The organism is Candidatus Accumulibacter meliphilus (assembly GCF_036625345.1).
In the GTDB taxonomy this organism is placed as follows: domain Bacteria; phylum Pseudomonadota; class Gammaproteobacteria; order Burkholderiales; family Rhodocyclaceae; genus Accumulibacter; species Accumulibacter meliphilus.
On record NZ_JAZKTZ010000002.1, the window covers coordinates 137,501 to 586,291 of the forward strand.

A 448,791-nucleotide genomic window follows, 5' to 3' on the forward strand; every position below is an offset into this window, starting at 1 on the left:
GCGCTCCGACCGTCACCAAGGACGGTGTCTCCGTCGCCAAGGAAATCGAACTCAAGGACAAGTTCGCCAACATGGGCGCCCAGATGCTCAAGGAAGTCGCTTCGAAGACTTCCGACATCGCCGGTGACGGTACGACTACCGCGACCGTGCTGGCCCAGTCGATCGTCCGTGAAGGCATGAAGTTCGTCGCCGCCGGCATGAATCCGATGGATCTCAAGCGCGGTATCGACAAGGCCGTAGCGGCAACCGTCGACGAGCTTAAGAACCTCTCCAAGCCCTGCTCGACCAACAAGGAAATTGCGCAGGTCGGAGCGATCTCCGCCAACGCTGACTACGACATCGGTGACATTATTGCCCGTGCCATGGACAAGGTCGGCAAGGAAGGTGTCATCACCGTCGAAGACGGCAAGTCACTGAACAATGAACTCGATGTCGTCGAGGGCATGCAGTTCGACCGCGGCTACCTGAGCCCCTACTTCATCAACAACAACGAGAAGCAGAATGCGATCCTGGAAAATCCGTATGTGCTGATCTTCGACAAGAAGATCTCCAACATCCGTGACCTGCTACCGATTCTCGAACAGGTTGCCAAAGCCAGCCGTCCGCTGCTCATCGTCGCCGAAGACGTCGACGGTGAAGCACTCGCCACCCTGGTGGTCAACAACATCCGCGGCATCCTCAAGACCTGCGCCGTCAAGGCACCGGGCTTCGGCGACCGTCGCAAAGCCATGCTCGAAGACATCGCCGTCCTCACCGGCGGCCAGGTGATTGCCGAAGAAGTCGGCCTGACGCTCGAGAAAGCAACCCTCGAAGAACTGGGTCAAGCCCGGCGTATCGAGATCGGCAAGGAAGACACGACGATCATCGACGGGGCCGGCGTTTCGAGCAACATCGAAGCCCGCGTCAAGCAAATCCGTGCGCAGATCGAGACCGCGACCAGCGACTACGACAAGGAAAAACTGCAGGAACGCGTCGCCAAGCTTGCCGGCGGTGTGGCCCTGATCAAAGTCGGTGCGGCCACCGAAGTCGAAATGAAGGAGAAGAAGGCACGCGTCGAAGATGCGCTGCACGCCACTCGCGCCGCTGTTGAAGAAGGCATCGTTCCTGGTGGTGGCGTGGCCCTGCTACGCGCCCGCAGTGCGTTGGCCGCGGTCAAGAGCGACAACCACGACCAAGAGGCGGGTATCAAGATCGTGCTGCGCGCGCTCGAGCAACCGTTGCGCGAAATCGTCGCCAATGCTGGCGAAGAGCCTTCCGTCGTCGTCAATGCAGTGCTGCAGGGCACCGGCAACTTTGGCTACAACGCAGCCACCGGCGAGTATGGCGACCTGGTTGAAATGGGCGTCCTCGATCCGACCAAGGTAACCCGCACCGCGCTGCAAAACGCCGCGTCGATCGCCGGCTTGATGCTGACCACCGACTGCATGGTCGCCGAACTGCCCGAAGACAAGGCAGCCGGCGGCATGGGCGGCGGCATGGGCGGCATGGGCGGCATGGGTGGTATGGGTGGTATGGGTGGCATGGACATGTAAGTCCCGCCCGAGCTTACCCGCTCAAGAAAAAGCCCCGCTTCGGCGGGGTTTTTTTTCTTCCTGAACCCCTTGCCGGGCAGCCACGCTATCGCGACTCCAGCAAAAGCATCCGCCGGCGGCCGCGCGCCTGCCTGAGCCGGCAACCCGAGGCTATTGGACTACCCGCCTGTTGTACGCGCCTGTTGTCGCGCCTCAAGGGCGACCGAAAATGCGGCGCAATCCGGGTCGTCCTGTTCCGACAATCGCCTAGCGCTGCTTGCTATCCAGCGCCGACTTATTGATATCGATTTTGTAACGCGAGCGCAATCCGGAAAGATACGCAGCAAAGTCCTCCTGACCAAGAACAGTGCTGTACTCACGCTGCAGCGCTTCGCGCCGCTTTTCATCGACCACGGCCGGCTGGCCGACCTTGCTGATCTGGTAGAGCACGTAGGTCCCGCCAGCCACTTCGGCGCCGACATAGGCCGGCAATTTCTGCACGTTTGCCCGGAAAATGGCCTGTAGCGCCGCCACCGGCAATTGCTGGCGGTCGACTCGCGAGACACTCTTGACCGGGCTCCAGTCAGCCTTGACCTCGGTACCCCCTTGCTGCAGCAAAGCACTGAGCTTCGCCTCACCCGCCTGGCGGGCGAGCACCGCCGCCTCCTGGGCCTTCAGAGCGGCTTCGATGTCGCCCCGCACCTCGGCAAAAGGCCTGCTGCTCGCCGCTTGATACTCGGCTACGCGGGCCGACAGCAGTACATTCGGCGCGACTTCGATCGCTTCGGTATTGCGCTTGTTTTTCAGAGAGTCAGCCGAAAACAAGGCCGTCAGCACCTTCTGATTGCCGAGCTCACCCAGTGCGGCCAGCGCTGGTGGACTCGAGTCGCGCGGCAACCAGCCCGAATGCTGGACCTTCAGGTCGAATTTTTCGACGACCGGCTGCAAGCTGTCTGGCTGCTCATAGACCGTGTTGCTGAACGCCTCCGCGGCTTCGGCGAACTGGCGGGATGCTGCCTGACGCTTCAGCTCGTCCTCGAGCTCCGCACGGACGTCGGCCAGCTCGCGTTGTGCCCCCGCCTTACTTCCGGTCAGCTGGATGATGTGAAAGCCGAACTCCGAGCGCACGACACCGGAAATCTCGCCCTCCTGGAGTTTGAAAACGGTCTCTTCAAAGGGCTTGACCATCATGCCGCGACCAAAGAAGCCGAGATCGCCACCTTTTTGCGCAGAGCCCGGATCCTGCGAATGCTGTTTGGCCAGTTCGGCGAACTTGCCCGGCGACTCCTGAAGCTCCCTGAGAATGCCATCCGCTTTTGCTTTCGCTTTTCCCTCGTCCTGATTCGCGTCGACGAGGATCAGGATGTGGCTCGCGCGCCGCTCTTCGGCCGTCTGGTAGCGATCCTTGTGGCCGTCGTACCAGGCGCTGACTTCGCCATCGCTGACCGTCACCTTGTCCATCAGCGCTTCAAGCGACAGGACGACGTAATCTGCCTTCGCCTGTTCCGGGATTTCAAACCGCTGCTTGTTCTCTTCGTAGTATTTCTCAAGCGCCGCGGCATCGATTTTCACCTGGCCAGCGAACTGCTCCGGCGTGAAACGCAGCTCGGCGACCTGTCGTTCCTCGGATTGAATGCGCAGCATCTCTTCGCTCGTCCCGCTCGCGACGATGGCGGTATCGCCAATCGCAGCCACCAACTGCTGCAAGGTGAGGTCCTGACGCAGTTGCGCTTCGAACTGTGGCTGCGACATGCCCTGCGCCGCGAGCGCCGCCTGATAGCGCGCCATCGAGAACTGGCCGTCTTCCTGCAAGGCCGGAATCTTGCTGATCACGTCCCGCAACTGGTCGTTGCTCGCAACCAGTCGGCCTTTGGACGCTTCGAGCAGCAGCAGACGCTGGTCCACCAGCGCGTTCAACACCGCCAAACGCGCTTCCGGCGTATTCACGGCCGCTGCATCAAAATTGGCGCCCAAGGCTTGCCGCAAGCGATCCTGCTGCACCCGCCATGCCTGATCGAACTGCTGCATGGTGATCTTCGAGTCACCGACGCTGGCCAGGTCCGTACCGGCGCCGGAATCGCGGACGTAGGAGTCGACACCCCAGAAGGCAAATGGCAAGGTGATCAGGGCAAGAAATACCTGGACGACTCTCTTGTTATTGCGAACGGCATCGAAGATCATGGCTGTAGCCTGCTAACTCATTGAAATGTTGTCGATACAACAAAAAAGGCGAACTTGCGTTCGCCCTATTGGCATTGGCGGAGTGGACGGGACTCGAACCCGCGACCCCCGGCGTGACAGGCCGGTATTCTAACCAACTGAACTACCACTCCAATCGCTGCAGAACCCCTGATGCTGGTGGGTGCTGACGGGCTCGAACCGCCGACATCCAGCTTGTAAGGCTAGCGCTCTACCAACTGAGCTAAGCACCCGTCGTATGATCCAAGCAAAGAAATGCGAGTTTATCGCATCCGCCGTCGCTTGGCCAGACCGCATTGCGGCCCTTCGAAGAGGTTCAAGTCTGCTGGCGCCGCGTCGTAAAAGCCGGAGAGGCAGAAAACTGGACACTTTCCACCTCTCACCCTCACCCGGCTGCCGTGCCGACTCAGTGCCTGAGCACCGCCTGCCCGGCTGGCGAAGTTCCCTCGGATGCCGTCCCGGCGACTGCCGGTACTGGCGTCGGTGCCGCTTCGCCGGGCAGAGCCTCCGGCTTGCGCTCGAGTGCGTGCGCGAAGACCTGGTCAATCCACCTGACCGGGATGATCTCCAGCTTGTTCTTGATGTTGTCCGGGATCTCGGCCAAATCCCGGACGTTTTCCTCGGGGATCAAGACCCGTGCCAGGCCACCACGCACCGCTGCCAGGAGCTTCTCCTTGAGGCCTCCGATCGGCAGGACCTCGCCACGCAGCGTGATCTCGCCGGTCATCGCCACATCGCAGCACACCGGAATACCGGTGAGCACCGAAACCAGTGCCGTACAGATCCCGACACCGGCCGAGGGGCCATCCTTGGGGATCGCGCCTTCCGGCAAATGGATGTGGATGTCACTCTTCTGGTAGAAGTCGTGATCAATGCCCAGCGATCCGGCGCGCTTGCGCACCACCGAAACGGCGGCCTGGACCGACTCCTGCATCACCTCGCCGAGCTTGCCGGTGGTCGTCGTCTTGCCCTTGCCCGGCAGGACCACCGACTCGATGGTCAGCAGCTCACCACCAACTTCGGTCCACGCCAGCCCGGTCACCTGACCAACCTGGTTCTCTCGCTCGGCGACGCCGTAGTTGAAGCGCCGAACGCCAAGAAACTTGTCGAGGTTGCGCGCGCTGACGGCAACTTTCTGCTGACTGCTTCTGAGCAGCAGCGTCTTCACCACCTTGCGACAGATCTTCGAAATGTCGCGCTCGAGCGATCGCACGCCCGCCTCGCGAGTGTAGTAGCGAACGATATCGCGCAGCGCGCTCTCGGCGACAGTCAATTCGCCAGCCCGCAAGCCATTGTTCTTGATCTGTTTGGGCAACAGATAGCGCTGCGCAATGTTGACCTTTTCATCTTCGGTATAGCCTGACAGGCGGATCACTTCCATGCGGTCGAGCAAGGGTGCCGGGATATTCAGGGTGTTGGCAGTCGCAACGAACATCACTTCCGACAAGTCGTACTCGACCTCGACATAGTGATCGACGAAAGTCGAATTCTGCTCGGGATCGAGAACCTCCAGCAAAGCCGAACTCGGATCGCCACGAAAATCCTGACCCATCTTGTCGACTTCATCGAGCAGGAAGAGCGGGTTCTTGACGGCGATCTTGCTCATGTTCTGCAGGATCTTGCCCGGCATCGAGCCGATGTAGGTGCGCCGATGGCCACGAATTTCGGCCTCGTCGCGAACGCCACCCAGGCTCATGCGTACGAACTTGCGACCGGTCGCCCGCGCTATCGACTGCCCGAGCGACGTCTTGCCGACGCCGGGAGGACCAACCAGGCAGAGAATTGGCGCCTTGAGACGATCGACGCGCTGTTGTACGGCGAGATACTCGATGATCCGTTCCTTGACCTTTTCAAGACCCCAGTGATCGGTGTCGAGGATTTTTCCCGCCGCCGCCAGATCCTTGCTGGTGCGCGTCCGTTTACGCCACGGCAGCCCGATCAGCGTTTCGATGAAATTGCGCACCACCGTTGCTTCGGCCGACATCGGCGACATCAGCTTGAGCTTGCGGAGTTCTGCCTGTGCCTTGGCGAGCCCTTCCTTGCCCATCCCGGCAAGCTTGACCTTCTTCTCGAGGTCCTCCATATCGGCGCCATCTTCACCCTCGCCGAGTTCTTTCTGGATCGCCTTGACCTGCTCGTTGAGGTAGTACTCGCGCTGGCTTTTTTCCATCTGGCGCTTGACACGCCCGCGGATCCGCTTCTCCACCTGCAGGATATCGATCTCGGCTTCGAGTTGCGTCAGCAGGCGCTCGATGCGCGCGCGAATATCGAACATCTCGAGCACTTCCTGCTTCTGCTCGAGCTTCAGCGGCAAGTGGGCGGCAATCGTGTCCGCCAGGCGGCCCGCTTCTTCGATGCCAGCGATCGAGGTCAGGATCTCCGGCGGAATCTTCTTGTTGAGTTTGACGTACTGATCGAACTGAGCGATCACCGCACGCCGTAGCGCCTCGACCTCATGATTGACGCCGTCATCGGCGAGCACCGCGCGAGCGCGTGCAAAAAACATCTCATCGCGAGATTCTATGGTCTCCAACCGCGCACGCTGTACGCCTTCGACCAGCACTTTTACGGTCCCGTCGGGAAGCTTCAGCATCTGCAGGATGTTGGCTACACAGCCAATGTCATACAGGTCCTCGGCTTCCGGTTCGTCCTTGACCGCGGACTTCTGAGCGACAAGCAGGATGCTCTTGCCCGCTTCCATGGCCACTTCGAGAGCCTTGATCGACTTCGGCCGCCCGACGAAGAGCGGAATGACCATGTGCGGGAAGACCACCACGTCGCGCAGGGGCAACAGCGGCAGTTCGACTGGCTCGCTAGCCAACTTGGGGGTTGCAGACATCGATTGTGTCCTTCAGGTTGAGGTTCGTGCCTTCAGATGGTGGCACGGACCCGTATTTCAAGCCGCAGGCTGCGGCCAGGACATCAGTTGCCGCCAGAAACCTTGGGTTGATCCGTATAAACCAGGATCGGCGGGGCATCGCCGACGATGGCATTCTCGTCGACAACGACCTCTGAGACATTGTCCATACCGGGGAGTTCGTACATCGTATCCAGCAGGACGGACTCGATAATCGAGCGCAAACCACGTGCGCCGGTCTTCCTTTGCAGCGCTTTTTTGGCGATCGCCATCATCGCCGCCGGACGGATTTCCAGTCCCACGCCTTCCATTGCGAAAAGCTTCTGATACTGCTTCACCAGCGCGTTCTTGGGCTCGACGAGAATCTCGACCAGTGCAGCCGCCGACAACTCCTCGAGCGTGGCAAGCACCGGCAAACGACCGATCAACTCGGGGATCAGGCCGAACTTGATCAAATCCTCCGGCTCGACGCTGCGCAGCACTTCGCCAATCGCCTTCTTGCTGTCCTTGCTCTTGACCTCGGCGCCAAAGCCGATGCCACCACGCTCGGAACGGTCGCGAATGACTTTTTCGAGGCCATCGAAAGCCCCCCCGCAGACGAACAGAATGTTGGTCGTATCGACCTGCACGAAGTCCTGGTTCGGATGCTTGCGCCCACCCTGCGGTGGCACCGAAGCCACGGTGCCTTCGATCAACTTGAGCAGTGCCTGCTGCACACCTTCACCGGAAACGTCGCGGGTAATCGACGGATTGTCGGATTTGCGCGAGATCTTGTCGATTTCGTCGATGTAGACGATGCCACGCTGCGCTTTATCGGTGTCGTAGTCGGCCTTCTGCAGCAGCTTCTGAATGATGTTCTCGACGTCCTCGCCGACGTAGCCGGCCTCGGTCAAGGTCGTCGCATCAGCCATCACGAACGGCACGTCGAGCATCCGCGCGAGGGTCTGCGCGAGCAAGGTCTTGCCCGATCCTGTCGGACCGATCAGCAGGATGTTGCTCTTCGCGAGTTCAACCTCATCCTTGCTCTTGCCATGATGACGCAGGCGCTTGTAGTGGTTGTAAACGGCCACCGACAAAATGCGCTTGGCCTGCTCCTGACCGATTACGTACTGGTTGAGGAGAGCGGCAATTTCTTTCGGGGTCGGCAGTTCGCCGTCGGCACCCTTACCGCCCTGCTCACCGGCGATCTCGTCGCGCACAATGTCGTTGCAGAGCTCGATACACTCGTCGCAGATAAACACTGACGGCCCGGCAATCAGTTTTTTTACTTCATGCTGACTCTTGCCGCAGAACGAGCAGTAGAGCAGCTTCTCACTGCCACTTTTCTTTTCTGACATCTCGACCTACCTCACTGTCAATCCGTATGGACATCTATGGACACCGCCCGGATGCGAGCTCAAAGCGCACCCCGATTGGCCAGTACCTTGTCGATCAGACCGTATTCTGCCGCTTCTTGGGCCGAAAGGAAATTGTCACGGTCGGTGTCGCGTTCAATACGCTCCATCGGCTGGCCGGTGTGATGCGCCATCAATTCGTTGAGTTTGGCGCGCAGCGAAAGGATTTCCTTGGCGTGAATCGCGATATCGGAAGCCTGGCCCTGGAAGCCACCCATTGGCTGGTGAATCATCACGCGCGAATTGGGCAAGGCAAAGCGCTTGCCGCGCGCGCCAGCCGTGAGCAGAAACGCCCCCATCGAGCAGGCCTGTCCCATGCACAGGGTGGACACTTCAGGCTTGATGAACTGCATCGTGTCATAGACCGACAGGCCAGCCGAGACCGAACCACCCGGCGAATTGATGTAGAAATGGATATCCTTGTCGGGATTCTCCGCCTCCAGGAAAAGCAGCTGCGCCACCACCAGATTGGCGGTCACATCATTTACCGGACCGACCAGGAAGATGACGCGCTCCTTGAGCAGGCGCGAGTAGATGTCGTAAGCGCGTTCGCCACGACCGCTCTGCTCCACCACCATCGGGACCAGACCCAGCGCCTGCGGATCCCAGTTGCTGCCATGGTCTATGTGCATTTCAGCTCCTCTGCTGCGCGAGTATTGCGTGTTCAGGACGATTGCCCCATCAATTCGCCGAAGGCGACCGGCTTGTCGACCACTTTCACGCTGGCCAGCATCCAGTCCACCACGTTGGCCTCAATTGCCGCGCTCTCGAAATCGCCCAGGCGCTCGCGCTGCGCATAGTACCAGCGGACGACTTCCTCGGGATGTTCGTAGCTCTGCGCGGCCTCCTCGACCAGCGCCCGCACCTTCTCCGGCTTCGCCTGCAGCTCGTTGTTCTTGACGATCTCGGCAAGAACCAGACCCAGCCGCACCCTGCGGGTCGCTTGATCCACGAACCATTCGCGCTGCATCGGCAGGTCCTTGACCTTCATCCCGCGCTGCTCCATATCCTGGCGGGCCAGATCCTGCAGGCGCTCGATCTCGCGGTCGACCAGCGTTCCCGGCACGGCGATCGGATTGGCTTCGAGCAGTGAGTCCATCACCTGGCTGGTAATCTTCGCCTGCAGGCGCTTCTTCACCTCGCGCTTGAGATTGCCCTCGATTTCGGCCCGCATCTTGACCAGGTCGCCATCTTCCACGCCCAGTCCCTTGGCAAAGTCGGCATCGACTTCCGGCAGCACCGGATCGCCAACTTCCTTGACCGTGATCGCGAAGCTCACCGTCTGACCGGCGAGTTCCTTGGAGAAATACTCACTCGGAAAAGTCATCTCGAAGGACTTGCTTTCGCCCGCGGGAGTGCCGATCACGGCACTCTCGAAGTCGGCCAACATCTTGCCTTCACCGAGAACGAACTGATAATCCTTGCCCTCCCCGCCCTGGAAAGGCACGCCATCCTTTTTGCCCAGAAAGTCGATGCTCACCCGGTCGCCGCTCGCGGCCGCCCGATCGACCGGCTCATAGCGCACCCGCTGTTTGCGCAGGATCTCGATCGTGCCGTCGACCTCCGTGGGGCCGACGTCAAGAACCGGACGCTCGACTTCCATAGCCGAAACATCCTTGACCACGATCTCGGGAAAAACTTCGAAGACCGCCGAAAATTGCAGGTGTGTCGTGCTCTCGCCGCTCCCGTTCTCGATCTTCGGGCTGCCGGCAACGCGCAACTGCTGCTTCGTCACCTCCTCGCTGAACAAGCTGCCGAGCGCCTCGCTGAGCGCTTCCTGGCGAGCCTGGTCACCATATTGTTGCCGAATGATGCTCGCCGGCACCTTGCCGGGGCGAAAGCCCGACATCTTCATATTCTTGCCAAGGCGCTTCAGACGCTGATCGACTTCCTTGTCGAGATCGGCGAGAGCGATCGATAGATCGAGTCGGCGCTCAAGTGGGTTTACGGCTGCTTCTGCGGCAGCGCCGGTCTCGGCGACGACGTCAGTGTCAGTATTAGCGGCGTTTGTTTCCATTAAGAATCCTTGTCATACGGGCTAAAAAGTGTGTGTGTTCTGGCTCGGCCGAAAGAGCCCGTGCCTCCGGACCATGCGGCACTCAGCTGCCAGAGCGAAGAGGCAGAGACCATCCTGCCTGCACGTCAAGCTTCGACAGCCGCAGCGTTCACGATGCAAGCCGTCTCGATGAGTGTTCGCCAAGCACCCACAAGCGAGCGAATACACGCTCGGGAAACTCCACTCACTTCAGCTTCGCATTCGCGCTCGCACGATCATTCCGCCGCATCGCATACGAAAAGCAGAGGATTCTACAGCAATAATTAGTGGCTCGAAACCTGCGGCACACGTGTGGGGGGCTGCGGACGATCCGCGGGCTTGTGCTCGGCGCCTTGTGGACGACGCCCGGGCGCTCCAAGCGAGGCGCGTGCGCAAGACGGCCAGCGGCTTCGCGCCATCAACGACCATCACCAGGTTTCGTCACATCCCGCCGAGGCTTATCCCGCCCGGGCTGCGCCTGCGGGTCGTAGAAACGCAACCCCTCCTGCTTAAATTTCTTCTCCCAGGGGTCAAATGGCTGCGCCGGCGGCGGCTGTGGCTTTTCGATTGGCAGTGGCGTCGGCCTTGGTCGGTGTCCTGGCGCATAGCCCGGCCGGTAACCTGGCCCGTGCCACGGTCGCTGATAGCCGCCAGAAACATGGCGCAGGATGAAGGTCACCGGCGCGGCCTGTTCAAGCACCGCTCCGTAGCGGTCGACGATCGTCGCGTCGAGCTGCTGGCGCTGATTGGCTGGCGGCAATACATCGCCCCAGAACTCCGGAGGAATCGTAAATTCGCTGGCCGTAAAGCGCTGCCCGACGGCCTGACCGTTGACGCTGACTTCGATCGCATGCCCGGCGCCGAGCTGCAGCGGCGGCTCGACGGCAACACGCACGTCGAAGAGCGCGCTGTTGGCGGCGACGCTGCCGTTGTCCTCCGGGGAGACAATGCGGAAGCTGCGGTAAGCGGGCGTCGCTGCCTGCGGTCTGCCTTCTTCCTCAGATGATCGTGGGCTGGCATCGGCTTTCGACACGGGAAGGGGCTCGACGACGTTGATCGGTGGCAAGGTCACCGCCTTGGCGCCAGGCTGCGGCCGATCAGAGAAGACAGGGCTGCCGGCACCGCGAGTGACGAAGACTTCCTGCTCGGCCGCCAAGGTGGGAAGCGCAAACAGGAGGAGGAGCAGGCGCTGTCGCATCGGAGAATGCTCGCATAGCCAGAAGATACACTCAGTATCGACCTGCGCTGCGGGTCTGGCAAGATTCTGTCGTCTGCGCAAGCCAACGCGATACTCCATCGACCCAGTGGCCAAGCAGCTTGCCGGAATAAGGTGCATGACTTGCAGTCGAGCCGAAGTATTTTTTTGCGACAGGAAGAAGCCATGAATTCGACCGCCGCATGCTGAAGCAGCGCGCCATCCCCTGGCCGCGCCTCTTCGCCGTGGCCCTGTTTCTCGGCGTGCTCTTCGCCAGCTTCGAGCTGTCCGGGCTGCGCGACCACTTCAGTTTGCAATTTCTGCAGGAGCGCTTCCTGGAGAACAAGCGCAGCGGACTGCTGATCTTCGTGGCGCTGTTTGCGCTCGGCAATCTGATCCAGATTCCGGGGTGGATTTTCCTGGCCGCGGCAGTGCTCGCCCTCGGCCGCATCTGGGGTGGCGCAGTGACTTACCTTGCCGCGTGCGTGTCGTGTGCGCTCACTTTCCTGAGCATTCGCCTGCTCGGCGGCGATGCCTTGCGGCAGTTGAACAGTCCCATCGCCACGCGCTTGCTGGCACAGCTCGACGCCCGGCCAATCGGCAGCATGGTCGTCCTGAGAGTCCTCTTCCAGACCGTGCCGGCGCTCAACTACGCGCTGGCGATGTCGGGGGTGCGCTTTCGCGAGTACATGATCGCCACGCTCCTCGGCCTGCCGCTGCCGATCGCCCTGTACTGCCTGTTTTTCGACTACCTGGCGCGGCTGCTGCGGCTGGGCTAGGCGTCTGCGGCATTAGTGATCTCGCCGGTATCGCTCATTGCGCCCGGGTGACGCGCCGCAGTCTGCTCGAGCACCGTCAGCAGCGCCTGAATGACACGCGGCGAGTAAAGCATCGCCAGGTGTCCGACGCCGTCAATCCTTTGCTCCTGCGCGCCGCGCAATTCGAGCAGCGCTGGCGGCATAACGAAATTGTCGTGCGGACTGTAGAAGGCCACTGCGTCGACGCTTGCGGGTGGACTGGCCAGGGCCTGCAGCCAGGGGCTGTGCGGGCGCATCTGGCGACCGTTGTCACCGAGGCCGAGGCGAGCCAGTTCGCTGCCCTGATGCGGAGTCCCGAGGGTGAGCAGCCGGGCGACGCTGGCGTCACCATAGCGCTGCAGATAGGCACGTGCAACCAGCCCGCCCATGCTGTGGCCAACGAGGATCACCTGTGCGGCACCGGTCGCGGCGAGCAGGTCGTCGACCCGCCTGGCCACGGGATCGACGTAATTGTCGATGCTCGTGTAGATCGGTTCCAGGCTGATCGTCGCCATCGTCCAGCCGGCCGCTTCGAGGTGTCCACGCAGCCACCACCATGCACCGCGCGAACAACCATAGCCGTGTATCAGCAGGATCGGCGGCCGCCTGCGCTCAGCCACAGCAGCCGCTGTTTGCCCTTCGTCAGCCTGCGCTTGCAGGCAATCGTCGCCCATCCACCAGCGCTCGAAAGGCATGATGACGATGAAGGTGACGACAAAACTCGCGTACTCGCCAAGCACCATCAAAAGCCTTTGCCGCCTCGACAAGCGCGGAGCCAACAAGCCGTAGGCCCGGGCATAGGCGTAGCTGACAGCGATCAGCACGGCGCGCAGCGCGAGCAGGATCAGCAGCGCAAGAGGAATGGCGGCGACAAATGAGGTGTCGCCAACGCTCATCACCAGGATCACGTAGAACGTGATTTCCAGGGTATGCGAAAGGCGAAGGGCGCGTGCGAGCATGGCGGTATGACTCCTTCAGGGGATGGCGGGAAACGGCCGGCCCGATAACTCGGCGGCTAGCAGACTGGCATTGCGAGCAACCAGGCCATAAATGGAAAGCTGCGGATTGACGCCCAGGCTGGTCGGAAAAACCGAACCGTCGAGCACCGAAAGATTATCGAGCCAAAAGTGTCGTCCGCGGTGATCGACGACACCGCGCTGCGGAGCATCGGCCATGCCGCAACCGCCCATCACGTGCGCGCTGACCACCCGGCAGAGGAAAGGCTCGAGCGGCAGTTCGGCGATTCCTTTCCTGGCCGCGGCCCAAGTCGAATAGCCAGGCGTCGTCTCGTGCACCGGAGTCACCCAACGCGCACCGGCGGCGAACTGGATCTCCGCCATCGCCAGCAAAGCGCGGCGTGCGGCCTCCCAGATCACCGCGTCGAGCGGATAGTCGAGCACCGGCAGGCGACCGGCGCCGAGGCGAACGCGGCCACCGCGGCTTGCGGGGTTGAAGCCGTCACGCAACAGCGCGAGCACGACGTTGACCTTGGTGAAGTCGCGCATCAGGCGAGCGTGCGCCTCGCCGTAACCCTGCAACGTCGTCGAATAGAGCACCGGGTGCAGTGGCGGCGTTTCGAGCTTGAAGCCCAGCGGACCGTCGATCGGCGCCTGGCGCAGGAAGTGATCGCTGTAGATCGACTGCGGCGCACCGGCGTAGGCGTCGACGCGATCGTCCATCAGCGCCGAGGAAATCACCACCGGGTGCAGGAAAGTGCGCTTGCCGAGCAGCCGGTAGGGATCGGGAACACTGCTGCGCATGAGCAGCGCCGGACTGCCAATGGCGCCGGCGGCAAGGACGAAGTGGCGGGCACGAAAATGCAGTCGCCGGCCGGAAAGATGAATGCCGTCGGCCTGCAGTGCACTGCAGTCAAGCGCTGCGACCTGGCTGCCATCGAAACGCAAACGCTCGCCGCGCAGGCGGGTATAAAGGGTCGCGCCGCGGTTCAAGGCGGCCGGGATGGTGGTCAGCAACATTGACTGCTTGGCGTTGGTCGGGCAGCCCATACCGCAATAACCAAGGTTCCAGCAGCCCTTGACGTTGCGCTTGATATGGCCGACCGCAATGCCGAGCTTCTCGGCACCGGCGGCGAGGAGCGCATTGTTCGGGTTCGGCGGCGTATCCCAGGGACGCACCCACAGCTTGTGCTCCATGACCGCGAACCACGAACTCATCGACTCGGCGCTGAGCTCGTGCAGACCGTAGTGGCGCTGCCAGAAGTCGAAGACCTCGGGCGGGGTGCGAAAGCTGCTGGTCCAATTCACCGTCGTCGAACCGCCGACGCAGCGGCCCTGCAAAATGTTGATCGCCTTGTCGGCCGTCTTGCGCGCCGCCGATTCCTGGTACAACTCGGGGTAGGCCTCGCTTTCGAGCATCCTGAAGTCGCTCGACGAGCGCAGCGGCCCCTCTTCGATAAGGACGACGCGCAGACCGGCGGCGCTGAGCAGATCGGCGGTAACGCCGCCGCCGGCACCGGTGCCGACGATGACCACATCGGTATCGATCGTCTGGCTGTGCGGCAATGCCGATGCGTCAATATGTTTCCAGCCGCCAGCCAGGCCGAGCTTGATGGGATCTTCCATCAGAAATACCCTCGCGGTGGTCCGGGATAGCTGATCGCCTTCCAGGTCTCCGGACGTCCGTACCAGGCGCCGTAGCTGAGATCGTGCAAAGCCCCGTAAGCACTCTGCAGCAGGCTGAGGCGGCTGAACCGCCAGGACTGCAGGAATTCGCCAACTTCTGCGACGCTGGCCTCACGCCACGGCTTGCCGACGCCGGCAAGTAGCATACGCGCCGGCGCAATCACCAGCAGTCCGAAGAGCTCGCCGATTTCCTGCTGGCTGGCGGCAGAAAGACCGGCCACGGCCTTCGCCATGCCGTCGACGGTTTGCTCCACCAGAGGCTGCCGTTGTGTGTTCTGCGCTGGCAGGACGCCGTCGAGCATGGCGTTGACCACGGCGCCAAGCATCTCGCGTTCAGCGGCGCTGAAACGCCGCGGCCCGGCGGCGTTGAGCCAACCGGAAAAGGACAGTAGCAGTCCACCGGCGAGACCGGTCTGGATAAACTGTCGACGCCCGTAAGTCATCGCATCAGGATCCGCGTCAAAAGCTTGAACAAGCGGCCGTACGGCGGCTTGAAGAGGCCGATGCCGGACAGCCGCGACTGCCGGAAGACGCCCTTCTTGGAGGAGAAGGTCTCGAAGCCCTCGAAACCGTGATAGCAGCCCATACCACTGGCGCCGACACCGCCGAAAGGCAGATCGTCCTGGGCGATGTGCAGGATGGTGTCGTTGATCGTCACCCCGCCGGAAACGGTTTCATTGAGCACTCGCTCGGTACGCTCGCGATCGCTATCGAAGTAGTACAGCGCCAGCGGGCGTGGCCGGCTGTTCACGAAAGCAATCGCCTCGTCGAGATGCCGGTACGGCCGAATCGGCAGCAGCGGCCCGAAGATTTCCTCCTGCATGACGCGTTGCGTGTCGCCGACGCCGAGTAGCGCCAACGGCGGCAAGCAGCGTTTCGCCGCGTCGGCGGCCGCACCGGGGGCCAGTTCGATGATCTTTGCGCCGCTCGCCCGGGCCTCGTCGACGTAAGCGCTGAGGCGAGCGTAGTGGCGCGGGTCGATGATCGTCGAGTAATCGCCATTCGTCGCCAGTTGCGGATAGGCGCTGGCGACGACGGCGCGAGCGCAGTCGATGAACGCCTGTTCGTCACCGGCGGGCAGCAAAACATAGTCCGGCGCGATGCACGTCTGGCCGGCGTTCATGCACTTGCCGATCAGAATGCGCTCGACGGCGTGCGCGAAATCCTTGCTCGCCGCCAGCCCGGGACCGATGATCGCCGGCGACTTGCCACCGAGTTCAAGCGTCACCGGCGTCAGATGGTCGGCTGCCGCGCGCATGACATGGTGGCCAACGACGGTCGAACCGGTAAATAGCAGATGATCGAAAGGCAGTTGCGAAAACGCCTGCGCGACGCTGGCGTCGCCTTCGACCACCGACAACTCGTCAGCAGAAAAAGTCTTGGCGACCAGGGTGGCGAACAGCGCGGCGGTATGCGGCGACATCTCGGACATCTTGACCAGCGCCCGATTGCCGGCTGCCAGTGCCGCGGCAAGCGGAGCAATGGCCAGGAAAATCGGGTAATTCCAGGGGACGATGATGCCCACGGCGCCGAGCGGCTGATAGCGAACTTCTGCCCGCCCCGGCTGGAACCACAGCGACACCGAGCGCCGCTGCGGACGCATCCAGCGGCGCAGATGGCGGCGTGCGTGGCGAATCGCTTCGTAACTCGGGAACAGCTCGAGCAAACGCGTTTCAGCCGGCGAACGGTGGCCGAAATCGCGACTGACCGCTTCGCCAATCGCCACCGCGTTATCACGCAGCATCTGATCGAGAGCCGCCAAACGGCGTTCGCGGACTGCGCGCTCCGGATTCGGGTCGCCGCGTGCCGCAACCTGCTGCAGGGCAAAGCGCTCGGCCAGCGGCTGCGCCTGACGCTGGGCCAGGCGCGCGGTCGAGGTTTCAGAGCTTTTAGAATGAGACATCAAGTACTCCTTGCTAACGGTCATGACCGGCCGAGAAACCCCGGATCATGAAAGTCATGACCGCCCTCCTCTCACTTGCAGTGCGCATTTCGGCCTGCACGCCGGAATCGTTCGCCGGGCAGGGAGCATGCTCCCTGAATTCCCCGCCTCACCCCTGGCCCTTCTCCCGCAACGAGAGAAGGGAGATTCGTGAGTCGCGTACGCGACTTTCACAGTAAGCGGTGTTCCAAAGCAAGTGTATGTTGCAGCTGCGCTGCTCGTTAGGTGAAGCCCTCTAAACAGCCTCCGCGCGGCCTGGCATAATCCTCGCCATGAACGATTCGACAGCCGCCATCGAGAAACAGCAAAGCGCCGCAGCACTGCGCCGACACCTGAAAGCGGCGAAGTACCTGCGCCAGCAGGCGAACCTGGAACCGGCGGCAGCACGCGCGCGCCTGTCCCTGCGTGAATGGCAGGCCGGTCGCCTGGCGCGCAGCCATCGTCAACTGCTTGGCAGTCCGCGCTTCGGACCCGCCGCCAGCTTCTTCATCTCGGACCTCTACGGGCCCAAGGACTTCAGCTGCCGCGACGAGGAAGTCGAACGCATCCTGCCCTTGCTGATCAAGATGCTACCGGCGTCGGCCCTGCGCACCCTCGCGCTGGCAGTCGAACTCGATGCCTTGACTGAAGAACTCGACTCGGCGATGGTCACCGAACTGTGCCGCGCTGGGCAGATCGAGCACATCGACGAAGCCGCCTACGCCGCGGCCTATCGTGCCGTCGCCTGCCGGGCCGCGCGCCAGCACCAAATCGTCCTGATTCGTGAAACCGGCCAGGCACTCGACAAGCTGACCAAAAAACCGCTGCTGAGCAGCCTCCTCAAAATGATGCGTCACCCCGCGCAACTCGCCGGACTCGCCGACCTGCACCAGTTCCTGGACCGCGGCTTCAATGCCTTTCGCGGCATGGGCTCGGCCAGCGACTTTCTGGACGCCATCGAAAACAAGGAGCAGCAAGTCATGAGCCGCCTTTTCGACGGCGTCGGCGATCCTTTTCTGATCCAGGCACAGCCCGGGAACCCTCACTGAAGCGCGACAAGTAGAGTCTTTGTTATACATTGCATCAATAGCTTGTGGTCTTTTTTTCGCCTATCACTTGAATATTTGAAGCGACTTCTTACACGCCGTCACATAGCGAGACAGAGAGCACACAGACTCTGAGCACGGCTACCGATAGTATTCGTTTGTCGCCGCGGTGTTCCTCCTCCCCCTCCCCTCGTTGGGAATGCCGCGACGGCGGCAGCACAGGCCCGACCAGCCCCCCCTGGCGGGCCTTTTTTTTTGCCCGGAGTCGAGAGCCGAGGCCACGGCATCCGCCGTGGCCATCAGCCGCCGCGGCGCAGGAGAGGTGACTGGCCGCCACGCCACGGACACTTTACAATGCGCGGCAGATCTAGCGCTTCCTTACGGAACGTACCCAAAAGGATTTCGATGAAAATCAATGAGCAACAATCCGGCGCCTACCGAGCGCCGCTGGCAGGCCCACCGACGAGCGTCTTCGGCAAGCTGCTGACGATTGCAGCCGGCATTCTGATTCTGGTCGTCGCTTTCATGTTCTCGATCCTCGCGCTCGGCGTCGTGCTCGTCGTCGGCGTGCTGATCTTCGCCTACCTCAAGTGGAAAACTCGCCACCTGCCGCAAAACCTGCGCGACCTGCACGAACGCATGCAGGAGCAGGCCGGCCGGCAGGGCGGCTACCAGACGCCGCCAGGGGGCGGACGCGTAATCGAGGGCGAAGTCATCAGCGAGGACGAGTACCGGGCAAGCACCTCGCCCGAGCAGTCGTCGAACGACGACCAGGGCCGCGCCACGGATCGTCCGCCCACGCCCGGCGCGCCCTGAGCTTTTCCGGTCGCGAGGCGTCAGTCGTCACTCCTGACTTCGGCTGAATCTGCCACACTCACGATCGAACGCGCGAATTCACGACCTCCAGCCTCGCCGTCGCCTCTCCCTGGTAGCTGCCGAGCCTGACGCACTCTCTAGCCGCAAGTCTCCCTTCCCGTTTCCACCGCTCACAGACCTGCCATGAAAATCACCTGCCTCGCCATTTCCCTGGCGCTGATGACCAGCGCCGTCGCCGCCCAGGAAGTCGATCCGCAAGATCGCTTCAGCTCATGCATGAAGACCCAGCGTGCTGTCGCTTCGTCAAAGCGAGGCATTTCGACAGCCTCCTTCGACCGTCTGACCAGCGGCTTGTCGCCCGACCTCAGCGTGCTCGAATTTCTCGACTACCAACCCGAGTTCCGCTCGCCGATCTGGGATTACCTTTCCGGCCTGGTCGACGAAGAACGTGTCGCCGACGGTCTCGAAATGCGCGCCAAATGGGCCGACACCCTGGCCATGGCCAGTGAGCGCTACCAGGTCGACCCGGCGACGATTGTTGCCGTATGGGGCGTCGAGAGCAACTACGGACGCAACTTCGGCAGCCGCCCGCTGCTCACTTCGCTCGGCACCCTGGCCTGCTTCGGACGGCGGCAATCGTATTTCAGCGGCGAGTTCCTGAGTGCGCTGAAGATTCTCGACTCCGGCGACATCGAACCGGATCAGCTGGTCGGCTCCTGGGCCGGCGCTTTCGGCCATACCCAGTTCATGCCGTCGACCTTCCTGCGCCTGGCGGTCGATGGCAACGGTGACGGCAAGCGCGACCTGATCGGCAACGTCCCCGATGCGCTCGCCTCGACCGCCAACTTCCTGCACCAGGGCGGCTGGCGCGAAGGCCAGCCCTGGGGCTACGAGGTCCTGCTCCCGGCCGGCTTCGACAGCAGCGTTTCCGGCCGCCGCGACAAGCGCCCGCTGTCCTACTGGACGGCGCGCGGCGTTCGCCGTGCCGACGGCCAGCCGATCGCCGCTACCGACAGCGCCGCCGGACTCCTTCTGCCGGCCGGTCCCGCGGGCCCGGCTTTCCTGGTGTTCCGCAACTTCGACGTGATCTATGGCTACAACGCTGCCGAAAGCTACGCCCTGGCCATCGCCCACCTTTCCGACCGGATCAGGGGCGGCAAAGGCTTCGTCACCCCCTGGCCGACCGATGACCTGGGCCTCTCGCGCCTCGAACGCCGCGAGTTGCAAACCCTGCTGCTTGCCCGCGGACACCCGATCGGAGAAGCCGACGGGATGATCGGCGCCAAGTCCCGCGAGGCGATCAAGGTCGAGCAGCAACGCCTGGGCATGACCGCCGACGGTCGCGCCGGGCAGAAAATATTGTCCGGTTTACGGGCCGGCACGACGAGTAAATAGGCGGTCGCCGACCCTGCGACCGGGAGCACGCCTGCCACCAGAACCACGCACTGCGCACCAGAGAGGAGAAGATGCTGTCACTCCGCACCTCGGCGAGATCTGCATCAACGCAACGCAACTGTGTTCGGGGGTGCATGTCCGGCTACCGATCCCCTGGATCGAGCACCGCGGTCGACGGCTGCTGATCGATGCTGCGCGTCAGCGACCTCGCCAAGCAGTACCGCAGAGCCAGCCGGCCGCTCTTCAGTGCCCTTTCCTTCGCCGTCGCCAGCGGTGAAATCGTCGCTCTGGTCGGCGAGTCGGGCGTCGGCAAGAGCACCCTGCTGAACTGCATCGCCGGACTCGAAACCGCCGACCGCGGCGCTATCGCCATCGGCCCGCAGGCCCTCGACATCGTCGCCCTCGACGAGACCGCGCGCGCCGCCTTGCGCGCGCGCAGTATTGGCTTCGTCTTCCAGGCCTTTCATGTCCTGCCGACGCTGACCGTGGCGCAGAACATCGCCGTGCCGCTGCTGCTCTGCGGCGTGCCCGCCGGCGAGCATTCGCCGCGCACGCAGGCGCTGCTCGAACGCGTCGGTCTGGCGGACTTTGGGCCGCGCTGGCCAGCGTCGCTGTCGGGCGGCGAGTTGCAGCGCGTGGCCATCGCCCGCGCGCTGGTGCATCGTCCGGCGCTGGTACTGGCCGACGAACCGACCGGCAACCTCGACCCACGTACCGCCGACGAGGTCCTGGCGCTGCTGCTCGAACGCGTTCGCGAGCAACAGACCAGCGCGCTGGTCGTCACCCACTCACAGCACGTCGCACAGTCCTGCGACCGCATCCTGACGCTGACCCCGGACGGCCTGCGGGGATGCGGGCGTGCCGGAGAATGATCACCATGAGTGGGCGGCAAGCGGGCAGGATGCGGGCACTGAGCCAGCTCTCCTGGTGGCTGATCCGCGCCCAGTTCAAGACCCGGCGCGCAGCGACCCTGCTCTCGATGCTGGCCATCGCGCTCGGCGTCGCGCTCGGCTACGCGATCCATCTGATCAACGATGCCGCGCTGAGCGACTTCTCACGGGCGATGAAGAGCGTCCAGGGCGACCCCGACGCGGTCATCGCTGCGCGCGACAGCGCCGGCAGCGTACCTCTGGCGACGCTCAACGCCATCGCCCGCGACCCGGCGGTGCTGGTCGTCGCTGCGGTCACCGAAACGCGCGTGCGCATCGACAACGCACCGACCCCGGTGCGCCTGATCGGAATCGACGTTTTCAGCGCCGCGGCGGTGATGCCCGACCTGCTGCCGCGCCAGGATGAACAGGCCGCCGCGCCGAACATCCTCGACGGCGGCGTCTATGCCTCGCCGGCCCTCCTCGCCCAGCTTTCCCAAGGAGCCAAAGGCAGCCAGGGCAAGGAAGGCAAAGACTCCGGCAGACGCGCAGGCGGTACGCTGAAGCTGCTGCGCGGCGAGCAGCAGTGGCTGGCGACGCTCGCCGGCGACCTGCCGGCGGCGCGCCCTGACGACCTGCTGCTGGTCGCCGACATTGCCTGGGTGCAGGCGCGATTCGGTCCGGCCGACGCGGTCAGCGAGGGCCGCGTGCGCCTGGCGCCGGATACCGACCTGGCAAGCTGGCGCCAGGCATGGGCACAGCGACTGCCGGCGGGACTGCTGATTCGCGCCGCCGACGACGACAGCGCACGCGTTTCCAACCTCTCGCGGGCCTATCGCGTCAATCTCAATGTCCTGGCGCTGGTCGCCCTGCTCACCGGCACCTTCCTGGTCTTTGCGACGCAGTTGACTGCCGTTGCCCAGCGCTCGACGCAGTTTGCCCTGCTCGGCGTCCTCGGCCTCTCGCCGCGCATGCGCCTGCTGCAGGTGCTGCTCGAAGGTGTGGCGATTGGGGTGCCGGGGGCGCTGCTCGGCCTGGCCCTCGGCTACGCGCTGGCCGTCGCCTTCACCCAGCTGCTCGGTGGCGATCTCGGCGGCGGCTACTTCGCCGGCAGCATACCGCTGATCGTTCCGGCGCCGGCACCGGCGCTGCTTTTCCTGGCGCTCGGCTGCCTGGCCAGCCTGGCCGGCGCCAGTTACCCGGCCTACCTGAACCGCATGCAGCCGCTGGCGCAGGCACTGAAAACCGGCTTCGCGCAACGGCCACCTGCTGATGCCGCGCCTGCCGCGCAGCCACGGCAGCCTGGGCAGTCAGGGCGGTCTTGGCTGGCGCGACGACCGCGAGTGCCAAAATTGCCGCTGCTGCTGGCACTGGCCGCGTTCGCGCTGACGCAATTGCCACCGCTGTTCGAACTGCCGCTCGCCGGCTATGCCTCGATTGCCCTGGTGCTGGTCGTCGGCATCGCCAGCGCGCCGCTGCTCACGCAACTGCTTTTCGGCTGGCTCAGCGCCCAGCCCCTGCCGGCGCCGCAACGCATCGCGCTGCAGAATGTCGCGCAGGCGCCGCTGATGGCGCAGGTCGCGGCCAGTGGGCTGATCGTCAGTTTCGCCCTGACTGCGAGCATGGTGATCATGGTTTCCAGCTTTCGCGTCGCCGTCGACCAATGGCTCGATCACGTCCTGCCGGCGCCGCTCTACCTGCGCAGCAAGGCCACGCCACTGCCGCAGGACCTGCTCAACGCCCTGACACAGCCCGACGCACCCTTCGCCAAAGTCGAGCGCATGGCCAACGCGGCGCTGACCATCGACCCGCAGCGACCACAGGTGGCGCTGCTGATACGCGAAATCGAGCCTCGCGACCCGGCGGCACGCTTGCCGTTTACCGGCCCGCTGCTGACGCCGCCAACCGCCCTGCCCGCAGTCTGGATCAGCGAACCGATGGCCGAAATCTACCGCCTGGCGCCCGCTCAGACCCTGCGCCTGCCGTTGCTCGGGCGCGAGGTTCCGGTTTTCATCGGCGGCGTCTGGCGCGACTACGGCCGGCAATTCGGCGCCGTGGTCATCAGCCGCCAGGATTATCAGCAACTCGGCGGCCATTTCCAGCCCACCGACCTGGCACTGTGGCCGCTACCCGGGCAGGAAGCGCAGGCCAGCGCCTGGCTGGCGCCGTGGGCTGACAGGTACGGCCTGGAAGTCGCCGACAGCGCCACCATTCGCCGCTTGAGCCTGTCGATTTTCGACAAGAGCTTCGCCGTGACCTACGCGCTCGAAGCCGCAGCGATGCTGATCGGCCTGTTCGGGCTGGCGGTAACGCTGGCCGCCAGCGTCTGGCTGCGCGCCCGTGAACTGGCGACGCTCGGCGCGCTCGGTTTCGACCGCCGCATGCTGAGCCACGCGGTGATGCTCGAAGGCGCGCTGATCGCCGCCGTCGGCCTGCTCATCGGCCTGGCCTGCGGCGTCGCCATCGGTGCCATCCTGACGCATGTCGTCAATCCGCAGGCTTTTCACTGGCGAATGGCGCTGGCGATTCCCTGGACGGCTGTCTGCGCCGGCGCGGCCATCACCCTGGCGGCGGCGGTACTCGCCAGTCGCTATGCGGCGCGCCAGGCGACCCGACTGCCGGTCGCGCAGGTTCTGGCCAACGCCCAGTAGGCGAAAGGAAACCGACTCGTGCGCCGCCGCAGCTTCCTGTGCACTCCCCTGCTCCTGCCGACGCTGGCCCTGGCCGCGCCGGTGCGCCCGCCGGTCGCCTATGCGCCGGTCAGCCGCGGCGTCGAACTGGCTTTCCCGCGTGACCACGGCGCCCATCCGGATTTCCGCACCGAATGGTGGTACGTCACCGGCGCTCTCGATTCGCCGCAGGCCGATATCGGTTTTCAACTGACTTTCTTTCGCAGCCGACCGGGCAGCGCCGAAGCGCTGCGCTCACCACTTGCCGCGCGCCAGATACTCTTCGCCCACGCCGCGCTGAGCATTCCCGGCGACCGTCTGCTGCACAGCGAACGCGCCGCGCGCGCCAATCTTGGCGCCGGCTTTTCGAGCAGCGACTGCGACGTACACATCGGCGCCTGGCGGATGCAGCGCGAGGATCGCAGCACGGGCGAAGTTTTCAGGCTGCAGATGCAGAGCGCCCAGTTCTCGTACGATTTCACGCTGACGCCAGCGCAACCCTTAATGCTGCAGGGCGATGGCGGCTATTCACGCAAAGGCCACGCGCCCGACCTGGCCAGCTACTACGTCAGCTGGCCACAGCTGCAGGTCGCTGGCTCGCTGGTCCTCGACGGCCAGCGCCAGCCGGCCAGCGGCCGTGCCTGGTTCGATCACGAATGGTCGACCGCCTACCTTGGCGGTGGCGCCGTCGGCTGGGACTGGGTGGGCATCAACCTCGACAACGGTGGCGCGCTAATGGCTTTTCGCATGCGCGACGCGCAAGGCGCGACGCTTTTCACGCACGCGGCCTGGCGCGATGCCCACGGCCATGTGCGCCAGTTCGCCGCCAAGGAAGTCGCCTTCACGCCGATCCGCAACTGGTCCTCGCCGCGCAGCCGCGCCAGCTACCCGGTGCAGATCGAAATCCGTCTCGGCGAGCTCAGCGTACGCACGCGACCGATTCTCGACGATCAGGAACTCGCGACCAGTCGGCCGCTGCCCGTCGTTTATTGGGAAGGCCTGGTCCGTCTGGAAGGCAGCCTCAGCGGCCGCGGCTACCTGGAAATGACCGGCTACGCCGGTCGCTTGCAGATGTAGGGGCGGGCGCCGATCGGGCCAGGCGGTTTACACCAATTCGGGGTTGCGATCTAGTTGGGCTTGTGCAAGGCAGCAGCGTGTGCCGATCGCTGCCTGTCACCGCATGATCGTTGCTTGTCGACCCCTTGCAGCCGCCCAGCTTTCTCCGTAGCGGCCGTTCGCCCAGGTCCGCCTTAATGTGAAAGTCGCGTATGCGACTCACGAAGCTCCCTTCTCCCCCTGCGGGAGAAGGGCCGTGGGAAGAGGGAGACGGTCATGACTTTCATCATCTGGGGTGCCTCGACTGTCATGACCGTTAGATAGACTTCGCGTCTACGAAGCAGCCGTTGGCGGCCTCACCCTCCCGGCCAGCGGCAGCCGTTGACGTCTCCGGCGCAAATGGCTGTTAAGACAATGGAGCGGCCATTCCGAGGTACGGAGGTCCCGGTCGCGACTCTCTTACGCGGAAACCCTCGACATCCTGATGCGTCGCGCGGGCCGGAGCCCGTTGCGGGGTCCGGCCCGAAGGAAGTTCAGTCCGTAGCGCGACGGCGTCGAATGGCGAGTGCCATCATGCCCAGTCCGACGAGCACTGCACTTGCCGGTTCCGGTACTTGGTGCCGGGTGACGAGGTCGAACGAGAGGAAGGCTCCCGGGGAAAACCTCGCACTATTGAAGTCAATGTCGACTCCGTGCGCGGAGAAGGCCACGTCGCTGGCTTCCATTCTAAGCGTGTCCGCGGTGGCAAAATTGGCGATGCCGATGATGCTGCCGGCCATACCCACCCAGTCGAGATCGCTGAGGATCAGCTGTTCGCCCGCCCCGGTACCCAGATCGCCGGAACCCGTGTAGTCAATGCGTATCGACGACGCACCGATGTCGACATTGAACACTTCCGTACCCAACGACGAGAGTTTGAACTCAGACCCCGAACCGACGACAGCGCTCGCTTGATTGCAAACCCAGTGATCCGGGCCGGTAGTCGCGCAATTTACAGCGTCGCCGATCAGCGTTGCCTGTGCGGTAGGCGCTGCGAGCAGCAGTGTTGCAACAGCGCCCGCTGCGAGCAAGACCTTGATGTCAAGTCGACGAATAGTCATGTAGTTTCTCCTCGGTTTTGGCGGCTGCACAGCTCGCTTTCGTCCGTTCAAAGCATGTTTCGTGCCACAAAAATATTGTTCCATATAATCAAACAATTATTTGTAGCAAACGGCCTTTCTGTGGAAAAACGAGTCAAACGTGTAAAGAAAACCGACATGTGCGACGCGCGTGCCAGGCCCGGGATAGGTATTACCACTTGCCTTCATTGGCCACAGGTGGCGTAGTCGTCACCTGCGCCGCCGTCCGCGCCTTGTCATGACATCCGCCCGTTCGGCTTCGGGGCTGAGCGAAACCTGACCTGCCTCCTCCGTTGCCAACTCGGGACTCTGGTTCAGCCACAGAACTAATCGAGCGGAGCACCCCGGGAGTGGTCGGAGTCCTATGCGATTTTTGGCGGAACAGCTAATTGAATATCCGCAATCGCTGCATTTCAGCCATTGGTCCGAAAAGCTCGAATGGCTCTTCTGGGTCGCGACGCGACCGTCATCTCTTCGAATTCATCGCTGGAAAGCGGTCGATTAAATTTCGTTCCCTGGAAGTGGCCTGTCTGTCACCGAGTATTTGCGACCCTTCAGCGACATTCACTGCACTGGGGAGAGCGCAGCGAAGCTATCGATGAAGCTGGTGGTATGGCAGAAATCATGGCTCCGTTTTCATTCAGTCGCCGCTCTTCCAATTCCAGGGCGGTTTGACGTCGAATCGGTCCTGCACACACAGAACTTTCGCGGCGCGCTGCGATTCGGCGTGGACAGTTCGCTGCGGCCCGAATGCAGCACTGCCTTCAGTTGCCCGACTTCGGCCTTCTGTTCGCGGGGGCGGGTGACCGGCCCCCACCCTCGACCGGCGAGCGCGCGCGACGCCGCCGCTTCATGCGTGCCACCGGCCTTTGCCCCACCCAGCGGACCCCACCATCGCTTTGTCTGCAGCGCGAATTGCAGGCCATCGGACTAACCGACCCTTCAAGCCCCGCCCAGCGCCTTGTAGAGCGCAAGCCGGTTGGCCTGCTCGGTCAGGCGCAGCCCAATCAGACCCTGCTGTGCGGCATACAGCGAGCGTTGCGCATCCAGTACGATCAGCGCGTTGACCGAGCCCGCCTGGTATTGACGCTCGGTGAGCAGGAGGCTGCGCTGGTAGGCATCCACCAGCTTTTCCTGGGCCTGCAAGCGGGCGTCCAGATGCTCGCGCACCGCCAGCGCATCGGCCACTTCCTTGAAAGCGGTCTGCACCGTGCGCTCGTAGGTGGTGAATTCGATCTGGCGGTTGACCTCGGCCACCTCCACGTTGGCGCTCGATGCGCCGCCATCCAGCAGCGGCAGGCGCAGCGACGGCGCCAACGACCAAGGGCCCGAGCCGGCGCTGAACAGCTCGGTCAGCGCCTGGCTGGCGCTGCCCGTCACAGCCGTGAGCGTGATGGTCGGCAGCAAGGCCGCACGCGCAGCACCCACCTCGGCCAGGGCGGCCTGCACCGACCGATAGTCCGCCTTCACATCTGGACGCTGCAGCAGCACCTCAGATGACAGGCCACCCGGCACCGCGGCCAGGGCCACCGAGTCGGCTGTGGCGTCAGCCTGGGGCAACAAATCGGTGGGCACGTCGGCGCCCACCAGCAAACGGAGCGCATTGAGCGATTGCGTCAGGCTGGTCTGGGCCGAGGCACGGTCGCCGAGCGCCGTTTCCAGCGCTGCCTGGGCGGCGGCCGTGTCCAGGCCCGAGAGCGCGCCCGCGCTGTAGCGGCGCTGGGTCACATCCAGGCTGCGTTTGCGGCTATCCACCGTTTGCTGCACCAGCTCGGCCAAGGTTTGGTTGGCCTGCACGGTCAGCCAGGCTTGCGCCACCTCGGCGATCAGTGCGGACTGCACGCCGTCACGGGCGGCCTCGGTGGCGAGGTAGCGGTTCAGGGCAGCGTCCTTGAGCTGGCCAAGGCGGCCCCACAGGTCCAGCTCCCATGACGTGATGGCCAGAGACGCCGTCAGCTGCCGCGAGATGTCGCCCGAATCGCCGGCCGCCGTGGAGCCGCGCGAGACCAATCCACCCAGGCCGGCGGTGACGGTGGGCCAGCGGGCTGCGTCGGTGATGCGGTACTGAGCGCGCGCGGCGTCGATGTTCAGCGCCGCCAGCCGCAGGTCGCGGTTGTGGGCCAGGGCCAGGGAGACAACAGCGCGCAGACGCGCGTCCTGAATCAGGTGCTGCCAGGAAGTCGCTGCGGTGTCGGGCAGGGCCTCATCGGTGGCGCTGCCGCTGGCACCATCCAGCCGTGCGGGCACCACGCTGCCGATCAGCGGTTCGCTGGAAGGCGCGGCGCCCGGTGGCGCGCTGGCGCAGGCGCTCAGAAACAGCAGCGCCGCGACAGCCGCCGCACTGCGGGGGTTTCGAAGGTGTTGGAACAGCATCGGGTATCTCCAAAAACGAAATCAGGCGGCGCTCGGCAACGCCGCAGGCACTGCGGCCACGGCATCGTCGCGGCGGGCAAAGACGCGGCGGATCACCACGTAGAACAAGGGCACGAACACCAGTCCGAGCAGCGTGGCGGCGATCATGCCGCCGAGCACACCGGTGCCGATGGCTCGCCGGCTGGCCGATCCGGCGCCGCTGGCCAGCGCCAGCGGCAGCACACCGAAGCCGAAGGCGAGGGAGGTCATCAGGATCGGGCGCAGGCGCAGTTTCACGGCCTCCAGCGTGGCCTCCATCAGCTGCTTGCCTTGTTGCTCCAGCTGCTGAGCAAACTCGACGATCAGGATGGCGTTCTTGGCAGAGAGTCCCACCGTGGTCAGCAGCCCGATCTGGAAGTACACATCGTTGTCCAAGCCGGTGACCCAGGTGGCCAGCACGGCGCCGATCACTCCCAACGGCACGACCAACATCACCGAGAACGGAATCGACCAGCTCTCGTATAGCGCCGCAAGGCACAGGAACACGAACAGCAGCGAGATCGCGTAGAGCATCGGCGCCTGCTTGCCCGACAGACGCTCCTGGTAGGACTGGCCCGACCACTCAAAGCCGATACCCTGCGGCAAAGTGGCGATCAACTCTTCCATCGCCGCCATCGCATCGCCCGAGCTCACGCCCTCGGCAGCCGAACCGACGATCTCGTAGGCCGACAGGCCGCCATACCGCTCGAGCTTGGCAGCGCCGCTGCTCCAGCCGACGGTGGCGAAGGTGCTGAACGCCACCATGTCGCCAGCGCTGTTGCGCACCTTCCACTGCAGGATGTTGTTCGGCGTCATGCGATATGGCGCATCGCCTTGCACATAGACCTTCTTCACACGCGACTTGTTGATGAAGTCGTTGACGTAGGAGCCGCCCATTGCGACCGACAGCGTGCTGTTGACGTCGGACGTGCTCAAACCCAGCGCGGCGGCCTTGCGGTCGTCTATGTTCACCTCGATCTGCGCCGCATCGGGCAGGCCGCTGGCACGTACCGCGCTCAAGCGTGGGTCTTCATTCGCCTTTTCAATCAAGGTCTCGCGCGCCTGCGTCAGCACGGTCTGGCCAACGCCCCCCAGGTCCTGCAGCTTGAGGGTGAAGCCGGCGTTGCTGCCCAGGCCGCGCACCGCCGGCGGCAGCAAGACGAACACCTTGGCGTCGCGCGTCGCGGCCAGTTCGCGGTTGAACCGGGCCACCAGCGACTGCGCGTCCTGGCCTTCGCCGGTTCGCTCGGACCAGTCCTTCAGGCGGATGAACATGTTGCCGCTGGCCTGGTCGCCGCTGAGTCCGCGCAGCGACAACACGCCGGCGACCTCGGATTGCTTCTGGAAGTAAGCCTCGACCTGCTGCACCGAGGCATCCAGCCGCGCATCGGCCGCGCCCGACGGCAGGTTGATCATGACCATCAGCACGCCCTGGTCTTCGTCGGGCAAGAACGCCGTGGGCAGTCGTGTGAACGCAAAGACCAAGCCTGCCAGCAGCACCGCGTAGATCACCATCATGCGGCCGGCGCGGCCCAGCATGGTCTGCACACCTTGTCGGTAACGCGTGCTGTTGCGCTCGAAGCCGCGGTTGAAGCCGCCGAAGAAGCGCTGCATGAGGCGTCCGACCGGCCCCTTCGGCGCGGCGGCTTGCTGAGGGCGCAGCAAGGTGGCACACATCGCGGGGGTGAGCGTCAGCGCCACAAGCACGCTCAGTGCCATCGCCGCGACGATGGTGATGGAAAACTGGCGATAGATCACACCCGTTGAGCCGCCGAAGAAGGCCATCGGAACGAACACCGCCGACAGCACCAGCGAAATGCCGACCAGCGCGGGCGTCACCTCGCCCATGCTCTTGCGCGTGGCCTGGCGGGGGCTCAGGCCTTCCTCGTGCATCACGCGCTCGACGTTTTCCACCACCACGATGGCATCGTCGACCAGCAGGCCGATCGCCAGCACCATGCCGAACAGCACCAGAGTGTTGATCGAATAGCCGGCCGCGGCCAGTACACCGAAGGTACCGAGCAGCACCACCGGCACAGCGACGGCCGGGATCAGCGTGGCGCGCCAGCTTTGCAGAAAGAGGCTGATGATCAACACCACCAGAACCATCGCCATGGCCAGGGTCAGCACCACCTCGTCCACCGAGACCTTCACGAAGGGTGTGGTGTCGTAGCCGATGTCGTAGCGGATCTGGTTCGGAAAAAACGGTGCCAGTTCTTCGAGCTTGGCCTTCACCGCGTCGGCCACGGCCAGCGCGTCGCCACCCGAGGCCAGGCGGATGCCCATGCCCGACGAAGGCTTGCGATTGAAGCGGGCCTGCATGGCGTAGCTCTCGTTGCCCAACTCGACACGGGCCACGTCGGCCAGGCGCACGATGGCGCCGTCGGTGGACGACTTCACCAGCACATCGTTGAATTGGTCGACCGTGCGCAGCTTGCTGCGCGCCGTGATCACCGCGTTGAGTTGCTGGCCCGATGTGGCGGGCAGCGCGCCAACCTGACCGGCCGAGACCTGGGTGTTCTGCGCCGAAATGGCGCTGATCACGTCCGAGGGCATCAGCTGGAAGCGGTCGAGCTTGGCCGGGTCGAGCCAGATGCGCATCGCGTAGCCCGAGCCCAGGGTCTGCACCTCGCCAACGCCGTCGATGCGGCTGATGGTGTCCTGCAGGCTGGTGGCCACATAGTCACCGATGTCCACCGAGCCCACGCTGGGGTCGTCGGAGGTCAAGGTCAGGATCATCAGGAAGTCAGTGCCCGACTTGGTCACCGTCACGCCCTGGTCCTGCACCGACTCGGGCAGTTGGGTCAGCGCCAACTGCACCTTGTTCTGCACCTGCATCTGCGCCACGTCGGCATCGGTGCCGGCGACGAAGCTCAGCGAGACGCGCGAGCGACCGGCCGAAGTGGATTCGGACGACATGCTCTGCAGGCCATCCAGGCCCTGCATGCGCTGCTCGATGACCTGGGTGACCGAATCCTCCACCGTCTGCGCCGACGCACCAGTGTAGGTGGTGGTGACGGCGATGCTGGTCGGCGCGATGTCGGGGTACTGCTCGAGCGGCAGCTGCGTTATGGCCAGCGTGCCGGTCAGCATGATGACGATGGAGATGACCCAGGCGAAGATGGGCCGGTCGATGAAGAATCGTGACATGACAGGGCTCCGGCGTCAGTTCTTGAGGGCCACGCGGGTGGCGGCGGATGGCGTGCTGGCTGGCGCCGGTGTCGCGGCCAGCGCCGCGCTGGCGGCTTGTTCGGCGCTGGCTGCGCCCACCTCCAAGGCGCTGACGATCTGGCCCGGCCGTACCTTGCCGTTGCCTTGCACGATCAAGCGGTCGCCCGCGGCCAGGCCGCTGGTCACTCGCCATTGCGTACCGTGCACTTCGGCCACTTCGACGGCGCGCTTTTCCACCGTGCCGTCAGCGCCCACCACCAGCGCGCTGGCGCCGCCGCTGGTGTCGCGCTGCACGCCGGTCTGTGGCGCCAGCACGGCTTCGGGCGCATGGGCCTGCGCCACCTGCACGTGCACATACATGCCGGGCATCAGCAGGCCTTCGGGGTTGGGCACCTTGACACGCAGCGTCACGGCGCCGGTGCTGGTGTCGACCGACACACCGCTCACCGCCAACTCACCGGCGTGTTCGTAGGTGCTGCCGTCTTCCAGCTGCAGGCGCACCGCCAGCGCGCCGCTGCGCAGGCTGCCGTTTGCAATCTGCTGACGCATCTTCAGCAACTCGCCGCTGCTCTGGCTGACGTTCACCCACATCGGGTCGGTCTGTTGCACGGTGGTGAGCGCCGTCGTCTGGTTGGCCGTGACAAGCGCACCCGCCGTCACGGTGGAGATGCCCACGCGGCCGCCGATGGGCGCCGTGATGCGGGTACGCTGCAGGTCCAGCCGGGCACCGGCTGCACTGGCCTGAGCCGACTTCAGCTCGGCTTGCGCTTCCAATAGCGCGGCCTGGGCGGTTTCGTTGTCCTGGCGCGAGCCGGCGTCGGCCGCCAGCAGGCTGGCCTGGCGCGCGGCCGTCAGCCGGGCCGACTGCAGCGTCGCCTGGGCCTTCGCCACCGCCGCGTTGGCGCCGTCCAGCGTGACCTGGTAGCTGGCCGGGTCGATCTGGTAGAGTGTCTGGCCCGCTTTGACTGCGCTGCCCTCGGCAAACAGGCGCGACTGCACAATGCCGCTGATCTGCGGCCGAATCTCGGCCGTTTCGGCGGCCACGGTGCGCCCGGGCAGTTCGCGGGTCACGTCCAGCGCTTGGGACTTGAGGGTGACGACGCCCACCTCTGCGGCCTTGGGGGCGGGCTGGGTGGCGGCGCTCTGGCCGCAGGCGGCCAAAATCAGGGTGGCGGCGGTCAGCGCCACCGCGCGGATGGCCACGCGGTAGGCCGACGGTTGCGGTTGATGGGGCAGGTGCAGCATGGACGACTCCGGTTCTTGGGACTGGATCCGATGCTGCGCCGCAAATGTGCAGGAAAGATCAAAAGTGCGCAATATCTCTACCCGGTTCTTCCTGGCCATCCTCGCCACCCTCGCCGTCGTTGTCGCGGTCATGGGGCTGGCCACGCGCTGGAGCTTCGAAAGGGGCTTCATCGGCTACCTCAACGAACAGGCCCAGACCCGCACCGTCGAAGTGCTACCCCGCGTGCAGCAGGCCTACGCCCTGCACGGCAACTGGGACTTCCTGCGCGACAACCGAGAGGCCTGGTTCGCGTTGATGCGCCCGTCCGACCTGGTCGAATGGCGCGGCAATGACATCGCCATCCGGCCGCCGCCGCCCGACTCCGACCTCAGCGGTGCCGTGGTGCGCCTGGGCCTGCTGGATGCGCAGAAACAGTTCGTCGCCGGCTATCGCCAGATCAACGAAGCCTTTCCCAAGCAAGCCGTGGTGGTGAACGGCAACACCGTCGGCTGGCTGGTGCTGGCGCCGTTCGAGGAAGGCACTGCAGACGCCGACCGCCGCTTCCAGCGCAGCCAGACGCGCAGCCTTGCCGGCGTCGCCTTGCTGGCGTTGTCGATGGCGGCCGTCCTGGCCTGGGGGCTGTCGCGCCGCCTGACGCGGCCGGTGACGCAACTGACCCGCGCCACCCACCGGCTGGCCGCAGGGCACCATGACGTGCGCGTGAAGCTGGACCGACGCGACGAGATCGGCGTGCTGGCCGACGACTTCAACCGCCTGGCCGAAACCCTGGAACGTAACCAGACCCTGCGCAAGGAGTTTCTGGCCGACGTTTCGCACGAACTGCGCACTCCGCTGGCCGTGCTTCGTGGCGAGATGGAAGCACTGCAAGACGGCCTGATGCCGCTCACGTGCGACGGCATCGCCGCGCTGCAGGTCGAGGTCATGCAGCTGGAGAAACTGGTCAACGACCTGAATGACCTCGCGCTGAGCGACGTGGGCGCGCTAAGCTATCGCATGGAACGGCTGGACTTGGCCGAACTGGCGCGCCAGGTCGCCACCCCGCACCAGGCCGCTCTGCAGCGCCTGGGCCTGACGCTGCGGCTGGATCTGCCCGAGATGCCCGTCCCCGTGCATGGCGACGCGGCCCGCCTGCGCCAGCTGATCGACAACCTGCTCACCAACAGCGCGCGCTACACCGACGCGCCGGGCCGGGTCGAGCTGAGCGTCGCGGCGTCGGCAAGCCGGGCGCACCTGGCCGTGAGCGACAGCGCACCCAGCGTGCCCGCGGCCGAACTCGGCCGCCTGTTCGACCGCCTCTACCGCGTGGACACCTCGCGCAACCGTGAGACGGGTGGCGTCGGCTTGGGCCTGGCCATCGCGCGCAACATCGTTCACGCCCACCAAGGCGAAATCGCCGCCAGACCATCACCGCTGGGCGGCGTCTGCGTGGCCCTTACCCTGCCGGCGGCCACATGAACGCCACCAGCCTACCCTGCATCTTGGTGGTGGAAGACGAACCCAGGCTCGCCAAATTGCTGGCCGTCTACCTGCGAGACAGTGGCATGACCCCGGTCATCGTGCACGACGGCCTGGCTGCGCTGGAAGCTTTTGCACAGCACCGGCCCGCGCTGGTGCTGCTCGACCTGAACCTGCCCGGGCGCGACGGCGTCAGCGTCTGCCGCGATCTGCGCGCCGCCAGCACCGTACCCATTGTCATGATGACAGCCCGCATCGACGAGATCGATCGCCTGATCGGCCTCGAAGCCGGGGCCGACGACTACATCTGCAAACCCTATAGCCCGCGCGAAGTGATGGCCCGCGTCAAGGCTCAATTGCGCCGCGTACAATGGGCGCAGGATGGCGTGCCCAGGAACATGCCCGCGACCAGCGGGCCTGACGGCACAGGCGCCCGGGTGCTGGACATCAACATCACGAACTGGCGCGTGCACCTGGACGGCGAGCCGGTGGACCTGACCCCTACCGAAGTGCGGCTGCTGCACACCCTGCATGCAGCGCCCGGACGTGTATTTTCTCGCCAGCAGCTGCTGGACCACCTGCACGACGACGGCCGCGCTGTCACCGACCGCGTCATCGACAGCCACGTACGCAACCTGCGCCGCAAGCTCGCCACCGTGACCCAGGGCATCGACCCGATCCGCTCGGTATACGGCGTCGGCTACTCGTTCGAATGGCCAGCGGCCGACTGATCGGGCCACCGCACGGTAGCCGCCACAATAAGACCCCGCGCACCATCTGCCGCGGGCGGTTTTTCTGTTGGCGCCGTCGGGCGCGGCCCGCTGCGAGCCGCGTGGTAACAGCCGTCACGGCTCGAGTAGCACTTGACCGCCGCGTCCGCATGAAGCGGCACGGCGACGCGATGCCGCGGCGCTTTGTCCTGAAGGGGTGCGCTGCCACAGCGCGGCTGTGGTCTACAGGGGTTGCCCGGTCATTTAAGGGCCATTCCGGGGGGCTGCCGGTTCATGGCCGGTGCGAGGCAGTGCAGTCGTCAATTTGCTCGCCGAAAACCGGCCACTCAAGTGGATGGGGCGGGTCCCGCCTCTTGAAATCGAAATGTAACCACGACCGGCGGCTTATGGCCGGCTGCTGTCGTTCGGCATGACTTTAGCATCATGCTCCGTCTCTGCGAATCCCCCAATGGCAGGTTCCGACCCAAAGGGGCCATCCGGACTTCTCTGAAGCTGTCACTCAGGCAGACTGGGCTTCCGCGGGTTTCGTTGCTACAAAGCTGCCGTTCGTGATCTCACACACCCGGCCAGAACCGGCCGTAGCAGGCCCCAAAAACCGAGCTTCGCGAACGGCTGCTCGCCCATCAGATACCGGCCGCTCTGCACTGTTGGGCGTCGGGCTATTGATCGGCCTTCGCGGTCACGGGCGGATACACAAGATCCCGTATTTGCTCTGATCACAGGTCCAGATCGCTGAGGCCCGGATGCTCGTCAGGGCGTCGTCCCAGAGGCCAGAAAAACTTGCGGTCGGTGGCCTTGATCGGGAGGTCGTTGATGCTGGCATAGCGGCGCTTCATGAACCCCTGTTCATTGAACTCCCAGTTCTCGTTGCCGTAGGAGCGAAACCACTGCCCGGAGTCGTCGTGCCATTCATAGGCAAAACGCACAGCAATGCGGTTGCCAGCGCAGGCCCACAACTCCTTGATCAACCGGTAGTCCAGTTCCTTCGCCCACTTGCGGGTGAGGAACTGGTGCACTTCGTCGCGCCCGACGGGAAACTCGGCGCGATTTCGCCAGCGAGTATTCGGCGTATAGACCAGCACCACGCGATCGGGATCGCGCGAATTCCAGGCGTCTTCGGCCATACGAACCTTCTGTCTTGCAGAATCTTCGGTAAAGGGTGGGACGGGGGGTCTGGTTTCCATGGATCACCTCATTGTGAGCGGGTCGGAAAAAACAATTCGCGCCTGGGCGTGCCAGCCGTTGTCCAGCACGCCCACGTTCATTCAAAACTCTCGTACTGCACACGCCCGGCGCTGATTGCCAGTTCGTGTGCTGCTGATTCGGCGGCTTCGATCAAGCGGCGGGGGCCGCAGACGTAAAACAGCGCGTCAGCCGGGGCGGCACGCATCACCGCATGCAAGTCGATGCGGGCTCCCCCTGGGACGCGCGTGAAATACAGATGCAGCTGCCCGGGAAACTCGACTTCGAGCCGATCCCGATAGGCCATCTCGGCGCCGCTCCTGCCGCTGTAGTGCAGCTCGAAGGTGTTGCCACGCGCCTTGAGCACCTGGCCCATCGCCTTGATCGGCGTGATGCCGATCCCGCCGGCGATCAGAATGGCCGGGCGATCGTCATCATGGAGCGGGAACTGATTGGCCGGATGATCGACAGCGAGTCGGGTGCCAATCTGCCACGACAAATGGATGGCCGCCGAGCCGCCGCGTCCTGACTGCTCGTGCAGCACGGCAATCTCGTACCTGTCGCGCCGGTGCGGATGGGTTGCCAGCGAATACTGCCGGGTGACCACAGCGCCGTCCGGAAGTCGCACAGGCACGGCGAGATGCGCGCCTGCCGTGACCGGAGGCAACTCGGTCCAGTCGGGGGCACGCAGTTCATAGGCCCGGACGCGTGGCGTCATCTGGCGTATGCCCGCAACGACAAGCTTCAGCGCGCCGCGACCGATCTCTTCGGCGCTTGCGGCGGCGGTATTGCGTTGTTCCGCCTCCCGCTGCCAACCGGTGACGAGCCCCCTGACTTCGCGCTCGGTAAAGCGCGGTGTAATGTATTTCGGGCAGTTCCAGTCGAACGCCTCCACCGTGATGATCACCCCACGCTCGACCCGTGCCCGATAGTCGGGCGACTCAAGGCGGGCAACGAGTGCCGGCTCCGTGTCCTCGTCGATCAGGCGTGCGCGTCCCCAAATCTTGAGCCGGCGCTGCGCGGGATAGTCCATCAGGAACAGGCTGACCCGGTCATCCCCGTCGAGGTTGCCGACCGAGATGTATTGGCGGTTGCCAGAGAAGTCGGCATAGCCGATCGTCCGTGGTCCCAGTACCTTCAGAAAACCCATCGGTCCGCCGCGGTGCTGGACGTAGGGCCAGCCGTTCTCGCCCACGGTGCCCTGGTAGAAGCTGTCACGTGCACCGATGAACTCGATCTCGACGGGGCTGAGCTCAACCGTTTCGGCATCGCCCAACTCGGTTGAACGGTAGGCGTCGCGGCTGCCCATCCGCGCCTGGGCGGCTTGAACTCTCGGGGTGAAGGCGATCTTTGCGAATGCACGTGCCATGGGGAACCTCCATGCGGCCCCGGGGGCGTGGCCCCCGGTTTTGGTTGACATGATCAGGCGGCAAGCTTCAGTTCGACTTTCGGGAAGTCAATGTCGACGCGTCCGGCCTTGCCCAGCAGGTTGGTCAGGATGTTCATGCCGACGTGAGTGATGACCTCGACGATGTCAGATTCGCTGTAGCCGGCGGTGCGCATTTCCAACAGTTCGGCGGTGGTGACTTCGCCCATGTGGGCGACCAGCGAGCGGGCAAACCTGACGGCGACTGCCGCTTTTTCATCGCGACTAGTACCGGAACGATTGGCCTCGATCTCGTTGCCATCCAGGCCAGCCTTTCGGCCGATCGCCGTGTGCGCCGACAGGCAATACTCGCAGCTGTTTTGCTGGGCTAGGGCAAGGGCGATGCGCTCGCGCGTCTGCGGGTCGAGCGAACCGTCGTCGGCGATGCCGTGCAGTCCCAGAAAGGCCTTGAGGGCGGCCGGCGAGTTGGCAAAGGCCTTGAGGAAGTTGGGCACCATGCCGAGCTTGGCATGGATTGCGTCGAAGAGAGCTTTCTGTTCCGGATTGGCCGATTCGGCGGTAACGAGATTGATGCGTGCCATGATGATTCTCCTGTTTGGTCTTGGGTTTGGGTGTGTCGTCGTGCTGCCGACGGTTGTCACTTTGCCAAAGTCCCATGGATATAAGAATAGCCATATAATCTAATTTACTATTCCATTTGACGGAATAAAACATGGATCGATTTCATCTCATGACCGTGTTTGTCGCCGTGGCCGAAGAGGAAAGCTTCGCCGCCGCAGCGCGGCGACTGCGCCTGTCGCCACCGGCCGTGACCCGTGCCGTTGCTTTCCTTGAAGAACGGCTGGGCGTGCGGCTCCTGACACGCACCACCCGCTTGGTACGGACCACCGACGCCGGCGTCCGCTATCTTGGGGACGCGCGGCGCATCCTGCTCGAGGCGGACGAGGCCGATGATGCGGCGGCCGGCATCAATGCCACGCCGCGCGGACACCTTGCGATCACGGCGCCGGTGCTGTTTGGCAAAATTTACGTGATTCCCGTCATCACGGCCTACCAAACGACGTTCAAGGAAACCACCGTGTCGGCGCTCTTCGTCGATCGCGTGGTCAATCTGATGGATGAAGGTCTCGATGTCGGCATCCGCATCGGGGTACTGCCCGATTCCTCCCTAAGGGCCATTCGGGTCGGGCAGGTGCGTCGTGTTGTCTGTGCATCGCCGGCCTACTTGAAAAAGTACGGCAATCCCCAAACCCCGGCGGATCTTGCGCACCATCAGATCATTGCAGCCACTTCAGTATCCACCGGTTCCGAATGGACGTTCACAAGAGGGACGGAAAAGGTCGGCATCAAGCTCCTGCCGCGGATTCTGGTGAATACGAATGACGGAGCCTTCGAAGCCGCCAGGAGCGGGTTTGGCCTGACGCGGCTGCTTTCCTACCAGGTGGCAAGCGAAGTGGCGACTGGCACGCTCGAGGTAGTGCTGGCGGAGTTTGACGAGGCGTCGATGCCGATTCAAGTGATACATCGGGAGGGGCGCCACGGATCGGCCAAGGTTAGAAGTTTCGTCGATCTGGCTGTGGAAAGGCTGCGGGCAGATACCGCATTGCAGTGAGTTTGTGCCCCTCCCGCAGGCACTCGTTCTCTTGAGAAAGCCGCGATTACCGTTCCAGCCAGCGACGGGCAATTTTCCCGCCAGGACCACTCCTTTTGATCGGCAGCTGTAACATCATCTCGCTGCCAGATCGCTTGAGGAGGCATCAGTTTGCTCTGGGTCGGAAGTACGCATTGACGATTTCGGCAAGCAGCCGCTAGACCGCAATGCAGGAGAAATTGGCCGGAGTCGGCCACAAGCGGTCCTTCCAGCAAACCTCCCAAAGCAGCCACTGAAGAGTTCTGGGTGCATGGGGATAAGCGATAATTTGTCGTGCTGCTTTTCACGATTTGTTTAATACTGTATGAAAACAGCAATTGATTACCTCAAAGCCTCTGGTGAGCAGGCTTTCAACGCAATCGGCAGAGCTGAGTTATGCAGCACGCGCCGGAGTTGTGGCGCAAAACGGTCTTCCGAAAACAAAAGTTCGGTGGCACGTTAAAAGCGTGTTCTTTTATTTGAAACGGACATTTTTTCGGGGGCTAGAGACGAACCTGCGTAGCGATGATCTCAAGTGGAAGCAGAATTGCGTTGGCCCAGAAATATCAGGGCTACACCTTTCCGGCCAAATGCATTACCAGTACGCTTGTCAAAGAGGACGAGGAAAAACCAAATGAGTGACAGCCAGCTGATCTCTGATTTTTTCAGCCGAGATGTGTTACTGGGCGATCGCGCTTTAAAAGCTGCAGTCGCGGACCGTGGGGAGGAAGCGCTGAGACTATTCATTCCCGAACAAGAAGGTTATGGAGCCAGCGGGCTTCAGATTGAGCAACGACTGGCAAAGCTTGCCGCGTCGATCGGCGCCAACGCCGTCGACTATGTTATCCGAGTGATTCGCAATGGATCATGGCGGAGTAAGCTTTCCGCCGCTCCAGCTTTTGCAGGGTTGCGAGAACACAAACAGCGAGCCACCGAGGGGCTGGTAGACGTTTTAAAGCAGGGTGAAATTGATTCTCAGCGCCTCGCAATCGAAGCGCTGGGATACTTGGGAGCAGACGATCTGGCATTCAGCATATCGGAGTTTGCAGAGACTGGCGAGTGGATACCTCAGAGGGACTATGGGCGACAGCCTAGTAGGTATCACCTAGACAAATTCTATTTCTACGTCGTACAGGCACTCATACGCATGACCGCGTCGTTAACCAGTGTCGACGCCATCAGTCGTTGCCTTCGCCAGTTCAGAGATTTCCTCCTAATTTGTGACGAAGTACTCGGCCAAAATCGGATCAGTGACTGGGATGTGCGCTTCGTTGCGCACAATTTTCCGTCGCGGGCAGCGGATCCTCTGGTAAGCGACTGGATCGCCAGTGACTCGCATTTTCTTCAGGAATGTGGCGTCGAAGCACTGGGCCATTTGCGACTCAGTCGAACGAGCGCATTCCTGTTGAGTGTGCTCGAGGATCCACGATTCAACGACTCAGTACGCAAAACCGCGGGCATCAGTCTCTCTGAGATTGCAGACGCTGGAGCGGCGGCGAAACTTGCGGAACGTTTGAACAGTGCTTCAGATTCCCCGGGATTCTCTTGGGCGTTTGCATCGCTCTATGCGCATGATGTGGCGTGGCCCGTGTGCGATGAATTCGTTGAGGAGCTTTTAGGCCAGGAGAACAACGACTCTGAGATCTCGGCACACATGATTTATTCGCTAGCATGCCGAGGCGACGCCCGAGCGGAACGAAGTTTCTCAGCATTGAACTCACAGCATCTCCACATGCGCGGAACAGGCGCAATCGCCTGCGCTCGATTCAATCCAGAAAGTGCTCGCGAAGCGCTGTTTGGGCGCGATGAGGAAGCTAGTAATCCGATGGAACTCGCGTGCATACTCGCTGCCCAAATACACGCTGGTCACGTAGAGAAGGTCGACTCGCTGCACCAAGTACTCACCACGTTTGGTGAATTGCCGATTCTCAGACCCATCTGGAAGCGCGAGGTGCTGTATGCGTTCTTTGTTGCGGAGGGAAGCGACTCGGAGCGAGGGAGGCTTTGGTGCGAGGCAGCTTGGGAGACACCTAGGCGAGTCGTCACGGAGATGCAGGCACTGCTCAAGCGCAGAGCTAGGGAAGTCAGTGCGAACCCGTTGCCGAGGTCGCAAGGGGAACTGGCCTCGGCAGCATCGCGCGAGTCGCAAGAAGTTAACGACAAATTCGACGTGTTTATATCGCACGCCTCAGAGGACAAAATAAACCTCGCGGAACCTCTCTATCATGCTCTCGTGGCTGCCGGTGTAACCGTGTGGTTCGACAAGACCGAGCTTAAGCTCGGAGACGGGCTACGCCGCAAGATCGGCGAAGGCTTAGCGCGTTGTCGTTATGGTATCGTGATATTGAGCCCAAGTTTTCTAGCCAAACAGTGGCCACAAAATGAACTTGATGCATTAATGGCGCGGGAGACAGTGTCAGGGGCTAAAGCGATCCTGCCCATCTGGCACGATCTGAGCGTTGAGGAATTGCTCCGCCATGCACCGATGCTGGCCGATCGACTCGCGTGTCGCAGTTCAGAAGAGATGAACTCAATTGTGGCGAAGATCCTGGATGTACTAAAAGACTGATGCTCGACCAAAGAAAGCAATTGTAGAGTTAGCTTTAACGTCATATCGCTCACCGAGCGTTGAGCGTCGTCAGCTAATAAGTGTTCCAGGAGTCGACTGTGCCACCGAACAAAGCGCTGCACCGGACTGCTTACAGCGTCCGCTCCTACGTCGCTCCCGCCTTCAGCAGCAGGTGAGCGGTAGCGTTGAAGGTCTGCTTTGCCAAAGCGTGAGTGACCGCAAAGGGTCGTGATGCGACCGACCTCTCGTCGACTTCGTCGCCGGAAAGCGGTCAGTGATGTTTCGCTTCCCGAAAGCGGCCATTCATCACCGAGTGCTGACGACCCGTTCCGGTCATTGGCACTCGGCAACATCGGATGACCGCACCTGAGCACGCTGCGGACGTTCGCTCGACCAGCAAACGATCATCCCCATCTGAGCAAACCGACCTTGCCGGTACGCCAGATGCCCGCCCGTGCGCTTCCGCTCTGGGAGATGCAGGGCATTACCCTGGGCGAAGCGGGATTCGGATGACTTTTCAGGGGCTCCCGGGACGAAATTTGAGATTGACATCCCTTGATGGGGGCTCATATACCTTCCATTGTGCCGTTGGATTTCCTATCCTTAGAGACGTCTATTACGGGACGCAACCATTTGCGTACGATGACTTGAACGGTGAGGTGAGTACGTGAGTACACGACTAAGCACCTCCGCCCTAACCACCCGTCACCAAGAGGTGAAGCGCCATGCGTACATTCAAGGTCGTTCTCCAATCACTATCGGTCGCAGTGCTGTTGCTTTGCTCGGTCACCGTGGTACACGCCGCGACGATCGAGTTCTTTGGCAGCCGTGACTCATTCAATGGAGCCGCGTCGGTTCCGAATCCCAGCCGTTGCGGCGTTCCTGCCCCTCCCAACCTTTTTGTCACCGTTCCCACGGGACCGGGCGTGTCGAATCTGGGAGCGTTTGTCCACCATGACACCCATTGCATCAACGTCGCCACTGGCAATGTCTTTGATGGTCTGTTCGAGTGGGATTTCGGCAGCGGCAACACGATGCTCGGTACCTTCTTGGGCAACATCGTTTTTCCGGCAATCAATGGCGTTACGACATTCATCGAAACGTTCACGCTGACGGGCGGAGCGGGTGTCTTCAAAGACGCCACGGGAAGCTTCCTCGGAACTGGGTTTGTCTACTTCAGGCCTACCGGGGTCGATACCCATATGGATTTCAAAGGCTCGCTCAACGTCGTTCCCGAGCCGGGGACAATGGAACTGCTGACGCTGGGCTTGGCCGGTTTTCTATTGGTTGGCCGCCGCAGATATAGGTAGTGTGAATTGCCCTTTCGGCAGGTTACAGAGCGAAGCAGCTGCTCGAATGACGGCTCTGTGGAAGTAATGAATGGCCGCAGTTGGCCGACTGCCGACGGTCAACGCGGGCCTGCTTTTGCGCTGTAGCGATCAAAGTCCCGCATGAGTGGCCCAGAAGGCCGCTGGAGCGACGATCGGGTAGCGTTCAGCCATCGCCAGCAAGTCCTTGTCACCGGTGATGAGGTAGTTAGCGCCCGATGCCTCGAGTGCGGCGAGCAAAGTGCCCAGGACGGCCTGATCATCGAAGTCGCGCAAGTCTGGTTCCAGGTCTGGCAGCGGTTCGATGACTTCGGCTTGAATGGAAAGAGCGTCGACCAGGTCGTCGATCTCAGCCGATGTCAAGCCATGGCGGTGTGCCAGGCGGGGCAGCACGCGTCGCAACTCGTCGAGGATATAGGCGGACAGCAGCACATCGACCGAACCGTGGCGCCACGCCGCCAGGACCTTGCCGGGCACACTGGCCGGGTACGCAATGCCCGAAAGCAGAACATTGGTATCGAGCACTACGCGCAGCGTCGCCACGGCGGTTCAAGGCTTGTTTGTGGATGCGCGTACCGACGTCCGTTCAAGCGCGACGGCGGCCTCGATTTCGGCCAAGCCGCTCGCCTCGGGCACATCCGAAAAACCCGTTTCGATGCGCTGACATAGAGCGTCGAAGCGGCCTTGCATGCGACGAATGCGCTCGAACAAGCGCGCATCGACCAGCGCGGCGACTGGTTTGCCATCTTTGTTGATGACGATGCTGTCGTGCCGGTACTGCACGCAATTGATCATTTCGCCCAAGTTCTGCCTGAAGTTGACTGCGCTGGTTTCGGTAATCACGGTAACCTCTTTAGCATAACCATGGCGATCATTATGGTTTGATGTTTGTTCACGGTCAAGGCGTTCCCGAGTGGCGGTTATCTGACGCACCCACTTTTTGGGGTCACGCCCACTTTTTGAGGGTCAGGTTTTTCCCAGTGCCTTGGGGAAAAGTCAAGATCTGACCCCGCCCCGTGCTGCCGCTGCTGCTGGCACTGGCCGCGTTCGCGCTGACGCAGTTGCCACCGCTGTTCGAACTGCCGCTCGCCGGCTATGCCTCGATTGCCCTGGTGCTGGTCGTCGGCATCGCCAGCGCGCCGCTGCTTACGCAACTGCTTTTCGGCTGGCTCAGCGCCAAGCCCGGCACCGTGGTCATCAGCCGCCAGGATTATCAGCAACTCGGTGGCGATTTCCAGCCCACCGACCTGGCACTGTGGCCGCTACCCGGGCAGGAGGCGCAGGCCAGCGCCTGGCTGGCGCCGTGGGCTCACAGGTACGGCCTGGAAGTCGCCGACAGCGCCACCATTCGCCGCTTGAGCCTGTCGATTTTCGACAAGAGCTTCGCCGTGACCTACGCGCTCGAAGCCGCAGCGATGCTGATCGGCCTGTTCGGGCTGGCGGTAACGCTCGCCGCCAGCGTCTGGCTGCGCGCCCGTGAACTGGCGACGCTCGGCGCGCTCGGTTTCGACCGCCGCATGCTGAGCCACGCGGTGATGCTCGAAGGCGCGCTGATCGCCGCCGTCGGCCTGCTGATCGGCCTGGCCTGCGGCGTCGCCATCGGTGCCATCCTGACGCACGTCGTCAATCCGCAGGCTTTTCACTGGCGAATGGCGCTGGCGATTCCCTGGACGGCTGTCTGCGCCGGCGCCGCCATCACTCTGGCGGCAGCGGTACTCGCCAGTCGCTATGCGGCGCGCCAGGCGACCCGACTGCCGGTCGCGCAGGTTCTGGCCAACGCCCAGTAGGCGAAAGGAAACCGACTCGTGCGCCGCCGCAGCTTCCTGTGCACTCCCCTGCTCCTGCCGACGCTGGCCCTGGCCGCGCCGGTGCGCCAGCTACCCGGTACAAATCGAAATCCGTCTCGGCGAGCTCAGCGTGCGCACGCGACCGATTCTCGACGATCAGGAGCTCGCGACCAGCCGACCGCTGCCCGTCGTCTATTGGGAAGGCTTGGCGCGTCTGAAAGGCAGCCTCAGCGGCTGCGGCTACCTGGAAATGACCGGCTACGCCGACCGCCTGCAGATGTAGACGGGTGTGGGCGTCCATCGGGTCAGGCGTTTACACCAAGTCGTAGTTGGGATCTATTTGGGCTTGTGCAATACAGCAGCGTTTGCTGATCGCTGACTGTCAGCGCATGATCGTCGCCTGGCGACCCGTTGCAACCGTCTGTCGCTTCAATTATCCAACTGCAGCTAACCGAATGGAGCAGTGGCACGTCCTACGTCTCAAGGGCAGCACGTCGGTAATTCAGACCTTTCGTATCCAGCAAATTGCTATCACTCCACGTTCAGGTTCACCGGCGGCAATGGAGCGCAGCGGAATTGTTGTCTGTTACGGCGGAATACTCTGCGGTCACAGTGCACCGCTCCGAAAGTCACGGCAAGACTGGCAAGCCCAACTCTTTGAGAAAGGCATTGTGTTTTTCCCGTGCCTTCTCGATGTTCTCCGCCAAAGTGAGCAACTTGGCATTGACCGCCGGCAAATCGACTTCCGCGTCCGCCTGCGCCGTGCTGATATAGCGCGAGATGTTCAGGTTGTAGCCGTTGGCTTCGATCTCGTCCATCGGCACGCGGCGGGCGTAGCGTTCTTCTTCGCGGCGGAACTGGTAGGTGGCGATGATCTTGTCGATGTGCTCGGGCAGCAGGCGGTTTTGCCGCTTGTCTTTCTCGAAGTGCTCGGCGGCATTGATGAACAGCACGTCATCAGGCTTCTTGCATCTTTTCAGCACGAGAATGCACACCGGAATACCGGTGGAGAAGAACAGATTGGCGGGCAGGCCGATCACCGTGTCGATATGGCCGTCTTTCAGCAGCTTTCTGCGGATGCGCTCTTCCGCGCCGCCACGGAACAGGACACCGTGGGGCAGGATGATGGCCATCACGCCATCCTGCTTCAGGTAGTGGAAACCGTGCAGCAAAAAGGCGAAGTCGGCGGCGGACTTGGGGGCCAGGCCGTAGTTCTTGAAGCGCATGTCCTCGCCCAGCGCGTCGGTCGGCTCCCAGCGGTAGCTGAACGGCGGATTGGCCACCACCGCATCGAACTTCGGCATCCGGGCCGGGTTCATCTCGCGCAGCATGTGCCAGTCGTTGGTGAGCGTGTCGCCGTGATAAATCTCGAACTCGGAATCCTTCACCCCGTGCAGCAGCATGTTCATGCGCGCCAGGTTGTAGGTGGTGATGTTTTTTTCCTGCCCGAAGATCTTGCCGATGGTGCCGCCTGCGTCCTTCAGTCGTTTGCGAATGTTCAAAAGCAGCGAGCCCGAGCCACAGGCAAAGTCGAACACGCTGTCCAAATGCTTTTTGGGTCCCGTGGCGGGTTCCTGGCTGTCCAGCGTGACGATGCCCGACAAGATGCTGGAAATCTGTTGCGGGGTGTAGAACTCGCCCGCCTTCTTGCCGGAGCCGGCCGCAAACTGGCCGATCAGATACTCATAGGCGTCGCCCAGCGTGTCCTTGTTGGTGGAAAACTGGCCAGCCCCTCGGCAATGGCCTTGATGATGGTGCAGAGCTTGGCATTACGCGCTTCGTAGGCCTTGCCCAACTTTTCCGAATTCAGATTGATCTCGGAGAACAAGCCGCCGAAGGTGCTGGCGAAGGATTCGTTCTCGATATAGTCGAAGCCTTTTTGCAGGTTGTGCAGCAACTCCCCGTCTTGCGTGCGCGCCATCTCCGAGATGCTGCCCCAAAGGTAGGCGGGCTGGACCACGTAATGCGTCTTGCGGCGCATCTGCTTTTCAAACTCGGTGGTGTCGTCCGGGTTCTGCGCGTACCACACGGCCAGCGGCGTGCGGCGGTCGCCGCCTTCCTTGGCCTTATCAAGCTTGGGGTAATCCGGCCCCAGTTCCTTTTGCGCCGCCGTTTCGTAGTTGTCCGACAGATAACGCAAAAACAGGAAGGAGAGCATGTAATCGCGGAAGTCGTCCGCGTTCATCGCCCCACGCAGTTGGTCCGCAATGCTCCAGAGGGTGTTGCCCAATTGCTTTTGGTCTTGATCGGTCATGTGTTCTTCTTTTTGCCCGGTGTCTTGGGCAACCGTTTCACTGCCCGGTCGAAATCGGTCTCCCGTGTGTCGGCGTGGGCAATACGGGCCGTGTTGAATTGTTCGTACTCGGCCTCAGCAAAGGCCCTGGCCATGTCGTGCGAGATTTTGCCGGCGTGGTTGAGGATGTCGCGGTCGTTGATGGACAAAAAGCCATGCAGCTTGGCGATCCAGTCGCTCATGTGCATGGGCACGCGGCGCATCGCCTGACCTTCGGCGAACACCAGATACTGCTCTACCAGATTGTTGAGCGCGGCCAGTTCGTCGGCATTGAGGTAATTCTTGGCGATGCCCACGTCGGCCTTACGCACCTTGCCGCCCCGCCAGTTGGTCAACCCCATGTTGGGCTGATGCTTGTTGGCGCGGCGGTGGATGATCTCCGCCGCCGTCTGCCCGGTAATGGCCCAGTGCATCTTGTTTTGCACCGTCTGGAAAAACGCGATGCTCTCCGGCTGGGTGGGGTCGTAATCGACGCTGGTGGCGTAGATGTCGGTAATCTTTTGATAGAAGCGCCGCTCACTGGTGCGGATGTCCTGAATGCGCCTCAGCAGCTCATCGAAATAGTCGAAGGGCTGATCCGGGTTTTTCAGGCGCTCGTCATCCAACACAAAGCCCTTGACGATATACTCGCGCAGCCGTTGCGTCGCCCAGATGCGAAAGCGCGTCGCCACCGCGCTTTTCACCCGGTAGCCCACCGACAAAATCATGTCGAGGTTATAAAACGCCATGTGGCGCGCCACCGCTCGCGCGCCCTCCGTGCGAACCTGTCGGAAATCCCGACAGCTTGCCGCCTCCTCCAGCTCGCCCTCGTCGTAGATATGCTGAATATGCTCCACCACATTGGTGCGCGAGGTCTGGAACAACTCCGCCATCTGCTGCTGGGTCAGCCACAGGGTTTCATTCTCCAGCCGCGCTTCCACCTTCAGGCGACCGTCCTCGGTCTGGTAGATCAGCATCTGGCCAGCCGGAGCCGTTGAATTCGGGTGTTGATCGGTCATGCCGGCACCTTGTCCACCTGGCGCGGCACCGGCTGACGCGCCAGCCCGACCGTTTTCGTGACACCACGAAAATGGTCGGAAGCCGCATGTGCGCCCTCGGTTTGAACTGTCAAGGATTCCTTGACAGTTGCGGCGGGGTCCAGCTCAGCGTCCTGATAAATGTGCTTCAGGTGCAGGGAGATGTTCTGCTTGCTGGCGCTGAACAGTTCCGACATTTCCAACTGTGTGAGCCAGACTGTGCCCCGGTCGGCCCGCAGTTGCACCTGGGTTTGCCCGTCTTCGCTGGTGTAGAGAATGAGTTGCGTCATGCGGGCGCCTCGGAAAGCAGCGGGAAAAGCTGCTGCATCAGGCCGATGAGCTCATCGCGGCTCATCTTCTGCTTGCCCGGTGTCTGGCTGGCGTAGCGGGTGATGAGGGCCATGATGTAGTCGTAGTCGATAAGGCTGGATGCGAACAGCACGAACTCGAAATCGAGCTGCTCGATGACGTCTTGCGCGTCGCTGGCTTCCTCGCCAGTTTTGCCCTGCTGGGCGTTGAGTCGCTGGGCGGTTTCCAGATAGGAAGCTCTCAGAGAACGCAGCTCATCCTCGGGCAAGATGGCATTGATTGTTTGCTCTTGCGCTTCATCAATGTCCGTGTATTGGTCGAGCTGGGTCTTGAGGCGCTGCACTTCCTTGAAACGGCTAATGAATTCGATACGCGCTGCATCACCTTTTAAGTTGTAGACGGCTTGAGGCTCGCAAACCAGGTTCCTTTGCTTCATATACTGCGCCATCGCCGCAACTGCTTTTCTGTATTTTGCACTCACCACCGGGGCAGGGTCCACCAGCCATATTTCCTTGGCCGGCTTGCCGGTCTGGCCGGAGAAGAGGCCGATGGCGGTGTCCACGGCGTTTTGTTGCTGGCGGAAGTCGAGAATGTTGCCGTAGGGCTTGGTGTCGTTAAGTACGCGGTTGGTGCGCGAAAACGCCTGAATCAGACCGTGATACTTGAGGTTCTTGTCCACGTAAAGGGTGTTCAGGAACTTGGAATCGAAGCCGGTGAGCAGCATGTCCACCACCAGGGTGATGTCGATCTTCTGAGCATGGGGCAGGTCGGCATTGGGGTATTGCTGATCCTTGATGCGCTTTTGCACGTCCTGATAGTAGAGGTCGAATCCGCCGAATCCGCCAATGCCGTGGTTGCTACCGTATTGGGCGTTGTAGTCGGCGATGATGGCCTTGAGGGCGGCTTTCTTCTTGTCGGGTTCCTGTTCGTTATCGGCCTTTTCCTGGGGCAGGTCTTCCTGAATTTGCTGCACGTCCTTGTTGCCTTCGGCGGGTGGGGAGAAAACGCAGGCGATGTTGAGCGGCTGGAAGTCGGGGTCGGCGGCCTGCTTTTCGGTTTGCACGGTCTTGAACAGGGCTGGGTATTCGATGGCGTCGTTGATCGAGGCGGTGGCCAGCACGGCGTTGAACTTGCGCCGGTTGGTGGCGGCGTCGTGCTTGGCGAGAATGGCTTCAACGATGGCGCGCTTGGCCAGCGCTTCGCCCGGCTTGGGTGGCGTCTTGTTGGCAACTGCGCCTTCCGGCTTGTAGTAATCGACATGGAAGCGCAGGACGTTGCGGTCTTCGATGGCGTGGGTGATGGTGTAGGCGTGCAGTTGCTGCTGGAAGATGTCGGCCGTAGTCTTGTAGGACGCCTGTTGGCCTTCGATCTGCTGATAGCTGGCGTTCTGCTCGAAGATCGGCGTGCCGGTAAAGCCGAACAACTGGGCGTTGGGGAAGAATTCCTTGATGGCCTGGTGGTTGTCGCCGAATTGCGAGCGGTGGCATTCGTCGAAGATGAAAACCATGCGCTGCTGGCGTAGCGGTTCCAGACGTTCCTTGTAGTTGCGCTTGCCATTGTTGGTAGATGCGCCATCAAGCGCCAGGCCAAGCTTCTGGATGGTGGTGACGATGACCTTGTCGGCGTAGTCGTCGGAGAGCAGACGGCGCACCAGGGTTTCGGTGTTGGTGTTCTCCTCGACGCAGCCTTCCTGGAATTTGTTGAATTCCTCCCGCGTCTGCCGGTCGAGGTCTTTGCGATCCACCACGAACAGGCATTTGTCGATGTCCGGGTTGTCCTTGAGCAGGGTGGAGGCCTTGAACGAGGTGAGCGTCTTGCCGCTGCCGGTGGTGCCAGATGTAGCCGTTGCCGCAGCGCTGATGGATGCAATCGACAATCGCCTTGACGGCATAGATTTGATACGGCCGCATCATCAGCAGCTTTTGCTCGCTGGCGACCAGCACCATGTAGCGGCTGATCATTTCGCCCAAGGTGCATTTGGCGAGGAAGGCGTGGGCGAAGCTGTCCAGATGGGTGATCCTGGTGTTGTCCACGTCCGCGAACTGGTACAGCGGCAGGAAGCGTTCGTCGGCATTGAAGCTGAAATGGCGGCTGTTGTTGTTGGCGAAGTACCAGGTGTCGCTGCGGTTGCTGACGATGAACAGCTGCAGGAAGCAAAGCAGGGTTCTGCTGTAGCCATTGCCGGGGTCGTTCTTGTAATCGACAATCTGCTGCATGGCCCGGCGCGGGCTGATTTGCAGGGTCTTCAGCTCGATCTGGACGGCCGGAATGCCGTTGATGAGCAGAATCACGTCGAAACGGTGGTGGCTGTAGTCGGTGCTGATGCGGAGCTGGTTGACCACTTCGAAGCTGTTCTTGCACCAGTCCTTGATGTTGACCAGCGTGTAGTAGAGCGGCGTGCCGTCGTCGCGCTCGAAGCTGTTGCGCTCGCGCAGGTGGCGGGCGGCAGCGAACACGTCCGGGGTGACGATGGATTCCAGCAGGCGGGCGAATTCGGTGTCGGTAAGGTGAACGCGATTGAGCGCCTCGAAGTGATGGCGGAAGTTGTGTTCCAGCGCGGCGCGATCGCGGATGTCCTGGCGGTTGGTGTATTTGAGGTCGCCCAGTTTCTCGATCAGGGCTTGCTCGATTTCTCGTTCAGTCATTGATGGTGTTCTGTGCTGTTTTGGATTGTGCTTATTGATGATGCATGAGGATAGCGTTTATCCATAAACTTGGCGGGCAGAATCCCTGTTCCTTTAACTCGGTGTGTACTGGCGCCCCGATTTTAACCGCGTTGCGCAACGGGTTTAGGTCGTTTCGTGTGGAACCGCCGCCAGTGAGGCGGATGGCTCCGCCGAGCCCTTCGGGCGCCCCCACCCGCCGGTGGCGAGGAGTTACCAGTGCGCCGCTTCGAACCCGGCATCGGCCAGCATTCCGACCCGGCGCGGCGAGAGGTTCATATCGACGAGGAGTTTCATGCGATGAGCAGCATTACCTCGCGTTCTTCGGCACGCCGCGCGGCATAGCGAATGGCTTGCATGACGTCCTCGCGTTCAAGGTAGGGATAATCGGTCAGAACTTCCTCGACGCTGTGCCCCGCGCCGACTTGCCCCACGACCATGCCGACCGTGATACGCATCCCGCGGATGCATGCCTTGCCACCCATCACGTCGGGCTGCTGGGTGATGCGATCAAGTTGTCCCATGTGCTGCTCCTTAGCAAACCTCATTGTCAGGCGAGAGCTTGGAGAGGTGAATCGTTGGGCTTCGCAGGCTCAGCCCAAGCTACGGAAACCACCGGAACCACGGGAACCACGGGAACCGCAGCGGTGACGGCGCGCCTCAGACCAGCCCGTCAAAGAGCTGCACCTGGACCGTATCACCGACGGCGACCGAGCCACGCTCATGTTCGAGAACGATGAAGCAGTTGGCGTCGGACATCGAGCGCAGGACGCCGGAGCCTTGGGCGCCGGCCGGGCGGACGCTCCACTGTCCTTCCGCGTGGCTGAGAATGCCGCGCTGGAACTCGGTGCGTCCAGGGGCTTTTTTCATCGCCACCCTGCTCACGGCCGGCAGCAGCGGCACGCCGGGCAGCGGATCGGCGCCCATCAGCAGCTGCAGTGCGTCGCGCACGAACTGGTAGAAAGCGGCCATCACCGCGACCGGATTACCGGGCAGGCCGAATAGCCAGGCCGCGTGCCGATCACCACCCTCACCACCATCACCCCCCTCACCGCCGCCGCGCGAGCCGAGGCGACCGAAGGCCATCGGGCGGCCGGGTTTCATGGCGATCTTCCAGAACAGCACTTCGCCGAGCTTTGCCATCAGCGGCTTGACGAAATCGGCCTCGCCGACCGAAACACCGCCGCTGGTGATCACCACATCGGCCGCGGCAGCGGCGTCGCGGAAGGCTGCTTCGAGAGTCGCGGGATCGTCGCGGACGACACCGAGGTCGAGGACCTCGCAGCCGAGGCGAGTGAGCATGCCGAAAATCGTGTAGCGGTTGCTGTCATAGACTTCGCCGTCGGCGAGCGGGGTACCGATCGAGCACAGCTCGTCGCCGGTCGAGAAGAAAGCGACGCGCAGACGGCGGTAAACGCTGACCTCGGCACAGCCGAGCGACGCCATCAGGCCGAGTTCTGCGGGGCGGATCAGCCGCCCGGCGGCAAGCGCCGGCTTGCCGGCAGCCAAATCCTCGCCCGCCAGCCGGATATGCTGGCCGGCGCGCTGGCCGGCCGGGACGATGACCTGATCGCCGTCGAGCTCGACCACCTCCTGGATCACGACGGTGTCACATCCCGCCGGCGGCAGTGCGCCGGTCATGATGCGCACGCATTCAGCGGTGCCGACGGCGCCCGCGAAACCCTTGCCGGCCAGCGCCGTACCGATCACGCGCAGGCGCGTCTCGCCGCTGCCCGCGAGATCGGCCTGGCGCAGCGCGTAACCGTCCATTGCCGAATTGTCGTGCGCCGGGACATTGAAGGGCGCGATCACGTCGCTGGCCAGCACGCGACCCAGGGCGCTGCGTAGCGCCACACGCTCCTGGGTACGCACCGGGGTGAGCTGGCTGCGAATGAAGGCACGCGCCTGCTCGACCGACAGCGCGTCGGGGTCGTAATCGCTCAGGCAGCTGAAACGGGCAGTGAGACTCATGGCGACTCGCCTTGAAAGGTGGTGGGAAATGACGGGTTGGCGAGCAGCGATGGCCTCTTGCGGACTACTAACTGCGGACTGCTGACTGCGGACAACCGACTTGCTTCAGCAAGCAGCCCTCAGCCACCGGTCATGGACATGAAGCGCACTACCTGCGGGGCGTTCATCTGATTGCTGAAGTCGTGGCCTTTGGCCTTGATCCCCATGCTGTGAACGATGGCCGCGCGCAGCGGGCGATCGTCGGTCGGATGCGCGCGCAGCAGCGGCAGCAGATGACTGGCGTCGTTGTTGCCCAGGCAGGGGTAGAGTTCGCCGCGCGCGGTGATGCGCACGCGGTTGCAGCTGTCGCAGAAATTGTGGCTGTGCGGGGAGATGAAACCGACGCGCGTCGAGCTTCCCGGAATGCGCCAGTAGCGCGCCGGTCCGCCCGAGCTTTCGGTCGACGGCAGCAGCACGAAACGCTCCGCCAGCCGTTGCATCGCTTCCTCGCTGCTGATGTAGGTCGACTGGCGCGCGTGGCCGATTTCGCCGAGCGGCATTTCCTCGATGAAGGAAATATCGATCCCGCGCTCAACGGCGAACTCGACCATCTCCGGAAACTCGTCGTCGTTGGTGCCACGCATCATCACCGTGTTCAGCTTGAGGCGCTGGAAACCGGCCGCCTGCGCGGCATCGAGACCGCGCAGCACCTTGGCCAGTTCTCCGACGCGGGTGATCGCCTTGAAGCGCTCGGCACGCAGGGTATCGAGACTGATGTTGAGGCGTTTGACGCCGGCCGCCAGCAAGGCTGGCGCAAAGCGATCGAGCTGCGAGCCGTTGGTGGTCATCACCAGTTCCTTCAACCCGGGCAGCACGGCGAGTCGTTCGAGCAACCAGACGACGTTTTGACGAACCAGCGGCTCACCGCCGGTGACGCGCAGCTTGGTCACGCCGAGATCGACGAAAGTGCTGGCCAGACGCAGGCATTCCTCGAGTGTCAGCACCTGCGCCCGCGGCAGGAAAGTCATTTCCTCGGCCATGCAGTAGCTGCAGCGGAAGTCGCAACGGTCGGTGATCGACAGGCGAACATAGGTCACGTGCCGACCGTACTTGTCCACCAGCGTCCCGGCGGCATGCCGCGAGCTGGCCGGTGAAGTCGGCGGTGTGAAGCCGACCAGCGAATCCGGAATGGCCTCCGGGGTCAGCGATTCGTTGCGCATGGGAGAGGCTCCCTGGGGCCTGCCTGTGGCGGCGTGAAGTGGTCAAGATGAGAACGGTTCGCAGCGGATTATAGCGAACTTTGCCCCACTCCGACGCACTCGTGAGCGCCTGGCTGGCCGCCCGTGGTGGCCAGCCAGGCGGCAGGGCTGGTGACCACACCAGCCCTGCCTGACGGCGGTTACAGCGCAGGTGAAAACCGGCTACCGACTCAATCGTCGCCGTTCATGAAACCCAGCAGGTGCAGCAGGCTGGTGAAGAGGTTGAAGATGGCGACGAACAAGGTCACCGTGGCCATCACGTAGTTGGTTTCGCCACCGTGAATGATGTTCGAGGTTTCATACAGGATCAGCCCCGACATCAGCAGCACGAAGGCCGCCGAGACGGTCAGCGACAGGGCCGGAATCTCGAAGAAAATGGCCCCCAGCCCGGCCAGGAAAGCGAGCAGCACGCCGACCATCAGGAAGCCGCCCATGAAGCTGAAGTCCTTGCGCGTCGTCAGCGCGTAGCCCGACAGACCGACGAAGATCGTCGCCGTGCCGGCCATGGCCATCATCACCGTCTGGCCGCCATTGGCCAGGCCGAGGTAATGACCGATGATCGGCCCCAGGGTATAACCCATGAATCCGGTCAGGGCGAACACCGAGGCCACGCCCCAGCCGCTGTTGCGCAGCCGGTTGGTGAGGAAGAGCAGACCGAAGTAGCCGACCAGGGTCACGATCAGCCCGGGATGCGGCAGCTTCAGTGCCATAGAGACGCCGGCGGTGAGGGCCGCGAACAGCAAAGTCATCGACAGCAGCAGATAGGTGTTGCGAATCACCGTATTGGTGGCAATTGCCGACTCGCTGCGGCTCGGCGCGACACGAGTCGCGGTCTGGGTATTGAAATTGCTCATTCTGAACTCCTGTTGGGAAAAGATTTCAAGCCGCTGCGGGCATGCCGCAGGCGGCTCAAACCGTCGTTGTGGTGAGGTCTGCCGGCGGCACAGCCACGGACAGAGCCGCGCGGGCGTCCCTGCTGCGGCCAGGCTGCCGCTGGCGCTGCCGCGCTACCTGGCGGGCCAGCGCCCGCCCGGCACGATCGACAGCACGATCGATGGCCAGGTAGAGATCGGCCTGGGTGTCATCGATGCGCACGTCGGCGGCGCCGGCAACGGCGACCTGAATGCGGCAGCGCTTGTCCTTGCCGCCGCGCGGCCCGTTGATATCGGATAGAACCACCGAGACACCGTTGACGCGGTCGTGTGCCCAGTCGATCGAGAAGCCCAGGCGCCGCTGAACGTGATCGCGTACTTCCGCGCTGAGCTCAAAGCCCCTGGCTTGGGTGTCGATATGCATGCATGTCTCCTCTTCTGCGTTGATCGGAAGAGGCAGTCTAGGACATGCCGAGACATCCGACCAATCGAATATACTGTCTCGATAGATCATTTTTTCTTTCCTGTTTTGCTTGCCTGTTTTTTACGGACGCTCATGGCCTCGCTCAATTACAAACACCTGCGTTATTTCTGGATGGTCGCCAAGTGCGGCGCCATCGCTCGCGCCTGCGAACAGCTGCACCTGACGCCGCAGGCAGTCAGCGGCCAGTTGCGCGAGCTGGAAGAATCACTCGGCGTCGAGTTGTTTCGCCGCGTCGGCCGCGGCCTGGAACTCACCGGCGCCGGGCGGCGCATCCTCAGCTACGCCGACGAGATATTCGCCATTGGTGATGAATTGCTGGAAGTTGCTCGTGACCAGACGATGACCCAGAGCCTGCCCTTCGCCGTGGGCATTGCCGATTCGGTGGCCAAGTCGGTCGCCCTGCGGCTCGTGGAACCGGTGCTGCACCTGCCGGAAGCAGTCCGCCTGATCTTCCGTGAAGGACGCCTGACCGGATTGCTCGCCGACCTCGCCGTGCATCGCCTGGACATGGTGATCGCCGACCGACCGATGCCGGCGAACCTGAATGTGCGCGGCTACAGCCACCCACTCGGCGAAAGCGACCTCACCGTCTTCGGCGCACCAGGCTTGCTCGCTACCTTGAACGGCCGCTTTCCGGCACTGCTCAACGGCGCCCCGTTTCTGATGCCTGGCGACGACGTGGCGATCCGCTTGCGCCTTGAACAGTGGTTCGAAGCCAGCCGCCTGCACCCGCGCATCGTCGGCGAATTCGACGACAGCGCGCTGCTCAAGTCATTCGGTCAGGCCGGAGCCGGTCTCTTCGTCGCACCGACGGCGATCGCCGCCTACGTCAGCGATCAGTATCGCGTGCAGGCCATCGGTCGTATCGACTCGATCGCCGAACAGCTGTTCGCGATCACTACCGAGCGGCGCCTTAGCCATCCGGCCATCGTCGCCGTCATTCAGGAGGCGCGCGACAAGGTTTTTGGCGCCATCAAACGCGCCCCACGGCGCTCCGCAAAAGCCAGTCAAGCTGCGGCCGAGACGGCAGTTAAACCGGCACGCTCACGCGCTCGCTCGCGGTCGTCCGGGGATGCCTCCTGAGCCTCGCCAACAAGCGGACGTTGCTACCTCGCCGGGCGGCGTCGGCGAACGCAGCTAGGTGCGCAAACACTTCTGAATTTTCGATGTATCTTTGTAAATATTTCTGCTTTTCTGCAGAATTTCGTCGGTCTATGCTGGCCCCTCTTCAATCGGGACTTCAGAGGACGACCATGAAAACCTTCTCCTTGCTGGCAGCCGTTCTGGCTCTCGGCTTGACATTGACTGTCGGCGATGCAGACGCCGCTGGCAAGCGCTTCGGCGCCGGCAAATCCTCGGGCATGCAGCGCGACTCGATGAGCACGAACAAGTCTGCCGACGCAGCACCGGGCGCTGCCAAGGCGCCGGCAGCGGCGGCTGCGCCGCAAGCGCAGCCCAAGCGTTCGTGGATGGGTCCGCTCGCCGGTCTCGCCGCCGGCCTCGGACTGGCGGCCCTGGCTTCGCACCTCGGCTTCGGCGAGGAAATGGCCTCGATGCTGATGATCGGCCTGCTGGTGATGGCCGCGGTACTGGTCATCGGCTTCATCATGCGTCGCCGCGCCGCCGCCCGACAGGCCGGCATTGGTGCTCCGGGCGGCCTGCAATACGCCGCGACCGGCCCCGGCAGCGCGGCGACGAATCGCGGCCGCAGTGATTCGCCGCTGCTGCCTTCCACGCCGACCGACGCATCCTTTTCCGGCAGCTCTGCCGCCCCGGCTGCGCCTGTGGCGTCGGCGCTGTCTGGCGCAGCTTCCGCTTCGCCAGCGGCAGCCGAAGCGCCCGGCGCGAGCAGCGGCAACATCCCGCTCGACTTCGACGCCGCCGGCTTCGTGCGCAACGCCAAAGTCAGCTTCATTCGACTGCAGGCCGCCAATGATGCCGCCAACCTCGACGACATCCGCGAGTTCACCACTCCCGAGATGTTTGCCGAGATCAGCATGAACATCGCCGAGCGCGGTGACGCAGCGCAGGAAACCGACGTGGTGACCATCGAAGCCGACGTGCTCGACGTCGCAGAAGAGGCCAACCGCTACGTGGTCAGTGTCCGTTTCTCCGGCCTGATCCGGGAAGAGCAGGACGCGGCCGCCGAGCCCATCGATGAGGTATGGCATCTCGTCAAGCCACGGCAAGGCAAGGGCGGCTGGCTACTGGCCGGTATTCAGCAGATGCAATAGCGGGTGGTCTGACGCCCGACCGCCGGCAGCTGCAGACAACTGTTGTTGCTGGCGCCTGGCGTCAGCCGGCGTCAGCGGTCAGCGGTGAGCCGTGTCAGCCCTATCAGCTTTGTTCGCCCGGAAACCTGGAAGCGTCGCCAGCCGTGTCAGATCGGCCGGCCGATCGACGTCCCAGAGAGCCGGCAGCTCGCACCAGCGCAGGCCCAGCGCCAACAGGCGCTGCCGCGTCTGGGCCATGACCCGTTCGCTGCCCCAATCGACGCCTTCGAACAGGCCGGGCTGCGGGCAACGCAAGCCAAGCAGCACGTAGCCGCCGTCTTCGGCCGGAATGAAGACCGCATCATTGCGGCCCGGCTGCTCGTCGCTCAGCGCCCTGGCCGCCGCCGCGAGATGCTCCGACTGCAGTGCCGGACAGTCTGTTCCGATCAATAACAGCGGCCCGGCGTGGGCGGCAAAAGCCGCCGCCATGCGGGCGCCGAGGTCGTCGCCGGACTGCTCGCGACACTCGATTCCACAACAGCGACGAAGCGCCCGAAAAAAACGGTGCTCGCCGTCCGGTGCAACCCACAAGCTAACGTCGCCCAAGGCGGCGCGCCTGGCCAGCGCCAGCGCGCGCAACGTCAACCGGCGCTGCAAGCGTGCCGCACCAGCGGCGCCGAGGGCTGGAATCAGCCGTGTCTTGGCGGCGCCGGCCTGCGGCGCACGCGCAAAAACGGCCAGCGCCGGCAGCTCAGGGCTGGCGCGGAGAATAGCCATAGCGAACGGCCAACTGCTGCGGGTCGGCGCCAAAAAAATAGCTCGCCCGCAAGCGCCACATCAGGACGATGGTGCGCAGCACGCCATGCTTCTCCCAGCGCCGCCCCGAGGTACGCACGCGAGCGCGCAAACACGCCGGTCGCGCGACAGCTTTGAGCCGCCTGGAAAGCGCGATGTCCTCCATCAACGCGACTTCCGGAAAAGCGCCAACCGCCAGGAAAGCATCGCGGCGCACGAACATCGCCTGATCGCCGGTGGCGATCCCGGTCCAGCGTGAGCGCCAGTTCATCATCGCCGCGACGAGCGGCAGCAGGGGATGGCGGCCGTCGATAGAAACGTCGAAGCGCCCCCACACCGCGCCGCCGGCAATCGCCGCGCCAATCAGCGCGTCGGCGTCAGGCGGTAGCGTCGTATCGGCATGCACGAAAAGCAGCACTTCGCCGCGACTGGCCCGCGCACCGACGTTCATCTGCAGCGCTCGCCCGCGCGGCGCGTCGAGCAGCCGGTCGGCGCCGGCCGCCGCCAGCGCCGCCGTGCCATCGTTGCTGCCACCATCGACCACCAGCAGCTCGGCACCGCAGGCACGCAGCGCCTGCAGCTTCGCCAATTGCGCCACGACCGTCGTCGCTTCGTTGAGCACCGGCAGAATCAGCGACAGCAAGGGCGGGCGCCCGGCGCAACCATCACTCATCACTCATCGCTCATCGCTCATCGCTCATCGCTCATCGCTCATCGCTCATCACTCATCACGCCAAGAGCGGCAGCGCCGTCGGAAACTACTCGCCACGCTCTTTGCTTGCCGGCTCGACGACGAAGCGACGGCAGGCCTCATGCAGGAAGCTCATCTGCTTCTTGAAATTGGCGCAACCCTGGCACATCACCAGATGCACCCGCAGGCGCAGGCCTTCGCCGACCGTCAACTGGCGCTCCTGCCCTTCGGACAGCAATTGGGTGACCTCCCGGCAAGTCAACATCTATGTTCTCCGAAGCAGCGTTGGTTGTCAGGCCTCGCGTACTCGCACGCGAGGCCATTGGAAAGCCTTCAACTCAGGAGAAGCGCAGGCAGCAAGGCGGCCGACCTCCCCCGGAAAACTTGCGATTATCCGTTATTTCACCCGTTGCCGGCTCGCTCCAGCGACGATCACGCTCGCCGACTCAGCGGCGAAAATGCTCGCCACTCAGCAAGCGCCCGATTGCCGAGCGGTGCAAAAAATGCCTCAATGCAAGCCATGGCCGGGATACTTGTAACAGTCGCGTGAGATCTTCACTTCTTACAACTGAATCCAGTCGAGCGGCTGCGGCCCTGTGCAGGGCGCTGAAGTGCGCGCCGGATTTCATTCCCCAGCCGCCGCTTCCAGCGCCAGGGTCAGTGCCTCGACATCGATCGGCAGGTAGCCGGTAATCTCCAGCTTCCGGTCCTCGAAAACGTCCGCGCCCGGCTGCCTGTCCTGCCACGCGGCGACTACCTCGTCGCGCTGCCGAATCAGCAACTCGACCTGCGGACGGTAGAGCCGCAGCATCGCCGTCAGCCAGCGATTCACTGCCCAGTTGGGGAAGGCATGGTCGATGGCGAAGCGGTCGAGCATGGCGATCATCTGCTCGGCCGGATACCACGTTTCCGCGGTCACCCAGCGATTGGTGCAGAAGAGACCGATCGGGAAACCCCAGCCGTCCATGGAAATCGCCACCAGGTGGCCAAGCGCTTCGTCGCCCGCCGGCCAGGCATCGCTGGCTTGCGGGTAGTCGAGCGGGCGACAGCCCGGCGGCATGCCACCAGCGCGAAGGAAGAGATGGAAATGGCCATGCTCGAGCTCGCCGTCGCGATGCGTATGGTAGTAGTACTGCGCGTGCGTTTGGCTATCGAAAACGTCGTCACGGGGATAGTGTTCGAGTTCAACGAACTCGCCCTGCCCGCGCAGGACCTCGCCAACGAGATTGATGCCCCCCTTTTCGAGAACGCGGTAACACTCGCGAATCTCGCGGGCGGCAGCGAGCATCGAGGCGCGGCGCTGAGGACTCAGACTGTCCAGGCTGGGGGAAAGCTTCATGTCGGCAAGCTGCAGAGCAAACTGCGGTGAAAGAAGCTCACGGAGGCCGGCCGTTCAATAGCTGGCAGCGGCGCCGGGGTTCTTCGCCGCGCAGGGATTGGCTTTCGCGGCAGGCGGCCGATAGCCCTTCTGGAGATCCGCCACATACGCCGTCAGCGCAGCCAGCTCTTTCGATTCCCAGGGCAGGGGCTTCGCCGCGAGCGGGTTGACAACGCAGAACTGGACGAACTCGTCGAGGTGCACCTGGCTCATCCCGGCGCTCTTCGCCATTTGCACGACGTGCGGATAAGGCTGCGCGAAGGAAGGCTGAAAAGCGCCGTAGTTCTGATGGCAGGTATTGCACGACATGCCATTGGTGGACAGCTGGCTGTCCTTGAACAGGGCTTCGCCAAGCTTGATCAGCTCGCCCTGGTCGCCCACGTAGGGCCGGTAATTGGCGGGACGAGTCAGCTCCTTGGCGGCGCACGGTGGCTTGGCCGCGCAGGGATTTTTCGCAGCGCAGGGGTTCTTGGCAGCGCAGGGGTTCTTCGCAGCGCAGGGATTCTTCGCAGCGCAGGGATTGCTGACCCGGCCGCTGCGATTCCTCGCCGCACAGGGACTGCAGGCCGCCGTGGCAAGCAGGGGGCTGCCGAGGGTCGCCGCCATCAGGCCGGCCGAAAGCATCGCCCGAGCAACTGGATTTCGAGATCTGGTCTTCGTATTCATCGGTCCTCTCCTTTGCAGTGCAAGCACCATTGTCAAGGCAGGCGACCCGCGCCAGCGTGCCCGGCACGGCGACTCTGCGCAAAACGGTTCCAAACATGGCCTTGATTTTTCGGCAGAAGCCGGCTGTCCAAGAGGCCATGAGCGACGAGCATACGCCAAATCCGGGCAAGCCGGGCCGCGCCAGCCGAGCGCAACACCGCCCCCGCTCGACCGATTCCCGCCGGCAACGCCCTCCTCCCGCCCCTGGCTACCGGTGCAGACGCATCAGGGTGCTCTTGCCAAACAGGCTCTCGACCAGATCCACCGCCAGTTCTGCGGTCATGTTGCGCAGATCGAGCGCCGGGTTGAGTTCAACAATATCGAGCGAGCGAAGCCGCCCGGTATCGGCGATCATTTCCATGCACAGTTGCGCCTCACGATAGGTCGGACCACCGGGTACCGTGGTACCCACTCCCGGCGCGATTTCAGGGTCGAGGAAATCGACGTCGAGGCTGACATGCAGATGCGTTTCCGAACCGACGCCCGCGAGCGCCTGCTCCATGGTTTCGCGCATGCCGATCTCGTCGACATAGCGCATATCGAAGACCTCGATCCCGATTTCAGCCAGGAAGCGCTTTTCACCGTCATCCACACTACGAATGCCGATCTGGCGAATGTCCTGCGGCAACAGGGCCGGCACATGGCCACCGATTTCGGTGAGTGGCGATGGACCATAACCACACAGGAAAGCGCCCGGCATGCCGTGGATGTTGCCACTGGGAGTCATGATCGCGGTGTTGAAATCGGCGTGCGCGTCGAACCACAGCACACGCAGCTGGCGTCCACTCGCGCGGCAATGCCGGGCGACGGCGCTGATCGAACCGATGGCCAGACAGTGGTCGCCGCCGAGCATGATCGGCAGGCGCCCATCCTGCAGCTCGGCGTACACCGCAGCGTGCACGCTGCGGTTCCAGGCCACGACTTCGTGCATGTGGCGGAAGCCATTCACCGCCGGCAGATCGGGATTGCCTGGGCCGCCCAGGTTGCCGCAGTCCCTGACCTCGACACCAAAGTGGGCGATGGCCGCGACGATGCCGGCAACGCGCAAGGCTTCCGGCCCCATGCGGGCTCCCGGCGTTCCGGCGCCGACGTCGGTGGGCACGCCGATGATGCTAACGGGAAGAATGGTCATGGCAGCCCTGGCAGTTTTGGTGTTCGTCATCAATGAAATCGGCCGAAACCGGCCACGACAAGCGCAAGCGGGTCGTATGCGCGGCCACGCCAGCCCGCAGGTCATTGCGAGGAGGCGCAGCCGACGTGGCAATCCAGTTCCATCCTCTCACCATTTCCCGCCGCATGGGCATGGTGACAACGCAAAAAGCCAAACCTCTGGATCATCCGCCGCGGCCACTTTACACATCCGAGAGATTGACGCCTCTTGGTCGAAGCTCATACACTCTCGTCGGTTTTGTTGGATTTCAAGTCCTTCGAGGCCCGGGAAGCGATCGATAGCGGGTTCATCGGCAGGGTCTGCGGGGCACCGTGGTGCGCGCCCTGGCCCTGCTGGCGCAAGGGGAGACAGGAGTTTCCTGAGGCGCCTATGCGACTTTCACATTAACGCAAGAATGCAAGAATTCGAGAATTCGAGAATCAATGTTCGGACGATCCAAACCCGTTGTCTTCGATCGCTATGAATCGCGCCGCTCGCGCAAGCTGATCCCGAACTGGCTGTGGCTGCTGCTTTTCGGCATCGCGATCGGCGCCGGCGCTTTGTTCTACGCGCAGCACCAACTGCTGCCGCCGCGGCTCTCAGCCGCCGAGGCCAGTCAGCTGCGCGCGGCCATGGATACGGCAGAACAGGAGCGTTCGCGTCTCGCCGCCGAACTGGCGCAGGCCAATAAGCAGCTTGAAGACGCGCTTGCCACGCAGACGCGCATGGCTGGCGAACTCGCTGCCAACCATGCCGACCTTGGCAGGCAGCGTGAGCATGTCGAAGCTTTGCTCGCAGCGCTGCCGTCTGACCCGCGCGACGGCCTTGTCGGGATTCGTGCCGCGCGCTTCAAGGTCGGCGAAGACCAGCTCGGCTATGACATGGTATTCACACGGGCCCAGGCGAAAGGCGCCCCATTTGCCGGCGTGATGCAATTGCACATCGCCGGCAAAACGGCCGGCGGCACCGAAACGACGATTGCGCTCGACCCGGTTGCCGTCAAAGTCGGCGAATACGAAATCGCCCAGGGCAGCCTGCCGATGCCGCGCGGCTTCGTCCCGCGCCAGGCAAGCATCCGCATCCTCGATCACCTCGGCGGCAAGCAGTTCGGCATGCGTGTGCTCAACGTGTACTAGGGTACTAGGCTTGGTGGCCCCTCGCACTGGCAGTGCGCAGTGCGCTGTGCGCATTCCGGCCTGCCCGGCAACGCGTGCCGGCGAGCGATAAAACGATGACCGTCGACGAAAAACGCCGGCAGAAAATGCTCGCCAGGAAGCGCAAAAGCCACGCCGCCCGCAAGCCTGTGCCGCAGCAGCCGCGCAACGCCCAGCCGCTGCCGCCGGCGCCGCTGCTGCCGATCCATGCGGCTCTGGCGACCAAAAACCTGTTCGCCAAGGGCATCGGCATGCTCGCCCTGGCGCGCAAGCTGCCCGACGGCCAGGTGGCCATGGCCACGTTTGTGGTGGACGTCTACTGCCTGGGCGTCAAGAGGGCCCGCTCCGGCATCCTCTCAGCAGACGAATGGGCGGCCTTCGCGCAGCGCCTCGACCTCGAAGCGATCGATCCCGGCTGCCTGCGCAAGCTGATCGAGGGCGCGGTCGCCTACGCCCGCGATCTGGGCTTCGCCCCGCATGCCGACTACGCCCGTGCCGCCGCCCTCTTCGGGAACATCGACGCCGCCACGTGTGCGCAGCGCTACACCTACGGCAAGGACGACAAGCCACTGTACGTCAGCGGGCCTGAAGACACGCCAGCGCAGTCGCGGCACATCCTGGAAACCCTGACCCGCCGCCTGGGAACCAAGGGCTTCCACTTCCTGACCGCTGGCGACCCCCAGCACGCGGGCCTTAGCGGCGAAGTGACAGGGCCGCTGACCGTGTGCAGCTACGAAATCACCGACCAGCCCATCCCCGACGCCGCCTTCGACCGACTGCCCGCCGAGGTGCAGGAACGGATCAACGCCCTCTACCCGAAAGTATTGAAGAGCCGACCACGGGAAGCGCTGGCCGAGGTGCGCGTCCTCATCGAGCAGTATCCCGACATTGCCCAGCTGTACAACTACCTGTACGCCGCTTGCCACAACATGGGCGAGCACGCCGAAGCCGCGCGCGTCAGGGAGGAGACGGTACAGCGTTTCCCCGATTACCTGTTCGGCCGCATCGCCTGGGCCGAGGACTGCCTGAGTCGCGGCGAAACGGCCAGGATCGCCGAGATCTTCGAGCACAAACTCGATCTCAGACTGCTCTACCCCGATCGTGTGCGCTTCCACCTGTCGGAGGTCTTGGGCTTTCAGAGTATTCTCGCGCGCTACTTTCATGCCCAGGGCAAGCAGGAGCTGGCGCAAAAATCCTATGATCTGATGTGCGAAATCGACCCCAAGCACCCGAGTACCCGGCTTGTCCGTGCCACCCTCCACCCGTCACGCCTTGGCAGGTGGCTGCGAGAAAAGCTGCTGCGGCCGTGAAAGCGTCGAGCGCAGGCCGTGCCCTTCCATGCTTGCCGTGTTTCGCAGGCGCGCCGCGGTGGGCAGGTCCAGGAATGGCGATGACAGAACGACCCTTGACTAGAGGAGCGGCCGCGTAAGCCCTTGTCTGCAAGGTGAACGTGCAGCATGGCCGATGCTTGCCTGGCTCACGTTACCGGCCTCCCTATTCCCGTCCCGGCCCCCCTCCCACACCCACCGTCATTGCGAGGAGGCGCAGCCGACGCGGCAATCCAGTGCCATCCTCTCACTGCCTTTCCGTCGCCTCGACAAGCCGCAGAGCCAAACCTCCGCAGAGCCCGTTGGCGACACCTCCGCGCAATGACGCAATGACGCGTCGGCGGCTGTAGCGCTGCTGCATTGTTGACGAGACTTTCGGCAACGCAGACAGGAATGGAAGGCCGATGGATCGAGGGCCGATGAATGGAGGGCCGGTAGCCCTGCAGTGCCGCCCGTCAGAGGCGATCCTCGCCGCATCGCAAGCTTGCCATCCGCCGCCGAGCAGACAGAAGCACGCACAATGGTCGCCAGTCCAACCACCGCCCAGCCGAAGCCATGCTCACGACCACCGAAAGCCCCCACGCATACCCACGCCGCATTCTCGTCGCCGTCACCGGCCTCTCGCCACAAATTGTCACCGAGACCCTGTACGCGCTCGCCGTTGCGCCATCGGGCGCCGCGTTCATCCCCACCGAAGTGCATCTGATCACCACGCGCAGCGGCGCCGAGAAAGCACGCCTGGCACTGCTCTCCGACGAACCGGGCTGGTTCCACCGCCTCTGCCACGACTACGCGCTACCGGCGATCCGCTTCACTCGCGACACCATCCATGTTCTGGAAGGCGCTGACGGCAAGCCACTCGACGACATCCGCTCGCCGGCCGACAACCGCCGCGCCGCCGACGGCATCACCGCCCTCATCCGCCAGTTCACCGCCGACCCCGACTGCGCGCTGCACGTGTCGATCGCCGGCGGGCGCAAGACCATGGGCTTTTTTGTCGGCTATGCGCTGTCGCTCTACGGCCGCCCGCAGGACCAGTTGTCACATGTCCTGGTCTCCGAGCCTTTCGAGTCCAGCATTGGCTTCTACTACCCGACGCCATCGAGCCGGGTCATTGAGATGCCCGGTGGCCGCCTGGTCGACAGCGCACAGGCGCAAGTGACCCTCGCCGAACTGCCTTTCGTCAGCCTGCGCCACGGCCTGCCCGAAGCGCTGCTCACTGGCCTCGCCAGCTACAACGAAACCGTCGCAGCAGCCCGCAGCGCCCTCGCGCCGGCACGACTGCAGATTGACCTGGCGACACGCCGCGTCGCGGCCGGCGGCAAAGTCTTTTCCTTGCCGCCGGCCGAACTCGCCCTGCTCAGCGTCTTCGCCCGTCGCGCGCAGCACGGCGAAGAGCCATTGCCGGCGCCGGCCAAGGAACTCCCCGACAGCGACTGGAAAAATCGCTATCTGGTTGAGTTGCGCTGGATCGCCGGGCCGATGAAAGACCTCGACGAGACCGAACGCGCCCTGCGCAAAGGCATGGACGGCGGTTACTTCTCGGCGCACCTGTCGAAACTCAAGAAGATCCTCAGGCGCGAGCTCGGCCCCGCCGCCGAGGCCTACCTGATCAGCGACGGTGGCAGCCGTCCACGTCGCTACAGCCTCGGCCTGCGTCCGACGGCGGTCGCTTACGGCGAGATCGAAAGCGTAGCCCCCGAATAGTGGGAGCGTTGGTCCCGCATCGACTCCTCGGTTTCGCACTAGCCCGCGACAAGCTTGCCGTTGCACAACCGCCTCGCGAAAGCGGTTATGCTGAAAGCGACTTCAGGTCGTGCACACCTCAATGTCAAGGAGTCGACCGAATATCCGGCACCGATGAGGAAGAATCAATGACAAGAACGACCCTCGCGTATGACCTCAGCTTTGCCACGCCAGCCTTCGTCGGCGATGCCGCACAGCAGGCGCAGTGGCGCACGCCACCATTCAAGGCACTGATTCGCCAATGGTGGCGAGTGGTCAAGGCACCGCAAGTGGGCTTCCAAGTCGACGGCCCTGACGGACTGCGGGCTGCCGAGCACAAGCTCTTTGGCAGCGCCTCGGACAACTTCGGCGAGAGCTCACACCAGTCCCTGGTGAGACTGCGGTTGAAAGACTGGGGCGTTGGCCAACTGGCCAATTCCGGGTGGCCCCGACAGGAAATTCAAAAGATCCCGGTCGGCAAGGACAGGTCCTTCGTGCCGACCTTTACCTTGGCTTTGGGCCAATAACGCCCGAGCCAGCAGGAAGAAGGGACTTCCGGAGCACGTACGGCTGGCCATCGACCCACAGAAGCAGCGCAACGAACTGTCGGTCGCCTTTGTTCGAACGATTACCGGGAACCAGATCGACGAAGTTCGTCAAGCGATCAGACTGGCTTCGTGGTTTGGCGGCATTGGCAGCCGTGCGCGCAATGGCTGGGGGTCGATCACGTTCCAGGGCGATGCCATCCCGCGGCTGCCCCATGGCCTTGAAGACCTCGTCGCTTACTGCCAGCCTTTTCAGGAATGCTTCGCGAGCCGATCGCGACTGGCCGCATGCAATCGGCAGCGATGACCTGGGCCCTGGTCTGGATCGGCAGCAAAGAAGGAGCGCCGTTCAAGAACTGGCGAGAGGCGGTGTTCTTCCTCGCCACCTTGCGGCGAGATATCCGGGCCACGGCCAAGCGCTTCGGCCGAAATCAGGACATCTCGGCAAACCAGTTGATCGCCTATCCGGTAACCCAATCGAACAACTAGACGCTGGGGGAATGACGAACGTATCGCGAGCTCGCTGCGGCTGAAGGTCGTCGAAACGGGGCAAGGACTGGTGCCGGTCGCTGTTCATCTGCCTTGTGCAGTGCCCAGGGTCTTGTTCGACAAGCTGTCGCCGAAGCGATCAGCGCTGGATCGATCGCAAAGCAGGTCGATATCTGGGCGGCTGTTCATCAAGACATAGGCAAGAAGATGAATCGACTGGGAACCATGAAATGAACAGCCTCTGGAAAAAGAAACTCGCCGCCTGGCTGCACGACCCGGCGGAGAAGGCGCTGGTCCTGATGCGCGACGACGTCGGCCATGAGCACGGTTCGGTCAAGGACCTGCGCGAACTGCTCGGCATCAACGGCGCCGATTTCGACAAGCGCGCCGACTGGTTCGCCGCAGCGGCCGACCGGCCGCAATGGCCATGCGAACCCGGCCGGCCGCGCCCGGCGTGGGCCAACGTCCGCTTCGCCAATCAGCCGCTGCTGATCCACCCGCTGTCCGGCGAAGAAATCGACCTCGGCAGTCTCGACGACATCGCCGCGAAGCACATCCGCACGGTCAGCCTCGACCACTTCAGCGATCTGATCGAACGTGACGTCAACGGCAAGCCCGACCTGCGGCTGACGTATCTCGCCTTCTGGCGTTTCGGCCCGGAGCCTGCCCTCGTCGCGCCGGAAATCGGCGATCTCTGGCGCGTCCTGCCCGCCGACACCCGCGTCCCCGATCACTCGATCTGGACGCACCTGGACACTGTATCGGCGCTGGCCGGCGCGCTCACCGACGACGAACCGGCCCTGCTCAGCATGAGCTTCGGCCCCGTGCAGGGCTTCATCGCCCAGGCCCGTTCGACCTCCGACCTGTGGGCGGGATCGCACCTGCTCTCGTCGCTGGTCTGGGAAGGTCTCAAGGTCATCTGCGCAGCGCTCGGGCCTGACGCCATCGCCTTCCCCAGCCTGCGCGGCGTCGCCGCGGTCGACCGCTGGCTGCTCGAAGTCGCCGACGCCGCCGGCCGCGGCGATCAGTGGCGCCAGCGCTTCACCACCATCGACGCCGAGTGGCTGCACCGCGCCACCGACGCCAACCCGCTGTTCGCCGCAACGCTGCCCAACAAGTTCATGGCCATCGTACCGGCACGCCAGGCCGAGCAACTCGCGCGGCAGGTCGTCGAAGCGGTTCGGGACGCGGCACGCGCCTGGGCCGCAGAAGCGGCGCAGCACGTCCTTGATGACCGTGACCAGGGGCAGCACTGGCAGGAGCAACTCGACAGCCAACTCGCCGGTTTTCCCGAAGCGCAGTGGGCCATCGCCGAATGGCCGATCGGCAGCGACCGCGACCGCCTGCCCGATGCCGATCGGCTACGGCAGGCGCTGGCTGGCTACGGCACCGACAGCCTGTTCGGAGAAGAAGTCTGGAAAGTGCTCAACCGCGAAGTCAGGATCGACGGCGCCGAATTCTTCAAACCCAACGCCGGCATCGTCTATCCCGCCGTGCACGAACTGGCCGAACGCAGCCTCGCCGCTGCCAAGAGCCTGCGTCCCTTTGCGCCGCTGCCACAGCACGGCCACCGCTGCACGCTGTGCGGTGAACGCGAATGGCTCACCGAAACGGCCGCGCAACTGCATATCCCGGCCGGCGAGCGTCGCGAGACGCCCTGGCTGCGCAAGGCACGAGGCCGGCCGGTTCGGCATCCGCAAGGGCGAACATCTGTGCGGCGTATGCACGCTCAAGCGCCTGTGGCCGACGCTGTTCGTCGAAGGCTGGGCGAGTTGCTGGACGACAAGCCGGCGCGTTTCGTGATCAGCACGCACACCATGGCGCTGGCGACCTCGCTCGACCGCCTGGCGAAGACTTCGGGGCCGGAAACGCTCGAAAGGCTCAGCGCGCTGTCGCGCAAAGTTCGGATTCCTCGAGCATCCGCCCGTGGCGCTTCCGAGTTCGCTGCACGGCGCCTGCGCGCTGCGGCCAGCCACGGTCGTGGACATCGTCAAGCGCCTGCCTTCGGCCCTCGACGAGCGCGCAACGAAGCGGCCGAAGAGCGCCTTGCGGAGGCATCGCCGAACTGCTCGGCGCCAGACCCGAAACCTACTACGCGCTGATCCAGATGGACGGCGACCACATGGGCGCCTGGCTGGCCGGCAATGACCCCGACTACCAGTGCCGCTTCCCGGCGACCTGGCACCCGCAGGTCCGCGCGTCGCTCGATCGTTTCCGCGGCGACCCGGCGGTCGCCGCCTATCTCGACTCATCGCGGCCCGCCTCCCCGGCCCGCCACGCCGCCATTTCCGCGGCGCTCAACGACTTCTCGACGCACGTCGCCCGACACATCGTCGAAAACGTCTGCAAGGGCAAGCTGCTCTACGCCGGCGGCGACGATGTCCTGGCCATGCTCTCGGTCGACGACCTGATGCCGGCGATGCTCCTGCTGCGCGCCGCCTGGAGCGGCAGCGGCGACTTGAGCGGCTTGCCGGCGACATCGACGTCAGGGGTCTGCAACTCGCCAAGGGCTACGCCCGCCTCAAGGGCCGCCTGATGCCGATGATGGGCAGCCGTGCCAGCGCCAGCATCGGCGCCGTGGTCGCCCACCACCAGGCGCCACTGTCGGCCGTGCTGCGCGAGTTGCGCCGTGCCGAAGCAGTAGCCAAGGCGCATGGCCGCAACGCTTTCTGCCTGCGCGTCATCAAGCGCGGCGGTGGCGAAGTGGGCGTCACCAGCCGCTTCTGGGAAATGCCGCACGCCGTCGGGGCAACACCCGCGGCACCGCTGCTCGCCGATACGGCCTTGGGACTGCTGCTGCGCTTTGCCGAAACGCTGGCGCAGCCCGAGATGTCGCGACGTGCCGTGTACAACGCCCTCGAATGGCTGTCCGGCCTGCCGGAACGCGGCTGCACGGCATGAGCGACGAAGCCTGGCGGCAGATGCTCGCCAGCAATCTCGCCTGGCAGATCGAAAGGCAGGGCGGTGTGGTGCAGCACGCCAGGGAGTTCGTCGACCTGGCCTGTCGCGAAAGTGCCAAGCCGGCCGAAACGGCCCGCGTCCTCGGCGAATCTGCTGGTCACCGCCGAATTCTTCGCCCGCAACGGCCGTGCCTTCGGCCAGCCGCCGCACAAGCAGGAGCACCTCGATGAGCACCTACCACTTCGTTCAGCCGCTCGACGTGCTGATGATCCGCGGCAACAAGTCCTTCGGTGGCGACGGCCAGCACGGCGAAGCCGTCATGCCGCCCTGGCCGTCGCTCTTTGCCGGTGCCTTCCGCTCGGCGCTGCTCGGCAAGGACGCCGGCCAACTCGCGAGCTTCGCGCATGCCGGCGACCGACTGGCCGGCGACCTGGGCGCGGTGCTCGGCAGCCGTGACGAGCCGGGCAGCTTTGCCATCAATTGGCTGTCACTCGCGATTCTCGGCGCCGAGGCCGGCGCGCCGCAGGCGATCGTGCCGCTGCCGGCCGACCTCGTTGCCTTCGACGCCCCCCGCGTCGCGCCGCTGGTTTCCCTGCAGCCGACAGCGCCGTCGGCCGGCTGCATGGCGAGCGGCGAGCTGCCACTCGTCGCCCACCTGCGTATCGCCAGGCAGGCCAAGCCACAGGCCGGCCGCTGGCTCGACGCCGCCGGGCTGGCTGCGCACCTGCGCGGCGAACTGCCGGCGCGCACGCTGAGCAGCGCGGATCTCTTCAAACGCGAAACCCGGCTGGGCATCGCTCTCGACCAGCGGCTCGCGCACGGCCGCCGACGGCGCGCTCTATACCAGCGAAGCGATCGCCCTCGCCAGCCGGTCGGCTTCCTCGTCGGCTGCGAGGGAGACGGTGGCCAGTTGCCGAAATCAGGTCACCTGCGACTCGGTGGCGACGGCAAGGGCGCACGCTACCGCGCAATTGCCTTCACCGCACCCGTCGTACCCCGGCAAGAAATCGCCGCCAGCCGCCGCTTCCGGATCATCCTCGCGACACCTGGCGTATTCGCCGGCGGCTGGCTGCCCGAAGGGTCACACGCTGCGGCGCCGGGGACTACCGACTGCAAGGCGACGGCTTCTCGGCGCGTCTCGCCTGCGCCGCCGTCCCGCGCTTCGACACCATCTCCGGCTGGGATCTCGCCCGGCAGCAGCCCAAGACCGCCCAGCGCGTGGCCCCGGCCGGCAGCGTGTACTGGTTCGACGACTTCGCCGGCGATGTCGGCAAGCTTGCCGAATGGGTGGCCGGCGGGCTGTGGGGCGATAATCCTGACCGACAACGCCGCGCGGAAGGTTTCAACCGCGCCTGGCTCGGACTTTGGAGGAGAAATACACGCGTGACTGTTTCACTCCCGACTCGCCGATTCAATGCCACCGCTGCAACCTGATCCCCGACGAAAGGCCACCTCCATGTTCGAAGCCCAGCAACTCGTTTTCTACTCCTGCGTCAGCCCCGTGCACATGGGCGCCGGTCAGGCGATCGGCGTCATCGACAACCCGATTCAGCGCGAAGTCCATACCGGCCACCCCTGATCGCCGGCTCCGGCCTCAAGGGCGCGGTGCGGCACCACTTCACGCGCACCTGGAAGGACAGCGAGCTGATCAGCCGCCTGTTCGGACCCGAGCGCAACGCCTCCGACCATGCCGGCGCGATCGCTTTCACCGATGCCACGCTGGTCACCTTCCCGGTGCGCTCGCTGCGCAACACCTTCGTCCATGCCACCTGCCCGAGCGCCCTGGCACGCCTCAAGCGCCTCGCCGGAAGCACTGCGACATGGGCCGTACCGACCGTCACCGAGGCAACGCACAGCTTGCCAGTGCGGCCATCCTGACCGACAAGCGGCTGCTGCTCGAAGTGTTCGATTTCGCCGGGACAGCAGACCCAAGGTCACCGCCATCGCCGACTGGCTGGCCGCGAACGCCCTGCCACCCGGCGACGAACATGAATTCTTCCGCAACAAGCTGAAGAATGACCTCGTCGTCCTCTCGGACACCGATTTCGGGCACTTCGTCCGCAATGCGACCGTCGTCGAGGCGCACGTCAGAATCGACGACGAGACCGGTACGGCGGCCGACGGCGCGCTGTTCTACACCGAGAACCTGCCGCCCGAAACGCTGCTCGCCGGTCTGCTGCTCGCCAGCGTCGAGCGCCGCAAAGGGTCCCGGACAGGGATGACCTTTACGACGCCGAGCGCGTGCTCGCCAGCGTGCTCCATGACCAGGGCGAGCGCCGCGGGCTGCACGACCACCTGCTGCAGGTCGGCGGCGACGCCACCAGCGGCCGCGGCCTGATCGTCATCCACGCCGCCGCGGGAGACCGCGATGAACACCCTCGACCAGCGACGCGCGCAATACGCCTGGGAGCGTGCGAACCGCAACACCAGGGTCGACGGCTACCGCGAGATGGTCAAGGGCGCTCCCGCACTGGTGATGGGCAACGGGCTGATGGCCACACTGGCCTACTACCGCTCGCGCACCGGCAGCAACGAGCGCGCGCAATCCGGTCCTTCTCGAAGACGTGCTCGGCTGGCTGGCGAAGCGTCAGATCGTCCCGCCGATTTCGCATCGGCGATGAATGCCTTTTTCAACGCCGGAGGCGCAGGACGTGATGCGCGCCACCGACGAAACGCTGGCCATGCTCCGCTGGCTGCGCCAGTTCGCCGACGCCGTGGAGGGCGCACGATGAACGTCGCTGCCGTTCCCAAATACGTCCGGGAAGCGCCGCCGGCTTTCCGCAATTGCCCGCCCGGCCATCGCTTCAACCTCTATTTCGAGATCTGGCAGGAGGGCAACTGGCTGATCGCCAAGAACGGCAAGGCCGACGCCTGCGCGCAGTGCCTCGCCCTGGGCGACGCAGCCCCGGTTTTGCAAGCGCTGCGCGCGCGCCAGCAGGCCCTCGCCGGAGCCCTTCCCGAAGAACAGCGCCAGATCATCGACGCCGTGTCGACCGCCCCTTCGCCACCGGACTCGGGCTCGAACACCCGGTCGACAACGGCTTCGCCTTCTCTCACGCCCTACGGCCTGCCCTACCTCGCCGGCAGCGGCGTCAAGGGCGTGCTGCGGCAGGCGGCGAACGAGCTTCGCGACGACGGCGATGCGGCGATCACGCAACCGCTGATCGACGCGCTCTTCGGCCAGGACTGCAGGGCGCCGACGCGCTGCGCGGCGCGCTGACCTGCTGGGATGTCTTTCCGCAGCCGTTCGGCGACAGCCTGTCGTCGAGATCATGACACCCCACTTCGGCGACTACTACCAGAACAAGGGCACGCCACACGACGCCGGCAAACCCAATCCGATTCCCTTTCTGGCCGTCCCCGCGCGCTCCGAATTCCGCTTCGTCGTGACCTGCGATCCCGCGCGCCTGCCGGCAGACTGCCCCGACTGGAAGACCACCCTCGACCGCATCATCGACGCACGCCTTCGCCTGGCTGGGTTTCGGCGCCAAGACCGCAGTCGGCTACGGCGCGCTGGCCGAAGACCCTGGCGGCAGTGGAAGAGCGCCGGCGGGTGGAGGATCAACGCGTCAGCGGGCTGCAAGCAGCCGAGGCGGCGCGCCGCGCGCAACTCTCACCCGGAAGACCAGGAACTGGAAGCCGCCCGTGGCAGCATCGCGTCTTGCGCAGCGCTTTCGATGTGCCAAGGCAACCGGCAAATACCAGGCCGGCTCGTCGCCGATCGACCAGGAACCGCGACTTGCAACTTTTCCAGCAGGCTGTCGAATGGCAATCCCGATCGCGCGCAACGAGGCCGCCGCGCTGCTGCGAGAAGTCATCAAGTGGACCGGCTGGCCTGGCAACAAAACGCAAGCAGCAGTTCCAGGACTGGCTGAGCGGCGCTGGAATCATGAGCGACGCCAAACAATCGGTCGGGCCAGCCAGGAAGCGAGCGCGACCGCCCATGTGCATCTGCGTAGACGACCCACCACCCGGAGCACGACCATGACCACCCTCATCAGTTTCCTAGGCAAGGGTATGGGTAACGCCAAACCCGGTAGCGGCTATCGAACGGCAACCTACCAGTTTGACGATGGGTCCACGCGCACCGAGGCTTTCTTTGGCTTGGCGCTGACCGAATATCTCCGGCCTCACCGCCTCATTCTGGTCGGGACAGACGCCAGCATGTGGGATGTTTTTTTTGATCGGCAAGGTGTTGATGACGAGACCGTGCTGGAATTGATGACGGCGGTGGAAGCCGGGCAGGTCGATGAAAAACTGCTGCAGGTTCCGCGCCGCCAGCTCGCCGAACAACTCGGCATACCTGTGGACTGCTTCCTGATCAGTTACGCGCGCAGCGCCGGCGAACAGATCCAGGTCCTGAGGCAACTCGCGGCAGTGGTGCAGCCCGGCGAATGCCTGCATATCGACATCACGCACGCCTTTCGCCATCTTCCAATGCTGGCGCTCGTAGCCGCGCGTTATTTGACGCGTGTCCGCGCTGTCAAGGTCGAGGAGCTATTCTACGGCGCACTCGATATGACACTGCCGGGCCAGCCGACACCGGTACTCCGGCTGCGAGGTCTCCTGGAAATGCTCGACTGGGTAGACGCACTGGCCACTTACGACAAGGACGGTGACTACAGCGTCTTCGCACCACTGCTGATTAAAGACCAAATGGCAGCGAGCCGTGCCGGGAAACTTGCGGACGCAGCGTACCTGGAACGTACCAGCAACACTGACGAGGCTCGTGAAAAGCTGAAGAGCGTGTTTCCGGCAGTTGAAGCCCACGACGGCGCGCTCGGCGGGCTATTCACCGAAACGCTCAAGGAGCGTATTAGCTGGTATCGAGGACCAACCCGCCACAGTCGCGAGCTTTCGCTCGCCGATGCCTACTTGCAACGCCGCGATTACCTGCGCGCTGCCACCTTTATGTACGAGGCCTTCGTGACACGGGCTTGCTACACCGAGAAACTCGATGATCGCGACGCGTTTATGCGCGATGAAGCGTACGAAACGGCAAGAGAAAAAGCGCCGCCAGTCAGGCTACTCAAGAAGCTTCGCAACGCCCTCGCCCACGGCGTGCGGGTAAATGACGAGAGGACAAAGGATATCGGCGAAATTCTGGCCGACGAGAGCCGCCTGCGCAACGAACTGTACGCGCTACGCCGCAAGCTTTTCTAGCCCAATTGGAGGCACGAATCACCATGAAGAGTCGGCAGAAGCGCTCGTGCAATACACTTGGGAACAGCCATAGGCGGGAGGTACGCGGCCGCCTGAAGGTGGGTCATCCATGAGCCCCCCCGCCCCCTTCCCGGTCGCCCGCTACCGATTCGAATTCGAGGTCAGGCAGCCGATTCGTCTGCCTGACTACGCCGGCTCGATGCTGCGTGGCGCTTTCGGCCACGCGCTGCGCCAACTTGCGTGCATGACCCGGCAGAAGGATTGCGCCGCTTGCCCGCTGATCGCTTCCTGCCCGTATCCAGCCGTCTTCGCGCCGCCCCCGCCGACCAGTCACCGCCTGCAGCAGTTCTCGCAGCTGCCGGTGCCCTACGTCATCGAACCGCCGGCATGGGGCAGCCGCGTGCTCGCCGAAGGTGAAACGCTGATCTTCCACCAGGTGCTGATCGGCAAGGCGCTGCAGGAACTGCCGCTGATCATCCTGGCCTGGCGACGCGCGTTCGCGCGCGGCGTCGGCGCCGGCGACGGAACGGCGGATCTGCGCCGCGTCATCCATTGCGGTGATGCCGGCGAGCACGAGATTCACCGCCCTGAAATCGGAACGATCGCTACGCATGCGCAGACGGTTGTCCTGAAAGGCACGGACGACAGCGCGACGCCCGGCGCCGCCGTGCTCCACTTTGAAACACCGCTGCGCCTGCAGCACAACGGCCGCGCGCTGCCCCCCGACAAACTGCACGCGCGCACGCTGCTCATGGCCTTGACCCGGCGTGCGAGCCTGCTCGCCGAATTCCATGCTCACGGCCCGCTGGCCAGTGACTTTACGACGCTCAGCACAGCCGCTGCACTGATCCGCGAAGAGAAGCGTCTGACCTGGCTTGACTGGACCCGCTTTTCGTCCCGGCAAAAGCAGAAAATGAGTCTCGGTGGCGTCATCGGCACCTGGCGGCTCGAAGGTCCCCTGGCACCGTTCGCCCCTTTCCTGCAACTCGGGGAATGGCTGCATGTCGGCAAGGAAGCAAGCTTCGGGCTCGGCCAATACCAGTTGGCCCGGGACCGCCCCGAAGACACCTCTGACAGCCTCGACAAACCCCGCGACTGCCAGCGCCAAGTGTCTGAAACACAAGAATTAAATCTGTAGGTGCGGTCAGTAACCAGCCCTGAAATCAAAGGGATTGAGACGTCGTCGATTACCGCGATTAGCGACAAGCTGCTGAGGTCAGTAACCAGCCCTGAAATCAAAGGGATTGAGACCCCTTGTTTCTGTTAAGCCTTGCGATTGGCCATGAGTCAGTAACCAGCCCTGAAATCAAAGGGATTGAGACACTTTCGTTGCCGCTGCCTTTGCCGCCCTTGCGGCTGTCAGTAACCAGCCCTGAAATCAAAGGGATTGAGACACCAGAAACGCTTTGGCCAATTCTCGGCGTCCGTCAGTAACCAGCCCTGAAATCAAAGGGATTGAGACCTTCCGCAGGTGTCCGAGAACCGGACGAGCTCCGTCAGTAACCAGCCCTGAAATCAAAGGGATTGAGACGTCATTGGCGGGTGAGGCTGGGTGTGGCGGCTGGGTCAGTAACCAGCCCTGAAATCAAAGGGATTGAGACTTATGATTCGTGGTTACATTGTAGAAACATCTCTGTCAGTAACCAGCCCTGAAATCAAAGGGATTGAGACTTCCGGCGACGACGTAGCTGACAGTCACTTTCGAGGTCAGTAACCAGCCCTGAAATCAAAGGGATTGAGACAAGGGCAGGAATTCCAATTGAGAGAACTATTCGTCAGTAACCAGCCCTGAAATCAAAGGGATTGAGACACCTTGCACCGAACAAACGTTGCCATGCCGACCCGTCAGTAACCAGCCCTGAAATCAAAGGGATTGAGACCAGCTGCTCGCGTTCGTCTTGCGTCTCGACGGGAGTCAGTAACCAGCCCTGAAATCAAAGGGATTGAGACGTACGGTTATCGTGCTGCTTAATGATAACCGACAATGTCAGTAACCAGCCCTGAAATCAAAGGGATTGAGACCTGGTTGGTAAAGCCGAATTCGCGGATGGATTCTGTCAGTAACCAGCCCTGAAATCAAAGGGATTGAGACCGACGAGCTGCGCAAGTTTCGCAGAGAAGCGGGTCAGTAACCAGCCCTGAAATCAAAGGGATTGAGACGCCTTCGCACTCACGACCATGTTCCACGTTTCTGGGTCAGTAACCAGCCCTGAAATCAAAGGGATTGAGACGCCCACCAAATAGCCAGCCGGCGCATCGCATAGGTCAGTAACCAGCCCTGAAATCAAAGGGATTGAGACAGCCCGAACACGCCATAGCAGGTATTGATCACCGTCAGTAACCAGCCCTGAAATCAAAGGGATTGAGACTTATTACCTGCCGTAAGAGTGCCGATTGTCGTGCGTCAGTAACCAGCCCTGAAATCAAAGGGATTGAGACTTGCGCGCCCTTGGGAACGTCGTGCATTGCTTGCGATGTCAGTAACCAGCCCTGAAATCAAAGGGATTGAGACATAGCGCCGTCGATCCATGCAGCGTTGAACTCCACGTCAGTAACCAGCCCTGAAATCAAAGGGATTGAGACATACCCTCCTCGCGGATAACCGCATTATCATAATCGGTCAGTAACCAGCCCTGAAATCAAAGGGATTGAGAGCTGTGGGCTACGCGTAATCCACGCCCGTCAGTAACCAGCCCTGAAATCAAAGGGATTGAGACAGAAGGTCTTGTCGCACTGCGCGCCATAGGTGCGTCAGTAACCAGCCCTGAAATCAAAGGGATTGAGACGCATGTAGTTCGCTGAGGGTGACAAGCTCCAGGTTGGTCAGTAACCAGCCCTGAAATCAAAGGGATTGAGACATTGTTAAACATGACTTACCCTCCTAAGCAATCGGTCAGTAACCAGCCCTGAAATCAAAGGGATTGAGACCTCCCTTCTCCCCACTCCCTCCGCGAATCGCTGCGTCAGTAACCAGCCCTGAAATCAAAGGGATTGAGACCCTGCTTGAGAGCTTCGCATTCTTTCTCGTGCGCTGTCAGTAACCAGCCCTGAAATCAAAGGGATTGACGGACGATTGCCGCCGCTGCATTTTTCCGCCTGTATCGATCAGTGATTTTCGGCAAGCTTGCCGGACCTGACAGGAGTGCCACGGAGGCCTATCGTGGCGACATGAACGATGTGGCGCGAACGCTGTACCTGGTCTGCTACGACATCTGCGAGCCGAAGCGGCTGCGGCGGGTGCACCGGTATTTGATGGGCTACAAGGTCGGTGGTCAAAAATCGTTCTTCGAGTGCTGGCTGACCGCGGCTGAACTTCGTGAAGTGCGCAACACGCTGGCCGAATTGCTCGCTTTAAGTGAAGACCGGGCACACATCTTCCAGCTCGATCCGCGCATGCGGCGCGACATGTTGGGCCGGGCGACGCAGCCGGTGACGGATGTTTTTCTGATCGTTTGAGGGGGGAGAAACGATGACCAGTCTGTATGTTGACCGGCGCTGCGTGACGCTGAAGGCGGACGGCGAGGCGCTGGTGTTCTACGAGAACGGCGAGCGCATCGGCACCGTACCGCTGGCGCCCTTATCGCGGGTCTTCATCCGCGGCGACGTGACGCTGTCGTCGTCGCTGCTCGGCAAACTCGGCGAGCGTGGAATCGGGGTGGTCGTTCTCTCCGGGCGCAAGGCGCTGCCGACGATGCTGCTCGGTCGTCCGCACAATGACGCGGCGCGGCGAGTGGCGCAGTACCGGCTGTCGCTCGACGCCGACTTCTGCCTGCGTTTTTCGCGGGCCATCGTCGAAGCCAAGCTGCGCGCACAGGCAGACTTCCTCACCCTCCGCCGCGACAGCGAACCGCGTTCACGCTATCTGCTGACGCTGTCCCTGCGGCAACTCGCCAGCTGCATCGGGGCGGTGGACGAGCAGCATTCGCTTGCTTCGCTGCGCGGCCTCGAAGGCGCCGGTGCCGCGGCCTACTTCGAGGGCTTCGCCGACCTGCTGCCCGAGCGCCTGAAGTTTGCCGGCCGCAACCGCCGGCCGCCGCGAGACCCGGTGAACGCGGTGCTCTCGCTCTCGTACACGCTGCTACACGCTGAGGCAGTCCTGGCCTTGTACGGCGCCGGGCTCGATCCTTTCGTCGGTTTCTATCATGCGCTGGATTTCGGCCGCGAGTCGCTCGCCTGTGATCTGGTCGAACCACTGCGCGTCGAGATCGATCAGCACACCCTGATGCTCTTTCGCTCGGAGAAACTGCGCGCCGACGATTTTTCACAGACCGACGGCGGCTGCCTCCTCGGCAAGGCGGGACGCGCCCGCTACTACGCCGAGTGGGAGCCGCTGGCCGGGCGGCTGCGCAAACTGCTCACCGAAAGCGTGTCCGACGTGGCGGCAGCGATCACCCAATCGGGTTCCGTCGATGCGCCGCCCGCGCAGCGCAAGGATACGCATGCGCTGCTGCCGGCACTCGCTACGGATGGCCTCGATACGCTGGCCGAAGGCGAAGATGATGACTTCGACGAATAGTTTGCAGGCCTTCGTGATCGGCTACGACATCAGCAACCCGCGCCGCTTGCAGCGCATCCATCGCGAGATGTGCAAGCACGCGGCGCCGCTCGAGTACAGCATCTTTCTGCTGGTCGGCAGCGAAGCCGACAAGGAGCGCTGCCTGGACGAGATTGCCGAGCTGATGGAACTTGCCGACGACGACGTGCGCTGCTACCCGCTGCCCACGCGCGGCTTTCAGGGCCGCATCGGGCGCGCCAGCTTGCCGGAGGGAATCGTGTGGACCGGGCTGCCCGCGGCAATCGCCTGAGCGGCAAGCCTGCAGGCTGCCAGGCGCCAGGCCGTGCCAGCCGCAGCGCGGCCGGCATCGCCACGCCACGCCCGGCTCCATCCCGCACGCCGCTATTGACCAACTCTGTCACCGTCACCGTGACCGACACCGTCATTGCGAGGAGGCGCAACCGAGCTGGCAATCCGGTGCCATCCTCTCGCTGACTTTCGACCGTATCAGCCACGCGAAGAGCCAAACCTCTGGATTGCCGCGTCGGCTTCGCCTCCTCGCAATGACCTGCGAGCTGCGCTAGTGCTCCTTTCATGACGAGACTTTGCGCAAGCCCGCAGGCAGCGCGAACCCCGTGCGGTAGCTGGAATGCCTACGCTCCACCCGGCCCGCAACATCACACGCGCGGCGCTGGCGGCACTTCAGGGGCTGCGGCGTTCGACAAGGTAGGCTTCGATGCAGGCACCGAGCTGCTCAAGCTGGTCGGCATCGAGTTCCGTACCACGCAGTGCGGACGGCAGGCGCAGCGTGAGATGGTAGTAACGGGCTCCGCGCGCGCAAACCTCGGCGGCAAGATTGATCGGCAGGGTGCCGATAACCGTGTCACCTGCAGCAACCTGTTGCGGGTCGAGATGGGCGAGCTGCCGATCAACGGCGATGCCCTGCCGCTGAGCCCAGGCGACGGCACCCGGGTGGCGGGAGACGAACCAGATAGTCATGTCAAGGCGCGCTCGAACCAGTAAGCATCGCCGGAAAAAGCCCGGGGTTTAAGGCGATTGTCGGAAAAGAACATACCGGATTGCGCCGAATTTTCGGTCGTCTTCGAGGCACGACAAGAGGCGCATAATCGACCGATGTAACGGTCAGGCAATCGGCAACTCGCACTGCCGTTCCAGGCGACCAAGCGTCCTGACTTGCCGCTCGCGCTCGGCTCCTTTCACGATTGCCTTCATCGCAGCGCTTGCCCAGCAGCAGCTCGCCCGGCTTGGTCAGCCACGTCCAAGACGCCGTATCGCAAGAAGGTTTCGCGTATCTCGGTTGCGCGCTGCGCGGACTGGACGACGACAGCCGGCGCGGCTTGGCGCCTTCGGTCACGCGCTCTTGCCGGAATACCGTTCTATCGCCGAGATCTCGGCGCGCAGGCGAATCAGCAATTGTTCGCGCGCCACCTGCGACTGCCTGCGTGCTTCGGTGGCAACGGCTTCCATCAAGGCATCGAGTTGTTCATCGGAGGGCTCACGGGTGATGTCGTTCAGATCGAATGTCTGCAGATTCATCGCTTTCTCCAGAAGCCATCGCCGCCTTTGGCTGGCAACGAAGCATTCTAGTGGAGTGCTGCATTCTTGATGAGACTTTCGGCACCCATCCCCCGCTCACCGTCATTGCGAGCTGGGGTAGTGCTCCTTCTATAACAAGACTTTCAGCAAGCCAGAAAGCAGCGCGAAACCCATGCGCTACCTGACATTCATTCGCTCGACCCTGCCAGCAACACCACACGCGCGGCGCCTGCGGCACTTCAGGGGCCGTGGCGCTCGACAAGGTTTGCGTTTCCGGGTGGCGGCTGACGGCGACACACCTACCCCGCACAACAAGCGCAGGGCGACACCTCCATCATTACCGAATCGTACATCCAAGGTCGGCCATCACGCCGCCAGACGAGGCTGAGCAGTTCGTCCCCGCGATCTGCGGCTGAACCGCCTTCGCCGCCTCCAGATACACACCGGCCAGCTTATTCACGAGGGCAAGAAGGGCTGAGCCGCCCCCTCCGGACCCAGAAGCCTCCTGCTCTCCAGCACGCTGTTCTGCGTGTTGCTGCAGGCTGCTCAGAAGCACAAGAAGATCTGACGCGCCCCCTTCCAACGCAGAAGCCTCCTGCGCTGCGACGCCCGGTTCCGCGTTGGTGGCCGGCGATGTTCCTTGGCGGCCGCCTGCTTTGCGACACGCGCTTCACCTTGTTGCTGCGCGCGGTGTACCTCGGAAGCCTCCTCCTCTGCGGCAAGCTGTTCCGCTTGCGGCGGCAGGCTGCGCGCATGGTTGAGGTCCGTCCTTAGATGGGGAGCATCTTGCGGCCGCTTGAAGGTGAAAGCCGTGCGGGCGATGTCAGACGATAGTTTGCCCGTCGGGAGTATCATTTTTGGGTACGCGTCTTTCGCGCCGCTCGGCCAGTGCGCAGTGAGGCCGAGAAACGTCGCCTCGCCCTTGGCCTTATCTGCATCCGATACCTGGTAGCTCAAAGTTACCGGCATCTGGCCAAAAACCCTGCCGTCAACCTGGGTCAAGGTCGCCCCCGGAGGGTCCGAGCGATAGATAACGGAGACTTGACTCACCTGCTTTTCCGAACCGGCCTGGTTCGTTGAACACCCGGCCAACAGCAGCGACGCCGACATGACGAGGGTAGTAAGGATTTTCACGACGCCACTCACTTGGGCTATTTGAAGGCCTTCAGCATCGCACCGCTGGCGCTGAACCGCTGAGTAAAAGCGCACACACCTGGCGTGAATACTGGCGACGCCCTGGCGGCCAGCGGTCGATATCGACAGGATGCCACGCGGCATGGCATCGCCCCAGGTGGCCCAGGCAGCCTGGCGGCTGCTGTTGGTGCAAACAATCAATCGCCGGATGGCCGCGAAACGCTCCCTGGCGGACCCCGCCGCTGCCGCCTCGGTAGCGCCTTCATCCCACGCTGCCGCCGGGATAGATGTTCCTGTCGCAGCGTGGGACTCGGCCAGCGTTTCAACCTCGAAGAGCTTGGGCCGAGGGCTCTAAATCAGCGCAGGACGTAACCGCATGTCTCCCCCTGTTCGTTATCCCAAACCGCTGCCCCTTCGCTCACGCCGCATTACCCGCGTTCATCGCTACTACGGGCACCTCCGACTCCCAATCGCCACCGCCCTCTTCCTCGCTGTTCAGGCTTGTCGGAGGGGGCGCCTGTTCTTTCCCGGCGCCGACGCTTGGGTCTCCCTGGTTACTGTGCAGTGGCTATGTCAAACTCGCTACGGCTCAAAGATCCCGGGTGGGTAGCGACGACTCGCCAAGGCCTCGTCGCTACTGTAGCCTGCTGGCGTCTTGAAGCCATCGGCCCTTTCCACGGCGGTCATTTCGGGACTCCTTCACCTTCACGGCCGGGTATCAGCCGGTCCATTGCACCTCGCCTGCTTTCGCGCCTACGCATCAAGCGTGCCGTTACCGCCACACCTGCAAGGCTCGATACCTGGCCCGTGGCCAGCGGCTACCAAGGCGGGAGTTCCACCCGCCAAGCTACACAACATTGCCACGCCGCAACCGAGACCTGACCCTGCATGTCGACCCTGCATGTCCCTGAGTAATCCGAAAAGCCGTTCTTTAGATTCCAGGCAGCGACGGCGCCGATGGCCAGCACGGCCAGCAGCACGGCCGACAGCAGCAGCGACAAGATGCGGACGAGACGTCGGTGCATATGTGTTGCCAACGGGAACCGTCAATTGTGGACGAATTGCGGAGAGGCGCACTCATTGCCTCCACATTGGGCATGCAGACTTCATCCCGACGTTGGCATGGGCCGACGATCGATCAAGGAGTCACAACGATGAACCCGATGCGAAAGACCAATTTGAGAATGACTTTGCTCGCTGCACTGGCGCCGGTGGGATTGGCGGGAGTCATCTCAATGACGATCGCCAACGTGGCCTCGGCGCAACCCGCCGGCGGCGCGCGACAGGGCCCGCCACCCGCGGCCCTCACCGCCTGCAAGTCACTGGCCAGCGGTGCCGCCTGCGAATTCAGCGGACCCCAGGGCGCCCTCTCCGGAACGTGCTTCGCGCCGCAGCAGGACATGGCCTTGGCGTGCAGGCCCAAGGACGCGCCTGCGCCAGATGGGGCCGCATCTGGATCGAGGCAATAGCCGCAAAAAGGGTGTGCGCGGCGTGAAGCTGCCTTGACGGCACCAAGACGTCGCCCAGTCCACAGACCATCGAAGCCGCGGCGGCGGGCGACCCAAATGCCCCAGCCTCGCCATCACCGCGTCGCCCGACACGCGCAACGTCTCCTTTCGAGCGCGCGCGGTGCCCAGCACCATCGGACGCATCGAATCAGGTCCGCATCTGTCCCTTCAGGAAAACCTGCATGAAATACATTGAATTGGCCTTCGTCGTCGTCTGCGTGGTGGCGATACTTCAAGCGCTCGGGCGCAGGCTGCCCGTTCCGATGGCCGTGCTACAGATCGCCTGCGGCGTCGCGCTGTCATCGGTCGTCGCACTGGACGATCTGAGCGAACAGAGCGCGCTGCTGTTCGTGATGCTGGTGCCGCCGCTGCTCTACATCGAGGCCTGGGAGGTTCCCAAGCGGGAACTTCTGCGATCGATTGGTTCAGTGCTCGGCTTGGCGATCGGACTGGTGGCGGTCACCATCACCGTCGTCGGCTTTGGGGTGCATGTGCTCCTGCCCGAAATGCCGCTGGCGGTCGCCTTCGCGCTGGCGGCGGCCCTCGCGTCGACCGACACGGTGGCGGTCAGCAACTTCACCGGCAGGATTGCGCTGCCGCCCCAGTTGCGGGTTCTGCTCAGCGGCGAAGGCCTGCTCAATGATTCGGTGGCCCTGGTGGTATTCAAGATCGCGGTGGCCGCCGCGGTCACGTCGCACTTCTCCGCCGGCGAGGCCAGCCTTTCCCTGTTGACCGTCTCGGCGGGCGGCCTGGTCACCGGTGCAGCCATCGCGCTGGTGGCCCACGCGCTGCGCCGCGCATTGATGTTCGGCACGCAAGACAGTGTCAGGATCGACACGACGCTGTCGCTGCTGATTCCCTACGCCGCCTTCCTGGCTGGCGACAAGCTGGGTGTCTCCGGTGTGCTCGCCGTCGTGGCTGCCGGGCTGTGCGGCGGTGTGCTCGACCACAGACACCTGCGCGCCACCACCCGGCTCAACGGGCTTGCGATGTGGAGCATGGTGACGCTCGTGCTGAACGGCGCCGTATTCGTGATGCTGGGCCTGGAGATGCCGCAGGTGCTGCAGCGCGTCGAAGGCTACAGCCGCTCGCATCTCCTGGGCTACGTGGCGCTGCTGACGCTCGCCGTTTTTGCCGTGCGTATGGCGTGGACGCTGCTGCTCGCGTCGTGGTCGCGGCGCCGCCAGTCTCGCACGGGTGAAGGCCTGCCCAACTTCGGCCTGGTGATGGTCGCCGTCCTGTGCGGCGTGCGCGGCTCGCTGGCGCTGAGCGCAACGCTGTCAATCCCGCTGTTCACGGCCGCCGGCGCGGACTTGCCGGGGCGCGATCTTGCCGTCTTCCTGGCGGCCGGGACGATCGCTGCAACGCTTTTGCTAAGTGCCGTGGCGACGGCGTTTCTCAAGGTCAGCCCGACAATCGGCACGACGAGGTTCTTGACTGCACAAGACGCCCATGTGGCGATCGCGCGGGCGGCACTGAGAGTCTTCGAGGCCGACCCGGCTGCCGCCGTCTCCAGGACCGTCCGCGAATGGACCATGACGTGGAAGCATCTGTACGAAAGCCGGGTAGCTGCCATGCAATCTCGACCCAGCGAGAGTTGCCCGCATCGCAGCGACCTCGCGGCGCAACGTTTGCTCTCGATGAACGTGCTGTCGGCGCAGCGGCGCAGGCTTGTTCGACTGCAAAAAGCCGGTGTGCTGGAGCACGCCGTCATGCAGAAGATCGAGATCGAACTCGATCTCGCCGAGATCGCATTGGATCGACTTGAATGGCGACATGAATGAGCTTTCCGAGCGCCCACATGAAGCTGATCCAACCGTCCCTGCTCGCCGCGCTGGATTCGCTCGCCGGCCCGTGGCTGCTTGCCCGAACGCTGTCGCCACAACCCTGCTTGGCAGTGATTCGATAACGATCAAGACGGCGCGAATAAACAGCGCCCCCCCCCCCGAAACGGAACGAAAGCCATGACCATCACGAGCATCAACGGCTGTATCGGCTGCGAGGAATGCGTCAAGTCCTGCCCCTGCGACGTGATCCGCATGGAAGGTGACAAGGCAGTGATCACCTACCCCGCCGACTGCCAGATCTGCCATCTGTGCCGCATGTATTGCCCGGTCGACGCCATCGAGATGGCGCCGGAAAAATCCATTCCTGTCATCCTGCCCTGGGGGTGAGACATGAAACTCACTGCAAGAACCTGCGCGATCAGCGCCGCACTGGCTGTCTTCATCGGCCTGCCGCTGTTGTTCTACGCCCTTGGCGATGCCCCGCGCCGGTCGCTCCTGAAAGAGTCGATCTCGATCCTGACGCTGTTGGCGTTCTCGATGATGCTTGGCCAGTACTTTCTGGCGCGCAGCAACGAGACCTTGCCGAGCCTGTTCGAGCCGTCGCAGATTCAGAAGGTCCACAAATACATCGCCTATTCCGCGGTCGCGGTAATGCTGCTGCATCCGGTCCTGGTCGTCCTGCCGCGCCATTTCGAAGCGGGGGTTAAGCCATGGGACGCCCTCGTCACCATGCTCACCACCTTCGACAGCCTCGGCATCCTGCTCGGCCTGGCCGCGTGGCTCTTGCTGCTGGTGCTGGGCGTGACCGCGTACTTTCGCAATCGACTCATACCCCGGTTCACCCACAGCTATCGCGGCTGGCGACATTTCCATGGCGGGCTCGCGGTCACCTTCACCGCCTTCGCCATCTGCCACTCGATCGAACTCGGCCGCCACACCGACATTGCCATGTCCGCCTTCTTCGTCACGCTGGCGCTGATCGCTTGCGCATTGCTGGCCAGACTCTACTGGGGCGTGCCACCGGAAAAGCCGCTCAGCCCTCCCATTTCAGAAGGAGTTTCGACATGAGCGCGCCGAATGACCGCTTCTCCCCGACCCGACGCGAGTTCCTGGCGCTCTCCGGCGCGACCGCCGGGCTGGCCGCACTTGGGCTGAGCGCCTGGGCAGACAACCACGTCGAAATCGCCGTGGACGCCGTCACCAATACCGACCATTCCACCGATGTGCTGGTGATCGGCGGCGGGATGGCGGGCCTATTCGCCGCCGTGAAGGCGCACGACGCAGGCGCGCGCTGCATGATTGTCTCGAAGGGACGACTGGGCTCTTCCGGCCTGACGCCCTTCGCCAAGGGCTTCTTCGTTTTTGACCCTGCTTCCGAATCCGGATCCATCGACGATTTCGTCGCCGCCGTCTCGCGTTCGGCCCTCGGCACGAACAACCCGGTCTACACGCGCCAGCTGGCCGAGCATTCGCTGGATCGCGCGCGCGAATTGCGCGAATGGGGCTACTTCGATCAGACGCTCGCCAACCGGCCCTTCATGCGGCCCATCGCCGAGCGCAAGATTCCCCTGCTCGAACGGGTGGTCCTCACGCATCTCATCAAGGAGGACGGTCGGATCGCCGGAGCCGCCGGTTTCCGGCTCGACGCCGAAGAGACGGTCACCATTCGTGCCAGGTCGGTGATCCTGTGTACCGGAGCAGGTGGCTTCAAGCCCAGTGGCTTCCCCGTCTGCGACCTCACCCACGATGGCACGGTGATGGCCTACCAGATCGGCGCCAAGGTGACCGGCAAGGAATGGAACGACGGCCACGCCACCCGCAGCCTCCACCCCGCCGCCTGCTACGACAACTGGGGCGACATGTTCGATCGGATCCCGTCGACCAATGGCGTCGAGGTGCATCACGATCTGGGCATGGACATCAACTACCGTGCCTATGTGATGGGGAACCCGGTCGAAGGCGGGCCGGGCTCACCGCCGCCGCCGAAAGAGGTCGTCGGCGGGCCTTATGTGCCCAAAGAGTTCCAGCGCGGCGGCCCACCCGCGGGCGGACCGCCTGGCCGAGATAACGGACCACCGGGTGGGCCGCCTCCGGGCAAAGGTGGCGCACCCGGCGGGCCGCCGCCCGGATTTGCTGCCAGTGCGAATGTTGGTGGCGCCTCGGCGGGCATGGCGATCCACAAGTCCGAAGGGCTGGTGCCGGTAGACGACCGGTGCGCGTCCAGCATTCCGGGGCTCTACGCTGCGGGCGACGCGCTCGGCAGCCACATGGCGGGCGGCATCTATACCCAGATCGGTTCGTCGCTCGCGGGCTCCGCCGTTCAGGGCGCCATCGCGGGCGAAGCGGCCGCGGAATATGCCCGATCGGTCAAAGCCCCATCGATTTCCGAGGCGCGGATCGCCGAGATCCAGAACGAAATCCTCGCCCCCCTGCGGCGCAAAGCGGGCTATGGCCCGGCCTGGGTCACGCAAACCTTGCAAGGCGTGATGATCCCGAACTTCGTCCTCTACATCAAGAAAGCCCCGATGATGCAGGCCGCCCTGGCCTATGTCGAGGAGCTGCGCGACCATCATGCCCCGATGCTGCGCGCGGCCAACATGCACGAGCTCCGGCTGGCCTTCGAGACCCGCAACATGATCATCAGCGCCGAAATGAAACTGCGGGCATCGCTGATGCGCACCGAAAGCCGGTGCAGCCATTTCCGGCTGGATTACCCGCAGGTCGACGATGAAAACTGGCGCGCCTGGATCAACCTATACAGAGGTCATGATGGGGCCATGCGACTTGAAAAACAGCCTTTCGATACCTGGCCTGAACAAGCTTGAGTTGGGCCGAGCGAGCTTGGCCGGGCAGCATGGGTCATGGGGTCAAGTTTTTCCCGTGCCCTGGGAAAACGTCAAGACCTGAACTCGCATGTGTGTCACAAGCGTATCCGGCACTACGGCTTGCTGTCGTCCGCGCCCAGGAGGAAGCTTGCGTTGGCTGCGGCACGTGCCGCGCTCGACGTGCCGCCACCCCAGGCGGCGGTGATCGAGTCGGTCGCCGAGTTCATGCAACGCCTGGCGCACATTGAGCACACGCGCTGTCGGTTTCTCTCTTCCGAAACCATCGGGTGGCTTTGTCGCTCTTCCGCCGGCTTTGCCGGCTATCGATGCGCCTGCGACACGAAGTCGCTTGTAAGAAGTTGTTCCAACTTGCAAATGAAGGGAACCACCGATGTCACTCGGTGAATCTAGGAGTCTGAATAAAGAGCGACTCTGACAACGTAACGAAGCGCCGCAAGGTGCGGGATATAAATCGTGAGAGGCATATCCCTCTGGCAGCCACAGCTGGAATAGTGCTAGATAATTGGTACGGTGAAAATATTTGAATCTGCGTTAAGGATCGTCATTTATAGCAAGCGGAAGTGGCTACTACGCTTGAACCAAAAGGTAATGAAGGTGGGAGTGACGTCTGGATAGTACGTCCTCGTGACCCATAAGCCTTCCGGTCCACAGCAGGCACCTAACCCGATGTACTTTTGCAAGTGGAACGTGGAAACCCCGTATTGCTCCCTTCGGGGACAGCTGACTGCAAAGTCTGCTTATGGCTGTGCGGGCATAGGATTGAGGAAAAAGCGAACGCTGCTCTGTAATGGGGTGGATAGGGGTTGAAACATGACCCCACGCGAAAGCGGGCAGACTTCCTCTTGGTCTCTCTTCACGAGAGAGTTTGAATAACGATCTGAACGGAGGGAAAGCAGATGAGCGCAGAAACACGGGCGTGTGCACCCTTCGACGTGACGTGGCCCAGTATCGATTGGGTAAAGGTTCAACGTTTCGTAAGAAGGCTGCAAACGCGTATCGTGAAGGCAACACAGGCCGGCAGACACAATCAGGCGAAAGCCCTCCAGTGGCTGCTGACCCACTCGTTCAGCGGCAAGGCATTAGCCGTCAAGCGCGTGACTGAAAATAAAGGCAAGAACACCCCCGGTGTCGATAAAGTCATCTGGAAGACACCGGAGGCAAAGATCAACGCGATGGCGTCGTTGAAGCGACGGGGTTATTCGCCGCTTCCGCTTCGGAGAGTATGGATTCCGAAGAAAAATGGCAAGACGAGGCCGCTCGGCATCCCGGTCATGAAATGCCGCGCCATGCAAGCGCTCCATCTGCTGGCGCTGGAACCGATTGCTGAAACCACCGCCGACCGGAATTCGTACGGATTCCGGCCGCAACGCTCAACCGCTGATGCCGGAGCATGAACGCAGGCGCGATGGACGAATTGGCCGCGCTACCCGATGGTCAGCCGTTCGCGCTGATCAACCTGCTGCTCTACAAGGAATGGGCCGATTATCCACCGGGAACGGTCAGCGAGAAGCTGACCGGCAAACAGGCGTACGAACGCTACACCGAACTCGCCATTCCGCTGGTGAACGCGGTCGGCGGCGTGCCGATGTGGCGGGGTGCGCTGGCCGCCAACCTGATCGGACCCGACGAAGAGCGCTGGGACGAGCTGCTGATCATGCAGTATCCGAGCCGCGGCGCTTTCGAGCGCATGCTCGCCAATCCCGACTATCAGGCGACGCTCTTTCACCGGACGGCGGCCGTCAGCGATTCGCGCTTGTACGGTGCGACCTCGCCCGAAGCCATCGGGCCGATGAAGTGGAGGCTTTTCAATCTGTCGCGAAAGCTGCGCGGCGACTGAGCAGCCGCGCGAGCGAGCAACAGGCTCAGCACGATCGCGCGGCGCGCATTTTTTGGGGTCACGCATTTTTTGGGGTCAGGTCTTTCCCCGTGCCTTGTGCCTTGGGCAAAAGTGGAGAGTAGCGGCGGGAATCCCTGACGGTACGTCCCGCCGCCCTCGCAGAACCGGACTTGGTGCGTTACACCCTCCGGCTCCCAGTTTGGGTCATTCGCCATAGGCTGGATAGAGTTGATGCCGGATTCGGATCGGCGGCAAGCAGTCGCGCAACACCGGACCGAAGCGTTGCCACGAGAAACGGCGGCGCTGGCTTCGCCGGTTCAGCCACTTGAAGAGCACGCGACTGGCGGCGTAGAAATACCGACGCAGGCTGCGACTGTTGCCGCTCACCGCGTAGTACGCCAGATGCCCTCGCAGATGCTGGCAAGCGTAGAGCATCATGACGCGACCGCCGCGGGTACGAAGCTGCTTGAGTCGATCACCAAAAGCTTTCAGTTTCTTGGCCATGCGCTCCCGCTGCGTCTTGCGAGCAAGCACGAATTTTCCGCGCCGGCTGCGCCCGACGTCGTGTGTGAACCCCAAGAAATTGAAAGTGGCCGCTTGTTCAAGGCCATCCACTTGGCGTCGGTGGGCCGCCTGACTACCGAAACATAAGAGGGCGGTTTTCGTCGGCGCAACTTCAAGGCCGAACTGCCCCAGCCGCTCCACCAGAGCTTCCCGGAAGCGCCTCGCATCGCTTTCATGGCGAAAACAGGCCACGAAGTCATCCGCATAGCGCACCAGAGACGCCCGACCTTCGCAGGCCCGCGCAAAGCGCTTTGCGAACCACAGATCCAGCACATAGTGCAGCTAGATGTTGGCCAGCACGGGCGATACGAGGCCACCTTGCGGTGTGCCTTCCTCGCTCGCGTGATAGACGCCCTCTGCCAATACACCGGCCTTGAAGAACCGCCGAACAAGGCGCAACAACTGCGGATCTCCGATCCGCTGCGCCAGGAATTGCAGCAGCCAGTCGTGTGAGACGTGCTTGAAGAATCCTTTGATGTCGGCCTCGACTATCCATTGCGTGGCCTTCCAGGTGACAATTTCCCCCAGCCCAGCCGTTTGAGCGCCTGGTGGGCGCATCAACGAGGTGTAGCACTTTTTCGGTGCCGTCCTCGCCCATTGCGTGAAACGAGCAAGTTCTGTGGTCAGGCGCAGAGTCCGCTCGGTGTCGGGGCATGTCTCCCCTGTTCGTTATCCCAAACCGCTGCCCCTTCGCTTCCGCCGCATTACCCGCGTTCATCGCTACTACGGGCACCTCCGACTCCCAATCGCCACCGCCCTCTTCCTCGCTGTTCAGGCTTGTCGGAGGGGGCGCCTGTTCTTTCCCGGCGCCGACGCTTGGGTCTCCCTGGTTACTGTGCAGTGGCTATGTCAAACTCGATACGGCTCAACGATCCCGGGTGGGTAGCGACGACTCGCCAAGGCGTCGTCGCTACTGTAGCCTGCTGGCGTCTTGAAGCCATCGGCCCTTTCCAATGCGGTCATTTCGGGACTCCTTCACCTTCACGGCCGGGTATCAGCCGGTCCATTGCACCTCGCCTGCTTTCGCGCCTACGCATCAAGCGTGCCGTTACCGCCACACCTGCAAGGCTCGATACCTGGCCCGTGGCTAGCGGCTACCAAGGCGGGAGTTCCACCCGCTAAACTACACAACATTGCCAAGCCGCAACCAAGACCTGACCCCGTCGGCGCTTCGCGCGATATACGATTCGCACGTGCAGTCGGCAAGGCCGCGCAACAACATGGCGTCGTTCATCCGCTGGCGTAATTCAGTCATCTCGTTCTCCTCGTTCTCCTCGTCAGGATCGGGAACATTCCCAATGACGAAGATCGCATCAATGACCATCAGCAAAAGCAGTTGCGCTTTCTCAGGATGAAGGCGCCTCAGAAACGGCAACGCGGCGGCGGGATTCCCCAACACCGCGGTAGCGGTTTAGTTCAACGAAATTATCAAGCGGCAGAATTTTCTTGCTTTGCTGAGGTTTGATGATCTCCAACGAGCATAGCGACAATCATCGAACCATATTCTGCCAGGTGGTAGTAAACTTCCAAGCCGCAGCCGCGACCTTGTCCGCTGTCATGCCTGGTTTATAAAGCGCTGATCCCAAGCCGAAGCCTGTCGCCCCGGCACTAAAATACGGCTGCATGTTCTCCGGCGTGATGCCGCCGACGGGCAATAGGCGCGTCCCCTTGGGTAGCACAACACGGATCGCCCTAAGAATTGCTGGTGTGACCAGTTCCGCCGGAAAAATCTTTAGCGCATCGGCACCCGCCGCCAGCGCTGCAAAGGACTCGGTTGGGGTAGCTACACCTGGCGCACAGATCAGTCCCGCGTCTTTGGCCGCACGAATCACCGCGGTATCCGCATGCGGCATGACTACCAGTTCGCCACCGCAGGCCTTGAGTTGCTGAACGTTCTCGATCGTCATCATGGTGCCGGCACCGACCAGCGCATCAAGGGGCAAGGCACGGCGAATCGTGGCGATGCTGGCGAAAGGATCGGGTGAGTTGAGCGGCACTTCGATCAGGCGGAAGCCTGCTTCGTAGAGTTTCAGCGCAATACCTTCCGACTCCTCCGGCTTGAGGCCCCGCAGAATGGCGACCAGTGGCAGTTTTGAGTTGGCTGAAGCAAAACGTTCAGCGACAGAATTAGTCGACATTTTCGATTCCCTATTAGATTTCAGGGCATTGCCCTAAGCAATCCGCCCCGACGCCATTGCGAGATTCCATAATCCGGCCGGGGCGGTATTGTCGAGCACGGCATCAGCGGACTGACCCATGTACTTCAGGGAGTGCACATAGCGCTGACAGAGCGACGGTGCGCCGATCATGACCAGTGGAACTGAAGTTAAATCGCCAGCGCCGGCCATTCCAGAAACAAGTTCATGACCGATCAACAGGCCGGAGAGATATTCGGCTAGAGAAGCCAGCGGCAATCGACCGGCCAATCCCAGCGTGCGCGTCCCGAAAATCTGTCGCGACAAATCTCCAGGGCCGCTGCGTCGTGCGGTGGCCAGCCCTAGTTCGAACGCAGCTGGATCGGATTCCGATTTACTATCACCCTCTGCGGGCATCAAGCGGCCCAGGATGGAGTGCTTGCTCAGAACGGCGAATAGCTCACCGGTCAGATAGGTGGAGTAGCGGACAATCCGGCCGTTTTCGATCTGCGCCCACTTCGAATGGGTCCCCGGTAGCAGCATGCAGGATCGGATCGCCCATTGCGGGTTGGTCAGCAAGGCGCCGGCAATCTGAATTTCTTCTCCGCGCATTACGTCCGGCAATGCATCCGGTACGTCGAACAGAACGCCGGGGGCAATCAGAATATCCGGCCCCAGCCCGCTTTGCACCGTAATGCTCTTGCTCGCGAGGAGCTGCATGTTAGCCGGGCAGCGCACATAGGGTGCTTCCTTCCAGCCTTGGGCGCTACCGACCATGCCACAGGCGACGATAGGCAATTGCGGCCATTGCGCGACCCAGTCACCGGCGATTTCAGCAAAGGCCTGCTCGTAGCCGGCAGTTCCTGATGACGGAAGGTGCTGGATGCCATGCCCGGATTGCCGAGTTTCAATAACATTGCTCTCGCGCATCAAAAAAGCACGAAGACTTGAGGTGCCCCAGTCAAGGCTAAGCAACTGGGGGGTGAGACCAAAGTAATTGCTCATGTCTTTTCGCTCAAAAAGAGGAGTCGGCTCGGTATACTTAGGGAACCGCTGATCAATTAGCTGCCGATGCGTTACCTAACCGCTCGGCATCGGATTTCTTTGCATCCCACCGCGACTTTTTGTCAAGCTGCCCAAAATTTCGCGGTTTTCTACCCTTTTCGGCCCATTCCCGCGCCTTTCGTCCTATTCAGAACGCAACTTGGCTGTTGAGGGCCAATAGCTTTCGCTTCGCAATCAGGTTGGCCAGGGCGAACAGCGTGTACAGTTGAGCCGTGTTCTTTTCCAGCCCCTTGTAGCGCACCTTCTTGTAATGGAAGAGGTTCTTCACGATGTGGAAAGGGTGCTCGACTTTGGATCAAATACTGGCTGTCAGGGATTCCAGTTTGCGCAGAAACTGACCAAACCCGCTCTCTTCCGAGACCGCCTTGAGCTTGCCGCGCTTCATGGCGATCTGCCAGTTGACGTCGCGGTCCTTCAGCTCTTCGCGCTTGTCGGCGCCGATATAGCCCGCATCCAGAAAGATATTCTTTTCTTCGCCGTGCAGCAGATGCTCGGTCTGCATCACGTCCGCCTCGTTCGCCGCTGTTCCGACGACGGTGTGCACCAGTCCGCTCTCGGCATCGACGCCAGTGTGGGCAGTGGAAAGGCAACAGCCTGAGTATAGTTCGCCATGACGCCCACATGGGTAAGTTTTTTGGGCAGTGACCGAGCTGATGCCCTGCCCTGTACCTCTTCGCGCCTGGTTTTCGATGATGCCGAGACTGCTGACCGGACGGCACGGGGCCGAGCTGTCGCCCTCCAGTCCGTCTCAGTTGGGTCTGGCCCCATGCCTTAATGTGAAAGTCGCGCAAGCGACTCACAAACCTCCCTTCTCCCATCGCGGGAGAAGGGTCGGGAAAGAGGGGAAAACGGTCATGACTTTCATCATCCGGGGCGTCTCGATTGTCATGACCGTTAGGCAAAAGTCAAGACATGATCTCGTCGTGCCCGGGCACGGCGAGACGATTGGCATTGACGTTCATGAGCTTCACCTGGCAAGTCTCAGTAGTGTCCACCTGCCGCGCTGCGAAGTGGCTCACCGGCGAACCGCCTCAGCCTACATCGCTTTTCCCGTACGCGCCGGCACGGGTTTGCCTGCCGCACGCGGCGCGGGCGGCGCCGAGGTGCTGGCAGAACCTCCGATGGCCGGGAAGCTGGCCTTGCACTTGATTCCGGCCGGCAGTTTGAAATCCGGATTGGGCAGTTCGAGGCGCACTCCGAAAGTTCCGCTGGCGGCGTCGAAGACGCGGTCGATGACCTGCAGGGTCGCCATGTAGCGTCCGCCGATCGGCGCTTCGGGGAGGACCTCGACTTTCTGGCCGGCGCTGAGTTGGTCGAAGGCGTCGATCGGCATCAGCACCTCGACGTACAGCGTGCCGATGGCCGCCAGTCTGAGGATCGGCTTGCGCAGGTCGCGATTGTCGGCGAGTTCGCCGGCGCTGAGCAGGCGATCGACGACGACGCCGTCCACCGGGCTCTCGATGGTGCGCAGACGCAGTTGCTCGGACAGGCGGCGATATTCAAGCTCCGACAGGCGACGGTCGTCCTTGGCTTCGAGCAACTCGGATTCGGCGAGCTGCTTTTCGGTCAAGGCTTCGTCGCGGTCGTGCAGCGAGATGAAGGCCTGCTTCGCCAGCTCCTCGCGACGCTTGTACTTGGTCGTCGAAAACGCGACGCGGCTTTCGCCCGTGCGGATGCGACCCTTCATCGTCGAACGATAAAGTGCGGCCTCGGTCGCGGCACGTTCGACGCCGGCATCCAGGGTCACCAGGACCTGGCCCTTCTTGACCATGTCGCCGCGATCCACCCAGATCTTCTCGATCAGGCCCTCGCTCGCCGCCCGCACCTCCACGCTCTTGCTCGGCTCGATGATGCAGTCGAACTCGGCTGCCAGCCCGCTGCCCGACGCCAAGAGCGCCAGCAGCACGGCGCCGCCGATCCGGCTCCAGACGGCACTCCCGACGCCCCTCCTCACCCGCTTTCCTCGACTGCGCATTTTTCTACTCTCCTCTTCCAGCAAACGCCAGAGACTGCTCGACGCGTTTGTCCATTTCAACGGTCTGCCGCCGAATCCGCGAATTCTGCCGCTCGGCTGCTGCTTGTGCGGACCGGCGCAGCAGGCGCGCGAGCGGTGCCGGTAGTAGCCCGGCATCTGAAACCTGCGCGCGCAGCCAGCCGAGCCACGCTGCAGCATGGGCGAGAAACAATTCGTCATCAAGCGAGACGATCGCTTCGCATGATCCGGGATCTCCCTGCCGACCGGCACGGCCGAAGAGCTGCCGATCGATGCGTGCCGAATCGTGGTATTCGGAAAGAATGACGTGCAGGCCGCCGGCCTGGCGAACTTCCGGGCTGAGCAGGATGTCCGTGCCGCGCCCGGCCATGTTGGTGGCCACGGTGATCCGCCCCGGCTGACCGGCGTCGGCGATGATCTCCGCCTCACGCTGGTCCTGGCGCGCGTTGAGCACTTCGTGCGCCAGTCCTGCCGCGCTCAGACACAGGCTGGCCAACTCGGAAGCGGCTACCGAACGCGTGCCGATCAGCACCGCCCGTCCCGCGGCCCCTATTTCGGCCGCACGCTGCACCACCGCGGCCCAGCGAGCATCGCTATCGAGGAACACCCGGTGCCCAAGGTCGCGGCGCACGACCGGTCGATTCGGCGGAATGCGCAGCACGTCCATGGCATACACCGAGCGCATTTCCGGCGCCACTTCGGTGGCCGTGCCGCTCATCCCGGCGAGGCACAGGTAGCGGCGAAAGAAGCGCTGATAAGTGATCCGCGAGATGGTGTCGCGTCGTTTACTGATCGCCAGAGCTTCCTTGACCTCGATCATCTGGTGCAGGCCACGCTCCCACGAGCGGTCGGCCATTACCCGGCCGGTGTACTCGTCGACGATCTGCACCTTGTCGTCGGCGATGATGTAATGCCGGTCGAGTTGAAAAAGATGGAGCGCCGACAGGCCCTGTTCGACCAGTTCCTCGCGCGCCCGCGGGATGCGCCACAGGCCGGACAGCCCGCAGGCGAAATCACCGACCGCCGCGCGACCGGCGTCGGTCAGCTCGATGCTGCGTTCCTTCGGGCGGAGCAGGTAATGGCCCTTCTTTTTCAGGCTGGCGGCCAGCGCCAGCGCCTGCTCGTAGAGGGCGCGCCCGTTCGGGTCGTCGATGTCGCTGGAAATGATCAGCGGCGTTCGCGCCTCGTCAATCAGAACACTATCGGCTTCGTCGACGATCGCGAAATAGAGACCACGCAGCAAGACGCTGCTGCGCACCTGAGCCGGCGCGCGCGGTCCGGCCAGCCAGCCGTCGAGCAGCGCCCGCGGACCGGCGCGCACGCGCTTCTGCGTAATGCGGTCGCGCAGATAGTCGAAAACCAGATCCTTGTTCACGCAGTAGGTGACGTCGGCGGCGTAGGCCGCGGTACGCTCTGCGCTCTCCTGGTCGGGGACGATCAGGCCGACACGCAAGCCGAAGAATTGGTAGACCGGCGCCAGATACTCGGCATCGCGAGCCGCCAGATAGGGATTGACGGTAATCACATGCACTGGCGCGCCGGCAAGGGCCACAGTCACCGCCGGGAGAACGGCGGTCAGCGTTTTGCCTTCGCCGGTCTGCATTTCGGCCAGCGCGCCGGCCAGCATGGCGTAACCGCCCATCAACTGCACCGGGTAGTGGCGCAGACCAAGCTGCCGCGAACAGACTTCGCGCACCAGCGCAAAGCACTCGGCGACCGGCGCCTCGGCAAGACCTTCGACCGCCAGAAGCGTGCGCACGGCGCCTGCCCGGCTGCGCAGGCCGTCGTCGTCGGTGGCCAGCAAGCCCTCCTCCAGCACCTGCACGCGCGCGGCAAAGCGCTGCAGATCGTGCCGCCGCAAGGGCGAGCCCAGCTGCGCGCTGCGTCCCAGCAGGCGCCCGATGAAGCGGTCGAGGCGACCGTCCTTGAGGTCGCGACGTTCGGCGTACAAGCCGGGTGCTAACTCATGCACCTGCCAGCGATCGAGCAGCGCCCTAGACATTGAAACGCGAAAGAAAGAGCTGTCGCAGCCGGCGCCCCCACTGCTCGGCCAGCGGCTCGGCGCGGTGGTGGAATCGCACGTAGACACGCGTACCGATGTGTAGCGCTCCCACCTCCGGCGGCAACTCGAGGTCGAACTGAAACAGGCGCTGCAGCGATTTGAGGCCGTTCGGGTCGCGCGGATCAGTGCCGTGCTGGCCGCCGCCTTCGAGCGACAGCGCCTTGCTGGGCAACTCATCGTGCCCACCCGGCACTTCGCGAATCAGGCGCGCGCTATAGGTCTTCTCGACGCGGTCGGTGATTTTTACCTGCACCTCGTCGCGCGCCTCGCGAACCAGCGCGATGTCATCCTGGCTGACGACCACACGCACCAGCCGCGGCGGCCCGTCGACGATGTAGCCGAGCAGCTCGCCTTTTTTCACGAAGCGCTGCGGCAGGTCCTGCGACCGCGCCAGCTTGAGGGCGCCGGATACGGCGGCGACCACCAGCAGTGAATCGAGTTTCTCTTCGGCGCGCGCCAGAGCACTTCTTTCGCGGCGCAGATCCTCGTTGGTCGCCGCCGCCTGCGTGCGCTCGTCGAACATCTGCGTGGTGTACTGCACCTGGAGCTGGCGTACCCGCGCCCGCGCCTGCTCAACCTCGGCAGCAAGCGTCGGCTTGGCGGTCACCAGCAACACCTCGCCGACCTCGACACGCTCTTCTGGCTGCACCAGCAGCTGCTCGACAAAACCATCGGCAGCGGCACGCACTTCGGCATTCTCGGGAACCCAGACAACGCCCTCGGCGTGAGTGCGCAAAGGCATCGGCACCGAGAGCACAAAGAGCACAAAGACGGCCAGCGAACCGAAAGTGACCAGGCGGGCTCGCGTGCGGTGGCGCTGCAGCTCGGGGCTGGAGATCACATAGTTGAGACCTTTGCCGATCGGTAGCACGAACATCGTCGTCGCTGCCCAGAGCGCCAGCACCACCCCGACAAAGAAGAACTCCCCGGCAATGAACAGGGTGATGACGATCATCACCAGCGTCCGGTAGACGAAAGACGCCGCCCCATAGAACAGAAACCAGCGCCGCTCGCCGACCGACGCCGGTGGTCGCTCGACGCTCGTGATGCCAAAGAGGTAGCGCTTGGCGAGCCATTGCCAGTATTGATTCGAGCGGTTGCCGAGATTGGCGATCTCGATCAGATCGGCGAGAACGTAATAGCCGTCGTAACGCAACAAGGGGTTGCCGTTGAAGAGCAGCGTCGAGGCACCGGCCACGAAGAGCACGTTGAAGGCGATCGAGCGCACCAGCCCGGGCTCGACCAGCACCCACACCGCCATGGCGATCGCCGCCAGGAACAGTTCGACCAGCATCCCGGCGGCGCCGACCATCGCCCGCCGCCATTTGTTGCGAAAAGCGCCCGAGGCGGTCGCGTCGACGTAGGGAATCGGCGCCAGGACGAGCAGCATGATGCCCATCTCATGCACCTCGCCGTCGCCCGACTTGACGGCGTAGGCGTGACCCAGCTCGTGCAGCGCCTTGATCAGCGGATAAACCAGCCAGAGCAGAAAGAGATTGTGCGCCGAGAGCACCTGATCGCTGAGGTTGGCGGTCAGCTCATGCCAGTTCACGCCGGCAAGAACGATCGCCGGCAGCACCAGCAGCAACCACAGCAGAACGCCGAAGAGACTGAAAATCGGCCGCACCAGCGGCCAGCTACGGTCCAGGAAAGCGTCCGGATCCCACAGGGGGATGCGGATCGACATCGGGTTGATGAAGCTTTGCAGCAGCTTCTGACGCTTCTGCTTGCTGCCGCGCTCGGCCAGCTCATCGACATCCGGAGGCAGGTCGGCCTGCAGCAGGTCGCCGACGTGCAGTTGCGCCAGCAGGCGGATCACTTCGTCCTGCGTTGGCGCATCTTCGCCGGCTTCTGCGGCCACTTCGGTCCACATCTCGTCGATCGTTCGCTGCCCGTCCATCAGCTGGATCACGCGGTAGGCGGCGGGGCTGAAACGATGCAGCTTGCCGGAAGCACTATCGTGCAGCACGTACCACGGCTGGCCGCGAAAGCGCTGGCGATGGATGCGCGCATGCGCGCGCAGCTCGGGGCGCAGGCCGGCGACGCGATACCAGGAGGCACTGAGAAAAGGGGCGGCCATGCTCTCAGCCGCCTAGGGCAACCAGATCCAGGCCTGCATGCGCAACCAGTCGCTCAGTCGATGCGTCCAGATCCAGGCATAGCTCTGCTCGCCGACACTGATTTTGCCGACCCCTTCCATGCCCGGGCGCAGCTTGAGGTCGCTGCGATCGAGCTGCGCTTCGACGCGGAAAGTGTTCTTGCCCTCTTCAGCCTCGGCCATCGAGACGTTGCGCACTTCGAAAGCCAGGGCTTCGCCGGTCAGGCCGGTGAGCACCAGCTTGCCCGACTGGCCGACGCGCACATCGCGAATATCGCGGTCCTCGACTTTCAGGATCACCCGGTAGGCATCGAGCGGCGCCAGCTCGAACAGCAGCTTGCCCTGCTCGACTGGCGAACCGAGCAGCTGGCTGAGATCGCCGGAGACGACGATGCCGTCGAAGGGGGCGACGATGTTGGCGCGCGCCAGTTTCTCGTCGACCAGCGCCAGTTGCGAGTTGGCTTCCTGCATTTGCGCCAGCGAGACATTGGCAGTGGCTCTCTCGTGCTTGGCCAACGCTTCGCGGTAGCGCCCCTGGTGCTGCTCGCGCTCGGAAAGCCAGCGCTGGCGCTCGACGCGCAGGTCGCGATCGTCGAGCGTCGCCAGCAGCTGTCCCTCCTTGACGACAAAGCCGGCGCGCACCGGCGCCTCGCGCAGGAAACCATCGAAGGGGGCCACTGCCGCGCGCTGCACCTCACCTTCGACAACCGCCTTGGCGCTGACTCGATAGTCGCCGTCGAGCAGGAAAACACTCAGCAAGAGGAGCAGTGCTGCGGCCAGCCCGACACGAAACCCGGGGCGACGGTGATCCTTGAGATGCAGCCACCAGCCGCGCAGTTTGTCGACCAGGCGACCGGCAAACCAGCGATGCTGATCGACCCGGCTCTCCAGCAAGGGCCCGAGCAAAGCGCTCACCGCTTCGAAAACCCGCGTTTCCTCGGCGCTGAAAGGCGTCCCCTGATTGCGCTCGAAAGTCAGTACGCCAACGCCGATGCCGCGGCTGCTGAGGACCACCGAGCACACCGCGCGCGTGGCAGCAAAATCGCGGTGAGCAATGGCGATGCCGCCGTGGCTTTCCGCGGCGGCCGGAAAAACCACGCTGCGCCGCTGATCGAGGGCCTCGTCCATGGCGTTTTCGAGAGCGGTGACGAACTGGCTTTTCTTCTCGAAGAAAGCCGAATGTGACATGGCCAGCAAACGCGCCCGCCCTCCCCGGTCGACGCCGAGGGAAACCCGGTCGCAGTCGAAGCGGCTAGCAAGATCATTGACCACCGCCATCGCCATGGGGTCGAGGCGGGCCTGCTCGGCGGCCACGCCGAGAACGTCGAGGGCCACGCGCGCGCGCTGCAAGGCCTGCGCGTCGTCACCATTCTGGCGGCGCAGGAAGAGCGTTTCGATCCAGCCGATTCCCCAGTGCAGTTGCCGGAGCACCAGTTGCAGGGCAGCGTCCGAGCGCTCGGCGACATCGAGCACGACCGCCCCGTGCACCTGCCCTTCGAGTTCCACGGGATAGGCGACGACCACCATTGCACCGGCCTGGCCGGGCAGTAGCACCCCGCGCCGCTCGCTCAGGCACTGCTGAGCGGCCGGCGCGAGGTAGGTGACGTCGGTCTGCTCGGACGGCCAGACGGCGGCCGGAACGAAAGTACCGCTGCCTTGTTCGAGCAGCAACAGGGCCGCACGCACGTCGGCGACCTGCAGGCATTGCAGCGACAGCCAGCTAGTACAGAATTCGGTCGACGTCTGCGCTGCCGCAAAAGCTCCCCAGAGCTCATCGTCGTGCGCTCGCCTGGCATGATCGCCAGGGCCCGCAGACAGGCCTAGGCCTGTCTGCGGCCCGCTGGAAGAATGGAAACTGGAAGACAAGTAGTGGCCTCCAAACCGGCGCGACAATGGAAAGAGGGAAGCCAGGCCTGCTGCCGGCAACAGCCATCGCCGGAGGCGAAGCGTTGCCGGCAGCAGGCGCCGCCGGCCATCATACCGGCTTCCTAGTTGCCCTGGTTCAACTCGCCGTAGCGACCCTCGTATTCGCTGACCAGCTTGCCAAGCATCAGCGCCAGGCGCTTGGCGGCGAAAGGACTCATCACAATGCGATGCTCCAGCCTGACGTCGTACTCGGCAGCGCCCCGGTCCCAGCTCTCGTTGACCCCGAAGTTCATCACCACTTCCTCGCGCGTCGTGGTCACGTTCACCATATTGCAATAGCTGCTCTTCACCGACGCCGTATTCATCCGGATCTGCTGCTCCCCGGCTGTCGCAGCTCGCGTTTCGACCGCTTCTGCCGGAGCCTTGACCGGTGCTGCAGGGGTTTCAGGTTTTTCTTGTGCCATCTCTCGGTTCTCCCAGGAATTCTTCATCAAACTTGGCCGTGCTGCGCGCATTCGTCGCCGGAAGCGCCCCCGCGGCGAGCGGGCCATGGTCGCGCGCAAGGATTTACAGCGACCGCGAAGATTGTAGCGAAGCGGCCAGAGTAATCCGTGAACTACTGCCTGAATTAACAGAATTCTTCGCCAAATGGGTCACCAAGCAGTTTCTTCAGTTCGCACGCTTGCCTTCACCGAGGACGCTGCCATAGCGGTGACGGTAACTAACGGTCATGACATGTCGAGACACCCCTGATGATGAAAGCCATGACCGTCCCCCTCTCGCTTGCAGTGCGCATTCCGGCTTGCACGCCGGAATCGTTCGCCGGGCAGGGAGCATGCTCCCTGAATTCCCCGCCTCACCCCTGACCCTTCTCCCGCGAGGGGAGTTTCGTGAGTCGCGTGCGCGACTTTCACATTAAGGCGATTGCCGGAAAAGAGCGTACCAGATTGCGCCGGATTTTCGGTCGCCTTCAAGGCGCGACGGGCGGCGCGTAATCGAGCTGTGTAACAGTTGTTGCAACACGGAAGGCGAGCCAAAAAACAAGCAAGATGGGCTGTCCTTTGACAGAAATCGCCTTTTCCTTTGGCAGGCTAGCCCAAGCGCCTACGGCCGAAGCCCACACCGATCAAACCCAGGGCGATCATGGCCAGGGTCGCTGGCTCAGGAACCTCCTGAGAGAAGAACTTCTGGAAATTGGTGATCGCGGCCGGACCGCCGTCCCAGCTCGATACGTAGACAAATTGATCCACCCACATTTCCTGCTGCGGGGCGAAGTTCCGGACGTCCTGCTCCTTGAATTCATTGAGCAATGCGTCAACCCAGACCCGTTGCCACGCGATTTCGTCCGGAACTGCCGGTTCGCAATTCGCGCTGCTGCACACGGTCTCTTCGATACCGAGTAAGGTATCTGGACTCGCGACCCACCCGCCGGAGATGCTCAGTTCGCTGTCCTTGATCCGCATTCTCGGGTCAAGGACGGTGACCTTGAACTCAAACCGCAGAATCGCGACGTCAAAATCCCCCGCTTGCCCCCCCGCTTGCACGCCTCCGCCACCAATCGCAAAATTCAGGCCCGGGTTCAGCAGGTTGCCAGAAATACCGGTCACCTCAATCCGAGTCAAGTCTATGGACGGCGCGTCGGAGGAGTCGACAAGATCTTTCAGCTGCCAATCACTGAACAACTTGTCGTTGACCTGAATTGTGCCTGCTGCGAACAGGGCATCCAAGCTTATGGCCTGCGCCCCCGTCGTGGCAAGCATCAGGAACAGCCCCCCCAGCGTCGCGCTGAGCTTTTTGATTGTCATCTTGCGATTCATTATTTTTTGTCGCTTTAAACCTACTCAATGGGTCATGCAGCTGCGCGAGTCCTGGTAACAGCGGGAAGCGGCCTCCGCCACGCCCCCCAAAGCTACTGCACCGGATGTTTTTCCCCTTCGCTTGAACGATGTGACGGATTTCACGTGCCCCGGATAAACGATCGCAGTGAAGCTTAAGGCAAAATTCACAGCAGAACAGACAATTACATCTATTCAGGCACTTGACCACATCAGATATTTCAATTTCATCTTGGCGTCCTCTGTAAAATTTTTCGACATCCGCCCCGGAGAAAAGAAAGAGAAGAAAAGAGAAAAGAACAAGAAAGAAAAGGAAAGGGGCCAGGGTCGAAGCGAAGAAAGGCAGAAGCGAAGAAAGGGGCCAGGGTCGAATTATCTGAAGCGAAGAAAGGGGCCAGGGTCGAATTATCTAATATGGGATCAGTTTCTTCGGCCTTGTCTCGCCGGGCAACCGAAACAGCGCCGGAATCTATTGATCAATTTATTGGTGCAGAAGTCTCGGCCGGACGGCGGCAATTGAGCATCAAGCGGCCGGATAGCTTCTATATTTCATGAGACCGCTTAGGGTCGGTAGCGGACGAGGGATTCTCTCCAATGGGGCTGGTGACACGAGTGTTGAGTCTGTCCCCGTATGGTCGTCGATGGCCGCCGATACCCTGTCGGGGAAGTGCGAGCTGCCGCGACTCGAGTGCTTGGCCGCCGGCCGACGCACCGCATCAGCGTGCCGCCCTTGTGGGCAGTTTGTTGAGCTGAGTGATTGTGCCAAGCGAGTCGAGGCCACTTCTCTCGTCGTCAAGCGCAGGCCCGCATGAACGTCGGGCGCCACTCTTGCTGATCTGAGATGCGACAAGATGCCACACGACGATTGGTCGCTGACCGGGCATACTTGGGATAGCCGTTCGTTGTGATTTCCGACGATCGAGCGTTCCACCCGCTTTCCACGGAGGTATGTATGCAGTTCTTCAAAACTGTCTTGATGGCCCTGGCGCTGATCGTTTCCGGTTTATCGAACCCAGTCTTCGCCGGTGATAAGGATCCCTTGTTCATCGCTTTATCGAGCGATGCGACACGGCGGGTTGGCCACGTTCTGCATTTTGCCGAGCTTCAACGCGCCAGAGGACACTCGTTGACGATTTGGCTGAACGAGAGCGGCATCCTTCTCGCGTCCAGGAAGTACACGGAGAAGCATGCAGATCATCAAAAGGCGCTCGCCGAACTGATGAGCAAGGGTGCGACGGTATTGATATGCCACTATTGCATGCAGCAATTCGACGTCGCAGCATCGGACTTGTTGCCGGGCTTCAAGATCGGCAGCCCGGAGCTGATTGGTAACGCCTTGTTCGAGGACGACACCAAGACCTTGTCCTGGTGAGTGCCTGACCACGAGCCATCGGTTCTGGCACTGCACCGACCGGCGCCGGAGAAGAAGAAGAGAAGAAAGGGACTGGGCGGGATGCGAATGACAGGCGCAGTCTGAAAGCTTCCGCCGTGCCTGTCGAAGCTCAAACTACGACAAGGCGGCATTCAGCCAGCCACGCCGGCTGACTATCGGCAAGGTACGCGATGACAACACGACTCACCGGCTTGCTTCGGGTCTTACGCCTGATCTTCCTGTTCACTGTCGCCGCCGTTTATTGCTCGCCAGCCGCTGCCGACGCGCCGCTGTGGATCGACCACGACGCCGCCGGCGAACGGCGGGTACATTTGTACTTCTTCTGGACCCGCAGCTGTCCGCATTGCCAGGCGGCGATTCCGTTCGTCGAGGCGCTGTCAGCCCGCTATCCCTGGTTGCTGGTGCACAGTAGTGACATCAGCAGCGATCTGGAAGCGGCCAAGGCGTATGTCGCCATGGCGGAGGCTCTGAGTCAAGAAGCGAGTAGCGTTCCAGCCTTTATCTTCTGCGGCGGCATGGCCGTCGGTTTCGACCGGCCTGAAGGAACCGGGCGCGCGCTGGAAGAGGGACTGCGCTTGTGTCGCGAAACGGGCATGCCGGTAGCGCTCGATCCTGCTGCGGCAATGGCGCAGGCGCCGAGTGTCGATCTCCCGTTGCTCGGCAGGGTGACGGCCGAGCAGCTGTCGTTGCCGGTTTTCACCCTGATCATCGCCGGACTTGATGCTTTTAATCCCTGCGCCTTCTTTGTGCTCCTGTTCCTGCTGTCGCTGCTCGTCCATGCGGGCAGCCGCCGACGCATGCTATTCATCGGCACCGTCTTCCTCTCCTTCTCGGGCCTGATCTACTTCGTGTTCATGGCCGCCTGGCTGAACGCTTTCCGCTGGCTGGGCGAGATCGCTGCCGTTACTACGGTCGCAGGGGTGCTGGCGATAATCATCGCACTGATCAACATCAAGGACTATTTCTGGTTCAAGAAGGGGATCTCGCTGAGCATCTCCGACGCCGCCAAGCCCAGGCTCTACCAGCACGTGCGCGGACTGCTGCGGGCGGACAGCATGCCGGCGCTGACGCTCGGCACGGTTGCCCTGGCGGTGGCGGCGAATTCCTATGAGCTGCTGTGTACCGCCGGATTCCCGATGGTCTATACGCGGCTGCTGACCCTGTCTGACTTGTCCCCCTGGCAGCACTATGCCTACCTCGGACTCTACAGTCTGGTCTATGTGATGCCGTTGATGATCATCACCCTGGTGTTCACCTGGACCCTCGGCTCGCGCAAGATGTCCGAGAGGGAAGGACGATTCCTCAAACTGCTTTCCGGCAGCATGATGCTAGGACTGGGCGTTCTGCTGCTTGTTGCACCGGCGGCGCTCAACGATCTGCGCGTGGCCCTGGCCTTGCTGGCCGGCGCGCTTGGTGGTTCATGGCTGGTGCACCGGCTGATGAGCTCTCGGAAATCGTTCTCGATCTAGTCGCCGCCGAAGGGCGAGTTTCGAGAACGTCTGCCTTAGCGTGCTTTGTTGTCCGTTTTCCGAGAGGAAGGAGCGGTTGTCAGGGGCAGGAACCCGATCCGATCACCCTAGCATTCCGTCATATGGGCATGTAGGCGTGGTGCCGATGCGGTTTTCGCTGCGGCGTTCGAGGTTTGGCTCAACGCTTCTTCTTCCCGGCCAGCGTGTCCTGCACATACTGAACGGGATCTTCCCCGGTCAGCCCCTCGACCACTGTCGATACAGCTCGCGGTCGTCGATCACCATCCGCGCCGACGAAACGTTGATCAGCTGGTACTTCTCTCCGAACAAGGCGCCGTCCAACGTTCTTACCAGGATCAGGCGGGCTTCGTTCCAGAGGGGGACGATCTCCAGCGTGTTTCGGGCGGTCATGTCTTCGGGTTCGGCATCGCGCGCCAAAGCGAGCATCACGCGGCGGATCGCGCCGACGCGGGAGTCGTCGGCCAGAATGGCTTTGCCCTCGCTGCGTGCCTGACTGCGATCGCGAATGACCAGCGTTTCTGCCGGGATGTCGGCGGTATGGAGCAGCAGCTTCCAGTGACGGCCGGCATCGTCGGCGACGAAGACGCTGAACTGCGCCTGCTCGGTCGTCGGTTTGAGGTAGGCGGCGCCGGTTTCCCGGTCGCCACTGACGGCGAACTCGCCTTCGACGCCGTGGATACGGCGAATCTTTCCGCCATCGACGCGGATCAGGTTCGGTTCGTTGCGCGATACCGTGGCGGTCAGCCCATCGTCCGGGCGCCCCTCCAGGAGCTGCCCGGCGAGAATCGGCGAGGTGACGCTAGCGAGAAGAAGCGTCAGCGCCAAACGGGTCGCGATCGCTGGTTTCCCTGAATTCGGATACATGCAGTCTCCCATTGCGGTAACGGAAGCCGACCACATAGGTGGTCTGCTTCTCGGAAGCTTTCTTGTCCCCGACCCAGGTCATCAGGACGCCGGCGAGGGCCACTATCATGGCGGGCTCGTTGGCCATCACCGATTGCGCAGAAAACTGCGTCGAGGCGTTTTTCTTGCGGAGGAAGTCGGTGCGGGCGTCGAACTCGGCCTGGAGACGACCGTATTCGCTGGGCGCGGTGTATTTGAGGAAGAGGTTCTTCTGGTACTCGGCGACGTGCGGCGTGATGTTGAGCGCGAGACCGGCGTACCAGTACGCCATCTCCTGCAGGTAATCCCCGGAAACCTTCTGATCGCTGACCCAGAAGCTCTTCTGAACTTCCGGCGGTACCAGCACGGTTCTTTCCGAGCCGGCCACTCCGAGCAAGGCGCCGGCATTGGCCAGCAGCGCCAGGACGAGTCCGCCGACGGCAATGCGCATGAAGGTGATTTCAGCGCGATGATTGTCCCGCTCGGAGGTGAAGGTTCGAAGGCGCATGGCTCAGCCAAGGAAGAAGCGCAGATGCGACGGCGGGGTCGCCCGCAAGCGGACGACGATCCCACTCGGCAGCCACCAGTAGAGCGCGTGCAAGGCGAACTTGGGGTGCTTGCCGGTCTTGATCCGACCGTACTGCCAGGCGAGGAGCGCGCCGCAGACCATCCCGGCCAGCATGGCCCCCGAGATCACGCCCGTCCCCATGATCAGCAGGAAGAGGATGGCCTGATCGAAGTCCCACCACAGGAAACGTTCCTGGGCTTCGAGTGACTTGGGGATGTAACCGATCTCGTCCACGGCGCTCTCCGGATTCAGATCGTGGCGGTGAGAATGCCGGTCGAGATCGTCGGGGCGTATTGCAGAAACACCGCGAACGCGACCCCGGAAAGAATCGGCATCGGGTTGAGCCTCGCCAGCGAGAAGAGCGCACCCAGGCCGATCGCGGCGATCGCAGCCGCCTTGCCGAAGTAGCCCTGGACCATGCCGGTCAGCCAGGTATAGAGACTTTGAAACTCGGTGCCGGTGTTTCCCGCCAGTGCACCGGTGGCGGCGGTCAGCAAGACGAGCGCCAGGGCGCCCTTGATCCAGTTACGACGGCTATCCATGACGATTCCCTTTGAGATCGACACAAGATTTGATGAGCCATCCAAGGCCGAGCCCGACGGCGATGCCGCCCAGATGGGCGTCGAATCCGCCTTCGATCGGCGAACCCGGGGCGAGGATGCCGATGGCGATGAAACCGCCGGCGATGACTACGTCGCGGATGAAGCTGTGGGTATGCGGTAATTTCACGTCACTACGCTCCTTTGCGGTTGCTGTTGCGGTAGGTGCTGCGGTTGCGGTCACTGAGCCCGTCGCGCGGGCCAGCGAGACGTGCCTCGACGCGGCGGTTGCTGCGGCGCGCCGCTTCGGTGGGTGCCGGATCGAGGTAGCAGCACAGGCCCTCGGCACGAACCACGATCTCGGCCTCGACACCTCTGTCGAGGAGCCATGAGCGGACGGACTCGGCACGCCGTCTGGCGAGACGATCGTTGTAGGCTTTGCCACCGACGTCGTCGGTTCGGCCGTATTGCTCGATGAGCTTGTACTTCGCGGCGAGGGTCGCGAAGTGCTTTAGCGCCCGTTGCCCATCGGCGGTGGGAGGATCCTTGCCATACTCGAAATGGATGGTGGCAGTGGCAGGCTCGTCAGCGGTGGCGAGGGGAGAAACAGAGGCCTCCGGCGAGGGGGTCGGCTGGACACCCCGAACGGGAGGCGCTGGCTCGTTTGTGATGACGGCAAGTTCGACGATCGCCAGCGTCTTGCTTGATGGCGTCGCCCTGCTTCTGCGCGGCGGTGATCAGTCGCTGCTGCAGAGCGATCACTTGCTCTTTCTCATCAATCAGCAACCCCTTGCCGGGGATCTCATATGAAATCGCACCGATGGCTGGCGACGACACGAGCTCCGGCTTCTTCAACGTCACGGTGATGCCGGTGGCGTCTCCTGCGACAGTGAAACTCTCGGGGCTCAGGTCGTAGCCCACGGAGTATTCAACCGCGTAGTCCAGGATGATGGTTGCGTCCGACTTGATTCCCAGCGCTGACCTGTTGATGTGCTCGACATGGACATAGTTGCGGTCGATTGTTGCCGCCAGGAATTTTGCTCGGCCGGAGATGGCTTTCTTGGTGACCTCCAGGTATTGGGTAAAAGTGGTGTAGCCGAGGAGGTCGTCCTGGGTCTCGGACAGGGTTTTCTCCATGACGTGTAGCTTGGATTGGAGGGCGGATTGGCGATGTTGGGCGGAGTCGTGGAGATATTGATAGGTTGCGGCGGCGGCGAGTGCGGCGATTGATGCGGTGACGGCTATTGCAGTTCGGGCTCTCTTCATGGGCAGCTCCTGGGTGGGTTGGGACTGGCGGTTACGGATTGGGGATTTGGGATTGGCGGGCGGACCGGGGGGCGGGGCGAACTTCCGCCTTGATGGCGATGGCCGAGCCGCATGTTCAAGAAACATCGGGAGTGTTAAGGGCAGCCGAACTTCTACGAGTTTGCGCGGCTGGTAACACGCAACTCAAGCGCGAATCTGCTAAGCTACGCAGAGGCTTTCTGGCCAAACCTGCCGCCGGGTTAAACAGACATTCGCGATGCTCGCGTAATACCTTGATCGACCTTCAATCTTTGGTCGGTGCGTAATCGGCGGACACTGACCGATAGTGATTGGAGGTACCTTATGGCCTCGATTCCCCTCATGGGATCGTCCCTCGCTGTAGTCAAGAAAGCGCTGCGTGAAGCCTTACCGGACGTTCGTTCATCTCACCTCAGCGAAGCGCTGGCAGCATCGTTGCGTCGCCGAACACATGCATCCTTGATTGCGGAACTTCCGGGTTACCGCGACGACCCACCGATCGAACTCCTCGTCGACGAACTGTTTGATCGCCGTCTTCAGGAACTAGGTTATCCGCCTGATCCAGAGTTCAGCTTCGAGTGGCTCAACAACTCAGGCGCCATCCCGACACTCGCTCCCAATGCCTGGGACATTGACTATCGGAGTGTTCGCGAAAAGGCTTGGCGCAACCTGATGGTATGCGTGATCAATGAAGGACTGCGCCAGAAGCTCTTCTCCTTGCGGCCCGACAATAACCGCTGGCCGAATGCCGAGAATGATGGCTGTGTGTTCGACTTCACGCTGCGCAATGGATTGCCGGCACGGGGCTACGTCCACGACATTGGCTTTGGCGAACTCAGCATTCATGCCGCTGTTAATCCGATTAGCGACTGGGTGCGTTGCGGAAACGCGGGGTTCGACGCTGGCGATGCGTTCGCAGCCGGATGGCTCGAACGGCAAGAGGGAGCTTGGTTGCAATCCGCCACGAGCCAGTTCAATTGCCGAAAGGTGCTGGTGACTTCCCTTGCCGGTCTTCAAGTGGAACCCCTCGGCTATGGAGATCGTGGCCGGATAAGGTGACAATGCAAGTGCTGGCCGGCTTTATCGCTGGTCAATATCGTTTTGGGATGGCAACAATAAGGAGAACGTGCGCGCTCTCGTCCGCTCCGACCCCGCTTGTGCGGTCGTGGGACCCCCCCCGTGTGTGTTTCCCTTGTTGTGACTAAGATGACTGAACGACTTTCTCTAGCAGCCACCCACAACGCTTGTGTCAGTCCGTACAACCCGTCACGACGAGCCATGGTGATGGGGAGCTTGCTTGAAGCGAATGAGTGCTCCCAGAGCCGGAGTCAGCCGCTCACCTCTATTGGATGCGGGTGACGTATGCTCGTCCCTTCCTGCGACCAACCAAGCCTCATCTCGTGGAAACATGACGACTAAGCTCGAAAACGGGATAGCGCTATTGCACGCGAAAGCTGCTGAAAAAGGGGGCAGCTGCCTTTCAGCGAATTACTCTGGTGTAGATCAGCGATACCGTTTTCGATGTGCAAAAGGGCACGAATGGGATGCAACTTTCTACAGCGTTGTTAGACGCGGCCAGTGGTGCGCTCGTTGCTCAGGCAGAAAAGTTGTTCCTGAGGAACAGCTTGAGATAGCTAGAAGTCTTGCATCTCATAAGGGCGGAGAGTGCCTCACCGACCAATACACTACTTCCCAATCGCAGATGGCGTGGCGCTGCGCGATCGGCCATGAGTGGCAGGGTACTTACAGCAACATCGTCAATCGCGGCAAATGGTGTCCGTGGTGTGCGGGTAACAAAGTTGATGCGGCTACACAACTCCTGAGAGCGCAGCAAGTTGCGCACGGCCGTGGAGGTGATCTACTGACGTCATCCTATACGGGCAATAAGGAGCCCATGCGTTGGCAATGCGCTGAGGGTCACGAATGGAATGCGTCTTTTGGGACAGTAGTGGGGCGTGGTGCCTGGTGTGGCCGGTGTGGAGGCAATCAGCGTGAAGCCCACGAGCAGTTCGCGAAGGCTCAAGAGATTGCCACGAAGAAGAATGGACGATGCCTTGATGCTGAGTATCGCGGTACCTCAGCAAAAATGTTGTGGCAATGCGAGCGCGGCCACAGATGGCGGGCCACCTTCTATTCCGTTGTGCAGGGCGAAACTTGGTGCCCCACTTGTTCAGCAGGGTTGAAGGAAAGACTGGTTCGCCATACTCTTGAAGTTCTATTCGGCGTCCCATTCAAGAAGCATCGTCCAAGTTGGCTAAAAAATCCTGCCACTGGTCGACTCATGGAACTTGATGGCTTCAACCCTGAATTACAGCTGGCATTTGAGTATCAAGGGCCACAACATTACAGGGTTGTCCTTCCGTTCAAGATGGACGCAGTACGCTTGCAAAAGAGCCAATTTCGAGACGAGCAGAAACAATTATTGTGCAAACAGCACGGCATTACTCTTCTAGAAATTCCATACTCGGTTGAAGCTGAAGAGCTGCCCAAATGGATCAGCAATACAATCGTGAGCACGCCTAGATCGGAACGCATTACACCAAGAATGGGCGACTGGAGATCGGTTCAGCCAGCCGAATGGCTTAAATCAGATTCATATTCAGTCGCAACACTGGCTGCGTTCGCACAAGAAAGAAGCGGAAGGTGTCTATCCACGAGCTACGTGGGTGTGAAGGAGAAATATAGGTGGCGTTGCGCCAATGGCCATGAGTGGAACTCCACATGGGATTGCCTGAAAAACCAAAACACCTGGTGTCCAGTATGTTGTGGAAACGTGATTCAAAATGCTTTGCTTGATTTACAGAAGCTCGCCGAAAGCAGAGGCGGTCAGCTCGTCTCAACTGCCTACCTTGGGATGCAGAATAAGCATTATTGGCGATGTTCCCTGGGGCACGAATGGGAAGCCAAGGCATCACATGTCAAGCACTCTGGAAGTTGGTGCCCGATTTGCGCAGGCCACGTTCTGATTGAGCCGTTGAAGCAATTGCAACATATTGCCGAGGAACGAGGTGGTTTGTGCCTATCGGAACAATATGTTTCGAGTACGACGAAGCTCAGGTGGCGTTGTGCCGTTGGGCATGAATGGGACGCTGTGCCTAGCAGCATTAAGGCTGGCCGCTGGTGCCCCGCATGTGCCACCAAGCAACGCATCGCGACACGTAAGAACACGCACGCGCGGCGCCAGATCTATCCCATTGCCAACGGTCAAGAAATAGTAAAATCAAGAGGGAAGACCTGATTGCACTCCCGGGGCCCGCCCCCCGTTTCTCTCCGCTCCTGCGCTCCACCCCTACTTTGACGACCAGAGCAAAGTTTGGCGACATGTTATGGCTCAATATCTGCCAAATCTCGAAAGTAGCGCTGCATCCAGCCGGCGAATGAGGATGGAATTCTCTGGCTGTTTACGGGGAAAATACCACCCAGTGACTGTATCCGTGTGCCTCTCCAAATGCCGGGTATGCGGTCTCGAATGGTGCCCACTATGCATATTTGGCCAAGCTGTGAAACGACAGCGGTCTGCTCTTCCGTATGGCATACCGTGAAGCCGACGATTTCTACTTTCTCAGCTGGGAAATTGGTTCCGCTCAGGAACAGCAAGTGCTGATCGTCTTGATCAGCTGGAGCTTCCTCTGCGAGGAGCGCTGCTGCCCACCGTCCCAGCTTTTCATCTGCCGCGAGATGCGTGTCGTCGGGTAACGATTGGAGTAAGCGTTCTGCCGCTGGGGCCAGGCCGCCGTACGGATTTGGAGTGGAGTGTTTCAGAAACACCAATGCACGCCAAGACACTGAAAGTGCAAACAATTGAAGCCATGGCCTATATCGTAAGGGAAGGCGCGCGGCTATACCGTCTGGATAGAAAGTTTCTTTCGCCCTCTGTTCCCAACGAGAGAACGACTGTTCACACGTCAGGCACAACAGCCTTGCGACAGCGCCTTTCTGTAGTGGACGCTGTGGCCTTGACGCGGCATAGAATCTGCCATTCGGTTGTCGAAGGCGTTTGATGAGAAAATTAGGCAGAATATGGCTCTGTTGCAAGGGCTCATTACTGCCGCAGAGCCCGCAGGCATTCAGAGGGGGAAATTGCGTATGCGGCATTCGGGGGATCTCAATTGGCCCTAGCGAATAGCGCTTATCTGCCGCCGCGAAGGCGCCTGCATCAAGCGCTGGCGGCTCGCGGCAGCGGAACCGTGTTGGATGGACGGCCGCGCTGCCGGTCACCATGGCGATTGTAGGGCCGGACGGCCGGAAGTCAATCGCTTGGCATGAAAGCGGTGGCAGATCGATCGATGCTCACCAACAGGCAACGGTGCCGCCAGGACGCCTACCTGCCGACGCGCCAGCAAAGACCCTGACGCACACCCACGTGATCTACCGCGCCCGAGCCCTTCCCGCAACGCCCCCAGAGAGCCACCCCAGGTCGGTATAGGCCCGGACGCTACCCCCAAACGCAAAAAGCCCAACCGCGAGGGCTCGGCCACGGCATCGCGCCCGGAAGATCGCTGGCAGTGGCGATGCCGGCGACTTCAGCTACGGCGCAAGTATGCGCCAGTCAGTTCGGACCTGCGGGTATCACAGTCAGGTAGCGGCGTCAGAGTCTGTGAAAATATTCCCCGCTCTCCACCGCCAAGCCACGCACCTGGGTTATAATGACGAAGTCATTTACACTCCAGGTGACGACCATGCCCGTGACGCAAGCCCTGTTCCCCGACGATGCTATGCCCCCGTTGGACGTGAATGCGCCAGAAGCTGAGAAGGCAGCGCTACCGAAGGCGTTGGCGCGAGTCTTGATGCCGAACCGCACGCAGCTTGAATGGCGTGCCAGCGATCTGGAGTCACTGCTGCCGCCTGGACATCGAGCACGGTTGGTATGGGGTTACGTCGAGCGACAAGATCTGGAAGGACTGTACGCCGGGATCAAAGTGACTGAGGGTGGCGTGGGACGGGCGGCGATTGCTCCTGAAATTCTGTATGCCCTCTGGCTTTACGCGACGCTGGAAGGTGTGGGCTGTGGGCGGGCCGTGGCCCGTCTGACCGAGTCCCATGATGCCTACCGGTGGATTTGTGGTGGCGTGCAAGTCAATTACCACACCTTGTGCGATTTTCGCAGCCGCCAGGGCGAGGCGCTCGACGATCTGCTGACCGACAACGTCGCCAGCCTGATGGCGGCGGGAGCGGTCAAACTCAAAGGGTGTGCGCAAGACGGCATGCGGGTACGCGCCAGTGCCGGTGCGGCGTCCTTCCGGCGGGAAGAGACGCTTAAAGCTTGTCGCGAAGAGGCGCGGCAACAGGTGGCCAAGCTCAAGGCCCAGTTGGATGACGACCCCGTGGGCGAAAGCGCACGCACACAAGCGGCGCAGCAGCGTGCGGTGGCCGAACGGGAGGCGCGCATTGAAGCCGCCCTGGACCGGCTGCCCGAACTGGCGGCGATCAAGAAGGGTCAGGGCAAGGAGCCGGATAAGGCCCGGAGTTCGACGACCGATGCCGACGCGACGATCATGAAGATGGGCGATGGGGGATTTCGGCCGGCCTACAACTTTCAGTACGCCGCCGACACCGAAAGTCAGGTGATCATCGGCGTTGAGGTCGTTACCGTCGGCACCGACCAAGGTCAGATGGTACCGATGGTCGAACAAGTCAGCGAACGCTGTGGCCAGGTCCCGGAGAACTGTCTGGTTGATGGAGGCTATCCGGGCCATGGACAGGTCGACGCAGTCGCGGACAACACGACCGTTTATGCCCCGGTGCCCAAGGCCAGGAACTCGGAAGTCGACATCCACCAACCGAAACCCAAAGACAGCCCGGCGGTCGCCCAATGGCGTCAGCGGATGGGCAGTGATGAAGCCAAGATCATTTACAAGCAGCGCGCATCGACGGCCGAATGCGTGAATGCTCTGGCACGCAACCGGGGTCTGAATCGACTACGGGTTCGCGGGCTGAAGAAAGTAAAGGCGGTCGCCCTACTCTTCGCCTTGGCACATAACCTGATGCGTACTGTCACGCTCGCACCCCACTTGGTTGGGATAGGGACAGGAACGTCCGTTGTTCCACAAATCGCCGGGTAACCGGGGAAAACAGGCGAAAAAAGGATAGATCAAGGGCCAACGGCAATCATTATCATGAATTAGGCATATTCTGGCCCGTGGTGGCGTTACCAGGGGAGCTTCGCCTCTACTGGCGCGAAGGCAATAAATTCACAACCTCTCAGTTCACGGACTGTTTGCGGAGCTTCGGTCATTCGACGGCTCGAAAGGCAGGGCCGTCGGGCGGCAGTCAACGGATCGGAAAACACCCACACGGCTCTACTGGTAATGGCCGCCAGCTGCCCTTGGCTGATGGTAAGGCAAAGCGGGATTGGCACGCATCCGACCTTGCTTCCCGACCGTCCGGCATGGCCGAGTAGCCGAAATCGCGCTCGCCCTCGGGAATGTCGGCTGTCCGTGATACTGCTGACCCTCGCGTCGTTGATGACAGTCACAGCGCCACGATCGTTGATGGCGGCCACGGTGCCGATCCGCCCGATTGCCTACCCTACTTCCCAGCGGCGTCGATCTTGCGCTTCCCTTTGCCCCCCGCCTCTGCTCGCAAGCTTCCCAGTGCCTGCTCGATTGCCGGATACATCCTGGCAGCCGTCGGACTCGTCGTCCGAACCTCCTTGCAGGTGTCGAGGGCCATCTCGAACAGCGATCCAGCATCCCCTTTGGCGTCGAAGCCAATGAGGCTCAACTGGCCAAGTGCCGTCAAGGTCATCACGCGCCCCAGCGGGTAGCGTGCCCAGTGCGCATAGGCGACCGCGCGATAGAGGACGTCCTCGGCTTCGTCGAAACGCTTCTCGTCCATCAGTTGATGCGCCCTGTCGTATTCCTCGGTCGACCGATCGGTGCAGTAGTTGCGCAACGGCTCCGGAGGCAGAAACTCGGGCGGTAACGACAAGGCGCGATCTACCGGCGGCGCATGCGGTTCGCGCGCCATCGCGGCCAGCTTCGCCTGTACTGCCTCCCAACCGTCGTCGCCTTGCCGAAGCAGACGATGGGGAAAGTCATCGAGCGATCCCGCTATCGACACGGGCTCCTGGCGCCTGGCGCCGGTGAGCAATGCCGCATCCTTCAACGCGGCGAAGGGGTCCTCCTGCTCGATGACCACCAGCGTCGACGTCTGCTTGCCCGCCGCACGGATCAGTTCCAGTTCCTTCAGCACGCCCGCAGTGAAGCCGAGGAAGTGCATGACGATCATGCCCGCGTTGCGAACCAGTAAGGAGGCCAGCGATTCCCAGTCCTCGTCTGCCAGGACGAATGCCGGCAACGGCCCGCTCTGTCCCGCCGGGTTCTGGATACCCACCACGGGCAGAGAGGGTTCCACGGCCGCCTGGAGGCGCCGCTGCATGTGGTTGTCGAACTGCCCGGCGAGGGTCACCACCTGCGGCAGTCCGTACGGGTCGTTGCGGGCGCCATAGACGCGTGGACCGAGGCCAAAATTGCGCAGATAAAGACAGAACGGGGTCTGTCTGAGCACGGCTTCCCCGACGATCCCGGCCGCGCGTTGATGCGGTTTTTCCTTGAAGAACAGGCGCAGCGAATCGAGCGCCAGTAGCCGGGACTCTGAAAGCTGCGCTCCCGTCCTGCCGGCGCGCGGCGGATAGTCCGGGTAAGACATGTTCATCAGTTCCAGCAGCGTGCCGTCCACCACGGGTGGCAGATAGCCCATGAACGGGGGAAGATTGCCGCCGTTCATGGCAGGTACCGGCGAGATGGGAAGTCGCCGGCCTGGCCTGCACGCCCCAAGCCGATTACGGGCATCTCCGCTGTTTCATTTTGCAGACGCCTGCCGACATTTTCTGGAGATATTCGGGCGAAACCGAAGGTGCCGAGAGGTGTGGCCGGCCACCGTATGGCTGAGCCCGGCAGGCCGTCCTGGCAGAGGTTGCGCCGAATGGTGGCGGCGCCGGTGGGTAGTTGCTGTTCTTTTCTCATCACTTGAGAAGGATAGGACATTTGGCAACGATGACCAAAATTCCTGGCTGACGCGGCCTCGCGACCAAGTTGCAAGTTCATACTCCATGCAATCGTGCCACCGCTCCCGCAACAATGACGGGGGCTTGGAACGGCGTGAAAACGAGGAGAGACAACGCCACCGCAGCTGCAGTATGGTCACGAGAGACTCGTCAGTTCGACTCTCACCCGCGACAAATTTCTTGCGGCACTTGGCATCGATCCCACGACGCCGGCAACGACGCAGACTTGATCACGGTCCAAGGACAGACAGGACGACACGATGATTCCGCCTGAGGGGAGCGCAAAATGATTTTCAAGTCCGTTCCGAGAACCCTACCCCTTTCCACGCGCCGTAGCGCAGGCGTGGCAGAACGCTCCGCAAGTCCACTTGGCGTGCCTCGTTTTCTGCGCGGCAACACTAGCGACGCTCGACCAGCCCACGCCGCTGTAACGATGGCGACCCGCCTGACCGCCCACGAAATGGTCAGCCACCGGCCGGTGGTGCTACGCTCCCAGCCGCTGCAGATCGCGCGCCAAACCGTCGCCAAGACCAGCGGCGAGGTGGTCGAGTGGTGGCCGGCACGGCAAGATCCGCAGTGGAACCCGCAGTACGAGGAGCGCTACAGGAGGACGCGGCCCAAGGACGACACCGCCCAGAAAGACTTCGATGCCGAGCGGGCGTCGGGCAAGGTCAAGGCGGCCAGCAGCCACGGCGGCACGAAGGTGAGCACCCGGCTCAGCGCTGACCAGGTGCACCGGATCGTCATGGCTGGCGGCGAAAAGGCCGCTGCCGAGCGCTGCGCCGCGATGGCCGGAAACATCAGTGCGGCGTTCGAGACCATGCTCATCGACACCGCGCAGGCCCAGGCCGACTACCTGGCCCACATGGCGGGCGAGAGCGGAGGCGTCCTCGAAGAGGTGGGCGGAGAGAAGCGCAGCTACGCGCCCTTCCAGGGCCGCGGTCCGATCCAGGTCACGCACCCGGAGAACTACGCCAGGGCGCTCGGCACCCTGCAACAACGCCGTGATCAGATCGAAGCGCAGATCCAGACCCAGGCGACCAACATCGCCATCCTCATGAGCGAGCGGGACAAGGCAACGGACGCGACCCAGAAGCAGGAGGTGATCGCGCGGATCGACGCTGCTCACGCCGCGGTCGACGTCTTTCGCCTGCAGATGATGCAACTCGACGATACCATCGGCGCGGTCAGTGCCGATCCGAAGGCGGCGGCCGACCCGAAGCACGCGTTCTTGATGTCCGCCGCGCTGATGCACAAGACCGGGGCCACGATCGCCACGGGAAAACTCGGCGCCAGCGCGCCTTTCGTCGGCAACGGCCCGGCCGACACCTGGGTTTCCGGTGGCAACAAGGGCATGACCTTCGACGCGCGCAAGGCCGAAAACGAGGCCGAACTGGCCGAGATCAATGCGCAACTGGCGAGCGAAACGGACGCAGACAAGATCAAGGATCTTCAGGGGAGCGCCGCAGCCCGCGGTCGGCTCATCCAGGACATGGTATCGGCCAAGAGTCGCGGCAGAAAGAAAGCGGCGGTCTATGCCGCTGGCTTTGCCATCCTCACGCAGGAGAACGCGGTGGCCAATGCGCCCGAGCCGGAGTCCGATCCGTACGCAGACACGGACGCCGAAGAGTCGCCGGCGATCCAGCGCAAGGCCGCCGCTACGGCGGCTCCCGCTGCACCCGCACAGCCGCGCAGCGGCGGCGGCCATCCGCTTCCGGCGGAACCGCGCGCACGGCTCGAACGGGGGCTGGGCGTCGACCTTGGCGAAGTCCAGGTGCACACCGATGCGCCCGCCGCAAACACGGCGCGATCGCTAGGCGCCCGCGCTTTCGCGACCGGGCAAAACGTGTACTTCGCCGCCGGCGAATACGACCCGAAAAGCGAAACCGGTTTTCGGCTGCTGGCGCACGAGGTCGTGCATACGCTGCAACAGCGCCGTGGCACGACAGGGGCCCAGGAGGGCGTCAGCCAGCCCGGTGATGCCAGCGAGCGCGAGGCCGACGTGGTCGGCGACGCCGTTGCCGATGGCGCCACGGTGCCGATTTCCGTGAGCGCTACGTCCGCGCCGCTGGCGCTCAAGGCGCGCACCGCGGCCGACCTGGGTTACCCCGAGAGCAGCGACCCATGGATGCTCGCGATTGCCCAGCGCAACGTCCGCAACCCTACGCCGGGCTGGATAGGCGGGTCGAACTCAGTGACCCACGCCGACATGCTCGCCCTGGGCTACACCTATCGCGGCGGCGGCGGCAACTGGCGCCGCTACCACTTGCCCGGAACCGAGCCATCGATGATCTTGAACGTGCTGATCAATCCCGAGGTGGACCCCGAGGCGATCGATCCCAACGATCCGAGTAGCGCCAAAGAGGGCGACGCTGCGGCGCTGGCAGAGGCGAAGAGCACGCTGCGCGAATGGCAGCGCCTGACGCGCAAGACCTTGCCCCTCTATGACCGGCTGCGCATCCTGCGCGCGGCCGGTAAAGGCGATACCGCCGAGTACCAGCAGCTTGTTGATGAAGGGAATGGGTGGTTCGACCTGGCCGCCGAATTCGAAAAGGACTATCACGACAACATGCCCGACTGGCGTGACGAGCTTGCCGAGGATCCGGCGGCGCTCGCCGAGCTGGACGCGCTGGCGATGGGCGACGTGGAGTCGCTGCGTAGCTGGATGGACGACTTTGACGAGAACCGGGAGCGCGGCGACAACCAGAAGGCGGACGACAGATTGAAGCAGGCCGAGGAGGATCTAAAGAAGCTGCTTGAAGAACTGCAGAACTCGCCCGCCGAGGAACCCGATACCGACGAGGAGACCGCACCCGGGGAGTGAGCGCCACATCGGAAGGCCGGAACTGTCAAGACTTGTCCGACGCCTTCCCTCGGATTGCAGGTGTGCAAGCGCGTGATGGATGACCCGGGATGACTCGGGCCAGACCACGATTACCGTCATCGTCAGAGCATACTGGCTCAGTGAGCCAATCGAGAGCAATTCGCGCAACAGCAGCGCTTCTTCGATCGGCACAAACGCGCGGCTGCGGGTGCGCGCCAGGACGCCCAGCAGGCCTTGTACCGGATCGCTGTCCCAGCACTCCACCTCGGCCGTGTCCTTGCCGAGTTGCCGTAACGCGGCGACGCGTCGATAGCCGTCCAGAAGAATCGCCGAGTGGCCCTCACCGGCCACCGCGATGCAGGGAACGAGCTGGCCATTGACCGCGATCGACCGGGCCAGACGCGTGATCGCCGCCGTATCCGGCACGCGAAGCTCGGCGTAGCGTAACTCCAGTCGGTGCAAATCCAGAGTCTGGGCAGTAACGGTCGTCTGATCCATGCGGATGACCTCCTATTTCATCCAGCCTAGCGAGGCGGCTGCCGCAAGGCGATCGAGTCCTCTCTTTGCAAGCCCCGCGGTCTGGCCTCAGGGCGAGGCGCAAGCGGCTGAAATAACAGTAATTTCGGCCATCCACGCGTCCATCTCTGCAAACGACGCGTCCACCACCGGTGACAAGCGATAAGTGCCTGAGGGCAGTGGGATTTGCGCATTTGACGCGTCCATCTTTGCAACGCCGGCCGGGTCGGGCGTGCGTTCCCGCTGCCGCGCACGATTGCGCGCGACGTACTCCGGGTGCTCCTCTCGATACGCCCGCCAGTAGTCGGGGTGGCGCTCAGACCAGGCCTTCTGCGCACGCTTCTGGTTCTCGCGATAGTCGGGGTCGCTCTGGCGCTTGGCCACCTGCCAACGCCGCCGCCGTTCGCGCTGACACGCGGCATCCGAACAAAAGCATTGGTCGGGGTTCTGCGGACGTCGCCGGAATGGCTGACGACACGCCTCGCACTGCCGGAACTCCATGACCGTTTCTCCCCACACGATGTCGTGCGGGAAGATTGGGCCGATCCAGTGCTTCCTGTCACGGCGCGGGAGATCTCGCGACGGTTTATCGCAAGCTCTTGCGGCGGGCGTACGCGGTGGATGGCGAGCGCGGCGAAGGGGGCTACGGCGCGCAGGATGGAGAGCGGCACCCGGCGCTACGAGCACCGCCTCATGGCCAACGGGCGCCGACTACTCCAGCAGCTGGCGCAGCTACGAAGTTCGGCTCCCGGAAATCTCTCGCGACCTCAGCAGGGGCTCACTGGCTCATGCTTGATGGGTCAGCTTTGGCGAGCAAAAGCGGGTCAGTTTCGCGGAGCGTCAAGGCGTAAGGCACGAGATGTACGGACAACTTGCCCTTCAGGTGCCGCCGTTGCCATATGCGGTCGAGAATATGCAGGTAGCAGTTGGCCAGCAGCGGGGAAATCACGCCACCTTGCGGCGTCCCCTGACGATTGGCTTTCCCACCGCCCACGGTCTTCTTCACTCCGTTGTCGTCTTCGCCGATGACCGGGGCTTTGAGCCATTGCTTGATGAGGTGCAGAATCCCCCCATCGACGATGCGCTCGGCCACCACGGCCAGTAGCTTGGTGTGCGGAATGCTATCAAAATACTTCGACAGATCGGCGTCTATGACTTGGGTGTAGCCGGCCCAGAGCGCATTGGCAATGTCATCCACAGCATCGTGGGCCGATTTCTTCGGCCGGAATCCGTACGAATGCTCGCAGAAATCGGCTTCAAAGATCGGTTCGATGATGAGTTTCACCGCCATTTGCGCGACCCGGTCGCGCAGCGTCGGTATCCCGAGCGGGCGCTGACTGCCATCCGCTTTGGGGATCATGACGCGCCGTACCGGTTGGGCTCGGTAGGTCTTGTCCTTCAGATCACGGGCCAGGTCCTGCAGGAACGTTTCTACCCCCATTCCGGTTTCTATGGCCTCGAAACTGATCCCATCAATACCGGGACTGCCTCGGTTGGACCGGACAAGCCGCCAGGCGTGACTGAGGATGTCTTCCCGGCTGATCTTGTCGTAGAGCGCGTAAAAGCGGTAGGCCGGTTCTTGCTTGGCCTTGGCATAGAGCTTCCTCTGTAGCGTCCTGATCGTATCTGGGGTGGTTAGCGACATGGCAATCCCTCGACCCTCCGCTCTTCGGTTGCACGAACAAAGTAGGGTCCCTTCCCTCGACCGGGGTTATGTTGTCCCGCGATCTCGACACCACGACGCCGCTTCCTCATGCTACCGGGGCGTACGGACAACTCCCCGGACGGGACTTCAACCCGCTAGATTTACTGCTGTTACTGCGAACGGTCAGGTTTTTCCTTTTGCCTTTTCTTGATGTAGTCTCGGGTCTATGGCAAGACCTCTTCGTCTGGAGTTCGTTGGCGCGCTTTACCACGTCACTGCACGCGGCGATGGCCGTGAGGACATCTACCGCGCCGACTGCGACCGTCGGGTCTTTCTTGACGTCCTTGCAGATGTCCGGGAACGCTTCAACTGGACGATTCATGCCTACTGTTTGATGACCAATCACTACCACCTGCTGGTCGAAACGCCGGATGCCAACCTGGCCCGGGGTATGCGCCAACTCAACGGCGTCTACACCCAGCGTTTCAATCGCAGCTACGATCGCGTCGGTCACGTCTTTCAGGGGCGATACAAGGCGATCCTCGTGGAAAAAAATGTTCATCTCCTGGAGTTGACACGCTACGTTGTGCTCAACCCCGTACGCGCTCGGATGGTTCGCACACCGGGAGAGTGGCCATGGAGCAGCTATCGGGCAATGCTTGGCGAGGCGGACTCGCCGGAATGGCTTGATATCCGACACATCCTGGCGGCTTTCGGTAAAAGGGAAGGACAGGCGGCTGAGAACTACGCGCGCTTCGTTGCTGATGGCGTGGGGCAGCCATCACCCTGGGAGCGGCTCAAGTCTCAGATGTTTCTCGGCTCGGATGCTTTCGTGGAATCCATGCGACAAAAAGTCCCGAAAGACCGCGACCTGCGTGAGCTACCGCATGCAAAGGGGCGTGCACCGGCGCAACCATTGGCACACTATGCTCGTAGCTACCCTGGGCGTGATGAGGCGATCGCCGCCGCATTCGCAAGCGGCGGCTACACGCTGAAGGACATTGGCGATTACTTTGGCTTACACTATTCTCCTATCAGCAAGATCGTCAGAGCACAAAGTCACGCGCGGGGAATGGAAAAAGTAAAGACCTGACCCCGCGAGCGCAAAGACCTGAGCCCGCGAGGATGACCCCGCGAGGACACGCGAGCGACACCGTGAGCGACAAGTTCGGGGCCGCGGAGGAGCCCGCGGCGAAACGCCTCGGCAGCACTATGCATGGCCCGATAGTACAGATCGGAGTCATAGGAAATGAGCAGCAGATCGACGCCTGCTTCAAGGGCAGCGACGGCGCTATTGCCAATGCCAAGTCGATAGACGGCGCACATGTTTAGATCGTCGCTGATCAACAGCCCCTGGTAGCCCCAATCGTTTCGCAAGATGCCTTGTACGACGGTCTTCTCGGTAGTCGTGCTCATCGCTCAGCAGTTCGCGGAGGTGGCGAGCGTAGGTCGCTTCGGTCAACGCGTTGGCAAGTGAGAGCAGAACCTTGCACTTGCCGGCAGAGTCCGCGCTCGGGCCCAGCGCGATCTTGAGAACCGTTCACGTTTAGCGTGCCACTTTCTCGCGCACATTCAACCCGAGGGCTGCTGCCTCGGCCGCTGCCGGGGCAGCAGCCGAGCAGAATTGCCGCCACATGCAGCGGTAGGCATCTTCGATCGTGCTGACGATCCGCTTGGCGTCAGTCAGCGGCGAGGCCTGCACTTTCTCGCGCAACGTACCGCGCAGGCTTGTCAGCCGGCCGCTGTCAGTAGCCAATTCGACTGCCTTGCGAACGTAGTCTTGTGGCGATTCCGCGCTCAGCTCGGCGAGGCCTACGGCATGAAGCAGGCTGACTCCGACGCGCGAGACGTGCACCGGCCCGGCCAGGCTGACCACAGGGACCCCCATCCACAAGGCCTCACATGTCGTGGTCGTACCGTGATAGGGAAAAGTATCGAGCGCGATGTCCACTTCGCCGTACAGGCTCAGGTGATCCAGAGTGGCCGGCCTCCAGCCGATCAGTTCAAGGCGCTCGGCAGGAATGCCCCGCGCGTGAAACTGTTGCTGGATATGCTCGCGGGTGTCGCTGTCGGCCAATGTGCTGGATTTGAGCAGCAAGCGGCTGTTGGCAACGGCCGCCAGGATTTCTGCCCAATATCCGATGACCGTCGGGCTCACCTTGGCCACCTTGTTGAACGACCCGAACGTCACCCGACCGCTGTGCAGCATCGGTAGCTGACCAACTTGCGGGCAAGACCGTGGCGGCTGGTAGCAGAGGAAGCCATCCCGCAAGCGCAGCAACTGCTCGCTATGAAACTGCTCGGTGTTTCCCGGTGGATCAGCTCGTGCATCGGTGAAGCGGTAGTCGATGGCATCGCAGCCGGTGGTGTCCGGGTAGCCTAGATAAGTGACCTGGACAGGTGCCGGTTTACGGGTGAATAGCGGCAGGCGGTTGCCCTTGGTATGACCAGACAGATCGACAAGAATGTCGACGGCATGCGACTCAATCAAGGCATGCGCCTGCTCGTCGCTGAGGCCTGCGATGTCGTGCCACGCATCGGTCAAAGCTCGCAGTCTCACTGTCGTCGTGTCAGTAGTGAAGCTGTTGGAATAGCAGACCACCTCGAACGCCCGCCGGTTGTGTGCGGCAAGCAGTGGCTCGAGAAAGAATGCCACGGAGTGGCTCTTAAGGTCCGCGGACACGTAGCCGAGGCGCAAGCGCCGCTCGGGGTTTCGATCGACTATGGGTGCGCGCGCCGTGTCACGAGAGTCGTGGCGCTTGGCCCATAGCCGGTGTTCGGCGAAGACGCTCGGCGCGTCATATGGATCGACGTAGTGAAGGTTGAACAGCAGGTTGCTGTGGATGCGGGCATCGGCCGGATTGAGTTGAATCGCTTTCCGGTAGCAAACGAGCGCGTCGCGCAAGCGTCCCTGGTCCTTGAGCAACTGCGCGAGGTTGTTGTTGGTGCCGGCAACGCCAGGGGCCAGTTCGAGCGAGCGCCGGCAGGCCTGAACAGCTTCGGTGGTACGGCCGACTCTGCGCAATACCACGGCCAGTTGGCCGTGGGCGCGCGCATCCTCAGGATCCAATTCCACAGCCCGCAGGGCGGTGGTGGTCGCCTCGTCATGGTTACCCATGATCTGCAGCGCGTCGACAAGCAAGATATGCGCCGCAACATTGACCGGGTCGAGGGCGAAGACTGTTCGCAACGACGAAATCGCACTCTGCACTTGGCCCATGGCCAGCAGTGCCTTCGCCAGATTGGCATGAGTTTCCGAGGCGGTCGGCTGGAGTGCCAGGGCTCTGTGATAGGCGGTAAGGGCATCCGAGAAGCGCCGCTGCTTCTGACGAACACTGCCCAGAGTGTTGTAGAAATTGGCCACCTGTGGGGTCAGTTCGATTGCCCGCTCAATACGTTCGATAGCCGTGTCGTATTGCCCACGCTGATAAGCAATCATGCCCAGCAGATGCCACGCATCCGCGCGCTCCGGTTGTCCCCGCAAGACATCCAGATAGGACGACTCGGCATCCGCCAACCGCCCCGCTTGTTGGTGCTCAATAGCGAGATCCAGTTGGCGTTCACAAGTCCTGATGAGTCTGTTCCCTATTTCCGTTTCATCGGGCCGCAGTTGCAGGACTTCCTGGTAGCAGGCGATGGCTCGCCCCAGCTGCCCGTTCTCCAGGTAGGCATTACCGAGATTCCCGAGAAACACCGGTTCGTGCGGCTTCAGTGCAAGCGCTCGCTCGATACGTTCCACCGCTACCTGATATTTTTTTTGCTGGGCGGCGAGTACCCCCGAGAGGTGCCAGGCATCGGCGTGGTTGGGTTGCATTTTCAGCAGCCCTTGATAGCCGGCTTCAGCCTCCGCGAATCGCCCCCCCTGGTGGTGACGCATGGCGATGCTGAGTGGATCAGGCGTCGCCTGCGTGCCCATCGAATTCACCATAGTCATTGAGTTGGAAGACTCCGTCTCTCCCACGCGCGGCCCTCGCTGCGACAGGTAGGTACAGCCGAGCACTGAAAAAAAGAATCGCTTGCATTGAGGGCGGCGGGTGCAGCCTTACATGACTTTCTCAAACAATAAGCGGCGGGCCATGGACGGCAAGATAACGCAAAAACCGCCGGTTTGTTGAAGTTTTGTGGCTGCTTCTGCCGGGTAATAGCTGTTCGCTTGTCATTTTCGGCAGGTGGGGGCCTGAACGGGGTCAGGGCCTGAACGGATCGAGTAGGGGACGGAGTTACCCCCGTCGCCCTCTCACACCACCGTACGTGCGGTTCCGCATACGGCGGTTCATCAAACCTGCTGGACGCGTCGCTGAGTAGTCAGCAACGACACCGGCAGGACCCCGTCGAAATACACGGCTGGTCGATTCTGCTTCCCGACAGACAGCAGTTCCTTGACCGGCGTGACAGCATCAGGAAAAATCGGCAACAGGAGTTGGGCCATCCGAATCTCCAGCAAGCTCAGCGTGGCGCCGAGCAAAAACACGTACTATTCTCCATTATTGGTATCTTCGCAATATCCGCCCGGCCGACCCGCCACCAACCCGAACTGCTCCTCGTTTGGCAAGATAAGCTCATGAACTTCTAAAGATTTAGGATGCCGATCGTGCGAATGCCATGGGGCAGAGATCAGGTTGTCTGATACTGAATACAGCGTTTCAGGTCGCTCGCCCGGCGCCATTGCGGCCACTCGTCGCCAACAACATTCACGCGCTACTCGGTCCGCCGCTGCTCGCCGCGCTCGTCTTGCGTCCCGCGCCGCGCTGGCTGGCGTGGGTGGCTCGCCGAGAAGATGCTGCGGACAGGCGCACGGGCACTATGCTGGCTGCCAAGACGTCGGCAGCCGATGCTGTGCACGCAGGTGCAAGGACTCGACTATCCTGGTGGCCATCAGATCGAATCGCTGGAACCGCCAGCAGCGGGCCAGGCGAACGGGACCGGCAGATCCGGCCGGACTGCCGACGATCGGGCAGAGATTGACGAGTTTGGGCGGCAGTGGCGCCGACACCTTCGGGCACACCTGCCTAACGGTCATGACATGTCGGGATACCCCGGATCATGAAAGTCATGACCGTTTCCCCTCTCACTTGCAGTGCGCATTCCGGCGTGCACGCCGGAATCGTTCGACGGGCTGGGCGCATGCGCCCAGAATTCCCCGTCTCACCCCCGGCCCTTCTCCCGCGAGGGGAGGGAGATTCGTGAGCCGCTTGCGCGACTTTCACATTAACCGAAGTTCTGAGGCGCTGGCGAAAATGCGACAGGGCTTCTCGAGAGCGGTTTCCCGCGCGCCCGCCGCAATGATGGAACGGACCTACCCATCTCATCAACGCGATATGGGCGCCCCAAACCTAATGGCGGGACAACATTCAGGGCGATGTTTCCGGGACTCGCTTTCTCGCCACGATGAAGACGGCCTTGTTTTCGCCTGGCGACCAGCAATGCTCGATCTCGAGTTCGGCGTTTTTCAGCTCCTCCGTCAACTGCCTCAGCGTGAGCGAAAAAACGCTGGGCAGCAACGGCAATGCGCGAAACACCGGCGCCACCGCACGCATCTGCCAAGAGCCATCCCCGATGCAGATGGTACTGGAGATGAACAGGCCGCCCGGCTTGAGCAATTCCTTCACCCGGGTCAAGGTCTGCGCGCGATCGGGCAACAGGTGGAGGATGTTCATCCCCAGGATCACGTCCCAGCTGCCCGCAGGGCTTTCAAGCTCGGCAAGCGAGCCCTGTGCAAAGCTCACGTTGCTCGCCCCGGCCGCCCGAGCCCTCTCGCGTGCGATGTCGAGCATTCGGGCTGAATAGTCGATGGCAAGGATATGCGCCACATGCGGAGCATGCAGGATGGCCGTCGAACCCGTGCCGCAACCGAACTCCAGCATCCGGCTATCCGGCCTTAGCAGGGCCCGGGTCTTCTCCAGCTTGGTTTCGTAGGACGCCTGATCGACAATCGGCATCCTGGCGTAGCGCTTGGCCAGCCGATCCCAGAACCAGGAACGCTGCATCATGATCGATCCCTCCCTGCTCATCGCAGTGCAATCGCGATCGGCCGCAAGGGCGCGGCATCACCACCGCGCCGCTTGAGCGAGCCGCCGATGAAAGCGAATTCATGAATTCATAGACTTGGTCGCGTGCCAAATCCTCGATATACGAACATGCTGCACGAATCAAGAGTAATGATCGGCGGCGAACAGCGGATGGAAGCATGGTTCAGCTCAAGCATTGACCGCTATCTGCCCGTTCGCGGTCATGTGACGGTGAAAAAGCAACGCTGATCGAGCCAAACGCCCCCACCTCGCAAAAAAAGGGCGGTTTTTGAAGAAAGAGCGGCGCAAAGGTCACCTCACGGCTTTCGGCCACTTCCCGGTTTTTGTGGCGCCAACATCGGCGGTGAAAGCGACGCTGCAGACGCAATTTTCATCATCCGGGGTGGCTGCCGTCAACAGCCATGAGCGTTAGTACAGACGCCAGACGGTCCGCTCTGCCCGAGAACTGCCCCGGAGGCTACACCGCCAAACGTCCCCTTGAAAGGTGGCAGCGGCCGTTCAGAAGTCTCGTTGCTTCGCGAAGACAATGACCAGGTCGTGGTCGAGGCAGCACGAATGCGCCGCAATTCGCCTCCTTCGACCAGCCGTCACACCACAGCCGTAGCGCCCCCTGGATGGCACGCCCCTCAAAGCCGCTTCTGCAGATTACTCACCCACAGCCACAGGGCGTAAGCGATCGCGATGATCAACAGGGGTGGCAACAGCGAAGGCAGTGGCAACGGCACGACCATCCAGGCGGCGAGCCCCACCAGAACGGTCCACAGGACGCGCACCCCGAGGCTGTGTCGGATCGGGCTCTGCGCCACGAAGGAGTATTTCCGGATTTCCCGCACCAGCTGGCCATCGCCGTAGGCCGCCATCACCAAAGGAATGCCCGGCAGCAGCCATCCCATCAACACTTGCATGCGGTAAGTGACCAGCCCGATCCACAACCAGGTCGCGACGATCCGCTCCCGCGCCCAGGCGCTGAAGTCTGCACTTCCGAAGGGCCCCTGCTCTGTCGATTGGGCGTCGATGCAGCCACGGAGCGGCATTCCCGTGACCAGGGTCGCGCGCGCCGACAAGCTGTTGTTCTTCGCTTCCGAGATTAGCGATGTCGAGGTCGATGCCGAATCGCTCGCTTTCATGGGCCAGGCGCTGGTTCAGACCACCTTGCCGCACACCGACCCCGGCATATCATCCATCGAGCGAACGAGCGGCGCCGTGTCGCTTTCGATTATCGCCGACCCGCAAATCGGTCTTCCCTTCGGCACGATTCCGCGGCTTTTTTCTGGCTTGGATCTGCACCAAAGCCGTGACGACGAAGTCCCCGCGGCCGGATCTCGGAAGAAGCCAGAACGAGTTCCTCCACAAGCTCGGCATGAGAACCGATGGCCGCGACGGTCGGCGACTGCGCGAGCAGTCCATGAAGCTGTTTTCTTCGGTGCTGTCGATCGTCTTTCAAAGGCAGGGGCGATTCTGTCTGCAAAACTTGGCGATCGTCGACGAGGCTTTTGCAGCGCCAATTCCGCACCGGCATTCGATGCGGTCTCCGACGAGCACAACAAGGGATGAACGGTTTGATTTCGCTTCAGCGGATCAGCGCCATGCGTTGCACAAGGTGACAAGGACTCAAGGGCGATGGCGGCCAATCTACGTCGGCGAGTGACAGCGGTGAGCGGCTCGTTGGCAGCCGTGTATTTATTGTGAAGACACTCGACTCAGCGTCCTGCTCGAACGACTAGGCGCGAGCGCAGAGACGCAGAGAGCGTACTGTGACCGGCACGGGCTGAAGAACCATTCGCTGAGCTACTGGCACCTGCGCCTGGTGTTAATGTAAAAGTCGCGCCAGCGACTCACGAATCTCCCTTCTCCCCTCGCGGGAGAAGGGTCGGGGAAGAGTGGAAGACGGTCATGACTTTCATGATTTGGGGCATCTCCACGTGGCATGACCGTTAGCGGCGGCGTCGAAGCGCACCAGTTTGGCGGCGAGGAGCGCCGGCAGAGCGACGACAATCAGCGTCCGGTGTTTGCTGCGAAGCGGGCATTCGGAAAGGGACGCCTTGCGTCTGGTTCTCGGCCACTGCGGTCATTGACGTCACACTGCGCGGACGTCCGGTATGGAGGCTTTACCGGCCATCCGGTGGCCAAGCACGCCGAACGGCGGCTTCGATCTTTTCGCTACGCCCGGATCCGACCCTCAGCGGCCGATCAGGTTTCTCCAAACCGGCCAGGCAGCCAAATCCAGATTCTGCGAACTGGAATGCTCCGAAGCGGCCGGCCATTGGCGATCTCAACCTACCGGCCAAGAGCGGCCCATCAGTCTCGCTACAAAGCTAACATCTGAGGGGCTGCTTTACTCCGCGAACTTGCCGGACGGCCAACTCGCGCAACTCGGCCGGAAATCAATTTGTACATGACACCCTGAATCGGTTTCCTGGTTGATGTATTTCCAGCCCTGCCGGGCAATCAGGCGCTCGGTGAGTTCCAGCCCCAGCCCGAAACCGAGCTCATGTTGGCTTTCTTCGGCCAAGGCATTGCTGTTGATGATTTCTAGCTGATACCCAGCCAGTTTGATCGCTACGCTGCCCGATTGGGTGTGCTGGAAGGCATTGCGGATCAGGTTGGTGATGACAATGCGGCAAAGCCCTTCGGGCAGATCCAATTCCGTGGGCTCGCAGCAGATCGACACATCGATCTGCTTGCCGGCTAGCAGATAGGCCAGTTCATTGCGCAGCTGCTCGATCAGCCTGTCCAGAGCAAACCGGCCGCTCGGCAGCTTCTTGTCGGCGTGGCGATTGAGCCAGAGCAGGGTTTCGGTGAGGTCGGTCATGGTGAGGCTGGCGCGCTCGATCCGTGCCAGCACCTCCTGTTGGCGCGCGACGGGGAGGCCATTGTCGATCATTTTTTTCAGCAGTTCGGCATTACTGCGGATGACGGCGATCGGTGTGCGCAGTTCGTGGCTAGCGTAGCCAAGAAAGCGCTTTTCGCGTTCTACACTTTCCTGCACCGATTGCAGGCTGGCGCGCACGATGTGCGCCAGACCGTTGAGCTCCTGGTAGTGGAAGTCAGGGGCGGGTTTGGCCAGTTCGTCCTGACCGAGATTTCGCGCCCAGGCAGTGAGACGTTCCACCGGGGTGGCGATTTTTTTCAGCAGCAGGATGGGCACCAGCGAGAAGGCGCAGATCGCGGCCAAGGCGATCGCGAAGATGTAGATGAATTCGGGCAGCTCTTTCGGCCTTGGCGCCGCGCCGGGCGGGTTGAGGAATTCGGATGACACATAGCGCTCGCTGTCACCCTGCTGCAGCTTAATGACGAAATAGCCGGCACTAGGCCTGGAGAATAGCGGGTTCCCCTCCACGTATTTCAACAGTTTTTCTTCGCGCAGCGCGTGCTCGTCGAGATGGCTCTGGATGCTGGCCGGTAGGTCCTGCCAGCGTGTGGCGACGGTAAAGCCATGGACTTGTTGCGGCTGGCCGTCCGCCACTTGAACTTGATAAGCGCTGCGCCGCATTGCTTCGCTCATCGAGAAGTCGATTCCCGAGAAGTAGGCCTGGTAGCCGACATAGGCCATGGCGGCGATCGTCACGATGCCGCCGAGCATTATCGCCAGCAGGAAATAGCGTTTCAGGCTGGGGCGGATGTTCATGCTGGGCCTTCTTCCTGGCGCAGGGCAAAGCCCTGGCCGGCAACAGTCTGGATCAGCTTGCTGCGTGCTTCACCGTCAACGGCTTTGCGCAGGTTGAACAGCTGCACTTTCAGGCTGTTGCTGTCCGGTTGCTCGTCGCCCCACACCGCCTGCATCAGCCTTTTTCGCGATACCGGCTGCGGACTTTCGCGCATCAACACTTCCAGAATCTTCAGCCCGGTGGGGGAGAGCTTGAGCGGCGTCCCTTGGCGCCGGGCTTTTTTCTGCTCCAGGTCGAATTCGAGGTCGCAGACGATCAGCTTGTTGACCTGGCCGCTTCGGCGTTTGGATAAAGCCTGCACGCGCACGATGAGCTCTTCCATGGCGAAGGGTTTGACCAGATAGTCATCCGCACCGGCGGAAAATCCGGCGAGCTTGTCGTTGAGCGTGTCTTTGGCAGTGAGCATCAGGATGGGCACGTCGATGCCCTGGGCGCGCAATTGCGCACTGACCTCGAGCCCGTTCATTATTGGCAGGTTGAGGTCAAGGATGACTGCGTCGTAGCGGTTGCGCCGGATCAGGTTGAACCCGGAGAGGCCATTGGGGGCGTGGTCGCACTCGATGCCTTCGAGTGCGAGGTAGTCGACGATGGCGGAGGCGAGATCGATGTCGTCCTCGACCAGCATGATCAGTAGGTGCTCCGGTTTCACGGTGGCTTGACTCCGTGCCTGTCCGCGTCGGTCATGTGTGCAAATTCAAGGTGGTCATGCCGAGATGCTTCTCTCCTGCTTCAGCAGCGTCGAGGATAAGGCGGCGCCGCGTACAACGGTAGCTTTTTCAAGAGCACCCCTCCGCGACGCCAGATCATTAACCGTGGCTTAACCGCGTGCCCCGTAACCTGTCCGTCAAGATCAATCACGCACGGATGTTGCCGCCATGAATCAGTCAGGAACTACGGAACTGGCCCTCTCCAGAAACGGGCCAGCATTCAGAGGCTTTTTGCCGCGTCTCACGGAAAAGCAGCGGCGCAATCTGGGCTACCTGCTGATGCTGGTGGCGCCCTGGGGCATCGCCAGCACGCTGGGACTGAGGTTTCACGATGTTTATCGCTACGTGCTCAGCGCGCTCAATATCATCGCCATGACGGCGTTCTTTGTGCAGTTTCCGCTGGCCGGCAGGGTCCGCCGCTGGTCGTGGTTTGCCAATATCGACTGGGGAATTTCCACGCACAAGAAGATCGGCGAATGGCTGGGCATTTTTTTCTTTTTGCATCCGCTGCTGATTCTAGCGCCCAAGGCGCTGCTGTCGGCGCAGGATCTGCAAACCAGTGTCGTTGCGGCCATTGCCTCACCCAACCTGCTCACCGGTCTGCTGGCCTGGCTGGCGATGCTGGTCTGGGTGCTGATGGCGGTTTTCAGGAACCGCCTGCCGCTGCGCTATGAGACTTGGCGCGTCCTGCATGTATTGGGTTTTGTGGTGATTGCCACGCTGGCGGTCTTGCACGTCACCTCGGTCGGCAGTCATGGCCAGCTTGAGCAGCAGTTCAACCTGCTGTGGTGGGGATTGTATGCCGTGTCGATGGCGCTGGTGATTTACAACTACCTGATCAAACCTGTACGCCTGCGCGCCCAGCCGTTTGTGGTGCGCGAGATCAAGCCACTCAGCGAGTGCGACTGGGCATTGACGATCCCGTCCCGATCCGGGGCAAGAGTGAGCTTTGATGCCGGGCAGTTTGTCTGGATCAATACCTCGAAAACTCCCTTCAATCTGGAGCAGCATCCGTTCTCGATCGCCAGCGGCAACGCCGAGAACGGCACGCTCACCTTCATCATCCGCGAGCTGGGCGACTACACCGGCAATCTGCAGGCCCTGCAGCGCGGGCAGACGGTCTATGTCGATGGCCCCTACGGCAGCCTGAGCGTGGCGCAAAGCAAATCCGCCGCCGGTATCACGCTGGTGGCGGGCGGGGCCGGGATCGCGCCGATGCTGGGTTTGTTGTGCGAATTTGCCCAACGCAATGAAAGCCGCCCGGTGCGCCTGGTCTATGGCAACCAGGCGCCGCAGCGCATGGTGGCGCTAGATGAATTGCGCGCGCTGTGCAAGACCATGCCCGATTTCTCACTGCAACTGGTGTGCGACCGGGTGGCGGACGAGATGCCGCAGCAAGCTGGCGACATCCGCCAGGGCTTGATCGACGCAGCCACCCTGCGCGCTGCGATGGCGCCGGGCCAACACGCCAACTGGTGCGTTTACCTCTGCGGCCCCGAGGGAATGATCGCCACCAATGTGAAGCAGCTCAAATCGATCGGCGTGAAGCCCGCCCACATCCACTTTGAACAATTGTCGTTCTGACAGGACAACAACATGCCCATTCAACAAATTTCCGGCTGCATCGGCTGCGAGGCCTGTGTCAAAGCCTGCCCCACCGATGTGATCCGCATGAATCGCAACACCAACAAGGCGGAGATCCGCTATCAGGAAGATTGCCAGATCTGCCACCTGTGCCGGCTCAATTGCCCGGTGGACGCCATCACGATCACGCCTGAAAAATCGCTCCCCGTCATGGTTTCCTGGAGGTAATGATGAGCAAACTATCCCTATCGCGTCGGCAATTCATGGGCGTGGCCGGCGGCCTGGCGAGCATGGCTGCGCTCGCAAGCCTGGATTTCAATGCGCCGCCGCAGCGCAACCAGCCCAAGATCAAGGCCGATGACTTCAAGAACGAGCAGCGCGAAGTCGATGTGCTGGTGATCGGTGGCGGCATGGCCGGGCTGTTTGCTGCGGTCAAGGCGCACGACGCCGGTGCCAGGGTGCTGCTGGTGTCCAAAGGCCAGGTCGGTAGCTCGGGCCTGACGCCGTTTGCCAAAGGCATCTTCAGCTACGACAAGAAAAACGCGAAGCTGAGCATCGACGAGTTTGTGGCACAGGTATCCGCATCGGCGATCCAGACCAACAACCCGGTGTTCACCCGCCAGCTGGCCGAGCATTCGTATGAGCGCGTGCAGGAGCTCAAGTCCTGGGGGTTCTTCGATTCGCCGATCTACAACCGCAGTTTCATGAAGCCGCTCAACGAACGCAGGATTCCGTTGCAAGAGCGCATCATGATCACGCACCTGCTGAAGGAGAACGGCTGCATCGTCGGCGCGTCCGGCTTCATGCTCGACGAGGAGCGCGTGATCCACTATCTGGCCAAAACCATCATTCTGTGCACCGGCTCGGGGGGCTTCAAGCCCAATGGCTTCCCCATGTGCGACCTCACGCACGACGGCACCATCATGGCCTACAAGGCCGGCGCCAAGGTCACCGGCAAGGAATGGAATGACGGCCATCCGGGCTCGGCGAAAAACTCCGGCTCCAGCTACGACAACTGGCGCGGCCAGGTCGAGGAGAAACCCTCGACGACCGAGGTGACGGTGAACCACCATCTGGGCGTGGATTTGAATTACCAAGCCTATGTGCTGGGCGGCCCGATCACGATGGGGCCTCCCGGCCAGGGGGGCAATGGGCAGATCGCGCAGGGCGGCCCCTATGTGCCAGAAGCCTTCCGCGATACCTCGCCTCCGCCGCCACCGCAGCAAGGCGGTCTGCTCGGCATCCAGACCTCCCGGAATCCCCGGCGAACGTGGTCTAATTTTGGACAGTAGGTCGGCGAAGGCCGTCTCATAGCGGAGACTGGCCGACCTCGATGCGCAGCCATTTTCCGCCGGGAATTCTGGCGCCGAGACCAGTGAGCTTACGGCACAGCTGTTCTTGGGCATAACGGCGGGCGGGTTGCTGTAGCGGCTCCAGGCGAACGACCACCCAGTGCTCGTCACTGCGTACCCAGCCATGGCAGTTGAAGATCGCATAGAGCAGGTCCACCCGATCGCTATCCTTGGCATAGCTGTCGTTAAGCCAATCGAGAAGCTGGCGGCGCACGTTCCATACGGAACTCGTGACGAAGTCGAAGAGATTCTTGCCCTCGTTATCGATGGCGTTGAAGGAGCGGTAATCGGACAGCCCCGTGACATTGACGCGCTCGGGCAAGCGAGCCTTGTCAGCCTGGAGTTGTTTGAGTTGCGTTTCGCTCACGGCGATGGCCGCAGCAAGCCGCCGATGCCGACTGTTGTGGCGCTCACTTCCGTCCCGATTGAAGCTGGGTTGAGTCTTGGCCTGTTGCTTGTAAAGCTTGGCAAGATGGCCCTGGGTGCTCGCGATCTGCTGCGCAAGCCCTTTGATCTGGGGATTGGCGATGTCCTGTTTGTCGCTCTCGGCCAAGCCGAAACCCGGATGGTAATGATAGGGATGACGCCCCTTGAGGTGTTTGAAAGTGTTCTCCGAGGCGCCCCAGCGACTGAGCATCGCGGTCAGCACCTCTTGCGGCGACCACTGAAGGTCAGCGTCCCAGCAGAGCACGCTGATGCGGTGATTGGTGCGCAAATTCCACAACACCACCCGGCGCAGGTCGAACGTATGCACCGACTCGGCCGTGCCGGTGTCGGGATCGGTTTTAGGTGGGTAGACGCACGTCTTGGTCTCTTCGAACAGGCGATAATCCGTGCCGTTCATCGCTACGCTGTGCGTGAAGTCTGCGGCCGGCAAGGCCATGAGCCGCGCAGGATTGGCGTTCTTCTCCCAAGTGATGAAGGGCGTGCGGCTGCGCACGAGTTCGCTGAAAAAGCCCAGTCCATCGCCCTCACGGTCGAAGACCTGTACCGGCGGGGTTCCCAGGGACTGTTGTCGCGCATACTCGCCAAGCCTCAGAATCTGGGCGCGCAGGTCTCCCTTGCCCTCCTGAATGTCGAAATAGACGATGCGCCCCTGTTCGTCACAAGTGACCAGATTGGTCTGTCCGGGCATCGGCATCCGCCGCTGTGTATTCCACGCCGCATGCACCTTGTCCTGTCCGGTATAAGGCAAGAGATGACCGTCCGTAAACCACAGCCGGGTGGCGACCAGGCCGCAGCGGATCTGATCGGCAAAAAACGCCTTCAGCAGCGCACCGGCCCGAGACTTGCCGGCGACGTCATGGAACCAGGACCACAGCGTGTCGAGAGCGGGTAGCCGCCCCAAGCCCAGGAGCCGTCCCGCCTCCTCGCGCCGCTCATGTTTGAGCTGCTCGATGGAGCGGATGTTACGCACCGCCATCAGCACGAACACCTGGAAGATGCGCCAACCGTTCCCGAACAGCTGGGAGAGCCGTTGCATCCACTGCCATTGGCTCATCAGGACCAGCAAGACAGGGAAAATGCCGGCATAGCGGCTGGCTTCCCAGTCATGGTGTTCCGCATAGGGAAGCTCGATCACTGCGGCGGGAACCTGTTCCGGTGAGGCCTGCTCCGCGACTGTCTGGCGGCTCGGCTGATCGACACGCACGACCTCTTCGAGGGGCGCTTCCTCCAGCGCACACCGCGCCGCGGCTTCGCCATCCCACGCGAGTTCCTCTTGGGTCACTTCCGCAGTCAGCCGCTTCTCGACACGCCGCAAAGCTTCGAGTTCGCGGGCCTTGGAGCCGGGGCGGCGTTTGTCAACATGCAGCCGACCTTGCCGTTCTTCGCTCACGCTGCGGCTCGGACTATAGCCATGCAGCAGGCCGGTCACCCCAAATAGCCGATAGCACTCGCGATAGTTGTGCAGCGTCTGGCGACTGAGATTGAGCACCTCGGCCAAGCGCGTCTGGTTCAGCTTCCTCTGTAATAACTCAACCACCAGGAGGCGCCGCTCGGCCTTGTCGGCAAGATTCACCCGTTTGCTCAGACTGCCATGATGATAAAGGTCACCCTGGCTGCGAGGGCCACGCGGAAGGTGCAGACAATAGCCTCTGCCCAAGTCGAAACGGCCTTCCTGCTTAACCGCTGGTTCCAATAACTCGCTCTGCGTCACCCCTCACCCCCAGGTCCCCGCTGCCTGACGCGATTCTAGCATGAGATTTATGCTTATTGCACTTGTTATTGCGTATTTACAATAGGATATAAGCATCGTTGTCCAATAAACGTTTTCCGTTCCCGGCGTGACGAAGGTCCAAAAAACGACGATAAGGCTTTTGAATCACGCGGTTAGCGGGGCGTCTGAGTCGCAATTCCGGGAGGTCTGGCATCTTCGGCGGCAAGGGGAATTCAGGCCCGCCCGGCATGGGCGGCGAGCAAGTGGGCGGCTCCAGCGCCGGCATGGCCATCCACAAGGCGGAAGGGTTGGTGCCGATCAACGCGCAGGGGCAATCGACCCTGCCCGGCCTGTACGCGGCGGGCGATGCGCTCGGCTCCTACATGTCTGGCGGTATCTACACCCAGATCGGCGGCTCGCTGGCCGGCTCGGCCGTGCAAGGCGCCATCGCTGGCGACGCCGCTGCCAGGGAAAGCCTGCAGATGAAGGGCAAGCTCAGCGTCTCCAGCCAGCAGATCGAGCGGGTGAGTGCCGGGATTCTGGCGCCGCTCAAGCGCGAACGTGGCTACGGCCCGGCCTGGGTGACCCAGATCCTGCAAGGCGTGATGATTCCCAACTTCGTGCTCTACATCAAGAAGGAAAAAATGATGCAAGGCGCGCTGGCCTATGTGGAAGAGCTGCGCGAGCACCATGTGCCCATGCTTCTGGCCGACGATCTGCACACGCTGCGTCTGGCGCATGAAACCGAAAACATGATCATTACCGCCGAGATGAAGCTCAAGGCCTCGATCATGCGCAAGGAGAGCCGCTGCAGCCACTACCGCCTGGACTGCCCGGATATTGATAACGAAAACTGGCAGGCCTGGATCAATATCTGGCAGGACGAAAACGGGCAGATGCAGCTCGAGAAGCAGCCGTTCGATATGTGGCCGAACTTCGTTAGCACATAGTGTTGCAGGGAGGATTGGCATAGAGGCTCCCCAACGGACTTCGTGCGGGGCGTGCTCGTCGAATCGCCGCAAAGCCTTTACGGCTTGCCTTCGGCTTGAACCAATTCTGCAACTCTCGTGCCGCTCTGGCACTGCGGGCGTTGTCAGCCGCGCACCCCACACGCACGACCGTTTCGCTCGCGGCAGGTTATCAATAACAATGCCACCGTTGCACAATCTGACTGTCACGAGGCCGCATTGGGTCGTGGTGCCGCCGATGGAAATTCCTGAGAGCGGTCACTGGGCTCGATTCGGCGATGACAGGCCGGAGTCGCCCAGAAGGAGCCATCCCGGTGTGAAAATCATGCGGCGGCTTAAGAGACTTCCTGGGTCGTAACGAAGCGAGCACAGAGAGCGTGTGGTGTCTTGCGGCTTACAATCTGCCTGTGTATGCAGTTTGTCACTATAGAATTCTCTCATCTTCAAAATGTGGGAAATCCGCTCATGGTGCGTTCAAAACCCATTCTGATCGGCGCTGTTCGGCTGAGCACTGCCCTTGCTGCGACGGAAGCGTACGTCACGCCCGGCAAGCAAGCCCCCGCCAGACCCGTGATCACCGAAACGCCAGAGGACGCTCAGGATAGAGCCGAGCGATGCGCAGCGATCAAAGCCTCGGTTGCCGATGCAGGGTTTGCTGACAGCGTCAGCGTCACCTGTGACAACTGGCAAGCGCATCTGGGCTCGCTCGTCTATCCGGACCATACGCTAATGACCGGGATTGTTGGCTCCAACGAACAGGTGCCGGTGCCCGCTACCAACTATGCCGCGCCAGTCGCGCTGGAACCGGTCATGACGGCTACACCACAGACCCGCGATTCATCTCTGGCCGTCGCCGTGAATGGCGTGCCGATCTTCGACTATACGGGCGGCGGCGAGATGAGCGACGACGAGCTCTACCATCACCAGACTCAGCACGACACGATTCTGACCAAGCAGCTCGACGAGTGCGGCGGTCATGCAGGGCGTGGCGACGACTATCACTATCACAAGGCACCGACCTGCATGATCGGGGCGATGCCGAATGCGGGGAATGCTGCCATCATTGGCTGGGCATTCGACGGGTTTCCGATCTACGGCATGATCAATCCGGACGGCACGCCGATTCCAGCGGGTGCGCTGGATGTCTGCAACGGCCAGCCGGACCCCGATTTCGGCTATCGATATCACACGTCCGAGGGCGCGCCCTACGTCATCCAGTGCCTGATGGGAGCGGTCCCGGATATGCGCGATCTGCCGCGCATTTCGCCGTTGCGCGCGGCCAAGGGCAGCGACGAGAAGGCCGTGGGCCGCCCGCCGCGCGGCGGGGTTGAGGGTCTGACGTTCACTGAAGACGCGGACGGCAACCGCAGCATGAACTATACCTACGAAGGCGAGGCCTACTACATCCGATACAGGCCTGCGGACAAACCGAACTGCTATCTGTTCGAGACGCGGATAGTGACCGACAACGGTGTCGTTAAAACGGGAGAATACTGCAGATGAGACGATTTCATCTGGCGCTGGGGGTTGCCTTTGCCGCAGGGCTCGCCGCGTGCGCCGACCGACCGGCCAAGGCCAATGACCAGCGGGTCATTAATGAGCGTGAGATTGAGAGCGACGGCACCACCAAGGTCATGGCGGAAATCTGGGTCGACAACTGGTTTGCCCTGTCGGTCAATGGTGCGCCGCTGATCCAGGACAGCGTGCCGTTCAAGACCGAGCGGTCCTTCAATGCGGAGCGCGTGACGTTCAACACCGATCTTCCTGCGACCATCGCCTTCGAGTTCCGGGATTTTCGGGAAAACGACACCGGCCTCGAATATATCGGAACCGGCCGCCAGCAGATCGGCGACGGCGGGGCTATCGTCCAGTTCACCGATGCCGAAACAGGTGCGCTCCTCAAAGTTTCGAATTCAACCTGGAAATGTCTGGTGATCAATCGAGCGCCTTTGGATGAGGCCTGCGCGAAAGAGAGCGACCCGCAGGAGGGCGAAGGCCCCTGCGCCGCCGAAATCAGAGATGCACCTGCCTATTGGACCGCCCCCAATTTTGACGACTCGCAATGGGCCGCCGCGACCGAGTATTCCGCACTCGAGGTCAGCCCGAAGGACGGCTATGATGAGCTCGACTGGAAACCGGGCGCAAAGCTGATCTGGAGCGACAACCTCAAGCTGGACAACACTTTGCTCTGCAGAACGGTCATTGCCAGAGGTTAAGCAGGGGCGACTTGACCGGCAGCTTCGGGTCGTGATCCGACCGACGTCTCGCCGACTTCGTCGCCGGAAAGCGGTCAGTGAAGTTTCGCTTCCCGGAAGCGGCCATTCATTACCGAGTGCTGACGACCCAATCCGGCCGGTCGCCTCTCTGCGCGCTCAACGGCAGGAAACTGAGGGGAGCTGCCACCCGACGCGGCCACTCACGGACAGCAACTCGGCCGGAGCGGTCATTGGCGGCACATCGCGCGGACGGCCGGTATTGATCCTTTACCGGCCGTAGGGACGAAAACAATGCCGAGCGGCCCTGCCACCCGCGCGGCTGACCAACACAGGTCAACCGGCTTCAGCGGCACCCTCGTCCGCAACAAGGCAGATCCGAGCGAACTCGTTCTCGCCTTGCGCTCCACCGAATTCATCGACGACGCTGCGCGCGACAACGAAGCCACAAACAAGCTGGAGGCCAACGACTTCGGCGTTGCCTTCGGGCAGCTGGCGGACAGGGAGATGTGGTACGCCAAACTGACCAGTGATCCCTCCTGCTTCCGGGCAAGAACGTCTCCGTCACCGGCTACAGCCTCGGTGGCCAACTCGCCACCACCGTCAAGCTCATCCACCCCGGCAGCGCCGAGCAGGTGGTCACCTTCAACGGTGCCGGTAGCGGCAAGATCGGCGACGGCAGTCTGGAGGACGGCTACGAGAAGCTTCCGTTGATAGTCGAGCGGTTCCAGGAACTACCGGAGCAGGCCGCAGCGATAGGCAATACGGAAATCCTGCCGGCAGGGCTCCGGGGGAAACCAGGTGGCTTGCCGCGCTTGCCTCCGCGCCCCGCTCTCGGCAGGCGGATCAGGCCTTGCCGTTTTTCATGTGATCTTCGTTCAGGCGATTGGCCTGTCGGACGGCAGGACGCGCTCCCAGCCGTTCGACATAGTCTTCGAATACGGGACGCTTCTCGATCGTGCCGAACATCATGCCCCAGCCAAGCTGCAACCCGGCATACACATCGGCGGCGGTGAACTGCTCGCCACACAAGTAGGGTCCGGGCCGCAGCGCCTGCTCAAGGGCATCAAGCGTCTCGCCGTAGCTGCCGAAACCGACGAAACCGCTCTTTCCTTCAGGCACTTGCCAGTCGAGTGCGCGGGCGGTGACCGCGAGTTCGAGCGGTCCCGCGGCGAAGAACAGCCAGCGAAAATAGGCGGCACGCGCTGGCTCCTGCGTTGCAGGACTCAGCGCCTTTTCGGGGAAACGATCGGCGAGGTAGGCACAGATAGCTGCTGCTTTGGTGACCACGGCGGCGCCGTGCCTGAGCGCGGGCACCTTGCCCATCGGGTTGGTCGCGAGGTATTCGGCGCTCTTCATGGTCGGTCCGAATTCGAGCCAGACAGTCTCATAGGGCTGCCCGATCTCCTCCAGCATCCAGTGGGCGATGCGGCCGCGGGATTGCGGATTGGTGTAGAAAACCAGATCACTCATCTTCGCTTTTCTCCTTGGCTTGATGGCACGCGAGTTGGGCTCAGGCGTCCTTGGCGAGGCGCAGGCCCGAGAACTGCCAGCGCGCGGCCGGGGGAAAGAAGTTACGGTAGCTCCCGCGGCTATGGCCGCCCGGCGTCGCGCTGCTGCCGCCACGCAGCACCAGTTGGCCGACCATGAACTTGCCGTTGTACTCGCTGGCCGCGCCGCACAAGGGCCGGAAGCCCGGATAGGGGTCGTAGGACGAGCGCGTCCACTGCCACTGCTCGCCGATCATTTGTGTGATCGCTGACGTGCCGTAGGCGGCCTCCCACTCGAACTCGGTGGGCAGACGCGCGCCGGCCCACTCGGCGTAGGCGGCCGCCTCGTAGAAACTGAGATGGGACACCGGCGCGCTGGTGTCCAGGGACCGCACACCGCGCAGGCTGAATTCCTGCCATTCGGCAGATGGTGCGCGCGGGTCTCCGGGCGAGATCCAGTACGCAGGCGCCAGCCAACCCTGCGCCTGCACCATCGCCCAGCCATCCGAGAGCCACAGCGCCGGGCGCTGGTAGCCGCCATCGGCGACGAACAGTGCGTACTCGCCGCAAGTCACCAGGCGATCGGCAATCCGGAACGGCGGCAGCAATACCTGATGCCGCGGCGTTTCGTTGTCGAAGGCGAAACCCTCACCCGCATGACCGATCGGCGTAACACCGCCCGGCATCGGCAACCAGCGCATCGCGGGCACCTCTGCGGTCGGCGGAACGCCCGAAGGCCCGGCGCGCCGGTACGCCGGCAGCAGGGGGTTGCACGACAGCGCGTGCAGGATGTCGGTAAGCATCAGCTCCTGATGCTGCTGCTCGTGGTTCAGACCCAGCACCAGCAGCGGCGCGGCACTTTCCCAGGCAGCGGCGTCGACATCGGCGATCAGCGACAGCACCGCGACATCGACGTGCTCGCGAAAGGCATGTACTTCGCCCAGCGAAGGGCGGGTCAGTAGGCCGCGCTGCGGCCGCGGGTGGCGCGGACCCAGCGACTCGTAGTAGGAGTTGAAGAGATGCGCGAAGCGCTTGTCGAACGGCCTGTAGCCGACCGCAAATGGCTGCAGGACGATGGCTTCGAAGAACCAGCTGCTATGTGCGAGATGCCACTTCGTCGGGCTGGCGTCAGGCATCGACTGGATGCACTGGTCTTCGGGTGACAGCGGTGCGGCCAGCGCCAGGCTATGCGCGCGGACTTCGCGGTAGCGCTGCGCGAGGCTCTCGCGGAGCGAATAATCTGCGGAATATGCTGTCTTTGTGGATGGCGCTGACGGGGGCATCGGGCAAGTCTCCCAAGTATGGCCACAACATGCGCAGCGCGCGTGGCCTGCTCACATGTCGGACGTTGAGGTTTTCGATTCATTACAGCACAAAAGCGGAATCCCTGTCCCGCACGGGATGCCGAACAACCGCCGTCACCGGTCGCTGGGCCGCCGTCCGTACGCTTTGTCGCTTCGAGCTGACATTCGGCGGTCTCGGGTGACGGTCTGCTCTTCGGCCGCAACGGTCATTGGGATACGGCGCGTCCAGCGGCCGCAATAAATAGCTTACCGGTCGTAGGGTCGGAAACCAGCTCGAACAGCCGCTTGGCACTTCTGGACTAAACCGCTCGCGCAGTAATCGTGGGCCGTGGTGGTTGGTGTGTGCAGTTGGGCGAAGCGCTGGCGCTCTTTGCTATGGTGTGGAGTGAGGCAATCCGCCTCGTCCACGATATGAGCAGAGCCATGGCTCCTTCGACTCCGCACGTCGCGCCGCTGCGGCAACACATGATTGACGACATGTGGTCGCGACAGCGCACGCTCACCGACAAGGCACAGAGCGGCTACCTTGCGGTTCGCCGAGCGCTTCGCCGAGTGTGTCGCGGCCTTTGTGCGCCGCGGGTGCACAACGATCGCGCAAGGCGCTATGCTCGCAGGCTTTCCAGCCAGCACCTTACCCGGCTCGTCAGAGACATGGCCATCATCCACCGTTCCACTCCCTGTCGCAGCGCCCGTTCCCGCTCCTGGTTCGTCGTCGCCAGTATCGCCCTGTCTGCCAGCCTGCTCGGTGGCTGCGGCGCCGACCAGCAGCCCGCCGGCAAAGCGCTTATCGCAAGCGAAGCGAGCGTTCCCGTGGTGGTCGTCAAGGCGCAGCGCAAGACGGTGCCGTTGAGCGTCGAAGGCATCGGGACGGTCGAGGCGAAAGCCAGCGTGGCAGTGAAGTCGCGTATTGACGGGCAGATCGTCACGGTGGCTTTCGCGGACGGCGACGATGTCAAGCCCGGGCAGGTGCTGTTCGAGATGGATTGCCGTCCGGCGCTCGCGCAGCTCAGGCAGGCCGAGGCGAAGCTGGCCAGCGACATGGCATTGCTGGCGCGGGCGCGGGCGCAGGATGCGCGTTACCAGGACTTGCTGCGCCAACGCTTCATTTCTGCCGATGGCTATCAGCAGTACAAGACCAACCTTGACAGCGCACTGGCCAATGCGGCAGCGGCTCGCGCCACGGTCGATAGCGCCCGGCTGCAGATCGACTACTGCACCATCCGCGCGCCGATCGCTGGGCGGGCCGGGCGGATCATGATCCAGCAGGGCAATCTGGTGAAGGCCAACGACGGCAATCCGCTGGTGGTGATCAACCAGCTGACCCCGATCTTTGTGAATTTTTCGGTGCCCGAACAATATCTGGCGCAGGTGCGCAGTGCCGGGGCCGGGGTGGTGAAAGTCGTCGCCACCGATACCGACGGCAAGGCGGTGGAAGCCAGCGGGACGCTGGCCTTCGTCGACAACGCGGTGGACCCCGCCACAGGCACTGTCAAGCTGCGCGCCAGCGTGGCGAACCGCGATAGCGGTCTGTGGCCGGGACAGTTCGTGCACGCGGTGCTGGCTCTTGGTGAGCGGGCCGATGCGCTGGTCGTCCCGGCGGATGCGGTGCAGACCGGCCCGAGGGGCAGCTACGTGTTTGTCGTCGGCGCCGATGGCAAGGCGCAACTGCGTGACGTCGTGGTCGAGCGCACCGCTGGCGCCGAGGCGCTGATTGCCGAGGGCTTGGCCGTGGGAGAAACGGTGGTCGTCGACGGCCAGTCGCGGCTGCTGCCGGGCAGCCCGATAGTAATCAGGGATGCCGCCGGGAAGTCCTGATGAACATCTCGCGACCCTTTGTCTTTCGCCCGGTGATGACCGGGCTGGTGATGCTGTCGATTCTCGTTTTCGGCCTGATCGCCTACCGCCTGTTGCCGGTTTCCGACCTGCCCAACGTCGACTTCCCGACCATCACCGTTAGCGCCAACCTGCCCGGTGCCAATGCCGAGACGATCGCTGCCGCCGTCGCGACGCCGCTCGAAAAGCAATTCTCGACCATTCCGGCGCTCGAATCGATGACCTCGAGCAGCGCTGTCGGGACGACGTCGATTACCCTGCAGTTCTCCTTGAATCGCAACATCGATGCCGCCGCGCAGGACGTCCAGTCGGCGATCTCGACGGCCTTGCGGCAGTTGCCGCCAGAGATGACCTCGCCGCCATCATTCCGCAAGGTCAACCCGGCGGATGCGGCGGTATTCTATCTGGTGGCCCGCTCCGAGACGATGCCGCTGTCAGCGGTGGACGAGTACGCGCAGACGCGGATCGCGCAGCGCCTGTCGACCATTGCCGGGGTTGCCCAAGTACAGGTCTTCGGCAGCCAGAAGTATGCGGTTCGGGTGCAGCTCGACCCGAATCTGCTCGCTGCGCGGGGCATCGGTATCGACGAAGTGCAACAGACGATCGCCAGCCATAACGTCAACAAACCGACGGGAACTCTGTACGGCAGCCAGCGCGCCTTCTCGGTTGAGGCCACTGGCCAGCTCAACGACGCCGCCGCCTACCGGCCGCTGGTCGTCGCCTACCGCAATGGCGCAGCGGTCCGGCTGGGCGCGCTGGGACGGGTCGTCGACGGCGTCCAGAACGACAAGTACGCCGCCTGGTACAACGACGAACGGACGGTCATCCTGGCCATCCAGCGTCAGCCGGGAACCAACACCGTCGAGCTGGTGGACGCCATTCGCAAGCTGCTACCGACCTTCCGCGAGCAGGCGCCGACCGGCATCAAGATCGACGTCATGTACGACCGCTCGCAGTCGATCCGCGCCTCGGTGGCGGACGTCAAGTTCACCCTGCTGCTGGCACTGGCGCTGGTGGTGATGGTCATTTTCCTCTTTCTGCGCAATGTCTCGGCGACGCTGATCCCCAGCCTGGCACTGCCGATGTCGATCATCGGCACCTTCTCGGTGATGTACCTGCTGGGTTTCAGCCTCGACAACATTTCGCTGATGGCGCTGACCCTGTGTGTTGGCCTGGTCGTCGACGACGCCATCGTTGTCCTCGAGAACATCACCCGCCATATGGAGATGGGCGAGAGTCCGCTCGAAGCGACGCTCAATGGCACCGAGGAAATCGGGTTCACGGTGTTGAGCATGACCCTGTCGCTGGTCGCGGTGTTCATTCCGGTGCTGTTCATGGGCGGCATTCTCGGCCGTCTCCTGTATGAGTTCGCGGTGACCATCATGGTCGCGGTGCTGGTTTCCGGCTTCGTCTCGCTGACGCTGACGCCCTTGCTTGCCGCGCACCTGCTCAAGCCGACCGATCACGCCCGGCACGGCCGCCTGTATCAGGCCTCGGAGCGCCTCTTCGACGCCTGGCGACGCGCCTACGAACGCAGCCTGCTGCGCGTGCTGGCGCGCCCGCGGACGACCATGGCGACCTTCCTGCTGGTGGTCGTGGCCACTGCCGCGATGTTCATCCATACGCCCAAGGGCTTCCTGCCGAGCGACGATATCGGACAGATCTTCGCCTTTACCGAAGCGGCGCAGGATGTTTCATTCGAGGCGATGATGGACAAGCAGCGGCGGGTGGCGCGGCTGGTGCAGGCCAATCCGAACGTCGCCACGGTAATGTCCTTCATCGGTACCTCGGGCTTCTCACAGACGCTCAACCTGGGGCGCATGCTGATCGTCCTGAAGCCTTACGGCGAGCGCGTCAGCCCTGAGAAGATCATTCAGGAATTGCGGCCCGAGCTGACGGAGGTGCCGGGGATCAAGGTTTTCCTGCAGAGCGTGCCAACGATCCGCATCGGTGGTCGGCTGACCAAAAGCCTGTACCAATACACTTTGCAGGATGCCGACCTCGACGAGCTCCATCACTGGGCGCCGATCCTCGAGGAAAAGCTGCGTGGGATGCCGGGGCTGCAGGACGTATCGAGCGATCTGCAGATCCGCACGCCCAAGGTAGCGGTCGAAATCGATCGCGACAAGGCCGCCGCGCTGGGAGTGACGCCGGCGCAGATCGAGGATGCGCTGTACAGCGCCTATGGCCAGCGCCAGGTGTCGACCATCTACACGCCGACCAACGAATACTGGGTGATCCTTGAGGTCGAGCCCAAATTCCAGACCGACCCGGCAGCCCTGGCGCTGCTCCACGTCCGTTCGAGCAAGGGAGCGCTGGTGCCGCTCAACGCGGTCACCCGCCTGAGTACCGGCGTGGCACCGCTGACCATCAACCATCAGGGGCAGGTGCCGGCGGTCACGCTCTCGTTCAACCTGGCGCCGGGCGTGTCGCTGTCCACCGCCATCGCCGAGGTCCACGTCATGCAGGAGAAGCTTGGCGTCCCCGAAACGCTGCTCGGCAGCTTCCAGGGCGCGGCACAGGCTTTCCAGTCATCGCTGGCCGGCATGGGCATCCTGCTGCTGATGGCGGTGTTCGTCATCTACATCGTGCTTGGCATCCTCTACGAAAGCACCATCCATCCGCTCACCATCCTCTCGGGATTGCCGACCGCCGGGCTGGGGGCGCTGGTCACCCTGGCCATTTTCGGGCGGGAACTCGACATGTACGGGTATGTCGGCATCATCATGCTGGTCGGCATCGTCAAGAAGAACGCGATCATGATGGTCGACTTCGCGCTCGACGCGCGGCGCACCCACGACAAGCCGCCGCGCGAGGCGATCTACGAGGCCTGCCAGGTGCGCTTCCGACCGATCATGATGACCACTATGGCGGCTTTGCTGGGCACGTTGCCGATCGCCCTGGCCTTCGGAGCCAGCGGCGCCAGCCGGCAGTCGCTGGGACTGGCGGTAGTCGGCGGGCTGCTCTTCTCGCAGTTCCTGCAGAAACGCCGGTATTCATGACGGAACTGCGGAAACAGGGCGGCATGGGGGCACGTGCCGTCGAGTTCGCCATCCTGACGGCCGCGCGTTCTGGTGAGGTGCGCGGCGCGACCTGGGCTGAGATCAACCTGGAGCTGGCCCTATGGGTGATCCCCGCCGAGAGAATGAAAGCCGAGAAGGAACATCGCATTCCTTTATCCAGCAGCGCAATTGCTCTACTCAGACAACTGCCGCGCCTGGGAGATGTGGTTTTTCCCGGAGCCAGAGAAGGCAAACCCCTGTCTGACATGAGCCTGACCGCGGTACTGCGACGAATGGGACGCGCCGACATCACGGTCCACGGTTTCCGATCGACTTTCCGCGACTGGTGTTCGGAATCGACGAACTTCCCGCGGGAGGTGTGCGAGCATGCGCTGGCGCACAGTCTGCCAGACAAGGTGGAGGCGGCCTACCGGCGCGGCGACCTGCTCGACAAGCGGACGATGCTGATGCAAGAATGGAGCGACTTCTGCGCGATTACGCCGAGCGCGAAACCGGTCACACCCGTTCGAGGAAAAGCCACCACCTGACAGCGTGCAGCCCGCTACGCAGCAAGATGGAAGGATCCTTGCGGAGAAAGCACCTGCTAACGCGACGCCCGATGGTACTCAAAGGACCGAGGCGACTCCGGCCGACTCGCCTCGATCTGTTCGCTGATCCACGTCTGTATCTCAGCCTCGACCCATCCGGACGAGCGCCCGAGCTTGATCTGTTTGGGAAAGTCGCCCTTCTTGATCTTGTCGTAGATCGATGATCGGCCAAGCCCTACCATGGACTTGACCTGGGGAAGACGTATCAACCGTTGATTCATAGCATCACCTCACGCTCCGTCTGACGGACCAGATTCATCCGCACCAAGAATCGATTCCATGAGTCGACTCTAGTACGGCGACGAGAGCAGCACGGTGCCGAAATGCGAACTTTTCGAGCGTATTTCGCAGGTCGCGGGACGCTGGCGGTGAACTGGTGGAGGCAATTGCTCTACGAGGGATGCGGTCGATCGAGCAGCAGCGTCCGCGTCCTTGCTGACTAGCTCGCAGCCAGCGTCATTTGATGGCGCCAAGCGGGTCGGCAATCGATCCGCTGGCCAACGACCTGCAGTGGCTGACGCAGCTTGGCGTTCACTCTGAACGCAAAGACCGCGACGCTCGTTGATCCTTTTTTCCAGACATCAGCTGGCGACAGGTGACACGTGAACCGTCTAGCTGTTGTTGGCTTCGCCCTTGCCGGCCACTGCTTGCTTGAAGACGGCACCCGCAGAAAACTTGGGCACCGTCGTGGCGGCAATGCTGAGCTTCGCGCCAGTTTTCGGGTTCTTGCCTTCGCGAGCCGCGCGCGGTGCCGCTTTGAAAGACCCAAAGCCCACCAGCGTCACCGAATCGCCGTTGGCGACGGCTGCCACGATTTCTTCAAGCAGAACATCGACGGCACGGCCCGCGGCCACCTTGGACAGATCAGCTTTGCTCGCCAGCGCTTCAATCAGCTCGGACTTGTTCATTGAGGTACTCCCGGTTGGTGGTTAGTGAGGGCCCGATTCTCTCATCATTGCCGGCGCGACTCACCCGAAAGCACCCGCGACGCCGCGTCAAGGTCGATCCCTTCACTCGGTGGCTGCCCGTCACGGCACAGATTGAGTTCGTAGCGAACGGCCAGTGGAATCCGCTTGCCATCCTTCGTCGGCACGTCGTCCTGGATCAGCGTCGCCTCCAGGCGAGCACAACCGGCCTCGGCAAACTTCCTCAATGTTCTGACCTGAAGCCGCACCGGCGCAGGCGACCGCGTCTGCCCCTTGAAGAACTCCGCCATCCGCCCACTCAGCTCCCCGTCGGATCGACCATCGGGCGCATCGATCGCCGCGATCAGATGTTGCTTCAAGTCCGCAGCAACAACGTCGCTGGTGCCCAGCAGACCCAGCACGCACAGCGCCATCGCAAGAGTTTTCGGAGGTGCTTTCATCGAATCTCCCCGAGAAAATCCACGCCACCCACCTGTCCGAAGGCATCGCGTCCTTGCCCGGAAAAAGCAGCGTGCTCAGTCATCACCGGTTGTAGTAGCTATTGACGCGTTGCTCGACGGTGCCGCGGACGTTCTGCCCGATCGACGACGCCGTGGGTACGCGCACGCTGGCCGTGACTTCGGCGATGAACTCGCCCAGGTCGATCTGCGAGAAATCGAGCCGTTCGAACTCCGCCGGAGTGAATCCGGAACAGTCCGGATGCCTGCCGCTTCCCCAGCTCTTGCCGATCTGCCCCCTGCCCTGTTCATTGATCAACCGGGCCAGGCGAGAGTTGAAACAGCAATACGACTGGGTCTGTTCGATGCACGTCCGGATGATCGGCACCCGGGCCGAACAGAAGGAGCCGACCGCGACGCAGAGATTGGCATCGCGGTGCATGGCCAGCAGTTGCTCGGTCTGGTCGCACGAGAGCAGGTCCGAGAGCAGTTCGAGAGCCACCGCCACGGCCAGCGAGTAGGGATCGAAGTAGAAATTGAAGCTGCCCAGCTGCCCGATGGAAAAAATCGGCCCGCCGAGCAGGCCACTGGTCATCGTCCCCGTGGACAAGGTCAGCCCATAGAAACTGAACGACGGCTGGAAATTCGTCGGCGTAAACAGCACCTCGGACGAAATCATCGCCTTCGCGCCCGCTTCGAGATAGCCGGCGTACTGCGGATACATGAAATCGAAGACGTACTTGCTGCCGGCGTTCACCGCCAGCTGCCCTCCCGCATACGCCCCCTGGATCGCCGCCGACATCAGCGCGTTGTTGCTTTTCGCCGCGCCACCGCCGCCCTTCTTGCAGCAGTTCACCAGACCGAAGAGCTTCTTGCGACACTGCTCCGTGACGCCCGTGAACAGCCGCTGATCGCCGCCATAGACCCCCGCTTCGCGCGCCGCCTCCAGCGTGGCCAGGACCTTGCCGAAATCCTGATCGGCCGGATGGCTGGTGTCGAAGCAGCCACCGCCCTGACAGAACGCCGCCTGATCGCACACCGTGCGCTGCGTCTGGACCGCCGGCGAGGTCTGGCACGAGTAGGTGCGCTCGTTCAGGTCGCAAGCGCCCGAGGGCAGACGGTCGACACAGTCGCTGCCCACCTGGGTGCATCCCCGGTCGATCAACTCCTGGCAGTCATCGCTCAGCGCTGTCGCGGCGCAGGTGTAGTCCTCCGACCACGCCCAGCAGGAATCGCCCGCACGCTGGGCCCCTTCCGGCAGCGGCGAGACGCTGTCCAGGCAGACCTGCAGGCCGTTGATCGTCTTGCACGGCGTGTTGTCCGTGCAGGTGTGCGCGGCATGGACGCAGTTGCTGCTTTCCGACAGCGAGGTACAGCCGCTGGTGTCGAGCGTGTTCGAGGTGATGGTGTACGAGGTGTCGAGTGGCACGACCGTCGGCGGGTTCGTCGCCGCCGTCACGTTGGTGCACTGATACTGGCGCGTGTATTGATTGCACGACCCGTCGAAGGCCGTGCTGTCGCACGTTGAAGTGACCAGCGTACAGCCCTCGGTCGCCTTGATCGCCGCGCAGTAATCGAGGGGGTCGTCGGCAATGCACGAATAGTCGTCCTGATAGCGCCAACAGCTCGCCGTCGAGTTCAGCCCGCCTTCCGGCGGCGTCACGCCGGCAAGGCAAACCGTCGCCCCACTGGCGTCACGCCTGCACGGCGTCGAATCGACACAGGTATGCGCCGCCAGCCGGCAGCGCGCGTTCTGCGCATAGCTGCTGCAGGCGCGGCGTCGATGGCGTCGGTGAGCAGCGTGTAGCTGTTGCTCAAGCGCAGCGTGTTGCTCGGCTCGCCCTGGTCGGTGCCGCACTGGAAAGTCTTCTATAGGTGTTGCACGTCCCGTTGAACGCCGTGTCGCTGCAGGTCGAACCGATCTGCCCGCAGCCGGCCGTGGTCAGCGCGGCGCAGTAGTCGATCGCCTCGGGCTTGATGCAGGTGTAGGTGTCCTGGTACTCCCAGCAACCGCCGACCTGTGCCAGCGTCACCACGATGCCGGAGATCGTCTTGCTCGCGGTGCTATCGACACAGGTCGAACTCGCCAGCTGACAGTCGCCGGCGATCGCCTGGCCAGCGAGGGTCATGGCGAACAGCATCGCAAGCAACGCCTTCATCACTGCGCTCGCTGCTGCAAGCTGGCGCACTCGCTCGACCGCCAACTGCTGACCGTCGTGGACATCGGCAGCTGCAGCGCCGCCCCGGTGCCGCTGCCGCCGGCAGAGTTGCAGCCGGCACTGACGTTGCGCACCGATGGCGTGCAGGTGGTCGCGCTGCAGCTGACGCTGAAATAGACGTAGAGATGGCAGCCATAACCCAGATCGCTGACGTAGTGATCGCTGACCGATTGACCCGGCGCGACCGCCACCGGGAAAGCGACCGTAGCTGCCATCCCAGGAATAGCCCAGCGTCCGATAGTCGAAGCGATTGGCGCCGTCGCTGGAACGGTAGGGTTCCACTTCGTACGATCGACCATCGCTGCCGCAAAAGATGTTCATCGCCATGTACGGATCGACGCAGTGGCCGCAATCGACGAACGCCGTGCGTCCGAGCCAGACACCGGGCGTGCATTGGCCAAACCGACGGTGACGGAAACGCCGCGCCGACAACTCAGCGACTCGTAGCCCTGCACCGTCTGATTGCACTGGTAGCGGTAACGCGTATCGACCGCGATCTGTTGGCCGATGAAGCACGAGGCATTGCTCACCGACTGCATCTGCTCGACGCACTGGTAGCGGTGATGCTGATCGACGCTGATCTGCCGCGCGGTCGAACAGAAACTGCTGCTCACCGGCCGGTAGTCGTTGCACGTTTCCCGGCTGAACGACGCGGGCTGGGTCTCGGTCACCACCCGGCACTGTTCGGCAGGGTTCCCGGCGGCGATGCCGGTGGCGCCCATCGTGGGATTACGGGCAATCGCCCTGGCACGACTGATCAGCGGATCGTTGGCGCGATCGATCGAGAACGCCGGTCGCACCGCCGGATTGCGGGCCACGAAATTGACGGCGTCACACTCCTGCCGACGATAGGAATCCACGTCAGGGGCCTGGCTGGCGCAGTCGATGATCTTGGCCGTACCCGGCCCCGACAACTGACCCTGCCCCGCCTGGAACACTTGCGATTGGGGGGTGTTCTGTCCGAACCCCGGCACGGTCGCGGCGCCGGTGCCGTTGCCGATTCCCTGGAAGGCGCTGTCGATCGTGCCGGCGCCCAGCGCTTTACCCTCGGCAAACGCGCTGCTCGCAGCATCGCCCTGCGCCCAGACACGGCTTGCCAGGAGCAGCGCAAGGACGACGACCCACCGCTTGCTCATGGCCGTGACCCCGAGAGTCTCGCCGCGTAGCGGCGCGCCACATCGGCCCACGCCGGCGCCTGTCGCTCGATGAGATCGAGCGCGTAGTCCTGAGTGACATCGCCGTCGACGCGGATGAAGCTCGACCCCGGGGCGCAGCCGTCTTCGCCGATCTGCGACGCCTGGCCCGACCGTGCCAGCACCAGTGCGGGCACCTGCCGCACCTTGAACTGCTTGAAGGCCGGTGGATGAATGATCGCCGTCACGTTTCGAGCGCCCACCAGCTCAGCGATTTCCTCACCCATGCGGGTGAGAGAATTCCCCTTGAGTCCGCGCAGGACCAGCACGGCGCCGGATTTCTCCGCCTGGGTGACGATTCGCTGCAGGGTTTCCTTCGGCAACGAAAAGGAGATGAAGACCATCAACTCCGGGACGTCCTTGCCCGGTGCCGAGCTTGGCGTGGTCTGGCGGTAGGTCTCTGCCATCCGGGCAATGTCGGGCCCTGTGGTCGCCGGCTGCGGCAGCTTGGTCGGATCGGGAACCACCGGGCGGCCCGTGGCCTTCGGCGCCTCGACGGCGTCCAGGGCAGAACCCATGCGCTCGCGGTGTACCCGCAGCTCAGTGTCCGTCGGTACTACCACCTGGGCGAGCGCGAACGTCACCGCCCCGCCCAAGGCGCCGACGCCAAGGCAACGTGCCAACAGCAAAATCCACGATCGCCTGCTCATGGCCTCAGAACGCGCCCTGGCAACAGTTGCGTTTGCGGAAGACCATGTACGCAAAGTCCTCGCCCTCGAAGGGAAACTCGCGCCCGGCGCCCCACAGGATCGTCGATCGCCCCAGCGGCTGGCAGCATTTCCCGGCAATCTGTGCGGTCTGGGGAATCGGATAGAGCATGTGATACTTGTAGCCGGTCTTGTCCATGATCGGCTGCGGGTAGTAGCCGCAGAGTCCGTCCTCGCCGGAGGCCGCCCACATCAGCCCTTCCCGGTGCATCTTGGCGATCAGGCGGGTCATTTCCAGACTCGATGCCTGGACGCCGCCGATATGGGCCTGCACGTTGCCATTCAGCGGATAGAGGCTGCCCTGGCAGCCGGCACACCAGAACAGGGTGTTGAGCGGGAAGCCGGCAGTGGCCGCTGCGCAATCGGCGGCACAGGCGGCGCGGGCCGCCAGATTGCCGAACAGCGCGACCTCGGGATTGAGAATGAAGGTCAGCTCGTCGTCGTGCCACATCGGGTCCAGTTCGGTGAGATAGGCGACATCGAAGCCGCCCTGCTCCAGGCAGGCGTTGTCGAAGATCGCTTCCAGCCAGAAGATGACCGGATCGACGTACCAATGCACCTGATAGAAAGACGAGGTCGACGTGCTGTCCTGGCTGAAACGCGAACCACGGGGCGCATCGAACCCGGGATCAAGCTCGAGTCCGCCGAGACTGGTCAGGCAGAACGGGCGACGCACCACATCGACTCGCCTCACCGGCTCCCAGAAACTCACCTTGAAACCGACCCGCAACTGCGAGGGGCAGGCGCAAAGCGGTGAGCCGCCGGGATTCGGCGTGTCTTCCTGTCCCATGGAGAGCAGATCGAGGCCGCCGAAGCGGATCGGCAGCATGCAGCGCCAGCAGATATCGGTGATCGGATTGGCGAAGCGGCCGGTGCAGGTTGGCGTCGCCAAGGCTGGTCCGGGGCGCCCGATGGCCAGCGCCAACAGCAACAGGAGAACGCACTCACGGACGAACTTCATCGATCCGAAGCCTCTTGCCTTCCTGACTGACCACCGCCGGTACCTGACGAATGCCCAGGCGGCGGGTCAAGCTGCCGCCCTGATCGTAGAAGACGCGGCGTTTCCACGAGCGCATCAGCGCCAGGGGCTCACCGGCAACCAGGATGGGTTTGGCGCCACCTTCGGGGCTCGCCAGCGCCTGTCGTGCAAAGGCGACTTGTCGGCGGTCGCGCCCGTCAAAAAATACGAGCCGTTCGCGAAGGGAAACGTGGTCGAGCGGATTCACCCTCAGTCCGCGCGCGAACAGGATCGCGCCTTCGGCGTTGCGGATGTCGCGGTCGAGAATCCACGTCGGGTCGATGAAAAAGCTGCGCCGGGTAACGGTGGCCGTGAGCCCGGCGACGGGTGCTGGTTTCTCGACGGCCGCGACGACACGATCGCGGTGCTCGTTCTGTTTCCTGGCGAGTTCGCCGGTCTTCTCCATGTGTTTGAGACGCGATTCGATGGCTTCCAGAAGATCCGGCTCGGCAATGTCGTAGGTCGGCCCGACGACGCCGAGATCCTCGGCGTGTGCGATGGGCAGTGAGGCCGCGAGCAGCAGGGCGAAGAACGGCAGTGGGGCGCGAGTCGACATGGGGTCGATTCTGGTCTGCCATCTGCGGCTGTGGATTTCGAAATGCGGCTTTCCCGGGCGCATTTCGCCTCGGTGCATCCAGCGACCGTTGGCGTGTCAGCGGCGCTACGCGCTCCGCTTCTGGCTGCCGTCGCCAGCGGGCGGGACCGGGAATTCGGTAGCAATGCGCCCGATTTCGCGTCTGGCACAGAAACACGTCCGGGACGACGCTCCCCAGGCGAAGGATCTGCATCCTCGCCAACTGGAGTCGCTCGACCAGCAGGGGCTCGGCCTGGCGGGAGGGAATCCAGGTGAAGGCCCCCTCACGCTCTGATGTCAGGACGCCTGCGCTCACGCCTTCGCGCAAGGTGGCGACGATGCCCTGGATCAGGTTCAGCCGCTCGTCTTCACCGGGGTCTCGGTCTTGCCCGGGATCGGCTTGGATTTCTGAACCGACACGGTAGCTGGAGGCGCTACGGTTGCGGGTTTTGCTGAGGCTTTCCGATGGCCATGAGCTGCTTGATCGCCGGCTGCAGGCGAATCACTTTCCACGGTTGGCCGTGCTCGACCTCGATCTCGGTCACCTTCCGAAAAGGCGACAGCGGGTCAACCGCCAGCCAGTTTCGGTGCGACAACTCGTCGAGAATCGCCTTGCTGTCCAGACCACAGCCGCTGAGTGCATCCGGCCACTTCAGACACAACACGCCGGAGGGGTCGATGTGGATCAGGGTCTCGGCAGACTTCTTGCCGGTCTGAATGTCCCGGGCAAGCGCCTGCAGCGCTTCACCCACAGCACCATCGAGCTGATCGGTGGGTGCCGCTGGCGGGTTGGGCGGGGGCTCGGGCTGGGCAGGCGTCTCTGGCAACCGACCCTGTTCAGGTGAAGCGCGTGGTTTCAGCGCGGGAGACAACTTCGGCGCCGGTAGGTCGGCCGGCTCGGTTACGGTTTCGTCCTGGTCGAGAAGCCTGCCCGGCACGGAGGGTGGCGCGGGCTCGATGAGCAGCGCCACCTCACGAAGCCTGATCGCCGTCAGTCGGATGTTCGGGATCTTCTCGGCCAGCACCGCCGGGGCGATCACCCAGTAGCGATGGCCGTCGGCACGATCCTCGCGGACACTCGCCAACTGCCGTTCCACAAGCATATCGAGAAGGCTGTTCGGCGTTCTCGGCAAGCCCGGGATCTTTTCCTGATGAATGAGGGCGGCGATTTCCTCGCCGGCGGCCGGCCAGACCAGGTAGAGATGCCCGTCGATGTGCCAGAGGCGTGCGCCCGGTTGATTGACTCCCCAGGTTCCCTCCCGGACCAGCCGACGCATGATGTCCACCAGAAAGCGTTCGACCGGCAGGCCGATCTCGTAGCCGGTGAACGCGACGCCAAGACTGCGCAGGTCGCGCTCGACACTGGCCTGATCCGCGCGAATGACGAGATCGTGAATCGGGTTCTCGGCGCTGGGCGAGCCGTTGATCGTTTCCATCATCCAGAGCACCAGCTCGGTATCGCCCGCGGCGATCCAGGCCAGCCCCTGCGGACTGATGATGCGCTCGGCAATCAAGGCGGAAATGGCCTGGTGCTTCTTGCCACGATTCTCACGCCAGTGCAGGAAGTAGCGATCGACCTGATGGCGGCCGGCCCAGCTGTAGAGGTCTTCGACGAAGGGGTTCCAGACCTGCGCGCCATCCCGGCTGGTGACCACCAGGTCGGTGACCGGCTTGCCGACGTCGTGACAGAGGGCGGCGAGGAATACGGCCAGATGCCACCGCGGCTGGAGCTCGCGTCGACGTCGCGGCGCCTGCTCGCCGGGCAGCAGCACGCGATCCCCGGACTGGAGCGACCACAGGGCGACTTCGGCCGCGTGACGCAGGAGTCCGCCGGCACCTCGGTGATGATGGGTCTGGCTGGCCGGCAGGAGATGGGCATAGGAGGCAAAGCGGCAAAGCGACTGTCGATAGAACTGCTCGAAGATCTCCGGCGACGCGAGGCCGGCTTCGCGGATTTGGCCGATCAGCTCCCGCTGCGTCTCGATGAGTTTGTCCGGGTGGGTTGCCGGCAGGCCCTTCATGAACGGCGGGTAGCGGGGAATCTCGTCGTCTTCCCTGGCCAGCTCCGTTGGACGGGTCGAGGGAAGGCCTGCGCCCGGTTGTGGGCCTTGTTTATCCGGCTGCATCGCTTTCCTGAAAAAGCCGAGCATCGGTCAGCCCTCCCCTTGGCCCGTATCCAGGCCGGTTCGCTGTAAGCCGCGACGAATCGCAGGTACTCGGCGAAGACGCTGGCGCGCCTGATCGGGGTCGAGATCGAGAAGGTCGCAGATCGCGTAAAACGAATTACCTGCCCTGGACCTGTCGTGAAAAATCCAGATCAGGGCGTCCCGCTGCGGTCCTGCGACGCTGCTGGCCGACTTCTCGACCGATCGCGCGTTGCCCTTCGCATCCTCGATCGCCTGATGGAGAACGGCGATCCACAGACGCTTTAAGCGTTGGGCGATCTCGCATACGGCGGAGTCGCGGAGGATTCCCCAAGGCCCGGTGCGTCGCACGTCAGAAGACCCGATGCGCTTTCCCGACGATCTGCTGCCGAGCCACCCAGCCGGTCAGCCGGTAGCGCGAATCGAGGCTGTCGGAATGCGAACCGGCAACGTAGTAGCGCCCGTCGGGAATGATCCCGACCGGGCCGATAGTCAAGCGGTTCGCCGGTTGTGGCGTGCTCCTTGGCACGACCGACCGGCTCGCCATCGACAAAGAAGGCTCGGCCTGTCGCGGTGACGAGCGAGCCGGGCAAGCCGATCAGGCGTTTGAGGAACAGGCTCCCGCGCGGATAGGGCCAGTTGTCCTCCCACCGGAAGGCCATCAGCTCCCCGCGCGCTGGCATCACGTCTTTCTCGACCAGGAAGAGCGTGCCGGGAAGGCTTTCGGTGAGGTTCAAGGCGAGCAGATAGGCGCGACCAAACGCCAAATGGGCGGCGATGACCCAAAGCAGCAGTGGAAACCAGCGTCCCAGGAGATCGAAAAGACGGATGGACATGCCGCCACTGTATCGGCGCCGCAAGCGTCAGGATTTGGAAATGCGCCCTGCGGTGACGCTTTTGAGCGGCAGGAAAATCGGGAATTCGTGCAGGCTTGGGAGGGTGTTAGCGTTATGCAGGCAGACGCTTGCAGTTTTACGGACCTGTGAGAATCTGGATCGGTCACTAACGAATTGGAGGCCGCCATGACTATCGCTGCTGCAACACCACCAAGCGCCATCTTCAGCACTTTGCCGCTATTGGCGCTGCTGCTGGTCGTCATCGCCATGTTCCGCTGGAATCGGCGATCGAAAACCAACACGAAACGCCAGCTCGATCAACTGGAGCGCGAGCTCAAGCTCATCAGAAATGAGATCTTGCTGGTCACCACGAACGCCGTTCCTGGCGAGCGGACGGTCAGAACGATCGGCTACGTGGAGGCACTGTCCGAAGCCGAAGCGGCATCCGACTGGGAGTACCGGCTGGCGGAGAAACAAGCGTTGTTGGACCTGGCACGCCAGGGGATTGCCATGGGGGCCAATGCCATTGTGGGACTTCGCAAGAGCAATGCCCACTACGACCAGGCCGGATCACAATGGCGAGTGTCGCGCGTCACGTACCAGGGGACGGCTGTCGTCGTGGACCGGAAAATGCCGAGGGCTGAATCGGCGGCGTGAACGGGCCGCCGTGGATGCTGGTATCGACACGTCGCTCTACGGCACGGCCAGCTTGATTGATCGCCGGACCAAACCTCGGGAAGAAGCGAGTGCGTCCTCGGGCAAATCACACGGTGACGCGAGCGGTGATCCGCTGGGGCACGGTCGACAATGGCCTTGCCATCGCTGAGCGCACACGGCGTTGCTCGGCGATGGCCCGTGTTGCCGACCTCTCGAAGCGGTGGTCAGCAACCCGGCGCGGACGCCCGAACCTGGCTTGATGACAAACGAAGAAAAGACCGTCAATATTCACGTGACGCTTGTCGCGAAATTTTGCTGGGGCGGGGGTACTAACGGAAGTGGACAAGTCTCGCAGCGGCAGCACCTCTCAGATTTTCGCCCATCGGGAGCGCCGAGGACAACTGGCTGACTGGTGGCACAAGACGGTCTACGTAGAAAACAAGCCCGGGCGGCACGAGGGTAAAAGCGCATGAGCAAAAAAGCACGCAAGTGGCCCATCCAGAGTAAAGCGCGCTACCTGTCTGCACAGGAGGCCAGCGTCACCGGTGAGGTTTCGTATATCCAGCGTCTCGCCTTGCAGCGCGACGCTCGTGTAGTAACCCTGGGTTCGCTGGTCTTCTTCTCGACTCAAAGCGGCGACGCATGGCTGCTCGACACGGAAGATGGTTTGGCACTTAAGCTTGCTGAGGATGGCGATCCCTTGCCCAATCGAATCATCGAGACGACGGAACGGTTCATGATCGAATGGAACATGGACTACCAGATCGAAGATAGCGCGTTCATTTCTCTTGACGCTACTGGCAGTCGGCGGGTGATCGTCGGCTATCCGATCGCGGAAATCCGTAAGGCAATTGAACGGGGGCAGCGGTGATGAGGGGACTTTTCGTCCCAACAGCAGCTAGTGGTCCAACGGTCACTTCCCTTTGGGCACGTGGCGGCAACGTTGAGCGCTCACGGGTGAGGGGGAGTTCGGTATGAGCATCGGCGTTCGGGTCATGTTTCTTGACGGTGATCGCATCATTCGCGTGCCCCTGCGTCGCTTCGATCGCCTCTTCGATCGAGACTCGAATGAAGCCATGCCTGAGTATGCAGGCCAACGCGTTCGCTGTGCGATGGTCTATGTGGAACTCGCCGATCGCAAGCCCGTGGAGGTGGTCCGCATCGACTACATGGTGCTTCCGCTGGACCCGGAAGGGCGGCTCGACGCGGACCTTCAATCGCGCAAGCTGATGCTGGCCGGAGAACTGTTCGGTCTCGGGATGACAGGCACCGCCGAACGGGTCGTCGACTTTGGGCCGTATTTGGCGGAAAGGCAGTATCACGCTGAGTACAAATCGAAACCCACGGAGAACGAAAAGCGTGCACTCCCAGATTCCGCGATTCGAACCGCATAGATCCCTTGGAGGGGCCGTATTTGCAGGCTTTCCGGTAAACTATCGGTGTCGAAACGAGCACCGGTTGGGTGATCCAGGGGGGCAGGAAGATGAGGGAACTGGCACAGACTGTGCTTCCGTTCAAGGTGGAAGCGACGGAGGAGCGGCTGACGGCGAATGCCGGTCTGGCGCTGTTCGGCGAGTTCATCGGAGGCCTGGGTCTGAAGCGCTGGCTGACCGAGATGCCCAAGCCAGGCAGTGCGCGGGGCTATGCGGCGAATGCCTTTGTCACGCCACTGGTGCTGATGCTCACAGGTGGCGGACGTTCGCTGGAAGACCTGCGTACGCTCAAGAACGACACGGCGCTGAACCAGGTGCTCAAGCAGGACGTCTTGCCGAGCACGGACGCGGTGGGGGACTGGTTGCGCCGGACCGGTATCGGCACGGGACTGGACGGACTGGATCGGATCAACCGGCGAGCGGTGGCGACGCGCATTCGACAGATCGGGATCAAGGCGCACACGCTGGACGGAGACGCCTCGCAGATCGTGGCCGAGAAGGAAGCCGCACACTTCACGTACAAAGGTGAACAGGGCTATATGCCGATGATCGGTCACCTGGCCGAAGCGGGTGTCGTGATCTACGACGAGTTTCGGGAAGGCAACATCGCCCCGGCGACGCAGAACCTCGAATTCATCCAGGCGTGCGAAACGCGCTTGCCGAAGGGACACCGCATTGCCCAGGTTCGTCTCGACTCCGCCGGTTACCAAGCCGACATCTTCAATTTCTGTGAAGACACCGGCAAGACCTTCGCCATCGGCGGACGGTTGGACGCACCCACCCTGCAGGCCATTGCCGAGATTCCCGAAACCTCGTGGAAAACGTATGCCGACTGCGCTGTCGCCGAGACCGTACACAGCATGGGCGAGACGAAGAAAGCCTTCCGACTGATTGTCGTGAAGTACCCGCGCCAGGCCGAACTGTTCGACGATGCGCCAAAGTACCATGTGATTGCCAGCAACCGGGTCGAATCGGCGGCCGACACCCTGATCTGGTATCGGCAGCGCGGCGAGGTGTCCGAGAACGGCATTAAGGAACTGAAGATTGGCTTTGGCATGGAGCGCATGCCCTGTGGGCAGTTTGCCGCCAATGCCGCCTTCTTCCGCATCGGCGTCATCGCGCACAATCTCTTCGTCCTTTTCAAGCATTCCGCTCTCGGCGAGGGTTGGCAGCGCCATCAAGTCGCCACCGTACGCTGGCGCCTGTTTCACCTGCCGGGCAAGCTCGTGCGGCATGCCGGCGCCTGGGTATTGAAGATCGCCAGCGAGAACCTCGACCTGTTCCAGCGTATCCGCGCCCGCAGCTTCGCCTGCGCTACGGCGAATCCCAGCCCGTAGTTCCTCGCTTCCTCCACGGCGGTAACGAAACCCCTGCGGTGAGGCACGGGCGGTCCCGTTCGTCCCGAGCGGCCGCGATTATGCCAGAGGGATCTCGCCAGCCCGCCTGACGACACCCGAGGGCGTTCGCCGTGGCTTCGCGCCTTCCTGCGCGCTCGTTCGGACGTCTCCGGAGCCTCTCGATCCGCCGTCGCTGGGCCACCACATACGCGATCGCGGAATTTGGGTGCACTGGTGGACCTGGCGCTTGAGCACTGAGTGTTGGCTTTTTTTATTCGGGCCGGTGGGCGGGCCAAGGAAGAAGTGTCTCGCAGTGCGGGTGGCTTCATGAATGGAATCTCAATGACCCGGTTCTCGAAGAGATGACGGCAAGGAAGGAAAAGAAAGAACAATGCAGGCTGGACATCTGACATTCGCGTTTCTACTGCTGGCAAGCATCGCTGCCCGCGCGGAAACCCTGGTTGGCACGGTGGTGGGCGTGGCCGACGGCGATACCGTCACCGTTCTCGACGCTGACCATCAGCAGCACAAGATCAGGGTGGGTGGGGTGGATGCCCCAGAAAAAGCCCAGCCATACGGGCAGCGGTCCAAGCAAAGCATGTCGGCGCTCGTGTTCGGCAAAGAGGTCGATGTCCAGTGGGACAAACGCGACCGATACCGCCGTATCGTAGGCAAGGTGATGGTCGCACCCCCAGACTGCCCGACCTGCCCCAAAACGCTGGACGCAGGCCTTGCGCAGATCACAACGGGGCTCGCCTGGTGGTACGAGAAATAAGCGAAGGATCAGTCGGCCGAGGATGCGGGGCGGTATGACTTCGCGGAACAAGAGGCCCGCGCAAAGCGCGCCGGACTTTGGGCGGACGCTTCACCGATCCCGCCGTGGGATTGGCGGAAGGCCCAACGCCGATGACTCAAAAGCAGTGGCCAGCGACGATTGACGAAGCGGTCGGCGTAGTGATCGCCACCCTGCCGGACGACGAGAAGGCAAAAATTGCTGCCCTGTCGGAACCCGATCTCATCGGGTTGCACTTCGGTTTGGCGCCTGGATTCGCAACAACCTTGGTCTCCATTCGGAAAACCGTGAACTGCTGGAATCGGCGGGGACGCAAGACGCCGATGATGTGTCTCTGGTGAACATCGAAGCCCTGTGGCGTCGTCTGTGCGAAGACGTTCCGAAGGTCCATTGAGATGTGCGGTCGGTATGCCCTCTACGGTCCGACCTCCAGCATTCGGGAGCAGTTCGACCTTGCTCACGAGTTGACTTCGCGCCGCACTACAACATTGCACCGACGACGAAGGCGCTGGTGGTTCATTTGGGATCGCAAAGTATGAACCAGCGTTTGCGACCTGCCATTTCAGAACCCGTCGTCTTGATGTTCTCGCGCCGGCAGGTGGAAACCTGCGACGTTGATGAACCCTTGGCGTGTCTGCGCGGCCTGACCGCTGACCGAAATGCTGCTCGTGAGTTTTGCGGTCGCGTCAGTCTGGTAATCGATGGTTACAACGACCACCCGCGCGAGCTTTTTGAGATTCCAGAGGTGCGAGCGTACTTGAAGCACCTTGACCAGGAGTGGCCCTACTGGTTTTTCTTCCTCTCCCAGGCCGACGACTCAATCCAGATGCTGGAAAGCTGCCTGTGCGACACGATCGAGGTGATCCCCGGGGTGGCATCCATCGATCTCGACCAGATGGATCATGCGCTGACGAGCCACTTCGGCGCCATGAATCGACTGCGTCAGGAACTGAACCTGCCCGAAGAGATCTGTGGGCAGATCGCCGAAGGCGTGATCAGACTAATCCACAACGCCGCGGTAGAAAGGATTGACGGTGAGGACTACCGATAGCTGCGCGTTTCGGCATGCTTGAGTTTGAGCGCTTGCTTTTGGTAGGAGCGCCGTCAAGGAGCCGACGGAGGTCCTCTGTCGGCCAGGAAGAAACGGTCGCGACTTTTCTCAAAAGCCAACGTTGGCCTGCAGCGATCAGCCGAAAGCGGTCATTCGGCTACGCAGGTGACTTTCTTCGCCTGACCGGCCGCTACTCGGTGCTAAGCAGCCGGTGGGCGCAGAATAGCGTCGGTCGGCAACCGACCGTTTGCTGTCATTCGACGTCGAGTAGTTCGACTGCAGCTTGATGAGTGAAGCGGTCGTTTGACATGGTTCACCAACGAAGTGGTGCGCGAGTGCAGGACTGACAGTCCGCTGCTGGAATCCTGGGTTGTTCAGAGGTTCCTTAGTGTCGATAAACTTTACACTCCGGAGCTATTCGGAAAAGCATATCTTCATAACTCTATGTTTGTTTTTAACAAATTACATCTGGAACAATATATGCTTCCAAAAGGGTGCTGGATGACTTGCTCAAGTTTGAGCAAGTCATCAATTCTGCGTCAACCGTCCCCGCCTCGGCAAGGCGGCACATCCCCATTTGCTTGGAGATCGACCATGAAGCTTTCAGACCCACTCTGGCGGTTTATGCAAGGCCATGCCAAGTGCTGCCGGATATCCCGGCGCGCCGCCGCAGCTGCGGCATTGGCTGTTGTGATATCGGCACCGACGGCGGTCTTGGCGACTGTCTTTACGGACCCGGTCGGGGACTTTCTCGTGCCTGATTACACCGGCCCGCAGAACAGTTACCTCGACATCGTCTCCGGTCTTGTGAACTATACGCCGGACCACGTGCAGTTGTCGTTGACCCTGAACGGCGCGGTCAGCAGCTCGACCGCGACGCCCTACTATCTATTTGGAGTAAATCGCGGCAGCGGAACCGACCGACTCGTGACTTCGGGTCCGCCGGCGGTCGGCGACTCGACGATCCTGCTCGACACGGTCGTGCGATTCGATTTCGACGGCACAGGCAGGGTGGTGACATTCGCGTCTGCAATGAGCCCGCCAGTAGTCACGCTGCTGTTCACCCATAGCATCTCGGGAAATACGGTCAGCGCCGAAATCCCTTGGTCGGCCCTCCCCACCACCGGCTTTGCGCCTGCCGAGTACACCTACATCGCGTGGTCAAGATCGGCGCTCGGCAGCCAGCAATTCATCGCGGACCTAGCTCCCGCAGCCAGCATTTTAGCTGTCCCGGAACCGGCGAGCTCGGCGCTCATGGTGGTCGGACTCCTGACAGCCGGCATCGTGGTGAGAACCCGGCGAAACGAGAGGCGAGGTGGGCCCACGCCCAGTCAGGGTTGACTTGGCGGGCAAAGTCAGTTGATGGCCTTGTCGGGGGAGGTAAGAGGCAGCGCGATGGTCCCCGAGTCAATGCATGAACGGCCAACGGGACAGGCGGATTTCGGCTGATCTCATGACACGGCCGACAAGGTCCACCAGGGTATTGACCCGGCGGTCAGCAACCAGGCGCTGGCGGTGATGCGGGCAACAACACGCAAACTGGGCTACCGAAATCGGACGGAACTGAGCCTGGCTGACATTTCCCGACTACACAATCCGATTCTGAGGGGTTGCCTCGCGTATTACGGAAGATTCTATCGGTCGGCCATGTGCCCCGTCTTCAGGCACTTCAACAAAACGTTGGTGGCTTGGGCGATGAGGAAGTACAGACGGCTGAAGGGCCACAAGATACGGGCGAGCAGGTTTCTCGAATAGCTTTCCGAGAAGCAGCCGTATATCTTCTTGCATTGGCAGCAAGGAATGGTCGGTGCGTTTGCTTGATGGGAGCGGTGTGAATCGAGAGGTTCACGCACCGTTCTGTGAGAGGCCGGGGGTGCAACTCCTCCGGCCTACTTGCCACCGACTTCACTGGGTTCTCGCTGTCAGCTTTGGCGAGGATGCCAGCACCATACGCAAGGACAGCGCCCCACAGAATCTCTCTCTCCTGAAGAAAATCGTCCTCAGCCTGATTCGCTTGGATACCGCCGACAAGACCAAGACCAGCCTGCGCCTGAAGCGCGAGTGCGCCGCATGGAAGGACGACGTTCGGATGAGAATACTGGGCTTCACTTCGCAATGACATCCGAGTGCGGAAGCCCTGAGACGAACCCTGCCCCGCCCAGGGTAACGCCCTGCATCTCCAAGAGCGGAAGCGCACAGGCCATCAGGCGTAGCGGCGAGGTCGCTTTCCTCAGATGGGATGATCGTTGGCTGCTCAAGCGAACGTCCGCAGGGTGCTCAGGTGCGGTCATCCGATGTTCCCGAATGCCAATGACCGGAATGGGTCGATTGCTGCCAGTGGCTTGAAGAATCTGAACGACTGCTCTCAGTCAGATCCGGCCTTTGGCGCTCGGCCTCAGCAGTAACTGGTCTGGCTGGCCGCTTGTGGTTTGGGAGCGGCCACTGAGCTTTCGTGGTTTGGTGACGGCAATCGGTAGAGTAGGAATGTGGCGCGGTAGTAGTAGGTTTGGTTTGTCTGTTGGCCGCCCCTTTCGTCTGGCGGTGCCCAAGTAACCGTGCCATAACCCCGTTTCCACATCCCCCTCATCGAACCGGACATGCAGATTTTGTCGCGGCCAACCTGAAACTGGTCGCCACCGGCGGACGTGAAACTGGATTTTCTTGGGTTTCTTGATGTTCTTCGAGGGCTTGATCTAGACCTGGTTTTTCTTCGCTGTTTGGGTCTTCTTTGGTTTTCTTTCCAGATCGTGTAGTAGCCCGTCCTGTGATGAGGCAGGAGGGGACGCGAGATGGGCAGAGAGAGGCAGGACCCCTGCGTGAATTGCGGTCAGGCGTTTGTGCCGGACAGGCGTAACGCGCGGCATCAGTGTTATTGCGGGGCGGCGGCGTGCAAGGCGGCGAGCAAGCGGGCCAGCCAAGCCAAATGGCTCGCCAAGAACGCCGACTATCACCGCGGAGCGGAAGCCGTGGCGCGGGTGACGGCCTGGCGACAGGAGCACCCGGGATACAGCCGCCGCAAGCGTGCGCCGCTTGCCGAGTCCGCGATACAAGAAACCTTGCTGTTCGAGCCCGACATCTCGGTGCCCCTGCCAACCGAGGCCGCGCGGCCAGTGAAGAAATCTTGTAACGCTTCCGAGATCGAACTGGCACCACCGTTACAAGATTTCTTGAACGCTCAACCCACTGTTCTTATTGGCTTAATCGCCCATATCTGGGGCAGTACGTTACAAGATGACATCGCCTCGGCCCTGAACCGGCTGCTACAACTGGGACAGGACATTCGAGGAGGCTCGTATGAACAGTCCGACGAAGCGGCTAGTGAATCCGGAACGTCAGCGGCAGGTGCCCGCGCACTTCAGCTGGCTCGATCATCGACTGGTGCGGGAACACTACATCGAGAAGGCTGACGTCTGCGCCTGGGCGCTGTACCTGTTTCTCGTCACCGTCGCCGACGCCTGCGGTCTTTCCTACTACAGCGAGGCCAGCCTTTGCCGACGTCTGCAGATGGATAGCGCTCGGCTGGCCCGCGCCCGCCGGGATTTGATCGTCCTCGACCTGATCGCCTACGACGCACCGTTGTACCAGGTCCTGAGCGTGCCCGAGTGCGTGCCGGTCGACACCCGTCTGGCGCGGCTGCGCGCTGTTCTGGAGGGCCGGTCATGATCGACTACGCGACGTGGTGCGCCATTCGCGAGGGGGTGGCCAGTCATCTGACGGCCCCACAACTCGCCGCCAGCCTGGGCCTGGACGTCAAGACCGTCCGCCACTGGATCGACCGCCCGTATGCGCCACGGGCGCCCGTCCCGCGGGCCAGCAAGCTCGATCCCTACAAGGGGCGCATCGTCGGTTGGCTCGATGCGCACCCGCTTACCGCCCAGCAGGTGTTTCAACGGCTGCGGGATGCTGGCTACGATGGCGGCATCAGCATCGTCAAGGACTATGTCCACAAGATACGTCCACCCCGACGCGAGGCCTTCCTGACCCTGGCCTTCGCCCCCGGCGAAGCGGCCCAGGTCGACTGGGGAGAATACGGCACGATCAGCGTGGGCAACACCCAGCGCCGTCTTTCCTTCTTCGTCATGGTGCTCGCCTGGAGCCGGAAGATGTACGTCGAGTTCACGCTCTCGCAAACGATGGAGCAGTTTCTGGCGGCACACATCAACGCCTTTGCTGCCCTGGGGGTGTCGCGCAAGGTCATGGTCGATAATCTGCGCAGTGCGGTCTTGCGTCATGTGCGTGGCGAACCGGTGCAGTTCAATCCCCGCTATCTCGATTTCGCCCGCCATTACGGCTTCGAAATCGTCGCTTGTGCGCCGAGAAAAGGAAATGAGAAGGGACGCGCGGAAAGGGGTGTCGCTTATGTGAAAACCAATTTCCTGGCCGGCCTGGAGCTGCCCAACTTCAGCGCGCTCAACGCTGCCGTCAGGCTGTGGCTGGAGACGGTGGCCAACGTCCGCCAGCATCGCGAAACGCAGCGCCGGCCGGAAGATCTCTGGGTCGAGGAGCGCACTCATCTGCAGCCGGTCAATCCCCGCCTGTTCGATGTCGGCCGCGTCCTGAGCGTGCGTGCCAACCGACAGTTCCGGGTCACGCTCGAGAGCAATCGCTATTCGGTCCCCGCCCGCCTGGCGGGCCGACCGGTGACGATGAAGGTCTATCCGGATCGCGTCTGTATCTATCACGACGGCGAATTGGTCGCCCGCCATGGTCGTTCGTTCGAGCGCCATCAGGACATTGAGGACCCCGATCATCCGAAGGCCTTGATCGCTCAACGTCGGCATGCGCGCGATGCGCTGCTGCTCAAGCGCTTTCTGGGTCTGACGCCTTTGGCAGAGAAGTATCACGCGGGCTTGCTCGATCGCCGCGGGAATGCGATGGCGCATGTGCGCAAGATCGTGGCGCTGGTCGAGATTCATGGCGACGACGCCGTCGTGCGGGCGATGACCGATGCCCTGGCCTTCGAGGCCTTCAGCAGCGAATACATCGCCCATCTGATTGACGCACGTCGCCGCCAATTGCCCGAACCGAGCCCGCTACATCTTATCCGCCGGCAGGATCTGCTGGAGATTGAACTGCCACCGGCGGACTTGTCCGCTTATCCGGACATCCCCACAGGAAACCATCCGCAAGACAATTCAGGAGGCGATCATGACCATGACTGAGGCGGTTCTGGCGAAGCATCTGGGTCGTTTGCAGCTGCCGTATTTCGTCCAGCACGCGCCGGACTTGATGACTCAGGCGGCCCGTGAGTCGTGGTCTCATGGTCGCTTTCTCGAAGGCCTGGTGGCCGGCGAGGTCGCTCGCCGCGATGAGGCGCTGATTGCCCGCCGCATCCAGGCCGCGCGCTTGCCCGGCATCAAGACGCTCGACGGCTTCGACTGGTCATGGCCGAAGAAGATCAATCGCGCGCAAATCCAGCATCTGTTTCGCCTCGACTTCGTGCCTCCCCATGGCAACGTGATCCTCCTCGGTGCGGTCGGTGTCGGCAAGACTCATCTGGCCATTGCTCTCGCTCATGCGGCCTGCCTGCAGGGCCTGACGACGCTGTTCACCACCGCCGTCGATATCGTCAATGCGCTCGCCGCCGCCCAGGCCACCGGCGGGGTCAAACGCGAGATGGCCAGACTGCTCAAACCCGCCGTCCTCTGTGTCGATGAATTGGGCTATCTGCCAATCGACAAGTTTGGCGCCGATGGCCTGTTTCAGGTGATCAGCCAGCGCTATGAGCGCGGTTCGACAATCATTACGTCGAACAAAGCGTACAAACAATGGCCGGAGATCTTCAACAACGACAGCACCCTCACCGCCGCTTTGCTCGACCGCCTGCTGCATCATGCCGAGACGCTGGTCATCGAAGGTTCCTCTTACCGCATGCGCGAGCAGCACGACGCCTGATTCTCAACCCGTCCTCGACCAGCCTGTACCGACCGCCTTCCCATCGGCGGGTCGGCCCTCTCTTTGCGCACTCAAACCAAACATCCCAGCCCCAGAGCCCGCGCCTTGCTCGCACCAGTTTTATGTCGGCTCGTGGACGCCGCTTTCGCCCCGGCGCGGACAGATTTCCCGCATCCGGCTCTCGGACAAGACATCACGCCTTCACCCACGCCACGCTGCGCCCACGTGCTTCTAGGCGTACGAGACCAAAGTACCCGTAAAGATGCGAGAGTGGATACGTCCCGCCCTTACTTCGCCTGAGTTTGTACTTGTTGCGCAACCACCGACGCAACCGCGTTGCCGTGTAGCTGTCGAGCGCACGATAGGCTCGGCTGACGTTCCCTACACTGAAGTAGTTTGCCCAGCCGCCCAATGTGCGGTTCAACTTGCCCACCAACTCCGTGGTTTCTTGCCACCCCGTCTTCAGGTCGGTTAGTTCATGGACCTTTTCGACCATGCGCTTGATACTTTTCTTCGCCGGCCACAAGGCGATTTGAGGCTTCCCTGTGCGCGGCGAGTATCGCCTTCCAAACGAGTAACCCAGAAAGTCAAACGTGCCTTCCGGAACCCTGCAGATACGTGTCTTCTCCTCATTCACCGTCAGCTTCAGCTTGCCCATAATCTCGCGCATTCGCTGCAAGGCTTCATCGGCCTTGCCATGTTTGCACAGGATCACGAGGTCATCCGCATAGGTGACGATTCGACTGCCTAGACTTTGCTCCAACCCCAGTTTCTTCCACGCCAGCACAAACCGCCGCATGTACAGATTCGACAGCAGTGGTGAGATGGGAGAGCCTTGCGGGATGCCACGCCGGCCATCCTTGGCTTCGGTCGTGCGCGTCTTCCTACCTCGACGGTCCGTTTCCTCAACAGCACATTCCAGCCACATCTTGATCAGATGCAGCACACGCCGATCCACGATGCGCCGCGCAAGCGACAACATCAGTTCGGGGTGTGGAATGCTGCCGAAGTAGTCCGCGAGGTCGGCGTCTACGACGTCCGTTTGGCCTCGGTGCAGGCGTTCTTCCACCTCGATCGCCGCCTGCTGGGCATTGCGGCCCGGCCGGTAGGCATACTGCTCCAGGGGAAAGTCGGCTTCAAAGATCGGTTCGAGCACGAGCATCGCTGCCGTCATGCACACCCGATCCCGCAGGGTCGAAATACCCAGGGGCCGAAGTTTGCCATTGGCTTTCGGGATGAACACTCTCCGGATCGAGTCCGGTCGGTAATTCTCTTCTCTGAGCGCAAGCGCCAGTTCACCCAGCCACTGCGGCACCCCATACGCTTCGATGTCGGCAAAGTCCTGACGATCTACACCCGGCGCGCCCTTGTTGGAGCGGCACTGGGCATAGGCATGCGCCAGAATATCTTCGCGGTGGATCTTGTCGTACAGGGCGTAGAAGCGGTAGCCAGCTTCTGACTTCGCTTTCGCGTGTAACGCCATTTGCAGCTTCTGAACACTCATCGGAGTTGATAGGTTACCCAATCTCCACGTCCTCACTACGTCTTGCGTTTGTCTTGAACTAAGGCCCCTTCCCTCCACCGGCATTACCCGGCTTCCCCGGTACTACGGGCCTCTCCGCCACCCCACGACGCCCGGAACATCTCTCACGAGTTTCCGGTTGCTCATCCCTGAGCACGCCGAGGGGCTTCCCGTGTTGCGTGCGCTTTCCTTGTGTACATGCTGTCGCCACTACCCCGGCACAGCGACGGACGGTCCTGCCTTGCTCACCCACTCCGTCGTATCAGCCTTCCCCGAAAGGGTCGTCGGGTCGGCCTGTGCATCGTCCTTTTCGAGGCTTACTCAGCGTTCACTCACGTTACGGCCTGCACACTCGTGCTGCCACCAGAATTTGTGGCCCGCTATCCGAAGGCTTCAGCCATTTCGTTACCTCCATGACTGCTCCGGTTACTTCCGGCTGGAGCATTTCGCCGGGTGGGGCTCTCACCCACTGGAAAACGCCGCCTTTTCACGGCGCACACCCATTGCGGCCATTGAACCTGACGAACATCGGATGACCGGTTCATCTCCCTCTGCGGACATTCACTCTTCAGGAAAACGCGCTTTCCCCATCTGGGCGAGCGACATCGCCGCTGCGCCTGATGCCCACCCGAACGCCCCCGCTCTGGGAGATGCTCGATGCCGCCATGGACGAGCCCGAATCGCAGCCCCATCCGGTGTCGAAGTACGAATTCGATCAGCGCATCGCACGGCAGGTGCTGGGAACGTAAAGGCACACAAGCGCAAAGCTTGAAGCCAAAGTAAGACGAGCTGCCATTGCCCGTCGTCGTGAGAGGACTCGCGCCTGTGGTCATCCGCCCAGCCGGACCTGCCAGGCGGATGACCACAGGTACTGAGCGGGGCGGGGTTCGCATGACTTTTCAGGGGTCCCGGGCCCAAATGCCAGATTGCCGCCGCTTGATGAAGGTTGAGCCTCTTGCAAAACTGACACTGCAGGGCTGATTTTTTCGTCGCTGGGGGCGAAAGCGGAGGACGCAGGCGGCCATTTCTGGCATGATGGGTTTCTCAAGACCAACATCATAACGCCCGCAAAATGGATACTACCCAACGCGAACTGATCATGCAACGCTGGAACGTGATTCAGCACGAACTGCTGCCCGAGTTGAGGGCTGAAGGTCCGCTGACACCGAAGTTGGAGAAGGTCGTGCACATCCTGGAATGGGTGCGCATTGAGGAATTCACGGGATCGAACTGGTGTGGCGTGGGGCGTCCGCCGGTAGAGCGGGCGTGGCTGGCGAACGCTTTTGTGGCTAAGTCGGTGTTGGGGCTCAATACCACGGTAGGGCTGATTGAGCGCCTGACGATAGACCGTGCGCTGCGACGTATCTGTGGCTTTCCTCTGTGCAAGAAACTGCCTTCTGAAGCCACCTTCTCGCGCGCCTTCGACGAGTTTTCTCAAGCGGATTTGGGCCAGCGGGTGCATGAAGCCCTCGTCAAGGCCCATCTCGGGGATGAACTGATCGGACATATCAGCCGCGACGGTACGGCCATTGAAGCACGCGAACATCCGTCCCGGCGCGAGGCGGCCGTGGCCGAAGAGGTCCCAGCGGCACAGCCCTCGGTGCTCCCGAAGGAAGAGAGCCCTTCCGAAGCGAGTGCGCCAGTGCCAGAAACGCCACCAGCGGCGAAGAAACGTGGCCGCCCCCGGCGCGGCGAGACACGACCACCCGCGAAGGAGTCGCCGATCCAGCGCCAACGCGGGCAGACGTTGGCGCAAATGCTCGATGAGATTCCGACGGCGTGTGATCGCGGCACGAAGTGCAACGCCCAAGGCTACAAGGTCAGCTGGAACGGCTATAAGCTGCATCTCGACACCGCCGACTGTGGCGTGCCCATCGCGGCGCTGCTCTCAAGCGCCTCGATGCACGACAGCCGTGCCGCCATTCCGCTATCACTGATCAGTGCCGAGCGGGTGACCAACCTCTACGATGTCATGGATGCGGCCTATTGCAGCACCGAATTGCGTGAGCACTGCCGGAGTCTCGGCCACGTTCCGCTGATCGATCACAATCCGCGTCGCGGCGAGAAGATCGAATTCGCACCGGCCGAGGCCATTCGTTACAACGAACGTACCGTCGCCGAGCGCAGCAACGCGCGGCTCAAGGACGAATTCGGCGGCAACACCATCATGGTCAAGGGCGACGCCAAGGTGATGGCGCACTTGATGTTCGGTATCCTGGCGCTGACCGCCGACCAGTTGATGCGATTACGAGAATGACCACCCGTTGTTCCTCTCCGACCGCTGTGCATCCGATGATGCAGGGCGGTCGTCGCCCCCAATGAGACAAATAATGCCATCAGGTTAGCCGCTCGGCCACGGCAACTTCCCTCGCGACAAAAATCGCTCCCAGAGAGCGAATCCCGCGGCCCAGCAGTTCCCGTGGGGAGTTTTGCAAGAAACTCACGTAGGCGACAATGCCGGGCCACTCGCCTTCATTGGCCAGGTAAGCTAATATGCATACTCCTTTTTTGACGGAGAAAAACGTGGACAAAACTCAACGCGTGGCCCGGATATTCGCCTGCGTGGTGAGCCTGGCTACCATAAGTGGCGCCGCCCTAGCCCAGCAGGTCACCGGCACGCTCGGCTCACCCAGTGCCACCACCACCCTCAGCGGCAAGCAACTGCCGGCGCCAGAACCGGCCTTCGGCGGTGTCATCAAGGACGACGCCCTGCAGTCCAAACCCTGGTGGCCACCGCGTGTGGTGCCGCCCAAAGGCGCGCCCAATGTCCTGCTGATCATGACCGACGACGCCGGATTCGCCGTGCCGAGCACTTTCGGCGGCGTCATCCCGACACCGACCATGGACCGCATCGCGGCCAGCGGGCTGCGCTACAACCGAATGTTCTCCACCGCGCTGTGCTCGCCGACACGGGCCGCGATGATCACCGGGCGCAACCACCACTCGGTCGGCTTCGGCGTCATTGCCGAGCAGGCCACCGGCTTCCCCGGCTACGATAGCGTCATCGGCGTGGACAACGCTACGATCGGCCGCATCCTGCGCGACAACGGCTATGCGACGAGCTGGTTCGGCAAGGATCACAACACGCCGACCTACCAGGCCAGCCAGGTCGGACCCTTCACCCAGTGGCCGACGGGCATGGGCTTCGACTACTTCTACGGTTTCGTTGGCGGCGACGCCAACCAGTGGGGACCGAACCTCTTCCGCAACACCACGCAGATCTACCCGTGGATTGGCCATGAGGGCACCTTGAAGATGGATCGATCGGATCCAAAAGCGGAGATCTGGCCGGTCACCGGCAAGGAGCCCTCATGGAACCTGATCACCGCAATGGCCGACGACGCCCTTGACTGGATGTATCGGATTCACCAGACCGATCCCAGGCAGCCGATCTTTATCTGGTATGTGCCCGGCGCCTCACACGCGCCACATCACCCGACCCGAGAGTGGGTGGACAAGATCCACGCCATGCATCTCTTCGATGACGGTTACGAGAAGGTGCGCGAGCGCATTTTTGCGAACCAGAAGAAGCTCGGTGTGATTCCGCAGGACGAAGAGTTGACGCCCTGGCCCAACGACCTGCTTACGCCGTGGGACAAGCTCACGCCGGAAGCAAAGAAGCTCTACATCCGGCAGGTTGAGGTGTTCGCCGCCTACGTGGCCTACAACGACCACGAGATCGGCCGGGTGATCAAGGGGTTCGAGGATTTGGGCAAGCTCGACAACACCCTGATCATCTATCAGAACGGCGACAACGGCACCAGCGCCGAGGGCGGGCCGGAAGGCACGTTCAGCGAAGTCGCATTTTTCAACGGCGTTCGTCCGCCCGTGGACGTGCAGATGAAGTTCTACGAAGCATGGGGAACCGAATTCGCCTACAACCACATGTCGGCGGGCTGGTCCTGGGCATTTGACACGCCCTTCGACTGGTTCAAGCAGAACGCCTCCCGGCTCGGCGGCATCAACCAGAACATGGTCATCTCGTGGCCGGCGCGCATCAAGGACAAGGGCGGCCTGCGCGAGCAGTTCATGCACGTCATCGATGTGGTCCCCACGCTGCTGGAAGTCACCGGCATCGCCGCGCCCGAAACCGTGGACGGCATCAAGCAGAAGCCGATCGAGGGCACCAGCTTTGCCTACACTTTCGATGCCGCCAACGCCAAGGAGCCGTCCCGCCACAAGATCCAGTACTTCGAGATGATGGGCCAGTGGGCTCTTTACAGCGAAGGCTGGCTCCTGAGCACCAAGGTCGACCGTGCCCCGTGGGACGCATTCAGTGCTGCCAACGAGGATCCGCTCAACAACCAGGTGTTCCAGCTCTACGATCTGACCAAGAACTTCAACCAGTCCGAAGATATCGCCGCGCAGCATCCGGAGAAGGTCAGCGAGATGCGCAAGCTGTTCGTCGAGGAAGCGAAGAAGTATCAGGTCTTCCCGCTGGATGCGTCGGTGGGCGCCAGGGTCGCAGCGCCACGTCCGAGCCTCACCGCCGGTCTCAGCGAGTTGGTCTACACGCGGCCGATGACCGGCCTGCCGCAGGGCGACGCGCCCTACCTGCTCGACACCTCCTACAGCTTGACGGCGGACATTACCGTACCGGAAAGCGGCGCGGAGGGCATGATCGCGACTTCCGGCGGACGTTTCGCGGGCTGGGGCTTCTACCTGCTCAAGGGCAAGCCGGTGTTTTGCTGGAATCTGCTCGATCTCGAGCGAATCAAGTGGGAGGCGCCGGAGGCGCTGACGCCCGGCGAGCATACGCTGGTGTTCGACTTCAAGTATGATGGCCTCGGCGTTGGCACCATGGCGTACAACAACTTCTCCGGCATCGGCAAGGGTGGCACCGGTACGCTCAAGGTGGACGGCAAGGTGGTCGCGACGAAGAGGATGGAGAAGACGCTCCCCATCATCCTGCAGTGGGACGAGAGCTTCGACATCGGTTCGGACACCATTACCGGCATCAACGACGCCGACTACAAACCGCCCTTCCCGCTGACCGCCAAGTTCAACAAACTGACGATCAAGATCGACCGGCCGCAATTGTCGCCGGAAGACATCAAGAAGTTGGAAACGGCGATGAAGACCAAGGCCGTCGCCGACTGAGCGCCGTTCGTCGACACGGCGCGCGCGCCGTGTCGACTCAATTTGACGAACTGTCTGAAATACGCGGGGTGTTTCCTGATCGAACGCCCCGCGCTTTTTTGGAACCTCATAAATGAAATGGCACATGCCACATCAAGACAAGACAGCCATGAAAACGATTGACGGCTCCGTGCTTCGCGCAGCGTGCGAGACTGCCGTGCGCCTGCTGCTCTGTTCGAGTCTGGCACTGACCGTGCCGCCAGCACAGGCCGGCTTCGACGAAGCCGCCGCGGCTTTCGCTGCGGGCGATTACGCCAAGGCGCTGCAGGAAACCCGCCCGCTGGCTGAAAGCGGCGATGCGCGTGGCGAATACGCCATGGGCGTACTCTATGAAAACGGCTACGGAGTGACGAAAGACCTGAAACTGGCGGCAGCCTGGTACCTGAAAGCCGCGCAACAGGGCAACACCGATGCCCAGTACAACCTCGGCGCGATGTACGAGCACGGCGTCGGCATGGCGGTGAACTATCCCGAGGCAGCGCGCTGGTATCGTCCGGCCGCCGAGTCTGGTGACATCGATGCGCTGAGCAACCTCGGCGTGCTCTACCAGGGCGGCAAGGGCGTGCCGCAGGACAAGATCCTGGCCATGGCGCTGTACAACGTCTCGGTAGCCTATGCCGGCAAGGGCAAGACCCAGGCGGCGCAGAACCGTCAGGTGCTGGCCAACCAGATGTCGCTGGACGATGTGAAGAAAGCGCTGGCGCTCACCGAGGAGTTGCTCAAGCCGGGCCAGCTGAAACCTGCGCTGGCAGCCTATTTGCAAGAACGGCCGCGCTGATTGTCGGCTGCTTGTCGGTTGATGGCCGGCTGCCGAGCGCCGTCATCCGGCGGCCAGCAAAGCAATTTCTGTCAATGAACACAGCACCTGTCCAATGACTATCCGGAATCTGGAATTTCTCTTTCGTCCCCAGTCGGTGGCCGTTGTTGCCGAACCCGACGAGCCGAGCCGCTACGCCGAGGTGGTGCTGCGCAATCTCGGCGCCGGTGGATTTTCCGGGCCGCTCATTTCCGTCACCGCCAGGAAAGCCTGGCGCTTCGCGATCGGCACCCATGTGCGTCTTGACGGGCTGGATGTGGTGCCTGATCTGGCGGTCGTCTGCGCAGCGCCGGATCACGTGCCGCAAATCATCGGCCAACTCGGGGCACGCGGCACGCGGGCGGTGATCGTTGGCATGTCGCTGCGCGACAGGATGAACAGCCGCCAGATCGTGGCGGCTCACAAGGCCATTCTCGAGGCGGCGCAACCGTACCTGATACGCGTCCTCGGACCGGGGAGCGGCGGTCTCGTCGTGCCACCGAAGGGTCTCAACGCCAGCGTCGCCCCGATCGTCGCCCGGCCCGGAAAGATCGCCCTGCTCACCCAGTCGGCTTCAATTACCGCCGCCGTTCTTGATCGCGCCGACAGCAAGGGCATCGGCTTCTCATTGGTGTTGCACCTGGGTGCCAGCATCGATATCGATCTCGCCGACGCTCTCGACTGGCTGGCGGCAGATCCGGATACCGGATCGATCCTGGTGCAGTTCGATGCCATCACCGGCGGACGAAAATTCATGTCCGCAGCGCGCGCGGCAGCGCGCAATAAGCCGGTCGTCTACTTACGCAGCGGACGAATGGCGAGCCGGCACCCGGCAAGCGAGCCGTTTACCGCCAGCGCGGTCTACGAGGCGGCCCTGCGCCGCGCCGGCTGGGTCCGCATCGACACTCTGGGAGACTTGTTCGAAGCGGCCGAGGCGATGGCGCGGGTGCGTTCGCTGCGCGTCGAACGGCTGACCATTCTGGCCAACGGTCACGGTCTCGGGCGGATTGCCGCTGACACGCTGCTGGCTTCCGGCGGCCAGCTGGCAACACTTTCCAAGGACACCCTGAAGCGCCTCGGCGAACGCCTGCAGATGCGCTTGACGGCGAGCAATCCGCTCGCCTTGCCGGCGAACATTTCCGCGGAAAACTGGGCGGCGGCGCTGGCTGCAGTACTCGACGACCGCGACACCGACAGCGTGCTCACCGTCTGTTCGCCGTCGCCGTTTGCGCAAAGCACGGCGATCGCCACGGCCCTGTGTAAAGTGATCGAGGACAGCGGGCGCAACGTGTTCACCTGCTGGGTCGGCGGTACGGCAATGCTCGAGGCGCAGCGCATCGCGGCGGCGCACGGGGTCTTGAGCCACGACTCACCGGGCAAGGCGATCGCCGTTTTTCTGGGCATCGTCGATTACCAGCGCAATCGCCGCTTGCTGATGCAGATGCCGCCGTCGCAGACGGATGGCTTCTCCCCCGACATCACTGCCGCCCGTACAGTGGTCGCTGAAGCGATCGCGGCCGGCATGGAGACGCTGACGCCTGTCCAGGCGCGCCGCCTGTTGCACGCCTACGGCATCGACTCTGCCGAGTATCAGCTGGCGCGCAACATCGATGCGGCGATCCGCAGCGCTGACGATATCGGCTATCCGGTCGATCTCGGCCTGGTGCTGGCCAACGCCCTGCCCTTTGCAGCGCTCGCCTCTGGACTGCGCTCGCCGGCCGACATCCATGCGGCTGTCCGCCACCTGCGCCGCCTTGCCAAGACTCAGCACCCGGGGCACCGCGTCAGCAACTATCTCTTGCGACCCAGCGCCGCACGCAGTGGCGCCCCTGCCCTGCGTCTCGGCGTTGCCGACGATCCGGTGTTCGGTCCGGTGATTTTCCTCGGTCCCGCCGGCGCAAAGAGATCCGGTGAAGGCGCTTTCGTCGTCGCCCTGCCGCCGCTCAACCCGACCCTGGCCCAGGACCTGCTTGCGCGCAGCCGTTTTGCCGAGGAGCTTGGCGATGACGAGCGTGCCGCGCTGGAAGCAGCGCTGCGCACGGCGCTGGTCCGCTTGTCACAACTGCTCAGCGATATCGACGAGGTGCTTGGCGTCGAACTCGATCCGCTACATGTCGAGACCTCCGGCGTGCTTGCCTTGAACACCCGCATCCGCATCGCAAAAAGCCGCGGCAAGCGCGGCCTGCGACGCTTTGCGATCCGCCCCTATCCGAAAGAACTGGAACAGCAAGTCGACTGGAACGGTCGGCAGCTCTTGATCCGCCCCATCCGCCCGGAGGACGAGATCGCGCTCGGCGATCTCATTCGCTCGCTCGATGCAGAGGATGCACGCATGCGCTTCTTTGCCGCGATGCGCAATCTGCCACGCTCCCAGCTCGCTCGCTTCACCCAGATTGACTACGATCGCGAGATGGCGCTGGTAGCCATCGAGCGCAGCAGCGACGGTGTCGAGCGTTCGCTCGGAGAGGTCCGTGCCGTGTCCCATCCCGACCACGCCGTCGCGGATTTTGCCATCGTGGTCAGTTCGGGATGCAAGGGCAAGGGGCTCGGACGCCTGCTATTGCAGAGCCTCATCAACTACGCGCGCAGCCGCGGCATCGGCGAACTGCGCGGCGAAACCCTGGACGGAAACCTGCGCATGCAGCACCTGGCCCAGGATCTTGGCTTCAAGCTGACGGCCGGCGCCGACCGCGGCACGGTGGATCTTCGTCTTGTGCTGTGCGCGCCCTGAGGAGCTCGAGAGCATCATCATGGTCATGTTCGTCACCCGTGATCGATTCGCCAGACGGGGGCTTGAGTTTGCATGATATCGTTTTGAGATGCGCAGCAAGGCGAAACGTGGCATTCGTCTTGACCGTCAAGCAGCTTCCGAGACGCACGGATACGCGCCCATCGTTCCGGCGGCACAGCCGTATGGAAGTGTCCGCGAGCTGAATCATTGATGCGCTCTAAGTGTGTTTTGGGGCGACAGTTTTGTTGCGTAGCATCGGAGCCTTCTCCCGAGAGTGACGTCGCTCGAAGTGCTGGAAGCCGTGTCGCAGACTTCGCCACTGTCTCTCTGTGGCCGTAACCCCCCCGGCGGCAAATGCTCAGGCTGCCGTAGCCATGTGCATATCGACATGGATGTCACAAAACGGACAGCGCAAGGCGCCGGCCTCGGTGCGCTCGAGCAGCCCCAATACAACGAGTTCTGCTGCATCCTCGTGCACACGTTTCACGTCACGTCCAAGACGGCGTGCAAGTTCGCGAACCCCGACCGTGCCGCCGTCGTGCTGCAAGGCCTGGACGATGGCCCAGCGCCGTTCGGTCAAGCTTCCAAAGAAGGCTGCCGGCGTCTCGAAGTTCAGGGTCTCTCCCTCATAGGTCGAGGCTGTCGCGGCCTTTCCAGCCTGGCGCAGGGCCGCTCGCCAGTCTGCGTCCAAGGTGATTGTCAGTCTGCGTTTGGTCATCGCGTCCTCCGTTTATCCACTTCCTTGATGAAGTCCTCGATCAGCTGATCGATCGTAGCGAAGCGATAGGGAAACTCCTTGCCGTCAAGATGGCAGTGATCGCCCTTGCCTCTCTCGTTATCAAAGCCGACGACGCGGGCTCCATCGACGACATATACGAGCCGGTACTTGAAGCCATGCGTCGTTGGCGGCACCGGTACAGGCAGGCGCCAAACAATCATCTGTATGATGCGATCGTCTTCGGAGACATCCTTGAATTCAGTGATCAGGGTCGCCTTCATGTTGGCGATCATGACATCGCCAGATGTTTGTTGTCAATTTCGACAACACGCAGGCTCCAATACACGTTGGCGTTGAGTGGTGACCATCCGCGAACTACCGCTAATTGGACGTCGACATCGTTGGACGGAGCAACGGCAGTTCATAGCCGGGAGCGTGAGTTCGCAGGCGTGCCAGTAGGCGGTCGTTGGCCTCAACAACGCTTTTTGGCAACGGCCGCTTTCGGGCGCGAGGCTGACCGGATGCTCCCGGCCAACAAGAGACGGTGGAGAAGGCTTCCGAAAGCGGCCATTGGAGCGGCCTAGGTGTATGCTATCGACCTAGCCTGCGAAGTGCCGCATTTCACGTCTTTCTTATCCTGTAAGGAATCGAGCGTACATAGGACGCCGAGCCTGCTGCGGAAGGGCTTTCAGTGTTCCAAATGACGTCAATCTTAGGAGAAAGCTCCGATGTTGCGCAGCGAAACTGTCGCCATAAAACAGAGTTAAACGACGAAAAAGAACATGGCCTCGTCATTTTCAATTTTCGTCTGCAGTACCTTCAGCGATCTCAGCAACGAACGCGCAGGAGTGCTTGACGCAATTCGCCGCCTGAAGCTCCAGCATGACTCCATGGAATACTTCGGAGCGCGCGCGGAGCAGCCCATCGAGACTTGCCTACAAGAAGTTCGAGCCAGTGACGTGCTTGTCGTGATGGTCGGTCATCGATACGGCAGCGTCGTGCCCGAGTCGGGGATCTCCTATTCCGAAGCTGAGTACTCAGAGGGTTTCCGGCTCAAGAAGCCATGCCTCATCTATATGCGGGACGACAATGTACCGATTCTGCCGAGGCACATGGAACGTGACCCTGAGAAACTGAAGCTGCTCGAGAGATGGAAAGAAACGTTGCAGTCCAGGCACACCGTCGCCACGTTTCAGGATGGCAATCGCTTGGCTGTGCAGATCGCCGCTGATCTCGCCCGAACCATTCAGGACCTTGAGAAGGTTGCGGAGGCCAGAGCAGCGGCACGGACTGGGGGCGACACAGCTCTCCTCTCCGAAATCACCACTGTCATCACCGACGCGCTAGCTCGGGGAGTGCCCGAATCTTCCTTGCTGTCGGTGATTCGCAGCTCGGTGTACGCTCTCCTCGGCACGATGGAGAAGCGTGAGCCCACTGTCTTCCTGAGCTATGCGCGCGCCGATTCCGCTCTGGTCGAGCAGGTCGCCAACGGCCTGCGAGCGGCGGGAGTTCGCGTGTGGCTGGACAAGATGATTCAGGTGGGACGGAACTGGATGCAGGAGATTGAGCGTGAGCTCTCGGCGGCCGACTTTGTCGCATTCTTCATCTCGCCCAACTCGGTGGGCAGTGGCTGGGCAAGAGAAGAGCTACAGATTGCTCTACACCGGTCGGTGTCTGGTGAAGGTGGCGCAGTCATTTTGCCGGTCATACTGGAGGATGCGGATGTGCCTCCGTTGCTACGCCAGTATCAATGGATCGATTTGCGAGGCGGTGACATCGACAAGGGAGTCGGTCAACTTGTAGAAGCAGTTCGTCATTGGTCAGCCGAGCGACCAGCGTAGATCGGTCGGCGCGTCGTTTAACATTGGGGTCGAGAGGGACCGCCGGCAAGCAGGGCTAACCGGTTCCCTCCGCGGCTACGCCGCTCCAGCAGCCGCTCCTCACCTTCAACGTTGGACGTCCGCTCCCAGCCAAGACCAGGGTCGCCTTAGGGTCGTAAGGAGCCAACGAGATTCCACCTGTCGTCCGGCTGGGGTTGGTCGCCAGCGGCCTCTTAGGCGAACGGAAAACGGAACGGCTGGCGGCCAGAGAAGCACGAGCGCGAGATTTATGGGGTCAGGTCTTTCCCCGTGCCTTGCTTGGGAAAAAGGTAAAGACTTGACCCCGCGCGTGATGATCGTCTTCGCTGAGGAAGCAGGCGTCGCGGTTGTGCCCGCGCTGCACGATGTGCAGGGGCAGACCGTCAAGATGGGTACAGCGACGACGTGGCATACGAAAAGCGTATCATGGGCAGACGAAGCGGTGGCAACGGGCGTGAAATTGAGCCTGGCCCCTTTTCACCATTTAATTTGGCCTGCAGCAGCTCGGTGGGAGCGATCTCGCGTGGATCGCGCGCGAGCTGGCGCTGCTTGGCGTCGATCAGGCGCTGGCCGTGCTGGCGGAATAGATTTCGTGCAGCGGCACGCGGGTCGCAATCGGCACACCCGCCATCACCTGGGCGATGGTGGCCAGGATGCCCGCGTGATCCTCGGCGTCGTCGATGTGATGGATGTTGAAAGGCTCGGGGATGTCGCTAAAGCGCATGTCCGCGGGCCGCACATTGACCAGCTTGCCTTGCGCTTGTGCGCGCACCGCCTCGGCATAGACATAATCGGAGATCATCGCGCCCGCCGTCCAGAGCACCACGACAACCCGCGCCTTTTCAAGAGCGGCCCTGATTTGCTCCGAATACGAGGCACGACTCTCCAGCTCCTGGTCCCACCACACCGACCCGGCACCGTACTGCGCCTCGATCACGCCCGCGAGCGCGCGGGTCAGATCACGATGCTGCGAAGAGTAGCTGATGAAAATCGGCTTCATGGCTATCCAGGATTTTCTTGGTTTGCTTTATTTTGAACCCTTGCTGGCGCTGCCGGGAAGGTCAAGGCACAATTGAAGGCCGAGGGGCGGGAACTTGAACCCGGTTTTGCTTCGCACGATCGCGAAGTTCACAGTGCCGCGGCTGGCCTCATCCAAAAAAGGCTATCAGGACCTGACGATGGAAGTTTTCAAGTGGTTGAACGATCAAGTGCTACGTATGGACTGGCTGGCCTGGCTGGTCGGCCGGCTGGTCGAGGACGGCTTCGGCATGGACATGGCCGGCCGCACCGGGGCCAGCGTGCATTTCTTCATCTATGACGTATCAAGATCTTCATTCTGCTCGCGGTGCTGATCTTCTCCATTTCCTGGGTGCAGAGCCATTTCCCGCCCGAGCGCACGCGGCGTATCCTCGGCGGCATGCAGGGCTTCAGCGCCAAACTTGCCGGCGCACTGCTGGGCACGATCACGCCGTTCTGTTCGTGCTCGTCGATTCCGATCTTTATCGGTTTCACCAGCTCGGGATTGCCACTGGGAGTGACTTTCGCGTTCCTGATCTCTTCGCCACTCGTGGATCTGGCTTCGGTGATCCTGCTGGCCAGCATCTTTAACTGGACGATTGCCATTGCCTACGTGCTGGTGGGCCTGGTGCTGGCAGTGATCGGCGGCATGCTGATCGGCAGGGCGAAGATGGACGCTTATGTGGAATCCTTCGTCATGCACAACCCGGTGCTCGACACGCCGCAAGAGGAGTTGAGCAGCCGCGATCGCCTGCAATTTTCCTGCGCGCAAGTCAGCGACATCTTCGGACGTGTCTGGGTCTACGTGCTGATTGGGGTGGGCATCGGCGCCGCCATCCACAACTGGATTCCGGCTGAATGGACCGAATCATTGCTCGGCCAGAACAACTGGTGGTCGGTGCCCCTGGCCACCCTGATTGGTGTGCCGATGTACGCTGACATTTTTGGCACTTTGCCGATCGCCGAGGCCCTGGTCGACAAAGGTGTTGGTCTCGGTACCGCGCTGGCGTTCATGATGGCCGTCACGGCGCTGTCGCTACCTTCCCTGATCATGCTCAAGAAAGTCGTCAAGGCGCCGCTGCTGGCCCTGTTCTTCGGCATCGTCACGTTTGGCATCGTACTCATCGGCTATCTGTTCAACGCCTATGCGGATCTCTTCATCTAAGCTACGGAGCGCAAAATGATCATCAAGATTCTCGGACCAGGGTGCAAGAAATGCAGCACCCTCACGGAAAACACCGAAAAGGCCCTCGCCAGTCTGGGCCTGACGGCCGAATTGATAAAAGTGACCGACTTCGCGCAGATCGCTGCGCATGGGGTGATGTCGACGCCGGCCCTGGCGATTGACGACAAGGTGGTCTCGGTCGGCAAAGTGCTGACTACCGCGGAAGTGGAAAAGATCCTGCAGTCGTGATTGCGTGATTGCGTGACTCCATGATTCGCCGGGCGCCGCAAGAACGTCTTGCCGGGCGCGAGTTGTCGTGCGCGGCTGCTGGCCCGCGCCTACACTCTCGCAGGTGAGCGAGAAGAATCAAGCCAGCACCCACTGACAGGAAAATGCCACAGGACACGCCTCTCGTCGGCCGGATCGAGGCGGCACAAGGACCGGTCATCGACGTTCGCTGCAAGTACCTGCCGCCGATTGGACAGGCGCTCGACGTGAGCAATGGCGGCGGGCGTTACGTGCTCGTCGTCTACCAGCATCTGGCGCCGACGCTGATACGGGCAATCGCCCTGCACGCGGTGGGCGGACTGTACCGCGGCATGCCCGTCTTCGACCGCGGCGCGCCGCTGCATGTACCCGTCGATCCCGGCTGCCTGGGCCGCATTCTCAATGTCTTTGGCGAACCGCTCGATGGCGGCGCGGCGCTGCCCGAGCATGACTTCCGCAACGTGCTCGCGGCACCACCAGCGCTGGCCGATACCCTGCCGCCGACGCAAATCCTTGCAACCGGCATCAAGGTCATCGACCTGCTGTGCCCTTTTGTGCGCGGCGGCAAGACCGGCCTTTTCGGTGGCGCCGGAGTCGGCAAGACCGTGCTGATGATGGAATTCATGCACGCCGTCAGCGCCGAAATGCACGGCGTCTCGGTGTTCGCCGGCGTCGGCGAGCGCATGCGCGAAGGCCACGAGATGTGGCACGAAATGCAGGATGCCGGTGTCCTCGAACGGGCGCTGCTGGTCTATGGACAGATGGACGAATCCCCGGGGGTGCGTTTCCATGTCGGCTACACGGCGCTGACCTACGCCGAATACCTGCGCGACACATTGGCCACCGAGGTGCTGTTCCTGATGGACAACATTTTCCGCTTCGTCCAGGCAGGCAGCGAGATCTCCGGCCTGCTCGGGCGCATGCCGGCGACGGTCGGCTACCAGCCGACGCTGCTCACCGAGGTGGCATCGCTGGAAGAGCGCATCGTGTCGACCCGCAAGGGCTCGATCACTGCCGTGCAGGCGGTCTATGTGCCGGCCGACGACATGTCCGACCCGGCCGTGGCCACCGTGCTTGGCCATCTCGACAGCACCGTGATCCTGTCACGGCAGCAGGCCGCCAAGGGCATTTACCCGGCAGTCGATCCCTTGCGTTCGGGCAGCCGCATGATGGACCACCGCGTGCTTGGCGAGCAGCACTACCAGGCGGCGCGTGCGGTGCGCGAGCATCTGGCGCGCTACCACGAACTGGAGGACATCATCGCCATGCTCGGGATCGAAGAACTTTCTCAGGAGGATCGCCGCATCGTCGAGCGCGCGCGCCGGCTGCAGCGCTATCTGACACAGCCTTTCAGCGTCGTCGCCGACCACACCGGCATTGCCGGCGCGCGAGTCCCCCTGAAACAGACCATCGCCGATTGCCAGGCGATCATCGCCGGCCGCTACGACAGCCTCGCCGAAAGTGATTGCTACATGCGCGGTGCCATGCCGACATGAACTGCTTCGCCCTGCACCTGCACGACAGCCACGGCGGCGAGCGCTTCGACGACGTCGTGCAGTTCATTGCCGCCGACGGCAGCGGCAGCTTCGGCATCCTGGCCGGGCACGCGCGCATGCTGGCCGTGCTGCGCTACGGCCTGGCGCGCTTCGTCGACAGTGCCGGTCGCTGGCATTTTCTTTCCCTGCCGGGTGGCGTCATGTCCTTTGCCGACAACCGCCTGACACTGGCAACGGTCCGTTATTTTCTTGGCGATGAGCGCGCCGGCATCTGCCGCCAGCTGGAGGACGAAATGGCGCGCCTGGATTCCGACGTGCATAGCTCGCGGGCGACGCTGACCGAGATCGAACACGCACTGCTGCGCCGTCTTGGCGAAATGTCCGGGCGCATGCAAGAGAAGGCCGGGAAATGAGCGACCGCGACAAGCTGCTCGAAGACACCGCCAAGGATGTGCGACGGCTGAACCAACGCGAGCGGGCACCGGCGACCTGGGCCGGCATCGCCTTCTATGGCGGTACGGTCGGACTGCTGTTCGTGGTGCCCGTCGTCGGCGGCGCCTACCTCGGCCGCTGGCTCGACTCCCTGGCATCCGGCTACTCGGTGCGCTGGACGGTGAGCCTGATCGTTCTCGGCATCGCACTGGGCGCCTACAACGCCTACCGCTTCATGAAGGGACGCCAATGAATACTGGTGAACTGGGCGGCAGCGTCGTCTTCCATCTCGGGCCACTGGCGATCACCGACACCGTGCTCACCACCTGGGGCGTCATGCTTTGTCTGGCAGTCGCGGCACGGCTGCTGCGCTACCGGCTGACGCTGCTGCCGTCGCGTCGGCAGACGATGGCCGAGGGCATTGTCGCGGTGATCGAGCGCGCCATCGGCGAAGTGCTGCCGGCCGACGCGGTCCGCCGCGTGCTGCCCTTCGTGGCCACTTTGTGGATCTTTGTCCTGACCGCCAATCTCGCCGGCCTGGTCCCCGGCCTGCACGCGCCGACCCGCGACCTCTCGGCGACCGCCGCCCTGGCTGCGCTGGTCTTCGCCTCCACGCACTGGTACGGTATCCGCAGCAAGGGCCTGCGCGCCTACCTCCGCCACTATGCCGAACCCAGCCTGATCCTGCTGCCCTTCCATGTCATCAGCGAACTGACGCGCACTCTGGCCCTCGCCATCCGCCTCTTCGGCAACATCATGAGCCTGGAGATGGCGGCGCTGCTGGTGCTGCTGATTGCCGGCTTCCTGGTGCCGGTACCGTTGTTGATGCTGCATGTGATCGAGGCAGTGGTGCAGGCCTATATCTTCGGCATCCTGGCCCTGATCTATATCGCCGGCGCCATCGAACCCATAGCCACGCAGGAAAGGCCTGGCGACGCACCGTCGCCGACGTTTGCGAAATCGAAAAACAAGGAGGAATCATGAACGAACTGCAGCAGTTCAGCATGTTGTCGACCATCGTCGCCGGGGTGGTAATCGCGCTCGGCACGATGCTGCCGGCGATCGCCATGGGTCGCGCCATCGCCAGCGCACTGGAGGCACTATCGCGCCAGCCGGAAGCCGAAAAGACCATCACCCGCACACTGTTCATCGGCCTGGCGATGATCGAGTCGCTGGCCATCTACTGCCTGGTGATCGCGCTCATCGTGCTGTTCCGCAACCCATTGCTGGAATACTTCCTGAAATAGGTAACTGCCATGCAATTCGACTGGACGACCTTTGTTCTCGAAGTCCTCAATTTCCTGGTACTGCTGTGGATCCTCAAGCGCTTCCTCTACCAGCCGGTGCTCGAGGTACTCGATGCGCGCCAGGCGCGCATAAAGGCCGAGATGGCGCAGGCCGAAAAATTGCAGGACGACGCGGCGGCGCTGGGAAAACAGTACGCGGAGCGCCTGGCGCAGTGGGCGCAGGAACGCGAGCAACTGCGTCAGCAACTGCAGCAGGACCTCGCACAACAGCGCGCCGGCGGCATGGAGAAGATTCGCCAGTCGCTGAGCGACGAAGAGGCCAAGGCGCGCGTGCGCAACGCCGCCACGACGGCCAGCCACGAAGCCGAACTGATCCGGCAAGCGGCCGACCAGGCCTACGCAGACGTCGCGGCAATGCTCGCGCGCCTGGCCTCGCCGCTGCTGACGGCAAGCATCGTGCGCGTGCTGCTCGAAGATCTGGCGGCGCTACCGAAAGAACAGCGCGAGTCGCTGCGCTCCGCCGCCGAAAAAGTCGCTGCGGCAACGGCAGAAGTCGCCTCGGCGCACCCGCTGGACGATGCTGCGCAGCAGGAAATCGCCCGCGGCCTGGCAGCAGTCGCCGGGCGCAAGCTGCCGCTCGCGGTCAGCTCGGACCCGGCACTGATCGCCGGCGTACGCATTGCCGTCGGTGAATGCCTGCTGCATGCCAATCTGCTCGACGAACTGGCCTTCTTCAGGCGCCCGGATGGCCAGAGCTGAGGACCGCATGCGCCTGCCGAAAGATGCCTACCGTTTTGCCCTGCGCCTGTCCGAACGCGGCGAGGTGGTCGGCATTGGCGACGGTATCGCCTGGATTCGCGGGCTGCCCTCGGTGCGGCTCGACGAGCTGATCGGCTTCGCCGACGGCAGCACCGGCCTCGTCTTCCAGCTCGGCCGCGACCTCCTTGGCGCCATCCTGCTGACCGAGAAGCACGGCATCACCGCCGGATGGCAGTCACCCACGTCGGTCGCACGCTGGCGATCGCCGCCGGCGACGCCCTGCTCGGGCGGGTCATCGATCCACTCGCCAACCCGCTGGACGGCCTGCCGCCGCATACGGCCCGCGAGTTTCGCTGCCTCGAAGCGGCTGCGCCGCCGATCATCGAGCGCGACTTCGTCAGCGAACCGCTGTACACCGGTAGCAAGATCGTCGACACACTGATCCCGATCGGCAAAGGCCAGCGCCAACTGATCATCGGCGACGATGGTCTGGGCAAATCGTCGCTGGCGCTCGATGCGGTGATCAACCAGGCCGGTCGCAATATCCTGTGTGTGGTGGTGCTGATCGGCCAACCGCGCTCGGCGGTTGCGGCGACCGTCGAGGCACTGCACAAGGCGGGCGCGCTCGATTACACGGTGGTGGTCGTCGCCGAGGCCAACGCCCTGCCCGGTTTTCGCTACCTCGCACCCTTCGCTGGTTGTGCCCTTGCCGAGTACTGGATGCGTTCCGGGCGCGACGTGCTGGTGGTCTACGACGACCTCACCCGCCACGCCCAGTCGTATCGCGAACTCTCGCTGTTGCTGCGGCGGCCCCCAGGGCGGGAGGCCTACCCCGGCGACATCTTCTACCTGCATTCGCGGCTGCTCGAACGGTCGACGGTGCTGCTGCCCAGCTTCGGCGGCGGCAGCATGACCGCGCTGCCGATCATTGAAACCCGGCAGGGAGAGTTGTCGGCCTACATCCCGACCAACCTGATATCGATCACCGACGGCCAGATCTATTTCGACGCCAGGCTCTTCGCCGCAGGCACGCTGCCGGCCATCGACATTGGCCGTTCGGTATCGCGCATCGGCGGCAAAGCCCAGCATCCGGCGATCAAGGCCGCGTCGGCGCGTATTCGCCTCGACTACCTGCAGTTCCTGGATCTCGAACTTTTCGCCCGCTTCGGCACCCGCCTTGACCCGGCCGTCGAGGACAAGCTGCGCCGCGGACGCCTGCTGCGCGCGCTCCTCAAGCAGGACCGCCTGTCACCATTGCCGGAACTGGCGCATCAGGCCTGGCTGCTGGCCTACGGCGAAGGACTGCTCGACGAGTACGCGCCGCAGGCCGCCGCAGCCCTGTTGCCGACGCTCTTCGCCGCAGTCGCCGCCGCCGGCTTGACGCTGGAGGACGACAGGGAACGCTGGCTGGCGACCATCGCCGCGCAGCTGGCAAGGCTGAAATGAGTCAGCGACGTGAGATCGAAGCGCGACTTGCGCTCTACGACGATCTGGGCGGGATTCTCGGCGCCATGCGCAGCTTCGCACTCGCCGAACTGCAGCGCATCAGCCGCCGTGAAGAAGCGCAGCAGGAGGTGGTGCAAGTTCTCCGGGAAGCACTGCAGGAGACCGCGCCCTTTCAGCCAGCACGCGAAGGGGCGCTTGCCGACGTCTGGCTGCTGCTCGGTTCGGTACGTGGCTTTTGCGGCAGCTTCAACGAAGACGTCGTGCGCGCGTGGCAGGCAAAGGCCGACGCACGCCAGCCGCTGATCGTCGTCGGCGAGCGCCTGGCGGCGACGATGCCCGAGCAGGCAAGCCTATTCCCGGTAGCCGGCGCAGACGGCGGACTCGATGCCGTCGCCACCATCGACCGCATTCTTGCTGCTTTCGACACCGCCCGCCGCAGCCTTGGGAAGACCTGTGGTCTACTTGCCTGCCTGCGCGACGAAGACGGCGTGCGCTGGCAGCGGCTGCTACCACTGCCGCTGGCGATCGCCGGCGCCAGTCTGCCGCCGGTGATCAACGAAGCGCCGGCAACCGTCGCCGCGGGCGTCGCCGAACATTTCCTCTTCCATCAACTGCTGGCCCTGCTGCTGCGCTCGATTCGCGTCGAAAACCGGCAGCGCCTGATGCAGATGGAAAACGCCTTGCGCCACCTCGAACAAGGCAGCGACGAACTCGCTCGTCAGCGCAACCGGCTGCGTCAGGAAGAAATCGTCGAGGAAATCGAAGTCATTACCGGCATGCGTGGCGGGATGCACTGACGAACGAGTCCAAGCAAGGTGCTGAAGATCGTTCTACCCGGTAGTGAGAACGAAAAAGCGGGCCGCGGCCCGCTTTATTTTCAGGAAGCCGTACGGCTATTTCTTCTCTTCCTTCATGTCTTTCTTGTCGTCCATCTTCTTGTCGTCCGCCTTCATGTCTTTGCTGTCGGGCTTCTTCTCTTCCATCTTCTTCTCGTCCTTGGGGGCGCCGCCATGCGACATGGCGAAGGAGCTAGCCGAAACAGTGGCGAAGGTCGCTGCAATCAGAAGGGACAGTAGCTTGCTCATATGAAACTCCTCTCGATTTGTTGGAGAATGTGACGGCCGATTTGGCACGCACAAAAATAGTAACGCGAATGGCCTTTCTCAAGTTGACCTCTTTCATCCACTTTCGCTTTCCGCCCTTGTTGCTGGCGGCCGGGGTAGCGCTGCTGGCGCTGACCGCGCATGCCGCGCCGCGCAAGCCGAGCGACGATTCGGAAGTGCTGGAACGGCTGCCGACGCGGGCCGGCGACGCCAGCGCCCGCGAACTGCTCGCCTTGCGTGCGGCGATGGCTGCCGCAGCAAACGATCCACTGCCGGCAGCGCGGCTCGCCCAGCGTTATTTCGAGCTGGCCATGGCGCGTGGCGATCCGCGCTATGTCGGCTATGCCGAAGCGGTGATCGCTGGTTTCCCGGAGCCACTGCCGCCCGAGTTGCTGTCCATTCGGGGGATGCTGCGCCAGTATCGGCATGGCTTTCAAGCGGCGCTGGACGATTTTGCGGCGGCCCTGGCGCGCAATCCGCAACTCGCGCAGGCGCACGCCTGGCGCGCCGCCATTTTTCTGGTCCAGGCCAACTACGCCGCCGCGCAACAGGAATGCGCTGCCCTGCAGGCGCTGGGAAAGACAATTCTGCAGGCCAGCTGTCGCGGTCTTGCCCTGGCCTACGGCGGTCAACTCGCAGCCGGCTACGGCGCCTTGCAGCAAGCGCTGGCGAGTAGCCGCGACCCCGACAATCGCCTCTGGCTGCTGACGCGTCTGGGCGAAGTGGCGGCCTGGCGTGGGCAGCCGAAACTCGCCGAAGAGCACTACCGGGAGGCCTTGAGCATCGGTCGCGACGACGGCTATCTGCTCGCCGCCTGGAGCGATTTTCTGCTCGACAGCGGCCGGCCCGGCGAAGTGCTTCGCGAACTGGCGGATTGGGAATCATCCGACACGCTGCTGCTGCGCCTCGCCGAGGCGGCCGCCCTGGAGAACGCGCCCGACGCCGCACGCCAGGCGCAAACGCTCGACGATCGCTTTGCGGCGGCCCGCCAACGTGGCGACACGACCCATCGCGCCGAGGAGGCGCGCTACGCCCTGCATCTGCGCAAGGACCCGGCAAGCGCCGTGCGCCTGGCCGCGGAAAACTACGCCGTCCAGCGCGAGCCGCGCGACGCGCGCATCCTGCTCGAAGCGGCGATTGCCGCCGGTGACCCGGCGGCGGCACAGCCGGCGCGCGACTGGTTGCGCGACAGCGGCTTCGAGGATCAACGGCTGCGCGAGCTGGGTCAGAGGTCGGCGCCGGGCCCGGCACAAGCAGCGTCCAGGGCGGGAGCTCCGCGATGAGTCTCCGCCATGTCCCGTTTCGCCTGCCGGCCTTGCTGCTTTTCTTTGTGCTGTTCGCCCTCTCGCCGCTGGCATCGGCGCACAAGGCCAGCGACAGCTACCTGATCCTCGAGGTCAATGGCCGCGAAGTCAGTGGGCAATGGGACATCGCGCTGCGCGACATCGATTTCGCACTCGGGCTCGATGTCGACGGTAACGGCGAGATCACCTGGGGCGAACTGCGCGCGCGCCAGCCCGATATCGATGCCTGGGCGCTCGACCGCCTCGGCCTGCAGCGCGGTGGCCCCTGCCGGATACGGGTCGCCGACCACCTGGTCGACACGCACACCGACGGCGCCTACGCCGTGCTGCAACTAAGCGGCGAGTGCCCGCGCGCCGATGCCGAGCTGAGCATCAGCTACCGGCTTCTGTTCGAGCTCGATGCCTTACACCGCGGCCTGCTGCGCCTGACGCTGGACGGCAGCTCGCATTCCGCAGTCCTCGCCCCGGATCGTGCCGAACAGCGCTTTGTCGCCGGCGAGAGCTCGCGGCTGGCGCAGTTCGGCCAGTATCTCGTCGAAGGTATCTGGCACATCTGGATTGGCTTCGATCACATCCTCTTTCTGCTCGCCCTGTTGCTGCCTGCGGTGCTGGTGCACGAGAACGGCGGCTGGCGCGGTGTGGCGCGCTTTCGCGACGCGCTGCACGAGGTGCTGTGGGTGGTCACGGCCTTTACCGTCGCCCATTCGATCACTCTCTCGCTGGCCGCACTGGGCCTGATCCAGCTACCGTCGCGGCTGGTCGAGTCCGCGATCGCCGCGTCGGTAGTGCTGGCGGCGGCCAACAATCTCAAACCGCTTGTCGAAGGCCGGCGCTGGCTGGTGGCCTTCGCCTTCGGCCTGATCCACGGTTTCGGCTTCGCCAGCGTGCTCGCCGAACTCGGCCTGCCACAGCAGGCGCTGGTGCTCTCCCTGCTCGGCTTCAACCTCGGCGTCGAAGTGGGCCAGCTGGCAATTGTCGCCGTCTTCCTGCCGCTGGCCTACGCGCTGCGCAACACCGGCTTCTATCGCCGCGGCGTGTTCATCGGCGGTTCCCTGGCCACGCTGACGATCGCCCTGGTCTGGCTAATCGAGCGCGCTTTCGATCTGAAGCTGATCGGCGGCTGAGCGCAGCCATGGCGCGTCGCGCCGGACGACTCAGTTATACTGTCGATAAGCACAGTAATCAAGGAGTCGCCGGTGCGCGCCCCGCAAGCCGTTGAACATGCTCAGTTCGAAAGCGCAGCCGCGCAGAAGGCGGCAACTCCGCGCGCTGCCGACCCGCTGGCACTGCTCAATGCAGCACAGCGCCAGGCGGCGACTTTCGGCATCGGCGACGCGGGCCTGGCCGCTGGCGACGCTGCGCATCCGCCGCTGCTGGTCATCGCCGGCGCTGGATCGGGCAAGACCGCGACGCTGGCGCAGCGCGTCGCGCAGCTGCTCGCCCACGGCGCCGACCCCGGGCGAATCCTGCTGCTCACTTTCTCGCGGCGGGCGGCGAGCGAGATGAGCCGCCGCGTCGAGCGCCTTCTGACGCGCCGCGCCGCGGGTCAGGCGCGTACTGGCGCGCCGTCGCTCAACTGGTCGGGGACTTTTCACGGCGTCGGCGCACGCCTGCTGCGCGAGTACGCGGGCCGCATCGGCCTCGACCCAAATTTCACCATTCACGATCGGCAGGACTCGGGCGACCTGATCAACCTGGTGCGCCACGAGCTCGGCTTCTCGGTCAAGAGCAAACGCTTCCCCCTGAAAGGGACCTGCCTGGCAATCTACTCGGCGACGGTCAACACCCAGTCGCCTCTGCGCGAGGTATTGCAGACGAGCTTTCCCTGGTGCGCCGAATGGGAGAGCGATCTGCAGCGACTGTTTCTCGCCTACGTCGAAGCCAAACAGGCGCAGCAGGTGCTCGACTACGACGATCTGCTGCTCTACTGGGCGCAGATGGTCAGCGATCCGGCGCTCGGTGGGGAACTCGGCGCGCGCTTCCGGCACGTGCTGGTGGACGAGTATCAGGACACCAATCGCCTGCAGGCAGCGATTCTGCTGGCCATGAAACCCGATGGCAGCGGCCTCACGGTGGTCGGCGACGACGCGCAGTCGATCTACGCTTTCCGCGGCGCAACGGTGCGCAACATCCTCGATTTCCCGGCGCACTTCGAACCGCCCGCGCAATTGGTGACGCTGGAGCGCAACTACCGCTCGACGCAGCCGATCCTGGCCGCCGCCAACCAGGTCATTGCGCTCGCCGCCGAGCGCTTCAGCAAGGATCTGTGCAGCGAGCGTCAGTCATCGCAAAAACCGACCCTGGTTTCGGTTCGCGACGACGCCGATCAGGCGAACTATGTCGTCGGGCAGGTACTCGCCCGACGCGAAGCCGGTGTTCGGCTCAAGGCACAGGCGGTGCTTTTCCGAACCGCACAGCATAGCGTGCGCCTGGAACTCGAACTCACTCGCCGTAACATCCCTTTCGTCAAATTCGGCGGACTCAAGTTTCTCGAAGCCGCACACGTCAAGGACGTCCTGGCGGTGCTGCGCTGGGCCCGGAACCCGCGCGACCAGATCGCCGGCTTCCGGGCCATGCAACTGGTCGCCGGCATCGGCCCGAAGACGGCCAGCCGGGTGCTGCGCAATGTCGTAGAAACCGCTCCCGCGCCCGCCCTCGCCCTGCTCGGCGAGCAGCCGGTCCCCGAAGGCGCGCGCGCCGCCTGGCTGGAATTCGCCACGCTGGTCGATTGCTGCGGCGCTGCTGGCGCGGCCTGGCCGACCGCCTTCGAGCAGATCTGCCGCTGGTACGAGATGCAGATCGACCGCCTGCATCAGGATGCGGAAATCCGCCAGGCCGATGTCGAGCAGATCGGCCGCATCGCCAGCACCTACGCCAGCGCCGAAAGCTTTCTCACCGAACTGACCCTCGACCCGCCGGACGCCAGCAGCGACCAGGCCGGAGCACCGCTGCTTGATGAGGACTACCTGATCCTGTCGACGATTCACTCGGCAAAGGGGCAGGAATGGACGGCGGTCAGCATTCTCAACGCCGTCGATGGCTGCATCCCGTCCGACATGGCCACCGGCTCGGCGGCCGCAATCGAGGAGGAGCGGCGCCTGCTCTACGTAGCCATGACCCGCGCCAGGGAGCACCTGGAAATCATCGTCCCGCAGCGCTTCTACGTCACCCATCAGCCAGGCTTCGGCGACCGGCATCTCTACGCCAGCCGCAGCCGCTTCATCAGCAACGCGCTGCTGCCCCATTTCGAGCAAAGCTCGTGGCCACCCGCGCCAGAAGCTCCGGCCGCCAATCCCGAAGCCAAACAACAGGCGCTCGACCTGGCGGCGCGGATGCGGGCGATGTGGAAATGACCGCAGCCGCCCGCTACCCTCATCACTCCTTGCGCAATTTCTCGGCGACGACCGGCAGCAGCACCGACACCGCTCGAAACGCCGCTTCGCCGAGTTCGCGCTCGGCGGCCAACTGATTCGGGAGCGGATAGCGGGCCACCGAAACCACCTCGATCCCGCCGGCGCGCAAAGCCTCGGCAACGCGTTCGGCACGCACGCCAGCGAGCCGCGGCGACCCGCCACGGTCACTACTGGCGTGCCCGACGACTTCGACGCGATCGATGTTCCAGCGTTGCAGGGCCCAGACGATGGTCGCGATGCGCAGCTCTGCGGCCTCGTCGAGGCCCTTGCTGCCGGGTTCGAAATAGATCGGCGGCAGCGCCTGCGGCGGCGGCAGCAAGCGGATCTGCCACTGCGGATGACGCTTTCCCAGGTCGCTCTCCATTGCCCGCCAGGCGGCGAGATCGATTCCCGCTTGCGCTTCGGGAACCAGCGTCGCGCGTCGCTGCGCAGAATCGGCATCAAAAGCGGCCAGCGGCAGGGGAAAAGCGCTGCGCAGGCTGTCGGCGACGCTGCTGTCGAGCTTGGGCGTACTCTCGCCAAGCCCGAGGGCAAGGACTTGTGGTGACACTTTTTCAGACGTGCGTAGCTGTGTCAGCTGCAAATTGACGGGCTGGCGCAACTGCCGTGCGATCTCCTCGCCCAGGCGCAGCTCCAGCTCGGCCTCAGGTTCTGCGCTCAAGACCATGGCGCGCACCCGCGGTGGCTTGCTGTCGATGAACAGCACCTCTACGGCGCCCAGCTGGCCGCCCGGCAACGAGGCCGCGCCGGCCTCGAGCACATTGCGAATACGAATCTGCGCAAAGCTCTCGAAAGCGATCGCTTTCAGCGAAATGAACAGCGGTATGCCGAGGGGAACGAGCACCAGAAAGGAGATCGCCGCCTGGCGGGCAAAGCGCTTGCGCAAACCACCGCGGCCGAAACCGTACCATTCGGCAACGGCGGCGACCGCAAGGCTGATCGCCGCCATGTTGGTGAAGAACAGCAGCAGCGCGCCGCGCGCCACCGACCAGCGCTCGGTGACCAGGCCATAGCCAATGGTGGCCAGCGGCGGCATCAAGGCCGTGGCAATGGCCACTCCGACGATCGCGCCACCGCGGCCGCGGATCAGGGCGTAGCCGCCGGCGGCACCCGAGAGGATGGCGACCACCAGGTCGAAAAGATTCGGGCGGGTACGCGCCAGCAGTTCTGGCGTCAGTTCCTTGACCGGCGAAAGCAGCACGATCAGCGAAGTGAACGCCACCGCTGCGGCGGTACCCAAAGCCAGCGCGCGCAAACTTTTTCGCGCCAGATCGAAGTCGAGGGTGGCGATGGCCATGCCGCTGCCGACAATCGGCCCCATCAGCGGCGAGATCAGCATCGCGCCGATGATCACCGCCGGCGAGTTGAGCAGCAGGCCGATGGTCGCTATGCCACCGGCGACGACGATCATGAAGCAGAAATTGAACGAGAAATTAGCGTCCTGTTCAACCTGATCGAGAATCCCCCGGTGATCGATCTCGCGCACCAGAGCTCGCCACCAGCGCCCCCAGGCCCGCGGCCCCAGCCACAGCGCGCGGAAGAAGCTGCCCGTGCTGAGCAGATCCTCGCCGAGGCCGGCAGTCTCGGCGACCTCGGCGACGTTGGCAGGCGCGGCAGCCCCGGCTGCTGTCGCGCTTGCTGGTGGTGGCGCAGTGGATTCTTGGCTGGCTGGTGATGCAGGTACGGGCGTGGGCATATTCGGGCTTTGTTTGCGACGGGGAGAGTTTCACGCTCTGACTCGCTGGAGCGCTTGCGACGGGCGTCGAGGAGGGACCACGTCGCTGCCGGTGCTGCGCCGACCGTCGCCGTTCTGGAAGGCATGTCCACGGATTTCGGCACCCGCAGCGATGCAGGCAGCGATTCTACCAAGGGATGGCACGGCAAGGGGCCGCATTGAACCGTGCGACAAACACAGGCATCGCGATCGGGCGCGGTCCGGCTGCGGTAAAGTTGGGGTAAAGTGGCGCCTCAAGAAATCGGCACCAGGAGACCATGAGCGACCCCCTTGCCAGTGTAGCGTTCGTCGCTCTCGCCTTCATGGCCGCCGGCTTTATCAAGGGCGTCGTCGGCATGGGCCTGGCGGCCGTAGCCATGGGCTTGCTCAGTCTGCTCATGGCGCCCGCTGCCGCAGCCGCGCTGTTGATTGTTCCGTCGCTATTTACCAATATCTGGCAACTCGTCGCCGGCCCGCAGTTCCTGGCGCTCGTGCAGCGACTGGCCACGATGATGTTGGCGATAGTGATCGGTACCGCGCTGACGATCAGCGTCCTGACAGGAAGCACGTCGTCTCTTGCCAGTGGCGCGCTTGGCGCGATCCTGGCAGTGTACGGCGCCGTTGGCCTTGCCGCACGTCGATTTGCCGTGCCGGCCCACGCCGAACCCTGGTTATCACCGCTGGTCGGCCTGAGCACCGGTCTGATTACCGGGGCGACAGGCGTCTTTGTCATTCCTGCCGTGCCCTATCTGAGCTCCCTTGGTCTCGGCAAGGAAGAACTGATTCAGGCCCTCGCGCTATCCTTCACGATCTCCACGCTGGCTCTGGGCGCCGCGCTCGCCGTGTCCGGCGAATATCGCTGGGTCGCTGCCGGCAACTCACTGCTGGCCATTGTGCCGGCGCTGCTCGGCATGTTCATCGGCCAACGCGTGCGCGGCAAGCTCGCACCCGAAGCGTTTCGCCGCTGGTTCCTGTTCGGCCTGGTGGCCCTGGGCCTTTACATGCTCGGCAGAGCGCTGCTACGCAGCTTAGGCCGGAACCTTGCGGCTTGACATGAGGTCTGCAAGGCAGGTGCCAGGCGCTACCAGCACTGGCAAGACAAGGGACAAGGAGAAGGAGAAACGATGATGGCCGAGAATACGAATACCCAGCACGCTGACCATGGCGCTGCCGGCACGGCAGAGCAGGGTCAGGTGCTGCTGCTGGTGGCCACGCGCAAGGGCGCGTGGCTTTATCACGGCGATGCGGCACGCGAAAACTGGCGGGTCGATGGCCCGCACTTTCTCGGCCACATCATCAGTCATCTGGTGCTCGACCCGCGTGATGGCCAAACCCTGCTCGCCGCCGCCAAGACGGGACACCTCGGTCCGACGATCTTCCGCTCGACCGATCTTGGACGCAGCTGGAGCGAAGCAAAGCGCCCACCCGCTTTTGCTGCGCGCAGCGAGGGGGCGACCGCTGGCAGCGCCCTGCCCGGCCGCACGGTCGATCACACTTTCTGGCTGACGCCGGGGAATGCCCGGCAGCCGGACGTCTGGTACGCCGGCACCTCGCCGCAGGGCCTGTTCCGTTCCGACGACGGTGGCGTCAGCTGGGCGCCGTTCTCGTGCATCAACGACGATCCGCACTACCGGCAGTGGATGGGAAGCGTACAGGACGGCACACCGGACGGGCCGAAGCTGCACTCGATCATCGTCGATCCCCGCAACGCCGATCACCTCTACCTGGCGATGTCGGGTGGTGGCGTGCACGAGAGTAGCGATGGCGGCGAGAGTTTCAAGCCCCTGCTCGACCAGCTCGACGTCGTCGGCGGTTTCGATCGCGCCGATCCCACTTTCCACGACCCGCATTGCGTCCGCCTGTGCCCGAGCAACCCCGATCGTCTCTATCAGCAGAACCACTGCGGCATCTACCGCCTCGACCGGCCATCCGAGCAGTGGCTGAACATCGGCAAGAGCCTGCCCGCAGAGGTCGGCGACGTCGGCTTTCCGCTGGTGCTTCACCCGCGCGACGCAGAAACCGCCTGGGTCTTCCCGATGGACGGCACTTCGGTCTGGCCACGCACCAGCCCGGACGGCAAGCCGGCGGTGTATGCGACAGGCGACGGCGGCCAGAGCTGGCAACGTCGCGACGCCGGCCTGCCGACCAGCCAGGCGTGGTGGACGGTCAAGCGCCAGGCGATGAGCGCCGACCCGCTGCAGCCGGTAGGCCTCTACTTCGGGACCACCAGCGGCGAGTTGTGGATGAGTCGCGACGAAGGCCTGCACTGGCAATGCATCGCCCGCCACCTGCCGGAAATCTACGCCGTCGAAGCCGCACTCCTGGCGTAGCGCTTGGCCGCCAATGAAAGTCCTCATCCCGAGCGCCTTGCGCTCCTACACCACACAGGGCGAAGTCGAGGCCAGCGGCGCGACCCTCGCCAGCGTGCTGGCCGACCTCGACCGCCGCTACCCGGGAATTCGCTTCCGCATGATCGACGAGCAGCAGCAGATACGAGCACACATCCGCTTCTTCTACGCCAGCAAGCAGCTCCGCGACCTCGCGCAGCCGCTGGACGCGAACGGTGAACTGATCATCGTACAGGCCCTGAGCGGCGGCTGAGAGGCGGCAGCGCGTCGGCGAAGTCGGCTGCGGCGTCGCGTGCAGTGTCGTCTGCAGTATCGCGAGCCGCCTGCCAGCGGCCGTAGCGACGAACTACTTGCCAGCCGCTTCGCGCTTTTTGCGCGAGGTGGGCATCAACATCGCTTCGCCATCGATGACCACGGTGTCACCCACGGTGCACACGGTGTCGAGCGCCACTCGGCCCTTTTCGGCGAACACTTCCTTGACCGTCACCTTGGCATGCACCGTGTCGCCGGGACGCACCGGCGCGCGGAAACGCAAGGACTGGTTCATGTAAATACAGCCGGGCCCGGGCAAGCGATTGCCGAGCACCGCCGAGATCAGGCTGGCGGATAGCATGCCGTGCGCGATACGGCCGCCAAACATCGTCGTGCGCGCAAAATCCTCGTCCATATGCACCGCATTGACGTCGGTGGACACGCCAGCAAACAGGACCAGATCTGCGTCAGTAATGGTCTTGGCAATTTCCGCGCTCATACCGACAGACAAGTCTTCAATATCGTAACCGTTCTGGGGATTCATGATAGGCCTTTCATAATGATTATCAGCACGGACATGTCCGTGCCCAGGGAAAACGGCAGCAGCGATCGCTGGCACCGGTGCATTTTTTTAAAAAATGGAAAAGAGCTTGAATCTAAAATGTCGCGAGGAGGATAATGTTTAATAAACGACAAGGAGTATCTCTGATATTGGTACAGTGGTCAATCCAAACGGCACCGGGGTGGTTCAATCCATAGTAATCACCACCTTGCCGGTCGATTTTCTGCTCACCACCTGATCAAGCGCTTCACACGCCTGCTCCAGTGGATAGGTCGCCGAGACATGCGGCTTGATCGCGCCGTCGAGATACCAGCGAATCAGCGTCTGAAAACTCTCGGTCAGCACCTCGGGGTTCAAGTCCACGTACGCCGGCCAGTTGACACCGATGACGTCCACGTTCTTGACCAGCAAGTGATTGGCCGGAATCTGCGGCACGCTGCCAGCGGCGAAGCCGATGATCAGGATGCGCCCTTCGAAAGCGATACTGCGTAGCGAAGCGGTAAACAAGTCGCCGCCAACCGGATCGTAGACCACATCGGCACCGCGACCGGCGGTCAATTCCTTGATCCGTTCGCGAACGTCATCACGGCTGGAATCAATCAGATGATCGGCGCCGTGCGCGCGGGCGACTTCGAGTTTTGCCGGGCTGCTGGCAGTGGCAATCACCGTCGCCCCCAGTTGCTTGCCAATCGCGACAGCGGTCAAGCCGACGCCGCCGGAGGCGCCATGGACGACCAGAGTTTCGCCGGCACGCAAGCGGGCCCGGTGCCACAAGGCGATATGCGAAGTGCCAAACACCACCGGAAAGGCAGCAGCGTGCTGCCAGGACATTTCCGCCGGAATCCGCAGGCAGCGCTGCGCATCGGCGACGACCTGCTCGGCATAACCGCCAGACGGCGTCATGGCCAGTACCCGATCGCCACGGGCAAACCCTTTTACGCCTGCCCCAACTCCAGCACCTCGCCGGAAACTTCAAAGCCCGGACTGAAGGGAAGCGCTGGCTGCTTTTGATATTGGCCGCGGGTAATCAGGCTGTCGGCGAAATTGACGCCGCAGGCGCGGACCCGGATGCGCAGCTGGCCAGGACCAGGGCGAGCTTCGGCAAGTTCCTCCAGCCGCAAGGAGGATGGACCGCTCAGTTCACGGCAGACGATGGCTCGCATGCTGGGAAATTCTCCATGGTTGCGGAGAAAAGCCCTCCCCGTCGCGAAAGACGGGAAGGGTCTTTGTGGACTCCCTGCCTGGCCAGGGAGAGATTAGGCCAGAGGCCAGGCAGCGGCGTCGATTGAAACGGCTGCGACTAGTCGCCGATGATCTTGCGCACCACGTCGGTCATCGAAATAACCCCGACCGGCTGACCCTGCTCGGTGACGACCAGACGATGCATGCGCCGTCCGGTCATCAGGCTGACCGCGTCGCTCAACAGCATTTCCGCATCGCAGGTCGCGCAACCCGGGGTCATGACTTCGCTGGCCAGCATCGAGCGTGCCTGATCCGGAGTGCGGCCCTGCCGCGCCAGCACCATATCGGTCTGCGACACGACGCCGACTGCCGCGCCCTGCGCATCCATGACGACCACCGCATGGATTTCGTTGCCGACCATGATCTTGGCCACGGCGCCGACGGTATCATCCGGCGCGCAGGAAATGATGCCACGATGCATCAAATCGCGAACCTTGCTGCCGTCGTCGGCAATGGTGATCGGCTCGCCCTCGGCAATGCCCGGCAACGGCGTGGACATCGGGTACGGCGCCGGCGTGGTGTGCACGTCGCCCTTGGGCAGCGTCGGTTGTACCATCGCCACCGCCGGCTTGCCACTGGCACCGAGACCGAACTCGGTGGCGCCGATGAGCACCGACATGTTGCCGTGTGGGTGTTTGTTGTCGGCCATCAACTGATGGGCAATGGGTAGTTCTTCATAGGTAAACGCCCGCGACATACAGGGATCAAGCTGGCCGCTCTGCGCCAACTCGTTCATCTCGTTGCACTGCCTGGTATTGGCGAAATGCGAGCCCTGCAGGCGCTTTTGCCGCATCCACAGGTAGCGCAAATCGACCGTCGCATTGTAGCCGCTGGTACCGGCGCAGACCACCACCATGCCGCCGGTTTCGCAAACAAAAATCGAACTCGGAATGGTCGTTTCACCGGGATGCTCGAAGACAATATTCGGCGCCCGCTTTTCACCCAGCACTTCCCAGATTTTTGCGCCGAAGCCGCGCACACCCTTCAACCACTTGGCGTAGCCGGCATTGTCCTTCCAGTGCGGCAACATGCCCCAATGATCGAAGTCATTGCGGTTGATGCAGCCCTTGGCGCCCAACTTCATGCAGTAGTCGTATTTGTCCTCGCCCGAGACGATGGCCACGGAGGTTGCACCCACCGCTTTGGCGATCTGAATCGCCATCGAGCCGAGACCGCCCGCGCCACCCCAGATCAAGGCCACGTCGCCCTTCTTGACCGAACTGCTTTCCCAGCCGTGCAGCATCCGCCAGGCGGTCGCTGCAACCAGGACATAGGCAGCGGCCTGTTCCCAGTTCATGTGCTTGGGCTTGGGCATGCACTGTTGCGCCTGCACTCTGGTGAATTGGGCAAAACTGCCGTAATTGGTCTCGTAACCCCAGATCTTGAACGACGGCGAGTACATCGGATCGCCACCTTTTTTGACCCACGCACAATTGCGATCATAGGTCCCGCAATGCATGACCACTTCGTCGCCCACCTTGACGTTGGTGACGTCCTTGCCCACCGCGTAGACAATGCCGGACGCATCGCTACCGCCAATGTGGAAATCTTCGGGCTCGCCGGCCTTGTTGCGCGCGCCGATCACATTGACGGGAACACCCATCCCCGCCCACACGTTGTTGTAGTTGATTCCCGCCGCCATCACGTAGACGAGAACCTCGTCGTCAGCAATCGACGGCGTATTCACCACTTCCTTCTGGAACGCTGCTGTCGGCTGGCCAAAGCGCTCGGCACGAATCAGCCAGGCGTGCATCTGTTCCGGAACTTCGCCCAGGGGAGGCTTGTTACCCACTTCGTAAAGCTGCTTGCTCATCAGGATGCTCCTTCGTTGGTTGAACTACTCGATCAATCTGACGACTTGAATCTGGAAATAATCTGCTGCCGCATACGCTGACATTCTTCGAATTGATTGCCAGGTGTTTCCTTGAGGCGCCTGCCGATTTCAGCATAGCCACCGACCAGCTCGATGCCAAAAGTTCCGAACTCCTCTTTCAATACCCGCACTACCCAGGCACTCTGGTGACGGGTGCGCAGTTTGTCCAGCAAGCCAGCGTCAGCGAGAAAGCTGCGATGCCTGGCGAAATGCCCATGCAGCTCTTTTATCCCGCTATTCATCGTCGCGCTCACCAGGCACACCGGATAATCCCAACCGTCCCGGCGATCCTGCCGGGGAGCGCTACGGCCGATTTCGCTGGCTGTCTTGTGCGCCGGAGCGCCAAGGTCAGACTTATTGACTGCGAAAACATCCGGAATCTCGATGATTCCCGACTTCAAATACTGGATCGTGTCGCCCGAGGCCGGCTGCGCCACATAACAGACTGTGTCGCCGATCTCGGCAATATCGATTTCCGTTTGCCCGACGCCAACGGTCTCGATCAGCACGATATCGAAGCAGGCCAGCAGCAGCCAGCTCATTGGCCAGACCTCGCTCGCCACGCCGCCCAACTGGTTGCGGTTGGCCAGTGAGCGAATGAACAGGCCTTCGTCGTAGGACGCGTTCTTGATACGAATGCGATCACCCAGCAAAGCGCCACCGCCCAATTCGGGGCGACTGGATGGATCGACAGCCAGCACTCCGACGGTCCTGCCGGCCAGGCGCCACTCGCGAATCAGCGCCGCAACGAGTGACGATTTCCCGGCGCCGGGAGGGCCCGTTACGCCAATGAGGTGGCCGTCATTGAGCGCCCGCTCGCCGGACAGCGCCGCCAGCAAACGTGCCGAGCGCTGACGCGCGGCCGCCAGCTTGTTGTCCAGCAGATTCAGACCACTGGCCACCGCCGCACGCTCCCGGCGCAGTATCCGCACGGCCAACTGCTCGGGATCGGGAAGCGGCACCTGGGTCATGCGCGGGTCAGGGCAGCGGTCCAAGGCGTCCCAGCCCGTTGGCGGCACGGATTACGTCCACCATATCCGCCATGATGGTATTGAAACTGAAATCCTTGGGCGTATAGACCGCACTGACGCCCAGCGCCGCCAGTTTCGTCGCATCCTCCTGTGGGATGATCCCACCGGCGATCACCGGCACCCTTGCCAGATCGCGTACGCGCAGTTCATCGAGAACCGACTCCACCAGTTCCATGTGGCTTCCCGACAGTATCGACAGGCCAACCATGTGCACACCCTCTTCCTCGGCGGCCTGGGCAATCTGTTGCGGCGTCAGCCGGATACCGTCGTAGACCACCTCGAAGCCAACGTCCCTGGCCTTGACGGCCACCTGTTCCGCGCCATTGGAGTGTCCGTCCAGGCCCGGTTTGCCGACCAATAATTTCAGGGGACGGCCCAAAGCCTCGCCCGTACTGGCGACGCGGGCCCTGAGCTCGGTGACCTGATCCTTTTTGCCAAGCACGGCGCCGCTGTCGATGGCGATGTCGATTCCCGTCGGTGGCCTGAACTCGCCGAACACGGCGCGCAGCGAATCGCCCCATTCGCCGGTACTGACTCCCGCCAGGGCGCAGCGAATCGAACTGGGCATGATGTTTTCACCGCTCCTGGCGGCATCGCCGAGCCCCTGCAAGGCAGCCTGCACGTCGGCGTCGTTGCGGTTTTTTCGATGCGCCTGCAGGCGTTCGATCTGCTCGCGTTCGGCGGCCGGATCGGTTTTCATGATGCCGCCATCGCTGCCCAGGGTCAGTGGCGATTCGGCGCTTTCCTGGAAACAGTTGACGCCGATGATTTTCAGCTCGCCCGACTCGATGGCACGCAGGCGCTTCATATGACTGGCGACCAGTTCACGCTTGACGTAGCCGGATTCGATGGCGGCGATGATGCCGCCCTGCGCTTCGACATTGGCGATCTCTTTTCTGGCGCCTTCGACCAGTTGCCTGACCTTGGCGGCAATGACCGGCGAGCCATCGAAGATATCTTCGTACTCCAGCAGATCGGTTTCGAAAGCCAGTACCTGCTGCATGCGCAGCGCCCATTGTTGATCCCAGGGGCGCGGCAAACCCATGGCCTCGTTCCAGGCGGGAAGCTGGATGGCGCGCGCCCGCGCACCTTTCGAGAGCGCCACCGCGAGCATCTCCAGAACGATTCGCTGGACGTTGTTTTCCGGCTGCGGCTCGGTGAGCCCGAGCGAGTTCACCTGTACGCCATAACGGAAGCGGCGCAGCTTCGGGTCTTCAACCTTGTAGCGGGTAAGGGTCAGCTCATCCCACATTTCGCCGAAGGCGCGCAGCTTGCAGCACTCCTCGACGAAGCGGATGCCGGCGTTGACGAAGAAGGAGATACGCTCGACGACCTGTGAAAACTCGTCCGGCCTGATCTCGCCAGAGGCCTGCACCCGGTCCAGAACCGCCATCGCTGCGCACAGTGCATAGGCCAGTTCCTGCACCGGTGTCGCCCCCGCCTCCTGCAGATGGTAACTGCAGATGTTGGTCGGATTCCACTTCGGCACCTGCTTGATGGTGTAGTTGATGGTGTCGGCGATCAAGCGCATCGACGGGCCCGGCGGATAGATGTAGGTGCCGCGCGACAGGTATTCCTTGATGATGTCGTTCTGGGTCGTGCCGCTCAATTTTTTCGGATCGATTCCCCGCCGTTGTGCCAGGCCGATGTACAAGGACAGCAACCATGGTGCGGTGGCATTGATGGTCATCGCCGTATTCATCTGATCGAGCGGGATCTGGTCGAACAACTGGTCCATATCCTCGATATGCGATATCGGCACGCCGACCTTGCCGACTTCGCCCCGCGCCAGGGGACTGTCGGCGTCGTAACCGGTCTGCGTCGGCAAATCGAAGGCCACCGACAATCCCGTCTGACCTTTGGCCAGATTGGTTCGATAAAGCGTGTTCGACGCCTTCGCCGAGCTGTGACCACTATAGGTGCGCATCAACCATGGTCGATCGCGTTTCGTTTGCAGAACATCCATGGCTAGCCCCTTTTCCTGATCAAGAGACGTCTCTCGATCTCAAAAATCTTCGCATCGATCTTCTCCCTGGCCAGCGCTTTCTTGTCGCCTTCCTTGACGAACAAATCCGCGCCGTATTCGGCAAGGGCCCTGGCCGCACTGATGTTCTTGACGCCGATCAGCTGGAAACTCACGATGCCGAACTTCGCGCCCAAGTCGCCCGGCGCATCTTCGGCAGCCAGTACCCGCGACAGGGCGGCAACGGTATCGCCACTGACCGACGGCTGCGTGTGATAGCCCTCGGTAAAACCCAGTTCCCAAACGCTGTTCTCGCTGACATCGCGACTGGCCAGACCTTCCAGCCAGGCGAAGACCAGGCCGCCATAAACGATGGGATCACCGCTCATCTTGCCGGACAGGCCGGAACTGAAGACGCGATCGAAATGCAGCGGATGCGTATTGCCCACCGCGTAGGTCAGTGGCAAGTGCTCGTCAGTGATTGTTCGGCCATTGGCATGGACAATGATTTCGCCGACGGAGAAGTCCTCGAAATAGGAGTTTGGACCAGTCAGGCCGGAAGGGAGCGACTCGGGAAACTCCGGCAGGGCGACCTCGGCATCCGCGACCCAGGGGAAGGCCGGCATCACGGACGACGGCGGCAAGGGCGTCGTTGGCGGACCATCGCCCTGCCCGCCGACCATGATTTTCCGCTCGTATTGCAGGACCACTTCGTCATTCTGGTTGAGGCCCAGGTGCGGATGGTGACAATGCCCGGCTTGCCGGCACCGCGCTCCTTGCGGTCCATGACCTTGGTCAGCGAGCGAATCGTATCCAGCGGATAGACGGGCCGCAGGAACTGGGCATCGTAATAGCCGAGATTGGCCATCGCCTTTTCAGAATCGTTCTGCACGCCCAGCGAGAGAACGACATTGAAGACCATTTGCGGCGAAGCGACCAGACCGGCAAAGCCGCTGGCCCGCGCGTACTGGTCATTGACATACAGCGGATTGCACTGCATGTAGGTACGCGCAAAAGCCTCCATCTGGGCAGGAAAGAAAGTGAAACCACGCGGGTGAACAAACACCTGCCCCGGTACAAACTCCTCCAGATAGCGGCCATAGTGGGGATAGCGGACTTGCTGCAGGTCCAGCTTCACTTTTTCAGCCAGTTCCACCTGCGCTCGGAAACGAATCGCTTGCGACATGAAATCTTCCTCGTACGGTAAGAGTCGCATTCAACCTTCAGCCTTCACCAATCGCGACTCACGAATCTCCTTTCTCCCGCGGGCGGGAGAAAGCTTGGGCGAAGTACAGACTGAAGCCGGACCTACGCGGCGTCGATCAGGGAGCGGGCGATGACTTTCAGCGCCAGCGTTTCTTCGGCCCCTTCAAAAATCGACAGCACACGCGCATCCAGGAAGTAGCGACTGACCGGCGATTCCTCGGCGTACCCCATGCCGCCATGAATCTGCAGCGCTTCACGGGTCAGCCATTCGGCCGTCCGACAGGTAAACAGCTTCACCATGCTGGCTTCCATCTGCCCGGAACCCTCATCCATCAAACGCCCGACGGCGTAGGTGAATTGGCGGGAAACGGTCAGCAGGGTCGCCATGCGCGCCAACTTGACGAGCGTCAGCTGATACTCGCCGATGGGTTTGCCGAATGCCTTGCGCTCGCCGGCATAGGAAACCGCACGTTCGAAGGCGGCCTGCATGACACCGATGGCACGTGCGGCCGTCTGAATGCGCCCGCCGGCAAAGCCGGCCATCGTGAAGTAGAAGCCCTTTCCTTCGCCTTCCGGCCCACCAACCAGGTTTTCGTCGGGGACGAAAACATTGTCGAAGAAGACTTCATAGGAATGCATTCCACGATAACCGATGGTCGAAATCGCCCGACCGCTGAGCACGCCGCCCTGGGCCTGCCGATATTCGAAATCGTGGCCGTCATAGGAGTCCTTTTCGACCAGGAACATGCTCAAGCCCTTGTGGCCAAGCGCGCGGTCGGGGTTGGAACGTGCGAGAACCAGGAGAACACCCGCTTTGCCGGCCATGGTGCACCAGGTCTTGACGCCGTCGAGCAGCCAGCCGCCATCGCACTTGCTCGCCTTGAGGCGCATGGCAGCAACGTCGGAGCCGGTATCCGGTTCGGTGACGGCAATGGCACACAGCGGGTCGCCCATCGCCACCAAGGGCAACCACTTCTGTCGCTGCTCTTCCGTGCCCCCTTTTTGCAGGGCGCGACTGAGAATTTCCGGACGGGTAATCAGGCTGCCTGCGGCACCGAGCGAGCCACGCGAAAGCTCTTCGGTGACCACGATCATGCCCATGTTGTCTTCATGATCGTCGCTCTGGATGCCGCCGTAGCGTTCCGGAATCGACAGGCCGAAGCAGCCCATTTCGGTCAGCGGATCGAGAATTTCCTGCGGGATGATGCGGTCCTCGCGATGAATCTCCTCCGCCAGGGGCATCACCACATTGGTCGCCAGCCGGCGAAATGCGTCCTGCATCATCAGGGCGTCGTCGCCGAGCATGTAGGCGCCGCTATCACCCTCCAGGGCCACGACCTCGCGGCCCAGAGCCGCCAGATTGTCGGCATCCAGTTGCGCCTGGCAGAAGGTGGCAAGTGCGCTTGACGCGAAAGCCGCCAGGTCGGCGGCGTGCAGACCGAAGCTCTGCGGCCGTGCCCAGAAACGATTATGGATGTTCTGCAAAGCCTCGGCACAAAAGGCCCGCGCCATCCGCTCTTCCAGACACATACCGTCGCTGTCCGCCGCGGCAGCGGCAAGCTTGTCGGCATACTCCACCGCAAAACGCGCGGCGGTCGCTTCAGCGGCACACCAGGCCAGATCGAAGCTGGCCATCTGATGTGCGTCCAGTTTCTCGTTCGAGACGCCCTTCTCGCCGGCGCACTGCTGCTTCACCCAGCTTAGCGATTTCTTGATCAGTGCATCGGCTGCCTGGAGATACTGTCGTGCTTCCTGCGTCCCGTTCTTGACCTCAGTCATGGCTCATCCCTTTCTTGCTTGCTTGGTACCCGATCGGCTGTTACGTCCCTTACTTGCTGGTTCTATTATTGACAATCTGCACAAACGAGCGCGAGCGCAATTCGTCGAGGGTGATTCCCGTCGCCAGCACTTCCTGCTCGGTGATCGCTCCGCACGCCATTCCGCGCAGGAAAAAATTCAGCAAGCCCTGCCCTGTCGCCGCATCGTCGAAAGTGTTGCCGACCAGGGTCGCCTGAGCAGCCTTGTTCAGGAAAGCGTTCAGTCGCGCCGAGGCATCCTGCAGACTGCTCAGGAAGAAAGTGTCGATGGCGGCATAGCGCACCGGTAATTGCCCCGGATTCAAATCCCATCCCTGGTAGTAGCCGTGCCGCAGAGAGTGCATGATATTGTCGTAATGAAGCTTCCAGGCGCCGTGCACCACGGTGCGGTTCTCGTCCATCTGCTGCGCCGTCAGCGGCGCGTCCTTGGCTGCCTTGTGGGGTCCAATCGGCATACTGGTAGTCGCGCCGTCGCTGATCGTGATGCCGGTACCGGCGAGGCTGACCTGCATCACGTGGCGGGCAAAATCGCAGGCCGGATGGGTGTGATTCTGATGCGCGGCGGTGATGTTGCACGAGGCCGTGTAATCGTAAGTACCGAAAATCGCCGAGCGGCAGCGGCTACCCGCCGCGGCGACCAGTAAGGGCACCGTATTCTCGCCCTGGTAGTTGATGATCGACTGGGTCGTTTCGATCATGATTTCCATCTTCAGCGAATCTTTCGGGAAACCAAGTCTGGCTTCAAGATTTTCGAGGATCTTCGCGCAGGTCGACACCTGGCCTGGCGTCGTTACCTTGGGCAGAGTAACGATGAAGTTCTCGGGCAGCTTGCCGCCGGTCTGCTCGGCCAGCCGGGTCAGGAAAATATCCAGGGTGCGAATCGAGCGCTGCTTGCACTCGTCCGAAAAGGTCTTCACGCGGATACCGATGAACGGCGGCAGCAGGCCTTCGCGCATACCTTTGGCGACTTCGTCTGCCGCCGCAGCGGCATGACCATCTTCCTCAGCGTCCGGCCGATTACCGTAGCCATCCTCGAAATCGATGCGGTTGTCCTCGACGGGCTCGGTTTTCAGCTTCTTCACGACCCGGTTATAAACCGTAAAAGCCAGCCAGGCCGCCTGCTTGGTCTCACGCACCTGCTCGGGATTCGCTTCCAGCGCACGCGTCAGACTCGCCAGTTCCATGGCGTTGGTCGGCAAGGTATCGGCGCGCGGCAAACCAAGAGCACGGGCAAAAACACTGTAGCTGGGCGCATAGGTTTCCAGCGTCTTGAGCGCCACCTCACCCAACTTGGCGGCAAAACCGGCCTTGAGCAGATTGGCCCCCCCGTAAACCGTGTGCACCGGCTGCCGGTCAAAAGAATCTGCCGGATAATGGGACTTGAACGCTTCGTTGGAAGCGTGCAACTCGCCACAATAGGCAGCTACTTCGTCATGGGTCAGTGTGAGTTTCATGTCCAGCCTCCATAATTGCGCACAATAGATATCCGCCACTATTATGCGGTTGTCTTGATCAATTATTCCCCGTCGCTGATAATGATTCTAGCGACGATCGTGGTGCAAGGCAACACGCTCACCGCTCCCGAAAAGCAATCTCTTACGTCTTATACAAAACGCAAGACAAAAGAGTTACGCGCGCCAGGCCTTGCCGAAGGCCTTGAAGGTCAGCGCCTCGACCGAGCGCCTGCCTCGCCATCGTTCGCCCGCGGACAAACTGCCTGTGCTGGCCAGGTTTTTTGGGATGATCGCGATTTTCCGGATCGCCCCATTACTCGCCGCGAACAGAATGTGCTTACGATAAAAGATAAGCAGCCGCATTCATCAATGTAATCGTCCGCGAGAGGAAGACGGGTAATTCGCCCCTCGTCGGACTCAAGATGGTCCATTCCCGGGCCCCACTGGCCGACAAAGCAGCTCTTCAGCGACGCCTGCACTGCATTGAGCGATGCTCCGAAGCTTATTGCCGATGACCCCTTGCCGGTCAGTTTCCAATGGCCCATTGGGCGCACGACCGCTACCCGATAATGCAATCGCTTTGATGACTTCGGGGTATTCAGAAAATTTACCTGTGCTGGCTCAGACGTAGAAGCAGCGCCAGGCGCATCACCGTCTAGCGGCAACCATGCACCTCAAGCCCGACCGCAATACAACTACGATGGCATGAGCTCGGCGCTGGCGCTCATTGCCACCACGCCGTCGGGCGCCTGCGCCTCGAGAGACATCTGGCCGTCCTTGCCGACGCATACGAGGCGAAACGGGGCCAGGTCAAAAAGCGGCGCCAGTCCGCGGAAGCTGAAGCTGGCTACTGGGCGCCGCGAATTCTTCCGCAGCAGCTCGATCAGCAAGACGGCGGTCAAGGGGCCATGCACCACCAGCCCCGGATAGCCTTCTTCCTCGACCGCATACGGTCGGTCGTAGTGAATGCGATGGGCATTGAAAGTCAGTGCTGAGAAGCGAAACAGGAGCTTCGGGTCCGGCGTCACAATGTGCGACCACGCTCCGTCCTCGACGGGCGGCCACTCGATCACCGGCGGGCGAGCAAGCACCGGGCCCGGTTCGCGATAGACGATGTCCTGCTCTTCCTCAATGCACAACACATCATCCTGATAGAAGCGGCAAAGCACGGAAACAAAGGCCAGCGACCCGGATCGCCCCGATTTCTGCCGGACATTGCGAATCACGGCCTCGCGCCGCGCCGGCTGACCGATCAGTAGCGGCCGGTGGAAGCGCATGCGAGCACCGGCAAACATCCGGCGCGGATAGGGAATCGGCGGCATGAAGCCGCCACGCTGTGGGTGCCCGTCGACATCGAGCTGCGCCTGCGCTGCCCGAGGAAGAAAGTAAAACCAGTGCCACAGCGGCGGCAGCGGGCTACCCTTGGCGAAACGCGTCGTCGTGTCGTCCAGCGTCGCGGCCGCCGCCAAGGCCGGCGCCAGAGCCAGTTCATCGTCGGTGATCTCACTGCGGCCAATCCATGCTGCATAGTCTGCTATCGCGTCCGTCATCAGGTCCATCCAATAATGTGAAAGTCGCGCCAGCGACTCACGAATCTCCTTTCTCCCCTGGCGGGAGAAAGGCCGGAAAAGAGGGGGCGGTCATGCCTTTCGTGATCAGGGGGTCTCCACATATCATGAATCATGACCGCCTGAGAGTTCGCCCCACGGGCATTCGGCAAGTACAGCACAGCCTTCCGTCAAACTCAAGACGACGCACGACCATCGCACGCCGCTACCCAAAAACTCGGAGCGCGTGCGCCCGGGCCCCCCTTTTCCCATATACTGTGCGCTCCGCGTCCGGACAGGAGCCAGCCTTGAGCAAGGTGGCGCTTCGCTCACCTGGCGAATCGATGGGCGCCCTACGGCAGGCAGGCAGGATTGGTGAAACTCATGGACGGAATTCTAAAGGGCTTGCGCGTCGTCGAAGGATCGGCTTTCGTCGCCGCACCGCTTGGCGGCATGACGCTGGCCCAGCTCGGCGCCGACGTCATTCGCTTCGACCCGATAGGTGGCGGCCTCGATTATGGTCGCTGGCCAGTGACCCTTGATGGCCAGCACAGCCTGTTCTGGGCCGGCATGAACAAGGGCAAGCGTTCAATCGCCGTCAATCTCCGCAATCCCCGCGGTCAGGCATTGCTGACCCAGCTGATCTGTGCGCCCGGCGACAACGCCGGCCTGTTCAGCACCAACTTCCCGGCCGAGGGCTGGCTGAGCTACGAAGCACTGAAAGCCCATCGTCAGGACCTGATCATGGTCAACCTCACCGGTCGCCGCGACGGCAGTTCCGAAGTCGATTACACGGTGAACCCGCAGGTCGGCCTGCCCTACATGACCGGGCCGAGCAATTCCCCGGAAGTGGTCAACCATGTCTTTCCTGCCTGGGACTTCATCAGCGGCCAGATGATTGCCATCGGCATGCTCGCCGCCGAAAGGCAGCGGCGCCTGACCGGTGAAGGACAGTTGGTGCGCCTGGCGCTGAAGGACGTGGCACTGGCGATGCTCGGCAACGTCGGCATGATCGCCGAGGTGATGGTCAACGACGCCGACCGACCGAAGCAGGGAAACTACCTGTACGGCGCCTTCGGGCGCGATTTTCAGACTCTCGACGGCAAGCGCCTGATGATCGTCGGACTGACCCGCAGGCAGTGGCGCAGCCTGATCAAGGCAACCGGATTAAAAGAGTCGATCGACGCCCTCGGGGTCCGCCTCGGCCTCGATCTTGACGACGAAGGCAATCGCTTTCGCGCCCGCCAGCAGATCGCTGCCCTGATCGAAGCCTGGTGCCAGGCGCGGACGCTGGCCGAAGCCGCAGCCATCCTCGATGAGCACCGCGTCACCTGGGGCCCGTATCGCAGCGTTCGCGAGGCGCTGGCCAACGATCCCGATTGCTCGCTCGACAATCCGTTGTTCACCATGACCGAGCAGCCTGGCGTCGGCAGCTACCTGATGCCCACAACGCCGCTCGACTTCAGCGGCTCGCCACGCCTGCCGGCGCTGCCGGCGCCGGCACTGGGTGAGCACACCGACCAGATTCTGCTCGAAGTTCTCGGCATGAGCGAAGCGGAAGTTGGCCGCCTGCATGACGCCGGCGTCGTCGCCGGGCCGGCCTGAAATCTTCGCCGACGAGACTTTGGCCACTTGTGGCCACCTCGTGCCACCTTTGCCAACCAAACCGTTTCTTTCACCAGGGGATAACGCCATGAAGCTACCCGTCCATTTCTACAAGCCGCTCGCCATTGGCGCGCCACCACCCCTGCGCGAATTGCCGGTGCGGCCCGAGCGAATGATCCATTTCTTCCCACCGCACATCGAAAAAATCCGTGCCAAAGTGCCGGAAACGGCCAGGAGATGCGATGTGATGTGCGGCAACCTCGAGGACGCGATCCCGATCGAGTCCAAAGAGGCCGCCCGTGCCGGCTTCATCGAAGTTCTCGAGAACAACGACTTCGGCGACACGGGCATGTGGGTGCGCATCAACGCCCTGAACAGCCCCTGGGTTCTCGACGACCTCAGCGAAATCATCAAACATGTCGGCAACAAGCTCGACGTAATCATGATTCCCAAAGTCGAGGGGCCGTGGGATGTTCACTTCGTCGATCAGTACGTCGCTCTGCTCGAGGCGAAGTACGCGATCCGCAAGCCGATTCTGCTGCACGCCCTGCTCGAAACCGCGCAGGGGGTGACCAACGTCGAGGCGATCTGTGGCGCCAGTCCGCGCATGCACGGCCTGAGCCTCGGCCCGGCCGACCTGGCCGCTTCGCGCGGCATGAAGACCACCCGCGTCGGTGGCGGACACCCCGGTTACGGCGTTCTCGCCGACGCGCAGGAAGGCCAGGAACAGCGCGCTTTCTTTCAGCAGGATCTGTGGCATTACACGGTGGCGCGCATGGTCGATGCGGCCGTGGCACACGGCCTGCACTCCTTCTACGGCCCGTTCGGCGACCTCAAGGACGAAGCGGCCTGCGAAGCGCAGTTCCGCAATGCTTTCCTGATGGGCTGCTCCGGCGCCTGGTCCCTGGCACCGAACCAGATTGCCATTGCCAAGCGCGTCTTCAGCCCCGACGTCAAGGAAGTCCTGTTCGCCAAACGCATCCTGGAAGCGATGCCCGATGGCAGCGGGGTAGCGACCATCGACGGCAAGATGCAGGACGACGCGACCTGGAAACAGGCGCGGGTGATCGTCGATCTGGCGAGCCTGGTGGCCAGGCGAGATCCGGACCTGGCGGCAGCCTATGGGCTATAGCGCGGCAATCGACAACAGCAGAGAGAAAAGAAAATGAGCGAGAAAACCAGATGGGGCAATTTCTTCGAGGACTTTAGCGTCGGCCAGACCATCGTCCATGCGACGCCGCGGACAATCACCGAAGGTGACGTGGCCCTATACACAGCGCTGACCGGCTCGCGCTTTGCCCTGACCTCGGCCGACACCTTCGCGCACAGCCTGTCCTTCCTACGTTCCCCGGTGGACAATCTCTTGGCCTTCAACGTGGTTTTTGGCAAGACGGTGCCCGATATCTCGCTCAATGCCATTGCCAACCTCGGCTACGCCGCTGGGCGCTTTGGCCACCGCGTCTATCCGGGAGACACGCTCACCGCCGATTCGACGGTGATCGGACTGAAGGAGAACCGCGACGGCAAGACAGGCATCGTCTACGTGCGCTCATGCGGCGTCAATCAGCGTGGCCAAATTGCCCTCGACTACTGCCGTTGGGTCATGGTTCGCAAGCGCGACCCGGCGTCACCGGCGCCCGAAACGGTCATTCCCGAGCTACACGATGCCGTGCCGGCAAGCGACCTGGTCATCCCGCCCGGAATCAGGGTGGAAGGCTACGACACCGCCCTCTCCGGCAGTACCGATCTATGGGACGACTATCGGGTCGGGGAAAGAATCGATCATCTCGACGGGATGACCATCGAAGAAAGCGAGCACATGATGGCCACCCGCCTGTACCAGAACACGGCGCGGGTACACTTCAACCAGCACGCGGAACAGAGCGGACGCTTCGGACGCCGCATCGTCTATGGTGGCTACATCATCAGCTTGGCGCGCTCGCTGTCGTTCAACGGCCTGGCCAATGCCTTCAGCATCGTGGCGATCAACGCCGGCAGGCATGTCGCGCCAGCATTCGCCGGCGATACGGTATACGCGTGGTCGGAAATCATCGAACAGATGTCCTTGCCTGGCCGCCATGACCTGGGCGCATTGCGCGTGCGTACGGTGGCGACCAAGGACCGTCGCTGCGCCGACTTCCCATACAAGCAGGCCGACGGTTCCTACGATCCAAGCGTCCTCCTGGATTTCGACTATACGGTCCTGATGCCGAAAAGACCGGGGAGTAGCCCACCGCCGGCATGAGCACTGACCAGCAGGCGGGTGGCATCGCCGCCGCCCGCATCGGCAGCACCAGCGCCAGCACCGGACCAAGCGGCTGCAAAAAGGCGGCGAGCGAACAAATGCTGCCTAGCGGAGGCCGATTCTGACGGCTTTCCGGAAAAGCACGGCAGCCGGCGATCCAGATCAAGGTCGATGTTTTCAATGAACTCGAACTGAGCTATGCTGCGCAAACTTCAAAACGACACCGATGTACAACCGAAGTTCAACACTGGAGGAAACATGTTCCAAGTCCGAATACATGGTCGCGGTGGCCAGGGCGTGGTTACCGCTGCCGAGATGTTGTCGATTGCCGCATTCGAGGAAGGCCGCCATGCACAGGCTTTTCCGAGCTTCGGATCGGAGCGCACCGGCGCCCCGGTAGTCGCTTTTTGCCGTATCGCTGACCAGGAGATCCGGCTGCGTGAGCCAATCATGGAGCCCGATGCCCTGATCATTCAGGATCCGACCCTGCTCTTCCAGGTGGATGTCTTCTCCGGCTTGAAGAAAGGCGGCTATATCCTGATCAATACCAGTCGCAGCTTTACCGAGTTGGGCCTTGCCGATTTTGTCCGTGACTGGCCGGCAGACCGGCTGCTCACCGTCCCGGCCACCGATCTCAGTCGCAAGCACGTCGGCCGGCCAATGCCCAATGTTCCCTTGCTGGCCGGATTCGCCGCCGCCTCCGGAATCATCCGCCTGGAGTCGGTGATCAAGGCCATCAATACCAAGTTCTCGGAGAAGATCGCCAGCAACAACATCGCCGCCGCCAGCGAGGCTTATCAGTTCGTCCTTGACGAGGTTGCCGGGGCAAGTCACGAGGAGGCCGCACATGCTTAAACAGACTGAAGGTTCACACGCGGTTGCCGAAGCAGTCGGCCTTTGCCGGCCCGAAGTCATTTGCGCCTACCCGATTTCACCCCAGACACACATCGTCGAAGGCCTTGGTGAAATGGTCAAGGCCGGCGAAGTCACCGACTGCGAGTTCATCAACGTCGAATCGGAGTTCGCGGCCATGAGCGTCGCCATCGGTTCGTCGGCGACCGGTGCCCGCACCTATACCGCCACCGCGTCACAGGGCATTCTGTTCATGTGCGAGGCGGTGTATAACGCTTCCGGCCTCGGCCTGCCGATCGTCATGACCGTCGCCAACCGTGCCATCGGAGCACCGATCAACATCTGGAACGACCATACCGATGCGCTCTCGCAACGCGACAGCGGCTGGATCCAGCTCTTTGCCGAGACCAACCAGGAAGCGCTCGATCTGCACATTCTGGCTTTCAAACTCGCTGAGGAAGTCAGCCTGCCGGTAATGGTCTGCATGGACGGCTTCATTCTCACCCATGCTTACGAGCGCGTGGACGTGCCGACTCAAGAGCAGGTCGATGCCTTCCTGCCGCCTTACGAGCCGCGCCAGGTCCTTGACCCGACCGATCCGGTGTCGATCGGGGCGATGGTCGGCCCGGAAGCTTTCTCCGAAGTGCGCTACCTGGCGCACGCCAAGCAGATGCAGGCTCTGGAACTGATCCCGAAGCTGGCCACGCAGTTCAAGACCATCTTCGGTCGCGATTCGGGTGGTCTGACCCATTCCTATCTCACCGACGATGCGGAAACCATCGTCGTCGCGATGGGTTCGATCCTGGGCACCATCAAGGATGTCGTCGACGAGATGCGCCAGGCTGGTGAGAAGATCGGCGTCCTGGGAATCATTTCCTACCGTCCTTTCCCGCTCGAAGAGGTGCGTAACGCACTGCAGAATGCTAAACGCGTCGTCGTGCTCGAAAAAAGCCTCGCCGTAGGCATCGGCGGCGTCGTGTCTACCGATGTGCGCATGGCGATGTCCGGGCTGCAACTCGAAGGACATACCGTCGTCGCCGGACTCGGCGGACGGGCGATCACCATGAAGTCGCTGCACGCGCTGTTTGCCAAAGCCGTCGCCGGTGAACTTGAGCGCCTGACCTTCCTCGATCTCGACTGGGAGGTGGTCAACAAGCAACTCGAACGCGAGCGTACGACGCGCCGTTCGGGTCCGGCAGCGGAAAGCATGCTGCGTGACGTCGGCGTCGTCGCCGCACGGATTGGCTGAGGAGAACCACGATGAGCTTTCAACCCGTCCATTTCTATCAGACCGGCACCTTCACCGTCGGCAATCGCCTCCTGGAAGCATCAGAACGCAGCGTCCAGGCCAATATTGAACGCACCAATTCGCTGAACTCCGGACACCGTGCGTGTCAGGGTTGTGGTGAAGCACTCGGCGCACGCTACGCCATCGATGCGGCGATGAATGCCGCCCGTGGCCGCCTGATTGCCGCCAATGCCACCGGCTGTCTGGAAGTCTTCTCGACCCCCTACCCCGAAACTTCGTGGCAAATCCCGTGGATTCACTCGCTCTTCGGTAATACCGCGGCCGTTGCCACCGGCATTGCCGCCGCGATCAAGGTGAAAAAACAGAAAGGCCAGATGGGTGACGTCCGCGTCGTCGCCCAGGGTGGCGATGGCGGCACCACCGACATCGGTTTCGGCTGCCTGTCGGGCATGTTCGAGCGCAATGACGACGTCCTGTACATCTGTTACGACAACGGTGGCTACATGAATACCGGCGTGCAGCGCAGTTCGGCAACGCCACCGGCAGCGCGCACGGCGACGACCATGCCGGTCGGCCCCGAACCGGGCAACCAGTTCGGCCAGGGCAAGTTCCTCCCGGCGATCGCCATGGCCCACGAAATTCCTTACGTCGCGACGGCCACCGTCGCCGACCTGCGTGATCTGGAATACAAGGTCACCAAGGCCATGGGCATGCGTGGGGCGCGCTACATCCACATTCTCGTCCCCTGTCCGCTGGGCTGGGGCGCGGCTTCGGAAGACACCATTCTGCTGGCGCGCCTGGCCAAGGAAACCGGCATTTTTCCGGTCTTCGAAGCGGAGAACGGCGAGCTTACCGGCAACCTGAAGATCCGCAGAAAGCAGCCGGTTGAGGAATACCTCAAGCGGCAGAAGCGCTATGCGCACCTCTTCGGCAAGAAGCCGGCAGTGGCAACGATCGCCCGCCTGCAAGCGGCGGCAGACAAGAACATTCGCAAATACGGACTGCTCGACCAGGAGGCGAACTGATGGAAAAACCCTTTGCCATTACCCTAGACCCCGGCTCCTCGCTGGCCAACCACACCGGCTCGTGGCGTACTTCGCGGCCGGTCTATATCGACCGCTTGCCCCCCTGCAACAAGCAATGTCCCGCTGGTGAGGACATCCAGGGCTGGCTGTTTCATGCCGAATCCGGCGACTATGAAAGCGCCTGGCGGCACCTGACCAAAGACAACCCTTTCCCGGCGATCATGGGACGCGTTTGTTACCACAGCTGCGAAAGTGTCTGCAACCGCGGCCAGATCGACGAGCCGGTGGGCATCAATTCGGTCGAGCGCTTTCTCGGCGACGAAGCGCTCAAGCTCGGCTGGAAACTCACCCCACCGAGCAGCGAGTCGGGCAAGAATGTGTTGGTCGTCGGTGCCGGTCCGTCCGGCATGTCGGCGGCCTACCACCTGCGCCGCCTCGGCCATAGCGTCACGGTGTACGAGGCGGGACCGCTGCTCGGCGGCATGATGCGCTTCGGGATCCCGAAATACCGCCTGCCGCGCGATATTCTCGAGGCAGAAATGCAGCGCGTCGTGGAACTTGGCGTCAAGGTGAATCTGAACACCAAAGTCGATAACATTCTCAACACCATGGCCGACGGCAAGTTCGACGCCGCCTTCCTGGCCGTTGGTGCGCACATCGGCAAACGTGCCCGCATCCCGGCTGGCGACGCGGCGAAAATCGTCGACGCCATCTCGCTGCTACGCAGCATGGAGGGCGAAGAGAAGCCGATGCTCGGTCGCCGCGTCGTCGTCTATGGCGGGGGCAATACCGCTATCGACGTGGCGCGTACCGCCAAGCGCATGGGCGCCGAGCCCTTGATCGTCTATCGCCGCACACGCGCGGCAATGCCGGCCCATGACTTCGAGATGGAAGAAGCCCTTCAGGAAGGGATCATGGTCAAGTGGCTGTCGACCATCACCCAGGCCGACGAGTCATCCCTGACCATCGAAAAAATGGCTCTGGACGAGACCGGCTTCCCGCAGCCGACCGGCGAGTTCGAGACCATCGAGGCCGATTCACTGGTCCTGGCGCTGGGACAGGATGTCGATCTCGGACTCCTCGAAGGCGTTCCCGGCCTGGAGGTCAAAGACGGCGTAGTCAAAGTCGCGCCGAACATGATGACCGGTCATCCGGGAATTTTCGCAGGTGGCGACATGGTTCCCGCGGAGCGCAACGTCACCGTCGGCATCGGTCACGGCAAGCAGGCGGCGCGGCATATCGACGCCTGGTTGCGCGGCGAGCAGCACGTTCCGGCAGTGCAGCACGAAGTGGCCAACTTCGAGAAACTCAACACCTGGTATTACGCCGACGCACCGAAAACCGTGCGCCCGATGCTGGACATCATTCGTCGCCAGTCGACTTTCGATGAAGTCCAGGGCGGCCTGGACGAGAGCACGGCGCTGTTCGAAGCCCGCCGCTGCCTGTCCTGCGGCAACTGCTTCGAATGCGACAACTGCTACGGCGTCTGCCCGGACAATGCCGTCATCAAGCTCGGCCCCGGCAAGCGCTTTCAATTCAACTATGACTACTGCAAGGGCTGCGGCATGTGTGTGGCCGAATGCCCCTGCGGCGCGATCAAGATGGAGGCAGAAGAAATCTGATCGCTTGCGCTGCGCCCGTTTTCCGCTCCTGGTCCGCTTGCGGGTCGGCAGCGCTGCAATTCAGTGACCCGGCGTAAGCTGCCCGGGTCACTCACTCTAGGGCCCCTTCGAGCGAGCTGCTCGAAGCTCCTTTCCTTCTTTCCTCATACGCGAGGTATTTATGTCAACTGAAACAAAGAACGTGTACGTATTTGGTGCCAGCCGCACTGACGGTGATGCCACGATGAAGAATCTTCTCGGCGGCAAGGGCGCCAACCTGGCCGAGATGTGCCGCCTGGGAATCGTCGTTCCGCCCGGTTTGACCATCAGTACCGAAGTGTGCACGGTCTACACCGAGCAGGGCCAGGATGCTGTCGCCAAGTTGATCGATGCGGAAGTCCGTGCCAGTGTTGCCTTCATCGAAAAAGAAATGGGCAAGAAGTTCGGCGACTCCTCCGATCCGCTGCTGCTCTCCGTACGCTCGGGCTCGCGCGCCTCGATGCCGGGGATGATGGACACCATCCTCAATCTCGGCCTCAACGACGAAGCCGTCGCCGGCCTGGCCAGCAAGGCTGGCAACGAACGTTTCGCCTGGGACTCGTACCGCCGTTTCATCCAGATGTACGGCGACGTGGTGATGGGCCTCAAGCCGGTATCGAAGGAAGAGCACGACCCCTTCGAAGTGGTCATCGACGCGCTCAAGGAGCAAAAGGGCGTCGAACTCGATACCGACCTGAACACCAACGACCTGAAAGAGCTGGTGCTGCGCTTCAAGGGACTGATTCGTGCCCGCATCGGCCGCGAGTTCCCGACCGATCCGTGGGAACAACTATGGGGTTCGGTGATGGCCGTCTTCCAGAGCTGGAACAATGACCGCGCCGTCGTATACCGCGAACTCAACGACATCCCTGACGCCTGGGGAACGGCCGTCAATGTGCAGGCCATGGTTTTCGGCAACCTTGGCGACAACAGCGGTACCGGGGTGGCCTTCACACGCGATGCTGGGACCGGCGAAGACCTGTTCAACGGCGAATTCCTGATCAATGCGCAGGGTGAAGACGTCGTCGCCGGCACGCGTACGCCGCAACAGATCACTCTCGAAGGCTCGCAGCGTTGGGCACAGCTGGCGATGGTCAGCGAAGAAGATCGCCGCAGCCGCTTCCCATCGCTCGAAGAGCTGATGCCGGATATCTACAAGCAGCTGCTGGCCGCCGAAACAAAGCTCGAGGAACACTACAAGGACATGCAGGACGTCGAGTTCACCATTCAGGAAGGCCGCCTGTGGATGCTCCAGACGCGTGGCGGCAAGCGTACCGGCGCGGCCATGGTGCGCATCGCGATGGAAATGCTGCGTCAGGGCATGATCGACGAGAAGGAAGCCCTGCGGCGCGTCGGTCCGGATCGCCTCAACGAACTGCTGCACCCGGTCTTCGACCCGGCAGCGATCAAGAAGGCACGTTCCATCGCCCACGGCCTGCCGGCTTCGCCGGGCGCCGCCACCGGCCAGATCGTCTTCTTCGCCGACGAAGCCGAAGAATGGGTCCGCAAGGGCAAGGCCGTGATCCTGGTGCGTCAGGAGACCTCCCCCGAGGACCTGCGCGGCATGAGCGTCGCCACTGGCATTCTGACCGCGCGCGGCGGCATGACCTCGCACGCGGCAGTCGTCGCACGCGGCATGGGCAAGTGCTGCATCTCGGGTGCCGGCGCGGTGCGTGTCGATTACCACGCGCGGACCATGTCCGTCGGTGGTGAGACCTACAAGGAAGGCGACTGGATTTCGCTCGACGGCTCGACCGGCAATGTCTTCGAAGGCCAGGTGCCAACCAAGGAAGCCGAGCTGACCGGCGACTTTGGCGCCCTGATGGACCTCACCGACAAGTACAAGCGGCTGGGTATTCGCGCCAATGCCGACACCCCGGACGACGCCAAGGCCGCGCGCAATTTCGGCGCCAAGGGCATCGGCCTCTGCCGTACCGAGCACATGTTCTTTGAAGGCGACCGCATCAAGGCCGTCCGCGAAATGATCCTCGCCGAGGACGAAGCCGGCCGCCGCAAGGCACTGGCCAAGCTGCTGCCGATGCAGCGCGGTGACTTTGAAGGCCTGTTCCGTGAAATGAGCGGGCTGGCGGTCACCATCCGCCTGCTCGACCCGCCGCTGCACGAATTCGTCCCGCACGACGAAGCCAACCAGAAGATCATGGCCCACGAAATGAATGTGCCGCTGGGAGTGATCAAGATGCGGGTCGATGACCTGCACGAGTTCAACCCGATGATGGGTCACCGCGGCTGCCGCCTCGGCATTACCTATCCGGAAATCACCGAAATGCAGACCCGCGCGATCATCGAGGCGGCGCTCAACATGAAAGCCCAGGGATTCGACGTCAAGGCCGAGATCATGGTGCCACTGGTCGGGACGGTACGTGAATTCAACGCCCAGGCCAAGATCATCCGCAAGACCGCTGACGCCGTCTTCGCCGCGCGTGGCGAAAAGATCGACTACATGGTCGGCACGATGATCGAGACGCCACGTGCGGCCCTGATCGCCGACAGCATTGGTCAGCAAGCGGAGTTCTTCTCGTTCGGAACCAACGACCTGACGCAGATGGCGATGGGTTTCTCGCGCGATGACGCCGGCAAGTTTCTGCCGAGCTATCTGAAAGACGGCATGTACGAGCGCGATCCCTTCGAGTCGATCGACCAGAAAGGTGTTGGCCTGCTGGTCGAAATGGCCGTCGCGAAAGGTCGTGCGGCGCGCCCGGGAATCAAGCTGGGCGTCTGTGGTGAACACGGTGGCGACCCGGATTCGATCACCTTCTTCCATCGTACCGGCCTCGACTACGTCAGTTGCTCGCCTTTCCGCGTGCCGATTGCCCGCCTGGCAGCGGCGCGAGCGGCCATCGACGACGCCAGCTGAGCTGAGCAGCCACTCATCCGACAGTCTTCGTTCCCGGTTCCCCTGCGCAGCGACATCGCCAGGTTCCGGGCTCGAAGGAGGTCGGATCTGTCAGTTCTTGCGACCGCCAGGGCCCCGGCCCTGGCGAGCCGTAATCGCCGACGAAAAGCACCGCCTGGCTCCCAGGCGGTGCTTTTTTATCGGGAAAGCCCTTGCCCGCATTTTTACGCCGTGACGCGCAGTGGGCTTGCCACCTCCAGTTTCCTGATGGCCTTCAATTGATGAACTTCGAACTTCTCGCCGCCGACGGCGCAGCCCGTCGAGGCCGCATCAGCCTCGCCCATGGCATCGTCGAAACCCCCACCTTCATGCCGGTTGGCACTTACGGGACGGTCAAGGCGATGACCCCGCGCGACCTGATCGAAAGCGGCGCGCAGATCTGTCTCGGCAACACCTTCCACCTTTGGTTACGACCGGGTCTGGAGGCCATTGCCGCACATCGTGGACTGCACCGCTTCATGTCCTGGGATGGACCGATTCTCACGGATTCGGGCGGTTTTCAGGTTTTTTCGCTCGGCGCACTGCGCAAGATCACGGAAGAAGGAGTCACCTTCCAGTCGCCGATCAACGGCGACCGGCTTTTTCTGACGCCTGAGGAGTCGATGCGCATCCAGCATGTGCTCGATTCGGACATCGTCATGATTCTCGACGAATGCACGCCCTACCCCGCCAGCCACGGCGAAGCCGCTACCTCGATGCAGCTTTCGCTACGCTGGGCGCAGCGCTCGCGTGCCGCGCACGAGCGGCTCGCCAATCACAACGCCCTGTTCGGGATCGTTCAGGGCGGCATGTACGAGGACCTCCGCGACGAGTCGCTGGCAGGGCTCGCCGAAATCGGCTTCGATGGTTACGCCATCGGTGGCCTGTCGGTCGGTGAGCCAAAAGACGACATGGCGAGAATCCTCGCCCACACCGCGCCACGCCTGCCAGGCGACAAACCGCGCTACCTGATGGGTGTCGGAACGCCCGAGGATCTGGTGGCCGCGGTGCAGGTGGGCATCGACATGTTTGACTGCGTGCTGCCGACGCGCAACGCACGCAACGGTCATTTCTTTACCCGACACGGTGACGTCCGGATCAGAAACGCCAAGCACAAGACAGACCCTCAGCCGCTCGACGACAGCTGCGACTGTTATACCTGTCAGAACTTTTCGCGCGCCTACCTGCATCACCTGCACCGCGTTGGCGAAATCCTCGGCGCGCAACTCGGCACCATGCACAACCTGCACTATTATCACCAGCTGATGCATGAACTGCGCACGGCGATTGCTGCCGGCACGCTCGCCGAAACGGTGCGCAGCTTCCACAGCCGCCGCCGTCGGCAGCCGGAATGATAGTGCTATAATTGCGGGTTCAATTTAAACCTTCCATTCTAGGAGACTGATGTGCTAATCAGTACCGCCCACGCCCAAACCGCTGCCGCTGCCGACCCAACGGGTGGCTTCATGCAGCTCCTGCCGATCATTTTGATGTTCATCGTCCTCTACTTCCTGATGATCCGGCCACAGATGAAGCGCACCAAGGAACACAAGGCGCTGGTCGAAGCCCTTGCCAAAGGCGATGAAGTAGTCACCGGTGGCGGCATTGCCGGCCGCATTACCAAGGTCGGCGAGAATTTTATCGCCATCGAGGTTGCCACCGCCGTCGAAATCCAGGTCCAGAAACAGGCGGTCACGCTGCTTCTGCCAAAAGGCACGCTGAAGGCACTCTAACCACCAGCCGGGCGCCTGCCTCCGGGCAGCGCTCGCGTCCTCTGACGGCACAAAAAGTATTCATGAATCGCTATCCGCTCTGGAAGTACGTCCTCGTCGGCCTGGCACTGCTGTTCGGCCTGATCTACACCTTGCCCAACTTCTTTGGCGAATCGCCTGCGGTGCAGGTTTCAAGCGCCAAGGCGACGCTGAAGATCGACAACAGCACCCGTGAACGCGTCGCCAGCACTCTGCAGGCAGCCGGGATAGCGAACAGTGGCCTCTTTCTCGACAGCAATGGCGTCAAGGTTCGCCTGTTGAGCAACGATACGCAGCTGCAGGCAAAGGATGTCCTGGAGAAGCAATTCAACCCGGACAGTAGCAACCCGCAATACGTCATCGCCCTGAATCTCCTGTCGAGTTCGCCGCAATGGCTGACCAGGCTGCACGCGCTGCCGATGTACCTCGGCCTCGACCTGCGTGGCGGCGTACATTTCCTGCTGCAGGTGGACATGCCGGGCGCGCTGACCAAACGCCTGGACTCGCTCGGCGCTGACCTGCGCACCCTGCTGCGCGACAAGAATGTCCGCCACGCCGGCATCGACCGCCAGGGCGAGCGCATCGTGATCCGCTTTCGTGACCAGGAGAAGCGCAACCAGGGTCGCTTGACGCTCGAGGAGAACCAGCCCGATCTGCTCCTCCTTGATCAGGGCGAAGACAGCGACCTCAAGCTGGTCGCCAGCCTGCGCCCGGAAGCCATCAAGCGCCTACAGGATTTCGCGCTCAAGCAGAACATCACCACCCTGAACAACCGCATCAACGAACTCGGTGTTGCCGAGCCGGTGATTGCCCAGCAAGGCGCTGATCGCATCGTCGTGCAGTTGCCGGGCGTGCAGGACACCGCCAAGGCCAAGGACATCCTCGGGCGCACCGCGACGCTGGAAATTCGCATGGTCGAGGAAACGCCAGGTGCCGTCGAAGCGGCGCTGGCTGGCCAGGTACCCTTCGGCAGCGAGCTCTATGTCGAGCGCGACGGCGCACCGCTGCTGGTCAAGAAGCAGGTGGTGCTCACCGGCGACCGCCTGACCGACGCCCAACCCGGTTTTGACGGTCAGACCAACGAAGCGGCGGTGCACCTGACGCTCGACTCGCCGGGTGCGCGCATTTTCAAGGACATCACCCGCGACAACGTCGGCAAGAGAATGGCCATCCTGCTGATCGAGAAAGGCAAGGGCGAAGTGGTCACTGCACCGGTCATTCGGGCAGAGATTGGTGGTGGTCGGGTGCAGATTTCAGGCCGCATGACGACCACCGAAGCCAACGATACGGCGCTGCTGCTGCGCGCCGGTTCGCTGGCCGCGCCCATGGAAATCATCGAAGAACGCACCATTGGTCCCAGTCTTGGTGCCGAAAACATCGCCAAGGGCTTCCAGTCAACGATGTGGGGCTTCGCCGCCATCGCCGTCTTCATGATCGCCTACTACCGCTTGTTCGGCCTAGTGTCAGTCATCGCCCTGGCCTCCAACCTGCTGTTGCTGGTCGCCCTGCTCTCCTTGCTGCAGGCAACCCTAACCTTGCCGGGTATCGCGGCCATCGCGCTGACCCTGGGCATGGCCATCGACGCCAACGTGCTGATCAACGAACGCATCCGCGAAGAACTGCGCAATGGTTCATCGCCGCAAGCAGCGATCCACACCGGTTATGAACGCGCCTTCGGCACCATTCTTGATTCCAACGTCACGACTCTCATTGCCGGCCTGGCGCTATTGATGTTTGGCTCCGGCCCGGTACGCGGCTTCGCGGTGGTGCACTGCCTTGGCATCATGACTTCGCTGTTCTCGGCAGTGGTCGTCTCGCGCGCAATGGTCAACCTGATCTATGGCCGGCGCCGCAAGGTCGAAACATTGGCCATCGGCCAGGTGGACTGGAAACCGGCCAGCGCCGGCTCGGCCGCCGTCAAATAGGGACGCACCAGCATGGAATTCTTCCGAATCAGCAAAGACATCCCGTTCATGCGCCATGCGCTGGTGTTCAACGTCATCTCGTTGCTCACTTTCCTGCTGGCGGTGACCTTTCTTTTCACCCGCGGTCTGCATCTCTCGGTGGAGTTCACCGGCGGAACGCTGATCGAGCTCCACTACACGCAGACGGCGGACCTCGAAAAAATCCGCGACGGGCTCGGCAAAGCGGGCTATACCGACCTCTCCGTACAGCACTTCGGGTCCAGCCAGGACGTCTTGGTCCGCCTGCCTCTGAAGGCCGATCAGAACACGGCCAGCATCGGTCAGTCGGTCATCGAAGCGCTCGCCGTTGAAGCGCCTGGCGCCACGCTGCGCCGCGTCGAATTCGTTGGCCCGCAGGTCGGTAGGGAACTGGCCGAAAACGGCGCCCTGGCGCTGCTGGTGGTGATCATCGGCATCGTCCTCTACCTGTCGTTTCGTTTCGAGTGGCGATTCTCGATATCGGCGATCATCGCCAACCTGCACGATGTGATCATCATTCTTGGCTTCTTCGCTTTCTTCCAGTGGGAATTCTCACTTTCCGTGCTGGCGGCAGTCCTCGCCGTGCTCGGCTACTCGGTCAACGAGTCAGTGGTCGTTTTCGACCGTGTCCGCGAGACTTTCAAGAAAGTGCGTGGCCTGAGCACGCCGCAAGTCCTCGACCACGCAATCACCAGCACCATCTCGCGCACCGTGATCACCCACGGATCAACGCAGGTCATGGTTCTGTCGATGTTGATCTTCGGTGGCGAGACCCTCTATTACTTCTCGCTGGCGCTGACCATCGGCATCTGTTTCGGGATCTACTCCTCGGTTCTCGTCGCCAGCCCGCTGGTGATGTGGCTCGGCGTCTCACGCGAGCAGTTCGTCAAGCCGAAAAGGAAAATCGAAGGCGCCAACGAGGACGGCGCCGTCGTCTGAAGTGTGGAGTGTGGAGTGTGAATTCCCGACTCAGACGGCGAAGACATGCTTGGTGCGCAGCGTCTTGCGCTCCTCCACGAGCATCAGCAGACGATCAATATTGACATGCTTGCCGGGGTTCGCACGCGCGTCCTCAGTGTGCTCGGCAAACATCTCCAGGCCTTTCCTGGCCGCCTCCGGAGTAATCGCCCCGTAGGTCTGTGCGAGGTGGTTGTACACCGCCACTGAGCCCTGGCTGCCTGCCTTGTTCTCGATCACGGCCTGCACTTCGCCGGCAGTGTCGAGCAGATTGATCGCCGCGATGTGCGACACCCCCGGCAGCTTCTTCAGATTCTCGGCAAACTGGGCCATCGTCAGCCCTTCCGGCGCGTGCGAAGGGTGCGGAAAATGCCGATCGCCACGCCGATGGTGATGCAGGTCGCGAGCGTCGCCAGGACATCGCTCCAGCGTGTTTGCTCGACACCAACGGCAGACGACCAGACGGCGGCGATCAGACCGCCGGCGAGCACACCGAGCACGGCACCTAGAAAGATGGCCCCTTGCAGCGCCCCACGCCGACCGTCCTCGCCACAGCAGCTGGGGCAGTAGCGGGCGTCACCGGGCAAGATCCGCTGGCAACTGCCGCAAACGATCGGCTCGAGCAGCTCGCCGTCGCTCGTCGACACAGGCGTCGCATGGGTATCGGGGCGATCGGGACGCAGGGGAGCAGTGGCGCCCATCAAATCCTCCTCGCCAGTTCAGCGGCCTTGCCGGTGTAGTCCCAAGGCGTCAGCGCCAGCAGTTCGGCCTTCGCTACCGCTGGAATCTCCAGCGTCGCGACGAAGTCCTGCATCGCCTGCCGTGAAACCCGTTTGCCACGAGTCAGCTCCTTGAGTTTCTCGTACGGATTGGCGACCGCATAGCGCCGCATCACCGTCTGCACTGGCTCGGCGAGCAGTTCCCAGTTGGCGTCGAGATCTGCATGCAGGCGCGCTGCATCGGCTTCGAGCTTGTTCAGACCACGCAGCAGCGAGTCGTAAGCGAGCAAGGTGTAACCCAAGGCCACTCCCATGTTGCGCAACACCGTCGAATCGGTCAGGTCGCGCTGCCAGCGCGAGACCGGCAGCTTCTCGGCAAGGTGACGTAACAGTGCATTGGCCAGGCCGAGGTTTCCTTCCGAGTTCTCGAAATCGATCGGATTGACCTTGTGCGGCATGGTCGACGAGCCAATCTCGCCAGCCTTGAGCTTCTGCCTGAAGAAACCGAGCGAGATATAACCCCACAGGTCACGGTTCAGGTCGACCAGAATCAGGTTGGTGCGGGCAAAAGCGTCAAACAGTTCCGACATGGCGTCGTGCGGCTCGATCTGAATGGTATAGGGATTGAACTCCAGGCCCAGCGCTTCGACGAAGCGACGCGCCAGACTCTCCCAGTCAAAATCCGGGTAAGCGGCGAGATGGGCATTGTAGTTACCCACTGCACCATTGATTTTGCCGAGCAGCGCCACGCGGGCGATACCCGCGCGTGCGCGGCTCAGGCGATGGGTGACGTTGGCCATTTCCTTGCCGAGCGTCGTCGGCGTCGCCGGCTGGCCGTGCGTACGCGACATCATCGGCAGTTCGGCAAATTCGTGCGCCAGATGGCGAAGGCGTGCCAGCACGCGGTCCAGCATCGGCAACATCGTTTCGTCCCGCGCCGTCTGCAGCATCAGGGCGTGTGCCAGGTTGTTGATGTCCTCGGAGGTGCACGCGAAATGGATGAACTCGGCGACGGCCATCACTTCCGCATTGCCTGCCAGGCGCTGCTTGATCCAGTACTCGAGCGCCTTGACATCATGGTTGGTGACCGCCTCGATCGCTTTCACCTCGCCCGCCTGCTGTGCACCGAAATCGCTGACGAGAGCATCAAGCTCGGCCAGGGTTGGCGCAGAAAAGGCCGGGATTTCGACGAAATGCGGTTCGGCAGCCAGCGCCTTCAGCCACTCGATCTCGACCTGCAAACGACGACGGATGAGTCCGTATTCCGAAAACTGGGGGCGCAGCGGGTCAAGCCTGCCCGCGTAACGGCCGTCCAGCGGTGAAAGGGAAACAAGTGCGGAATCGGGCATGGCGAGCATCCTTGAGGCGTGTGCAGGGTAGCCCGCTATTTTACCCGTCCACGGCATGCGCTCGTAATTGAGATACGGCTGCGATGGTATAATTGTGCGTAAATATTTACCGTCAGGAAACAAATGAAGCTCATCGGATCGCTGACCAGCCCCTACGTCCGCAAGGCACGCGTCGTTCTGGCAGAAAAGAAAATCGACTATGAGTTTGAGCTGGATTCGCCATGGACTCCGGCAACGCAGGTGGCCAACGTCAATCCGCTGGGAAAAATACCGGTCCTTCTCCTGGATGACAGCACCAGCCTGTTCGACTCACGAGTGATTGTCGAGTATCTGGACAATGTCGCTCCGAACAACAAATTGATGCCCAACCAGAATCGCGAGCGCATTGAAGTCAAGCGCTGGGAGGCGCTGGCTGACGGCGTCTGTGATGCAGCCGCGCTGACCTTCCTGGAAAAAAAGCGCCCGCCCGCTCAGCAAGCTGCGGACTGGATCAAGCGCCAGGAAGACAAGATTGGCCGCAGCCTGGAGTTCATGGCCGAAGAACTGGGTGACAAAAGCTTCTGCATGGGCATGCATTTTTCGCTCGCCGACGTCGCCGTGGGCTGTGCGCTTGGCTATCTGATCCTGCGTTTCCCCGAGATCCACTGGCAGGAACAGCACGCCAACCTTGCCCGCCTCTACGGCAAACTGATGACACGCTCCGCCTTCGCCGAGACCGTGCCGCACGACTGATCAGGATTGCCCGAGCGCGCCCCCGCTCCGCCCAGCGCCTCGGCCCTAGCGGCCGCTCCCTGGCGGTGAGGCGATGGCGTCGGCATCGATTCCCTGGCCGCCAGCCTCGACCGCATCCGCCTTGCCGTCTTCCTGTAGCAAGGCCTCTTCCGCGCGTCGATTGAGAACGATGATGCTGATCCGGCGATTGATCGAGCTGAGCGGATCGTTCTTGTCGAAGAGTACGGTGGACGACAGGCCGACCACGCGCAACACCTTATGCTCATCCATGCCGCCGGCAATCAACTCGCGCCGCGAAGCGTTGGCACGATTGGCCGACAACTCCCAGTTCGAGAAACCCTTGGCACCGCCACCGAACTGGGCGGCGTCGGTATGCCCCGAGAGACTGAGCTTGTTCGGTACGGCATTCAGCGCTTTGCCAATTTCATGCAGAATGGTGCGCGTATAGCTCTTCAGGTCGGCGCTACTGGTATCGAACATCGGGCGATTCTGCTCATCGACGATCTGAATGCGCAAGCCCTCGCTGGTAATGTCGATCAACAACTGGTTCTTGAACTGCCTGAGCGCCGGATTGCTTTCAATCAGCTTTTCTATATTCTCCTTGAGTTGCCCCAGCATCAACGTCTCGCGCTCTTCAAAGGCCTTGCGTGCATGTTCGGCGTTGGTTTCCTTGAGGTTGATGGTCTTGCTCTTGGCGTCGATGTCGCCCTTCTTGACCTGGCCGGAAGTGCGCGTCAGGTCCTTGCCACCACCCTTGAGAACACTCGAACTGTCGCCGGTCCCCGAGCCTCCCTGCGAAGCGATCTTCAGCGGGTTCTGGAAGTAGTCGGCGATCCCCTGCAGATCACCGCTGGCAGTCGAGCCGAGCAGCCACATCAGCAGGAAGAAAGCCATCATCGCCGTCACGAAATCGGCGTAGGCAATCTTCCAGGCGCCCCCGTGGTGCGCCGCTGCCACCTTCTTGATACGCTTGATGACGATCGGGCGTACGTCTTCGCTCATTCAGCGCCTCCCCTGAGTCGCATCCGCATCGCCTATTTGCCTTTGCGATTCTTGAGTTCTTCTTCGAGTTCGCCAAACGTCGGACGCACCCCGGAGGCCAGGGTCTTGCGACCGAATTCGACGGCCACCTGTGGTGCGTAGCCGGACATCGACGCCAGCAGGACGACCTTGATCACCTGATAGATTTTCGCACCGTCCTGCGCCTTCTGTTCGAGCAGGCTGGCCACCGGCGAGACGAAGCCGTAAGCGATGAGGATACCGAGGAAGGTACCGACCAGCGCACCACCGATCATTTTTCCCAGCACCGCCGGCGGCTCGCCGACCGAGCCCATGACGTTCACCACGCCCATCACGGCGACGATGATACCGAAGGCCGGGACCGCGTCGCCGACCTTGGAAACGACATGCGCCGGCATCTCGGCCTCGTGATGGTGGGTATCGATTTCGATATCCATCAGATTCTCGATCTCGATGGCGTTGAGGTTGCCGCCGACCATCATGCGCAAATAATCGGTGATGAACTCCATCACATGATGATCGTTGGCAAGCACCGGGTACTTGCTGAATATCGGGCTGTCGTGAGGATTCTCAACGTCGTTCTCGATCGACATCAGCCCTTCCTTGCGCACCTTCGCCAAGACCTCGAAGAGCATCGCCAGCAGGTCGACGTACAGCACCTTGGTGAACTTCGAGCCTTTGAAGATTCCCGGCAAGGCAGCAATTGTCGACTTGATGATTTTCAATTCGTTACTTGCGACGAAGCCACCAATGGTCAAACCAACGATCGCAATGTATTCCATCGGCACCCACAGCGCCGCCAGGCTGCCGTGAACGGCGTAGGTGCCCAGTGCTGCCGCCAGAATGATTACGTAGCCAACAATCAGAAACATCCGCTCCCCCTTGTCATCGCGCCCAAGGCGCGTGTCGCTGACTTAACACAGCATTGTCGCGCATTGTATAGCCAGATGGCACACTGCAGGCACCGGCCGAACGGCAAGGCAGCGCCACTTCGGCAAAAGATTGGTCGGTTTCGAGCCCCGCGTGCCGGGCCGCCTCCCCGGCACCCAACCCGCGACCGCCACTTGCCCTGCGGCAGAGGCCAGCGCCATCGCCACAGGCGATGCTCTGCCGGCCGGAATCATATAGACTTGCGGCGTCATCGAACGCAGTGCGGGGACTCCGAGAAATGTATTTCTGCAGCGAATGCGGCGAAGCGGTCAGCCTGTCGATTCCGGAGGGTGACAACCTACCCCGGCACGTATGCCAAAGCTGCGGCGCGATCCATTACCAGAACCCGAAGCTGGTGATCGGTTGCATCGCCGAATGGCAGGAAAAAATCCTCCTCTGCCGACGTTCGATCGCCCCACGCTACGGCTTGTGGACCCTGCCTGCCGGTTTCATGGAGAACGGTGAAACGACCCGCCAGGGCGCGCTGCGCGAAACACTCGAAGAAGCCTGCGCACGCATCGAGCTTGGCGAACTGTTCTCGCTGGTCAACATCCCGCACATCAACCAGGTGCACCTCTTCTACCGTGCCCGCCTGCTCGATACTGGCTTCGCAGCCGGATTGGAAACCCTGGAAACAGCCCTCTTCGCCGAAGCAGAGATCCCGTGGCAGGAACTCGCTTTCCAGAGCGTCACGCTCTGCTTGCGGGCCTATTTTGCCGACCGCAAGACGGGTCGCTTCGTGCTCCACGAAGAAGAGTTGCGGCCAGCGGCGGCACACGCCTGAGCCCGTCCGCGCGCAGGTGAGTCCCGGTAGCAGCGGCGTCCTTGCCGCCCGCCGATAATGGCAATCAGGCGTTGTAGCCTAAGTCTTGTTCCGCTGTTCGTCCTGACGCATTTTTTTGTGGAAGTAATACGGGAACCAGACCGACATGCCGAGGAGGAAGACAATCACGAAAACGCTGAACAGACCGTAATCACTCGAAAACAACAGATCCCAAGCCATTTCTCACCTTTCTTTATCAACTGAAATTTTTTCTTTGGGAGGCAGTGCTCGGGCCGAGGGTAGCAGCCGCAGCGCAGGCTGTTTGTCACTCTCCCAGTCGCCCGCCAACAGCCACTCCTGCTGTTCATCTTCAAGAACAAGATGCCAGCGGCCATGGATAGGCAGCAGCTTGGCGCCATAGACACCGCCCCCTTCGGAGCGCATTGAAACGCTCTGATCGAAACCCGGCCGCGTCGGGTGCGTAATGCGCAAAGTGAGCGTCGCCGGCAACGGCGTCCCCTCCTTGGCACGCAGCAGAACGCGAATGCGATCGCGATCCCCGCCGAGAATCAGCTCCGCCTCGAGCCCCAACTCGGCCGCACGCTGGTGACGCTCGCTGCGTTGATTGATCGCCAGTCCCTGCTTATAGTAATCGTCGGCCACCAGGCCATCATTGCTGATCACTGCCAGATAGGCTGTCGCCACACCAGCGACAATGACCACCGCCGGCCCGAGCATGATCAGCCAGGGCCAGGGCTCGCGGTACCATGGGCCGCTATCGGTCGCGCGCCTACTCGTCATGGCATGAAAAAGCTTGCTTTTTCGCGAACCGAGAGCTTGTCGTCGGTCTCGGAACGGACCTCGAAAAAGATTTCATTGGAGCCTTTTTTCCCAACCCCTGGCTCGACTCGCGCCGAGAGGGAAACGGTCTGCGACGAAGCGGCCGGAAGATCAACAAAGCGCTCGCCAAGGATATCGATACCGTCCATGCCGCTGACCGTGATCGCATAGCGGTGCGGGACTTCGGCGGTATTCGAAATGCGCAGCGTGAACACGTTCTCGATACGCCCGTCGGTGGCCTCGCGTGACAGGCTCGAACGATCACGCAACACGTCCAGCTTCAGCGGCACGCGCTGGCTGAGGCTCCACACGGCAGCGAGGATGATGGCCAGCAGGATGCTGCTATAGAGCAGCGTTCTGAAACGCCACAGGTGCCCGATGATCTCGCGCGCCGTGTAGTGTTTGGCCAGAGCGTTCTCGGTCGAGTAGCGAATCAGGCCGCGTGGCGAACCGACTTTGTCCATTACCTGATCGCAGGCATCGATACAGGCCGCACAGGCAATGCACTCGAGCTGTAGACCATTGCGAATATCGATACCGGTCGGGCAAACCTGAACGCAGATGCTGCAGTCCACACAGTCACCCAGTGGCGGCGCATCGGCAGCCCCTTTCTTCTTGCGCAGCCCGCGCGGCTCGCCGCGCTCAGGGTCGTAAGTAATGATCAGCGTGTCGGAGTCGAACATCACGCCCTGGAAGCGTGCGTACGGGCACATGTACTTGCAGACCTGCTCGCGGAGAAAACCGGCCATCATGTACAGGAAAAAAGCATAAAAGAAGACCCAAAAAGCTTCCCATGGCCCGATCCGGAACGACAGCATTTCCGCGAGCAGTTCCTTGATTGGCGTGAAATAACCGACGAAGGTAATCCCCGTCCATAGCGCAACCAATAGCCACAGCGAATGCTTGACGAACTTGAGCCGGAACTTGCGCGCATTCATCGGCTGCGCGTCGAGCTTCATTCGTGCCGGACGTTCGCCCTCGATCTTGCGTTCGATCCACATCAGTATTTCGGTGTACACGGTCTGCGGACAGGCGTAGCCGCAGAACAGGCGCCCGCCCACGGCGGTGACCAGAAACAGTCCATAGGCCGAAATCACCAGCAGGATCGCCAGATAGATGACGTCCTGCGGCCAGAAGACCATGCCGAAAATGTAGAACTTGCGTTCGACGATATGGAAAAGAACCGCCTGGCGGCCGTTCCATTCGAACCAGCACAAACCGTAGAACAAGGCCTGAGTAAAAAACACCATCGCCCAGCGCCAGTTGTTGAACAGCCCCGTCACGGTACGGGCATACACTGTTTTGTGCTTCTCGTACAAACCTTCGACGTTGATGGGAATTGCCTTGGCCTGTCTGTTGGCTGCCTCATTCATGATCTTAGCTCCGATCAATTTCAGAATTACATCAAACGCTAATATACAGATTGGCGTCCGAAGTGGGTTTGATATGTATCAGCGACAGGAGCGATTCGGGAGCAGCGCATGTTCCAAGCCTTTTCGTGAAGCCGCCGACGACTCGTCCACGGCCGTTTGGCTCGCTTACTGCTGGACGCCACGCAGTTCGCCGAGACGCCTGGCAACCAGAAGCGACCACTTGTCGAAGGCATCCTTGGCGTAGGACCAGGCCTGGAACGAATTCAGGTAGCCGCTGGCCCAGGTCTGGGCTGTGCCGACGGCGCTCCCGTCGACGTCTGCCGCGTACTTGCGGCCGATCTCGGTGTCCCGGCATTCGGCGACGATGGTGCCCGACCCGCCATCGCGGAACTGCATCTCCATGCCCGTCTCGCCCATGTAGGGGGTGGAACCCGCCGGCCGGCCGGTGGCCGCACCGGAGCCCGCTTCAACGACGAAACCGTAGGGAATCAGCGTTCCGGCGACGCTATCGGTCACCTTGGTGGGTACCAGGTCAGTGAGCGCGATGCGCATTACCAGCACCCCTGGCCCCGCCTGATCGACCACCTGCATCTGCGGCTTCAAGGCCTTGACCAGCGAATCGTGGAAGTAGTCGGTGAGCGTCTTGAGATCACTTGGATCAATGGTCTGCGGCGCGCTCGGGTCCCTCGGTGCGACGAGCGACACCACGATGCGCGAAATCAGCACCTTGTCGTACTTTTTGGCGTCGAGCTTCGGATCTCGCCAGCATTCGGCTCCCTCAGCTCCCGGGGCTGACCTCAGGCGCGCGTAGTCGGACAAGAAACCGCTGTGTGTCATGCGCGTCTTGTCGCTGGCGGTAACCGTTGCGCCACTGCCCATCATGGCGCTGTCGCTCGCGCAGCCGGCGAGGAGGAGAACGGCAGCAAGCGTGGTAAGCGTAAGCGTTGTGGATTTTTTCATCAGGGTTCCTGAAAACTTTTGAATATGAGAAATTGGCTTGGCCAGCGCTTGCCGCGTCCGTGTGACCGTTGGCAACGGATCGCGCAGCAAGAAAAAAGAGCGGCCAGGCGGCCGCTCTTGCTCAGGCTGAACGGCCCCCGCTACTTGCTCTCGCCGCCCTTGCCCAGGCTCATCACATAGGCGGCCAGGACATGCACTTTGGCGTCACCGAGAAATGCCTGCCAGGGAGGCATCTGGTTTGTGCGCCCCTTGCTGATGGTCTCGATGATCGTCGCCTCCGAACCGCCGTACAGCCAGACCTTGTCGGTCAGATTGGGCGCCCCCAGCGCAGCCATTCCTTTTGCATCCGCCCCATGGCAGCCGGAGCAGCCGACGCTGTTGAAAGCTTCCTGACCCTTGGCGGCACGCAGAGAATCGGCTGGCAAACCTGATAGCGAGCGTACGTAGTTGGCGAGATCCTTGATCGTTTCGGCGCCCAGTTGAGCGTGCGCAGGCATGACCCCCGTCCGACCGGCACTGATCGTTTCAACGATCTGGGCCGGCTCGCCGCCCCACTGCCAATCGTTGTCGGCGAGATTGGGGAAACCTTTCCCGCCGTGCGCGTCGGCACCATGACACTGCATGCAATAGGTCAGATACAAGCGCTTGCCAGTTTCGACGCCTTCCTTGTCGGCGGCCAGCGCCGGCAAATCCATCGCCAGGTATTTGTCGTACAGGGGCTTGGTTTCGGCATCAGCTTTCGCCATCTCCTTCGCGTACTGCCCACTCGACGACCAACCCAGTACGCCCTGGAAACTGCCGAGCGTCGGATAGAGAACGCAGTAAACCAGCGAGAAGACCACGGTAATGTGGAACAACCACATCCACCACTTCGGCAGCGGGTTGTTGTACTCCTCGAGCGTCTCGTCCCAGACGTGACCAGTGGTCGCCGCATTGCCGCTGCTGACCGGCGTGATGTTCTGCGACCAGAGCACCACGCTACAGGCAATGATACTGATCGCTGTCAGGAGAATGACGTACCAGTTCCAGAACTGATTCACAAAATCGCTCATGATGCTTTCCTTTTTCCGTTGCGATCCAGGCCGAGTTCGGCCCAATCCGCTTCCTCATCGATGAACGGCAGCATGGCCGCTTCCTCGAAGCGCTTCTTGTTGCTTTTCACGCCGTAGGCCCACCACACCACTCCCAGAAAGGTGAGCAGAGAAACGACGGTGACGATGGCTCGTAGATCGTTGATATCCATGAGCTTACTTCGCGTTCTTCAGTTCGAGACCCATCCCCTGCAGATAGGCGATAAGGGCATCGAGTTCCGTCTTGCCTTCAAGCTGCGCCTTGGCAGCGGCGATTTCCTCATCGGAATAGGGGACCCCGACCATGCGCAGCCTCCGCATCTTGGTCTCGATCTGCGCCGCATCGGCCGGATTGCCCTCCAGGAAAGCGAAAGCCGGCATGTTCGATTCGGGAACCACGTCGCGCGGATTGATCAGGTGTGCGCGGTGCCACTCGTCCGAATAACGCTCGCCGACGCGCGCCAGATCCGGGCCGGTACGCTTCGACCCCCACTGGAAGGGATGATCGTAGACAAACTCGCCGGCGACCGAATAGTGGCCATAGCGCTCGGTTTCGGCACGGAACGGCCGAATCATCTGCGAGTGACAAAGGTAGCAGCCCTCGCGGATGTAAACATCACGCCCGGTCAGGCGTAGCGGACTATAGGGCTTCAGCCCGGCCACCGCTTCGGTGGTTGACTTCTGAAAAAAGAGCGGCACGATTTCGACCAGGCCACCGACGCTGACCACCAGAATGGTCAACACCACCATCAGCCAGACATTGCGTTCAATACTGTCATGCGTAAGTTTCATTTCATTCCTCTCTTAGGCGTGCTGAGCAGCCGGTTGCAGGACCAGCGCATCGTCCACCGTGCGCCCGCCAGCCATCGTCTTGACCATGTTGTAGGCCATGATCAGCATGCCGAAAAGGAAGAGAACGCCGCCGACGAAACGGATCGCCCAGAACGGATACGAGGCCTTGACCGATTCAACAAAGCTGTAGGTCAGGGTACCGTCCGCGTTGACCGCCCGCCACATCAGCCCCTGCATGACGCCGGCAATCCACATCGAAGCGATGTAGAGCACAACACCGATCGTCGCCACCCAGAAATGCACCGTGATCAGTTTGACGCTGAACATTTCCGGCTTGCCGTAGAGGCGCGGCAACAGGTAGTACATCGAGCCGATGGAGATCATCGCCACCCAGCCAAGCGCGCCGGAGTGCACGTGCCCGATCGTCCAGTCGGTGTAGTGCGAGAGCGCATTGACCGTCTTGATGGCCATCATCGGACCTTCGAAAGTCGACATGCCGTAGAAGGACAGCGAGGTGATCAGGAACTTGAGGATCGGATCGTCACGCAGCTTGTGCCAGGCACCGGAAAGGGTCATCACGCCATTGATCATGCCGCCCCAGGAAGGTGCCAGCAGAATCAGCGAAAACACCATCCCCACCGATTGCGTCCAGTCTGGAAGTGCCGTGTAGTGCAGATGGTGCGGGCCGGCCCACATGTAGGTGAAAATCAGCGCCCAGAAGTGCACCACCGACAGACGGTAGGAGTACACCGGGCGGCCTGCCTGCTTGGGTACGAAGTAGTACATCATGCCAAGGAAGCCGGCGGTCAGGAAGAAGCCCACCGCGTTGTGGCCATACCACCACTGCACCATCGCGTCCTGCACGCCGGCATAAGCCGAGTAGGACTTGGTCAGGGAAACCGGGATGGCGGCGCTGTTGACGATGTGCAGCAGCGCAACGGCAAGGATGAAGCCGCCGTAGAACCAGTTGGCGACGTAGATATGGGTCACCTTGCGCTTGGCGATGGTGCCGAAGAACACGACAGCATAGGAAACCCAGACCACCGCGATGAGGATATCAATCGGCCACTCGAGCTCGGCATACTCTTTCGACTGGGTGATCCCCAGCGGCAGCGTGATGGCCGCCAGAACGATCACCGCCTGCCAGCCCCAGAAAGTGAAAGCCGCCAGCCCGTCCGAGAAAATTCGCGTATGGCAGGTGCGTTGTACGACGTAATACGAGGTAGCGAAAAGTGCGCTGCCGCCAAACGCAAAGATCACCGCGTTGGTATGCAGCGGACGCAGGCGCCCGAAATGCAGGAAGCCCAGATTAAGGTCAGGCCAGACCAACTGGGCGGCAATGATCACCCCGACCAGCATTCCGACAATGCCCCAAATGACGGTCATCACGGCAAACTGCCGCACCACCTTGTAGTTGTATGTTGACTGAGTTTCCGACATGGACTCACCTCGTTTATGACTGTAAACCGGTTCTCACCGCCCCTTACACCGCAATGCCCACTACCGCCCCATGGACACCGGCTTTGCGGATGCTATTTTAACCGCTTGCGGCGCAACGTGACACCCGTCAAACAGCGGCCAAACGATCATCGACGTCGAATGGGCAAAAAAAGGGTGCGCCGAGACGCACCCCAACCCCAACCCAGAAAAAGCCCTTCACATCCCGCAGCGCACAATGCCAGCGTGTTGGTGACGCCCAATGCTGACGATGCTGACAATTATCGTAGCCGCAAAAGTATTTCGTTTGATGTGCGTCAAAAGTGCTGGCGGTCGGCCGTCGGGGATTTCGCTCAGCTTGGCCGGCGCCCGTCTTCGGCCGGCGCGGGATCGGGGCCCTTCTCCAGTGGACTTGCGACCCGGTCGTCGTCCATTAAAATGCGGTAGGCCGGGCCCTCGAGGTCGTCGAACTGACCGTTGCGCAGCGACCACCAGAAGGCGATGCCGATCAGGAAGACCAGGACAATCGATATCGGAATCAGCAGGTATAGCGTTTCCATCAGCCCTCATCTCCCGCCGACTTGCTGCAAGCGCATGGAATTGAGCACCACCAGCAGCGAACTTCCCGACATCCCGATACCGGCCATCCACGGAGTGATGTAACCACCCATCGCCAGCGGCAGGGCGACCACGTTGTAAGCGAAAGACCATAACAGATTCTGCCGGATCACCGCCAGCGAGCGGCGCGCGACGAATACGCCACGCCGCAGGTGATCCAGATTTTCGGAGAGCAGGACCAGGTCGGCCTGCGTGCGCGCCAACTGCGCCCCGCCACCCATGGCCACCGAAACCTGTGCCTGGGCCAGCACCGGCGCATCGTTGACGCCGTCGCCGACCATGGCCACCACCACTCCACTGTCCTGCAACCGGCGAACAAAATCCTGCTTCGTCTGCGGTGACGCAGCCGCCACCACCTCATTGATGGCCAGGGCCTGCGCCACGCGCTGCACCGCCGGAGCCGCGTCGCCGCTCAGCAGAATGACCTGCCGCCCCTGCGCCTGCAAGGCCGCGACCAGCGCCGCGGCTTCCGGCCGCGGCTCGTCGCCGACACGAAACAGCGCCATCCAGCCATTCTCGTCGCCGAGAGCGACGACTGTATCACCGCTGGCCAGCACGGCCGCGGCCGACGGCGGCAACGGCTCGCCGTGCAAGGCGAGAACATAGCCGGGTTGGCCGAGACGGACGCGGCGGCCAGCGTGCCGGGCCGTAATCCCCTGCCCCGGCTCGTTGCTCAGCGAGTCAACCAGCGGCAACGCCTGGACGCTGCTTGCGGCGCGCAAGGCGGCAGCGATCGGGTGTTCGGACCCCTGCTCCAGCGCCGCCGCCAGAGCCAGGCAATGCGCCGCCGCCACCTCCTCCGTCAAGGGCAAGACTTCAAGCAAGCGCATACGCCCACTGGTCAGCGTCCCGGTCTTGTCGAACACGAAATGGCTGGCCCGAGCCAGGGTTTCGACGGCGTGGCTACGCGTCACCAGCAGGCCCGCCCGGGCCATCGCCCCGCTGGCCACGCTCAGGGCCACCGGCGTCGCCAGCGACAAGGCGCAGGGACAGGTAACCACCAGCACCGACACCGTGATCCACAGCGCCTGTGCAGGATCGATGGTCCACCAGACGACGGCGACCGCGGCCGCCAGGGCGAGCAAGCTGATGATGAAACGAGCGGCAATCCGATCGGCCAGTTCGACGATGCGCGGTTTCTCGGCCGCCGCCCGCTCCATCAGCCGGATGATCGCCGATAGGCGCGTCGCCTCGCCTACGTGCACCACCTCGACGAGCAACGGGCTTTCGATATTGAGCGCGCCACCGGTTACCGCCAGCCCTGGCTCTTTTCTCACCGGCGCGCTTTCGCCGGTGAGCAGTGCCTCGTCGCTACTGCTCGCCCCTTCGAGCACCCGCCCGTCGGCCGGAATCGTCTCGCCGGGCCGGACCAGCACGACATCGCCGGGCTGCAGGTCGGCGACCATCACCTGCTCGACCTCGCGGCTCTGCGGATAAGCGGCCAGGCGGCCGGCCACGGCCGGCATCAACCTGGCCAGCGCCTCGGTCACGCTGACCGCGCGTTGCCGGGCGCTCATCTCCAGGAAACGCCCGGTCAGCAAAAAAAAGACGAACATCGTCACCGAGTCGAAGTACACCTCGCCGCTCGCCGTCAGGGTGGCCCAGACGCTGGCCGCAAAAGCTGCGCCGACGCCGAGGGCAACCGGTACATCCATGCCGACCCGGCGCAGGCGCAGATCACGCCAGGAATTACGAAAAAACGGTGCCGCCGAATAGAAGACCACCGGCGTGGTCAGCAGCAGGCTCGCCCAGCGCAGCAGCAGCTCGATGTCCGGCGTCATTTCGCCATCGCCGGCCAGGTACAGTGGCACGGCGTACATCATCACCTGCATCATGCCGAAACCGGCAACGAACAGCCGCCACAGCGCACGCCGCCGCTCTTTTCCAGCCAGCTCCTCACTCTTCGCCGGATCGTAGGGATGGGCGTGATAGCCGATGGCGGCGATCGCCGCCAGAATGTCGGAGAGCCTGATGCGCTGCTCGTCCCAGCGAATCCGGGCACGCCGCGTGGCGTAGTTGATGTCCACCGCGGTGACCCCGGCGAGCCGCGAGAGATGCTGCTCGTTGAGCCAGATGCACGCCGAGCAGGTGATCCCTTCGAGGATCAGCGACGCTTCCCGTTCGCTGCCGCCGGCGGCGCCGTCGCGGCCAGCGTCGCCAGCGGCCGGAAGAACGCGCACGAAACTCTTCTGGAAATCCGGGTGATCGTAGACCTGCAGGCCGGCGACCAGCGCCGGCAGCACCTCGCGCGGCGCATTCGGCAGCTGGTCGCGGTTATGGTAATAGTCGGCCAGGCCATTGGCGACGATCGCCTGCGCCACCGCCTGGCAGCCGCCACAGCACATGGCACGCGGCTGACCGTCGATGCCGACTTCAAGATCGACACCAGCCGGCACGGGCTGACCGCAATGGTAGCAATTGCTGTTGTTCATCACTGCCAGGAGAAGTAAAAACGGTAAAGAGCAGCGCCCGGAACCCGCATGCAGCACCGGCTGGCGGCGCCGCCGAGCCCTTGCGCGGAACGAACGCAGCAGCAAAACTGCTGGCATCTTACTGCCAATCGCGCCGCCACACGGACAACAGCCGGCCCGAGGAAGACGGTCGAGCGCTGTTCGATAGCCGCTGACGGTGCACGAAACTGGTTATAATTGCACGTTTTTTTCGCCCTCACCTGCCCCCGATGCTCGTCTATCGAGGTTATTCCCGGCAAGCACACAGCGCCACTGTACTGACCATCGGCAACTTCGATGGCGTACACCTGGGTCATCGTGCGCTGCTCGCCCGCCTCACGGCGACCGCGGCGAACGCCGGCCTGCCGGCTGCCGTGCTCACGTTCGAGCCGCACCCGCGCGAGTTCTTCGCGCCGCAAGCGGCGCCGTCGCGCCTGTCCACGCTGCGCGAAAAACTCGAACTGCTCGCCGATGACGGCGTCGACCTGAGCTATGTCTGCCACTTCAACGCCGCCTTCGCCGCTTTGACGGCGGAAGCGTTCATCGAGCAGGTGCTGGTCGACGCGCTGCGCGTCCGCCATCTGATCGTCGGCGACGACTTCCGTTTTGGCGCCCGACGCAGTGGCGATTTCGCCTTGCTGCGCGCGACCGGCGCCCGCCTCGGTTTTCAGGTCGAAGCCATGCACAGCGTCACTCTCGAAGGCCAACGCGCATCCAGTTCGGCGGTTCGCGATGCGCTCCAGGACGGGCGCCTGGAGCACGCCGCGCGCCTGCTCGGCCGCCCCTATGCGATCGATGGACGCGTGGTGCGGGGTGAACAACTCGGCCGGCAGTTGGGCTTCGCCACCGCCAACATCCGCATCAAGCACCAGAAACCGCCGCTGCAAGGCGTTTTCGCCGTCGAGGTCACGGGACTGCCCGGCGGCCCGCAGCGCGGCGCCGCCAATCTTGGCTACCGCCCGAGCGCCAACCAGGTGACGCGACCGCTGCTCGAAGTACACCTCTTCGACTTCTGCGCCGACATCTACGGCGCGCACCTGAACGTGCGTTTCCTGCACAAGCTGCGCGACGAAATGAAATTCCCCGACTTCAACGCCCTGAAGGCGCAAATCGCTGCCGACGTCGAAGCCGCGAAAGCCTATTTCCAGTTCCGAGACCCGCCATGGCTGACTACAAGCAAACCCTCAACCTGACCGACACGCCGTTTCCGATGCGTGGCAATCTCCCCAGCCGCGAGCCACAGTGGGTCGCCGCCTGGCAGGAGGGCAAGCTCTACGAGCGCATCCGCGCGGCCGCGCAGGGACGGCCACGTTTCGTGCTGCACGATGGCCCGCCCTACGCCAACGGCGACATTCACATCGGCCATGCGGTCAACAAGATCCTCAAGGACATCATCGTCCGCGCCAAGACCCTGGCCGGTTTCGACGCCCCCTACGTTCCGGGCTGGGATTGCCACGGCCTGCCGATCGAGCATCAGATCGAATTGCTGCACGGCAAACACGTGGCGGCCGACCAGGTGCGTGCGCTTTGCCGCGCTTTTGCCGCCGAGCAGATCGCGCGTCAGAAGAAGGACTTCATCCGCCTCGGCATTCTCGGCGATTGGGACAATCCCTACCTGACGATGGACTTCAAGACCGAGGCCGACGAAATCCGCGCGCTCGGCGCGATTCTTGAAAAAGGCTACCTCTACCAGGGCCTCAAGCCGGTCAACTGGTGTCTCGACTGTGGCTCGGCACTGGCCGAAGCCGAAGTCGAATACGAAGACAAGAGCTCGGCGGCGATCGATGTTGCTTTCGAAGTGCATGCCAATCACGCCGACAAAGTGGCCAGGGCCTTCGGCCTGAGCCACCTGCGTGGCCCCGCTTTCGCCGTCATCTGGACGACCACCCCGTGGACCCTGCCGGCCAACGAGGCGGTCAGCGCCCACCCGGACTTCGAATACCAGCTGATCGACACTCCGCAAGGCGCGCTGATCCTGGTTCGCGAACTCGCCGACGCCTGCCTGCAGCGCTATGCCCTGACCGGCAAGGTACTCGGTTCCGCCAGGGGCGCGGCACTCGAGCAAGTGCTGCTCCGCCACCCCTTCCAGGCCCGTGACGTAGCCATCATCTGTGGTCGCCACGTAACCGTCGAAGCCGGCACCGGCCTGGTGCACACCGCGCCGGCGCACGGCACCGACGACTACCTGATCGGCAAGGTCTATGGCCTGCCGGTGAACAACCCGGTCGGCGACGACGGCCGCTTCGTGGCCGGCACGCCGCCGCTGACAGTCGGCGAACTGGTCGGAAAAAGCGTCTGGGAAGCCAACCCGCTGGTCCTCCAGCAGCTCACCGCCAGCGGCCACCTGCTCTGTTCGGAGAAAATCCAGCACAGTTACCCGCACTGCTGGCGCCACAAGACGCCGATTATTTTCCGCGCCACGACGCAGTGGTTCGTCGGTATGGAACAGCGAGCGCGGACGGCAGCCGACGACTCGCCGGCGGCGGGCCAGCCACCGCTCGCCCACAACGACGAAGAAGCGAGCCTGCGTTGGTGCGCCGAACGCGCCGTCGACGAAACGCAGTTCTTCCCGAGTTGGGGTCGCGCCCGCCTCGAAGCAATGATCAAGACGCGCCCCGACTGGTGTGTTTCACGACAGCGGAACTGGGGCGTTCCGATCCCCTTCTTCCTGCATCGCGAGACCGGCGCACCGCATCCGCGCACCGCCGAACTGGTCGAAGCCGTCGCCCAGCGAGTCGAAAAAGCCGGCATCGAAGCCTGGTTCGCGCTCGAGGCGCAGGAACTGCTCGGCGCCGAAAGCGAGCAGTATCGCAAGATGAGCGACACCCTCGACGTTTGGTTCGACTCCGGCGCGACGCACTCGAGCGTCCTGCGCGGATCGCATCGCGCCCAGCTGAGCTACCCCGCCGACCTCTACCTCGAAGGCTCCGATCAGCATCGTGGCTGGTTCCAGAGTTCGCTGCTCATCGGCTGCGCCATGGACGGCCGCGCGCCCTACAATGCCTTGTTGACGCACGGCTTCGTGGTCGACGGCAAGGGCCTGAAAATGTCCAAGTCGAGAGGCAACGTGATTGCCCCGCAGAAAATCGCCGACACTCTGGGCACCGAGATTCTCCGCCTGTGGGTCGCCGCCACCGACTACTCGGGCGAACTGTCGATCTCCGACGAGATTCTCAAGCGCGTCGTCGAATCCTACCGGCGCATCCGCAACACCCTGCGCTTCCTGCTCGCCAACACCGCCGACTTCAACCCCGGGCGCGACCTGCTGGAGGTCGAGCAGTGCCTGGAAATCGACCGCTACGCGCTGGCCCTGACGCGCGAAATGCAGGCGCAATGCGAAGCCGACTACGCCCGCTTCGAGTTCCATCACGTCGTCCAGTCGCTGCAGACTTTCTGCTCCGAAGATCTCGGCGGCTTCTACCTCGACATCCTCAAGGACCGTCTCTACACCACGGCCGCCGGATCGCCCGCGCGGCGCTCGGCGCAAAGCGCCCTGTGGCACATCCTGCAAAGCTTCGTCAAATTGATGGCGCCGATTCTCTCCTTCACCGCCGAAGAGATCTGGCAGCTGCAGACCGGCGACACGGAGCAGTCGGTGATGCTGCACACCTGGCAAGCGCTACCGGAACCGGCAGACGAGGCCGAATTGCTCGGCAAGTGGCGCAAAATCCGCGCCTATCGCGCCGAGGTCATGCGCGCTCTCGAAGAACTGCGCATCGCCGGCAAAATCGGCTCCTCACTGCAGGCCGAGGTCCGCCTGCACTGCGCTGGCGAAAAGCACGCCATCCTCGCTTCGCTCGGCGACGACCTGCGCTTCGTGTTGATCTGTTCGCAGGCGACGGTGATCGAGGTGCTCGACAGCGCTGCCGAGCAGTTGCTCTGCGCGCCCCTGGCGGCGCCCAAGTGCGAGCGCTGCTGGCACGTCCGCGACGACGTTGGCAGCCACGCGACTAGGCCCGGCCTCTGCGGTCGCTGCGTCAGCAATCTCGACGGTGAGGGTGAAAGTCGTGCCTTCGCGTAATATCGAGCGCTGGCTGTGGCTGGCCGGGGTCATCGTCCTCCTCGACCAGCTCAGCAAGTGGCTGGTCCTGGCCTGGCTGCAGCCCGGCGATTCGATCTACGTCGCCCCCTTCTTCAACTGGGTGCTGACTTTCAACCCTGGCGCCGCATTCAGCTTCCTCTCCGATGCCGGCGGCTGGCAGCGCTGGTTCTTCACCGCGCTGGCGCTGGCCATCTCGGCCTGGATCGTCAGCCTCCTGCCGCGCCATAGCGGTGAATTCACAATCTCGCTGGCGCTTACCCTGATCCTCGGCGGTGCTCTCGGCAACGTCATCGATCGCCTGCGCTTCGGCGCGGTGGTCGACTTCATTCAATGGCACGCCGGCGGTTTCTACTGGCCGGCTTTCAACATCGCCGACGCGGCAATCAGCGTCGGCGCGGTGTTGATGATCATCGACCAGTTGTTTGGCACGCACAACAGCGACGAGAATCATCGCCACGCCGCACGCTCGCGCCACGGCGAACGCAATTGAGCCACGACCCTGACCGCGGCGCCGCCGCCAGCAAGCGAGGAAGCGCATGAAGCCCACTCCAGCCACTCCACCCACGCCAAGCACTCCCGCCGCTCCGGAAAGCGCTCCGACCGTCGGCCGCGACAGCTATCTGACGCTGCACTACAGTCTTTCCGACGTGGACAAAACCGAATACGTGAGCACTTTCGATCTCTCGCCGGCGACCCTGCAGATGGGCAGTGGTCAGCTCGCCGAGACGCTCGAGGCTTGCCTGATCGGCATGGCCGCTGGCGAACGCCGGGTCTTCGAACTGGCGGCGGAAGACGCTTTCGGCGCCCACAATCCACGCCTGATCGAACGTATCGCACGCAGCGCGCTGCCGGCGGAGGTCGAACTCAAAGTCAACTCGCTGATCGAATTCAGTTCGCCCGACGGCGCCGGCGATTTTGCCGGCTTCCTGCGCGAACTGACCGAGAGCAGCGCGACCTTCGACTTCAACCATCCGCTGGCCGGCAAGCCGGTGCGCTTCGAAGTCCACATCATCGCCATCATGTGAGGCCCAGCATGCAGATCATTCTCGCCAATCCCCGCGGCTTCTGCGCCGGCGTAGACCGCGCCATCGCCATCGTCGAACGGGCGCTCGAAAAGTTCGGGGCGCCGATCTATGTTCGCCATGAAGTGGTCCATAACAAGTTCGTCTGCGACGATCTACGCAGCAAAGGCGCCGTTTTCATCGACGAGCTGGCCGACGTGCCCAGCGGCGGCACGGTGATTTTCAGCGCTCATGGCGTCTCCAAAGCGGTTCGCGAAGAAGCGGCAGGGCGTGGCCTGAAGGTTTTCGACGCCACCTGTCCGCTGGTCACCAAGGTGCACCTGGAAGTTGCCCGGATGCGCAATGAAGGCCGCGAGATCATCATGATCGGCCACAAGGGACATCCCGAAGTCGAAGGCACGATGGGACAAAGCGGCGACGGCATGTACCTCGTCGAAACCCTCGCCGACGCCCGCCAACTGCAGGTGAAAACCCCTGCCCTGCTGGCCTACGTGACGCAGACCACGCTCTCGATCGACGACGCCGCACAGGTCATCGCCGCCCTCCGGGAGCGTTTCCCGGCGATCATCGGCCCGAAGAAGGACGACATCTGCTATGCCACGCAAAACCGCCAGGACGCCGTCAAGCAACTGGCCCGGGAAAGCGACGTGGTGCTCGTTGTCGGTAGTGAGTCGAGCTCCAACTCCAACCGCCTGCGCGAAGTGGCGGAACTGATCGGCAGCCGCGCCTACCTGGTAGACCAGGCCGATCAGATCGACCCCGCCTGGCTCAGCGGCGCCAGCCGCGTCGGCGTCACCGCCGGCGCCTCGGCACCCGAAGTGCTCGTGCAAAACGTCGTCGATCGGCTCGCCGCGGGTGATCGCAGCAAGCTCGAACAACTCGACGGTGCCGAAGAAAACGTCACCTTTGCGCTGCCGCGCGAGTTGCAGGGCTGAGCCCATGGCGATCGCTGGCGTGACTGCTGCCAGGATCGCCATCGTCGAAGCCGACCTCGAAACGGCTTTCGCTGCTTACCGCGACCCCCTGTATTTCACCGGGGCGAAAGCGCAAGCGGGAAAAGGCGGCGACCGCCGCTTGGTCGTACGCGGGTGGCAGACTGCTGCTTGCCACTTCGACGCGGTCGACCGCGCCATCCGCCGCCAGGAAGACGCGTAGTACCACCTTGCCGCCGGGCAGCGCATGGCCTGCGCTGTCATCGGGTGGCTCGATCGCGGGCTCGTCCAGCGGCACGGCCGCGACGGTCAGTTCGGAGCGACGAAAATACCGCGGGCCCGCTGACAGCTCTGCTGGCAAGGGCTGCACCGGGTAGGGCGGCACAGACGCGGCCAGCAGGCGCTGCCCGTGCGCCGCGAGCCCATCGGCAGACACGCGCGGCGGCGACGGCGCCTTGCTCGCGCCCGCACTCGCTCCCGAGTCTCTACCTGCGCTGCCTGCGCTGCCTGCGCTGCCTGCGCTCCCTGCGCTGATTGCGCTGATTGCGCTGATTGCGCCACTTCCAGCCGCTGCGCCGGCTGCACGGACCTCCTCTGCTGCCCCGCTCGCAGGCGCCGCGCTTGCCGGCTGCGGTCCTTCCCGTCCCGGCTCTTGCAGTGGAGCACGAAGGACGGCGCTGATCGCCGTCGCTGCACGCCCCGCCGCCGGCAACGATGCCACGTCAGCCGCCGCGCCGAATACGCAGCGCAGGGCCGCCAGCCCGCCCAGATGCAAGACCAGGGATAGGCCCAGCGCCAGGCCCAGCTGCTGCCATTTTGGCCACCCCGCCAGGCTGCCTGAGAAGACCGACATCAAAAAATCCACCGTCCGAAAGAGAATGCCGAAACTGGCAGCAGCCGGATTCTAGGCGCCCGAGGCAATGCGGGCGCTGCCACTCGTCCGGCCACTGATGCCGTACATCGCTCGTCGTTTGCGTCGCGGAAGCGCTCGACTATGATTGCACCATTCGCCGGTTCGTCTTCGCCGGCCACCCCTGCTGTCGAGGAGCACCGTGAGAAAGAACCAGTGTGGCTTCACCCTGATCGAAATCATGATGGTGGTGATCATCATCGGCATCCTGACGGCGATCGCCGTTCCCGCCTATTCCGATTACCTGATCCGCTCACGCATCACCCAGGCCACCGCCGGGCTTTCGGAGAAACGCGTACGCATGGAGCAGTTCTTTCAGGATAACCATACGTACTTCCGTGCGGCGGCAGGTGCCGACCCCGAGATCAGTTCTCTCGCCTGCGCCGACGACACCACCGCCAGCCAATACTTCAATTTCACCTGCCCGACCCTCACTGCCACCACCTACACCCTGACGGCCACCGGCAAGAGTTCAATGAGCGGCTTCACTTACACCCTCGACCAGGCCAACGTCAGAAGCAGCACCATTGCCAGCCCGGCACCGTCCGGCTGGGTACATGCACTGGCTGCCTGCTGGATGACCAACAAGGGAGGTGGCTGTTGAACGGCATGCGTGGCTTCAGCCTGATCGAACTGATCGTCGGCATGGCCATCCTCGGCATCCTGATGAGCATCGGCATTCCGGCGTTCAGCGACTGGATGCGCAACGCCAGGGTGCGTACGACAGCCGAATCGGTACTGAACGGCCTGCAGTTGGCCAGGGCCGAGGCGGTGCGACGCAACACCACGGTTGGTTTGTACCTGGTTGACACGACCACCAGCGCTTGCGCGCTGAGCACTGCAGGCCCCAACTGGATCGTCAGTGTCGATTCGCCTGTCGGGCAGTGTGACGTGGCCCCCTCCGATACCCTGGCGCCACGCATCATTCAGTTGCGCGGCGGAACCGAAAGTGGCGGCGCGGCGACAACGGTGGCGGCGGGGCAAGCGGCGATCGTTTTCAATGGCCTTGGTCGCCCCACGCCCCTGCCTGGCGGCACCATCGCTATCAGTTTCACCGACGCAGCGGGTGCCGCCTGCGTGGATGCTGGCGGAGCGGTGCGCTGCCTACGTGCCGAGATTTCGGTCGGCGGCCAGATACGCATGTGCGATCCGGCCTTGCCCACCACTGATGCGCAGGGATGCGGATGAACGGGCGCGCGAAACTTCCCCAGGGGCAATCAGGCGTCATGCTGCTGGAGGCCCTGATCGCGATCCTGATCTTCTCGCTGGGCATCCTTTCGCTGGTCGCCCTGCAGGCGACCGCCATCCAGCTCACTGGCGACGCGAAATACCGGACCGACGCAACGCTGCTGGCGAACCGCTTGATCGGGCAAATGTGGGTGAGCAACGATCTGACCGCTTTTGCAACGGGTGGTGACGCTTACGACGCATGGCTGGCCGACGTGGCAGGCCCTGAAGGTCTGCCAGGCGTTGTCGCGGCTTCGGACGGCGTCACCTCGACCCTGCCGACGGTGACCGTCGACGCAGCGGGGGTGGTTGAGATCACCCTTTTCTGGCGCACCCCGGAGATGGCAACCGATTTAGCCGGCCATCGTCACATCATCGTCTCGCAAATCGCCAGAAATCCATGAACGCCATGAAATCACCTTCAACACGACCACCAACAGCGCCAGTTCTTCGCCGCGGCTTCACTCTTGTTGAAGTGATGGTGGCCATGGTCATCGGCATGCTCGGCCTGATCATCATGATGCAGGTCTTCTCCGCCGCCGAGGGCCAACGGCGAGCCACGACCGGCAGCGGCGACGCACAAAGCAATGGCGCCATGGCGCTCTATGCGCTGCAGCGCGACATCCGTCAGGGCGGTTACGGCTTCAACGCCGTCAACACCTTCGGCTGCCCCCTCGCCCTCCCGGCGCCGGCCAGTCGCACGCTGGCGCAGCTGGCACCGGTGACCATCAATCCGCCGACCGCAGACGTTCCGGCCGGCGATGCCAACACCGACACCTTGCTGATCGCCTATGGCAACAACGAAGGCCCGCCCGAGGGCGATGTGATCACGGCGATAAACGGCTTGCAACTCGCCGTACAGGCGGCGCCAAATTACAGCGTGGGTCCGCCGGGAGATTGGGTCATCGCTGCGCCGTCGGCCCCCACAGCGGGCTGCACCTTCATTCTGGCAGCAGTTACTGCCGTCGTGGCGCCCAACGTCACCGTCAGCGACGTGAGCGGCGCGGTCGATGGCGGCACGCTGTTCAACCTCGGCGCCAACCCGAGATTCCTGGCCTACGCCGTTCGTGGCGGCAACCTGACGGTCTGCGACTACCTTGCCGCCGATTGCAGCTCAGCCGCCAACTATGTCGCCATCGCCAACAACATCGTCAGCCTGCGCGCCCAGTACGGACACGCCTCGACGGATGTGAGCGGCGTCGACTCCTGGGATCGGACCACCCCCGCGGACGCCGACCAGAGAACACTCGCCTGCCTGTGGGCGAGAACCTCAGCGGTACGTATCGCCATCGTCGCCCGCAACAGCCAGGTCGAGCGCGACCCGATCACCGCCGCCGCGCCGCTCTGGGCGGGTAGCGCGGGCGCAGCGCTCACTCTGAGCGGACGTGGGAATTGGCAGAACTACCGCTACAAGGTCTTCGAAACCATCATCCCGATTCGCAACCTGCCCTGGATGGGAACATGTACCTAAGGCAAGCTCTTCTCCACCGCCGCCAAGCCCTCGCCGGTCACCCGCGCAGCAACCAGCGCGGCGTCGTCCTGCTCGTCGCGCTGATCATCCTGGTTGCGCTGACTTTGTCCGGAGTGGCACTCATTCGCTCGGTCGACACCGCCAACCTGATTGCCGGCAACCAGTCTTTCCATCAGTCGGCCGTACACGCGGGCGAACGGAGCACCGAAGTCGCCATCAGCGACTGGCTGCAGCCGCATAACCTGCTGGGCGACACTTCGCTGCACCAGGACAGCAATCCCGTTGCCGTGGCGCCGGGAATTACCGCCGCCAACGGCTACGTCGCCCTCAGGCAGGACCCGGCGATTGGCCAGTCCTGGAATGCTTTCTGGATGGCGACCCTGGCCGCACAGGCGGTTACCGGCGCAACCGACGACGCCAACAACACCGTCTCGTATGTCGTTCATCGCCTGTGCGAACAAAGAGGTGCTCCGCACGTCGCCAACTGCGCCAAGCAACCCGCCTCGATCAGCACCGGCGGCAGCCTCAGCGCTGGCGGCGTCCAGCCGCTGACCAGCAATCAGGTGTATTACCGGATCACCACACGCATTGCCGGACCACGCAATACCGTCGCCTACATCCAGACGATCGTTGCGCTATAGGTCCCCAGAGAATTTGACCAGGAGTTCGCCATGGAAGCCATCAAACACATGACCCGATCGAGCGCGCTGGTCGCCTTGCTCCTCGTCGCTACCAGCGTCCACGCCGGCATCACCTCACTGGCGACTTCGCCGATATCCGGGGCCTCGTCGGTCGCCATCTCGCCGAATATCCTGTTCGTCCTCGACGACTCGGCAAGTATGGACTGGCCTTACCTGCCGGACTGGGCGGGTGACAAGGACGGCGCGCCGCTGCTGCCTCTGTATCAGAAGCGCAACCCGCGTTTCAACGGCATCGCCTACAACCCCGCGGTCAACTATACGCCGCCCAGGTATTTCAATGCCGACGGCACACCCGACACCACCACATACCCCAGCCAGACCACCTGGACGACGGTCAAGAATGACGGCTACGGCGTGCAGGACGACGGCACTGTCAACCTGGTCGGCAACGCCTATTTCTTCACGACTGTCCCCGGCGAATACTGTACCAATCAGAGCATGAAGACCTGCGTCGAGGCCAGCGCAAAGAGTGCCGAGTATCCGGTCCCCGCCTACTTGCGCTGGTGCAAATCGGCAGCCGCTGCCGCCGCCAAAACCCCCGCAGACGGCGACTGCCAGGCGACCGAGATCGATCCGGCCGGCGAAAACACCCCTTTCAACTTCCCGCGCATGCCAGCGCCACGCGTCAGCACCGTCACCATCAGTGGAACCGACAGCACCTCGGTCACCAGCATCAAGGTCCATGACAAAGAGCTCTTGCCAGCGCCGACGGTTGCGTCAAACGTTCCCGAGACCGTGGCCAAAAACGTCGCCGACGGCATCAATGCCTGCACCTTCGAGAAGGCTCTCGACTGCGGGATCGTCGGGTACAGCGCCATCGCCGCGGGCAAGACCGTCGTTATCAGCGCCCCTGGCATCCCTGACGCCGTGGAAAAGCCGGCTATTTCCGCGAGCGGCGAGATGACGCTTGCGACCGTCCCCTTTGCGCCTCCGTCGACGAACGAGGCGCCGGGAGAAAATCTGCTGACCGTCATTACCCCCTCGACGGTGCTCCCCGTCAAGGACGCCCGTCGCAGCGACTGCGAGACCGACCCTTGCTCCTATGAAGCGGAAATGACCAACTACGCCAACTGGTGGGCGTATTACCACACGCGCATGCAGGCCATGAAGACCGCGGCCAGCCTGTCGTTCCAGCCGATCAGCAGCAGCTACCGCGTCGGCTACATGACCATCAACAACAATGCGACGACCGATTTCCAGAATATCGCCGCGTTCGACGCCACCAACAAGAAAGCCTGGTATGACAAAGTCTTCGCTGCGGTTCCTGGCAAACAAACGCCCCTGCGCGTCGCCTTGTCGAACGCCGGCCGCCTGTACGCCGGCCGTCTGAACGATCTGACGTTCAATGGCGTCACCGTCGTAGACCCGGTGCAGTTCTACTGCCAACAGAACGTCACCATTCTGTCGACCGACGGCTACTGGAACGAGGGCGAAGGCTTCCAGTGGAACGGCGTCACTGCCGTCGGTGATCAGGACGGCCCCGGGCTTGAGGTACGTCCGCAACTCGACGCCGGTGGTCCACAAGAGCAGGAAACCAAGTCGTGGACTGAGAAAACGCTGGAGCCGACCTTGGAGCAGGCTCATTTGAAGATCGTTCAGAGCCAGAGTCAGGACAAGCTGGTGCCGACCAGGACAAAAACGCAGCAGACCCAGACGGCGCAGCTCCAGAGCCGGGAGAAAACACAGTGGCAGAGCCAGACTTGGCAACTCGAGATCAGCACCAGCTCGCACCTACAAAGCCGAACAAAGACGCAGCCGCAAACCCGGACGACGGAGGTGCAGTACAAGACCGGCAAACTTCAAGCAAAAACGTACAACCTCCGAAAGAGAACGAAGGACCAGGATCAGGAAAGTACGTCGCATTTGCAGAGCGCGAGCGCACAGCTGCAGAGCAATACGCACCGGTTGCAGCAGAACCTGACTCAGGTTCAGCAACTGACATCGAGCGACGGCGGCACCCGCTGGACCGGTCCGAGCAATGTCGATAAGTGCACGCCGAAGGCAGGGTCCGTCCGCTGCTCCGTATTAGCGGCATCTGGCTGGCTAGACGTTGCCAGCTGCACAGTGGTTAAAGGCGGCGTAACAGGTAGCGGCGGGGAAGATACCAAAACCTACACCACCGATTCAGCCTGCCAGTACGACGACGGCAAGTGGGAGAACGCCGACAGCTGCACAGCGGTTACGAAACCCGTCGGACCAAGCTTCACCGCCGGCACGTGGGTGGAAGGCTGTCGGGCCGACTGGCCAGCTACGGATACCTGGGTCGATGTGGAGTCGTGTAAAGTCACCGATTTCACGCGCTGCCGGTACACCGCTTGGTCATCCTACGAGGACGTCGACTCCTGCGCAGAAGCAAAGCAATCGACTGCTCCCGACTACACGGTTGAAGTCGCGCGTCGATGCAGGGCGAAGACCTGGAGCGACTGGGCGGTGGCCACCACGACATGCGAAACCAAGGCGGGATCGGTAGAGTGCGAGTACAACGATAAAACAAGCGACTGGCACAACGACCCTACCTGCGAGGAATCCTATTCTACGGAATCGCCCTTTACGCTATTAACCAAGAAGGAGTGCAGGATCAACGCCAGCTGGGAAGACGTTCCCCTAGGCTCGACGTGCACCGTGGTTAGCTCCGGGGCGACGCGAACGGATTGTAAATACCTCACTCCGAGCGATTGGAGCGACACTGCCTCGTGTACGGAGGTACTGCCTGCCGGTGCAGTCTACCCGCGGAAAATCGAGTGCCAGAACGTCTGGACGCCGTTTACCGATACCAGCACATGCGACGCGGTAACGGACAAGATAGAGTGCCTGACCGTAGGGTCGGATTTCAAGCCGGCTGCCTCCTGTAAAGCCGTTAGCGGAAAAACGTGGTGCCAATATTCGCTGAAAACCGACTGGACCAACGTCGATGGGTGCACCGAGTCCAAACGATCCTCCGGGCCAATAGATTACCCCGTCGGCAGCGCCACCGAATGTCGGAAGGACTGGGGCGAGTGGACCAATGTTGCCTCGTGCACGGTGTCGACGGACGTACGCGAGTGCCAGTACACCGAATGGAGCGACCCGATCGACGGCACCTCGTGTACGGCCCTGGGTAAATCCACCGGACCAACAAAGTACACCGAGGGACTGGCGAGAAAGTGCGGCGATCCCGTCTGGGCGCCCTGGGCCGATGCGGAATCATGCACGCCAGACGACAGCACCGAATGCGGCACCCCCAAGTGGAGCGACCTGGTTGATTGGGTTAGCACGACCGCCTGCGAGTCGACTGCAACCCGAATCTGTATACCCACGCCAATCAAAGACGACGATGTCGCCTCGTGCGACGAAGGCACAGTGACTGCTGACGGTCGAACCACCACCTGCACGCACCGCAAGCTGCCGGTAGTCACAACGCACGTGCCCAGCGGTGAAAAATGCGTGGACGCTGATCCCAACGAAGGCAATGGCTTTGTAAGAACAACCTGTACTCCGAAAACAGACGGCCCGAAGGACATCGAAGCCGGCTCCAGCTGCAAGAAGCAAGTAGCCAGCGCGAGCAACGACTGGGTCACGACGAGCTGTAGCAGCGTGGGTACACTCGGTCCGACCAGCGACACGCTGGCTGACGTCGCCGAGTACTACTGGAAGACCGACCTGCGCGACCCCTTGCAGGATCCGCCGAAGTGTACGGGCGGCCCGATCATCAGCGGCGCGACCACGAGCTTCGGCGACGTGTGTTCGAACGACTTGAAAACAGAGTACCCGTGGCAAAAAATGAACACCTATACACTCGGTCTGGGCGCCTCAGGGCTGATGCAATACGACCGGGACTACGAGAGCGCCAAGAGCCCCGATTTCAACAGCATCAAATCGGGAGAGCTCGCGGATCCTGACGCGGGGACGTGCTCCTGGCAAAGTGCCGGCGAGTGCAACTGGCCGAAGCCTGCAGAAGACTCACAGGCCAATATCGACGACCTCTGGCACGCCGCCGTCAACGGCCGCGGCACCTACTTCAGCGCCACAGACCCGTCGTCCCTGGCGACGGGTCTCAGTGACGCCTTGAAGAGCGTCGGCATCAAGGCCGGTGCGCTGGCGGCAGTCACGGTGACCAGCCCGAACCTGGTGTCCGGCGGCGAAAACAGCGTCTTCGAGGTTTCGTTCACTGCGGGCGACTGGGCGGGGGAAGTCGTCAAACGCAGCATCGACCCGGGCACCGGCGAACTGTCGGCGCCCGTCTGGGCAGCACAGGCACTGCTCGACACCAAGGTTTCCAAGGACACGCACACGGTGCGCACCATCTACACCTACGATACGGACGCCGAGTCCACGAACAAGCTCAGGGATTTCCTGTGGAGCAAATTGCCAGCCGAGCAGGTCTACTTCCAGCTGCCGGCGATCAGCACGCTGTCACAGTTCTGTGAGGTCGGTACGATCTGTCTGACCGTCGCAACGCAAGAAAAGGCCGAGGGCGAACCACTGTTCAACTTCATTCGCGGTGACAAGAGCCACGAAGGTTCGGAAGACGACCTCAGCAGCTACTACCGCCAGCGCTCGCATGTGCTCGGCGACATCGTCGGCTCTGAAGCGGTCTATGTGCAGGGATCGCCGTGGAATTATGCTGACCTGCAGTACAACGCCTTCAAGGACGCCAACAAGAGCCGAGCCGCCAGGGTATACGTCGCCGCCAACGATGGTATGTTGCACGCCTTCGATGCAGCGACCGGCGAGGAAACGTGGGCCTATGTTCCAGCGATAGTGATCCCCGATCTCTACAAGCTGGCCGACAAGAAGTACGCAGTGCCCGATAAGCATCAATTCCTGGTTGATGCCACGCCGGTCGCCGGTGACGCCTGTATCAGCAGCTGTGCGACAACGTCGGCCGTATGGAAGACGATCCTGGTCGGCGGCCTGAACAATGGTGGACGCGGCTACTACGCGCTGGACATCACCGATCCGGCTGCCCCCAAAGGCTTGTGGGAGTTCACTGACGAAAATCTCGGCTACACCTACGGCAACCCGGTGATCACCAAGCTCAAGAATGGCACCTGGGTGGTGATCGTCGCCTCGGGCTACAACAACGTCTCCCCAGGCGACGGCCAAGGGCGGCTGTTCATCCTTGACGCCGGTACCGGAGCGCTCCTCAATACGATCAGCACAGACGTCGGCACAGCCGACACGCCGAGCGGTTTGGCGCGGATCGCCGGCTGGACATACTTCCCGGACAACAACAACACCACGCGGCGAGTCTATGGCGGCGACCTGCTCGGCAACCTGTGGCGCTTCGACGTCAACGCCGACATCCCCGTCAGCGCAGATCCGCCGGTCTACGACGCACAACGGCTGGCCACCCTGGTCGACGCCGACGGCGAAGGTCAGCCGATCACCAGCAAACCCGAACTCGGCAAGGTCGGCAGCCACGCGGTGGTGTTTATCGGCACCGGCCGACTGCTCGGCTCGCCTGACCTGGTAACTGCGCAACAGCAATCGCTGTACGCGATCAAGGACGACCTCACCGATAGCGACTATGGCAACCCACGGTCGTTAGCCAGTTTCGTCCCACAAACGCTGACAGAAGGCACATGCCCCAAGGGGAATGCCTACTGTATCGAGGGCCAACCGATCGTCACCAGTTCGGACAACGCCGTTGATTTCAATACCAACGACGGCTGGTACATCGACTTCCCGGTGGCCGGCGAAAGGGTCAATACCGACCTGCGCCTGCAGCTCAGCACGCTGGCGTTCAACACCAATACGCCAACCAGCGGCGCCTGCGTTCCGGTCGGCGTCAGCTTCGCCTACTTCCTCGACTACCGTACCGGTAGCGCTGTGGAAGGAACGGACGGGCTGGTCGGCATTAAACTCGGTGATTACCTGAGCACCTCGCCGAGCGTGATCCGCCTCGAAGACGGCACCATCAGGGAATTGATCAGGACCGACTCGCCGGAGACGATCAGTGCGCCGGTTCCGACCGCACCGACGCCGCTCGATACACGCCGCGTTTCCTGGCGGGAACTGATTACCGAGTAGCCAGCCCGTATAGCACCAGAAGGCCGCGAAAGCGGCCTTCTGCTTGATTTTCCCCGCCAACCCTAGCGGCAGCGCCAAGCTGGTGATCGCGCCCTATCAAAGGCTACGCCGCGTGCAGAACCGCCTGCGCGTGCAGCGCTGACTCCGCGGCGCTCTTCCGGCCTGCCGTCAATGGACCGACCCCCGAAACGCCGACACCGAGGCCTGTCATTCGCTACAATCGCCGACTGTCAGCGCGTGCTCGCGGCAGGCGACGACATCACGCGGCGGCCCGGCAGTCTGACGCTGCTTTTCGCCAATCGGAATCGACGTCGCCGCGATCGCTGCCGCGGTCGCCCGCTGTCCGCCGCTACCGGTTTCCCCGCCCGAACCAGACGGGCCCGCATAAACGATCAAGGACTTTTGCCATGAAACGCCACCAGACGCTCCAGGACCTCTCGCGCGAGCACCATAGCGCGCTCAAGCTGGCCCTCGGCGCCCGCCGTGCGGCCACTTCGGGTGATGCCGGGAAAATCGCCGCGGCAATCGCAACTTGTGGCGAGGTTTTTGCCGCGGAGCTCGAGCCCCATTTCATGATTGAAGAATCCAGCCTCCTGCCGGCCATGGCCCAGGCCGGCGAAGAGGCCCTGGTTGCGCGCACGCTGCGCGAGCATGCCGAGCTGCGTGCCCTCCTCGGCCGCGTACTGGATCCCGATGCCGATGCCACCACGCTGCTCAGTTTCGCCGACCTGCTGTCGGCACACGTACGCTTCGAGGAGCGAGAACTGTTCGAAGTCGCCCAGCAGCGTCTTGCGCCGCAAGCTTGACCCTGCGCCGCCGGCCCAGGTTTTCGCCAAGCATCCGTTCCTCGCCACGACTTTCTTCGTGGTCCAGGTTTGGCAAGGCAGCCGGCATTCATTTTGACTGCTTGCAACTTCCCCGGCAGGATCCTCATGACCACAGTTCTGATCGTCGACGACACCCCGGCAAGCCTGTCGCTGCTGAGCGACCTGCTCAGCCCGCTGCATCGGGTGCGCACCGTCGACTCGGGGCCGCGCGCCTTGCAGGCCGTAGTCAGTCAGCCGCGGCCCGATCTGATCCTGCTCGACCTCGTGACGCCGGAAATGGACGGCTACCAGGTACTCGGCCGCTTGCTGGCCGACCCGGCCAGCGCCGACATCCCGGTGATCTTCGTCAGCGCACTCGATTGTAGCGATGACGAGGAGCGCGGCCTGGCACTCGGTGCAGCCGACTGCATCAGCAAACCGTTCCGGCCGGCGATCGTCCTGGCGCGGGTCAAAGCGCAGCTCGAACTGAAAGCAGCCCGTGACCTGCTGGTACGCGATCACCGCCGCAAGCTGCAGCGTGAGATCGACCGGCGGATGGCCGAAAATCGCCAGATCCAGGATGTCAGCATCCGCGCACTGGGGCGCCTGGCGGAAATTCGCGACCCTGAGACAGGGAATCATTTGCGCCGCACGCAAGCCTACGTTCATACGCTGGCCATGGAGCTAAGTTCGCACCCGCGCTTCGCAGCTTTCCTGACGGCGCACAACATCGAGGTGCTGGTCAAGTCGGCGCCGCTGCACGACATCGGCAAAGTCGGCATTGCGGACCACATCCTGCGCAAGCCCGGCAAACTGACCGCGGAGGAATGGGTAGAAATGAAAAAGCATAGCCTCCTTGGCGCGCAGGCCATCGAACAGGCCGACAAGGACGCCGAACGACCTCTCGAATTCCTCAGCATGGCCAGGGAAATCGCCCACTATCACCACGAAAAATGGGATGGCTCGGGCTACCCGGAAGGCCTCGCTGGCGACGCGATTCCCATTTCGGCACGGCTGATGGCCCTCGCCGACGTCTTTGATGCCTTGCTTGCGCAACGCGTCTACAAGGCGGGGCTACCGGTCGAAGACGCGCTGCGGATCATTCGCGAAGGGCGCGGCAACCACTTCGACCCGGATGTCGTCGACGCTTTTTTTTCCCGCCAGGACGAGTTCCTCGCCATCGCCGCCCAGCATGCTGACGGCGACGCCCGCCGGGCCGGTGAGCGACCGCCTTCGCCACGATAGCCGGGAAGTCCCGCCGAAAAGAGCAGCTGAGCCCTTCGCAAGCGGTCGCAAAGCACAAGCCGTGCCGTGTATCTTCCCGGTTTCCATTAGAATCGAGGCTTTGCCGACTCAGGTCGCCCTCCGGAGAATGCCTCATGACCTTGCAGAGCAAGCCCAACACCGACGACGTTCGCATCCGGGAGATCAAGGAGCTGGTCCCGCCAGCGCACGTTTTTCGCGAATTTCCGGTCGGCGTTCGCGCTGCAACGACCACCTATGAAGCGCGCCAGAACATCCATCGCATCCTGCACGGCGCCGACAATCGCCTGCTGGTCGTGATCGGCCCGTGTTCGATTCACGATGTCGATTCGGCCATCGAATACGCCACGCGACTGCAGAAGGAAGCGCCGCGTTTCGAGGACGATCTGCTGATCATGATGCGCGTCTATTTCGAAAAGCCGCGCACGACCGTCGGCTGGAAAGGCTTGATCAACGATCCGCGTCTCGACAATAGCTTCCGGATCAACGAAGGCCTCCGCCTGGCACGCGGCTTGTTGTTGCAGATCAATGATATGGGCCTGCCCTGCGCGACCGAATTCCTGGATACCATCACCCCGCAATACACCGCCGACCTGATTGCCTGGGGAGCGATCGGGGCGCGCACCACCGAATCACAGGTGCATCGTGAACTGGCCTCCGGCTTGTCCTGCCCGGTCGGCTTCAAGAACGGCACTGACGGCAATATCCGCATCGCCATCGACGCCATTCGCGCCGCGCAGTCGCCTCACCACTTCCTCTCGGTGACCAAGGCCGGCCATTCGGCGATCGTATCGACCTCCGGCAACGAGGACTGTCACGTCATCCTGCGCGGCGGCAAGGAACCGAACCACGATGCCGCGCACGTCGACGCCGCGTGCAAGGAAATTGCCGCCGCCGGACTCGCCGCGCGGCTGATGATCGACGCCTCGCACGCCAACAGCGAGAAGCGCTTCAAGCAACAGATCGAGGTCGCCAGGGATACCGCCAGGCAGGTGACGCCGGCGACGAACGGATCATCGGCGTGATGATCGAATCACACCTGGTGGAAGGACGCCAGGATCTGGTGCCCGGCCAGCAGCTCGAATACGGCAAGAGCGTGACCGACGCCTGCCTGGGCTGGGAAGACTCGCTGCTGGTGCTGGAATTGCTTGCCAAGAGCGTCCGTGAACGCCGCCTGGTCGAAGCCGCCGCGTAAGGGCTGGTATTATCCGCAAGGCGGCAAGGCTGAACGACAAACGGCGGGGCGGCCGCTTTCGCGGCCGCCCCGCCGGTGGGAACAGCTTTCCGTGAGCAGCGCGCGAGCACGCTCGCGCGCGTCGCTCAGCGGAGCTTGATTTCCTTGTAGATCACGTGCTTGCGGACCTTGGGATCGTACTTCTTGATCTCCATCTTGCCCGGCATGGTGCGCTTGTTCTTGGTCGTGGTGTAAAAGTGGCCGGTTCCGGCGGTCGACTCGAGCTTGATCTTGTCACGCATAGCTGCTCTCCTGGTCAGATCTCGCCGCGCGCACGCAGGTCTGCGAGCACAACGTCGATACCGTTCTTGTCAATGGTGCGCAAACCGGCGTTCGATAAGCGCAAGCGCAGCCAGCGGCTTTCGCTCTCGATCCAGAAGCGGCGATACTGCAAATTCGGAAGGAAGCGGCGCTTCGTTCTATTGTTGGCATGGGAAACATTGTTCCCCACCATCGGGCCTTTGCCCGTGACCTGGCAAACACGCGCCATGATTGTCGCTCCAATTGTCTGAGGGAAGAAAACCCGCGATTCTAGCGCAGGCAAGGGTCTACTTCAAGCGTTTTGGCCCAATCGTCCAGGCTGCCGTCGCCGCAAGCTACAACAAGCCGCGCTCGGCAAACGAGAGTGGCGGCGATTGCCCGGCAACGATGAAATGATCGAGCACCCGCACCTCGATCAGCGCCAACACCTGTTTCAGCTCGCTGGTCAGCAGTTCGTCAGCGCGCGAGGGTTCGGCCACCCCCGAGGGATGATTGTGCGCCAGCACCACCGCCGCCGCATTATGCCGCAGCGCGTGCTTGAGCACTTCGCGCGGATAGACGCTGGTTTGCGTCAGAGTGCCGCGAAATAGTTCTTCGGTGGCAATCAGGCGATTCTGGGCGTCCAGCCACAGGGCCAGAAAGACCTCATGCTGCAAGCTGGCCAGGTGTAGCCGCAGATAGTCGCGCACACCGCCGGGAGAAGCGAAAGTCAGCCCCTCCTCTTTCAGCTCTTCGCCGAGCGCCCGCCGCGCCATTTCCAGCACCGCCTGCAACTGCGCATACTTCGCCGGCCCCATCCCCGGCACCGCAGAAAAATCGGCCAGGCTGGTCGCAAACATGCGGTTCAGCCCACCAAAACCGCCAATCAACTCGCGCGCCAGATCCACGGCGCTTTTTCCCTTGCTGCCGACGCGCAAGAAAATCGCCAGCAATTCAGCATCCGACAGGCAAGCGGCACCGCGCGCCAGCAGGCGCTCACGTGGTCGCTCGTCTTCAGGCCAGTCGCAAATTGCCATGTCGACACCTCAAGGAAAAGCCTCGGTCAGGCATACTACTCACAGCACGCCCACTGGTACAGGCGAATTCGCTGCCGATGCCGCACCTTGGCGCACCCAGGGCCTGGCCATCGGACGATGAATCGGGCGCCTACAAACGCCGGCGAGAAGCCCCGCACGCGACATTCAGAGCCCGTTCGACCCCAGGGGCTTGACTTGGCCCCCGCCCTGCTTCAACCGGGCGGCATCACGGCGCGCACGCTGCTGCGCTCGTTCATTCGCCCCAACCAGGCCTCGATACTCGGTGCCGCGGCGAGCAGGGTCAGGCCTTCCGGGGTCGCGCGCAGATAGGTCACTACCGGCAGGACGTGCAAATCGGCGAGGCTCACGGTCGCGCCACCGAAGTAGTTTGCCTCGCCGAGCAGCCGCGCGATCTCTTTGAGGAACAACGCGGCACGCGGCTTGGCCGCCTCGATTTCGCCTTCGTCGGTCTGGCCACCGAGTGCCGGCACCAGGACGCGGGGAATAAAAATATGAGTGATCGACGCCGGATAGCCGTAGCTTTCAACAATGCCCATCACCTGATTGACCCGGCTGCGTTCAACGGGTGTCGCGGGCATCAAGGCCGGTCCCGGAAACACCTCGTCGATATAGCGCATGATCGCCGCTGCCTCGTAGATCGCATGGCCGTCGTGCTCGAAGGCGGGCATTTTTCCCCACGGATGGCGGGCCAGATGCGCCTCTTCCAGATGCTCACCCTTGACCAGATCCACGGCCACCAGCGTGTGCGCTACGCCCTTTTCCTCCAGGGCCAGACGGACGGAACGAACGTAGGTGCTGATGGCATCACCGTAAACGAGAGCTTGGCTCATGATTTGTCTCCTTTGGGTTGTCCAGCGGGTTCGTACAGGGCGGACCTCGGCCGAGGTCCGCCGTACGCGCACTATTCTGCTCGCTGATCGTCGTTTTTGCACTCGGGAAATAGCGCTGTGATCGGCGTCCATGCGCTGTGGTCGGCGGTCGGGATGAGCACAGCGCCCCGCAGAAAGCCCCGCAAGTCCCTGCAAGCGACCGCCGCTGGCGGCGGCCAACCCCTTTGCCCGCCGCCACGGCGATTGACTGCGGTGCCCGGAAGCCAGGATACTCGGGTCGATGGTGTCAAATTCCTGGCCCTTCAGCGGTCGCCCGTCCGCCCGACAGCCACGGCAGAAAATCTTCGACAACACACGAGCGAGGCGGTGAATGGGACCGGCAGAACTTACCTTGGGCGATGCTTCGCTGATCACGGCCACTTTCCTGTTTACCGACATCGAAGGCTCGACCAACCTCTGGGAAACCGAATCGCAGGCCATGCGCATCGCCCTGCAGCGCCACAACGCGCTGTTGTCGGCGGCGGTCGAGCGCCACCACGGTTACGTCTTCAAGACCGTTGGCGATGCTTTCTGCGTCACTTTCGACGATGCCAGCGAGGCGCTGCACGCCGCCTGCCAGATCCAGGCCAGCCTCGCCGCCGCGCGCTGGCCGACGAAGTCGCCGCTGCGCGTACGCGTCGCGCTGCACACCGGCCCGGCGTACCTGAGCAGCGGCGACTACTTCGGGACGACGGTCAACCGCTGCGCGCGCGTGCTGGCGGTCACGCTTGGCGGACAGACGCTGCTCACTTCGCCGACCGAAGCCCTGGTCCGCGAATCCTTGCCGGCGGACACCAGCCTGCGCGATACCGGCATGCTGCGCCTGCGCGACCTGCCGCACCCGATGCACGTTTTCCAGCTGATTCATCCCGGGCTGTCGCCGAGCTTGTGCGAACTGGGCGGCAGCGCGGGCGGACACAAGCTGACCACGGAACCGATGGCCCGTTTCCGCCCCGTCGACCTCTACGAAGTCCCGACGCTGCCGGCGATCGTCGTGCAGGCACTCAAGATCCTGCAGAATCCGAACAGCGATGCCCGCGCGGTCGAGCGGGTGATCGTCAATGATCCGGCGATCTCGGCCAAGATCCTGCGCGTCGCCAACTCCGCGTTTCTTCGGCTTCTCGCGGCGGATCAGCACCATTTCCGAAGCGGTGCGGGTGCTCGGTTTCACCAATGTTCAGGGAATGATCTTCTCGGTCGGCGCCTTCGACGCCTTTCGCACCGAGCGCCTGAACCTGACCGCGTTCTGGAAGCATTCGATCGCCACCGCCACCGCCGCACGCTTCCTTTCCCCGCACGTCGAGTGCTCGGCCGATGAAGCGTTCATGGCCGGCATCCTGCACGACATCGGCAAGCTGATTTTCGCTATCCAGGCCGAACCTGCCTACCATCAAGTACTCGAGTTGCGGCGCGGCGCGGCGCCGATGAGCAGTCTCGAAGCCGAGCGCACGCTGTTCGAATTCACGCATCCCGAGGTCGGCGAAATGGTCGCCGAGCGCTGGGATCTGCCAGCGCGCTACGTCGCCGCCATCGCCCACCATCACGACCCGCAAGCGGCTGGCGAAGAGCGCACTTTCTGCGCCCTGATCGGACTGGCCGACCAGGCCGCCTACGCCGCACTGGGTGGCGAAACGCCGCCAGCGGAACATGACAGCGAGCGCGTCGCCCTGCTCGAGCTACTGTCCTTGCGCCCGCAGCACTGGGACGAGTGCCTGCAACACCTGCACGACGCGCACGCCGACATCAACGGCTTTGTCGGTGCGATCCGCTGATTTGACGAAAGGCAGCGAAATCTAGCGAAAACATGCGCGGTGCTGCGAGCCGTTCTTTTCCCCTTGCTCGCCCGCCAAATTCCGCTATAATGCGCAGCTTCCCGGTCGCAAGGGCCTCGCCAGGAAGCCGCAGAGAGGCAGCGACAGGGAGCAGCAGGGCAACAAGGAGTGGTAGTTCAGTTGGTTAGAATACCGGCCTGTCACGCCGGGGGTCGCGGGTTCGAGTCCCGTCCACTCCGCCAGAACAAAAGAGCAAAAAGCCCAGCCAGTCTGGGCTTTTTCTTTTTCAGGCTCAGCGCCTGACAGCCGCCGAGGGCGCGGCACCCTTCCAGGGTGCGAGCAGCCCCGCGCATCGGCGCGGCGCGAGCGCATCTCTGCGCCGCAAATGATCACTACCGCAGCGAGATGGCTGTTCTATAATTACAGACTTGTCGGGCAGAATTCCACCAGGTGAACCGGCTCAGGTGAACCGCACAGCTAAACCGATTTCGTCGGGACAACTGGCACCGCCCGAGAACGAAGACAGGACCACCGGATGACGCCACGAATCGCTTTCGCACTTGTTGCTGCTCTTGCCTGCGCTACCGCCTGGTCGAACGAGGCGGCGGGTGTAAACCCTCAGTCGGATATGCCAGCGCTGACCACCCCGGCACGAAGCGAGGCCGCTCCAAGCGCAGTTCCGGCAGGAAGCGACGGCCCCCTGCCGGTGGTTGAAGTGGCCGCGCCGGCGCGACTCCCCGAAACCATCGACCTGACCTACGAGTCCGCGGAGATCTTCCAGCACCTGCGTCGCGGCTTCTCGATGCCGAACATCAACAGCGAGCTGGTTCTGCACCATCAGCAGTGGTATCTGAACCGCCCGGACTACTTGCGGCGGATGATCACGCGTAGCAGTCGTTACCTGCATTTCATCATCGTCGAACTCGACAAGCGCGGCATGCCGCTGGAAATTGCCCTGCTGCCGATGGTCGAGAGCGCCTACAACCCGACCGCCTACTCGCGCAGCCATGCGTCCGGCCTATGGCAGTTCGTTCCGGCGACCGGCAAGCAATACAATCTGGAACAGAACTGGTGGGTCGACGAACGGCGCGATATCGTCCAGTCGACCGGCGCAGCGCTCGACTACCTGCAATACATTTACGAACTGCACGGCGACTGGCACCTGGCGCTGGCCTCCTACAACTGGGGCGAAGGCGCGGTCGGTCGGGCGATCAAGAAAAACGCCGCGCAGGGTCTGCCGACCGATTACCTGAGCCTCAAGATGCCTGAGGAAACGCGCAACTACGTCCCCAAGCTGCAGGCCTTGAAAAACATTTTCAGCAATCCCAACATCCTCGCCGACCTCGACATGCTCGGCGTCCCGATGCGCCCCTACTTCGCGACGGTTACCAACTCCGGCAATATCGACGTCAAGCTGGCAGCAAAACTGGCTGAAATGCCGGTCCAGGAGTTCGTTGCGCTGAACCCTTCGCACAATCGCGCGGTGATCATGATCCGAAACGCCGATGGTCATCCCGGCCGACAAGCTCGAAACCTTCGCCCACAACCTCGAAGCGCACGAGGAAAGCGACAAACCTCTCTCTTCCTGGCAAGCCTATACCCTGCGCCCGGGCGAGAAACTCGAAGAGGTCGCACCGCGCTTCGGCATGACGGTGGCCGGCCTCAAGGCCCTCAACGGCCTCCAGGGCCGCATGCGGGTTGCTTCGGGAGCGACACTGCTCGTCGCAGGAGAAGGAAACGAACCGGAAGACATGGGCCTGAAGGCCTTGCCAGAGGAGCAGCCGCTGGTCTTTGCAGCACCGGCCCTGCGGAAAAACCGGAACGGAGAAACCGGCTGCGGAAAAACCGGCGCCAGGCGCGGGCACGCGAACCAGCACGCACGAGGTGCGCAAGGGCGAGACGCTGAGCGCCATCGCCCGGCGCTACGGAATGAGCCTTGCCGAGCTGAAACGCCTCAACAAGCTACGCTCCAATACCGCGAAATACGGCACCCGGCTAACGGTGACCAGCAGCACCCAGGCCAGCGCTTCCACCCGCGTCAAGACCGAGATCGCCAGCAAGGAAACGCCAGCGAAGAGCAAGCCAACGCGAGCGGCGAGCGGGCCCACGACGGCTGCCGCGGCCGCTCCGCGCACGCACACCGTGCGCCGGGGAGAAACGCTGTCCAGCATCGCCCAACGCTACGACATGAGCGTAGGCGAACTCAAAAAGCTCAACAAGCTGCGTTCGGATCAGGTGACCTCGGGCACGAAATTGCGCGTTCAGTCCTGATCCTGAAGTAACCGGCGGCAAAGTCTCGTCAGCGCAGCGTCAACCGGGCGTGCCGGCGTGGGCTTGCCGGCGTGGGCTTGCCGACGCCGCGCGCAGCCATGGCAGGAGTCATGGCAAGAGCAGTGGCACCTACGCATGGAGATGGCAACGCACCGTGTGCGTGCTCGACAGCGCCGTCGTTTCTGGATAGCGCTCACGGCAGGCGGCCGTGGCCTGCCGGCAGCGCGGATGGAAATGGCAGCCGCTCGGCGGATTGGCCGGTGACGGCGTTTCCCCGGGCAGCCGAATGAAGGCCGGCTGCGCGTCGAGGCGAGTACTGGGCACTGCCGACAACAAGGCGCGCGTATAAGGGTGCTGCGGCGAACGCAGAACTTCATCGACCGTCCCGCGTTCGACGATGCGGCCAAGGTACATCACCGCCACCTCGTGGGCGAGATGGTCGACTACGGCGAAGTTGTGGGTGATGAACAGATAGGCCAAGCCGAGATCGGCCTGCAGCGTCGCCAGCAGATTCAGGATCTGCGCCTGTACCGAGACGTCGAGCGCCGAAGTCGGCTCGTCGCAAATCACCAGATCCGGCTGCACGGCCAGCGCACGTGCAATGGCGATGCGCTGCCGCTGCCCGCCCGAGAATTCATGCGGATAGCGACTGGCGGCCGCCGCTTCGAGGCCGACCTGCTCGAGCACGGCAGCAATCGCCGCGCCCCGGCCCTGGCGCTGCATATCGATACGCAAAGCGCTCATGCCCTCGCCAATGATTTCGCCGACCGCCATGCGCGGGTTGAGCGAAGCGAAGGGATCCTGGAAGATCATCTGCATGCGCCGCCGCAGCGGACGCCGTCCCTTGCGCGTCAGGCTGCCCAGTTCCTGCCCGAGCAGGTGCACGCTGCCGCCACTGGCGGCGATCAACTGCAGGATGGCCTTGCCGACCGTCGTCTTGCCGCAGCCCGACTCGCCGACCAGCGCCAGCGTCCTGCCGCGCGCCAGCTCCAGCGAGACGCCATCGACCGCCCGCACCTGCCCGACCGTGCGCTGCAGGATGCCGCGCCGGATCGGGAAGTGAACCCGTAGCTCCTTGACGCTGAGCAGTGCCGGCGCCGCCACCTGGTCGACGCCGCTGCGCAGCGCTGCGCTGCCAGCACCCACCGCGCTGGTACCGGCCGCAGCCTCAGGCAAGACATCCAGATGGCAGCGCAGGCGATGGCCAGGCGCCACCTGCCGCCATTCCGGCGCCTGCTGCCGGCAGAGTTCCCAGGCGTACTGGCAACGGCTCGCGAAGCGGCAGCCGGCGGGCATTGCGGAGAGCGGCGGTACCTGTCCGGGGATCGTATCGAGCCGACCTCCGCGCCGTTCCAGATCGGGCAAGGCGGCGAACAGTTTCTGCGTGTAGGGATGGCGCGCCGCCGAAAAGAAGACCGCGTGTGGCGCCTCTTCAACGATCTGGCCGGCGTACATCACCGCCACCCGCGTCGCCATCTGGGCGACGACGCCGAGGTCGTGGGTGATCAAGAGCATGCCCATCGCACGCTCGGCCTGCAGCTGGCGCAGCAATTCGAGAATCTGCGCCTGAATGGTCACGTCCAGCGCCGTGGTCGGCTCGTCGGCGATGAGCAGGCGCGGATTGCCGGCCAGCGCGACGGCGATCATCACCCGCTGCTTCATGCCGCCGGAGAGCTGGAAGGGATACTCGCCGAGACGACGTGGCGCATCGGCGATGCCGACCGCACCGAGCAGTTCGAGCGAACGTTCGCGCGCCGGCTGGCCAGACAGGCCAAGGTGACGTTCGAGTACTTCGCCGAGCTGATGACCGACGGTGAGCACCGGATTGAGGCTGGTTGCCGGCTCCTGAAAAATCATCGCCATGCCGCCGCCACGCACGCCGCGCATTTCGGCTTCCGGCAAGGCGAGCAGATCGCGGCCTGCGAAGCGCACCGCACCGCCGGGAATCCGCCCGGCAGCGGGCAGCAGGCGCAGCAGGCCAAGCGCCGTCGCCGACTTGCCGCAACCCGACTCGCCAAGCAGGGCCAGGGTTTCGCCGGCGGCGACCTGGAAGTCGACGCCGTCGACCGCCGCCAGCAGGGACCGGCCGCTGACGAAAGCGATGCGCAGATCCGCCACTTCGAGCAGCCTTTGCTCGCTCAAGCTCGTTTCCTCACTCATGCCGACCCCGCCATGCGCGGATCAAAAGCGTCGCGCACCGCGTCGGCGAGCAGGTTCGCCGCCAGTACCAGCGCAAACATGAACACAAAAGCGGCAGCCAGCGACCACCACACCATCGGTTCGCGCGCCAGCTCCATGCGCGCGTTGTTGATCATGGTGCCGAAACTGATCATCGTCGGATCGACGCCGATACCGACGTAGGAAAGCACCGCCTCGGCGAGCACCAGACTCGAGAAGTCCATCACCAGCGCGATGATCACGATGTGCATCAGATTGGGCAGGATGTGCCGTCCGATGATGCGCAGATCGGCCACTCCGAAAGCCTGTGCCGCCTGGATATACTCCAGCTCGCGCAGCTTCAGGGTCTCGCCGCGCAGCAAGCGGCAGAGGCCGGTCCAGCTGGTCACCCCGAGGATGAAGCACAGCGCCAGCAGGCGCAGGTCGGCACGTTCGGCGGCGGTGGTGAACCACTGCGGATGGTTGTCGATCAGCACCTGCATCATCAGCACCGCGGCGGCGATCAGCAGCACCCCGGGAATCGAACTGAGCGTGGTGTACAGGTACTGGATCAGGTCATCGACCCAGCCGCGGAAGTAACCGGCGAGGACGCCGAGAAAAATCGACAGCGGCAAAGTGACCAGGGTCGTCACCAGCCCGATGACCAGCGCCGTGCGCACGCTCTTGAGGACCTGATAGAAGACGTCCTGGCCGACCTTGTCGGTGCCGAAGACATGGTAGTGGCCGGCGAGCGTCGCCAGCGGCAGGGCGACCAGCAGGACGACGCCGACCGCGGCAAGCACCGCGTTCCACGCGAAGTCGCTTTCGTTGCGCCAGATGCGCCGCCAGGCCTCCTTGTGCGCACAGCTCTCGCGGCGCGAGAGGCGGGCCGCAGTCGCCGCCGCCAGCACCCACCAGGCAAGAATGGCCAGCGCCAGGGCACGCAACAGACGCTGCCCGACGTCGGCGTCGCGACCCGCTTCGTCGGTGCCAAGATGAACACCGCCATGGCGCAGGCGCGGATAATCCCGCGTTTGCTGCAGCTCGCCAGCCGCGTCGCGCGACTCGATCGACTCCTTGGCGTAGGCACGCGTCGCCAGGGGTTCGGAATAGGTTTTCTCGTTTTGCGTGCGCAGCGGCGTCAGGATCGCGTCGAGCAGCGACAGCACTTCGACGGCGTAGGCTGCCGGCTGCTTGCTGACGTCGCTGGCCGCCTGGCTGGCTTCGCCGCTGGGCGGCTGCCCGGCCGCATTTTCCAGGCGCGGTCGATAATGCAGCGAATCCAGCAGACCGACGGCAACGAAGACCAGCAACAGCGTCGCCGAAGCCATGCCCGCCCGGCTGCGACCGACGCGCTGCCAGGCGGTCCGCCACAGCGGGTTGCGCAAGGACAGCCAGCCGAAAAAACCGGCCGCGACGAAAAGCAGCCAGATCAGCACGTCCGACCACAGGATGACGGGGAGGAAGGGCATCAGTTGAAACGAATCCGCGGGTCGACGAAGGTGTAGGAGAGATCGGTAAGAATCAGGCCAAGGATGTACAACACCGAGCCGATGAAGACCATCGCCCGCACCACCGCAAAATCCTGCGCATTGATGGCGTCGATGGTGTAGCTGCCGAGACCGGGAATGCCGAAGAAGGACTCGGTGAGCAGCGAGCCCATGAACAGTAGCGGGATGACCACCACCACCCCGGTCAGGATCGGAATCATCGCGTTGCGCAGGACGTGGCGAAAAAGTACCGCCAGTTCGGAGAGCCCCTTGGCGCGCGCCGTGCGCACATAGTCGCGCGAAATTTCCTCCAGGAAGATGGTGCGATACCAGCGCGTCGACGAACCGATCCCCGAGATGACCCCGATCAGCACCGGCAGGATGACGAATTTCCAGGCATCGAGGCCGCCACCGTAGCCCGAGATGGGAACCAGCTTCCACATCTTGCTGATCAGGAACTGGCCGCCGATGATGTAGAACAGGCCGGAGATCGACATCAGCGCCACGCACAGCACGACGCCCCAGAAATCGAGGTAGCTGGCGCGAAAAAAAGTCAGCATCAGCGCAAAGGAAACGGTCACCAGCAGGCCGAGGATGAAAGTCGGCAGCGCAATCGCCAGCGACGGCCCCATCCGCGAGCTGATTTCGCGGGCGATGTCGCGGCCGTCCTCGGCGCGCCCGAAATCGCCGGCAAACATGCGCGCCGACTTGCTGAAGAAAATGGTATCGGTGAACACCGCGCTGCCACTCGCCGCCGCGTTGATGAACAGCGGCTTGTCGTAGCCGCGCTGAGCCTTCCATTTATCGATCGCTTCCGGCGTCACGCGCTTGACGCCAAGCTGCATGCGCGCCATGTCGTCGGGAGTATTGACGATGAAGAAAAGTGCGAAGGTGATCACATTCACGCCGATCAGGATCGGCAGCGCATAGAGCAGACGGCGAACGAGGTAAGCGAGCATGGGGGGCGACTATACCTCAAGCCGCCGCGCAAAGCGGCTGGCCCGAAACACGGCGCGCATCAGCGCGCGGTCCCGCGCTCGCGGCGCCGATAGCCGATCGCCGCCGGCAAGACGATCGCCACCAGCAGCAGCAGCGCCGCGAGCAGCGGCCAGAGCACCGGCTCATTCCATTGCTGCCGCAAGCGCTCGCGCTCGGCGACGTCGATGCGCTGATATTTGAGAATGTTGTTGCCGACGTCAGTCGACTTGCGGTTGTGCAGCCAGTCATGGCCGAGGGTATAGCTCTTCGGATGAAAGCCGAAGATCCACGGCGCGTCGTGCTGCAGCAAGGCGATCGCCTGGCGGATGATGGCCAGGCGTTCGGCGCCGCGTGGCCCGTCGCTTTCCATGTTCTTCATGCGCTCGAAGAGGCGGTCGTACTCGGCATTGGCGTAGTTCGAGGCATTTTCACCGCCGACCGCGACCTTGCCGTCGGTGCCGTCGAGCAGGAACAGGAAGTTCTCCGGATCCGGGTAGTCGGCGTTCCAGCCGAGGTAGTAGAGCTGCACCGCCCCCTTGCGAATCTTCTCCTGAAAGCGGTTGAAGTCCGTCGAGCGAACGAGCAGCTGGATATCGAGCTTGGCGAACTGCCGCGTCAGCCAGTCGAGCCGCGATTTCTCGCCCATGCCACCGCCGGTGGTATCGAGACTGAGGACCAGCGGCTCGCCGGTCTTGGCATTGCGACCATTCGGCCAGCCGGCTTCGGCGAGCAGCTTCTTCGCCACCTCGATGGACTTGCGCCGCGGCCGCCCGTCGACCCAGTCGTACACCACCGGGTTATTACCCTCCTCCCCTTCGAGATAGCCGAAAATCCCGGGCGGCAAGGGGCTGGTTGCCGCGATGCCGCGACCGTTCATGAAAATCGAGATGAACTCCTCCTGGTCGATGGCGATGGACAGCGCCTGGCGCAGTCTGGTCGCCTGCTCCGAGAGACCGCCGACGACCGGATCGAGCATGTTGAAACCCATGTAGAAGACCGACGGACGCACGCTGGTCAGCAGGCGGATGCCCTTCTCGCGCATCTCGTCGGTCAGGCTGACGTCACCCCCGCCGCCGAGACGCACCGCCTGGTCGAAGCTGTCCGAAGAAATCCCGGACGCGTCGTAATAGCCCTGCAGAAACTTGTTCCAGTAGGGAATCGCCTCTTTCTCGCGCGAAAAAACGGCCTTGTCGATGAACGGCAAGGCCTTGCCGCAGTCCGCCAGCAGCCCGGCCGCCTCGTCGCCGGCCTCGCCGACACAGGGATAGCTCTCGCCATGGAAGTTCGGGTTGCGCTCGAGCACCATGCGGCTGTTGGGATCGTTGCGAGTGAGCATGAACGGCCCGGTGCCGACCGGATACCAGTCCAGCGTCAGGTTCTTGTCGGCCATTCCCGGCATGTTGTAGAAACGGTCGACCTCGCGCGGCACCGGCGCAAAGAACGGCATCGCCAGCCAGTAGGGAAACTGCGGATACTTGCCGCGCAACTCGATGCGATAGCTGTAGCGATCGAGGCGACTGACGCCGGCCAGCGGAAAACGATCGAGATCCAGCCAGGCCTCTGGCGGCAGCTTTTTCGCTTCCTCGTGCAGCGCCGCACCCAGTTCCGGCAGGCCGATGATGCGCTCGCTCATCATGCTGAAGATCGGCGAATGCAGGCGCGGGTGCGCCAGGCGCTTGATCTGGTAGATATAGTCGTCGGCGACCAGTTCGCGGCTGCCGGTCTCGGCGAAATCGGCAATCACCTCGATGCCGCGCAGTTTCTCGGCGTCCAGTTCGCCATAGACCGGCTGCCCGGCGGCGTCGGTGGCGAAAGCCGGATGTGGCTGGTAGCGGATGCCCGGGCGAATGCGAATGTCGTACACGCTGCGCGCGATCTCGGCGGCCGGCGCGTCGGCCGGCAACTCGCGGCCCTCGGCGTCGTAATAGCGCGGTACCGGCACGCTCTCACTGGTCGCCGGAATCAGCGTGTACGGCCGCTTCAGATAGTGGTACTGCAGCGGCGGCTCGTAGATCTGCGCGGTGAAGGTGATCTCGTCCTCGCTGTATGACTGCACCGGATCGAGGTGCTTGGGGCGGTCGGTGAAGGCTGCATAGAGGATGTTCTCGCCGCGCTCGGCTTCCGGATAGGGGTCGTTCTGCTCGCTGCTGCAGGCCGCCAGCAGGAACAGCAGCGACAGCAGTGAAAGGAGAAGAAGCAGCGGGCGGAGGGCAAGGCGAAAGGCGGGCATGGGCGGCAGTCTACCGCGAAGTCCGCCACTTTGGCTGCACGGCGCAGCATTCAGCACTCGCCATCGGCAAACGCCCGACGCCTGACCGACTGCGTGCTTTTGGCGAGCGAGTGATGCAATTCCTTTATAATGCGTCGGTTATGCTGATTCGCAGCCAAGCTGCCAACGCAACCCCTTCTAGTTACGGGAGAAGTCATGGGATTCCTCGCCGACAAGCGAATTCTGATCACCGGCGTACTATCGAAGCATTCGATCGCCTACGGCATCGCCAAAGCCTGCCACCGCGAAGGCGCGCAACTGGCGTTCACCTATCAGAACGAACGCTTCGAAACGCGCGTCGCCAAATTCGCCGCGGAGTTCGACAGCAGCCTGATCTATCGCTGCGACGTTGCCGAGGATGCCGATATCGACGCCCTCTTCGCCGCCCTCGCCGAGCACTGGGACGGCCTCGAAGGCCTGGTACATTCGATTGCCTACGCACCCGGCGAAGCCATCGAGGGAGATTTCCTCGACGGCATCTCGCGCGACGCCTTCCGCATCGCCCACGACGTCTCTTCCTACAGCTACGCGGCACTGGCCAAGGCCGCCCGCCCGCTGCTCCTGAAAGGCCGCAACCCGGCCCTGCTGGCGCTCTCCTACCTCGGTGCCGAACGCACCCTGCCCAACTACAACACCATGGGCCTGGCCAAAGCCAGCCTCGAAGCGGCCACTCGCTACCTCGCTTTCTGCCTCGGCCCGCAAGGCATCCGCGCCAACGCCATCTCCGCCGGCCCGATCAAGACCCTGGCCGCGTCCGGCATCGGCAACTTCTCGCGCCTGCTCGCCTACAACGCCCACAACGCCCCCCTGCGCCGCAACATCACCATCGACGAAGTCGGCAACGCCGCCGCCTTCATGCTTTCCGACCTGGCCAGCGCGATTACCGGCGAGATCATGTACGTCGATGGCGGGCTGAATACGACGGCGCTGGGTAACGCGGAGCCGATGCCAGGCTAAAGCTCTGCAACTGAAAGTCCGGCACGACGGTACCGGCGACTCGCCGCCGTAGAACATGCCGATGATGGAAACCTGCTTGCCGTCTGCGTCGAGCGAGATCACCGCACCCTTCTTGTGGTGAGCAGAAGACAGGCGGTTGGCCAAGCGATGCTTCGTGGTTCGGAGGGCGGCCACAGCATTCGGAAACAATCCGAAGCGAGGCTTTTGTCATTTTTCGTGGCGGTCTCTTGACGACCCCTTGCTGACATTCACGCTGTCGCTGCCTCAACGGGGGCAACTGTGTACAGGAGCCGTTGGTGGCGACAGGTAGCCGGCAAGTCGTCGAAACAGTCGTTCAACTTCGGCAGCGCCGCGCGCACATCAAGCGCCAGTTGTTGTAGGCGGTGGCGGATGGATGTTGGGCTTCCTGCGTCAGCCCAACTACGCTTGCTCAATTGCGCTAATGAAGACGTCACGCTTCTCGGCACTTCTTGGGGTCAGGTCTTTCCCCGGACACTTCTTGGGGTCACGGCACTTCTTGGGGTCAGGTCTTTCCCCGTGCCTTGGGCAAACGTCAAGACCTGACGCCGCCCCGGATCTCGATTTGATCAAGTGCCGTTTGCGCCTGCGTCAGAGGGTCAAGCCGCGGGGCTTCCGCGGCCATTGCCGGGATCAGCAGCGCCGACAACAGCAGCATCACCCCGAGCTGGCACAACGCAAAGCGGCGGAAAAAACGGTGGCTCGCAGTGCCGATCAGCATGTTTCGATTCCAGACGGCAGAGCGCAAGAGCGAAGCATAGAACTTTTTGCTGCTAGCCACGAACCGAGAAGGGCTGCGATTGCCCACCGGCAAAGCCATCGCCAAACCCTTGAGGTAACATGCACGCTCACCCTCGCCACAGATTTCAGCTCCCAACAACATGCGACAGATACTCGTCAGAACGCTCGCCACAGTCCTGTCCGCCCTCCTGATCGGCGGCTGCGCCACCAGCGCACGCCAACTGATGCCGACCCCGACCCTGTACCAGCGTCCGGACCGCCAGCCCGTTTTCGATCCATCCCCGGCGGCCCGGCAGAGCCCGGACGTGGACCTGCTGTTCATCACCGACCGTGCCCCACCGACAGCCGCCGAGATTGCCGAACAAGGCAAAGACGCAGGTCCCTTGCCCTACGGCCAGGAACGCGGCCGGCGCATCGCCTACGGCACGGCTCTGGTGCGGGTGGTGCCGTCGCTGGACTGGGAGACCTTGCGCGAGCAGAGCCAGCTCGCCGAGCGTACGCGTGAGGTCAATCTGGAGCTGGGCCAGGTACAGGAACTGGGGGCCTTCCCTCGGGAGCCGTATCAGATTTCCAGGGGCCCCGGCGGGAAGATCCTGCGCGACCGTGCCGAGCTCGCGCGCCACTTCGAAAGCAAGGCCGCTTTTCAGGACGAGGTCCAGCGCCGGCTCGCGCAAGCTCCCAAGAAAGAGATCCTGCTCTACGTGCACGGCTTCAACGAGACCTTTGCCACCGCCGCCTACACCGCCGCCGAGCTGTGCCACTTCCTGGGCCGGGAGCAGGTATGCACCTTCTTCACCTGGCCCGCCTCGTCACGCGGAAACTTCCTGACCTCCTACACCACCACCACCGAGTCCGCCGAGTACGCGGTCGAGCATCTCAAGAGCATAAGAGCATAAGGGGCCAGGCTCGAATTACTTGCATGCTCACACCTCCGCAACAACGCATAAGGAAACAGGGCCGGCGCTTCGCTCAAGAACACACGCCAACGACGAAGCTCCACTGTCGCGCGGTTTAGTCCAATGGCCGAAATACCCCGCCCGGTGATCGTACTACAAAGCGGCCATCGACAAGCAATCGAGTTTGACGGGCGACCATCCGGCCCCGTCAATCGAGAGTCATTGGAGCCAAAATCTTGCATTCGCCTTCTTCGTACGCCGCGGCGGCCGGACAAGTGGGGATCGCCCGATTCATCGGGCAATGGCGATGGCTTGTGTGAAGCGCCTTATAGGAGTTCGTGCGGCGCTTGTCCTTGACGATTCGACGAAGCGAAGAACGACGCCAGCCGGTCGCCGTCTGCTCCGCGGCCGGCGTTCCCGGTGAGTTCGTCAGACGCTGGCCGACAAAGCCCGCGGCTGGTTGTCGAGGCACGACGCGGTGCTTTGGCGCGCTGCGCAGCACGCCCGCAGGGCCGCGCCGCGGCGCAGCCGACCACAGCCTATTGACGGCCCTGCTCGGAGCGCGGGATACTGCCGGCGCGCCGTCGATTTTTCTCGTTGTATCAAGGAGAAAACACTCATGAGCCAAAACCTCGTAGCGTTGAATATCAGCCCCGACGATCTGGCGGCGATAGCCGCCGCGATCACGACCCTGCAGGAGAAACTCGGCGGCCTGATCGAACTCTCGGTCGACCAGCGGCGCAGCCTGACGAAGATGGGCGACAAGTCGGAAGCCTTTTGCCGACAGACGCTGATCGTCCTGGCGCAGAACAAGCAGATCATCCCGCCGGAACTCGATCTCGCCGAAGCCGCGCGCGATCTCCACAACCTCGATCTTTTGCGACCACACCTGGCCAGGCTGAGGCAGCTGGTGGGCAAGGCCGACGACACCGAAATGGCGCTCGGCAGCGACATCCTGACGGCCGCGCTCGAGGGTTATGCGCTGGCCAAGGTCTTCGGCAAGGGCGCCGGGCTCGATGCCTTGAAGGAAGCGATGGCCGCTCGCTACAGCCGCAAGCATCAGCCGAGTCCGGTCGCCACGGCCTGAACGCCGCGACAGGCCTCGCGCTCGACGTGCAAGGCTCGGAGCTTCAGGCGCAAGGCTCCGAGCTGCGACGGCGAGCCTCCGATGCCTGGCCGCAAGCCTCTGAACTGCACTGTGCAAACAACAAAGGCTTGGCCGCACAGCAAAAAGCCTTGCGCGCAAAGCTCCGCGCCTCGATCAAGCTGAAAAACGGCAGCTAGTACAAGCTTCGCGAGCTTGCGCGCAAGGCTTCGCACTTCGCGCGCAAGGATCAACGCCTTGCGGTGCAAACCTCGATGCTTTGCGCGCCGAGCAAAAAGACTTGCGGGAACGGCTTTTTGCCTTACCGGTGAAGCGCAGAGCCTTGCCCTGGAAGCTCGGAGCCTTGCCGGGGCAGTTCGCCGAGGCGCCGATCGAGCAAAAAGCTTCGCCGCGGCACTCATCGAGCTGACGAACGCGGATCAAAGGCTTGCCCGAAGAGCACAAGGGCTTGCGCATCGAGCACGCGGGCTTGCGCATCGAGCAGGAAGCCTCGCGCACGCGCTTCGCAGGCTGGCGACGCGACGATAATCTGATGCTTGTCTGGGCAAGGGACTTGCGCACGCGCTCCCTACCGCCGACCTCCGTCGCTCCGGCCCAGCTGGCCAGGCGCTCGAATGCTTTCCGACCTGGCCAGGGCCATTACCGGCGAGATCATGTGCGTCGACGGGGGGCTGAGCACGACGGCGCTCGGCAACGCGGATCCCTTGCCGGGCTATACCGGCACGACACTGTCGGCGACAAGCCCCGCCGCCTCTCCATCCCGCGCGCAATTTGCTCCCGTCGGTCCTGCTCCGAAAGGCAGCGTCCGGGATCAATTGACTTGCCCCGCAAAGCTTGCAGACTAGAAAAGGCCCGCTGACAATGGCGCGATAGCGGCCTCGACCGCGAACGCCAGCGGTCGTCCGAAGCGAAGGTACGCGAGTGGGCCGCGGCGCAGAATCTTCCGTTCTCGGATTTTTCGGACGACTATCGTGCGCAGATCATGAATACCCTGGACTATCCGCCGAAAGGATCACACCGGGCGGCTGGCGCCTGAGCGCAGCCGCCCTGCCGCTCTGCATGCGGCACCCCGCAGCGGCGCCATCGCGCCCGCCCGAAGCTACCGAGGAGAGCATCGCCATGAAATTCCCCTATCGACGTCCCGACGCTTCTGGCCTCGTCGCCATGGCGCGCAGCGCCGCCCCAGCCCTGCTGGCACTGGCCATCGCCGGCTGTGCCGGCCCGCCGGTGCTGGAGCGCCAGGTACTCGGCTACGATGAAGTCACCAGCCGCCTCGACCAGAAGCTGCTGCTGCTCAACATCGCCCGCACCGACAACGGCATGCCGGTACATTTCACTTCGACCTCGACCATTGCCGCGACCTTCAACTGGACGACGACGCTCGGTATCGGCGGCGAATGGCGGCGCAGCTCGGGCGACAGCTTCCTTGGCCTGAACGTCGGCAGCGGCGCCTCCGAGAACCCGACTTTCAGTATTCATCCGCTCTCCGGGCAGGCCTTCACCGAGCGCATTCTGACGCCGTTCAAGGACCAATCCTTCGAGTTCCTGGTTTTCCAGGGCGGCGCCATCGACCGCGTGACGCGACTCCTGGCGTCGGGCATCGAAGTCCAGAACGCCGACAGCAGCTTCGTGCGCTTCATCGCCAACGACCCGGCGCTGCCGCAGGAGTACGCCGAGTTCCGCCGCATCGCCACCCACCTGCGCTGGCTGAACGACAACCGCCAGCTGTTCGTCCGAACACTGGTCTTCGCGGAACCGATAGCACCGCCGCTAAAGGCAGCACCGAACGCGGCGGACGTCATCAATGCCGACAAAGAGGGCCTGCAGTGGCGACAGAACGCCGACGGCAGCTACCAATTGACGCGCTTTCAGGCCGGGCGCGTCGTGGTGATGAACGTCGACCCGATGTCGCTCAGCAATCAGGCGCGTTTCGAGCTCAACGAGCGCATCAAGCGCAACCCGCGCGGCTTCGTCTTCCTCGATGTCCGAGCGGACGGCCCCGGCGGCGATTTCGCCATCCGCGGCGCGATCAAGCTGCGCAGCATGTTGCAGATGCTGGCCTTCGTCGCCAACGGCGCGCGTGCGGTTCCGGAGTTCGACGTCGCTCCCGACCCACGCACCGGGCCAACCCCGGAGAACCCCCGCTCGGCCCTGCACATCGACATTTCCGAGACAGCGCCGGCAACGACCATCGCCTCCATCGACTTCGCGGGACGCGCCTACAGTGTCGGCGACACGCAATGGGACCGCGCCACGTTCGCCATGCTCGGCGACCTCTTCCAGACCGCCGTCGGCGAGGTCAAGGGCGTCGACCTGCCGATCACCATTTCGAAGTGAGCCGCCATCGCCGCGGGCCAGCAGCGCACAGATGCTGCACAAGAGTCTGCTGAAGAAGGGCTCGTCTCGGAAATAAATTCCCGCTACCGCGTGGGAATTGTTCGATCTGCTCGATCGTGCGAAGCTGTGTTTCGTTCATGTTGATCACCATCTTCAGGCTGATCGACCCGTTTCGTCCTTCGCCGACATCTTCGGTCAGGCTCATACCACTCTGGACAAGGCTCAGGGTTGACCGCAGTTGAGCCAAGCGCACATACTTCTCGCGTTGGCGGCGGATTTCCTTCACTTGCTTGCTTCGGTCCCCCCTACCATCCACCAAACTGGCGCCGACTTTCCGCAGGAAGGCCAACGATGATCGACATGGAGACCATACGTGCAGCCACCGCCAGACTGGTCGCTGCCGCTACCTCACCCGCCCGCGTCATCCTGTTCGGGTCCTACGCGCGCGGCACGGCCGATGAAGGTTCTGACCTTGACCTGATGGTCATCGAACGTGAGGTGCCGGATAGGGCGGCGGAATACATGCGCCTGATGGATGCCGTCGGCCGGGTCGCTCCAGGGGTTGGCCTGGACTTGCTGATTTACCCGCTGAGTGAATACGAGCGGCGTGGCCAGGTTCCCGGCACGGTGTTGTTCGAGGCACGCAGCGAAGGTCAGGTGCTGCATGACGCCCTTCATTGAGGAAGCCCACCGGCTGCTGCGCCTTGCTCAGCGCGATCTGCAAACCTACCGAATCCTCGCCGCCCATCCGGATGCTTCCCTGGCCGCCACCTGCTTCCATGCCCAGCAGAGCGTGGAAAAGGCGCTGAAGGCTGTCCTGACCGCGCATCGTGCGACCTTTCCGCGCACTCACAACCTGGAAGAACTCGGCTTGCTCGTGACAGCGAGCGGTATCGGCCTGCCCGCTCCCGCGAGGGATTTGCGACGGCTCACGCCTTTCGCGGTGGATTTTCGCTATAACGAAGAAACCATCGCCCTGCTCACCACCGAAGCGGCCGGCCTTCTCGCGGAATCCGTATTCCAGTGGGCGAAAGCCTTGATCGAGGCGACCAGACAATGAGCCATATTGCTGCCCGGTTGAGTGGGTCGTTTGTGGAGTCATGTTTTTTGCGGTCACACACACTTTTGGGGATCAGGCCTTTGCCCGCGCCTTGGGCAAAAGTCAAGAGCTGACCCCGCCCCGGTTGTTGGCTTGGGCTTCTTCCAGACCCCGCCGCACGACGACGCCCTTGCCCTTCTCCTTGCCTTCGGCTCTGCGAAAAACTGGCCATAGGACTGCCACCTATGAAGTAACGCGCCATGCCCGGCGCACTCGTTGGAGGTAAGCGGCGTGCCGTAGGCAGGTCCGCTTGAACAACGGGTTGAGACGGGTTAGACGCCACTCGGTGCAGCTTCTACATGAAGCCGTACGCCAAGCGCCTTGGCAACCTTGAGGACTGTGGCGAAGCTTGGGTTGCCCTCAGCACTCAGTGCACGATAGAGGCTCTCGCGGCTTAGGCCTGCATCTTTGGCAACTTGCGACATGCCCTTCGCGCGCGCGATGTCTCCGAGCGCGCGTGCAATTCCCGGCGCATCTTCAGACGCTTCTTCAAGCCATGCGTCGAGATACGCGGCCATTTCTTGCGGTGTGCGCAGATGTTCCGCAATGTCGTACGGCCTTACCTTCGTCTTCGGTGGCTTTCTTGCAGATTTTTTGGCCATGACCTCTACTCCATAAAGTTTCGCTTCAGCTCCAAGGCCTTGGCAATGTCCTTGGTTTGTGTCGACTTGTCGCCGCCTGCCAAGAGCAGGAGCAATGCGGAAAAAACGGTGGCTCGCAGTGCAGATCAGCATGTTTCGATTCCAGACGGCAAAGCGCAAGAGCGAAGCATAGAACTTTTTGCTGCTGGCCACGAACCGAGAAGGGCTGCGATTGCCCACCGGCAAAGCCATCGCCAAACCGTTGAGGTAACATGCACGCTCACCCTCGCCCCAGATTTCAGCTCCCAACAAGATGCGACAGATACTCGTCAGAACGCTCGCCACAGTCCTGTCCGCCCTCCTGATCGGCGGCTGCGCCACCAGCGCACGCCAACTGATGCCGACCCCGACCCTGTACCAGCGTCCGGATCGCCAGCCCGTTTTCGATCCATCCCCGGCGGCCCGGCAGAGCCCGGACGTGGACCTGCTGTTCATCACCGACCGTGCCCCACCGACAGCCGCCGAGATTGCCGAACAAGGCAAAGACGCAGGTCCCTTGCCCTACGGCCAGGAACGCGGCCGGCGCATCGCCTACGGCACGGCTCTGGTGCGGGTGGTGCCGTCGCTGGACTGGGAGACCTTGCGCGAGCAGAGCCAGCTCGCCGAGCGTACGCGTGAGGTCAATCTGGAGCTGGGCCAGGTACAGGAACTGGGGGCCTTCCCTCGGGAGCCGTATCAGATTTCCAGGGGCCCCGGCGGGAAGATCCTGCGCGACCGTGCCGAGCTCGCGCGCCACTTCGAAAGCAAGGCCGCTTTTCAGGACGAGGTCCAGCGCCGGCTCGCGCAAGCTCCCAAGAAAGAGATCCTGCTCTACGTGCACGGCTTCAACGAGACCTTTGCCACCGCCGCCTACACCGCCGCCGAGCTGTGCCACTTCCTGGGCCGGGAGCAGGTATGCACCTTCTTCACCTGGCCCGCCTCGTCACGCGGAAACTTCCTGACCTCCTACACCACCACCACCGAGTCCGCCGAGTACGCGGTCGAGCATCTCAAGAAGAGCATCCGCATGCTGGCGACGACTCCCGGGGTGGAAGGACTGCAGATCCTGGCCCATAGCCGTGGCACTGCCCTGACCCTGAGGGCCGTGCGCGAACTTGCGAACGAGGCCCTGGCCGCCGGCAAGGAACCGGCCGATCTGACCAAGATCGACAACCTGGTGCTGCTCTCACCGGACATCGACGTGGACATCGCCGGGCAGGAGATCACCAGTTATCTTTCGGACCCGGATCTGGCTACGGTGTGGCCGGAGGGGCGAATACCGCGCGTGCTGAAGGGCCGCTTGACCATCTATGCGTCGCCCGAGGACCGGGCGCTGCGTGTCTCCCAGCTCTTGTTCCGCAGCCGCCACAGAGTCGGCCAACTGCGCCCCGAGGACATCCCCGAGCCTATTCAGCGCCACTTCGAGATGACCGGACGCATCGACCTGATCTCCTACGAAGGCGAGCGCACCGACCGGTTCGGGCATTCCTACTTCACGACCAGTCCGGAGGTCAGTTCCGATCTGATCGAATTGATCCGTTATGGCAAGCAGTTGGGAGAGCCGGGCCGCGAGCTGATCAAGACGGGACGGGTAAGCTGGGTGTTCCCGGTCAATGGTGACGACGGGAAATAGGTATCACCTCATTGATGGATATCCGAGGTTTGGAAACGATGAACATCCCTTCTCGCGGCAGGTTGTTTCTCGTGCTCGCGCGATGAAGGAGAGAGATTCCTCATGCGCCTGAGTCGCGTCATCCTGCGCTTGGTCATTTCTCTGGCCTTGGCGATAGCGATCCTCTGGGCGGGCGCGGCGCTGTGGATCGATGGTCCCGAGTCGCGCGTGCTCGCCGGCGCGCTTGTCGGCGCAATTGTGCTGATCGCCGGCCTGGCGGCGGTGCTGCTGCCTCCCTGGTCGAAGGCCGTGCTCGCCATCTTTGCCCCTGTTTAACCTACCCCAAAAAACCTCTTGCATAATCAATTGCTTGCAGGGCAAATGAATTTCTAATGGCACAACAAGCGCGTAATGTGCTGTCAGGCGATCAGTTTTCGGAGTCCTCCGGGTTGTGAGTGGATGCCCAAGGCGCGATAGATGGCCATTTGCTCTGGCTCGGCGTTGGTGGCCTTGCGGACATGGAGCGTGCGGCCATCGCGCTGGCGGAAAGTCGTCGTCGTCCGGCACTGCATCGAGAGGGTCTCGCGCAAAGTCGTCCAACTGTCGTGAATGCCAGCCGCCTTCAGCTTGACGCGAAGGAACTGCACGCACTGGTAAGCCAACACGGTAATGAACAGATGGCCGTCGGCGCGATCTTCCTTGTGATGGTAGATCGGGCGCAAGCCCAGCTCGCTCTTCAGGCTGCGAAACACACTTTCCAGGTCAGTCAGCAGAGTATAGGTGCGCCAGAGCCGCTCTTCATCCCAGTCGAGTTGATTGGTACGCAAGCAATAAACGCCTGGGTGTGTCGCCTGGCTCCCCTCGCGGGGCACCTTCTGCCAGGTGATCCCGGTGACGCGCTTGCCCGACTCGTCCGTCACCAGGTTTACCGTGTAATGCTGGCTGGTGCCGCGACTCTTCTGCTTCAGTCGACCGAGTCGTTCGAGCAATTTGTCTGGGCGTTTCTCGGCACGCGGTTTGGCCAGGCCATCGAGCATTTGCTGCAATCCGGCTTCGAAGCGCTGGCTGAAGGATTCGAGCATTGCCTCCTCCTTGAGTTGGCGACCCGGTGAATGGCAATTCAACTGAAGCTCTTGACCGTCTTCACTGAGCGTCTTCTGCAAGCGCAACGGTTGCTCGTCGGCGGTCTCGATCGTGATCGCCTGTGTTTCATCGAACTGCCGGGTTCCCCCGCGACGAACGACCAGGTAGCGATAACCGTGTTCGACCAGCCAGGCGACATTGGCTTCGCTGGCGATGCCCGCGTCCATGATCACCAGCGCCCCTGCCGGGGCGGCCAAGCCGGTCAGCATGCCGGCAAGCGTGCCGGCTTCGCTGACATTCCCTTCGAAGGTCTGAGAGCGGCGCACAAAACCACTGCCGTCGAGCACCAGGCCAAGGGTCACCAAGGGGCAATCGCTACGCTTCTCCTTGGAACGGCCACGCTTGGCCTTGCGATTGCTCGGGACTTCGCCTTCGAAGTAGGTGTTGGTCAGGTCGTAGAGCGTGATCGTCTCTTCCAAACCAAAGAGCGTGCGAACGCGGCCAAACAAACGTGCTTCAATCACCTCCCGATGCTTCATCAGGACGTCCGAACCCCGGTAAAGACCCATGTGTGACATCGACAGGAAGTCGACGTCGATCAGTTCGCCCAAGGCGCTGTGCGTCTGCAGCCAGTTCCAGGTTGCCCGCTCGGAGCCCGGATGGGCCATTCTGCCGATCAAATTGCCGATAATCGACGCCCGCAGAACGCCATTAACGCCCAACTCCCGCAACTGGTCGATGATGCCCAGTTCGGCCAGCGCATGCAGGCCGACGTGCTCGACGCCGACCGAACGCGGCTGCATCGTTTGCAGCGAGTCAACATCGACTTCGACGAATGTCGCCGGCGGACGCGGGTTTTCGGCAGGGTCGCTGGCCTCTGTCGCCGACGCGTCGCTCATCGGCGCCCGCACGATCAGCTGCCCGGCGTAGCGCTGGGCCGCACTTTCGATATGACCTGTGCATGGCAACGGCAGCAGCGCTTCCTGGGGGTGTAGCAACTGTTCGATACGACGACACAGTATCGGCCAGTCTTCCTGCTTGATCGCGAAATTACGCCCGAGATTCAGCAGGGTGATCTGACGGACCTTGCCTGCGATGCGTTCGCCACGCACCAGCCGGTAGGTGAAGTAGCCCTCGCCGGTGACCTTGTTGTTCGTTCGTGTCTGTCGGATATACATGCCCACGATCGTACAAGAAATGCAAGGGAAAAAACCAGAACGTCAAAACTATTATGGCACAACATTTCACCTCCGGAAAACCGCCTCTTTCAAATCAACGACTTAAAATCAGCGCGGGCTAGAAAAACCCGAAATATGACAGCGAGGTGTTAAAGGGAGGTTTGCATGCTTCGCGATCGTGCTCGGCTGGTGGCTGAGCATCGCCCCGAGCAACACCCGTGATTGGCGGCCGGATGTCGCGCGGCTGCCGACCGCCAGCGTCGACGGCTCCCTATTGACCATCCGTAACGTCCGCAACTTCACCTACCGCAGCGATCAGGATTTCAGCGAGCGCTGGGAGACGCGCAGCTACGACCTCGACACCCTGGTCGGCGTCGACCTGTTGATCTCCTTCTGGGGGCCGACCCTCTACGGTCACACCATCACCAGCTGGGAGTTCGCCGACGGCGGCCATCTCGCGGTATCCATCGAAACCCGCAAGGAAAAGGGCGAGGAGTACTCCGCGCTGAAAGGTTTCTTCCGTCAGTACGAGCTCTACTATGTCATTGCCGACGAGCGCGACGTCGTCGGGCTACGCACGAACCACCTGGGCGAGACGGTGCAGCTCTACCGCATCCGTGCTTCGGCGGACAAGGGTCGCGCCCTGCTGCTCGACTACGTGAAAGCGATCAACGCCATTGCCAAGCAAGCGCGCTGGTACAACGCCCTGACCCAGAATTGCACCACCACCATCTGGCACCACACCAGGGTGGTGGGCTCGGGTCCTTCTTTGGACTGGCGCTTGCTCGCCAACGGCCAGCTCGTCGACCTGGCCTACGAACGCGGCACGGTCAACGACGAATTCGGGCTCGACGAGCTGAAGCGCCGCAGCGACATTACCGCGCGCGCCCGTTCTGCCGGCGACATCGAGGGCTTCTCCAGGACGATCCGGGAGGGGCTACCACCGCGGCCCTAGGAGCCTTGTGCTGGCCGCCTCATCCCGGTGCAGGCTCGCAAGCCGAGCACCGGCGGTGGTAGGATCATGGCTGATACCGATCAACGAAGCATGCATGTTGTCATGCCGACGACGTGCTTTCCGAAAAGGAGTCAGCAATGACCGATCAAGCAACCAACACCCGACTGCTCGAAAAGCTGCGCAATCAGCGCGACCTGGGGGAGCAGCCACTGGCCGGCAAGAAAGGGATCGTCCTCGGCATCGCCAACGACCAGTCGATCGCCTGGGGCTGCGCGCAGGCGTTTCGCGGGCTCGGCGCCGAGCTGTGCATTACTTATCTGAACGAGAAGTCGCGCAGGTTCACCGAGCCACTGGCACAGGCACTCGATGTTCCGCCGGCGCTCTATCTGCCTTGCGACGTGCGCGAGGAAGGACAACTGGAAGCCGTCTTCGCGGCCATCGAGAAAGAATGGGGCCAGCTCGACTTCGCGCTGCATTCGATTGCCTTTGCGCCGCGCGAGGACCTGCATGGCCGCGTCACCGACTGCTCGCGCGAAGGCTTCCTGATGGCCATGGATGTCTCCTGCCATTCCTTCATCCACATGGCCCGGCTCGCCGAACCGCTGATGAAGAACGGCGGCACGCTGTTCACCATGAGCTACTTCGGCTCCGAGAAAGTCGTCGAGAACTACAACGTGATGGGGCCGGTAAAAGCAGCCCTCGAGGCGACCTCGCGCTACCTGGCGGCCGAACTCGGTCCCAAAGGCATTCGCGTCAACCCGATCTCGCCCGGCCCGATCGCCACCCGTGCGGCGTCGGGTATCGGTCGCTTCGACGAACTGATGGAGAAAGCTGCCGCGCGCGCCCCGTCGCGCGTGCTGGTGAGCATCGAGGACGTGGGCATGGCGACGGCCTTCCTGGCCACCGACTATGCGAAGCTGATCACCGGCGATACCACCTATGTCGACGGCGGCTACCACGTCCTTGGCTGAGCACCCGGATTGGCGTTGAGCGCCGATCCCGGTGGTGCTAGGCTACCCGCAGCGCCGGCGCAGCCGCCGCTAGCTGCCGGGCGGCGTCTGCGGGTCGTCGCTGCCGCTGCAGCGGCGCTCCTGGCGCTGGCCGCGGCCCTCGCCATCGCGCTGTTCGATATCAATCGCTACAAGCCGGAGATCGAAGCAGCGGTGAGGACGCACAGCGGCCGCAGGCTGCACCTGAACGGCGATCTGGCGCTGTCGTTCTTCCCCAGGCTGGCCATCGACCTGCCGGCGAGCAGTTTGTCGGCCCGCGACAGCGAAGCCGAGTTCCTCAGCTTTTCGTCGGCGCGCATCGAAGTCGCCCTGCTTCCCTTGCTGTGGCAGGAAGTCGTGATCGAGTCGATGCAGCTGCGCGAAGCGCGGGCGACGATGACGCTTCCGGGGAAGCACGGTAGCGCCGGCGAGGTGGACAGCGGGACCAGCGCGGGCGACGCGGCCACCGTGCCGTCCCCGGCAGCTGCGGCGCGCAGCACAGCGCAGACGCCGGCCGTGCCCGACAGCGGCGCGGCGGCCAGCCGCGAGAGCCGCTGGGAAATCCGCCAGCTGCTGCTCAGCGATACTGCGCTCATCCTGCACAATGCCGTCAACGGCAAGACGATCGTGCTCTCGGCGATCAATCTCGAAACCGGCCGCCTGGCAGCGAAGACGCAACTGCCGCTGGCGCTGAAGGCGCAGGTCGCGGTGATGAACCAGCCCGAAGTGCTCGGCGAGATCGAAGTCACGGCCAGCGTAGACATCGACATGACCGGTGCGCGGCCGGTGCTGGCCGCCAGCGACTTCAAGCTCGGCTTCACCGGCAGGCGCGACAGCCAGCCCTGGCGCGCAGCGCTCACCGCCAGCCGTTTGTCCCGCCAGGGCGAAACCTTCAGCGCCGCGCAAGTCGCAGTCAGTCTCCAGCCCGATGGCGAGCCCGCCGCCGACGCCTGGACGTTCGCGGCCAGTGCGGAAGAGATCACCTTCGACGGGCAGAGGCTGAGCCTGCCGCACTTCGACGGCGAGATCGCCCGCGAAGACCCGCGCTTGCCTGGAGGGCAGGCACGCCTGCCACTGTCCGGCGCCCTGACGCTCGACGCCAGGCACGAACGCGCCAGCCTGCAGCTGGCCGCGAAGGCCAGCGATGCCCGTTTCGAGGCCAGCATCGAGCTGACGAACTTTGCGCAGCCGGAAGTCGGCTTCGACCTGCAGGCCGATCGACTCAATCTGGACGCTTACCTGCCGCTCGCCCAGCCGCTCGCAGGCAAAGCTGCCGCCGGAGCAAAGCCGGCAGCCAACGCGCCAGCCGCAAGCAGTGAGCCCGGACAGACCCAGCCCCGCAGCACGGCAGCGCACCTCCTGCGGACTGCAGCGTCGGCGCCAACACTCAGGCCGGCTTCGGCCTCGGCTGCGGCCGAGCCCGCTTTCGACCTGGCAGGCTTACACAAGCTGCGCCTCGACGGCCAGCTGCAGATCGCGCAGCTCCAGGCAGGCGGCATAAAGGCGGCGGCAGTGCACGCCGGTGTGCACAGCGCCGACGGTCGCGCCATACTCGCGCCGCTGAGCGCTCACCTCTACGGTGGCCAGGCGGACGGCGACCTGACCCTCGACGCACAGGGCGCACCGGACGCACAGAACACACAGGGCCCACGGGTGAGCATGAAGCTGGCGCTGAACGATGTCGACTTCGGCGCCCTGGCCCGCGACGCACTCGGTCGCAGCGATCTCGAAGGCCGCGGCAATGTGGACCTGGCCTTGTCGAGCAGCGGCCAGTCGCGCGCCGAGCTGACCCGTGCGGCACAGGGGACGGCACGCTTCGCACTGCGCGAGGTGGCGCTGGTCGGCATCGACCTGGCGGACGTCCTCGACCAGGTGAAAGACATTCTCAACGCCGGCGGCAGCCAGTCCGGCAGGATCGACACGTCCAGACTGACCCGGCTGTCGCATCTGAGCGCTACCGTCAAACTGGCTGAGGGCATGGCACGCAATGATGATCTCGATGGCGCCGCGCCAAAACTCGCGCTCGGGGGTTATGGCCAGTTTGACCTGCTGTCGAGCGAGCTCGATTACACGCTGCGCGTGATGATGGCCGCCAATCCTGCCGAAAGCTCGAAGCTGCTGCGCGCGCTGGAGGGACTACCGATACCGGTGCACATCAGCGGGCCTGCGGAGGAGTTGCGCTACTCGATCAGCCTGACCGATGTCGCCGCCGATGCCCTCAGGCGTCACAGCGACGACATCGGCGCCGCGCTGGTCGACGAAGCGGAACGTTTTTTCGACAGACTCTTTGGTGGCAAGAAGAAGTGAGGTCGCGGACAGCGGACGAAGGCCGGAGCCACCTTTAACGGCAGCCAACCACCTTTAGCCACCAATCCTGAGGCCGGTCTTCTTGAGAATGCTGGTCGAGAAAAGTACGTCGTAAGCGCGGCAGTCGGCGCCGAGAAGGGCGGCGATTTCGGCGACCTTGGCCTGCACTTCGGCGCGCGAACTGCCATGCACCATGGCAAACAGGCTGTAAGGCCATTCCGGCAACTTGCGCGGACGGTGGTAGCAGTGGGTGACGAAATCGAGGGCGCCGATGCGCGCGCCGAGTTCGTCGATGCGCTCGTCGGGGACGTCCCAGACGCTCATGCCGTTGGCGGTGTAGCCGATGGCGTAGTGGTTGGGAACGGCGCCGATGCGGCGGATGACGCCACTGTCGAGCATGCTCGCCAGCCGCTCCATCACCTCTTCCGGCGCAATGCCCAACTCTTCCGCGAGCTGGTGATACGGTCGGGCGACGAGCGGCAAGCCGCTCTGCGTGGCGACGATCAGGCGGCGATCGATGGTGTCGACCGCGCGCGCAGGGGCGCCGCTCATGTGCGCACCGCCAGCTTCATCTCGACGAAATATTCCCGCAGCTTCGGAAAGGGGAAGACCGGCAAACCGCTGGCTTCCTCGATGCTGCGCACCGCTGATGCGATGCCGTCGGCCGTTTCGGTGGCCAGCACAAACCACATGTTGAAGTCGCAGTGGCGGTCGCTTTCGCGGCGGTAGTTGTGCGCCACCTGCGGAAAGGCATTGACCACGTCGAGCACGCGCTGCCAATCGGCTTCAGGAACGCGCATCGCGGCGAGAACGAAAGCGCCTCCCATGCGCTCGACCTGAAACATCGGGCCGAAGCGGGTCAGCACGCGCGCCTCGAGCATCGCCTGCAGGCGTTCGAGCAGTTGCTCCTCGCTGATGCCCAGCGCCGCGGCGACTGCGGCATAAGGCCGCTCACAGATCGGAAAGCCGCCCTGGAGCGAGTCGATGATCGCCCGATCGATGGCGTCGATGCCGGCTGCCTCAGGCATAACGCGCGCCGCCCTGCTTGAAGCGGGTCAGCGAGAAGAGGACGGCGTGCGCGCAATCCTCGAGGTGCAGGCGGGCGCGCAACTCGGCGATCCTCGCCTCGACCTCGGCGCGGACCTGCCCGTGAATCATGCAGAACAGGTTGTAGGGCCAGTCCGGCAGCACCCGCGGACGCTGATAGCAGAGGGTCACTCCCGGTTCGCGGGCCAGGAGCTCGCCCATCTCGGCGACCGCCTCGTCGGGGATGTCGTGCACCAGCATGGCATTGGCCGTGTAGCCGAGTTCATAATGGCGGACGACGACGCCGAAGCGCTTGATGATGCCTTCGGCGCACCAGCGACGGATACGTTCAAGGACCTCGCTCTCCTCGCAACCGACACGACTGGCGAGCACCGAAAACGGCCGCATGAACAGCGGCAAGCCTTCCTGCAAAGCCATCACCAGCCGGCGTTCGAACTCGTCGAGCGGCCGTGGTGCCACGAAGGCCTGCCTGCGCACCCGCGCCGGCAGGCCTTCCTTGCCTTTGCCGTCGAGCGAAAAACCGAGGTCGATGTGATATTCCTGCAGCAAGGGCAGGCGCAGCAGCGGCTGGCCAGCCGCCTGCTCGATGGCCCCCAAAGCTGCCTGCAGGCGACCTTCGGAACCGGCGGTGACAACGAACCAGAGGTTGTAGCGATGCTCGCGCTCGTAGTTGTGGTTGACCTCCGGAAAGCGATTGACCGTCTCGGCGACGGCGGCCAGTTTCTCCGGCGCGACAGCCATCGCCGCCAGCGTGCTGGCACCAATGCGCTTGGGCGCAAAGACGGCGCCGACGCGGGAGATTTTGCCCTGGCGACGCAGCGTCTCCAGCAGGCGCAGGACGGCGTTCTCAGCCACACCAAGGCGCTCCCCGACTTCAGCGAAAGGTGCCGGGCAAAGCGGAAAGTCCCTCTGGAAGTCGTTCAGCAAACGAAAGTCGAGCGCCTCGTCGGTCATTGCGATCTCAGAATCCCGTGCGCTGCGCACGGCTGGTAAAGAAAATGCCGCTCGGCGCTTGCGCCGCAAACTCGCCGACCTGGGTCAGCGTCGCGGTATCGTAAATCACCACCTTGTTGTCGTCACGGGCGGACAGCCAGACCTGCTCGCCGCGTGGCGTGAACTCCATATGCAGAATCGCTTTGCCCGGTTCGAGGGTCTGCACCACCTTGCCGCTCAGGGTGTCGATGACCTGAACCCAGCCGTTGTCGGGAAAAGCGAAATTGACCCACACCTGCCGGCCATCGGGCCGCGCCATGACGAACACCGGCTGTCCCTTGACCGCGATGCGGCCGACTTCCTGCCAATCGCTGCCGGAAACCACCAGCACCTCGTGCCGGCCAACCGCCGGCAGGTAGGCCTTGCCCTGCGCCATCGACCAGCCGCGCAGATGCGGCATCTTGAAGACCGGCAGTTTCTCTTCGCCGCGCCCGTAGTTGCCCAGAATCCGCCGCGTGCCCTTCTCCGGCTGCCAGGTATCGAGCAGCGCCACGCCATCCTCACCGAAGAGCCCGGCCAGATAATAACGCCCGTCAGGAGTCACCAGCCCGTCATAAGGTTGCACGCCCGCCGGATAGCGCTGAGTGGTCGGATGGCGGGGATCGGAGAAGTCACTGACCCAGATCTCGCCGCCGTCGAAGAGTGCGTAGGCGAAGCGGTTGCCGGAAAGGTCGGCCAGACCAACGACTTTCGAGAAACTCCCCGGCGCGTATTCCGCCGGCACTTCGGAGAGCAGTTCCAGGGTTTCCGCGTCGAACGCCTTGATGCCACCCGGCTTGTAGTTCTGCGCGACGACGATGCGGCCATCCTGCGAGATCGAACCGCCAATGGCATTGCCCGACTGCAGTACGCGCTTGACGGTCCGCGCCTCGAGCAGATCGACTTTCGTCAGGCCGCCATCGCGGCCAAAGACGTAGGCGTAGCGACCGTCGCGCGAGTAGACGACCGAAGCGTGCGACAGGTCACCGAGCCCGCCGATGCGCGCGTAGGGCTTGCCGTCGCTGGTATTGATCAGGCTGACGTGACCACTGGCGCGCTCGATCACCAGCCCGAGGTCGCCGGTGCCACGCAAGGGCGGCGCCGCGCAGCCGGCGAGCAGAACAATCGACAGCAGGGCGAACAGCTTTCTCATCATCGTCATCGTCTTCACTCAAACAGCGCCAGCGGCGCATCAACAAAATGGTGTGCCCGCGAGCACCATCAAACCTCGTCGGTCGCCTTAACTCCCTTCTCTCCCCGCGAGGGGAGAGCAACTATCCCCTCGCGGGGCCGTGTGCTTCAGGCAGCACTTCTACGTCTCCCCTATCGTAACACTGCGTAACACTGCTCGACACGAGCCCTGGCCGCTCAGAGAATCGGCCTGACCGCGTCTTCCATCTCCGCCTGATCCATGGCGCCAAGTTCGCTGCTGCGGATGCGCCCGTCACGGTCAATGACGACGGTAAACGGCAGGCCAGCCTTGCTGTTGCCCAGCGCCTTCATCAGCTCGATGCTCGCCGCGCTGCCACCAATCAGCGCAGTGTAGTTCATCTCGTAGGCCTGGCCGAATTCGCGCAAGTGGTCGCGCTTGTCGGCGTCTTCGACAGCAATGCCGACGATCACCAGCCCCCTGCCCTTGTACCTGGCCTGCAGCGCGGAAAGATCAGGAATCTCCTTGCGACAGGGGCCGCACCAGCGCGCCCAGAAATTGACCAGCAGCGGCTTGCCTCGCAAGGACGCCAGCGCCAGCGACTGTCCGTCGAGTGCCGGCAGGGTCAAGGCAAAAAGGGGCGCCGCCGATGGCAGGTCGGCGGCACTCGCCGCAAAAGCCAACAAGGCGAGCAGCAGGACCGTGAACAGGCGCTTCATGACGATGTTCCGGTCAAGGCAGGTCGCTGCGACGGAAGCTCAGGAAACCGGCCAGTGCGGCCAGCGAGCCGATGGCCAGCGGGTAGAGCAAGGCATAGAGGCGATAGCCGCTGCTGCCGAAGAGGTCGAGAATGACGTAGGCTGACGGCCCGAGGACGATCAGTTGCGGGTCGAACATGGCCAGCGAAGCGGTACGAAAGACCTGCAGCGGGTTGAGCAAGGCGATGCCGACGGCGACCTCGGGAGCAACCCGGCCCTGGATCATCACCCCGAGCAGGATCAGGTCCAGGAACAGCAACATGCTCAGCCAGACGATGAACGCGGCACCCTGCGCGACATCGGTACTGCGCGCCAGCGTCGAGATCAACATGCCGATGCCGAGAAAGCACCAGGCCATCGACGCCAGCAAAGCGGTGTAATAGAAGAACATCGCCCACGGCACGTCGATATCCCTGACCTGCGCCCACAGCACGGCGCCGAACATGGCCACGAAAACGGGCAGGAAGATGGTCACGTAACGCCCGAGAATCTTTCCCCAGAACCACGCCGACAACGACACCGGCAGCGACAGCAGGTACTCGAAAACGCCCGCCTCGCGGTCGCCGGCCACCGAACGCACGGTGGTGACCAGCACGAAAATCGGCAGGATGGCCATGGTCAGCTGGATATAGGTCACCAGCAGCCGCGACAGGCCGATGAAACCCAGCACGCGCGACTCGGTCAGGCCGAAGGCAAAGAGCAGCGCGACGATGCCGCCGAAAACGAGGCTGTAAATCAGGAACCATCGCGCGCGCAGCGATTCGACGATGTCCAGGCGGGCGGTCAGGAGAAGTGAATTCATGAATTCATTCTTGCCGCTTCATTTGCCGCGCGCCAGAATGCGCTCTTTCATTTCCTGGTACGAGACCGCATCCGCTTCCGGACGCGCGACAGCAGCAAACTGGTAGCCCATCGGACTTTTCTTTCCGGGTAGATAATGCGCCTGGCGCGCGTCGATCCAGCCACCCATGCGATAGTCGGCGACCCAGATCTCAGTGTTCGGCGTCTCCTCGTTGAATGCTCTTTGCGACAGCCAGAACATCGCGCAACCGATATCGTCGAACTTCCAGGCCTTACCCTGAGGATCGCGAATCTGTGCCGCGAAGCGCTTGTCGCTGATGATCATTCCGCAGCGCGGGTCGGCGTCTCTATCCCAATGGATCTGGATCGGGCCGCTGCTCGGCTCGCCGCTGCAGGCAGCCAGCGACCAGGCCGCGCCGACGCTCAGCAGCGGGCGAAAACAGGGGCCAAGAACTGCAGTCGGAAGGACTGCGAGAAAACGACGTCGTTTCATGCTTGTTGGTACCTCACTGCAGGACGACCGCGGGGTCGACTTCGTTCATCTCGATGCGCGACAAGAGCCCAATATAGCGCGACACCGTCCCCATGAAGCGCAATCGGTCCGGCCCGGAAACCGTGCCGTGCCACTCGATACCATTGCCGCGGTCAGCAAACTGCCACGCCGTCAAGGTCTTGGCGATGGCCGCATCGGCGCGCGCCAGCGTCAGGTGCACCTGGAACAGGGCCGAGAGCTTGGAGTCCTCCGCGACGCGGTCGTCAAGGACGATCCGCCCAGTGTCCATTTCGACGACGCGATTGACCAAGGGCGCGACCTCGTCGAGGCGGTGACTGGAGATGATCATCGTCGTGTTATCGAGTCGTTCGGCGAGCAGAGAAAAGAAAATGTGCCGCGCCTCGGGGTCGAGGTTGGCCGCCGGTTCGTCCATCACCAGCACCTGCGCGTCACGGCCGAGGGCGATGGCGATCAGCAGCTTCTGCTTCATTCCACCCGACAGGCGGTTGAACGGCCGCGCCAGGATTGGCGCAACGTCAAGTCCCAGCCGCTTGGCGACCGCGTAAATTCGCTGCCTGTCCGAGCGGCAGACGGCAGCCGCGAAACTGACCAGTTGCCCCACCGGCATTTTCAGCGGCGGCGGCAACTGCGGCACGAAACCGAGCTTGCCGAGCACCTGCGTACGCTCGGCGCGTGGCTGCTGCCCGTCGATAGTCACCCTGCCCTGATGCGTATACTCGCCGAGCAGGCAACGAATCAAGGTCGTCTTGCCGGCGCCGTTCGAGCCGATCAGCGCGATTCGCTCGCCGAGAGCGATCTCGAGTTCGACGCCGTCGAGTACACGAATCTTCCTGAAGTCCTTACCGACGTTTTCAAAGCGGATCATTCACAACTTTCAGAGCAGCTTGCTCAAGCCCTTGACGTCAAAGACCAGCGCCCCGCTCGGGCAAACGTCGACACACAGACCACAGCGCGTGCAGTCGGGTCCGATCGGGGTGGTCATGTCAGCGGCCCGACCCTTGATCACCACGTCGAGGACGTGTGGCACCAGGCAGACTTTGCGGCAATCACCTTCGTGAAAGCACTTGTCCAGCCGGTACTCGACGCGCACCGGCGAAATGGCGCCCACGATACCATAGGTCAGCCCGATCGGGCAGACGTAGCGGCACCAGGCGCGGCGCGAATAGACGACCTCGAAAACCAGGAGCAGCAGGACCCAGCCAAGCGCCAGCGACGGACCATAGATCAGCGCTCGCGACAGGATTCCGGTCGGCGAAATGGTTTCGAAAACGGTATAGCCGCTGACCGCCGCCAACAAGGCAAAGATCACCCAGAAAACCGTACGCGTGCCGCGATGGAATTCGTGCTCGCTGACCAGCTTCCTGCTCACCAGCTTCAGGTGCAGCCACTCGAACCATTCGGCGAGCAGATGGTAGGGACAGATCCAGGAGCAGAACGAACGCCCGCCAAGCAAGGCCCAGAGAACGAAGACCGTCGCCGTGCCGATGAACAGATTGACGATGATGTGCTTGTGCGCCAGCATCACCTGCAAGGCCGAATTGAGGTCGATGAGATGAAAACCGACGAAGCGCGAGGCGGTCAGCGCGCCCTCGAGAATCTGGATGTCGAGCCAGAACGAGAAAGTGAACAAGAGGTTGGCGAAAATCAGGACGGCCCAGCGCCGGTTACGCCATTTGTGGGTCACCAGTTCGTGGTCGCGGGCGTGCTGCTTGATGGCCTCGAAGTCGGCCTTGGTCATGCGCTTCAGGCTATGTACCTGTTTCGCTTCCGGCGTCACGACGGTCGGCTTTTGCGGTGCCGCACCGAACATCACCCGGATCTGTTCGAACTGGCTCATGACGCGCTCCACGGCTGGCGTGGATCGACGACGATCGCCGCCGCCGGTTCGACCGGGCAGATCATCTCGCAGACACCGCAACCGACACATTGCTCGAGCACCTCTGGCCGATACTGCTTGCTGCCGTCGGCAGCAACCGACTCACTCATCTGGATCGCATCCTTGATCGGACACTCGGTGACGCAGAGGTCGCAAAGCTCGCGCTCGTAGGGATGCTCACGCACCGGGACCGGCTGCCAGCGATCGATCGACACGTAGCGCAGGTGGCCGCGAAAGTCGGCACCACGCGCTTGCCCGCTGAAACCCTTGCCCTGCACTGCCAGGCAGGACTCCGGGCGCGCCAGACGGGCGACGCCGATCCGTTCGCGGAGATTAAGCGTCGGCTCGGGGTCGTCTTCCTTGGCCTTGAGCACCGGCGGCTGCGCCAGAGGCATGCCGGCACGAATGTTGAGCGCTGCCGGCTTGATGTAGGTCAGCGACCCGGTCGGACAGGCCAGAATGCACTGCACGGCGTCGCAGGAAAAATCGCATGCCTGGTCGCGAGCATCGATATAGGGCACGCCGACGCCAAAGCCATGGTCGATGTCGTCGAGTTTGATCGCCGCCACCGGGCAGACCTGCACACACTGCCCGCACTTGATGCACGAGGACAGGAAATCCTTTTCCTCGAGCGCGCCGGGCGGGCGCAGGCGCGAATTCCGCGCGCTCGCCACCGGGAGATAGCCAAGCATCGCCAGGCCGAGCACCCCGCCGATCATGAACGTCGAGCGAATGAACTTGCGCCGGTTGGCCTGCTTGCGGACCGGCGCCTTGGCGCGCGTGTTGATGACCACCGGCTTGGCTTCGCCAAGCGGCGGCAGCGCTGTGCCGTCAGCCGCCGCTTCTGTTTCCTTCTTGTCGTTCATTTGACAGACCTCTTGCTGGTCTCCTGGGGTTTGTTGAAAACCGGCGCTTCGTCGCGCAGCAACATCACCGGCGTCGAAAAAGGCGCCAGGCGCTCAAGGAAATCGAGCGTCTCCATCATCGGCGCGTTACGGAAGAAGCGCGCATAAGGCACCTCCATCCACAGCTGGTCGGTATAGGCGTAGAGCTCGTGCGGACGGTCGCCGACATCGTCCTGGTTGCGGTCGAAACCCTGATAGTCGTCCCAGTAGTTGCCGCGCCAGAGGTTGCGACTGGCGCTGCCGCTATCGCCCATGGCCACCTGGGTCAGGTTTCCCTCGAAAAAGTTGTTCTCGATGATGGTGCCTTTCTTGTCGGACAGGAAGCTGACCCCGATGCCGTTATAGGCGATGCGGTTGCCACGAATGGTGATCGTCGTGTCCGGCTCGAACGGCGACATGTCGAGGCCGACGCCGACCGCGCAGTAAAGGATCTCGTTACCCTCGACGAGGACGCTCGACGCTTCCTTGAAACCGACGGCCATGCCGGTCGGGCCATTGGCGTGCGAAAAAAGATTGTTGCGAATCGCTCCGCCCCCGGAATACATGACGTTGACGCCGACAGCGTTGTCGTAAAAGCGGTTGCCTTCGACAAGATTGTCGGCCGCAAACATGAAGTGAATCGAATAGCGACTGCGCCGTGCGACGTTGTTCAGATAGTGGTTTTCGTTCGAGTACCAGGCGACCATGTCGCGAGAATCTTCGATCAGATTGTCGGCAACCAGGTTGCGGTGGCTGTACCACAGGCGCAGGCTGTCACCGCGAGTGCCGAGATCGAAGGGCTTCGAGCGAATGCGGTTGCCGCGCAGGACATTATCATTCGACATTTTCAGATCGATGCCGAACAGGCAGTCGTCGATGTGCAGATTCTCGACGACATTGCGATCGCCGCGGACATTGAGACAGGCATCGTCCGAATCGTGCGAGACGCCGGAGTTGGTCAGCTGCAGATCGCGCAGGACGGCATCGTTGGCTTGCAGCACGAAGACCGTTCCCTTGCCACCGCCATCGATGCTCGCTTCGCCGCCGCCGTCGATGGTCAGGGGCTTGTTGACGACGACCGGGCCGGAGTACCTGCCCGGCTTGAGCTTGAGTACCGAGCCTGCAGGCGCTGCGTTGATCAGTTCCTGCAGGAACGGCAGAGCGCTGACCCGCGGCACGGTCGGGATCGGCGTTTGCTCGTTGAGCCCGCCCCAGCCGGCGACGGCCGGCTCGGCCATCCCGCCCAGGCGGCTATCGACCGGCTCATCGGCAAGCACGCGCCCGCTGCCAACGCTGCCCGTGCGGCGCAGCGCGGTCAACGCGTCCTCGGCGTCACCCGGCGAGGGAAGAACGACCAGAGCAAGCCCGCAAAGCACTCCGGCCGCAAGCATGCGGCGAGACATCGGCTACTCCGCGGTACCCTCGCGCATCTGTTTGCGCCGGATGAGCAGGGCCAGCAGGAGGCAGGCCATGACACCCAGCAGCAGCCCGTAGCCCCAGTACGGATAGGAGTAGGTCGAGAACTGCGCCACCTTGCCCTCGCCAAAAACAGTCGGCATGAAAGGCTTGACCGTGAAAGCACCCCAGGGGTGCATGTTATGGCCAAAGAACCATAGCCATCCGGCGTAGGTGATGACGAAAAAGACCGGCAGCAGGGCCGGAACCAGCGCCAGCAACAGCGAAAAGCCGCGCATGCCGGCGACACCGGCGAGCACCACCAGCATCGCCAGCAGCGTCCCGGCAATCACCACATGCGTGATCGTGGTGACATTTTCACCCCAGCCCTGGATCTTCTCGGGCTCGTTGAAAAAAGTTGCCGTTTCGCTGACATAGTGTGCGACATGCGCTTCCAGACCACCCATCACGTACTGGTCGACAATGATCCAGCCGGCGACCGCGGCAAAGCCGGCAGCAAGCACCAGCAGCCGCGGCTTGCGACGTGGCACCATGAAGCCGACGAGCATCACCGTAAAGAAGGCGAAGAAGAACTTGGCCAGCGGCTTCTCCACCGGCGCGCCGGTGGCGATCGGGAACATCCCCACGTAGTGGTTGATGGTGTTCATTTCGTGCACGCAGTCGAGACCCTCGGCACCCTTGTTGACGTCCCTGTTCTTGTCGGTAATCGGGTTGTAGCGCTCGTCGTCGTGGGCGAGCTCCTTCTGAATGATTTCGCTATCCATGCGCGTGCCCTTGCCGGCCGCCTTGCAGCCGTTATAGACACCATCGAAATGAAAGTGGATGCGAATGCCATCGGGGAAGGCATCGGCTGGATAGTTCGGCGCGGTCAGGGAGACCCACCAGATCGGCGCGAAGAAAGCGGCGATCATCAAGCCAGTGGCAACCGCGGTAAGCGCGGCGACGATGAAATTCTGCTTGCTTGGTGCTGCGGCTGACATGGTTCAGTCCTCGTTCAGAGCGTTTGGCGTCTGCAGAATATTATTCATTACTTATGCTTGCCGGGAACTAAAGCCCGCCGCAGAAACTGCGGGCGGGCTTTGACAGCGACAGAACGCGCTCGTTATTACTTGCGAATCGTGACGACTACTTCTTGGCCGTTTCCTTCGGCTTGCACATATTGCCCGGCATCACCAGGCTCGACTGATAGGCCGAAATGGCGACCAGCTGCTTGTCGTCGTACTTCTTGATGATCTTGACCATGTCCGGGTTGGCGTTGCGGCGGTGGCCGTCGCGAATCTCGGTCATCTGGCGCAGCAGATATTTGTAGTGCTGGCCGGCGATCACCGGGTAGAACTTGTCCTTGACGCCCTCGCCATTCGCGCCGTGACAGTCCTTGCATTCTTTCTCGTAGAGCGTCTTGCCGGTCGCCAACTGCACGGCGGCATCCGGACCCTCATATTTGCCGTGTTCGACCGGGATGCACAGCGATTCGATATAGATTGCGACGTCAGCCAGTTCCTGCGGGTCGATCAGGGTCGCGGCAAAGGGGTACATCGTCGGATTGTCACGCAGACCGGCACGGATATCGGCCATCTGCTTGATCAGCACGGTGGTGTGCTGGCCCGCCAACTGGGGAAAAGTGCCATCAGGACGGCCGGCTCCGGACGGCAGGTGGCAGGCGCCGCAGACCTCGTAACCCTCCTCGCCACGCACCTTGTCACCCTTGAGCTTCAAGGCCTCCATCTTTTCGCCTTCCTGGGCGTTCCACTGGTAGGTCTTGTCCTCGATGCCGTGCGCCTTGGGTGGTGGCGGACCAGCCTGCGCGGCACCTGCCGCGATCATCGCCAGCGAAACGGCCAGAATCAGTTTCTTCATTTCCTAACTCCCTCGTGTTTGAGAATCCACAGCTGTCAATCTAACAAGCATCCCGACGTTTGGCGTTGATACTCATCAAGTCAGGCGCGCGACACTCGGCTCGGTAGGCGCGCCCTGCCCACTACCTGCGCCTGCCGGCGACGACTTGCGGCCGACAAGAACTCAGGGCTTGAGCTTGGAGAGGTAATCGGCCAGCACCTTGATCTGCTCATCGCTGACCAGCGGCATCACGCCTTTCATCGCCGCCGAGTTGCCATTGGCACGCGCCCCGCTCTTGATGTCCAGCATCTGCTTCTCGAGATACTTGGCATTCTGTCCGGCGATCTTCGGGTAGTCGGGCATCAGCGTCTTGTTTCCCGCCGGGCCGTGACACGCAGCGCAGGTTTTCTCCGCATACACTTTGGCGCCATCTTCCGCCGCCAGTACCGGCGAGGCCGCCAGCGTCGCCATCGCTACTACAGCCATCAGCTTCTTCATGCTTATTCCTTTTTCATAAGAAAACGGGGAACAGAGTAACTCCGCTCCCCGCCGAGTTGCCTTGAGCCAGATCAATACGGCTTACTTGACCGGCTTGGCGCCGTTCTGCTCGAGATAGGTCTTGGCACGCAGGCCGAGGTCCGCTGCCTTGACCTGGTATTGCCAGATCTGCTCGGTCCACAGCGTGGCGTTGTTCCAGTCCTTTTCACCAGCAGCTGCGTCAGCTTTGGCTTTGGCATCCTTGATCTTGCCCAGCTGGTCGACCGCATCGTCCATCATCGCGACCACATCCGGGAAGTCCTTGTAGTTGACACCGGTGATGTAGCCGACGACCGAGTCGATCACCGCCTGCGTATCGACAACCTTCTTCAACTGCGCCTTGTAGTCGGCCTCGCTGTAGTTGGTGCCGGCAGTCATTGCGGTCTTGGTCGGCTTCCAGCCTTTCGGCTTGACCAGCAGGTAACCCTGCATCTCGAGGTGCAGCGCGGAGCAGAACTCCGTGCAGTAGTACGGATAGACGCCTTCCTTGTCAGCCTTGAACTTGACCTGGACCGTCTTGCCCGGCTCGATCGACGCATGCACGTTGTAGGTCGAGACGGCAAAGCCGTGCGTTTCGTCCTGCGCCCGCTCAAGGTTGGTCAGGTTGATCGTGATCTCGTCGCCAACTTCGGCCTCGATCGTTTCCGGCGTGATGTGCGAACGAATCAGCGTGCCGAAGACTTCGACCTTGTTGCCGGTACGAACGACTTTCTCCTCACCCGCGCGGACAGCACCGGCATGCTTCTTGTCGGTGCGACTATCGGTACCGACCTTGTAGCGAACACCAGGCTTCAGCTTGCTCGCCTCGATGGCCACCACGTAGTGCGGCTCACCCAGCGGCAGAGGCATGTCGTAGAGCAGCTGCATCTTGTCTTCGCTGATGTCGATCAACTGGTGATTCTGCGGATGCAGCGGACCAACCGGAGCAAAGCGGTCGATCGACAGCTTGTTCAGTGCCACCAGGTAGCGACCCTTGGGAGCCATGGAATCGCCTTCCATGGTCATCAGGTGGCCAATGTTGTAGTGCACGCTGATCTTGTCGAGGACCTTGCCTTCGCAGTAGTTCCACTTGGCGACCTGCGAGTCCACGTACAGCGAGGTGTAGGCCACGCAGGGCTTCGAGTCATACTGGGTATGCAGCGGGCCGAGGCCGAGCTGGACCTGCGTATGCAGCGCGTCCTGCATGTTGATCACCGGCAGGCCGTAGGGGTCCTTCGACTCGAACTTGCCGGCCTTGATCGCGGCCATGATCTTCTCGAAGGAGTACACCGAAACGTGCGTGTCGAGCTTGCCCGAAACGGTGATCAGCTTGCCGTCCGGAGTGACATCGACGCCGTGCGGCGATTTCGGTTCCGGAACCAGGAAGACGATGCCTTCCTTGATCGAAACATCCAGCGGCAATACGTTGTGGCCGTTGATCTTCTTGGCCTTGCCGGCAGCAACCAACTCGGCGGCTTTCTTCCAGTTGATCACGTGCATGTAGTCGGTATCTTTGGCTGAGCAACCCGCTTCATACGGGGGGCGACCTTTTTCGATACCGCCGACGTAACGCTCGGTACAGAAGGAGTTGGTAAACGACCAGCCGTCAGACGGCCCCTTGCCGGCATCCGACAGGTCCTGGCTGTACGGCGGCAACTCGATCGAGAAGGACAGCGCCGGATCGATGCGGCCTTCCTTGCGATCGAACTTCCAGTAGGTGACGCCACCACGGTATTTCTCGTTGAATTCCTCTAGTGGCTCGAATTTCTTGTTCGCCATCGGCGTCGCGTACTGCGCAGCTTCGATCACGTACTCGGTGTCGGGGGTGACGAAAGCGCCGCCGTGCTCGGACTTGTAGATCGGGTTGACGACGATCTGCTTGGTCTCGAAATCACGCAAGTCGATCACCGCCAGACGCGGGTTGGCCTTGTCGTTGATGAACAGGAACTGCCCGTCGTACTGGCCCTGCGTCTCCGACATCGCCGGGTGGTGAGTATCGCCCCAGGTGAGGTCCTTGCCATCGATCTTGCCTTGCGCAAGGACGGCCTTCGAGCTTTCGTCGAAGCCGTAGCCCTGCCAGGGTTCCGGCGTAAACACGCCAATATACTTGAGGATACGCATCGACGGCACGCCATAGACAATGACCTGTCCCGACTGGCCGCCGGACGAGAAGGCGATGAACTCATCGCGTTTTCCGGTCGGCACATAGGTCTTGGCTGCGGCCAGCAGGTCCTGCTGTGAAAGGCTCCGACGCTTCATCACGTCCTGTAGTGATTCGGCAGCATAGCTGCTGCCTGAAGCTGCGCAGGCGAGTCCTGCGACCAGCAGCAGCGACGCGACTTGCTTCATGCGAAATTCCATTCTGTCTCTCCCTTTGAACAATTTGGGTTTTGGTTTCCCGTCCCTATCGCCAAGCGACATGGCGCCACTGCGGCAATATGCCGCACATTGTGCGCACAAGCGGTGCGCGATAATTTGAGCTGCATCAATTTTGGCCGAGCCGCGCCTTTGCACAATGGCGGGCTTGCAATTTCGCTGCGCTGCGCGTGCTCACCAAGGCCCCGCCGCCCTTGCCGCCCCAAAAGACGAGACAGCTGTGTGACCGACCTGCCGCAGACCGCCACCGAACCAGCATTTCTCCGATGACCAAGAAGCTGTTGCTCGACGCCACAATTCTGCTCGGCCTCGCCGTGCTCGGCGTCATTGGCTACAAGCTGGCACCCTTGCTCAGCCCGAAGGCTGATATCGAGCTACCGCTATCAGCTTGCAATCTGAACCAGCAGTCGTGCACCGCCGCTCTGCCTGACGGCGGTCAGCTCGAGTTCTCGATCGAACCAAGACCTGTCCCGGCGCTGAAGCCCCTGCAGTTGCAGGCGTCGGTCAGGGGTAGCGAGGTGCGCAGAGTCGAGGTCGATTTCGCCGGTACCGAAATGAAAATGGGCTATAACCGGCCGCAACTGGTGAGCGAGCCGAACAATAGCCAGCACTTCGTGGGAGTGGCCAGCCTGCCGGTATGCATCACCGGGAGCATGGAGTGGGATGCGACCGTGCTGGTCGATACCGGAAAGGCTCTGGTGGCGGTGCCCTTCCGCTTCCAGACCGGTAACTGAAGCTGGCGCGCATGAAAACCCGCTTGCTGTTGATCGCCCTGATCGTCGTGCTGAGTAGCACGCTGATCTTCCTGATCGCCTTCTGGGAACCGCTGCCGCCAGCGACCATCGCCGCTGCTCCGCCGCCCGCCCGCCTGGCGGCCGCGGCCAAGCCAGCGGGAGGAAACTTCACACTCCAGGGACCACAAGGGCCAGTCACACTCGCCGACTATCGCGGCAAAGTCGTCGTGCTCTACTTCGGTTATACCTATTGCCCCGATGTCTGCCCGACCTCGCTGGCGCTGATCGCGCAGGCCCTGTCCGGGCTCGAAACCACAGAGCAGCAGCAGGTACAAGCCTTGTTCATCTCGGTCGACCCGCTACGCGATAGCGCTGAGCGCCTGCAGGAATACGCGCCTTTCTTTCACCCGACCCTGATCGGCCTGAGCGGCGCGCCACAGGAGATCGCCCGCGTCGCCGCGCAGTATGGCGCCAGTTATCAGGCGCAGCCGCCGAATGCGCAGGGGCAGTACAGTGTCGACCACTCGTCGGCGACCTACCTGATTGATACGCAGGGGAAACTGGCGCTGACCCTGGCGCACGCCTCGACCCCCGCACAGCTCCTTGCCGCCATCCGCCAACACCTGGCGGCGCCCGTTGCCGCCAGGTGAGGCCAACAACATCCCACTCGATCAGTTACCGACAGGAGAACTCCCCGCCATGCGTTTGCATCCCGCCCTCGTCATCCTTGCCGCGGCACTCACACTACCCTTGCCCACCCTGGGCAGTGAAACCGATCTGACCATCGCCGATGCGCCTATGTGCGCATGGTGCCGCCGGGAACGCCCAACACCGCCGCCTTCATGACCATCAGCAACAGCGGCAGCAGCGACCGCAAGCTGCTCCAGGCAGAAAGCCCGGTCGCCAGGAAAGCTGAGTTGCACACCCATCTCAATGACCAGGGCATGATGCGCATGCGCCAGGTTGCGGACATCGAGATCAAGGCCGGAGCGCAGACCGAACTCAAGCCCGGCGGCTACCACGTGATGCTCCTTGACCTCCAGCAGCCACTCAAAGAAGGCGACAGCGTAACCCTCACCCTGCGCTTCGACGACGGCAGCACAAAAGAGATCGACGCCGCGGTCAAAAAGCCACAGACGGTCATGAAAGCCCCGACCCCTGCCACAGCACGGCGCGATGAAGCACTGAGCAAAAAACACCTGCTGCGGCCGCTGGAAAGCACCAGGAGCCATGCCGCAGCTATCGCCGAACGCCGTAAATCCGGGACTTCCTGCGCCAGCAAGCAGGCTTCTGCAAAGCCGAAACATCCATCCGCTGTGCCGTGAAGATCTCCTGCGCAGCAACCCAGCGCTGAGTCTCCGCCTGATAGACGCCTGCGATCTGCGCAAACAACTTTTGAATGCGATTCATGGTGACTTACTCCTCTATCGGGATCGGTTGATCGAATTCGCTGCAGCTGGAGCAAGAATACCGAAAGACTGTACGTTTGTACAGCCTTTTGTGCGGCAAGCGCTGATGGCTTCGTTCTGCGAAGGCACGGTAGAAAGCCGCTCTGACGATCCCCCGTGCTCCAACTGCCGGAATCCGTGGGCAGTGGCCGCCGCCTGGTAGTAGCGCGCGATCGTCGCGTCATCCGGCAGCGGGCTCGTCGCCTCCAGCCAGTTCTGCGCGGCGGCGATCTCTCGCACGCGCGCAGCCTGTCGGACTGCCAAAAGAAGATGGTTTTAATGGATTCACCTCACAGGCTACATATCAGCCGGTGAAGTCGATGCGGTCCTCGTTTTTGAGCAGAGGGTAGTCGGCCGAGTTGTCGAGCGCTTGGGAATCCTCGCGGATCCTTCCCTTCAACGAGCGCAAATCTCCACTTGGGTGGGGGTAGTCCGCTCCCAGCACCCGCGCTTTTCCGCTTCTATGCGCCTACTCCGCCGAAACTCTCCGATGTAAATACCCTGTTTCATGTTGACCTTGCCCGTCTCAGTATCACGGTAATACACATACCCGCTCAAGGTGACCGGCGTAGAAGCACTCTGAAGAACGAGTCTGTAGGTCGGTGGAAGCCCTGGCTTGTCTGGCGCTGAAATCTGGAAGCTGCCGTTTGCATAGAGAGGACGGAACTCGCATGCGTATTCGGGGCCGTCGTCCGTCGTTGAACACACGGCTGGCTTCGCTTCGGCACCCTTCGGTGTACACCACAGAAGTGCGATGAGAATGAAACAACTCCAACTCCTGGTCTGCGGCGCTTGCGTCGTTTCATGTCGTTGGGGAATACGCATCGTGTCGAATCCCGGTTATGGATAATCGGCCGCGGTGATTTTGATGGCGCAGAGTATCCTCGCGCAGGTCCAGGCCCACAGACAGGCCGGCCTGCGTGACTCACTATGGACGCACGGACGCTATCCGGCGATCAGCTGCAGCAAGCCCCATGTCTTCAGACCGACCACGCCATCGGCCGGCAGCCCCTTGCGCGTCTGAAAGTCCATGACTGCATTCTTGGTGTTGTCGCCGAAGTCGCCGTCCACGAGAACCCGGAAGCCTGCCGCGACCAAGACGTTCTGAAGTTCCTCAACCTCTTCACCCTTGTCGCCAGGACGAACGGTTGAGTGCCCTGCCGTCGGTGTGTTGTCGTCGATCCAGATCGCCTTTGCCTTCGCGAGGTAGCGCTTTCTTTCTGCGAGCCCGTTCTCGCCACCATTGATCGTCCTGGTTACGGCGACCACATCATCGCGATCCGCCAAACGGTTGATGTTCCTTCGCCGCCAGTAGGAGATGGCGGACAGCAAGGCCCACGGGAATTCTTCCAGCTTGACAGGGTCGGCCTCGAAATCCGGAGCATCCGGCACGATCTTGCGGATGTCGTCTCTCGCCAGTTGATAGTTCGTCCGTCCCGTTGTCTGGATCAATCCTCTCCCGCGATAGCGAGGCCCATCACCGGCATGGATATTTCCGAGAATTTTTCGTCCCTCGTAGGCTTTGCCGGAAGCGAACTCAAGCGTCACCCCGAAGTGAGCGCTCTCGTGCGCGAGCTGCGCCATGAAATGACAAAGGCGGAGCGGCGTATTGATTCCTCCATCCGTGATGAGTTGCTGGTTATCCACGATGCCCTGATGATCCGCGGCGCGGCGGTTCGCGACATCTCCGTTATATTGACTGCGACGATTTCCATTGTTCTTCCTCTCTGACTCTATGAGACTGTTTCAGGAAACGCACGACAACTTCACCCCTGATTTTCCACGCCTTGAGGCGCCGTAGGACGCGGGTGGGCCCCTCGAACGTGATGCAGATATCGAGATTAACGTTTTAACGCCCACCAGATTGAGTTCTCGGTGGCAGCGGCAAGCGACGATGGCGAGCGGCATGTGCATATCAGTCGCGTCCTGCTCCGAGTGATTTAGCGATCGCCTTTGCGGTGAGCGTATTATCGTTCGCGCCATGCCGTTACTCCATTGAACCAGCCAGTCGCGTCGCCCCCGGGCTTCGCGTCGGCTCGATTACCTTCGACCGTTGGCGATGCCGGTGGTGCGGTCCCCCATTTCTTCCTGATCAAAGTGCACAGCTTCACAACGTCATGCCGCCCAGGTTCCGGCGTGTTGCCTTCCGACGTCCCGGGGGGCTCGCGCAAGGCGCTGGTGCCAATGTTATAGCCGAGCGAAGCAAGCTTTTGAACTGCGTTTTGTCGAACCACTGGTCGGCCGTCGTCTGGTGCGGGAAACTCGGGGCCGTCTGTCAATAGTTCAACACGTCGGCGAGTTCCCTGCCGGTGAGCGACGGCTTGATGTAGACTAAGGTTCCATCCGCAGCCAAAGTTCCGAGAAAAATCGCCCCGAAGAACGAAGAAATAATATTTGCGAGATGGTGGCCGGCTCGGGGCCGATGCCATCAGCAGGCTTGTGGGCGCCGTGGGTCTTGCCCAGAGTGTGGCCGCCGGCAATCAACGCGAGGGTCTCCTCGTCATTCATGCCCATACGGCCAAAGGTATCCCGGATGTCGTGCGCGGCGGCAACCGGATCACCATGGTGACCTGTGGGGCCCTCCGGATTCACGTAGATCAGGCCCATCTGCACAGCGGCCAACGGATTATCGAGATCACGCTTGCCCCTGTAACGCTTGTCATCAGCAAGCCACTTGGTCTCGGCGCCCCAGTACACATGGTCGGCTTCCCAATCGTCAAGACGGCCACCGGCGAATCCGAAGGTCTTGAAGCCTGCCTTTTCCAGCGCAACGTTGCCAGAAAGGACCATCAGGTCACCCCATGACACGCTGCGCCCATATTTTTTCTTGATCGACCACAGCAAGCGACGCGCCTTGTCGGGACTGGCGTTGTCTGGCCAGCTGTTCAACGGCTCGAAGCGCTGCTGACCACCGTCGGCGCCGCCGCGGCCATCCTGGGTACGGTAGGTGCCAGCACTGTGCCAAGCCATGCGGATAAACAAACCGGCATAGGTGCCCCGGTCAGCCGGCCACCAGGCCTGTGAGGTGGTCATCTCCTTCGCGATGTCTTCTTTCAGCGCTTTGATATCGACACCGGCGAAGGCCTTGGCTTAATCAAAATTATCGCCCATCGGGTTCGATTCGGCGGCATGCGCGCGTAGCGGACTTAGATCCAGCCGGTTCGGCCACCAGAAATCCTTGCTGGTTGCTTGCATCTCGGCGTGTACCGGATCCATCAACAGGATGGGTGTGGTTGCAACTGCGAATGTCACAAGCAATGCTACTGATTTTCCTGTTTTCATAGGTATCTACATATGTTCCTCGGCGCTCACGAAACCTGACCCTTTTTCGCTCACTGGAACGGATCCAGGAGATGCGCGGGAGTCTGCGATCTGCACGATGTCGGCAGTGATCGAACGAAGTGTGGCAGCGGCTCGGCGACACGCTCCGTCCGATGCAGATCTTTTCTTTTTTGGGGTGATGGATGCGCTTGGCGCGTGCGGCAGGAAAGCCTCGGAGCTGGGTCAAGGGCAGGCTGCGGCTTTTTGCAGCCTGGCGAAGCCTCCCTTGACGCAGCGGAGGGGCACGAGACTGAGGGGTGGCAGTAAGCGCGGCAGTATCGGGCTTACTGCCATGGAGACCGGTACTCGTGTGTGTGTCGAACTCGCCCCGATCGCCGCTTCAGCCACTGACCATCGTGACCCTCCCGGCGCACGCTCTGGGCGCGAGTGGGCGAGTGGGCGAGTGGGCGAGCGGGCGAGCAGGTCGGCGGCCGGCGAGCGCGTAAATGCACGCGCCGTCGCGCCTTCAGGACGCTGAGGACTCGTCCGTTGGGGCGATGTTCCTCGACGCCGAGCGTTTAGCCGCCGCTGTCGAGGCCTCGGTCGCGATCGTCGCAGCGCTTTCAGGTTCACTGCGCAGAGAAGGTCCGCTCAAGCGCAGAATGATGCAACGGTGCTGAAGTCGGTCGAGCAGCGCATCGACGAGCGGCTTCTTCTGAAACAACTCGTACCAGTCGGGCAGATCGAGATTCGTAGAAATCATCGTTGACAGCCCCAGGCTATAGCGCTGATCCATCAGGCGGAAGAACGCGTTGACCTGTTCCGGTTTCAGATTGAGGTAGCCCAGCTCATCGATGGCGATCAGCGGCATGCGGCACAACTGGTTGAGAAGCCCCACCGTCGAGCGGTCGGCGAGCGAAGCATACAAGGCATCGAGCAAAGCCTGCGCGTTGTAGAAGCGCGCGCGATAACCGTTCAGACACGCCTCGCGGAGCAGTCCCACCGCGATCCCGGACTTGCCGGTCCCTGGCGGACCGATCAACAACACGTTCTCGCCCCGGCGCAGGAATTCCAGTCCGGCCAGCGTCATCACCTGCGCCTTGTTCACGCTCGGCTGACGCGCGAAAGGAAAGGACTGCAACGTCCACGGCCAAGGCAAATGCGCCTGGCTCAGGCGATAAGCGAGACTCTTCTCTCGCCGTGCCGCGTCCTCCGCGCTGAACAAACGAAAGAGCGCCTCCGGAACCGGCGTCCCCTGCCGCTCGGCCCGGTCGAGTTCCTCATCGAGCACTGCCGCCATCCCCGACCAACGCATCTGCGCGATCAAGGCTTTCAAACGCTCACGCATCGTCGTCACCCCGGTCCAGATTGAAGAAATCCCCCGCCACCTGCTGCAGGATCATGTGCTCCAGACGACCCAGGTCGAACAGCCCGAACTGCAGCGCCTGCGCCACCGCCGCCAGCAAAGGCCCCTTCGGATAGGTCCGCTTGAAGTCCAGCAAGCGACGCAGGGGCCGTACCCCCCGGCCATGCGCCTGCCGGACCAGCGCCGCCACGTACGCATCGAGCAGCGGATCGTGCCCCTGCAACAAAGCCGCCTCGCGCGGCGGCGTGCGCGGCCGGGGCTGCGGTGTCGGGTGATGCCCGGGCAGCTTCTGCTTCGCATCGCGCACGCCGAGCAGACGGGCATGCACGGCGAGCAGCTGCTCACCCCGGCAGACCCGCAGCTCGGTCGCATACAGATAGACGCTCAGCGCCTTGCCCACCCAGCGTTCGGGCACCGAATAGCGATTCGTCTCAATCGACACGAAACCTTGCAGATCGACCACCCGCTCGACGACCTGATAGACCGGCGGCAGCACCGCCGGCAGCGGCTGCAGACAAGGCTTCTCCACGACGTAGGCGGCGCTCGGCGCCACGCCCAGCGCCCGCTTCGGTTTGGCGTTGGCCACGTTCTCGCACCAGGCCAGCACCTGCTCGTTCAGGTCGGCGAAATCGCGAAACGTCCGCCCGGCCAGGAAATTGCCTTCGATCCAGGAAAAAGGTCTTTCAATCCTCCCCTTGCGATCGGGATTGTTCACCGGGTGCGCACGGAAAGCGAAACCCAGTGTGCGTGCCAGGGCCACCACCTCGGGTGCGAACACGGCCTCGTCGCCGGCTCCGGCGACGACAATCACGCTGGTATTGTCGATGACGCAGGTCGCACAGCTGCCGGCCATGAAACGGACGGCATCGAGCAGGAACTGCTTGGCCTCGAAACGCGTGAAACGCGCAAAGTACTGAACGAAGAGCCGCCGCGAATACGCCAGGATCAGTGACGCGCATTGCGCCGTCAGCGGCTTGCCGGCCAGGATCACGCGATGCGGCGAGGTATCGTGCTGCATCTCCTGGCCCGGGGCGAAGTAATACGCGCCGGCACGTTTCGGCGGGGTGCGCAGATCGGCTTCCCGGATCCAGCGGGTCAGCGTGCTGTAGCCCGGACGAAGGCCCATTTCTGCCGCCAGCATCTCCTGGATGCGGGCCCCATTGCCGCGCGCGCGCTCGAAGGCCGAGGGCAGCCAAAGCCGAACCGGCGCCGGACAGCTGGGTTCACGCGTGCCGGCCGCTGGCATACCGGGCGGGGAAGCCGCCGGAGAACGCAGGATGCGGCGAAGGGTGTTACGCGACAGCTTCAACAGCCGGCTGATCTCGCGTAACGCCAGACCTTGCTGATGCAGCGTCTGGACGGCTTGACGAATCTCGGGCGATTTCATCGGGGAAAACCTTCCTCAGGTGGCACTGGAGAAACGCCAGCGCCGGTTGCAAGGCGCCGACCGCGGCGGTGACGGCGGGCGGCAGGTCCGCTGGCGAGGGCGCCAGGGCGGACAAACGTCGAGCCAGGCGGGCGCTGACCGCGTCGAGAATGCGGATGTCGGCCAGCACCTCGCCTTCCGGACCCTCGCGCAGGCGATCGGCGTTCTTCTCGTCGGCCTTGGCGGTCAGCGAATTGAGCAACAATTGCGGGGCCTCGACCATCCGCTCGCGCACGGTCCGGGAAGCGCCTTGATACTGCGCGAACCAGGTCACCAGCTGCCGTGTGGTCAGCGGCGCCGTGCGCAAACTCTCCAGTAGCCGTTCGGCGTGGGCGCTGTTGGCGCGCGCCAACGGGCCGAGAATCCGGACCGCCGCCCAGGTGGAGACCTTTCCCTGGCGTACCGCCGTCAACACCGCATCCGAGAGGACCGTCACGAGTTGCAGGCGGCGACTGACCCAGCTCACGTCGCGACCGCAGCGGCGGGCGATTTCATGCTGGCTCAGGGGGGCGCTGGCGATCAGTTCGCGCAGCAGCAGCGCTTCTTCGATCGGCGCAAACGCGCGGCTGCGGGTTCGTGCCAACACGCCCAGCAGGCCTTGCACCGGATCGCCGTCCCAGCATTCGACCTCGGCCGTATCCTTGCCGAGTTGCCGTAACGCGGCGACGCGTCGATAGCCGTCGAGCAGGATCGCCGAGTTTCCCTCGCCGGCCACCGCGATGCACGGGACGAGCTGGCCATTGAGCGCGATCGACTGGGCCAGATGCGTGATCGCCGCCGTATCCAGCACCCGAAGCTCGGCGTAGCGCAACTCCAGGCGGTGCAAATCCAGAGTCTGGGCCGTAGCGGCCGTGTGATCCATGCGCTTGACCTCCTATGGCATCCAGCCTAGCAAGGCGGCCACCGCAAGGCGATCGAGTCCTCTCTTTGCAAGCCGCGGCAGGGGTTTCATGGCGAGGCGCAACCGGCTGAAATAACGGTGATTTCGACCATCCACGCGTCCATCTTTGCAAACGACGCGTCCACCACCGGCGACAAACGATAAGTGCCTGATGGCAAAGCAATTCCCGCCTTTGACGCGTCCATCTTTGCAACGCCGGTCGGGGCGGGCGCACGTTCCCGCTGCCGGGCCCGATTGCGTGCGACGTACTCCGGATGCTGATCTCGATACGTGCGCCAGTAGTCGGGGTGACGCTCCACCCAGGCCTTCTGCGCACGCTTCTGGTTCTCGCGATAGTCGGGATCGCTCTGGCGCTTGGCCGCCTGCCAACGCCGCCGTCGTTCGCGCTGGCAGGCGGCGGCGGAACAAAAGCATTGGTCGGGATTCTGCGGACGCGGCCGGAACGGCTGACGACACGCCTCGCACTGTCGGAATTCCATGACGGTTTCTCCCCACACGACGTCGTGCGGGAAGAATGGGCCTGTGCCGTGCTTCCTGTCGCGGTGCCGGAGATCTGGCGAGGCTTGAGCGCAACCTGGCGGCGGGCGAACTGGGCGGACGCGGCGAGCTTGGCGAAGGGGGCTTCAGCGCGCGATCAGCAGAGCGGGCAACCGGGCTTCCGCCCGCTGACGCATGCCCAACCGGCGTGGCCTACCGACCGAGCGTGGGGGACTACGAAGTTCGGTTCCCGGGAATCGCTGCGGACCTCAACCAGGGCTCACTGGGTCACGCTTGATGGGTCAGCTTTGGTGAGCAAGAGCGGGTCAGTTCCGGGGAGCGTCAAGGATATGTTCAACAAAAGCGATTGCACATCGCATTTAACAGATGAGTATCACAGATAATCGAGCAGACTGGGATAAATACCATACTCCATCGAGCCGGCCAAGTAAAACCATTCCTCTCAGCGGAGCAGAAATGCATAGACATGGGCAGAGATTTAATGATGTCCCGTTTTAGTGCATAACTGTTCCGTAAAATATTGTTTATAAGATGTACTTGCACGACGCGCCGAAGATGCCATGGTGATGGCATGGCTTGCCAATTATCTTTTTGGGGTAGACCAAACACTCGTGTCATCAGCCGTCATTTGAGCCGCTCGTCCGCTACCGACAATTCCCCACACGGGAAACGATTCCCTGTGTGGGGAACGTGCTGCCGCCGACGAAATCAGCCTAGATCAAAGCGGTCAGCGTTCATGACCTTCGCCCAAGCTGCTACAAAGTCCCGCACAAACTTCTCCTTGTTATCATCTTGCGCATAAACCTCAACATAGGCACGAAGGACCGAGTTCGAGCCGAAGACGAGATCGACGCGGGTCGCCGTCCACCGGACCGCACCAGTCTTGCGGTCGCAAATTTCATAAAGGTTCTTGCCTGCAGGCTTCCACGTGTAGGCCATATCCGTCAGGTTGACGAAGAAGTCGTTGGTCAGAACACCTTCGCGATCGGTGAACGCGCCGTGCTTGCTGCCACCGTAATTGGTGCCCAGAACACGCATGCCGCCGACCAGTGCTGTCATCTCATGGGCCGTCAGACCCATCAATTGCGTGCGGTCGAGCAGCAATTCCTCGGCGCTGACAACATAGTCTCTCTTCAGCCAGTTGCGGTAACCGTCAGCGACGGGTTCCAGCACCTCGAATGACTCGATATCGGTCATGTCCTGCGTAGCATCGCCGCGGCCCGGAGCGAAAGGCACGGTAACGTTCAAGCCGGCAGCCTTGGCCGCCTGCTCGACACCGACATTACCCGCCAACACGATGACATCGGCCACGGCGGCGCCGGTCTGCGACGCAATGCTTTCCAGCACGGCCAGCACCCTGGCCAGACGCTCTGGTTCGTTGCCTTCCCAGTCCTTTTGCGGCACCAAGCGAATGCGGGCACCGTTGGCACCACCACGTTTGTCCGAACCACGGAAGGTGCGAGCGCTGTCCCAGGCAGTAGACACCATTTCACCGATGGCGAGGCCGCTGGCCGCGATCTTCGCCTTGACCGCCGCCACATCATAGTCCTTGCGGCCTGCGGGCACCGGATCTTGCCAGATCAGGTCTCCCTGCGGAACATCCGGGCCGATGTAGCGTGACTTCGGGCCCATATCGCGGTGGGTCAGCTTGAACCAGGCTCGCGCAAAAACTTCCGAGAAGTAATCCGGATCCTTGTAGAAGCGCTCGGAAATCTTCCGATACTCCGGATCCATTTTCATGGCCATATCGGCGTCGGTCATGATCGGTGTGCAGCGGATCGCGGGGTCTTCAACATCAAGCGGCTTGTCTTCTTCCCTGATGTTGATGGGTTCCCACTGCCAGGCACCGGCCGGACTCTTCTTCAGTTCCCAGTCATGGTTGAGCAGCAGGGTAAAGTAGCCGTTGTCCCACTTGGTGGGGTGGGTCGTCCAGGCACCTTCGATACCGCTGGTGACGGTGTTGCGACCAATCCCTCTGCCAGTATGGTTGATCCAGCCTAGACCCTGATCCTCGACATCGGCTGCCTCAGGAGCGGGGCCCAACTGATTGGCATCGCCATTGCCGTGCGATTTGCCTACCGTGTGACCACCCGCAGTCAAGGCAACGGTTTCCTCGTCGTTCATCGCCATGCGTGCGAAGGTTACGCGCACATCGCGGGCCGTCTTGAGCGGGTCGGGTTTGCCGTCAACGCCTTCCGGGTTGACATAGATCAGCCCCATCATCACGGCAGCCAGAGGGTTTTCCAGATCGCGCTCGCCGGAGTAGCGGCTGTTGACGCTTCCACTCGGAGCCAGCCATTCCTTTTCGGAACCCCAGTAGGTGTCCTTTTCAGGATGCCAGATATCTTCGCGGCCAAAACCGAAACCGAAGATCTTCAGACCCATCGACTCGTAGGCCATGCTGCCGGCGAGGATGATCAGGTCCGCCCAACTGAGTTTGTTGCCGTATTTCTTCTTGATCGGCCACAGCAGACGACGTGCCTTATCGAGGTTCACGTTGTCTGGCCATGAATTCAGTGGTGCGAAGCGCTGATTACCCTTGCCGCCACCGCCACGGCCATCCGCCGTGCGGTAAGTGCCGGCAGAGTGCCAAGCCATGCGGATCATCAGGCCGCCGTAGTGTCCCCAGTCCGCAGGCCACCAATCCTGGCTGTCGGTCATCAGGGTTTTGAGGTCTTTCTTCAGCGCTTCGATGTCAAGCTTCCTGACCTCTTCTCGATAATCAAAAGACTCACCCATCGGATTGGTCTTTGTATCGTGCTGGTGCAAGATGTCGAGGTTCAGGGCTTTCGGCCACCACTCCATATTGGACGTACCAATCGATGTCGCACCGCCGTGCATCACCGGACATTGCCCGCCATTTTTCGTTTGATTTCCATCCATAGCCATTTTCTTTCTCCTGCTGTGCGAGGTTGAGAAGGACCAACACCCTTATCCTAGGAGACCCTGCTTGATGTTGCCAATTGATTGAAGCAATTCTGTCCATAGCATGCAGCTATCCGCGCAACTATCCGCCTTGATTGTCGGACGGGCTTGCTCTTGAACACGCATCGAACGCCGCCAGATCGGCAGCCGCTGCCAGCGGATGATGCCAGCGCGAGGCCCAGAAGTGGAAGATGCCGGCGTCGAAACGCACGCGCTGTGCAAAAAAACCCTGCGCCGATGACCAGCGCCTCGCACCACACAGCGTCGACGACTGGCGACTGATCATCAATGACATCTTCGTAGCGCAGGACTACACCAAAGGGTGTCAGGCCGCCGAAGGCCTCGACTTCCGGTGGCAAAGAGCAAAGCGCGTTGCGCAGTAATTCGGACAGCATTACCAGGCTGTGGGTACGCGGGTACGGTAGCTCGCACCCGGACAGCACCGTTTTGATGCCTTTTTTTCAACTGCCTGCTGAGCATGAAAGCCGAGTACCCAGGCGGGAGCATCCGGATCATCGCGCAGTCGACGCAGGACATAGAGATCGCCCTTGGCGCGAGCCAACAGCGCCAGAGCGTGCTCAATGTTCACGCAACGCATTCATGAACCAGCCCTTCCCGTGACGCGCGCCAGGCCAGCGTGTTGACCATGGTCTTCTGGCGCTCGAAATGAGCCGCGCTCACCACCACCACATCGGCTGGAATAAGCCTTCGCCCGAGCAAAGCGGACAGCCGCGCCATTTCCGTGAACCGGTCAGGCACCACCGGTTCCACCACCAGCAGGTCGAGGTCGCTGTCGACGTCCGCATCACCGCGCGCGCACGAACCAAACACGATCAGCCGGGTGCCAACCGGTACGGCGTGCGCCAGGCAAGCCAACGCCTCATCAATCAGGCTCAAGCCTTACCTCTTTCCTGGTCATTACAAGTCATGGAATTCATCCGACTCACCATTCATTGTTTCGAGCCGAGCGTCGGTGTCTTACCTTCCAACGGCAGCCCGCGCGCCAGGTTTGCAGCGGCCTGCTGCCAACGGCATTGTGCGACTAACGGTCATGCCGCGAGGGGAGATTCGTGAGTCGCTGGCGCGACTTTCACATTAAGCGTCCGGCGCTGCTGTGACCGCAGCATACAGACGTCAACGAATATTACGATCGGTTCTGAAAATGCGGCAGGTTCTCGTCATTCGAATGTCGCGGCAACGAAACGGCCTGCCAGTGTCCGACCCGAAGCTGGCCGATGAATCCATCCCTCGCAGTGGCCGCCTGTCCGATCACACCCACCAGTAACGCACGATGTGAAAGAAGATCGGCGCCGAAAAGCTGATCGAATCGACACGGTCGAGCATGCCGCCATGCCCTTCGATGAGCGTGCCCCAGTCCTTCACACCGCGGTCGCGCTTGATGGCCGAGAGCACGAAGCCGCCGAAGAAGCCGACGACGTTGATGGTCAGCGCCACCAGCGCCGCCTGCCAGACGTTGAAAGGCGTCAGCCAGTACAGGGCGGCACCGAGGACGGTCGAGGTGAGCAGGCCACCGACCAGGCCTTCGAGGGTCTTCGACGGTGAGATCGCCGGTGCCAGCTTGCGTTTACCAAAGAGCTTGCCGCACACGTACTGAAACACGTCGCTCGACTGCACGGTGAGCACCAGGAAGATGATCAGCTGCGCGTTGCGGCCATCGAAGCCGGGAATCTCCAGCGTCAGCAGCGCCGGCACGTGCGAAATGCAATACACGCAGATCATCAGCCCCCATTGCACCTTGGCGGCACGCTCGAGAAAGCGCTCGGCGTCGCTGCACAGCGTCGCCGAGATCGGCAGCAGCAGGAAGGCATAGACCGGGATCAGGATGCTGAACAGTCCGTACCAGTCGATGGCGATGAGCACGTACTGGGCGGGCAGGAAGAAGAAGAAACACCACATCAGGGCGTGGTGGTCGCCGCGCCGGGTATGGGTGAGCGAGATGTACTCGCGCAGCGCCTGGAAGGAGATCAGCCCGAAGAGGACGATGATGCCGCCCTCGCCGATCCAGAAGGCCACCGCCAGTACGCCCACCATCCACCACCAGGCGTTGATGCGCGCGTTGAGGTTGTCGATGACCGCGCCCGAGGCATCGGGCGCCAGCCGCCACTTGAGTACGGCAGCAATGCCGCTGGCGACAGCCAGGGCGGCGAAAACCGCAGCAAAGACATTGAACACGGTGTGATCGGGGCTCATCGCGGGTCCTGGGTCAGTTCGCCGGCGGGGCGAGGTCGAGCAGCGCGTGGCGGGCGCGGTCAAGGAATTCGCCCTTGCTTTCGCCCGGTGTCAGCGTCAGAGGTGCGCCAAAAGTCAGCGTGCAGAGAAGCGGCACCGGCACTATCGCCCCCTTGGGCATCACCCGGCCGAGGTTCTCGATCCACGCCGGCACAAACTCCACCGGCGGCATCGCTTGCGCGAGATGGAAAATCCCGCTCTTGAAGGGGAGCAGCGCCTCGCCAAGATTGCGCGTGCCCTCGGGAAACAAAATCAGGGAGCTGCCGGCCTGTAGCGCGGCGGCCATCTGCGCGACCGGATCAGGGCCTTCCCGCCCAGGCCGGCGATCCACCAGCACGGCGTGGAAGACCTTGTTGATCAGCCAGCTCTTGAAGCGGCTATCGAGCCAGTAGTCCGCCCCGGCGACCGGGCGCGTCTGACGGCGCAACTCGGCCGGCAACGCCGCCCAGATCAAGACGAAATCGCCATGGCTGCGGTGGTTGGCAAAATACACGCGCAGCTTCGCTTCGGGCTCGCAGTTCTGCCACAGCGGGCGCACGCCGGTGAGCAGCTTGGCAAAGTTGCACAACAGCAGGCCAAACAGTTTTTCGATCATCGTTCGTCGCTTCGCAAAAAAGTGCAGTCAGGCAGTCAGGGCCAGAGGGCAATGACGGTAAAGCCCAGTTGCAGGGCAGCGCAGGCAGTCTGCCAGATCAGCAGCCGGATGGCGCCGCGTCGCCGTTCGGCGAGATCCGCTGCGACGGAAGCGACCGCGGGCCTCTGTCGACCGACACGCACATCGAACGCCGCCAGATCGGCAGCCGCTGCCAGCGGATGATGCCAGCGCGAGGCCCAGAAGTGGAAGATGCCGGCGTCGAAGCGCACGCGCTGTGCAAAAACCCCCTGCGCCGCGGCCATCACGACCGTGCCGACGAGCGCCGGCGAATGCACGGCATGCCCCAGCAGCCAGACAAGGGCCGTCATCAACAGCGTCATGCCGCTCACCCAGGCCAGGGTCCGGCCGCTGTCGAGCAGACCGGCGGTGACGGCAGCATCGGCGGCCAGGTGGGGCGTGAGCGCATCGTCAGTGGGCATCGATCAACTCCTTGAGCAGCGTCAAGTGTGCCTCGGAAAACACGACCTGTGGTCGCGCCGCCCTGATCCGGGCGATCGCCGCATCGACCGAAACGCAGCGGCCGCTTTGCAGCAGCCAGGCGGCGACGCTGAGCGCGCTGCGCGAATAGCCCAGCGCGCAGCACACCAGGACCCGCTCGCCGTTGGCCACGGCGGTGTCCACTGTCGCTGCGGCATGGCGCAAGGTCGCCAGGGACGGCAAGGTCAGATCGAGCATCGGTACGCTGTACGCGCGCGCCGCCCCGCGTGGGGTATCGAATTCGGCAGTGACATCGACGACGGCATCGAAGCGCTCCCGGGCCAGTTCGGCGGCAGTCGGCAGGCGACCCAGCCAGAGCCTATCGGCGACCCGATCGGGCTCGGGTTTTCGCCAGGTCCATAGCCGGCTGTTGATCCATGCCCCCAGCCGGTACGGCGCCAGCAGCCAGCGCACGGCGACGCTCTGTCGGCCGTCGTGCTTCTGAAAGCCGCCGGGGCCGGCCCAGGCATAGTTGGCCGCCACCAGTGCCAAGGCCGTCGCCGGCCACGCGGCCAGCAGCGCCCAGCCGCCCTGCACCGCCATCAGCAGGCAGATCATGGCGCCGCAAAAATAGCCCAGGCTCAGGCGCGGTCGCCTGCCCTCCCCCTTGCCAGGCGGTAACAGCGGCGGCCTACCCAGGTCGGGCCACAGCCACAGGCACAGCAGCCCCGCCAGCAGGCCGGTGGGCAGGTCAAAGAAATGGTGTTGCCAGGTGGTCAGCACCGAGGCCGCCACCAGCAGCGCCCATCCATTCCAGACCATGCGGCGGCCGGGCGAAGCGCGGCGCACGAGCACCCACCAGATGATCACCAATAGACTGATGTGCAGCGACGGCGCCTGGTTGTAGGGCAGATCGAAGCCGGCGAGGGCATCGAAAAGCGTGCCGAAAACACCGTCGGCGGCGGGTTTCTCGCCCGAAAAGCGCAAGGGGAAGAGCACGAAGCAGGTCACCGAGATGAGTTGCGCGCTGAGCAGGCGCAGGCCGTGGTGATTAACTTCGCGCGGCGTGCGACAGGCCAGGAAGGACAAGCCGTACATCAGGTCGATGGACCAGTAGGGCACGATGGTCCAGGGCAGGAAGGGGATCGCCTGCTCCCAGCCGAAGACGATGCTCGCGCTCACTCCGCGGCTGGCTGCCAGCTGGTTGGTCCAGCCGTAGCTCAGGAAGAACAGCGGCGCCAGCAGCAGCAACCAGGCGACGCTGTGCTGCCAGCGGATCGGCCCGATCGGAGCGGAGCCGATGCTGTTCATGCCGCCTTGCGACGCGCGATCGAGACGGTGAAGATGCCCCATTCATCGATGCGTTGCCCGATTTTCTCGAAGCCCGCTTCGCGCACCAGCTGGTCCATTTCCGCTTGCGTGCGCCGGCGCATCACCCAGGCCTCACCCTGGCGATGGCTGGTCAGCGCGCGGGCGATCATCTCCAGTTGCGGATGCCAGGGCTGGCCAGTGTAGATCAAATAACCGCCCGCCTCCACCGCCCTCGCCATGCCGCCCAGAGAAGCACGGACCAGGTCGTTGGACGGGAACAGCTCGTACAGGCCGGAGACGATGCCGATCGTGGTGCCTGGCTGCGCGCCGGCCACCGACTCGGCATCGAAGGCGTCACCCTCTTCGAAGCGAGCGATGCCGGCCAGGTTCTTCTCCGCGATCAGGCGGCGACCGTCGCGCACGTTGATGGTCGAGTAGTCGCGCAGCAGCACGCTTTCCGGAGCTGTGCCTTCGGCCATCAGCGCGTCGAGCACATAGCGGCCGTGGCCGGCGGCAATGTCGAGCACGCGCACCGCTGCGCCGTCAGCACGCAAGCGGGCCATGGCGTCGCGGATCAGCTCCTCGAGATGCAGCTTGCGCTGGCGAATGCCGCGCCAGCCGATGGCGTCGAGGTAGTTGCGGTCCACCATGCGGCCGATGAAGCCCGCGCCCCCGGCCTCGTTGCGATACACGTAGTCGAGCGTGCTGCCCGAATCGAAACCGGTGCGATGCCCCAAGGACACGCCGTCCGACACCATGCCGGCCCAGCGCAGGCTTTTGCGGTACGTCGTCCACCACCAGCCCTTGAAGCTTCCTTCGGGTAGCGGAGCGGCCAGCGTCTGCGCCTCGTCGAAAGTGGTCCCGGCCTTGTCGGCATCGTTCAGGTCCAGCGTCGGCGCGGGGCTGTCGAACTGGCGCAGAATGAAGCCGCGCACCAGCCCGATCGCCCGCTCCCGATCGGCTTCGCCCAGAGTGTCGTGGAAGAAACCCTCAAGCACATGCTTTTCCTTCACCGTGCTGCCGAGGCGATCAAAGAAATCGTGCTGGGGCTGATCATGCACCACCCAGTCCGCGCCCGAGATCAGCACCTGCGTCGGGAGGGTGATCGCGGCCGCATCGGCCACCACGCGCTCGGCAGCCTCGTACAGGGCGAGCAGGATATGCACCGAAATGGCGCGCGTGATCAGCGGGTCGGCAGCAAAGCTGGCCTGCCGCGCAGGATCATGGGTCAGAAATTTCGCCTTCACATAACTGTTGACGAAGAAATTGCCGCGCAGCCGCTGCAGCAGACGCAGTCCCGGCCGCGCGAAAGGCACGTAGAGTTTCACCTTGAAAGCCGGCGAGGCGAGCACCAGCGCGCGGACCTGCGGCGCGTAGTCGTGCGCCCAGGTCGCGATCGTCACCGCACCCACGCTCTGGGCCAGCACCACCACCTCCTGCGGCGCCACGCCATGGGCGTTGCGAAGATGATCGACAAAAGTCTGCACATCGCGCACCGAGGCTCCAAAGCTCGGCGAGAAACCGCGCTCGCCAGGCGAGCGGCCATGCCCGCGGGCATCCCAGGCAAAGACGTCAAAATCGGGAAGATCCAGTTCATCCACCAGATGTGCCATGCGCCCGGAATGCTCATGACCGCGATGGAACATCACCACCGTGCCCCGGCGCGTGCCGCTGGCCGGCCAGTGGCGGTAGAACAGCTCGACCCCGTCGTCGGTCGCAAAATGGCTTTCGGTCACCGCACGTTCGTTCAGTCGATGCATGGAATTCATCCCCATCCTCACCCTCATCCTTGTTGTTGCCTGCGGATCTCGGACAGGCCGGCGCGCACGCGATTGATGATGTTCACCACCATGAGCAGCGCGATAGCCGGCATCAGCCAGGCCAGCCAGGCCGGCAACTGCCCCGCCAGCCCCAGCCACAGGCCGAGCGCGCCAAACACGAAAGCCCGGTCGCTTTTCCCCATCGGCCCTTCGTAGCGGCGCGAGGCACCGACCATCGGTCCCAGCGCGCCGGCCATCTCCGATACCGCCGCCAGCCAGATCACCAGCCCCACGCTCAAAGCGCCAAAAGGCGCCACGAAAGCAAAAGGCAGGTAGAGCGCCGCATCCGAGATGACATCAGTCAACTCATTGAGATACGCCCCCAGCGTCGACTTCTGCCCATGCTCGCGCGCCAGCATGCCGTCGATGGCATTGAATGCCATGCGTAGAAACAACCAGATCGGCAAGGCCAGATACGCCGCCCCCCCGGGCTGAAAAATCGCCAGCAGCAGGCCAATGGCCAGCGAAAGCGCCATCGCCAACAGCGTCACCGCATTGGCCGTCACACCGGCGGCGGCCAAACGCGTGGCCAGCGGCCGGAGCAGGCTCTGGAAACGGGGTTTGATGTCGTAGATGGAAAGCATGTGGTCCATTCCGGTGCAAAGGCTGGCGTATCATAGCCAATTGCCTGGCAGCAAGCGATACCACCGGCATCAAGGTTGGCCGGGCATCACGGATCCGCGCCGCCACCCGAACGCCCCCGCCGACCCGCACGCCCTTAGTTGACGGGACCGTCCAGCTTCGCGGACAAACGCTGCAACTGATGTACGAAGCGGACGGTGGACGGAAAGCGCGACGCCAGTAGACGATATATTTCGGCCGCTTCGGCGCCTGCCGCAGGATCGCCGCCGGGTCGTCCGGCGAGATTTAGCAGGGACACTGCCAGATCATCCAGCGACTCCGGCGTCCCGCCGAGGCGTTCGACCAGCTGGCGGCTGAGCGCCAGGCTTTCGCGATAGACGCTCTCGGCCTGCGTCCAGTCGCCCTGCGCCTGGGCCACGCCGCCGAGGTTATTGAGCGAGACCGACAGGTCGCGCAGCGACTCCGGCGTCCCGCCGAGGCGTTCGACCAGCTGGCGTCTGAGCGCCAGGCTTTCGCGATAGACGCTCTCGGCCTCAGTCCAGTCGCCCTGCACCTGGGCCACGCCGCCGACCTTGTCGAGCGAGACCGACAGGTCGCGCAGCGACTCCGGCGTCCCGCCGAGGCGTTCGACCAGCTGGCGGCTGAGCGCCAGGCTTTCGCGATAGACGCTCTCGGCCTCAGTCCAGTCGCCCTGCGCCTGGGCCACGCCGCCGACCTTGTCGAGCGAGACCGACAGGTCGCGCAGCGACTCCGGCGTCCCGCCGAGGCGTTCGACCAGCTGGCGACTGAGCGCCAGGCTTTCGCGATAGACGCTCTCGGCCTGGGTCCAGTCGCCCTGCGCCTGGGCCACGCCGCCGACCTTGTCTAGCGAGATCGACAGGTCGCGCAGCGACTCCGGCGTCCCGCCCTGCCGTTCGACGAGCTGGCGTCTGAGCGCCAGGCTTTCGCGATAGACGCTCTCGGCCTCAGTCCAGTCGCCCTGCACCTGGGCCACGCCGCCGACCTTGTCGAGCGAGACCGACAGGTCGCGCAGCGACTCCGGCGTCCCGCCGAGGCGTTCGACCAGCTGGCGTCTGAGCGCCAGGCTTTCGCGATAGACGCTCTCGGCCTCAGTCCAGTCGCCCTGCGCCTGAGCCACGCCGCCGAGCTTGTTGAGCGAGAGCGACAGGTCGCGCAGCGACTCCGGCGTCCCGCCCTGCCGTTCGACCAGTTGGCGTCTGAGCGCCAGGCTTTCGCGATAGACGCTCTCGGCCTGGGTCCAGTCGCCCTGCGCCTGGGCCACGCCGCCGACCTTGTCTAGCGAGACCGACAGGTCGCGCAGCGACTCCGCTGTCCCGCCCTGCCGTTCGACCAGCTGGCGTCTGAGCGCCAGGCTTTCGCGATAGACGCTCTCGGCCTCAGTCCAGTCGCCCTGCACCTGGGCCACGCCGCCGACGTAGTCGAGCGAGACCGACAGGTCGCGCAGCGACTCCGCCGTCCCGCCCAGGCGTTCGACCAGCTGGCGTCTGAGCGCCAGGCTTTCGCGATAGACGCTCTCGGCCTCAGTCCAGTCGCCCTGCGCCTGGGTCACGCCGCCGAGCTTGTTGAGCGAGAGCGACAGGTCGCGCAGCGACTCCGGCGTCCCGCCCTGCCGTTCGACGAGCTGGCGTCTGAGCGCCAGGCTTTCGCGATAGACGCTCTCGGCCTCAGTCCAGTCGCCCTGCGCCTGGGCCACGCCGCCGACGTAGTCGAGCGAGACCGACAGGTCGCGCTGAGTTGCATCGTTCGGTGTTTCTTTCGCGTGCCGCCTGGCCAGAGACAAGGCGTCTTCGGCGACCTGCTCGGCATCGGCCGGCCGCCCTGCCGCGAGAAGCTCCTCACACGCACGCCATGCTGTCGGCAGATACGCCAGGTCGCCAGAGGAGGTCGACGCCATCCGCTGCCACTCGATGAATGCCGGCAGAGAGCCCGTCTGATCGACCTCTCGCCAGCCCGGCTCGACCGCCACTTGAAACTGCGGCGTGGCACCTGGCGTAGGCGATCGCAGTTCTTCGCTCAGGTCGCGCTTGTGCCAGATATCGGGCGCTATCGCGCGCGTAGCGGCGCGGAAAGCCGCCGGCAGTACCAGCACCAGAGGGCGCTTCAGATCGCGTTCAAGCAGGAAGCGGCGTTCGTTCAGGCGCGCAAGAAACATCGTACGCGCACGGTTCCATTGGGCGTCGCCGGGATGACGCTGGACGGCATACCAGACGCCGCCGGCTTGTGCAGAGAGTTCTGAGAGCTCGGCCATCAACTCGTCGACGGCCACCTCCGGGCTGCGCACGAAGCGGTCTTTGGCGTCTTGACGCTGCAAGGGTCGTCCCTGCATGGCCAGGCGCTGATCCAGCCAGTCAGCGAGTTGAAGCGAAGGGCCCAAGTCGGCGAACAGAAAAAGCAGCGAAAAACCCTCGTGCTGCCACTCCAGGTGGCGCAGCAGATTGACGGCGATGCGCTCGGTCGGCGCGTCAAGAAGCAGTGCGGACGACATGGGCATCGACAAGTTCGCGCAACAGCGGATGCACGTCGTACCAGTCGCGGCCGTTTCGGTAGTTCAGCACCAGCCGGTTATCAAGAAAGTGCGCCAACGTCGGCAGGTCCGCGTCTTTTTCGAGACAGGTAGCGTGCGTCTTGGCGATGCGTTGCAGCCACGCGAGGTGCTCTCCGGGAATCGGCAGCATCTCGCTGCGCGCCGCATTTTCGGATTGCTCGACGGCAGCCGGAGATAGTGGCAATTGCGAATCGTCACGGACAGACGGCAGGCACAGGCGGATCAGGCGGAAGAACTCGCGCAGGTCGCCGCCGGAACTGACCGCCAACTGATCGAGCGCCGCCTGTTGAAAGAGCTTTTCCCAGTCCGGGTAGCGTCTTGCGATCACGGTGCGCAGGACTTCGAGCCCGGCCGGATCGGGATCGCGACTATGATCCTGGAAGATATGCGTGCTCACTAGCCGGCGCGGAACCGCTCCGCCCATCAGCGCACCGGCACCGGGGCCAAGCACCGAGAGATAGGGCGGAATGGTATAAACGATGTGCAGTAAAGGCACGCGCAAGAGCTCTGCGTGACCGAAGAACAGGTTGCGCACGCTCTCATAGACCCTCATTGCCTCGCTGCCGACGCCACGGATTCGCTCGACCGAATCGATGAGCAGCACGACCTTGCACGCGGAATCGCCCTCTTTCTCACGCACGAAGCCAACCGCTTCTGCAAGGAAATCATGCGCCTCTCTTGCCAACTGCGCGACGTGGCCGCGCGATGCCTCCTGCACGCGTAGCTTGAAATCGGGGTCGCTCTTCAGCGCCGCCTTGATGTCCATGCCGGGCAGCTTGGCACCGAATTCCTTGATCTCGACCTTGGTCTGCATGAACTCCGTAAAGCGCTGCCAGTAGCTGCGATTAGCGGGCGAGGCGCCGTAGCGGGCCTCGATCTGCTCGGACATGGCTCCAGCCACCGAGACCAGGAAGTCGCTGATTTCCACCTCCTTGGTGAGCAGCATGTACTCCGACAAGTCGGCGTAGAAGACCACGGCCTGCATGGCCTCAAGCCTCTGTTGCAGGCGTTTGAGCTCCGTGCTCTTGCCGGTGCCGCGCTGGCCGGTGAACAGGCAGACGCCGCCACCGGCCTGCCATCTGATCTCGGCGGCGATCTCCGCGATGGCGTCGTTCTGGCCTTGACAGTTAACCTGCGCCACGTAGACCGGGTCACCGGGTTCCAGCACACGGTCGGCAAGCGCGTTGTACAGCTTTCCAAGCTGTTCATCTTGGGTCAATGCCATGATTCAGTCTCCGGGGTGCCTGGCAGGTAGGTGAGCAAAATCGTCGCGGCCTTTAGTTCAGCTCCACCTCGACATGCTCGAAGAATAGTGCGGCAAGGCTCTGCCGGTGCACTATTCATGGGCCTCTCCACGCTGTCAACCGTATTGAGTATTGAGTCACAAGCCATGGCGGCCATTGCGAATTCCAAATCAAACGCCCCGGCCACTCAGATTTCACTGAGCCGACCGGGGCGTTTTCCTTTTAAGCGACAGAGACGCTTACACCGTCACCGTATCCGCCACCTCACTGAACTCCTTGATCTGGTCGAAGTTCATGTAGCGATAGACATCGGCGGCCTTGGCGTTCACCACTTTCACCTGCTCCATGTACTCGGCGACGGTCGGGATGCGGCCCAGCAGGGCGCAGATCGAGGCCAGTTCGGCGGAGCCGAGGTAAACGAAGGTGTCGATGCCGAGGCGGTTGGGGAAGTTGCGGGTTGAGGTCGACATCGCCGTGCTGCCTTTCCGGATCTGCGCCTGATTTCCCATGCACAGCGAGCAGCCGGGCATTTCCATGCGTGCGCCGGACTTGCCGAGGATGGCGTAGTAGCCTTCTTCGTTGAGGATCGCGGCGTCCATCTTGGTGGGCGGCGCGACCCACAGCCGGGTCGGGATGTCGGTCTTGCCTTCGAGGACCTTGCCGGCGGCACGGAAGTGGCCGATGTTGGTCATGCACGAACCGATGAAGACTTCGTCGATCTTGGCGCCGGCAACTTCGGAAAGCAGCTTGGCGTCGTCCGGGTCGTTCGGACAGGCGACGATCGGCTCCTTGACGTCGGCGAGGTCGATTTCGATCACCGCGGCGTACTCGGCGCCGGCATCGGCCTTGAGCAGTTCGGGCTTGGCGATCCACGCTTCCATGGCCTTGATGCGGCGACCGAGCGTGCGCTTGTCTTCGTAGCCGGTGGCGATCATCCACTTCATCAGCGTGATGTTCGAGCGCATGTACTCGATGATCGGCGCCTTGTCGAGCTGGATGGCGCAGGCGGCAGCCGAACGCTCGGCAGCAGCATCGGAGAGCTCGAACGCCTGTTCGATCTTCAGATCCGGCAGGCCTTCGATTTCGAGGATGCGGCCGGAGAAGATGTTCTTCTTGCCTTTCTTCTCGACGGTCAGCAGGCCGGCCTTGATGGCGTAGTAGGGAATGGCGTTGACCAGGTCACGCAGGGTGACGCCGTCCTGCAGCTTGCCCTTGAAGCGCACCAGCACCGATTCCGGCATGTCCAGCGGCATCACGCCCGTGGCGGCAGCAAAAGCGACCAGGCCGGAGCCGGCCGGGAACGAAATGCCGATCGGGAAGCGGGTGTGCGAGTCGCCGCCGGTGCCGACGGTATCGGGCAGCAGCAGGCGGTTCAGCCAGGAGTGGATGATGCCGTCGCCCGGACGCAGCGAGACGCCGCCGCGGGTGCTGATGAAAGTCGGCAGTTCGCGGTGCGTGCGCACGTCGACCAGCTTCGGATAGGCGGCGGTATGGCAAAAGGACTGCATCACCATGTCGGCCGAGAAACCGAGACAGGCGAGATCCTTGAGTTCGTCGCGGGTCATCGGGCCGGTGGTGTCCTGCGAGCCGACGGTGGTCATGCGTGGTTCGCAATAGGTACCCGGCAGAACGCCCTTGCCTTCCGGCAGGCCGCAGGCCCGTCCGACCATTTTCTGAGCCAGCGTGTAGCCCGTGCCCGGGTCGGCAGGGTTGTGCGGCACACGGAACAGGGTCGAAACCGGCAGGCCAAGCGCTTCGCGCGCCCGGGTGGTGAGGCCGCGGCCGATGATCAGCGGGATGCGACCGCCGGCACGCACTTCGTCGAGGATCACGGGTGTTTTCAGTTGCGATTCGGCGATGACGGTACCGTTCTTCAGCGCGGTGACTTTGGTCGTCGCGGTATCGATCTGCAATTCGATCTCGTCGCCCATTTCCATCTGCTCGACGTCGAGTTCGATCGGCAGCGCACCGGCGTCTTCCATGGTGTTGAAGAAGATCGGGGCGATCTTCGAACCCAGGCAGAAACCGCCGAAACGCTTGTTGGGAACGAAGGGAATGTCCTCGCCGGTGAACCAGAGCACGGAATTGGTCGCCGACTTGCGCGAGGAACCGGTACCGACAACGTCGCCAACGTAGGCGATCAGATTGCCTTTCGCGGCCAGCGCTTCGAGTTGCTTGATCGGGCCGCGCTCGCCGGCAACGTCGGCTTCGATGCCCGCACGAGGGTTCTTGAGCATCGCCAGCGCGTGCAGCGGGATGTCCGGACGCGACCAGGCGTCGGGTGCCGGCGACAGATCGTCGGTGTTGGTTTCGCCGGTGACCTTGAACACGGTCAGCTTCTGTGAGGTCGGCACTTCCGGACGCGAGGTGAACCACTCGCCGTCGGCCCAGCTCTGCAGGACGGACTTGGCGTTGGCGTCGCCCTTGTCGGCGAGTTCCTTGACGTCGTGGAAGAAGTCGAAGACCAGCAAGGTCTTCTTGAGGGCTGCGGCGGCAATCTCGCCGGTCGGACCAGCGAGCAGGTCGATCAGCGGTTTGACGTTGTAACCGCCAAGCATGGTGCCGAGCAGTTCGGTGGCCATCTCTTTGGAAACCAGCGCGCAGCTCTCCTCTCCCTTGGCGACTTTGGCCAGGAACTCCGCCTTGACCTTGGCCGCATCATCGACACCGGCTGGCACACGATAAGTGAGCAGCTCAACCAGGTTCTCCCCTTCACCCTGCGGCGGATTCTTCAGCAGTTCGACGAGTTCCTTGGTCTGCTGAGCGGTCAGCGGCAGCGGCGGGATACCAAGCGCGGCACGCTCGGCAACATGGGCACGATAGGATTCCAGCACGGCAACGTCCTTTCTCAAAGTTTAGGCAGCAAGACTGCAATTGTACTGCAAGGCCGCAGCGGCGGTAGCCCGCGAGCTCGTGGCGGGCAGGCATTTAGGCCCTACGGCAGCGACTTCAGCGGCCGACAGCGCCGCTTGATTGGTATGTATTATATAAGACATACGACTTGCTGTGAAGCACGCGAGCCAGTGCCCCGCTCTCAAGTCAAATGGGTGACCGTACGAAACAGGCCATGGCCGGAATCCAGGTACTTGCGTTCGAAGGGCGTCATCGGCAGATCCGGGACGAAAGGCTCGCAAATGGCCGCTTGGCCAGTGAGTTGCTGCACCGCCAGACAGTGCTCGGCGATGTAGATCGGCCAGTTGCTGCGGCATTCGAGCACTCCGCCGAGAGCCAGCAGCGCCGGAAAAACCGGGTGTCCATGCCAGCGCCGGCGCAGGTGGCCGATTTTTGGCCAGGGGTTGGGATAGAGCAGGTAGTGGCGATCGAGGCGCAGGCCGGCGTCGAGCAGCAGACGCCAGTAGTCGACCAGATCGGCGCGCACCAGGTCGAGGTTGGCAGGCCAGGCACCCTCCTCCTCTGGTGACTCGCGTGACTCTCGTGACTCGCGTTGCGCTTGCTGACGCTGCTGGCCGCGGCGCAAGCGCGTGGCAGACTGGTCAACGCCGATCACGTAGTGGGCCGGGAAGGCTCGGGCCAGCGCGACGCTGCTCTCCCCTACCCCGCAGCAGGCGTCGAGGATCAAGGGCGTGTTCGCTGCCAGGCGCTGGTAGCGTTCGAAACTCAGCGCAAAGGCAGCGCGATTGTAGTCCGCATAGGGCTTGCGGAACGGCGTACCGGCGTGGCGGGCGACGACCATGGCCAAGTGCTCGTGGACCTCGCCCTGGGCGCTGCTCGGGACGCGGGAGTTGCTGTGCATCTAGGCCGACGGCGTCGGCGCGGAGATCCCGTGCAGTGCAAGCACGCGGCTGATTTCTTCCACACCAGCAAGTGTCCTGATGGCCATGAACAAGGCTTCGGCTTCGACGAAGTTGCGCCGCAGCGATCCCAGCCAAAGCTTGAGCCGCCCGGGTGCATGCCGGGCCGCGACCTTGGCGCAGACCTGTTGCCAATAGGATGCCAACAGCGGCTGCAACTGCCGCCAGTCATCGGAGCGGTCGACGGCGACGACCTCGCGCGCCGCCTGGGCACGAATGCGCCGGGCGAGAAAAGGATCGGCAACCGCGCCGCGCCCGATCATCACGTCGTCGCTGCCACTCACCGCACAGCAGCGCGCGTGGTCGGCAACGGTCCACACCTCGCCGTTGGCGACCACCGGCGTTTCTACGACCGCGCGGATACGCGCTATCCATTCCCAGTGTGCCGGCGGTCGATAGCCGTCGGTGCGGGTGCGGGCATGTACGACCAGGGCCACGATACCGCCGGCGGCCAGCGCCCGCGCGCAATCGAGCGTTTTCGCCGTATCGCGTACACCGAGCCGCATCTTGGCGGTAAACGGGATTTCCGCCGGCACCACGCGGCGCACCGCCGCCGCGATACGCAGCAACTGCTCGGGGTCGGCGAGCAGCGTCGCGCCGCCACCGTGGCGATTGACCGTCGGTGCCGGACAACCAAAGTTGAGATCGATCCCTGCCGGCGCAAGCTCGACCAGTTGTGCGGCATTTTCTGCCATACAGGCCGGATCGCTGCCGAGAAGCTGCACTACCAGCGGCGTACCAGCGCGCGTTCGGCTACCGTTATCAAGCTCGGGGCAGAGCCGTCGGAAGGCCCGCGGCGGCAGCAAATTACCGGACACGCGGATGAACTCGCTGACCGCCAGGTCATAAGCGCCGACGCGCGTCAGCACGTCGCGGAGAAGGTCGTCGACCAGACCTTCCATCGGTGCCAGCAGCAGTTTTCCCATCTTCCTCCAGAATCCTGATCGTCAGACCCGGCGATCGTCAATCGTCGCCGGGCCGGCGTGGAAACCAGCGTTGCAGCGCGCGTGCCGCCCATTCGCGCCCGCCTAGGCCGAAAGCCAGGGCCAGGGCCAAAACCACGCCGGCCAGCAGAATCAGGAAAGTGTCCTGCACCAGGCCCGTGCCGACCTCCATATGATCAATCGCGATCAGTACCATGAACACGACAATGGCGTAACGGGCGATGCGCCCGAGCAATTCGGCATCGCGGATGCCAGCGTTGCGCAGGTGCGTCTGCACCACATGGCCGACAAAGCGGGCGAAGTAACTGCCGCCGATGATCACCAGCAGGCCGAGCAGCAACTTGGGCAGGAAGAGCAACACACGCGTGAGCAGTTCGGTGACCTGATGTAAGCCAAGGCCGTTGCAAGCGATGATCAGGGCCGCCAGAATCACCACCCAGTACAGAACGAGGCCGAAAACATCGGTGCTGTCCCTTTCGCTGCCGCCCTGCTGCAGTACGCCGTCCACACCCGCGCGCTCGGTAAGGACGTGGAAATTCAGCGCCCGCAAGGCCTTGACGACGGCAAAGCGGACGGCTTTTGCGATCAGCCAGCCGGCAACAAGGACGACGATCGCGACCGCCAGACGTGGCAGGTAGGCGCCGATCTCGACCAGGAAGGCGCGTAGCGGATGAACGATGACGTCTAAATTTTCCATGTCTGTCTCCCTTTTCAAGCACTCTCGTCGAGGCCGGCCAGCGCGCTCACACCGCGCAAGGGTACGCCAACCCAGTCCGGCCGATTGGCAAGTTCATAGCGCAGCTCGTACAGCGCCTTCTCGATTTCGAACAGCCCCAGCAGCGGCTGCTGCGCGTCGAACGCGTCCTTGCTGGCATACAAGCCCGCGATGAGCGCCTCTTCACGGTACGCGTCGAGGAACTCGGCGCGCGCCTCCTGCAACCAGGCGGCGGTCACCGGCGCCAGCTTGTCGATCTCGCCCGCGTGCTGTGCGGCCTGTTGCAGCGCCGTATGGCGCGCGTAGTCGAAGGAACGCAGCATGCCGGCAACGTCGCGCAGGGCCGAATGTTTGCGCCGGCGCTCGGGTAGCGAGCGTGCCGGTTCGCCTTCGAAATCGATGATCACGAAGTCGTTGTTGACCAGCAGTACCTGGCCGAGATGGTAGTCGCCGTGATAACGGGTCTTGAAGCCTTGCGGCACATGCTGCGCACAGTCATCGACCCGTTGCAGCAGGCGTGGCGCGCCGGCAAGCACGGCGAGGAGCAAGGGCTGCAGATCCTGCGACAGGCCTTCGCGTTGCCCCGAAAGCAGATCGATCGTCGCCAGCGCATCGTCGTGTACCTGCTTGACCCACTGCGGAATATCGTCCGCCCGTAGGGGTTCAGGATCAAAGGCGTCATCGCCGCTGCGCTGCGACAGGGCCGCATGCATCTGCGCACTACGCCGGGCCAGCGTGCGCACCAGGGTCATGAAACCGTCGGGCAAGGCAGGCGCCTCTGGCGCAGCCCTGGCCAGGTCGAGGTTGCGGACCAGCGCATCGACGGCAAAGGTCCATGCGTCGCCCTGGTTATCGACGCCGGCCTGCAGCAAAGCCAGCGTGCTGACCACGCCAGCCTCATCGACGTACTCGACATGACCGGCGACCGGCACACAGTGCGGGAATTTGACGACGTCGGTCAGGAAGCGGCCAATTTCGAGCTCCGGGTTGATGCCTTCGCGGATGCGCCGGTAGGCCTTCAGGAACAGCTTTCTGCCGAGAAGCGCGACGCTGTTGCTGCTCATGCCGAGCAGCTTGACGGGGCTGAGCTCGTCGGGGCTGGCTGGCGTCAGATCGGCGAAGGCGCGCGTTGGCACGAAGCGCAACTGACCTCCACTCGCCTTCAGTACCCGGTTACTGCCGATCGCCGCGACGACGGCGTAACAGAAAGCATCGTCGGCCATCGCGTCACCCATCAGGCCAACGGCGGCCTGCTGACGCACCTTCGCCAGCCCGCCCGCGGCCATGTCCCTGACCCGCTCTTCTTCGCTGTCGTCCCAGGCCAGCGCCAGTGGCAGGAAGTAGCGCCCGGTCTCGCGTGGTCCGAGGACGTCGGCCAGCACCAGCAGCCAGATTCGCTGCTCGACTTCCAGGCGCGCATGCTCGACGATCTGCACCCGTTCGACGGGCTCGCCCTTGGCCGCAAACCAGCGTTGCCGCTGCACGTAGGCCGGCGCCAATTCTGTCTCGAACTGCGCTCTCAGCTTCTCGGCCATGCCGATACGCCACGGTACGACGTGGTCGCGGAACAGGCTATCCCAGCCGTCGAACAGCACCAGCACCGGCAGCGTGTCGGGCGCCAGGCGCTGCTCGTACCACTCTGGCGCCGCGCTATCGGTGCTCAGGCGAAACCAGTAAAACGCATGGCCGGGCAAGCTCAGCAGGTAGGGCAGTTCCCCGACCGGCGGAAAAGCGTTGCGACCCATCATCTCGACCGGCACGCGGCCCTTGAAAGTCGCCAGATCCAGTTCGACCGGTTGCGCCGAGCGGCTGACGTTGGCCACGCAGAGGATGACGTCATCGCCGTACTCGCGCAGGTAGGCCAGCACCTTGCGGTTGCCCGGATGCAGCAGCGTGAAAGTGCCGCGCCCGAAAGCCGAAGAGGTTTGGCGTACCGCCAGCATGCGCCGGGTCCAGTTGAGCAGCGACCCCGGCGCACGCAGCTGCGCCTCGACGTTGATGGCCTCGAAACCGTACATCGAATCCTGGATCGGCGGCAGATAGACGCGCTGCGGGTCGGCGCGCGAGAAGCCACCGTTGCGGTCCGAGGTCCATTGCATCGGCGTACGCACGCCATCGCGGTCGCCCAGGAAAATGTTGTCGCCCATGCCGATCTCGTCGCCGTAGTAGATGATCGGCGAACCGGGCATCGACAACAGCAGGCTGTTCATCAGCTTGATGCGTTCGCGGTCGTTTTCCATCAGCGGTGCCAGCCGGCGCCGGATACCGAGGTTGATGCGCGAACGTTTGTCGGCCGCGAACATGTCGTACATGTAGTCGCGCTCCTTGCTGGTCACCATCTCCAGCGTCAGCTCGTCATGGTTGCGCAGGAAGATCGACCACTGGCAGCTTTCGGGAATCTCCGGCGTCTGCTGCATGATCTCGACGATCGGATGCCGGTCCTCCTGGGCAATGGCCATGAACATCCGCGGCATCAACGGGAAGTGGTAGGCCATGTGGCATTCATCGCCATCGCCGAAGTATTCGCGCACATCCTCCGGCCACATATTGGCCTCGGCCAGCAGCAGCTTGCCGGTGTATTTTTCGTCGAGGCTGGCGCGAATCTCCTTGATTACCTGGTGCGTTTCACGCAGGTTCTCGTTGCTGGTGCCGTCGCGCTCGATGAGGTAGGGAATGGCGTCCAGCCGAAAGCCATCGACACCCATGTCCAGCCAGAAGCGCATGGTGCGAATCACTGCCCGGCGAACGCTCGGATTATCGAAGTTCAGGTCCGGTTGGTGGCTGAAGAAGCGATGCCAGTAGTACTGCTGCGCTACCTCATCCCAGGTCCAGTTCGACTTCTCGGTATCCGTGAAGATGATGCGCGTGCCGGCATATTTGTGCGGATCGTCGCTCCAGACGTAGAAATTCCGTTTCGACGAGCCTTTTGGTGCCCGCCGCGCCGCCTGGAACCAGGGATGCTCGTCCGAAGTGTGATTGACCACCAGCTCGGTGATGATGCGCAGGCCGCGCTTGTGCGCCTCACGCACCAGAACGCGGAAATCCTGTCGCGTGCCGTAGGTCGGGTGCACGTTGCGATAGTCGGCCACGTCGTAGCCGTCGTCGCGAAACGGCGACGGATAGAAGGGCAGCAGCCAGATCGTGTTGACGCCGAGATCGGCGACGTAATCGAGCTTCCCGGTCAAGCCGTGGAAGTCGCCAATACCGTCGTCGTTGGAGTCGAAGAACGCCTTGACGTGCAGCTCATAGATCACGGCATCCTTGTACCACTGCAGATCCGCGGTGTTGTCGGGGGCAGCGGCACCGCCCGCGATTGTCTCTTGCTCTGTTTTCACGATGGTTTCCTTGCTGCGGGTCGGTGAGTCATGCCCGCAGGCGACAGACGACAGGCCTCCAGCCTACCGCCAAAGCACGCAAGGCGCCAGCCGGGCTTTCTGGCACTTCACGATCACCCAAAACTGCCCCCAAGAAAAAGGGCCGGACAAGCCGGCCCCTCCTCAAGTACACGCTAGCGCTAGGGCTTCTTGCTCTTTTTCTTGGTAGCCGGTGCTCCTTCGCCACCCTGCACGCCCAGATTTCCGCCAGTCCCGAGGCCGCCTTTGACCTCCTGCGCCTGGTAGTTCTTGACCGCACGCACAAGGTTATTGTACGAGTCAGTGAAAGCGGCGACGATCACCTTGCCCTGCGCGGTATTCGCGTAACCGCCGGCGGCCCCACCCATGCCGCGGCCAAACAGGCTACCGACCGCGCCAAAGTCGATATTGCTGGCACTGCCTTCGGCGGCCGCCAGCTGCACGCCGGAACGGTTGTCGATCAGGGTCAGCAAGGTACTGGCCTCCTTGACGTTCATGCTGCTGGCAATGGCACCGAAAACGCCCAGCGCACCGCTCACGCCGCCAAGCGCCCCCCCTCCACCACCCGCATTGCTGTTGCTGAAGGTAATCGACGGACTCATCGAGTAATCGGCCGAGACCATCTGCCCCTTGTGGAACTTGGAGCCTTTGCGCAGCTCCCCCGAGTCTTCCAGGGCACGCTCCTGCATCATGTTGTTCATCGCGCGGCCGCGTTCGACGACCACGAAACAGTTCGATTGCTGGACCATCAGCTTGAGCACCGGCGTCGTCGATCCCAGGCCCCACTGGCCGGTCAGAATGCCATACCACGGTGCTTGCGTGTCCTCGACCACGGCAAGCGTGCCGAGCGAGCTATCGCATCTCTCGAGTTGGTTGTTGGCATTCTGGGCGTTTGCACCACCGGCCGCCCCGGTGGCCGTGGTCTTGGCATCCTGTGACCCCATTTGCATGTTGGAGCAAGCAGCCAGCAAGGCAGTTGCAGCGGAGGCGGCAACCAGGCGTGCCGCACTACGAGAACTCAACATAGACATGTGTATCCTCCCTCTCAATTGGCAATTGGCAATTCGCTGAATGAGGCGTGCCCGAATACCGCCAGCAGTGCCCTCCTCACCCGCTGCCACTATAGCAGCATGGCTACCGCCTGCGCAGCACCTTCCCGTGCTTGACCTCTGCGCTTGGCTGCTTACAATCGCCACAGGCAATCATCGGGCCGCAACATCATGACCACTTTGCTGCGTGCGCTGCACGCCGATATCACCACGCTGGCGGTTGATGCGATCGTCAACGCCGCCAACTCCTCGCTGCTCGGCGGCGGCGGTGTGGACGGGGCAATCCATCACGCCGCCGGTCGGGACTTGCTTCGCGAGTGTCAAGGGCTCGGCGGCTGCGAGACGGGTGACGCCAAACTCACCAAGGGCTACCAACTTCAGGCCGGGTGCATCATTCACGCGGTGGGTCCGGTCTGGCACGGTGGCGACAGGGGCGAGCCGGAACTACTGGCCTCCTGCTATCGTCGCGCGATCGAGATCGCTGCCGCCAATGCGCTGCGCACGCTCGCTTTTCCAAGCATCAGCACGGGCATTTATGGCTACCCGATTGAACAAGCGGCGGAGCTTGCCGTGGCCACGGTGCAGGCAACGACAGGTACGCTCGGCGGCATTGAAGAGGTGATCTTCTGCTGCTTTTCGAGCGGCGATTTGCAGATCTATGAGCAACTGCTGGCAGCTTTGTACGCTGACCCGACAGGCGTCATCAGCCCGCGTTAATGTGAAAGTCGCGCCTGCGACTCACGAACCTCCCTTCTCCCCCCGCGGGAGAAGGGCCGGGGTGAGACGGGGAATTCTGGGCGCATGCGCCCAGCCCGTCGAACGATTCCGGCGTGCAAGCCGGAATGCGCACTGCAAGTGAGAGGGAAACGCTCATGACTTTCATCATCCGGGGTATCTCGACTGTCATGACCGTTAGCCACTACCCGCAAGCACGCTCAGCAGCGAGTGCCGGCCGGGCACTGGGCGACGGTACTGGCCAAGGGCGTCACTGGCCGCCCCTCCTGCACCCAGGCGCGCATCCCGTCCTTGACGTTGTACACCTTCGCGTAGCCCGCCTGCTGCGACAAGAGCTGGCTCGCCGCTCGCGTCCGGTTGCCGCTACGGCAAATAACGATCACCGGCTGGTCGGGCTTGGCCACGCCCTGCACCTTTGCCAGCCAGGCGGGTGCATCGACGACGCCGCGCTCGTCAACATAGGTAATCAGTTGGCTGCCCTCGACAACACCGCTTTCCTGCCATTCGCCAGGCGTACGGATGTCGATGATCGGCACTCCTGCGGCCCGCAGGCGCAGCAGTTCGGCGTTGTCGATATCGATCACTTCAGCGCGCAGCGGCAACGGTAGCGCCAAAAGCAGGAAAGAAAGGACGGCAGCGAGTGTGTGAAGCATGGCCAAACCTCCGAGAACTCTGATGCCTGCATCTTACAACGAGTACCGGCCGACAGGCATCCGGTGCGAGCTCTGCTCACGCCACTGCGCGAATTTTCGATGACATCGCTCTGAAAAATAACCCTTTTCAGGTCTGCACTGCCGCGCTAGTATGGACCCTTTGGGGCCGGTAACCGCGACCCCGGACTCGTGCCGAAGAAAGGATGCGCTCGCCTTGAAACCGACCGATATCAGCGTCCCCGACTATTTCCACAAAGTCGTTGATTGCCAGTGGGCCTGCCCGGCCCACACGCCTGTTCCCGAATACATTCGCTTGATCGCTGCCGGTCGCTATGGCGAGGCCTACATGGTCAACTGGGTGTCGAACGTTTTTCCCGGCATCCTCGGGCGAACTTGTGATCGCCCCTGCGAACCGGCCTGTCGCCGCGGTCGCGTCGAGGACGAAACAGCGGACGGCCGCGAACGCAAGGAGCCGGTGGCGATCTGCCGCCTGAAGCGCGTCGCTGCCGACTACAAGGACGACATCCGCCACCTTCTGCCGCCGCCAGCGGCTCAGAAGAACGGCCGGCGCATCGCCTGCGTTGGTGCCGGGCCGGCATCACTGACCGTGGCGCGCGACCTGGCACCGCTCGGCTATGAAGTGGTGATCTACGACGGCGACGCCCTCGCCGGCGGCATGATGCGCACCCAGATCCCGAAGTTTCGGTTGCCCGAGGAAGTCATCGACGAGGAGACCGGTTACGTCCTCGACCTCGGCGTCGAGCTACGCGGCGGCCAGTACGTCAGTTCGCTGAAGAATCTGCTCGGCGAAGGCTACGACGCGATTTTCGTTGGTTCCGGCGCGCCGCGCGGGCACGACCTCGACATCCCCGGACGGAAAGAGGCTGCAAAGTCGATTCACCTGGGCATTGACTGGCTGGCCAGCGTCGCTTTCGGCCACACCACTTCGATCGGCAAGCGGGTGATCGTCCTCGGCGGCGGCAACACCGCCATGGACTGCTGCCGCTCGTCGCGCCGCCTTGGCGGCGAGGACGTCAAGGTCATCGTCCGCTCCGGCTTCGAGCAGATGAAAGCCAGTCCCTGGGAAAAAGAAGACGCGATGCACGAAGGCATCCCGATCCTCAACAACCTGGTCCCCAAGGCCTTTACCCACATCGGCGGACGGCTTACCGGCGCCACTTTCGAGAAAGTACGCGTGGAATTCGACGCGAACGGCCGCCGCAGCCTGGTGCCGACCGGCGAACCCGACGCACATTTCGATTGTGACGAGGTGCTGGTCGCCGTTGGTCAGGACAATTCCTTCCCCTGGATCGAGCGCGACATCGGCATCGACTTCGACAAGTGGGGATTGCCCAAGATCGACGAGGCAAGCATGCAATCGACCGTGCCGAACGTCTTCTTCGGCGGTGATGCGGCTTTCGGGCCGAAGAACATCATCTGGGCGGTTGCCCACGGCCACCAGGCGGCGGTGTCCATCGATCGCCTGCTCAACGGCGAGGACCTCGCCGAGCGGCCCGCGCCGCAGACCTCGCTGGTCTCGCAGAAAATGGGCATCCATCAGTGGATGTACGACAACTCCATTTCCACCGATCGGCGCCTGCGCGTGCCACTGCGCGACCTCAGTGCGGCGCTGAAGAACATCAAGATCGAGGTCGAACTCGGCTTCGATCCGCAACTGGCTTTCAAGGAAGCGCAACGCTGCCTGAACTGCGACGTGCAGACGGTCTTCGCGCCGAAGCTGTGCATCGAGTGCGACGCGTGCATGGACATCTGCCCGATGGACAGCATCTCCTTCACCGTTAACGGCGATGAAGAAGACCTGCGGCAACGCTTGAGCGCGCCGGCGCTCGACAAGAGCCAGGATCTTTACGTCTCGGCTTCCCTGAAGACCGGGCGGGTGATGGTCAAGGATGAGGATGTCTGTCTGCATTGCGGCCTGTGCGCCGAGCGCTGTCCGACCGGCGCCTGGGACATGCAGAAGTTCCTGTTCGCAAGTACTTACGCCGGACCCGGCTGCCGCAATGCAGGCTCTCCGCCGCCCTTGCCCGAGCCCCCGAGCCCTCCTTCATCCGAGCAGCAGCCAAAGGTCAGGCGAAAGCCAAAGCCTGCGCCGGCTCCCGACCAGCAAACCGCCTGAGGAAAGACCATGCAGAAGATCGAAGCGGTCAATGATTTCGTCATCAAGTTCGCCAATATCAATGGCTCGGGATCGGCCTCGGCGAACGAACTTGTCGCGCGCGCCATCCTGCGCATGGGAGTACCGGTATCGCCGCGCAACATCTTCCCGTCGAATATCCAGGGACTGCCGACCTGGTTCGAAGTGCGCGTCACCGAACGCGGCTACCTGGGTCGGCGCGGCGGTGTCGATATGATGGTGGCCATGAACCCGCAGACCTGGGACCAGGATGTCCGGGAAGTCGAAACCGGCGGCTACCTGTTTTACGACAATTCCCGACCGCTGCCCCGCTCGCGCTCGCGAGATGACATCCACGTCATCGGCATGCCACTCACCGAGCTCTGCAACAACGCTTACAGCGACCCGCGGCAGCGGCAACTGTTCAAGAACATCATCTACGTGGGCGCTCTGGCGCATTTGCTCGACATCGAAGCGGGCGAAATCGAGAAACTCTTTGCCCAGCAGTTCAAAGGCAATGAGAAGCTGCTCGATGCCAACGTCCAGGCACTCGCGGTCGGCCGCGATTACGCGCGCGAACACCTCAAGCCGATCGGACTCAAAGTCGAGCGCCGCGACAAGGTTGGCGACCACATTTTTGTCGATGGCAACACCGCCGCGGCTCTGGGCTGTGTCTATGGCGGGGCCACGGTCTGTGCGTGGTATCCGATCACCCCGTCGTCGTCAGTCGCCGAGGCCTTCATCCGCTTCACGCAGAAATTGCGCGTCGACCCGGCGACCGGCCAGCAGCGCTGCGCCGTGGTACAGGCCGAGGACGAACTGGCTTCGATCGGCATGGTCGTCGGCGCCGGCTGGAACGGCTCGCGCGCCTTCACCGCCACCTCGGGACCCGGCATCTCGCTGATGTCCGAGTTCATCGGCCTTGCCTTCTTCGCGGAAATCCCGGCGGTGCTGATCAACGTCCAGCGGGGCGGCCCCTCCACCGGCATGCCGACACGCACGCAGCAATCCGATATCCTCGCCTGCGCTTACGCCTCGCACGGCGACACCCGCCACGTGCTGCTGTTTCCGGAAGATCCCTACGAGTGCTTCGAATTGTCAGCGCAGGCGCTCGACCTCGCCGAGCGCCTGCAGACGCCGATTTTCGTCATGAGCGACCTCGACATCGGCATGAACCAGCGCCTGTGCCGTCCCTTCGCCTGGGACGACAGCGTCGAATACGACCGCGGCAAAGTGATGACCCACGACGCCCTCGACGCCGGCACCGACTTCGGTCGCTACCTCGACGTTGACGGCGATGGCATTACCTACCGCACCTATCCGGGAACGCACCCCACCAAGGGCGGCTATTTTACCCGCGGCACGACCAAGAACGCTTACGCCGGCTACTCCGAAGCCGGCACGGACTACGTCGAGAATATGCAGCGACTGCGGCGCAAGTTCGAAACCGCCAAGTCGCTGGTGCCGCTGCCGGTGCTCACCGCGGCCAGATACCCGGCACGCTTCGCCGTCCTCTTTTACGGATCGACCAGTCCGGCGATGCACGAAGCACTCGACACCCTGGCCGAAGACGGCATCTATCTCAATGCCCTGCGCGTGCGCGCTTTCCCGTTCCAGAACGAGATTGCCGACTTCATCGCTGCGCACAGCAAGGTCTTCGTTTTCGAACAGAACATGGACGGGCAGTTGAGCACCCTGCTGATCAACGAGGCCGGCGTAGAGCCACATAGCCTGGTAACGGTCGTCCACTACGACGGCACGCCAATCACCGCGCGTTTCATTACGCAGGAGATTGCCAACCGCGTCGCGCGCCTCAACGTGCATCCTCTAAAAGACAGAGTGGCCTGACATGACCTACCTCGCCAAACCCAAACTCCACCATCCGACTCTCGCCAAGAACCGCGTTGGCTACACCCGCCGCGACTACGAAGGCAAGATATCGACGCTCTGTGCCGGTTGTGGCCACGACTCGATTTCGGCAGCAATCATCCAGGCCTGCTGGGAACTCGACATCGAGCCGCACCGCGTCGCCAAGCTCTCGGGCATTGGCTGCTCATCGAAAACGCCGGATTACTTCCTCGGCAACTCGCATGGCTTCAACACCGTGCACGGGCGCATGCCGTCGGTACTGACCGGTGCCAACCTGGCCAACCGCGAGCTGATCTACCTCGGCGTTTCGGGCGACGGCGATTCGGCGTCGATCGGCCTCGGCCAGTTTGCGCATGTCCTGCGCCGCGGCGTCAACATGACCTACATCGTCGAAAACAACGGTGTCTATGGGCTCACCAAAGGGCAGTTCTCGGCCACCGCCGACAAAGGCTCGAAGTCGAAACGCGGACTGGCCAACAACGACACCCCGATCGACCTCGCCAGCCTGGCGCTGGTGATGGGCGCGACCTATATCGGGCGCAGCTTCTCGGGTGACAAGGCGCAACTGGTGCCACTGATCCGCGGAGCGATGGCGCATCCCGGCGCGGCGGTCATCGATGTCGTCTCGCCGTGCATCGCCTTCAACAACCATTCCGGCAGCACCAAGAGCTACGACTACGTGCGCGAACATAATGAAGCAGTCAACCGGCTGGACTTCTTCCCGCAACGCGAGGAAATCACCACCGAGTACGGCGAAGGTGAAGTCATCGATATCCGCCAGCACGACGGCTCGATTCTTCGCCTGCGCAAGCTGCACGCCGAGTACGACCCGGGCGACCGGGTGCGCGCGATGGCCTATGTCCAGGAACACGCTGCACGCGGCGAAGTGGTCACCGGCCTGCTCTACGTGGACAACGATGCCTGCGACCTGCACCAGCAGATCAACACCGTGGAACAGGCCTTGAACACGTTGAGCGCGGCTGAACTCTGCCCTGGCTCGGCCGCGCTCGAGAAGATCAACGCCTCGCTGCGCTGAGTGCCAGCACGGCGTGTGTACGGCGCGGCTCCTGCCAGCATCGCTTCTGCTACCTGCGCGACCGATCAAGCGCACACTGCGGTCACCCGGCCCAGCCGCTATAATCGCGGCTTGTTTATTTCGCTGGCGCACTCGTGTCCGATCGTCTCGCCGTATTAGCCCAGTACCTGCTGCCCAAGCAGGTACTTACCACCCTCGCCGGCAGCTTTGCCGGCGCGCAAGCGGGCGGGCTCACCACCCAGGTCATCCGCTGGTTCGTGAAACGTTACCGCGTCGACCTGAACGAGGCCGCCGATCCAGACCCCGCCAGCTACAAGACCTTCAACGACTTCTTTACGCGCGCGCTGCGCGCCGACGCCCGGCCGCTGGCCGATGCGGACTTCCTGTGCCCGGTCGACGGCGCCATCAGCCAGTTCGGGCGTATCGAAGGTGAGCAGATCTTTCAAGCCAAGGGCCACCAATACTCGACGACAGCGCTGCTCGGTGGCGACGCCCAACTGGCGGCCGGCTTCGCCGATGGCGCCTTTGCGACGCTCTACCTCAGCCCACGCGACTATCACCGTATCCACATGCCCGTCGACGGGCGGCTGATGCGCATGATCCATGTTCCCGGCGAGCTGTTTTCGGTCAATCCGGCCACCGCGCGCGGCGTTCCCGGGCTGTTCGCGCGCAACGAACGCGTGCTCTGCGTTTTCGAAGCCGAGTTCGGCAGCTTCATTCTGGTCCTCGTCGGGGCGACCATTGTCGGCAGCATGGCCACTGTCTGGCACGGCCGAGTCAACCCGCCGCGCAGTGGAAAAATTCGCGACTGGTCTTACGATGGGCAGAAAATCCTGCTGGCGAAAGGCGAAGAAATGGGGCGCTTCCTGCTCGGTTCGACGGTCGTCATGCTGTTCCCGAAAGATGTGCTGAGCTTCACTGCCGCCTGGGTACCGGGCGGCACAGTCCGCCTGGGCGAACGCATGGCCGGCAGCGCCGTGCCGAGCACCAGCCACTGATGAAGCGGCTCTCGGCAGTCGCGGCATGTGCTGCTCTGGCTCTCGCGGTCGTCGCTCCTGTTGGCGCAGCAGACGCCCTGCCCATCGGCGACTGCGCCAATCCGCAAGCGGCGACCGATCTCTCAAAGTGCGACTTCTCGCGCCAGAAACTGGCCGGCAAGAAGCTGCGCGGTGCGCGTCTGACGGGCGCACGGATGGAAAGTACGGACTTTCGTCAGGCCGATCTTCGCGACGCCGACTTGCGCGGCAGCAACGCCAAGTGGGCCAATTTCACCGCCGCCAATCTGAGCGCTGCCGACCTTCGCGACGCCGACCTTTTTCATGCCATTTTTGACGACGCCAACCTCAGCAACAGCAAGCTGCAGCGCGCCAATCTGTTTGGCGCCAACTTGATCAACGCGCAAGCGCCGGGCGCCGATTTCTCCGGCGCTTATCTGAAGGACATTCTGATGGAAGGAATTGACCTCAGCGGCGGTTCGATCCGCAACTGCAATGCCTTGCGCGGCGTTTTTTTGGACGCGCGACTGGTCGGCACCGACCTCTCCGGCGCCGACCTGACCGGCGCCGCCATGGATAGCGCCGATCTCTCGAACAGCACGCTCAAAGGCACCCGCCTTACCGGCGCGACTTTGCGGCATGCGCTGTTCAAAGGCGCCAACCTCGACTCGGCCGACTTCAGTAATGCCGATCTCTGGGATGCCAATTTTGAGCGGGCGACGAACCTTGATGATTCAGTGCGCGCAGCCCTGGCCGAGCCTTTCGTGGTCAGGAAACGCTGAGCGGCGTGGCCAGGCCCCTTTCTCCGTTACCAGGCGCCCACCACCGGGAGGAGCGAAAGAAGGATCCGTTCCTGGCCATCACTCGCTGCTTTTGCGTTTTTTCGCTTCTGCGCGCGCAAATTCGACCATCGTGCCGCTGCCCTGTGTATCCTGGACGCCGTTTGACTTGCCTGGCTTTTTTCACCACGCAAGCACGACCATCAGCTACTGCATATCTGAAAGTCGCGCACGCGACTCACGAAACTCCCTTCTCGCCTCGCGGGAGAAGGGTCGGGGAAGAGGGGAACGGTCATGACCGTTAGCGGGAGGACGGAATGATTTTCGGAAGCGGGGCGAAGATCCGCAGCCTTGAGGCGCGCCTCGGCGAGCTGGAGACGCAGAATGAAGCGCTGCGCGAGCAACTGGCGTCGGCACGCGCCGCGCGCGACGACTGCCTGCAAGCCTCGGAAGCTAGTGAAAAGCGCAGCCAGGAACTACAGCGGCTGTTCCTTTCCTTTGCGTCGTATCGGCAATCGCTGGCGGAGTCGCAACAGACTCTCGCTACGCTGGCCCAGCGCCTGCACGACGAGAAGAAAGAAACATTCGCTGCCGCCGGCATTGCTGCGAGCAGCCGCGAATCGGTAAACGCCATCAGCACGGAATTGAACCAGCTCGCCAGCGACTCGCGCAAGGCTCTGGAAAAGGTGCTCAGCCTGCAAGGCAGTACCGAGAAAATCGGCGGCATCGTCCAGCTGATCAAGGAAATTGCCGACCAGACCAACCTCCTGGCGCTCAACGCCGCCATCGAAGCGGCTCGTGCCGGTGAAGCCGGTCGCGGTTTCGCGGTCGTCGCCGACGAAGTGCGCAAGCTCGCTGATCGGACAAGCCAAGCCACCGGGGACATCTCGCGGCTGGTCAGCAATATCCAGGGTGAGACCGTTTCGGCGCAAAGCAGTATCAGCAATCTTGCCGAGCAGTCTGATTCCTTCAGTGAGCAGGGGCGGCAGGCATCGACCGCAATCGGTGGCATTACCGGTCTCGCCAGGCAAATGGAACGAACCATTGCCACGGCCGCCCTGCGCAGTTTTGTCGAACTGGCCAAGATGGACCATCTGCTCTTCAAATTCGACGTCTATCAGGTGTTCATGGGTGCCACGACCAGGAACGCCAGCGACTTCGCTTCGCATACCGACTGCCGTCTGGGCCAGTGGTACCATGCCGGCGACGGAAAGCATTACTGCACGCAACTCGATGCTTACCGGGCAATCGAAACGCCGCATGTCGATGTTCACCGACATGGTCGCCTGGCCGTCGAAGCGCGTTGTGCGGGCGATTTCGCTGGCGGCGTGGACGCTATCGAGCAAATGGAAACTGCCAGCATGGCTGTGCTGCTGGGCCTCGAACGAATGGCCCAGGATGGCGAAGCCCGACCCGATACTCTTTTCGTGGAACCCTGACCCGGCAGCAATGGCCGTCTCTTCATGTCTGCACGAAATACCCTGACCGCAGCCCGCCACATCGTTGTCGAGGGCCCAATCGGCGCCGGCAAGACGAGTCTTGCGCGCCGCCTCGGTGCGCATATCGACGCGCAAATGCTGCTCGAACAACCCGAGCTGAACCCCTTCCTGAGTCGCTTTTATCAGGACCAGCAGCACTTTGCCCTGCAGACGCAGTTGTTCTTTCTGTTTCAGCGCCTCGACAAGCTACGCGAGCTGTCGCAAGCCGATTTCTCCGCCCGCCCGGTGGTTGCCGACTACCTGCTCGAAAAGGATCCGCTGTTCGCGCTGCTGACGCTCAGTGAAGACGAATACGGGCTGTACCGCAGAATCTACGAACAGCAGTCACCCGCTGCGGAGCCACCGGATCTGGTGATCTATCTGCAGGCCAAGCCGGAAACGCTGATTGCCCGCGTCCGGAAACGCGGCATCGACATGGAAAGGCGGATCGCTGACGCCTATCTGACGGTCCTTGCGGAAAGTTACATGCGCTTCTTCCACAACTACGACGCAGCTCCGGTCATGGTGGTGAACTCCGAAAACATCAACTTCGTCGACTCCGACGACGATTTTCAACTACTCGTCAAGCGCATCGAATCGATGCGTGGACACCGCGAGTATTTCAACCGGGGAGAGTAAACCCATGTCCACCCATGTCGCGACGCGCAGGCGCACGCACGTCGACCTCGCCAGAATGCGTGCCAACGGCGAGAAAATCGCCATACTCACGTGCTACGACGCGAGCTTCGCGCAGCTCTGCGACCTTGCCGACGTCGATGCGCTGCTGATCGGCGACTCGCTCGGCATGGTCCTGCAAGGCCGCGAGTCGACGCTGGCGGTAACACTGACCGACATCGCCTACCACACCGCCAGCGTCGTGCGCGGCAGCCAGCGCGCTTTGATAATCGCCGACATGCCTTTCGGCAGCTTCCAGGAAAGCCCGCAACAAGCGCTGCGCAACGCCGTCACCCTGATCGCCGCCGGCGCGCAGATGGTCAAGCTCGAAGGCGGTGCCGAGATGGCGGAAACGACGCGTTTCCTTAGCAGCCGAGGCATTCCCGTCTGCGCGCATGTCGGGCTCACTCCGCAGTCGGTACACCAGATTGGTGGCTACCGTGTGCAGGGAAAAGACGATTCCGGAGCCGCCCGGCTGCAGGCCGACGCCCTCGCCCAACAAGAGGCTGGCGCCACGCTGATCGTCCTCGAAGCCATCCCCGAGGCGCTGGCCGCCAAACTCACGTCCAGCCTCGCCATCCCGACCATCGGCATCGGTGCCAGCCGGGAATGCTCGGGGCAGGTGCTGGTCCTGCACGACATGCTCGACATCTCGGCCGGCAGGAAGGCGCGCTTCGTGAAGAATTTCATGGCCGCTCAGACGTCCATCGCCGCGGCCGTCGCCGCCTACGTGGCTGCCGTCAAGGACGGCAGTTTTCCGGGGCCCGAACACTGCTACTAACGGTCATGACATGTCGAAACACCCCTGATCATGAAAGTCATGACCGCCCCCTCTTCCCCCGGCCCTTCTCCCGCGAGGGGAGAAGGGAGTTTCGTGAGTCGCATACGCGACTTTCACATTAACCGCTGTAGTGGCAGCGCAGCGGCCAACAAGGAATGGCTGCACGCGGCAGCGACAGAAAAACCAACGGCAGGCGAAGCGTTTTTTCGGAGTTTCACAAGAGGTCCAGCAAGCGTATGCAGATTCACTCCCTGATCCCCGACCTGCGTCTGGCGCTGAGCAAGCGTCGGCGGGTCGTTTTTGTGCCGACCATGGGCAACCTGCACGCCGGCCACATCGCGCTGATGACCGCGGCGCGCGCGCACGGAGATACCGTCGTCGCCAGCATTTTCGTCAACCGTCTGCAGTTCGGGCCCAGTGACGACTTCGACCTCTATCCGCGGACCCTGCAGGAAGACTGCGACAAGCTCGCCACGGCCGGCGTCGACCTGCTGTTTACGCCGACCGAGAGCGACCTCTACCCGGAGCCGCAGCAATACCACGTCGAGCCGCCAGAGAGTCAAAATCAGCTCGACGGCGAGTTCCGCCCCGGCCATTTCCGTGGTGTCGCCACCGTCGTTCTCAAGCTCTTCAACATCGTACAACCGCAGGCGGCACTGTTCGGCAAGAAGGACTACCAGCAATTGATGGTGCTGCGCAACATGACGCGGCAGCTGGCCTTGCCGATCGAGATCATCGGCGGCGAGACGGTTCGTGCCGACGACGGCCTGGCGCTTTCCTCGCGCAACGGCTACCTGTCGGCCGCCGAACGCGCCGAAGCGCCGCGCCTGCGACGCCTTCTGCAGCACATCAGCGCAGCGATAGGTGCTGGCGAAACCGATTTCGCCCGGCTCGAACGCGAGGCCACTGCCGAACTTGACGAGCATGGCTGGAAAACGGACTACGTCGCCGTGCGTCGGCAGGCCGACCTGCAGCTTCCCGAGGCTGGCGGGAAGCACGCGCTGGTGGTGCTCGCAGCAAGCCGGCTGGGCGCTGCGCGACTGATCGACAATCTCGAAATCGATCTCCCAGACGGCCGTTGACAGGCAGCGATTAGCAGCTACAATGCCCTTCCCCCTTTAACTCAACACCCGGTGATTCCATGCAGAGGACAATGCTGAAGTCGAAGCTGCACCGCGTCAGCACCACACACGCCGAGCTCCACTATGAAGGTTCTTGCGCCATTGACGAAGATCTTCTGGATGCGGCGAACATTCGCGAGTACGAACAGATCGACATCTGGAACGTCAATAACGGCGAGCGTTTCACAACCTACTCGCTGCGCGCCGAGCGCGGCTCTGGCGTCATCTCGGTGAATGGCTCGGCAGCGCGCCGCGCCGCGCCGGGTGACATCCTGATCATCGCCAGCTTCGCGGTGTACAACGAAGTCGAACTCGCCAAGTACGCGCCGAAACTGATCTACGTGGACACTCAGAACCGCATCGTCCGCACCGCCGGCATGATTCCGACGCAGGCCGCTGCCTAACCATGAACCGCGCCAGCTTTGGCGCAGTGCAAAAGCAAAGAAGCCGCGACCCAGTCGCGGCTTCTTTGCTTCGGGGACGGCCCCGTCAATGTGCATGGCGCGCAAGCGACTCGCGAATCTCCCTTCCCCCATTGCCGGGTCCCCTCCCCTAAATCATGAGAGCAGGCACGGCCTGGCCAGTTTGCTGCTTGCCGGTCAGGCTGTTTCTGGCGCAGCTTTGGGCTTGCGCGGCCGACGTGGACGCGGCGCCGGCTTCTTGACCGGCGCAAGCTCTGCCGAGTCGCCGCTGGCTGCGGCCGCGGCCGTTTCGACAAGGACGACGCTCGACTGCGCGGCCGGCTCGGCAGCGGCTTGAGCAGCTGGTGCAGCCGAAGGCGAAGGCGAATCGCTGCTAGCGTTCTTTGCGGTGGGCCGGCGGCGCCCGGACGCACGGGGTTTTGCGGTGGGCTTTTGCTGCGCTATGGTTTCCGGCGGCGAACTCTCGACTTCGCTTGCCATGGCGACCGAGGCTAGCGGCGGGGAAGCGTCTAGCGCTAGGGGAATTTCGGGCGATGGCGACGCTGAAGACAAGGGCAGCGTGTCCGCAGATTGCGCAGATTTCGCAGATTGTGCATCTTCGGACGACTCGGAAGATGCAGACGCCGGCCTTACTTCGGGTAGCATTGGCCGCTCGACGGGGTCGTTGCCGACAGCAGCTTCCTGGTCTTGACGGCTACCACTTTCGCTACCGTCGCTGCCCTCAGCCGTCGCAGCGGCCTCTTCTTCCTTGCCCGCCTTCTGCTCGCGGCCCCGCTTGGCAGCTTTCTCGCCGCTCTTTCGCCGGCCCTGCCCCTTGCGGCGCCCTCCGGCCTGCTCATGCTGTTCATCGGGCGTCGTCGCGCCCTCGCTGGCCGCTGCGGGCGAGACCGGCGGCAGCCCCTCGCTGCCCAACTCGACTGCCGCTTCGGCGGCGGCCGTATCGCCACCGTTACTGCGATAGACGTAGGTTCCCGACTTTTCGTCGCGACCAATGACCAGCAGGCCGCGCTTCTGCGCCTCTTCGAGCAGGTTGCCAAAGGCCCGGAAGCCGTAGTACGACTCGTTGAAGTCCGGCTTGCGTCGCTTGATCGCCTCCTTGAGCATCGACGCCCAGATCTTGCTGCTGTCGCCACGCTCGCCAATCAGTGCATCGAGAGTGGCAACGGCCAGTTCGACGGCCTTGCTGCGACGTGCATCGAGTTCCGCCTTGCGTTGCGCATCCTCTTCCGGCGAACGCCTGACCGCGGGTTGCGTTTCCTTGGAATCCCGCCGCGCCGAGCGCTGGATCTCGCGCACCAGATCGTCATAGAAAATGAACTCGTCGCAGTTGGCGATCAGGAGGTCCGATGTCGACTGCTTGACGCCGACGCCAATCACCGATTTGGCGTTCTCGCGCAATTTGGAAACCAGTGGCGAAAAATCCGAATCGCCGCTGATGATCACGAAGGTGTCGACGTGCGACTTGGTGTAGCACAGGTCGAGGGCATCGACGACCAGCCGGATGTCCGCCGAGTTCTTGCCCGACTGACGCAGGTGCGGGATCTCGATCAGCTCGAAGTTCGCCTCGTGCATCGCAGCTTTGAAGCCCTTGTATCGCTCCCAGTCGCAATAGGCTTTTTTGACCACGATACTGCCCTTCAGCAACAACTTTTCCAGTACCGGCTTGATGTCGAACTTATCGTAATTCGCATCGCGAACGCCAAGAGCGACGTTCTCGAAGTCACAAAACAACGCCATGCTGGCGGTTTCGGGCGCTACGGCCATAATTCCATATTCTCCAGTGATTTTTGCGCCACGCCTGAGCATGCCGACTTGATGATCTGGTCCGAGAGCGCAAGGCAGTCGAGGAGCCCCGCCGCGGCAGGCGCCGCCAACGAGGAGTGATCGACCGACCGTCAGGAAATGATCCGGAGCTCGACTGTCGGACGGCAGCTTCAGGGGACCCGGGATCCAGAGTCCATTCGCGATGGTAAACAATTGCCTGCAGGAAGCAAGGAAAGTCTTTTTTCAGGCAGCGTTGATGGCGGCATCTGCCGCGAAGTCGTACCATTCGTACATTGTTGCTCGAGCTGGTGCAGTCAGGCGCGCGACCTCGACTTTCCCTGCGCCTGCGCATCGCCTGCGATCAAGCGGCTGTAGTGATCGCCACAACCCCAAGCTCCCACGAAAGGAACTCCATGCGTCAGCTGCTGCTCATTGTTGGCTTGGCCACGCTCATCGTCAGCGGCTGTGCGAGCAAGCCGCCGGCCCCCGCTACACAGGCAGGCAAACCGGTCAAACTGGGTCTGGCCCTCGGCGGTGGCGCAGCGCGCGGCTTTGCGCACGTCGGCGTGATCAAGACCCTGGAGAGCCAGGGCATTGTTCCCGACATCGTCGTCGGCAGCAGCGCTGGGGCGGTGGTCGGCGCCCTCTACGCCGCCGGCAACAATGGCTTCGAGCTGCAGAAGCTCGCGCACCGGCTCGACGAGACGAAAATCAGCGACTGGTCGCTGCCCGACCGCGGCGTGCTCAAGGGGGAATTGCTGCAGAAGTTCGTCAATGACGCCGTCGGCCAACGTCCGCTCGAGGCCCTGAACAAGCCTTTCGGGGCCGTGGCCACCGATCTGCGCAACGGCGACAGCGTCGTCTTTCGCACCGGCAACACTGGCATGGCGGTGCGCGCTTCGGCGACCGTCCCGGGCGTCTTCCAGCCGGTAAGCATCAATGGCCACGAATACGTCGATGGCGGCCTGAGCAGCCTCATTCCGGTGCGCGCGGCACGCGCAATGGGTGCCGATGTGGTCATTGCCGTCGACATTTCGGCCCGCCCCAGCACCCAGCCGGTAAGCAGCACCTTCGACATTCTCATGCAAACTTTCACCATCATGGGCCAGAGCCTTGCCCACTACGAGCTCAAGGAGGCCGACGTGGTGATTCGCCCGCAGGTCGGCGCCGTCGGCTCCACCGAGTTCCAGGCCCGCCACGACGCCATCCTCGAAGGCGAAAAAGCGGCGCAGGCGGCGCTGCCAAAAATTCGCGAAGCGCTGAAAAAAGCGGGCCGCAGCTGACCCGAAGCCGCTCGCTGCCCCCCGCCCACGGCAGTGTCGCGGCCAGCACGCGCAGCCCTCGACCGCCGCGACCGCTTTGGTGGACGAAGCCATGCATCTGATCAGGGATTTCTCGGTTTCAGCCGTCATTGCCGGCTTCGTCGCCGTTCTGATCGGCTTCACCAGTTCGGCAGTGATCGTTTTTCAGGCCGCCCAGGCGCTGCACGCAAGCCCGGCCGAGATCGCTTCCTGGATGTGCGCGCTCGGCGTCGGCATGGGGCTGACCAGCATCGCCCTGTCGCTGCGCTTCCGGGTGCCGGTGCTGACCGCCTGGTCGACGCCCGGCGCGGCGATGCTGATCACCAGCGCCGCCGGCGTCTCGATGCCCGAAGCGATCGGCGCCTTTCTCGTCTCGGCGGCCCTGATCACGATTTCCGGCTTCAGCGGCCTGTTCGAGCGGATGATCAGCCGGATTCCGATCTCGATTGCTTCGGGAATGCTCGCCGGCGTGCTGCTGCGCTTCGGTCTCGATGCCTTCCAGGCCATGCAAAGCCAGTTCGTACTTGTTTTCCCGATGTTCTGCGCCTACCTGCTCGGCCGCCGGCTGCTGCCGCGCTACGCCATCATCGTGACTTTGCTCATCGGCGTCGGCATCGCTGCGGGTCAAGGCTCGTTGCGCGTCAACGAGGTGCGCCTCGAGCTGGCGATGCCGGTATTCATCGGCCCGGAGTTGTCGTGGCAGGCGCTGATCGGCGTTGCGCTACCGCTCTACGTGGTGACCATGGCCTCCCAGAACGTCCCCGGCGTCGCCGTCATCCGCGCTTCCGGCTATCAGCTACCGATCTCGCCGCTGATCGGCTGGACCGGCACCGCCAACCTGCTGCTCGCCCCATTCGGCGCTTACGCGCTGAACCTGGCGGCGATTACCGCTGCCATCTGCATGGGACGCGAAGCGCACGAAGACCCCGAAAAACGCTACGTCGCCGCCATCGCCGCCGGCTTCTTCTATCTGCTGATCGGCATTTTCGGGGCCACCGTCGGCTCGCTTTTCCTGGCCTTCCCGAAGGAACTGGTGCTGGCCATCGCTGGCTTCGCACTGCTCGGGACCATCGGCAGCGGTCTCGCCGCCGCCCTGAGCCAGGAAGCCGAACGCGAGCCGGCACTGCTGACTTTCCTGGTCACCGCTTCGGGAGTCGCCTTCGCCGGCGTCGGCTCGGCGTTCTGGGGCCTGCTCGCCGGACTGGCGGCGCTGATCGTCCTGCGCAGCAAGCGCCGCCCCACCCAGCAACCCTAGCCTTCGAGCACCTCCCAGCGTTCGAGCAGCTGCACCAGCTGATCGTCGATTTCACTCAGCCGCGCCGCCAGCCGCTGCGCCTCTTCGGGTTGCGACTGGTACAGCTGGGCATCGGCGAGACGCTCGCCGATCGCCTTCTGCTCGCTCTCCAGCGCGCTGATCCGCTGTGGCAACTCCTCCAGCTCGCGCGCTTCTTTCCAGGAGAGCTTGCCGCCGCCCGGTTTTTGCGCAGCCGCCTTGGCGTTGGCCGCAGTCTCCGTCGCACGCGCGTCGCTGCGCTTGCCGCTGCTCGCCGCCAGCGCCTCGTCACGCAGGCGGCCCGCCTGGTAGTCGGCCCAGTCCTGATAGCCACCGGCGTACTCGCGCCAGGTGCCGTCGCCTTCCGAAGCGATGGTCTGGGTCACCACGTTGTCGATGAAGGCCCGGTCGTGACTGACCAGGAACAGCGTCCCGGTGTATTCCTGCAGCAACTCCTCGAGCAGTTCCAGGGTCTCGATGTCGAGGTCGTTGGTCGGCTCGTCGAGCACCAGCACATTCGCCGGCCGCGCGAACAGGCGCGCCAGCAGCAGCCGGTTGCGCTCGCCGCCGGACAGCGAACTGACCAGCGAACGCGCACGCTGCGGCGCGAAGAGAAAATCGCCGAGGTAGCTGATCACATGCTTGCGCTGGTTGCCGATCTCGACGAAGTCCGAGCCCGGCGAGATGACATCGATCAGCGTCGCTTCTTCGTCGAGCGCACTGCGAAACTGGTCGAAATAGGCCACTTCCACTTTCGTTCCCAGATACACCTTGCCCTGGTCCGGAGACAGCTCACCGAGAATCATGCGCAGCAAGGTCGTCTTGCCGGCGCCGTTCGGGCCGATGACGCCGATCTTGTCGCCACGCTGCAAGCGACACGAAAAATCGCGCACCACCGCCTTGTCGCCGTAGCTCTTGCTGACGTGTTCGAGCGCCGCCACCAGCTTGCCGCTCTTGACCCCGGCGTCGAGTGCCAACTCGACCTTGCCCTGACGCTCGCGTCGCGCCGCCCGCTCCCGGCGCAATTGTTCGAGACGCAAAACGCGCCCTTCGTTACGCGTACGCCGCGCCTTGATTCCCTGGCGAATCCAGACTTCTTCCTGGGCCAGGAACTTGTCGGAACGGGCATTGTTCTGCGCCTCGTCGTGCAGCATCATCTCCTTGCGCGACTGGTACTCGCTGAAGCTACCCGGACAAGACAGCAGGCGGCCGCGGTCGAGCTCGACGATGCGTGTCGCCACGCGCTCGAGAAAACGCCGGTCGTGAGTGATGAACGCCAGCGTCACTCCCGACGACACCAGCATTTCCTCCAGCCATTCGATGGCGCCGATGTCGAGATGGTTGGTCGGCTCATCGAGCAGCAACAGCTCCGGCGACACAGCCAACGCCTGCGCCAGCGCCAGGCGCTTTTTCTGGCCACCGGAAAGCGTTCCCACCAGCGCGTCGGCATCGAGCGAGAAGCGCTGAATGACCCGCTCGGCCTGCGCCTCGAAGGACCAGGCGTCACGCGCTTCGAGTTCCGTCTGCAGGAGCTGCATGCGATCGAGCAATTTTTCGTGATCAGCGTCCGCCTCGCCGAGCGCGTGCGATACCGCGTGATACTCGGCGAGCAGCTTCGACAGATCACCCATACCGGCGACGACCGCCTCGAAGACGCTCAAGGCCGGGTCGAAGGGCGGTTCCTGCGGCACATAGCCAATACGCAATCCCGGCTGTCGCCACACCGTCCCATCATCGAGCCCCCCCGTGCCGGCCAGCGCACAGAGCAGCGACGACTTGCCGGTGCCGTTGCGGCCAATCAGCGCCACCCGTTCGCCAGGGTCCAGCTGGAACTCGGCGTGATCAAGAAGCGGCACATGGCCGAAAGCGAGCGAGGCGTCGGAGAGAATCAGATACGGCATGAGGGCGGGTAGGTTTCCTGTGGAGTGGTGCTGCGCAGCATAGATGCGCGCTGGCCTGAGCCGAGAACGCCACAACGCGATACCTCGACAACTCGATGACCGTGGCAGCAACGCGGCAAGAGCGCGCGATTTTACTCCGATGCGCGCTCCGGCAGGTCCAAATCGGGCAAGCGGCGGCACCCAGAGGTCGCTGACCACGACCAACATCGGCGAGCGCGCCCGCGCTCGAATTGGCGAAATCACGGGCAGCGGCTACAATAGCCGCCCCTCTCCTCGTAGCACAATGGATAGTGCACGCGCCTCCTAAGCGTGGGATACAGGTTCGATTCCTGTCGAGGGGACTACCAGCGCTTCCAGAGAAGTCCGCCAAAGTCCAGAAACGTCCATCTATTCAATGACAAAGGTGCATTTTACCATCCAGGGTTAGCTACCAAAATCCGTTGCTATCCGCCCATCTGCGGGGTATTATTTGGGGTATCATCCACGGACGGTGGGGTATGATGGCCCTTTCAGATGCTGCAGTTCGATCTGCCAAATCGACAGAGCGTCCGACAAAGCTCTTTGACGGCCGCGGTTTGTTCCTTTTCGTAACGCCTGCCGGCGGCAAACTGTGGCGATTTAAGTATTGCTACGTAGGCAAAGAGAAGCTCCTGTCACTGGGAAGATACCCCGATATTACCCTCAAGGAAGCGCGAGCCCTCAGCGACGACGCACGTAAGCTGCTGGCACATGGCGTTGATCCAGGCGAGCGGCGTAAGGCCGGTGCCAACACATTTGAAGCCGTTTCGCGCCGGTGGTTTGCCAAGCAACAGACCGGACTGGTGCCGTCTTTCGCAAGCAAGGTTATTCGTTCTCTCGAGGCAGACGTATTTCCCACCATCGGCCACCGACCAATCAACGACATCAAGCCGCCGGAAGTACTGATGGTGCTTCGCAAAGTCGAAGCGCGCGGAGCCCTGGAAACCCTTAAACGAGTGCGACAGCGTGTCGCGGATGTTTTCACCTTCGCTATCGCCGAGGGACTGCGCGAGGACGTTAATCCGGTCACTGGCCTGGAGAAGGCGCTGAAAACGGCCAAGGCCGAGCACCGCCCCTCTCTGCACTCCCGCGAACTGCCGGAATTCTTTATCAGGTTGGATGCAGCGCGGCTTTCCAAGCCCGTAAAACTGGCGGTCCGCCTATCGCTGCTCACGTTCCTTCGACCCGGGGAACTGCGCTGCGCGCGCTGGCAGGAGATCGACCTTAAAAAGGCGACCTGGATTGTTCCGGGTGAGCGCGATCGTGCCCGGGGCCTGGTTGGCATGAAGATGAAGGAAGACCACCTTGTACCCTTGTCCAAGCGAGCCGTCGAAGTGTTCGAAGAGTTGCACGCCTATTCGGGAGACGGTGATCTGGTCTTCCCAAATCGCAACGACCCACGGCGGCCTATCAGCGACGGCACCGTAAACAGCGCACTGCGGGCAATGGGATATTCGACAGCGGAGGCCTGCGGGCACGGATTCCGTGCTACAGCCGCGAGTGCCCTGGCAGAAATGGGTTTCAGGCGCGAAGTGATTGATTCCCAACTGTCGCACCGAGAGCGTAGCGCGGTGCTGGGCGCGTATGTGCACATGGCCGAGTATGCTGAAGAGCGCCGACGCATGATGCAGCACTGGGCAGACTACGTTGACAGCTTGGAGCATGGACGAACCGTCGTACCCCTGAAGAAGCAGACCGTCGCGCGCCGTCGAGCGGCCGATGCGGCCTGAACGACAACTCTACCGCGTGCCATTGTCTTCGCGCGAAGAGCGGCCAGATCTCTCCCCATGCTCCGCTCCCATACCCCCAAACCCTTGCAAGAAAGCCCTTTCTAGCGCGTCGCCCGATAGGGCTGGGCGGACTAAAGCGGCCTTAACCGGCTTGCCTCGATCTGTTCGCTGATCCACGTCTGTACCTCAGCCTCGACCCATCCGGACGAGCGCCCGAGCTTGACCTGTCGTGGAAATTCGCCCCGCTTGATCTTGTCGTAGATCGACGACCGGCCAAGTCCTACCATGGACTTGACAAGGGGAAGACGTATCAACCGCTGATTCATAGCGCGGCCGTTGGCCGCAACCAAAAGGAGGTGTCGCCCCCGCTACCGCCGGATTTAATTTGCGAGGACAATATCCTCAACCCCACGTAGGAGGTAGACCACCGCACGGCAAGGGAGGCGACATGGACATTTTCCTCAAGAAGCACGAAGAGTCAATCCTGGGTGTGATCGAAGGATTCGACCGGATAATCTTCAAGGGCTACCTGACCTCGATGTTTCCGGATGGTGCGTTTGGCCGCTACCTGTCCAAGCGAGGCGTGCTGCTCAAGGATGCCGGGAAGTTCTTCGAAAGCGAAACCAAAACGCTCGTCGAACACGCCAAGACGACTGCCGAAGAGGCGGGGCGTCCCTACCTCTTTCTCGCCTCCGCGCACACGCACGCAAGCGGTCGATCGAAGGAAGCGATGGCCCGGGCCATCGCCGAGCAGGACGGCATCAGCGAAGGCCTGGTCTGCATCTTCTCGGTCCTCGAACCGTGCCTCTCGTTCGCCGTGGCCGGCAATCGCAAGACACAAGGTCTGGAAGTCGTTCGGCGCAATCGCCGCTGCCTGCACCTGTACTGGTATCTGATCGACCCGGTTTTTGGCTGGATGCACGTGCGTATCCAGACCTGGGCACCGTACGCCACTCAGATTTACGTCAATGGCCGGGAGTGGCTGTGTCGGCAACTGCCGCAAGTGGGTGTCGCCTTCGAGCGGAGTGACAACAAGATTCTCTGGGTGTCAGCCCTGACGCATGACCCAGCCGAATCAGGCTCATTTGCCGGTAACGCCCGCTTTTGCGGTCGAGGCGGTCAAATTGCGGTTGGCTAGCGGCAAAGGACGGGTGGTGGAGTCAGCCAGGAGGATGCCGAAAGAATTTTTTGGACGGCGGTACGATCGCCAGGCGAGCCTTTCCGAACGCGGCGTACGCCGCGCTCGAGAGGATGTTTCGGGTACGCCTGTGTGAGGTCACTCAAGTTGAAGCAGGAATGGAGCGGCGAGGAGCGCGCGGATTCGTGCTGGGTCGAGCCAGGGGGCGGCGCAGGAGCTTCGAATGAAGGCGATGGCACCGCGCACGCCGAGTTGCTGATAGAGATCGCGTAGCTGTCGGGTGAAGCGTGCCAGGGTATTGAACACATGCGCCAGGCGCATGAGGAGGTGATAGCCTTTCATGGCATTCCAGTCGAGGGCAAAGGCATGCTCGTAGTGGTAGCCCTGATGTTTTTCGACGAGGAAGCCCGCTTCGATGCCCCAGCGGTGGCGGGCCCCGAGGTTGCAGCGCTCATGGACATTGTCTTGGCTGAGCGGTTGGCTGGAGAGCCAGGCGTGGCGCGATGTTTCGGTGACGGTCCTGGCCTGTTCATCGATCTTCTCCCAGCTTTCCTCACAGACCACCAGATTCAGCTTGAGACGCTGACGCCCGTTGGCAGCGAAGGCGTAGTCGATGTCGTTGACCCAGCTGAAGTGTTGTCGGCGTCTTCCCCAACCGCGCTGCACGGCTTGTGGCTTCAGGGCGTGGAGCGCGCGGAACTCCTGCCAGACCGTGGACAAATCCTTGTCCTTGAGCACGATCATGAACTGCCAGTGGGCGCGCAAGCAGCGCCGCATCACCGGCCCGTTGGCGTAGAGGCCGTCGAGCAGGAGCAGGATCGGCAGGCGGGGGAACAGCGTCTTGAGCCGGTCGCTCAAGCGCACAAAGCCGCGCAGCTCGCAGTCCTGCTTTTGCGCTTCGGTATCGCCCAGCGCGTGTTCGAGGAACTCGCTGAGCAGTGGGATGACCAGGCCGTTGTGGAAGGCAAAGCTGGCCTCGAGGACGTAGACGAAGTACTGAGTGTGACGGGTTTCGTCCTTGCCGACGGTACGTTGCAGGAGTTCCTCCGTCCAGAGGGTGTCGCCAGCGAGCTTCTGTGAGCCGTCGATGGCGATCGGATAGCAGTGGTCGATCAGATAGCGACGAAAGTTCTTGCCGCGAATCAGCCGCTTCACCAGATCGACGTGGGCCTGCTCGAGCTGTTCAAGGTCAATGTCGCGCAACAGCCGAAACAGGGTGTCGGCGTGTGGCAGGGTGTCGATCTCCGGGAACAGCAGCTGCAGGTTGGTCATGAACTGGGGACGGGATATTTCGCGGTTGGTCTCGCGCCGGGAAGAGAACTGAAAGACGAACATCAGCAAGCCGTAGAGCAGAAGCACGGTCAGCTTGTGCCGGCGCTTTTTGGGATCTCTCGGGTCGGGAATTTGTTCCAGTTGAGCGAGCAAGGCGGGCAGCTCTTTGCGCAGGAGGCGCATCTGTTTGCTCACGGCGTCCTCGCGGGCCTTTTGTTCCTCGTCGACGGTCGCGAAGGCCGAGCTTCTGTTGGGCAATGGAGCGGCTGAGTGGGGGACTTGTCCCGTTGCGCGCAGCTTCGCGTTCAGTACCTTCTCCTGCCGTTTCTTCTCTGAGCGCAGCTTCTTGATGGCCACGCGTGTCGGGCGACGGCAAGGTTTGCTCATGACCGCGGGCTCCCCGGCGCGGCACACAACGAGGCGCAAGCATCCGAGGTCAGCGCTTTGACCCACACCTGGCGGGGCGTGCTGTGATAGGACTGGCCAGGGCGGGCCAGCCCGCGCCCGCTGCTTGCCCCAAGCAACTGCCAACCGGCGGCACGGTAGCAGGTGCCGGCATAGTGACGCGGATCGACGAAGGTCTCCAGCAGCAGGGGCTCGAAGCCCCAGTGTTCGAGCCAGTCCGCGCGTGTGCGGCGCGCGAGTTGCCCGAGCACATGACTGGCCAGATGCGGCACCCGGACGTGCGGAAAGATCAGGAAGCGGCTGTTGTTCACCACCCGCGCCAGGTTCTCGCGGCGGGCCTGGGCCGTCCAGCCGATCCACTGATCGCGCACGGCCACCGCGCGGGCAGCACCGGACAGCAGGACGCAGCCCAGCCGCCGGTCGCCCGCCGTGATAAAGTAGCGCAGCCGGTAGCCGAAGGCCCCCTGGAAACCCAGCGGGTGCCAACGCGCCACCAGCGCATCCCACTGCGCCACCCGGGTCGCGTCGCGAACCACTTCCAGGGACACCGGCGCGAGCGCCGACAGGGCGCAGTGCACCGCCGGCTCGGCAACGGGGGCGACGGATGCCGAGGGCGGCGCGCAACGGCGCGGCGGCGAGGGCCTCAACGCAGGCAGTACCAGCAATCCGGCCGCCTGCAAACGCTCCAGGAAGTCCAGGCAGGCGCTGATCTTCGCCGTCCCCGTCAGGGTGGTCCAGCCCAGGTGCTCGCAGACCGTCGCCGCCAACTCCTTGCGTGCCAATCCCGGCAGCCACGCGACCGTCGCGCAGAGCTCGGCAATCTCCGTCGCGCTGAACACGCGACCACAGTGCACCCATTCCCCCGCACTCGTTGCAAGCATCGCAAAACCTCCGACTGAAGCGCAGATTGATTACGCTCCACCTATCCTGCCAGAAGTCCGCCCGGCTGTCTAGCCCTCTTGTGCGAAGGTTTTTTTTGCCTGCCCACCGCAACGCCTTGCCACTACTGGGCCGGCGTCGTCATGCTTCAGCGCTGTCTGGGTGTCGGATTTCGAAGCCACCGCGGCACTTGCCGAGCAGTTCAACCACACCGACTGGCCTGCGTTTCTGATTCGCCAGGTGGCCAGCGTCAATCCGCTCTTGCCGGCCATCGCCGCGGCGAAGTTCGACGGCTACTGGTTTGGCATGGACCAGGCAGAAGTGGCCACCGATATCCTGTTCAACTCCAGAGCTGATCTCGAGCGTATCCACCAGGACCTCGTCCATGCCGCCATCACCGGCTTCGGTGCCACGGACGTCATGCGCTTTCTTGGCCAAAAACCTCATCACCTCTTCACGGGCGAGGTCGTGATCGACAGCAAGAAGCGGCCCGAAGGTTGCCGGATCAAGTTCCGTATCCGACGCAACTCCGTCAAACTCTACGATCATCTCAACGTCTTGAGAATCGAGACCACCCTCAACAATCCGGCAGAGTTCAAAATCCTCACCTCGTCCGAAAATGCCGAGGGTCAGGTCGTCTGCCGGTGGTCGCCGATGCGCAAAGGGGTCTCGAATTTCTGGCGCTATGCCGAAGTCGCTCACGGTGCCAACTCGCGCCTGATCGACGCCTTGGCCAATGCTCCTCTTAAAGGTCAGGCGATCGAGGCCATCGATCGCCTGTGCCGGTCACAGAGCAAGGCCGGTCGGCATGTCGCCGCTTTCAACCCGGTCACCGCGGAGAACGTCGCTCTGTTCACCTCGCTCCTGGCCGGCGAGTTCGCCATCAATGGCTTCCGCAACCGCGATCTCCAGGGCAAGCTTTACTCGGCCCCTGCCAATAACCCCGCCGAAATCAAGCGGCGTACGCATCGAACCAGCCGCCTGATCGCCAAACTACGCGGCCATGGCTTGATCGCCAAAGTCACCAACTCTCGTCTCTACCGGGTCACGCAAAACGGCGTGAAAGCGATGTGGGCCGCCGTCCGCTGCCGCCGTATCGACTTTCCAGCCGCTTTCAACATGTCAGAATCATTCGCGCAATAGAGACAAGTCCTGCGGGGGAATTTCATATGGTTGCGGCCTCGTGGCCCTCTACGACGCCCACACCCTCAAGCAGATACGTAGACTGGGAAACGGCTCTCCAGCCTCCTACTGCTCGGATTTCGTCGCCTTTTCACCCAACGGCAAGATCCTCGCTTACGGGGACGCGTACAACGTCAACATGTGGGATACGGTCGCCGGCCAAGATCTGGGCGAGCCGGAAATGGACCTCTCCTCTCCAGACAGCGTGGGTCAGGTCGAGTCTGTCGCATTCTCGCCCGACAGCAGGATCCTCGCGATCGGGGATCGGAGCAAGCAGCTCGTGTTGTGGAATATCTCCACCAGAAAGGTGCTGGCACGACTCGGTGCACAGGGCGAGGGCTGGGTCTCGGCGGTCGCGTTCTCGCCCGACGGCAAGGTCATCTACGGCGGCAGCACAGACCAGACAGTCAGGCTCTGGGACTTCAGCTCCTACAAGGGGAACGGTCGGGTCGCTGCCGAGAAGATCAAGTTGATGGCCACGATCAAAGGTCACACCGGTACGATTAGCTCGATCGCTTGTTCGCCGAACGGGAGTTGGGTGGCCACAGTGAGCACAGATGGAAGCGTCAAGCTCTGGGCCGCGACCGGGCCACGCGAGTTTGACACCATCGAAGGGGTGCAGGCGGCTTCACCAGGCGGCAATTTCGTCGCCAAAGTCATCGACGCACAGAGCAGTGGATCGGGCAGCGAACAGACCCTGGTTTTCGATCTGCGCGGCGACAAGCCCGAAAGGCTCGCGACGTTGAACGGAATAAACCCGATGCTCTCGGCGGACGGCAAGACCCTGGCGACGGCCTTGATCGACGTAACCGGCGGAACCAACGTCACGGTCAAGCTCCAGGACCTGAGCACCGGGCAGAGGCTCGCAACCCTGCGGTCGAGATTCGGGGAGCGGTTCTCCGACGACGGCCGATTGTTCACGGCACCGAGTCCGGACGGCAAGACACTGATCCTGTGGGACACCTCCGAACGCAAAACGCTTGGATCTATCGGGAACGACGCCCCACTGAACCACTATGCGGTTTCACCAGATGCAACGGTGATCGTGACTGTGGACCAGAACGGCCAACGGCTTACCTCCTGGGAGGTTGCGTCGCAACGGCCGTTGTCCAGGGTCACGATGAAGGCGGGCCCGCAGTCGACCGAGGCGGATGCAGAGGATTTGGAGGCGCCCCTTGCCTTGACGTCCGACGGCAAGCTCCTCGCAATCACCAATGCGAACGTCGTCGAGCTGTGGGACACCCGCTCCACCCGAGACCCAATCGTGCTCGGAAAACACTGGCCGGCTGCCGACCGACGCCATCCTGCGCCCACCGGCTGCTTCGCGCCACGTAGCGGCCGGTCAGACAAAAAAGTGAGATGCGCAGCCGAATGACCGCTTACGGCTGATCGCTCCAAGCCAACGGCGGCTTTCAAGAAAAGCCGCGACCGTCTGCTCCCCTGGCCGGGAGTGGTCATTGACCGCCGCAGCGACGCCCGCAGGCGTGTTTCCTGGTAACGCTAAAGAGGCCACGCGACTACCGTTTCGTCGCCACCAGCCGTTCTTTCAATTTCGACCAGCGCCGTTCCACCTGCTTACCCTTGACCGCCATGGCCAGTGCCCTCTTCTGCCCGACCAGCACCACCAGCCTCTTGCCACGTGTGATCCCCGGTGTAGATGAGGTTGCGCTTGAGCATCATGTAGTGCTGGGTCGAGATCGGAATGACCACCACCGGGTACTCGGAACCCTGCGACTTGTGGATCGTCGTCGCGTAACAGAGCACCAGCTCATCGAGTTCGCCAAACGGATAACTGACGACCCGGCCATCGAAGGCCACGGCGAGCTCCTCTTCGTCCTGGTCGACGCCGGTCACGAAGCCGATGTCACCGTTGAAAACATCCCGGTCGTAGTTGTTCTCGATCTGCATCACCTTGTCGCCGACACTGAAGCGGTTGCCGAACTTGTCGACACTATGCTCGCCGGGCGGATTGAGCACCGCCTGTAAAGCCTGGTTGATACCGCGTGCGCCGGTGATCCCCCGGTTCATCGGGCACAGCACCTGAATGTCGCGGATCGAATCGACCTCGAACTTTCTCGGCAGGCGGGTCTGCACCAAATCCACCACGGTTTGCGCAATGACTTCCGGTTCCTCAGCAGCAACGAGGTAGAAGTCCGATGCTTCTCCTTTCTCGGGCAGGCTGGGAAAGACGCCTCGGTTGATCTGGTGGGCACTGCGCACGATTCGCGAGGTGGCCGCCTGGCGAAACACTTCGGTCAGCCGGATGACGGGGACGACACCCGAGTCAATGAGATCGGTGAGGAACTGGCCGGGGCCCACCGAGGGCAGTTGATCCACGTCACCGACAAGAATCACCGCCGTGCTGGTTGCCACGGCCTTGAGCAACTGGTTTGCCAGCGGCACGTCGATCATCGAACATTCGTCGGCCACCAGAAGATCGCATTCGAGGGGATTGTCCGCGTTGCGCTTGAACTGACCATTGATCGGATTGATCTCCAGCAAGCGGTGGATCGTCTTGGCTTCCAGACCGGTCGATTCGGACAGACGCTTGGCCGCCCTTCCCGTCGGCGCACACAGCAGGGGTTTGACGCCCTTGACGGTCATGATGGTCAGAATCGAATTCACCAGGGTGGTCTTGCCGACGCCGGGTCCGCCGGTGATCACCAGCAGCTTGGAAGACAGGGCGAGACGGATGGCCTCTTTCTGGCTGTCGGCCAACTGGATAGAGAGCTTCTGCTCGACCCAGGGAATGGCTTTGTCGGCCTCGAAGGCAGGCAGGGTCGTCCCGCCCGCGTCAAGGCGCTGGATCTGGGCGGCGATCGATTGCTCGGCGTAGTACAGGGGCGCCAGGAAAACGCAGGCTTGGCCTTCGACGGTGTCGGGCAGCAATACCTCGTCGGCGACTTCCTGAGCGATCGCCGTTTCGATGATGGATTCCGCGATGTCGAGCAGCTTCACCGCCAGGGGCACCAGTTCGGCGTAGGGCAAGCCGCAGTGGCCCTGGCCCGAGGCTTCGGTGAGCGCGTAGGAAATACCGGCCTGGGCTCGCAGGGAGAATCCTTGGCGATGCCGATCTTCTGGGCAATCGTGTCGGCCGAGAGAAAGCCGATGCCGCGAATGTCCTGGGCCAGTCGGTAGGGGTTTTCCTGAACGATCTCGATGGCCCCCTGGCCGTAAGTCTTGAAGATGCGCACCGCTCGGGAGGTCGATACGCCATGCGCGTGCAGGAAGACCATGATGCTGCGAATGACCTTCTGGTCAGCCCAGCCGGAGGTGATCTTTCTGGCGCGGACTTCGCCGATGCCGGGAATTTCGCGAAGGCGTTCCGGTGACTGCTCGATGACGTCAAACACCGCCGCACCGAAGGCCTTCACCAGCTTGCCGGCATAGACGGGGCCGATGCCCTTGACCATGCCTGAACCGAGATAGCGCTCGATGCCGGTCAAGGTGGTCGGCGGGTAGATTTTGACGAACACCGCGCGAAACTGCCGGCCGTGCTCGCGATCGGTGACCCAGTTGCCGGACGCGGAGGCGTATTCGCCGGGAGAGACGACGGGGGCGTGGCCGATCAGGGTGATCAGTTCTCGCTCGCCCTTCACCTTGAGGCGCAGAACACAGAAACCGTTCTGCTCGTTGTGGAAGGTCACGCGTTCAACGAGGCCGGCGAGGCGGTCGAATTCGGCGGCGTCAGGCATGGAGGGGCGCGGTGAGGCTACCCAAGGCGGCGCGCGAATCGACTGCGAACGGGCTTAGCGCCGGCTGCGTCGAGTCTGCCAAGGGTGTGCATCAGGCGGCCTGCTGAAGCGGTGCGTCCTTGACTGACGCCTCGACGCGCTCCCGCAGTTCCTTGCCAGCGGTGAAATGGGGCACATACTTTTCGGGGACCGGAACCGCGACTCCGGTTCGTGGATTGCGCCCCGCCCTCGCTGGATGGTAGTTCAGCCGAAAACTTCCGAAACCACGGATTTCGACACGATCACCTTGCGCCAGGGAGCGCCCGATGGCGTCGAGGATTTCCTTTACGGCGATGTCGGTATCCTTCACCGTCAGCGTCGGAAAACGGGAGGCGATGGCGGCGATCAGATCAGCGCGAGTCATAGTCGGCATTCTACCGTCTGGAGTTGCGTTGCCTGTCATTGCCGGAGGGGGTTCAGAGAGACGAGCGCTTCCGGCACCGACCGCACGACTCGATCGGTCCTCGGCGTCGTGAAGGTCGGCATTTCGAGGTCAGGTGGCAACTCGCCACCTTGCCCTGATCGTCCGCTTGTCGGCCACGGGAGACGGTTGCCGATCACATTCGGCGACTTACCCCAGGTAAGCCGACCTGCGCCAGGCTCGATCGCTGATCAGGCCTCGATGCCCTCGCGCGTTGCGCGAGGATTTCTGCATTGCGTTCATGTTACCCGGCGGCCTCGGCTGCCAGGCACGGCATGCACATGCTGAAGCGCGACCAGTGCAACTATCGCGCGCAATGCGCCCTCAGTCCTCGATCGTAAACTGGAGCCCGGCGCTCGCCTGCAGGCGGCGTACGAGGGCCATGCCCATGGCCGCGCCAGGCGTCCAGACGCCACCGCCGGTCATCGCCCCGTCGACATCCTGCACGAGGCAGAGCGCACTCTCGCTGATCATCTTCGAGGTCGAACCATAGCCGGGGTCGCGGTCGCCGATTACGTGGGCGCGCAGCAGGGCGCCTTCCGTCGTCTCGCCGATGAAGACGAGCTCGTAGCGGCCGTTCTCGCGTGCCTGCGCGTCGGGCCCTTCGCCAGGCTTGGGCAGCGCGAAGCGGCGCAGCAGGGCCCGGGTCGGCGCCATCGCGAGCAGCAGGTTCTGCACCCGCGCCTGGCGCACCAGGCGGCGTGCGCGCGCCTCGCCCTTGGCGCCATCGCCGGTCAGCATGCGTTCGTCGTACACGAAGTCGCGCCCCCAGGGATGGCCGAGCAATGCGTTCGTGCGGTGCACGTTCTTGGTGTTGATCGGCGCCATCACGAAGGGTCCGGTCCAGGATTGCGCGCGCTCGTCGTAGCTCGCCGATTCGCCTTCCGGCTGCGCCGGGCCGCTGAAGCCGGGCGTCAGCGCAAAGGGGTCGGCCATCGTGCGCGCCACCGAAGGGTCACGTCGCATCTGCTCGATGGTGGCAAGCAGGCTAGCGATGGTGCCACCTGACGGCCCGCCCTTGAGCACCCGCACGCGTCCTCGCACGCGCGACAGGGGACGACCGAAGCGGCGCAGTGCCTCGTCTTGCAGAAACACCACGCCGAGGTCAAAGGGGATCGAATCGAAGCCGCAGGAGAACACGATACGGGCGCCGCTCTGCGCGGCCATCGGCTGCAGGCGCGGAATCATCTTCGCCATCCAGGCCGGCTCGCCGCACAGGTCGACATAGTCAGTGCCAGCCCGCGCGCAAGCGAGCACCAGCGTTTCGCCATGGAGTTGGTACGGGCCGACGGTGGTCAGGATCACACGCGTGCGCGCCGCCAGGGCGGCCAGCGCGTCGACATCCGACGCATCCGCGGTGAGCAGAGGCAGAGTGGCGCGCGCCCCGATGGCATCGCGCACCCTCGCGAGCTTGGCGGCATCTCGCCCGGCGAGGGCCCAACGCAGCCCCCCTGCAGCACCGTAGGTCGCTTGCAGGTACTCGGCCACCAGGTGCCCTGTAAAGCCGGTGGCGCCGAAAACAATGAGGTCGAAGCTTCGTTCCATTCAGCATCCTCGCACAAAGCCTGCGCCGCCAACTGCCGGAACTGCTGTGTAGCCGTCGCTCAGGCAGTTTGGGAGGGTTGGGAGGGCTCCTATCGTCGCAACGGCGCTACGATCCACCAGCACTGCGGTCGATACACTTCGACGGGTCGCCTGACGGTTTCAAGATGCTGTTCGATCGTGTGGCTGCCGGCTACAACAGTTCGTCGGATGGGCCGTGCTCTTTGCTATGTGGTTGGTCTTGATAACTTCCCACGACAGCCGAGGTGTTCCAGCCCCTCTTTCGTTCACTTCGTCCCGGCCTCGTTCAGGCAGGCCGCCTTCTTTCGCTTGAGCCGTTCTCGGGGTACGTATGCCGACAGACCCTAGAGAGCGGCGGACGCGAGTCGCTCGTCTCTCGGCCCCGTTCCCAAGTCGTCGTTCACGGAAACGGTGAGCGCGGCGTCTTCATCTCACGCTACTCAATGCAACGCGGCCGAAGCGTCGATTGCTCCACAGCACTTCTTGAATTTCCTGCCACTGCCACAAGGACACGGATCGTTGCGACCGACCTTTGGCCCGCCACGAACCACCTGCCCAACTTCTTTCTGCCCTCCGAGGCGAAACTCATCCTGGATGGGGCCACCAGGCTGCCTGACACGCTTGTCTTTCCAGTAGGTGTGCATTCTCCCGAGCGATGGTTCGATTTCGTTCATCCACTTCTCCGCATCCCCGAGTTTCTTGGTGAGGTGAATACCCTCGTCGGTACCCAGACGCAGGAAAGGGGCGAACCAGGTAGGTTGGCCAACGGCTAGCAGGCTCCATGCCTGTTTGCTGAACTGAAAGCCGACCATGAAACCCTCACACCACTCGGCCGCACCCCATTGATCGCCACGCCAGAAAATGGACTTGAACGATGCAGGGTCGATGAGGAACGTTTGGACCACCGCGTTGTAGTGCCGCATGACGAGCGACAGGATACGATTGGCCTGTTCCTCACTCTCGAACCTGGCCTCGGCTTGGCCTTCCTCGATATCCCACACCCAGGGCAACCATTCCGATGGGAGCACTGCGCGTGGTCCAATAGCAATCGAGGTCAGGAACCCTTCCATCGTCGAGACATCCATCGACCTGTCCTCGATAGACTCGTCGGCGAGGAAGTCATCGAGTTCGTCGAGCTCCGCTTCAGAAAGCGGCTGATGAAAATCCATCACCTCCTGCTCACCACTCGGCGAACCAATCAGCGCCCCAATTCCCTCACGCTCAATAGTGTTCAGGGCTTCGTGGAGCGCTTCGCGATCGCTGGAAAACGAGGCATCCCAAACGACAGAGTTCCCGTGTTCATCGACCACCTCCAGAAGCCAGCCACCTTGTATGTTGGGTTTGAAGATATATATAAATGAAATGTGGTCTGTGGAGCTTGTGGGCAAAGGGGCGCGCGGTGGGAAACGCGAAGCGTTTTCCACGGCAAGCGACCCGGTTCGCCGCAGGCGAATTGTCCACAAATCCACAGACCTGTGGTTTCGGTGCGGTAGCTCGTCACTCCCTTGGGACGCCAAGCCCGTGGAGAAGCAAAGAGCGCCGTACCGTCTTCTCAAGGCAAACCCGAACGGTTGCTTGGGCGACAGAGCCCGTATTTTTGCAAGGATGGGTACCATGAGCGCGAACGAGGTTGAGACTTTCGTAGGGATTGATGTCTCCAAGAATACGCTGGACATCCGCATCGAGCCGGCCAGCGAAAGCCTGCAGGTCGCCTACGACGATCCAGGCGTCAAGGAAGTATGTCATCGTCTCGTAAAGGCTGCTCCCGCACTGATTGTCGTGGAGGCGACCGGTGGCCTGGAAACGCGGCTGGCCAGCACGCTGCTGGCCAAGGGCCTGCCCGTGGCCGTTGTCAATCCACGCCAGACACGGGATTTTGCCAAGGCGACGGGAGAGCTAGCGAAGACCGATCGGATTGATGCGGCCGTTTTGTGCCGGTTTGCTCAAGCCATTCGGCCCGCGGTGCGTCCCTTCAAGGATGCCGAGACACGTGAGCTGGATGAGTTGGTGAGCCGGCGCCATCAACTGGTCGAAAACCGGGTTCAAGAGACGCTACGCCTTGGCACCGCAGCCTCCAGAATGCTGCAGAAGAGCTTGAAGAGCCACATTATCTGGCTGGACAAACAGATCACCACTTTGGACGATGACCTGAACACACGCCTGCGGAATTCCGATGCGTGGAAAGCCAAAGACGATTTGCTGCGCGGGATTCCCGGCGTCGGGCCGGTAACCAGTGTGACCATGACGGCCAAATGCCCGGAACTGGGGCAACTCAACCGGCAACGGATCGCCAAGCTCGTCGGCGTCGCGCCCCTGGCCAACGACAGTGGCAAGCACCGGGGCAAACGCTTCGTTTGGGGCGGTCGGGCGGACGTCAGGGCCGCGCTATACATGGCAACGGTTTCCGCGATTCGCTGCAATCCGACGATCAAAGCTTTCGCAGATCGTCTCAAAGGGGCCGGGAAACCGGCCAAGGTGGTCATCGTCGCCTGTATGCGCAAATTGCTTACGATCATGAATGCTATGGTTAAAAACAACACCCCTTGGCAACCAGAAAACGCTTGACGTCAAACACGGTTGCTTCTCCGTTCTCGTAGATATCGATTTGAACCGTCTTGCCGTCTCGCGTCACCGATTGAGCGAGCGGCGAGCAGCTTGGTGTAGGGATCGCTTGCGTCACGTCGTACCTGAAAAGAGTGGAGTCAATCTGCAGCCCATAAAACGCCCCGCCCGCGTTTGGCCATTCGCGGGGGAGTCGCCCTCGGCGGACGAAAGTCCGGAGAAGGCGGTTTGCGACGATTGTACGCCAAGCGCATACCGCAAGGGCCCAGCAATTCCAGCGCCCGTATCCTTCGCCAGCTTTGGACGACGCGTTGCCAAAGGGCGTTCATATCGACTTCGACGTTCCAGGCGATGCCCCCAATCGGACATCACGGTCCCCCTGTGGAGGCCGTCACGATCGGTTTTTCGACAGTTCGGCGACCGGACAGGCTCGGCGCGAGTGCGGGTCGGGAAGCGTCGCGCCCAGCGGCAGAACGCAGAAAATGCTGCGCGCATGGTTTTCGTGCGAAGCAAGATCAAAGCCCCTTCTGATAGGTACCGACCAACTGCGCTTGCCCAACGACATGCCCCTTCATCGCTTCCTCCAAAGCCTTCTTGGTCGGTTCCTTCAAGTCGGGCAGCACGACGTCGAGCGCGTAGAGCTTGTGGAAATAGCGGTGCCGACCGATGGGTGGACAGGGGCCGCCGTAGCCAGCGCGCTGCCAGTCGTTCAGTCCATCAAGCGTGCCTGGTGGTAACGAATGCACAGCCTCCGGCAGCCCGGTGCTGTCAATAGGCAGGTTGTACAGCACCCAGTGAACCCAGGTCATGCGTGGTGCTGCGGGATCGGGGGCATCGGGATCGTCCACGATAACGACCAGGCTCTTTGCCCCCGTCGGCACGCCACTCCACGCCAGTGGCGGGGAAATATCCTTGCCTTCGCAGCTGTAGAGCGTCGGGATTGATCCCTTGTGCACAAACGCACTTGAAGTGATGGTCATGTCCATGATCTTGTCTCCTGCTTGAGTGGTTGCCGACCAGGCACCGAGAAGGAGCAGAGACGACCAACGGGGCAGCCACCACCGGATTCTCACGGTTCTGTCGGGCATCGAAACGCCCCCTCCTTCCCGAAAGAGCGTGCAGATCAATCGCGAAATCATTGGCGTCTGACATTCGTGCCACTGCTGACAGCAGTTGACCAGCCAGCAGTACGGGGACGATGTAGCATCGTTGTCAGTGCTGATCGAAAAGCCACTTGTCTCGGACGTCTTTGGGCATGCTTTCAGTGGTCGCTGTTCGTCCAACGCGCTGTGCGACACGCCTTGAATCCAAGCGGTTGCCGCTCGATGCCTTCCCTTTCACGACCGGCAGTTGTTCGTCCCGCGTCGTCGACAACAGCCGCGTGAGGGTGGCATTTTCCCGCACGCTGGACGTATTTTTCGGTGCCCGCTCCAGCCGGAACGCTCTCGCAGCGGCAACTATTTGGCGCCCTTCTCGACTTTCCATCTGTACTCGATGTTCCCCTTCTCGCCGCCGGTATTGTCGTACTCGGTATAGGTCACCGTGACTTTCTCGAAGCTGTTCCCAACAACGACCTTTGGTGGCCCATCCTCGTCGTTGCCTGAGGCGCTCACCTGAATACTGGTGATCATCACGTTCTTCAATTCGTACCTGAGGTAGGTTTCACGAGCGCCGCCGTAGGTCGCGGTCTGCTCGATTTCCAGCTTCGGAATGACCTTTCCCGTCAGGCACTTCTCCTGCAACTTCGGGGAAGCTTTTTCGTATTCGATCGTCAGCGTCAAGTCTTCGACGATCGCGGCGCCGCGACGGCGGCTCTGGCCTGTTGCGCCCCCACCGGGGCGATACATTCCCCAATCGACGTTCAGGACATCAATCCACTTGCCGTGCTTGTCGTCTTGAGACTCGCCATCGATTCCATCGTACTTTGCGAAAACGGCCATGACTGCTCTCCTTACGTTAGCGGACAGGAAGCCCGACGGTTCTAACGTACAGTAATCGTCACCGACACGATAGTTTATGAACTTCGATCAACTGGCATGAATCTGCGATCTTCTCCCGGTGTCCCCTGAAAAATCATCCGCATGCCGCTTCGCTCAGCGCCTCTGGCCGTCGTCCGCATGGCTAGCCCGATCAGCGCGATGACGTCTGGAGCGCTCACACAGCACCTCCGTCACTTCCTTCGCGACCTCATCGATCCCCCGTCCCGACTCTTCTCGATGAAGTTGAAGACCCAGCGACCGCCCAAGCGAGCCGACGACATCCTCGGTTACACTCGTTTCACCAAGGCCTCAGTGCAAATGATTGCACCGCCTCGGGAGGCGTTCAGCCGACAGGAAGGCTGCTTGCGCTTTAGCGCCGTTTGATCCCAGTTACCCTGGCCGGTGATACTGAAAGAAGCTACCACGCTTGCTATCTTCTTGCGTGATCGCGCAGCTGCGAGCCCAGCCTTTGAAAGAACCGACATGACTACTCTCTCCCTCACCGATGCCGAGCGTACCGTGTTCGCTCGCGTTGCCAACGCAGACGCACCTCCCGGCGCCATCGTGCGTGATTTCGACGCGCTTCTGGACTACCTGAGAACGGACGGTATCCCGGTTTCGCCAAAGACCAGCGAATTTGCCATCGCACGCCTGCCCGAACTCAATGCCTTGCTTACTCACCCCGTCCCGATCGGCCTCCCCCGCGGCAGGCAGACGTCGTACCCCAACGTCGATGGGTTGCACCTGCTTTTACGCTTTAGTCGATTGGGGAAAGTTGATCGTTTCGGCACCACGCCGCGGATGGTCCTGAATACGGAAATGGCCGCCAAGTGGCAATTGCTCAATCCGACAGAACGATATTTCACTCTGCTCGAGCGCTGGTGGAGCTTCGCCGATTTCGAGCAGAGCCGTTTCGGCCTGGTAGCCGACAGGATGGCAGAATACCGTTGCACCTTCCTGAAACGCCACCGTCCTGGCAGCCGTGAGAAAGAGCGAGACGAAAAGTGGCAAGTGGCCATGTTCGGGGCGCTCGGGATGAAGCAGATCGCCCTCATGCAATTGTTCGGCCTGCTCGACATCGTTTCCGATCAGGCCGTCTCCGGTAAAGGCTGGCAGATCAAGCGGATAGTCGCGACACCATGGGGACTATCCGCCAGCGCCACCTACCTTCGTGCATTCGGCTACACCTCTACCGAGTTACTGGCGCATTTTCTCAACCCTTCGGGCGAGGATTCGGTCGAAGAGGAAGTGCCGAGCGAAGAAGAAATGGATCGCCCTCCTTTTTTTGCTTGGGCAGACGCGGTGATCCCGTTCTTTCCTGCCTGGCGGAACTCACTCGGAGAACCAGAGGCCGTCGAGCCGTTCCGAGGAAGTGTGACGTTTAAGGTTTCGCTGGGCCCGAGTGTCTGGCGTCGCATCGTGATGCCTGCCGAAAGCGCCTTCGTGGACCTCGCAGAATTCATCCTCGATACCTTCGAATTCGACCACGACCACCTGTATCAGTTTCGCTACCAGGACGAATACACAACCCTGCGCACACTTCATGACCCGAGCTGCCGCGATGTCGATGGCGATTACGCTGACGAAGTGAGCTTGGGAAAAGCCGGGCTGTTTCCCCAACAGCTTGTCGAATTCCACTATGACTTCGGCGACGACTGGCGCTTCGACGTGCGAGTGGAAAAGCTAGATGCGTCGGAAACCGGCGCAGAACCTGCCGTCCTCGCCAAAGAGGGAAAAGCGCCACAGCAGTACCAGTGAGTCTCGTCGCTTCCCATTCTGCGGTTACTGATCTTCGCGATCGCTTCTACCGACTCGCGGTCATCCTCTGGCTGTAATGGATATTGACATTGCGGAGGTGCTGCCCGTGCCCGACAACCACTACGCGCTTGATACGGAGTGATCGTAGAGCGCCATCACTTCAGCAAAAAGTGCTCCATCCGGTGACCTGCTTCAACCAGCGCCTTGAATACATTCGGAAGCTTCCCGCGACCGCTCCAGGTCACTGTTTTGTCGGGCGTGATGTATTTGGCTTTGACGGGGGTGCGAGTTTTCTGGGTCCCTGCAGCGCCTGCGCCAAAACCACACTGGGCCGCAGTCAAATCGTATTCCTGGATAATGCCCTTCACCCGACGAATCGCTTCTGCCACTTCGGTTCTACGGGCTTCGTCGATCCGTTGATTGAGTTCGTCGCGTTGGGCAAGCAGTTCCTGGTAGTTCGGCATGAAATCTCCTGAGAGGTGTTACTGGTTGAAGTGAAACGCCGAGAAGGCGCCACTTATAGGATTTTAATCGAGTGCGGGCTGATTCGATACCATCAAGACCTATCTGAGCCGATTGGCCCTGGTCAGTTCAACAAAATGATCCAGACGAAATTCGATGGATCACACCCTGGGGGTTTTTCATCGACTATCTTGGCCCGGCTTAGCAGTTCCCCTGTCGCGCCGATTACACCATTGAACGACGGACCGGTCGCTCACTATCGCCGTCCGCACCGAAAAAAAGTCAGTTGATCACTTCGATCTGCACCCATTTGAATATCAGCCCGTGATCGGTTTCCACACACCGGGCGACCAGCAAGATCGGCCCGTTGGGCACCAGCGTGACCGCCGCCCTGTTTTTCACGGCAGCGGCCCATCCGCCATGAAGCCCCTGCCCTTGCTCTCGCTCGGCATCCTCGATGCGTTGGCAAACGTCGGCGAGGGAAATCTCCGTCAGCGTAATGTCCGCGGTCAGCGAGGCCAGCATCCCGAGATCGAACTGATCGGTCACCAGATAGCGAGGGGGCTTGTTCATGACGCGTACTCCTTCGGCTCGTCCTGCGACTGCGTCGGCACCTTCGCAAACCGCTCCAGGCGCCCCAGCGTCACGAGCAGGTCGGCAAGGTAATGCGCCTGACGACGATACTCGCTGGCCTCGCTCTCTACGGCAGTGACCAGGTCATCGTCCCACCCCGAGGTGTGTCGAAGCAGGTCCTCCATGCGGTAGCCAAATGCTTGTGCATCCCGGCGCCGACTGCTGTTGCGCTTCGGAATGTACGTTCGGCGCGCCTCGCGACCTTGAGTCTTCCTGCCGTACCAATTGACCACGTACCACTCGATGGAGAGCGCATTACCCCGCTGCCGAACCCGGAACTGCAACGTGTTCTTCTGGCTCCATTCCTTGCCGGTGTTCGCCTCCATGACTTCCTGCAGGTAGCGATTACCCAGGTCTCTGGCCTGCTCGAACACGTCCTTCAGCTGAGCTTGCAGCAGTGCTCGTACGTCCCTGATCCGGTCTTCCATCGGTAGTCCGTGCCCCCTCTTAAAGATAAGGATTCGTCACCCCACCAATCCTTATGAGAAATCGGCCAAAACGCCGACGCCCGGATAGCGCAAAACCCTCGTTGTGACCGAAGCCAAGCGCCCTTCCCGGTTACCAAGGACGGCCATTTCGCCTATTTGGCCGGCTTCCAGGCCTCGCAGGACGTCTCCCAGGGGGTAATTCCAGGCCAATGAGCAGGCTTCTTCTTCCATAAGGCTGCAGCCCAACCAATCCTTATGTAATAGGGCATGGTGGGTGCAATCGTAGGCACCAGCCGCCTCCCCTTGCGGCCGATATGCGTCCTTCCCGGTCGCATTTCGAACCTGACAGTGAATACGCTCGCGTCGCATGCGGCCAGGTGCTCTGGCGGTGCACGGATCGTGGTCAAAAACGCTCAAAACCCCCGAGGTATCCCTGCAGGATTCCTGCGGTACCACTGCCAGGTTTTCCTGCCCCATCCCGAACGCGCTGAATAACGACAGAGGCCCTCTGCCGGTCAGAGACTCGGCAACGGCCGGCATTTCCGGGATGTAACGGGGGATGAAAACGAGGTTCCTCAGACGATTGTCGCGGCCAACCTGAAACTGGTCGCCACCGGCGGACGTGAAACTGGATTTTCTTGGGTTTCTTGATGTTCTTCGAGGGCTTGATCTAGACCTGGTTTTTCTTCGCTGTTTGGGTCTTCTTTGGTTTTCTTTCCAGATCGTGTAGTAGCCCGTCCTGTGATGAGGCAGGAGGGGACGCGAGATGGGCAGAGAGAGGCAGGACCCCTGCGTGAATTGCGGTCAGGCGTTTGTGCCGGACAGGCGTAACGCGCGGCATCAGCGTTATTGCGGGTCCGCGGCGTGCAAGGCAGCGAGCAAGCGGGCCAGCCAGGCGAAATGGCTCGCCAAGAACCTCGACTATCATCGCGGACCAGAAGCCGTGGCGCGGGTCAAGGCCTGGCGACAGGAGCATCCTGGATACAGCCACCGTAAGCCGGCACCGCTGATCGAGCCCGCGATACAAGACACCTTGCTGTTCGAGCCCGACGCCTCGGCGCCCCTGCCAGCCGAGGCCTCGCTGCCCCTGAAGAAATCTTGTAACGCTTCCACGACGGAACTGGCGCCACCGTTACAAGATTTCTTGAACGCCCAACCCACTGTTCTTATTGGCTTAATCGCCCATATCTGGGGCAGCACGTTACAAGATGACATCGCCTCGGCCGTGACCCGGCTGCTACAACTGGGACAGGACATCCGAGGAGGCTCGTATGAACAGTCCGACGAAGCGGCTAGTGAATCCGGAACGTCAGCGGCAGGTGCCCGCGCACTTCAGCTGGCTCGATCATCGGCTGGTGCGGGAACACTACATCGAGAAGGCTGACGTTGGCGCCTGGGCGCTGTACCTGTTTCTCGTCACCGTCGCTGATGCCTGCGGTCTTTCCTACTACAGCGAGGCCAGCCTCTGTCGGCGTCTGCAGATGGATGCCGGTCGCCTGGCCCGCGCCCGCCGGGATTTGATCGCCCTCGACCTGATCGCCTACGATCCACCTTTGTACCAGGTCCTGAGCGTGCCCGAGTACGTGCCGGTCGACACCCGTCTGGCGCGGCTGCGCGCTGTTCTGGAGGGCCGGCCATGATCGACTATGCCACGTGGTGCGCCATTCGCGAGGGGGTGGCCAGTCATCTGACGGCCCCCCAACTTGCCGATAGCCTGGACCTGGACGTCAAGACCGTCCGCCACTGGATGCACCGCCCGTATGCGCCGCGGGCGCCCGTGCCGCGAACCAGCAAGCTCGATCCCTACAAGGGGCGCATCGTCGGCTGGCTCGATGCGCATCCGCTCACTGCCCAGCAGGTGTTTCAACGCCTGCGGGATGCTGGCTACGAAGGCGGCATCAGCATCGTCAAGGACTACGTCCACAAGATCCGCCCGCCCCGGCGCGAGGCCTTCCTGACCCTGGCCTTCGCCCCCGGGGAGGCGGCCCAGGTCGACTGGGGAGAATACGGCACCATCGCCGTGGGCAACACCCGGCGCCGCCTTTCCTTCTTCGTCATGGTGCTCGCCTGGAGCCGGAAGCTGTACGTCGAGTTTGCGCTCTCGCAAACGATGGAGCACTTTCTGGCGGCACACATCAACGCCTTTGTTGCCCTGGGGGTGCCGCGTAAGGTCATGGTCGATAATCTGCGCAGTGCGGTCTTGCGTCATGTGCGTGGCGAGCCGGTGCAGTTCAATCCGCGCTATCTCGATTTCGCCCGCCATTACGGCTTCGAAATCGTCGCCTGTGCGCCGAGAAAAGGAAATGAGAAGGGACGCGCGGAAAGGGGCGTCGCTTATGTCAAAACCAATTTCCTGGCCGGCCTGGAGCTGCCAAGCTTCAGCGCGCTCAATGCGGCCGTCAGGCTGTGGCTGGAGACGGTGGCCAACGTCCGCCTGCATCGCGAAACGCAACGCCGGCCGGAAGATCTCTGGGTCGAGGAGCGCGCTCATCTGCAGCCGGTCAATCCCCGGCTGTTCGATGTCGGTCGGGTCCTGGCCGTTCGTGCCAACCGACAGTTCCGGGTCACGCTCGAGAGCAATCGCTATTCCGTCCCCGCCCGCCTGGCGGGACGACCGGTGACGATGAAGGTCTATCCGGATCGCGTCTGTGTCTATCACGACGGCGAGTTGGTCGCCCGCCATGGTCGTTCGTTCGAGCGCCATCAGGACATCGAGGACCCCGATCATCCGAAGGCCTTGATCGCTCAACGCCGGCATGCCCGCGATGCGCTGGTACTGAAGCGCTTTCTGGGTCTGACGCCACTGGCAGAGAAGTATCACGCGGGCTTGCTCGATCGCCGGGGGAATGCGATGGCGCATGTGCGCAAGATCGTGGCGCTGGTCGAGATCCATGGCGACGACGCCGTCGTGCGGGCGATGACCGACGCCCTGGCCTTCGAGGCCTTCAGCAGCGAATACATCGCCCATCTGATTGATGCACGTCGCCGCCAGTTGCCCGAGCCGAGCCCGCTTCATCTTATCCGCCGGCAGGATCTGCTGGAGATTGAACTGCCACCGGCGGACTTGTCTGCTTATCCGGACATCCCCACAGGAACTCATCCGCAAGACAATTCAGGAGGCGATCATGACCATGACTGAGGCGGTTCTGGCGAAGCATCTGGGTCGTTTGCAGCTGCCGTATTTCGTCCAGCACGCGCCGGACTTGATGACTCAGGCGGCCCGCGAGTCGTGGTCTCATGGTCGCTTTCTGGAAGGCCTGGTGGCCGGCGAGGTCGCTCGCCGCGATGAGGCGCTGATTGCCCGCCGCATCCAGGCCGCGCGCTTGCCCGGGATCAAGACGCTCGACGGCTTCGACTGGTCATGGCCGAAGAAGATCAATCGCGCGCAAATCCAGCATCTGTTTCGGCTCGACTTCGTGCCGCCGCATGGCAACGTGATCCTGCTCGGCGCGGTCGGCGTCGGCAAGACTCATCTGGCCATTGCCCTTGCTCATGCGGCCTGCCTGCAGGGCCTGACGACGCTGTTCACCTCCGCCGTCGACATCGTCAATGCGCTCGCCGCCGCCCAAGCCACCGGCGGGGTCAAACGCGAGATGGCCAGACTGCTCAAACCCGCCATCCTCTGCGTCGATGAATTGGGCTATCTGCCGATTGACAAGTTTGGCGCCGATGGCCTCTTCCAGGTGATCTGTCAGCGCTATGAGCGCGGTTCGACAATCATTACATCGAACAAAGCGTACAAACAATGGCCGGAGATCTTCAACAACGACAGCACCCTCACCGCCGCCTTGCTCGACCGCCTGCTGCATCATGCCGAGACACTGGTCATCGAAGGACCGTCCTACCGCATGCGCGAGCAGCACGACGCCTGATTTAGAACCCGTCCTCTACCAGCCTGCTCCGATCGCCCTCACTCCGGGGGCTCGGCCCTCCTTCTTCGTGCTCAAACCAAAGGTTCCACGCCCCGGAGCCCGCTTTCCTTACACCAGATTCAGGTCGGCTCGTGGACGCCGCTTTCGCCACGGCGCGGACATCTGCCGGTCAGAGACTCGGCAACGGCCGGCATTTCCGGGATGTAACGGGGGATGAAAACGAGGTTCCTCAGACGATCCGACATGGTGGCTCCCTTCCCTGTCATGCGTTTCCGGTGCGTGGGTTCTTGACCCTCTTGCGGCGCCATGATCCAGCTGCCTTCCGTTTGCTCATGACCCCCATGGTGCCGGACCTGCGGTGGAGGATTCCATGCCGCCACCGGGCGACTTCGGTAGCCAGCCCAACCCGTTTGTTCCGCAACATTCGCGCTTCTTCCGACGCGTGAACAAACCGTCACACGTGTGAAGAAACCTTCACACGACGGCGGTGCTTTCTCCGTCAAAAATAGCGATACTTCTGGAAAACAGGATCGGAGCGCCCCATGTTCAAAGTGGCCGTCATCGAAGACGACATTCCCACCAGCAATCAACTCAAGGAATGGATTCTTTCCGCGCACCCGGGCATCACCGTGGAGCAGTGGTTCACCCGCGACGATGCGGAAGCCGCCCTGGCTCGCGTGCAGTACGACCTGGTGGTGCTGGATATCGAACTGGGGCGGGAGCGTCACGCGGGTGTTGCGATCATCAACGCCATCAACAGGCGCACCAGCGGTACACCGGTGCTGGTGGTCTCGGCGATGCCCGCCACCATCTACCGCGGCATCATGAAGGCACTGGATGCCTGGGATTACTTGCAGAAGGCCACCTTCGAGGAAGCCGAGTTCATCGATACCTTCCTGGAAATCCTGCGCGCCGTCCGACAGCGTGCAAGCGTCAAGCCGCCCTTGGCTGCCAGCGACGAACTCTCCATTGATCCCCTGCGGCAGAGCACGCCCCTATGGCGGGGACAACGAATCAACCTGCCACTGACCGCCCAGCGCATCCTCGCTGCGCTCTACGAGAAACGGGGCGAGGTAGTCTCTTACGAAGAACTGTCCCGGGTGGTCAAGAGCGGCCGGAGTCGGGACAACATCCGTAAACACATCAGCAGCATCCGCGAGGCTTTTCGTGAACTGGACGAGGCGTTCGATCGTACCGAGAACATCCCCATGCGCGGCTTCCGATGGTCAGACCCGGTCGCCACCGGCGCAAGCGATCGGTAAGCGGGCGATGGGCAGCAGGAGATTCCTCCGCCGCAACCGGGCGCATCGCTACGCCTCTTCGGGGAGGTCGCCGGAATGAAACCGCTGGCCTGGCTGGCGTCGTTCCGGCTGCGCATCCTCTTTCGGACTTCCTTCCTGCTGCTTGCGCTGGCCGTGGTGGCCATGGCGGTTGCGGTCTTGCAGGAGGAAAAACAGCGCAGTTACGACAACTATCAGGTGAGCTTCGCCAAGACCAAGGAACAGATCGTGGCCCGCCTGCGCCACCCGGCTGGCCAACTGGCCCTCCTCAACCCGCCGCGCGGCGAGGGTCCCGTGACACCGCTACGCCCGGTGATGCTGCCCTTCTCGGCCATCGACTTCGACGATCAGGGCAAGGTCCGCCACGCCGTGGAAATGGCTGGTTGCCTGGTCCAGTACAAGAACTACGGCAGTCTCTGCGTGGCGATTGCCAACAACCCCTGGGCCGGCGGCTTCATCTATGCGGCGGGCACTTTCGTCAGCCCGACGTTGGTGCCTCACCGCATCGGCAACGAGTTCCTCGATGGGGCCCACCGCTTGCGGGTGGTGGTTAGCCTGCGTGGAGAGACGTACCGCTGGGTCGCGCCCTTCGAAGTCCCGAGCCGTGACGAGCGTCGGCGCGCGTCGGGGATGCGAGGTCGTTTCACGGGTTACGTGGAACTGGACGACCGGGACTACACCGGCGAGATGCCGGTGAAAGAATTCCGCGGCTGGGTATGGCAGAGCGGTCGGTGCCTTGACGCCGCCAAGGAGAGCGACGAGGACTGCGAGAAGAAATCGTTTTTCTCGCTACGCCTGCCGATTGACGTGCTGCGCGATGCGCTCTTCCAGCCGGAAAAGCCCCAGTGGCCGCCACCAGACCTCGACCAGTTTCAGGTCCGCGTGGAAATACTGCCACCCGGCGACGGTGCGGCGATTTTCGACAGCAACGAGGACGGTGCCGTCCCGCCCTTTTCCCTCAACGACCTGACGGCTCTTCTCCGGCCAGGCGAAACCCTGACGATTTGGAACGTCGGCCACGCAGAGCCGACTGATCGGGTGCAACTGCGCGGCCAGGTCGAGGTCATCGAAGAAGCGTCCCCGCTGCTCGCCCGTCTGGTTCGCAGGCTGCCGGTTGAAAGCTACGACGCCCCGGTTGAACTCGCCGACGAGGTGGCGACGCCGATGGGCAGTTATCGAATTGTGCTCCACGGGGACGCACGCAGTGTGAACCAGATCCTGAGCGCCGTTGCCACCCGCGTGTCCTGGTTCGTCGGTCCCATGCTGTTGGCCATTGCGCTGGCGTGGCTGGTCATCGAAGCCGGCATCATCCGCCGCATTACCCGCCTCACCCGGCGTTCCAGCGCACTCTCCAGAAGCGTGAAAACCACGGGCGGTCTGCAGCGCTTCGATCTGGCGGATCTGCGGGGCAGCGACGAGTTGGGCATCCTCGCCAACTGCCTCAACGATCTGCTGCGTCGAGTGAAGGAAGACGCCGAGCGAGAAAGAATACGCGCCGAGCAGGAACGGGATCTATGGCACGCCGTCGGTCACGAAATCATGTCACCACTACAATCGCTCCTGGTGCTGCATCGCCACGCCGGCGACCCCAGCTACCGCTACATCAACCGCATGCAGCAGGCGGTGCGTGTGCTCTACGGCAACGCCAGCCCCAGCGAAGCTTTTCAGTCCTCGGCGTTACAGGTTCAGGCGATCGACATCGCCAAGTTCCTGCGTAACGTCGCTGACAACTCCGGCTTTGTCGACGTGCGTTGCGCCGCGGCGTACCAACCGGTGGGGGTACGCGCCGATGAGTTTCCCCTTGAAGACGTCTTTTCGCACATCCTCAAGAACGCGGATCGGTACCGTCAGCCGGGCACGCCGATCACACTCACCCTGGAGAGCACGGAGACCACGGCGACGGTGATCATTCACAATGTCGGCCAGCCGATTGCTGAGGATTTCCTGGACAAGATCTTCGAGTACGGCGTTTCCGAGCATGCGGAAGCCGGCGCCAACGGTAACCGCGGCCAAGGTCTCTTCGTCGCCAAGACGTACATGGCCAAGATGGGCGGTGTTACGTCCGCCGCTCTCCAGTAACTGACGGCGTCGCCTATCCCATGAACGGCGAGAGCGAAGGAAGGCGTGCTGCCTGAACGAGGCTGGGACGACGTGAACGAAAGATGGGCCGGGACACCTCTGTTATCGTGGGAAGTTATCAAGACAACCGAGATAGAAGAGAGCCCAGCCCATGCAGCGAATTGTAGCCGGCATCGACACGATCGAGCAGCATCTTGAGGCCGTCAGGCAAGCCCCCGAAGTGTATCGGCCGCCGTGCTGCCCGCATTGCGGGCTCAAGATCCTTTGGCCACACGGGCACTATGAGCGCAAGGCCGACCGGCGAGCCGGGCAGGTTTCACTCAATCCGATACCGATCTGCCGCTACCGTTGCTCTGGTTGTCGGCGCACCTGTTCACGTCTGCCGGCGTGCATCGCACCGCGCCGCTGGTATGACTGGTCGGTGCAGCAAGCCCACCTCGAACGGCAGTTGAGCGAACGCTCCGATCAGCGCCGTGCACTCGGCAGCCTGCCGGACCGGCGTACCGCCGGTCGCTGGTGGGACTGGCTACAGAAGAGCAGCCTGCTGTTCGAGTTTCACCTGCGCGCCCGCTGTGCCGAACTCGGGCGGGCCGCCGACTTCGGCGCTTTCTGGCGTCGGGTATTCGAATCCATGGGGCTGGTGCAAGCCATGACCCTCCTTGATCAAGAGCTGAACATCCCGTGATGTCCTGATCCTGAACGAGCGGCGGACAGGGCAGACCCCGCCCGGGCGGGGTCCCCACACAGTTTGCTCCTGTCATTATCCGGGTCCTTCTGGTTTGATCACCTCTCCGATTTATCACAAGGAGTGGTCATGAACCCGATTGATCCGAAAGCCCTGTTTCGCCTGTCCGTCCTGGGTCCGCTGATTAGCCGCGAGCGGCTGGAGCGGGGAGAACTGCAACAGATTCTGCGCGAGCTGGCCAGCCGCGAATACGCCATTCCCGGCACCCGTCGGCGGCATCTGAGCGAGAAGACGATTCAGGCCTGGTACTACGCCTGGCGCCTCCACAAACTCGATGGGCTGACGCCCAAGGTACGCGCCGACCGCGGGCAATCGAAGCTCTCCGCCGCCACCCAGGCCGCCATTCTTGCCGCCAAGCGCGACAACCCGCGGCGCTCGCTGTGCCAGATTCGCCAATTGCTCGAAGCGGCCGGCACCGTCGCCCGTGGCGGCCTCGCCCGCTCGACCATTCACCGTCTGCTGCAGCAGCACGGTCTGTCACGAATCAGCGGCTCGGCCAGCCTGCCGGAAGAGAAACGCAGCTTTGTCGCCGCGACCGCGGGGGCGATCTGGTATGGCGACGTGATGCACGGCCCACGCGTCCCGATCGGCGGCAAACTCGCCAAGAGCTATCTCGTCTCACTGTTCGACGACGCTTCCCGGTTGCTCACGCACAGCGCCTTCTGCCCTGGCGAGACCGCTCTGGACATCGAAGGCGTGCTCAAGCAGGCGGTGCTCAGGCGCGGCATTCCGCTCAAGTTGGTCGTTGATAATGGCGCCGCCTATCGCGCCGAAACTTTGCAGGGGATCTGCGCCCGGCTGGGCATCCATCTCATTCACTGCCGGCCGTACGCGCCCGAGGGCAAGGGCAAATTGGAGCGCTGGCACCGTACCTGCCGCGATCAGTTTCTCAGCGAACTCGACGAGCGCCATATCGCCAGCCTGGACGATCTCAACGCGCGTTTGTGGGCTTGGCTCGAGCAGGTTTATCACCGCCGCCCGCATGCCAGTCTGGACGGCATCAGCCCTTTGGCACGTTACCAGCAGGACCTGTCCAGGATTCGCCCGCTCGGGCCGTTGGCGGCGAAGCTCGATCTCTTGTTCCGGCATCGCGTCAGCCGTCTGGTGCGCAAGGATGGCACGGTGTCGTATCACGGCAAACGCTTCGAGGTGCCGTTCGAGCTCTCCGGTCAAACGGTGTCTCTGGTGGTCGATCCGCATACCGAGGTAGTGATCGGCGTCGAGGACGAGGAAGGGAAAGCGATCGGCGCGGCGACGCCGCTCGATGCACTGGCCAACGCCACACGTCGGCGACGCCAGCCGGACCCGGCGAACACTGACCCAGCGCCCCCGACGAAGAGCGGCCCGAATCTGATCGAGCTGATCTATCAGCAATATTACGACTGCAAGGGGGAGTGAAATGGACTTGCAACACTTTGGTTTGCGGCATTCGCCGCTGGGCAAGGAAGCGGCCGAGTTGTGGGATGACGGTGCGCTGGGGCTGTTGGCGGAGCGCTTCGCCTGGTTGTTGCACTCGCCCGGAGTCGGCCTGATCACCGGCGAACCGGGAGTGGGCAAGACGGCCGCCTTGCGCCAGCTGACCCGCGGCCTGAATCCGCATCGCCACCTGGTGATCTATCAGGCCGAGACGGATTTCGGGCGGCTCGATATCTATCGCGGTCTGGCGCGCGCTCTGGGAGTGGAAGCGGGCTATCGGCGGGCGCAGCTATGGCGCGATCTGAAGGAGCGGATTCTGCAACTGGTCGATGGCCGCCAGTTGGTGCCGGTATGGATCATCGACGAGGCGCAGAATCTGCCGCTGGAGTTCTTCCGCGATTTGCCGGCCTTTCTCAACTTCGCTTTTGATACACGCGATGTGATGTCGGTCTGGTTGATCGGCCATCCGGCACTGGCGCAAACACTGGAGCGGGCGCCTTATGCGGCGCTGGCCGGGCGCATTCAGGTACGCGTGAAGCTCAAACCGGTGCTCGAACGCGAGCGCTTTGCGCAACTGATCCAGCACAGCCTGAAGAGCGCCGGTTGCACGCATACGCTGCTCAGCGATTCGGGCCTGGAGATCTTGCGGCAGGCCAGCAAGGGGCTACCGCGGCACGCCGGGAGAATTCTGCGCACGGCGATGCGCCTGGCGGTACCACGCGGCCTCAATCATCTGCCGGACGATCTCTTGCAGTTGGCGATCGAGGAATTGCGATGAGCCGCCGCTCTGCTCTCCCGTTGTTCCCCGATGGGCTCTCCGATGAAAGCGCGGCAGCGCTCAGTGAATTCCTTAACCAGCTCGCCGTCGCATGCGAAAGCCGTTACTTCGTACAGCTGCGCCGCTACCACCAGCGGCAGATGAATCTGTACGATCCCGAAGCCCCCTGGCGGACCCCGCCGCTGCCGCCTCGGTAGCGCCTTCATCCCACGCTGCCGCCGGGATAGATGTTCCCGTCGCAGCGTGGGACTCGGCCAGCGTTTCAACCTCGAAAAGCTTGGGCCGAGGGCTCTAAATCAGCGCAGGACGTAACAGGCGGGACGATCAGCGTTCGCAACGTGGAAGATGGCGTGGGTTTCGTGCTGACATTACAGCGGATGCGGGTTGGAGGGGCGCAGTAAGGTCCCCCAACGGGTTCCAGGAAGACGATCGCGTGCTTCTGCCGGATACTACTGCAGCGCTAATATAGAGCCAAGAATCCAGCACCGGCCTTGACCGATCATTCCGGACGGCGATGATCGGGGCGCTTGCGAGTGCATAATTCGTGAAGGCTCATTATGGGTTTCGGGTTGTTAGCTGAGGAGCAACCCCAAGAGGGATTCGAGAAGTCGCTTTCCGCGATTTTTGGCGTTGTGAACGAACTCGAAGAAGCCGAGGTAGAGAGGAAGACTTTCCTGGGAGATGCCGCGGTGAGGCCGCAGCCAGGAGCGCAGCAAGGACCAGAAGCCCTCGATGGTGTTGACGTGAACCTCATGGAAGCCGCCGCCGTCTTCATCGCGGGCGTACTCGCGGGCGCTGTGGCAGACGGTCTTGTGATTGTAGCCCCACTCAGGCAGACGGCCGTAGATGTCATACTCGTCGGTCAGCACTAGGGTGCCCGGCGCGATGGTGGCCTGGATCAGCAGTTGTATCATGACTTGGCGGACGTTTTCGAGCATGCGGATGACGACTTGACCGCCGCGCTGGATCATGCCGAAAACCGGAGGCTTCTCCTTGGCAAGCGTGCCGCGACCGCGAGCCCCCTTCAGGCGGTTTCTGCGGCCCTTACGGTGTTTTTTTTACTGCCAAAGGATGTCCCTTGTGCCCCGCCACCACATAGACCTCGTCACACTCAACGGTTCCCTGGAGCGCTGGGGCGGGCTTGCGACTGACTACCCCTTCTCGAAGTTGGGTCGCCATCTTCTGAACGTCGTCCTTGTTGAGGCCCAGTTCCTTGCCGATTTGCGTGTTCGACAGGTTCAACCCCATGAAATACAAACACAAGATCCAAGTGCGCAAGGGTAGGTGATGCCCTTCGAAGATCGTGTCGGTTAAGTCGTCAAAGTACCTTTCACAGGACTTACAGCGGTACCTCTGGCGATGTTCCTGGGTCTCATCGCGACCAAACTTGATAACGTGCTCGTCCGCACAATGCGGACAGCGAACACCCTCTGGCCAGCGCAGGTCCCGAACGACTTCGAAGCACTTGGCATCGTTGATAAGGTCCTGTGGTTTCCTTGCGTTCACCGGACGACTTGTCCTTGCTGATCTCCGTCGTCGCGATCCGGATCGTGGCGATCGCTTCTCGGTTCTGGGTGTAGCGAACCTCGGGGTCGGCGCCGAGATGGCCGATGAGGGTGACTTTGTTCAACGAGGGCATATGGGCTCCTGACAAGAAAGGCAGGGACGCCGCCGTATCCTGACGGGGCTACCCCGCCGGGGGTTGGAGAGAATGCTGTTTATGAAGAAGGCCAGCTACCTTCACTTCGATCGTCATAGACGGAACGAGAGATGGCTGAATTCTCTGCCGCCACGGTCGTCGCAGGAGTTTGAAATGCGTCGCTTCTGGGCGCTTTTCGAAGGTCGCGCTCGCAGTGCAAGCGATACGCTGGGCTTGATCGACACTCCGGGAGACGGCAGATGGCACAGCGACAGAGGAACGATTCGACGCACATTCCGTCGGTCCGGCAGGACAACAGCCGGCCCTTCCTGACGCAAAAGGCCTTGCTCAATTCGCTGCACGCGCAGCAGATCTTCGACCGTGGCTACGAGATGTGCGCCAACGCGCTGTTCTCGTTGAGTGTGGTCTTGCGATTCATCGGGAGCGAAGAGCAGGCGCTGGAAGTCGATACCTTGGTCGATACTCAGATCGACCAGACCCTGGAGGAGATTCGCAAGGAGTCGTTGCGGCTGAAGGAAGTGGCCGAGGGCAATGGCATCGAGACTGCGATCGGCTACACCAGTGCAAAGACCATCGATGTGCAGATCACCTCGCCACGCTCGATCAAGAACCTGGCGATCATCCGCGAGTTCGACGGGATGATGACCCACCTGGATACGCTCTGGCTGTCATGCGTCATCAGCGACAGCCAATACGCGCGCGGGGTCTATGAATGGAAGCGGCGGATTCTTCGTCTGGCCGGACAGATCCGGCAGCTCGCTACGCGTGCGGTGCTGGCGGCCCGGCGGAAGGAGACGGTTACTGAACAAACCGATGGCCCGGTGGTGGGGGTTGAGAATTCTGTGACGGAAGACGCCACCAAGGAACGCGCTGAAAGCGAGTAGAAAGCCCCCAACCGGTTTCTGAAGGAAGCAGTTACCGTTGTCCCGCTTCCAACGCTCAGTGCCCGTGTACACGCCAAGCCGAAGCTGCTTGCTTTTTTTGCCCTTGGCCCTCGGCCGCGACCTTATACAGGCACAAGCACCTCGAGCGCCAGCCAAAAACTGAGTCGACAGCCGTTGCGCCGCATGCGGCTCTGGCTCAAGCGTCCTCTGCCCGTCATCCATCGGCACACGCGGAAGGAGATCGACGCAGCAAGCACTGGGTACTCCGTTCGTCGCTGAACAATTGCTGGCCTTGTACCACCCGGTCAGCGTCATCTATGCGAACAGCCACATGCGCGTGGGCAACCAAAAACGCTGAAGAATGATTGCCGGATCGCGAGTATTGGCGCGATCATTCCCGCCTTGGCCTCGATACGCCCTGTTGTCTTCGTAGCTGACCGACGAACCAAAACCGTATTCTTTGCCGAAGGCCACGATCACCCGGCTAGTCATGGCGCACTGTTGTTGCAGGACAAGAGCCGACCTCTGGGCTCTGCAACCTCGCACGCATCTCCATCCGAGTCCCCCTGGCATGCTACGTACAGAAGCAGACTAAGTGGCCACCGTTTCCCGGCAGGGGAGAATTCGTTGGCGCATGTTATTTTGTGGGTTGTTTTGTGGGTCGCCGTTGGCCACTATTCGTATTATTTTTGTTTTTCAGGCACTTACTATGACCTACTGGCGGAGAGGGAGGGATTCGAACCCTCGGTAGGCTCACACCTACGCCTGATTTCGAGTCAGGTACATTCGGCCACTCTGCCACCTCTCCGACGGGGCGCAATGTTAGCACAAGAAGTGCTGGATGACGCGCCAAGGGAAATATTCTTGCACGCCAAGGGAAACGCGCTATCGGCGCTCGCCGTCTGGCCCGTTCACGTCGCGCCGATGCGCTCCAATCCGCCCATGTAGGGGCGCAGGACGGCCGGAACGCTGATGCTGCCGTCGGCATGCTGGAAGTTTTCCATGATCGCCACCAGCGTCCGCCCGACGGCCAGACCCGAGCCGTTGAGGGTGTGCACCAGTTCGGTCCGGTTGCGCTCGTTGCGGTAGCGGGCCTGCATGCGGCGGGCCTGGAAGGCGCCGAAGTTGGAGCACGAGGAGATCTCGCGATAGGCGTTCTGCGCCGGCAACCAGACTTCCAGGTCGTAGGTCTTGGTCGCCGAAAAGCCCATGTCGCCGCTGCACAAGGTGACGCGGCGGTACGGCAGATCGAGCAGTTCGAGGATCGTTTCGGCGTGGCCGGTGAGTTCTTCGTGCGCCGCCAGCGAGGCTTCGGGAGCGACGATCTGGACCAGCTCGACCTTGTCGAACTGGTGTTGGCGAATCATGCCGCGCGTGTCGCGACCGTAGGAGCCGGCTTCGGAGCGAAAACACGGCGTATGGCAGACGAGCCTGAGCGGCAGCGCGTCGGCGGCGAGAATCTCGCCACGGACGATGTTGGTGACCGGCACTTCGGCGGTCGGAATGAGGTACAGCGGCTCGGCGTCGGCGCGCAGATCTTGAACAGATCTTCTTCGAATTTCGGCAACTGTCCGGTGCCGAGCAGGCTGGCGGCGTTGACCAGGTACGGCGCGTACACTTCGAGGTAATCATGCTCGATGGTATGCGTATCGAGCATGAACTGGGCGAGCGCCCGGTGCAGACGGGCCAGCTGTCCGCGCATCAGTGAAAAGCGCGTGCCGGCAATTTTCGCGGCGGTGGCGAAGTCGAGCTGACCGAGCGCTTCGCCGAGATCGACGTGATCCTTGACGGCAAAGTCAAAGACGCGTGGCGCGCCCCAGCATTTGACTTCGACGTTGTCGGCTTCGGATTTTCCGATCGGCACGCTCTCGTCGGGCAGGTTGGGCAGCAGCGCCAGGAAGGCATCGAGTTCCTTGAGCAGCTCGCCGAGGCGGACCTCGTTGGCTTCCAGTTCGCTCTTCAGCGCCGCCACCTGCGCCATCACCGGCGCGGCGTCTTCACCGCGGCCCTTGAGCATGCCGACCTGCTTGGAGAGGCTGTTGCGGCTGGCCTGCAGATCCTGGGTGCGGGTCTGCAGGGTCTTGCGCTCGCTTTCGAGGTTCTGGAAAGTCGCTTTGTCGAGTACGAAACCGCGCCTTGCCAGGCGTTCGGCAAGGGCATCGATGTCGCTGCGCAGGTGTTGGATGTCGAGCATGCTCAGTCCTCAGCTTGGCGATCGCGCGGCGCGATCCGCCCTCTTCCACTGCTGCCGCAGGTCCGGCGGACGGCTGCGCGCGAGCGGAACGATGTTGTGGTCGGCCGGTCGGCCTGGTCCTACTTTTCGTGCTTGTCGTGCTGGTCGTTCTTTTCTGCTTTTGTTGCGTGTTCTGCTTTTCTTTCGCCCGGCGGTCGAGCTCGCGCAGCTGTGCCAGCTTCTCGCCGATCCGGATCTCGAGGCCACGCTCGACCGGTCGGTACCACTCGACCGCCGGCATGCCGTCCGGAAAATAATTCTCGCCGGCGGCGTAGGCGTCGGTCTGGTCGTGCGCGTAACGGTAGTCCTTGCCGTAACCGAGATTCTTCATCAGTCGCGTCGGCGCGTTGCGCAGATGCACCGGCACCGGCCGCGATCCGTCAGCGGCGATGAAACTCCGCGCCGCATTATACGCGAGGTAGGCAGCGTTCGACTTGGCCGCCATCGCCAGGTAGAGCACCGCTTCGGCAAGCGCCAGCTCGCCTTCCGGGGAGCCGAGGCGTTCGAAAGTCTCGGCGGCGTCGAGGGCGATGCGCGCCGCGCGCGGATCGGCCAGGCCGATGTCTTCCCAGGCCATGCGCACGATGCGTCGCGCCAGGTAACGCGGGTCGGCGCCACCGTCGAGCATGCGGCAGAACCAGTACAGCGCGGCGTCGGGAGACGAACCGCGCACGGCCTTGTGCAGCGCCGAAATCTGGTCGTAGAAAGCGTCGCCGCCCTTGTCGAAACGACGCAGGTTCTGCGCCACGGTGGTGTCGACGAAAGCGCCATCGATCGTCGTCACGCCAGCAGTCGACGCGGCGGTGGCGATCTGTTCGAGGTGGTTGAGCAGGCGTCGCGCGTCACCGTCGGCGAGACCGACCAGGCGTGCGCGGGCGTCGTCGTCAAACTCGTGATCGGGCAGCACCTGCGCGCGCGCGCGTTCGAGGAGTTGCCCGATCTCCTCGGCCGAGAGCGGTTGCAGCACATAGACCGCGGCGCGCGAGAGCAGCGCCGAGTTGACTTCGAAGGACGGGTTTTCAGTGGTCGCGCCGACAAAAGTCAACAGCCCGCCTTCGACGTAGGGCAGGAAAGCGTCCTGCTGCGCCTTGTTGAAACGGTGGACTTCATCGACGAAGAGGATCGTGCGGCGTCCGTTGCGGGCGCGCGTCAGCTCGGCGCGCGCGACCGCCTCACGAATTTCCTTGACCCCCGAGAAGACCGCGGACAGGGCCATGAAGTCGGCGTCGAAAGCATCCGCCATCAGCCGCGCCAGGGTCGTCTTGCCGACCCCGGGCGGGCCCCAGAGGATCATGCTGTGCAACTGCCGGGAACGGAAGGCCATCTCCAGCGGCTTGCCGGCAGCGAGCAGATGCGCCTGTCCGATCACCTCGGACAGGCTGCGCGGACGCAAGCGCTCGGCCAGCGGCGCGTCGGAATGATGCTCGGCAAACAGGTCGTTCATTTCTCTTTCACGTCATTCACGGGCTTGCGTCAGTGCTGGAGGTGGAGGTCGGTGCTGCGCCGATGCCGGCGACGATCGCATGCTAGCAGCTTTTCCGGATCCCGCTCGCCGCACCCAGGCGGCCGCTCGATGGCACTGATTTGTTGAGGCCGTGAAATTGCTCACAGACCCGGCAGCGAGCCAGCGCTATCTTTCGTCCATCACTTCCCGAACACGAACAGCAGGCATTCAGTCAATGAGCAAACAGAGAACTCGCAGTGCAAGCGACCGCCGCATGCGCGACGTCGGCCCGCCAGGAAAAGTGGCAGAACGGCGGCACAAAGCCGAGCGCCGCTTACCGGAACTGACGGACCTGCCGTACGAAGAATTCGAGGCGGAACTGGCGGCTCTGGGCAAACAGGCTTCGGTATTTCTACGTAGATTTTCCAGTGGTCAATAAACGACTCCACATCCGTGGTGTCATGCTCGGAATCGCGTATCAGGGGGCTACTGCGATGTAGCAAGGGCATGGTGAGGGCCGAATCTGGCCCCGCAGCAAGGCGAAAGCCGAGCTTTTGACCGGGTGCAATGCCCGGTCTTTTTTTGCCCTGATTTCCTGCGCCCAGCTGTCGGAAAGCGGCAAAGGCGCGGCGCTGCGTTGGCGCAACGTTGGGCGACCGGGAGAGCCGTCACCGACGCGGCCAGCCCCCCCTCAGGAAAGCGTCTGATGGGCGTCGAAAACCGCTTGTTCGAGTTCGCTGAATGCTTCGCCGACGTAGCGACCCAGACGCTCGAGGTTCGGCAATTCGTCGCTGGCAATCAGGCCGAAGAAAAGCTGTCCGGCATAGCTGAAGAGGGTGATGTTGAGCAGATTTCCGGCCGGCAGCGTGCTGATCGGATGCAGCTCTTCCATTCTGGCGCCCTTGAGGTACAGAAACTCGGGCGGCCCGGGGATGTTGGAGACCAGGGTATTGCCGATCGGTGGCAGGCGCTTGCTGAGCCCCAGCATCTCGGCCAGCTGCGCGACGACGCCGGTGATCAGGTGTAGGACTCGATCGCGTCAGGCGTGACGCTGTCGATCATCGAACGCACATTGCGCAAGGAAAAACCGATGTTGCGCAGGCGAACGTAAGGGTCGTCGGTTGGCGGCGAAAGCTCGACCGGGATGATGCCGATCTTGTTGCCGGTGCCGCGCTCCCCTTCCTTGCGCAGGTTGACCGGCATCTGAGTGGTGATCGGCCTCTTCAGCTCGACGCCCTCATCGTACAGATAGCGGTGCAAAGCGCCATCGAGACAGGTCAGGGCGACGTGGTTCAGCGTCGACCGCGTCCGGGCACAGACCTCCTTGACGCGCACCATGCTCACGCTGGCCGTCGCAAACTGCCGACCCGCGGTCACCTGCCCGGTCAGCGGCGTGTTGCCGTCGGCGACGAAAGGCAGCGAAATGGCGTTCTTGGTCAGCTTGACGCCTTCCAGCGCCAGCATCGCGGCCAGACGAGCGATTCCCAGCAGGCGCGTGCCGGCACCCGCGAGGTCGCCGAGCAGGGACTGCGTCATCTTCTCTTTAAGCCGCTTCTGCTTCTTGTCGGCCGGGCCACGGGGAGTCGACCACAGCGGCCGCAGTTCGAGATCACTCGCCGACGAGGCCAGCGAATCGGCGGCCCAGCGCACCATCGTCACGCCATCCGCACTGGCATGATGCATCTTGACGTAGATGGCAAAACGCCGTTCGCTCAAGCCCTCGATGAGGTGTAGTTCCCATAGCGGCCGCGAGCGCTCGAGCATCGGCTGATGCAGTTCGGAAACGAGCTGATAAAGCTCCTGCCGGCCGTTCTTGCCCCGGCGCATCTTGTGGAAGAAGAGGTGTTGCTCGAGGTCGACGGCCTCGCTTTCCTGCCAGGTCGGCATGCCGGTCAGCGAGAAATGGATGATGCGGTTGAACGGCGCCTGGACGTCGTCGAAAGCGAGCAGTTCCTGATAAAGATCGGCGACAAAGCTGGCCGGCGACCTGGCCGGTCGCTTGTAGATCATCAGCCCGCCGACGTGTTTCGGGCTGGCCTCCGACTCGGCGACAAAGAAAGCGAGATCGAGCAAGGAGAGTTTGTTCATCGAGACACCTTTCTTTCTTCGTGCTCTATGCGGCGAGATGAGAATCCGTAGCGGCGAGGGTGCGCCGGGGCGATCGGCAGCTTGCGGCCAGCGGCGAGCGCGTCCCGACGGTCAGCGGCGGCAGGCTGCGACCGGCTGCAACCACGTCGCCTGGCAAGGATACAACATCGAAAGGCCTGCACTTTAGAAGAAAACACCCAGGCATTTAGTGTGTGTCCTCTAGTGATCGTCGCTAGACTGGATTTCGTCAGCTGCACGGGCAGTTGCAGAAACTTTCAGTTCCAGTTGGATAAAGGAGAAACAAAATGAGCAAGACACAGACGAACCTTGGTTGATCAAGGTGGCAACGCGCAACGGATTAGCAGCGCCCAGGAATCTGTACGCAAGTTCTGGCTTTTTGGCCTTGGCGCCTATTCCCTGGCCACCAGGACCGGTGCCCAGGCCTTCGAAACGCTGCTCGAAGAAGGCAAGGCATTGCGACCCAAAGCGCGTCGGCAGATCAAGGAAAGCTCGGCCGAATTGGTCAGCACGGCCACGAAAGCATCGATCGTGGCGAACAGCTGCTCAGAGAATCGACTGCTGCGGCCCCTGCATTCCATGCTCCTGGCCAGCAAGCGCGATGTCGAACAGCTTGCGGAGCGCCTCACGTCAGCTGACCACCGAAGTGCGCAAGCTGACCGGCAGCGGTGACGCGCCGACGGCAAAGAAAGCGCGGCAAGCGCACAAGCCAGGCAGCAAAGCTGCCGCCACCAGTCGACAGCCGCGCACGACGCTGCCGGCAGCCGAGTCGACATTACCATTGGACGACGCGCCGATGATGCTCAGCGCTGGCTTGAGCTCTATCCCTCGCGCACCTTCGCCGCCTCCTTGAGCAGCCATTTCCGGAAGGCAGTCACCACCGTGCGCTCGGCGACCGCTTCAGGAACGACCAGGTAATAGGCCTGTGCCGGGCGGATGACGATGTCGAAAGGCATCACCAGACGACCGGCAGCCACTTCGGCCTCGATGAGCTGCTTGGACGCCAGCGCAACGCCAACGCCGTCGATCGCCGCCGAGAGGAGCAGCCCGGGGTCGCTGATCTGCGTACCGCCGTCGGAATCGATGCCAGTGACGCCGGCGACCTGCAACCATTGGTCCCAGGTCGCCAGGGCGGGCTGGTCGAGCTCCGAGCTTCATCTTCGTGGTGGAGAAGATTGTGACGGCGCAGATCGGCCGGCACGTTCAAGGGCCGCATTCCCTTTCAGCAGCAGCGGGCTGCAGACGGCGGTGTACGCCGGCGCAAACAGCCGGTCGACGCGGCAGCCGTCATAGTGCCCATTGCCATAGCGGATAAAGGTTTCGGTCTTGTCGTCGCGGACATCGACACTGGCAAGGCCCGAGACATGCGAGGCCTCACCGGTGTCGATGGTATCCAGCGAGGTCGCCATGCGCAGCCGGATCTCGGGATGCGCGGCAGTGAATTCGGGCAGATGACGGATCAGCCAACGCGCCGCGAAAGCCGGCGGTGAAGTCACCACCAGGCGCCCGCCGAAGACCACCTGACGCGTGCTCTCGATCGCGGCGGCGAAGCACTCCAGCCCCTCGCGCACCTTGGGGAGCATGGCCCGACCTTCGCGCGTCAGTTCCAGGGCGCGCGTCAGCCGCTTGAAGAGCGGAAAGTCCAGGTACTCCTCGAGGCCACGGATCTGGTGGCTGATCGCCGTCGGCGTCACCGACAGCTCGGCTGCGGCGTCCTTGAAACTGAGGTGGCGAGCCGCCGCTTCGAAAGCACGCAGCGAACTCAGGGGTGGCAGGCGGTAAGTCATATAGGTGAGATTTTTTCACGCATCGGCTGACATTTGATCGTTTGCCGGCGCAGCCGCCAACAAATAAAGTTACGGCGAACTCTCGGAAACCGGGAACAACGCAAGGACAGAAGGAACCCCAAATGAAAACCAACCTCAACCATGACCAGATCGCAATGATCATCGAACGCGCACGCAAGGAACGTAGCCTCGCCGTTGGCAGATGGATCGCCACCGCCATGCACAGGCTGCTCGACTGGATGGAAAAAGGCAAGCCAGGACACCCCGCAAAGACAGCGCCGAAGCAGACGGATACCACCTGAGCAGCGAAGGCAGCCATCCCGAAGGCTTTCGATACCTCGGCCTTCGTTTGATTTTTGGCCGCCGGGCAAGCGCAGATAAAACCTTACACCGCTCTTATACCAGACTCACGATAGTCCAAAACAGTACAGGAACACAAGCAAAATGAAAACCCCCTCAGCCACGAACAGATGACCATGATCGTCGAGCGTGCTCACCCGTGAGCGCAATGCCGCCCGATCTCGCGACTCTCATCGCCACCTTCCCCGGCAAAGTGCTCGATTTCGACAGCAAGAGGCTTCGAGAAGTTTGTCCGAACACCCTCCTGGTGGATGCCAGGAGCTGGCTTCTGACGCCGCTGGCCCAGCCGAACTTGGTCTCTGAGCCCCCTCTGAGCCCGCTCTCCCCCAACCCCTCCCCCGCGAGGGCGGAGCGGGAGTTTGGCTTTTGGTGCGACTTTTCGGGATCCAGACAGCAGGCGAAGGCACCTGCTTGGTGGCTCAGGCTTTCACCGGCTCCCATTCCCCTACCCCCGCTGGCAATGCGTGCCGGCCGTGACAGGAGCTGGCGAGTGACGTACGATCCCTCCGGAACCAGTCAGCCGCCACGGACCCCAAGATGCCCAGAATCCAGATCGACCTCCCCGAGCATTTCGTCTACTCGACCGAGATGACGCTCTATCTCAGCCACATGAACTATGCCGGGCACCTCGACAATGCCTTGTTGTTGTCCCTGGTTTCAGAGGCGCGCGCGCGGTTTTTCATGGCTCTGGGCTATACCGAGCTGAACGTCGAGGGGGTGGGCATCGTCGTCGCCGACGCGGCCGTGCAGTACAGGTCCGAGGCCTTTCACGGCGAAGTGATGGTCGTGGCATGAGCGCCGGCGATTTTGGCAGCAAGGGCTGCGACCTGCCCTGGCGCATGCACGAGAAGCTCAGCCAACGTGAAGTCGCGCGCGGCAAGACGGGCATCGTCTTCTTCGACTATGCGGCACGCAAAGTGGCGCCGGTACCGGCCAACTTCCGCGCCCGCGCCAAGCTGAACGCTCGGCGCCGCGTTTCCCCCCGCCCGATCCTTTCCAGCAGCCCATCGCCGGCGCAAGCGCTGCCGCCACCTCTATGCCGGGGCGTACTCGCGCACCAAGCGCTTCTGCAGATAGCCGATCTGCTTGAGCGCTTCCTTGAGGATCAGGCGATCCAGTTCGTGCAGTTCGTCGGGCGCGACACGGTTGGAAACGGCGTCGGCCGCGCTGCTGACCTGCTGCTGGAGCCGGAGACGCTGGATGTGCTGAAAAGCGTCGATCAGCGCCGCCATGTCGTAGGCGCCAACGCCGATCTGCTCGCCGGTCACGCGCAGCCGCTCGGCGGTATTGGTATCCGGAATCTGGCGGGCCAGCGCGTAAACCCGCGCGGCGTCGACGAAGGGGCGTGAACCGTGCTTCTTGAGATCGATGGTGTGCGGGAACTCCTTGTCGAGATCGGTTCGGAACCCCTTCCACCAGTTCAGCGGCGACTCCCAGTTGAGCGTGTTCTCGACCATCGCGCGCAGGAAAATCGGGTAGCTGTGCGCCGCTCCAGCAGCCAGCTGCGCAAGTCGTTGGCCAGCGACTCCTGCCCATACAGGCCGCGCAGATCGAAGAAGATGCTCGCATTGAGCAAGGCCTCCGGTTGCGGGCTTTCCAGCCAGCCTGAAAAGGCTGTTCGCCATTCGTCGGCAGACAAGACACCACTGCCGGTTACTGGCCATGATATCGCCCTTGCATAGCGGAAAACCACAGGCGTCGAGGGCCTCGTTCACCGCCCGGGCGAAAGGCAGGAAAGCGCTGCGCAGATGCGCCGCCTGCTCGTCCGAGTCGGCGGCGAAGATCAGGCCATTGTCCTGGTCGGTGGCCAGGGTCTGCTCGAGCCGCCCCTCGGAACCAAACACCAGCCAGCACCATTGGACGTAGGGCAGCTCGTGCTGCCCGGCGACCAGTTCGATGACCTGCAGGGTGAGCAGATCGTTGAGCGACGAGAGGCGATTGCAGAGCGCATCGGCGCTGACCCGCTCGGCGACCAGACGCCCGACCAGCGCGCGGATCTCGGCAGCCAGGTGGACCAGCGTCGGCAGGTCGCGTGCCGCCAGAATTGCTTTGACGAGATCGGTGCTCTGCGCGCCCGGCAGGGTGTACAGATCGGTCTGCGAAACGAGGTTGAAGTAGCTGCCGTCCGCCTCGGTAAGCACCAGATGGTGCACCCCGCGCCGCACCATGACCACGCTGGCCTGGTGGGCCGTGCTGTCCGCCGGCACGGTAATCAGGCCGCCGGTCATCACCGCCGCGATCGGCGCATTCAGATCGCAGGCTTCAATGGCCACGCGGCGCACGACGTCGTGCAGGGTGATGATGCCCAGCGCTACCCGGCTGCCCTCGTCGACCACCACCACCGCATCGCCGTGCGTCTTGTCGAGCAGCTGTAGCGTCTCGCGCACGCTGGTCGACGGGCCGACCATCAAGGGCTGACTGCGCACCAGATGGCGCAGTCCGACATACGGCGAGAACGGGGTGACGCGTGCCGTCTGCTCAGTATCGGAGTCGGGCATGGTAGGTTCTCTCACTGGCTTCGCGCGCTTGGCGCAGCGTCGTGATGCCCATTTCGGCAAGCAAGGGCAACATCTTCAGAAAGACTTCGCCGGTCACCATTGCATCGCCAAGCGCGGTATGGCGTCCGAACACCGAGACGCCGAGGCGCTCGGCGATTGCCTCCAGGCGGTGCGTGTTCTGGTTGGGCTGCAAGACCGCCGAAAGCAGCAAGGTATCGAGCACCGGGTGATCGAAGCGCACGCCGCTTTGCCGCTCCTTCAATTGCAGGAAACGCATGTCGAAAGCGGCGTTGTGACCGACCAGGACGGTGTCGGCACAAAAAGCATGGAAGGTCGGCAGAACGGTCGCGATCACCGGCTGTCCGGTGAGCATTTCGCGGGTGATGCCGTGCACCTTGACTGATTGTTGCGACAGCGGGCGCTTCGGGTCGACCAGTTGATCGAAGCACTCGTGACGCAGGAGGCGACGATTGACGATGCGCGTCGCACCGATCTGGATGATCTCGTCGCCGGCGGAAGGCTCCAGACCGGTCGTTTCGGTATCGAAAACGGTGTACGAAAGCTCCGCCAGCGGTCGATCGTCGAGTTCGTGGCTGCCTCCCGACCAGTGGAAGATATCGAAGTCATAAAACTCGGGACGTTCGCCTTCGGCCGCGGAAATGATCGCCCGCGGCAGATCCTTGGGCGCCTCCGCCGCCGGCAGCATGGTCCGGAAGAAAGCCCGATGCGAGACACGCTCGCGCTGGAACCAGATCTCGCCGTTGCAGCGCTCGATGACATCGACGACGCTCAGCGGCGAGCTTTCGCTACCGATATTCATCGGGTCCTGCAACCAGATCATGGCCGCTTCATTGTTCAGGAAGGTGCCGGTCCAGTACAAATCGAGCTGGGCGAGGTGACCGCTGCGCTGCAAGGACAGGCGCACTTCGCGCACCTCGTACTCGTCCTGCAAACGCAGCGCCAGATAGCTCAGGGCTTGCAGGAGTCCGAAGCTGTCTACGCGTAGCCACAGGCCGTCATCGATCTGCTCGGACTTGACCGCCAGCTTGTGCTGCCCGGCGTTGCCGCGCTCGGCGATGCGGCGTGCAGCGACTTCGACGAGCTCGGCGCCGAGGATTTCCTCAAGCAGCCAGCGCTCGCGCAGATCGTTGGAAAAAGCTGCCGCCGCTGTCTCGAACTGCGTCGACAGCACACTGGCCTCGTCGCGGATCACGCCGAGAAAGCGATCACGCTGCTGGGCTGGCATATCGGAAAAATCGGAGAGCATTTCGGCTGCCGCGCGCAAGCTCCCCAGGGGCCCGCGCCCGCCTTCGATCAGTGACTGGATCAGGGCGTCGCGGCGCGCATGCCGCTCGTTGGTGCTCGTCACGTCGTCGAGAACGAGCACGAAACCGGTAATCGACAGGCCGGCGACCTGCGCGCCGGGCTGTCCGTCGCTACCCAGGACCGGCGACATGTGCGCGCGCAGCAAGCGTCCGGCACGGGTGGCGGTGACGAACTGCGCCGAGCCGAGGAGTTTCTTGCGGTCCACTCCGGCCTCGCCGCCCGCATCGCGACTGGCCGACTGCAAACGTTCCAGCGCATGCTCGATCAGCGCCCGATCGAAAACCGTGTAAATCGAACGCCCCAGGCCAAGCAATTCGCCATTGCTGCCGTCAGGCCCGGCAGAAAGCTCCTGCTTGGCGCGCTGGTTGTAGAGCAGCACGCGGCCATCCAGATTGCAGACCACAACGCTCTGGCTCAGATCGGCCATCAGCGCAGCCAGACGGCTGCGCTCCTCTTCGAGCGAAGCGCGGGCTTCGCGCACGCGCTCGGCGACATCGCGCTCGAGCGCGTCGCGTGCGGCCAGCAGTTGATTCGCCGCCTGCCCCAGGGCGCGCAATTCGGGCGTTGCCGGCTCGGGCAAACGCAGGCCACTGTGGGTAGTCACCGCCGCCAGGTCCTCGGCCATGCGCAGTGGCCCATTGACGTAGCGTGCATACCAGCCGGCGATCACCAGGTAGGCGCCCCCCGCCCCGGCCAGGGTCAGCAAGAGCAGGACAAAGATCCTGCCTTCGGCGGACCAGCCGCCAGCCGCGGCCATCGGCTTCGGTGACCCACATCAGGGTCGCCGCCGCGAGCACCACGGCAAGCACGAACAGACCGGCCAACAGCGCGGCCCTGTACAGCTGGCGCGTGGCCTTCATCTACGTCTCCAGGAGCTTGCGCACCTCGGCGAGCAACTCTTTGGTCGAGAAGGGCTTGGTCATGTAGCCGTCGGCGCCGAGTCCGAGGCCTTTGCTGACTTCGGTGTCGCGCCCTTTGGCAGTGAGCATCAGAATGCGCGTGGCGCTGAGCTCGGGGTCAGCGCGCAAGGCCTGGCAGACGTCGAAGCCATTCATCTTGGGCATCATGACGTCGAGCAGAACGAGATCGGGCTTCTCGGCACGCACTTTCGCCAGAGCCTCTTCGCCGTCGCCGGCGACCAGCACCTCGAAACCCTCCCGGCGCAGCAGAAACTCGATCGAAATGACAATGTTTTGCTCGTCGTCGGCAATCAGTATCTTCTTGCTCATCAACACTCCGCTCATGAATAACTACGCTAACGGTCATGACTTGTCGAGATACCCCCGATCATGAAAGTCATGACCGTTCCCCCCTCTTCCCCGACCCTTCTCCCGCGCGGGGAGGAGGGAGATTCGTGCGACGCTGGCGCGACTTTTAGATTAATGGACTACGCTGCTGGCGCCTCCGCTGGCGGCTGCACAGGTGCAAAAGGCAAGGTGAAACGAAATGTCGCACCCTCGCCCGGGACGCTTTCAACCCACAGCTCGCCACCGAAGTGTTCCACGATACGCCGGCTGATCGGTAGCCCAAGACCGGTGCCCGATGGCTTGGCGGTCATCGTATCGCCTACCTGACGAAACTTCTCGAAAACCAGTTGCTGATCTTCCGGGCGAATCCCCGGTCCGTTGTCGGCAACGCTGACTTGCAGGCCATCGTCCCGCCGACTCAGGGTGACGCGAATCAGACCACTGCCCGGCGTCAGGAACTTCACCGCATTGGAGAGCAGATTCAGCATCACCTGGATCAATCGATCCCGATCGGCAAGAATCAGCGGTAGATTATCGGGCAGATCGACCTCGATGTGCGCCTCTTTCTCGTGCACCAGCTGACTGGTAGCAGCGATCGACTGTTCGACGACCTCTTTCAGATCGAGTTCGCAGCCGTTCCAGTCGGCTCGCCCGGACTCGATTTTCGCCAGGTCGAGCGTCTGGTTGATCAGCCGCGTCAAACGCTCGGCCTCGCTGACGATCAAGCCCAGAAAGCGCACGCGATCGGCGAGATGCATCTTCGGATCGTCGCGCAGCAGTTCCGAGAAAGCACGGATCGACGTCAGCGGCGTGCGCAGTTCGTGGGTCACCGACGACATGATGTCGTCCTTGACACGGTCGAGCTCCTGCAGGCGCTCGTTCGCCTCCCGCAACTCCAGCGTCGCCGCCGTCAGCTCGCGTGACTTGCGCTCGAGTTCACGACTGTAGGTGCGCAGCTGTGACGCTTCGTCGAGGATATGCATCACTTCCTCGATGCTCAGCGGCTCTTCCTTGGCCACCGAGGCGACCATCACCCGCGCCGAAGCACTGCCAATCGCGCCGGCCAACAGGGATTCGGCGAACTGCACCAGCTTGGCATCGGCCTCGGGCTTTGAGTCGCCGTCGCGACCGTTGCGGCGCGCGAAACCGGCAAACGCCGATTGCGCACGACTTGGGCCAAGAAAGCGCCCGACCAGCTCCTGCAGATCACTGACCTGCGCCCGGCCACGCCAGAGCACTGCCCCACCCTGCCCGGTTTCCGATAGCGCATCGACGAACAGGGTCGCCTGTGTCGCCTCGGCGACCATCGGCGGGCGCAGCAAGGATACCGCGACGTAGGCACCAATATTGGCAAAAAAACTCCAGAACAGGCAGTGCGAAATTTCGTCGATGCCGGTGAGACCAAACAACTGCTGCGGCCGCAAGAGCTCGATCCCGAAAAACCCTTGCGCGAGAAAATCACCGGGAAGCCAACCGGATTTCGCAAACGACGGCAACAGCAAAGTGTAGGCCCAGACCAGAAAACCGGCCGTCAGACCGGCCAGCGCGCCACCACGCGTGCCGCCGCGCCAGTACATGCCGCCGATCAGCGCCGGCGCAAACTGCGCCACCGCCGAAAAACTGATGAGGCCGATGGCGACCAGCGCGTAAGCCTCGCCTGCCAGCCGAAAGTAGAGGTAACCGAGCAGCAGGATGACCACGATGGCGCCACGCCGGATGGCGAGCAGCAAGCCCGAGAGGTCTTTCGACTCGGCGAGCGCGGCACGCTTGTGGCGCAGCAGCATCGGCATCACCAGGTCGTTGCAGACCATGGTCGACAAGGCGATGGTTTCGACGATGACCATCCCGGTGGCCGACGACAGGCCGCCAATGAAGGCCAGCAGCGTCAGCCCTTCCTGGCGCTGTGACATCGGGAAGGTGAGCACCAAGGTATCGGCGTCAACCCCTTGTCCGGCGAAGTGCAGCAGGCCGCCCAGCGCGATCGGCAATACGAAAATATTGATCAACAGCAGGTATAGGGGAAACAACCATGCCGCCCGCTTCAGGTGCGCCTCATTGACGTTCTCGACGACGGCGACCTGAAACTGGCGCGGCAGGAAGAGAAACGCCAGACCGGACAGCACGACCAGCGAAAACCAGCCGCTATAACCCGCCCCGGAGGGAATCGCAGTCATCAGCTTTTGCAGTTCCTGCTGCTCCGCGACGCGGTCAAAAATATCGCCGAAACCGTCGAAAACGCCGTAGGTCACGAACACCCCGACGGCCAGGAAGGCGACCAGCTTGACCACCGATTCCAGCGCAATCGCCGCCACCATTCCTTCGTGGCGTTCGGTGGCATCGAGATGGCGGGTACCGAAAACGATGGTAAAGGCGGCCAGGATCAAGGCAATGTAGAAGCTGATGTCTGCCCCTACGGACATCGTCGCACTGCGGTGCGGCATGACGATTTCCGGATAGCTGAAGAGCAGGCTGACGGTGTTCGAGACCGCCTTGAGCTGCAGCGAGATGTAGGGAATGATGCCCACCACGGCGATGATCGTCACCAGGCCGCCGAGCCCATGACTCTTGCCATAACGGGAGGAAATGAAATCGGCAATCGAGGTGATGCGGTTTGCCTTGACGATGCGAATCATTTTCAGCAGCACGATCCAGCCGAGCGCCATGACCAGCGTCGGCCCCAGGTAAACCGGCAGAAAGCCGATTCCCGAAACGGCAGCGCGGCCGACACTGCCGTAGAAAGTCCAGGTCGTGCAGTAAACGGCCATCGACAGGGCGTAGATGGTCGGACTGGCGATCAGCGAGCGTCCCTGATCGGCGCGCTTGTCGCCCCACCAGGCGACCGCAAACAGCAGCCCCAGATAGAGCAGCGAGACAGTAATCAGTACCGGCGCTTCGAGCATCGCCGCCGCCTACTTGAAGCGCCGTTCGACGGCCCAGGCCATCAAGGCGATGACCAGCGCCCAGGCAGTAAAAATGTAGGCATAAACCAGCGGAATGCCGAAGATCTCGCTCGGCCGGTCGAACAGCGACAGTAGGGGATAATTGAACAGCACGCAGCCGATGAGGAAAGCCGCGATCAGTCGATCACCTGCCAGTATCCTGCGATGCATCTCTCTCTCCCGCCGCGAAAAAGATGGGCCCCGGAAGCGCTCAGCTTGCCAGGCGGCGCCGCGTGCTAACGGTCATGACATGTCGAGATACCCCGAATCATGAAAGCCATGACCGTTCCCCCTCTTCCCCAGACCCTTCTCCCGCGAGGGGAGAAGGGCGCTTCGTGAGTCGCTTGCGCGACTTTCACATTAACCTGCCAACGCTCCATCGTGATTGGGTAGGTGGCATCGTGCATTTGCTAGTCGGCAATTTGCTATTTGCTATTTGGCAGCGGCTATACTGCCCGCCGTCCCCCTTGCCGAGGAAATTGTCCCCATGATCCGCCCCGCTCTCGACTGGCAGCCACGTGCCGCCAGCAAGGCCTACTCCGATATTCGCTACGAATTCGCCGAAGGCATCGCCAGCATTGTCATCAATCGGCCCGAACGACGCAATGCCTTTCGACCGGAAACGGTCGCCCAGCTGATCGATGCCACCCACCAGGCGCAGTTCGATCCGCAGGTCGGGGTGATCATCCTGAGCGGTGCGGGACACGAAGCTTTCTGCTCGGGCGGCGACCAGACCGTACGCGGCGACGACGGCGGCTACCATGATGAGGCGGGCATGCCGCATCTCAACGTCCTCGACCTGCAGATGCAGATTCGCCGTTGCCCGAAACCGGTGGTGGCAATGGTTGCCGGTTATGCCATCGGCGGCGGGCACGTCCTGCATCTGGTCTGCGACCTGACGATTGCCGCCGACAATGCCCGCTTCGGGCAGACCGGCCCGCGCGTCGGCAGTTTCGACGCCGGCCTCGGCGCCGGCCTCATGGCGCGCACCATCGGCATGAAACGGGCCAAGGAAATCTGGTTGCTCTGCCGCCAGTACGACGCCGCGGCGGCGCTGGCCATGGGCCTGGTGAATACCGTCGTGCCGCTCGCCGAACTCGAGGAAGAGACGGTGCGCTGGTGCCGCGACATGCTGAAGCTGTCGCCGATGGCGCTGCGCATGATCAAGGCCGGCTTCAACGCCGACACCGACGGCCTGGCGGGAATCCAGGAACTCGCCGGCAACGCCACCGGCCTGTTCTACATGACCGAGGAAGGCCAGGAAGGACGTAACGCCTGGCTCGAAAAACGGGCACCGGACTTCTCGAAATATCGGCAACGCCCGTAGCGCGATGCGGCGTCAAGTGGCAGCTTCTGCTGATGCTGAGCATTTCCTTCAAGCGATGAAGATCACTAGCGCCGCCGTCCACCCCTATCGACTGCCCTTGCGCGCCAGCTGGCAGACCGCGGCCGGCGGCTTCAGCGAGCGCGAAGGCTGGCTGCTGCGCCTCGATAGCGCCAGCGGCGCGAGTGGCTACGGCGATTGTGCGCCGCTACCGGGAGGCGCTGCGGAAACGCCCGCTGACGCTGCGTCGCGGCTATGTGCGCAGGCACGACGCGTGATCGGCATGCAGGTGATCGACGCGCTTCAGGCCATCGGCCCCGCCCCCGGCGACGCGCCGGCTGCGCGCCTGGGGATCGAAATGGCGCTGCTCGACCTCGCCGCGCAGGCCGCCGGACTGTCACTCGCCACCTACCTGCGCACCACTCAGCAAGGCTTCGAAGCGGCTACCGCAGCCGCCGCGGTGGCGGTGAACGCCGCGCTGGGCAGCATCGACCGGCTTGCCGACGAAAGCGTACGCAGCGCTTGCAACGCGGGTTTCCGGGTCCTCAAGCTCAAGGTCGGCGTGGCCTCGATCGACCACGAAATCGAGCACCTGCGACGCCTCGCCGCGCTCCTGCCGCCGGGCATTCAGTTGCGACTCGACGCCAATCGCGCCTGGAGCAGCACGGCTGCCGAACGCTTCCTGCGCCACTGCGCCGAGCTGCCCATCGAGATGCTCGAAGAACCCCTCGCCGAGCCGAGCCTGGAGCGACTGCTAAGCCTGCAAGCGCAAACGAAGATCGCCATCGCCATCGACGAATCGGCAGAGCTGCTCGACGCCGAGCACCTCCCGGGAAGGCCAGCCGTACGCCGGCTGGTGATCAAACCGACGCGTTGCGGCGGTCTGCTGCCCGCATTCCTGCGCGCTCAGCGAGCGCTCGCTGCAGGCCTGGATTGCGTCGTCACCAGCAGCGTGGAAAGCGCCTGCGGGGTAACGGCGGCCGCGCATCTCGCTGCCGCCATTGGCAATCAACTGGCACATGGGCTGGCGACCTCGCAATGGTTAGCGGCCGATACCGGCGCGCCACCGCTGATCGTCGATGGTCGCCTGCTTCTGCCGCTTCTTGCCACAGGTCTGGGATTCAAGCCCGGCAAGGGCATCGCCTTCGCGCCGATCGCGCGCCGGCCGCTTGCAGAGTGACCTGAACGGCTACCGTGCGTTAGTCGGTCACGCCGCTGCTGGCAATGCGCTGGCGGAACTGGCGCAACTTGGCCTTCAGCTCGCCCGCATTCCCCGGCCCCATGCGCAGCAGGATTTTCTGGCCCGCAGAGCGCGCCTGGAGCGCCGGGTCCGCGTATTCGTAGCGCAACCAGGGCGACGGCGTCTCGCCCGGCCCCTTCACTTCGACCAAGCTCAGGCGAACTGGCTTCAGCAGCTCGGGAGTTGCCAGCAACTGATCGATCACTTCGATCAGCCGGTTGTTGAAGTACTTGCCCGGATAGCCGAGGTCTTCATAAGCCTTTTGCAGCAAGGGGTACATGCGCACGTACAAGGCCACCGCAGCCTCGGTATCGACGGCCGATGCGAAACGCACGAAAGCTTTGTAACGATCGCGGTTGTCGTCGGCAATATAGGTCGCGCCGTCACGCTCGACGACCTGAAAGCGCCCGGGTGCGGGATGCACCGGCCACAGGCGTGAGGCCGCATGGCCACGGGCCAGGTTATCGACCGTCGCCACCACGCGCTGCGCAAAACCGCTGGCGTCCACGAAAGACAGCACCTGCTCGCGGCCCAGCAGGGCCACCAGCGCGTCGCTCACTTCACTGCCGTCATCCGTCAAGGGCGGCAGAGGCTCCGCGAGCGGCGGCGTGATCTCTTCGATGGCATGGTGAAGCGGTACCGGCGCTGGCTCCGGCGCCACCGCTTCCACGGCGCGTGTATTTGGTGCGACCAGCGGAGCCGTCGCTGCGGCTTGTCCTTCTTGGTGTTCTTGCCGTTCCTGCCACCACAGGTAAGCACTTCCGGCGAGGCCCACGAGGACCACTCCGGCAATCAGCGAACGTGACAAATCATTCATCAAGACCTCTCTCTATTTCTGCCTGCGTCCATTCAGGGTGACCACGGCGCAGGCTACTCCAGCGCGCGGGCGCGAACCCGCCAATGTCGTTCGTGCACAGGTGATTCTACGCGTTCGCCAATTACCACGGTACACGCCGGGCTTGCCGTGGCCATGACGCCTGACCGCAACTAGCCGTCGACAGCGGCGACTGAGCGCTCCGCCGCGTCGCCACGCGCTTGCGCGACACCATCGGCACGGAATAAATGCATGGCTTGTGCCGGCAGATCGAAGGCCAGCACGTCATCGATGGCGATGTCATCGCACGCGCTCTTGGCAAGCAGTGGCGTGCTGACGCCTGGCAGTTCGAGATAGACATGGCTGACTTCGCCAAGATGCTCGACGTGGCTGACGCGCGCGCGTTGCGCTCCCTCGCCCAGCAGTACGTGCTCAGGCCGAATTCCCAGGGTAACCGGCTCGCCGACTGCCAGCCCCTGCGGCGACAGCTGCGCTGCGCAGAGCATGCCATGCGCGTCGGCGAGCACCCGCCCGTCACCCAGCGACTGCACCGTCGCGTCAACGAAGTTCATCGCCGGCGAACCGATGAAAGCGGCGACAAAACGATTGGCCGGATGATGGTAGAGCGCCAGCGGTGCACCGGCCTGAGCCACGCTGGCGGCATCATTTCTCCCAGCCAGCGGCTGCAGCAGGACGATGCGGTCGGCGAGCGTCATTGCCTCGACCTGGTCGTGCGTCACATAGACCATGCTCGCCGAACCGAGCGCGCGGTGCAGCCTGGCGATCTCGAGGCGCGTCTGCACGCGCAGCGCCGCGTCGAGGTTGGACAGCGGCTCGTCGAACAGGAACACTTTCGGCTGGCGCACGATGGCGCGCGCGATCGCCACCCGCTGTCGTTGGCCTCCCGACAACTCTTTTGGCCGGCGCTGCAGCAAGCCGTCGAGTTGCAGGATGCGGACCGCGTCGGCGATGCGCCGTTCGATCTCGCCGGCGGGCAGCTTGCGGTGCTGCAGACCGAAAGCCATGTTCTGAAAGACGCTCATGTGCGGGTACAAGGCATAGCTCTGGAAGACCATCGCCACGTTGCGCTGTGCCGGCGGCAAGTCATTGACCAGCACGCCGTCGATCTCGATCTCGCCAGCGCAGGGATCTTCCAGTCCGGCGAGCAGGCGCAACAGCGTCGACTTCCCACACCCCGAAGGCCCGACGAAAACGCAGAATTCGCCCGCCGCGATGCTCAGGTCGATGTCGTTCAACACCGGCGTGTCGCCGAAGCGCTTGCTGATACCGCGCAGCTCGATGCGACTCATCGCCCCTTCCCTCCTTGTACGCTCATGGCCAATCACCTGTTCACCCCTTTCACCCTTTCACCGCCCCGGCCGACAGCCCGGAGACGATGCGCCGCTGAAAGACCACCACCAGCGCCACCAGCGGCAGCGTGACGATCACCGACGCGGCCATGATCCTTCCCCACGGCAATTCGAAGCCGCTCGGCGTGCTGATCAGGGCAATCGCCACCGGCACGGTACGCGCCTCGGTCGACAAGGTAAAAGTCAGTGCGAAGAGGAATTCGTTCCACGCGGCGATGAAGGCCAACAGGCCGGTGGCGACCAGCGCCGGCCAGAGCAGCGGCATGTAGACCCGAAAGACCAGGGTCAGCACGCCGACGCCGTCCATCGCCGCAGCCTCTTCCAGTTCTTTGGGCAGCTGGCGCATGAAAGTCACCAGCACCCAGACGGTGAACGGCAGCGTCAGCACGAGATCGGCGATGACCAGCGCGCCGAGCGTGTCGTACAGGCCGAAGGCACGCACCAACTCGAACATCCCCGACAACACCGCCACCTGCGGCAGCATCGACGCCGACAGGATCAGCATCAGCAACAGGCCGCGGCCGCGAAACTCGACCCGCGCGAATGCCCAGGCGGCCATCAAACTCAGCCCCAGCGACAGGGTGACCACACTGCCGGCAACGAGCAGCGAGTTGAGCAGGTTTTGCGCAAAAGGCTGGTCAGCGAAAACGCCGCTGTAGTTGGCGAAAGTCGGCGCCTCGGGCCACAGCGCCGGAGAGAACAGCCCGCGGCCCTGCTTGAGCGAACTCGAAAGCGCATAGAGCAGCGGGAAGACGGAAACGAAGATGAACAGCAGCGAGGCCACCCAGTAGCCGATGCTGCCCCAGGGAAAGCGACGCTGTCGGGGTGCAGCGCGCGACGGCAATACCTGCGAACCGGCGCCCGCTTTCGCCATCCCATTCACGCCGCCGCGCGCTCAAAAGTCTTGCGCAGCAAGCTCATGGCGACGATGCTCAGCAGCGCGATCATGAAGAACAGGCAAGTCGCGGCGGCCGAACCGTAACCGACCAGGCCGAAGTCGATCAACTGCTCGCGCACGAAGACCGACATGCTCTGCGTGTCACGGCTATTGGAAGTCATTACGTAGATCAGGTCGAAGACGCGCAGCGCGTCGAGCGTGCGAAAGACCATCGCCACCAGCAGGCCGGGCAGGATCAAGGGTAGCGTAATGCGGCGAAAGACCTGCCAGCGCGGCACGCCGTCTACACGCGCCGCCTCGTAGCACTCCAGCGGCACCATCTGCAGCGCCGCCAGGATCAACAGCGCCATGTAGGGTGTCGCTTTCCAGACGTCGACCAGCACGATGCTGAACAGCGACAGCTGCGGGTCGGCAGTCCATGCCAGCGGCACGGTAATCACGCCGAGCGCCGGCAGGTGGTGGTTCACGATGCCAAACTGATCGTGCAGCATCCAGCTCCACATCTTGGCCGAGACCACCGTCGGGATTGCCCAGGGCACCAGCAGGGCCGCACGCAAGAGCGTGCGCAGACGCGACGCCTGGTTGAGCAGCAAGGCCACACCAAGCCCGAGCAAGGTTTCAAGGGTTACCGACAGGCCGCTGAACAGCAAGGTATTGCCGACCGCCTGCCACCACTCCGGGCTGGCCAGCAGGCCATACTCGCCGACGTAGTTCTCCAGGCCAATGAACGCATAGTTGCCAAGATCCGCCAACTCGCTGTCGGTCAGGCTGAACCAGATCGTGCGCACCAACGGCCAACCGCCGACCGCCGCCAACACCAGCAACATCGGCGCCGCCATCCACCAGGCGCGGCGCACGCGCTGCGCAGCCAGGCCTGATTCTCTCAACGCCACGTGCCGCGCCGGCTGACCCGCTGCAGCGATCGATCGAGCCTGCTCAGCGCCTGCTCGGCAGTCGCCTTGCCCGAGAGCGTATCGTGCGCGGCATTCCAGAACTGGTGGCTGACCTGGTTGTAGCGGGCGCCGGTGACCGTGGTCGGGCGTGCAATAGCGCGGGTAAAGGTAGCGAACAGTTCACCCATGAAGGGATTGGCCTGCAGGATCTCCGGGTCCTGGTACAGCACCGTGATCGTCGGGTTGAACGAGCCACGCAGCGCACGCTCCTTCTGCACCGCCGCGCTAGTCATGTACAGCACCAGATCGGCGGCCGCAGCGGGGTGCCGGGAATAATTCGATACCGCCAGAGATTCGCCACCGAGCGTCGCCGCATGCCGCCCCGCCCCGGCAGCTTTCGGCAACACCGCCACGCCGACCTTGCCGCGGATCGCGCTGCCTTCGGCCTGCGCCAGCGCCCAGGCATAGGGCCAGTTGCGCATGAACACCGCATTGCCGGCCTGAAAGACGCCGCGCGACTCCTCTTCGGCATAGTTCAGCACCGCCGTTGGCGAGATACTGCCAACCCAAGCGGCCGCCGTCTGCAGCGCCAGCGCAGCGCGCGGGTTGTCGATGCTGATCCGGCCATCGGCCTCGACGATGGCGCCTCCGTCATGGCTGGCCACCCACTCCAGCGCATTGCAGCTCAGGCCTTCGTAGGCGCGGCCCTGCCAGACGTAGCCCCACATGCGCTCATTGCCGGCCGCACGCTCGCCGTCCTGGATCGTGCGCGCGCTGGCCGTCAGTTCCTCCCAGGTCGAGGGAAGCGGCTGCCCGTACTTCTGCAGCAGGTCGCTGCGGTAGAAAAGCAGGCCGGCGTTGGCGAACCAGGGCATGGCGACCAGTCGGCCCTGGCTGGTGTTGTTGGCGATAAAACCGGGGAAGTGCTGCGCTTCGGCGCCTTTGGCGTAGGGCCGCAGGTCGAGCAGATGACTGCCCAGCAAGCCCGGCCAGATCACGTCGACCTGCAGGACATCGATCTTGTCGGAGCGCGCGGAGAGCAACTGCTGGTACAACGCCAGCCGCTCGCTGGCGTCATTGGGCGGCGTGACGATCTTCAGCGCGTGGCCGGTCTTCCTGGCCCACGCTTCGGCCGCGCCTTTGCAGAATTCAAGCTCCTGGCCAACGCCCGAGCAAGCGATGCTGATCGTGGCAGCATCTGCGGCCCAGGTGCTTGGCATCATGCCGAGCCATGAAACGCAGGCAAAAAGCATGGCGAGGAGAGCGCGACTGGCGGGAAGTGGCATGCGATGTCTCCGGTATTGACAGGCGCCGGTGCGCGCGGCGACTATCAGGTAAACGTCCGTCGTCAGTTGGCAAGCATTGTAGCCGATGCGCCCTCGGCCTCGAATGAGGCTCACCCGCCCGACACCTTGGAATGTTTAGAATGCAAAGCCTGAACAAGCCCGGAACGAGAAAATGAAACTCGATTGGCTGGAGAAAGTGCTCGCGCCCCTGGTCGGACGCGACGAGACCCTGCTGCTGGTTCTGCAGGTGTTTCTCGTAGTGCTCGGAGTAGTGGTGAGTGTGATCGCGAACTTCATCCTGCGCCGCGTGTTTCACCGGATCGGTGCCGATCGCGTTGACCAAGCCGTCGCCGAGATCGCTGGTCGAATTCCTGCGCCGGCAGTGCTTGGGGCTGCGCTTCGATTGCGCCCGGTTACTTTCATGAAAGCCACTTTCAACACGGCGGCAGCGTCCGCCGGCGAAACCTGTTTCACCGGCGCCCGGCTGAGCAAGCGCCAAAACGGGTCCCCGAGCCAATGACTTCTCCCGCTGATTCCTCGAATTCCAGCAGTTCCCTCCGGGAGAATGCCACGCCGAGCGGAACGGCTGCGCGAGCACCGGCGGCGGCAACGCCACAGGAAGTTCTCTGGATACACCGATGGACGCCCAGCCTGCTGTCCTTGCGCGTGACGCGCGACAGCCGATTCCGGTTTACTCCCGGACATTACGCGCGCCTGGGCCTGCCTGACTCCTCGGGCCCGGCCGTATTCCGGCCCCTGTCGATCACCTCGGCGCCGGCAGAGGCGCATCTCGAGTTCTTCTGTACTTTGGTGGCCGGCGGCGCTTTCTCCAGCCTTCTGGACCGCTGCCGGGTTGGCGATCCGGTGCAAGTCGAAAAGGCCAGCTATGGCTTCCTGACGCTCGACGCCCTCGCGCCCGGCCACGACCTGTGGCTGATAGCCAGCGGCTCCGGGCTCGGACCCTACCTGTCGATACTTCGCGACCCGGAGGTGTGGAGCGCTTTCGCCCGCATCGTCGTCGTGCACAGCGTCCGCCGTGCAGCCGAGCTCGCCTATGCGGAAGAACTCGAGCACTTCGCGCAGCAGCGCAGCGCCACGACCGCAGCTGCACGCCTGCACTACCTGCCCGTGGTGACTCGCGAGCCCGGGGTAACGACCCTGTCGCAACGCATTCCAGCCTTGCTTGCGGACGGCAGCCTCGCCACGGCGACCGGCCTAAGCATCGATCCCGAGCACTCGCGAGTGATGGTCTGCGGCAATCCGGAGATGTCCCGCGAGTTGCGCGCGCTGCTCAGCGAACGCGATTTTCGGACCACACGGCGTGGAGTGCTCGGCCAAATGGCTTTCGAAAAATACTGGTAGCGCAAGAACAGGATCGCCGCCATCACCACTGCCCTACCGTACGCCCTTTCGGGGCCCTGGCAGGCTCTGGCGAGGCCATGGCGCGCCCGAGCATTTCCACCAGATCGCACAGGGCAGCGTCAGGCACGGCGTTGGACAGGCAGGATTATCGCCTCTCGCCATTCATTCCCCAGTGCGCCAACAGATGCCAATACTCGGCCGCGAGCGACTTGCCATCCCAGACCCAGACCGCCGGGTCAGATAGTCTGCCCCGAGCCTGCGCCGGTGATTCCCCGCTTCGGTGATTGCCATGCGGTGCCATAGTGAAGCCGATTGAAACGAGATCCAGGTGCAGAGCAGCGACAAGGCGACGATGAACCAGCAGTGCTTCATGAGGCATAACGTAGAAGCTCAGCGGCGCGAAGCCGGCTTGCCAGCGCGAGCATCCCTCTGAAGCGGCGGAGTTAGCGATCATTTTCGTCTCCTCTGATTGAAGCCCATTCCGCCAGGAGCAGCATCTGTATCGAGAACGCCTGTTTGTATGACAACTTCAACTGGCATATTGCCGATGACAAGAGGGGTATTGACCTCGCTGGCGATTCCCTTGTCCCTGTAATACTCAACAGAAAGCAAGTTGGGAGTGCGCCATTTCAGGTTGACGCCATAGGCATTTTCATTGCGTGTTGCGCCGTACACAAACGCTACGCGAGGCTTGCCTTCAATATTTTCACCTTTGGCAACCAGATACACCTCGTAGCCGAATGATGTTGTCGCTCCACCGTTTGTTTCAACCAGAACGGTATCGATGTTTTCGACCGGAGAAGCCACTCTAAGCACTTCTTCCCGGTTCCTCCAGAAGTCTTCTTTGGGGCCAAAATGTACGCCAGCAACAAATACAAGCAACAAAGGAATAACAACAATCGCGATTGGAACACCAAGCCCAACCAAGACAAGCTTTGAGAGATGGGAAGCGAGTGGGTGCATGATCATTAACGTAGAGCTAACCGGCGCTGTGCGGCTTTATCGCGCAGCGTCCAGCGACCGAAGGCAGCGAGACTGACCGCCGGGTTGGGCGTCATTTCCAGAAGCGCCACCAAGGCTTCGAATCGGCAGACGAGGACATCTTGCGGAGAACTTCGAAGCCTTCGTAGTCGACGCCAGGAATGTCTTCATCGTGCTTGAAACCGATAACTTCTTTGGCCGCGTCTAACGGGATGTCGAAGTAATGGTCAACCCCAGCCTTTTCGCCACCGTCCGCTTCCTGTGCTTCCTTGTGCTCCGCAGCCATGGCTTCAAACCCGCGCGGCAGGATGCCAGAAGTCTTTAAGTTAATGGGGCCATTTTCACCGACATGTTCCGCACGCCACACCTGATTGCCGCCGGCCCAATACTCGGCGGAGCTGAACATCACATGCTCCTCGATTGAGCAAGCAACCACAGCCAACGAACAGGCCAGTCTGTGGGCACCGTTCAATTACCGCTGAATAGATTTTCGTGGCAGACTCCAAAATAGATGCGAAGCATGATTATCATTCCATGCTCTATAATAAGCAACCGCTCAGCATCTGCGCCCCGCGTGCCTGGCACGATGCCAAACAATGAAGCACAGGCAAAAAGCATGGCAAGGGCAGAGCGGTTGGCGGCAAGTGGCATGCGACGTCTCCGGTATTGACGGGCGCCAGTGCGCGCGGCGACGATCAGGCCGGAGCCTGTCCTCAGTTGGCGAGCTTTGCAGCCCATGCGCCCAAAGGCTCGAATGACGGCCGGCCGGCAGAGCGCGTCAGGACGCAACAAACGCAACGGGGGCTGTCCGAGCCCCCGTTGCGCCATTGTCGCCGGAGACTAGCTCAATAGACGTCGTGCTGGGTGTTGAAGACGTTGAACTTGCCGGTCGGCGTGATCAACTCCGGATCCTTGATCACTGCGTTCAGCTTGCGCGTCTTGTCGTCAACGACGACCAGCGCCGAGTTCTTGTCCTTGGCGCTCCACACCGAGAACCAGACCTCGTCGCCGGCCCTGTTGTACTCGGGCTGCACGATCCGCCTGGCGCCATCGTCTCCGAGGTCGGCCCAGTCGCCGATCGGCAGGACTTCATATCCCTTGTCCAGGTTCTGGATGTCAAAAACCGCAACCGACTGACTGATCTTGGCTTCCGGATTGAGCGGCGTATCGACCCACAGATTGGTCGATTTGGGATGCGTCTTGAGTATCGACGACGGCGATCTTGTTCGAGGCGTTGGCGGCGACCATGAAATAGCGAGAGCCAACGCTCAGCCGCCGGCGGGTGGGCGTGGCCGTCGCCAGACGGCCGTCAGCGTAGTGAGTTTGGCGCGTGGCGAGAGACGTTCGTCGGACAGCGCTTCGAGAAACTCCGAGAGCGCCTTCGACTTGGCGATGGCGAAACCGGTGAGCAGTGCCGACGGCACGGCGACCAGGGCAAACAGCGCCAGGCGGTCGGCGAAGGGAGCGTGCGTGGCGTCGAGCAGGTTCATTCCGAGAACGCCGGTGGTGATCGTCGCGATCAGGCCGGCGGTGGTCACCACGGTCAGGCGGACGACCGTATTGGACTGCCGGCGTAGGCTGTCGCTGTCGAGGTACTGGCTCATGTCATGAATTTCCTCGCGCAATTCGGTATACAGGCGCTCGGTGCCCAGGTGTTTTCTGGTCAGCTTGAACATCGAGCGAGCCTGGGCCTGGTCGGAAATCTCGTAGAACCAGTAGCGATGGGTGAAGCGCAGGAAGACTTCGAGGATCTGCCGAATGGCACGCTTGAATTCCTTGACCGACTCGGCCTGGCCGATGCGGAGGTGATTGAGCGCTGTCACCAGGCGATCGGAGAGCATCAGCAAGGCAGCCTTGTGAAAGTGCGGAATCAGGGCCAGCAGGAAGAACTGATGTCGAAACTGCCCGAGCAAGCCGTCCTCCAGGCCGCAGAAGTAGGCGTCGCGGGCACTGCCGACCATGACTACCGCGTGCCCGCAGGAGAGCTGGCGGCTCCCTGGCTGCTCGGCGTGCGGGTGCCAGTAGCGGTCGTAGCAATAGCGTGCTTCGAAACCGTCAAGCGGCAGCTCGGAAGCAGGCGGCGCGCCAATCTTCCCCGGTCCGGTGACCAACACCAGACGGGCAAAGTCGTCACGGCTGAGGGCGCGCGGGTCGTCCATCGCCAGGTAGGCGAGGAGCGGCATGCGGTGATACTCGATCTGCCGGTAGCGCACCAGGCCTTCCTCGTCCGAGTGATGCAGCACCAGTGGTCGGAGCAGAAACTCCCAATGCGAGGAGATGCAGGGGACGCGGAAGCGCGAGACGAAAGTGAGGTACTTGCTGCGTTTTTCGTAATCCGAAGCGGCCAGCACCCGGCCGTCCGGCGCGATCCATTCGCAGCGCTTCAGGCAGTGACTACCGCTGCCATCGTCGTCCCAGGACGGCGGATAGGCCCGCCCGAAGCGGTACAAAGTGTCGTGCACCTGCCGTAGTTCGAGGTCGTCGGCGAAAATCTCGACGACCAGAATGAGCACCTCGATGTCGTAGAAGAAATAGAGGTCGAGGTGCGCGATATCGAAATCGATCGGTTCGTCGCGGTCCTTGTAGTGCATGCGCACTTTGGCCACGTCATGGCGGCGGAAGATGCGGATCGGCGATTCGTCGTCGCGCGCATTGCTTCCTTTCTGGCCATCGCCTTCGCCGTAGAGAAAGCGCTGGACGTAAGGCAGGAAGGTCACGAACTCGCTGTAATGGCGCTCGTGAAACTGTTCGGGGTCGCCGCTGAACTCGTCGGCCAGTTCCCGCCACGGGTTGTCGGCATCGGTCCGATCGAGCAACTGACGATGGTTCTGGAAAGGTCCGCCATCGGCCAGCGGCATCAGTTGCAAGGGCCACATCAGGATCTGCCGGAAATGGCGGACCCGCTGGTCAGCAGGCCGCTCTCGCGAATCTTCGACTTGACCTTCTCGGCCTCGTCGGGCCGAACGTAGTTCTCGCTGAGAATCCGCTTTACATTGACCAGTCCGGCATCGATGGTCGCCTGATCATCGGACGCGCAGTACATCCCGAGCAGGTATTCGAGGACGTAGACGGGAACGTTGGCCCCTTCCTTGATGAGCTTGGTCAGATCCTTGCGCACCACCTTGCCGGCGAAATGCCGATTCAGCAGGGCATCGAGATTGGTGTCGTTCTCGGGGAGTTCTTCAGTCATCATCGGTTTCTAGAAGTCGTTGGCGAAGGCCAGGTCCACCTTGAGCGGAATCCGGATCACTTCGACCCTGGTCTGGGTGTCACGGGCAATCAGGAAATGGTCTTTGCTCTTGTCGTATTGACCGGACTTGATGGTCAGGATCACCGAGCGCTTGCGCTCGTCCATCAGGCCCGGAGCTGCTGTCGAAGGTCAGCGACTGTTCGTCGCTGATCATGGTCTCCCCGTCTCGCAGGGAGACCAGCACCGATCTTGCCAATACCCGTTCCGAAACCGGTTCGGTCTGGATGAATTCGAAGCGCTGCTTGTTGGTGACCACCTTGTTCGACGAGCCCAGCAAGCTGAATTCCACCGCGCGCGTTTTGGCCGACTGGTTTTCACTCTCGCGCAGGGTGATCACCGGGATGACGATCTCCTGCGGCATGGCGCTGCCATGAACGAAACGGGCGCCGCCGGCAAAGTGAAAGCGGGCAGCGCCTTTGGGCACCCAGAAATCCATGCTGCCTTCACCCGCCGTCGTCCCCGCCGTGACGGCCGTGTTGCCGCACCACGCCTGGCTGCTCTCGCCGATCCCTTGCCCCAGCAGATAGCGCTTCTTCGCCCGTAGCGTTCCTGCCGGCTTGTCACTGAGTGTGGATTATCCGCCCCGTCGAGCGCCGACTCCTGGTAGAGAAAGCCGTGATCGGCCGTGATCAGCACCAGTGACCCATTGAGGCTATTGACGATGAAGCTCGCGAGCTGATTCAGTTCCGCCAGCGTCTGGGCAACGGCGTCGAAGGTCTGCCCCTCCGAGCCTTGCTTGTCCCCCAGCATGTCGATCCTGTCGTGATAGACGTAGATCACCCGGTGGTCGCGAACAAATTCCCGGCCCTTGTCCTTGCCCATGGCCAGCAGTTCATCGGCCTTGACGGCAAGGCCCTGATACTTGCCGAGATGTGCGCTACGCTGCTCAAGCGTGGAAACCACGGCATCGTCGGCCATCACGTCGAGATTGCTGTTCGTCCTGTAGGCCAGCGTATGGTGCGGCAACAGCGACGCCATGCCGAGCGCGGTATAACTGGGCAGCACGCCGAGCATGGGCTGTCAGGGCCGCCTTGAAGCGGCTCTTGCCATTGATGTCGCGAACCAGTTCTTCCGCCGCCTCGTAGCGGAATGCATCGGAGATCACGACAAACACCCGGCGGATCCCCGCATCCAGATGCGCCATGACGTGTGTTCGAAGAAGTCCGGCTGATTGACCCAGGCAGCGACCTTCCAGCTCGACAACAGGCCGTCCTTGCCTTCCAGCACCTTGCTCCAGGCAGACCCCAGCTGCGGCACGAACCAGCCCGAATAGGCGCTCTCGATGCGCTCACGAAGCTCGTGCAGCAAGGCCCAACCCATCGGCTCGACACCATCGGCGGCGTGGTTGATCTGGCGATAGAGTTGATCGAAGCGGAACAGCTCGGTCTGGTACGCCGCCAATCCGGCCTCGGCGGTGGCGAAACCGAAGCCGGCGCTGAACTTCTCTTTCAACTCGAAGAAAGAAGCCGCTGCTTCCAGCGCGTCGTAACACGACGCCAGGGCGCGTGTCGTGGCGCTGGAATGCGCCAACAGCTTGTTGGCCCAATGGCCGTCGCGACGCCGGGCAATCAATCCGCGCAGGGTATCCATGTCGGCGCCGGCACCAGCGATGATGCGGCCCTTGAGGTCCTGGATGATGCGCCGCTCGACTTCCTCGAAAGTCATCGTTTCCGCCAATGATTCAGCGGATAGCCCGGCAATCACAGCGCTCAGCCCCAGTTCGCGAGCCACCGTGCCGGACAAGGCATCGTAGCTGGCAAAGTGCTGCATGTGCGAGCGCCATCCGGCAACAAAGACCGAGGCGTTTGCCGCGCGTGCCTTGTCACTGATGATGAAATGCGACAACTGCGCCGGACAGGCACCGCTGACGGTTCGCGAAAAATCCGTCACCAGGATCCGGAACAGGAAATCCCGCAGCGTCGGCGCGGCATCGCGATAGCCCATCTCCTGCTCAACCAGGACCCAGAACGAATCCATCAGGTCGTTGGCGACGATGTCGGAGCACGCTTTCGGTTCGGCATCGAGATTGGCGACGCCGTCCTGCACCAGGGCAGAAAAAAGACGCAGGAGGATGGCAGGAAGATCCGGTTGCTCGGCTTTGCCAATACCGCGATCATCTTGCGGTCGAGATCCCCGGCGCCATCGTTGGGGGCGACCCAGCGCTTGAGGCGGTCGACGCGGTCCCTGGATTTGAGGAATTTGGCGCGCTCTTTCAGGTGCGCTCGCAGTTGCTGCGAGTTCAGGCCGAGATCCTCCAGCAGGATCGACGCGTTGTCGGCGTGGAAGCTCTTGCTGCGCAGCCGGATGTCCAGCAGCCAGTCGTGGCAAGGTCGGGAACCGGTTTGGCGCTGTAGAGGAGGAAGCTGGCCAGCGGCGCTGCGCGCTCGAGTTGGAGCTTGATGGCCAGGGCCGGCAGATCGTCGAGATAGAGCAGTTCGACAGCGTCGGGCAGGAGATTCTTGACGGAGAAAGAGAACTCGCCGTCGGCGTCGTGCCAGAAGACAATCGAATGACTGGAGAACGCGGTGGCGAGCGCGTCGGTGATGCGTTGCTGGCTCATGGGATTCCCGCCGTAAAGTGCCAGAGCCGGGAATCATTGGGGGCAACACCATAGCAATTGTGCAACAGGCCGTTGCACAGATCGGTGTCGGTAGCTTCACTCATTACCTGAGCCCTCCGGTTCAAGCTTTTTCTGAGTTCGACCACTGCGGTACACCAGAGCGCTCAAGCGGTATTTCTGGGTAGGACTTTTTGGTGATTCCGGCTGGGTCATTTCGACCAACCCGGCGTTCAGCGCGGGCAGCAGATAGTTCGCAGAAAACGTCGGTCGATGCTGCAACGCCAAGCGCTCCATCGCCTCGCGCGTGCTGAGCGGCCCTTGCTTCAGGCATTCAAGGAAGCGTGCTACTTGCTCGGTTACTTGCTCGGTTACTTGCTCGGTTACTTGTTCGGTCACTTGTTCGGTCACTTGTACCGGGCGGATCGCTTCGGCCAGATGCACCACCACGCGCAAGCGCATGCCCACTTCAATAATTTCCGGCTCAGGCAAGCCCTGCGCTGCCGCTTCACTAAAAATTCGTCGCACTCCGCTGCCCCACTGCTCGATCAGGTTCAGTTCCCGGAACACGCGGGCGATCACATGGTTACGGATCTTGGAGATGCCCTGGCGCATGTCCTCTACCGTCATTCCAGCCAGCAGAATGCCGGGGTTTTCGATTTCGATGCGGTCATCAAAAAAGGCAACACGAATTGGAGCACCGCGCTGCGAGTAGTCGGCATGCACCAGCGCATTGATCACCGCCTCGCGCAGCAAGATGAGCGGGATGCTCCAGACATCCTTTCGCCGGGTGTCAGAAAAGTCAGCGCCGCGCATGGCGTGCTTTTTAAGGAACAGCATGATGCTGTCCACCGCCTGCGGCAGTGGGTCATGGATGTCGATGTGGTCAAAGATAACCGTCTTGTCCGTGCCCACGAAGCGACCGCACTGCACCCAGGCATCGGAGAAGTGCTGGGTGCGCTGCTTGCCAAACAACAGCACCGCGCCCTTGGTCGGCACTAACCTGCCCTGATACGGCGTAAGCAGCCTGAGCGTGCGAAGCGCCTGGTCGTCAAGATCATTGATACCCTGAAACAGTCGCTTGGCCGCCACCAAATCCAGATCGTCCAAGCCCAAGTCGGGCATGGGCAGCTCGTCAAAGGCTACGCCCTCCGCTGTGCGACGCAGTTCGTCAGTCAGCGCCTGATCCGCCTGCCGACTGGTCGAACCAAGTCGCACAAGACACCATGCTCCGGCCCCTCGGCCTTGAGCCAATGCGGGCGCGTGCCGCTGACAAACACCTCGACCACCAGCAAGGTCTTGCCATCCACGGTGATCATTTCCACATTGGGCACCAGGCGCGGCGCAATGCTATCGGCAATCAGACTACACAAGCGCTCTTCGTCATCCAACGGATTGGCCACGCCAATTACTTGGTGGTCATCGGCCACGCCGATAATCAACCGCCCACCGGCTGTATTGGCAAAGGCCACCAGGGACTTCAGCAAGGGCTTAGGCGACGAGAGGTCGCGCTTGAATTCAAGCGTTTTTCCTTCGGGTCGAGATATAAGTTCGTCAATCATTCCGGTTTGCCCATTCTGATTCGCACTCATCGTGTGGCAATCTCAACCATGTGACTTGCCTCTATCGCCATGAAGTCAAAGGTGTAAGGGTCTTTGAGGGTTTGCTGGGCGAGGTCAGACTGTGGTGGTGGCAAGGTGCGGGAGAAGTTGGTCACCGCCTTGCCGCTGCGGGCATACAGATTTGACTTGAGTTGCAGTGCAAGCACATCACGGCTCCAGCCTTGCTCAAGGGTTTGGGTGATATAAAAACCGGCTTCGGCCACACTGCTGCACTTGGTGAAAATCAGGATGTTGTGGCCCCAGGGGATTTCCATCAGCAACGCAGAAAGCCGGCTTTCAGACCCTGGCCAAGGCGTATCGCGCAATTTGGCAACAGCCTGTTGCCAAATTTCAGGATCGCAGTAGAAGCGAAAGAAAGCCCGGCAGTAGCGCAGATTCTTGGATGAAAAGCCGCCGATCTCCGGGAAGGCTTGTCTCAAGTCGTGACTGAATGCGTCGATGAATCCGCTTCCCCATTGGGCATGAGATTCCCGATCAACAATCTGTGCCCCGATTTCGTAGTAGAGCGAAATCAACTCCCCATTGGCGGCCAACGCGACTTTCATTCGTGTCGCATGGATTCTCTGCTTGATGGTCTTGAGCCAGTCCTGGTAGTCGGCCAGCACCGCGGGCGGGCGAGTCAAGGGGGGCATGGCGGGGTCACTCATCGTTCGCACCTCCGGTCACCACCTTCACCTCCGCCAACAGATCGCCGAACTTGCCGTAATTGACCTTCACGCCGTCATCGAGGTCGAGCGTTATCCGCATGTCTGCGTAGTGGCGGAGCTTTTCGTCGTAGGCGAGCAGTTCGACGTGTTTCTTTTTGAGCGATTCGATCTGCTTGGCGATCCTGTTGCGGGCGGCGGTCGAGCTGGCTGCGTCGCGGTCTTTTTCCAGCATTTCGATGCGCGACACCATCTTGCCGGTAAGCGGGACGACGTATTCGGCACGCATGCGGGCGAGCGTGCCTTCGTGGTAGCGGTGCAGGTAGACCAGGGCCTGGAAGCCGCCCTGTTTGCCGCTGGAGAAGAGCCAGTAGATTGGGCGCTTTTTGTAGGTGGAGCAGTGGTCCTTGAAGAACTTGTCGGCGAGGTAGCGGCGGATGGCCTCGCCGGGCGCTTCGCTGGCTTTCGCGCCCAGATTGTCGGCGAGAAAGGCCATGTTCTGGTCGAGCTTCTCGACGCCCCAGGTGGCGCGCAGGAATTCGCGCACACGGTAGGCGGCGGCGTCCTCGAACCAGAGTTCGTCGGTGACCGGCACGATGCCGTCGGCGTCGGCCGGGAAGGTCCTGTAGCGCGTGGCATCGAAACCGACGTTGCCGGCGTGTGCGTAGATCAGGCCGGGCTCATCCAGGCTGTAGCGACCCATCATGCAGCCGATGGCGTAGGAGACCAGCTCCTCCATGCTGTCCTGGCGGAAGCGGGTCCACTGCTCGTCTTCGCTGAGCTTGCCGCCGTAGCGGTAGGCGGGGTTCACCGTCAGGGTGATCTGCGCCAAGGGGACGTCGGGGGCGAGTTCGTCGGCCAGGCCGTAGGCGTCGATGAAGAGGCGGTTGTTTTCCTCTTCGAGGCGCTTCATCTCGGCGATGGTGGCGCGGTTCCGGGTTATCCAGGCGGTGTAGCTGGATTCGAGAGTGGGGGTGGGGGTGGTGGAAGCTGTCAGGATCGGGAAGGATTGGAAGTCCCAGGAGCGTTCGTAGGCGTCCCAGTCGATGCGGGTCGCGCAAATGGATCTCGCAGCGTTTGCTTGGAGTGCTTCGGAACTACCATTGATCGCGAGAATGGGGAGGCCGCTGATGTGGCCGCTCTGGAAATCGAGAGTCGGCGCGACGAGTCTGAGGAACGCTGGAGTCAACTTCGAGTTCAAGAAGGCGGCAAGCTGAGTCTGACTTAGGCTCTTCGTGAAAATGCACGGTCCCGTAGACTCGAATATGAATCCATCTCCGAACGAACGGAATGCGGGTAGCGAACTGGACACACGGGTCCACGTTAGCCCCGGGCGCAAATAGTTGTGAGCGTTCCTGAGGTTTGACCCAGGAGAATCCCTGAGTACGCGTCCATCGTCTAGCCAATCGATAACGTAGTCATGATTGCCGTACCATTTCCGGTATGGCCCGCCCTTCAAGCAGGGGACCCATCGCGGCCCGCGGCCTGGCTCAAACCAAAGCCTGAGGAACGACTCATTGTCGCCGGTATCGAGGCCCTTTCCGATATCTGCAAAGGACTGCAACGGTTTCGACTCGTCGTATATAGACCGCACCCGATTACTTGCCCAGTAGGCGATTGGGCTACCCGGAAGCTTGCTGAAGTCACGAGAGTCAAGTGCGAATTCAATTTCAGGGTTGCGGGCTAGAAAAATCTGCCCCTTGTCGGCCGACTGAGGTGCACTGTTGAGATCAATGAACGTGCCAACGAAGTCCACCGGCCGATGGTTTGTGATTGAGAACACTGTTGCCTGAGCAATCTTCGAGTTCATCGATGGAAAACTGTTGTATCCAATCTGTGCCATCGTCGTGATTGTCTTCTGCTGGAGCATTCGCTCTCGCATCGCTTGGAATGACGACAAGAACATCCAGTTCTGCATCGTTACCATTGCGTTCCGACCAGAGTTCTTCGCTAGTGGGTAGCTGCGCTCTATGAAGCACGCGAAGAGATCTTGCTTCGCGTCTGGGAAGTGGTCCTGGGTGAACGTCTTCACCACGGAGTTCATGCCCTTGCTCCCCATATACGGCGGATTCGCCACCACCGCGTCGTACTGCGCCGCCAGCAACTTAGCCTGCCGCACCAGCGGCCCCAACCGCTTGAGCGCATCCGCCACAAACATGTCCTGGCTGGTCGCCTCGCTCAGCTGCTTCAGCGCCGGCAGCTTCTCCGCCAATCCCTCCGGCACCTGAATCAACGACCCAAACGTCGTCGCGTGCTCGAACAGCCGCTTCAGCTCCGTGAGATCCCCCGGCTTCAGCCCGTAGTCCGGAAGCTCCACCCCCTTCGCCAACCCCTCCGCATCGAAGCCCGCACTATCCACCAGCGCCATCACATTGAGCTTCACCCCCCGCTCAAACAGCCGCCGGTCATCCGCCCGCCCCTTCATCATCAGCGCAAAGCCCGTCAGCTGCGCCGCCCGCTCGTCGATGTCGAGGCCGAAGAGGTTCTTCTCGAGGATCAGCTGCGCCACATCCCGCTGCCGATAGCCGCGCTCCAGGTAGATGGCCTTGAAGAGCTCATAGGCCTCGACCAGGATGTGCCCGGAGCCGCAGGCCGGGTCGATGAGGGTCAGCTCTTCGGGGTTGAGCTGACTGGGCGTGATGGCCGCGAGCTGCGCCTTGACCTCGTCGGTCTGCTCGGCGGGCTCGATGTAGTACGCCATCTGCCCTTTGAGCGGCGAGTCGGGATAGGTCGCCAGCCACTGCGCCCCCAGCGAGTTCTGGACCATGTACTTGACGATCCAGTTGGGCGTGAACAGCTGGGTGGCTGCGGGAATGTCTTCCGAGGCCACCACCTTGCCGATGACCTGGTCCTTCTTCTCCGAGATGTAGAACTGGTAGAGCCAGCCGATGATCTCGATTCGCCCAGTCGTCTTCCGGGATCTCATCGACCAGCGAACGATCAGTGAATCGGTGCGGATCAGGTTGTCGGGCAGCAGCAGTTCGGATTCGTCGTCGATGCGCTCGAAGAGGAAGGGCATGGCGCGGGAGAGTGCGTTGCACTGGGCGACCAGCAAGAGCCGATAGAGTTCGCCGTCCTTGTTGCCGGCGAGTTTGAGGTCGGCGATCCGGGCGGCGTTCAGGCCCGGCAGCACACCAACGAGTTCGGTGGCGTGGGCGAGGATTTCCGGCAAGCCGCCTTCCCGGCTCGACAGCGCCCGGTAGCCGTGGCTCCAGATAGTCGTGGATCTCCATGTAGCGCAGCGCGGCGAAACGGTTGAACCAGGTGTAGGCCACCGCCTCGATGGTGTGCGCAAAGCCGTCCTGGTTGATGCGCTGATCAGGCGTTCGCGCTGCTGATGCACCTTGGCCGGCCATGCCTGCCCGGCGATGACGACGATGTCGCCCTTTTTCTCGCTGGCGGCGATGTCGAGCTTGCCGCCTTTCGCAGACAGTCCGAAGGTTGGCGCGCGCCTGAACGGCGGCGATGAAATCCCTGCGGGCTTGCGGGGCGTAGGACTTGAGCTTGGCGGTGTTCATGGTTTCTTCTTATTGGATGCGTGCGCGCTGGCCGGCCTTGATGGCGGCGAGAAGTTCGGACTTGAGTTTGGCGACGTAGCTTTCGACCTCGGCTTCGGTTTCCAGATAGATCGTCGGTGAAAGCTCTGCGGCCCGAATGACTTTCACGGGTTTCGGCGCTGCGTGCTGGCGCCGGTCGTCAAGACCTTTTTCGTCGTCGTGCCTCCGGAATCCTCTACACCGTTGCGGCTTCTGGCTGGCCGATTCGATGATCAGCATCGCATCGTCGAGCAGGTTGCCGCCTTGGTCCTGAAAGTAGAGGATCTTCGGAATGCTGGACAGAGCAGCGACCTTCGTCTTCAGCTCCTGCAAAGGCTGCAGAGCCTTGTTGCGCAGAGCCGCTGCTGCCTGAACCTGATCGAGAGATTTCATGACCTCGGCGATCCTGGCGTCGATCGAGTTGAGGGCGCGTTCGCGGCGCTGCTGAGCCGCGGTTTCGTTGGCGGCCTCGACCGTCTTGATCAGCGTCGCGACGCGGGATCTGGCCGTAGGGCGTCGGGTTGTCGCGTATCGACTCCAGGTCGGCCAGTGCGGTGGCGACAGCGGGAAGCTTGAGCAAGACGTCGCGATTGTCGGCAAAGCCGGTCAGCGCTTCGAGCAGCTTGCGCCAGGTGGGCAGCTGGGTTTTGTAGAAGCTGACGACATCATGGATATCCTCGCTGGTGTCCAGCCAGTCGCTTTTCGCGCTCAGCAGGGCCTCGATGAACTCGAAGGCGTCACGGATCGCGAGCTGCTTGCCGATGCGGGTGATGGCCGTGTCGATCACGTCCTTGCCAGGATGGTGCCTGGCCGATGCGGTCTGGACGTAGCCCTTCAGCTCGGCCTGCCAGTCGCCGAGGGCAGCACGGTAATCGGCCACCAGCCCGTCCGCGTCTTCGCGGGCAGATCCTGGCGAAGATGTCCTTGTAGAGATCCCGCGCCCGCTTGAGCGACTCGGGCATCCGGAACCTTCTTCTTGAGGATCGAGACCTGCTTGAAGCGGACCGACTTGGTCAGGGGTCGACGGCGCTCTTCGGGTCGAGATCGTCGCCTTCGCACATCAGCTTGATCTCGCCGGCCATGAACAGTCGGGCGACCAGCAGCACCACTTCCCATTCCGGCTTCCAGCCCCAGGGGATGCCGGTAAAGCGATCGACGACGTCGGAGAGCAGCACGCGCTCGGCTGCTGGCCTTGAGCTGCAGGTACTCGCGCAGTTCCTTGATGGCGAGGGGGTTGCCTTCTTCGCCGTCGAGGCCGAGCCCCTGCTGGCCGATGGTATCGACGGCCAGCACGGCCTTGATCTCGGCGATGGGGTCGGCCTGACGTACCTTGAGATAGGGGAGCTTGGTGTAGGTGTTGGCGATCAGGTAATTGACCAGCTCGTCGAGCAGCGTGCGCGGGCTGGCGGCCTTGATCTGCGGTTTCTGGCCGAGCGCATAGCAGTCGCCGGTGAGCATGAGATCGCCCAACTGGGCGAGGATGCGGCGACGGCGTTCGCGGTTTTCGTCCTTGCGGTCCGACAGGATGCGTTTGAGCGAGGCGGCAGCGGTGCTGGCCTTGGGGCTGTCGATGTACTTTTCGATCTGCAGGTAGAGGCTCAGCTCGATGTCGAGCCGATCGCCTTCGGCGGTCCGGATCAGCGCCCGGCCGCCCGATTCCGAGCTGCGCAGAATGCACTTGGCTTCGCTGAGCAGTTCGTAGTCGTCGCCGAGCGGCGTGGCGATTTCAAGGCTGAGCGGATGGCTGGCGTTCTTCCAGGGCGCGCCGTCGAGCAGGCGGTTGAATTCGTAGTCGGCCTTGGTGAGCTTGTGGCGCACCTTGGTCTGTCCGCCGAGGATGTCGTCGTAGATCAGTTCGCTGAGCAGCCGCCATTTTTCGTTGGCGGAGACTTCGACATGGCCGATCTCGCGGGCGACGTCGCGCTCTTCGTTGGTCAGGAAGAACCAGAGGTCGCCATTGCGGCTGATCAGGCGCTGCCTTTCGAGTCGGGCGAGGCTTTCCTGGATGCGGCGCTTGAGCGCCAGCTTGTCGGCGTCGATTTCATTGACGCAAAGCGTGGCGAGGTTGTCGATATTCGGTTTGACGATGTCCGGAATGTAACGGATCAGGAACATCGCCTTGAGCAGATCGGACGTCGTAGGGTTCGAGCGCGGCGTTGCCCGGCGCTTCGTCGATCGAGCGCTTGGCCGTGGTGTCGATGAAGCTCTCGATCGAGGGATAGAAGTCGTAGAGCGGCACCAGCGCATCGATTCCCCGGTCGGCATTGCGAACGGCGGCGGACTGGAAGGCGTCGAGCAGCGAACGCTCGCCTTTGGAGAGGTGCTTGCCGGTAGCGCCGACCTTGCGGATCGATTCGAAGATCTTCTGGAGCAGGGTGAACTGATAGGGGGCGAACGGGTAGCAGGCGACGAACTCCGCCGCATCCTTGTAGCTCTTCATGGTGACCGAGTTGCCGACGAAGGCGAGCTGGTTGTTGATGATGTCGCCCTTCTGTTCGAAGCGGTCGCGCAGGGCGACGTGGGCGGCTTCGGTCTTGGCGAGGAGACGCTCGCCGATGACCTCGTCGGTGTTGGAACTGGCCAGCGACAGACGGGTGTGGAAACGCCCCTGAATCTTCGAGAAGTCCTGCGACCTGGCCTTGTTGGCTTCGCCGATGGCGGCGTCGATGTCTTCCTGGCTGGTGACGATGACCCACGCCCGCCCCTGGCACAGCGTCCCCAGTTGCTCGGCGATGGTCTGCAAGGTGAGCATCAACTGCGTGTTGTTGCCGATGAACTGGCCGACTTCATCGACCAGAAAGACGATCCGGTGCCCGGCCGGCTTGCTGTCGAGATAGTCACGAATCAGCCTGGCGAGCCCTTCGATATTGATCCGGTAGGTTTCGCGCGCGTTGTCGAACCAGGCCGCGGCGGAGTCCTCGCTTTGCTTGAGGGCCTTGGCCAGGGCATACACCACGTCGTCGCGCAGGAAATCGACGGCGTCGCGTTCGGCGTCCCAGGTGGAGCCGTTCTGTCGGCGAAGGCAGCTTTGAACGTTTCGTAGGCGTCCCTTGCTGACCAGGTGACGCTCCATTTCGGCCACATGCGGCGCGTCGCCGCTGTAGCCGAGCTTTTCGTTGAAGACGCGCAGAAAAACCTGCAGGATGACATCGCGCTCATCCTTGCTGTCGGCCTTGGCGTCGATGTTGAACAGGATCACATCGGAGCTGCCCCGCACCGCGCGCTGAACATCCGCGAGCAGCATCGCGTCCTTGATCTTGTGCTCGTCGAAGAACTGCGCCGCCCGCTTGGTCGTGCCGTCCTTCGGGTTGACCGCTTCGATGTTCTCCAGCAGGTAGGAGAGGATCTTGATGAAGTGCGACTTGCCGGAGCCGAAGAAGCCCGAGACCCAGACGGCCATGCGCGCCGAGAGCACCGGGTCTTTCGGGTTGTCGGCGGCAGCGAGGAAGGCGTCGAAGAAGCGGCGGAAGTATACGCCGTCAATTGCTTGGTGACGACGTACTCGTCGAGTTCCTGCCAGATGCTCTCGGCGTCGCGCTGGTCAGCCTTGATCACACCATTGATCGGGCGGTCGATCGGCTTGGTGAAGAGGTCCCTGATTTCATTGTTGGTTGTTCCGGGGAGAGGGTTCAGGCAACGAGACGGAAGGCGCGGTAGTAGTGGTCGTCTTTCAAGCGGCTGAAGAGGCGTAGGAATAGCCGTCGTACTTTCCGGGATAGAACATCACCAGCGGCTTGTCCTTCATGTGGGCATGCAGCGCCGAGAGCAGCGTGTGGGTGCGGAGCATCGGATAGGCGGCGCCGACGTTCCAGAGAATGAGCAGGTCCAGTTCGGCGATGTCGTGCTGGGCCACCAGCCGCCTGGCGAGCTTGTCTTCCTTGAGGACACGGCGCAGCGATTCGAGTGTCCTGGCGTCACCTTGCGTGCGCTGCATCTCGATGACCTTGTCGAGCAGCTTGCGCTCTTCGAGCAGGCCGATCACGAGGTCGAAGAGATTGACCGCCGTCGACCCGGATCGTCGGCTGATGCCTGGCCAGTGCCGGCAGGACGACCTCCTGGAGGAAAGTCCGCACGGCCATTTCGTCCTCGGGCGGATAGTCGAAGATCCAGAAGCCGATCTCGCCGCCGGAGCCCTTGATTGGCCAACACGTCCGGGCGAAGTCAGTCTGGGCAGTAGCTGGTTGAGCCGCTCGTTGAGGCCGTGACTCATCTGCTCATGTCCATGATGGCAAGCACTTCGCGTTTCTCCGTGGCGCTTGAGGTAGCTGACGACATCGGGGTTCAGGTGGGGAGGGGTCAGCCGCAATGTCCTGGTGGAATCGACATAGTGGCCTTCGGCGAGGACGCGGAGGATGACCTGCAGCACCTTGGCTTTGGTCGAAGCGCTGAGATTGGCAAGCTCGGGATCGCGCTGTACGCATTCCGCCAGGAAGCCTTCCCAGTCTTTGCCGGGAGACAGGTTCTGCTCCAGCCGGCGCAGTTTTCCGGCATACACGTCAAGCACGAAGTCGGCGAGATGCGGCTGTGCTTGATCGCTGCCGCGAACAACAGCTGCGTCGCGACCTCGTGCGAACCGGTGGCAATCAGCGTCAACCCTTCCTCCTCCAGCGTATCGAGGCGTTTGCGGATCAACTGCGCCTGGCGGCGGGCCGTCGCCGGGGTCCTTCTTCTGCAGCAGATTGTCGAGCTTGAGGGCAGCGAGCCACTGCACGTGCGTTGGCTGGGTCAGCAGCAAGCGGGCGATACGGCGGCTCTCCGGCAACATCAGGGAGCCAGCGGAGATTTCAGCGTTGTAAATGGCCATATGGGAGGAGCCCGACTGTGCCTTCTGGTGACTGGTTGAATGCCCGGAAACACGAAGCCAGCACTCAACACTCACCACCCACCACTCACCACCCAACGCTGTGATGAGCTGCACACCTCCGGCGCACTTTTCACGCAGACCATCAGTGCGATGATAAACGACCAGTGGCTCATAAACCGAGCCTGAGAACCAGAAGACGACAGCAGGCGCTACATGAGCGGCATGGAACGTATCTACCAGACATCGACGAACTGGAGATCTCGCGGGCGACGATCAATCGCCATCATTCGCCTGCGCCCGCAGGACCGGGAGAATGTCCGGGCTCATGCCCGGCTCTCCGCCAGCCATTGCTCGATCCGCTCGCTGCTCGCGGCCGATGCCGTACGACCCCAGCTTGCGCAGCCAACTGCAATTGACCGCTGTTGACCGGGCCTCCTGTACTTTTTGTTGTTGACACGCGTACCGCCGCGACCTCCTTCCCTCCGGAGCGTGCTGCAGCTTGCCGCGTGCCAGCTCATGATGACGCCTTCAACCTCGTTAGGAGCGCGCGCGATGAGAGTTTTCCAAATTCAGGACAACTGGGGCATGGACCATCTGCACATCTGCAGTTGGCCAGTCGGCGCGATCCGCAGCCCGGGCCGGGGCAGGTGTTGCTGCGGATGAAGGCGGCTTCGCTGAACTACCGCGACCTGGTCGTACCCAATCGCGGCTACGGGTCGTTTACCGGAACGCTGCCGCTGATTCCGGTTTCCGACGCTGTCGGCGACGTCGTCGAGGTCGGTGCAGGGGTAAGCCGGGTGCGCGTCGGCGATCGTGCATGCCCCTGCTTCCACCAGGGCTGGCTGGCCGGCGCCCCCGATCTCGATCGGCTGACACAGACGCTTGGCGGGCCGGTCGACGGGATGATGGCCGATCTCGTGTGCCTGCCCGAAAGCGGCGTCGTCAAGGTGCCCGCTCATCTCGCCGACGAGCAGGCGGCGACGCTGCCCTGCGCGGCGCTTACTGCGTGGAGCGCGGTCGTCACCTACGACACGCTCGGTCCCGGATCGCACGTACTGGTGCAGGGAACCGGCGGTGTGGCGCTGTTCGCGCTGCAGTTCGCGAAGCTGCTCGGCGCGCACGTGACGGTTATTTCGTCGAGCGATGCGAAGCTGACACGCGCGCAAGCACTCGGCGCGGATGCCGGGATCAATTACCTGACGACGCCGGAATGGGCCAGGTCGGCGCGAGCGATCACCGGCGGGCGCGGCTTCGATCACATCGTCGAACTGGGTGGCGAGAAGACCCTGCCGCAATCCTTGCGCTGCATCAAGCCGGGCGGCACGCTGTCGATGATCGGCGTATTGTCCGGGTCGAGCCTGGCGGCGCCCCTCGGGCTGGTGGTGACGTTCGCGAAGACGTCGCGACGTCCCGCTGTTCGTCCGCGGGGGACAACGGCAGTTGGCCCGTATTGGCTTTTGCGGAAAGAGGACTCAGCGGGTACCATCGGCGCGATGCCGGCCCAGAGGCATTTTGACGACGAAACGAGACGGTCCAGCGCCGGCGTGCAGCCGCAGCGACCATAGTTGCCCGATCAGAAACGGTGACAGATGCAGCCAGCTATCCCACAGCCGACGGAACGTGTCTTCCTCAGCTACAGCAACGGCGACCGGGCGGCGGCGATAGCCTTGCGCGCGGCGCTCGAAAAGGCCGGGCTGAGCGTCTTCAAGGATGACGACTCGTTGCATGGCGGCGACCGCTGGCTGGAGCGCCTGCAGCAGGTCCTGCAGGGCTGTTCGGCCTTCGTCGTGCTGGCCGGGCGCGACGGCGTGCGGCGCTGGGTCGGTGCCGAGGTGCAGGTCGCGCTGATCCGTCACCTGTCGCCCGAGAAGGACGACGAACGCCTGCCGATCTTCCCGATCCTGCTCGAGGACGCGCGACCGGAAAGGCTGCCGCCGTTTCTGGCGCTGTTCCAGGCCAGCCGCTGGACGGATACCGAAACGCTGCCGGCAGGGCTGATCGACGCCATCCGCGCGCACGCCATCCGCCTCGACTCGCCGCCAGCCATCGAGGGTTGCCCCTTCGTCGGACTCAACGCCTTCACCAGCAAGGATGCCCGGCTGTTCTTCGGGCGCCGTCGGGAAACCCTCGAAGCGCTGACCTGCCTCGGCGACCAGCAGCAGACCAACCCCGAAGGCCTGCGCGGCGGTGGCGGCGGCGCCTATTGCCGCTGGCTGCAAATCGAGGGCAACAGCGGCACCGGCAAGTCGTCGCTGGTCAACGCCGGCATGCTGCCGATGATCGAACAGGGCGTCTTGTGGGCGCGCACCGGCTTCGAGCACTGGACCCTCCTCGGCCCGATGATGCCGGGCAAGGACCCGCTCACCCGGCTGGCCGACGTCGTCGAGCACGGGCTGATCAGCGACCAGAACCAGCGCAACATGCTTGCCCGGCAACAGGCTTTCGAGCACGACGAGCGCGCCCTGGCCTTCGCCCTGCGCGATTTCAGGGACGAGCAGAGCGCGTTCCTGCTCATCGTCGACCAGTTCGAGGAACTGTTCACCTTCGCCGACGCGGCAGCCAGCAAGCGCTTCGACGCACTGCTGGCCAAGGCCCTGCAGGACGCCGAGTGCCCGCTGTTCCTGATCAGCACCGTGCGCGCCGACTTCCTCGACCGCTTCGAGCAGTTACCGCGCCTGCAGGCGATCTACAACAGCCACTGCAAGCGCTACTTCCTGCCGGCCATCTCCGAGCATGGCCTGCGCGAAATCATCGAGCAGCCGGCGCGGCTCGCCCGGCTCGATGTCATCGAGGTGAGCACGGCGATCATCGAGGACGCGCGCGACGAGATCGGCGCCTTGCCGCTGGTCGAGAACGCGCTGTTCACGCTCTGGCAGAAGCGCCAGGGCGAGGTCCTCAGTGGCGAACTCTACCGCCAGTTGAAGGGCGTCGCCGGAATGCTCAGCACGCAGGCCGACGACTTGCTGACGCGGATCGACGGGCAAGTCAGCAAGGGCCGTCAGGGGGCGCTCGAACTGCTCCTCCGCCTGACGCGTATCAATGACGAGGGCCGCCACACGCGCCAGCGCATCGCCCGCGAAGAAGCGCTGATGATTGCCGGTGACGGCAAGACGGCCGTTGGCGAGCGCGTGCTGCAACTCCTCTCCGGCGAACGCCGCGCCGATGCACCCGCGCAGGCCACCACCGGCGCGCTGCGCGTGCTTACCGTCAGCACGGAGCAGCAGCGCCAGTACGTCGACCTGATTCACGAGACGCTGATCCGTGCCCGCGGCAAGGACGAGCGGACCGGCAAAGGGATTGGCTACTGGCCGACGCTCTACGACTACATCGAGACCAACCGCGATCGCGACGTGCTTCGCCAGCAGCTCAGGTTTCAGGCCGAGCAGTGGGGAAAGAGTCGCGCCGTCGCTCGCTGGTGGAACCTGGCCGGCTGGCACGATCTCTGGCGCTACCGGCGGCTGCGGGTCGACCCGCGCAGCGACGAAGGGCGCTTCGTGTACTGGAGTCGGCGGGCGGGCGCGGCGCAGTTCGTTCTTTTGCTGGCGGTGCTGGGTGTATTCGGCGAGGCTGCCTGGTGGGCCAGCCGAAACAATCTGCCGTTCAGCTACACGGTGCAGAAACCGCTTTGGTTCTTCCAGTCACTCGCCGGCTACGCCCCCATGCCGGAGATGGTGGATCTTCCACCGGGGAGATTCACGATGGGCTGCGTGCCGGGCCGCGACGACGTCGAAGGGGCCACATGCGACGACCGCGATACCGCGCATCAAGTGACCCTGTCGAAGCCGTTCGCCCTGGGCAGGTACGAAGTGACCTTCCAAGAATACGATTACTACGTGTGGGATCAGCAGCGGCAGGGAAAGGAGATCGAATTCCCGCCGGACGCCAACTGGGGACGCGCCGATCGTCCGGTGATCAACGTCAATTGGGACGATGCCACAGCCTACACGCAGTGGCTTGGAGAGAAGACCGGCGACCGCCGCTACCGCCTGCCGACCGAAGCCGAGTGGGAATACGCGGCCCGCGCCGGGACGGACACGGCGTACTGGTGGGGGAAAGACTTCGCGAAGGACAAGGCCAACTGCACCGGGAGTCGGACGATGCCGGTGCGCGATCGTTACCCCCCGAACCGCTGGGGTTTGCACGATACGGCTGGCAACGTCTGGGAATGGGTGCACGACCGGTACGCCTCGTATTCAGCAGACCCGGTGACGGATCCGTCCGGGCCCGACCAAGGCGTGTCCCGCGTGCTGCGCGGCGGGGCGTGGTTCAGCGGCCCGGGGAACTGTCGCGCGGCGTTCCGCTCTGGCGGCGCTCCGGACGACCGCAGCGTCAACGTCGGTTTCCGGGTGTGTCGTGGTGCCCCCATCGAACCGCCGGGCGCTGCGCCGCTGAACACTGTTCCGCGGCCGCGCTGATCACTGGGCGCCGCGTAGCGGCGCCGGCGATTTTTTTGCCTTGTGATTCCCTGGCTGGGTTTCGTGGTGTTTCCCGAGTACCGTCTGGTCAAGGCGCGCAAGGTGCGCTTCGCGACACGCCGACTCGGTGAGCGTTACGAAGCCTACCAGGCCGGCACGATCCCCTTCGCCGAGTTTGACGCCAGTGTGTGCGGCTGGATCAATCACGTGCGGCACGCTGACTCCTGGGGTCACCGTCAGCACGTGCTGACCCCATACGTCCTCAAGCCCGCCCGGCGACGTGCCCTGACGTGAGTCTACGATCAGGCGCGAAAAAAATCGCCGGCGCCGCGTACCGGCGCTCAGTGATCAGCACTTCGACAGACCAGTGTCCAGCGGCGCAGCGCGCAGCGGCTCGATCGGGGCACCACGGCACACCCGGAAACCGAAGTGGTTGAGGCGGGAGTCCGGAGCGTTGTTGTTGCGGTATGCCGCGCGACAGTTCCACGTGTCGTGGTACCACGCCCCGCCGCGTAACACGCGGGGCACGCCCGCCTTGGACCCGGCACGGCCAGGCTTCTTATACGGGTTCAGACACCATTCCCAGACGTTTCCGGACAGATCCAGGACCGGCCAGCAATCCGGTGCACCCAGGGGATACATGCCCACCGCAGTCGTCCTGCCGATGCCGCTTTCGTAACTGTTGGCGCGCATCCTGTTCCACTCGCCGCGCCAGGGGTACTCCTCGCTTCGGCGCCTGCCTGCGCCACCCATTGCCATTCCCATTCGGCCGGCAGGCGGACGACCTCGTCGGCCAGCCCCAGGCGGTTGCTCAGCCAGCGGCAGAAGGCGACGGCGTCGTACCACGAGACATTTATCGCCGGGTAGTTGGCAAAACCCCAGCTTTCGGCGCCCGGCTGATCTTCGTGCTCGAGCCCGTCCCACCAGCGCGGATCGCGATAGCCATCGGCGGCATCGACGAAAGCGCGATATTGCCGCCAGGTGATCGGGTACTTGGCGATCGGAAAGTGGCGACCGCGAAAGTCTCGGGTGGCTCCGTTTCCAGCGTCACCTGGCCCGCCGGGATATCGACCCAGACGAGGTCGGGCAGCCCTGCTGCGTCGACGCCGACGCCACGGCGCGGATCGCCCATCTGGTTGAGGCGCAGGCCGATTTCCTCGCGGCGCTGGTGCGGCGTTTCGTCGGAGCGCAGTTCGTCGAGCAGGCGCAGCGGTTCGGGAGCGAGGAAGCTCTGCAGCGGCTCGCTCAGCACCGCTTGCAGCGCGCGCCAGGCGTCGATGCCGGCGTCGGCGAAGTCGGGGTCGGGGTCGGGCTGCGCGCTGCGCACAGGTGCGGGATTCAGCGCCAGCAGCGCCTGGAGCGCCGGCTTCTGGCGTTCCCAGGTCCAGCGCAGGAGGTCGCTGTGGCGAGCTTTTCCGGCTGGCCGGACGCGTCCTCCCGGGTCCTCGCCTTCTGCCAGTCGCCGGCCGCCTGCTCGGCCTGGCGACGCAAGGCCAGCTTGTCGGCGTAGCGCGCGCACCACTCGCGCAGGCGCGGCCAGTGCTTGAGCAGCGTCTCGTGCGCGAGTTCGACGTGACGTTCGTCGGGATCGGCGAGCAATCCCTGCGCGCGCAGGGCATCGACCAGCACGCTGACCATGGCGTCGGCGCGCAAGGGCTCGACCGCCGCCGTGCGCCGCGTCGGCAGCTCGTCGATGACCGTCGCCAGCTCGGCAAACAAGCGCTCGCAGGCGTCGGCCAGCAGCGGATCGTCGTCGATCGCCTGATCGATTCCGGCCGCCGCGCTCTCGACGATTTTCGGCAGCCCGCCCATGCGCTGGTAAGCGGCGAGCGTCAGTCCGTCGGCGGGGTCGCGCCGCACGAACAACTGCGTCAGCGTCAGTGCCAGCAGTGGCAGCGCGCCGGCCATCTCATGAGCGGCGGGCAACAGCTCGGAGAGCAGTTCCGGCTGCACGCCAACACCGCTTTCGGTGGCCGGGTGAACGATGATCTCGCGCAGCCGGGTTTCGTCCCTGATCGCATCGAGAGGAGCGAGGGAACTGGCGAATACCTCGCCGCCGAGCCACTCCATCAGGCGGTGCATGAATTCGCTGCGCAGCGTCAACACGAGAAAGAGCGACGGGTGGCTGTGCAAGGCCTCGAACAGCACGCGGAAGCGTTGCGCAGTGTCCGGCGGCGTCTGCGTGAACAGCTCTTCGAACTGGTCGGCGAAAAGTATCACCGGCACGACCGGCGCGAGCGGTGCCTGCCGCTTGCCGAACTCGGCGATGGCCTTAGCAACGACCTCTTGCGGGCTGCTATCGAGTTCCTGGCTGAGCCGCTCGACGCGCGGTTTGCCCAGGGGCAGGCGCTCTTCGGGCAGAGCCCGATCGAGCGTCTCGGCGAGTTGCCGGAAGGGATCGGCTTGCGGCTTGAAGCGCAGATAGGTCAGCGGCGCGTGGAGTCCGCGCAGCGCCGGAACGACTCCGGCGGCGACCAGCGACGACTTGCCGGTTCCCGAACCGCCGACGACGCTGACGAAACGGGTTTGTTGGAGGCGCTCGACGACCCTTGCCGTGTCCTTTTCCCGGCCGAAGAAGAAGCGGCAGTCCTCGGGCTTGAACGCGGCGAGTCCGGGGTAGGGGTTGGCGATGTCCTGCGGCGGCGCTCGATCGGGCGCAGCCGGCTGCGCACTTGCCGACACCGATACCGGCAGCGGCGGCCGGGGGCGCAGCTTGCCGACCTGCGGGGCCGGCGTCGGTGGCTGGTCGGTGAGCAGGCGGTAGAGATCGTCGTATTGATCGTCGAGCCTGAAGCTGCGGGAGTCCTTCAGCGGCAGCGGGATGAAGCGTTCGTCGCCGGCCGGCGGCAGCACCGGCACGAAGCGCTTGTTGCTGAACTTGTCGTCGTAGAGCGCCTGCGTGATGTGCTGCGACTCCCAGCGAACGCCGCGCCCGCTGCCAGCTGCCGCGTCGTTGCCGTCGAATCGTTGGCGATACTCGTCGGTGCACACGACGAGCACCCAGTCGGCCTGCTCGATCTGCTCGCTCATCCACCAGCGCCAGCCTTTTTCCAGCCAGGTGACGTAGCGGTCGATGACCGCCTCGACGCCGTCGGCGCGCAGCCGGTTGGCGAGGGCCAGCACCCACGCCGAATGGCCGTCCGATTCCTGGGCATAGCTGATGAAGACACGTAGCGGGCGATCGATCATGGCTTGCGGGCGTGGGTGGCCGCCAGGGCGTTGGCAAGGAATAATAGAAGGTATCCGCTTGCGCTGGCAAACAGTTCCCGGTGGGCAGCGTGTGCCAGCGGAACGGATAGCGGCCCGCTCAAATGAGGTTGATGGTTTCCTTGTAGAGCGAGTGTCCGCAGAGGGGCGTCCTGCCATGCAGTTCCGCGCGCCCGATGGTGCGCCACAACCATGCCGACCGGGGTGGCCGATGATCGTGCACGATTACGACAGTCCGCGTTCTTCAAGGCGGAGTGAGAGCGTTAGCCATGTCGGTAAACACTTGTCTCGCAGGCCATGCCCGCGTCCCGTCCCACCCTGACACGGCGCACCCACCCTCGCCTCCCCACCTTCAAACCCGCGCCAGATACTCCGCCATCCTTGCCCGCTGCTGCGCATCCGGCAACCGACCAAGACCCGCCGCGAGGTTATCTTGCAGGTGCTGCACCTTGCTGGTCGCCGGGATGACGCAGGTCACGGCCGGCTGGGCGAGGATGAACTTGAGGAAGAACTGCGCCCAGCTTGCGCAGTCGAACTCCGCCACCCATTCGGGTAGCGGCTTGCCGCGCACGTGCGAAAACAGCGAGGCTTTGGCGAAGGGTCGGTTAATGATGACGGCGATGCCCAGATCCTGCGCCAGCGGCAACAGGCGTTTCTCGGCATCGCGTTCGGCCATGCTGTAGTTGATCTGCACGAAATCGGGTTTTTCGGCCCGCAGCACGGCTTCGACATCGCGGTAGGCGCTTTCGTGGTAGTGGGTGATGCCGAGGTAGCGGGTGCGCCCCTGCTGCTTCCATTCGCGCAGCGTCGGCAGATGCACCTGCCAGTCGAGCAGGTTATGCACCTGCATCAAATCCACGTGTTTCGTCCGCAGCCGCGCCAGCGAAGTTTCCATCTGCCGGATGCCGTCAGCGCGGCCGCTGGTCCACACCTTGGTGGCGAGGAAAAGGCGGTCGCGCACGCCGAGCTTCGCCGACAGATCACCGACTACCGACTCAGCGTGCCCGTACATCGGGGAGCTATCCACCATCTGCCCGCCAAGCGCGACGAAGCGCGCCAGCACCTTCTCCAGCGCCGGATCGGCTGAATCCGGGACGTCGAAGCTCTGGTAGGTACCCAGCCCGACGGCGGCAATCAGCTCACCGGACGACGGGATGCGCCGCCTGAGCATACGGGTGTCAGCCGTGCTGCTGGTGGCAGGTGCCGCAGCCAATGCACCGCTGGCAAGGGCCAGCCCGCCGGCGGCAATCGCCTTCAGCGCCGCGCGCCGCCCGTCAAACACCGGCTCTCCATCGCCTGCTTTCATTCCGCTCTCCTTTCATTTCGGCGCGGGCACCATCGTTGACTCACTACTCACGATGCGCCCGGCACTGTTCTCCCGGACTCGCTTTCCGACGATGTCTCGGCCACCTTCTGCTGGTAGCGCCTGCCGAGCTTGATTCCCAGCCAGGCGAGCGCCAGGGCGCCGGGAATCGCCGCCAGTGCCACAGCCGGCGTGCCCAGCCCGGCGGCGGCGTGCAACCAGCCGCCAAGGGCATCGCCAGCGCGGGTCACTACCGTGTCGAGGACGTTCTTGGCCTTGTAGCGGGATTCCCGCTCGACGGCCGTGAACAAGGCCTCGCGTGCCGGGCGCATCAGGCCATGCGTGCCGGCGCGCGAAATGACCTGGATAAAAAGCACCACGGCCAGCACCGGGATCGCCGCCAGCACCGCCAGCGGCACCGCCAGCAGCAGGGGCACCGCCGCCAGGGTGATGCCGAGGCCCAGCTTCTGCATCAGCCGACCGGCGACCAGTGCCTGCAAGCCGAGGGCGAGCAGGTTCACCGCCAGGTCGATCAACGCGAAGAGCTGGGTGCGCGCCTCGGGCGCCAGGGCAGCCGCCTTGACCAGACGCGCCTGCTCGAAATAGACGAAGGTGCCGACCACGCTTTGCAGCACGATGGCCAGCGCGATCATCGCCAGGTAAGGGGATGACGCCACCTCTCCCAGCCCGGCCAGAATCCTGCCGCCGAGCGGCCGGCCTGCCTCGGCACGGGTATGGTCGTCCACCACCCGCAGGATGCACAGCAGCGACAGCATCATCAAGGCGGCCGACACCAGCAGCAGGCCATGCACGCCGACGGCATGCACCGACAGGGCCGTGATCGTCGGGCCGACCAGCGCGCCGCTGCTGCCGCCGGCGGCGATCATGCCGAACAGGCGCCGCGCCTGCGCATGCGCGAAGCTGTCGGCCATGGCGGTCCAGAACAAGGAGACGACGACCAGGTTGAAGACGCTGACCCAGACAAAGAGAGCGAGCGCCGCGGCCGGTGAAGCGCCACCGGCAATCCAGGCCTGAAAGCCGGCCAGCACCAGGGCAGTGATGCCGAAGACGCTCGCCAGCAGAACCCGGCGCGGCAGCCGGGCCGCTGCCCAGCCATAGAGCGGGACGATGGCCAGCATGCCGACAAGGGTCAGGGTGAATGCCCATTGCAGCTTGTCCGGCCCGATCTCGACGCCCATTTCCTCGCGTACCGGCCGCAGCACGTAGTAGCCGGCCAGCAGCAGGAAGAAACCCGCAAAAGACCAGAACAGGGCTCGTCCCTCCCCCGGCCGGCAATCGACCAGCCGCGCGCAGCGTGCAAGCCATGCCGGTGGTACCGTCACCCGCCGCCCTGCCCGGCAGCGCCGAGCACGATATCGAAGCGGGCGAGCAGCTCGCCCCCGCCAGGCGTCTGCTCGAAGGCGACGATCAGGGCGGCCCGCGCCAGTGGATCGCGCACGCTCTGCAGCAGGCCGTCGCCGGCGTTTTCCGCGGCGCCGGCGACGTACATCTGGGTTACCAGCGGCGCCTGGCCGTCCACGGTGATGGCGAAATGGATATGCGGTGCGCGGCCGGGATAGGCCACCGGCTTGATGGTGCGAAAACGATAGCCGCCGTCGCTGCCGGTGGTGAACCGCCCGTAGCCCTGAAAGTTGGGGTCCAGCGGGCGCTCGCCGCGATCGCCAGGATGGTGGTAGCGGCCAAACGCGTTGCACTGCCAGATTTCGACGCGGGCAGCGGCCAGCGGCTGGCCGCTTTCATCGAGAATGCGGCCGTGCAGATTGCAGATCTCGCCGCGCGCGATGCCGTTCTGCCCAGCGACGCTGACCAGGTCGTTGTCGTTGTCGAGCGGCAGTTGTCGCGGGTAGAAAGGCCCCAGTGCCTGCGGCGGGGTGCGCAGCAGTCCCGCCCAGGCAGGGGCGGCGAGCGCCAGCCCGGTGACTGAGGCGGTGGCGAGCAGGATGCGGCGGCGGGCTGAATGAGGCATGCGGATCTCCGGATGTCGTTGACTGCGATACTACGCTACCGACTTTCGACTCGCTCTGCCGCGCAGAATTCCATTGGCAAGCCCTGCGGACACGCACCCGCTTTCGCGCTGACGGCAGTTACGCAATGACTACGGCCTGCGACGGGCGAAATGCGTCCTGAAAGGAGCGAATTCGGCGGGCTTTAGCGGCGGCGTCGACCCGGCTTTCCATCCTGAATAAGGTCGTCCTTCGATCCCTTGATATGGGCGACATCGCTTACCGAACGTGCAACCTTTACATCAAAGCCAGTTAATACGTACTCACCGGGCTGGATAACAAACGCATAGGGTAAGAACTTGTTGTCCACAGACAATTTGGACGGTGTTTCAAGATCTAGGGACAGGGGCTTCGGAGCGTCAACTGGGGATTTCGTAAATGTCAGCGCCTGAAGTTGTGCGTTCTCGAATTGACCGCATTTCCAAGTACGACCCCAATTTACCTGGATAATGAGAATTCCGAGGTCTGTCTTGTAGCTGTCCGCCTCTAGGTTTACTGGCTCTGCCGCACCGGCGAGTGCAGGCAGCGACCCGAGTATCGCTATTGTGTGCCGCAGATTTTTGAGCATTCGTTTCTTCCGTGAAGTTAAACTTTGTTATGGAGAGCAGCTTCTTGCATAGCTCGGCGTCGCTCGGAACGCTGGAAGAATTACCGTCGCAGGCTCCGCGCCCTGAGTTTGCTATTTCTATTCAGTTCCAAAAAACTCAACAAACGGCACTTCGTGGACCAAGTTGATAGCATACACTCAGGCCGCTTCAATGGCCGCTTTAGGCTGATTTCCCCACCGTCTCTTCCTGGCCGAAAGCGACGGTAGGCACACCCGACACCGCGACCGTCGAAGACCTACGGCGCTACCAACTCCATTTGGTCGATCACGGTATCTCGCCGATCTCGCTCAATGCGGCGATCAGCGGCTTGAAGTTCTTCTTCGACATCACGCTCGACCGCGGCGAATTGATCGCCAAAATGCAACCGGTGCGTGTGCCACATAAGCTGCCGGTGGTCTTGAGCCGCGAAGAGATGGGCCGCCTGCTCGCCGCGGCCGGCAACCTCAAGCACCAGACGGCGCTCTCGGTCGCCTATGGCGCCGGGCTGCGCGTCAGCGAAGTTTTGCCGCTTGCTGCGACGGAATAGTGGAAAGCTGTCGCTTGGCACAGAACTTGTTAAGATCAATTGTCAGAAGTTCATACGCGCCCATGGAAATGCTGCCCAACGACTGGTATGCCATCGCCGCCCTGGTCTTCATGCTTGGCATGAAGCATGGCTTCGATGCCGACCATCTGGCGACCATCGACGGCC

382 protein-coding genes, 5 tRNA genes, 35 pseudogenes and 1 CRISPR repeat array (1 of these 423 running past the window's edge) are annotated in these 448,791 nt (G+C 62.7%); of the genes and pseudogenes, 189 read left to right on the forward strand and 233 right to left on the reverse strand.

What is annotated here, in order from left to right; translation table 11 throughout:
• Positions 1–1,532: the 3' portion of a chaperonin GroEL gene (groL, locus tag V5B40_RS04130; RefSeq protein WP_332353351.1), read on the forward strand. It extends 133 nt beyond the left edge of the window; 1,532 of the gene's 1,665 nt are visible here — the last part of the coding sequence; its start codon lies off the left edge, out of view; it ends in the stop codon at positions 1,530–1,532.
• Positions 1,533–1,778: 246 nt separating this feature from the next.
• Here groL and V5B40_RS04135 read toward each other — a convergent pair whose 3' ends face one another.
• From V5B40_RS04135 to V5B40_RS04170, 8 genes are all read right to left on the reverse strand, one after another.
• On the reverse strand, positions 1,779–3,692 hold the full coding sequence (locus V5B40_RS04135) for a SurA N-terminal domain-containing protein (RefSeq protein WP_332353352.1): 1,914 nt from the start codon (positions 3,690–3,692) through the stop codon (positions 1,779–1,781).
• Between the two features lie 75 nt (positions 3,693–3,767).
• A tRNA-Asp gene (locus V5B40_RS04140) sits at positions 3,768–3,844 on the reverse strand.
• A 23-nt stretch (positions 3,845–3,867) separates the two neighbouring features.
• A tRNA-Val gene (locus V5B40_RS04145) sits at positions 3,868–3,943 on the reverse strand.
• A gap of 173 nt (positions 3,944–4,116) precedes the next feature.
• Positions 4,117–6,549, reverse strand: a complete 2,433-nt coding sequence (gene lon / locus V5B40_RS04150) for an endopeptidase La (protein WP_332353353.1) — start codon at positions 6,547–6,549, stop codon at positions 4,117–4,119.
• 83 nt (positions 6,550–6,632) lie between these two features.
• The gene (gene clpX / locus V5B40_RS04155; RefSeq protein WP_332353354.1) at positions 6,633–7,904 is read right to left on the reverse strand and encodes an ATP-dependent Clp protease ATP-binding subunit ClpX; all 1,272 of its coding nucleotides are present in this window, start codon (positions 7,902–7,904) and stop codon (positions 6,633–6,635) included.
• A 59-nt stretch (positions 7,905–7,963) separates the two neighbouring features.
• Positions 7,964–8,593, reverse strand: a complete 630-nt coding sequence (gene clpP, locus V5B40_RS04160; RefSeq protein ID WP_332353355.1) for an ATP-dependent Clp endopeptidase proteolytic subunit ClpP — start codon at positions 8,591–8,593, stop codon at positions 7,964–7,966.
• A gap of 32 nt (positions 8,594–8,625) precedes the next feature.
• Positions 8,626–9,978, reverse strand: coding sequence for a trigger factor (gene tig, locus V5B40_RS04165; RefSeq protein WP_332353356.1), 1,353 nt, complete (start codon positions 9,976–9,978; stop codon positions 8,626–8,628).
• Positions 9,979–10,414: 436 nt separating this feature from the next.
• Positions 10,415–11,194: a hypothetical protein gene (locus V5B40_RS04170; protein WP_332353357.1), complete on the reverse strand. Its 780-nt coding sequence runs from the start codon at positions 11,192–11,194 to the stop codon at positions 10,415–10,417.
• 200 nt (positions 11,195–11,394) lie between these two features.
• Here V5B40_RS04170 and V5B40_RS04175 point away from each other — a divergent pair, with 200 nt between their 5' ends.
• Positions 11,395–11,970, forward strand: a complete 576-nt coding sequence (locus tag V5B40_RS04175; protein WP_332353358.1) for a VTT domain-containing protein — start codon at positions 11,395–11,397, stop codon at positions 11,968–11,970.
• Here V5B40_RS04175 and V5B40_RS04180 read toward each other — a convergent pair.
• Genes V5B40_RS04180 through V5B40_RS04195 form a run of 4 tightly spaced genes read right to left on the reverse strand, consistent with a single transcriptional unit; the run spans position 11,967 to position 16,533 of the window.
• On the reverse strand, positions 11,967–12,947 hold the full coding sequence (locus tag V5B40_RS04180) for an esterase/lipase family protein (RefSeq protein ID WP_332353359.1): 981 nt from the start codon (positions 12,945–12,947) through the stop codon (positions 11,967–11,969). The genes V5B40_RS04175 and V5B40_RS04180 overlap by 4 nt on opposite strands.
• A gap of 15 nt (positions 12,948–12,962) precedes the next feature.
• Complete coding sequence (locus V5B40_RS04185; RefSeq protein ID WP_332353360.1) at positions 12,963–14,570, reverse strand: GMC family oxidoreductase; 1,608 nt, start codon at positions 14,568–14,570, stop codon at positions 12,963–12,965.
• Positions 14,570–15,073, reverse strand: a complete 504-nt coding sequence (locus tag V5B40_RS04190; RefSeq protein WP_332353361.1) for a hypothetical protein — start codon at positions 15,071–15,073, stop codon at positions 14,570–14,572. The genes V5B40_RS04185 and V5B40_RS04190 overlap by 1 nt, the downstream gene beginning before the upstream one ends.
• The gene (locus tag V5B40_RS04195) at positions 15,070–16,533 is read right to left on the reverse strand and encodes a coniferyl aldehyde dehydrogenase (RefSeq protein WP_332353362.1); all 1,464 of its coding nucleotides are present in this window, start codon (positions 16,531–16,533) and stop codon (positions 15,070–15,072) included. Before V5B40_RS04195 ends, V5B40_RS04190 begins: the two co-directional genes overlap by 4 nt.
• A 311-nt stretch (positions 16,534–16,844) precedes the next feature.
• On the opposite strand from V5B40_RS04195, the gene V5B40_RS04200 reads away from it, so the two are divergent.
• The 6 genes from V5B40_RS04200 to V5B40_RS04225 all read left to right on the forward strand — a co-directional run bounded on the left by V5B40_RS04200 (position 16,845) and on the right by V5B40_RS04225 (position 24,423).
• The gene (locus tag V5B40_RS04200) at positions 16,845–17,600 is read left to right on the forward strand and encodes an FFLEELY motif protein (RefSeq protein WP_332353363.1); all 756 of its coding nucleotides are present in this window, start codon (positions 16,845–16,847) and stop codon (positions 17,598–17,600) included.
• 402 nt (positions 17,601–18,002) lie between these two features.
• Complete coding sequence (locus V5B40_RS04205; RefSeq protein WP_332353364.1) at positions 18,003–18,413, forward strand: hypothetical protein; 411 nt, start codon at positions 18,003–18,005, stop codon at positions 18,411–18,413.
• A 183-nt stretch (positions 18,414–18,596) separates the two neighbouring features.
• Positions 18,597–19,808, forward strand: coding sequence for a lytic murein transglycosylase (locus V5B40_RS04210; protein WP_332353365.1), 1,212 nt, complete (start codon positions 18,597–18,599; stop codon positions 19,806–19,808).
• A 188-nt stretch (positions 19,809–19,996) separates the two neighbouring features.
• Positions 19,997–20,680 carry an ABC transporter ATP-binding protein gene (locus V5B40_RS04215; RefSeq protein WP_332353366.1) on the forward strand — a complete coding sequence of 228 codons (684 nt, stop codon included), beginning with the start codon at positions 19,997–19,999 and terminating at the stop codon, positions 20,678–20,680.
• Positions 20,677–23,328 (forward strand): ABC transporter permease, encoded by a 2,652-nt coding sequence (locus tag V5B40_RS04220; protein ID WP_332353367.1) that lies wholly within the window; start codon positions 20,677–20,679, stop codon positions 23,326–23,328. The genes V5B40_RS04215 and V5B40_RS04220 overlap by 4 nt, the downstream gene beginning before the upstream one ends.
• Before the next feature lie 18 nt (positions 23,329–23,346).
• Positions 23,347–24,423: a lipocalin-like domain-containing protein gene (locus V5B40_RS04225; RefSeq protein ID WP_332353368.1), complete on the forward strand. Its 1,077-nt coding sequence runs from the start codon at positions 23,347–23,349 to the stop codon at positions 24,421–24,423.
• 512 nt (positions 24,424–24,935) lie between these two features.
• Here the strand turns inward: V5B40_RS04225 and V5B40_RS04230 are convergent.
• The 4 genes from V5B40_RS04230 to V5B40_RS04245 all read right to left on the reverse strand — a co-directional run bounded on the left by V5B40_RS04230 (position 24,936) and on the right by V5B40_RS04245 (position 32,327).
• Positions 24,936–25,502, reverse strand: a complete 567-nt coding sequence (locus V5B40_RS04230; RefSeq protein ID WP_332353369.1) for a PEP-CTERM sorting domain-containing protein — start codon at positions 25,500–25,502, stop codon at positions 24,936–24,938.
• A gap of 960 nt (positions 25,503–26,462) precedes the next feature.
• The gene (locus V5B40_RS04235; protein ID WP_332353370.1) at positions 26,463–27,893 is read right to left on the reverse strand and encodes an efflux transporter outer membrane subunit; all 1,431 of its coding nucleotides are present in this window, start codon (positions 27,891–27,893) and stop codon (positions 26,463–26,465) included.
• A 21-nt stretch (positions 27,894–27,914) separates the two neighbouring features.
• Positions 27,915–31,061 carry an efflux RND transporter permease subunit gene (locus tag V5B40_RS04240; RefSeq protein WP_332353371.1) on the reverse strand — a complete coding sequence of 1,049 codons (3,147 nt, stop codon included), beginning with the start codon at positions 31,059–31,061 and terminating at the stop codon, positions 27,915–27,917.
• A 15-nt stretch (positions 31,062–31,076) separates the two neighbouring features.
• A complete protein-coding gene (locus tag V5B40_RS04245; protein WP_332353372.1) occupies positions 31,077–32,327 on the reverse strand; it encodes an efflux RND transporter periplasmic adaptor subunit in 1,251 nt (416 codons plus the stop codon).
• 64 nt (positions 32,328–32,391) lie between these two features.
• Between V5B40_RS04245 and V5B40_RS04250 the strand changes: the two genes are divergently transcribed.
• Together V5B40_RS04250 and V5B40_RS04255 are read left to right on the forward strand one after the other, a co-directional pair.
• Entirely contained in the window at positions 32,392–33,783 is a 1,392-nt protein-coding gene (locus V5B40_RS04250; RefSeq protein WP_332353373.1) for an ATP-binding protein, read from the forward strand.
• Positions 33,780–34,514 carry a response regulator gene (locus V5B40_RS04255; RefSeq protein WP_332353374.1) on the forward strand — a complete coding sequence of 245 codons (735 nt, stop codon included), beginning with the start codon at positions 33,780–33,782 and terminating at the stop codon, positions 34,512–34,514. Before V5B40_RS04250 ends, V5B40_RS04255 begins: the two co-directional genes overlap by 4 nt.
• A gap of 716 nt (positions 34,515–35,230) precedes the next feature.
• Here V5B40_RS04255 and V5B40_RS04260 read toward each other — a convergent pair.
• From V5B40_RS04260 to V5B40_RS04270, 3 genes are all read right to left on the reverse strand, one after another.
• Positions 35,231–35,698 (reverse strand): nuclear transport factor 2 family protein, encoded by a 468-nt coding sequence (locus V5B40_RS04260; protein ID WP_332353375.1) that lies wholly within the window; start codon positions 35,696–35,698, stop codon positions 35,231–35,233.
• Positions 35,699–35,775: 77 nt separating this feature from the next.
• Positions 35,776–37,065, reverse strand: a complete 1,290-nt coding sequence (locus tag V5B40_RS04265; protein WP_332353376.1) for a pyridoxamine 5'-phosphate oxidase family protein — start codon at positions 37,063–37,065, stop codon at positions 35,776–35,778.
• A gap of 53 nt (positions 37,066–37,118) precedes the next feature.
• Positions 37,119–37,664, reverse strand: coding sequence for a carboxymuconolactone decarboxylase family protein (locus tag V5B40_RS04270; RefSeq protein WP_332353377.1), 546 nt, complete (start codon positions 37,662–37,664; stop codon positions 37,119–37,121).
• A 131-nt stretch (positions 37,665–37,795) separates the two neighbouring features.
• Here V5B40_RS04270 and V5B40_RS04275 point away from each other — a divergent pair, with 131 nt between their 5' ends.
• The 3 genes from V5B40_RS04275 to V5B40_RS04285 all read left to right on the forward strand — a co-directional run bounded on the left by V5B40_RS04275 (position 37,796) and on the right by V5B40_RS04285 (position 42,592).
• A complete protein-coding gene (locus V5B40_RS04275; RefSeq protein WP_332353378.1) occupies positions 37,796–38,695 on the forward strand; it encodes a LysR substrate-binding domain-containing protein in 900 nt (299 codons plus the stop codon).
• A gap of 652 nt (positions 38,696–39,347) precedes the next feature.
• Positions 39,348–41,282 carry a toll/interleukin-1 receptor domain-containing protein gene (locus tag V5B40_RS04280; RefSeq protein WP_332353379.1) on the forward strand — a complete coding sequence of 645 codons (1,935 nt, stop codon included), beginning with the start codon at positions 39,348–39,350 and terminating at the stop codon, positions 41,280–41,282.
• Between the two features lie 725 nt (positions 41,283–42,007).
• Positions 42,008–42,592, forward strand: a complete 585-nt coding sequence (locus V5B40_RS04285) for a PEP-CTERM sorting domain-containing protein (protein WP_332353380.1) — start codon at positions 42,008–42,010, stop codon at positions 42,590–42,592.
• Between the two features lie 129 nt (positions 42,593–42,721).
• Here V5B40_RS04285 and V5B40_RS04290 read toward each other — a convergent pair whose 3' ends face one another.
• Together V5B40_RS04290 and V5B40_RS04295 are read right to left on the reverse strand one after the other, a co-directional pair.
• Positions 42,722–43,153, reverse strand: a complete 432-nt coding sequence (locus V5B40_RS04290) for a putative toxin-antitoxin system toxin component, PIN family (RefSeq protein WP_332353381.1) — start codon at positions 43,151–43,153, stop codon at positions 42,722–42,724.
• A gap of 6 nt (positions 43,154–43,159) precedes the next feature.
• A complete protein-coding gene (locus tag V5B40_RS04295) occupies positions 43,160–43,453 on the reverse strand; it encodes a type II toxin-antitoxin system Phd/YefM family antitoxin (protein ID WP_332353704.1) in 294 nt (97 codons plus the stop codon).
• A gap of 173 nt (positions 43,454–43,626) precedes the next feature.
• Between V5B40_RS04295 and V5B40_RS04300 the strand changes: the two genes are divergently transcribed.
• Positions 43,627–44,397 (forward strand): ABC transporter permease, encoded by a 771-nt coding sequence (locus V5B40_RS04300; RefSeq protein WP_332353382.1) that lies wholly within the window; start codon positions 43,627–43,629, stop codon positions 44,395–44,397.
• Entirely contained in the window at positions 44,339–44,680 is a 342-nt protein-coding gene (locus tag V5B40_RS04305) for a lipocalin family protein (RefSeq protein WP_332353383.1), read from the forward strand. Before V5B40_RS04300 ends, V5B40_RS04305 begins: the two co-directional genes overlap by 59 nt.
• Positions 44,681–45,026: 346 nt before the next feature.
• On the opposite strand, the pseudogene V5B40_RS04310 reads toward V5B40_RS04305, so the two are convergent.
• The 10 genes and pseudogenes from V5B40_RS04310 to V5B40_RS04350 all read right to left on the reverse strand — a co-directional run bounded on the left by V5B40_RS04310 (position 45,027) and on the right by V5B40_RS04350 (position 55,183).
• Positions 45,027–46,651, reverse strand: a pseudogene (locus V5B40_RS04310) (type I restriction-modification system subunit M).
• Entirely contained in the window at positions 46,648–47,688 is a 1,041-nt protein-coding gene (locus V5B40_RS04315; RefSeq protein ID WP_332353384.1) for a virulence RhuM family protein, read from the reverse strand. The pseudogene V5B40_RS04310 and the gene V5B40_RS04315 overlap by 4 nt, the downstream one beginning before the upstream one ends.
• A gap of 92 nt (positions 47,689–47,780) precedes the next feature.
• Positions 47,781–47,996: pseudogene (locus tag V5B40_RS04320) on the reverse strand (hydroxyacid dehydrogenase); the annotation flags it as partial.
• Positions 47,997–48,028: 32 nt separating this feature from the next.
• Positions 48,029–50,660: pseudogene (locus tag V5B40_RS04325) on the reverse strand (type I restriction endonuclease subunit R); the annotation flags it as partial.
• 234 nt (positions 50,661–50,894) lie between these two features.
• Positions 50,895–50,975 (reverse strand): annotated as a pseudogene (locus tag V5B40_RS25125) (DUF5615 family PIN-like protein); the annotation flags it as partial.
• Complete coding sequence (locus tag V5B40_RS04330; RefSeq protein ID WP_332353385.1) at positions 50,972–51,202, reverse strand: DUF433 domain-containing protein; 231 nt, start codon at positions 51,200–51,202, stop codon at positions 50,972–50,974. The gene V5B40_RS04330 and the pseudogene V5B40_RS25125, both read right to left, overlap by 4 nt.
• Positions 51,203–51,338: 136 nt before the next feature.
• The gene (gene moeA / locus V5B40_RS04335; RefSeq protein ID WP_332353386.1) at positions 51,339–52,649 is read right to left on the reverse strand and encodes a molybdopterin molybdotransferase MoeA; all 1,311 of its coding nucleotides are present in this window, start codon (positions 52,647–52,649) and stop codon (positions 51,339–51,341) included.
• A gap of 119 nt (positions 52,650–52,768) precedes the next feature.
• A complete protein-coding gene (gene moaA / locus V5B40_RS04340; protein ID WP_332353387.1) occupies positions 52,769–53,848 on the reverse strand; it encodes a GTP 3',8-cyclase MoaA in 1,080 nt (359 codons plus the stop codon).
• Positions 53,849–54,057: 209 nt separating this feature from the next.
• Positions 54,058–54,741, reverse strand: a complete 684-nt coding sequence (locus tag V5B40_RS04345) for a Bax inhibitor-1/YccA family protein (RefSeq protein WP_332353388.1) — start codon at positions 54,739–54,741, stop codon at positions 54,058–54,060.
• Between the two features lie 55 nt (positions 54,742–54,796).
• Positions 54,797–55,183 (reverse strand): HPF/RaiA family ribosome-associated protein, encoded by a 387-nt coding sequence (locus V5B40_RS04350; RefSeq protein WP_332353389.1) that lies wholly within the window; start codon positions 55,181–55,183, stop codon positions 54,797–54,799.
• A gap of 132 nt (positions 55,184–55,315) precedes the next feature.
• Here V5B40_RS04350 and nhaR point away from each other — a divergent pair, with 132 nt between their 5' ends.
• Together nhaR and V5B40_RS04360 are read left to right on the forward strand one after the other, a co-directional pair.
• Positions 55,316–56,326 (forward strand): transcriptional activator NhaR, encoded by a 1,011-nt coding sequence (gene nhaR / locus V5B40_RS04355; protein WP_332353390.1) that lies wholly within the window; start codon positions 55,316–55,318, stop codon positions 56,324–56,326.
• 170 nt (positions 56,327–56,496) lie between these two features.
• Positions 56,497–57,477: a Tim44 domain-containing protein gene (locus V5B40_RS04360; RefSeq protein WP_332353391.1), complete on the forward strand. Its 981-nt coding sequence runs from the start codon at positions 56,497–56,499 to the stop codon at positions 57,475–57,477.
• A gap of 78 nt (positions 57,478–57,555) precedes the next feature.
• On the opposite strand, the gene V5B40_RS04365 is transcribed toward V5B40_RS04360, so the two are convergent.
• The 6 genes from V5B40_RS04365 to rocF all read right to left on the reverse strand — a co-directional run bounded on the left by V5B40_RS04365 (position 57,556) and on the right by rocF (position 62,157).
• A complete protein-coding gene (locus V5B40_RS04365; RefSeq protein ID WP_332353392.1) occupies positions 57,556–58,233 on the reverse strand; it encodes a TIGR04282 family arsenosugar biosynthesis glycosyltransferase in 678 nt (225 codons plus the stop codon).
• The gene (locus V5B40_RS04370) at positions 58,208–58,924 is read right to left on the reverse strand and encodes a TIGR04283 family arsenosugar biosynthesis glycosyltransferase (RefSeq protein ID WP_332353393.1); all 717 of its coding nucleotides are present in this window, start codon (positions 58,922–58,924) and stop codon (positions 58,208–58,210) included. Before V5B40_RS04370 ends, V5B40_RS04365 begins: the two co-directional genes overlap by 26 nt.
• Before the next feature lie 85 nt (positions 58,925–59,009).
• A complete protein-coding gene (locus V5B40_RS04375) occupies positions 59,010–59,207 on the reverse strand; it encodes a zf-HC2 domain-containing protein (RefSeq protein WP_332353394.1) in 198 nt (65 codons plus the stop codon).
• A 360-nt stretch (positions 59,208–59,567) separates the two neighbouring features.
• Positions 59,568–60,281 carry a DUF6969 family protein gene (locus tag V5B40_RS04380; RefSeq protein WP_332353395.1) on the reverse strand — a complete coding sequence of 238 codons (714 nt, stop codon included), beginning with the start codon at positions 60,279–60,281 and terminating at the stop codon, positions 59,568–59,570.
• Positions 60,282–60,335: 54 nt separating this feature from the next.
• Positions 60,336–60,986 (reverse strand): c-type cytochrome, encoded by a 651-nt coding sequence (locus tag V5B40_RS04385; RefSeq protein ID WP_332353396.1) that lies wholly within the window; start codon positions 60,984–60,986, stop codon positions 60,336–60,338.
• 247 nt (positions 60,987–61,233) lie between these two features.
• The gene (gene rocF / locus V5B40_RS04390) at positions 61,234–62,157 is read right to left on the reverse strand and encodes an arginase (protein WP_332353705.1); all 924 of its coding nucleotides are present in this window, start codon (positions 62,155–62,157) and stop codon (positions 61,234–61,236) included.
• 461 nt (positions 62,158–62,618) lie between these two features.
• Here rocF and V5B40_RS04395 point away from each other — a divergent pair, with 461 nt between their 5' ends.
• The 12 genes and pseudogenes from V5B40_RS04395 to V5B40_RS04450 form a co-directional block, all read left to right on the forward strand.
• Entirely contained in the window at positions 62,619–63,311 is a 693-nt protein-coding gene (locus V5B40_RS04395) for a hypothetical protein (protein WP_332353397.1), read from the forward strand.
• Between the two features lie 95 nt (positions 63,312–63,406).
• Positions 63,407–64,639, forward strand: a complete 1,233-nt coding sequence (locus tag V5B40_RS04400) for a hypothetical protein (protein ID WP_332353398.1) — start codon at positions 63,407–63,409, stop codon at positions 64,637–64,639.
• 573 nt (positions 64,640–65,212) lie between these two features.
• Positions 65,213–66,364 (forward strand): CRISPR-associated ring nuclease Csm6, encoded by a 1,152-nt coding sequence (csm6, locus tag V5B40_RS04405; RefSeq protein ID WP_332353399.1) that lies wholly within the window; start codon positions 65,213–65,215, stop codon positions 66,362–66,364.
• A 167-nt stretch (positions 66,365–66,531) separates the two neighbouring features.
• The gene (locus V5B40_RS04410) at positions 66,532–66,909 is read left to right on the forward strand and encodes a hypothetical protein (protein WP_332353400.1); all 378 of its coding nucleotides are present in this window, start codon (positions 66,532–66,534) and stop codon (positions 66,907–66,909) included.
• A 321-nt stretch (positions 66,910–67,230) separates the two neighbouring features.
• A complete protein-coding gene (locus V5B40_RS04415; protein WP_332353401.1) occupies positions 67,231–67,416 on the forward strand; it encodes a hypothetical protein in 186 nt (61 codons plus the stop codon).
• Between the two features lie 230 nt (positions 67,417–67,646).
• Positions 67,647–69,518 carry a type III-B CRISPR-associated protein Cas10/Cmr2 gene (locus V5B40_RS04420; protein WP_332353402.1) on the forward strand — a complete coding sequence of 624 codons (1,872 nt, stop codon included), beginning with the start codon at positions 67,647–67,649 and terminating at the stop codon, positions 69,516–69,518.
• 5 nt (positions 69,519–69,523) lie between these two features.
• Positions 69,524–69,952: a Cas10/Cmr2 second palm domain-containing protein gene (locus V5B40_RS04425; protein WP_332353403.1), complete on the forward strand. Its 429-nt coding sequence runs from the start codon at positions 69,524–69,526 to the stop codon at positions 69,950–69,952.
• Positions 69,952–70,317 carry a hypothetical protein gene (locus tag V5B40_RS04430; RefSeq protein ID WP_332353404.1) on the forward strand — a complete coding sequence of 122 codons (366 nt, stop codon included), beginning with the start codon at positions 69,952–69,954 and terminating at the stop codon, positions 70,315–70,317. Before V5B40_RS04425 ends, V5B40_RS04430 begins: the two co-directional genes overlap by 1 nt.
• Positions 70,314–70,547, forward strand: coding sequence for a hypothetical protein (locus V5B40_RS04435; protein WP_332353405.1), 234 nt, complete (start codon positions 70,314–70,316; stop codon positions 70,545–70,547). Before V5B40_RS04430 ends, V5B40_RS04435 begins: the two co-directional genes overlap by 4 nt.
• Positions 70,548–70,582: 35 nt before the next feature.
• Positions 70,583–71,751: pseudogene (locus tag V5B40_RS04440) on the forward strand (type III-B CRISPR module-associated Cmr3 family protein).
• A 54-nt stretch (positions 71,752–71,805) separates the two neighbouring features.
• Entirely contained in the window at positions 71,806–72,195 is a 390-nt protein-coding gene (locus tag V5B40_RS04445) for an RAMP superfamily CRISPR-associated protein (protein ID WP_332353706.1), read from the forward strand.
• Positions 72,080–72,415 (forward strand): annotated as a pseudogene (locus tag V5B40_RS04450) (hypothetical protein); the annotation flags it as partial. The gene V5B40_RS04445 and the pseudogene V5B40_RS04450, both read left to right, overlap by 116 nt.
• Before the next feature lie 35 nt (positions 72,416–72,450).
• Here the strand turns inward: V5B40_RS04450 and V5B40_RS04455 are convergent.
• Positions 72,451–72,666 (reverse strand): hypothetical protein, encoded by a 216-nt coding sequence (locus tag V5B40_RS04455; protein WP_332353725.1) that lies wholly within the window; start codon positions 72,664–72,666, stop codon positions 72,451–72,453.
• A 19-nt stretch (positions 72,667–72,685) separates the two neighbouring features.
• Here V5B40_RS04455 and cmr5 point away from each other — a divergent pair, with 19 nt between their 5' ends.
• From cmr5 to V5B40_RS04485, 6 genes are all read left to right on the forward strand, one after another.
• Positions 72,686–73,537, forward strand: coding sequence for a type III-B CRISPR module-associated protein Cmr5 (gene cmr5, locus V5B40_RS04460; RefSeq protein ID WP_332353406.1), 852 nt, complete (start codon positions 72,686–72,688; stop codon positions 73,535–73,537).
• A gap of 764 nt (positions 73,538–74,301) precedes the next feature.
• Complete coding sequence (gene csx2 / locus V5B40_RS04465; RefSeq protein ID WP_332353407.1) at positions 74,302–75,480, forward strand: TIGR02221 family CRISPR-associated protein; 1,179 nt, start codon at positions 74,302–74,304, stop codon at positions 75,478–75,480.
• 109 nt (positions 75,481–75,589) lie between these two features.
• Entirely contained in the window at positions 75,590–76,618 is a 1,029-nt protein-coding gene (cas6, locus tag V5B40_RS04470) for a CRISPR system precrRNA processing endoribonuclease RAMP protein Cas6 (protein ID WP_332353408.1), read from the forward strand.
• 5 nt (positions 76,619–76,623) lie between these two features.
• A CRISPR array of direct repeats spans positions 76,624–78,549; the repeat unit is 36 nt; unit sequence GTCAGTAACCAGCCCTGAAATCAAAGGGATTGAGAC.
• Between the two features lie 39 nt (positions 78,550–78,588).
• On the forward strand, positions 78,589–78,936 hold the full coding sequence (cas2, locus tag V5B40_RS04475) for a CRISPR-associated endonuclease Cas2 (protein ID WP_291996116.1): 348 nt from the start codon (positions 78,589–78,591) through the stop codon (positions 78,934–78,936).
• Between the two features lie 13 nt (positions 78,937–78,949).
• On the forward strand, positions 78,950–79,996 hold the full coding sequence (cas1, locus tag V5B40_RS04480; protein ID WP_291996117.1) for a CRISPR-associated endonuclease Cas1: 1,047 nt from the start codon (positions 78,950–78,952) through the stop codon (positions 79,994–79,996).
• Positions 79,980–80,285 (forward strand): CRISPR-associated endonuclease Cas2, encoded by a 306-nt coding sequence (locus tag V5B40_RS04485; protein ID WP_291996118.1) that lies wholly within the window; start codon positions 79,980–79,982, stop codon positions 80,283–80,285. Before cas1 ends, V5B40_RS04485 begins: the two co-directional genes overlap by 17 nt.
• A 392-nt stretch (positions 80,286–80,677) precedes the next feature.
• On the opposite strand, the gene csx16 is transcribed toward V5B40_RS04485, so the two are convergent.
• The 3 genes from csx16 to V5B40_RS04500 all read right to left on the reverse strand — a co-directional run bounded on the left by csx16 (position 80,678) and on the right by V5B40_RS04500 (position 82,810).
• Entirely contained in the window at positions 80,678–80,974 is a 297-nt protein-coding gene (csx16, locus tag V5B40_RS04490) for a CRISPR-associated protein Csx16 (protein ID WP_332353409.1), read from the reverse strand.
• Positions 80,975–81,346: 372 nt separating this feature from the next.
• The gene (locus V5B40_RS04495) at positions 81,347–81,532 is read right to left on the reverse strand and encodes a hypothetical protein (protein WP_332353410.1); all 186 of its coding nucleotides are present in this window, start codon (positions 81,530–81,532) and stop codon (positions 81,347–81,349) included.
• 546 nt (positions 81,533–82,078) lie between these two features.
• The gene (locus tag V5B40_RS04500; protein WP_332353411.1) at positions 82,079–82,810 is read right to left on the reverse strand and encodes a hypothetical protein; all 732 of its coding nucleotides are present in this window, start codon (positions 82,808–82,810) and stop codon (positions 82,079–82,081) included.
• 1,010 nt (positions 82,811–83,820) lie between these two features.
• Between V5B40_RS04500 and V5B40_RS04505 the strand changes: the two genes are divergently transcribed.
• From V5B40_RS04505 to V5B40_RS04535, 8 genes and pseudogenes are all read left to right on the forward strand, one after another.
• On the forward strand, positions 83,821–84,135 hold the full coding sequence (locus tag V5B40_RS04505; RefSeq protein ID WP_332353412.1) for a hypothetical protein: 315 nt from the start codon (positions 83,821–83,823) through the stop codon (positions 84,133–84,135).
• A 221-nt stretch (positions 84,136–84,356) separates the two neighbouring features.
• Complete coding sequence (locus tag V5B40_RS04510; protein ID WP_332353413.1) at positions 84,357–85,958, forward strand: cation:proton antiporter; 1,602 nt, start codon at positions 84,357–84,359, stop codon at positions 85,956–85,958.
• 180 nt (positions 85,959–86,138) lie between these two features.
• Entirely contained in the window at positions 86,139–86,348 is a 210-nt protein-coding gene (locus V5B40_RS04515; RefSeq protein ID WP_332353414.1) for a 4Fe-4S dicluster domain-containing protein, read from the forward strand.
• A gap of 69 nt (positions 86,349–86,417) precedes the next feature.
• Positions 86,418–87,029, forward strand: coding sequence for a ferric reductase-like transmembrane domain-containing protein (locus V5B40_RS04520; RefSeq protein WP_332353415.1), 612 nt, complete (start codon positions 86,418–86,420; stop codon positions 87,027–87,029).
• A complete protein-coding gene (locus V5B40_RS04525; protein WP_332353416.1) occupies positions 87,026–88,786 on the forward strand; it encodes an FAD-binding protein in 1,761 nt (586 codons plus the stop codon). Before V5B40_RS04520 ends, V5B40_RS04525 begins: the two co-directional genes overlap by 4 nt.
• Positions 88,787–88,885: 99 nt before the next feature.
• A pseudogene (locus V5B40_RS25130) lies at positions 88,886–89,047 on the forward strand (IS91 family transposase); the annotation flags it as partial.
• A 656-nt stretch (positions 89,048–89,703) separates the two neighbouring features.
• Positions 89,704–90,198 (forward strand): annotated as a pseudogene (locus V5B40_RS04530) (reverse transcriptase N-terminal domain-containing protein); the annotation flags it as partial.
• Entirely contained in the window at positions 90,198–90,644 is a 447-nt protein-coding gene (locus V5B40_RS04535) for a DUF1330 domain-containing protein (protein WP_332353417.1), read from the forward strand. The pseudogene V5B40_RS04530 and the gene V5B40_RS04535, both read left to right, overlap by 1 nt.
• Before the next feature lie 204 nt (positions 90,645–90,848).
• Here V5B40_RS04535 and V5B40_RS04540 read toward each other — a convergent pair whose 3' ends face one another.
• The 12 genes and pseudogenes from V5B40_RS04540 to V5B40_RS04595 form a co-directional block, all read right to left on the reverse strand.
• Positions 90,849–91,178 (reverse strand): hypothetical protein, encoded by a 330-nt coding sequence (locus tag V5B40_RS04540; RefSeq protein WP_332353726.1) that lies wholly within the window; start codon positions 91,176–91,178, stop codon positions 90,849–90,851.
• A gap of 45 nt (positions 91,179–91,223) precedes the next feature.
• Positions 91,224–91,766, reverse strand: a pseudogene (locus tag V5B40_RS04545) (reverse transcriptase domain-containing protein); the annotation flags it as partial.
• A 565-nt stretch (positions 91,767–92,331) separates the two neighbouring features.
• Entirely contained in the window at positions 92,332–92,607 is a 276-nt protein-coding gene (locus V5B40_RS04550; RefSeq protein WP_332353418.1) for a hypothetical protein, read from the reverse strand.
• Between the two features lie 91 nt (positions 92,608–92,698).
• Complete coding sequence (locus V5B40_RS04555) at positions 92,699–93,346, reverse strand: 2-dehydro-3-deoxy-6-phosphogalactonate aldolase (protein ID WP_332353419.1); 648 nt, start codon at positions 93,344–93,346, stop codon at positions 92,699–92,701.
• 33 nt (positions 93,347–93,379) lie between these two features.
• Positions 93,380–94,348, reverse strand: a complete 969-nt coding sequence (locus tag V5B40_RS04560; RefSeq protein WP_332353420.1) for a 2-dehydro-3-deoxygalactonokinase — start codon at positions 94,346–94,348, stop codon at positions 93,380–93,382.
• 187 nt (positions 94,349–94,535) lie between these two features.
• Positions 94,536–94,985, reverse strand: a pseudogene (locus V5B40_RS04565) (transposase); the annotation flags it as partial.
• A 459-nt stretch (positions 94,986–95,444) separates the two neighbouring features.
• On the reverse strand, positions 95,445–96,383 hold the full coding sequence (locus tag V5B40_RS04570; RefSeq protein ID WP_332353421.1) for an efflux RND transporter periplasmic adaptor subunit: 939 nt from the start codon (positions 96,381–96,383) through the stop codon (positions 95,445–95,447).
• 4 nt (positions 96,384–96,387) lie between these two features.
• The gene (locus V5B40_RS04575; protein ID WP_332353422.1) at positions 96,388–98,403 is read right to left on the reverse strand and encodes a preprotein translocase subunit SecA; all 2,016 of its coding nucleotides are present in this window, start codon (positions 98,401–98,403) and stop codon (positions 96,388–96,390) included.
• Positions 98,396–100,543 (reverse strand): PqqD family peptide modification chaperone, encoded by a 2,148-nt coding sequence (locus V5B40_RS04580; RefSeq protein WP_332353423.1) that lies wholly within the window; start codon positions 100,541–100,543, stop codon positions 98,396–98,398. Before V5B40_RS04580 ends, V5B40_RS04575 begins: the two co-directional genes overlap by 8 nt.
• Before the next feature lie 12 nt (positions 100,544–100,555).
• Entirely contained in the window at positions 100,556–102,427 is a 1,872-nt protein-coding gene (locus V5B40_RS04585; protein WP_332353424.1) for an efflux RND transporter periplasmic adaptor subunit, read from the reverse strand.
• A gap of 122 nt (positions 102,428–102,549) precedes the next feature.
• The gene (locus tag V5B40_RS04590) at positions 102,550–102,891 is read right to left on the reverse strand and encodes a DUF3467 domain-containing protein (RefSeq protein ID WP_332353425.1); all 342 of its coding nucleotides are present in this window, start codon (positions 102,889–102,891) and stop codon (positions 102,550–102,552) included.
• A gap of 627 nt (positions 102,892–103,518) precedes the next feature.
• A complete protein-coding gene (locus V5B40_RS04595) occupies positions 103,519–104,232 on the reverse strand; it encodes a PEP-CTERM sorting domain-containing protein (RefSeq protein WP_332353426.1) in 714 nt (237 codons plus the stop codon).
• A 982-nt stretch (positions 104,233–105,214) separates the two neighbouring features.
• On the opposite strand from V5B40_RS04595, the gene V5B40_RS04600 reads away from it, so the two are divergent.
• On the forward strand, positions 105,215–105,634 hold the full coding sequence (locus tag V5B40_RS04600) for a DsrE family protein (protein WP_332353427.1): 420 nt from the start codon (positions 105,215–105,217) through the stop codon (positions 105,632–105,634).
• Between the two features lie 191 nt (positions 105,635–105,825).
• Positions 105,826–107,124 carry a TlpA family protein disulfide reductase gene (locus tag V5B40_RS04605; RefSeq protein ID WP_332353428.1) on the forward strand — a complete coding sequence of 433 codons (1,299 nt, stop codon included), beginning with the start codon at positions 105,826–105,828 and terminating at the stop codon, positions 107,122–107,124.
• Positions 107,125–107,361: 237 nt separating this feature from the next.
• Here the strand turns inward: V5B40_RS04605 and V5B40_RS04610 are convergent, their stop codons facing one another.
• Genes V5B40_RS04610 through V5B40_RS04640 form a run of 7 tightly spaced genes read right to left on the reverse strand, consistent with a single transcriptional unit; the run spans position 107,362 to position 110,400 of the window.
• Entirely contained in the window at positions 107,362–108,009 is a 648-nt protein-coding gene (locus V5B40_RS04610) for a TraK domain-containing protein (RefSeq protein WP_332353429.1), read from the reverse strand.
• Positions 107,945–108,535 carry a type IV conjugative transfer system protein TraE gene (traE, locus tag V5B40_RS04615; protein ID WP_332353430.1) on the reverse strand — a complete coding sequence of 197 codons (591 nt, stop codon included), beginning with the start codon at positions 108,533–108,535 and terminating at the stop codon, positions 107,945–107,947. Before traE ends, V5B40_RS04610 begins: the two co-directional genes overlap by 65 nt.
• Positions 108,536–108,538: 3 nt before the next feature.
• Positions 108,539–108,829 (reverse strand): type IV conjugative transfer system protein TraL, encoded by a 291-nt coding sequence (traL, locus tag V5B40_RS04620; RefSeq protein WP_043564723.1) that lies wholly within the window; start codon positions 108,827–108,829, stop codon positions 108,539–108,541.
• 14 nt (positions 108,830–108,843) lie between these two features.
• A complete protein-coding gene (gene traA / locus V5B40_RS04625; RefSeq protein WP_291903607.1) occupies positions 108,844–109,137 on the reverse strand; it encodes a TraA family conjugative transfer protein in 294 nt (97 codons plus the stop codon).
• Positions 109,130–109,324, reverse strand: coding sequence for a hypothetical protein (locus V5B40_RS04630; RefSeq protein ID WP_291984655.1), 195 nt, complete (start codon positions 109,322–109,324; stop codon positions 109,130–109,132). The genes traA and V5B40_RS04630 overlap by 8 nt, the downstream gene beginning before the upstream one ends.
• A 4-nt stretch (positions 109,325–109,328) precedes the next feature.
• The gene (locus V5B40_RS04635) at positions 109,329–109,829 is read right to left on the reverse strand and encodes an OmpA family protein (protein ID WP_332353707.1); all 501 of its coding nucleotides are present in this window, start codon (positions 109,827–109,829) and stop codon (positions 109,329–109,331) included.
• Positions 109,720–110,400, reverse strand: coding sequence for a hypothetical protein (locus V5B40_RS04640; RefSeq protein WP_332353431.1), 681 nt, complete (start codon positions 110,398–110,400; stop codon positions 109,720–109,722). Before V5B40_RS04640 ends, V5B40_RS04635 begins: the two co-directional genes overlap by 110 nt.
• Positions 110,401–110,742: 342 nt before the next feature.
• Between V5B40_RS04640 and V5B40_RS04645 the strand changes: the two genes are divergently transcribed.
• On the forward strand, positions 110,743–111,477 hold the full coding sequence (locus V5B40_RS04645) for a hypothetical protein (RefSeq protein ID WP_332353432.1): 735 nt from the start codon (positions 110,743–110,745) through the stop codon (positions 111,475–111,477).
• Between the two features lie 349 nt (positions 111,478–111,826).
• Positions 111,827–113,656, forward strand: a complete 1,830-nt coding sequence (locus V5B40_RS04650; RefSeq protein ID WP_332353433.1) for a zinc-ribbon domain-containing protein — start codon at positions 111,827–111,829, stop codon at positions 113,654–113,656.
• 86 nt (positions 113,657–113,742) lie between these two features.
• Here the strand turns inward: V5B40_RS04650 and V5B40_RS04655 are convergent, their stop codons facing one another.
• Positions 113,743–114,186 (reverse strand): hypothetical protein, encoded by a 444-nt coding sequence (locus tag V5B40_RS04655; RefSeq protein ID WP_332353434.1) that lies wholly within the window; start codon positions 114,184–114,186, stop codon positions 113,743–113,745.
• A 911-nt stretch (positions 114,187–115,097) separates the two neighbouring features.
• Here V5B40_RS04655 and V5B40_RS04660 point away from each other — a divergent pair.
• Positions 115,098–116,480: an IS1182 family transposase gene (locus tag V5B40_RS04660; RefSeq protein WP_332353435.1), complete on the forward strand. Its 1,383-nt coding sequence runs from the start codon at positions 115,098–115,100 to the stop codon at positions 116,478–116,480.
• Between the two features lie 466 nt (positions 116,481–116,946).
• Here the strand turns inward: V5B40_RS04660 and V5B40_RS04665 are convergent, their stop codons facing one another.
• Complete coding sequence (locus tag V5B40_RS04665; RefSeq protein ID WP_332353436.1) at positions 116,947–118,146, reverse strand: hypothetical protein; 1,200 nt, start codon at positions 118,144–118,146, stop codon at positions 116,947–116,949.
• A 713-nt stretch (positions 118,147–118,859) separates the two neighbouring features.
• Between V5B40_RS04665 and V5B40_RS04670 the strand changes: the two genes are divergently transcribed.
• A complete protein-coding gene (locus V5B40_RS04670; protein WP_332353437.1) occupies positions 118,860–121,250 on the forward strand; it encodes an eCIS core domain-containing protein in 2,391 nt (796 codons plus the stop codon).
• Here V5B40_RS04670 and V5B40_RS04675 read toward each other — a convergent pair.
• The 3 genes from V5B40_RS04675 to V5B40_RS04685 form a co-directional block, all read right to left on the reverse strand.
• The gene (locus V5B40_RS04675) at positions 121,170–121,748 is read right to left on the reverse strand and encodes a ParB/Srx family N-terminal domain-containing protein (RefSeq protein ID WP_332353438.1); all 579 of its coding nucleotides are present in this window, start codon (positions 121,746–121,748) and stop codon (positions 121,170–121,172) included. The two genes, V5B40_RS04670 and V5B40_RS04675, sit on opposite strands and share 81 nt — an antisense overlap.
• Before the next feature lie 87 nt (positions 121,749–121,835).
• Entirely contained in the window at positions 121,836–122,150 is a 315-nt protein-coding gene (locus V5B40_RS04680; protein ID WP_332353439.1) for a hypothetical protein, read from the reverse strand.
• A gap of 394 nt (positions 122,151–122,544) precedes the next feature.
• Positions 122,545–123,411 carry a reverse transcriptase domain-containing protein gene (locus V5B40_RS04685; RefSeq protein ID WP_332353440.1) on the reverse strand — a complete coding sequence of 289 codons (867 nt, stop codon included), beginning with the start codon at positions 123,409–123,411 and terminating at the stop codon, positions 122,545–122,547.
• 226 nt (positions 123,412–123,637) lie between these two features.
• Here V5B40_RS04685 and V5B40_RS04690 point away from each other — a divergent pair, with 226 nt between their 5' ends.
• Complete coding sequence (locus tag V5B40_RS04690; protein ID WP_332353441.1) at positions 123,638–124,504, forward strand: transposase; 867 nt, start codon at positions 123,638–123,640, stop codon at positions 124,502–124,504.
• Here the strand turns inward: V5B40_RS04690 and V5B40_RS25135 are convergent.
• From V5B40_RS25135 to V5B40_RS04720, 5 genes are all read right to left on the reverse strand, one after another.
• Complete coding sequence (locus V5B40_RS25135) at positions 124,471–124,827, reverse strand: glycoside hydrolase family 3 N-terminal domain-containing protein (protein WP_434735828.1); 357 nt, start codon at positions 124,825–124,827, stop codon at positions 124,471–124,473. The two genes, V5B40_RS04690 and V5B40_RS25135, sit on opposite strands and share 34 nt — an antisense overlap.
• Positions 124,828–124,957: 130 nt before the next feature.
• Positions 124,958–127,345, reverse strand: a complete 2,388-nt coding sequence (locus tag V5B40_RS04700) for a tetratricopeptide repeat protein (RefSeq protein ID WP_332353443.1) — start codon at positions 127,343–127,345, stop codon at positions 124,958–124,960.
• Between the two features lie 342 nt (positions 127,346–127,687).
• Complete coding sequence (locus tag V5B40_RS04705) at positions 127,688–127,840, reverse strand: hypothetical protein (RefSeq protein WP_332353444.1); 153 nt, start codon at positions 127,838–127,840, stop codon at positions 127,688–127,690.
• A gap of 922 nt (positions 127,841–128,762) precedes the next feature.
• Positions 128,763–129,401 (reverse strand): class I SAM-dependent methyltransferase, encoded by a 639-nt coding sequence (locus V5B40_RS04710; RefSeq protein WP_332353445.1) that lies wholly within the window; start codon positions 129,399–129,401, stop codon positions 128,763–128,765.
• A gap of 665 nt (positions 129,402–130,066) precedes the next feature.
• Complete coding sequence (locus tag V5B40_RS04720) at positions 130,067–130,474, reverse strand: DUF4400 domain-containing protein (RefSeq protein ID WP_332353446.1); 408 nt, start codon at positions 130,472–130,474, stop codon at positions 130,067–130,069.
• Positions 130,475–130,478: 4 nt separating this feature from the next.
• On the opposite strand from V5B40_RS04720, the gene V5B40_RS04725 reads away from it, so the two are divergent.
• Positions 130,479–130,994, forward strand: a complete 516-nt coding sequence (locus tag V5B40_RS04725) for a hypothetical protein (RefSeq protein WP_332353447.1) — start codon at positions 130,479–130,481, stop codon at positions 130,992–130,994.
• Between the two features lie 154 nt (positions 130,995–131,148).
• A complete protein-coding gene (gene tnpA, locus V5B40_RS25140) occupies positions 131,149–131,259 on the forward strand; it encodes an IS66 family insertion sequence element accessory protein TnpA (protein WP_434735838.1) in 111 nt (36 codons plus the stop codon).
• A gap of 516 nt (positions 131,260–131,775) precedes the next feature.
• Here the strand turns inward: tnpA and V5B40_RS04730 are convergent.
• Together V5B40_RS04730 and V5B40_RS04735 are read right to left on the reverse strand one after the other, a co-directional pair.
• A complete protein-coding gene (locus tag V5B40_RS04730) occupies positions 131,776–133,068 on the reverse strand; it encodes a sensor histidine kinase (RefSeq protein ID WP_332353448.1) in 1,293 nt (430 codons plus the stop codon).
• Complete coding sequence (locus tag V5B40_RS04735) at positions 133,065–133,733, reverse strand: response regulator transcription factor (protein WP_332353708.1); 669 nt, start codon at positions 133,731–133,733, stop codon at positions 133,065–133,067. The genes V5B40_RS04730 and V5B40_RS04735 overlap by 4 nt, the downstream gene beginning before the upstream one ends.
• A 361-nt stretch (positions 133,734–134,094) precedes the next feature.
• Between V5B40_RS04735 and V5B40_RS04740 the strand changes: the two genes are divergently transcribed.
• The 3 genes from V5B40_RS04740 to V5B40_RS04750 are packed head-to-tail and all read left to right on the forward strand — an operon-like array spanning position 134,095 to position 136,691.
• On the forward strand, positions 134,095–135,399 hold the full coding sequence (locus V5B40_RS04740; RefSeq protein ID WP_332353449.1) for a ferredoxin reductase family protein: 1,305 nt from the start codon (positions 134,095–134,097) through the stop codon (positions 135,397–135,399).
• Between the two features lie 12 nt (positions 135,400–135,411).
• Positions 135,412–135,627 carry a 4Fe-4S dicluster domain-containing protein gene (locus V5B40_RS04745; RefSeq protein ID WP_332353450.1) on the forward strand — a complete coding sequence of 72 codons (216 nt, stop codon included), beginning with the start codon at positions 135,412–135,414 and terminating at the stop codon, positions 135,625–135,627.
• Entirely contained in the window at positions 135,627–136,691 is a 1,065-nt protein-coding gene (locus tag V5B40_RS04750) for an FAD-dependent oxidoreductase (RefSeq protein WP_332353451.1), read from the forward strand. The genes V5B40_RS04745 and V5B40_RS04750 overlap by 1 nt, the downstream gene beginning before the upstream one ends.
• A gap of 16 nt (positions 136,692–136,707) precedes the next feature.
• On the opposite strand, the gene V5B40_RS04755 is transcribed toward V5B40_RS04750, so the two are convergent.
• Positions 136,708–138,771: a putative transposase gene (locus V5B40_RS04755; protein ID WP_332353452.1), complete on the reverse strand. Its 2,064-nt coding sequence runs from the start codon at positions 138,769–138,771 to the stop codon at positions 136,708–136,710.
• 386 nt (positions 138,772–139,157) lie between these two features.
• Between V5B40_RS04755 and V5B40_RS04760 the strand changes: the two genes are divergently transcribed.
• The 3 genes from V5B40_RS04760 (at position 139,158) to V5B40_RS04770 (ending at position 142,093) form a co-directional block, all read left to right on the forward strand.
• Positions 139,158–139,859, forward strand: coding sequence for an FAD-binding protein (locus tag V5B40_RS04760; protein ID WP_332353453.1), 702 nt, complete (start codon positions 139,158–139,160; stop codon positions 139,857–139,859).
• 483 nt (positions 139,860–140,342) lie between these two features.
• On the forward strand, positions 140,343–141,380 hold the full coding sequence (locus V5B40_RS04765) for a YHYH protein (RefSeq protein ID WP_332353454.1): 1,038 nt from the start codon (positions 140,343–140,345) through the stop codon (positions 141,378–141,380).
• The gene (locus V5B40_RS04770; protein WP_332353455.1) at positions 141,377–142,093 is read left to right on the forward strand and encodes a PEBP family protein; all 717 of its coding nucleotides are present in this window, start codon (positions 141,377–141,379) and stop codon (positions 142,091–142,093) included. Before V5B40_RS04765 ends, V5B40_RS04770 begins: the two co-directional genes overlap by 4 nt.
• A gap of 843 nt (positions 142,094–142,936) precedes the next feature.
• On the opposite strand, the gene V5B40_RS04775 is transcribed toward V5B40_RS04770, so the two are convergent.
• Complete coding sequence (locus V5B40_RS04775) at positions 142,937–143,563, reverse strand: glutathione S-transferase family protein (RefSeq protein WP_332353456.1); 627 nt, start codon at positions 143,561–143,563, stop codon at positions 142,937–142,939.
• 40 nt (positions 143,564–143,603) lie between these two features.
• Positions 143,604–144,863, reverse strand: coding sequence for an ergothioneine biosynthesis protein EgtB (egtB, locus tag V5B40_RS04780; RefSeq protein ID WP_332353457.1), 1,260 nt, complete (start codon positions 144,861–144,863; stop codon positions 143,604–143,606).
• A gap of 444 nt (positions 144,864–145,307) precedes the next feature.
• Here egtB and V5B40_RS04785 point away from each other — a divergent pair, with 444 nt between their 5' ends.
• The 3 genes and pseudogenes from V5B40_RS04785 to V5B40_RS04795 form a co-directional block, all read left to right on the forward strand.
• Positions 145,308–146,699, forward strand: a complete 1,392-nt coding sequence (locus V5B40_RS04785; protein WP_332353458.1) for an efflux RND transporter periplasmic adaptor subunit — start codon at positions 145,308–145,310, stop codon at positions 146,697–146,699.
• A complete protein-coding gene (locus V5B40_RS04790; protein ID WP_332353459.1) occupies positions 146,699–149,719 on the forward strand; it encodes an efflux RND transporter permease subunit in 3,021 nt (1,006 codons plus the stop codon). Before V5B40_RS04785 ends, V5B40_RS04790 begins: the two co-directional genes overlap by 1 nt.
• Positions 149,701–150,267, forward strand: a pseudogene (locus tag V5B40_RS04795) (tyrosine-type recombinase/integrase); the annotation flags it as partial. The gene V5B40_RS04790 and the pseudogene V5B40_RS04795, both read left to right, overlap by 19 nt.
• Before the next feature lie 56 nt (positions 150,268–150,323).
• On the opposite strand, the gene V5B40_RS04800 reads toward V5B40_RS04795, so the two are convergent.
• The 12 genes and pseudogenes from V5B40_RS04800 to V5B40_RS04855 all read right to left on the reverse strand — a co-directional run bounded on the left by V5B40_RS04800 (position 150,324) and on the right by V5B40_RS04855 (position 160,381).
• Positions 150,324–150,548, reverse strand: coding sequence for a helix-turn-helix transcriptional regulator (locus V5B40_RS04800; protein ID WP_332353460.1), 225 nt, complete (start codon positions 150,546–150,548; stop codon positions 150,324–150,326).
• A gap of 390 nt (positions 150,549–150,938) precedes the next feature.
• Positions 150,939–151,235, reverse strand: coding sequence for an HU family DNA-binding protein (locus V5B40_RS04805; protein ID WP_332353461.1), 297 nt, complete (start codon positions 151,233–151,235; stop codon positions 150,939–150,941).
• 44 nt (positions 151,236–151,279) lie between these two features.
• Positions 151,280–151,693, reverse strand: a complete 414-nt coding sequence (locus tag V5B40_RS04810; RefSeq protein WP_332353462.1) for a hypothetical protein — start codon at positions 151,691–151,693, stop codon at positions 151,280–151,282.
• An 82-nt stretch (positions 151,694–151,775) separates the two neighbouring features.
• Positions 151,776–153,548: a conjugal transfer protein TraN gene (locus V5B40_RS04815; protein ID WP_332353463.1), complete on the reverse strand. Its 1,773-nt coding sequence runs from the start codon at positions 153,546–153,548 to the stop codon at positions 151,776–151,778.
• Entirely contained in the window at positions 153,505–153,849 is a 345-nt protein-coding gene (gene traN, locus V5B40_RS04820) for a conjugal transfer protein TraN (protein ID WP_332353464.1), read from the reverse strand. Before traN ends, V5B40_RS04815 begins: the two co-directional genes overlap by 44 nt.
• Positions 153,849–154,124 (reverse strand): hypothetical protein, encoded by a 276-nt coding sequence (locus tag V5B40_RS04825; protein WP_332353465.1) that lies wholly within the window; start codon positions 154,122–154,124, stop codon positions 153,849–153,851. The genes traN and V5B40_RS04825 overlap by 1 nt, the downstream gene beginning before the upstream one ends.
• 102 nt (positions 154,125–154,226) lie before the next feature.
• On the reverse strand, positions 154,227–155,045 hold the full coding sequence (locus V5B40_RS04830) for a hypothetical protein (protein WP_332353466.1): 819 nt from the start codon (positions 155,043–155,045) through the stop codon (positions 154,227–154,229).
• Positions 155,042–155,725 (reverse strand): type-F conjugative transfer system pilin assembly protein TrbC, encoded by a 684-nt coding sequence (gene trbC / locus V5B40_RS04835; protein WP_332353467.1) that lies wholly within the window; start codon positions 155,723–155,725, stop codon positions 155,042–155,044. Before trbC ends, V5B40_RS04830 begins: the two co-directional genes overlap by 4 nt.
• 31 nt (positions 155,726–155,756) lie before the next feature.
• Positions 155,757–156,770 carry a conjugal transfer pilus assembly protein TraU gene (gene traU / locus V5B40_RS04840; protein ID WP_332353468.1) on the reverse strand — a complete coding sequence of 338 codons (1,014 nt, stop codon included), beginning with the start codon at positions 156,768–156,770 and terminating at the stop codon, positions 155,757–155,759.
• Positions 156,754–157,383, reverse strand: a complete 630-nt coding sequence (traW, locus tag V5B40_RS04845; protein WP_332353469.1) for a type-F conjugative transfer system protein TraW — start codon at positions 157,381–157,383, stop codon at positions 156,754–156,756. The genes traU and traW overlap by 17 nt, the downstream gene beginning before the upstream one ends.
• A gap of 452 nt (positions 157,384–157,835) precedes the next feature.
• A complete protein-coding gene (gene mobH / locus V5B40_RS04850; RefSeq protein WP_332353470.1) occupies positions 157,836–159,527 on the reverse strand; it encodes a MobH family relaxase in 1,692 nt (563 codons plus the stop codon).
• A gap of 370 nt (positions 159,528–159,897) precedes the next feature.
• Positions 159,898–160,381, reverse strand: a pseudogene (locus V5B40_RS04855) (S26 family signal peptidase).
• Positions 160,382–160,555: 174 nt separating this feature from the next.
• On the opposite strand from V5B40_RS04855, the gene V5B40_RS04860 reads away from it, so the two are divergent.
• The 13 genes and pseudogenes from V5B40_RS04860 to istB (V5B40_RS04915) all read left to right on the forward strand — a co-directional run bounded on the left by V5B40_RS04860 (position 160,556) and on the right by istB (V5B40_RS04915) (position 171,547).
• Positions 160,556–161,038: a heavy metal-binding domain-containing protein gene (locus tag V5B40_RS04860; protein WP_332353471.1), complete on the forward strand. Its 483-nt coding sequence runs from the start codon at positions 160,556–160,558 to the stop codon at positions 161,036–161,038.
• 469 nt (positions 161,039–161,507) lie between these two features.
• Entirely contained in the window at positions 161,508–161,909 is a 402-nt protein-coding gene (locus V5B40_RS04865) for a hypothetical protein (protein ID WP_332353472.1), read from the forward strand.
• A 103-nt stretch (positions 161,910–162,012) separates the two neighbouring features.
• Positions 162,013–162,432: a hypothetical protein gene (locus V5B40_RS04870; protein WP_332353473.1), complete on the forward strand. Its 420-nt coding sequence runs from the start codon at positions 162,013–162,015 to the stop codon at positions 162,430–162,432.
• An 89-nt stretch (positions 162,433–162,521) separates the two neighbouring features.
• A complete protein-coding gene (locus tag V5B40_RS04875; RefSeq protein WP_332353474.1) occupies positions 162,522–163,808 on the forward strand; it encodes an IS1380 family transposase in 1,287 nt (428 codons plus the stop codon).
• Between the two features lie 391 nt (positions 163,809–164,199).
• Complete coding sequence (locus V5B40_RS04880; protein ID WP_332353475.1) at positions 164,200–164,583, forward strand: thermonuclease family protein; 384 nt, start codon at positions 164,200–164,202, stop codon at positions 164,581–164,583.
• 131 nt (positions 164,584–164,714) lie between these two features.
• Positions 164,715–164,995: pseudogene (locus tag V5B40_RS04885) on the forward strand (DUF6794 domain-containing protein).
• A gap of 141 nt (positions 164,996–165,136) precedes the next feature.
• Positions 165,137–165,652 carry a hypothetical protein gene (locus tag V5B40_RS04890; protein ID WP_332353477.1) on the forward strand — a complete coding sequence of 172 codons (516 nt, stop codon included), beginning with the start codon at positions 165,137–165,139 and terminating at the stop codon, positions 165,650–165,652.
• A gap of 594 nt (positions 165,653–166,246) precedes the next feature.
• A complete protein-coding gene (locus V5B40_RS04895; protein WP_332353478.1) occupies positions 166,247–166,993 on the forward strand; it encodes a PEP-CTERM sorting domain-containing protein in 747 nt (248 codons plus the stop codon).
• 177 nt (positions 166,994–167,170) lie between these two features.
• Positions 167,171–167,407, forward strand: coding sequence for a group II intron maturase-specific domain-containing protein (locus tag V5B40_RS25145; protein WP_434735829.1), 237 nt, complete (start codon positions 167,171–167,173; stop codon positions 167,405–167,407).
• A gap of 142 nt (positions 167,408–167,549) precedes the next feature.
• Positions 167,550–167,771, forward strand: a pseudogene (locus tag V5B40_RS04900) (ISAs1 family transposase); the annotation flags it as partial.
• Positions 167,772–168,946: 1,175 nt separating this feature from the next.
• Positions 168,947–169,315 (forward strand): hypothetical protein, encoded by a 369-nt coding sequence (locus V5B40_RS04905; protein ID WP_332353479.1) that lies wholly within the window; start codon positions 168,947–168,949, stop codon positions 169,313–169,315.
• Entirely contained in the window at positions 169,312–170,814 is a 1,503-nt protein-coding gene (gene istA / locus V5B40_RS04910; protein WP_332353480.1) for an IS21 family transposase, read from the forward strand. Before V5B40_RS04905 ends, istA (V5B40_RS04910) begins: the two co-directional genes overlap by 4 nt.
• Positions 170,801–171,547 carry an IS21-like element helper ATPase IstB gene (gene istB / locus V5B40_RS04915; RefSeq protein ID WP_332353481.1) on the forward strand — a complete coding sequence of 249 codons (747 nt, stop codon included), beginning with the start codon at positions 170,801–170,803 and terminating at the stop codon, positions 171,545–171,547. The genes istA (V5B40_RS04910) and istB (V5B40_RS04915) overlap by 14 nt, the downstream gene beginning before the upstream one ends.
• A gap of 193 nt (positions 171,548–171,740) precedes the next feature.
• Here the strand turns inward: istB (V5B40_RS04915) and ltrA are convergent, their stop codons facing one another.
• Positions 171,741–173,030, reverse strand: a complete 1,290-nt coding sequence (gene ltrA / locus V5B40_RS04920; protein WP_332353709.1) for a group II intron reverse transcriptase/maturase — start codon at positions 173,028–173,030, stop codon at positions 171,741–171,743.
• 659 nt (positions 173,031–173,689) lie between these two features.
• Between ltrA and V5B40_RS04925 the strand changes: the two genes are divergently transcribed.
• The 5 genes from V5B40_RS04925 (at position 173,690) to V5B40_RS04945 (ending at position 181,735) form a co-directional block, all read left to right on the forward strand.
• Positions 173,690–173,818, forward strand: coding sequence for a hypothetical protein (locus V5B40_RS04925; RefSeq protein WP_332353482.1), 129 nt, complete (start codon positions 173,690–173,692; stop codon positions 173,816–173,818).
• A gap of 323 nt (positions 173,819–174,141) precedes the next feature.
• Entirely contained in the window at positions 174,142–175,326 is a 1,185-nt protein-coding gene (locus V5B40_RS04930) for a transposase (RefSeq protein ID WP_332353483.1), read from the forward strand.
• Between the two features lie 236 nt (positions 175,327–175,562).
• Complete coding sequence (locus V5B40_RS04935; RefSeq protein ID WP_434735830.1) at positions 175,563–178,169, forward strand: arylsulfatase; 2,607 nt, start codon at positions 175,563–175,565, stop codon at positions 178,167–178,169.
• Between the two features lie 148 nt (positions 178,170–178,317).
• Entirely contained in the window at positions 178,318–178,986 is a 669-nt protein-coding gene (locus tag V5B40_RS04940) for a tetratricopeptide repeat protein (RefSeq protein ID WP_332353484.1), read from the forward strand.
• A 94-nt stretch (positions 178,987–179,080) separates the two neighbouring features.
• Positions 179,081–181,735 carry a bifunctional acetate--CoA ligase family protein/GNAT family N-acetyltransferase gene (locus V5B40_RS04945; protein WP_332353485.1) on the forward strand — a complete coding sequence of 885 codons (2,655 nt, stop codon included), beginning with the start codon at positions 179,081–179,083 and terminating at the stop codon, positions 181,733–181,735.
• Between the two features lie 358 nt (positions 181,736–182,093).
• On the opposite strand, the gene V5B40_RS04950 is transcribed toward V5B40_RS04945, so the two are convergent.
• Positions 182,094–182,453, reverse strand: a complete 360-nt coding sequence (locus tag V5B40_RS04950; RefSeq protein WP_332353486.1) for a hypothetical protein — start codon at positions 182,451–182,453, stop codon at positions 182,094–182,096.
• A complete protein-coding gene (locus V5B40_RS04955) occupies positions 182,450–182,746 on the reverse strand; it encodes a toxin-antitoxin system TumE family protein (RefSeq protein ID WP_332353487.1) in 297 nt (98 codons plus the stop codon). Before V5B40_RS04955 ends, V5B40_RS04950 begins: the two co-directional genes overlap by 4 nt.
• A gap of 489 nt (positions 182,747–183,235) precedes the next feature.
• Here V5B40_RS04955 and V5B40_RS04960 point away from each other — a divergent pair, with 489 nt between their 5' ends.
• Positions 183,236–184,294: a TIR domain-containing protein gene (locus V5B40_RS04960; RefSeq protein ID WP_332353488.1), complete on the forward strand. Its 1,059-nt coding sequence runs from the start codon at positions 183,236–183,238 to the stop codon at positions 184,292–184,294.
• A gap of 577 nt (positions 184,295–184,871) precedes the next feature.
• On the opposite strand, the gene V5B40_RS04965 is transcribed toward V5B40_RS04960, so the two are convergent.
• Positions 184,872–185,312, reverse strand: a complete 441-nt coding sequence (locus V5B40_RS04965) for a toll/interleukin-1 receptor domain-containing protein (RefSeq protein WP_332353489.1) — start codon at positions 185,310–185,312, stop codon at positions 184,872–184,874.
• Between the two features lie 178 nt (positions 185,313–185,490).
• On the opposite strand from V5B40_RS04965, the pseudogene V5B40_RS04970 reads away from it, so the two are divergent.
• From V5B40_RS04970 to V5B40_RS05015, 10 genes and pseudogenes are all read left to right on the forward strand, one after another.
• A pseudogene (locus tag V5B40_RS04970) lies at positions 185,491–186,494 on the forward strand (permease).
• A 15-nt stretch (positions 186,495–186,509) separates the two neighbouring features.
• Positions 186,510–186,743: a thioredoxin family protein gene (locus tag V5B40_RS04975; protein ID WP_332353490.1), complete on the forward strand. Its 234-nt coding sequence runs from the start codon at positions 186,510–186,512 to the stop codon at positions 186,741–186,743.
• 143 nt (positions 186,744–186,886) lie between these two features.
• Positions 186,887–188,257, forward strand: coding sequence for a F0F1 ATP synthase subunit beta (gene atpD / locus V5B40_RS04980; protein ID WP_332353491.1), 1,371 nt, complete (start codon positions 186,887–186,889; stop codon positions 188,255–188,257).
• On the forward strand, positions 188,254–188,670 hold the full coding sequence (locus tag V5B40_RS04985; protein ID WP_332353492.1) for a F0F1 ATP synthase subunit epsilon: 417 nt from the start codon (positions 188,254–188,256) through the stop codon (positions 188,668–188,670). Before atpD ends, V5B40_RS04985 begins: the two co-directional genes overlap by 4 nt.
• A complete protein-coding gene (locus tag V5B40_RS04990) occupies positions 188,667–188,942 on the forward strand; it encodes an AtpZ/AtpI family protein (protein WP_332353493.1) in 276 nt (91 codons plus the stop codon). The genes V5B40_RS04985 and V5B40_RS04990 overlap by 4 nt, the downstream gene beginning before the upstream one ends.
• A complete protein-coding gene (locus V5B40_RS04995) occupies positions 188,939–189,673 on the forward strand; it encodes a F0F1 ATP synthase subunit A (protein ID WP_332353494.1) in 735 nt (244 codons plus the stop codon). The genes V5B40_RS04990 and V5B40_RS04995 overlap by 4 nt, the downstream gene beginning before the upstream one ends.
• Positions 189,670–189,936 carry an ATP synthase F0 subunit C gene (gene atpE / locus V5B40_RS05000; RefSeq protein ID WP_332353495.1) on the forward strand — a complete coding sequence of 89 codons (267 nt, stop codon included), beginning with the start codon at positions 189,670–189,672 and terminating at the stop codon, positions 189,934–189,936. The genes V5B40_RS04995 and atpE overlap by 4 nt, the downstream gene beginning before the upstream one ends.
• Positions 189,937–189,945: 9 nt before the next feature.
• Positions 189,946–190,695 carry a F0F1 ATP synthase subunit delta gene (locus tag V5B40_RS05005; RefSeq protein WP_332353496.1) on the forward strand — a complete coding sequence of 250 codons (750 nt, stop codon included), beginning with the start codon at positions 189,946–189,948 and terminating at the stop codon, positions 190,693–190,695.
• A pseudogene (locus V5B40_RS05010) lies at positions 190,682–192,141 on the forward strand (F0F1 ATP synthase subunit alpha). The gene V5B40_RS05005 and the pseudogene V5B40_RS05010 overlap by 14 nt, the downstream one beginning before the upstream one ends.
• The gene (locus V5B40_RS05015; protein ID WP_332353497.1) at positions 192,138–192,938 is read left to right on the forward strand and encodes a F0F1 ATP synthase subunit gamma; all 801 of its coding nucleotides are present in this window, start codon (positions 192,138–192,140) and stop codon (positions 192,936–192,938) included. Before V5B40_RS05010 ends, V5B40_RS05015 begins: the two are co-directional and overlap by 4 nt.
• Positions 192,939–193,034: 96 nt before the next feature.
• Here V5B40_RS05015 and V5B40_RS05020 read toward each other — a convergent pair whose 3' ends face one another.
• Entirely contained in the window at positions 193,035–193,226 is a 192-nt protein-coding gene (locus V5B40_RS05020; protein ID WP_332353498.1) for a hypothetical protein, read from the reverse strand.
• Positions 193,227–193,294: 68 nt separating this feature from the next.
• Between V5B40_RS05020 and V5B40_RS05025 the strand changes: the two genes are divergently transcribed.
• From V5B40_RS05025 to V5B40_RS05035, 3 genes are all read left to right on the forward strand, one after another.
• Positions 193,295–194,527, forward strand: a complete 1,233-nt coding sequence (locus V5B40_RS05025; protein WP_332353499.1) for a hypothetical protein — start codon at positions 193,295–193,297, stop codon at positions 194,525–194,527.
• Complete coding sequence (locus V5B40_RS05030; RefSeq protein ID WP_332353500.1) at positions 194,524–195,672, forward strand: HupE/UreJ family protein; 1,149 nt, start codon at positions 194,524–194,526, stop codon at positions 195,670–195,672. Before V5B40_RS05025 ends, V5B40_RS05030 begins: the two co-directional genes overlap by 4 nt.
• A 72-nt stretch (positions 195,673–195,744) precedes the next feature.
• Positions 195,745–197,901, forward strand: coding sequence for an ATP-dependent helicase (locus V5B40_RS05035; protein ID WP_434735831.1), 2,157 nt, complete (start codon positions 195,745–195,747; stop codon positions 197,899–197,901).
• A 22-nt stretch (positions 197,902–197,923) separates the two neighbouring features.
• On the opposite strand, the gene V5B40_RS05040 is transcribed toward V5B40_RS05035, so the two are convergent.
• The gene (locus V5B40_RS05040) at positions 197,924–199,657 is read right to left on the reverse strand and encodes a TIGR00341 family protein (protein ID WP_332353501.1); all 1,734 of its coding nucleotides are present in this window, start codon (positions 199,655–199,657) and stop codon (positions 197,924–197,926) included.
• Between the two features lie 296 nt (positions 199,658–199,953).
• On the opposite strand from V5B40_RS05040, the gene V5B40_RS05045 reads away from it, so the two are divergent.
• The 3 genes from V5B40_RS05045 (at position 199,954) to V5B40_RS05055 (ending at position 202,276) form a co-directional block, all read left to right on the forward strand.
• A complete protein-coding gene (locus V5B40_RS05045) occupies positions 199,954–200,727 on the forward strand; it encodes a sulfite exporter TauE/SafE family protein (protein ID WP_332353502.1) in 774 nt (257 codons plus the stop codon).
• 75 nt (positions 200,728–200,802) lie between these two features.
• On the forward strand, positions 200,803–202,005 hold the full coding sequence (locus tag V5B40_RS05050; RefSeq protein ID WP_332353503.1) for a WD40/YVTN/BNR-like repeat-containing protein: 1,203 nt from the start codon (positions 200,803–200,805) through the stop codon (positions 202,003–202,005).
• Positions 202,006–202,018: 13 nt separating this feature from the next.
• Positions 202,019–202,276, forward strand: coding sequence for a MoaD/ThiS family protein (locus V5B40_RS05055; RefSeq protein ID WP_332353504.1), 258 nt, complete (start codon positions 202,019–202,021; stop codon positions 202,274–202,276).
• A gap of 93 nt (positions 202,277–202,369) precedes the next feature.
• On the opposite strand, the gene V5B40_RS05060 is transcribed toward V5B40_RS05055, so the two are convergent.
• The 10 genes and pseudogenes from V5B40_RS05060 to V5B40_RS05110 all read right to left on the reverse strand — a co-directional run bounded on the left by V5B40_RS05060 (position 202,370) and on the right by V5B40_RS05110 (position 213,423).
• Entirely contained in the window at positions 202,370–202,819 is a 450-nt protein-coding gene (locus tag V5B40_RS05060) for a MaoC family dehydratase (RefSeq protein WP_169065956.1), read from the reverse strand.
• Positions 202,820–203,023: 204 nt separating this feature from the next.
• Positions 203,024–203,740 carry an NADPH:quinone oxidoreductase family protein gene (locus tag V5B40_RS05065; protein WP_332353505.1) on the reverse strand — a complete coding sequence of 239 codons (717 nt, stop codon included), beginning with the start codon at positions 203,738–203,740 and terminating at the stop codon, positions 203,024–203,026.
• 32 nt (positions 203,741–203,772) lie between these two features.
• A complete protein-coding gene (locus V5B40_RS05070) occupies positions 203,773–204,000 on the reverse strand; it encodes an alcohol dehydrogenase catalytic domain-containing protein (protein ID WP_332353506.1) in 228 nt (75 codons plus the stop codon).
• 137 nt (positions 204,001–204,137) lie between these two features.
• Positions 204,138–204,635, reverse strand: coding sequence for a CBS domain-containing protein (locus V5B40_RS05075; protein ID WP_332353712.1), 498 nt, complete (start codon positions 204,633–204,635; stop codon positions 204,138–204,140).
• 24 nt (positions 204,636–204,659) lie between these two features.
• Positions 204,660–205,892, reverse strand: a pseudogene (gene ccrA / locus V5B40_RS05080) (crotonyl-CoA carboxylase/reductase); the annotation flags it as partial.
• 32 nt (positions 205,893–205,924) lie between these two features.
• Positions 205,925–206,923 carry an ArgK/MeaB family GTPase gene (locus V5B40_RS05085; RefSeq protein ID WP_332353507.1) on the reverse strand — a complete coding sequence of 333 codons (999 nt, stop codon included), beginning with the start codon at positions 206,921–206,923 and terminating at the stop codon, positions 205,925–205,927.
• A gap of 7 nt (positions 206,924–206,930) precedes the next feature.
• Positions 206,931–208,949 (reverse strand): protein meaA, encoded by a 2,019-nt coding sequence (locus tag V5B40_RS05090; protein ID WP_332353508.1) that lies wholly within the window; start codon positions 208,947–208,949, stop codon positions 206,931–206,933.
• Between the two features lie 2 nt (positions 208,950–208,951).
• Positions 208,952–210,132, reverse strand: a pseudogene (locus V5B40_RS25150) (MaoC family dehydratase).
• Positions 210,133–210,254: 122 nt separating this feature from the next.
• Positions 210,255–211,931, reverse strand: a complete 1,677-nt coding sequence (locus V5B40_RS05105) for an acyl-CoA dehydrogenase family protein (protein WP_332353511.1) — start codon at positions 211,929–211,931, stop codon at positions 210,255–210,257.
• A 49-nt stretch (positions 211,932–211,980) separates the two neighbouring features.
• Positions 211,981–213,423: a DUF6986 family protein gene (locus V5B40_RS05110; protein WP_332353512.1), complete on the reverse strand. Its 1,443-nt coding sequence runs from the start codon at positions 213,421–213,423 to the stop codon at positions 211,981–211,983.
• Between the two features lie 54 nt (positions 213,424–213,477).
• On the opposite strand from V5B40_RS05110, the gene V5B40_RS05115 reads away from it, so the two are divergent.
• Positions 213,478–213,798, forward strand: coding sequence for a hypothetical protein (locus V5B40_RS05115; RefSeq protein ID WP_332353513.1), 321 nt, complete (start codon positions 213,478–213,480; stop codon positions 213,796–213,798).
• Between the two features lie 320 nt (positions 213,799–214,118).
• Here V5B40_RS05115 and V5B40_RS05120 read toward each other — a convergent pair whose 3' ends face one another.
• The gene (locus V5B40_RS05120; protein WP_332353514.1) at positions 214,119–214,973 is read right to left on the reverse strand and encodes an FAS1-like dehydratase domain-containing protein; all 855 of its coding nucleotides are present in this window, start codon (positions 214,971–214,973) and stop codon (positions 214,119–214,121) included.
• 381 nt (positions 214,974–215,354) lie between these two features.
• Here V5B40_RS05120 and V5B40_RS05125 point away from each other — a divergent pair, with 381 nt between their 5' ends.
• The 12 genes from V5B40_RS05125 to secF all read left to right on the forward strand — a co-directional run bounded on the left by V5B40_RS05125 (position 215,355) and on the right by secF (position 231,112).
• Complete coding sequence (locus V5B40_RS05125) at positions 215,355–216,575, forward strand: 2-methylfumaryl-CoA isomerase (RefSeq protein ID WP_332353515.1); 1,221 nt, start codon at positions 215,355–215,357, stop codon at positions 216,573–216,575.
• An 88-nt stretch (positions 216,576–216,663) separates the two neighbouring features.
• Positions 216,664–217,707 carry an HpcH/HpaI aldolase/citrate lyase family protein gene (locus tag V5B40_RS05130; RefSeq protein WP_332353516.1) on the forward strand — a complete coding sequence of 348 codons (1,044 nt, stop codon included), beginning with the start codon at positions 216,664–216,666 and terminating at the stop codon, positions 217,705–217,707.
• Between the two features lie 33 nt (positions 217,708–217,740).
• Positions 217,741–218,820 (forward strand): MaoC family dehydratase, encoded by a 1,080-nt coding sequence (locus tag V5B40_RS05135; RefSeq protein ID WP_332353517.1) that lies wholly within the window; start codon positions 217,741–217,743, stop codon positions 218,818–218,820.
• A gap of 258 nt (positions 218,821–219,078) precedes the next feature.
• Positions 219,079–219,675: a 2-oxoacid:acceptor oxidoreductase family protein gene (locus V5B40_RS05140; protein WP_332353518.1), complete on the forward strand. Its 597-nt coding sequence runs from the start codon at positions 219,079–219,081 to the stop codon at positions 219,673–219,675.
• Entirely contained in the window at positions 219,668–220,921 is a 1,254-nt protein-coding gene (gene porA / locus V5B40_RS05145) for a pyruvate ferredoxin oxidoreductase (protein ID WP_332353519.1), read from the forward strand. Before V5B40_RS05140 ends, porA begins: the two co-directional genes overlap by 8 nt.
• A gap of 11 nt (positions 220,922–220,932) precedes the next feature.
• On the forward strand, positions 220,933–221,946 hold the full coding sequence (locus tag V5B40_RS05150; RefSeq protein WP_332353520.1) for a thiamine pyrophosphate-dependent enzyme: 1,014 nt from the start codon (positions 220,933–220,935) through the stop codon (positions 221,944–221,946).
• On the forward strand, positions 221,946–223,568 hold the full coding sequence (locus V5B40_RS05155) for an NAD(P)-binding protein (RefSeq protein ID WP_332353521.1): 1,623 nt from the start codon (positions 221,946–221,948) through the stop codon (positions 223,566–223,568). Before V5B40_RS05150 ends, V5B40_RS05155 begins: the two co-directional genes overlap by 1 nt.
• Positions 223,569–223,728: 160 nt before the next feature.
• A complete protein-coding gene (ppdK, locus tag V5B40_RS05160; protein WP_332353522.1) occupies positions 223,729–226,461 on the forward strand; it encodes a pyruvate, phosphate dikinase in 2,733 nt (910 codons plus the stop codon).
• Between the two features lie 260 nt (positions 226,462–226,721).
• Positions 226,722–227,834 (forward strand): tRNA guanosine(34) transglycosylase Tgt, encoded by a 1,113-nt coding sequence (gene tgt / locus V5B40_RS05165; protein WP_332353523.1) that lies wholly within the window; start codon positions 226,722–226,724, stop codon positions 227,832–227,834.
• Positions 227,835–227,885: 51 nt separating this feature from the next.
• Positions 227,886–228,212, forward strand: coding sequence for a preprotein translocase subunit YajC (gene yajC, locus V5B40_RS05170; protein WP_332353524.1), 327 nt, complete (start codon positions 227,886–227,888; stop codon positions 228,210–228,212).
• A gap of 62 nt (positions 228,213–228,274) precedes the next feature.
• The gene (gene secD, locus V5B40_RS05175; protein WP_332353525.1) at positions 228,275–230,155 is read left to right on the forward strand and encodes a protein translocase subunit SecD; all 1,881 of its coding nucleotides are present in this window, start codon (positions 228,275–228,277) and stop codon (positions 230,153–230,155) included.
• Positions 230,156–230,167: 12 nt separating this feature from the next.
• On the forward strand, positions 230,168–231,112 hold the full coding sequence (gene secF, locus V5B40_RS05180) for a protein translocase subunit SecF (RefSeq protein ID WP_332353526.1): 945 nt from the start codon (positions 230,168–230,170) through the stop codon (positions 231,110–231,112).
• A gap of 30 nt (positions 231,113–231,142) precedes the next feature.
• Here the strand turns inward: secF and V5B40_RS05185 are convergent, their stop codons facing one another.
• Genes V5B40_RS05185 through purB form a run of 3 tightly spaced genes read right to left on the reverse strand, consistent with a single transcriptional unit; the run spans position 231,143 to position 233,198 of the window.
• Positions 231,143–231,463 (reverse strand): DUF2322 family protein, encoded by a 321-nt coding sequence (locus tag V5B40_RS05185; RefSeq protein WP_332353527.1) that lies wholly within the window; start codon positions 231,461–231,463, stop codon positions 231,143–231,145.
• Positions 231,464–231,465: 2 nt separating this feature from the next.
• Positions 231,466–231,831, reverse strand: coding sequence for a zinc ribbon domain-containing protein (locus V5B40_RS05190; protein ID WP_332353528.1), 366 nt, complete (start codon positions 231,829–231,831; stop codon positions 231,466–231,468).
• Complete coding sequence (gene purB / locus V5B40_RS05195; protein WP_332353529.1) at positions 231,831–233,198, reverse strand: adenylosuccinate lyase; 1,368 nt, start codon at positions 233,196–233,198, stop codon at positions 231,831–231,833. The genes V5B40_RS05190 and purB overlap by 1 nt, the downstream gene beginning before the upstream one ends.
• Before the next feature lie 123 nt (positions 233,199–233,321).
• Between purB and V5B40_RS05200 the strand changes: the two genes are divergently transcribed.
• Positions 233,322–233,930: a glutathione S-transferase gene (locus V5B40_RS05200; protein ID WP_332353530.1), complete on the forward strand. Its 609-nt coding sequence runs from the start codon at positions 233,322–233,324 to the stop codon at positions 233,928–233,930.
• Positions 233,931–233,975: 45 nt separating this feature from the next.
• On the opposite strand, the gene motB is transcribed toward V5B40_RS05200, so the two are convergent.
• Together motB and motA are read right to left on the reverse strand one after the other, a co-directional pair.
• Positions 233,976–234,932 carry a flagellar motor protein MotB gene (gene motB / locus V5B40_RS05205; protein WP_332353531.1) on the reverse strand — a complete coding sequence of 319 codons (957 nt, stop codon included), beginning with the start codon at positions 234,930–234,932 and terminating at the stop codon, positions 233,976–233,978.
• Between the two features lie 32 nt (positions 234,933–234,964).
• A complete protein-coding gene (motA, locus tag V5B40_RS05210; RefSeq protein ID WP_332353532.1) occupies positions 234,965–235,822 on the reverse strand; it encodes a flagellar motor stator protein MotA in 858 nt (285 codons plus the stop codon).
• A 296-nt stretch (positions 235,823–236,118) separates the two neighbouring features.
• On the opposite strand from motA, the gene V5B40_RS05215 reads away from it, so the two are divergent.
• Positions 236,119–236,664 carry an NUDIX hydrolase gene (locus V5B40_RS05215; RefSeq protein ID WP_332353533.1) on the forward strand — a complete coding sequence of 182 codons (546 nt, stop codon included), beginning with the start codon at positions 236,119–236,121 and terminating at the stop codon, positions 236,662–236,664.
• Positions 236,665–236,742: 78 nt separating this feature from the next.
• Here the strand turns inward: V5B40_RS05215 and V5B40_RS05220 are convergent, their stop codons facing one another.
• The 10 genes from V5B40_RS05220 to V5B40_RS05265 all read right to left on the reverse strand — a co-directional run bounded on the left by V5B40_RS05220 (position 236,743) and on the right by V5B40_RS05265 (position 246,165).
• Positions 236,743–236,883, reverse strand: coding sequence for a DUF3149 domain-containing protein (locus V5B40_RS05220; protein WP_332353534.1), 141 nt, complete (start codon positions 236,881–236,883; stop codon positions 236,743–236,745).
• Between the two features lie 3 nt (positions 236,884–236,886).
• The gene (locus V5B40_RS05225; RefSeq protein WP_332353535.1) at positions 236,887–237,444 is read right to left on the reverse strand and encodes a FixH family protein; all 558 of its coding nucleotides are present in this window, start codon (positions 237,442–237,444) and stop codon (positions 236,887–236,889) included.
• Positions 237,441–238,856: a cytochrome c oxidase accessory protein CcoG gene (gene ccoG, locus V5B40_RS05230; RefSeq protein ID WP_332353536.1), complete on the reverse strand. Its 1,416-nt coding sequence runs from the start codon at positions 238,854–238,856 to the stop codon at positions 237,441–237,443. The genes V5B40_RS05225 and ccoG overlap by 4 nt, the downstream gene beginning before the upstream one ends.
• A 165-nt stretch (positions 238,857–239,021) precedes the next feature.
• Entirely contained in the window at positions 239,022–239,816 is a 795-nt protein-coding gene (locus tag V5B40_RS05235) for a DUF3313 domain-containing protein (protein ID WP_332353537.1), read from the reverse strand.
• 140 nt (positions 239,817–239,956) lie between these two features.
• Positions 239,957–240,868 (reverse strand): cytochrome-c oxidase, cbb3-type subunit III, encoded by a 912-nt coding sequence (ccoP, locus tag V5B40_RS05240; RefSeq protein ID WP_332353538.1) that lies wholly within the window; start codon positions 240,866–240,868, stop codon positions 239,957–239,959.
• Positions 240,865–241,059 (reverse strand): cbb3-type cytochrome oxidase subunit 3, encoded by a 195-nt coding sequence (locus V5B40_RS05245; protein WP_332353539.1) that lies wholly within the window; start codon positions 241,057–241,059, stop codon positions 240,865–240,867. The genes ccoP and V5B40_RS05245 overlap by 4 nt, the downstream gene beginning before the upstream one ends.
• A 4-nt stretch (positions 241,060–241,063) precedes the next feature.
• Entirely contained in the window at positions 241,064–241,678 is a 615-nt protein-coding gene (ccoO, locus tag V5B40_RS05250) for a cytochrome-c oxidase, cbb3-type subunit II (RefSeq protein WP_332353540.1), read from the reverse strand.
• Between the two features lie 12 nt (positions 241,679–241,690).
• Positions 241,691–243,118, reverse strand: coding sequence for a cytochrome-c oxidase, cbb3-type subunit I (gene ccoN, locus V5B40_RS05255; RefSeq protein ID WP_332353541.1), 1,428 nt, complete (start codon positions 243,116–243,118; stop codon positions 241,691–241,693).
• Between the two features lie 350 nt (positions 243,119–243,468).
• On the reverse strand, positions 243,469–243,675 hold the full coding sequence (gene ccoS, locus V5B40_RS05260) for a cbb3-type cytochrome oxidase assembly protein CcoS (RefSeq protein WP_332353542.1): 207 nt from the start codon (positions 243,673–243,675) through the stop codon (positions 243,469–243,471).
• A gap of 6 nt (positions 243,676–243,681) precedes the next feature.
• Complete coding sequence (locus tag V5B40_RS05265; RefSeq protein WP_332353543.1) at positions 243,682–246,165, reverse strand: heavy metal translocating P-type ATPase; 2,484 nt, start codon at positions 246,163–246,165, stop codon at positions 243,682–243,684.
• Between the two features lie 248 nt (positions 246,166–246,413).
• On the opposite strand from V5B40_RS05265, the gene V5B40_RS05270 reads away from it, so the two are divergent.
• From V5B40_RS05270 to ispH, 5 genes are read left to right on the forward strand one after another with little or no spacing between them, the layout of a single operon-like run.
• Positions 246,414–247,376: a bifunctional riboflavin kinase/FAD synthetase gene (locus V5B40_RS05270; RefSeq protein WP_332353544.1), complete on the forward strand. Its 963-nt coding sequence runs from the start codon at positions 246,414–246,416 to the stop codon at positions 247,374–247,376.
• Positions 247,346–250,204, forward strand: a complete 2,859-nt coding sequence (ileS, locus tag V5B40_RS05275; RefSeq protein ID WP_332353545.1) for an isoleucine--tRNA ligase — start codon at positions 247,346–247,348, stop codon at positions 250,202–250,204. Before V5B40_RS05270 ends, ileS begins: the two co-directional genes overlap by 31 nt.
• A complete protein-coding gene (gene lspA / locus V5B40_RS05280; protein ID WP_332353546.1) occupies positions 250,191–250,715 on the forward strand; it encodes a signal peptidase II in 525 nt (174 codons plus the stop codon). The genes ileS and lspA overlap by 14 nt, the downstream gene beginning before the upstream one ends.
• Before the next feature lie 46 nt (positions 250,716–250,761).
• Positions 250,762–251,250 (forward strand): FKBP-type peptidyl-prolyl cis-trans isomerase, encoded by a 489-nt coding sequence (locus tag V5B40_RS05285; RefSeq protein ID WP_332353547.1) that lies wholly within the window; start codon positions 250,762–250,764, stop codon positions 251,248–251,250.
• Between the two features lie 8 nt (positions 251,251–251,258).
• The gene (gene ispH, locus V5B40_RS05290; protein ID WP_332353548.1) at positions 251,259–252,182 is read left to right on the forward strand and encodes a 4-hydroxy-3-methylbut-2-enyl diphosphate reductase; all 924 of its coding nucleotides are present in this window, start codon (positions 251,259–251,261) and stop codon (positions 252,180–252,182) included.
• Here ispH and V5B40_RS05295 read toward each other — a convergent pair.
• Positions 252,148–253,032 carry an energy transducer TonB gene (locus tag V5B40_RS05295; RefSeq protein WP_332353549.1) on the reverse strand — a complete coding sequence of 295 codons (885 nt, stop codon included), beginning with the start codon at positions 253,030–253,032 and terminating at the stop codon, positions 252,148–252,150. The genes ispH and V5B40_RS05295 overlap by 35 nt on opposite strands.
• A 199-nt stretch (positions 253,033–253,231) precedes the next feature.
• Here V5B40_RS05295 and V5B40_RS05300 point away from each other — a divergent pair, with 199 nt between their 5' ends.
• Genes V5B40_RS05300 through V5B40_RS05325 form a run of 6 tightly spaced genes read left to right on the forward strand, consistent with a single transcriptional unit; the run spans position 253,232 to position 262,500 of the window.
• The gene (locus V5B40_RS05300) at positions 253,232–253,693 is read left to right on the forward strand and encodes a type IV pilin protein (protein WP_332353550.1); all 462 of its coding nucleotides are present in this window, start codon (positions 253,232–253,234) and stop codon (positions 253,691–253,693) included.
• Between the two features lie 5 nt (positions 253,694–253,698).
• The gene (locus tag V5B40_RS05305) at positions 253,699–254,277 is read left to right on the forward strand and encodes a GspH/FimT family pseudopilin (protein ID WP_332353713.1); all 579 of its coding nucleotides are present in this window, start codon (positions 253,699–253,701) and stop codon (positions 254,275–254,277) included.
• Complete coding sequence (locus tag V5B40_RS05310) at positions 254,274–254,720, forward strand: type IV pilus modification PilV family protein (RefSeq protein WP_332353551.1); 447 nt, start codon at positions 254,274–254,276, stop codon at positions 254,718–254,720. The genes V5B40_RS05305 and V5B40_RS05310 overlap by 4 nt, the downstream gene beginning before the upstream one ends.
• 5 nt (positions 254,721–254,725) lie before the next feature.
• Complete coding sequence (locus V5B40_RS05315; RefSeq protein ID WP_332353552.1) at positions 254,726–255,787, forward strand: PilW family protein; 1,062 nt, start codon at positions 254,726–254,728, stop codon at positions 255,785–255,787.
• On the forward strand, positions 255,778–256,428 hold the full coding sequence (locus V5B40_RS05320; RefSeq protein WP_332353553.1) for a pilus assembly PilX family protein: 651 nt from the start codon (positions 255,778–255,780) through the stop codon (positions 256,426–256,428). Before V5B40_RS05315 ends, V5B40_RS05320 begins: the two co-directional genes overlap by 10 nt.
• Positions 256,429–256,458: 30 nt before the next feature.
• On the forward strand, positions 256,459–262,500 hold the full coding sequence (locus tag V5B40_RS05325) for a pilus assembly protein (protein ID WP_332353554.1): 6,042 nt from the start codon (positions 256,459–256,461) through the stop codon (positions 262,498–262,500).
• A gap of 207 nt (positions 262,501–262,707) precedes the next feature.
• On the opposite strand, the gene V5B40_RS05330 is transcribed toward V5B40_RS05325, so the two are convergent.
• Positions 262,708–262,896, reverse strand: a complete 189-nt coding sequence (locus V5B40_RS05330) for a hypothetical protein (RefSeq protein ID WP_332353555.1) — start codon at positions 262,894–262,896, stop codon at positions 262,708–262,710.
• A gap of 11 nt (positions 262,897–262,907) precedes the next feature.
• Between V5B40_RS05330 and V5B40_RS05335 the strand changes: the two genes are divergently transcribed.
• The 3 genes and pseudogenes from V5B40_RS05335 (at position 262,908) to aroG (ending at position 265,764) form a co-directional block, all read left to right on the forward strand.
• Entirely contained in the window at positions 262,908–263,306 is a 399-nt protein-coding gene (locus tag V5B40_RS05335) for a hemerythrin domain-containing protein (RefSeq protein WP_332353556.1), read from the forward strand.
• Between the two features lie 126 nt (positions 263,307–263,432).
• The gene (locus V5B40_RS05340) at positions 263,433–264,551 is read left to right on the forward strand and encodes an HD-GYP domain-containing protein (protein WP_332353557.1); all 1,119 of its coding nucleotides are present in this window, start codon (positions 263,433–263,435) and stop codon (positions 264,549–264,551) included.
• Positions 264,552–264,685: 134 nt separating this feature from the next.
• Positions 264,686–265,764 (forward strand): annotated as a pseudogene (aroG, locus tag V5B40_RS05345) (3-deoxy-7-phosphoheptulonate synthase AroG).
• Positions 265,765–265,889: 125 nt separating this feature from the next.
• Here aroG and rpmG read toward each other — a convergent pair.
• The 4 genes from rpmG to V5B40_RS05365 form a co-directional block, all read right to left on the reverse strand.
• Positions 265,890–266,045, reverse strand: coding sequence for a 50S ribosomal protein L33 (gene rpmG / locus V5B40_RS05350; protein WP_169065911.1), 156 nt, complete (start codon positions 266,043–266,045; stop codon positions 265,890–265,892).
• A gap of 14 nt (positions 266,046–266,059) precedes the next feature.
• Positions 266,060–266,293 (reverse strand): 50S ribosomal protein L28, encoded by a 234-nt coding sequence (gene rpmB / locus V5B40_RS05355; protein ID WP_169065910.1) that lies wholly within the window; start codon positions 266,291–266,293, stop codon positions 266,060–266,062.
• A gap of 106 nt (positions 266,294–266,399) precedes the next feature.
• On the reverse strand, positions 266,400–267,080 hold the full coding sequence (radC, locus tag V5B40_RS05360; protein WP_332353558.1) for a RadC family protein: 681 nt from the start codon (positions 267,078–267,080) through the stop codon (positions 266,400–266,402).
• 212 nt (positions 267,081–267,292) lie between these two features.
• Positions 267,293–267,931 carry a glutathione S-transferase family protein gene (locus V5B40_RS05365; RefSeq protein WP_332353559.1) on the reverse strand — a complete coding sequence of 213 codons (639 nt, stop codon included), beginning with the start codon at positions 267,929–267,931 and terminating at the stop codon, positions 267,293–267,295.
• A gap of 370 nt (positions 267,932–268,301) precedes the next feature.
• Between V5B40_RS05365 and V5B40_RS05370 the strand changes: the two are divergent.
• From V5B40_RS05370 to V5B40_RS05390, 5 genes and pseudogenes are all read left to right on the forward strand, one after another.
• Positions 268,302–269,066 (forward strand): annotated as a pseudogene (locus V5B40_RS05370) (adenylate/guanylate cyclase domain-containing protein); the annotation flags it as partial.
• Entirely contained in the window at positions 269,032–269,742 is a 711-nt protein-coding gene (locus tag V5B40_RS05375) for an HDOD domain-containing protein (RefSeq protein ID WP_332353560.1), read from the forward strand. The pseudogene V5B40_RS05370 and the gene V5B40_RS05375, both read left to right, overlap by 35 nt.
• Before the next feature lie 165 nt (positions 269,743–269,907).
• Positions 269,908–269,984: transfer RNA gene (locus tag V5B40_RS05380), tRNA-Asp, on the forward strand.
• A 293-nt stretch (positions 269,985–270,277) separates the two neighbouring features.
• On the forward strand, positions 270,278–271,648 hold the full coding sequence (locus tag V5B40_RS05385) for a transglycosylase SLT domain-containing protein (protein WP_332353561.1): 1,371 nt from the start codon (positions 270,278–270,280) through the stop codon (positions 271,646–271,648).
• Positions 271,627–272,013 carry a LysM peptidoglycan-binding domain-containing protein gene (locus tag V5B40_RS05390; RefSeq protein ID WP_332353562.1) on the forward strand — a complete coding sequence of 129 codons (387 nt, stop codon included), beginning with the start codon at positions 271,627–271,629 and terminating at the stop codon, positions 272,011–272,013. Before V5B40_RS05385 ends, V5B40_RS05390 begins: the two co-directional genes overlap by 22 nt.
• Positions 272,014–272,142: 129 nt before the next feature.
• Here V5B40_RS05390 and V5B40_RS05395 read toward each other — a convergent pair whose 3' ends face one another.
• The 4 genes from V5B40_RS05395 to V5B40_RS05410 are packed head-to-tail and all read right to left on the reverse strand — an operon-like array spanning position 272,143 to position 278,868.
• Positions 272,143–274,173, reverse strand: coding sequence for an ABC transporter ATP-binding protein (locus V5B40_RS05395; RefSeq protein WP_332353563.1), 2,031 nt, complete (start codon positions 274,171–274,173; stop codon positions 272,143–272,145).
• Positions 274,170–275,642, reverse strand: a complete 1,473-nt coding sequence (locus V5B40_RS05400) for an ABC transporter permease (RefSeq protein WP_332353564.1) — start codon at positions 275,640–275,642, stop codon at positions 274,170–274,172. Before V5B40_RS05400 ends, V5B40_RS05395 begins: the two co-directional genes overlap by 4 nt.
• Positions 275,642–276,619: an ABC transporter permease gene (locus V5B40_RS05405; protein WP_332353565.1), complete on the reverse strand. Its 978-nt coding sequence runs from the start codon at positions 276,617–276,619 to the stop codon at positions 275,642–275,644. The genes V5B40_RS05400 and V5B40_RS05405 overlap by 1 nt, the downstream gene beginning before the upstream one ends.
• Positions 276,620–276,678: 59 nt before the next feature.
• A complete protein-coding gene (locus tag V5B40_RS05410) occupies positions 276,679–278,868 on the reverse strand; it encodes an ABC transporter substrate-binding protein (RefSeq protein WP_332353566.1) in 2,190 nt (729 codons plus the stop codon).
• Positions 278,869–279,063: 195 nt separating this feature from the next.
• On the opposite strand from V5B40_RS05410, the gene V5B40_RS05415 reads away from it, so the two are divergent.
• Complete coding sequence (locus V5B40_RS05415; RefSeq protein WP_332353567.1) at positions 279,064–279,864, forward strand: SDR family oxidoreductase; 801 nt, start codon at positions 279,064–279,066, stop codon at positions 279,862–279,864.
• 553 nt (positions 279,865–280,417) lie between these two features.
• Here the strand turns inward: V5B40_RS05415 and V5B40_RS05420 are convergent.
• On the reverse strand, positions 280,418–280,603 hold the full coding sequence (locus V5B40_RS05420; RefSeq protein WP_332353568.1) for a hypothetical protein: 186 nt from the start codon (positions 280,601–280,603) through the stop codon (positions 280,418–280,420).
• 160 nt (positions 280,604–280,763) lie between these two features.
• Here V5B40_RS05420 and V5B40_RS05425 point away from each other — a divergent pair, with 160 nt between their 5' ends.
• The 4 genes from V5B40_RS05425 (at position 280,764) to V5B40_RS05440 (ending at position 284,961) form a co-directional block, all read left to right on the forward strand.
• Positions 280,764–281,519, forward strand: a complete 756-nt coding sequence (locus V5B40_RS05425; protein ID WP_332353569.1) for an alpha/beta hydrolase — start codon at positions 280,764–280,766, stop codon at positions 281,517–281,519.
• Positions 281,520–282,138: 619 nt separating this feature from the next.
• A complete protein-coding gene (locus tag V5B40_RS05430; RefSeq protein ID WP_332353570.1) occupies positions 282,139–282,606 on the forward strand; it encodes a hypothetical protein in 468 nt (155 codons plus the stop codon).
• A gap of 632 nt (positions 282,607–283,238) precedes the next feature.
• Positions 283,239–283,469, forward strand: a complete 231-nt coding sequence (locus V5B40_RS25155; RefSeq protein WP_434735832.1) for a hypothetical protein — start codon at positions 283,239–283,241, stop codon at positions 283,467–283,469.
• 274 nt (positions 283,470–283,743) lie between these two features.
• On the forward strand, positions 283,744–284,961 hold the full coding sequence (locus tag V5B40_RS05440) for a hypothetical protein (RefSeq protein ID WP_332353571.1): 1,218 nt from the start codon (positions 283,744–283,746) through the stop codon (positions 284,959–284,961).
• Here the strand turns inward: V5B40_RS05440 and V5B40_RS05445 are convergent.
• Positions 284,945–285,247 carry a hypothetical protein gene (locus V5B40_RS05445; RefSeq protein WP_332353572.1) on the reverse strand — a complete coding sequence of 101 codons (303 nt, stop codon included), beginning with the start codon at positions 285,245–285,247 and terminating at the stop codon, positions 284,945–284,947. The genes V5B40_RS05440 and V5B40_RS05445 overlap by 17 nt on opposite strands.
• A gap of 65 nt (positions 285,248–285,312) precedes the next feature.
• Between V5B40_RS05445 and V5B40_RS05450 the strand changes: the two genes are divergently transcribed.
• Both V5B40_RS05450 and V5B40_RS05455 read left to right on the forward strand, forming a co-directional pair.
• Entirely contained in the window at positions 285,313–285,642 is a 330-nt protein-coding gene (locus V5B40_RS05450; RefSeq protein ID WP_332353573.1) for a nucleotidyltransferase domain-containing protein, read from the forward strand.
• Positions 285,626–286,021 carry a HEPN domain-containing protein gene (locus V5B40_RS05455; protein WP_332353574.1) on the forward strand — a complete coding sequence of 132 codons (396 nt, stop codon included), beginning with the start codon at positions 285,626–285,628 and terminating at the stop codon, positions 286,019–286,021. The genes V5B40_RS05450 and V5B40_RS05455 overlap by 17 nt, the downstream gene beginning before the upstream one ends.
• A gap of 311 nt (positions 286,022–286,332) precedes the next feature.
• Here the strand turns inward: V5B40_RS05455 and V5B40_RS05460 are convergent, their stop codons facing one another.
• A complete protein-coding gene (locus tag V5B40_RS05460; RefSeq protein ID WP_332353714.1) occupies positions 286,333–286,662 on the reverse strand; it encodes an addiction module antidote protein in 330 nt (109 codons plus the stop codon).
• Positions 286,663–287,038: 376 nt separating this feature from the next.
• On the opposite strand from V5B40_RS05460, the gene V5B40_RS05465 reads away from it, so the two are divergent.
• Positions 287,039–288,313 carry an alpha/beta hydrolase gene (locus V5B40_RS05465; RefSeq protein ID WP_332353575.1) on the forward strand — a complete coding sequence of 425 codons (1,275 nt, stop codon included), beginning with the start codon at positions 287,039–287,041 and terminating at the stop codon, positions 288,311–288,313.
• A 102-nt stretch (positions 288,314–288,415) separates the two neighbouring features.
• On the forward strand, positions 288,416–288,628 hold the full coding sequence (locus tag V5B40_RS05470; protein WP_332353576.1) for a hypothetical protein: 213 nt from the start codon (positions 288,416–288,418) through the stop codon (positions 288,626–288,628).
• A gap of 83 nt (positions 288,629–288,711) precedes the next feature.
• Here V5B40_RS05470 and V5B40_RS05475 read toward each other — a convergent pair whose 3' ends face one another.
• Positions 288,712–290,553 (reverse strand): IS1634 family transposase, encoded by a 1,842-nt coding sequence (locus V5B40_RS05475; RefSeq protein ID WP_332353577.1) that lies wholly within the window; start codon positions 290,551–290,553, stop codon positions 288,712–288,714.
• A gap of 178 nt (positions 290,554–290,731) precedes the next feature.
• On the opposite strand from V5B40_RS05475, the gene V5B40_RS05480 reads away from it, so the two are divergent.
• The 3 genes from V5B40_RS05480 (at position 290,732) to V5B40_RS05490 (ending at position 294,804) form a co-directional block, all read left to right on the forward strand.
• On the forward strand, positions 290,732–291,508 hold the full coding sequence (locus V5B40_RS05480; protein WP_332353578.1) for an Lnb N-terminal periplasmic domain-containing protein: 777 nt from the start codon (positions 290,732–290,734) through the stop codon (positions 291,506–291,508).
• Between the two features lie 137 nt (positions 291,509–291,645).
• Positions 291,646–292,479: an enoyl-ACP reductase FabI gene (gene fabI / locus V5B40_RS05485; RefSeq protein WP_332353579.1), complete on the forward strand. Its 834-nt coding sequence runs from the start codon at positions 291,646–291,648 to the stop codon at positions 292,477–292,479.
• Positions 292,480–292,494: 15 nt separating this feature from the next.
• Entirely contained in the window at positions 292,495–294,804 is a 2,310-nt protein-coding gene (locus V5B40_RS05490) for an AsmA family protein (RefSeq protein ID WP_332353580.1), read from the forward strand.
• A gap of 54 nt (positions 294,805–294,858) precedes the next feature.
• Here V5B40_RS05490 and ahbB (V5B40_RS05495) read toward each other — a convergent pair whose 3' ends face one another.
• The 15 genes from ahbB (V5B40_RS05495) to nosZ all read right to left on the reverse strand — a co-directional run bounded on the left by ahbB (V5B40_RS05495) (position 294,859) and on the right by nosZ (position 308,935).
• Entirely contained in the window at positions 294,859–295,356 is a 498-nt protein-coding gene (ahbB, locus tag V5B40_RS05495; protein WP_332353581.1) for a siroheme decarboxylase subunit beta, read from the reverse strand.
• A complete protein-coding gene (locus tag V5B40_RS05500; RefSeq protein WP_332353582.1) occupies positions 295,353–295,832 on the reverse strand; it encodes an Lrp/AsnC family transcriptional regulator in 480 nt (159 codons plus the stop codon). Before V5B40_RS05500 ends, ahbB (V5B40_RS05495) begins: the two co-directional genes overlap by 4 nt.
• Positions 295,825–296,805 carry a siroheme decarboxylase subunit beta gene (gene ahbB / locus V5B40_RS05505; protein WP_332353583.1) on the reverse strand — a complete coding sequence of 327 codons (981 nt, stop codon included), beginning with the start codon at positions 296,803–296,805 and terminating at the stop codon, positions 295,825–295,827. Before ahbB (V5B40_RS05505) ends, V5B40_RS05500 begins: the two co-directional genes overlap by 8 nt.
• A gap of 7 nt (positions 296,806–296,812) precedes the next feature.
• Positions 296,813–297,976, reverse strand: a complete 1,164-nt coding sequence (locus V5B40_RS05510; protein WP_332353715.1) for a cytochrome D1 domain-containing protein — start codon at positions 297,974–297,976, stop codon at positions 296,813–296,815.
• Positions 297,977–298,191: 215 nt separating this feature from the next.
• A complete protein-coding gene (locus V5B40_RS05515; protein WP_332353584.1) occupies positions 298,192–298,692 on the reverse strand; it encodes a TlpA family protein disulfide reductase in 501 nt (166 codons plus the stop codon).
• A gap of 13 nt (positions 298,693–298,705) precedes the next feature.
• The gene (locus V5B40_RS05520; protein ID WP_332353585.1) at positions 298,706–299,533 is read right to left on the reverse strand and encodes an ABC transporter permease; all 828 of its coding nucleotides are present in this window, start codon (positions 299,531–299,533) and stop codon (positions 298,706–298,708) included.
• 18 nt (positions 299,534–299,551) lie between these two features.
• A complete protein-coding gene (locus V5B40_RS05525) occupies positions 299,552–300,025 on the reverse strand; it encodes a nitrous oxide reductase accessory protein NosL (protein WP_332353586.1) in 474 nt (157 codons plus the stop codon).
• Between the two features lie 13 nt (positions 300,026–300,038).
• Positions 300,039–300,911 carry an ABC transporter ATP-binding protein gene (locus V5B40_RS05530; protein WP_332353587.1) on the reverse strand — a complete coding sequence of 291 codons (873 nt, stop codon included), beginning with the start codon at positions 300,909–300,911 and terminating at the stop codon, positions 300,039–300,041.
• A 9-nt stretch (positions 300,912–300,920) separates the two neighbouring features.
• Positions 300,921–301,883: a NapH/MauN family ferredoxin-type protein gene (locus V5B40_RS05535; protein WP_332353588.1), complete on the reverse strand. Its 963-nt coding sequence runs from the start codon at positions 301,881–301,883 to the stop codon at positions 300,921–300,923.
• Positions 301,880–302,788, reverse strand: coding sequence for a 4Fe-4S dicluster domain-containing protein (locus V5B40_RS05540; protein ID WP_332353589.1), 909 nt, complete (start codon positions 302,786–302,788; stop codon positions 301,880–301,882). Before V5B40_RS05540 ends, V5B40_RS05535 begins: the two co-directional genes overlap by 4 nt.
• Positions 302,785–304,209: a nitrous oxide reductase family maturation protein NosD gene (nosD, locus tag V5B40_RS05545; RefSeq protein ID WP_332353590.1), complete on the reverse strand. Its 1,425-nt coding sequence runs from the start codon at positions 304,207–304,209 to the stop codon at positions 302,785–302,787. Before nosD ends, V5B40_RS05540 begins: the two co-directional genes overlap by 4 nt.
• A gap of 3 nt (positions 304,210–304,212) precedes the next feature.
• Positions 304,213–305,202: a hypothetical protein gene (locus tag V5B40_RS05550; protein ID WP_332353591.1), complete on the reverse strand. Its 990-nt coding sequence runs from the start codon at positions 305,200–305,202 to the stop codon at positions 304,213–304,215.
• Between the two features lie 145 nt (positions 305,203–305,347).
• Positions 305,348–306,079, reverse strand: a complete 732-nt coding sequence (locus V5B40_RS05555; protein ID WP_332353592.1) for a c-type cytochrome — start codon at positions 306,077–306,079, stop codon at positions 305,348–305,350.
• A gap of 162 nt (positions 306,080–306,241) precedes the next feature.
• Positions 306,242–306,556 (reverse strand): c-type cytochrome, encoded by a 315-nt coding sequence (locus V5B40_RS05560; protein WP_332353593.1) that lies wholly within the window; start codon positions 306,554–306,556, stop codon positions 306,242–306,244.
• An 81-nt stretch (positions 306,557–306,637) separates the two neighbouring features.
• The gene (gene nosZ / locus V5B40_RS05565) at positions 306,638–308,935 is read right to left on the reverse strand and encodes a Sec-dependent nitrous-oxide reductase (protein ID WP_434735833.1); all 2,298 of its coding nucleotides are present in this window, start codon (positions 308,933–308,935) and stop codon (positions 306,638–306,640) included.
• A 281-nt stretch (positions 308,936–309,216) separates the two neighbouring features.
• Here nosZ and V5B40_RS05570 point away from each other — a divergent pair, with 281 nt between their 5' ends.
• From V5B40_RS05570 to V5B40_RS05580, 3 genes are all read left to right on the forward strand, one after another.
• The gene (locus V5B40_RS05570; RefSeq protein ID WP_332353595.1) at positions 309,217–309,684 is read left to right on the forward strand and encodes a hypothetical protein; all 468 of its coding nucleotides are present in this window, start codon (positions 309,217–309,219) and stop codon (positions 309,682–309,684) included.
• A gap of 11 nt (positions 309,685–309,695) precedes the next feature.
• Positions 309,696–310,334, forward strand: a complete 639-nt coding sequence (locus tag V5B40_RS05575; protein WP_332353596.1) for an SCO family protein — start codon at positions 309,696–309,698, stop codon at positions 310,332–310,334.
• A gap of 192 nt (positions 310,335–310,526) precedes the next feature.
• On the forward strand, positions 310,527–311,009 hold the full coding sequence (locus V5B40_RS05580; protein ID WP_332353716.1) for a copper chaperone PCu(A)C: 483 nt from the start codon (positions 310,527–310,529) through the stop codon (positions 311,007–311,009).
• A gap of 99 nt (positions 311,010–311,108) precedes the next feature.
• Here V5B40_RS05580 and V5B40_RS05585 read toward each other — a convergent pair whose 3' ends face one another.
• The 25 genes and pseudogenes from V5B40_RS05585 to V5B40_RS05705 form a co-directional block, all read right to left on the reverse strand.
• Positions 311,109–311,372 carry a hypothetical protein gene (locus V5B40_RS05585; protein WP_332353597.1) on the reverse strand — a complete coding sequence of 88 codons (264 nt, stop codon included), beginning with the start codon at positions 311,370–311,372 and terminating at the stop codon, positions 311,109–311,111.
• A 705-nt stretch (positions 311,373–312,077) separates the two neighbouring features.
• Positions 312,078–312,779 carry a peptidoglycan-binding protein gene (locus tag V5B40_RS05590; protein ID WP_332353598.1) on the reverse strand — a complete coding sequence of 234 codons (702 nt, stop codon included), beginning with the start codon at positions 312,777–312,779 and terminating at the stop codon, positions 312,078–312,080.
• 759 nt (positions 312,780–313,538) lie between these two features.
• Positions 313,539–314,414: pseudogene (locus tag V5B40_RS05595) on the reverse strand (peroxidase family protein); the annotation flags it as partial.
• 505 nt (positions 314,415–314,919) lie between these two features.
• Complete coding sequence (istB, locus tag V5B40_RS05600) at positions 314,920–315,741, reverse strand: IS21-like element helper ATPase IstB (protein ID WP_332353599.1); 822 nt, start codon at positions 315,739–315,741, stop codon at positions 314,920–314,922.
• Entirely contained in the window at positions 315,734–317,146 is a 1,413-nt protein-coding gene (locus tag V5B40_RS05605) for a Mu transposase domain-containing protein (RefSeq protein ID WP_332353600.1), read from the reverse strand. Before V5B40_RS05605 ends, istB (V5B40_RS05600) begins: the two co-directional genes overlap by 8 nt.
• Entirely contained in the window at positions 317,052–318,047 is a 996-nt protein-coding gene (locus V5B40_RS05610) for a ParB/RepB/Spo0J family partition protein (RefSeq protein WP_332353601.1), read from the reverse strand. Before V5B40_RS05610 ends, V5B40_RS05605 begins: the two co-directional genes overlap by 95 nt.
• Before the next feature lie 86 nt (positions 318,048–318,133).
• Positions 318,134–318,565 carry a hypothetical protein gene (locus V5B40_RS05615; RefSeq protein ID WP_332353602.1) on the reverse strand — a complete coding sequence of 144 codons (432 nt, stop codon included), beginning with the start codon at positions 318,563–318,565 and terminating at the stop codon, positions 318,134–318,136.
• Between the two features lie 727 nt (positions 318,566–319,292).
• A complete protein-coding gene (gene katG, locus V5B40_RS05620; RefSeq protein ID WP_332353717.1) occupies positions 319,293–321,467 on the reverse strand; it encodes a catalase/peroxidase HPI in 2,175 nt (724 codons plus the stop codon).
• A 124-nt stretch (positions 321,468–321,591) separates the two neighbouring features.
• Positions 321,592–321,795 (reverse strand): hypothetical protein, encoded by a 204-nt coding sequence (locus V5B40_RS05625; RefSeq protein WP_332353603.1) that lies wholly within the window; start codon positions 321,793–321,795, stop codon positions 321,592–321,594.
• A gap of 108 nt (positions 321,796–321,903) precedes the next feature.
• The gene (locus tag V5B40_RS05630) at positions 321,904–322,098 is read right to left on the reverse strand and encodes a hypothetical protein (protein ID WP_332353604.1); all 195 of its coding nucleotides are present in this window, start codon (positions 322,096–322,098) and stop codon (positions 321,904–321,906) included.
• Entirely contained in the window at positions 322,095–322,406 is a 312-nt protein-coding gene (locus V5B40_RS05635) for a nucleotidyltransferase domain-containing protein (protein WP_332353605.1), read from the reverse strand. Before V5B40_RS05635 ends, V5B40_RS05630 begins: the two co-directional genes overlap by 4 nt.
• Positions 322,407–322,778: 372 nt before the next feature.
• A complete protein-coding gene (locus V5B40_RS05640) occupies positions 322,779–323,720 on the reverse strand; it encodes a phosphatidate cytidylyltransferase (RefSeq protein WP_332353606.1) in 942 nt (313 codons plus the stop codon).
• Between the two features lie 13 nt (positions 323,721–323,733).
• Positions 323,734–324,354 (reverse strand): lysophospholipid acyltransferase family protein, encoded by a 621-nt coding sequence (locus V5B40_RS05645; protein ID WP_332353607.1) that lies wholly within the window; start codon positions 324,352–324,354, stop codon positions 323,734–323,736.
• Positions 324,355–324,389: 35 nt separating this feature from the next.
• On the reverse strand, positions 324,390–324,833 hold the full coding sequence (locus V5B40_RS05650) for a hypothetical protein (RefSeq protein ID WP_332353608.1): 444 nt from the start codon (positions 324,831–324,833) through the stop codon (positions 324,390–324,392).
• Positions 324,823–326,142 (reverse strand): dual specificity protein phosphatase family protein, encoded by a 1,320-nt coding sequence (locus tag V5B40_RS05655; RefSeq protein ID WP_332353609.1) that lies wholly within the window; start codon positions 326,140–326,142, stop codon positions 324,823–324,825. The genes V5B40_RS05650 and V5B40_RS05655 overlap by 11 nt, the downstream gene beginning before the upstream one ends.
• Positions 326,139–327,902, reverse strand: coding sequence for a bifunctional alpha/beta hydrolase/class I SAM-dependent methyltransferase (locus V5B40_RS05660; RefSeq protein ID WP_332353610.1), 1,764 nt, complete (start codon positions 327,900–327,902; stop codon positions 326,139–326,141). Before V5B40_RS05660 ends, V5B40_RS05655 begins: the two co-directional genes overlap by 4 nt.
• A gap of 23 nt (positions 327,903–327,925) precedes the next feature.
• Positions 327,926–328,546 carry a CDP-alcohol phosphatidyltransferase family protein gene (locus V5B40_RS05665; RefSeq protein WP_332353611.1) on the reverse strand — a complete coding sequence of 207 codons (621 nt, stop codon included), beginning with the start codon at positions 328,544–328,546 and terminating at the stop codon, positions 327,926–327,928.
• 134 nt (positions 328,547–328,680) lie between these two features.
• Positions 328,681–331,056 carry a tetratricopeptide repeat protein gene (locus tag V5B40_RS05670; RefSeq protein WP_332353612.1) on the reverse strand — a complete coding sequence of 792 codons (2,376 nt, stop codon included), beginning with the start codon at positions 331,054–331,056 and terminating at the stop codon, positions 328,681–328,683.
• Positions 331,028–332,335, reverse strand: coding sequence for a hypothetical protein (locus V5B40_RS05675; RefSeq protein ID WP_332353613.1), 1,308 nt, complete (start codon positions 332,333–332,335; stop codon positions 331,028–331,030). Before V5B40_RS05675 ends, V5B40_RS05670 begins: the two co-directional genes overlap by 29 nt.
• Before the next feature lie 258 nt (positions 332,336–332,593).
• On the reverse strand, positions 332,594–335,188 hold the full coding sequence (locus tag V5B40_RS05680; protein ID WP_332353614.1) for a bifunctional aconitate hydratase 2/2-methylisocitrate dehydratase: 2,595 nt from the start codon (positions 335,186–335,188) through the stop codon (positions 332,594–332,596).
• 200 nt (positions 335,189–335,388) lie between these two features.
• Positions 335,389–336,108: a tRNA (guanine(46)-N(7))-methyltransferase TrmB gene (gene trmB, locus V5B40_RS05685; protein ID WP_332353615.1), complete on the reverse strand. Its 720-nt coding sequence runs from the start codon at positions 336,106–336,108 to the stop codon at positions 335,389–335,391.
• A complete protein-coding gene (locus tag V5B40_RS05690) occupies positions 336,109–337,092 on the reverse strand; it encodes a tRNA dihydrouridine synthase (protein ID WP_332353616.1) in 984 nt (327 codons plus the stop codon).
• A 37-nt stretch (positions 337,093–337,129) separates the two neighbouring features.
• Positions 337,130–337,807, reverse strand: a complete 678-nt coding sequence (locus V5B40_RS05695) for a mechanosensitive ion channel family protein (protein ID WP_332353617.1) — start codon at positions 337,805–337,807, stop codon at positions 337,130–337,132.
• A 14-nt stretch (positions 337,808–337,821) separates the two neighbouring features.
• A complete protein-coding gene (gene treS, locus V5B40_RS05700; protein WP_434735834.1) occupies positions 337,822–341,160 on the reverse strand; it encodes a maltose alpha-D-glucosyltransferase in 3,339 nt (1,112 codons plus the stop codon).
• A 179-nt stretch (positions 341,161–341,339) separates the two neighbouring features.
• The gene (locus V5B40_RS05705) at positions 341,340–342,209 is read right to left on the reverse strand and encodes a CsgG/HfaB family protein (RefSeq protein WP_332353618.1); all 870 of its coding nucleotides are present in this window, start codon (positions 342,207–342,209) and stop codon (positions 341,340–341,342) included.
• A 189-nt stretch (positions 342,210–342,398) separates the two neighbouring features.
• On the opposite strand from V5B40_RS05705, the gene V5B40_RS05710 reads away from it, so the two are divergent.
• Complete coding sequence (locus V5B40_RS05710) at positions 342,399–342,944, forward strand: O-acetyl-ADP-ribose deacetylase (RefSeq protein WP_332353619.1); 546 nt, start codon at positions 342,399–342,401, stop codon at positions 342,942–342,944.
• 218 nt (positions 342,945–343,162) lie between these two features.
• On the opposite strand, the gene V5B40_RS05715 is transcribed toward V5B40_RS05710, so the two are convergent.
• Positions 343,163–343,615 carry a rhodanese-like domain-containing protein gene (locus V5B40_RS05715; RefSeq protein WP_332353620.1) on the reverse strand — a complete coding sequence of 151 codons (453 nt, stop codon included), beginning with the start codon at positions 343,613–343,615 and terminating at the stop codon, positions 343,163–343,165.
• Positions 343,616–343,829: 214 nt separating this feature from the next.
• On the opposite strand from V5B40_RS05715, the pseudogene V5B40_RS05720 reads away from it, so the two are divergent.
• The 10 genes and pseudogenes from V5B40_RS05720 to panD form a co-directional block, all read left to right on the forward strand.
• Positions 343,830–345,632: pseudogene (locus V5B40_RS05720) on the forward strand (FAD-dependent oxidoreductase); the annotation flags it as partial.
• A 129-nt stretch (positions 345,633–345,761) separates the two neighbouring features.
• The gene (locus V5B40_RS05725) at positions 345,762–347,597 is read left to right on the forward strand and encodes a 2-oxoacid:acceptor oxidoreductase subunit alpha (RefSeq protein WP_332353621.1); all 1,836 of its coding nucleotides are present in this window, start codon (positions 345,762–345,764) and stop codon (positions 347,595–347,597) included.
• 1 nt (position 347,598) lies between these two features.
• Entirely contained in the window at positions 347,599–348,654 is a 1,056-nt protein-coding gene (locus V5B40_RS05730; RefSeq protein ID WP_169067516.1) for a 2-oxoacid:ferredoxin oxidoreductase subunit beta, read from the forward strand.
• Between the two features lie 134 nt (positions 348,655–348,788).
• Positions 348,789–349,652 (forward strand): archaetidylserine decarboxylase, encoded by an 864-nt coding sequence (asd, locus tag V5B40_RS05735; RefSeq protein WP_332353622.1) that lies wholly within the window; start codon positions 348,789–348,791, stop codon positions 349,650–349,652.
• Positions 349,652–350,431: a pentapeptide repeat-containing protein gene (locus tag V5B40_RS05740; RefSeq protein ID WP_332353623.1), complete on the forward strand. Its 780-nt coding sequence runs from the start codon at positions 349,652–349,654 to the stop codon at positions 350,429–350,431. The genes asd and V5B40_RS05740 overlap by 1 nt, the downstream gene beginning before the upstream one ends.
• A 314-nt stretch (positions 350,432–350,745) precedes the next feature.
• Positions 350,746–351,867 (forward strand): methyl-accepting chemotaxis protein, encoded by a 1,122-nt coding sequence (locus V5B40_RS05745; RefSeq protein WP_332353624.1) that lies wholly within the window; start codon positions 350,746–350,748, stop codon positions 351,865–351,867.
• A 24-nt stretch (positions 351,868–351,891) separates the two neighbouring features.
• Positions 351,892–352,545: a deoxynucleoside kinase gene (locus V5B40_RS05750; RefSeq protein ID WP_332353625.1), complete on the forward strand. Its 654-nt coding sequence runs from the start codon at positions 351,892–351,894 to the stop codon at positions 352,543–352,545.
• A 4-nt stretch (positions 352,546–352,549) separates the two neighbouring features.
• Positions 352,550–353,362: a 3-methyl-2-oxobutanoate hydroxymethyltransferase gene (panB, locus tag V5B40_RS05755; protein WP_332353626.1), complete on the forward strand. Its 813-nt coding sequence runs from the start codon at positions 352,550–352,552 to the stop codon at positions 353,360–353,362.
• Positions 353,363–353,598: 236 nt separating this feature from the next.
• Positions 353,599–354,444, forward strand: a complete 846-nt coding sequence (panC, locus tag V5B40_RS05760) for a pantoate--beta-alanine ligase (RefSeq protein ID WP_332353627.1) — start codon at positions 353,599–353,601, stop codon at positions 354,442–354,444.
• A 59-nt stretch (positions 354,445–354,503) separates the two neighbouring features.
• The gene (panD, locus tag V5B40_RS05765) at positions 354,504–354,887 is read left to right on the forward strand and encodes an aspartate 1-decarboxylase (protein ID WP_169067524.1); all 384 of its coding nucleotides are present in this window, start codon (positions 354,504–354,506) and stop codon (positions 354,885–354,887) included.
• Between the two features lie 195 nt (positions 354,888–355,082).
• Here the strand turns inward: panD and V5B40_RS05770 are convergent, their stop codons facing one another.
• Positions 355,083–356,669 (reverse strand): NYN domain-containing protein, encoded by a 1,587-nt coding sequence (locus V5B40_RS05770; protein ID WP_332353628.1) that lies wholly within the window; start codon positions 356,667–356,669, stop codon positions 355,083–355,085.
• Between the two features lie 413 nt (positions 356,670–357,082).
• On the opposite strand from V5B40_RS05770, the gene V5B40_RS05775 reads away from it, so the two are divergent.
• Positions 357,083–357,952, forward strand: a complete 870-nt coding sequence (locus tag V5B40_RS05775) for a patatin-like phospholipase family protein (RefSeq protein WP_332353629.1) — start codon at positions 357,083–357,085, stop codon at positions 357,950–357,952.
• Between the two features lie 91 nt (positions 357,953–358,043).
• Positions 358,044–359,225 carry a benzoate/H(+) symporter BenE family transporter gene (locus V5B40_RS05780; protein ID WP_332353630.1) on the forward strand — a complete coding sequence of 394 codons (1,182 nt, stop codon included), beginning with the start codon at positions 358,044–358,046 and terminating at the stop codon, positions 359,223–359,225.
• On the opposite strand, the gene V5B40_RS25160 is transcribed toward V5B40_RS05780, so the two are convergent.
• The 3 genes and pseudogenes from V5B40_RS25160 to V5B40_RS25170 form a co-directional block, all read right to left on the reverse strand.
• Positions 359,222–359,758 (reverse strand): hypothetical protein, encoded by a 537-nt coding sequence (locus V5B40_RS25160; protein ID WP_434735839.1) that lies wholly within the window; start codon positions 359,756–359,758, stop codon positions 359,222–359,224. The two genes, V5B40_RS05780 and V5B40_RS25160, sit on opposite strands and share 4 nt — an antisense overlap.
• 33 nt (positions 359,759–359,791) lie before the next feature.
• Positions 359,792–360,103 (reverse strand): annotated as a pseudogene (locus tag V5B40_RS25165) (ATP-binding cassette domain-containing protein); the annotation flags it as partial.
• Between the two features lie 198 nt (positions 360,104–360,301).
• Positions 360,302–361,351 (reverse strand): annotated as a pseudogene (locus V5B40_RS25170) (ABC-F family ATP-binding cassette domain-containing protein); the annotation flags it as partial.
• Positions 361,352–361,413: 62 nt separating this feature from the next.
• Between V5B40_RS25170 and V5B40_RS05790 the strand changes: the two are divergent.
• Together V5B40_RS05790 and V5B40_RS05795 are read left to right on the forward strand one after the other, a co-directional pair.
• Positions 361,414–361,485, forward strand: a tRNA-Arg gene (locus V5B40_RS05790).
• A 159-nt stretch (positions 361,486–361,644) separates the two neighbouring features.
• Entirely contained in the window at positions 361,645–362,892 is a 1,248-nt protein-coding gene (locus V5B40_RS05795) for a tyrosine-type recombinase/integrase (protein WP_332353632.1), read from the forward strand.
• A 131-nt stretch (positions 362,893–363,023) separates the two neighbouring features.
• Here V5B40_RS05795 and V5B40_RS05800 read toward each other — a convergent pair whose 3' ends face one another.
• Entirely contained in the window at positions 363,024–363,218 is a 195-nt protein-coding gene (locus V5B40_RS05800; protein WP_332353633.1) for a helix-turn-helix transcriptional regulator, read from the reverse strand.
• A 122-nt stretch (positions 363,219–363,340) separates the two neighbouring features.
• Here V5B40_RS05800 and V5B40_RS05805 point away from each other — a divergent pair, with 122 nt between their 5' ends.
• Positions 363,341–364,030 (forward strand): hypothetical protein, encoded by a 690-nt coding sequence (locus V5B40_RS05805; protein WP_332353634.1) that lies wholly within the window; start codon positions 363,341–363,343, stop codon positions 364,028–364,030.
• Between the two features lie 138 nt (positions 364,031–364,168).
• On the opposite strand, the gene V5B40_RS05810 is transcribed toward V5B40_RS05805, so the two are convergent.
• Entirely contained in the window at positions 364,169–365,689 is a 1,521-nt protein-coding gene (locus tag V5B40_RS05810; RefSeq protein WP_332353156.1) for a transposase family protein, read from the reverse strand.
• Positions 365,686–366,588: a DUF4338 domain-containing protein gene (locus V5B40_RS05815; RefSeq protein ID WP_332352692.1), complete on the reverse strand. Its 903-nt coding sequence runs from the start codon at positions 366,586–366,588 to the stop codon at positions 365,686–365,688. The genes V5B40_RS05810 and V5B40_RS05815 overlap by 4 nt, the downstream gene beginning before the upstream one ends.
• 160 nt (positions 366,589–366,748) lie before the next feature.
• Here V5B40_RS05815 and V5B40_RS05820 point away from each other — a divergent pair, with 160 nt between their 5' ends.
• Positions 366,749–367,729 (forward strand): hypothetical protein, encoded by a 981-nt coding sequence (locus tag V5B40_RS05820; protein WP_332353635.1) that lies wholly within the window; start codon positions 366,749–366,751, stop codon positions 367,727–367,729.
• 40 nt (positions 367,730–367,769) lie between these two features.
• The gene (locus tag V5B40_RS05825; protein ID WP_332353636.1) at positions 367,770–369,143 is read left to right on the forward strand and encodes a WD40 repeat domain-containing protein; all 1,374 of its coding nucleotides are present in this window, start codon (positions 367,770–367,772) and stop codon (positions 369,141–369,143) included.
• 142 nt (positions 369,144–369,285) lie between these two features.
• On the opposite strand, the pseudogene recD2 reads toward V5B40_RS05825, so the two are convergent.
• The 4 genes and pseudogenes from recD2 to V5B40_RS05845 all read right to left on the reverse strand — a co-directional run bounded on the left by recD2 (position 369,286) and on the right by V5B40_RS05845 (position 374,796).
• Positions 369,286–371,463, reverse strand: a pseudogene (gene recD2, locus V5B40_RS05830) (SF1B family DNA helicase RecD2).
• 91 nt (positions 371,464–371,554) lie between these two features.
• Positions 371,555–371,866 carry an integration host factor subunit beta gene (locus V5B40_RS05835; RefSeq protein ID WP_291997124.1) on the reverse strand — a complete coding sequence of 104 codons (312 nt, stop codon included), beginning with the start codon at positions 371,864–371,866 and terminating at the stop codon, positions 371,555–371,557.
• Positions 371,867–372,247: 381 nt separating this feature from the next.
• Positions 372,248–373,468, reverse strand: coding sequence for a saccharopine dehydrogenase family protein (locus V5B40_RS05840; RefSeq protein WP_332353637.1), 1,221 nt, complete (start codon positions 373,466–373,468; stop codon positions 372,248–372,250).
• A gap of 458 nt (positions 373,469–373,926) precedes the next feature.
• On the reverse strand, positions 373,927–374,796 hold the full coding sequence (locus V5B40_RS05845; RefSeq protein ID WP_332353638.1) for a UPF0149 family protein: 870 nt from the start codon (positions 374,794–374,796) through the stop codon (positions 373,927–373,929).
• A gap of 304 nt (positions 374,797–375,100) precedes the next feature.
• Here V5B40_RS05845 and V5B40_RS05850 point away from each other — a divergent pair, with 304 nt between their 5' ends.
• On the forward strand, positions 375,101–376,051 hold the full coding sequence (locus tag V5B40_RS05850; protein WP_332353639.1) for an IS110 family transposase: 951 nt from the start codon (positions 375,101–375,103) through the stop codon (positions 376,049–376,051).
• 512 nt (positions 376,052–376,563) lie between these two features.
• Here V5B40_RS05850 and V5B40_RS05855 read toward each other — a convergent pair.
• Positions 376,564–377,034, reverse strand: coding sequence for a YbhB/YbcL family Raf kinase inhibitor-like protein (locus V5B40_RS05855; RefSeq protein ID WP_332353640.1), 471 nt, complete (start codon positions 377,032–377,034; stop codon positions 376,564–376,566).
• Between the two features lie 471 nt (positions 377,035–377,505).
• Complete coding sequence (locus V5B40_RS05860) at positions 377,506–377,988, reverse strand: Hcp family type VI secretion system effector (RefSeq protein ID WP_332353641.1); 483 nt, start codon at positions 377,986–377,988, stop codon at positions 377,506–377,508.
• A 522-nt stretch (positions 377,989–378,510) separates the two neighbouring features.
• Here V5B40_RS05860 and V5B40_RS05865 point away from each other — a divergent pair.
• Complete coding sequence (locus V5B40_RS05865; RefSeq protein WP_332353642.1) at positions 378,511–379,785, forward strand: IS1096 element passenger TnpR family protein; 1,275 nt, start codon at positions 378,511–378,513, stop codon at positions 379,783–379,785.
• A gap of 155 nt (positions 379,786–379,940) precedes the next feature.
• Here the strand turns inward: V5B40_RS05865 and V5B40_RS05870 are convergent, their stop codons facing one another.
• From V5B40_RS05870 to mobI, 3 genes are all read right to left on the reverse strand, one after another.
• On the reverse strand, positions 379,941–380,249 hold the full coding sequence (locus V5B40_RS05870; RefSeq protein WP_332353643.1) for an H-NS histone family protein: 309 nt from the start codon (positions 380,247–380,249) through the stop codon (positions 379,941–379,943).
• Positions 380,250–380,529: 280 nt separating this feature from the next.
• A complete protein-coding gene (locus V5B40_RS05875) occupies positions 380,530–380,820 on the reverse strand; it encodes a hypothetical protein (RefSeq protein ID WP_299157388.1) in 291 nt (96 codons plus the stop codon).
• The gene (gene mobI, locus V5B40_RS05880) at positions 380,817–381,308 is read right to left on the reverse strand and encodes a conjugative transfer protein MobI(A/C) (RefSeq protein ID WP_332353644.1); all 492 of its coding nucleotides are present in this window, start codon (positions 381,306–381,308) and stop codon (positions 380,817–380,819) included. Before mobI ends, V5B40_RS05875 begins: the two co-directional genes overlap by 4 nt.
• Before the next feature lie 1,271 nt (positions 381,309–382,579).
• Here mobI and V5B40_RS05885 point away from each other — a divergent pair.
• The 3 genes from V5B40_RS05885 to istB (V5B40_RS05895) are packed head-to-tail and all read left to right on the forward strand — an operon-like array spanning position 382,580 to position 385,180.
• Positions 382,580–382,948: a hypothetical protein gene (locus V5B40_RS05885; RefSeq protein ID WP_332353645.1), complete on the forward strand. Its 369-nt coding sequence runs from the start codon at positions 382,580–382,582 to the stop codon at positions 382,946–382,948.
• A complete protein-coding gene (gene istA, locus V5B40_RS05890; protein WP_332353646.1) occupies positions 382,945–384,447 on the forward strand; it encodes an IS21 family transposase in 1,503 nt (500 codons plus the stop codon). Before V5B40_RS05885 ends, istA (V5B40_RS05890) begins: the two co-directional genes overlap by 4 nt.
• The gene (istB, locus tag V5B40_RS05895) at positions 384,434–385,180 is read left to right on the forward strand and encodes an IS21-like element helper ATPase IstB (protein ID WP_332353647.1); all 747 of its coding nucleotides are present in this window, start codon (positions 384,434–384,436) and stop codon (positions 385,178–385,180) included. Before istA (V5B40_RS05890) ends, istB (V5B40_RS05895) begins: the two co-directional genes overlap by 14 nt.
• Positions 385,181–385,299: 119 nt before the next feature.
• Here istB (V5B40_RS05895) and V5B40_RS05900 read toward each other — a convergent pair whose 3' ends face one another.
• Complete coding sequence (locus V5B40_RS05900; RefSeq protein WP_332353648.1) at positions 385,300–385,425, reverse strand: hypothetical protein; 126 nt, start codon at positions 385,423–385,425, stop codon at positions 385,300–385,302.
• 297 nt (positions 385,426–385,722) lie between these two features.
• On the opposite strand from V5B40_RS05900, the gene V5B40_RS05905 reads away from it, so the two are divergent.
• The 6 genes from V5B40_RS05905 (at position 385,723) to V5B40_RS05930 (ending at position 391,675) form a co-directional block, all read left to right on the forward strand.
• Positions 385,723–386,442: a response regulator transcription factor gene (locus tag V5B40_RS05905; RefSeq protein ID WP_332353649.1), complete on the forward strand. Its 720-nt coding sequence runs from the start codon at positions 385,723–385,725 to the stop codon at positions 386,440–386,442.
• A gap of 75 nt (positions 386,443–386,517) precedes the next feature.
• Positions 386,518–388,539: a sensor histidine kinase gene (locus V5B40_RS05910; RefSeq protein ID WP_332353650.1), complete on the forward strand. Its 2,022-nt coding sequence runs from the start codon at positions 386,518–386,520 to the stop codon at positions 388,537–388,539.
• A gap of 151 nt (positions 388,540–388,690) precedes the next feature.
• Positions 388,691–389,224, forward strand: a complete 534-nt coding sequence (locus V5B40_RS05915) for a DUF6431 domain-containing protein (protein WP_332353651.1) — start codon at positions 388,691–388,693, stop codon at positions 389,222–389,224.
• A gap of 129 nt (positions 389,225–389,353) precedes the next feature.
• Positions 389,354–390,682 carry a DDE-type integrase/transposase/recombinase gene (locus V5B40_RS05920; protein ID WP_332353652.1) on the forward strand — a complete coding sequence of 443 codons (1,329 nt, stop codon included), beginning with the start codon at positions 389,354–389,356 and terminating at the stop codon, positions 390,680–390,682.
• A gap of 1 nt (position 390,683) precedes the next feature.
• The gene (locus V5B40_RS05925) at positions 390,684–391,478 is read left to right on the forward strand and encodes an ExeA family protein (RefSeq protein ID WP_332353653.1); all 795 of its coding nucleotides are present in this window, start codon (positions 390,684–390,686) and stop codon (positions 391,476–391,478) included.
• Positions 391,475–391,675: a hypothetical protein gene (locus tag V5B40_RS05930; RefSeq protein WP_332353654.1), complete on the forward strand. Its 201-nt coding sequence runs from the start codon at positions 391,475–391,477 to the stop codon at positions 391,673–391,675. The genes V5B40_RS05925 and V5B40_RS05930 overlap by 4 nt, the downstream gene beginning before the upstream one ends.
• 375 nt (positions 391,676–392,050) lie before the next feature.
• Here the strand turns inward: V5B40_RS05930 and V5B40_RS05935 are convergent.
• Positions 392,051–392,957, reverse strand: a pseudogene (locus V5B40_RS05935) (IS1595 family transposase).
• Positions 392,851–393,108: a single-stranded DNA-binding protein gene (locus tag V5B40_RS05940; protein WP_332353655.1), complete on the reverse strand. Its 258-nt coding sequence runs from the start codon at positions 393,106–393,108 to the stop codon at positions 392,851–392,853. The pseudogene V5B40_RS05935 and the gene V5B40_RS05940 overlap by 107 nt, the downstream one beginning before the upstream one ends.
• Before the next feature lie 269 nt (positions 393,109–393,377).
• Here V5B40_RS05940 and V5B40_RS05945 point away from each other — a divergent pair, with 269 nt between their 5' ends.
• Positions 393,378–394,022 carry a hypothetical protein gene (locus V5B40_RS05945; protein WP_332353656.1) on the forward strand — a complete coding sequence of 215 codons (645 nt, stop codon included), beginning with the start codon at positions 393,378–393,380 and terminating at the stop codon, positions 394,020–394,022.
• Between the two features lie 718 nt (positions 394,023–394,740).
• Here the strand turns inward: V5B40_RS05945 and V5B40_RS05950 are convergent.
• The 3 genes and pseudogenes from V5B40_RS05950 to V5B40_RS05960 form a co-directional block, all read right to left on the reverse strand.
• Positions 394,741–394,830 (reverse strand) — tRNA-Ser (locus V5B40_RS05950).
• A 103-nt stretch (positions 394,831–394,933) separates the two neighbouring features.
• Positions 394,934–396,216 (reverse strand): annotated as a pseudogene (serS, locus tag V5B40_RS05955) (serine--tRNA ligase).
• A 175-nt stretch (positions 396,217–396,391) separates the two neighbouring features.
• Positions 396,392–397,699 (reverse strand): annotated as a pseudogene (locus V5B40_RS05960) (replication-associated recombination protein A); the annotation flags it as partial.
• Between the two features lie 235 nt (positions 397,700–397,934).
• Between V5B40_RS05960 and V5B40_RS05965 the strand changes: the two are divergent.
• On the forward strand, positions 397,935–398,138 hold the full coding sequence (locus tag V5B40_RS05965) for a hypothetical protein (protein ID WP_332353657.1): 204 nt from the start codon (positions 397,935–397,937) through the stop codon (positions 398,136–398,138).
• Between the two features lie 252 nt (positions 398,139–398,390).
• On the opposite strand, the gene V5B40_RS05970 is transcribed toward V5B40_RS05965, so the two are convergent.
• Complete coding sequence (locus V5B40_RS05970; protein WP_332353658.1) at positions 398,391–398,687, reverse strand: WS/DGAT domain-containing protein; 297 nt, start codon at positions 398,685–398,687, stop codon at positions 398,391–398,393.
• Positions 398,688–398,716: 29 nt separating this feature from the next.
• Positions 398,717–399,787 carry a wax ester/triacylglycerol synthase domain-containing protein gene (locus tag V5B40_RS05975; protein ID WP_332353659.1) on the reverse strand — a complete coding sequence of 357 codons (1,071 nt, stop codon included), beginning with the start codon at positions 399,785–399,787 and terminating at the stop codon, positions 398,717–398,719.
• A 327-nt stretch (positions 399,788–400,114) separates the two neighbouring features.
• Here V5B40_RS05975 and V5B40_RS05980 point away from each other — a divergent pair, with 327 nt between their 5' ends.
• Positions 400,115–400,477 (forward strand): phasin family protein, encoded by a 363-nt coding sequence (locus V5B40_RS05980; RefSeq protein ID WP_332353660.1) that lies wholly within the window; start codon positions 400,115–400,117, stop codon positions 400,475–400,477.
• A gap of 149 nt (positions 400,478–400,626) precedes the next feature.
• On the opposite strand, the gene V5B40_RS05985 is transcribed toward V5B40_RS05980, so the two are convergent.
• The gene (locus V5B40_RS05985; RefSeq protein WP_332353719.1) at positions 400,627–400,935 is read right to left on the reverse strand and encodes a LysR substrate-binding domain-containing protein; all 309 of its coding nucleotides are present in this window, start codon (positions 400,933–400,935) and stop codon (positions 400,627–400,629) included.
• A gap of 24 nt (positions 400,936–400,959) precedes the next feature.
• A complete protein-coding gene (locus V5B40_RS05990; protein ID WP_332353661.1) occupies positions 400,960–401,592 on the reverse strand; it encodes a LysR family transcriptional regulator in 633 nt (210 codons plus the stop codon).
• Positions 401,593–401,714: 122 nt separating this feature from the next.
• Between V5B40_RS05990 and V5B40_RS05995 the strand changes: the two genes are divergently transcribed.
• Positions 401,715–401,894 carry a hypothetical protein gene (locus tag V5B40_RS05995; RefSeq protein WP_332353662.1) on the forward strand — a complete coding sequence of 60 codons (180 nt, stop codon included), beginning with the start codon at positions 401,715–401,717 and terminating at the stop codon, positions 401,892–401,894.
• 595 nt (positions 401,895–402,489) lie between these two features.
• A pseudogene (locus V5B40_RS06000) lies at positions 402,490–402,902 on the forward strand (acyl-CoA thioesterase); the annotation flags it as partial.
• A gap of 84 nt (positions 402,903–402,986) precedes the next feature.
• Here the strand turns inward: V5B40_RS06000 and V5B40_RS06005 are convergent.
• From V5B40_RS06005 to V5B40_RS06025, 5 genes are all read right to left on the reverse strand, one after another.
• Positions 402,987–404,450 (reverse strand): DUF294 nucleotidyltransferase-like domain-containing protein, encoded by a 1,464-nt coding sequence (locus V5B40_RS06005; RefSeq protein WP_332353663.1) that lies wholly within the window; start codon positions 404,448–404,450, stop codon positions 402,987–402,989.
• Positions 404,431–406,533, reverse strand: coding sequence for a 3'-5' exonuclease (locus tag V5B40_RS06010; RefSeq protein ID WP_332353664.1), 2,103 nt, complete (start codon positions 406,531–406,533; stop codon positions 404,431–404,433). The genes V5B40_RS06005 and V5B40_RS06010 overlap by 20 nt, the downstream gene beginning before the upstream one ends.
• A gap of 103 nt (positions 406,534–406,636) precedes the next feature.
• A complete protein-coding gene (locus tag V5B40_RS06015; protein ID WP_291986412.1) occupies positions 406,637–407,005 on the reverse strand; it encodes a response regulator transcription factor in 369 nt (122 codons plus the stop codon).
• 158 nt (positions 407,006–407,163) lie between these two features.
• On the reverse strand, positions 407,164–409,923 hold the full coding sequence (locus tag V5B40_RS06020; protein WP_332353665.1) for a sensor histidine kinase: 2,760 nt from the start codon (positions 409,921–409,923) through the stop codon (positions 407,164–407,166).
• A 9-nt stretch (positions 409,924–409,932) separates the two neighbouring features.
• Positions 409,933–410,133: a hypothetical protein gene (locus V5B40_RS06025; protein WP_332353666.1), complete on the reverse strand. Its 201-nt coding sequence runs from the start codon at positions 410,131–410,133 to the stop codon at positions 409,933–409,935.
• A 316-nt stretch (positions 410,134–410,449) separates the two neighbouring features.
• Between V5B40_RS06025 and menB the strand changes: the two genes are divergently transcribed.
• Together menB and menC are read left to right on the forward strand one after the other, a co-directional pair.
• Entirely contained in the window at positions 410,450–411,289 is an 840-nt protein-coding gene (menB, locus tag V5B40_RS06030) for a 1,4-dihydroxy-2-naphthoyl-CoA synthase (RefSeq protein ID WP_332353667.1), read from the forward strand.
• Between the two features lie 55 nt (positions 411,290–411,344).
• Complete coding sequence (gene menC / locus V5B40_RS06035; protein WP_332353668.1) at positions 411,345–412,466, forward strand: o-succinylbenzoate synthase; 1,122 nt, start codon at positions 411,345–411,347, stop codon at positions 412,464–412,466.
• 19 nt (positions 412,467–412,485) lie between these two features.
• On the opposite strand, the gene V5B40_RS06040 is transcribed toward menC, so the two are convergent.
• The 5 genes from V5B40_RS06040 to V5B40_RS06060 all read right to left on the reverse strand — a co-directional run bounded on the left by V5B40_RS06040 (position 412,486) and on the right by V5B40_RS06060 (position 417,754).
• Positions 412,486–413,343, reverse strand: coding sequence for a DUF3014 domain-containing protein (locus V5B40_RS06040; RefSeq protein WP_332353669.1), 858 nt, complete (start codon positions 413,341–413,343; stop codon positions 412,486–412,488).
• 170 nt (positions 413,344–413,513) lie between these two features.
• The gene (locus tag V5B40_RS06045; protein ID WP_332353670.1) at positions 413,514–414,650 is read right to left on the reverse strand and encodes an ABC transporter ATP-binding protein; all 1,137 of its coding nucleotides are present in this window, start codon (positions 414,648–414,650) and stop codon (positions 413,514–413,516) included.
• Positions 414,651–414,699: 49 nt separating this feature from the next.
• Positions 414,700–415,584: a carbohydrate ABC transporter permease gene (locus tag V5B40_RS06050; RefSeq protein WP_332353671.1), complete on the reverse strand. Its 885-nt coding sequence runs from the start codon at positions 415,582–415,584 to the stop codon at positions 414,700–414,702.
• A 5-nt stretch (positions 415,585–415,589) separates the two neighbouring features.
• Positions 415,590–416,447 (reverse strand): carbohydrate ABC transporter permease, encoded by an 858-nt coding sequence (locus tag V5B40_RS06055; RefSeq protein ID WP_332353720.1) that lies wholly within the window; start codon positions 416,445–416,447, stop codon positions 415,590–415,592.
• A gap of 44 nt (positions 416,448–416,491) precedes the next feature.
• Positions 416,492–417,754 (reverse strand): ABC transporter substrate-binding protein, encoded by a 1,263-nt coding sequence (locus tag V5B40_RS06060; RefSeq protein ID WP_332353721.1) that lies wholly within the window; start codon positions 417,752–417,754, stop codon positions 416,492–416,494.
• Between the two features lie 205 nt (positions 417,755–417,959).
• On the opposite strand from V5B40_RS06060, the gene V5B40_RS06065 reads away from it, so the two are divergent.
• Both V5B40_RS06065 and V5B40_RS06070 read left to right on the forward strand, forming a co-directional pair.
• On the forward strand, positions 417,960–418,307 hold the full coding sequence (locus V5B40_RS06065; RefSeq protein ID WP_332353672.1) for a hypothetical protein: 348 nt from the start codon (positions 417,960–417,962) through the stop codon (positions 418,305–418,307).
• Entirely contained in the window at positions 418,304–419,149 is an 846-nt protein-coding gene (locus V5B40_RS06070) for a ferredoxin--NADP reductase (RefSeq protein WP_332353673.1), read from the forward strand. Before V5B40_RS06065 ends, V5B40_RS06070 begins: the two co-directional genes overlap by 4 nt.
• A gap of 145 nt (positions 419,150–419,294) precedes the next feature.
• Here V5B40_RS06070 and V5B40_RS06075 read toward each other — a convergent pair whose 3' ends face one another.
• The 15 genes and pseudogenes from V5B40_RS06075 to pglX form a co-directional block, all read right to left on the reverse strand.
• Entirely contained in the window at positions 419,295–419,603 is a 309-nt protein-coding gene (locus tag V5B40_RS06075) for a hypothetical protein (protein ID WP_332353674.1), read from the reverse strand.
• Positions 419,600–420,118: a hypothetical protein gene (locus V5B40_RS06080; RefSeq protein ID WP_332353675.1), complete on the reverse strand. Its 519-nt coding sequence runs from the start codon at positions 420,116–420,118 to the stop codon at positions 419,600–419,602. Before V5B40_RS06080 ends, V5B40_RS06075 begins: the two co-directional genes overlap by 4 nt.
• 85 nt (positions 420,119–420,203) lie before the next feature.
• Positions 420,204–420,536 carry a hypothetical protein gene (locus V5B40_RS06085; protein WP_332353676.1) on the reverse strand — a complete coding sequence of 111 codons (333 nt, stop codon included), beginning with the start codon at positions 420,534–420,536 and terminating at the stop codon, positions 420,204–420,206.
• 62 nt (positions 420,537–420,598) lie between these two features.
• The gene (locus tag V5B40_RS06090; protein ID WP_332353677.1) at positions 420,599–420,781 is read right to left on the reverse strand and encodes a hypothetical protein; all 183 of its coding nucleotides are present in this window, start codon (positions 420,779–420,781) and stop codon (positions 420,599–420,601) included.
• A 194-nt stretch (positions 420,782–420,975) separates the two neighbouring features.
• Positions 420,976–421,344, reverse strand: a pseudogene (locus V5B40_RS06095) (cytochrome D1 domain-containing protein); the annotation flags it as partial.
• 54 nt (positions 421,345–421,398) lie between these two features.
• Entirely contained in the window at positions 421,399–423,006 is a 1,608-nt protein-coding gene (locus V5B40_RS06100) for a hypothetical protein (protein ID WP_332353678.1), read from the reverse strand.
• A gap of 38 nt (positions 423,007–423,044) precedes the next feature.
• Positions 423,045–423,320: pseudogene (locus V5B40_RS06105) on the reverse strand (anti-phage BREX system Lon protease BrxL); the annotation flags it as partial.
• A 79-nt stretch (positions 423,321–423,399) separates the two neighbouring features.
• Positions 423,400–423,741, reverse strand: coding sequence for a hypothetical protein (locus tag V5B40_RS06110; RefSeq protein ID WP_332353679.1), 342 nt, complete (start codon positions 423,739–423,741; stop codon positions 423,400–423,402).
• On the reverse strand, positions 423,714–424,385 hold the full coding sequence (locus V5B40_RS06115; RefSeq protein WP_434735840.1) for a PglZ domain-containing protein: 672 nt from the start codon (positions 424,383–424,385) through the stop codon (positions 423,714–423,716). Before V5B40_RS06115 ends, V5B40_RS06110 begins: the two co-directional genes overlap by 28 nt.
• Entirely contained in the window at positions 424,267–424,524 is a 258-nt protein-coding gene (locus V5B40_RS25175) for a PglZ domain-containing protein (RefSeq protein ID WP_434735835.1), read from the reverse strand. The genes V5B40_RS06115 and V5B40_RS25175 overlap by 119 nt, the downstream gene beginning before the upstream one ends.
• Complete coding sequence (locus tag V5B40_RS06120) at positions 424,482–425,426, reverse strand: hypothetical protein (protein ID WP_332353681.1); 945 nt, start codon at positions 425,424–425,426, stop codon at positions 424,482–424,484. The genes V5B40_RS25175 and V5B40_RS06120 overlap by 43 nt, the downstream gene beginning before the upstream one ends.
• A gap of 193 nt (positions 425,427–425,619) precedes the next feature.
• A complete protein-coding gene (locus tag V5B40_RS06125) occupies positions 425,620–425,940 on the reverse strand; it encodes a hypothetical protein (protein WP_332353682.1) in 321 nt (106 codons plus the stop codon).
• 96 nt (positions 425,941–426,036) lie between these two features.
• Positions 426,037–427,499, reverse strand: a pseudogene (locus V5B40_RS06130) (ATP-binding protein).
• Positions 427,500–427,525: 26 nt separating this feature from the next.
• Entirely contained in the window at positions 427,526–428,206 is a 681-nt protein-coding gene (locus V5B40_RS06135) for a DUF1016 N-terminal domain-containing protein (protein WP_332353683.1), read from the reverse strand.
• Positions 428,199–431,375 (reverse strand): BREX-1 system adenine-specific DNA-methyltransferase PglX, encoded by a 3,177-nt coding sequence (pglX, locus tag V5B40_RS06140; protein WP_332353684.1) that lies wholly within the window; start codon positions 431,373–431,375, stop codon positions 428,199–428,201. Before pglX ends, V5B40_RS06135 begins: the two co-directional genes overlap by 8 nt.
• Positions 431,376–431,580: 205 nt before the next feature.
• Here pglX and V5B40_RS06145 point away from each other — a divergent pair, with 205 nt between their 5' ends.
• On the forward strand, positions 431,581–431,841 hold the full coding sequence (locus tag V5B40_RS06145; RefSeq protein WP_332353685.1) for a hypothetical protein: 261 nt from the start codon (positions 431,581–431,583) through the stop codon (positions 431,839–431,841).
• Here V5B40_RS06145 and brxC read toward each other — a convergent pair.
• Positions 431,731–435,372, reverse strand: a pseudogene (gene brxC / locus V5B40_RS25180) (BREX system P-loop protein BrxC). The gene V5B40_RS06145 and the pseudogene brxC overlap by 111 nt on opposite strands.
• Before the next feature lie 37 nt (positions 435,373–435,409).
• On the reverse strand, positions 435,410–436,543 hold the full coding sequence (locus V5B40_RS25185; RefSeq protein ID WP_434735836.1) for a BrxA family protein: 1,134 nt from the start codon (positions 436,541–436,543) through the stop codon (positions 435,410–435,412).
• A 213-nt stretch (positions 436,544–436,756) separates the two neighbouring features.
• On the opposite strand from V5B40_RS25185, the gene V5B40_RS06180 reads away from it, so the two are divergent.
• The 4 genes from V5B40_RS06180 to V5B40_RS06195 all read left to right on the forward strand — a co-directional run bounded on the left by V5B40_RS06180 (position 436,757) and on the right by V5B40_RS06195 (position 441,252).
• Positions 436,757–436,969 (forward strand): hypothetical protein, encoded by a 213-nt coding sequence (locus V5B40_RS06180; RefSeq protein ID WP_332353689.1) that lies wholly within the window; start codon positions 436,757–436,759, stop codon positions 436,967–436,969.
• A gap of 182 nt (positions 436,970–437,151) precedes the next feature.
• Positions 437,152–438,108, forward strand: a complete 957-nt coding sequence (locus tag V5B40_RS06185; protein WP_332353690.1) for a zinc-dependent alcohol dehydrogenase family protein — start codon at positions 437,152–437,154, stop codon at positions 438,106–438,108.
• Positions 438,109–438,132: 24 nt separating this feature from the next.
• Positions 438,133–440,958 (forward strand): SUMF1/EgtB/PvdO family nonheme iron enzyme, encoded by a 2,826-nt coding sequence (locus V5B40_RS06190; RefSeq protein ID WP_332353691.1) that lies wholly within the window; start codon positions 438,133–438,135, stop codon positions 440,956–440,958.
• Between the two features lie 42 nt (positions 440,959–441,000).
• A complete protein-coding gene (locus V5B40_RS06195) occupies positions 441,001–441,252 on the forward strand; it encodes a hypothetical protein (protein ID WP_332353692.1) in 252 nt (83 codons plus the stop codon).
• A 54-nt stretch (positions 441,253–441,306) separates the two neighbouring features.
• On the opposite strand, the pseudogene V5B40_RS25190 reads toward V5B40_RS06195, so the two are convergent.
• From V5B40_RS25190 to V5B40_RS06230, 6 genes and pseudogenes are all read right to left on the reverse strand, one after another.
• Positions 441,307–442,346: pseudogene (locus tag V5B40_RS25190) on the reverse strand (formylglycine-generating enzyme family protein).
• Positions 442,297–444,147 (reverse strand): TIR and AAA domain-containing protein, encoded by a 1,851-nt coding sequence (locus tag V5B40_RS06210; RefSeq protein WP_332353695.1) that lies wholly within the window; start codon positions 444,145–444,147, stop codon positions 442,297–442,299. The pseudogene V5B40_RS25190 and the gene V5B40_RS06210 overlap by 50 nt, the downstream one beginning before the upstream one ends.
• Positions 444,148–444,517: 370 nt before the next feature.
• On the reverse strand, positions 444,518–445,471 hold the full coding sequence (locus V5B40_RS06215; protein ID WP_332353696.1) for an aldo/keto reductase: 954 nt from the start codon (positions 445,469–445,471) through the stop codon (positions 444,518–444,520).
• Between the two features lie 47 nt (positions 445,472–445,518).
• On the reverse strand, positions 445,519–446,811 hold the full coding sequence (locus V5B40_RS06220; RefSeq protein WP_332353697.1) for an NTP/NDP exchange transporter: 1,293 nt from the start codon (positions 446,809–446,811) through the stop codon (positions 445,519–445,521).
• Positions 446,808–447,455, reverse strand: a complete 648-nt coding sequence (locus tag V5B40_RS06225) for a protocatechuate 3,4-dioxygenase (RefSeq protein WP_332353698.1) — start codon at positions 447,453–447,455, stop codon at positions 446,808–446,810. The genes V5B40_RS06220 and V5B40_RS06225 overlap by 4 nt, the downstream gene beginning before the upstream one ends.
• A gap of 182 nt (positions 447,456–447,637) precedes the next feature.
• Positions 447,638–448,060: a hypothetical protein gene (locus tag V5B40_RS06230; RefSeq protein WP_332353699.1), complete on the reverse strand. Its 423-nt coding sequence runs from the start codon at positions 448,058–448,060 to the stop codon at positions 447,638–447,640.
• A 248-nt stretch (positions 448,061–448,308) separates the two neighbouring features.
• Here V5B40_RS06230 and V5B40_RS06235 point away from each other — a divergent pair.
• A pseudogene (locus tag V5B40_RS06235) lies at positions 448,309–448,611 on the forward strand (tyrosine-type recombinase/integrase); the annotation flags it as partial.
• Between the last annotated feature and the right edge of the window lie 180 nt (positions 448,612–448,791).

Coding starts and splice junctions, on each gene's coding strand:
- V5B40_RS05315 (WP_332353552.1), top strand. CDS start 254,726: ATGAAATCACCTTCAACACGACCACCAACAGCGCCAGTTCTTCGCCGC.
- V5B40_RS04255 (WP_332353374.1), top strand. CDS start 33,780: ATGAACGCCACCAGCCTACCCTGCATCTTGGTGGTGGAAGACGAACCC.
- V5B40_RS05340 (WP_332353557.1), top strand. CDS start 263,433: ATGACCACAGTTCTGATCGTCGACGACACCCCGGCAAGCCTGTCGCTG.
- V5B40_RS04360 (WP_332353391.1), top strand. CDS start 56,497: ATGAAAACCTTCTCCTTGCTGGCAGCCGTTCTGGCTCTCGGCTTGACA.
- mobI (WP_332353644.1), bottom strand. CDS start 381,308: ATGGAAGACCGGATCAGGGACGTACGAGCACTGCTGCAAGCTCAGCTG.
- V5B40_RS04235 (WP_332353370.1), bottom strand. CDS start 27,893: ATGCTGTTCCAACACCTTCGAAACCCCCGCAGTGCGGCGGCTGTCGCG.
- V5B40_RS05775 (WP_332353629.1), top strand. CDS start 357,083: ATGCGTCAGCTGCTGCTCATTGTTGGCTTGGCCACGCTCATCGTCAGC.
- V5B40_RS06230 (WP_332353699.1), bottom strand. CDS start 448,060: ATGCTCAAAAATCTGCGGCACACAATAGCGATACTCGGGTCGCTGCCT.
- V5B40_RS04955 (WP_332353487.1), bottom strand. CDS start 182,746: ATGATCGCCAACATGAAGGCGACCCTGATCACTGAATTCAAGGATGTC.
- V5B40_RS05745 (WP_332353624.1), top strand. CDS start 350,746: ATGATTTTCGGAAGCGGGGCGAAGATCCGCAGCCTTGAGGCGCGCCTC.
- V5B40_RS05810 (WP_332353156.1), bottom strand. CDS start 365,689: ATGAGCAAACCTTGCCGTCGCCCGACACGCGTGGCCATCAAGAAGCTG.
- V5B40_RS05075 (WP_332353712.1), bottom strand. CDS start 204,635: ATGGTACAACCGACGCTGCCCAAGGGCGACGTGCACACCACGCCGGCG.
- V5B40_RS04270 (WP_332353377.1), bottom strand. CDS start 37,664: ATGGCACGCATCAATCTCGTTACCGCCGAATCGGCCAATCCGGAACAG.
- V5B40_RS04205 (WP_332353364.1), top strand. CDS start 18,003: ATGAAAATCAATGAGCAACAATCCGGCGCCTACCGAGCGCCGCTGGCA.
- V5B40_RS04395 (WP_332353397.1), top strand. CDS start 62,619: ATGTTCGGACGATCCAAACCCGTTGTCTTCGATCGCTATGAATCGCGC.
- V5B40_RS05190 (WP_332353528.1), bottom strand. CDS start 231,831: ATGGGCGCCACTGCTCCCCTGCGTCCCGATCGCCCCGATACCCATGCG.
- ispH (WP_332353548.1), top strand. CDS start 251,259: ATGCAGATCATTCTCGCCAATCCCCGCGGCTTCTGCGCCGGCGTAGAC.
- V5B40_RS04730 (WP_332353448.1), bottom strand. CDS start 133,068: ATGAACATCCGCCCCAGCCTGAAACGCTATTTCCTGCTGGCGATAATG.
- V5B40_RS05470 (WP_332353576.1), top strand. CDS start 288,416: ATGCGCCTGAGTCGCGTCATCCTGCGCTTGGTCATTTCTCTGGCCTTG.
- V5B40_RS05910 (WP_332353650.1), top strand. CDS start 386,518: ATGAAACCGCTGGCCTGGCTGGCGTCGTTCCGGCTGCGCATCCTCTTT.
- panB (WP_332353626.1), top strand. CDS start 352,550: ATGTCCACCCATGTCGCGACGCGCAGGCGCACGCACGTCGACCTCGCC.
- V5B40_RS05605 (WP_332353600.1), bottom strand. CDS start 317,146: ATGAAATCGCCCGAGATTCGTCAAGCCGTCCAGACGCTGCATCAGCAA.
- V5B40_RS04875 (WP_332353474.1), top strand. CDS start 162,522: ATGAGGGAACTGGCACAGACTGTGCTTCCGTTCAAGGTGGAAGCGACG.
- V5B40_RS05900 (WP_332353648.1), bottom strand. CDS start 385,425: ATGTCGGATCGTCTGAGGAACCTCGTTTTCATCCCCCGTTACATCCCG.
- V5B40_RS05800 (WP_332353633.1), bottom strand. CDS start 363,218: ATGAATCAGCGGTTGATACGTCTTCCCCTTGTCAAGTCCATGGTAGGA.
- V5B40_RS05460 (WP_332353714.1), bottom strand. CDS start 286,662: ATGGCCAAAAAATCTGCAAGAAAGCCACCGAAGACGAAGGTAAGGCCG.
- V5B40_RS05125 (WP_332353515.1), top strand. CDS start 215,355: ATGGACGGAATTCTAAAGGGCTTGCGCGTCGTCGAAGGATCGGCTTTC.
- purB (WP_332353529.1), bottom strand. CDS start 233,198: ATGCCCGATTCCGCACTTGTTTCCCTTTCACCGCTGGACGGCCGTTAC.
- V5B40_RS05865 (WP_332353642.1), top strand. CDS start 378,511: ATGACTACTCTCTCCCTCACCGATGCCGAGCGTACCGTGTTCGCTCGC.
- egtB (WP_332353457.1), bottom strand. CDS start 144,863: ATGCCCCCGTCAGCGCCATCCACAAAGACAGCATATTCCGCAGATTAT.
- V5B40_RS04180 (WP_332353359.1), bottom strand. CDS start 12,947: ATGCTCGCACGCGCCCTTCGCCTTTCGCATACCCTGGAAATCACGTTC.
- V5B40_RS05930 (WP_332353654.1), top strand. CDS start 391,475: ATGAGCCGCCGCTCTGCTCTCCCGTTGTTCCCCGATGGGCTCTCCGAT.
- V5B40_RS06085 (WP_332353676.1), bottom strand. CDS start 420,536: ATGTTCAGCTCCGCCGAGTATTGGGCCGGCGGCAATCAGGTGTGGCGT.
- rpmG (WP_169065911.1), bottom strand. CDS start 266,045: ATGCGTGACAAGATCAAGCTCGAGTCGACCGCCGGAACCGGCCACTTT.
- V5B40_RS05805 (WP_332353634.1), top strand. CDS start 363,341: ATGGACATTTTCCTCAAGAAGCACGAAGAGTCAATCCTGGGTGTGATC.
- V5B40_RS05045 (WP_332353502.1), top strand. CDS start 199,954: ATGAGCGACCCCCTTGCCAGTGTAGCGTTCGTCGCTCTCGCCTTCATG.
- V5B40_RS04435 (WP_332353405.1), top strand. CDS start 70,314: ATGAGCGACGAAGCCTGGCGGCAGATGCTCGCCAGCAATCTCGCCTGG.
- V5B40_RS25135 (WP_434735828.1), bottom strand. CDS start 124,827: ATGAGCACGACTACCGAGAAGACCGTCGTACAAGGCATCTTGCGAAAC.
- ccoG (WP_332353536.1), bottom strand. CDS start 238,856: ATGAATGAGGCAGCCAACAGACAGGCCAAGGCAATTCCCATCAACGTC.
- mobH (WP_332353470.1), bottom strand. CDS start 159,527: ATGCAGCCGGATAAACAAGGCCCACAACCGGGCGCAGGCCTTCCCTCG.
- V5B40_RS05085 (WP_332353507.1), bottom strand. CDS start 206,923: ATGACCCAGGTGCCGCTTCCCGATCCCGAGCAGTTGGCCGTGCGGATA.
- V5B40_RS06055 (WP_332353720.1), bottom strand. CDS start 416,447: ATGGCGGCGCCGATGTTGCTGGTGTTGGCGGCGGTCGGCGGTTGGCCG.
- lon (WP_332353353.1), bottom strand. CDS start 6,549: ATGTCTGCAACCCCCAAGTTGGCTAGCGAGCCAGTCGAACTGCCGCTG.
- V5B40_RS05150 (WP_332353520.1), top strand. CDS start 220,933: ATGAGCTTTCAACCCGTCCATTTCTATCAGACCGGCACCTTCACCGTC.
- V5B40_RS05625 (WP_332353603.1), bottom strand. CDS start 321,795: ATGATCAGTCGCCAGTCGTCGACGCTGTGTGGTGCGAGGCGCTGGTCA.
- V5B40_RS05535 (WP_332353588.1), bottom strand. CDS start 301,883: ATGAGCCAGTTCGAACAGATCCGGGTGATGTTCGGTGCGGCACCGCAA.
- V5B40_RS06145 (WP_332353685.1), top strand. CDS start 431,581: ATGTCGCCCTTTTTCTCGCTGGCGGCGATGTCGAGCTTGCCGCCTTTC.
- V5B40_RS04930 (WP_332353483.1), top strand. CDS start 174,142: ATGGATACTACCCAACGCGAACTGATCATGCAACGCTGGAACGTGATT.
- V5B40_RS04950 (WP_332353486.1), bottom strand. CDS start 182,453: ATGACCAAACGCAGACTGACAATCACCTTGGACGCAGACTGGCGAGCG.
- cas1 (WP_291996117.1), top strand. CDS start 78,950: ATGACCAGTCTGTATGTTGACCGGCGCTGCGTGACGCTGAAGGCGGAC.
- V5B40_RS04280 (WP_332353379.1), top strand. CDS start 39,348: ATGAGTGACAGCCAGCTGATCTCTGATTTTTTCAGCCGAGATGTGTTA.
- V5B40_RS04610 (WP_332353429.1), bottom strand. CDS start 108,009: ATGTATCCGAATTCAGGGAAACCAGCGATCGCGACCCGTTTGGCGCTG.
- V5B40_RS05420 (WP_332353568.1), bottom strand. CDS start 280,603: ATGCTGATCGGCACTGCGAGCCACCGTTTTTTCCGCCGCTTTGCGTTG.
- V5B40_RS05640 (WP_332353606.1), bottom strand. CDS start 323,720: ATGAGCCCCGATCACACCGTGTTCAATGTCTTTGCTGCGGTTTTCGCC.
- V5B40_RS04985 (WP_332353492.1), top strand. CDS start 188,254: ATGAACTGCTTCGCCCTGCACCTGCACGACAGCCACGGCGGCGAGCGC.
- V5B40_RS04700 (WP_332353443.1), bottom strand. CDS start 127,345: ATGACTATGGTGAATTCGATGGGCACGCAGGCGACGCCTGATCCACTC.
- V5B40_RS05050 (WP_332353503.1), top strand. CDS start 200,803: ATGGCCGAGAATACGAATACCCAGCACGCTGACCATGGCGCTGCCGGC.
- V5B40_RS04380 (WP_332353395.1), bottom strand. CDS start 60,281: ATGAAGCTTTCCCCCAGCCTGGACAGTCTGAGTCCTCAGCGCCGCGCC.
- V5B40_RS05455 (WP_332353574.1), top strand. CDS start 285,626: ATGACGCCCTTCATTGAGGAAGCCCACCGGCTGCTGCGCCTTGCTCAG.
- V5B40_RS05740 (WP_332353623.1), top strand. CDS start 349,652: ATGAAGCGGCTCTCGGCAGTCGCGGCATGTGCTGCTCTGGCTCTCGCG.
- V5B40_RS04575 (WP_332353422.1), bottom strand. CDS start 98,403: ATGTCTAGGGCGCTGCTCGATCGCTGGCAGGTGCATGAGTTAGCACCC.
- traE (WP_332353430.1), bottom strand. CDS start 108,535: ATGCGCCTTCGAACCTTCACCTCCGAGCGGGACAATCATCGCGCTGAA.
- V5B40_RS05400 (WP_332353564.1), bottom strand. CDS start 275,642: ATGCCCTTCCTCCCCGTCATCCTGTGGTCGGACGTGCTGATCTGGCTG.
- V5B40_RS05905 (WP_332353649.1), top strand. CDS start 385,723: ATGTTCAAAGTGGCCGTCATCGAAGACGACATTCCCACCAGCAATCAA.
- V5B40_RS04505 (WP_332353412.1), top strand. CDS start 83,821: ATGAACCCGATGCGAAAGACCAATTTGAGAATGACTTTGCTCGCTGCA.
- V5B40_RS05860 (WP_332353641.1), bottom strand. CDS start 377,988: ATGGCCGTTTTCGCAAAGTACGATGGAATCGATGGCGAGTCTCAAGAC.
- V5B40_RS05305 (WP_332353713.1), top strand. CDS start 253,699: ATGCGTGGCTTCAGCCTGATCGAACTGATCGTCGGCATGGCCATCCTC.
- V5B40_RS05530 (WP_332353587.1), bottom strand. CDS start 300,911: ATGATCCGCTTTGAAAACGTCGGTAAGGACTTCAGGAAGATTCGTGTA.
- V5B40_RS04260 (WP_332353375.1), bottom strand. CDS start 35,698: ATGGAAACCAGACCCCCCGTCCCACCCTTTACCGAAGATTCTGCAAGA.
- V5B40_RS05945 (WP_332353656.1), top strand. CDS start 393,378: ATGGCACAGCGACAGAGGAACGATTCGACGCACATTCCGTCGGTCCGG.
- V5B40_RS04745 (WP_332353450.1), top strand. CDS start 135,412: ATGCCCATTCAACAAATTTCCGGCTGCATCGGCTGCGAGGCCTGTGTC.
- V5B40_RS04605 (WP_332353428.1), top strand. CDS start 105,826: ATGACAACACGACTCACCGGCTTGCTTCGGGTCTTACGCCTGATCTTC.
- V5B40_RS05705 (WP_332353618.1), bottom strand. CDS start 342,209: ATGTCTATGTTGAGTTCTCGTAGTGCGGCACGCCTGGTTGCCGCCTCC.
- V5B40_RS04175 (WP_332353358.1), top strand. CDS start 11,395: ATGCTGAAGCAGCGCGCCATCCCCTGGCCGCGCCTCTTCGCCGTGGCC.
- V5B40_RS04315 (WP_332353384.1), bottom strand. CDS start 47,688: ATGACCGATCAACACCCGAATTCAACGGCTCCGGCTGGCCAGATGCTG.
- V5B40_RS05665 (WP_332353611.1), bottom strand. CDS start 328,546: ATGCTTTCCATCTACGACATCAAACCCCGTTTCCAGAGCCTGCTCCGG.
- radC (WP_332353558.1), bottom strand. CDS start 267,080: ATGGCAATTTGCGACTGGCCTGAAGACGAGCGACCACGTGAGCGCCTG.
- V5B40_RS04570 (WP_332353421.1), bottom strand. CDS start 96,383: ATGCGCAGTCGAGGAAAGCGGGTGAGGAGGGGCGTCGGGAGTGCCGTC.
- V5B40_RS04535 (WP_332353417.1), top strand. CDS start 90,198: ATGAACGCAGGCGCGATGGACGAATTGGCCGCGCTACCCGATGGTCAG.
- V5B40_RS04720 (WP_332353446.1), bottom strand. CDS start 130,474: ATGCCGCTCCGTGGCTGCATCGACGCCCAATCGACAGAGCAGGGGCCC.
- V5B40_RS05375 (WP_332353560.1), top strand. CDS start 269,032: ATGATCCGGCGATCTCGGCCAAGATCCTGCGCGTCGCCAACTCCGCGT.
- V5B40_RS05105 (WP_332353511.1), bottom strand. CDS start 211,931: ATGACTGAGGTCAAGAACGGGACGCAGGAAGCACGACAGTATCTCCAG.
- V5B40_RS05405 (WP_332353565.1), bottom strand. CDS start 276,619: ATGCTCGCTTACCTCGTTCGCCGTCTGCTCTATGCGCTGCCGATCCTG.
- V5B40_RS06125 (WP_332353682.1), bottom strand. CDS start 425,940: ATGAGCCAGCAACGCATCACCGACGCGCTCGCCACCGCGTTCTCCAGT.
- panC (WP_332353627.1), top strand. CDS start 353,599: ATGCAGATTCACTCCCTGATCCCCGACCTGCGTCTGGCGCTGAGCAAG.
- V5B40_RS05580 (WP_332353716.1), top strand. CDS start 310,527: ATGACCATCAGCAACAGCGGCAGCAGCGACCGCAAGCTGCTCCAGGCA.
- V5B40_RS05795 (WP_332353632.1), top strand. CDS start 361,645: ATGGCCCTTTCAGATGCTGCAGTTCGATCTGCCAAATCGACAGAGCGT.
- clpX (WP_332353354.1), bottom strand. CDS start 7,904: ATGTCAGAAAAGAAAAGTGGCAGTGAGAAGCTGCTCTACTGCTCGTTC.
- V5B40_RS05870 (WP_332353643.1), bottom strand. CDS start 380,249: ATGCCGAACTACCAGGAACTGCTTGCCCAACGCGACGAACTCAATCAA.
- V5B40_RS04825 (WP_332353465.1), bottom strand. CDS start 154,124: ATGGCAGCTACGGTCGCTTTCCCGGTGGCGGTCGCGCCGGGTCAATCG.
- V5B40_RS04990 (WP_332353493.1), top strand. CDS start 188,667: ATGAGCGACCGCGACAAGCTGCTCGAAGACACCGCCAAGGATGTGCGA.
- moeA (WP_332353386.1), bottom strand. CDS start 52,649: ATGAGTCTCACTGCCCGTTTCAGCTGCCTGAGCGATTACGACCCCGAC.
- V5B40_RS04960 (WP_332353488.1), top strand. CDS start 183,236: ATGGCCTCGTCATTTTCAATTTTCGTCTGCAGTACCTTCAGCGATCTC.
- traA (WP_291903607.1), bottom strand. CDS start 109,137: ATGGATAGCCGTCGTAACTGGATCAAGGGCGCCCTGGCGCTCGTCTTG.
- tgt (WP_332353523.1), top strand. CDS start 226,722: ATGAACTTCGAACTTCTCGCCGCCGACGGCGCAGCCCGTCGAGGCCGC.
- V5B40_RS05725 (WP_332353621.1), top strand. CDS start 345,762: ATGCAGAAGATCGAAGCGGTCAATGATTTCGTCATCAAGTTCGCCAAT.
- V5B40_RS05055 (WP_332353504.1), top strand. CDS start 202,019: ATGAAAGTCCTCATCCCGAGCGCCTTGCGCTCCTACACCACACAGGGC.
- V5B40_RS05780 (WP_332353630.1), top strand. CDS start 358,044: ATGCATCTGATCAGGGATTTCTCGGTTTCAGCCGTCATTGCCGGCTTC.
- V5B40_RS04895 (WP_332353478.1), top strand. CDS start 166,247: ATGAAGCTTTCAGACCCACTCTGGCGGTTTATGCAAGGCCATGCCAAG.
- V5B40_RS05835 (WP_291997124.1), bottom strand. CDS start 371,866: ATGACTCGCGCTGATCTGATCGCCGCCATCGCCTCCCGTTTTCCGACG.
- V5B40_RS06070 (WP_332353673.1), top strand. CDS start 418,304: ATGACTTCTCCCGCTGATTCCTCGAATTCCAGCAGTTCCCTCCGGGAG.
- V5B40_RS04515 (WP_332353414.1), top strand. CDS start 86,139: ATGACCATCACGAGCATCAACGGCTGTATCGGCTGCGAGGAATGCGTC.
- rocF (WP_332353705.1), bottom strand. CDS start 62,157: ATGACCATTCTTCCCGTTAGCATCATCGGCGTGCCCACCGACGTCGGC.
- istA (WP_332353480.1), top strand. CDS start 169,312: ATGATCGACTACGCGACGTGGTGCGCCATTCGCGAGGGGGTGGCCAGT.
- V5B40_RS04965 (WP_332353489.1), bottom strand. CDS start 185,312: ATGAAGCCGATTTTCATCAGCTACTCTTCGCAGCATCGTGATCTGACC.
- V5B40_RS05550 (WP_332353591.1), bottom strand. CDS start 305,202: ATGTCAGCCGCAGCACCAAGCAAGCAGAATTTCATCGTCGCCGCGCTT.
- V5B40_RS05185 (WP_332353527.1), bottom strand. CDS start 231,463: ATGGCCCAGTTTGCCGAGAATCTGAAGAAGCTGCCGGGGGTGTCGCAC.
- moaA (WP_332353387.1), bottom strand. CDS start 53,848: ATGCGCAACGAATCGCTGACCCCGGAGGCCATTCCGGATTCGCTGGTC.
- V5B40_RS05245 (WP_332353539.1), bottom strand. CDS start 241,059: ATGGATATCAACGATCTACGAGCCATCGTCACCGTCGTTTCTCTGCTC.
- V5B40_RS05220 (WP_332353534.1), bottom strand. CDS start 236,883: ATGGCTTGGGATCTGTTGTTTTCGAGTGATTACGGTCTGTTCAGCGTT.
- ppdK (WP_332353522.1), top strand. CDS start 223,729: ATGTCAACTGAAACAAAGAACGTGTACGTATTTGGTGCCAGCCGCACT.
- V5B40_RS04485 (WP_291996118.1), top strand. CDS start 79,980: ATGACTTCGACGAATAGTTTGCAGGCCTTCGTGATCGGCTACGACATC.
- V5B40_RS04750 (WP_332353451.1), top strand. CDS start 135,627: ATGATGAGCAAACTATCCCTATCGCGTCGGCAATTCATGGGCGTGGCC.
- V5B40_RS04370 (WP_332353393.1), bottom strand. CDS start 58,924: ATGAGTGATGGTTGCGCCGGGCGCCCGCCCTTGCTGTCGCTGATTCTG.
- V5B40_RS06045 (WP_332353670.1), bottom strand. CDS start 414,650: ATGAGTCGCATCGAGCTGCGCGGTATCAGCAAGCGCTTCGGCGACACG.
- V5B40_RS04210 (WP_332353365.1), top strand. CDS start 18,597: ATGAAAATCACCTGCCTCGCCATTTCCCTGGCGCTGATGACCAGCGCC.
- V5B40_RS05715 (WP_332353620.1), bottom strand. CDS start 343,615: ATGCTTCACACACTCGCTGCCGTCCTTTCTTTCCTGCTTTTGGCGCTA.
- V5B40_RS04410 (WP_332353400.1), top strand. CDS start 66,532: ATGACAAGAACGACCCTCGCGTATGACCTCAGCTTTGCCACGCCAGCC.
- V5B40_RS04135 (WP_332353352.1), bottom strand. CDS start 3,692: ATGATCTTCGATGCCGTTCGCAATAACAAGAGAGTCGTCCAGGTATTT.
- ileS (WP_332353545.1), top strand. CDS start 247,346: ATGGCTGACTACAAGCAAACCCTCAACCTGACCGACACGCCGTTTCCG.
- nosD (WP_332353590.1), bottom strand. CDS start 304,209: ATGTCTCGCCGCATGCTTGCGGCCGGAGTGCTTTGCGGGCTTGCTCTG.
- V5B40_RS04430 (WP_332353404.1), top strand. CDS start 69,952: ATGCCGATGATGGGCAGCCGTGCCAGCGCCAGCATCGGCGCCGTGGTC.
- V5B40_RS04200 (WP_332353363.1), top strand. CDS start 16,845: ATGAACGATTCGACAGCCGCCATCGAGAAACAGCAAAGCGCCGCAGCA.
- V5B40_RS05270 (WP_332353544.1), top strand. CDS start 246,414: ATGCTCGTCTATCGAGGTTATTCCCGGCAAGCACACAGCGCCACTGTA.
- V5B40_RS05560 (WP_332353593.1), bottom strand. CDS start 306,556: ATGAAGAAGCTGATGGCTGTAGTAGCGATGGCGACGCTGGCGGCCTCG.
- V5B40_RS05615 (WP_332353602.1), bottom strand. CDS start 318,565: ATGGAATTCCGACAGTGCGAGGCGTGTCGTCAGCCGTTCCGGCCGCGT.
- V5B40_RS05215 (WP_332353533.1), top strand. CDS start 236,119: ATGTATTTCTGCAGCGAATGCGGCGAAGCGGTCAGCCTGTCGATTCCG.
- V5B40_RS04195 (WP_332353362.1), bottom strand. CDS start 16,533: ATGTCTCATTCTAAAAGCTCTGAAACCTCGACCGCGCGCCTGGCCCAG.
- V5B40_RS05540 (WP_332353589.1), bottom strand. CDS start 302,788: ATGAACGACAAGAAGGAAACAGAAGCGGCGGCTGACGGCACAGCGCTG.
- V5B40_RS05555 (WP_332353592.1), bottom strand. CDS start 306,079: ATGAAGAAACTGATTCTGGCCGTTTCGCTGGCGATGATCGCGGCAGGT.
- V5B40_RS04830 (WP_332353466.1), bottom strand. CDS start 155,045: ATGAGCAAGCGGTGGGTCGTCGTCCTTGCGCTGCTCCTGGCAAGCCGT.
- V5B40_RS05655 (WP_332353609.1), bottom strand. CDS start 326,142: ATGAACAGCATCGGCTCCGCTCCGATCGGGCCGATCCGCTGGCAGCAC.
- V5B40_RS05500 (WP_332353582.1), bottom strand. CDS start 295,832: ATGCCTGAGGCAGCCGGCATCGACGCCATCGATCGGGCGATCATCGAC.
- V5B40_RS04560 (WP_332353420.1), bottom strand. CDS start 94,348: ATGAGCAATTACTTTGGTCTCACCCCCCAGTTGCTTAGCCTTGACTGG.
- V5B40_RS05750 (WP_332353625.1), top strand. CDS start 351,892: ATGTCTGCACGAAATACCCTGACCGCAGCCCGCCACATCGTTGTCGAG.
- V5B40_RS05425 (WP_332353569.1), top strand. CDS start 280,764: ATGCGACAGATACTCGTCAGAACGCTCGCCACAGTCCTGTCCGCCCTC.
- istB (WP_332353647.1), top strand. CDS start 384,434: ATGACCATGACTGAGGCGGTTCTGGCGAAGCATCTGGGTCGTTTGCAG.
- atpE (WP_332353495.1), top strand. CDS start 189,670: ATGAACGAACTGCAGCAGTTCAGCATGTTGTCGACCATCGTCGCCGGG.
- V5B40_RS05975 (WP_332353659.1), bottom strand. CDS start 399,787: ATGAACAAACTCTCCTTGCTCGATCTCGCTTTCTTTGTCGCCGAGTCG.
- V5B40_RS04240 (WP_332353371.1), bottom strand. CDS start 31,061: ATGTCACGATTCTTCATCGACCGGCCCATCTTCGCCTGGGTCATCTCC.
- V5B40_RS04800 (WP_332353460.1), bottom strand. CDS start 150,548: ATGAATCAACGGTTGATACGTCTTCCCCAGGTCAAGTCCATGGTAGGG.
- V5B40_RS04945 (WP_332353485.1), top strand. CDS start 179,081: ATGACTATCCGGAATCTGGAATTTCTCTTTCGTCCCCAGTCGGTGGCC.
- V5B40_RS05885 (WP_332353645.1), top strand. CDS start 382,580: ATGAACAGTCCGACGAAGCGGCTAGTGAATCCGGAACGTCAGCGGCAG.
- V5B40_RS04350 (WP_332353389.1), bottom strand. CDS start 55,183: ATGCATATCGACACCCAAGCCAGGGGCTTTGAGCTCAGCGCGGAAGTA.
- V5B40_RS05645 (WP_332353607.1), bottom strand. CDS start 324,354: ATGATCGAAAAACTGTTTGGCCTGCTGTTGTGCAACTTTGCCAAGCTG.
- motA (WP_332353532.1), bottom strand. CDS start 235,822: ATGTTTCTGATTGTTGGCTACGTAATCATTCTGGCGGCAGCACTGGGC.
- V5B40_RS04170 (WP_332353357.1), bottom strand. CDS start 11,194: ATGCGACAGCGCCTGCTCCTCCTCCTGTTTGCGCTTCCCACCTTGGCG.
- V5B40_RS04645 (WP_332353432.1), top strand. CDS start 110,743: ATGGCCTCGATTCCCCTCATGGGATCGTCCCTCGCTGTAGTCAAGAAA.
- V5B40_RS04190 (WP_332353361.1), bottom strand. CDS start 15,073: ATGACTTACGGGCGTCGACAGTTTATCCAGACCGGTCTCGCCGGTGGA.
- V5B40_RS04880 (WP_332353475.1), top strand. CDS start 164,200: ATGCAGGCTGGACATCTGACATTCGCGTTTCTACTGCTGGCAAGCATC.
- V5B40_RS04215 (WP_332353366.1), top strand. CDS start 19,997: ATGCTGCGCGTCAGCGACCTCGCCAAGCAGTACCGCAGAGCCAGCCGG.
- V5B40_RS05320 (WP_332353553.1), top strand. CDS start 255,778: ATGTACCTAAGGCAAGCTCTTCTCCACCGCCGCCAAGCCCTCGCCGGT.
- V5B40_RS05385 (WP_332353561.1), top strand. CDS start 270,278: ATGACGCCACGAATCGCTTTCGCACTTGTTGCTGCTCTTGCCTGCGCT.
- V5B40_RS04675 (WP_332353438.1), bottom strand. CDS start 121,748: ATGGATCAGACGACCGTTACTGCCCAGACTCTGGATTTGCACCGACTG.
- V5B40_RS05135 (WP_332353517.1), top strand. CDS start 217,741: ATGAGCGAGAAAACCAGATGGGGCAATTTCTTCGAGGACTTTAGCGTC.
- V5B40_RS04685 (WP_332353440.1), bottom strand. CDS start 123,411: ATGTCGCTAACCACCCCAGATACGATCAGGACGCTACAGAGGAAGCTC.
- traN (WP_332353464.1), bottom strand. CDS start 153,849: ATGAAGGCGTTGCTTGCGATGCTGTTCGCCATGACCCTCGCTGGCCAG.
- V5B40_RS05660 (WP_332353610.1), bottom strand. CDS start 327,902: ATGCATCGACTGAACGAACGTGCGGTGACCGAAAGCCATTTTGCGACC.
- V5B40_RS04510 (WP_332353413.1), top strand. CDS start 84,357: ATGAAATACATTGAATTGGCCTTCGTCGTCGTCTGCGTGGTGGCGATA.
- V5B40_RS04415 (WP_332353401.1), top strand. CDS start 67,231: ATGACCTGGGCCCTGGTCTGGATCGGCAGCAAAGAAGGAGCGCCGTTC.
- V5B40_RS06075 (WP_332353674.1), bottom strand. CDS start 419,603: ATGATCGCTAACTCCGCCGCTTCAGAGGGATGCTCGCGCTGGCAAGCC.
- V5B40_RS05295 (WP_332353549.1), bottom strand. CDS start 253,032: ATGTCGGTCTTCTCAGGCAGCCTGGCGGGGTGGCCAAAATGGCAGCAG.
- ccoS (WP_332353542.1), bottom strand. CDS start 243,675: ATGGAAACGCTATACCTGCTGATTCCGATATCGATTGTCCTGGTCTTC.
- V5B40_RS04600 (WP_332353427.1), top strand. CDS start 105,215: ATGCAGTTCTTCAAAACTGTCTTGATGGCCCTGGCGCTGATCGTTTCC.
- V5B40_RS04665 (WP_332353436.1), bottom strand. CDS start 118,146: ATGAACGGCGGCAATCTTCCCCCGTTCATGGGCTATCTGCCACCCGTG.
- V5B40_RS04785 (WP_332353458.1), top strand. CDS start 145,308: ATGGCTCCTTCGACTCCGCACGTCGCGCCGCTGCGGCAACACATGATT.
- V5B40_RS04670 (WP_332353437.1), top strand. CDS start 118,860: ATGGCGACCCGCCTGACCGCCCACGAAATGGTCAGCCACCGGCCGGTG.
- V5B40_RS05610 (WP_332353601.1), bottom strand. CDS start 318,047: ATGGATCACACGGCCGCTACGGCCCAGACTCTGGATTTGCACCGCCTG.
- V5B40_RS04555 (WP_332353419.1), bottom strand. CDS start 93,346: ATGTCGACTAATTCTGTCGCTGAACGTTTTGCTTCAGCCAACTCAAAA.
- V5B40_RS04385 (WP_332353396.1), bottom strand. CDS start 60,986: ATGAATACGAAGACCAGATCTCGAAATCCAGTTGCTCGGGCGATGCTT.
- V5B40_RS05020 (WP_332353498.1), bottom strand. CDS start 193,226: ATGAGCAAGCTACTGTCCCTTCTGATTGCAGCGACCTTCGCCACTGTT.
- V5B40_RS06020 (WP_332353665.1), bottom strand. CDS start 409,923: ATGCTCGAAGCGCCGGTACTGATTACTGTCTCGCTGCTCTATCTGGGG.
- trmB (WP_332353615.1), bottom strand. CDS start 336,108: ATGCACAGCAACTCCCGCGTCCCGAGCAGCGCCCAGGGCGAGGTCCAC.
- atpD (WP_332353491.1), top strand. CDS start 186,887: ATGCCACAGGACACGCCTCTCGTCGGCCGGATCGAGGCGGCACAAGGA.
- csx16 (WP_332353409.1), bottom strand. CDS start 80,974: ATGACTATCTGGTTCGTCTCCCGCCACCCGGGTGCCGTCGCCTGGGCT.
- V5B40_RS06215 (WP_332353696.1), bottom strand. CDS start 445,471: ATGAAAGCAGGCGATGGAGAGCCGGTGTTTGACGGGCGGCGCGCGGCG.
- V5B40_RS06100 (WP_332353678.1), bottom strand. CDS start 423,006: ATGTGGCCCTTGCAACTGATGCCGCTGGCCGATGGCGGACCTTTCCAG.
- ahbB (WP_332353581.1), bottom strand. CDS start 295,356: ATGAGCGGCGCCCCTGCGCGCGCGGTCGACACCATCGATCGCCGCCTG.
- porA (WP_332353519.1), top strand. CDS start 219,668: ATGCTTAAACAGACTGAAGGTTCACACGCGGTTGCCGAAGCAGTCGGC.
- V5B40_RS05365 (WP_332353559.1), bottom strand. CDS start 267,931: ATGAGCCAAGCTCTCGTTTACGGTGATGCCATCAGCACCTACGTTCGT.
- V5B40_RS05650 (WP_332353608.1), bottom strand. CDS start 324,833: ATGCCCACTGACGATGCGCTCACGCCCCACCTGGCCGCCGATGCTGCC.
- V5B40_RS04865 (WP_332353472.1), top strand. CDS start 161,508: ATGAGCAAAAAAGCACGCAAGTGGCCCATCCAGAGTAAAGCGCGCTAC.
- V5B40_RS04400 (WP_332353398.1), top strand. CDS start 63,407: ATGACCGTCGACGAAAAACGCCGGCAGAAAATGCTCGCCAGGAAGCGC.
- V5B40_RS05415 (WP_332353567.1), top strand. CDS start 279,064: ATGGGATTCCTCGCCGACAAGCGAATTCTGATCACCGGCGTACTATCG.
- V5B40_RS04230 (WP_332353369.1), bottom strand. CDS start 25,502: ATGACTATTCGTCGACTTGACATCAAGGTCTTGCTCGCAGCGGGCGCT.
- V5B40_RS05475 (WP_332353577.1), bottom strand. CDS start 290,553: ATGTATATCCGACAGACACGAACGAACAACAAGGTCACCGGCGAGGGC.
- V5B40_RS04500 (WP_332353411.1), bottom strand. CDS start 82,810: ATGCCGCGTGGCATCCTGTCGATATCGACCGCTGGCCGCCAGGGCGTC.
- V5B40_RS05965 (WP_332353657.1), top strand. CDS start 397,935: ATGAGCAAACAGAGAACTCGCAGTGCAAGCGACCGCCGCATGCGCGAC.
- V5B40_RS04995 (WP_332353494.1), top strand. CDS start 188,939: ATGAATACTGGTGAACTGGGCGGCAGCGTCGTCTTCCATCTCGGGCCA.
- V5B40_RS05915 (WP_332353651.1), top strand. CDS start 388,691: ATGCAGCGAATTGTAGCCGGCATCGACACGATCGAGCAGCATCTTGAG.
- V5B40_RS06005 (WP_332353663.1), bottom strand. CDS start 404,450: ATGCCCGACTCCGATACTGAGCAGACGGCACGCGTCACCCCGTTCTCG.
- V5B40_RS05770 (WP_332353628.1), bottom strand. CDS start 356,669: ATGGCCGTAGCGCCCGAAACCGCCAGCATGGCGTTGTTTTGTGACTTC.
- V5B40_RS04420 (WP_332353402.1), top strand. CDS start 67,647: ATGAACAGCCTCTGGAAAAAGAAACTCGCCGCCTGGCTGCACGACCCG.
- V5B40_RS06015 (WP_291986412.1), bottom strand. CDS start 407,005: ATGAGCAAGAAGATACTGATTGCCGACGACGAGCAAAACATTGTCATT.
- V5B40_RS04595 (WP_332353426.1), bottom strand. CDS start 104,232: ATGACAATCAAAAAGCTCAGCGCGACGCTGGGGGGGCTGTTCCTGATG.
- V5B40_RS06010 (WP_332353664.1), bottom strand. CDS start 406,533: ATGGCCGCGGCTGGCGGCTGGTCCGCCGAAGGCAGGATCTTTGTCCTG.
- V5B40_RS05990 (WP_332353661.1), bottom strand. CDS start 401,592: ATGACTTACCGCCTGCCACCCCTGAGTTCGCTGCGTGCTTTCGAAGCG.
- clpP (WP_332353355.1), bottom strand. CDS start 8,593: ATGCACATAGACCATGGCAGCAACTGGGATCCGCAGGCGCTGGGTCTG.
- nhaR (WP_332353390.1), top strand. CDS start 55,316: ATGGCCTCGCTCAATTACAAACACCTGCGTTATTTCTGGATGGTCGCC.
- secD (WP_332353525.1), top strand. CDS start 228,275: ATGAATCGCTATCCGCTCTGGAAGTACGTCCTCGTCGGCCTGGCACTG.
- V5B40_RS04525 (WP_332353416.1), top strand. CDS start 87,026: ATGAGCGCGCCGAATGACCGCTTCTCCCCGACCCGACGCGAGTTCCTG.
- V5B40_RS05995 (WP_332353662.1), top strand. CDS start 401,715: ATGAAAACCAACCTCAACCATGACCAGATCGCAATGATCATCGAACGC.
- V5B40_RS05155 (WP_332353521.1), top strand. CDS start 221,946: ATGGAAAAACCCTTTGCCATTACCCTAGACCCCGGCTCCTCGCTGGCC.
- V5B40_RS04690 (WP_332353441.1), top strand. CDS start 123,638: ATGGCAAGACCTCTTCGTCTGGAGTTCGTTGGCGCGCTTTACCACGTC.
- V5B40_RS05235 (WP_332353537.1), bottom strand. CDS start 239,816: ATGAAAAAATCCACAACGCTTACGCTTACCACGCTTGCTGCCGTTCTC.
- ccoO (WP_332353540.1), bottom strand. CDS start 241,678: ATGAAACTTACGCATGACAGTATTGAACGCAATGTCTGGCTGATGGTG.
- V5B40_RS04590 (WP_332353425.1), bottom strand. CDS start 102,891: ATGGCACAAGAAAAACCTGAAACCCCTGCAGCACCGGTCAAGGCTCCG.
- V5B40_RS05670 (WP_332353612.1), bottom strand. CDS start 331,056: ATGCCCATGTCGTCCGCACTGCTTCTTGACGCGCCGACCGAGCGCATC.
- istB (WP_332353481.1), top strand. CDS start 170,801: ATGACCATGACTGAGGCGGTTCTGGCGAAGCATCTGGGTCGTTTGCAG.
- V5B40_RS05920 (WP_332353652.1), top strand. CDS start 389,354: ATGAACCCGATTGATCCGAAAGCCCTGTTTCGCCTGTCCGTCCTGGGT.
- V5B40_RS04740 (WP_332353449.1), top strand. CDS start 134,095: ATGCTGGTGGCGCCCTGGGGCATCGCCAGCACGCTGGGACTGAGGTTT.
- traU (WP_332353468.1), bottom strand. CDS start 156,770: ATGAAGTTCGTCCGTGAGTGCGTTCTCCTGTTGCTGTTGGCGCTGGCC.
- V5B40_RS06180 (WP_332353689.1), top strand. CDS start 436,757: ATGAGCGGCATGGAACGTATCTACCAGACATCGACGAACTGGAGATCT.
- V5B40_RS04495 (WP_332353410.1), bottom strand. CDS start 81,532: ATGAATCTGCAGACATTCGATCTGAACGACATCACCCGTGAGCCCTCC.
- V5B40_RS05015 (WP_332353497.1), top strand. CDS start 192,138: ATGAGTCAGCGACGTGAGATCGAAGCGCGACTTGCGCTCTACGACGAT.
- V5B40_RS06060 (WP_332353721.1), bottom strand. CDS start 417,754: ATGCTTTTTGCCTGCGTTTCATGGCTCGGCATGATGCCAAGCACCTGG.
- V5B40_RS05570 (WP_332353595.1), top strand. CDS start 309,217: ATGACCAAGAAGCTGTTGCTCGACGCCACAATTCTGCTCGGCCTCGCC.
- V5B40_RS05090 (WP_332353508.1), bottom strand. CDS start 208,949: ATGGATGTTCTGCAAACGAAACGCGATCGACCATGGTTGATGCGCACC.
- V5B40_RS05730 (WP_169067516.1), top strand. CDS start 347,599: ATGACCTACCTCGCCAAACCCAAACTCCACCATCCGACTCTCGCCAAG.
- V5B40_RS25175 (WP_434735835.1), bottom strand. CDS start 424,524: ATGGCGCATCTGGATGCGGGGATCCGCCGGGTGTTTGTCGTGATCTCC.
- V5B40_RS05110 (WP_332353512.1), bottom strand. CDS start 213,423: ATGAAACTCACACTGACCCATGACGAAGTAGCTGCCTATTGTGGCGAG.
- V5B40_RS05855 (WP_332353640.1), bottom strand. CDS start 377,034: ATGGACATGACCATCACTTCAAGTGCGTTTGTGCACAAGGGATCAATC.
- V5B40_RS04975 (WP_332353490.1), top strand. CDS start 186,510: ATGATCATCAAGATTCTCGGACCAGGGTGCAAGAAATGCAGCACCCTC.
- V5B40_RS04640 (WP_332353431.1), bottom strand. CDS start 110,400: ATGAAGAGAGCCCGAACTGCAATAGCCGTCACCGCATCAATCGCCGCA.
- V5B40_RS06190 (WP_332353691.1), top strand. CDS start 438,133: ATGCAGCCAGCTATCCCACAGCCGACGGAACGTGTCTTCCTCAGCTAC.
- V5B40_RS05265 (WP_332353543.1), bottom strand. CDS start 246,165: ATGAACAACAGCAATTGCTACCATTGCGGTCAGCCCGTGCCGGCTGGT.
- V5B40_RS05510 (WP_332353715.1), bottom strand. CDS start 297,976: ATGAGAAAGCTGTTCGCCCTGCTGTCGATTGTTCTGCTCGCCGGCTGC.
- V5B40_RS05815 (WP_332352692.1), bottom strand. CDS start 366,588: ATGCTTGCAACGAGTGCGGGGGAATGGGTGCACTGTGGTCGCGTGTTC.
- ccoN (WP_332353541.1), bottom strand. CDS start 243,118: ATGTCGGAAACTCAGTCAACATACAACTACAAGGTGGTGCGGCAGTTT.
- V5B40_RS05710 (WP_332353619.1), top strand. CDS start 342,399: ATGACCACTTTGCTGCGTGCGCTGCACGCCGATATCACCACGCTGGCG.
- ahbB (WP_332353583.1), bottom strand. CDS start 296,805: ATGACCGACGAGGCGCTCGACTTTCGTTTGCTGAACGACTTCCAGAGG.
- V5B40_RS06210 (WP_332353695.1), bottom strand. CDS start 444,147: ATGATCGATCGCCCGCTACGTGTCTTCATCAGCTATGCCCAGGAATCG.
- V5B40_RS05070 (WP_332353506.1), bottom strand. CDS start 204,000: ATGCGAGCCATCGTCTGCCGTGAACTGAGCGGTCCATCCTCCTTGCGG.
- V5B40_RS04890 (WP_332353477.1), top strand. CDS start 165,137: ATGAACCAGCGTTTGCGACCTGCCATTTCAGAACCCGTCGTCTTGATG.
- V5B40_RS06025 (WP_332353666.1), bottom strand. CDS start 410,133: ATGCATCGCAGGATACTGGCAGGTGATCGACTGATCGCGGCTTTCCTC.
- V5B40_RS05440 (WP_332353571.1), top strand. CDS start 283,744: ATGAAATTCCCCTATCGACGTCCCGACGCTTCTGGCCTCGTCGCCATG.
- V5B40_RS06050 (WP_332353671.1), bottom strand. CDS start 415,584: ATGGCGAAAGCGGGCGCCGGTTCGCAGGTATTGCCGTCGCGCGCTGCA.
- V5B40_RS05695 (WP_332353617.1), bottom strand. CDS start 337,807: ATGGAAAATTTAGACGTCATCGTTCATCCGCTACGCGCCTTCCTGGTC.
- V5B40_RS05515 (WP_332353584.1), bottom strand. CDS start 298,692: ATGAAGCGCCTGTTCACGGTCCTGCTGCTCGCCTTGTTGGCTTTTGCG.
- V5B40_RS04790 (WP_332353459.1), top strand. CDS start 146,699: ATGAACATCTCGCGACCCTTTGTCTTTCGCCCGGTGATGACCGGGCTG.
- V5B40_RS04580 (WP_332353423.1), bottom strand. CDS start 100,543: ATGGCCGCCCCTTTTCTCAGTGCCTCCTGGTATCGCGTCGCCGGCCTG.
- csx2 (WP_332353407.1), top strand. CDS start 74,302: ATGACCACCCTCATCAGTTTCCTAGGCAAGGGTATGGGTAACGCCAAA.
- V5B40_RS04760 (WP_332353453.1), top strand. CDS start 139,158: ATGGGCGGCGAGCAAGTGGGCGGCTCCAGCGCCGGCATGGCCATCCAC.
- panD (WP_169067524.1), top strand. CDS start 354,504: ATGCAGAGGACAATGCTGAAGTCGAAGCTGCACCGCGTCAGCACCACA.
- V5B40_RS04765 (WP_332353454.1), top strand. CDS start 140,343: ATGGTGCGTTCAAAACCCATTCTGATCGGCGCTGTTCGGCTGAGCACT.
- V5B40_RS05875 (WP_299157388.1), bottom strand. CDS start 380,820: ATGAACAAGCCCCCTCGCTATCTGGTGACCGATCAGTTCGATCTCGGG.
- V5B40_RS04265 (WP_332353376.1), bottom strand. CDS start 37,065: ATGGCACGTGCATTCGCAAAGATCGCCTTCACCCCGAGAGTTCAAGCC.
- V5B40_RS04275 (WP_332353378.1), top strand. CDS start 37,796: ATGGATCGATTTCATCTCATGACCGTGTTTGTCGCCGTGGCCGAAGAG.
- V5B40_RS04425 (WP_332353403.1), top strand. CDS start 69,524: ATGGACGGCGACCACATGGGCGCCTGGCTGGCCGGCAATGACCCCGAC.
- V5B40_RS05465 (WP_332353575.1), top strand. CDS start 287,039: ATGCCGACCCCGACCCTGTACCAGCGTCCGGATCGCCAGCCCGTTTTC.
- V5B40_RS05200 (WP_332353530.1), top strand. CDS start 233,322: ATGAAGCTCATCGGATCGCTGACCAGCCCCTACGTCCGCAAGGCACGC.
- V5B40_RS05430 (WP_332353570.1), top strand. CDS start 282,139: ATGAGCCAAAACCTCGTAGCGTTGAATATCAGCCCCGACGATCTGGCG.
- V5B40_RS04365 (WP_332353392.1), bottom strand. CDS start 58,233: ATGGCTATTCTCCGCGCCAGCCCTGAGCTGCCGGCGCTGGCCGTTTTT.
- fabI (WP_332353579.1), top strand. CDS start 291,646: ATGACCGATCAAGCAACCAACACCCGACTGCTCGAAAAGCTGCGCAAT.
- V5B40_RS05225 (WP_332353535.1), bottom strand. CDS start 237,444: ATGACGAGTAGGCGCGCGACCGATAGCGGCCCATGGTACCGCGAGCCC.
- V5B40_RS06065 (WP_332353672.1), top strand. CDS start 417,960: ATGAAACTCGATTGGCTGGAGAAAGTGCTCGCGCCCCTGGTCGGACGC.
- V5B40_RS05690 (WP_332353616.1), bottom strand. CDS start 337,092: ATGGGAAAACTGCTGCTGGCACCGATGGAAGGTCTGGTCGACGACCTT.
- V5B40_RS04305 (WP_332353383.1), top strand. CDS start 44,339: ATGCGGCGCGCCAGGCGACCCGACTGCCGGTCGCGCAGGTTCTGGCCA.
- V5B40_RS04345 (WP_332353388.1), bottom strand. CDS start 54,741: ATGAGCAATTTCAATACCCAGACCGCGACTCGTGTCGCGCCGAGCCGC.
- V5B40_RS04330 (WP_332353385.1), bottom strand. CDS start 51,202: ATGGGACAACTTGATCGCATCACCCAGCAGCCCGACGTGATGGGTGGC.
- V5B40_RS25185 (WP_434735836.1), bottom strand. CDS start 436,543: ATGGCCATTTACAACGCTGAAATCTCCGCTGGCTCCCTGATGTTGCCG.
- V5B40_RS04810 (WP_332353462.1), bottom strand. CDS start 151,693: ATGAAAGCACCTCCGAAAACTCTTGCGATGGCGCTGTGCGTGCTGGGT.
- csm6 (WP_332353399.1), top strand. CDS start 65,213: ATGCTCACGACCACCGAAAGCCCCCACGCATACCCACGCCGCATTCTC.
- V5B40_RS06090 (WP_332353677.1), bottom strand. CDS start 420,781: ATGCCACTTGCCGCCAACCGCTCTGCCCTTGCCATGCTTTTTGCCTGT.
- V5B40_RS05030 (WP_332353500.1), top strand. CDS start 194,524: ATGAGTCTCCGCCATGTCCCGTTTCGCCTGCCGGCCTTGCTGCTTTTC.
- V5B40_RS04185 (WP_332353360.1), bottom strand. CDS start 14,570: ATGGAAGATCCCATCAAGCTCGGCCTGGCTGGCGGCTGGAAACATATT.
- menC (WP_332353668.1), top strand. CDS start 411,345: ATGAAGATCACTAGCGCCGCCGTCCACCCCTATCGACTGCCCTTGCGC.
- rpmB (WP_169065910.1), bottom strand. CDS start 266,293: ATGGCGCGTGTTTGCCAGGTCACGGGCAAAGGCCCGATGGTGGGGAAC.
- V5B40_RS04905 (WP_332353479.1), top strand. CDS start 168,947: ATGAACAGTCCGACGAAGCGGCTAGTGAATCCGGAACGTCAGCGGCAG.
- istB (WP_332353599.1), bottom strand. CDS start 315,741: ATGCGTGAGCGTTTGAAAGCCTTGATCGCGCAGATGCGTTGGTCGGGG.
- V5B40_RS04935 (WP_434735830.1), top strand. CDS start 175,563: ATGCATACTCCTTTTTTGACGGAGAAAAACGTGGACAAAACTCAACGC.
- V5B40_RS04705 (WP_332353444.1), bottom strand. CDS start 127,840: ATGGCCCAACTCCTGTTGCCGATTTTTCCTGATGCTGTCACGCCGGTC.
- V5B40_RS06040 (WP_332353669.1), bottom strand. CDS start 413,343: ATGAATGATTTGTCACGTTCGCTGATTGCCGGAGTGGTCCTCGTGGGC.
- V5B40_RS05925 (WP_332353653.1), top strand. CDS start 390,684: ATGGACTTGCAACACTTTGGTTTGCGGCATTCGCCGCTGGGCAAGGAA.
- V5B40_RS04805 (WP_332353461.1), bottom strand. CDS start 151,235: ATGAACAAGTCCGAGCTGATTGAAGCGCTGGCGAGCAAAGCTGATCTG.
- V5B40_RS04940 (WP_332353484.1), top strand. CDS start 178,318: ATGAAAACGATTGACGGCTCCGTGCTTCGCGCAGCGTGCGAGACTGCC.
- V5B40_RS04660 (WP_332353435.1), top strand. CDS start 115,098: ATGCCCGTGACGCAAGCCCTGTTCCCCGACGATGCTATGCCCCCGTTG.
- V5B40_RS05520 (WP_332353585.1), bottom strand. CDS start 299,533: ATGAATTCACTTCTCCTGACCGCCCGCCTGGACATCGTCGAATCGCTG.
- V5B40_RS06080 (WP_332353675.1), bottom strand. CDS start 420,118: ATGATCATGCACCCACTCGCTTCCCATCTCTCAAAGCTTGTCTTGGTT.
- V5B40_RS05335 (WP_332353556.1), top strand. CDS start 262,908: ATGAAACGCCACCAGACGCTCCAGGACCTCTCGCGCGAGCACCATAGC.
- V5B40_RS04245 (WP_332353372.1), bottom strand. CDS start 32,327: ATGCTGCACCTGCCCCATCAACCGCAACCGTCGGCCTACCGCGTGGCC.
- menB (WP_332353667.1), top strand. CDS start 410,450: ATGATCCGCCCCGCTCTCGACTGGCAGCCACGTGCCGCCAGCAAGGCC.
- V5B40_RS04775 (WP_332353456.1), bottom strand. CDS start 143,563: ATGAGTGATCTGGTTTTCTACACCAATCCGCAATCCCGCGGCCGCATC.
- V5B40_RS05025 (WP_332353499.1), top strand. CDS start 193,295: ATGGCCTTTCTCAAGTTGACCTCTTTCATCCACTTTCGCTTTCCGCCC.
- V5B40_RS05285 (WP_332353547.1), top strand. CDS start 250,762: ATGAAGCCCACTCCAGCCACTCCACCCACGCCAAGCACTCCCGCCGCT.
- V5B40_RS05410 (WP_332353566.1), bottom strand. CDS start 278,868: ATGCCCGCCTTTCGCCTTGCCCTCCGCCCGCTGCTTCTTCTCCTTTCA.
- secF (WP_332353526.1), top strand. CDS start 230,168: ATGGAATTCTTCCGAATCAGCAAAGACATCCCGTTCATGCGCCATGCG.
- tig (WP_332353356.1), bottom strand. CDS start 9,978: ATGGAAACAAACGCCGCTAATACTGACACTGACGTCGTCGCCGAGACC.
- V5B40_RS05840 (WP_332353637.1), bottom strand. CDS start 373,468: ATGGAACGAAGCTTCGACCTCATTGTTTTCGGCGCCACCGGCTTTACA.
- cmr5 (WP_332353406.1), top strand. CDS start 72,686: ATGAACACCCTCGACCAGCGACGCGCGCAATACGCCTGGGAGCGTGCG.
- V5B40_RS04285 (WP_332353380.1), top strand. CDS start 42,008: ATGCGTACATTCAAGGTCGTTCTCCAATCACTATCGGTCGCAGTGCTG.
- V5B40_RS04710 (WP_332353445.1), bottom strand. CDS start 129,401: ATGATGCAGCGTTCCTGGTTCTGGGATCGGCTGGCCAAGCGCTACGCC.
- istA (WP_332353646.1), top strand. CDS start 382,945: ATGATCGACTATGCCACGTGGTGCGCCATTCGCGAGGGGGTGGCCAGT.
- V5B40_RS05130 (WP_332353516.1), top strand. CDS start 216,664: ATGAAGCTACCCGTCCATTTCTACAAGCCGCTCGCCATTGGCGCGCCA.
- V5B40_RS06225 (WP_332353698.1), bottom strand. CDS start 447,455: ATGCCTCATTCAGCCCGCCGCCGCATCCTGCTCGCCACCGCCTCAGTC.
- ccoP (WP_332353538.1), bottom strand. CDS start 240,868: ATGAGCGATTTTGTGAATCAGTTCTGGAACTGGTACGTCATTCTCCTG.
- V5B40_RS05395 (WP_332353563.1), bottom strand. CDS start 274,173: ATGAGTGAGGAAACGAGCTTGAGCGAGCAAAGGCTGCTCGAAGTGGCG.
- katG (WP_332353717.1), bottom strand. CDS start 321,467: ATGGATGGAAATCAAACGAAAAATGGCGGGCAATGTCCGGTGATGCAC.
- motB (WP_332353531.1), bottom strand. CDS start 234,932: ATGAGCGAAGACGTACGCCCGATCGTCATCAAGCGTATCAAGAAGGTG.
- V5B40_RS04650 (WP_332353433.1), top strand. CDS start 111,827: ATGACGACTAAGCTCGAAAACGGGATAGCGCTATTGCACGCGAAAGCT.
- V5B40_RS05850 (WP_332353639.1), top strand. CDS start 375,101: ATGAGCGCGAACGAGGTTGAGACTTTCGTAGGGATTGATGTCTCCAAG.
- V5B40_RS05140 (WP_332353518.1), top strand. CDS start 219,079: ATGTTCCAAGTCCGAATACATGGTCGCGGTGGCCAGGGCGTGGTTACC.
- nosZ (WP_434735833.1), bottom strand. CDS start 308,935: ATGGAATTTCGCATGAAGCAAGTCGCGTCGCTGCTGCTGGTCGCAGGA.
- V5B40_RS04735 (WP_332353708.1), bottom strand. CDS start 133,733: ATGCTGGTCGAGGACGACATCGATCTCGCCTCCGCCATCGTCGACTAC.
- V5B40_RS25145 (WP_434735829.1), top strand. CDS start 167,171: ATGCGGGCAACAACACGCAAACTGGGCTACCGAAATCGGACGGAACTG.
- cas6 (WP_332353408.1), top strand. CDS start 75,590: ATGAGCCCCCCCGCCCCCTTCCCGGTCGCCCGCTACCGATTCGAATTC.
- V5B40_RS05060 (WP_169065956.1), bottom strand. CDS start 202,819: ATGAATCCCCAGAACGGTTACGATATTGAAGACTTGTCTGTCGGTATG.
- V5B40_RS05065 (WP_332353505.1), bottom strand. CDS start 203,740: ATGACGCCGTCTGGCGGTTATGCCGAGCAGGTCGTCGCCGATGCGCAG.
- V5B40_RS04220 (WP_332353367.1), top strand. CDS start 20,677: ATGATCACCATGAGTGGGCGGCAAGCGGGCAGGATGCGGGCACTGAGC.
- V5B40_RS05310 (WP_332353551.1), top strand. CDS start 254,274: ATGAACGGGCGCGCGAAACTTCCCCAGGGGCAATCAGGCGTCATGCTG.
- V5B40_RS04770 (WP_332353455.1), top strand. CDS start 141,377: ATGAGACGATTTCATCTGGCGCTGGGGGTTGCCTTTGCCGCAGGGCTC.
- V5B40_RS05450 (WP_332353573.1), top strand. CDS start 285,313: ATGATCGACATGGAGACCATACGTGCAGCCACCGCCAGACTGGTCGCT.
- V5B40_RS25155 (WP_434735832.1), top strand. CDS start 283,239: ATGCTTTCCGACCTGGCCAGGGCCATTACCGGCGAGATCATGTGCGTC.
- V5B40_RS04870 (WP_332353473.1), top strand. CDS start 162,013: ATGAGCATCGGCGTTCGGGTCATGTTTCTTGACGGTGATCGCATCATT.
- V5B40_RS04375 (WP_332353394.1), bottom strand. CDS start 59,207: ATGTTGACTTGCCGGGAGGTCACCCAATTGCTGTCCGAAGGGCAGGAG.
- ltrA (WP_332353709.1), bottom strand. CDS start 173,030: ATGGCGTTACACGCGAAAGCGAAGTCAGAAGCTGGCTACCGCTTCTAC.
- V5B40_RS04925 (WP_332353482.1), top strand. CDS start 173,690: ATGCCCACCCGAACGCCCCCGCTCTGGGAGATGCTCGATGCCGCCATG.
- V5B40_RS05005 (WP_332353496.1), top strand. CDS start 189,946: ATGCAATTCGACTGGACGACCTTTGTTCTCGAAGTCCTCAATTTCCTG.
- V5B40_RS05040 (WP_332353501.1), bottom strand. CDS start 199,657: ATGCCCACGCCCGTACCTGCATCACCAGCCAGCCAAGAATCCACTGCG.
- V5B40_RS06110 (WP_332353679.1), bottom strand. CDS start 423,741: ATGCCGCAGGAGATCGTCATCCCGGTGATCACCCTGCGCGAGAGTGAA.
- V5B40_RS05675 (WP_332353613.1), bottom strand. CDS start 332,335: ATGGCATTGACCCAAGATGAACAGCTTGGAAAGCTGTACAACGCGCTT.
- traW (WP_332353469.1), bottom strand. CDS start 157,383: ATGTCGACTCGCGCCCCACTGCCGTTCTTCGCCCTGCTGCTCGCGGCC.
- V5B40_RS05575 (WP_332353596.1), top strand. CDS start 309,696: ATGAAAACCCGCTTGCTGTTGATCGCCCTGATCGTCGTGCTGAGTAGC.
- V5B40_RS05325 (WP_332353554.1), top strand. CDS start 256,459: ATGGAAGCCATCAAACACATGACCCGATCGAGCGCGCTGGTCGCCTTG.
- V5B40_RS05525 (WP_332353586.1), bottom strand. CDS start 300,025: ATGAAACGACGTCGTTTTCTCGCAGTCCTTCCGACTGCAGTTCTTGGC.
- V5B40_RS05120 (WP_332353514.1), bottom strand. CDS start 214,973: ATGACGGACGCGATAGCAGACTATGCAGCATGGATTGGCCGCAGTGAG.
- V5B40_RS05970 (WP_332353658.1), bottom strand. CDS start 398,687: ATGCTGGGGCTCAGCAAGCGCCTGCCACCGATCGGCAATACCCTGGTC.
- V5B40_RS06135 (WP_332353683.1), bottom strand. CDS start 428,206: ATGAGTGACCCCGCCATGCCCCCCTTGACTCGCCCGCCCGCGGTGCTG.